Raw genomic sequence first — 438,545 nt, 5'->3', positions numbered from 1 at the left:
TAGAGACTCGTATGAGGTTAATAGACAATTAGAGGCATTGGAGTCTCCTCAAAGCAAGCAAACTTACAGAACAAATGGGCCTGCATTCGCATCTTGGTAGGCGCCAATACAAATAAAGATGAAAACCTAATCCAAGCAAAACCAGCTAACAAGATTCCTTGAGCTAACTTGTATACACAGAACGGATTAACTCATAGACAAGATAGCCCATAGAAAGCGAATAAAAAGAAGTCCTCTGTCGGACATGAACAAACTTTTGGCTTCTTTCAATTGGCGTCCTTTTATCAATTAATCCAATCAAAACCAAACATTTTGGGCTAGGCAATTTCAAAGAATTTGATAAACCATTTTCATAGCATTACTTGCCCAATAAGGTGTTTTACAAGCCAATGCTCAAAGAACAAATGCATCCAACAAGGCAAGAAAAAACCCCGTCAAGCAAAACCTGACGGGGAATATCTTTCTGCCGATTAATCGACTAACTAGCTAGCGAGGAAGATGTTATCCAAACTTGCTAGCTGTAGATGCAATCACAAAGGCACCGAACGTAAATATGTTGCCCACTGCAAAGTGAGTCACACCAACGAGACGGGCCTGCACGATCGAAAGAGCTACTGGCTTATCACGCCATCCAACCAGGTTGGCAATCGGAGAACGCTGATGAGCCCAAACGAGAGTCTCGATCAGCTCCTGCCAATAACCCCTCCAAGAGATCAGGAACATGAATCCTGTTGCCCAGACCAAATGGCCTGCAAGGAACATGTATGCCCAAGGGGAAAGATTATTAATCCCGAATGGGTTGTAGCCATTGATGATCTGAGAACTATTGATCCAGAGATAATCCCTGAACCAACCCATTAAGTGGGTACTGGACTCATTGAACTGAGCCATGTTGCCCTGCCAAGCAGCAAGGTGCTTCCAGTGCCAGTAATAGGTTGCCCAAGCAATGGTATTCAGTGCCCAGAAAATGGCCATATAAGTGGAGTCCCACGCAGAGATGTCGCAGGTGCCGCCACGTCCAGGGCCATCACATGCAAAGGCATAGCCGAAGTCCTTTTTATCGGGCATCAGCTTGGAACCTCTTGCATCAAGTGCACCCTTGATCAAGATCAATGCAGTGGTGTGAAGTCCCAATGCAATGCCATGGTGAACCAGGAAGTCTCCTGGACCAATAGGCATGAAGTTGGAAACCTCTGGACTGGCATTAATCAGATCCATCCAGTAGTGATCCCCAGGCATCCCAGCCGCAGCCAAGGAGGGGGCACTATTTGCATTAGCAAGCAGCACATCAAGGCCATACATGACCTTGCCACTAGCGGCCTGAATGAACTGAGCAAAGATGGGCTCAACAAGGATCTGCTTTTCGGGGGTTCCGAAAGCAATCACCACATCGTTATGGAGATACAGCGCCAGGGTATGGAAACCGAGGAGCATGCAAACCCAGCTCAAGTGACTGATCAGTGCTTCTTTGGTTTCTAAGACCCTTGCAAGAACATTGTCCTTATTGGCCTCAGGGTCATAGTCACGGACAAAGAAGATTGCTCCGTGAGAGAAGGCACCGCACATCAGGAAGATGGCGATGTACTGATGGTGGGTGTAAAGAGCTGCCTGAGTGGTGTAGTCCTGCGCAATGAAGGCATACGAGGGTAAAGCACCCATGTGATGCGCTACAAGACTGGCTGCTGTACCTAGACAGGCAAGAGCAAGACCAAGTTGGAAGTGCAGGGAGTTGTTGATCGTATCGGTGATCCCGGTATGACTAAGACCGTAGTGACCGATTTTTTCTCGGAAACCATCCTTATGAGGATCATTAGGATGACTTGTGTTGTGACCATCGGTGATTTCCTTAAAGGTATGGCCGATACCGAAACTGTTCCGGTACATGTGGCCACCGATGATCATGAAGACACCGATCGCAATGTGGTGGTGCGAGATGTCAGTCAGCCAAAGCGCACCACTCTGTGGATGAACACCACCTAGGAAAGTAAGGATGGCCGTGCCAGCGCCTTCAGAAGTACCAAAGGCATGATTCAAAGAATCAGGATTCTGTGCATAGGCTCCCCAGTTTCCTGTGAAGAATGGGGTCAACCCTTCAGGGTGTGGAAGAACTGTGAGGAAGTTGTCCCAACCGACGTGCTGACCACGTGATTCAGGAATGGCCACGTGAACGAGGTGACCAGTCCAGGCGATGTTGGTGAAACCGAACAACACTGCGAGGTGATGATTCATCATCGCCTCAGCGTTCTTGAACCACGCCAGCGAAGGACGGAACTTTGGCTGTAAATGCAGCCAGCCACCGAACAAGAGCCAGGCAACCAGGATGTCAATGAAGATGGCGCCCTGGTAAAGCTCTGTATTGGTGCGCATTCCGATGGTGTACCACCAGTGGTACAAACCGGAATAGCAAATGTTTACTGGACGGGAAGCACCCGCTTGAGTCAAAGCATCACTGATGCCTTGACCAAAGTGAGGATCCCAAATTGCGTGGGCAATAGGTTGAACATTTTGTGGGTCGGCGACCCACTGTTCGAAGTTGCCCTGCCAGGCGATATGGAACAGGTTTCCTGCAACCCATAGGCCAATAACAGCCAGATGACCGAAATGGGTAGAGAACAGCTTTTGGTAAAGCCGTTCTTCGGTCATGCCGTCGTGGCTCTCGAAGTCGTGAGCCGTGGCTATGCCGTACCAAATACGGCGGGTTGTAGGGTCCTGTGCCAGACCCTGGCTGAACGAAGGAAATTTCGTTGCCATGTGGGGAAAGGTCAGGAAAGGTCAGCCGAGCCCAAGAAGGCGGGCATGGAAGAAGGCCCAGGTGGTCACAATGCCACCAAACAGGAAGTGGGTTACACCAACTGCGCGGCCCTGCGTAATAGAAAGTGCCCGGGGCTGGATGGTGGGAGCAAGCTTGAGCTTGTTATGAGCCCAGATAATGGATTCAAATAGCTCCTGCCAGTAGCCACGGCCGCTGAACAAGAACATCAAGCTAAAGGCCCACACGAAGTGGCCACCAAGGAATAACAGGCCATAGCCGCTTAGGCCAGTGCCGTAGCTCGTGAGCACCTGTGAGGACTGAGCCCATAGGAAGTCACGGAACCAACCATTCACAGTGATGGCGCTTTGAGCAAAGTTGCCAGAAACGAGATGAGTCACACTCCCGTCTGAATTGACAGTGCCCCATACATCGCTTTGCATCTTCCACGAGAAGTAGAAGATCACCATCGATAGGGAGTTGTACATCCAGAACAGGCCTAGGAACACATGGTCCCAAGAGGAAACCTGGCATGTACCACCACGACCTGGGCCATCGCAAGAGAAGCGGAAGCCAAGATTCGCCTTGTCAGGAACAAGACGGGAACTGCGGGCAAAAAGCACACCCTTAAGAAGGATGAGGCAAGTTACGTGAATGGTGAAGGCATGGATGTGGTGAATCATCAAGTCGGCTGTTCCCAAGGGAATAGCCATCAGAGCCACCTTGCCGCCAACTGCTACAACGCTTCCGTTGAATACATCACTCACTGCACCTGGCAGACCTGTTGTCGTGCCAACCACAGATGATGTGCCAATTGAAGACGCCCAAAGGCTTTGAATCCATTGAGCCAAGACAGGCTGCAACTGGATTGCAGAGTCGCTGAACATGTCTTGGGAACGACCCAAAGCACGCATGCTGTCGTTGTGTATATAAAGTCCGAAGCTGTGGAAGCCAAGGAACATACACACCCAGTTGAGGTGACTGATAATGGCGTCCCGCGCCTTGAACATGCGATCAAGCACGTTATCGACGTGAACTGAGACGTCATAGTCACGAATGACTGCGATGCCAGCGTGAGCTGCTGCTCCGCAAATCATCAAACCACCAATCCACATGTGGTGTGTGAATAGCCCAAGAACCGTTGGGTAATCAGTCGCTAGGTATGGATATGGAGGTAGAGAATACATGTGGTGTGCAACCACGATGCTCCCTGAACCAATGCATGCCAGGTTTACTGCCAGCTGAGCATGCCAGCTGTTGGAAAGGAACTCGAAGAGACCTTTATGACCATTGGGAGCTGGGAATAAGAGAGGGTCACCCTTTACGTTCCCCATGATCTCTTTCATGCTGTGGCCGATACCGAATCTTGAGCGGTATACGTGGCCACCAAACATCAAAAAGACCGCCCATGCCAAATGGTGATGAGCAACATCAGTACTCCATAGAGCACCTGTTACAGGATTCACTCCTCCGTTGTTGGTGAGAAAATCACTAAAGGCCCACCAATTAGCCGAGAAGAAATTCCCGATGCCTGAAGCAAGACCTGGATAAATCTGGCCAACGAGATCAGCGTTGTAGAGCTCGTGGGGCAGAGGGATATCCGCTGCAGTGGCAATGGTCTTGCCATCAAGCACCATTGGAGTGCCTGCATCTATGGCATCCAATAGGGCATTGGTGGGGTTGGCCACATGAATCAAGTGACCTGTCCAACCAAGAGAGCCCAAGCCAAACAGACCAATCTGATGGTGCTGAAGCATCGACTCAATCTTCTTAAACCACTCAAGCTTTGGAGCTGCTTTGTGGTAGTGGAAGATTCCGCCATGGAGAACAAGGCCAGCCATGATTAGGGCACCAGTTGCAAGAGCCATGAGCTCTGTCTCACTGGTAATTCCCCAAGCCCTCCACATTTGGAAAATGCCGGAGGTGATCTGGATGCCGTTAAAGCCAGCACCCATATCTGCATTCATGATTTCTTGACCGACAATTGGCCAAACGACCTGCGCACTGGCTTTCACGTGCGTAGGGTCGGCTAGCCAGCCGGAGTAGTTGGAGAAGCGGGCACCGTGGAAGAAGGCACCGCTTAACCAAATAAACACTATGGCCAAATGGCCGAAGTGCGCCGAAAAGATCTTCCGGCTGGTTTCTTCCAGATCCCCAATGTGGGTATCGAAGTCGTGGGCGTCAGCGTGGAGGTTCCAAATCCAGGTTGTGGAGTTTGGTCCCTTAGCGAGGCTTTTCGAGAAAAATCCGGGTTGTTCGAATTTTTCGAAGTCGGCTGGAACGTGGTCCCGGTCGACTGGTTGATCGTAAATAGGCTTCGCTTTTTCCCCACGCTCTGGTGGGCTGATGGTCATCGAGAGGTTCCTCGAGGGACGGGATCGAGGTGGAGGGCCACCCCTTCGACAGGCCCAAGGGCTTGCCGGGGCCCCGGAGACACCACCACCGAAGTGGTGCTGATACCGGGCGCCAGCACAAGTCAAAAGTCGAAACTCAGACTCACACTGGAGCTATGGGCCCCTACAAGGGGACCGCTTCGAGAAGCATAAAGCTGAGCACCACTCACTACGACAGCAAGTAACAAATGTTCTATCCGGTCGCTAATCAGTGGGGGCCTGGCGTCTGCAGAAGGGCCGCTGACAGAAGCGGATCATTAATACACGTAAGTTTACAACTGCAAAAGAAGCATATTTTCAACGCTAATTAACATAAATCAATCAACTAATCCAACACTGCCGCCTTGCAAGGAGTTGCCACCCTTTTACCCACACCGGGTAGCTGCCCAGAATGACGAGATCTTGCCCCCCTCTAATGCCGCTTTCGAGCCGGCGTCAGCAATTCAATCTGTCGCCATGGCAGGGGAAGGCCATGCGCCTATTGCAAGGCCTGGTGTTGGTTGTGCTGCTGAGCATCTCTGGGCTTTCTCCCGCACAAGCCCTGCCAGGCTGGCCCTTTAACAACCAAAACAGGGAAAGTTCAACCACTCAATCCTTACTCGTGCCAGCGCCAACTGGAACTCTGCAAGAGATTGCCCCACCAGGCGCAGTACAACAAATACGAGAGCAACTAGCGAAACATCACCCCCAGCTGAGCCTGGAAAGCCCAACAGACGGGACTGTGCTGATGAATGAGGGGAGCTGGGAGCTCTTGCTCAATTTGAAGGACTGGCCACTGACCAACGATCCAGAACTAGGCCTCGGTGCCCATGTTGTGGTGCAACTTGATGAGAATCCACCACTCCGCATTAGCGAAGCAGATGGTGCCCAACTGCGTATTGCGATGGAGGGCCTGCAGCCTGGAAGTCACAGACTCAGCGCCTACGCCGCTTATCCATGGGGCGAAGCTGTCAAGGAGCCAAAGGCCAGCCTGCAATGGCGCCTCCATCAGCTGCAACCTCTGCAACGAACTCAACCGACAGAAGATGAGCCTTGGTTCGTCACCGTTAGCCCCTCAGAACTCAGCAACACTGAACCCCTTCTATTGGACTGGTTGATCTGGAATGCTCCCATTCAGAACCTGAAAGAAGGCGATGGCCGCTGGCGACTCCAAGTGAGTGTGAATGGTGAAAGTTTCCAAATCACTCACCAAGACGCCATTTGGATCAAGGGCCTGCCCTCAGGATCAGGCCCCATTAGCGTTCAAACAGAAATGCTCGACGGCTTTGGCAAGCCAATTAATCCAGTATTCAACAACCAACTAAGGATTGTTCAGACCAGGGAAGCAGACAAGCCAGCTTGGATGCAGGCCACACTGACGAAACAGCAAATAGCCAGACTCTTAGGGGAACCCCAGCCAGAAGAAGACCAGCCTTTGGCTGATCAAACCCCTCAAGAAAAATCAGACTCCCCGCAAATCTCGACACTTGACAACGCATCAGAACCAAAACCTCTCCAAGACGAACTTTCTGAGCAGCCTGCAAAACAGAAGTTAGCGCTCTCCAATGAACCCGAGACAGAGCTCGAGTCTGGAGCCGAACTAGAACCAGAATCGGCTCTACAGCCAACCCCTGATCTAGAACCAAACCCTGATCCAGACTCTGCTCTCAAGCCAACCCCTGATCTAGAACCAAACCCTGATCCAGACTCTGCTCTCGAGCCAACTCCTGATCTAGAACCAAACCCTGATCCAGACTCTGCTCTCGAGCCAACTCCTGATCTAGAACCAAACGCCGAACTAGAGCCAAAACTCAAAACAGACGCTGCCCAAGCCTCCCCAGCACCCAATTCCCAAACCCCTTGGCCAACCCTTGATTGATCCAAAAGCATGCTTTAACGCTCATGCCGAGATCAAATAAAAGGAAACAGCCTCCAACGTTCCCCTTGGCCAACCTGCCCTGACCCATCCCGACGCACCTAGCCCCGCTCTGCGCCTGGCTCTTGGTCTCTCTGTCAGCGCCTGGCCGCTTTTGCAAAGGCTTGCAAGACGCCACCAGGTGGATCAACTGGCCCTTACCCCGCGTGCAGCAAACACTCTCGAAGAAACACCTCAAAGCCTTGTAGTTGGCCCCGCCAGCGAAGTGCTAAGCAGAAACTGGCAGCCAAACGGGGTCTTGCTCATCGTGGGTGCTATCGGCGCCGTGACTCGCTTAATCGCTCCATTACTCATTGGGAAGGACAAAGATCCCGCCGTGATCGTCCTTGATGCCCATGGCAAACACGTCGTGCCATTGCTGGGCGGTCACCAGGCGGGCGCAGAACAACTGGCAATGGAACTGGCCGCAGAGCTAGGCGGCCATGCTGTACTCACCGGAGACGCCAACAGCCAAAACCGCTTGGCCCTCGATAGTTTTGGCGAAGGCTGGGGCTGGCGACGTAGCGGCAGCCGCGACAACTGGAATCAGTTAATGCTGACCCAAGCCCAAGGGGGGAAGCTTTTGCTTTTGCAGCGTTCTGGTGCGACGTTTTGGCAAACAACTGCTGCTGCACAAGACGTTTTTGATGCCAATGCCAATGCTGATCAGGCTCGGCCAGCCCAGCTAACCATCGGCCCACAAAGCAGCATGTCTTGCAGCTGGCATCCCGCCAGTCTTTGGATTGGAATTGGCTGCGAACGCGATACAAGCCTGAGCCTGCTTGAGCGCGCCGTGACAGCTGCCCTGGCAGAGGCTGGCCTTGCCCCAGAGGCAGTAGCAGGCCTTGCCAGCATTGACCGAAAGGCCGATGAAACCGCTCTGCTCGCTCTCGCGCAAGCAAAGGACTGGCCTGTGCGCTACTTCAACGCTAATGCCCTCGCAGAAGTTGACGTACCCACACCTTCTGCTGTTGTAGCAAAAGCTATGGGCACCTCTTCCGTGGCCGAAGCCGCAGCACTACTCGCAGCTAGCAACAAAGGCACTTTGCTGCTAACCAAACAGATTCACCACGCCCAAAACGCTGAACATGGTGCTACCACCATCGCCATCAGCGAAGCCAATCAACCTTTTGCACCCCAAAGAGGCGAATTGCACCTGATCGGCAGTGGGCCTGGAGATTTGGCCTTTCTCACCCACGATGCCCGAGCAGCCCTAGCCCGCAGTGCCATATGGGTTGGATACGACCTCTACCTCGATCTACTGGAACCGTTGCGGCGCCCAGATCAAGCACGTCTGGACGGGCAACTCACTCGCGAACGGGATCGCTGCCTTAAGGCCCTGGAGCTAGCCCAACAGGGAGCACGAGTCGCCTTGATCTCTTCAGGAGACAGTGGCATCTACGGCATGGCCGGCCTAGCCCTGGAACTATGGCTCACACAACCCCCTAGTGATCGGCCACAATTTCAGGTGCATCCAGGCCTCTCAGCCCTGCAATTAGCCGCCGCCAAGGTAGGTGCCCCTCTGATGCACGATTTCTGCAGCGTGAGTCTCAGCGATCGCCTCACTCCCTGGTCAAAGATTGAAACCCGCCTGAAAAGTGCAGCCAGCGGAGATTTCGTGGTAGCCCTTTACAATCCACGCTCTCAAGAACGCGACTGGCAGCTGACGCGTGCCATTGAACTCTTGCTGGAGCATCGAGCCCCCAGCACGCCAGTGGTCGTAGCACGTCAACTTGGACGAGCGCAGGAAGACATACAGCTGCACACACTGCAGACGCTGCCAGTCAAAGAGGTGGACATGCTCACGATTGTTCTAATCGGCAATAGCAGCAGTCGTTTACAAGACAATCATGTGGTGACACCAAGGGGATACCCCGGAGCCGAACTGGCTTGAAAACAAGGCAAAGTCAGTCAAGCTGAAAGTTGTTTCAAGGCATCTCTGAATTGATAGGGCACTTTTTAGCGAGGCGGAAAAAGAAAGCGTGAAAGCAACTTCAGCTCCCGCCCCTGCATACCCATTAGGCCCCAGCGAACACTCCAAGGGGCGCTAACAAACATGTTCACCATGGCAGCGACCAATTCGCGCAGGCTAAGAGTGTTGGTCAAAAAGCCGTACCATTCTTCGCTCGGCAAAGCAAAGAAACTGACAAAGAAATCACGCAGTTGGGGCTCTTTAAAACGCATCAGCTTCTCAAGGCCAAATTGATAAAGAGCATGCTTACGGCGCAACTCCTTGGGCCAAAGAGTCTCCCAACCTGCAGCCGCGAGCACCGCCGGCCCCGCCCCTGGATCGGCCATGGCTTCAGCCACAGCCTTTGCAACATAAGGTGCGCGGCGCAGCATGCTGCCCACCAAATAGCCCGAAGCAGGGTGCACCATCGCCGCCGAGCCGCCGAAACCAAGCAGCGGTTGCTGCAGGTCAGGCAGAGGCAAATTCATCGGCAGGAAATAACCAAGCTCCTCGTGCTGCAATTCAGTGATCGTTAAGCCTTGATGAGCCAATCGCCGCTCCAAGCGTGAACGCAGGGTTTCTAAGGACACCGGAGGCGCGAGCCCTAGCGATGTTTCCTCTAAGAAGAAGCATCCCCCACCAAAGTCCATGGCATAAAGAAACGTGGGTGGCTCAGCTTTCTCCGCAGGGCTCAGATGATCACAGCGGTAGTCCATCAACACAAACTGGCCAGGCTCCACTGGGGGCTTATTGAAACGTCCCACCACGCCAAAGCAGGTCTGAACCGCCACCGGCCCATGATCTACATGACGCAGAAATACCGGCTTATAGCCAGTTGCATCAACCACCAAACGAGCTTGCAGCTCAAGACCTTCGGCGGTGGTCACAGTACTAACGGTGGCATCAACAGCAAAATCAGTTGCAAGACCTTGATGCCAAGTCAAACCAGCAGCTTCGCATTGCTGCAACCAATGCTCCTGGAGCTTGATCTTGTCGAATAGGCCGTAATCCCGATGATGAGGACTTGGCCGATTCTCGTCAGCATTGGGGTCAGAGGCGCCTGGGCCAAAAAAACTCACTGTGTTCGACCAGCGGTGCTCGAGCAGGTGCCCCATATCAAAGGCATCCACCTCGTCACCCCAAATGCCATAGGTATATGGCCATGGCTCGCGAGGATTGCCAACCGTCAGTGCTGAGACCTGTAAACCCTCCTTGCCCAGGGCTGCAGCAATGGCCAGGGCCGCCGGACCAGCGCCAAGCACCAAGACATCCACCACTGCCTCTGTCACTGGCTCACCAGAACAATTGGTTGGGCATAAGCCACCAGCGAAGGCATTAGTAGACAGCGATAGACGTTGTTGCTCTCGTCAACCACCACTGCCAGGGATCGTCTCTTAAAAAGAGACTACCGCCCCTGGCGATAGTGATTTAAACGACATAGCTTTCTCGTGACTTTGCAACATCGTTTAAAGAGCAATCCTCTTGATACCGCAAGCGCTCAGCGACAAGGCTTCATAACATTGGTCATTGCGATAGCCATTTGCTCATCCTTTGAGACGTATTCAATAGGAGTGTCAGACACAACAGCTTGAGCAGCACGATCCAGTGGATAGAGCCCCAATAGGCCACCCTTCCTAAAGGCTCCCAACCAATGCACCGACCACTCCACACGACAAGAAACAAGATAAATCGGCCGACCGTGGTCTACAGCCATGCGTGGATTTAGAACAAAAAGAACAGCCGCAAAGGCCACTACGGCAAGCAAAATGACTGGCTTCATCACTTCAAATTTCCCTTAAACCTTGAACCTCCATTCCAAAAGTCAAGCAGCTGAAGCAAGTTTTCCTTGACCTAGGCATTAATAATCCATCAATAGCCTTCCCAGGGTTTACTCATGCATCCCATTGGCAGGCCTTAAGAATGATCAGAGAACTGATTGATATCAATTGTCGAAGGGATTACCTCGGACTAAAGCAACGATCAATCGGGATGACAGGATTCGAACCTGCGGCCCCTTCGTCCCGAACGAAGTGCGCTACCAAGCTGCGCTACATCCCGATAGGCTCACTGTAGAAGGTGAAGTCGCCTGGAACTGCTGCTGCCAGTGGGTTCCTGAACTGCTCTCATGACTGGAAAAGCCTTACTGAAACCCCACTGGTTGCGCGTCAAGGCTCCACAACAGCAACGCATCGGCGAGGTGGCCGAGCTGCTGAAGGGCCTCAATCTCAAGACGGTGTGTCAAGAAGCCAGCTGCCCGAATATCGGGGAGTGCTTCGCAGGAGGAACTGCCACCTTCTTGATCATGGGGCCGGGCTGCACCCGCGCTTGCCCTTACTGCGACATCGACTTTGACAAAAGCCCACGCTCCCTAGACCCCACTGAGCCAGAGCGCCTAAGCGAAGCGGTGGCTCAGATGAACCTTCGTCATGTTGTCATCACTTCAGTTAACCGTGATGACCTCAGCGACGGGGGAGCCAGTCAATTCGTCGCATGCATCGAGGCCATTCGCCAACGTTCTCCCCAAACCACAATTGAGCTGCTAATTCCTGATTTCAACGGCAATTGGGATGCCCTCGCCAAGGTAATGGGAGCAGCTCCGGAGGTGCTCAACCACAACATTGAGACCGTCCCCCGGCTCTACAAACGGGCTCGTCCACAAGCCGCCTACATGCGATCTCTTGAGCTGTTGTATCAAGTGCGGCAAGGCTGGCAGAAGGTCTATAGCAAGTCCGGCCTGATGGTGGGGCTAGGTGAAACAGATGCTGAGGTGATTGAGGTCCTAGAGGATCTACGCCGTCACCGAGTCGACATAGTGACCATCGGCCAATACCTATCACCAAGCCCAAAGCATCTGCCAGTCGATCGCTTTGTGACACCAGAACAGTTCGAATATTTCCGCTCTATGGGGGAAACCGAGCTGGGGTTCCTTCAAGTGGTTAGTACCCCTCTCACACGCAGCAGCTACCACGCCGGCGAGGTCCAGCGGCTGATGGCCGCCCACCCACGCTGAACTCAAGCCATGAGCTCCCCACACACAGGGATCCACTGCTGCAGATCCCATTTAACTAAACCCTCAACAATCATCGGGTCCTGTTCGACTAAGCGTTTGGCTGCTTCAAAGGAGTCTGCCTGCAGCACCAACAACCCTCCACCTCCTGGTCGTTGTTCAGCATCAACCAAAAAACCACTCGAAACCTTGACACCTTCGGAGCGCAAAACCTTGATCCATTCATGGTGGGCAGCTAAGTAAGTCTGCCGCTGCTCTGGCAAAAGGGTCAAAGTCTGCGCCGTAAACTTCTCGGTTTTGATAAACCAAGGCATTCATCAGGCTGCAACTTTCTCAAGCAAAGTTAAACCAACATTGACCTTTTCACTGGGTGGAACAAGCACCTTAAACAATGCTTTCCAACTGATCCAGTTGGCCAAAATCGCCTTGGCTTTTGTACTGCCGGTCTGCGCGAGATGGGTTTCAAGCAATGTTTTGAGAATGGCTTCCTGCTCAATAGTGGTTAGCGAGAGAATCTCAACAATCTCTTTGTTCACAAGATCGCTCACCATTCCCTGCTCATCCAGCAGGAACGTCACACCACCGGTCATCCCTGCCCCAACATTGCGGCCAGTTGATCCCAACACCACCACCACCCCACCGGTCATGTATTCACAGCAATGATCCCCCGCACCTTCAACAACAGCCTTCACACCGCTATTGCGCACAGCAAAACGCTCGCCAGCCCTACCTAAAGCAAACAACTCTCCACCGGTCGCGCCATACAGGCAAGTGTTGCCCAAAATCACCTGGCTGCCGCTGTGATCTGCACTCGAAGGTGGTACCAGTGTGATCCGACCACCATTCATGCCTTTACCGACATAATCATTGGCCTCACCCTCCAAACGCACATTCACCCCCTGCAGCAGAAATGCCGCAAAACTCTGACCGGCAGCCCCCTCAAAGGAGAGATCGAGCTGACCTCGAAAACCTTTGTTGCCATGGTGTTCAGCAATCTCACCAGAGATCCGTGCACAAACGCTGCGATCCGTGTTGACGATCGCGAGATTGCGGGCGATATGACCATGGCTATCGATCGCTGCCATCAGCTCGGCATCAGCAAGCAGCTGATCCTCGAGGATCGGTCCATTGTCATGGGCCTTGGCGTCATGAATCAACCAAGCCCGATCAACGGCCCCCGGAATCGGATCCAACAAGCAAGAAAGATCAAGGGTTTGGGTCTTCACCAAGTTGAGGCTGCGAGGCTCAAGCAGCTCTGTGCGACCAATGAGATCCTCAAGCCGAGCCACACCGAGCACACTCATCAATTGGCGCACCTCCTCAGCTACAAACAGAAAGAAGTTGACAACATGCTCCGGGACACCTGGGAAGCGCTTGCGCAAGCCCTCCTGCTGGGTAGCAACCCCCACAGGACACTTGTTGGTATGACAGACGCGAGCCATGATGCAGCCCTCGGCAATCATCGCGACTGAGCCGAAACCATATTCCTCAGCACCAAGCAAGGCGGCGATCACCACGTCCCAACCAGTCTTCAGACCACCATCAGCGCGTAATAACACACGATCACGCAAGCCATTTTCAAGCAATGAACGGTGTACCTCGGTGAGACCTAACTCCCAAGGGCTTCCAGCGTGCTTAATCGAACTCAGAGGCGATGCGCCTGTACCACCGTCATGACCAGAGATCTGAATCACATCTGCCTTGGCCTTCGCCACTCCAGCAGCAATCGTGCCAATGCCAATCTCAGCAACCAGCTTCACGCTCACCTTGGCAGCAGGGTGAACCTGATGCAGGTCGTGAATCAACTGGGCCAAATCCTCAATTGAATAGATGTCGTGATGGGGAGGTGGCGAGATCAGCGCCACACCAGCCTTGCTATTACGCAACTTGGCGATGTAGGGATCAACTTTTTGACCCGGCAACTGACCTCCCTCACCAGGCTTTGCCCCTTGAGCCACCTTGATCTCAAGTTGCTTTCCGCTCCGCAAATATTCCGGCGTCACACCAAAGCGACCAGAGGCGACCTGCTTAATCGCAGAGCAAGCAGTATCGCCATTGCGCAAACCCTTGATGCTGGGCAGGGTTTCTGAACGGCTCTCAAGATCGACATCATCAAGGATCTTGAATCGGGCAGGATCTTCTCCTCCTTCGCCACTGTTGCTCTTACCACCGATACGGTTCATCGCCACGGCGAGCACCTCGTGAGCCTCGCGCGATAGGGCGCCAAGACTCATTCCACCAGTACAAAAACGTGCGCAAATGGATTCAACACTTTCAACCTGGTCTAACGGGAGAGGTGTAGGGGCTAAGCGGAAAGTAAGCAGGTCGCGCAGGGCCGTAGCCGGCCGATTCTCCAGCAGGTTCTTGTAGGTAGAGAAGTGGTCGTAGCCAGGCCCAGCCCTCACAGCCGCATGCAGGGCCTTAGACATGTCCGGAGTGTTGAGATGAAATTCACCGCCACTGCGATATTGCACAAAACCCATGAACTCGAGCTTGGTGCGATCCAACTCAGGAAATGCCTTGGCATGGAAGGTGAGGGTCTCGCTAGCCAAGTCATTGAGACTGAGTCCAGCGACTCGACTGGTCGTGCCCTTAAAAGCCAGCTCAATTAAATCGGCACCGATACCAATCGCCTCAAAAATCTGAGCGCCGTGGTAACTAGCAAGTAAGGAAATACCAATCTTGGAGAGGATCTTGCGCAGGCCATCTTCCTGCGCCTTACGTACGTTGGCCTGGGCCTGATCAATGGTCAGCGCTGGCAATTTGCCGGTTTCAATCAGTTTCTGAGTACGAGGATGCTGCCACCAATGCCGCGTAGTCTCCCAAGTAAGCCAAGGGCATACAGCGCTAGCGCCATAGCCGATTAGACAGGCCAGATGATGGGTACTCCAGCACTGTGCCGTGTCGACCACCAAGGAAGCATTCAGCCGCAAACCCTGCTTCAGCAAGTGGTGATGCACTGCACCAACAGCTAGCAGAGGTGGAATGTAGGTGGTGCTAGCAACAACCCCGCGGTCGGAAAGCACCACGATCTGGCTGCCATCGCGCACAGCATCCGCTGCTTCAACGCAGAGCCGTTTAAGAGAATCCCCCAAACCGCTAGGCCCATCATGAACGGGCAGCAAAGTGGAGAGTGTGGTCGTGGGAAACTCCAGCTGACCAAAAGCTGCAAGTTCCGCCTCATTGAGAATCGGAGTCTCAAGATGAATCAACGAAGCCGCCGCTGCCTCAGGCTTGAGGGGAGAACCACGCTTTCCCAGATGCATCTCGAGACTCATCACCAACTTTTCCCGCAAGGGATCAATCGGCGGGTTCGTGACCTGCGCAAAGCGCTGTTTGAAGTAGTCGTATAGGAGGTGGGGCTTATCGGAGAGCACCGCCAATGGGATGTCATCACCCATGCAAAAAGTGGGTTCTTTGGCCCCAGCCGCCATTGAATCGATGATTAACTCCAAATCCTCAGCAGTGAAACCGAAGGCTGTCTGCTGCTGAAGCAGTTCCAGATCTCCCAGTTGAGAATCCTGCTGCCAAGACTTTTGACCAAGCTTGCAACGATTTTGACTGAGCCATTCGCCATAGGGATATCGGCCAGCAACCTCCTGCTTGACATCCCAATTGCGCAGCAAACGACCCTTTTCAAGATCAACCGCCAACATCTGCCCAGGGCCAAGGCGTCCCTTCTCGATGATGCGGCTTTCCTCAAGCTCAACCACGCCAGTTTCTGAACCCATCACCACCAAGCCATCACTGGTGATGCAATAGCGAGCCGGGCGTAAGCCATTGCGATCGAGGCTGGCACCAACACTGCAACCATCTGAGAACACAAGCAAGGCTGGGCCATCCCAGGGCTCTTGCGTGCACGCGGAATACTCATAAAAAGCCTGAATTTCTGGCTTGTCAGCCAGCTCTGGCTGTTCCCGGAAGGCCTCAGGAACCAAGGTCAGCAAGCTGTCAACAATCGGGCGACCACTGCGTACAAGCAGCTCCAGAGTCGCGTCAAGGTTGGCGGAATCACTAAAAGCTGCATTAACAACCGGTTTGAGATCAGCCGCATCAACACCCCAAACGCTATCTAGGTTGACTTCAGTGGCCCTAGCCCAATTCAGGTTGCCCAACAACGTATTGATTTCACCGTTATGCCCTAGCAAACGCATCGGCTGGGCGAGTGGCCAACGGGGCAACGTATTGGTGCTGAAGCGGCGGTGATAAACCGCAAAAGGAACCTCAAAGCGAGGGTCGCGGAGATCGGCATAAAACGCCGCAAGCACCTCGGAGCGCACCATGCCTTTGTAAACGACTGTGCGACTACTGAGTGACGCCACGTAGAGATCATTGGCGTGCTCTCCCCAGGCCTGCCGAGCACGATCTCCGATACGCCGCCGCAATCGAAATAACAACGCCTCCAAAGCATCACCTGGCTGAGATCCCTGCACCAGCCACTGCTCGATAACCGGCGCTGTATCACGGGCGAGGGGACCCAACACCGCCATATCCACAGGGACTTCTCGCCATCCTCTGGACCTGAGACCAAGGGACTCGGCCTCCTGCTCGCAAAAGCAACGTGCTTCTGCGCGACGTGCAGCATCTCGAGGCAAAAACAACATGCCCAGGCCACAACGATGGTTTGCAGCTTCCACTGCCGACCACACGGCCTCAAGATAGCTCCAGGGAATAGCGCAAAGCAGACCTGCTCCATCTCCGGAATCCGCATCACCTCCGCAACCACCACGATGTTCCATGCAGTTCAGGGCCCGAAGTGCCTGCTGCAAAATCCAATGGCTAGCTACCCCATCAATTTGAGCCAAGAAACCAACGCCACATGCATCCTTTTCGCCAACCACAGCCGTAGGCGCGCTGCTGTCGCAATAGGGCCAATTGGAGCGACGGTGATCCTGAGACATAACCTTCAGCCAAACTATTTTCCTGCACCGCAGTGGACTGCGTTCACAGTGAAAAGCTCAATCAGTGATCCTAGGCAGGCGCCCTCCTCTAAGACTTAGCCGAATGAGAGGACTAGCGTCCAAACCATGGTTTCTCCTCCTCCCCCACCTCCCACTGTTGAGGTAAGAGCCGCGAACTTATTTGTTGGAGATCGCCTCAACATCGATGGTCAGTTAATCGAGGCCCCTTGGCGCTGGAGAGGCCATAGGGATGGCACTGCAAACCAGCTCTGGCTTCCCCTGGATCTACTGGTCGGACGTTTTGGCTTCCGCAGGTCCACCCAGCCAAACGGACAGCAACTGCAATGGTATGGAAGCAAAGCCTCTCTGAAATCCCTCCCACAAATCACGCTTCAAGATGAAGTGGCATTGAATGTGGCCGAATGGCTCACGACGACAGGAGTCAAGATCAAGCGAAAAAGCAAGACCCTTCACGTTGAACTGCCAACACCACGCCTCAAAGGTCTTCGGCAGGGCAAGGGCAGCAATTCAAATCGTCTGGTGCTTGACCTAAGCGGTCCGGCACTCGTGCAAAGCCTTGACAACAATCTCTTTCTTAATCTTCAGGCCACCGTCCAGCAGCGTAGGCAGATGAAGGCATTAGGCCTGATGCCCAAGCAGCAGCGCAATGGCCTCATGCTCATCGGGCAGGCAGAAGCCCTAAGCAGCCTCACCCTGGACAAACCCTGGCGCATTGTCTTGGACGGTATTGGCAAGCACAGCAACGCAACAAATCTGCGCTCACCACTGCTCAATCCATCCATCCAGGCCCTCATCCAGCGCGGCCTGATCTTCGAAACAAAAGTGGTGAACGTTGGGGTCAAACCATTGCAAATCACCAGGGTTGGTACAAATCTGTCAAAGCAAGGCCTGCTCCTCAGGCCTCTACCGCAAATTAACCATCAACAAGGCCTGCGTTTTCTCAACCAGTTGGCCCAACCTGCAGACGCTCTGATCGCCATCAACGGGGGTTTCTTCAATCGAGTGCGCCAGTTGCCCCTAGGGGCCTTAAGACGAGATGGCACATGGTTTTCAGGCCCCATCCTCAATCGAGGGGCGATCGGCTGGGGCCCTACAGGACATCTATCCTTCGGCCGCCTGCAACTTCAACAAGAACTTCAAGGTTCTAAAGGGCAGAGATGGAATCTTGAAACCTTGAATAGTGGCTATGTGCAGCGAGGCCTGAGTCGTTACACCAGAGCCTGGGGGCCTATCTACCAAGCCCTCAGCGGAGAAGAAAAAGCAATGATGATCATCAATGGGCGAGTCGTACAGAACTTCCAACAAGTGCAGCTGGCCCGGGGGGTTCCTCTGAGGAAGGATGGGGATCTGGTCGTAGCCAGAGGAGGCTTCCCTTTACCGGCGGCGACTGGTGAAACAGTAAGCATAAGGATGAAAGCATCACATCCTCTTGGCGAACTGCCTCAAGTGCTTGGTGGTGGTCCATTGCTGCTGCAAAACGGGCGGGTGGTTCTGTCTGGCAGACAAGAAGGCTTCAGCCCAAGCTTTCTATCCCTTGCTGCTCCCCGCAGTGTGGTGGGCCAAGGTGATGGCAAGCTCTGGCTACTCACTCTCAAAGGGGCCAGGGGCAGCGATCCAACCCTGCTGGAGACAAGCCTAGCCCTGCAACAACTGGGGATCAGAGACGGCCTGAACTTAGATGGAGGCAGTTCAACGTCCCTATTGGTAGCGAATCAATTGGTTGTAACAGGTCGAGGCACACCCCCCAGAATCCACAATGGCCTTGGCCTCATTTTGCGCCACCACAAAGGCAATCCTAAAAAAGCTAATGAGCCTCTTAAAAATGCCAGAGGTCAGGATCGAATCGCCAACAAATAATTAACGAGATCAAGCTTGGCATCTCGCCCAACAAAACCGAAGCACTGCAAGGGCCCATACCTCCCTTATCACCACATCCTCCATCGCTTTTAAGATTACGTTTCAAATACCTATTGGTTGCAGAGCTGCTCTAATCGCAATCGATTCCCTCTGATCATCAATCAGGCAAGCCGAAACGGTATGGTGGTTGATTGTGGAATCAGGTCGGATCTCCGACCAAATGCCGACCTTCGATGCCAACCATCCAACAGCTGATCCGAACTGAGCGTCAGCACCTGACTCGCAAGACAAAATCTCCTGCGCTGCGGGCTTGTCCAGAGCGACGTGGTGTCTGCACACGGGTCTACACCTCCACACCTAAAAAGCCCAACTCAGCCCTTCGCAAAGTTGCGCGCGTGCGCCTTACCTCAGGTTTTGAGGTCACGGCCTACATCCCAGGCATCGGCCACAACCTCCAGGAACACTCTGTGGTGCTCATCCGCGGCGGCAGAGTCAAAGATCTTCCTGGGGTGAGATATCACATCATCCGCGGAACTTTGGACACTGCAGGTGTCAAGGATCGCAGTCAATCCCGCTCAAAATACGGTGCCAAGGCGTCTAAGCAGGATTAAAGAGCCTCGTTATTCATCTCTCTCCTTATTAGCTCTACCTCCTCCTTCCTCCACTCCTAACGGTCTATGTCCCGTCGCAACGCAGCAGAAAAACGCCCCGTCCTGCCGGATCCCCAGTTCAACAACCGACTGGCCACGATGATGATCTCTCGGCTGATGAAGCACGGCAAGAAGTCAACTGCACAACGCATCCTGGCCCAAGCCTTTGGATTGATTAATGAGCGCACCGGTGGCGACCCGATAGAGCTCTTCGAAACAGCCGTAAAAAACGCCACGCCTCTGGTGGAAGTAAGAGCCCGCCGTGTTGGTGGTGCCACATATCAGGTGCCGATGGAAGTACGCCAGGAGCGAGGCACAGCAATGGCCCTGCGCTGGCTGGTGAACTTCTCTCGAGCCCGTAATGGCCGCAGCATGTCCCAAAAACTGGCTGCTGAACTAATGGATGCCGCCAATGAAGCTGGCAGCGCCGTTCGCAAGCGAGAAGAAACCCACAAGATGGCAGAAGCGAACAAAGCTTTCGCCCACTATCGCTACTGAACATGGCCAAGTCCTGACGGCACTGAACCGTTCCAAGGGCTGACCTGTAGAGTCTCACCCGCCTTTTAACGCCAAACCCCGGAGAGTTTCCTGTGGCTCGCGCCTTTCCCCTGGAACGCGTCAGAAATATCGGGATTGCCGCCCATATTGATGCCGGCAAAACCACCTGTACGGAACGCATCCTTTTCTATTCCGGTGTGGTTCACAAGATGGGCGAGGTGCATGACGGCGCCGCCGTCACCGACTGGATGGCTCAGGAGCGCGAGCGCGGGATCACGATTACAGCGGCTGCGATCTCGACAACCTGGAACGATCACCGCATCAATATCATTGACACCCCAGGGCACGTTGACTTCACCATTGAAGTGGAGCGCTCGATGCGAGTGCTTGATGGTGTGATCGCTGTGTTTTGTGCGGTAGGTGGGGTGCAACCTCAATCAGAAACCGTCTGGCGGCAAGCCGATCGCTATTCCGTTCCACGGATGGTTTTTGTCAACAAAATGGACCGCACCGGGGCCGACTTCCTCAAGGTTCACGGACAGATCAAAAATCGCCTCAAAGCCAACGCCATCCCAATCCAGCTGCCTATTGGTGCAGAGGGAGATCTCAGCGGAATTATTGACCTCGTCAAGAACAAAGCCTTCATTTATAAGGACGATCTCGGCAAGGACATTGAAGAAACAGAGATCCCAGACCATATGAAAGAGCTTGCAGCTGAATGGCGAGCCAAGCTGATGGAATGTGTTGCTGAAACCGACGAAGAACTGATTGAAGTTTTTCTAGAGACGGAAGAACTAAGCGAAGCCCAACTTGCATCAGGCATTCGCGAAGGGGTTCTCAATCACGGCCTTGTACCTTTGCTGTGTGGATCTGCCTTCAAGAACAAGGGCGTTCAACTGCTATTGGATGCAGTGGTGGACTACCTACCCGCTCCTGTTGATGTGCCCCCGATTCAAGGTTTACTTCCCAATGGCAAGGAGGCAGTAAGGCCATCCGATGACAACGCACCATTTAGTGCTTTGGCCTTCAAGGTGATGGCGGACCCCTACGGCAAGCTCACCTTCGTGCGTATGTATTCAGGGGTGCTCGAGAAAGGCAGCTATGTGCTGAACTCCACGAAGAACGAGAAAGAACGCATATCCCGACTGATCATTCTCAAGGCCGATGACCGTGAAGAGGTCGATGCACTACGCGCAGGAGATCTCGGTGCTGTTCTAGGCCTGAAGAACACCACGACAGGCGACACCCTTTGCACGACTGATGATCCGATTGTTCTAGAAACCCTCTACATCCCCGAGCCAGTGATATCGGTGGCTGTTGAGCCCAAAACCAAGGGTGATATGGAAAAACTTTCCAAAGCCCTGCTTTCATTAGCGGAAGAGGATCCCACCTTCCGCGTCAGCACAGACCCTGAGACCAGTCAAACCGTGATTGCTGGTATGGGCGAACTCCACCTTGAAATTCTCGTGGATCGCATGCTGCGAGAATTCAAGGTGGAGGCCAACATCGGCGCGCCTCAGGTCTCCTACAGGGAAACCATTCGTGCCAGCTCCAAAGGCGAGGGCAAGTTTGCCCGTCAAACGGGTGGTAAAGGCCAATATGGCCACGTGGTAATCGAAATGGAACCCGGAGAACCTGGGTCAGGCTTTGAATTCGTCAACAAGATTGTCGGCGGCATCGTTCCCAAGGAATACATCAAGCCTGCCGAATCAGGCATGCGTGAAACATGCGAATCCGGCGTTATCGCTGGCTATCCGCTCATCGATGTGAAAGTCACCATGGTTGACGGGTCTTACCACGATGTGGACTCATCCGAGATGGCTTTCAAAATCGCCGGATCGATGGCTTTCAAAGACGGCGTCAAGAAGTGCAATCCTGTACTGCTTGAACCGATGATGAAGGTTGAAGTCGAGATCCCCGAGGATTTCCTCGGTTCGATCATCGGCGATCTGTCCTCCCGTCGAGGGCAGGTTGAAGGCCAGTCCATTGACGATGGACTCTCTAAAGTGCAGTCCAAAGTGCCTCTAGCCGAAATGTTCGGTTACGCCACCCAGCTCCGATCTATGACTCAGGGTCGGGGTATCTTCTCGATGGAGTTCAGCCATTACGAGGAAGTTCCTCGCAACGTTGCTGAAGCCATCATCTCCAAGAATCAGGGCAATTCCTGATCTCTATAACACCCACTTTCCACCCCCCGATTCTTTTACACAATGGCTCGCGAGAAGTTTGAGAGGAACAAGCCTCACGTCAACATTGGCACCATCGGCCATGTCGACCACGGCAAAACAACCCTGACCGCAGCCATCACAAGTGTGCTTGCGAAAAAAGGTCAAGCCAAGGTGCAAGATTACGCCGAGATCGACGGCGCACCTGAAGAGCGTGAGCGCGGTATCACGATCAACACCGCCCACGTGGAATACGAAACCGATGGGCGTCACTATGCTCACGTGGACTGCCCCGGCCACGCGGATTATGTCAAGAACATGATTACCGGTGCGGCCCAGATGGACGGCGCAATCCTTGTTTGCGCAGCAACCGATGGTCCCATGGCTCAAACCAAGGAGCACATCCTTCTTGCCAAGCAGGTGGGCGTTCCTGCACTGGTTGTCGCTCTCAACAAATGCGACATGGTCGACGACGAGGAAATTATTGAGCTCGTTGAAATGGAGATCCGTGAACTCCTGAGCAGCTACGACTTCCCTGGTGATGACATCCCCATAGTCCAAGTATCTGGGCTCAAAGCCATTGAAGGTGAAGCTGAATGGGAAGCAAAGATCGATGAGTTAATGGACGCAGTTGATACGTCCATACCAGAACCCGAGCGAGAAATCGAGAAACCTTTCCTAATGGCCGTAGAGGACGTTTTCTCAATCACTGGTCGTGGCACCGTTGCCACCGGACGAATCGAACGCGGCAAGGTCAAAAAAGGCGAGGAAATTGAAATTGTCGGCATTAGAGACAGCCGCAAAACCACCGTGACCGGTGTGGAAATGTTCCGTAAAGATCTTGATGAAGGCTTAGCGGGAGACAATTGCGGGCTCCTACTTCGCGGCATCGAGAAGGAAGACATCGAGCGTGGCATGGTCCTCGTCAAGCCAGGCTCAATTACACCTCACACTAAATTCGAGGGGCAGGTTTACGTCCTCAAAAAAGAAGAAGGTGGACGCCATACCCCCTTCTTCGCCGGATACCGTCCACAGTTCTACATCCGAACCACTGACGTGACGGGCCAAATTACCGCCTTCACAGCCGAAGACGGCTCCAATGTGGAGATGGTGATGCCAGGCGACAACATCAAAATGACTGGTGAATTGATCTGCCCTGTGGCCATCGAACAGGGTATGCGCTTCGCCATTCGCGAAGGAGGCCGCACCATCGGTGCCGGAGTTGTCTCGAAGATCATCGAATGATCAAGAGGGGGATGATTGGGCCTTTGCCTTGTCATCCCTTAAATTCAAAGCTTCAGCCTGCATGAACGATCAACGTTCAATGCATCTCCAAAGAACCTCGACAATCCATCCCTAACCCCAATACAGGGAAAATCTCCTAAACCTTTCATGTCCACGGCTATCGCTCAGCAGAAGATCCGCATCCGCCTTAAGGCTTTTGACCGTCGCATGTTGGATCTTTCCTGCGACAAAATCATTGAAACAGCCGACAACACTGCCGCGACGGCAATCGGCCCAATCCCTCTTCCCACCAAAAGGAAGATTTACTGCGTGCTTTGCTCACCCCATGTGGACAAAGACTCAAGGGAACACTTCGAAACGCGGACCCATCGGCGCATCATCGATATCTACAACCCTTCAGCAAAGACCATCGATGCCCTGATGAAACTTGACCTGCCAAGTGGTGTTGACATTGAAGTGAAACTCTGAAGGTCTACCAAGATGTGGGCCGGCTAACTAGGCTTTTAATCTCTCTAGGACATTATCTGTGACCGACCTGTCCGTCAGGGAGTTGCCTCTCTTCCCTCTGCCGGATGTCGTCTTATTCCCCCAAGAAGTGCTTCCACTGCACATTTTTGAGTCTCGTTACCGAATGATGCTCCAGAGTGTGCTTGAAAGTGATCGGCGTTTTGGTGTGCTGCGCTGGGATCCTCAAACAAAAACAATGGCGAATGTGGGATGTTGCGCAGAGATCCTGCAACACCAAACATCCAAAGACGGACGCAGCAATATCGTCACCCTTGGACAGCAGCGCTTCCGAGTGCTCGATGTGATTCGAGACGCCCCTTTCCGCACTGCCATGGTGAGCTGGATCGAGGATGACCAAATGGATAACCACAGCCAGCTAGAGGAGCTGTCCATCAGCGTTGCAAAAGCCCTACACGATGTGGTGATGCTTACAGGCAAGCTCACAGATTCAGACATCACCATGCCGGATGACCTGCCTGATCTTCCCAGGGAACTCTCTTTCTGGATCGGCGCCCATCTCGGGGGCCCTGTGGCTGAAGAGCAACAGGCACTACTGGAGCTCACAAGAACCAGCCATCGCCTGCAGCGTGAATACGAGATGCTTGACCACACCCGCCGTCAGCTTGCGGCAAGGACTGCACTCAAAGAAAGCCTCACCAACGTCGATCAAGCCAACAATTAATGGACGTTTGGGTGTGGATATTGATCCTGGCAGGGACAACCCTGGCTTCTGCTGTACTGATCTGGACCCAACGGGATCGGCGCTACAAATCAAGCGCCAGTGTTGCCTCTGCTTACGATGCCTGGACCAATGACCAGCTGCTCGAGCGGCTCTGGGGTGAACACGTCCACCTCGGCTATTACGGCAAACCTCCTAGCCCCAGAGATTTCCGAGCCGCAAAGCAAGACTTCGTACATGAGCTCGTTAAATGGAGTGGACTCGCCAAACTCCCTCGAGGCTCCCGAGTACTTGACGTGGGCTGCGGTATTGGTGGTAGCGCAAGAATCCTGGCCCGGGATTACAACTTTGACGTGCTTGGCATCACCATCAGTCCAGCCCAGGTGAAACGAGCGTCTCAACTCACTCCTGAGGGGATGACCTGCCAATTCCAGGTGATGGATGCCCTCGATTTAAAACTGGCCAAAGGTAGCTTCGACGCTGTTTGGAGTGTGGAAGCAGGACCCCACATGCCAGACAAGCAGCGCTATGCAGATGAACTGCTGCGTGTGCTGAGGCCAAAAGGTGTACTTGCGGTGGCCGATTGGAACCGCCGTGATTACGAAGATGGGGAGATGACCAACCTTGAGCGATGGGTGATGCGTCAGCTACTCGACCAGTGGGCCCATCCGGAATTCGCCAGCATTAAAGGATTCCGCCGCAATTTGCTTCATAGCCCTTTTGCTTGCGGCCCTGTCGAATCTGACGACTGGACAAGATCCATCCTGCCCTCCTGGAATGATTCGATTTTGGAGGGGTTTCGTCGTCCTGGAGCCGTGCTCGGGTTGGGTCCAGCCGCCGTGATCAAGGGATTCAGAGAAATACCAACGATTTTGTTGATGCGCTGGGCTTTTGCCCATGGTCTGATGCAATTCGGTGTCTTCCGCAGCCGCGACTGATCTCAATCGAGCTCCAAGTCGCTGCTGAAATAAGAGCCGAAATGGACAAGATGTTCACACAAAGGCTGCAAGGCCTCGATGAGCTGCCCAGATGCACCAATACCCCCATCCCTCAATTCCACATCCACAAAGAACACGTATTCACCTAGTTCTCGCTTCGAGGGACGCGACTCAATCCGACTCATATTGAACCCCAGTCGAGCCACACAAGTGAGTGCTTCGAGCAGGCTGCCCGGGGCGTTGGCATGCAGAGAGAATGCGAAGCTGGCCACATCACCACGTTGCAGCGGTGTTCCCTGCCGTAACAACAGGAATCTGGTGCGATTGCCCACGACATCGTTGATAGGGAAAGCCAGTTCTTTAAGGCCTCTTCCCTGGCCCGTAGGCCGAGAAGCGATCGCTGCCCGAAATCGACTATCTATAACCATTCTGGCCGCCTCGGCCGTAGAACTTGTAGGCAACTGCAGGGCATCAGGAAGATGATCAGCCAACCAGCCACTGCACTGAGCCAGAGCTTGGGGATGAGACAGGACTTCAGAGATGTCTTTGAGTCCGCCACTGCTCAGTAGAGCATGACGAATCGGCAAAACCACTGCCCTAAGGATGCATAACTGCGGATGAGACCAAAGCGCATCCAAGCTGGCAGTTACACCACCCTCCACGGAATTCTCAACCGGAACCACCGCCATTTCAGAGCGTTTAGTGGCCACATGCTCAACGACAGAACGCAGACCTATACATGGCACCAGCTCAAAATTTGCTAATCCCTCAAGCTCCGCCAGAGCTTGGGCCGCTTGCTCACCATAGGTTCCCTCCGGTCCGAGGAAGGCCACGCGTATTGGCATCAGAAGCGCATCGCAAGTGAGGTCGATAGGATCATGACGCGTCAACCGCAAGCCATGCCTCTGGCTTTCCAAGCCAGCCAGAACCTCAATTTGCCGGTAAGGCAAAACGCTGAGCGACTGCCTGCTTACCTGCTCGAGCAGGATAGGGTTCTGGCTGCTCTACTGGAATGGGAAAAACTTACCCCACTAGGTGAGGGTCGCTTCAGCTACGCAGTGACCAGCCTGAAAGTCTTTCAGCTGCAGATCAACCCAGTTGTCTCACTCAAAGTAGACAACTGTGACGGCAAACTCAGCATCCGCGCAACCGATAGCGAACTTAAAGGTCTAGATCTAGTGGATGACTTCGACCTCGGCCTGGAGGCCATCATGGAAGCCACCCCAAAGGGTCTTGAAGGGGAAGCTCTGCTATCGGTCAGCGTTACCCCACCAGCACTGCTGAAGCTGATCCCCAAAGGGGTGTTAAAAAGCACCGGTCAATCAATTCTCAGCGGCATCCTGCTTGGCATCAAAACCCGTGTTGGCCAACAACTTGTCAAGGATTTCAGCCAATGGTGCCAAGAGACACCCATAAGCTCAAGTGAGGCTGCCATTAACAGCAAACAGCTTGGTGAGGAATGAGCGACGATGAAGAGCTGTAGGGCCTAAATCCAACAAGGCACGCCGATGGATCGCCGTTCCATAGCCAACATGTCGCTCCAAACCGTAGCCATAGAAGCGACTAGCCAACCGCTTGATCAGCCCATCACGAGCCTGCTTGGCCAACACACTGGCTGCAGCGATGGCCGCACATTTGCTATCACCGCGCACCACCGTACGTTGTGGCCCCATCCAGAGGCGCAATGGCAAGACGCCATCAACCAAGACAAGCTCCAACGGTGTAGGTAGCCGCTGCAGTGCCCTCAGCATGGAAAGTTCCGTCGCTGAGCGAATGCCTAGCGCGTCAATTTCGCGAGCCGAGGCCTGTCCAAGAGCCCAAGCCGTCGCGGCATCCTCAATCAGCGGCACTAGGCGAGCCCTGCGGCGAACAGTCAGTGCTTTGCTGTCTGTTAACCCCTCAGCCAACAATTCGACTGCCGCAACTTCAGTCAGGACAACAGCTCCGGCAAAGACAGGACCAAACCAGCAGCCCCGGCCCACCTCATCAACTCCGGCGATGGATTCCGCCGAAGGGTCCATATCAGCCTGCGGCAGAGGAGCGGCGGCGGCGGCGGCGAGGATCCTCGGGTTCACTCTCCTGCTGCTCGGAAATTGAAGAAACGGTTTCTACAGAAGCGCTACTCGATGAATGATCAACCTCAAGAGGAGTGATTTGAACACTTAGGGGCTCATTCTTTGCGACAACCTTGGCTTGCTGGACAACGACCTCTGTGTCATTGGATGAAGGGGTTTCGACACTGGCTTCGGGAGCACCACGGCCGGCCCCTCGACCACCACCTCGTCCCCGACGCCGACGCCGATTGGAACTAGCTGAAAGCTGCTCACGAGCCTCCTCAAGGACAGACTCAGCATCTTCTCCAGGCCGAACCACGCGAACCAGAAGGTTGTCATTCTCTGGAGGTGGCTCAATCAAAAGCAAAGGGTTTAATCCAAGCCAAGCAAACACCTCCTCCTGCCCTGAATCCATTGGAACAGCAACCAATTCAGGTTCCTGGCGACGAATAACACCCTCAGACGAGGCCGAAGGCTCTTGTCTCTCAGGTTCAACAGACGTGGTTGACTCAACTCCATTCGCCACATCAGAAGGAGGCGTATGTGCAGGCAGCTCAACAGCACCGGTACGAATGCGCCCACCACGCCTACGGCGACCATTCCCGCCATCCGCTGGCACCTGCGCTTCAGCTCGAGCAGCGGCTGCTGATCTCACCAATCCAGTCGCCATAGCAAGTGGCTGTAGCAGATCTTTGCCAGGTAGTACCGCCACATGGCCAAGGCCACCACAGGCAGGACAAGCCCTGCCAAACAATTCATAGATGTTCTGCCCCTGACGCTTACGAGTGAGTTCCACCAGCCCCAGTTCAGTCAACTGGGCAATCTGAGGACGAGCAGCGTCATCGCGAACTGCTGCTGTGAAATGCTCCAGCAACTGCAACTGATCACGGCGCGACTCCATGTCGATGAAGTCGATGATGATCACACCGCCAATATTGCGAAGCTTCAGCTGGCGGGCAATCTCAATAGCTGCCTCACAATTGGTCCAGAGCACCGTCTGACGAGCATTGGCCGAACGAGTGAACGAGCCTGAATTGACATCAATAACAGTGAGTGCCTCCGTCGGCTCAATGATCACGTAGCCACCGGATGGCAGATCTACCCTGGGCTTGAGAGCATCGCGGATGGCCGCATTAACTCGGTAATGCTCAAGAAGTTCGGTGGATTCGTTATGGGCCTCAACTAATACATTTGGCCCTTCCTGGCCAAGGAAACTGCTCACACGCTCAATGGCAGCGGCATCATTCACCACTACTCTCACAAGATCTGGACCGACGTGATCTCTTAAAACGCGATGAATGAAATCTTCATCGCGATTGAGCAGTACCGGTGGTAGAGCATTGTCTGCCGCCTGCTGGATCGCTTCCCATTGCCTGAGTAAAACCTCCAGATCATCGATCAGCAGATCTTCACTAATGCCATCGGCCTCGGTGCGAATCAACAGGCCAGCACCCGGCGGCTTCACTAGTACGCCAAGTGCTCGCAAGCGATTGCGTTCCCCTTCGGAATTAATCCGGCGAGAGATGTTCACCCCCTGGCCATGGGGCTGCAGCACCAAGTAGCGACCAGGCAGCGCCAGGTTGCCAGTAAGCCTTGGCCCCTTAGACCCTGTTGGCTCCTTCATCACCTGAACCAACACCTGCTGACGGGGCTCCAGCAGCTCGGTGATCCCTGCAGCACCCTTCTTCAAACGCAGAGGGCCCAGATCAGTGACATGGATAAAACCATTTTTCTCACTTTCCCCAATATTCACAAAAGCGGCATCAATTCCCGGGAGAACGTTCTCGACCGTGCCGAGGTAGACATCTCCGATCTGGTATCGACCCTGAGCAACGATCAACTCATCGACTCGCTCATCTGTGAGCAAGGCTGCGATGCGCAGCTGCTCAGAGATGACAATTTGCTGGGGCATAGAAAATAAATAGGGAGCCCTGCTGGACTCAGAACCGATCAATGGCCTGCCGGCTCAATGCATCGGGTGGAAAACGAATTAACAGCCAAAGGCCGTTGAAGAAGCAGACGGAGTCAAAAACTCCTATGGGTTATGTGTCTCACTGCTCCCGCACAGAGGGAACGGAATGAACGAGCAGCAAATAGCCTCGCTTTGCTCAGAATTGGAGTGAAGAAGGCCGGGACGGGCCAGTGGCAAAAATTGCCCCTGCATTCACGTCATATTTTCACTCTAACACCGCAGCAACTTGAGTTCCTGCCTTTGCACACCGGTCATGCGCAAGGACTCACCCATCTGCTCTGCAAGCCAATGCTGCACCTGAACAGGTTTAAGGCTCCGGCCCATCGAATCAATGCTTGCCTCCAGACGCAGTTGAACGACGTCTAAGCAAAGAGACTCACCTCCCTCCTCGCATCTATTGCACAGTTGAAGTTCACGCAATGCTGGCCGGCAGTCTCGTTGACGCGGCCGTCCCTTCTTATCAGTGTCATGCCACAGCAGTTCATGAGCTTCCTTCAAGAACTCCACAGCTACTTGCCACTGATGCCACGTCGATGGCTTCTCAGACTCAATGGCCAAATCAAAGCGCCATGAGGCTGCAACCAGCAACTGAGAGAGGCTGCTACCGCCTACAGGCACAGATTCCGAACTAAGCAAAGAGAGTCCCTTCGGCAAGGTGACCTGAAGCTGCTGACGCATGGTCTCGGCCTCCACCGGCTCTACAAACTCGAGATCCATCCATTCCCCAAAGGCCTCTACCCCCAAAGGCAAAGCCAGAGCTATTTGCAAACGGGGCAGGGAATGAAACCCACCGCTGTAACTCACTGGCAAGCCACTGCGTCGCAGTGCTCTTTCAAGCAGACGCATGACATCCAGATGACTAAGAAGGGCCATCGAACCAGTTTTTGCGAATCGCAGACGGATGCGACAGGCTCGCTTCGTCAAAGGAGTTTTCTGAAGCTGCCGATCTGGCACAGGTGGCGGCGGCACTACCTCGTTGTGACCCATTTCAGAACCACAGACGCCACAACTACTACAGCCTTCGAAAGAACAGTCAGGCACCACCGTTGCCGTTAAGGCACGCTGCAGATCCTCTGCCAGCCAGCTCTTGTCAATGCCCGCATCAATGTGATCCCACGGCAGAGACTGAGCGCAGAAGCTGCTTAGATCATCGCGATTGAGGGCTGAGGTCGCTCCCCAGCTCCCTAACTCCAGATCCCTATATCGGCCCTCCAGCCCTGCAGCTGCAATAGCCCAGACCCAGGCCTGATAAGTGCGGTCAAGGGCCTCGAACCAAGCATCCATGCCTCCCCCCGCCCGCCAGGCTGCCTCGATCACCGACGAGAGACGACGATCACCGCGACCGACAAAGTCCTCCATGGCGGAGAGGCGCACATCAGTGAAATTGACCTTTACGCCCCTGAGCGCCCGAAATGCCTGTTGCAGCTTTTGCTGACGTCGCTGCAGTTCTTGCGTAGATACGCTGTGCCACTGAAAAGGCGTATGTGGCTTTGGAGTGAAATTACTAACCGTAATCTTCAGGTTCAATCGCCCAAGATCCCTGCACTGCTCCTGCAACATCTGACAGGTATCGGCAATGCCAAGCACATCCTCATCCGTTTCGCTCGGCAATCCGATCATGAAGTAGAGCTTGACCTTGCGAAAGCCGTTCTGCATCGCCGTGCGGATCCCCTGCAGCAGGTCGGCGTTCGTCAGACCTTTATTGACAACGTTCCGCAAGCGCTGACTACCAGCTTCCGGCGCGAAGGTGAGACCGGCCTGACGAGCACCGCCAACGATGTGAGCGATATCATCATCAAAGCGATCGACCCGTTGGCTGGGTAGCTGAAGGGTCACATTCTGATCCGCCAAACGATTTCGCAACTCCACACCAACCGCTGGCAGAGCCAAGTAATCGCTGCAACTGAGCGACAACAACGAAAAATCGCTATATCCCGTTCGCTTCATACCATTGTGCACTGCTTCAATCACCGCCTCCGGATCAACATCCCGAGCTGGACGTGTGAGCATGCCGGGCTGGCAAAAACGACAACCACGAGTACAACCGCGACGAATCTCCACCTTGAGTCGATCATGCACCGTTTCAATATGTGGAACCAAACCCATGGCGTAGTGAGGCATCGGCTTGGCCACCCGTCGCAGAATCTTGGCCGGCGCAGCAGGCTCCAAAGGAACGATGGAGGTGCCATCAGGGCCTTGACCGTAAAGCGACGGCACGTAAACGCCAGGCACCTGAGCTAAGTCCTGCAAAAGGCTTGAGCGACTCAATCCATTGGCCTTAGCGTCAGCCACTACCAAACCAATCTCAGGCAGCAGCTCTTCACCATCGCCAAGGGCTACAAAATCAAAAAAAGCGGCATAGGGCTCAGGGTTACTGGTAGCCGTTGGTCCGCCAGCAAAGATCAATGGTGGTGCCGCTAGATCATTCAGGGGCTGATCACCACGGTCGCTTGCCAACAAAGGAATCTCTGCCAGATCAAGCATCTCAAGGATGTTTGTGGCCCCAAGCTCATAACAGAGGCTGAAGCCAAGGATGTCGAAGGCCTGGAGAGGACGGCGACTCTCCACAGCGAACAGAGGCTGCCGAAGGTCACGCAAGCGCTGGGCCAGGTCCTGAGCAGGGAGATAGGCCCTGTCACAAAGCTGACCTGGAACTGCGTTGAGAATCGAATAAAGAATGATGTGGCCCTGATTGCTCGCGCCCACCTCGTAGATCTCCGGGTAGGAGAGAGCCCAGCGCACCCGAGAGGCCTGCCAATCGCGAGGCTCCACCCCCAACTCATGGCCCATGTAACGGGCAGGGCGATTGATCCCAGCATTGACCAGGCTGTCGAAATCCACCGGCTCCAGACGGGGTGAGGCGACGGTCATGGCCAGCAGGGCACTAATCCCATCGTATGGACAACGCTGGCCAACCCCCCGACACAGCGCAAGGTCCCGTGACGTAGCAAGATGCCTGCCAAGACAGCCAGCTCATCAGTGGTTCAGGTCAACAGCAACTACCTCAAACTCAAGGCGGGATATCTATTCCCCGAAATCGCCAGGCGGATCAAAAGCTTCAGTGAAGCCAACCCGGATGCTGCGCTCATCCGCCTCGGCATCGGCGATGTAACCGAACCACTGCCACTGGCATGCAGAAACGCGATGAAGGTCGCCATCGACGAGATGGGGACCAACACTGGCTTCCATGGCTATGGCCCTGAGCAGGGCTACGACTGGCTGCGCGAAGCGATCGCCAAGCATGATTTCCAGACCAAAGGCTGTCAGATCAATGCCGAAGAGATCTTTGTCTCCGACGGATCGAAGTGCGACAGCAGCAACATCCTCGACATCCTTGGGAGCAGCAATCGCATCGCCGTTACAGATCCAGTTTATCCGGTGTATGTCGACAGCAACGTGATGGCGGGTCGCACCGGCGACGCCAATCAAAGCGGCCGCTACGCAGGCCTGAGCTACCTGCCAATCAACGCCGAAAATGGGTTTGCAGCCAAGATCCCCTCCGAACCAGTCGATCTGATCTATCTGTGTTTCCCCAACAACCCCACCGGAGCGGTAGCCACAAGAGCCCAGCTCCAGGAGTGGGTGAACTATGCCCGCACCAACAGCGTCTTGATTTTGTTTGACGCTGCCTATGAGGCGTTCATCCAGAATCCCGACCTACCCCATTCGATCTATGAGATCGAGGGCGCGCGCGAGTGTGCCATCGAATTCCGATCGTTCTCCAAGAATGCTGGATTCACCGGCACCCGTTGCGCCTTCACGGTGGTACCGAAAGGCTTGAAGGGCAAAAGCGACGATGGATCAGATGTGGAACTCTGGAATCTCTGGAACAGGCGCCAAAGCACCAAGTTCAACGGCGTCAGCTACATCATTCAACGTGGCGCCGAAGCGGTTTACTCCGCCCAAGGCCAGGGGGAGATCAATGCGCTAGTGAGCTTCTACATGAGAAACGCCGCCATCATCCGCAGGGAACTTACGGCCGCCGGGATCGAAGTGCATGGTGGTGAGCATGCGCCCTATGTGTGGCTGAAGACACCGGACGACATGGATTCCTGGGGCTTCTTCGATCATCTGCTCCACAACGCCCACGTGGTAGGCACCCCAGGCAGCGGTTTCGGTGCTGCAGGCGAAGGCTACTTCCGTCTCTCCGCCTTCAACAGTCGCGTCAATGTGGACGAGGCCATGCGTCGGATCCGTGCCCTCTGAGATCACAGGATCGATCCCCCGCCATTGAAGCTGGGATCGCTCACCATCTGCACCATGGGTGAGCGGCCCACGTACATTGGGGCCCTTCCGATCGTCCTGGCCATGGCGGTGAATGCCCCCAGCCCCAGTCCCGGTGGTGCCGCCGTCCTCGAGAAGCAAACCGAGCGGATCCGCAAGCAATCGCCTCATTACAAGGTGCTTCTTCACAACGATCCAGTGAACTCCATGGAATACGTGGTGGTCACCCTCCAGCAGGTGGTACCCCAGCTAAGCGAGCAGGACGCCATGGCCGTGATGCTGGAAGCCCACAACACCGGCGTCGGGCTGGTGATCGTCTGCGACCTCGAACCAGCCGAGTTCTACTGCGAAACACTGAAAGCCAAGGGGCTGACCAGCACACTGGAACAGGAAAGCTGAACAGGTCTGGCCTACATCCGCTCTGGTCAGCATGGTTAAACCAACGTTGGCGCTGGTTGCCGACAGTGACCCTGATCCCCCTGCTCTACGGGTTGGGATGGCTGATCATGCAACCGACGGTCCTGCTCCTGCCAGGGCTGCCGCTCCAATGGCGCGGCCTGCTGGGAACCCTCTGCAGTGCACTGCTGTTTCTAGTGCTACTGCCTGGCTGGGTTAGGGCCCGCTGGATCAGCCAACATCCATGGCGGAGCTTGGGCATCACTGGTGCAGGAGTTGGCGACACCCTTCTGAAACCCCTGCTACTGGGATTGGCCGGGGCCGGGGCCCTGCTGCTGCTAATCAGCGTGATCACGATCAGCGGCCATTGGGGCTACTGGCTAGGGGATCTCAACGCCGAGAAACAGCTCAATGCCGTTCTGCTCTGCCTCGTCGTGGGCTTGCTGGAAGAGCTGATATTCCGCGGCTGGCTCTGGGGAGAGCTCAAGCTACTGATCGGAGCACGGCTGGCACTGCCCATTCAAGCCCTGATTTTCAGCCTGGTGCACACACGCTTTAACATTGGAATCTGGCCAATGCTCGGCCTGCTGAGCGGGCTGTTCCTACTGGGCCTGGTCCTGGCCATTCGCAGGCGCCTCGACCATGGCTCCCTCTGGGGATGTGTAGGACTGCACGGAGGTTTGGTGGGTGGCTGGTTTGCCCTCCAATCCGGCCTCGTCCAATTTTCCCCTCAGTCGCCGCTTTGGCTCACCGGGCCAGCTGACAACCCCCTCGGTGGAGTGGTCGGCATCCTGGCGATGGCTGCCTTACTCGTCTATCAGCTCACGGCATTAGCCAAGGCCGCCCGCCCCATCACTGGAGCCCGTAGAGCCTCCTCCAAAGGCGCCACCCCGTAATCCCGCTCAAGCAAGGCCATCACGGTACGTCCGAAATTGCCAGGCTCAGTCTCAAAAGCCTCGAGACAGATTCTTCCGAAAATACTTCCCATCGGTTCAGGGTTCCAGAGCAGCTTCCTAGCCGTCCAGGGCATCATGCTCATGGGGTTGTAGCCGGGTTGAATCAAACCCTGTTCAAAGCCATACTGCTCCAGATGGGTGTGAGGTTGGAGGCCAATGAAAAAGATGGCAGGCTCCACCTTGTCGGGCCCGAAAATCCGTTCCAGCTCGCGGTGATAGGCGATGGATTGACGAATCGTTTCCGGTCTTTCGTCAATCACGTTGAAGGAGTAGTTCACCGACACGTGTTGGCGGAAGCCAGCGCGGACTAACAGCCGACAGTTCTCAAGCACAGTTCGCAGGTTGTACCCCATGCGCATCTTGCGCACGAGCTCCTGAGACCCTGAGGTAATGCCAATCTCGAAGTAACTCATGCCGGTTGCCACCATCAACTCCGCAAGCTCGGCATCAAGGTTGTCGGCACGGATGTAGGCGGCCCAACGAATTCCATTGAGCCCTTCAGCCTTGATCGCCGTCAGAAGATTTTTGGCATCCTCAATGTATCGGCGGGCGGGAATGAACTGTGCATCAGTGAACCAAAAGCCACGTACGCCACGGTCATAAAGCTGGCGCATCTCTGCCACCACCTCTTTGACAGGATTGAGCCGTACCTGTTTCCCCTCCACAACGGTGTAAACGCAATAGCAACAATTGTGGGGACAACCCCGCTTGGTCTGTACACCGACGTAGAAGTCACCACCCTCTAGGTACCAATTCAACTGAGGCCATATCGATGAGATGTAGTCGTAATCGCAGGCGGTTTTAGGACGACTTTCAGGCTGCTCATGAATCAGACCAGCTCGCACTGGCTCACCCACCACAAAACAGCGTTGATCATTCAGGGAAACGCCGCGCAGCAAATTCTCCAATAGGGGCTCCCCTTCCCCCAACGACACGATGGTGCCCTTCGGCAAAGAGCGGCCAAGTTGCTCATAGAACACACTCACTGCACCACCACCCAAGACAGCCCGGGCATGGCTGACATGGCGACGAGCAGCTCGCAGCCCATGTCGCACAAGTCGCTGATTGCGCCAGAGCTCTCCGTAATGGCTTTTCATCAACAACAATCCACCGAAGGCGCCCCGGAGGCGTCGCAAAGGATTACTTGCATAAAACACCTCAAAGGAATGCTGCAGCGGATTGCCAGTGCGACCATCCACCGGTGCATAGATCTGGATATCTCTCCAAGAAAAAACCAGCAGGGTGGGGCGAAACTGATCAATCGTGGCCAACAACACCCGTTCAACATCCAGGACAGGCAAAGCAGCCAAATCCAAAATCCGTTGAGGAAGATCCGGGAAACACTTGTGCAGGTGATCGGCCAGGTAAATCGGCCCAATTGGAAAGATGGGATTGCAGGGCAACCTCACCAGCAGCGCACGCTCCTCTACCTGCGAGGAAAATCCTCTAGAAACCTCAAAGGATGAAGCGGAACCCATTGGTCAAGAGCGCAGGATCTCAGCGATTGCTCAAGCTGAAAGCGACGCTAACAATGACTGCGCTTCTCCTAAGCACTAATCAGGCAAGCCGTTGTCTCTGAAACTCCCAGCATCAATTGAAGATGAGCAAAGCAATCTCCCCTCTGCGCAGCGACTAATTAATCTCTAATAAGAATGAGTTCTTGATGGGCAGCAGCTTTGGGGATCTATTCCGAATCAGCACCTTCGGTGAATCTCATGGAGGGGGCGTGGGAGTCATCGTGGAAGGCTGCCCACCCAGGCTTGAGCTTGACCTACAGAAGATTCAGGCCGAGTTAGATCGACGCAAACCTGGACAAAGCAAGATCAGTACACCCCGCAAGGAAGAAGATCAAGTCGAAATCCTCAGCGGTCTGCTCAACAACACAACCCTTGGGACACCAATCGCCATGGTGGTGCGCAACAAGGATCACAAGCCTGGCGACTACAAGGAGATGAATGTTGCATTTCGGCCTTCCCATGCCGATGCCACCTATCAAGCGAAGTACGGCATCCAAGCTCGAAGCGGTGGAGGGCGAGCCTCCGCAAGAGAGACGATTGCGCGGGTAGCCGCTGGAGCAATTGCCAAGCAATTACTGACCAAAGCCCATAACACCGAAGTACTGGCATGGGTCAAACGCATTCACACCCTGGAGGCCGAAATCAATGCCCAGGACGTCAGCATTGATGACGTCGAAGCAAACATCGTGCGTTGCCCGAACCAAGTCATGGCAGCGCAAATGGTGGAGCGTATTGAAGCCATCAGCCGTGAAGGCGACTCATGCGGTGGTGTGATCGAGTGTGTTGTACGCAATGCCCCAATGGGTCTGGGGATGCCTGTGTTCGACAAGCTTGAGGCAGACCTCGCCAAGGCCGTGATGTCACTACCTGCCAGCAAGGGCTTTGAGATCGGCTCGGGGTTTGGCGGCACCCTGCTAAAAGGCAGCGAGCACAACGACGCTTTCCTCCCCAGCAATGATGGTCGCCTACGAACAGCCACCAACAACTCTGGTGGCATCCAGGGAGGGATCACTAACGGTGAATCCATCGTGATCCGAGTCGCGTTCAAGCCAACAGCCACCATCCGTAAAGATCAACAAACAATTGACGCTGATGGCAACACCACGACACTGTCTGCCAAAGGTCGTCATGATCCCTGCGTGCTGCCTAGGGCCGTACCGATAGTTGAAGCCATGGTGTCCCTTGTACTCGCTGATCACCTCTTACGCCAACAAGGACAGTGCAGTCTCTGGTAAAGCAAATCTGAGCCTACCTAGACCAAGCAATGATTCCCCCTTCACAAGGTCCTACTACTCAATCATCATCGACAAATAGTTAAAGCATGCGCTGCCAATGGCGCTCTTCCCTCGTGATGCTGCTGATTCACGAGCCATGGAACCATGATCGCCACAGCAGAATTGCCTTAATCACCAGCGGGATCACCACCGCCAAACCACTGGCTCGAAAATTAAAAAGGCCTCTTAGTACGACTGGCAAAACCGTCGGTTTTTGCCCATTCGCCCGAGGCCTTAAAAGACGAAACGGAGGCACTGGATCAACCAGTCACCTCCAAGCATCAAGTGCTCATTGGAGCGGTAATGGAACGCTACCGTTGGCGCCAACCGCCGAGCTAACGACAGAGGTCCCGAGGCGACCAGCGGCCTTCGCCATGCGTTTTGCTACAGACGTGGAGGCAACAATACTTTTGCTCCCACTAGCTTTGCGTGCACGGCGAGCTGGTCGCGACGTGCCAACTGATGTGCTGGAAGACTTCTTCGCGGAGGCCTTGGCAGCAGAGGTTTTCTTCGCGGGGGCTTTAACAGCAGAGGCTTTCTTTGCAGGGGCTTTAGCAGCAGAGGCTTTCTTCGCAGGGGCTTTAGCAGCAGAGGCTTTCTTTGCAGGGGCTTTAGCAGCAGAGGCTTTCTTTGCAGGGGCTTTAGCAGCAGAGGCTTTCTTCGCAGGAGCTTTGGTAGTCGAAGCCTTCCTTGCGGGGGTTTTGGTAGTCGAAGCCTTCCTTGCGGGGGCTTTGGTAGTCGAAGCCTTCGTCGTACTGGATTTCTCTGCAGACTTTCCACTAGACACCTTCTTTGCAGGAGTCTTACTCGTTGATTTACCTGGACCACGACTGCGATGAGTCAGCACCATGGCCCACTCATCAGCAGTGAGATTTGAAGGCTTGCTGCCATGGGTATTGGCGAGCTTGGCAGCCTTTTCGATGTCCTTGATCAAATTGGTCCAGGACGTCGCAAAGCGCTTGTCCGACTGAGACTTGGCACCGCTTTCGACCAAGGTTTCCACCACTCCAGCTGCGCTGACCTTCTTACGGCGACGATTAAAGATCTCCTTCTGAAGTTGTGCGATCAGAGCATCGGCTTTAACGCTGAGCTTGATGGTTAGCTGAGACATTGAAGAATAAATAGCTATCTTATATGTAGCATCTCGATCAAATGTCAACAAATAGTCGAAGTTAGGCTGTCGTTGCTGGAGGCTTCAAATAAGCCTGCAATGCAGGGTCAAGCTGACCCTGTTGAACCAGCCCACGCCCAAGAGCAACAGCGTCATACCCCGCATTAAGCCAGGGGATGAAGTCTTGCACCGTAAGCCCACCAGCGGCAATCACAAAGGGCAAAGAGTCCATCGGTCCAGCCAACTGACGCCAGTAATCAATCCCCAAAACTGATGCAGGGAACAACTTAACGAGCCGGCATCCACAACGGTAAGCCTGCTGAATCTCAGTGGGAGTGAACACCCCAGGCACAAGGAGCTGATGCATTTCCCGCGCCTTCTGATGAAGGTCGGGATCCCAATATGAAGTCATGGCATAAGCAAGGCCTAGCTCTGCCACAGACTGCAAGCCTGCTGGACAGCTAATAGAGGCTGCTCCCAGGCAGAGCCCTGCAAAGCACTTCTGCACCTCCTTCATCAAAGACATCCAACCAGGATGAGGAGACCAGGCCAGCTCCACATGCCGAACTCCGAGAAGATGCAACTGCTCGAAAACCGCAAACAAAGAAGCTTTGGAACTAGATCCCTCAAGATCGTCGTGCTCGCTTCGCAAGACCACAACCAAAGGCTGGGCCCGTAGTGAGGCTATCAAGACCTCTTGCCTATCAAGCCAGAGGCAATCACCAGAGCGCTCAGACGTATTCGGCAACCCTTACATCGCGTCGGATCAACAATTCCTGCAAATCCTGAGCATCAACAGTTTCCTTCTCTACAAGCAAATCAGCCAACTCATCAAGAACAGAACGATTGTCAATCAATACTTTGGTGGCACGCTTGTAAGCCACATCAACAAGATCAGAGACCTCTGCATCGATAATCGCTGCAGTGTCTTCAGAGAAATCGCGTTCAGAGGCGATGTCACGCCCAAGGAACATCCCTCCCTGAGACCGCCCCAAAGCGACCGGACCAAGCTTGTCGCTCATCCCGAACCTCGTCACCATCTGCCTGGCAACCTGAGCGACCTGTTGAAGGTCATTGGATGCACCAGTGGTCACCTCGTCTTCTCCGTAGACGATTTCTTCTGCAACTCGACCACCCAGAGCAACAGCCATCTGGTTCTGCAAATAAGCCCTGGAATAGAGACCCGACTCCATCCGCTCCTCACTCGGGGTGAAGAATGTGAGACCACCAGCCTGACCACGAGGAATGATGGAAATCTTCTGCACTGAGTCGTAATCAGGCATAAGGGCTCCTACCAGGGCATGACCAGACTCGTGATAAGCAACCAGTTGCTTACGCCGTTCACTCATGACACGATCCTTCTTCTCAGGACCAGCCATGACCCGCTCAATGGCGTCGCTAATCTCGTCATTGCTCACTTCTGTAAGCTCCCGACGAGCTGCGAGGATTGCCGCTTCATTGAGCAAGTTGGCAAGGTCAGCCCCTGTGAAGCCTGGTGTGCGCCGCGCCACTTTGTCGAGATCAACATCCTTGGACAGGGTCTTATCGCGGGCATGCACATTGAGGATCTGCAGGCGACCGCTGTAATCGGGGCGCTCCACAACAACCTGTCGGTCAAAGCGACCAGGGCGCATCAACGCCGAATCGAGCACATCAGGCCGATTGGTGGCCGCCACGATGATGATGCCGGTATTCCCCTCGAAACCATCCATTTCAGTCAGCAGCTGGTTAAGAGTCTGCTCACGCTCATCATTGCCACCGCCAAGGCCAGCGCCACGCTGCCGACCCACCGCATCAATTTCATCAATGAAAACAATGCAAGGAGCGTTCTTCTTGGCCTGCTCAAATAGGTCACGGACTCGACTGGCACCAACCCCAACAAACATCTCGACAAACTCCGAGCCGGAAATCGAGAAGAACGGCACCGCCGCTTCACCAGCCACTGCTTTGGCAAGCAGTGTTTTGCCAGTTCCAGGAGGGCCTACAAGCAGAACACCTTTGGGGATTTTTGCGCCAACAGCAGTAAATCGATCAGGGTTTTTGAGAAAGTCAACGACTTCGGTAAGTTCAAGCTTTGCCCCTTCGATCCCAGCAACATCACTAAAGGTGACCTGAGTGGACGGCTCCATCTGAACTCTGGCCTTGCTCTTGCCAAAATTCATGGCAGGGTTACCACCGCCGCCGCCACTCTGAGAACGTCTGAAGAGAAAGAAAAGTCCACCCAATAACAACAAGGGGATAAACAAACTTCCGGCGGCCTGTTGCCAAGCACCTCTCTGGCTGGTTGGTTGAACAGCAATATCAACGTTGTGATCCGTTAACAACTTCAAAAGGTCCTTGTCAGGGGCAAGGTTGACATCCGCGCGTCGACCATCGCTTTCAACAACCTGAGCGGTGGCCTGGTCTGGGGAGATCAGCACACGACTCACTTGGTTGTCCTGAACTGCTTCAACGAATTCGCTGTAGCGGAGAGTCTCCCGCTCAGTCGTGCCAGGTTTGCCGAGGAAGGCCGTGCCGACCACGACGACCACGACCACCAGAAGAACGTAAAGACCTACGTTGCGCCAGCGTTTATCCAAGATTCTCCTGCCTGTAATGAAAGAATGTTATTCGGGCTCCGGGAATCACGTGGCTCTCAGCACCTCAACCACGCTACGGAAGGCGAACCACTCAGGGATCTCCTCGCCACTTCTCAACATCTTGCGAAACTGCGTACCGCTGAGCTTCTTGACATGTAATCCACGAGCCTCGGCATGCTCGGCAGTGACGTAGCCCTCCTCTTCAGTGAAAACAAGATTCAACGAGGGGACCGTTTCCATTGCCAGCTCTACTGCACATTCCTGTGCAAAGTTCTGCGCGTCGTAAGGGCCATAGAAGTCATCGCCGCTAAGGGAGGACTTACATCCGGCCATGTCACGACCGATGATGAAATGGGTACATCCATAATTGCGGCGAATAATCATGTGTTGCAGGGCTTCGCGCGGACCTGCCATATGCATGGCATAGGGAAGATAGGCCCAGCGAATGCGTGGATTATCTACTTCAGCAGCCAACCGCTCATAGGTCTGAAAACGTACTCCACCAGGGATATCATCCTGCTGAGTTGGTCCACAGGTGGGATGCACTAGCACAACAGCGTTCTCGCTCACATTGCTGGCATGCAAGGCTCGCGTAAACAACTCGTAGTGAGCGCGATGAATGGGATTGCGACACTGAAAGGCAACAACGTCCTCCCCGGAAGGAAGTTCCGCCCGAACCTGAGCAGGGCTCTTGCAAGGGAAAATACGCTTGGGCAACTCCAAACCCTGCAAGGTGCCCCCGAGATAAAAGCGCTTGCGTTCAGTGGCAATCATGCGCACAGCGGGATGCTCTAGAGAGGTGGTGCCATAGCAACCTTTGGCTTCCACCACCTTGTCGGGCTCCCATTTGTCCTCGACTTGAAGAACTGCTAAATCCTGACCCTTGTAACTCAGCAATACCCGATCACCGATCGCTACATCCTCTCGATCGGTATCCATCACGATTGGCAGGCCAAAAAGATAGCCGGAAAGAGTGCGATGGCCTGCAACAACAGCGTCGTAATCACCCTGATGCATAAAGCCCCGCTCAGGCGAAAAGCCTCCACCGACAAGCAACTCCAGATCGCAAGCATTGCGATCTGAGCACTCCAACACATGGTTGGCACTGGCCTTGACAGCTTCCTGCTGATCAGTGGCCACCATCAAATCCACCAGTTTCCCTCCATAGGGGGCGATCACGCCTGGAGACTGGGCAGATGCAGAGGGACTGGCAATCATGACAAGCCTGGGGATGCCGGGAGATTCTCCCAGACGGATGGTTTTTATCTGCTAAGACCAGGCGCAACTAAAGCATGGTCAAAAAAAAGGGGTCCATAGACCCCCTTGAAAAATATTCAGTTGATTGGGATTGGGAACGATGAGAAGTCTTCTAATCAGCCCTTACGGCCATAGAGGACCCCAGAGATCTTGAGATCACGAGCTTCCTTAGAACCCATGTCTGTATCAGCAGTCTGTAATGCCACGAAGGTGCCAGCAAATTCATTAGAGCCAGCGTCAACACTATCGACAGAGAGGGTGATTTGACCCTTGCCATCGAGATAGCGCTTGACGTTTTCAGTCTGAAGCTCCTTGTCATCACCACCCAATGCAACGAGGCCTTGGGCATAGTCAACACCTGTAGTCAAAGCACGACTTTTGGGATCAAGGAAGTTGCTGGTGCGATAGCTAGGTGTCCTTGTTGTGCCTTTGAACTCAGTACCAACAGAGATTGAAGAACTGTTTGAATCCACCTGCATGTCTTTAGCTGAGAAGACAAAAGGCACTTCCTCACCATTAGGAGCGAGGACGGTAATTAATTGAAAGTCAATACCACCCTTTTCAGCGAAGGCGCCAGAACCAGAAATGTCTCCGAAAACCTGCTCAATAGTGGTGTTATTGGATGGGCTGATGATCTTTGTTTTAGCGAAATCAGCTTTTTTGCGCTTTGTAGGAGCAACCTTCACAAGCACCTCAGTCGGTTGCAAGCAAATGTCGCTGAGAGTATCGCCAGAACCAATGCTGATGGATCCACTTGAACCAGCGGCGATGGTTGGGCAATCGTTTGCTCTACCGGTATTAACGATGTTGCCAAAACGTGCATTAGAGCGTTCATTGCCAACAACGAAATCGCTATTGCCCGCGCCATCTGTGATTGCGGCGGACACACTGCTTGGGGCAGCTACAAAGGTGAGACAGAAAGCCAGCACCAGGGCCAGCAAAGGACGAAACAGCATGGGAAGAAGCCGAAAGGCCAGATAACTGCGGGATGAACCGCCCAAAATGATCGTTTGGATCCTACAGGGCACAAATAGGCGTTACGGCTAGCCTCTTGCACCTCTCAACAACCCGTCGCTTACCGAGCTCAAACGAAGACGCCATAAAAGGCCGTATAGCCCCACTGACAGCTGAACTACGAGCGTTGGCCAATGAGCTCAAACAGGCAGAGACCCTGCCCGCATTACTGCGGGAGATTGAAACGATCCATCGCGATATCCAGGAAGGTCCCTTTCGCCAAAGCTTGCCGGAAGACCGTCAAGACCTTTACACCCTGCTTCAGACCATGGAAAAAAGCGGAGGCTGGCCATATATCCCAAGGCTGCAACTGCGCACTTTCATCGATCTACTGGGTCAAGATGGCGTCGAAATCAGGACCTGAACCTCCAAAATGGCATCAAGCAACTGATGAGCCAATGCCAGCTTGGACGTAACAGGTAAAGAACGGACGCTGCCACCGGCAGCAAGCAACCAACCACCATTGAAATCCTCCTCAAAACCCTGACCAGGGCGATCAATCGGATTTGCCATCAGCAGATCACAGCCTTTGCGAAGACGCTTTTCCTCACCAAGCTGCTGAATCTGAGCTTCATTACCAGTTAGTGCAGCAAAACCAAGCAGAACCTGACCAACTGGTCGCCTTAAAACGAGCTCGGCGAGAAGGTCTGGGACTTGCTCCCAGCCCTGAGAAAAAGACTGAAGCAAGCAATCCTTCGAAAGTTTCTCAGCCTGAGCAGGGTTAACCCGACGGACGTCCGCAACCGCCGCCGCCATTGCCACTGCATCTGCTTTGGACTGCAGCTGCGCCAGCATGTTCTGCATCTCATCTGCGCTTGCCACTGGATAGGCCGCCAACCCCTCCAACCAAGCAAGAGGTAGTTTCAAAGGACCATGTACCAAATCCACCTGGGCACCGCGTAGCCGAGCTGCCTGCGCCAGCAACACCCCCATACGGCCGCTGCTGCGATTGATCAACAGCCTGGCTGGATCCAAAACCTCCACTGTCGATCCAGCGGTCACCAACAACCTTCGCCCTTGCCAATCGCGTTGCAGCCTGCCTGTCTCATCAGCCTGCAAAAGCCCACTCACCACAGCCAGCTCAATCAACTTCGGATCGGCCATGCGGCCATCCCCGATCCGATCACAGGCCAGCAGCCCAGATTCAGGTGCCAATGGCAGCACGCGTGGATCAGTCTGCAACTCTTGCCAGTTTCTCCTCACGGCAGGGTTGGACCACATGGCAGTGTTCATTGCTGCCGCTGCAAGCACCGGCCGTTCACAAGCCAGCAACAAACTTGCCAGAAGCCCCTCTGCAAGCCCCTGAGTCCAGCGAGCAAGACTCGTAGCACTTAAAGGAGCGACAATGACAAGCTCAGCCCATTCAGCCAGGGCCACATGTAAAGGACGAGGTTCGCTCGAATTCCATTGATCCTCATCCTGGTAGCAGCGATGCCTACTCAGACTGGCCAGAGCAACAGGGCTGACTAGACGAGCAGCACTAGGGGTCACAAGACAGCGCACCTCAGCGCCGGCCTTGATCAGAGCACTCACCAGCAATGGTGTTTTAACAGCCGCGATACTGCCAGTGACTGCTACAAGCAGACGGCGACCCATCAGAGGGCGTGCCGCCTCAATCTTCATCGAAGGGTTCCTGATCGATCAGATGCACGTATGGAGCTGTCAGCTCAGGGCGATGAATCGCCAAAGCCCTCAATAGATGCCAATCGCCCAACCCAGCAAAGGGAGTGGGGTAATCGTCATCTTCAAGACGCCTTGCAAGTACCGCAGTTGCCTCATCATCAAAGGCCTCAAGACGTTCTGGAGTAATCGCACCAGCAAGATCCATGGAAAGCAGCTTGGAGTTCCGCATGGAGTTTGCTCAAGTAAAGAGCGGCTCCATTCTGCCTGGACGCTAGGTTCCTGCCGCTGGGGAATTAGCTCAGTTGGTAGAGCGCTGTGATCGCACCGCAGAGGTCAGGGGTTCGAATCCCCTATTCTCCATTCAGGTCTCAACGAGATCGATTGCTATAGAGAGGCTTGTCAGATGCAAATCCGCTTAGACAAGTCTTAAGGCCATGGAGTTTCCTCTTCGAAGTATCCGTAAGCACAAACATCAGATCCTGATTGGACTGGCAGGTCTTGTCACGATGACGGTGATCACACGTCCTTCAGCCCTACTCACATTTGCCTTAATTGCCCTTGCAGGAAATCTGACATGCGGACACCAGCACTCTTTGACAGTCCATGCGTTAAAAGAGAGTGAAGAAGGATCTGGTCCTCAATGTCGCAATCAAAACGTGAACAGGTGGTGAGTCATCTTCGCTACATCCGCCAAGAGCTACGAGAAATGCATCAAGGAGTCATGGAAGATGGCCTTCTCCCCGAAGCAGGCGAGGTGCGTGGAGTCATGGCACAAATGGAAGCTCTGCTTGAGCTACTCGAAGGCAAGTCATCGCGTAAAGCCAAAGCCGAAGCTAGTTAATCGCCCAGATCACTTGCCACACCCTGCCTAGCAAGCTTTTTTATTCAAATCCACTAACTATTGGAGAGAATGAAGACACATACGCTCCAAGTGTTGCAAAAGGGTCTGGCAGGATTCCAGGCTAGGTGATGGGGGTTCAACTCAATCCAACCCTGCCAGTTTTTACTTATGCCCCAAAAGCTTCAGTTCACTCGCTTTCAACGCAGTGTTGGTCAAGCAGGAGAGCGACTGGAATTTTGGGCTGTGAACCCATGGCGTAGAAGCTCATTGTTTGTGATCGTTTTATTAATCACCTTTCTGTTAGGCAGCTCGGTTGGAACGATCAGTGGCGCGTTAGACCTCATGGACCCCATCGGGGCCCTTCTCACTGTGGTGATTTGGGAAGTGATGGTGCGATTACGGCGCCAGTGGCCTGCTCCCAAACGGGCCGTTCTGGCACGTCAATTATTAGATATGGCAAGGATTGGTCTGCTTTACGGCCTGCTCCTAGAAGGCTTCAAGTTGTTGTGATCTAAGTGAGAAGCATGACCTCAAAGGAAATTGCCAACATGCTCCATATCCTTCAAGCAACACCATCATCAGAGGGAGCATGGGCAAAGAGCACTTCTTCCTCGAATTAGAGCCACCAGAAGAACGCCTACGCCGTGCACCCCATGTTGTGATTATTGGTGGTGGGTTTGCAGGAGTGCGTGCTTGCAAAGCTCTCGCCAATACAGAGGTGCGCGTCACTCTGATCGACAAAAGAAATTTCAACCTCTTCCAACCCCTCCTCTACCAAGTCGCTACAGGCCTGGTCTCCAAAGGAGATGTTGCCACCCCCCTACGCCAATTGGTTGGCAGGCAATTCAATGTGCAAGTTCTGCTCGGTGAAGTCACCCAGCTCAATCCGCAAGACAAACAGATCGTTTTCAATAACAAACGCTTGAGTTACGACTACCTCGTGCTCGCCACCGGATCTGGCAGCACCTACTTCGGGCATGAGGAATGGCGCAGCTTTGCTCCACCGATGAAAATCCTTGAGCACGCCGAAGAAATCCGGCGTCGACTGCTGATGGCGATGGAACAGGCCGAACAGACACCCGACCCCAACGCCCGTCAATTCCTACAGAGCGTCGTGATTGTGGGTGCAGGGCCCACTGGCTGCGAGATGGCAGGAGCCGTATCTGAGTTAATGCGCAATGCCATGCGCCGTGAATTCAAACAACTCAATCCGGACCAAACCAAGATCTACTTGGTTGATCCTGGCGAAAGGGTGCTGCGCGCCATGCCTGAAATGTTGTCGAAATCAGCCCGCACGACTCTCGAATCACTCGGTGTAGAAATGGTTTTCAAAGGCAGGGTGCAGTCCATGCAACCAGGCGAGGTAATGATTAGCACCCCGAATGGTGATCAGTGTCTTCAGGCCGCAACCGTGATCTGGACCGCTGGCGTGCGTCCTTCGCACCTCGGCCGCAATTTGGCCGACTCGATCGGTTGTGAACTCGACAAGGGGGGGCGAATCGTTGTGGAACCAGACTTCTCCGTTGCCGGCCATCCCGAAATACGAGTTGTTGGAGACCTCTGCTCCTATCGGCACACAACCAATCAGACACCCCTACCTGGCATGGCCGGCCCAGCTACGCAAGCAGGCGGATTTGTGGGCAAAGATATCGCTGCACTAGTGAGCGGGTCATCCCGGCCAACATTCAACTGGTTTGATTTCGGCAGCATGGCGGTTCTTGATCGTGTAGCAGCGGTGGCAGATCTACGTGGCTTCAAATTCTCAGGAGGGATTGGCTGGATGTGCTGGGCTCTTGCCCACTTGGCCTTCATGCCCAACCCGGAGAACCGCATCACGCTGCTTTTTAAGTGGTTAGTCGCCTTGGTGTCTCAACAACGCTCATCGATGCTGCTCACGGGAATGCCCAGCCAGCACATCGACATTGATGCCCCAGATGCTCATTTCCCAATGCAGCCTGGTTTAGGCCCCTCAATCGCAGCACCGGACGCAGCACTACAATCCGCCATGAAGTACTACAGCACTCAGATCGCAGGCATAGATCCTCAGCCGATGGCTGCTAAGGAAGGATCTGGGGAAGACTCAACAGCTGCCATCAAATAAAGCAAGGCCATGCGGATAGGAATGCCATTGCGCACCTGCTCTTCGACAAGACTGATGGAGTGATCATCCAGTAATGATCCACCCAACTCAACCCCTCTGTTCACAGGCCCAGGATGGAGCAGAGGTACAGACTTCCCGCATAACTTGAGGCGCTCGTGGGTGAGCCCATAATCACGATGAAAGCGGTTTAGATCAGTAAGCAAATGCTGATGCATCCTTTCCTTCTGCAACCTCAAAGTCATCACCGCATCCGCACCAGGCAACGCCTCCTCAAGAGTTCGCACCACCTCCACACAACCACGATGTTGAACAGGGTCATGGGATTGACCAGGAGGTGGCGCCTCGACAAAAGCCACAAAATCTTGAGGAACCAGGCTCGGCGGACCACACAACACAACATCAGCACCGCAGGCAGTGAGTGCCCAAAGATTGGATCGCGCCACACGTGAATGGAGAACGTCTCCAACGATCACGATCCTTCGGCCTTGCATGGCTTCAGGCAGGGGATTCTGCGGATCGAAATAATGAGCAAGGGTGTAGAGATCAAGCAATCCCTGGCTGGGATGGCTATGCAACCCATCGCCACCATTGAGCACGGCAGTGCGTTCGCCTGAACGATCTAAAGCACAAGCAAGTTGTTCGGGAACGCTGGTCGAGTTATGACGAATCACCAACACATCAGCCCCCATCGCTACATAGGTGCGCGCTGTATCAAGCAAAGTCTCTCCCTTGCTGAGTGAACTGCTGGCTGGAGTAAAACTCTGCACATCAGCCGAAAGACGCCGCGCCGCCAACTCAAAGCTGCTTCGGGTACGCGTACTGGGCTCAAAAAACAACGTTGCCACTAAACGCCCCTGCAACGCCGGCAACTTGCGCGCACCCGTGACAGGCATGGAGCGGAAGCGATGCGCTAGCTCCAGAACAGAGGTGTAATCCTCACGAGAAAAGCTGGCCAGATCAAGGATGTGTCGATGGGACCAGCCGCTCATTGGCCATCACTGGCAACAGGAGCCCAGGCTTGTTGCAAAGGAGGCGTGCGATCTCCCTTGGCACGGCGACTAATGCTGCGACAGTTCTTGAGATACCAACGCCAAGGAATGTCTTGTCCTTGAGAGATACCGATCCTGGTTGTGCTCACAATCGTTGGCGTACTGAAAACAGCCGGCCTAGGTGCCAGCCACACGTCATTCTCTCCCGTGACGGCTGCTCTGTCATGGGAGCGATCCAAACCAAAACGACGCGCCAATAAAGCGGGACCCGCCGCGACGCGTTCCGGTTCGTCCGGCAGTGCAATCGCCCTCAACAAAACGCCATTGGCCCATTCAGCACGATCGGTGACCACATTGACGCAGTGGTGAATGCCATAGCTCACATAGACATAAAAACGACCAGGCTCACCAAACAGCGTTTCGTTTTGCGGTGAGCGGCGGCGATAGCCATGGCAGGCAGGCTCGTCTTGTGAATACGCCTCTGCCTCCACAATCACGCCCCAGAGCAAACTTCCATCCGCTTGGCGTTTCACTAATAAACAGCCAATCAGTTCAGGTCCCACCAGCTCTGCAGGGCGGCAGAAGAAGGCGTGGGGTAGAGCTTGGAAAATCTTGGTAATGGGCTGAGTGGCTATGGGAGTGGCTAGAGAGACAACCTTCTTCACCCAAGTCTGACAACGCTGATTACAGAAGAGACTATTGAGTTATCAAATCCCTTCTCCTGATGTCAGAAGAACAACTCAAAGCTTATCTCGCCAAAGCAAAAGACGACACCAACCTTCAGTGATTTATTGAGCCTAAAATCAAACGCAAAGGGAAGCTGTTGTCGAACTGATGAAACACGTTTACTCTTGCTTCTATTTCTTCTAGAAGAATTAAAACTCTGTGCCAAGCTTAAAGTTAAATGTATTGTTAATATCAGGTGATTGAAGAGCGCTATAAATTAGCCGAGCCACTAAAGACATATAAAATTTAGAGTCTTTGGAAGGGGAAAACTTTAGCGTACCACTCAAATCATTTCCTGCCGCCATGCCATTGACGAATGATCCTGTCAATTGATCTTTAATTGACAGTCGAAATTTCTCATTCACATCCCATTCTATGGCAGCCCCGATTGTTCCAGATGGAATGATCTCACCGCAGTATTTTTCTAATGCAATTCCATCCGAAACGTAATCGCCTGTGTTGCAACCAGAGCCACCATCAAACCAGATCAGAGAAGGGCCTAAAGAGACTCTTAAAGATAATTTCTTATTATCTAAAACCTTATAGCCAACACCAACTGAAAAAACATTCGTGTTAACACCAACATCATTGAGTGCATTGTAAGTGTAATCCGTGGAGGCATATGTACTCCACTTAGGAGAAGATAAAATTCTGTCATAGCGAATAGAGAATGCGCCTTGATTGGTGTCAATCGTTGACACACTTTCAGCATCTACACTCTTATCAAAGTCAAAGTTCGCCGAAGCATTCAACTCATGATCCGTTCCCTTGAAACGAGTGGAAGCCGAAAGAGAATAGCCAAATGACAAATCATCTCCCGTATTCGATCCATCAATCCCTACGTCAACCGAGCTGAGCCATCGCGATGGAGTGGGCTCTGGTTTAATCAAAGAGGCATCAATCTCCATGCGACCAAAATAAGGACTAAGAAGGACTTTCACCTTATTGCTACTTTCCTCTGGCAAGTACTCGCCACTGACCACATCTCCGTTAATCAGTTTAAATGTAAGATTTTCAGCTCGTGCATATTGAGGAACAATCATTGCACCAATGACAGCAAAAGCATAAACCCTCTTAGCCAGCAAGGATGAAAGATAGGTCAAAGACTGGGCAAGAGCACGGTCAACACTATAAACGAAAACGCCTCTCATGTAAGCCTTCTAAGCTCAGAGACTAGCCCTTAAACAATAAGTTCATATGTTCACTATCAGCCCAAAATCTGAGCCCACTCCTGCAGCGATCTGAATTAGATTCAAAAGAATTGTCCTTAAATATTCAACTAAAACCACAAGCAACAGACCCCAGTATGGCAAATAAATCTGGAACAAGCCATTCCAATCAAGAACTCATGCATCACCATTGCAAGAGAAAACCCATTACAAAAGTGACCCAATTAGGGCAAACGCTCTTGAGCTATCAACTACCGAAAGAATCCATAACTTCACAATCTGCGGCGAGAGCTCTGATTCCCTCTCTTACCGTTGATTAACATCGCCAACACCTTCATCCAAAGCTTGAATCTCTGATCGATCCGCTTCCATGAACAACTGAGCCGAGATTTTTACGCCCTACAGGCAGCTTGAAAAGCATCAGCAACTAAAGCGTCCTCTGATTGAGCGACACATTTTTTGCGTGGCCGCCATGCTGTTGTTCAGAACCCAAGTTCTGCGACAACAAAGCCATTGGTTCAACAGCAGCACCCAATAAGCCCTCGTCAAAGCATCCCTCCCCATCATGTCCTCCACCCTGCCCGGCGCCGTCAACAACGTTGACTCCATTCGCCTAGCCCTGCGTAGCTGGCCAGAAGTGGACGACTATCTGAACCATTGCAAAGGCGTGATCCTGCCACTTGGCTCCACCGAACAACATGGACCCACTGGCGCAATTGGCACCGATGCACTCACCGCTGAAGCAGTAGCTCTTGAAGTCGGCCGTCGCACAGGGGTGCTTGTCACACCGACCCAAGCCTTCGGGATGGCTGAACACCATCTCGGTTTCGCCGGAACGATGAGCTTAAAACCCGCCACTTTGCTCACATTGATCCACGATCTCGTGATATCCCTTGCCAACCATGGCTTCGAGCGGATCTTTGTGATCAACGGGCATGGCGGCAATATCGCCACCACTAAAGCCGCCTTTGCCCAGGCCTACAGCAGCGCCATCAGCAACGACCTACCCGTGGCATCCAAACTGCGATGCAAACTGGCCAACTGGTTTATGGCGGGCTCTGTCTTTCGCGCAGCCAGAGAGTTATATGGCGATCAAGAAGGCCAGCACGCCACTCCCAGCGAAATTGCTCTCACCTTGCACATAGAACCCAGTCTGCTCAGCAAACAACGGCCTCTAGCGGAGCCTGCCCCTGCAGGACCGATCCACGGCCCGGAGGATTTCCGCCGACGGCATCCTGATGGCCGCATGGGTTCAAACCCCTATCTCGCTAAGCCAGAGCATGGTGCCTCATTGCTAGAGACAGCGGCTACCGCGTTGAGCGAAGATCTAACAAGCTTCCTTACCGCAGCATGAGCAAGATCACCGCCAAAGACGTACGCAAAGTGGCCCAGCTAGCTCGCCTAGACCTGCCAGATGATCAGATCGCGACCTATACAGAGCAGTTAGAGAAAATCCTTGCTTACGTGGCCCAGCTTGAAGAAATTGATACCACGAACGTAAAGCCCACCACGCGAGCAGTAGAAGTGGTGAATGTGACGCGTACTGACGAGGTGTCTGCAACACCAGTACGCGAAGAACTTCTAAATCTTGCCCCTCAACGCGAAGGCGACTTCTTCAGAGTGCCAAAAATTTTGGCCGAATAATCAACGTTTCTTGGGTTCTGGCAAGACAGCAGTGCGATGCAATAAACCAATCCAACGTCTCCGCCAGCGGCGGCTGGGTATCAATTTGGCTAGTGGACGCATCTTGCTACGACGTGCTGTGTGGCTACGGACACCCAAAACGATGTCATAGAGAAAATTAAAGCCATCGGCTCGACTTTCAAAAAATCCGAGCCGCTGAGGTGATCCCCTGGCATCCAATAAAGGTTTTGTTGCTTCGTAGGCCGGCTTATACTCAAACCAGGGAATAGACGGCCATAAATGATGAACAAGATGATAATTCTGACCCATGATTAACCAATTCATCATCCTGCTTGGATACACTCTGGCGTTATGCCAACGGTCCCGTGCAGTAAAGGGACGATGGGGCAAATAGTCAAAGAAAAGGCCCAGGGTGACCCCAACCATTAAAGCAGGGCCAAACCAACAATTATAAACAAAATTCATGAAGTCAAAATGAAGACCAGCGATCACAATTGAAACAAAAAAACCTCGCTCAAGTCCCCACTGCATCAGCTCAAAGCGACGCCATAAACGTCGTTGAAAGAAGAAATATTCATGGTAGAAAAACCGCGGCGCAATCAACCAAAGCGGGCCAAAAGTGCTAACAATGTGATCCGGATCATTGTTGGGATCATTCACATGTGAGTGATGCTGAAGGTGCACTCTTGTGAACACAGGAAAACTAAAGCCCAGCAAAATTGCTGAACCATGACCCATGGCCTGATTAATCCAAGGATTCGGATGAGCCGCCTTATGACAAGCGTCATGAATCACCGTGCCTTCCATATGCAAGGCGAAGAACGCCAATGCCACCAGAACTTGTAAAGGCCAATCACCAAAACACCACTGCCAAATCGTTAGAGCCGCCAAGCCATAACCGCCCAGGAACAATCCCACGGTGGGATTCCAAGGGGAAGGCGGATCAAGGTACTCCTTCGGCACCGTTAGCTGTTGAGAGGCCGACTTGGAGCTGGCTTCAGCCTCAACAGGATCCGGGTTGGAGAGTGCCTGAGTCATCAAATGGAAACATACCCCCTGATCAAACCAAGGGCTTTAAAAAGGATGCCCACCGGGGGACTTGAACCCCCACGACCTAAGCCACTGGTACCTAAAACCAGCGCGTCTACCAATTCCGCCAGATGGGCACGTACTGAACTCTAAACACCACTCCAGAATGGGCCTACACCGTTGTGCCAAAGATGCTGGCCACACTCCTCGGGGAGTTCTCTCTCCTGCTCGGCCTGGCAGTACTGCTGCTACCGCTGCTTGCCACTGAACTCAGTCGCCCCCGTGACGGGCTGTGGGGAGCTGTGGTGCTCATGCTGGGGCTGGGGCTGATCACCAGCAGCGACCGCTTGCAGGGGACCCCAATGCTGGCAGTGATCTGTGGCGCACTACTCGTGAGCAGGCTCGGGGTAGAAGTCGCCCAAAACCGCTGGCAACAACTCAGTGCGGATGATCAGCAAGGGCTGATTTCTCGGGAGCGATGGACCACCAGCCTCAAGCAACTAGGAGCCTCTATCGCAAACCTGGGCAGCACCCTCCAGGGATTGATGGAACGGCTGCGGCCAAAACCCAACGCTGACCAAGACTCAGCTTTGGCCAACGAGATCACATCAGCGGAGGGATCTGAACCCAGCCCTGAATCAGGAGAAAGTCCTGAACCTCTCACCACTGAGAGTTTCAAAGAACTGTTTGCCTCACTGGCAAGCATCGGTGACAGGCTCAACGGGTTGATCGAACGGGTGCGGCCAAAAGCAAACGCAAGCAAGAAAAAATGGGTGCGTCCTGAACCAACCGCAGACCAAAACTCAGCACCAGCTGTTGAGCAACAGCCATCTACAAGCCAACCTTCATCAGCAAATCAACAAGCCGCCGACATTCCCCCAGCGGTGTCAACCGAGGCGGCAGCAGCCGATCAAGCAAAAACCAACTCTGAACTTAAAGAAAGTTCTACGGCTCAAGCCAATACCAGCCTCAAGACATCGGTAGCCCCCAAGCAGACCGCTGAGCAACGATCAGAAGATCAGCAACCCGATGAGAGCAAACAAGCTGTTGACGTTGGCAGCACTGACTCCCCTAAAGACTCAACACACCCTGAAGCAAAGGTTCAAGAACGCCAAGAGCCGAAAGCAAGCCAGCAGCAGACTTCAACGCCACAGCAAACTTTTGACCAACAGCCAACTCAAACTCAACAGCCATCTCAAACTCAACAGCCATCTCAAACTAAACAGCCCAAAGACATCCTCCAGGCGGGCCCCGCCAAGGCCCCAACAGATAGCGAGCCAGAAACAACTTCAGACACTGAAGACATTCAAGAGACACCAGCGGTAAAAACTGAATCGAAACAGCCTCCCATTGATAATCTCTCCTGCTGCAGTGACGCCGTGACCCAGGAAAAACACCCGGATGGTGTTGCACGAACCTCCTACAAGGACACTCTCAACCTCTTGCAAACCAGCTTTGGCATGCGCGCCAATGCAAGCCAACGAGAACCAGAGTTACAAGAGTTCTGGAAGCAACAAGGCATTGATTTAGCGCTTGGTCTGAACAATCAGGGCCAAAACTTCACCCTTCATGACGGGCCGCCCTACGCCAATGGAGCCCTGCATATGGGCCATGCCCTCAACAAGGTGCTGAAAGACATCATCAACAAGCATCAAATCCTGCGTGGCCGTCAAGTGCGTTTCGTGCCCGGTTGGGACTGCCACGGCCTTCCGATCGAACTGAAGGTGTTGCAGAACCTCAATCAAGAGCAGCGCGAAGCACTCACACCACTGAAATTGCGCAAGAAAGCCGCAGCCTTTGCACGCAAGCAAGTGGACAGCCAAATGGCAGGCTTCCGCCGCTGGGGCGTCTGGGCCGACTGGGAGCATCCCTACCTAACGCTCCAGAAGGAATACGAAGCCGCCCAAATCCAAGTGTTCGGCACGATGTTTCAGAAGGGATACATCTATCGGGGACTCAAGCCGGTGCACTGGAGTCCCAGCTCCCGTACAGCCCTTGCTGAAGCGGAGCTGGAATATCCAGACGGTCACACCAGCCCAAGTGTCTACGCTGCTTTTCCAGCAGCGAAGCTGCCCGAGAGCTTGCGCACATCTCTTAGCAATCAGGGCCTAGAGCTACCGCATAACGGCCTCGAACTCGGCCAAGCCCTTCAAATTGCAATCTGGACCACCACTCCCTGGACTCTTCCCGCCAACCTTGCGGTTTCGGTCAACGAGAAACTCGACTACTGCTTTGCAGTTGACAACCAAGGTCGACTCCTACTAGTGGCCGCTGAGTTGTTGCCATCGTTACGCGACACCCTCGCGCTGGAACTCACAGCTCGCGCCTCGGTCAAGGGAGCCCTTCTTGCAGGTCTCATCTACAAACACCCACTACTGGATCGAGACAGTCCGATCGTGATCGGCGGTGAATACATCACCACCGAATCGGGAACTGGTCTTGTGCACACGGCCCCAGGCCATGGTGTCGACGACTTCAACACAGGCCAAAAGAACGACCTGGGCATGCTCTGCCCAGTAGACGAAAGCGGAACAATGACAAGCGAGGCGGGTCCATTCGCTGGTCTCAACGTGCTCAAAGACGCCAACCCCACCATCATTGCGGCACTTAAGGAAAGAGGTGCTCTGCTGAAGCACGAACCCTATGCCCACCGCTACCCCTATGACTGGCGAACAAAGAAACCCACCATTTTTCGTGCCACAGAGCAATGGTTTGCCTCTGTCGAAGGCTTCCGCAATGAAGCATTGACAGCCATCAACAGCGTGGAGTGGCTACCAGCCTCGGGCCGCAATCGCATGGAAGCGATGGTGCGAGAACGGGGCGACTGGTGTATTTCCAGGCAACGCACTTGGGGCGTGCCGATTCCAGTGTTCTACGAGCGAGAAGGCAATGAGGTGCTGTTGAACGACGAGACCCTTGCTCATGTCAAGGCCCTGATCACAGAACATGGTGCCGACGTGTGGTGGGAACGCAACGAAGTCGAGCTGTTGCCACCGGCCTATGCCGCAGAAGCTGAACGATGGCGCAAAGGAACCGACACGATGGACGTATGGTTTGACTCGGGCTCGAGTTGGGCGGCTGTTGCTAGTCAACAAGATGGCCTCGCCTACCCTGCCGAGCTGTACCTAGAAGGCTCTGACCAACACAGGGGCTGGTTTCAGTCTTCTTTGCTGACCTCCGTAGCCATCAACAGCCAAGCTCCCTATCGGCAGGTGCTCACCCATGGCTTCGCCCTCGATGAGAAGGGCCGGAAAATGAGCAAATCGCTAGGGAATGTCGTCGATCCAGCGGTGATTATCGACGGTGGCAAAAACCAGAAACAAGAACCTCCCTACGGCGCCGACGTTCTGCGCCTATGGGTGAGCTCTGTGGATTACTCCGCCGATGTTCCGATCGGAGCCAGCATTCTGCGTCAGATCTCAGATGTGTATCGCAAGGTGCGTAACACGTCCCGCTATCTGCTGGGAAACCTGCACGACTTCGATCCCGAGCACGACGCTATTCCCGTACCAGAGCTACCCCTACTCGATCGCTGGATGCTGCAACGCACAGCTGAGGTCATGGATGAGATTTCAACGGCCTTTGATCGCTACGAGTTCTATCGCTTCTTCCAGTTACTCCAGAGCTACTGCGTGGTAGACCTATCGAACTTCTACCTCGATATTGCCAAGGACCGGCTCTATGTGAGCTCACCATTCGAGCGTCGCCGACGCAGCTGTCAAACGGTGATGGCTCTCATCATTGAGCGTCTAGCTGGGGCCATTTCCCCGGTGCTATGTCATATGGCCGAAGACATCTGGCAGAACCTGCCCTACTCCGTAGCTGAAGACTCTGTCTTTCGTAGGGGATGGCCCACGGTCCCAGAGACCTGGCGAGACCCCTCAATGATGGCGCCAATGCACCAGCTACGTGAACTGCGCAGCGCCGTGAACCGCGTTCTAGAAGACTGCCGAAGCCAAGGGGAGCTGGGTGCAGCACTTGAAGCAGCTGTCCGATTGGAAGCACACAGCGAAGCCCTCCAGGAAGCACTCGACTGGCTCAGGCAACAAGGAGATCCCGATGTGGATGGATTGCGCGACTGGTTGCTGGTGTCTCACTTACAAGTAGGTGGTGAACCATGGGCAGAACTACTGGCAAGTCAGGACAACGCCTTGGCGACGATCGAGGTTGCCAGAGCTCGCGGTAGCAAATGCGAACGTTGTTGGCACTACGAAACTGATGTCGGCCAGCACACGACACATCCCACCCTTTGCGGTCGCTGCGTGGGCGTGCTCGAACATCAATAAAAAGGGGTCTCAACTACATCCACCCCCATCCATCACAACCATGTCATCAGCACTGAGCCTCTGCCTCATTAGCGATATCCAGAGGCTTATCCAAGTCAATGCGATGATGACATCAGCTCATCAGCAGCACATACTTATCCAGAACGGCAGTCATTGAACATTCTGCTTGAACAAGCAAAACTCAAAGCATCGAAAGGGAGCCAAAAAATCATTCAATCGAGCAATGGATTCAATGATCAATCCTCCATCAAAAAGCTCCGGTAGCAGAATCCGGCAATGACAGAGGGTCAACTTCAGGCAAACCAGATAGAAAAGATGCCTCTTCTTTGCTGGCCTGCTCTAAAAGGCCTGCATTCGAATTTGTATTAGCCTCTGCGGAAGGTGATCCACAGATAACCGCAGCAATACAAATTGCAGCAATCAGAGTAAAGGACTTGTCGGTAATCAGCTCGGCTTTGTCGAATGTCATTGTCCTGATTTGGTTGTGAGGACAACCTGTCCTCGATGCACATAGCTTCTCCGCAAGTTCTCTGTGTTGTGTTGACGCGCCGCAAGACCTGAGGTGATTTTGCTCACAGATCCTCTATCGCATCAAAGGCAATAGGGTCAGAATTCACCAGCAACCCGACCCTGACGGGGAAGTCGCACCAGAAGCCACTGCAGCAAGCCCACGACATAAGCCACCAAGGCCACATAACCAATAAATGCGGCGACCGCTTCGGTCCACTGTCCACCGAAAACGAAATCGAACAGTCGCTCCGCAACCCGATGCAACCCCTGCGGAGCCTCAAACCAGACGCGACAATTAGCCCCTGCAACGTCCTTCATGCAAGCAAGACTGGTTGACGCCATAGCTGCCGCCATTAGACCGAATCCGCTCAGAGCCCAGCGCCAAATACGCACCGTTAATGGCAGAGGCCGCCAGGGAGGTAAATCGGCAAGCTCCTCATTAAGGTCGACCCAAAACCAAACTGAAGCCACCATCAACAAGGGGGCCAAAAAGGTCGTCAGATAACCAATAGGCCTTTGATCGGTCAGCAACAGCACGCTGATGGCTAGCAAACTGGCAATCTTCCAATAGATAGTCAGTAAACGCACCATCGAAGCCTCCCGACGCACCGAAGCCCAGATCAACAAAACAAATGGCAGGCCCAGTGCAAACATTGCCGCAAGGCGGTAGGTCAGCCAGACCAGAGTGCGATAAGGGAGTTCAGGCACTTAGGAGGTTCGTGAAGGCGTCATTATCAATGCTGGCCTGAGTTCCGTCAGTGTTGTTAGGGTCCAATTCATGGAGCCCTTCTCTCCGCTCAATTGGTTCAGACGCAGCTCATCCCAGGCCAGCTGCCGAACGGCATTGTCCAGCCAACCTTCCCTTGAGGCTGCGGTCAACGAGGTGGCGGCAGCCCTGGCGGGGGGCAGCTCTGCCGATCTAGCACTCGTCTTTGCCTCCACCCACTACGCCAGCGATCTACAGCGATTGCTGCCTTTATTGCAGCGTCGACTGAAAGCAACCCACTGGTTGGGGTGTGCCGGTGGAGGCGTGATTGGCACCACAGCCAAAGGGAATGCCTCAGAACTCGAAAAAGAACCTGCTCTCAGCATCACCATGCTGCAGCTGCCAGGAGCCATTCTCAAGCCCTTCTGCCTTGAAACCCAGTCATTACCAGACTTAGATGGACCAGCTCAGCACTGGCAAGAATGGGTTGGCGCTGATCCTTTCAATGCCCGCAGCATGTTGCTGCTTGTGGATCCCAGCTCACGCTCCATCAATGATCTCATTAGCGGCCTGGATTACGCCTACCCAACCACGACCAAACTCGGTGGCATTGCAGGCCCTCATAATGCCCCTCATGGCTCCCTGTTCTTTGACGACCGCGTTGTCATGGGCGCCGTTGGCTGCAGCTTTGGCGGCGACTGGAATCTGGAAGTCGTGGTCGCACAGGGTTGCAAACCGATTGGGCCTGTGTTCGCCATTGAACAGGTTCAAAAAAATATTCTTTTGGAGCTCAGTCACGAAAACCAGCGGGACAGTCCGATGGCCTGCCTACAACGAGTGCTAGATGATCTCTCAGAAGAAGAACGAGAAATGGTCCGGCATTCACTTTTTTTAGGAATAGAACGACGCGATCTGGTGTTAGCAGGTACCGGAGCACCTCAGCCTCAAGGAGCTTTTTTGGTGAGGAACCTGATCGGAGTAGATCCCAAGAATGGTGCCGTTGCTGTCGCCGAGCAAATAAGAGCTGGCCAGAACGTGCAATTTCAGCTGCGGGAAGCTGAGGCCTCACGGCAGGAATCTGAGCAACTGCTCGGTGCCGCAAGAGAGCGCAATACCAGCCCCCCTCTCTTCGGCCTATTAATGGCTTGCCTCGGGCGAGGACATGGCCTCTACGGCGTTCCCAATGGTGATGTACACATCGCACGCAAGCTGATGGCAGAACTGCCTATCGCTGGAGTGTTCTGCAACGGTGAAATCGGCCCTGCCGGAGGCGTTGGCGCTACCCACATTCACGGTTACACGGCCTGCTGGGGTTTGCTTAGGCATGACCCCTCTGCCTCGGAACCAACCAAATCGGTCTAAGTGTGCGCCAGCACGTCAATCCCCTCAGCCGTTTCTTCCAACTTCCAAGGCCACTGCCAAGCCCGGAAGAAATGTTTGCGCAATCCAGCCGCCCTCTCCATCTCGACATCGGTTGTGCTCGAGGTGGCTTCCTGTTAAGCCTGGCTCCACTTCAACCAGAGTGGAATCATGTGGGTGTTGAGATTCGGCACCCGCTTGTACTTTCAGCGGAAAGGGATCGACAAGAACTCGAACTCGACAACCTCCGCTTCTTGTTCTGCAACGTCAATGTGAGCCTTGAGGAATGGCTTGATGCCCTGCCTAGAGATCAGCTGCAATGGGTGTCCATCCAGTTCCCAGACCCCTGGTTTAAACGTCGTCATCAGAAGCGCAGGGTGCTGCAACCCTCCCTGTTAATCGCCTTAGCAACAGCTTTGCAACCAGGCCGTGAACTCTTTATCCAGAGTGATGTGCTGTCTGTTATCGAGCCGATGGTGATGCTGATTGAACAAAGCAACTGTTTCGAGCGTCCTAGAGATGATTCCCAAGCCTGGCAAAGGGCCAACCCAATGCCCGTGCCGACGGAGCGAGAACGTTATGTGCTCGATCAGGGCTTACAGGTTTACCGCAGGCTCTACCAACGCAACGACCAACAAGCTCCTGAGCTGTCCAGCCTCGAAGCTTTATGGCAACAGGTCGATAATCCCAGTGAAGAAGAACATAGCGACTGCTGATGCCTAAGACTGCGGCCCCACAGCCCCTTCTACTGCGCTGGCAGGGACGCATTCCCTCCTCTGAGGCGATGCAAATGCGCCTGCAGTGGATTGCTGGGTTGCTGTTGATGATGCTCCTAGCAACCCTGCCCATGCTGACTCGAACCGGGCTTGGACTAACAATCCTCGCGGCCGGAGCGTTATGGATCATCTGGGGCTGCGTGACACCAGCTGGCCGAATTGGAAGCATCAGTAGCTGGTTACTTGTGTTTCTCGCTATTGCATTGCTCGCCACAGGATTCTCACCCGTTCCATTGGCAGCTGCCAAAGGATTGATCAAACTCATCAGCTACCTGGGGGTGTACGCACTGATGCGACAGCTACTAGCCACCAGGAGCGACTGGTGGGATCGCCTGGTTGCTGCCCTCCTAATCGGGGAACTGATCTCTTCTGTGATCGCAATCAGGCAGCTCTATGCCCCCGCGGAGGAAATGGCCCACTGGGCAGATCCCAATTCAGTGGCGGCAGGGACAGTGCGAATTTATGGTCCGCTTGGTAATCCCAATCTGCTAGCCGGCTACCTCATACCCATCCTGCCGCTGGCCTTAGTAGCCCTACTGAGATGGCAAGGCTTGGGGGCAAAGCTTTACGCGATGGTCGCTCTAGGGCTTGGCATCACAGCAACCCTATTCAGCTTCAGCCGCGGTGGATGGCTAGGCATGCTTTCCGCTCTAGCTGTGATTTTGGTGCTGCTGCTGTTGCGCAGTACCAGCCACTGGCCTCTCTTCTGGCGTCGTCTGCTGCCCCTAATCGTGATTGTTTTGGGCACAGCCATGCTGGTGATAGCCGCAACCCAGATTGAGCCCATCCGCACCCGAATCACAAGCTTGATCGCAGGGCGAAGTGACAGCTCTAACAACTTCCGCATCAACGTTTGGCTATCGAGCCTTGAAATGATTCAGGCACGCCCGTGGCTTGGTATTGGCCCTGGCAACGCTGCCTTCAACAGGATCTATCCGCTCTTTCAACAGCCCAAATTCAACGCCCTAAGTGCCTACTCTGTTCCCCTGGAAATCCTTGTCGAAACCGGACTACCTGGCCTCATTGCAAGTCTCGCTCTAGTAATCACTAGCATGCACAAGGGCCTCGCTGGCCTCAACTCAAACAATCCGCTGGCCCTCCCCGCTCTGGCAAGCCTGGCCGCCATGGCTGGGCTTGCGGTTCATGGCATCACAGATACCATTTTTTTTCGACCTGAGGTTCAACTCGTGGGCTGGTTCTGCCTCGCCACACTGGCCCAAACACAGCCAGAACAAAAGCAACTCCAACAGACAGCGTGAACGGCCTTTTCCTGGCAGGATTTGATGCAGGCCAAACCCAAACCCGATGCCGCCTAAGCCGCTGGCATCAAAATCAGTGGTTGCCGATTACAGAGGGCCTCGGCAGCGGCGTCATTCACCTGCAGGCCTCTGACGGTGAAGAACGCTTTGAGAAAGCACTGCGAAGCAGCTTCAGCAAAGCTGTCGGCAATGCTGGATTGAGATCTGAAAAAGCTCTGATCTCTGCAGCGGCCGTCGGAGCAAGCGGAATAGAACATGACACCCCACTGCAAGAGCAAGCGCAGCACTTACTCGCGCGTTGTCTAAACATCCCATCAAACCAATGCCTAGCAACTGGGGATGAACGCACAGCCCTGCATGGGGCCTTCCCCCAAGACGCAGGCATTGTGCTGATCAGTGGCACCGGCATGATCTGCATCGGGCGAAACGATCAAGGAAAAGAACAACGCTGTGGCGGCTGGGGTTGGCTACTTGATGAGGGTGGCTCAGCTCAAAACCTCGGACAAAAGGGGCTACAGCTCAGCCTGCGCATGGCCGATGGCCGCATCCCCGATCGACCTCTGCGCGAGAAACTCTGGCGCGCTCTCAATTGCTCATCGGCAGCAGCTATCAAAGCCCTTGTTGTGCAGCCCAGTTTCGGTGCTGCCGGGTTTGCTCAACTCGCGCCACTCGTCGTTGCAGAAGCCCAGGTAGGCGATAAGGATGCCATTGCGATCCTTGAACAATCAGCCCACTGCATCGCCGAAGCGATCGCAGGAGTTGCCCAAAGCCTTGAGCTATCGGCTCCCCAGATCTGTGGCAACGGCGGAGCCTTTGAACATCTACAACCCTTTCGCCAGCTGATCGAGCAAGCCATTGCCAAGCGACTGCCTACTGCAAGCTGGATCAAAGGCCAGGGGGATGCCCTGGATGGTGCTTTGCAGCTTGCACTCCGCCAACTCAAACGCAACCCCGATTGAGGTGTTGCTCGGCAAGGTCGGCCAACTGTGCTGTCCAGAACTCCACGTCAGCAGAATCCGACGCTTCAATCATCACCCTTAACAACGGCTCCGTTCCACTCGCCCTTACCAAGACTCTGCCGTCTTCACCCATGGCTGCTTCTGCCGCCAAAACCGCCTCCTGCAGAGGCTCACAATGCTGCCAACCCATACGTCGTTCCAAATCAGGAACGCGCACATTGACCAACTTTTGTGGGAACGCCTGGAAACTCTGATCCAACCACTCAGCAAGACTCAGCCCCCTGCCATGACAGAGGGTGGCAAGCTGCAAAGCAGTAAGTACACCATCACCACAAAGCCCATGAGCTGCTGAAAGGATATGGCCAGACTGTTCACCACCTAAAGCCGCATTGCTCTCCACCATGGCGGCATAGACATGCTGATCACCCACCGGCGTGCGTTCAAGAACCCCGCCTCTTTGCTGCCAAGCCCTCTCAAATCCGAGATTCGACATCACCGTGGCCACAAGCCTTTGTTGAGGTAAAGCCTGCTGATCCTGAAGGTCTGATCCCCAGAGGTAGAGCACATGGTCACCATCGACGACGCGACCCTGTCCATCCAAAGCCAGCATCCGATCAGCATCCCCATCAAAGGCAAAGCCCATGATCGCGCCGCGCTCAATCACAGCTCGACGCAACGGCTCGAGCTGGGTAGAACCACAACCGACATTGATGCGCCTTCCATCCGGTTCACCATGCAACACAGTGAGATCAGCCCCAAGGGCCGCAAACACCTCAGCACCACAGGCTGTCGCCGCTCCCCAGCAGAGATCAAGCACAATGGGCACGCCATCCAGGCGTTGATGCAGCACTGAGGCAAGCAGGGCATCGCGATAGTGGCTAAGCAGCTCGTCGCGCTGATAAGCAGGGCCGCAACTCGTGATCGTTGGTCGACCTTTGTCACCAATGGCCTCGCCGCGAAGCCCCGCTTCGATGAGACCCTGCTTGGCTGGGCTGAGTTTGGCACCATCGGCCCCAAACACCTTGATGCCATTGTCTTCAGGTGGGTTATGACTTGCTGAAACCATCAAACCGCCTGCAGCGCCAAGCTTGCGAATTAATCCAGGCACTGCGGGGGTAGGACATAGGCCCAAGGTCCACACTTCCCGACCTGCAGCGGTTAAACCAGCCGTCAATGCCGAGGCCACCATGGCCCCACTGCTACGGGAATCCATCCCGATCAACACCGGGCCTTGATCAGGCAACACCTGACCACACCAGTAGCCCACCTGCAAAATAAACGCAGGCGTCAACAACGTTCCGACCCGACCGCGAATGCCATCTGTGCCGAAACTGGCCTGGGCCGTCCCGAGGGGAACACCTAAGGGGTCAAGAGCAGCAAAGACCATCAGGTCTCAATAGTGGACTGAAGATTAAAGGGCATGCGGCTGAGACTCAATCGAGAGGGGACATGATCGAAGACAGTCTCAACGCCAAAAGCATGGGGGCCCAGAGCAAAGTGACGAGCTCAGGCACACTTCAAACCACAACCAAAGCCATAAATAACCAAAGCCACAATCCATCAAGGCCGCAACTGCATTGGCCAAAGCCAGCGCAATCCCCCAATGAATCATGCCGCTTCCTCAACGGGTGCACACTCAGAGCGCTGAGCCTGAGCAAGCGGCATCAATCCTTGCGAAGACTGCATCACACATCTGGACTTCATCGCCACAGAATGCCAACAGTTTCTGCTCTGGCGTGATCGCGAGCCCCTTTCGCGGATTCCCTCTACTCGGAGGTACAGCCCTACTCAGCTTGGCGGCAAGCCTCGCTGGGCAAGCCCTTTTAAAACCACAGCTCAAGCGACTTACGCCAAGAATGTCGCAAACAGAGCTCTGGCAGGCCTATCGCTGGTCAATCGATCCCCAGCAACGCCGAGATGCCTCATTGCTACTCGTGAGCAAAACAAAAGGATCAACCCTTAGGCATCAGAGGCTGTTGGCCGGCCAAGGCTGGGGGAACAGCCCCTTAGCAGCCGTTGCCCTCAAGCTGCAAGCCCAAACAGCCGAGCGTCTTGGGGAAAAATCAAAGGCCAATCATCTTTGGCAAAGCCTGCTGAAACGTTTTCCAAACACGACGACGGCGGCTGATGCGTATTACAGCCTCGGGCGCCATAACCCTGAACTGCGACAGCAACTCCTCGAGCAACATCCTGCTCATCCAGCGGCACTAGCCAGCGCAATTGAACTGGATACCAGCAACAGTCGCCATCAAAGAGCCATTCACCTCACGCGTTGGGGGGTCTTCTGGCCAGGTGCCGCAGAAGTCCTACGCAGCGCCTGCAGCGCTCCGGCAAGGAACGGACATTCAAACCAAGAGCGACAAGAACTAGCCCTTGGTCTTGCACAACTAGGCGACGGCAGAACAGCCCTGAGCTGCCTACAAGAACAACCCCCTGATCCTGCAACAGCCCTAGCCATTGGCCAGACACTGCTACGAGGCAATAAGGAAGAACAACTCCAGGGCGAATCTCTGCTCTTGAAGCTGGCTCAAAACGATCCAGAGGCTGCTGAAAGCCTTGAAGCGGTGAGCCTCCTCAGTGAACCTCTTCATCCGAAGGCAACTCTGCTGGAGTCCTTGCCGCCTGCCCTTGCTGATCGTTCCCCCAGCGTGGCGGCAGCCCGCGTACGCCTCGAAAATGGGATCCAAGCAGACGAGGTGTTTCAACGCTGGCCTGATAGTCCTGCTAGCTGGCAACTGCAATGGGATCTGAGCCGAGACGCTCTGCTGAAAGAGGAATGGAACAAGGCCCAATCGATTCTCGAAAGCATCCCAACCCAAAAATTGCCGGAGCCCCTCGCCGCTAGGCAACAGTTCTGGATCGGATTCACTGCCTCCAAGCAGGGTCGCAATCGAGAGGCCACCAAGATCTGGGAAAAGCTGCTGCGATCCCAGCCCAATGGTTACTACACCTGGCGCGCCCAGGCACGCCTTGGTCGAGCTGATCTTCCTGCACTGCTAGGGCAACCCGTATCAATTTCAAACCCTGAGCTCCCATTCTGGACCCCACTAGGCAGTGGAGAAAAGCTTGTAGACGAACTCTGGCGACTTGGTCTGGCAATGGAGGCCTGGGAAACGTGGCTGACTCTGAGGGTTGAAGTCGCTCGCGCACAACATGATCCCAACACCAGGATGGTGGAAGGGCGGCTCAGGATGGCCGTCGGCGATGACTGGACGGGGCTAAGTCGGCTCTGGCGAACAAGCCTGCGACTCGTAGGAGAGGACTGCCACACACGCCAACTGCTCCATCACAGCCAACATCCATATCGCTTTTGGCCTGAGATCAAAAAAGCGAGTCACCGCAGTGACGTCCGAGCTGAACTATTGCTGGCCATAGCAAAGCAAGAATCACGCTTCTCGCCAGGCGTGGAGTCTCCAGTAGGCGCAATAGGGCTGATGCAACTGATGCCGGAAACAGCGGCAGAACTCAGCGATAGCCCTCTGAACAAGCAAGTGCTGGCCACTCCTGAAACCAATATCGAACTTGGGGCCCGTTACCTAGCAATGCTGCTGAAGCAATGGCAAGGCAATCCATGGCTGACAGTGGGCAGTTACAACGCAGGGCCAGCTGCAGTAGCCGACTGGCTAACCCCAGAACTGGCTGCGGACCCTGAGCTCTGGGTGGAACGAATCCCTTACCCAGAGACACGGCTGTATACAAAAAAGGTTCTCGGCAACCTCTGGAGCTATTTAGGCCTATCCAGCCAAAAGCTCTGCGAGACGGGGATGTAAAGGTGTAGAGATCTGCTGGCCAATCCATATCCCGCCAAGCAAAATCAAACCCAGAGCAATCGCCATCACAACCGGTGGTGGAACCACACGAATGCGAGTGAGATCCAAGCGCGCAAGCAATACCGCAGAAGCAAGGATGAGAACATCCGCAAGCAGGCTCAGGTGCAGTAGGTACAGGCCAGCGGTGATCACCAACAACAAAACCACCAGCAAACTGATTGCACGACTGGCAGCCATCAGCAAGGAGACCTGACGCAAGATCAGATCCGGCATCGTGCAAATCACGACCAACACGACAGCCTGAAGGACCTCAACAATCCAGAAGAGCTCAACATCAATACCGAGGCTGTTTATCTGCTCAGCCTGAAGCAACGACCAATGGTTGCCCATAACGACCGCCACCCCAAAGAGCAACAGCAACGACGGGGCACGAAAGGGCACAACGAGGAGACGCAGCATCAGCATCAGCCTCAACGAATGGTGAAAAGACGCTTCACTTCTGAACAGTTAGCCCATTGAAGCGAGCAACAACAACAAAACAGACCTGCCAAAGTGCATCGAGAATCTTGCCCATCATGACCGGAAGTTCCCCGTCTTCCACTCTCGGCCAAGGCCAAAGGTTGATCCTGCTATTCACAGCATTGGCATTAGCAGTCGTTCTTTTCCTGCTGCGGGGCGGCCTCAATGCTGAGGCACCGCTCGAGCAACTGGCACGACGCTCCCTCGACCCAGATGTCGCACTCACCAATGGTCGACCTACCGTGATCGAATTTTATGCTGATTGGTGTCAAGCCTGTCGTGAAATGGCCCCAGCCATGCTCACAACGGAACGTGAAAGGGAAAACCAGCTCGACGTTGTGCTGGTGAACGTCGACAACCCCCGCTGGCAAGACCTTGTCGATCGCTACGACGTCAACGGCATTCCCCAGCTGAACTTCTTCGATAACAAAGGCAAACTGCAGGGTCTCTCACTGGGTGCACGCACTCAAGAACAACTACAGCAATTAACTGACGCTCTGATTCAAAACCAACCACTACCCAAATTCGCCGGTGTAGGCGCTATCAGCAACCTGAATGCATCACAAGAACGAACAGAGAAGCAAAACGATTTAGAGGCCATTGGGCCAATGAGCCATGGCTAATCTAAAAGCAGTCAATCAGCAAATATCGATAACATGACGAGCCATTGCATGAACTCTTGAGCCATCAACTAATGTAACTATATCGACTCAATAGATCAAGCAAAATATCAATACCTTCTGCAAACTAAGACTCTAGTCGCATAAGGCTCGAACAAGATATCGCAAGCAGCCTAAACAAACAGCCTATGGGCCAAAACCCTAAAACAAATCTTACTACAGTGAAGTTTTTAAAGTGCTTTCTTAGATTGCCGCTGTCTTCTTAGACAACCTACAAGGAATGATTCAACTCAAGGAATCAAAAGCAATTGCCCTGCCCTTGCAATATAGCAAAGTGATTAGAAAAAATGTCAATCAATGAAACCATATTCCTGAGATTGATATGGCAATCTTTCGCTCGCTATCATTCAGAAAAGGTTTAACATCTCATTACAACTGAGAGAGTGCTCTGGCATGATGGTTGCCATGACCCTGCTAAAGACTTATTTACAGCTGAAAAATGTCCTGACTATATCGATGCGCTAGTCGATACAGCGTCTAGCAGGAGATTTGATACTGTTGGGATTACTCTAATGCTGGACGGATCTGCCACTGTACCGGCGGATGCATTGACTTATCTTCAAGAATTTGTGGCCAAAGCTGAGAGCTCTGGGCTTTCGGTTGGATTGCAATTTAGTCCTTACTAAAACAAAAACTTAGAGAATATTGCAACCATTATTTCACAGCTCAACAACACAAAACCGCTTCTGATAGGTGTTGATGCAGAAGACCCTCCGACCATGAAGGCCGCCACTGCAATGGACTTTGTTGATAATTTCAAGACTGCACTTGACGGAAAAAATGTAAATTATTCTAGAATTTCAGTTTGGAATGCTTTTGGCATCAAGAACAACTGGGAAGCTCCTTTGTTAAACGTTTATGAATACTATTCGCAGCCAGATGCTAGGACAAATAACATTTTTAGCTCCAATGTAGACAACCCAAAGGCGGCTTTCAAAGAATTCCATGATGCAATTTTAGGTCCAGCTTCAAACCTTGATTCACAAGATAAGTTTGGCTCCCCAGAGATAGGGGATCCTGCATTTGCAATTTCCAGAGATGACAGTTGTTGTCTTGGCGGAAGTTTAGATCCCTCCAAATCAAATCCCTGTGGTGGAAAAGAGATTTTCGGCCATTGGAGTTGGGATAATTTTGATAACTTTTTGGATCGTTATACAAACACATTCCCTGATACTGAATATTTATTTGCATATCAAGGTGATCAACTTCCTTGCGACTGGCTTTTCCAAAATGATCCAAGTTCAGCAGGCCTAATTTGCAATGGTTGCTCCAGCTCTCATGCTTCAATTTAATCTCAATTCTTAGCCAGACTGAGAAATAATCATCAATAGAAAAGTCAGCTTCGTCTTCGTATATGCTCATAGGTATTTTCATTAGTCTTAGAAGATAGTTATCACTTGCCAAACAGCAAATATCTTGATGCCTTTGCATTTAGAGAACCATATCAATACGCCTTTGTCCAAAAATAATTGTAGAGTTGTCTCGGCAATACGATACTAAAGCCATCCTTTCATGCCAAGCATCTTCTGCTGAGTCAGAGCAGTGTTATTGAGGCAGCTTGTTGAACTTAGCTTTAAAAGCTGATTAGGCCAAATCTCCCAATTCCTAAACAATCGCAAGTTTCTTTGTCTAGCCAAATTCTTCTTATATCTAGGACTGATTTGTAAATAAACCATTTAGGCATTTAACCAAATCAATAGTATCAATTCCCTTACCTAGGAAATCTCTAGCTTTCTAAGGCCAGGCAAAAGCAAAATCCCTATTGCAAGATGAATAAATACTCCTGGCCACAAAAGAACACCAATTACATCTTGGCTCACACCAATAGACGTTAACAAAAGGCCAACAGCAATATTATAATAACAAAGAGATCTTCTCGGATTTTGCATCGGCGCATGGCTTGATGCTTCCCAGCACGCCCCGCCAAGAGCAATGATTGCCAATGCAAATAATCTTGCAATACCTACCTGTTCAGTGAATAGCGTATAACCAAAAAGTAGTGAACAAAATTTAATAGGCAGAACAAGAGCAAAAATCCCACCAAGAATTTCAAAACCAGCAGAAAACCTGAATAGCAAAGAAGTCCGTCTCATGGAATTAAGTTGCAAAAAATCTCATCTTTAACCTTGAAGCAGGCTAATACTGAACACCAAAACTCCTACACAAGCGGCGAGAACGACAGCACTCACCCAAAAGACAAAAGAGTTGCCAAACTGTCCCCATCCACCAAGATAATCACCTGAGGTATTCACCTCCACCTCAGGAGGTGCTGACTTTGGCTGCTTGTCTGACATAAGTGGGGGAGGAGATCAGTAGCCTCACTCTATCAATGTCTACAAAATCAAAAAGATCTGTTGAGAGCAGACATGCATTCAACAGATCTTTTTCGTTCAAATCCTGGCGAGAGTGACGCGTTCTGGCTGATGTTGATATTTACCCTGGCGATCGCTGTAGGTGGTATCGCAGGGATCACCCTCGAAGAAAAGAAGCTGACAAATGCCTTCATTGGCATAGATACGGCAATCAGCTCCAGAACTATTGCTGAATTCAAGCGTGAGATGCCCTTCCCAACTGGCTTCGGCGGGAGTTGTATTAACGATGATGCCAAGGCGAGCGTAGGTACTCTTACCTAAGCAAATTACAGTGATATTTGATGGCACCTTCATCTTCTCCAGCGCCACACCGAGACCATAAGAATGAGCCGGCAGGATGAAATACTCGCCATCCTCGTCCTGATGCAAAGGGGTGGATTCGAGATTTGCAGGATTAAATCGCTTCGGATTCATCACCGTGCCTGGTACATGGCGAAAGATCAAAAACTCCTTCGCAGAGAGCCTTAGGTCATAACCAAAGGAAGAACAGCCAAAGCTCAGTACAGGCCGTTGATGCTGCTCAGGATCAAGATGTCGAATCAATCCGGCTTGAAAGGGTTCAAGCATCCCTGCTGCGGCCTGTTCGGTGATCCAACGGTCGTTTTTAAGCATTAGAAACCACGACGCAACTCAGTGACCTGATCAGCCATTGCCATCAGGATCGATGGCATGACTGAGCCAGTCAAGATGACATCCATCGACCCAGGGCGCTGCTCCAGAGTTGTTAACACATCAGCTTCATCGAGATAACCAAGAGCAATCGCCAGACCAACCTCATCCAACACCATTTGATCAAAATCACTCGCTAAGATGCGATCCCGACATTCCTGCCAAATGGCCTCCACGGCCTCAGGTGCGCTGGAGTCAACGGCAAGCGTTGAAGCAGGCTCAGACAGACAGCCAGGAACCGCCGGGCGCAGCCACTCAAGTCGCCCACATAGGCGCACACGCCCATCTGGGCCTTGATCTACTCCTCCCTTGAGGAACTGAGCCACCAACACACGACTTCCCAGCCCAGCCGCTCTTAACGCCTGACTCAAGACAACAGAAAAACTGCCTCGATAGGGGGCTGTATAAACCTGAAGCTGCCCTTCAGGAGCTACCAGATGCAGCAGACGCCTATCAGCAACTGCTGCCAAAGACCGACTCCCATCACTCTCCTGCAAGCGATGGTCCGTCATGCACGGATCCACGGAACGATGGCTAGGGCTCAGGCTGGCAGTCATAAAAGTCTCAATCGCCCCGACAAAACCAGCAGAAATCAAATGTAGCGGTGGGAAGCTGCTTAACAAGGCTCTTGACACTATCCATGGTGTAAAAGCACCTATTTCTGCCAGGCTCAGGTCATCTCACCCACCAACAGCACGATGCTCACATCCCCCCAGCCACGTGCTGACGGCCGCCCTACTGACGTGATGCGGCCCCTTCAGATCACATGGGATCCAATGGGCTTTGCCCTCAGTTCCTTAATCATCCGCACTGGTCGCACCGCAGTGCTCTGCAGTGTTTGCGTTGAAGAAGGTGTACCCCGCTGGCGCAAAGGCCAAGGCAAAGGCTGGCTCAGCGCCGAGTACCGCCTTCTGCCTGGGTCTACACCGCAAAGACAGAACCGTGAACTGCTCAAGCTTTCCGGACGCACTCAAGAAATTCAACGCCTCATTGGCCGCAGCCTGCGCGCCGTGATCGACATGGCCGCTCTTGGGGAAACCACCCTGCGAATTGATTGTGACGTCATTCAGGCTGATGCCGGCACACGTACAGCCGCCATCACCGGCGCTTGGATCGCCTTAAAACGAGGTTGCGATCGCTTGCTGGAACAAGGCCTGCTCACGCATCAACCCGTCATCGACCAAGTTGCTGCAGTATCCGTTGGCTTAGTCGATAGTTATCCCCTCCTTGACCTCGACTACAGCGAAGACTCCAGGGCTGATGTGGATCTAAACGTGGTAATGGGCTCCAATGGGCACCTATTGGAGCTGCAGGGCACCGCTGAAGGGGCTCCATTCAGCAGGAATCAACTCAACGACTTGCTGAATCTGGCAGAACCCGGCCTACAACATCTACAAGCCTTCCAACGTTCGGCGTTAATGCAAGAAGACTAAAAACCGTCACCATTGCTACATGGTAGTGGAGGTCCACTCCCTAACTTCATAATTCTGCCGTTTGCTGCGCAGCCATGACCGGCGTCATCCGCGGCTTCAGCCGTTACGCCCAGCAACCCTATGTTCAAGGGTCCGGAAGCATGGCCAACTCGCCTGCTCCAACCCAGAAAACCCTGCTGGAAGTCATCCGTGAACTGGATGGCGCCAGCAACGAAATGGTGGAGCGTTCCAAAACCATCTTCTTTCCTGGCGATCCTGCCGAAAAGGTTTATCTCATTCGACGCGGCGCCGTTCGGCTATCTCGGGTCTATGAATCTGGTGAAGAGATCACCGTGGCATTACTGCGTGAAAACAGCCTATTTGGAGTGCTCTCTCTGCTCACAGGCCATCGCTCGGACCGTTTTTATCACTCCGTAGCCTTCACCCGAGTGGAAATGATCACAGCGCCAGCCACCTCAGTTCGCCAGGCGATCGAAAACGACACCAGCGTGGGGTTACTTCTGCTGCAGGGTCTCTCGAGTCGGATCTTGCAAACCGAGACCATGATCGAGACCCTCACTCACCGCGACATGTCATCAAGGCTTGTGAGTTTCCTACTAGTCCTCTGCCGGGATTTCGGGGTTCCAGGGGAACAAGGAATCACCATTGACCTACGCCTCTCACATCAGTCCATCGCTGAAGCAATCGGCTCGACTCGCGTCACCATTACTCGCCTGTTGGGAGACCTGCGCAATTCAGGTCTCGTGCAAATCGATCGCAAGAAAATCACCGTTCTTGATCCGATTGCCCTTGCTAAAAAATTCAACTGATCCCCGTCCCAGTCCAGGATGGTGAAACGGGTTGACACTATTCCTGATCCCACCCGCCCATTGTCGTGACCGGCTGGCTGCTGATCCTCTCCCTACTCGTCCTCGGTGGTGTGCTCTCCACCCTCGGCGATCGACTTGGCAGCCGTGTAGGCAAAGCAAGGCTGAGCCTGTTCAATCTCAGACCGCGAAGGACAGCCGTATTCATCACCGTTCTCACTGGCAGCCTGATTAGCGCACTGTCCCTAGGACTGATGCTGCTGGTCAGTCGACAACTGCGAGTAGGACTTTTTGAACTGGATGACCTTCAGGCCAAACTCCAACAAAGCCGCGATGCCCTCAATTCAAGTCGGTCGGCCCAGTTCAATGCCGAGCTTGATCTCAAGCAGGCCAGGTCGGACAGCAATCAGGTTCAGAATGAACTAAAGGAAGCCAAAAAGCGAGCTGCCGCCCTTCGCAACGAACTCGCACCACTACAAAAACAAAGACAACAGCTCGAAGCGGAACGAGCTCGTCTCAGTCGCGACATTTCCAAAAAAGATGCCGACATCCGCCGAACGGAAGTTGAACTAACCAATGTTCGCAGCAGAATTAGCGTGGCTGAAAAAGAACTGAAGCAGCTCGAGACCAACCTCATTGCCTTACGTCGAGGGGATGTTGTGCTGAGCAGTGGGCAGCAACTTGCCGCAGCCACCCTGCGGCTCGATAACCCCAGCCAGGCGAAAGCCGTCATCGACCGCCTACTTCAGGAAGCAAACCTGGAGGCTTTTCGGCGCGTACGTCCCGGTGAAGAAGCCAATCGACAGATCCTGCTCGTGCCACGCACCGATATCAACCGCATCGAACAGATCATCCGAAAGCCAGGCACCTGGGTGGTCTATGTGCGCTCTGCCGCAAACGTGTTGCGTGGGGAGAACGTGGTGTATGCCTTCCCGGATGCTCGCCAAAATATCAACATCGTCCGACAAGGCGAAGTCCTCGCACGAACGACTCTTGACCAAAACGAGAAAAGCAGCGAAACCGTGCGCAACCGACTTAGGCTCCTGCTTGCATCAACTCTGGCAGAGGTAAAAAGACGCGGATCCCTCAGTTCAGGACTGCAGTTCGATGGCAGTGAAATGAACCGGCTCGGCAAGGCATTACTGAACCGTTCTCAAGAGCGGATTGAGCTAGAAGCCGTGGCACTCCGCAATAGCGATACGGCCGATCCGGTAGCAGTTGTCCTGCAGCCCGTGGGTGGTCCTTGGACAAAGATTCCCGAAGACAAACCATGACAAAGCTTGTGGCCGTAGATCCTGGTCGCAATAAATGTGGATTAGTGCTTGCCGATACAGCAACAAGTGCTGTGCTTGAGGGGAAAGTGGTGGCCGCAGCCGCTGTGCTCGACCTCATCATGCATTGGCAAAACCAAGCACCCTTAGAAGGCATCTTGATCGGCAACGGCACCAGCAGTGAATACTGGCAGAACCTTCTGCTGCACATTGCCCCCTTGCATGTGGTCGAAGAACGTGGGAGCACACTGCGCGCCCGCCATCGCTATTGGGAGCTATGGCCCCCAAGCAACTGGCGCCGCTGGCTACCCCGAGGAATGATCCTGCCTCCCCATCATCTGGACGCCATAGCCGCAATGGTGTTGCTTGAAGACCACCTCGGGCAACAACTCCTTTGGACTGGACCACCCAACTTCAGAATCGGGCCCTAACAGTGAACATATAATCCCCACCAGGCTCAAGGTGGTAGTCAGCCTTAACGAGGAAGCGCAGTAAAGCATCCTCAATCAGTGCTCGCCCAAGAGAGGGTTCCACTTTCAGTTCACCCCGATCGAAAGCCCAGCTGAACTGCCACTGAAACCCCCCAGCCGAGACCTCCCCATCCAAGCGTTGGTCGGCAAAGCTTTGCCGGTGTACACAGAGGCGAGCCGTAGTGACAGGCAAATGACTCATCAGCAGGCAGAACAACCCTCCGGTTGAAAAGCATTGAGACGATTACCTGCCCGTTCCAACCCAAGGCACTGAATCAGATCCAAACCCATCAGCACCTCATCAAGCACTTGATCGACTAGGAGGCTCTCCTGCCGACTAAACACCCCGAGCACATGCGAGACCGTTCGAGCTCTTCGTTCCTCAGAGGTACAACCTGGAGCACCGATCCCGATCCGCAGACGACAAAAATCCCGAGTCCCCAGATGTTGAATCGCGCTGCGCAAACCATTGTGACCGCCTGCACTTCCCTGGGCGCGAAGCCGCAGTCGACCCAAAGGCAAATCCATATCATCTACTAGCACCAGCAACTGATCAACCTCCAAGCCAAACCAATCGATGGCTGCACGAATCGCCCGACCGCTTTCATTCATATAAGTCTGAGGCATCAGCAATCGAACCCTCTCTGAGCCAACCCCCACTTCCGCCATCAGTCCATGGAACTTTGTTTGCGGCCTGAAACTGACTGACTTCTGCCCAGCCAACTTATCGAGGGCCATGAAGCCGATGTTGTGACGGGTCCCGGCATACTTTGAGCCTGGATTACCTAGGCCTACCAATAGACGTAAACGACCCGGCCTCATACCACTCTCAGCTGGCGGGAGGGTTTTTAGCCTCCTGAGGGGTTTCACTTATTGCATTGGTGACTTGCTGTATGGACTCTTCCGTTGCAGCCTGTTCGATGGACTCAGGTTCTGCCATAGTTTTATGAATCTCGCGCTCGAATTCCTTTGAGGCTGCCTGAAAACCTTTCAAGGTTTTACCAAGGGTGCGACCAAACTCTGGAAGTCGTTTAGGTCCAAATACAAGCAATGCTATGGCGCCGATAACCGCCATCTCGGGGAGACCGATGCCGAACACATTCATAGGCGAACCTCAGCCCAGCAGAGCCGAGGACAGTCTATTCAAAACTGATGCTTTGGAGGAGAAGCGACTGGTTGTAGATCTGCAAGATGGTGACCAGGAAAATCAGCAACATGAAGCCGATCCCAGCCATCACTGGGGTAGTGCCCCAACCTGGCACTACCTTGCCAGGGGCGTAGCCGGGTAGAGATTTGATCAGATTTCCCAGACGGGTGCTTTGAGCCATAACGGAGCTTCGGTCTCGGATGGTGATGAAGCATGCCTACTGTAATGGTCATAGTCCGCATACGGACTAATCCTGTCGAGAGATGTGATGGAAAACTCCTCCTCCGAGACCTACACCCTGCTCATTGCCATGGTCACCATCACCTTCGGACTGACCGGATACGGGCTCTACACAGCTTTTGGTCCTCCCTCAAAAGAACTCGAAGACCCCTTTGAAGAACACGAAGACTGACGATCACATCAATCGACACGCTCAAGCAATAGTTCAGCCAACTCTCCAGGCTTCAGCTCTACCGCTTCGCCGAGACAGGACTCGTGAGCGCTACCAACCCGCCAAGTCTTCCCTACGGCCCAAGACTGGCGTGTTGCACCGGCATTAAGCACGCTGAGCTTCAGCTGCCTTACTTCGGCATACGTCACAGCCAATGGAACCAGCTTTGAAGGCAGCGACGGCAATCCTGTCCATGACACCTTGAGATCAGAAGGCCCCAACCAGCCCGGCTCTCGAAAAGCCAACGCTGCCTGAGGAACAGCCTCCCGACTCCAACCATCGGGAACAGGCATCAGTGCTAATTGCTGACGATGCCAACCCCGATCAGCCGACGGATCTGGCCAGGTAGCCCCTCTAAGCAGAGAAAAACCAAGCCTGTCTGGGCACACCTGAACGCCCTGAGGCCCATCCAATAACACCGCAAGGCCACCGCCCGGCGCCGCCGACTCGCTCGCCAACCAGGAGATCAAAGGGACCTCCCAACGTGCTTTTTCCCTAGCCGTCATAGCTTCAGCAGGACGTTCAATGACTCCACCGCTGGTATCCGCCGCCCATCGCACCGCTGAGCAAGCCAGGGGAACCTCCAAACGCAGTAGCTCATGACTTTGACGCCAATCCACGCCTAGACGCAGCTCGAGCCAGGGGCAATCAGCTCTCAGCTGCACATCAAGGCGCAGAGCACTGCTCCCAGCCCAACCTCGCAAGACCAAGCGCGCTACAAGAGGTCCGCGCTCCACCAGCTCGATCGAACCATTCCAGTTCAGAGCCAATCGATGCTGGCGATAATCGGCCGCCAGATCCCAGGCGTCCCAAAATTCGCCACGATCGCGAAAACGCCCCCAGATCAGAGGTCCTGCCAACTGAGGTGTCCCGTTCCGATCCCAAAGTTGCTGCAAGCCTTCGGCACCAAAATCAGCTTGCAAAAGGCCATTGCCAATCCGCCAACCGCCTTGATCAAGGGGCTGAATCTGCACAGCCCCACGAACAGGTAAGCCGTCAACAACATCTAAGGCCTTACTGACAGAACGTTGAAGCGGAACTGCTGTCACCCCTTGCTGCACAGGCAACTGCACCCAGGTTCCGCCTCCCTTGGCCTCTTGGCATGGAAGCTTCCTACCGGCGCTGCCCCATTGATCTCGTGGCAATCTCAGCACAGGCGACCAACGCTGTAGTGGCTGTAGACCCATCCAGACCCAGCACCCAGCAGAAGACTCTGGATCGAATCGATCGGAGCAGCACACCCCACTGCGAAAAAGCTGCTGCAGATGCTGATCGCGGCTCCGCCTTGATTCACGACATGACGATCGCCAGACCGGCTTAGCCTGCTCAAACACCTCAGGAATCGATGTGCCTGGAAGGATGTCGTGAAATTGCTGAAAGAGCAAAGGCCGCCAATCTGGCAATGAAGATGCAGAGGTTCCAGGAACGTCAGCCCTATCGCCAAGGTGGCAAGCCAGCAAAGCTATAGCCAGGTCTGCTTCCCTCAAAAGCCTTTCAAGGTGTCGGTTTTGACGCTTCTGGTCGGGACGGGTTGTCGCACAACCGCGATGAAGCTCCAAATAGAGCTCATCACGCCACACCGGCAAAGTCTCAATATGAGCCTCAAGTGTTGCAAGATAAGACCTTACTGTGCCAGGCTTCTGGGGCAAAGCCTGAGGATGGTCCGCCCAAAGCTGCAGCTGCTCCAGCATTTCTGCAGTGGGGCCACCTCCATGGTCGCCAACTCCCGGAACCCACAAAGCCTCTTCAACAGCGGTAGACGCCTGCCAAGACCGCTGCTCGCGAAGCATGGCCATCGGATTCCCATCAGTGCCAATTGGCGGAAGCATCAGCGCTAGCACCTCAGCCTGGCCACGACTGCACCAACGAAACAGTCGATGCGGGAAGGGATTACTGGCATTCCAGGCCAGTTTATGGGTGCAGAACCAACGGATTCCTGTCTGGGTAGCTACCGCTGGCAAACCAGCGGCAAAGCCAAAGCTGTCTGGAAGCCAGGCCAACTGATGGGACCACTCCGGAAATGCTGATCGGCTGTACTGCTGTCCAAGCGTGAACTGTCGCCAAAGCGAAGCAGTGCTCACCAGCACACAATCAGTCTCGACCCAAGGGCCATTGATCGGCTCCCAACGACCTGCCCGACTTGCATCCTGAAGCGCAGCAAAAAGAGTGGGACGGTGATGTTCAACCCACTGATAGAGAGCTGGCGAGGAGTGGCTGAAATGGAAATCTGGAAATCGCTGCATCAGGTGCAGCACAGAGCGGAACGTGCGCTCTGCCGCCTGCCAAGTGTCAGCAACTGACCACAGCCAGGCCAAATCAAGATGGGCATGGCCGATCCAATGGATCAGCCCCTGCGGCCGCGCTGCATTGCTTAGTTGCTGGTCGACAGCCACGGTTGCCTCCTGACTGTGCGGATCCAGCTCAAGCCAAGCCTCCGGCAACACCTCTCCCACCTCTAAATAGAGCGCCAGCGCTTCAGGCAGCAGAACCTGATCTAGATCCACTGCACCGGCCCTGGGTTCGAGCACCAACTCACTGTTGATCAACGCGCCATCGTCATGGCTAGGACTCCTCAACTCCAGCAAGAGTGTTAGAGGTCGCTCCCAACGGATCGATTCAGGAAGGCTCCACCGACAAGTGGTATCGAACAGATCCCCCTCATGCACCAACACACCATCCACCCACAGCCGCATCTGATCAGCCCACCAACCCAAGACCAGCCGCAAACAACTTGCTTGAGCTTGTCGCCAATCTTCAGGACAAAGGATCTCCTGCTGCAATTGCAGCCATACTCCGCCTCGAGGCCAGACCAATAAACCCCTGGCAACCCAGTCGGGTCGATGGATTTGAGCCCAATCATCGTGAAGCAGAGACAGCCGATCACGATCCCCTGCGCGATACCAACCTGGCTTGAGATCCCACCGAGAGCGACTTCGAAAAGTTTCAATCCACGCCAATCGTCGGGCTTGAAGCTGCTCCTGCATCCCTAAGTGTCCTCTATGCCCCATAAGATGTCATCGATGTACTAGAAGCTGAACGGTCCCTCCATGCTCGCCCTCAAGCTCTCCGTTTACTCGGTCGTCTTCTTCTTCATTGCGGTCTTCGTCTTCGGCTTCTTGGCCAGCGATCCTTCAAGGACACCAGCCCGTAAGGATCTCGAAGACTAAAAGCCTTTGCAAGCGAAACTTCTCGGGTCACGCAACACACTGGACTGAGGCCTGCTCAGATCTTCCATCAATTATGGGAAGATCAGCTGCCCCAGCTGAAGCCTATTGGCGGCGAACAGTCCCCCAACCCTTCTCGTTGGGCTCTTACTTGCGACTGGGTTAATCCCTGCTGAAGCAAATTCTCAGTCAAGCAACTCATACAAAGAAGGCACCTCCTCGCCCAGCCAAGCGGCTCCCATCGCAATACCAGCGAGGCAGATTGGGCAATCAACAGGCCTTCAAAGACAGCCCAGCCTTCCACAACAATCTCCCGAACCTCCCCGAGAGCTCAAACTTCGGGCTGATCGACAGCGATATGACGCCCGACAAGAGCGTTTTATCGCTGAAGGTAACGTCAAGGCCGTTCTCAACGGCGGTGTTCTCAAGGCAGATCGCGTTGAGTTCGACCACGGCTTCAACACTCTTTATGCAAGGGGGAGTGTTCGTTTCCGCAAGGGATCTCAGTACTTCCAAGCAAGTTCCCTGCGCTACAGCCTGATTCAAAAAGAAGGGGAGCTTGAGGACGTCTATGGCGTTCTAGATCTCGACAGCGCAGCAATCGACCTTGGCCCCAATTCATTCGATGCAGCTCAGATCCCACAAAGCCCCTCAAAGCCACGACGGCGCCTAGCAATACAAGAAAGTGAAAGCCTCGGGTTCCCCACCGCTTTAGACGTTGAGTTAAACAGCACCACAGCTGGGCTTATCAGCAACCAGAACTATTCGAACACGATCTGGGATCAACCAATTGCCCCCAATAACAACTGGCTTCAACAAGACAACAAAAGTAAATCCGGCATGGCCTGTCCACCTGTGCTACCGCCGATACCAGACTGGCATCCCCATCCCTGGGCTGTAACGGCTTGGGGTGGAAAGATGATTGATTCAAATTTTGGAGACACCTTTCTGTTCAATGGCCGAATAAGGGACGAATATCTCCTGGGCCTGGGTCTACAGAAAAGAATCGCTCGTGCAGGCCCCTTCGCTCTTGAACTAGAAGCAGACCTCTTTGCTCACCATGCCAACCAACAAGCTGGAGGAGAATTCAATCAATCAGTACCATTTGCAGACACACCTGCCCAGAGCTTTGGAGAAGGTGTGCTGGGTATAGGTGCACGGCTATGGCTGCAACCGTGGTTGAATTTTGGCGTGATCGAGGGAATCAGCTTCAACACGACCTATAGCAACTATGAAAAGACATATCGAGAGAACTATGCAAAATTGCTCAACTATCTGAGCTTTGAGCTTGAAGCCGCAGTCTCACAACAACTCTCACTTGTGGGACGCATTCACCATCGCTCAGGAGCATTCGGCACCTATAGCGGTGTCAAGGAAGGAAGTAATGCTTACCTTGTTGGCTTGAGATACCGCTGGGGCAAAGACAACACAGCACCGCAGCAAGTTGACGTTCCGCCACCACTGGGTTGTCCTGACCCCGATCGTGCTAATCGAACAACTCGCCAAGGACTCCAAGAAACACTTGAGTCAATCACTCTTGGGGAGGGTGACCCTAAAGCCCAAGCAGAGGCTCTCCCTCTTGGCACTACGCCTCCCCAAGCTGTTGCCACACGTCAAAGACTCGCCCAGACAAATTCATCGACGCTCTCTCCAGCAGAGCAAGAAGCATTGCGCGCCAAGGCAATTACCAAGATCGATCAACGTATTAGCAGCATCCAGTTCCAACAAGCCCTTAACATTGGAATGCAAAGAGGAAATCAGGCATCAGCAACGGATATAAGAGAAACAAATGCATATGGTGGAATCAAAGTTTCTCAATTAAACCAAGTAGCGAACACTAAATTAATCACAGGATCAATCAGCCGCTGGAGGATTCAAGCCGCAAAGGTCACGATCAGCCCAGAGGGATGGAAAGCAGATCGCATGGGCTTCTCCAATGATCCCTATACACCTTCTCAAACGCGTATTGACGCAGAAGATGTTATCGCCACTGAAGAACCCAGTGGCGACATTGTGATCCAAAGCAGCCGCAATAGACTCATTGTAGAGGAGCGTTTTCCTATCCCAGTCTCCAGAACCCAAACCATCAAAAAGCAGGAAGAGGTTGAGAACCGTTGGGTATTTGGCATCGACAATGAAGATCGAGATGGTTTCTTTGTTGGCCGTGATCTAAAACCTATCGAGCTAACAAAGAACTACACCCTCTCCCTCCAACCTCAATTCCTTCTAGAGCGCGCCATCGACGGAGAGACAAACAGCTACGTTGCTCCAGGCAGCTCAATTAACAGCGGCAACACAACCCAGCCAATTACAGCTGCTGACTTATTCGGCCTAGAAGCAGAACTAACTGGGAAAACTTTGGGGTGGGATGTTGAAATTAATGCTGATTTAAGCACTTTTAATCCTCTAAATATTGCTGACGGCAGCCGTTACTGGGGAGACCTCAAAAATAAGCTTGACATTCCCCTCATTGGCGAGATTGATGCACATATCTTTGGGGCCTATCGCTACAAAGCTTGGAACGGATCACTGGGAGAAACAGATATCTACTCTGCCTATGGAGCTTTACTTGAGAAGAACGCCATTTGGCGTTGGGGGAAATTAAGCAACAACTTTCTCATCAGGGCTGGTGTAGGCAACTATCAAGCGGAATCATTTACCAGTGAAAATCTTTCAGATCTATGGCGTATCAACTTCTATGGATCTCTAAATAGCAGATACCCAATCTGGCGCGGCAAACCTGCTGCACTCACACCAGAAGCAGCCTACCGATATTCCCCTTTAGCAATCGTACCTGGCCTCGACTTTAGGACTAATCTAAGAGCCTCATTAAGCGCATACAGCAGTGAAGTTAATACAAGTCAAAACACCATTACTTTTAGCGCTGGACCAACCCTGACTCTAGGAACATTCAGCAAACCTTTCCTAGACTACACACAACTTTCGCTCAGCGGTGGACTAACTCTAAAAGAAGGCGAAAGCCCATTTGAATTTGACCAAGCCGTTGACCTAGGGACATTTGGGATAGGCATCAACCAGCAAATTGCAGGTCCTTTAGTACTTAGTGCAGGCATAGGAATGAATGTAGATCCCGACTCCATTTACTACGGCGACATCATTAACTCAAACATCGAACTGCGCTGGCAACGTCGTTCCTATGACTTCGGTTTCTACTTCAACCCCTACAAAGGCATCGGCGGCTTTCGTTTCCGTCTTAATGATTTCAACTTCACCGGCACCGGCGTACCTTTTGTTCCCTATACACCCATCAATCAATTTGAAGATCAACTTTTCTAATTCACTTGATCAAGGAGCACCCCCATAAATCAAATGACTGCCGGTTAAATCAGCACCGGCAAACTGCATTCCTTCCGTACGCACGTCTGGCGAATAAGCATTGATCACCACAGCCTCACGTAAGTCTGCACGCCGCAAGTCTGTCCCACTCAACTCAGTATTCGTAAGCATGGCCCCATTGAGCTGAGCATCATCCAAGCGAGCCCCACTTAGATCAGCACCCTCAAGATTCGCTCCCTCAAGACGAGCGCCCCGCAGATCAGCATCGCGAAGGTCTGAACCAATCAAATGAGCATCACGGAGGTCTGCCCCGCGCAAATCACAACTCCTACACGCTCCGAATTGGTGCAACTGCTCCATCTGTGTTGTAAAAGGCTCAACATTCAGCGACACAACTGGCGCCGCAAATGCTGGAGGAGCAAACAGAACGAGCACCACAGTCCAGATGTAACGGAGAGAAACCATGACCAGCTCGCTTTCTCTTTTCATAGACACGCTGCCAATGATCTGCCGCAGCGAATCACTAAAAATTCAATCTTCCGTTTCCTCAACAAACAACCTTCAATGCAGCGACGCCGCAAAATCATTGAGGTATGGAAGGTCTGCCATCGTGCGCTTTAGGGCTGCGTCCTGAGCCACCAACTGCGATGTGGCATCCCAACGTCCGCTAAGCAGCATCTCGCGAGAGCCAGACTCAATCTGGAAATCCCATGAACCTGCAGCACTCGTCAACTGCTGAGCCTGAAGATTGAAGCCCCAGCTCTGCGACGGATCCGCTGCCACCGCCTGCTGCAAGGCATCAATCTGAGCAAGGGCGGCAGTTGCACATGGAATTCCCAGCGCTAGACAGTTGCCATAGAAGATTTCTGCAAAGCTCTGTCCAATCAGCGCACGGATACCCCAGCGCATCAGAGCTTGAGGTGCATGTTCACGACTAGAGCCACAGCCGAAATTATCATTAACAACCAAGATCGAAGCACCCTGATGAACCTTCAGGTCGAAGGGATGTGAACCACCCAGTTCCAAGCGATCATCCTCAAAAACCTGATCTCCCAGCGCCTCGAAACTCACACATTTAAGAAACCGGGCTGGGATGATCCGATCCGTGTCAATGTCATCACCACGCAACATCAGGGCACGGCCCTGAACCTGGTCTATAGAGCCATGGGGGAAAGGTATAGCCTCAATCGTCATTGGTGGAAGCTTTTAGAAGGAACAGTGTTGCTGATTAGCTTGCGCACATCAGTGACCTGGCCGGTAATGGCAGCAGCAGCCACCATTGCGGGACTCATCAACAAGGTGCGGCCTCGGGACGAACCCTGACGCCCCTTGAAATTCCTGTTACTTGAACTTGCACTGATCTGACGCCCCTCAAGACGATCAGGATTCATTGCCAGACACATGGAACAGCCTGGTTCACGCCATTCAAATCCAGCCTTCCGAAAAACACCATCGAGCCCCTCTGCTTCCGCAGCCCTGGCGACTTGTTCCGACCCTGGCACCACAAAGGCCTTGATCCCTTGTGCTACATGACGGCCCTGGGCAATAGTGGCAGCAGCCTTTAAATCACTAAGACGACCATTGGTGCAACTGCCAATAAAACAAACATCAACTGGAACCCCTTCAATAGCCATTCCCGGCTCCAAATCCATATAGCGAAAAGCTTCCTCGGCGATTGGACGTTCACTTGGCTCAAGCGAATCAGCGGTCGGTACCGATTCGTCTACAGCAATGCCCTGACCAGGAGTGATTCCCCAGGTCACCATGGGAGCAATACTGGCCGCATCAAACGTCACCTCATCATCAAAGACAGCATTGGGATCACTGGCCAAGCTGCTCCACCAGGCCACTGCCCGATGCAAAGCCTCCCCAGTAGGCGCATAAAACCGTCCTTGCAAATAGTCAAAAGTGACCCCATCAGGATTGACATATCCGCAGCGGGCGCCTCCCTCAATCGCCATATTGCAGAGGGTCATGCGTTCTTCCATGGAGAGCACATCAATGGCTGGTCCGGCGAACTCATAGGCATAGCCCACCCCAGCTTTGACCCCAAGGCTTCGGATCACATGAAGGATCAAATCCTTGGCATGAACACCGGAACCAAGCTGACCGTCGACCCAGATCCGGCGCACCTTGAGCTTGTTCATGGCAAGACTCTGACTGGCAAGCACATCCCGCACCTGGCTGGTGCCGATGCCGAACGCAATGGCGCCAAACGCCCCATGGGTGGACGTGTGTGAGTCACCACAAGCCACAGTCATGCCCGGCTGGGTCAGCCCCAACTCAGGAGCTATCACATGCACGATGCCCTGGCGGCCACTGCCAAGGCCGCAAAGAACAATCCCGTAATTGGCACAGTTTCGTTCCAAGGTGCTGAGCATCTCCTCAGCCAAAGGGTCAGCAAACGGACGCTTCTGACTGATCGTCGGCACAATGTGATCAACAGTCGCCACGGTGCGCTCAGGGCACCGCACCGGCAAACCCTTGTCCTGCAAAGCAGCGAAAGCCTGCGGGCTGGTGACCTCATGGATCAAATGCAAACCCACAAATAACTGAGTGGATCCACCAGGCAGATCAGCCACCCGATGTAGATCCCACACCTTGTCGTAGAGGGTGCCGGAGCTCAAGGTTCAGAGGCAGTAGCCGAAAACCTTAGCTCCCATCCAGCAGGAACCTGCGCAGCCGATCGAGACTGCGAACCACACTCAGCTCCTGAATTGCCAACCTTCCACGACGAACCCCGAACTGCACAGGGCTTGCCTGACAGCCATGCGGTCCAGCCACTGCGATATGCACTAACCCCACAGGCTTGGCCTGCGTACCGCCCCCAGGGCCTGCCACACCGCTCACCGCAATGGACCAATCTGCCCCGAGCCGTTGACGCGCCCCTTCAGCCATAGCCCGCACCACAGGATCCGAAACTGCACCGTGCTGGTGCAAAAGGTCAGTGGATATACCCAGTAGGGCTTGCTTAATGGCATTGCTGTAAGCAATGACCCCGCCTAGAAAAACCTCAGAAGCTCGCGGAACAGCAGCCAAAGCGGCACCAACTCCGCCACCTGTACAGGACTCTGCCACTACAACGGTCTCACCTCGTTGACGCAACAAATCCAGCACAACCGATGCCAAGCTCTCATCATCCGAGCCGTAACAGAACAAGCCGGTGCGATGACGGAGCTCTGCATCCACTGGATCCAATAGCTGCCTCGCTTGCTCCACCGTTGCCCCCCGGGCCGTGATCCGTAGTTTCACCTCTCCCAGTCCGGCATAAGGGGCCACTGTTGGATTGCCCTGCTCAAGCAAATCAGACACCTCTTCAGCCAGCGTGGATTCAGCAATGCCTGTAAACCGCAACAGCCGACTCACAAAGATGTCAGCCACTCCTCCGTGCTGACGCAGCCATGGCACGGCTGTCTGGGACCACATCTGCTTCATTTCAGAAGGCACACCCGGAAAGGTGATCACAGTGAACCCCGGCCGAGGACACCAGATCATCCCCGGCGCCGTGCCGGAGGGATTTGGAAGGATTTCAGCTCCACGAGGGAACAACGCCTGTTTGCGATTGCTGATTGCAGAAATGCTGCCGCCAGCAGTGAGCTTGGCCTGAATCTCGAGCCAAAGTTCTGGACGTTCCTCAAGCGGCGTATCAAAAGCAGCCGCCAAAGTTTCAGTAGTCAGATCATCAGGCGTTGGTCCTAAACCACCAGTGGTGATCAGAATCCGACTGCGATCAACAGCATCCAAAACTGATTCTTTGAGACGTTCAAAGTTGTCTCCTACAACAGTTTGCCGGTAATGAGGCAGCCCCAGAGCAGCCAGCTCCTCAGCTAACCAACGAGCATTGCTGTTAAGGATGTTGCCAAGCAACAGCTCCGTGCCAATGCAAAGGATCTCAACACCATGCCTAGCCGAAGCTTCAGCCATGACCATCGCGATAGGCACGCGGATCACTAGGAGCTGCAAGGGGGCTAGAAGGGTCTACGAAGGCACCTTCAGCACTACGTTGACGACGGCTGATCACGACTGTCGCCACGAGAATGGCTGTCGCTAAAGCCAACCACAAAAAACGCATTTCAGCATTGGCCACCACAAGGGCCAATGCTGCTAGCCATTGCGTAAACACGTAGATCAACAACACCGTTCGGCGATGACTGAAGCCGGCGCGCAGCAGACGGTGATGAAGATGGCGACGATCAGGATAAAAGGGAGAACGGCCCTCCCGCAAACGCCCCATAATCACTGCCGACATATCAGCCAAAGGCAGAGACAAAATCAACAGTGGCAGCAACAGACTGACGGTGGTGAGTCCCTTGGCTGGTCCCACGATGCTGATTGCTGCCAAGGTAAAGCCAAGGAAATAGGAGCCGCCATCACCCATAAAAATGCGGGCTGGATTGAAGTTATGGCGCAGAAAACCAAGACAACAGCCCGCCAAAGCAGCTGCCAGAAAACCTGCAGCCACTTGATGAAGTGAAAAGCTGACCGACACAAGACCAACAGCGGCAATACCAGCCACTCCTGCCGCAAGACCATCAAGACCATCTAGCCAATTGATGGCATTGGTAATACCCACAAGCCACACCAGCGTGGCAGCAAGGCTAAGCAAATCCGGCAAGGCAATTAAAGAAGAAGAGCCTTCCCCCAACCAGGGAAACTCAATCGTTCCAATGCGTACCCCCTGAGTCCACATCGCAAACGCAACGGCCACCTGTCCTGCCAAACGAGGCCAAGGAGACAAAACGAACAAATCATCTGCCAGGCCAATCACAAAAAAGCAAAGAGCCCCCGCCAGCGTGGACCAGATCAGCTGATCCTTCGCAGGCGCAAGTAAACCAAACCCCCCCAGCCCCCATGTCACTGCCAGAGCAAAACCAAATCCCAGCACCATGGCGATGCCACCAAGACGCACCATCGGAGTGCTGTGCTGTTTGCGGGAATCAGGCTGATCAGTGAGACCGAGGTGAAGGCCTAGCGCCCGCACGAGTGGGACAACCAAAGTGGTAAGCACAGCAGCCATCACGAAGCTCGCCGTAGCAAAAGCAAAGGGGCTGCTCGCGAGAGTCAAGTTTGCTCCTGTAGCAAGCGACCTAAAGAAGGGCCGATGGAATGAATCCTAGGCAGAGCAAACCTGTGATTCCAGAGCGAAGGGCCAGTCAAGCAAGCGCTGGCTAGAGGGAACCCCTGTAGAGAGGGAAACGGCCACAAAGTTGTCTCACCCGTTCCAAGCACTGCGCCTTAATCGATTCATCTTGCGGTTTAAGCAAACGATCTGCAATCACATCAGCAACCTCACGGAATGCCTCCTCATCAAAGCCACGAGTTGTTAGAGCCGCCGTGCCCAAGCGCAGACCACTGGTCACAAAAGGCGACTCAGGATCAAAGGGCACTGTGTTCTTATTGGCGGTGATGTTTACGTCACTGACAAGCAAATCAGCAACCTTCCCGGTCATCCCAATGCTGCGCAGATCCAGCAAGACAAGGTGATTATCTGTTCCTCCACTCACCACCGCAATCCCGCGCTCCTGAATGCGACCAGCAAGAACCTGGGCATTCGCCACCACCTGGCAGCTATAAGCATGGAACTCTGGCTGAAGAGCTTCTCCTAAGGCCACAGCCTTGGCTGCGATCACATGTTCCAAAGGGCCGCCCTGACTGCCAGGAAACACTGCCTTGTCAAACTTACGGCCAAAGTCCGCATCACGACAAAGGATTAAGCCGCCTCTGGGGCCACGCAATGTCTTGTGGGTGGTCGTCGTCACCACATCACAGTGGGCGATAGGACTCGGATGGACCCCGGCCGCAACAAGGCCGGCAATGTGTGCCATGTCCGCCAACAAGTAAGCGCCCACCTCATCAGCGATGCTGCGAAAAGCAGCAAAATCGATCGTGCGGGGATAGGCCGAGTAGCCGCAGATGATCAGTTGGGGACGCTCTTTCAGGGCCAGCTGACGAACAGCCTCCATGTTGAGCTGCTGACTATCAGGCTCCACGCCGTAATGAACGACCTTGAACCACTTGCCGCTGACATTGACAGGAGAACCATGAGTGAGATGTCCCCCATGGGATAGATCCATCCCCATGATCGTGTCACCAGGCTGCAACAGCGCCAGGAAGACAGCGAAGTTGGCCTGCGCGCCACTATGAGGTTGCACGTTGGCCCAGGCCGCACCAAAGAGCCGCCGAGCACGCTCGATCGCCAACTCCTCAATCGCATCGACATGCTCACAACCGCCGTAATAGCGCTTATGGGGAAGACCTTCGGCGTACTTGTTGGTGAGCACAGAACCCTGAGCCTGCATCACAGCTTGTGAAGTGAAGTTCTCACTGGCTATCAGCTCTAGATGGGTCTCCTGACGTTGCCTCTCCTGATCGATCAAGCCTGCAATCGCCGGGTCGGAATCCGTCAGGGCAGCATTAATAGAAGCCAAGAAGCGATCCGTCATTTACAGAATCCAACAGTTTTCGGATCGTAGGCAATGGTTCTTCACGTCTTAAGAACAGCCCTAATCCCTAAGACCGCCGCCGAAACCAAGTGCAAAAAAAAACTGCCCGAAGGGCAGTTAATCAGCGCGCCTGGAGAGATTCGAACTCCCGACCCTCTGATCCGTAGTCAGATGCTCTAATCCGCTGAGCTACAGGCGCTTAGAAGGAAACATCAGACTTCATCATGGGGGCCTTCGTCAACCGAGTCTCATCCAAGCGCCACAATCGAGAGATCTACAAAGACACTGCTCATGCCAATTCGCTGGTACGGCAACGCCGACACAACCGACCCGACCTATCAACATTTCGCTCGAATCGTCAACTTCACCCTGCATGCCATGGCCTTTGCAGCTTTCAACAGTGGCCTTTGGTTCATTCAACAAATGCGCCACCCATGGCCACACTTGGATTGGTTCAGCGAAATCTGGCTGGCTGGACTCTGCATCCACCTTGCATTTGTAGTAGTCAAAAGACCCAAGGCCAAGACCACCGAAGAGCAAACCTGATCCCAAAATCAAGCCAGCATCCACCTAGCAAGACCATCCCTTATGACAATCGATCCAGCGGATTTAAAAGAGCTACAACTATCCCTTGCCGATCGCATCTACCTTCAGATCGCCAGCTGGCACCTTTATCTGGGCGATGCAGGGCTTGCAGAAAACCTTGCCATCGAATGCAGCGTCAGGCTCAATGAAGGTGCCAATGTGGCAGCCCGCCAAGCCCTGGAATCAGTGCAAGTGCCCCTGGGTGGAGGGAGCACCCGCCTACCACTGGCGCGCCTAATCCCAGCCTCTCAACTTCGTGACCTTGAGGAGATCCTGGAGCCCTACTGCCGATAAGGTTGCTGCCATCCATGGAGGGCCAGTGCTGATCATCGAGGTCACCAACGCCCGTGAAGTGATGCGTCAACGCATCGGACCACTAGGGGAGCGACTCATCGGCAAAGTTGTGGATGCTGAGGACCAGGTGGAGAAAGCTCTGATTCAAGAGCTCGAAAACGCCTTCCAGGAATTCGGGATCGAAGCACGCATCGTTTCGGTACAGGGACCCCAGCTGGTGGGCCGAGACCATCTGGAGCTACCGATTCAAGTCCGTGAGGATCGCGAAGTTCGCCTCAGCGAGGAATAACTCTGTAACGCAGCTCCCGCGCTAGCTCACGCACCTCAGCGACACCAAGAGAGATGCTGATTAGAGCGAATACAGCAAGGCCGGTGATCACTGACAGACACACCTCAATCAAAAGTCCCAGCAGGTCCTGAGGCCATTCCATCAAGGTCGCCAGAGCCCAAGCCGCAAACCCTGCCGCCAGGCCAGCCCAAAGCACCTTGACGCCATCAAAAGCCCACCGTTGCAAAGGCAAGCCCCCTAGCCGCGAATGCAAGCCCAGCAAGAGAGCTGCGCAGGTCAGCAGATTGATTGCAACCGTCGCCAGCACCAAACCGGTAGCCCCGAAATTGAATGGCAACTGAGGGCCCCAAGGGGTTGGGCCACCAACCAACAACCAATCAAACAACACATTCAAGCCAATCCCTGCCGTAGAAAGTCGGAAGGGGGTAGTGCCATCACCTAGGGCATAAAACACACGCACCAACAGATCACGCGCTAGATAGGCAGGCATGCCCAGGCCATAGGCCATCAGCAATCCACTCACCAAGCTGGCCGCCTGGGCATCAAAAGCCCCTCGCTCGTACACCAAAGCAACGATTGGAGTCCCCAGAGCTACGAACATTGCCCCCAGAGGAACCATGCTGGCCGTAGACAACATCAACCCCTGACGGATGCGAGCGACTAGTGCAGACCGATCTCCCGGGGCAGTGAGCCTGGCAAACGTTGGTAGCAGTGGCACCAGCAATGCATTGGAGATCAGCCCCAAAGGCGTCTGCACCAAAAGATTGGCGTAGCCCAGACCAGCTGCCGCACCCAAAATGCCGGAAGCAAAAAACAGATCTGTAAAGACATTGATCTGCAACATGCCTGAAGAGAGGGTGGCCGGGCCCATGACCTGCAGTACCTCCCGCACACCTGGATGATGCCAGTCCCAAACCAACTGCATCTTGGTCAAGCCTTGCCTGATCAACGCCGGCAGCTGAATCAGCCACTGCAACAGGGCTCCCACCAAGGTGGCTAGTGCCAAAACAATGCCACCCCTGAGGGCGAACTGCATGGAGCCGATGTCCGTCCCGACCTGCCACCACAAAACTCCGACACCGACCACCAAAGCAAGACTGGACATGATTGGCGAAACCGCCGGAATCCAGAACTCATCAGCAGCATTAAGGGAGCCGAAGCCCAGGCCGATCAAACCTGCCAACAAAGCCATTGGTGCCATCACCTGAAGCTGAACCACAGCAATCCGATGCAGCTCAGGACTCAGACCTGGGCCCACCAGAGTGATCAACGGATTGGCTGCCAGCACTAATAGAGCCGTCAACAACAACAAAGCAGCACTAACCATGGTGTTGAGCGCCGCCAACACATGAGCGCTCTCTTGCCGCGGCCGTCTGCTGAGGACACTGACCATGGCGCTGTGGAAAGGACCGTTGATCCCACCCAGGAGAATCAACAGAAACCCCGGCAAGACGTAGGCGTAGTTGTAAGCGTCATAAGCCGCTCCAACCCCGAAGGCAGCAGCGATCACAAGCTGACGAACCAGCCCTCCCACCTTGCTAAGCAAGGTGCCGACTGTGACAACCAGAGCAATACGCTTTAAGGATCTCCCCATCCTTGGGCCTCAGACCATCTGATCATTTAGCAGCATTCTCAAGCCCTGCAAGCATCCCCATGACCGAGGCCATCCCGAAAGGATCGTTAGGGAGTCCACTGCTCACATTCCCACCACTCGAGGAAGGAGTATTGGTGAAGCGCTACAAGCGCTTCCTTGCCGATGTGGAGCTAGTCAGCGGCGAAATCGTGACAGCCCACTGCGCCAACACAGGCCCGATGACTGGTGTTCTTCATCCTGGAGGCAGAGTGCGCCTCCGCCATGCGCCTTCTCCCAAGCGCAAGTTGGCCTGGACATGGGAGCAAGCTGAGGCACCCAGCGCCCAGGGCGGCCTCTGCTGGGTGGGTATCAACACAGCCTTGGCCAATAGCCTGATCAGAGCCGCGATTGAAGCCGGACACCTCAAGCAAGTGCTTGGTCCGATCGCAGCAATCCGTCCGGAAGTGACTTATGGAAGCAACCGACGCAGCCGGATTGACCTGCTGTTAACCCCTGATGCCAATTGCTCGGACACCAGACCCATTTACTTAGAGGTCAAGAACACCACCTGGATCGAACACTCCTTAGCCCTCTTCCCCGACACGGTGACAGAACGAGGGCAAAAACATCTCAAAGAGCTAATCGGTGTACTTCCAGAATCCAGAGCAGTCTTGGTGCCCTGCCTCAGCCGCCACGATGTGCAAGCGTTCGCCCCAGGGGATAGCGCAGACCCTCGCTATGGCGAACTCTTTCGCCTGGCTCTTACAGCTGGCGTGGAAGTCATTCCATGTTGCTTCGGATTTCACCGCGACAAGATCACCTGGGAAGGCCTTAGGCCTACCAAGACGACACAGAGTTGACACAGCAAACAGAGCTCCAGATGTAACAAAATGAACTTTCACCCCCGCAAATAGACCTAAAAGCGTCCACCAATCCCATATTTCGTATCAAGCTGAACATAAAAAAATTCCAAGTTGAGCAAGTTTCACCTTTGAGCTATCACAAAGGCTTCCAGCTCGTTTTGCAGATCTGCTTCTTCCAATGACAACTGCTCCGCTTCCGCCCTCCAGGCGGCGCACGGTACGCCTCCAGGAGACCAGTCTCCTGGAGGGGCCAATGCTCCTCCTGCGCAGCATCCGTGGCTTCAGCTCCAATCGCTCACTGACTTGGCTGGCTTGCGTGCCCTTGGCTCTCTTCGGCCTAGGACTCTTCAACCTCTCGGCCCATGCCGCCGAGATGCCAGAACTGAATGCTGCCTTCCTAGCCAACAATCTCTGGCTTCTGGTTGCAACGATTCTGGTGATCTTCATGAATGCCGGCTTCGCGATGGTCGAAGCAGGAATGTGTCGTCAAAAAAACGCGGTCAACATCCTCGCCAAAAACCTATTTGTCTTTGCCCTAGCGGTAACGGCTTACTGGTTCATCGGCTATTCGCTGATGTACGGCGATCCTGTTTCAGCAGGATGGCTCTATTTCAACGGCCTGTTCTTTGATCCTGCTGTAACCCCTGAACTGATCAGCGAAGGAGGTCTTGTCCCGAGCGTCGACTTCCTCTTCCAAGCAGCCTTTGCAGGCACCGCTGCCACCATCGTCTCAGGACTCGTTGCAGAGCGCGTCAAGTTCGGCGAGTTCGTGGTGTTCTCCCTAGTGCTAACTGGTTTCATTTACCCAATCGCCGGCAGCTGGGAATGGAACGGGGGCTGGCTCAACACTGCCTTTGGCGAAGGCGTTGAATTCATTGATTTCGCAGGCTCCTCGATCGTTCACTCCGTCGGTGCCTGGGCAGGTCTGGTGGGAGCAATGCTGCTCGGTCCGCGCATCGGCAAATTTGTCGGTGGCAAGGCCCAAGCGATTCCAGGTCACAACATGTCCATCGCCACCCTTGGCGCCCTAATCCTCTGGATCGGCTGGTATGGCTTCAATCCCGGCTCTCAGCTCGCCATGGATCAATGGGTCCCCTACGTCGCTGTAACAACCACACTCGCGGCTGCAGGTGGCGCCATCGGCGCAACGGTCATTTCCACCCTCTACTCCGGCAAGCCTGATCTAACGATGATCATCAACGGCATCCTTGCCGGCCTAGTGAGCATTACAGCGGGTTGTGGCAATCTCACGCTGGTAGGGGCCTGGGTTGCAGGCCTAATCGGTGGTGTCATTGTGGTGTTCGCGGTCTCAGCCCTTGACTCTTTAGGCATCGACGATCCAGTTGGGGCTTTCTCGGTCCACGGCGTCTGTGGCATCTGGGGAACCCTCGTGATCGGCCTATGGGGCTTTGACATCCAAGGTGATGGTTCCGCCCTTGGGCTATTCGTTGGGGGTGGCGCAAGTCAGCTTTGGGCTCAATTTGTCGGCTGCGCTGCCTACGCCATCTGGACCGTGGTGACCTGTTGGATTGCCTGGTCTGTCATCGGAGCACTGTTTGGCGGGATCCGCGTAACAGAAGCAGAGGAAATCGAAGGTCTTGATATCGGTGAACACGGTATGGAGGCTTATCCCGACTTCGCCTCAGCCGGCAACTAAAGCCTGATCAACAACCTGAATCCCATCAAGCCCGACCCAGTGCCGGGCTTTTTTATGCTTCAAAAGTGTTGAGCTGCCCATAGAGTCAGGAGATTGCGGCTGCCACGATGGATACACAAGCTTTCAAACGCTCTCTACACCACTCTGAGCGTTACAACCGTAGGGGCTTCGGGCGAGCCAACGAAGTCGCCAGCAACCTTGAGAAGGCCTACCAAAGCAGCCTCATTGGCTCGATCCGAGACAACGGGTATGTGCTTCAACATGGCCGACTTCAGGTGAAATTGGCTGAGGCCTTTGGTTTCTGCTGGGGAGTAGAGCGAGCAGTTGCGATGGCTTATGAAACCCGTAGGCACTACCCAAGCGAGCGCATTTGGATTACTAACGAAATTATTCACAACCCTTCAGTGAATGAACACTTACGCGAAATGGACGTGCTGTTCATCCACGCTGAAGGAGGTGTCAAAGATTTTTCCTGCGTCAGTGACGGCGATGTAGTGATCCTGCCCGCCTTCGGTGCCACTGTTCAGGAGATGGAGCTACTTCATGAGCGTGGCTGTCACATCATCGACACCACTTGTCCATGGGTTTCCAAGGTGTGGCACACCGTGGAGAAACATAAGAAGCAAGAATTCACCTCAATTATTCATGGCAAGGTGAAGCATGAAGAAACCTTGGCCACCAGCTCCTTTGCAGGGACCTATTTAGTTGTTTTAGACCTTGATGAAGCCCAACTAGTCGCCGATTACATCCTGGGCCAAGGAGATCGTGCTGCGTTCATGAAACGCTTTGCCAAGGCATGCTCTGCAAACTTTGACCCAGATCAAGATCTCCAACGCCTTGGGGTAGCCAATCAGACCACCATGCTGAAAAGTGAAACTGAGGAAATCGGTCGTTTATTCGAGCGCACCATGCTCAGAAAATATGGCCCAATAGAGCTCAATAAACATTTCCTTTCCTTCAACACCATCTGTGACGCCACAGAAGAACGGCAACAAGCAATGTTCTCGCTAGTTGATGAACCTCTAGATCTACTCGTGGTGATTGGTGGTTTCAACTCATCCAACACCACTCACCTACAGGAAATCGCCATCAGCCGAGGAATCCGATCCTTCCACATCGATACCCCAGAACGTATTGGTGATAACAACAGCATCCAACACAAGCCACTGGGAGAAGATCTGTTCATCGAAAGTAATTTTCTACCTGCTGGCAGCGTGAATGTTGGGATCACCTCCGGAGCCTCAACACCCGATCGAGTGGTTGAACATGTGATTCAGAAGCTGATCGACCTAACCTCCGACTGAGCAACAGCCTGGCTTTACATTTGTTAATATCCCCGGCTAACCCAGCCAGGGATGACCATCCGTGCCGCCCTTGTCGATACCTGCCGACCAATACCTGCGCCTCAGCAACAACTCACAAGTCCGTTGCTATCGAAGTCATTTTTCCGATCGCATGGAGATGCTTGCGCCGCTAAAAAACGTGGCGGAATATCTTGACCACCATCAAGGCTGGTTTCAACGCTGTGCTGCACCCATGGAGGTCAAGGCCCTCGATGATCAGTCCTATCTCCTCACCCTTGGTCGATTCGGCAATTTTGGCTTTGAAGTGGAGCCTTGCATTGGCCTAAAGCTGCTTCCCCAGCAGCAAGGGCTCTACCAAATCATCAATGTGGACCTAACGCATCAAGATCAGCCCCTTTGTGATCACTACGATGTGGACTTCAAGGCTGGGCTGAAACTTGAGCCATCAGAAACAGAAGCCAGCAATACTGTCCAACAAACCACCATCGTGAACTGGGATTTGGATCTTTCGGTGTGGATCCAACTACCGAAAGTGATCACCCTGCTACCGGATGGTCTTGTACAGACAAGTGGTGACCAGCTGCTGAGGCAAATCGTGCGACAAATCTCTCGACGACTCACCTGGAAGGTTCAAGAAGACTTCCATGCCACCCATGGACTGACCTGCCCACCACGTCGCCATGCAGCTTTCTGAGCAGGTCAACCCTGTCATCGCCTTGATCTGCAAACCCATTCTCTAAACTGCTGGTCTGCAATCCCTGGTGATGATGGCCGGCTCCGAAACCCCTAAAGCAAAGGGCTCTGACTCTGATCTAGGACCTCAAGCCAGTACATCGTCAGAATCGATTAACTACTTCTCCGAATTTGGGATTCTCATACTCCGGCTGGGGATCAGCATTTTGATGGTCCACAACGGACTAGAGAAGCTCCAAAATCCAGAAGGATTCTCGGAATTTGTCATCGGCCAACACCTTGACTTCTTACCAGGCGACCCTCTGCTCTGGACCTATGCAGCAGCTTTAACAGAAATCATTTGTCCAATTGGAATCGCATTCGGACTTGCTACTAGGTTCTGTGCGCTTGGCCTGCTATCGACAATGGCTTTTGCCATTACATACCACTTATTTGATACTGGCCTGCAAGGCTTCCCCTTCGCCGTGGTCGAAAACCATAGCTATGCCTTTGAATTGTCTGGTGTTTATGCAACTACTTTCTTTTACTTACTTTGTGCAGGGCCAGGGCGAATTTCACTGGCAGCAAGGAACAAAGCCAAAGCAAATTCAGTCAGAATGAAACTCATCAAGGAAATCAATAAAGTCAAAATATAGGGCAACAAAGCAGCTCTATATTAACTTTGATTATTACTAACTTAATGCAAGAAGTGGCGCTTTCCCGTCAACACCATTGCCAGACCAAAGTCATCGCAAACAGCGATTGAGTCTGCATCACGCTTGCTCCCACCAGGCTGGATTACGGCACAGATGCCATGGTTAGCCGCCAAGCGCACCGTGTCGTCAAAGGGGAAGAAGCCATCACTAGCCAAAACAGCTCCCCTGGCTTGATCGCCAGCTGCCTCAAGGGCTAGTCGCGCCGAGCCGACCCGGTTCATCTGGCCCGCTCCAACGCCGAGACTCTGGCCAGCACGAGCCACCACGATGGCGTTAGAGCGCACATGTCTCACCAGGCGCCACGCAAAGGTGAGATCATCGTTTTCTTCAGCAGTAGGCGAGCGTTTGCTGGCCACAGTCCAACTGGTGGTATCGATTGATTGATCGTCTTGGTCCTGCACCAACACCCCGCCGAGGATGGTGCGAATGTGATCACGACCAGCTGCATCAACGGCACCTGGAGCCAATTCCAACAAACGTAAGTTGGCCTTGCTGGCAAGGATTTCCCGAGCTTCTGGTTCAAAGCCTGGTGCCACAACACATTCCAAGAACAAACTGGTGAGCTCCCGAGCAGTCGTGGCATCCACCAATCCATTCAGAGCCACGATCCCTCCAAATGCACTCAGCCGATCTGCATCCAAGGCACGGCTTAAGGCCGACGCCACGCCAGTGCCAATCGCGACACCACAAGGGTTGGTGTGCTTAACCACCACGGCAGCATCTTGAACAGCTTGATGAGCCCCATCCGTGCCATATCCAAACTCCCGAACAGTGGCCAGGGCAGCTTCCAAATCAAGCAAATTGTTGGTACTGAGCTCCTTGCCCTGCAGCTGAATGGCACCACCCCACCCCTGCTTCGGAGCGCTGTACCAAGCCGCCTGCTGATGGGGATTCTCGCCATAGCGCAGCCTCTGCCTAAGGGGAATAGCCTCAAGCCATTGGGAAGCTTGCTCGGTCAGCCGCTCGCCCATCCAATGGCTGATGGCCACGTCATAGGCAGCGGTGTGCTCAAAGGCTTCAAGGGCCAGCTCACGACGGAGCTGGCCATCGACACCATCACTTAAAGCCACTAGGAATCTGTCGTACTGATCCGGCCTCGTGAGCACAGCCACATGCGCATGGTTCTTGGCCGCCGCTCGCACCATGGCGGGGCCACCGATATCAATATTCTCAATTGCGGTTTCCCAACTCACCTGCGGATTAGCCACTGTTTCCCGAAACGGGTAAAGGTTCACCACCACCACATCAATAGGAGGGATCTGATGCTGCTCCAGATCGACCTCATGATCAGGGTCGCCCCGCATCGCCAAGATGCCTCCATGGACACGAGGGTGCAGAGTCTTCACCCGTCCTCCAAGAATTTCCGCAGCACCTGTGTGCTCAGCAACCCGCGTCACGGGCAGACCGGCATCCTCCAGCACTTTGGCTGTGCCACCACTGGAAAGCAGCTGAAACCCATGCATGCGATGCAAGGATTCCGCTAGAGGCACAATCCCATGTTTGTTTGAAACGCTCAACAAGGCGATGGGAGCCATGGCAGCAGAGACGAAAGCATTCCGTGGGCCAACCTACGCAGCAGCGATACAACCCCTGCCGTGAGCGACAACCTTCTCCGCGACATTCCCAAAGGTGCTTACTACAGGCTGGTGCTGCTGCATGGCTGGGGTGCAGATGCAGACGATCTGATGCCCCTTGGCCGAGAGCTCTGCCAAGCCATCGAGCCTCCCGTAGAACTAGTGGCTCTACGAGCACAACAAAGTCATCCTCAAGGTCTGGGCCGGCAATGGTATGGACTCTTTCCAAGCGACTGGGCAGCCGTTCCTGATGCGATCTCTCAACTTCAGGCTCGCTTGAAAGCCCTAGAAACCCCAGAAATTCCTCTACAAAGAACGGCTCTGCTGGGTTTCTCCCAAGGGGGAGCAATGGCCCTCGCCAGTGGTTGTGATCTACCTCTAGCAGGCCTAATCGGCTGCAGTGCATACCCACATCCAAATTGGGTAGCTCCAAGCATTCGCCCCGCGGTGCTTCTCCTGCATGGGCGCCAAGACGACGTAGTTCCCTACGCCGCCTCTGAACAACTCCTCAAAAGCCTAAAAACAAGCGGATTGGAGACTGCATTGGTGAGCTTCGAAGGTGGCCACTGCATTCCGGGAGAACTAATCCCCCGGATTCAGCAAGCTCTGATCTCCTGGTTCCACTAATCAATCCCGATCTCTTCAAACGAAGGCGTACTCGTACTCCTCGATCTCCTCCCAGTCGTCGGAAGTCAGTTCAAGACCTTCAAACATGGTCTCTTCCCCAACGGAGTCAACGATCAAGCGCAAAGAGGGGAAGAGAAAATGATTCTCTTCAGCGTACTGAGCACTAAACAAGCCTTTCTCGCCCCAGAAAAAGCGATCAGTGGTGTGCTCGTTACGACGAACATTCAGGATCGCCGGTGAGATCAAACCAGATTCCGCGATATAGCGACGAGCTGCCGTCACAGGCTTGTACTCACCGGTTTCGAGATGGAAAGTAGGCACATGAGCCAACACCCGTTGACCAGCCAGTCGTCTGCGGCTGATCCGCTTGCGCTTCTTAGACATAAACGGGAAACTCCTGTATAGGAGTGCGATGGAGAGGGGAACGGGGCGGCTTAGAACCGTCCAGCAGATGGTGCTCAAACAAGATGCAAGAGCTTGGCGATGCCCAAATGTCAGCAAGCCATACTCGGGGCATCGCAGCACAGCCACAACACCCTGAGGGATCACTTTCAACATGACCGGCCGAGGCCGAGGATCCAACAGAGGACGCATCTACCTCTGCTGTAGCTTTGGTGACACGATTTGTGCAACCTCTGCTGTGGCTTTGGTGACACAATTTGTGCAACCTCTACCTTGTCCGACTTTGAGCTACAGCCTCTGGGCGAGGCTTTCCAGCCAATCGACTCTCAAATTTTAATACTTTTTTCAGAATTTTCAAGGTGCAATTCATATCAGCCTCTGGGTGTCGGTGTCCAGAGGCACATCGGTCGCCATGAAGCTGTCAAACCGCTTCCTCAATCTGGTGAAGCAACAACTCAACAGCTTCGAAGCAGAGGCTCCACTAGAGAAACTTGTGGTCTATATCGCTCAAGCAAGAGACGGGCGCGCCCCCAGCCTGGAAGCAGTAAGTCAGTGGCCCGCCACAGGGAACAAATCCCTGCCACCTGTAGAGGCAGACCCTGAGCTTCGTGCACCCTCTCCTGATCGACGCTGGTACCCGCTTCAAGAAGGAACGATCTTGCTTGGAGTACTCAGAGCCGAAAAACCCCTCTCTTCGTCATCCTGGCCCACCCGCCTAGACCGACGGCTGCTTGCTACTGCGAGTGCCATCACCCATTGCCTCAGTCTTGAGCTTGAGCGCGCCAGGCTGCTTGATGAGCTCGCCGAGCAACGGGAACAAATCAGCCTGATGGTGCATCAACTGCGCAATCCGCTAGCCGCGCTTCGAACCTATGCCCAACTCTTGATGAAGCGCCTAGAGCCCGATAGTCGTCACCGCACCTTGATCAAGGGTCTGCTGAGCGAGCAAGCACAACTCGATCGCTATATCTCCAGCCTCGACCAGATCGGCCAGGACAATCTGCCCATCGAACCAAGCATCAAGGCCCCATTGCTGCTGCCTCCATTACTGCCACAAGCCACTGATCTCACTATCAGATCCTTACTAACACCACTGATCGAACGCGCCATAGCCACATCAGCCTTGCAAAAACGCCCTTGGCATGGACCCAGCCAATGGCCTGCCTGGACTGAAGAGCTACGTCCTTCAGGAGATGGAGTGGTCGCTGAAATCGTGGCCAACCTGCTGGAGAATGCTTTCCGCTATAGCCCTGCAGGCCGCCCTATCGGCCTTTGCCTGCAACAAAACGGAGTATGCGTCTGGGATGGAGGTGAACCCATCAACAAGCAAGAGCGTGAGCGCATCTTCAGCAGAGGCATTCGAGGCCAGAGCAGTGGCGATCGCCCCGGCAGCGGCCTTGGCCTCGCCCTGGGACGCCAACTGGCTGAAGATTTGGGAGGTTCGCTGCAACTGATCACCTCTCCAGCGAACCTTGATCCAGCCCTTCCCAGCGAAGGCAATGCCTTTCTGCTCAGCCTGCCGGCAGTAACACCGCCAGCAACAGAAGCGTGATTGTTTCCACTAGCACGACTGAAGCGCCATAAGAATCCCCGCTATGCCCACCAAGACGACGTCCAAGCAGTTCAGGTACTAAAAACGCCGGCAAGACACCCACACCAATTCCTGCCATCAAAACCATCTGACTGGGCCACCCCACGATCATGAGTGAAGGGACAACCGTTAATGCCAAAAGCAGCACTAAGCATGCTGGTAATGCTTCCTGCCATCCCTTGCGATAACGACGATGAAAGGATGCGCTGCCAGCCTGCCCCTCACGCAAGTAAAAGAAGCGCGCCATGGCCCAAAGCGGCGCACAACGCCCCCAAAAGGCAGCAATCAGCAAAGCCAAAGGGGCTAGAGAACCAAGCCGAAGTAGGGCTGCAATCTGAAGTAACACCACCACAAGCAGAGCCTGGACGCCACTAGCTCCAACACAGCTGTCGTCCATAGCCTGCAAACAGCGCTCACGACCAGCCGCCAGACCATCGGCCGTGTCCATCAACCCATCAAGGTGAAGACCACCCGAAAGCCAGGCACCCAGCCCGATGACCAAAAGTGCCACTGCCGAGGTTGGCCAATCGGCACGGATCAAGACAAGCCAAAGGGAAGACTGCAGTCCTCCCAGCACCAATCCGATCCAAGGAGCAAAGCGAGCAATCCGTTCAAAACGTGGCTTCAGCCCTGGCCAAGCAGGCAATACGGAGTAGAAGATCCATGCTCCAGCCAAATCCCGGAGCCAAAGGGGAGCGCGCAAGATCTCCAACCTCCAGTCAAAGGCAAAGCCCAACGTAGGGTCATGATCGGCCTGGTGCCCTCTGGCGCTGGAGTATCGCCTTAGCACTAGCCGTGTTTGATTTTCAGATCAACGCCCACTGTTCACACACACGTGCTCGCGTTGGCTGCTTCCGCACTCCTCATGGTTCTGTCAACACACCTCGTTTCATGCCTGTGGGCACGTTGGCAACGGTGAAAGGCATCACAGCCACTCAACTGGCAGACACCGGAGCTCAGATGGTGTTAGCCAACACCTATCACCTCCATCTTCAACCAGGCGAGGGGATCGTGGCCGATGCCGGTGGCCTGCATCGCTTCATGGGCTGGGACCGCCCACTGCTTACCGACTCAGGTGGCTTTCAGATTTTCAGCCTGGCAGACCTGAATCGTATTGATGATCACGGGGTCGTTTTTCGCAACCCTCGTAATGGCAGCCAGATTGAACTCACGCCAGAACGCGCCATCGAAATTCAAATGGCCCTTGGCGCTGATGTCGCTATGGCCTTCGACCAATGCCCCCCATACCCAGCCAGCGAAAGCGATGTGGAGGCTGCCTGTAAGCGCACCCATGCATGGCTGGAACGCTGCTCGAACACCCATCAAGACGCAAATCAAGCCCTATTCGGCATTGTTCAGGGAGGATGTTTTCCCCACCTCAGAGAGCAAAGTGCTCAAATCGTGGCCAGCTTTGATTTGCCTGGCATCGCCATCGGTGGCGTCAGCGTGGGTGAACCGGTTGAAGACATTCAGCGCATCGTGCGCCAGGTTTCTCCTCTGCTTCCCCAGGATCGCCCCCGCTATCTGATGGGGATTGGCACCCTGCGAGAAATAGCGATTGCAGTTGCCAGCGGTATCGATCTATTCGACTGTGTGCTGCCTACCCGCCTGGGAAGACATGGCACAGCACTTGTCGCTGGCGAGCGCTGGAATTTACGCAATGCCCGCTTTCGTGAAGATCACACACCCCTAGATCAAAGCTGTACCTGTACAGCCTGCCGCCATCACAGCCGGGCTTATCTGCATCACTTAATTCGCAACGAGGAGCTCCTAGGGCTCACGCTTCTAAGCCTGCACAACCTCACCCAGCTGATCAGATTCACCTCAGCTATTAGCCAGGCAATTCAAGATGACTGTTTTTCAGAGGATTTCGCTCCTTGGCAACCGGACTCAGCAGCACATCACACGTGGTAACGTCCATGAAACGCAGCTGAGCAACTAGGGATGGCAGCCTTCACTCTCGATCTGATGGCCCAACTGCCAGAGGCCTATCAGGCCTACGCTCCAGCAGTGGATGTTCTTCCACTCATCCCCATTTTCTTCTTCCTGCTTGTCTTTGTATGGCAAGCATCTGTGGGCTTCCGCTGAAGCATTCATTTCAATCAACGCTTTTTTCCTCGACGCCATACCTCCCAGACGAAGGTAGGCAGACAAAGAAAGCGATTCCATCGGCTGGGCTCTTGGCCCAACCGATAGAGCCATTCGAGCCCTAACTGACACATCCATTGGGGGGCTCGCTTTTTCATGCCAGCCCATACATCGAAACTTCCCCCAACACCCATCCAGAGGCCTGGGCATGCCCGCCTTACCCGCGGTATCCATGTTTCTTGACGGGGAACTCCTAGTGCCACAAGCACAAGATCAGGATGCAAAACTCTCAACTTGGCTTCCAGGCCAGGCCAAGCATCTTGGGGTTGATAACCATGCGAAGACATCACAAGTCGCAGAGCAGGCAGGTCTTGCTTCAGGAGTTGCCTCAAACGATCCATGACCTGCGGTGTTGCTCCCACTAGAGCCACCTTCCAATCATGAGCCTCTGCATAGGCAAGTAACGAACGTGCCAGTTCAATTCCAGGGCTGCGCGGCACCACAACTCCCTGACGCCTGAGCGCCCAAACCACGCCAATCCCATCTGGGATGACTAGATCTGCCGCCGCAATAGCATCACCTAGCCTCGGATTCTCTCTAGCCGCCATCGTCATCTCCGCATTAAGCGTGACGATCTGGCCACCACCACGAGCATGCAAACCAATCGCCGCAGCCTGAACATCGCGGCATGCATCCACTGGCACACCTAGAACACTTCGACGGTATTGATCGCTCGGTGCGGTGCTTGTTGATTCCATCAGCGAGACAACTGAGGTTGAAAATTTAGTGCTCTAAACCTTGAACGCAATCGATGGAGTCCAAAGCCCAATCGCCACAAGCAAGCGAATGGAGCAACAGCCGATTTGCAAAGAAGCCCCTGAGAACGTAGCGCTAGCCCTGTGCAAGCCGGGCCGGGAGGGTTGGACTGATGTGTTCCTAACGACTCAGATGGGCTCCTCCAAGGAAAGCCCCATGCCGGGGTGTTCGACGGCATGTTCAATCAGGTCAGCCAAACGCAGCGCGCGCGAAGCCTGCTCCCCATCCACGGCTGGTGTCTCACGACCTCGCAAACACTGAAGAAAATGCTCCAACTCGGCATAGAGAGGCTCAATAGAAGTCGTGCTGACCTCTTCGATAAAACCGTCATTGCGATACAACAACTCACCGTGATCGGCTGAATACCACTCATGAGCACGACGATGTATATGCAGGGTGTGATTAAGGAAATCAGTCTCAACAAGACTGCCCCGACAATGAGCACTGAGACTGCGAATTTTGCGGTGGCTCATCTTGCTAGCCGTGAGGCTAGCCACCACACCATTGCTGAAGCCAAGCGTGGCATTGACGTAATCGATCGGACCCTCGGCAGTGCGGCCCCCTGCAGCAGCCAGACCTACCACCGGAGCACCCGCCAGCTCAAGAACCAAGTCGAGGTCATGAATCATCAGATCAAGCACCACCGACACATCATTGGCTCGGTCACCATGGGGGCTATGGCGACGAGCCTCAAGAACCACCACCTCCTCATTTTCCACCACCTTGATCAACTCTCGAAAGGCAGGGTTAAAGCGTTCAATATGGCCAACCTGCAAGAGCCGTCCAGCCTTATTAGCCGCCACAATCAATGCAGATGCCTCCTCCTGACTGGCCGCAATCGGTTTTTCGATTAACACATGCAGGCCTGCCTCCAAGCAGGCCTGCCCGACCTTGTGATGGAGCAATGTCGGCACAGCAATGCAGACGGCTTCGACCTCGCCTAGCAAGCTGTGGTAGTCAGGAAACCAATCACATCCAAACTGTTCAGTTGCCAGCTGACCACGCTCAGGATCGGGATCAGCGACTGCCACCAGCTGCGCATCCTTAAGCAGACTGAGCACACGGGCATGATGCCAACCCATATTGCCAATCCCGATCACACCGACCTTCACCGGAACCATGGGATCGGTCATCGGCAGGCCATGGCGCATCGGGGAAATTATCAACGATCATTCCTCAGTGTGATCGTGACTGGGAAGAATCAGTCGCACACGCTCGATACGAGGACCCTTCATCGTTACGATCTCGAACTGCAAACCATCGCAGCGCAAGGCCTCTCCAGAAGAAGGGATGTGTTGCAACTTTTCAAGCAGAAAGCCAGCCAAGGTGTGGTGTCCATCAGCTTCAGGCAAGTCCAGATTGAGCTGTCGATTGAGCTCAATGATCTCAAGATCTCCTGCAACCATCCATGTGTCTGACTGACCCTCAATCAGCTCAAGATCCGGCTCATCATCGTCAGCATGGGGCTCATCGCCCACGATCTCACCAGTGAGATCGGCAGCTGTAACCAATCCTTCTGTACCGCCATGCTCATCAACGACAAGCAGTAGGGGCTGTCCACTTCGGATCATCGGCAACAATTCAGCCAAAGTGCTGGTCTCAAGAACCCTTACAGCTGGTTGTAAAAAAGGTTCAAGCGGAGATTCTGCCTGCAAAGCACCCAGGGAGATGGGTTCCGCCAACCGACGTAAATCAAGCACACCCCTGACATCATCTAGGGACTGACCGATCACTGGAAAGCGCGCATGGCGGGTGCTATGCACCACTTTCATCAGTTCAGCGAAGCAGACCCCAACAGGCAAGGTGACCATGCCAGAACGTGGCACCATCACCTCTCTAACTTGAGTGTCGCGCAAGGCAAAAACACCTTCAAGGATGTTGCGCTCATCAGGACGAAGGCCTGTTACACCACCAATTTCGATCAGAGACTCCAGCTCACCAGCAGAGAGAGCAGGAACGAGAGAATCCCAATGTGCATTCAAACCAACCAGCCGTAACATCATCGAAGCGACAGCTTCCAGAAGAGCCAAAAGGGGAGCAAGCACACGCATCACCATCTCCAACAATGGAGCGAGGTTTAGAGCTGAAGCCTCCGGACGATTCAGCACCCAGGCCTTAGGAAGAAAACCAGCCAACAAGGTGGCCAACACCACAAGCAGCAGAAAAAGCCCCCCGTCCAACCAGCGACTAGCAGGATCAGCTAGAGGCCACCAGCGATGTCCAACACCACGGCCAACCCAGCCCAGGGCTACCAACGCCAGCATTCCACCCAGCTGAGACACCATCAACGCCCTCCTCAAACGGCGCTGAAGACGATGCACGGCGGAAGCTCCGGGCTGCTGCTCTTCCACTAAAACCTGAACTCGACTAGGCCGCAGCCGCAACAAGGCAACCTCTCCAGCCGCGAAAAAAGCCGGTAGAACCAGCAATACAGCCAGGAAAAGCAACCTCATTGAATGAAGAAAATATGGGGGTCGCGAGGATCGAACTCGCCTTAGGCGAATTATGAGTTCGCTGCATTCACCAGATTGCTAGACCCCCTCAATCACGGATCTACCACATGCCACGGATAGGAGTGAAGGCCTCAGGCGCCACATTCATCTCAGGACCATCCTCCACCATGACAATTTCCGAAGGAACATCCCCCGCAAGGCTGTTGTCAAAACCGCTGGAGATATCAACAGTTCGCCAAGGTAGGGAAGGGCTCTGCTCTTCTAGAAGCACCTGATAGGTGTTCTGCACCGCAGAACTATCCCAGATGATCGTCTGATCAGGGAAACCAAATCCCATCAAGCGATTGCCCTCTTGACCGGCCACAGCGATGCCGAGCATATCCGTGAGCTGATGAAGCACATCCACACCCCGGGCATAGGGAGCTGTCCAACTGTAAAAACGACGTTCGATTAAGGCACCAGTGGATTCCAGCGGCCCACATTGGCTCACCTCTACAGGGCCCTTCGACGACTGGTTGGCATCCGGTGCTTCAAGAGTCGTGGTGCAAACCACAGGCCTCGCCCAGGCCAAACCGCCACCCCATCCAGTGACTGCCAATGGTGTCACCAGGGCCAAACCAAGCATCCTTAGCTTATGGAAGGACACCCAAGCCATAACTGCAAAAAACACGACTACGCGCAAACTAGGCAATGAATCCTTAAAGCACCAGCCCAATGAGCCCTCTTCCCCCATCGGCGGAGGCCTGCCGCGACGAGCTGCTCAACCGGCTAGCGCGAGAGGCCTACCGCCATGGAGACTTCACCCTGGCCTCTGGTCGCCAAAGCAACCACTACGTGAACTGCAAGCCAGTCAGCCTCAGTGGATCTGGCCTGGCGTTGCTAGGCCTGGCGTTACTCAAATATGTAGAGCCCGATGCTGTTTCTGTAGCTGGCCTCACCCTCGGCGCCGATCCCTTGGTGAGTGCAGTGGCGATGGCAGCAGCACAAGCGGAACGCACTCTCAATGCGCTAATCGTAAGAAAGCAAGCCAAAGGCCATGGCACCGCTGCTTGGCTTGAAGGTCCACTACCTCCCAGCGGTGCACGCATCACCGTTTTGGAAGACGTTGTCACCACAGGCGGATCGTCACTCAAAGCCGTGCAACAGCTGCGTGAAACGGGCTATCTGGTGACACGCGTCGTCACGATCGTCGATCGACAAGAAGGTGGTGAAGAGGCCTTGAATGCTGCTGAGTTAGAGCTTGTCAGTTTGTACCAGCTCAATCAGGTCGCTGAGCGGGCCAGACAGCTGGAGACGGAGACATGAGCAGCTCGAGCAAGCAACGCTGGGACGCCCTTAAACCCCTATTGAGGCTGGAGGGTTCTGGTAGTCGAGACTTTCTTCACGGCCAGACCAGTGCCGATCTGCTGGCTGCCGAAACAGGCTCCCTGCTGCGCTGCTGCTGGCTCACCGCCACAGGAAGGGTGCGGGCGCTGTTGGAGATTCGTCTGGATGAGAGAGGTGCAGATGTGCTTGTTCTCGCCGGCGATCACAACGCCGTAGCGACGGGCTTTGAGCAGGTGATCTTCCCTGCAGACCAGGTTCGACTGAAGCCGAGCAAGCCAATTCGACGCCTGCAGATACTGGCCCAACTCAAACAGGAGCAAACTCCTGAGGTGACCTGGCTGCTGCCAGACGAACCACTGCCAAAACACTGGGCTGCTATGCAGCAGGCCAGTGCAGATCAAATTGAAAGCTGGCGACTCAAGCAAGGCCTGCCCCTTGAACCTGGTGAAATCAATGGCGATACAAACCCGTTTGAACTGGGACTAACCGCATGGGTGAGTCTCAGCAAAGGTTGTTACTTGGGGCAGGAAACCTTGGCCAAGCTGGCCAACAGCGGTGGTATCAAACAACAACTGCGCTACTGGCAAGCCAACCGCCCGATTGCCGTAGGCCAAAAACTAATCAATCTTGAGCCAGAGGCAGGTGTCAACAATCGAGCAGGGGTCATTACTTCAGTGATGCAAGACCAAGACTCAAGAGGCAGCTATGGCTTGGCCTTGGTGCGCCGCAAGGCTCTAACAGAGGCTGAACTATGCCTGGCGGAAGACTCAACCAGGGTGCGCCTCTCCATTCCTACGGGATTTGTGACTCCACCCATGAGTGACTGAACATGGCTTGACGATGCCCAGCTACTCGTCTTGCTTTAACAGGTCGTCTTGCTTTAACAGGTCGTCTTGCTTTAACAGGTCGTCTTGCTTTAACAGGTCGTCTTGCTTTAACAGCCATGCCGCCACGGCCCAAGTGGCGAGACAATCATCGTGGTTGTAATCAAAGATCCAACGCAGGGCATAGGAACTGCCGCGATCTTGAAGACCTGAACCACGCCACTGGCGCCACCAAAGCAGAGCTCGAGCCCCATCGACCCCCACCTGACGCCAACAAAATCCCAGCCAACTCGCCACGCACTTCAACCCATAGCTGTTTAAAGGCAATCGCCAAGAACGCCGCACCCGATCGTGCACATCAATCATGCGCTTGCTCAGTGCACTCAACTCAGCCGCGTCAACTCCCTGCCGCTGAGCCATACGGCGAAGAGCCAGAGACTCCGTTTCGCCGTAATGCATCACTGGCCAGTCGGGATAACTCTTCAGCATGCGTTGCAACCGCTGCCAACAACGTGCCTCGCCGTGCTCATAAAGCACCAAAAAGGGGTGATACTGCGCGCCCTCTAAATCCCAACTGCCATCTGGCCTGCGGCCCAGCCGGACAAAACCATGCAGAAAATCATCGCGAGCATCTGGATCAGATTCGATGTCGTACAACAACACGCCAGGGGCAGTGGCCAATTCCGGCAAAGCTGATGCGGAGTCCAAGCGCTCATAACGACCATCCCGCTGAGCTCGGGCCTGCGCGACAAGCTCACAAGCCACTTCCCCGTGCTGCTCACCGAAATGTTGCAAACGACTTCCGAGCTCATTCGGATCGGCTGCCGCTAAATCCTGCAAACCAAGGATCCCCAGTTCCTGAAGCATCTGCCGTCGACGAGTCCCGATACCGCTCACCTCACTGAGATGTCCCTCTGCAGAAGCCACGGCATTGCAAACACCTCGCCAGGAACACAACTTGCACTTGCGCCGATCGGCAACCAAAGGCGGAGGCTCACTCAGCTCGAGGTCTGCGGCCAACTTGACCAGGACATCATCAAGCTGCCGCGGCAGCCCGCCCAGCAATGAAACTCGTTCCATGTGAAGACTGCGACCAGCTCCGGCCAAAGCCAAGCCTTCAGGCACGGGAGCCGACTGCAGCGGTGCCAATAAACGACCAGCAAGGGCCAAAGCCAAGCGATGCTCTCTGGTCAAGCGTCGACCCTGACGTGCAAGCACCGGTCGGTAAGCAAATGCGCCCCAACGACTGTGCCCCTCGACCCTCTGCAGCAATGGCGGATGGGCCTCCAATAACTGCCCCGCAGGACCAACCCCCTTAAGCCTCAGCCCCACCACCCCTGGGCATCCTTGACTGCAACCGTCTAGACCCTTGCATGGTTTGCGCGGCAACAAAGCAACAAAGTTGCGCTGCTGATCATCGAGTTGCAGAGTGCGGTGAGCAGTCCAGAGCCGTTGCTCTCCATCGCCATAACGGTCTAACCAAGCCCTACGACGACAGCGCAGCCAACTACGCAGCAAGCGATCAGTCAGAACGTTGGCAGCGAGAGGGGTGGCACCCATCAGCCGACGTTACGGCGGCTGCCTGCTAGATCCAGTCCATTAGTTGATCATTTATGGCATCGGCCCCCCTGCCGCTGGCCGCGGCCCCCATCCACTTCGGTACCGACGGTTGGCGCGGGGTCATCGGCGTGGATATCACAGTCGAAAGGTTGTTAACAGTTGCTGCTGCTGCTGCACAGGAGCTGGCCTATCGCGCACCCACAGAACTCAAAAGCCGCTCAGTGATCATCGGCTACGACCGCCGCTTTCTAGCTCCGGAAATGGCAGAGGCCATTGCTGCCGCCGTGCGCGGCTGTGAGCTGGAGCCCTTACTCACCGAAACGCCTGTGCCGACACCTGCCTGCAGCTGGGCAGTCGTTCAACATCAGGCCCTTGGCGCCTTAGTGGTGACAGCCAGTCACAATCCGCCGGAATGGTTAGGGCTAAAAATCAAGGGGGCCTTTGGCGGCTCAGTGGAAGACACTTTCACCGCAGCGGTGGAACAGCGACTTGCTGCCGGAGGGATCTCAATACCCATCAATGGAATTACCAAGCGATTTGATGGGCGTGGGCAGCATCTCGAAGGATTGCGAGAGAAGCTCGATTTAACGTCCCTGATCAAGGGCCTGCAGAAGATGGGGCTCAAGGTCATCATCGATCCGATGCACGGTTCAGCAGCGGGTTGTATTACAGAGCTACTGGACCCGCACAACCAGGGCTTGGTTCAAGAAATTCGCGCCCAGCGCGACCCGTTGTTCGGCGGCAACCCGCCCGAACCCCTCGCCCCATATCTGAGCCAGCTGATCGCAGCTGTGCAGGCCTCCAGCGCTACCGGACAACCCGCCGTGGGTCTGGTGTTCGATGGCGATGGCGACCGCATTGCAGCCATAGATGAAGCTGGCAACTTCTGCAGCACTCAGCTGCTGATGCCCCTCCTGATTGACCACCTCGCCCGAGCCAAACAACTGCCAGGCAAGGTTGTAAAAACCGTGAGTGGCTCTGACCTGATGCGTCTAGTTGCTGAGGATCTAGGCCGGGAGGTGCTGGAACTACCGGTTGGTTTCAAATACATCGCCGCTGAAATGCTCAGCGGCGATGTGCTGGTGGGAGGTGAGGAATCAGGAGGGGTGGGCTTCGGAATGCACCTACCTGAAAGGGATGCCCTCTTTGCAGCCCTGCTTGTACTGGAAGCACTTGTGGAGGGAGGGCAGCCCCTCGGCGCACGCATGAAAGCCCTGCAAGAGCGTTGTAGGGGGAGCAGTTTTTACGAACGCTTCGATCTACGCCTTGCTGATATGGACTCGCGACAACGACTAGAAACGCTGCTTGAGCAAACCCCTCCAGCCACAGTTGCTGATCAACCCGTTCAGACCGTGATCCGTACAGATGGCGTGAAATTTCGCCTTGGACCTAGCCACTGGTTGATGCTGCGTTTCTCCGGCACCGAACCCCTGCTCAGGATCTACTGCGAAGCTCCCAGCGAGACAGACGTCAAAGCAGCTCTGAACTGGGCAAAGCAGCTCGCAGAACGAACATGAGCAGCAATGAATTGACAGAGCGGGTGCTGGTGATCGCCAGCGGCAATGCTGGCAAAATCCGCGAGTTCCGTCAGTTGCTGGCTCACCTGCCGCTCAGCGTGCAAGCCCAACCCAAAGATCTTGCCGTGGAAGAAATAGGCCAGACCTTTGCAGAGAATGCACGCATCAAGGCCTTGACAGTTGCTCAAGCCACGGGGCAATGGGCCCTCGCAGACGACTCCGGACTCAGCGTAGAGGCACTGGCAGGCGCCCCTGGGGTCTATTCAGCCCGCTATGCCGCGAGTGATGCCCTAAGGATTGAGCGCCTACTACAAGAACTCAAAGGGATCGATGATCGCCGCGCTCACTTCAGCGCTGCTCTTTGCATCGCATCTGAGACGAATGAAGTTTTACTGGAGGTCGAAGGCCGCTGCGAAGGTTTGATCACCCACGCAGCTCGAGGAGAAAAGGGCTTCGGCTATGACCCGATCTTCGAAGTCGACGCAACCGGCACAACCTTTGCAGAGATGACTATTGAGCAAAAACGCCAATGGAGCCACAGAGGTTGCGCCTTTGCCCTGTTAGATCCAGCCCTGCAAGAACTGCTCCACAAACAAAACAAGCCCTAATCGCGAGACCACCGAATCGCTAAACAATCAATCCGCTCTCAACTAAGGAATTGAGCAGATCGCTTGATGGTGTTGATCTCAAGCAAGGCAGCCAAAATGATCCCCAACAAAGCAAGGCTGCCGTAGGTCAACACCACCAGAGTTGTATTGCCAGGGGTCGATACCTGCAGCAATACCCCAGAGAGCATGATCATCAACGCTCCCATCAACGTGCCTGCTGTATTCACAAAAGCGACAACAAGAGCCGTTTGAGCTGGAGGAGCTGCAGCTTCTGCAAGAGGAAAAGCCAAAACACTCGTGCCAAGGCCCAGACCAAGAATGGCTCCAGCCAAAATCAAAACGATGACGGATTGAGGGCTGGTCGCCACCAAGACCAACAGAGCGGCGGCGGCGCTGCAGCTGCCCGCCAACAAGATGGGAGCACGCCTGGACTGATGACTGCCAAGCCAGCCTGCCCCAAGCATTCCTACGGATGTAAAGAGGGAAAGAACCATGCCCACGCCCACCTTGAGGGAACCGCTCCACCCCTCAACCTCGGACAGCAAGCCATATTGACAAAAGCCAAAAAGAGTTCCAGCACCCCAGGCATAAATCAAGGCCGCATGGACAACCTTCTTGATGGCATCGGCACTCCAGCGCCCTGAATGATCAGCAACTTGGCGTTCGCGGATCGATTGGCTTGGCTTTGCACGACTCTGCTGCGAGCTGGCAACAACCACGACAACTAACGGTGTTGCCACCAGCAAAGCCAGCACCATGATCTGCAACGTCACCTGCTGCCGCCAGGAGCCCAAATGGATCAACACAGGCATCAAGGCAGCCAAGGCGGCGCCAAAACCAAGCAGGCTGTCGGTAGCACCCATCGCCAAGGCAAAACGCTGCGGCGGCAGGGTTCGCCTCGCAAGCAGCCCTGAGGCCGGGAAGGCAACAGCACAAGCAAGACCCATGCCAGCGCGGCTGATGATCAAGCCATCGAGGGTTTCAGCTCTAGCGAAGGCCAGGGTCAGTGCAGTAGCCGTGATGGCACCGAGTAACAGCCAACGTTCGGCACGGCCACGATCCAACACCCAACCGACAGGAATCTGAACGAGGCCATAGGGCAGCAGGAAGGCTCCCCCCACAACGGCAACATCAGCAGAGGAGAGAGCAAGCTCATCAGCGAGCGATTGATCGAAATATTGAAAGCTCGTTTCAGACCAAACCATCCAGGCCACGAAGAGCAGGCTGAGGATCCAAAGCAAGCGATCGCGCATCAAGTCATTGAAGACATCCAGGAAAATGTATTGGCTGCGAATCTGTTTGTCTTCAAGACAAGCAGTAATCGAGATTCAGCGTGAGCGACTGGCGCGGCTGCGGTGCTTCGTCGGGATTGAAGCGTGAGCTTGCTGCTTTTGAAAAACTGAGCGGGCGTATCGAGCCATCACCGCGCTGATCAATGCGTAGCAATCTCACCTGCTTGAGGCCAAGTGCATCAGAGGTGGTTTCAGCCCGATGCTTGCCCTGCTGTAGAGCCCTACGCAACAACTGATTCTTCAATTGCTGTTCACTGGCAAGATCAGCACGTGAAGACATGCCTTGCAAATCAACACCAGGCAGCCTGCCTGCGATCTGAATCAACGCGTCGTAATTGGATCGGCCCACCTCACCACTGACGCTGGTAAAAGCACGCTGCAAGCGTGGTTTGTCGCTAGTGCCATCCATGGCATAACTGCGTGGAGCAGGAATCTTTAGATCATCAAGGATGAGTGGCCGCACGCGACTGCGAACTGTGGCTAAGCGCTGATTGAGCTGATCCATTGCTGCCGATGAAGTTTTCCCCTCGGCTTCAACTTGCAAGGAAAAACGAAAGCGATCTGAACGCAGCTCTCCACTTTCACGAACACTGAGCTGCAGCAAAGTGCCATCACAACGAAGCTCACCAGCATGAGCAGGCGAGCTTGCTAAGCCCATCAATCCACTAGAGCCAACAAGCAAGCCAAACATCAAGGGAGAGCACAACAACCGCATCGGAGCTGAAAACATTGGAGATTCAGATCTCTAATTTAGATCTAGCGCCCTTGAGCCATCAAAGTGTGAATGAATTACATAGCAAAGGCGCCAATTCACAACCAAACATGACTGGAGAGCAATGGATTCCCTTTTACTTTCTCCAACAAAATTGATCAATTGAATAGCAATGATGACAAGTCAAAACAAAGCCGCAATACCCTGCGGCGCCTATAGAATATTGCCCTATCATCAATCAATACAAACTTTACATTAATGGGCAATCAGATCTTTCCAACTCCAAATCCAGCAGGCGCTATATATACTGTAGGAGATGGCGATTATAACGAGGAAATCTATCAAAATCTTGGCACGCTGGTGAGTAACGGTCTGCTGACGGTGCAATCGCCCGAAAAAGGGCAAAAGAGTGAGCTGAACAATATCGAAGGTGGCACGATAAAGAACAGCGGCACGCTGACAATCGGCTACAACGGCTTGCTGAATAACGACAAAAGCAGCGCGCTGTACAACAGCGGCGCAATAAATATCATGGCACTACTTGATGGTTGGCCACAGGATAGTTGGTACGCTGAAATGAGTAATTCGGGCACGATTTATAACGACGGCATAGTGTATAACATGGGTAATTTGACGAACTACGGAATGCTGATAAACAATAATGTGTTGCAAAACAACTCCCAAAGTTTTCCTTTTTGGAACGAGGGCACGCTGGAAAACAAGGGCGGCACAATAAACAACCAAGGCATGCTCATTTCCACTGAGGGTGGCAAGATATATCTCTATGACAGCAGTACGCTGAACAACATCGACTCCGGGCTGCTAATAATGAACTCCAGGCTCGATATCGACGCGAGTAGTACGTTGAATAACCTCAGTTTCCTGAAGATCAGCGGTGACGAAGTGGTAAGCACGCTAGACAACAATGGCGGTACGATAAACAACAAGTGTGGTGAGACGCCGCCAGGCGTAGATGATATTTTTTGGGGTCTCAGAGTGTCTGCCGGCAAGCTGAATATCAATAACGGTGGCAAGTTGTACAACTACGGCAGCAGTACGATACAGATCGGTATTGAAGGCTCCGATCGTCAGTCTGAGTTGAGCGTCTACGATGATGGCAAGTTGTGCAACTATGACAGCAGCACGCTGAATAACACAGGCAATTTAAATATCAACAACAGCAGTCTTGATAACTACGACAGCAGCACGCTGAACAACAGCGGCACGCTGAACATGGTCAACAACAGCACTCTGGATAACTACGACAGCAGCACGCTGAACAACAGCGGCACGCTGAACATCAACAATAATTCTGCGGTCGTCAACAACACTTTCAGCACGATCAACAACGACGGGATTATTAATAATGCCAACAATGATTTAGGCGAAAGTGGCTTTAGTAATAATGGAACATATCAAGGCTCCGGCAAAATTCTAGGCAGTTGGCAAGACTATGGAACTGTCAAACCTGGAAATTCCTCAGCCGCAGCTAGAATGTTGGTTGATGGCAACTATTACAAGAAAGGTGGCTCTACAGAAATAGAACTAGGAGGTACACTCGGTGGATGGTGGAAATTTGCAGAATTCGATCGGATTGAGATTACTGGCGATCTAGAACTTGCCGGGGATTTACGTGTCTTAGCGATCAATTATTTCCAGCTTTCTGCTGGTGATTCATTTGTAATTACTAGAGTTGATGGAGATCTCGATGGTCAATATGATGGTCTCAATGAGGGAGATTCAGTCGGGAGTTTTGAAAGTGATAACAGCGGCATCCTTGAGCTCTTCATTACCTACAAAGGTGGTGATGGCAATGATATTGCGCTCTACACCCAATCATTATCTGGTGTTCTTCCTGAGAGCTTGCGTGAGCCAAGAATCATTGGTTCTGATGCTGATGATTCCTTAACTGGAACCTCTGCAGATGAAGTGATCTTTGGTGGTAGTGGTGATGATGTTTTGCTAGGAGGCGGTGGAGATGATCAAGTTACTGGAGGAAATGGCGATGATCGGCTATATGGTGGTTTCGGTGATGACATTCTCAAAGGTGATCGAGGCGCTGATACCTACAGGCTGAGTCGTGGTAATGATGTGATCATCGCCTTTTCATTCGCTGAAAACGATCGCATCTCTGTTGCTAATGGAGTGGACCTTTCCTTTAAGCAAGTTGGTGATGATCTATTGATCACAGCAGATGGCATTCACACCACCTTGAAGGATGTTGATAAGGGTGAGTTTCTCGCTGCTGATGTGATTGACTTTATCTAGTCAACCAACCAAATCCTTAAGTTCAGAACGAACAAATTCAAAATAAGCTTGGAATTTGTTCGCCAATCAACACCCTAAACTCAATCAATCAATCAATCAGCAGCAACCCAGCTGCCATGTAATCCGTATGGAATGATTATAGGCATCTCAAGCACTGCCTGCTCGCTTAAATCGTTTGCATTCAAAATCAACAACTGACTGGCACGACGCTCTCCATTCCATACAAAAACCAACAGCCAACCATCATCCTCAGCTTCACTGCCAGGGCGTGGCACCATCAATGGCTCACTGACAAATCCACGCGGCGCTGCACTCCATAAGCATTGATCACCATTGCTCAAATCCAGTTTCTTGATCGCCTGTAGGGGGGCATAGCCGGTTTCACGCTCTGCCACAGCCATCCATGCATAACGAGCCGACAACCCTTCTCGGCGTGGATTGACCATCGCAAATTCACAACAACGCTCACTAAAGCGCTTGGTTTCAATTCCTTTCCCCAAAAGATTGATGCGGCACTGCTCTAATCGACCCTCAGGGAAAAAGTCAAAGTCCATCGAGAGGAAGTCCTCGCCGGGATCAATCGAGGGGTAATCGTTGTAGTAAATGCTCTCCAACACCAACTCATCCCCCTCCTCCCAAGCATTGAGATGGTGAAAAACAAAACCATCGGGAGCATCAAAGATGCGCGGCGGCTGCCCAGCAAAAGTGCCGCAATCACGAGGAATCAACCAAAACTTTGCCTGGCCTCCAGGCTTAGACGTTAAACATTGCGCCGCACCCTTCTGACCCAGCACAAACGGCAACGGATTGAAGTTGATCGCATTCTGCAAAAAGAGCGTCCAGTTGGGAGTAATCGCGAAGTCATGCAGAAAAGCAAAACCCTTAAAACTGTCTGTGCGATCACTGATGAGGCGTCCCGCATCTGGCCCCTGAGTGGCAAACTCCATCAGTCGGATCTTGCTAGTCGGCCCTGTATTCACACCAAAGGTGACCATGCGAGGTTCGCCATGGTGGCCAGGATCGAAGCGGGGATGAGCGCTAAAAGCCTCTCCAGGCTTCAGCACCCCATTGAGACTCGAAAGCCCATGAGTTTCCAGGCTGACAGGGTCAAGCGCGTGCGGACCAGCCGCCTCCCAAAGAGCCAGTAACTGATCACCAAGTTGAACCACTTGGGTATTGGCAATGTTCTTGAAACGCACGTCAAAAGCATTCGCCTTCGCCCCACCACGCTTCTGCGTGCCAAACACCCCCCGATAGAGGAAGCGACCGGCCTTTTCCTCTTCCTGCCAGTATTTCGTTCGCACAAAGCGATTACTCAGCGTGGCCTTGCTATCGCTGAATCGCACAGCAGTGATCATGCCGTCGCCATCAAAGGGGTGATGCACCCATTGCCCATCGCGTTCAAACCTGCCTGGACCGTTGCGATAGTGGCTGCCTTGCAGCTCAGCTGGAATCTGTCCCCTCAAGGGGCGTAAAGAGACAGCATTGAGCTCTTGCTCAACATTGCAATAACCACTTGCCCAGTCGTCCCGATCAAACCCGCCGGGCCTATCTATTGAGGTCGCGGACACTGTTGAAGGGCTATCGCTCACTGTGCTCACTGCAAGGCTGATCAAGATTGACCAATCCTTACGCAAAAGGGCTTACAGCCGCGAGCGAGGAAATCCCCACCCCCAAAGCATTCAGCTCTTCTGCCCGCCAGCCTGCTCCAGCACACCCTTGCTGCTAGGTACTGCACCGGCCCTTCGCGGGTCGATTTCAATTGCCATGCGCAGAGCTCTGGCAAAAGCCTTGAAAGAGGCTTCAACGATGTGGTGGGAATTGGTGCCTGCCAACTGGCGAATATGCAGGGTGAGGCCGCTGTTGTTCACAACTGCCACGAAGAACTCCTTCACCAACTCGCTGTCGTAGCTACCAATGCGCTGAGAGGGAATTTGCAAGCCATAACTGAAATGAGGCCTACCGGAGCAATCCAGAACGACCTGAACCAACGCCTCATCGAGTGGTGCCACAAAATGACCGAAGCGGTGGATACCACGTCGATCTCCAAGCGCCTGAGATAGGGCCTGACCAACAGCTATACCCACATCCTCATTGGTGTGATGGTCATCGATGTGGGTGTCACCAGTCGCGGTGATCTCTAAATCCAGCAGGCCATGGCTGGAAAGCTGGTGAAGCATGTGATCGAGGAAGGCGACCCCCGTAGAAACGTTGCACTGACCACAGCCATCAAGCCCAACACGAACAAGCACGTCGGTTTCAGCGGTGACGCGATGAACATCCCCCTGTCTTAGCGACGTCATGATGCCCATCCAAATGAAGTCATGCTGCCAGTCCAATCACATTCCGTTAATGCAGTAACCAGCATCCACATAAAGCGTCTGACCGGAGATACCACTGGAAAGATCGCTCAACAAGAACGCGGCTGTATTGCCAACTTCGATCTGGGTCACAGTGCGACGCAAGGGAGCCTTTTCTTCAACGTTATGAATCATCTCGAGGATGCCGCCGATCGCAGAACTAGCCAAGGTGCGAATTGGGCCAGCACTGATCGCGTTCACACGCACCTGCTTATCAGGGCCAAGTTCTGCAGAGAGATAACGCACTGAAGCCTCCAGAGCAGCCTTGGCAACACCCATGACGTTGTAATTCGGAATGGCACGATCTGCACCGAGATAGGTCAACGTCACAACCCCTGCACCATCACTAAACAAAGGCTTGGCGTGATGACAAAGCGGGGCCAGCGAGTAGGCACTGATCTCCAAGGCGCGTGCGAATCCCTCGGCCGAGGTGGCGCTGTAATCACCCACCAATTCCTCCTTGCCTGCAAAGGCAAGACAATGGACCAAACCATCCAACTGGCCCCACTGCTGGGCAATCACAGCAAACACCTCCTCGATCTGATTGCTGTCCTGCACATTCAAAGGCAAAAACAAACTGGGTTCTAGAGGAGCAGTGAGATCGCGCACCTTGCCTTCCGAACGGCCCCTTTCATCCGCCAAATAGGTGATTCCCAGCTCAGCGCCGGCGGCTTTCAACTGTTGAGCGATGCCCCAGGCAATGGAACGGTTGTTGGCGATACCTGTGACGAGGATCTTCTTACCGCTTAGATCGAGAAGCATCAGAGCGAACGAACTAGGGAACATTGGCAGCGATTCTCTCCCATGCCACGCCGAGTTTCACTGGATGCCCCGAATAAGGTCGCCAAGAGTTCTATTCGATCAGCTTCCGGACGAGTTGCCGTTTAACAACTCCTCCTGAAGCTTCCTCTCTTCTTCTGGATCCCTGAGCAGGTCTTCTTCCTCCAACGCAGGCAATCTCAAAGGCTTCACCTGATCAGCAGCGCGGGGCGGCTCCTGCCAGCGCCATCTCGCCCTAGGCGCCCGATCAACACAAAGAGCCTTCAGCTCACGCTTCAAGGCACGGCGCACATCCCCGCGGGCCACTACCACGAAAAATTCCTTACGAGACGCAAGCCCTGAGCTGAATGGGGCATTGCCATTGCCATTGAAAAGCCTTGCAGGGTCTGGCAACCAACGGGGCGTACAGATCGCTGGATCACTGGTGTCCGTTTCGAGAAAGAGATGCACGCCATAGCCATCAGGCTCACTCACCACCGCCAGGCCGTCATGAGCTTGATGCCGCTGCAAGGGATAAATAGCCCAGCTGGGTTTGGAAGACGACGTCATACAGCCGTTAAGCACTACGGCCAAAGCCACTAACAGGAAGGTCTTACCTTTTGCATTGACTTGCTTCAAGGCATTGATGCCGCCATGCAAAGTCATCCTGAACCAGCATTGAAGGGCTGCTTTCCCAACATGGCCCTCACTCCCTCGACGATGCTGCCTCTCGGGACCCCCTTACCCTCGTTTGCATTGAAGGTGGTACCCGGCACCAATCTTGAGATCGATGGCGGGCTTGGCGCCCTGAACACAATCAACACAAGCACCCTCCCAACCAAGCCCCTCCTGCTGATGGCGCTTTGCGCCCACTGCCCTTTCGTGAAACACATTGAAAAAGAACTGACCCATCTTGATCAGGACTACGGAGATTCCGTGCAGCTACTGGCTATCGCCAGCAATAGCCTGATCACTCATCCCCAAGACGGTCCTGAGCAGCTCGCCGCTCAGGCCAAGCAGCAAGGCTGGCGGTTCCCATATCTACTGGATACTGACCAAAGCCTCGCCAAGGCCCTACAAGCCGCCTGCACACCAGACTTCTTCCTCTTTGCCCCCTCTACACAAGGACTGCAGCGACTCTGCTACCGCGGCCAACTGGATAACAGCCGCCCTGGGAACGATGCACCTGTGACTGGATCGGACCTACGTGCTGCCTTAGATGCCGTTTTGAACGGGCAAGATGTCTCTCCCAACCAGCAGGCCTCAATCGGCTGCAACATCAAGTGGCACCCAGGACAAGAGCCCCCCTGGTTCGGCTGATCTGCCACTTCAAAAGCGGCTAAACCGTCTTCGGCTCGGCTTAAGGTGCTTCTCATGCAGGTGCCCCCTTTTAGCCTTACTCAACAGCTAGCCGAACTGGGGCCTGACCTTGATGAGGCGGTCTTGCGCGTGCTGCGCAGTGGCCAATACATCGGCGGCGCCGAAATTGAATCTTTTGAACAAGCCTTTGCCAACTCCCTTGGCGTGCCTTATGTCGTTGGTTGCAACAGCGGCACCGATGCTTTGGTCCTAGCCCTGAGGGCACTGGATATCGGAGCAGGAGATGAGGTGATCAGCTGTTCTTTCAGCTTTTTTGCCACTGCCGAGGCAATCAGTTCGGTCGGCGCCACACCTGTCTTCGTGGACGTCGAAGCGGACACCTATCTCATCAACCTGGAACAAATCGAAGCAGCAATAACCCCAGCCACCCGAGCTCTTTTACCAGTTCATCTTTTCGGCCGCCCCGTCAACATGGAGCAGCTGATGGCCATCGCCAACAAACATGGGCTGAAAGTAATCGAAGATTGTGCCCAAGCCAGTGGTGCAGCGTGGAACGGACAATCTGTAGGCAGTTGGGGCGATGTGGGCTGCTTCAGCTTCTTTCCCACCAAAAACCTTGGCGGCGCTGGCGATGGTGGAGCCGTCAGCACACATGACGCAAAGCTTGCTCAGCGAATGCGAGAACTCGCTGTTCACGGAATGCCGCGTCGATATTTGCATACCGAACTCGGCTACAACAGCCGACTGGATGCCCTGCAAGCCGCCGTTCTCAACGTGAAACTACCAAGGCTTTCTTGCTGGGTTGAGAAGCGACAAGCCATCGCGACCCGTTATCAAAAGTTGCTCACAAACCTTCCTTGCCTCGAGCTTCCAGATCCAACAAAAGCAAGCCATCTGCAACATGCATGGAACCAATTCGTGGTGCGGGTAACGAGCTGCCCAATCAACCAAAGCAACTCTGAAAACCTTGGCAAACCGTCAAAAAACAATGGCAGCAATAGCCTGCCGGATAGCAGTTGCCGTGATTGGCTCAAACAAAGTCTTCTAGAACATGGCATTAACACCATCATTTACTACCCAATCCCTATCCATCTCCAACCGGCATATGAAGGGCTTCGCCAAGGCCCGGGCAGCCTGCCGGTCACTGAACAGCTTTGCAGTCAAGTTCTGAGCTTGCCGATCTTCCCAGAATTGAGCGAAGACCAGCAGCAACAGGTTGTCTCTATGTTGCACAAGCTGCTGAGTCCAGCAGCCACAACGCAAGTGCGTGTGGTTGCTTAGAAAGCCTTATTTAATACCTGCTATGACTTGTTATTAGGCAAAACCTCCACACATAAATACTGCTTAGCAGTAATACCAGAACAAGCAGTGGGATGTTGATCTTTATAGACCCAACAACTGACGCGCCCGATACCAAGCGGTAATGCTCTTGCCATCCAGAGCTTCATCACCACTAGCTAAGCAAGCATCGAATTCAGCTGGTGTCATATGCAGCACCTCAAGATCCTCATCTTCATCACCAGCAGGAGATTCGCTCAGGGCTTTAAGGTCGCGGGCCAGAAAAAGGTGTATGACTTCATCGGAGTAGCCAGGGCAAGGCAGCATCTGCCCCAAAGAATCCCAGCGAGCTGCGCTGTAGCCAGCCTCCTCTGCCAGTTCACGCTCCATCGAAGCCTGGGGATCTTCCCCATCCTCAAGCGTGCCAGCAGGAAATTCCAAGATGCGGCGGGCTACCGCAAAGCGGTACTGACGAAGCACCACAACCCTGCCATCGGCAGTGATTGGCACCGCTAAGGAAGCACCAGGATGGCGAATCAGACCAAAGAGACCCTGTACCCCAATCGGCAGCTCAAAACGGTTGATCTCAAAACGAATCTTTCTTGCTTCCAATGCTGCTGTGGTTTCCAACAGCAAAGACGGCTCAGGGGGCGGAAGAGGCACCATGTTGACCACAAACAAAGAACTCCCAGCATGGTGGCTGATGACCAGTCAAGGACTTGAATTGCGTCACCCCTATTCAAGCCAGTCCAAATCAGGGGGAATACGGCGCGGCACTTGACCCACTCCCGTTAGGGCCGCTGCAAGTGGCACCACGACAAAACTTCGTTCAATCAGACGGGGGTGAGGAAGGATTAGGGCCTCGTGCTGAACCTGTAGTGCGCCCCAGGCAAGCAAATCAAGATCCAGTGAGCGCGATTCCCAGCGCATCAACTCTGCCTGGCGATCTCGTCCGAAGCGCTTCTCCAGGGCCAGAAGCCTGGCTAACAAGGACAGCGCAGCGGCTTCACAAGGCTGCAACAAAGCAAGCCGCGGCCCATCCACCACAACTACCGCATTGATGTAGACAGGCTGCTCAGGTGGACCGCCAACGGGGTCGGTCTCAAATAATGGCGACCAACGGCAACGCAAACCTGCAGGATTCACCCTTTCGCCTGATGCCTCTCCAAGCGATGTTGAGAGCCACTCATGGATGGTCTGCTGTAACTCAGGCCGCACTGCCCTCAAGGTGGCACGAGGAGGTCCAAAAGCACTAGCCAAATTGGCTCCTAATGCCACAGCCAACGTGCTTGGAGCAGAATAAGCAGTAGAAACTCCGAGTTGATCAGCGAGACTGGCGCACACGTCATCGAGCCGGGGGGACTCCATGGTTGCAAGCGGATCGGCCGCAACTGCCAACACAAGGTCCAGAGATCGAGCAGGCCAGGACATGGCCACTCGTGCTTTTCCTCTTGCCGCAATCACAGGCCATGGAACGCTCAAGCTTTCACTGCTCCTAGCAGCGGTTGATCCAGAACTGGGTGGGGTGGTGATCGCCGGCGGCCGCGGCACTGGCAAATCGGTCTTGGCACGGGGACTGCATGCACTGCTACCGCCAATCGATGTCCTCGATCTGGAAGCCCTTAGCAAAGATCAGCAGACTTCACAAATTCATCGCCCCATTGGCCTCAACCTGGATCCACAGCTCCCTGAGGAATGGGACGAAGCGAGCCAACGCCTGCTAACACAACAGGGCGCCACCGATGAGGAGAACTCAAAGGAGTCACTGCCGAGCCGTGTGATCCCAGCACCCTTTGTGCAAGTTCCAATTGGCATCACTGAAGACAGACTTGTTGGCGCTGTAGACGTCACGGCCTCCCTAACCAGCGGAACCCCAGTCTTCCAACCTGGACTACTAGCAGAAGCCCATCGGGGAGTGCTCTATCTCGACGAGCTCAATCTGTTGGATGACGGCATCGTCAACCTCATGCTGGCGGCAGTGGGAGCCGGCGAAAACCGAGTAGAGCGAGAAGGCCTCAGCCTCAGCCATCCCTGCCGGCCACTACTGATTGCTACTTACAACCCTGAAGAAGGGGCAATGCGCGACCACCTATTGGACCGTTTCGCCATCGCTCTCTCCGCCGACCAGCTGATCAGCAACGAGCAACGTGTTGAGATCACCGAGGCAGTACTGGCCCATGGCCAATGCAGTGTCAGCTTCGCTGCAAAGTGGGCCCAGGAGACCGAAGCACTAGCAACCCAGTTGCTACTGGCTCGTCAATGGCTGCCGGATGTACAAATCAGCCACGCACAGATCGAATATCTGGTCAATGAAGCCATTCGTGGAGGCGTGGAAGGTCATCGCTCTGAGCTTTATGCAGTACGCGTGGCAAGGGCCCACGCGGCTCTCAGCGGCCGAGACCAGGTTGAAGCAGACGACCTCCAAGTCGCCGTGCGGCTGGTGATTGCACCGCGTGCATTGCAGTTGCCGCCTCAAGAAGAGCAAATGGAGCCCCCCCCGCCAGAGCAACAGCAAGCACCGCCACCACCAGATCAATCGCAAGAAGACACTTCTGAAGAAGATGAGGATGAAGATGATGACGAAGACACCCCTGAAGAGCAGACATCACCACCGGTTCCAGAAGAGTTCATGCTGGATCCAGAAGCAATTGCAATCGATCCAGACCTTTTGCTGTTTTCTGCAGCCAAGTCAAAAAGTGGAAACAGTGGCAACCGTTCGGCAGTACTAAGTGACAGCCGTGGCCGCTACGTCAGGCCCATCATCCCTCGTGGCCCTGTTCGACGTATCGCCGTCGACGCGACATTAAGAGCTGCAGCCCCATATCAAAAAGCTCGGCGATCTAGACAGCCGGATCGCACCGTGATTGTCGAAGAAGGAGATCTGAGAGCCAAGTTGCTGCAACGCAAGGCTGGTTCACTCGTCATTTTCCTTGTTGATGCAAGCGGTTCGATGGCTCTAAATCGCATGCAGGGCGCCAAGGGAGCTGTCATTCGCTTACTCACCGAGGCCTATGAGAACCGAGATGAGGTTTCACTCATCCCATTCCGAGGAGAACAAGCGGAGGTTTTACTACCTCCAACCAAATCGATTACTGCAGCAAAAAGAAGGCTAGAAGTGATGCCCTGCGGCGGAGGCTCTCCTCTCGCCCATGGTCTTACCCAGGCTGCTCGTGTGGGTGCTAACGCATTGTCTAAAGGAGATCTCGCCCAAGTTGTCGTTGTTGCCATCACGGATGGACGCGGCAATGTGCCTTTAGGGACCTCACTGGGTCAGCCACAACTTGAAGGAGAAGAGCCACCTGATCTAAAGCAGGAATTACTTGATGTAGCGAGCCGCTACCGCAGCCTTGGAATCAAATTGCTAGTCATCGACACCGAGCGTAAGTTCATCGGCAGTGGCATGGGCAAGGACCTAGCAGAAGCCGCCGCCGGCAAATACGTCCAACTACCAAAGGCAACTGATCAAGCAATTGCCGCCATCGCAATGGAGGCAATTGACCAAGTCAAATAATACTTAAGCCTATAAACTTATCACGCATATAGGCTCTAAAGAGCATCATACATCAAGGTCTATCACCACCAGTTTGAGCCGGGTAAAGCTCATTAAAAAACTCACCAAAACCAATCGTAACGCTACGCACAGCATTCATGAATTGCGGATCATTCGTAAGCTTTTCCACATCTCCACCAACTGCATCAAATTTTGCCGTAAGAGAGCGGGCGTAACTCACAGTCTGCTTGAGATCATTAACTGTTTTGGGATTGTCGAATGCTTCAACCACATTGTTGATATGTCCGGTTGCAAGATTGAGATTGCTGATTATCGGTTCAGCGCGAGCCAGCTCATCCTTGAGCTGACGCATTAATTTGGAGACATCTTCGGCCGTGCTCTCGATCTGCTTGGTGGAGTCAACCAAATACGTGACTAACTTCTGCTTCTCTGCCTCTTGCAGGAGGCGATCAAGCGTTTCTGTCACTGAAGAGATGTTCACCGGAGGCTCACCAACAATCGTTGCCCCGTTACACAACACCTTGCTGCCAGAACAATCCATTGATCTAGGCAGAGGAGCATTAGCAGACAACGGCTTGCCAAGACTCACCAACGCCACCTGAGAATCACCCCCAAGCAATGAACTAGAGGCCACCTTGGCGACAACCGGCTTGGAAAGGCGCAGATCACCCTTATTGATTTCAAGGGTGGCCTGCACAGCTTGAGAAGTCACATCGATTTTGACGACAGTGCCCACCAAGATGCCGCGATAAGTCACGGGAGAACGTTCAGCAAGACCAGTTGCATCTGGGAAGTTCACCTTGATGCTCCAAACCTTGGCGCCAAGACGCACTCCCCTTAACCAGAGCAAGGTTCCGGCAAAGGCAACCACTGCTCCAACGATGGAGAATCCAACAATCGCATCACGAACGCTGCGTCGCATAGACATCAATGCTCTTCAGGTTGCATTGGCCCGCGAAGACTACCGGTACGGAACTGTTCAACATAAGGATTATCCGTCTTACCGAAGTCTTCTATAGAGCCAGCCCAGTGAAACTTGCCTCCATAAAGCATCACCACCCTTTCTGCAGAACGTTCAATCGTGCTGCGTACATGGCTCACAACTACCGAACAACCTCTGGCCACGGTGGTGGTCTTAACAATTAAATCTTCAATTCGTGTGCACGCCACAGGATCAAGTCCCGCAGTTGGCTCGTCATAAAGCAATAACGGCATCGCTCCGCTCTCCCGATCAGGATCATCAATCAGGGCCCTAGCAAAACTTACTCGTTTCTGCATGCCACCACTGAGCTGGCCTGGGAGTTGATCAGCCACATCGTAAAGCCCTACAGCTTCTAGACAAGCTATGGCTCGCTCACGAATTTCCTTCTGCTTAATGCGCCCCCCCCGCATCAACAAAAACCCCACGTTCTCCTCAACCGTGAGGGAGGCCAGCAACGCTGGGTTTTGAAATACAAGGCGCACATCAGGGGGTTGCTCCTGATCAAGACGCAAATAAGCCTGCTGCTCACCAAAGAGGCGAAGCTCTCCGCTCGTAGGCAACTCCAAACCTGCCAGCAACCGCAACACCGTTGACTTACCAGCACCAGAGGGCCCCACGACCGCCAAGCGTTCCCCAGGCTGCATTGCCAAGTTGACCTGATCAAGCACTGGCCATTGTCCCCACTGCATGGTGAGATCACACATCTCGACCACGGGGGTGGCTTTTGACACAAATACCCTGTGCTGGGAACCGAGTCATTGTGCCCGGGATGTCGAAGAAGGAAAGCTTTCGTACAGTTGCGTTAAAGACCTATGGCCGGTTTGTCCCCGCGCATGTGACCTCGCCCAAACACCGCTTTAGTCAGCGCCGCTCTCATCAGCGTCGCGCCAGTATCAAAGGGATAAAGGCTGCTAGCGAAAGGGGTCTAATGATCCGTTCTCGCAGAGCAGTGAGTTGGCTGCTACCTGGACTGGTCGTCAAGCGCTGGCTGCTCACTTCGGGCCTGGGCCTTCTCATGGCACTCCTAGGAGCAGCCATCTGGGCGGACCTCAAGCCCATCTACTGGATCATCGAGACCCTCGTCTGGCTACTGGGAACAATCACAACTGTGCTGCCACGCAGCATTACAGGTCCTTTAGTGGTCTTAATCGGAGCCGCCCTAGTGCTGTGGGGACAAAGCCGCAGCTTTGGCTCGATCCAACAAGCACTAGCGCCCGACAAGGACACCGTGCTCGTTGACGCCCTTCGTGCCAAAAGCAAACTCAACCGTGGCCCTAACATCGTTGCCATCGGAGGTGGAACAGGCCTCTCCACTCTGCTTAGTGGCCTGAAGCGCTACAGCAGCAACATCACAGCGATCGTCACAGTGGCTGACGATGGCGGCAGTAGCGGAGTCCTGCGTCGCGAACTTGGTGTTCAGCCCCCAGGCGACATTCGCAACTGCCTGGCTGCACTATCAACCGAAGAACCCCTGCTCACACGACTGTTTCAATATCGTTTCTCAGCAGGTAGTGGTCTAGAGGGCCACAGCTTCGGCAATCTCTTTCTCTCTGCACTATCAGCGATCACGGGCAATCTAGAGACAGCCATCACAGCGTCTAGTCGAGTCCTCGCAGTTCAGGGTCAGGTCGTTCCCGCTACCAATGCAGATGTACAGCTCTGGGCGGAACTAGAAAACGGCCAGCGCATTGAAGGGGAATCAGCGATCGGCAAGGCCCCAAGTCCAATCGTGAGGCTTGGCTGCTTGCCCGCACAACCGCCAGCCCTGCCCCGCGCCCTAGAGGCAATCTCTAATGCAGACCTGATTCTTTTAGGACCTGGCAGCCTCTATACATCCCTATTACCCAATTTGCTTGTACCGGCATTAGTTCGAACCATCCAGCAGAGCCGAGCACCGAAGCTCTACATCTGCAACTTAATGACTCAACCCGGCGAAACAGATGGACTGGATGTTGTTGGTCACCTAAGAGCAATCGAAGCCCAACTCGCCAGCCTGGGCATCAGCCAGAAACTATTCAATGCCGTATTGGCCCAGGATGACCTAGGAGAATCCCCATTGGTGAAGCACTATCAAGCACGAGGTGCTGAACCGGTCAACTGTGATGCTCAAGCACTCATCGCCAAGGGCTATGAGTTGATGCAAGCTCCATTGCAAGGGAAAAGGCCTCGCGCAACTCTGCGCCATGACCCACGCAGCCTTGCCCTAGCGGTGATGCGCTTCTATCGAAAGCATAAAAAGAATGCTCAATAAGCATCCTGCATCTCATAAAAGTCGGGCTGCACATAATCTTTCCGCAGTGGCCAGCCCTTCCAGTCTTCAGGCATTAGCAACCTTTTCGGATGGGGATGTCCCTCAAAGTTGATGCCGAACATGTCAAAGGTTTCCCTCTCCTGCCAGTCAGCTCCGCGAAACAAGCCGTAGATCGATGGGAGCGAAGGTGTGTCTTCACGGGATAAAAACACCTTGAGACGTACCTCACGGACCTTGGCCGCTTCCGACGACGAATCTCCCACCCCCATCTTTGCAACCATTTCAGCCATGGCCACGAGATGGTAGAAGCAGACCAGCTGCTGGCCAGGGCCTTCGTCATAGCCACCCTGGCATTGAAGATAATCAAAACCATCAGCCTTGAGAGCTGCAACGATCACCTGCAGGAACATCGACTCCACACCAATCAACTCCACACCAAGATGATCAGGATCAAGCAACTGATGCTCAAAACCCTGCTGGTTGAGCCAGCTGCTTACAGGTCCAGGTTCCGGACCCGCCGGCACCGTGGGGGTGGAAGGGGTCTCGCTCATGACTCGTAGGTTGATGAAGGCTGAGAAGCTGGGCTGGCATCAATTTCAGAGGTGTTCAACTCCGCAGCAATTGGTAGCCCAGCACCAGGCTTCAAGGCAGCTTTCTGGGTATCAGCACTCAAGTAGGCCCCGGTGATAATTGGCTCAACTCGCTTCATTTGATGGGGCACTGTGAAGTAGCGGTGGGTCTGGGCAATCTTGATCCGCTCAGCAACCGATTCATCACCCACTTTTTTGCGTAACTTGATCACCGCATCAAAAATTGCTTCAGGGCGAGGTGGGCACCCTGGGAGATACAGATCTACGGGGATGAGCTTGTCTACTCCACGCACAGCGGTAGTGGAGTCAGCACTGAACATGCCACCAGTGATCGTGCATGCACCCATAGCAATCACGTATTTAGGCTCAGGCATCTGCTCATAAAGCCTGACCAGGGCTGGAGCCATCTTCATGGTCACCGTGCCCGCAACGATCAAGAGGTCAGCCTGCCGAGGAGAGCTTCGGGGCACCAATCCAAAACGGTCAAAATCAAAACGTGATCCAATCAGAGCCGCGAACTCGATAAAGCAACACGCGGTGCCATACAGCAACGGCCAGAGACTGCTAAGCCGAGCCCAATTGTGTAGATCGTCCAGACTTGTGAGAATGATGTTCTCACTCAAGTCACTGGTCACACTGGGAGCGCCGACAGGGCCACAACTCGCTGCACGCAAGTCACGTACGGCATCGATGGAGGGGGTCACTGACATGAAATCAACTCCACTCGAGGGCACCCTTCCGCCAGGCATAAGCCAGTGCAACAAGAAGGATGGCAATAAAAATAAGGGCTTCGATGAAAGCCAATAGACCTAAACGATGAAATGCCACGGCCCAGGGATAAAGGAAAACAGTCTCCACATCGAAGATGACGAAAACTAAAGCGAACATGTAGTAGCGAATGTTGAACTGAATCCAGGCACCACCAATGGGCTCCATCCCTGATTCATAGGTCAGCTCCCGCTCGCCGGTGCGACTGCGAGGCGCCAAGAGCTTGTTGGTGACAAGCGCTAAGACCGGTACTGCTGCTGAGATCAGCAGAAAGCCGAGAAAAGCGTCATAACCCGGCAGCGCAAACATGGACAAGTACGACTTGCTGATCAGTCTGGCATTCACTGCCATGGGCTAACGCCGATAGAGTTAGCCCACCTGACAGTGCAGCTGTGAGCGACAAAACCACACCTGCCGAAGACTCGACAGAAGCCGAATCAGTTGCTCAAACTGACGTTGATGGTATGGCCACAGAAACCATCGCCTCAGCAGAGTCCGACAACGATGAGCTCACCCATCGCTTTGAGTGCCGCAGTTGCGGTTACGTCTATGACCCAGAAGAAGGAGTAAAGAAGCTTGGCATCACTTCCGGAACAGCTTTCAAGGATCTCGATCCAACCAACTTTCGCTGCCCCGTATGCCGTGCCCGCATCGACGCCTTCAAAAACATCGGTCCTCGCAGTGCACCTAGCGGCTTTGACCAAAACCTCAACTACGGCATCGGCGTCAACCGCTTAACACCCGGGCAAAAGAATGTCCTGATCTTTGGAGGCCTGGCACTGGCCTTCGCCTTCTTCCTCTCCCTCTACTCGCTGCGTTAACGCATCCCTCCCATGAGCCGCCTGTTCTCGAACCTTTTCAACCTTCTGCTGATTGCGGCCATCGGGATCGGCCTCAGTGGATGCGTCACCAGCCGGCTTCCGGTCGCCAGCACCAGCCCATGGCAACCCTTGGAGTTGAACACTGAGTCCAATCCGCTGGACATCAGTTTCTCTGACGCCAAGCACGGCTTCGTTGTTGGTACCAACCGCTTAATCATGGAATCCAATGATGGCGGTGTCAGCTGGAAGAAGCGCAGCTTGGATCTTGAAGAGGATGAAAACTTCCGGCTCATCAGTATCGATTTCAACGGCGATGAGGGTTGGATCGCTGGGCAGCCAGGGCTGGTGATGCACAGCACTGACGCAGGCAAGAACTGGTCACGCCTGAAGCTTGAAAACAAACTCCCAGGGGATCCATATCTGATTACCAACCTAGGTCCCAATAATGCTGAGCTTGCCACCAACGCAGGTGCCATCTATCGCACAAGCGATGGTGGCACCACCTGGCAAGCAACTGTGAGTGAAGCGGCTGGTGCAGTGCGCGATCTCAGGCGCAGTGCAGCTGGCAATTACGTGAGCGTGAGCAGTCTCGGCAATTTCTTCTCCACCTTGGATATAGGCCAGGATGTTTGGCAAAACCATGAGAGGGTGAGCAGCAAGCGGGTGCAGAGCCTGGGTTATCAACCCAACGGTGAACTATGGATGGTGGCCAGGGGCGCCGAGATCCGCCTAAACGATCAACCCGGAAACGTCGACAGCTGGGGGAAAGCGATGATTCCAATTACCAATGGCTACAACTATCTGGATCTGTCCTGGGATCCCAACGGGGGCATCTGGGCAGCAGGCGGCAACGGAACGCTTATTAAGACTCTGGATGACGGAAAAAGCTGGCAGATCGATCCCATGGGAGACACACAACCCTCGAACTTGATCAGGATCCTGTTCGACACCAGCTCTGAAAGCCAAGCCAAAGGGTTTGTTCTTGGGGAACGGGGGCACCTTCTGCGCTGGGTGGGGTAAGGCTTGACCTTCAGCCAAATGAGCAACGCTCTGTAACCATGCCGTTCACCAGACGCAGTGTTGAGGCTCAGCCTTATAGGATCTAAAAGCTGATACGCCTGAGGCCATGGCTGCTGGCTCCACCGGGGAACGCCCTTTTTTCGAGATCGTCACTAGCATCCGCTACTGGGTGATCCACGCCGTTACCCTGCCGTCGATCTTCCTCGCCGGCTACCTGTTTGTGTCCACGGGCCTTGCCTATGACACATTCGGCACACCTCGCCCTGATGCCTATTTCCAGGCAAGCGAAAGTAAGGCTCCTGTCGTTAGCCAACGCTACGAAGCCAAATCCCAACTCGACCTGCGCCTGCAATAAGCCATGGCTCAATCTTCTTCTGCACCGCTTCAAGCTCTCAACGTCCGTGTCTATCCGATTTTCACGGTGCGTTGGCTTGCTGTACACGTCCTGGGTGTACCCACAGTGTTTTTCCTTGGCGCCATAACCGCCATGCAGCTCATCCGTCGCTGATCCCACTCCCAAACCATGGAGCAAAACCCAAACCCGAACAACCTGCCGGCAGAACTGAACCGCACCAGCCTTTACCTAGGGCTTTTGCTGGTTTTTGTTACTGCCGTGCTGTTTACCAGCTACTTCTTCAACTAAGGGATCTGAAGCATGAGTACGAAACTTAAAGGCCCTGACGGACGCATACCTGACCGTCTTCCAGACGGCACTCCAGCCGTTTCATGGGAACGCCGTTGGACAGAAGGATCCCTACCCCTATGGTTAGTGGCAACCGTTGGCGGCATGGCTGTCCTCTCAGTCCTAGGGCTCTTCTTCTTCGGCTCCTTCACTGGAGTCGGTTCAGCTTAATTTAGAGTCAAGATTCTGTGTGTAAACCCTACCTAGCAGGGTAGGGATTTACATGCAGAGTTAGATCTTCTAAAAACAAAAACTGACCATCAACGACCGCCAAACTCGCCCCAGTAAGGCCTTGTAAACAGGTCAAGTTTACGGCGGGTTGAGTCAGTTACATGCTTTTTGGCGGTTAGCAAAGCATCTTCCAAAGCATTGTGAGCTGTGCTGATGGGACGAATATCTGCAACCTTTTTGGCTGTTGCACGAACGATCTTTGTGGCCACCTGTGCATTGGCCCTCAGATTTGCAAGCACCATCTCTACAGTCACGCTGTCATGGTGACCATGCCAACAATCGTAATCAGTAACCATTGATAAAGAAGCATAGGCAATCTCTGCTTCCCGAGCGAGGCGAGCCTCAGTGTGATTGGTCATTCCGATCACCATGCAGCCCCAACTCCTATAAAGCTTCGATTCGGCTCGCGTGGAGAAGGCAGGACCTTCCATCGCCAGATAGGTACCACTACGATGCAATTGGCGTCCATCCGGCATCAGGCTTTCGCCAACATCCGCCAATAAGCGAGAAAGCGTGAGGCAAAAAGGATCAGCCATTGCCACATGAGCCACCGCCCCATCTCCAAAAAAAGTCAGTGGTCGCTGATGAGTCCGATCAATGAATTGATCAGGTACCACCATGTCTAAGGGGCGCACCTGTTCCTGCAATGAACCAACTGCTGAAGGTGAAAGGATCCAACGCACACCAAGCGAACGCATCGCCCAAATATTCGCTCGATAGGGAACTTCCGTAGGCAAAAAAGTGTGATTACGTCCATGGCGAGCAAGAAACACCACCTCCATACCGTCAAGGTTGCCGAGTCGAAAAGCATCCGAAGGCTTTCCAAAGGGAGTATCAATCTCCAATTCTTGAATGTTCTCAAGGCCTTCGATGGCATAGAGACCACTTCCTCCCAAAACTCCCAAACGAGCGCCTTCGAGAGGAGAAGTTGTGAGGCGATTCAATTAACGTCTTTCAGCTTTAAATAGCATAGCCCGTCAATAACTCGATCAATACTTATAGTCTTCAAGGGCTTCATACAAACAACTGATAGCCGAAGCATCAGATCAAGTCATGAGTTTAATTAGCAAGTATTTATTCAACCTTCAAAAAATCAACTAGCCAAGGTCTCCAGCAGAAAGAATCCATAAATCCCTGAGATGACTTACAAAGTGTTTACGATCAAGATGCATGCACCCACGTGAAATAACAATTAAATGATTCAAGCGGGCAAGCATCTAAAGAGCCACCTTGATCCACTGCATTGAGTTGAACCAGAACAAATCCCAACTGGCTTAAAAAATATTTAAAACCTGAAGGCAAGGCTTATCTTGATAAGGTTAATTTAAAAAAGAGTCAACTCATAAATGCAAGAAGCCATAACCTAGGCAAAGGTTAGACCAGGCCTAATGCTTTTATTCAGCCCAAGAGGCTACTGGGCCTAGCAATAATCAACAAGCCACACTTGAGCTAATCTTCAACTATGACTTCAATGCAGAAGCCTTGCTCGCAGCAAGGCTCAATGTATTAGTAGCCAAATATCGCAATGGGCGATTGCACCAGGATGAATGAGCCATGCAACCTGACCGCTTTAAGAATTAGGATCTGCCCAGGCATAACATCGACTCGATCAACACTGCCCAGGATCATCGAAATGGTGAAATGTCATGAACATTGATGACACAGCCTGGCGCACCATCTGGCTTGAAAAAGATGGGCATTCAGTCGGCGTGATCGATCAAACCCAACTGCCCCACAAGTTCAGCACCCTCAAGCTCAGCAACTGCCAAGAGGCCGCAGCCGCAATTCGCACCATGGTGGTGCGTGGGGCTCCATTGATCGGAGTCACCGGAGCCTATGGATTAATGCTGGCCCTACAAGAAGACCCCAGCGATGACGCCCTAGAGGCGGCCTTTAAGCAACTCAATGCCACCCGGCCAACAGCAGTCAATCTGCGCTGGGCCCTCAAACGAATCCGAGACAAAGTAAAACCGCTTCAACCAGCTAAGCGGGCAGAGGCCGCCAGAGCCGAGGCTGCCCTCATTGCCGAGGAGGACGTGGCCATGTGTGAGGCCATCGGCAACCATGGCTTAGCAATCATCCAAAAGCTTGCTGCAGGCAGACCAAGCGTGCGACAACAAGAGCCCATACAAGTACTCACCCACTGCAATGCTGGCTGGCTAGCCACCGTTGATTGGGGGACCGCGCTGGCACCGATTTACAAGGCCCACCGGGCCGGCCTAAACATTCATGTATGGGTTGACGAGACACGCCCCCGCAACCAGGGCGCGAGCCTCACTGCCTACGAGCTAGGTCGTGAAGGTGTACCCCATACCGTGATCGTGGATAACGCGGGTGGGCACCTTATGCAGCAAGGATATGTTGACGCAGTCGTCGTAGGTAGCGACCGAACCACACGCAGCGGTGACGTGTGCAACAAAATCGGCACCTATCTCAAGGCCTTAGCGGCCCTAGACAACGGCGTGCCCTTTTATGTGGCCCTACCCGCCTCAACAATCGACTGGTCAATCTCGGATGGGGTCGCAGACATCCCTATCGAAACCCGCTCGGCGATGGAAGTGACCCACATCCAAGGACGAAACAACAACGCTTCTAGCAACAACCAAATCACCAGCGTGCAACTCACTCCCAATCAAAGCGAAGGATTCAACCCTGCTTTTGATGTAACCCCTGCGCGCCTCGTAACGGCCCTAATCACCGAACGCGGAGTCGCGGCAGCAAGCGAGACGGGTCTCATGGAGCTTTACTGCAATGATTAGAAATCAAAACCAATGAATGCAAAAATATCACTACGGAAAGATTGGCCAATGACTAATCAAACTCAAGGTCGTCTTTAATCAGAGAACAATCTTCACTATCCATAGATGCCAAACATGAGATGAATTGAAACCACTAAGATCGACTCAGCTTACACACTCAACCACAAGGGAAATCCTTGCATTTCCACTCCCTAAGGCTTGACTGGAACCCATGCAAAAGAAGCAAATCTTCGTCGATATTAAATGCTTTTCAAAAAGGCATGGCATTGCACATAGCAAGCTTTTATTCCTCAATTTTACATCTTTCCAACACCAGAATCAAAATGATTGATTAGATCTAGAGCTCAAAAATAATCAACAGAAGGCTCCTCTATTTGATAGGAATGGCCAACATTGATTCTGCTATATATGGCCCCACAATCATTCAAAAGACTAAGCACCCTAGGCTTCAGAACTTTTATGTCAACATCTTTTGTCATCTACAAAGCCCACACGAAAAAGCATATGCAAAATAACCAATAAGGAAAAGTTCAGCCATCTGGCTGAGAATCTCTTCAGTCAACACTTCATGCCAAGGAATTATGATTCTTGGCATGGCAACATCTCAACGAACTGCCTAATAAAGCTTTGACCCTTAAACATCAGCAAAGGAGAAAATAGAGGAACTTCAGCGCGACTGCAGTAACGTTCCCGTCGATACGCACCAATCAATGACGTGCCAAAACCGCTGGTCGGATGCCGAGGCACAAGCTGCCATCAAGTCTTACGCCGCGCAGGACGTCTCTGAAGATCTGGCTCTCCGCACTTACACAGCCCGTCTGCTCGGCTCCGATCCCCAGCTGGTGCTGCATGGCGGAGGCAACACCTCGGTTAAAACCAGCTGCACAGGATTGTTTGGCGATCACATACCAGTGTTGTGCGTGAAGGGCTCGGGCTGGGACCTATCAACCATCGAGCCGGCCGGCCATCCTGCTGTGCGATTGGAGAACCTGCAGGCCTTAAGAGATCTATCTGCACTTAGCGACGAAGACATGGTTGCAGCTCAACGCAGCAACCTGATCGATCCATCGTCACCAAACCCTTCGGTTGAAGCACTACTACACGCGTTCTTACCAAGCAAATTCGTCGATCACACCCACGCAGTAGCTGTTTTAGCCCTTGCAGATCAACCAGATGCCGAACAGATCTGCCGTGAACTCTACGGTCGACGTGTCGCGATTGTTCCCTATGTCATGCCGGGCTTCCAACTAGCGTTGGCCGCCATCAAAGCCTACGAACAAGCAGAAGTAGAAGCAGCTAAAGCGGGAGTTGAACTTGAAGGGATGGTGCTTCTCAAGCACGGCTTATTTTCGTTTGCTGCCACAGCACAACAAAGCTACGAGCGAATGATCAACTTGGTGCGTGAGGCGGAAGAGCGTCTTGGGGAAACCCCAACGCTTTGCCTACCACCACCAACCAATCCAGCTCCTAAAAAAAACATCGCTGCAATTCTGCTCCCACTGTTACGTGGTGCCCTGGCTCAATCCGCAGCTGTGCATAACGCTCCCCAACGTTGGCTTATGGAGTTGCGCTCAACCCCACTGGCACTCCAACTAGTAAACGACATTCACCTCCAAGACTGGTCTCGCCGTGGAGTCGCTACCCCCGACCACGTAATCCGAACCAAACCCTGGCCGCTCATTCTCAAAAAGCCTCCACAACTCCAAGGAGATGAAGCGATTGAATCCTGCCCAGTGCTGGAGGAATGGCTCCACTCAGCAAAACTGGCATTGGAGAAATACATCCACTCATATCAGGATTACTTCGAGCGTCAGAATGCTCGCGTTGGAAGCCATAAACAACACCTCGATCCACTACCAAGGCTGATCGCAATCCCTGAACTTGGCCTCGTTGGCCTAGGCCGTTCAACAGCCGAAGCCAATGTCACCGCAGATATTGGTGAAGCCTGGGCCGCCACACTGATGGCAGCTGAATCAGTGGGACGTTTTCAACCAGTCAACGAGGCAGATACCTTCGAGATGGAGTACTGGAGTCTCGAACAAGCAAAGCTCGGCAAGGGCAAAGAAGCACCACTGGCACGCCATGTTGTCTTAGTCACTGGTGGTGGTGGTGGAATTGGTGCAGCGATCGCCCTTGCCTTCGCCAAGCAAGGTGCACAAGTTGTCGTACTTGACAAGAATGGTGAAGCAGCAACAACGACTGCCAAAGAATGTGGCGCAAGCGCTCTCGGACTGAAGTGCGACCTCACCAATGCTGCTGAGGTTCATGATGCATTCACGACAATTGCCGCTTGCTTCGGGGGCTTAGACATCGTGGTATCCAATGCTGGGGCGGCTTGGAGCGGAGACATTGCCACTCTTCCAGAATCCAAGTTGCGAGCAAGCTTCGAGCTCAACCTATTTGCTCACCAGCACGTTGCACAAGCTGCAGTTCGCCTGTTTCGAGCCCAGGGCAATAGAACGACAGAAACCAGCAAATCCTTAGGCGGACAGCTGCTCTTCAATATCAGCAAGCAAGCGCTAAACCCAGGCCCTGGTTTTGGAGCCTACGGAATTGCAAAAGCGGCATTGCTGGCACTTATGAAGCAATACGCCCTGGAAGAAGGGCCCTCAAGCATTCGCTGTAACGCCATCAATGCAGATCGGATTCGCTCCGGCCTGCTCGATCAGGCAATGATTCGAGAACGAGCGGAAGCACGCGGCATCAGCGAAGCTAACTACATGGGTGGGAACTTGCTCGGTGCAGAAGTCCGAGCAAGTGATGTGGCGAATGCTTTCGTAGCATTAGCCTTAATGCCACGAACCACTGGTGCATTACTGACAGTAGACGGCGGAAATGTTGCGGCGATGGTGCGTTAACGCCTACATGCACATGCATGTCAAGCTATCGATCAAACCTCATAAAAGCTTCGATACCACTGAGAGAAGCACTCCACCCCCTCTGCGATTGGGGTCGACGGCCGAAAATTCACCCAGGCCTCAAGAGCAGATGTATCGGCAGCGGTGGCCATCACATCACCAGGTTGCATCGGCTGGAAGTCCTTCACCGCTTCCCTCCCGAGAGACTTCTCCAAGAGCTCAATAAAATGCATCAACTCAATGGGATGGCTATTACCAATATTGAAAATACGGTGGGGTACAGCAGCGGTGGCTGGATCAGGGTTCCGCGGATCGAAGCCTAAATTTGCGGTAGCAGGCTGGTCGCAACAACGAAGTAGCCCTTCAACGATATCGTCGATATAGGTGAAATCACGCTGCATCTTGCCGTAATTGAACACCTTGATGGGCTCGCCAGCAAGAATCGCCTTGGCGAAGAGCATCGGAGCCATGTCCGGGCGGCCCCAAGGTCCGTACACAGTAAAAAAACGCAATCCTGTAGCAGGCAACCCATACAAATGGCTATAGGTATGAGCCATCAATTCGTTGGCCTTCTTGGTGGCTGCATAGAGACTCACCGGATGGTTCACAGGCTGTTGCTCGTGAAAAGGCAAGTTGCGATTGCCACCATATACCGAGCTACTGGAGGCATACACCAAGTGCTGCACTCCATGATGACGACATCCCTCAAGGATGTGACCGAAGCCCACCAAATTGGCCTGAATGTAGGCCGCAGGATTCTCCAATGAGTAGCGAACACCTGCCTGAGCCGCCAAATTAACGACCACCTGAGGCTTCTCAGCCTTAAACAGTTCCTCTATGCCTGCACCATCTTCCAAGGCTATTGGATAAAAAGTCCAAGACGCTTTAAGGGAAGCCGCTTCAATCTGAGCAAGTCGTGCCCGCTTCAAAGACGGATCGTAGTAGTCATTCAGGTTGTCAATGCCAATGACACGGTCACCCTGGGCTAACAGCCTCTGCACGAGGGCAGCACCAATGAATCCTGCAGCACCGCTAACAACAACGCATCGACTCATACAGCACCATCTCCAACTCGCCAAAGCATCAAACCAGACGATTTCACAGCTTCTGGATCGACAACAGCGCGAGCATCAAACACCCAGGCAGGTTGACGCATCCAAGGGGCCAAGGCGGCCCAATCAAGCTGTCTAAACTCATGCCACTCCGTCAAGATCAGCGCAGCATCAGCACCAGCGACTGTATCGGCAACGCTAGTGCCGGACCACCAGGTTCCTTCGCCGCTAAGAGCGGCACGGGTAGGGCCTGCCTGGACATCTGGCGGGGAACTAGCCGCCAGCTGCAAATCAAACGCAATCTGTTGCGGATCCACCTTCGGATCATAAATAGCCAGCTGAGCACCCTCCTCCAGCAGATCATGTGCAATACGAATCGCCGGCGCTTCTCGGGTGTCGTTGGTGTCTGCCTTAAAAGCAAAGCCGAGCAGTGCCAGCCGCTTACCTGTAACCGTTCCAAAAAGCTTTTGAACCACCAAACGAGAAATGCGGTGCTGCTGCCAAGTATTGAGAGCTACCACGTTTTCCCAATAGTCCGCCACATCCGGCAAACCAAAATGACGACAGAGATAAACCAGATTGAGGATGTCTTTCTGAAAACAACTCCCACCAAACCCAGGCCCAGCTTGAAGGAACTTGGAGCCAATGCGAGAATCGCTCCCAATAGCGCGCGCCACCTCACGCACATCCGCACCAGTGCGTTCGCAAAGAGCCGCCACTGAGTTAATGGAACTGATGCGCTGAGCAAGAAACGCATTGGCAGTGAGCTTGGAGAGCTCACTGCTCCAAAGATTGGTAAGCAGAATTTTCTCAACTGGCACCCAATGGCCATAAATCTCTGCCAAAGACTGAATGGCAACGGGGTTTTCACCACCGATCAACACACGGTCCGGCGACTCCAAATCACGAATCGCCGTGCCCTCGGCAAGGAACTCTGGGTTGGACAACACAGAAAAACTGATCGGTAGCTCTCCATCAACCGCCTGCCGCTGAGCTGCCTCAAGAATCGAACGCACAACTTCAGCGGTTCGCACTGGCAGCGTGCTCTTCTCAACCACAATCGTGTGACCCTGCGCAGATTGAGCGACCTGACGAGCGCAAGCTTCCACCCAACGCAGATCACTGGCCTGACCGGCCCCCAGCCCTTTTGTTTTGGTTGGAGTATTCACCGAAATGAACACCATGTCAGCAGCAGCAATCGCAGCGTCCACCTGCGTAGAGAAAGTGAGATTGCGCCCGCGAGCCCGGTCGACCACCGCATCCAACCCAGGCTCATACACAGGTAGTTTGCTGAGATCAAGGTCATTCCAAGCAGCAATGCGGGCCTCATTGAGGTCCACCACGTTCACCTGTATCTGTGGACAGCGATCGGCAATCACCGCCATAGTCGGACCGCCTACGTAACCCGCACCAATGCAACAGATGTTGCGGATCGGAAAGGCAGTCATAGCGTTGTCAACAGCGAGTTCAACAAAAGATGAGGGGAGAGACCTGCTCAGTCATGGCAAAAGATTAAGTGGAACCTCAGCCTGGGAAGAAAGTTATACGAAGTCATTCTCGAACCAAACGCACAAGACCAGTGACATCGTCGAGTCGATGGAGTTGATCGATGGGAGTCGGATTGGCTTGAGTTGTTGCCTCCTGCAAATACTTAAGGCGTCCCTCGCCCCGCTCGACCTCATCATCCCCAATCACCAAGGCCCAGGTAGCCCTACTGCGACCGGCACGCTTGAACTGCTTATTAAAGGCAGCTGCAGAACTATCCAGCTCCACCACGAGCCCGGCAGCCCGTAGCTGATGGGCAATGACCAGGGCGACTCGTTCCGCCTGCTCTCCCCGATTCACCACATAAAGATCCGGCCTCGTGGAAGCCGTTAAGCGAGCAGCTGATCCATTTGGATTAATACTCGCCGCAGCCTCAAGCAAAAGCATCAACCGCTCCATACCAAAAGCCCAACCAAAAGCGGGAGTGGGTGCCCCCCCTAACTGCTCAACCAACCCGTCATATCGTCCTCCTCCACAGACTGTGGCCTGGGCCCCAAGCTGATCACTAGTGATCTCAAAAGCGGTATGGCCGTAGTAGTCAAGGCCGCGCACAAGACGAGGATTGAATTGGAAAGGGATTTGGAGAGCCTCCAAGTGGACCTGAACCTCCTCAAAGCGGTGCTTACTCTCCACGCTGAGCGCCTCAAAAAGCGTGGGAGCATCCTGCAACAATTCACTTATTGCAGGGTTTTTACTATCAAGGATACGCAGTGGGTTGGTATACAAACGCTTGCGTGAATCGTCATCAAGCTGGTCACTGCGGGCTTCTAGCCACACCACAAGCTCCTCTCGATACTTCTGTCGATCCTGAAGGGTGCCGAGGCTATTGATCTCCAGAACAAGGCCTTGCACGCCCAAGTCGACCAGAAGTGCCCAGGCCAACCCAATGACTTCAGCATCACTACGAGGACTGCCAACCCCGAGATACTCCACACCAATCTGATAAAACTGTCGTTGCCGACCAGCCTGAGGTCGCTCATAGCGAAACATTGGACCGCCATACCAAAGACGCTGTGGCCCCTGACTCAACAAGCCGTGCTGTAGAGCAGCACGCACAACAGAAGCGGTTCCCTCCGGCCGAAGGGTGCAGGATCGATCACCCCGATCAACAAAGGTATACATCTCCTTTCCAACAACATCCGTCGCTTCACCAATGCCACGTGCGAAGAGTTCAGTCACTTCCAGAAGAGGCGTGCGAATTTCCTGCAACCCTGCTCTGCGAAAGTGATCTCGCGCAACGCTTTCTACCGCCTGCCAGCACCTCGTCTGTTCCGGCAATAGATCCACCATTCCTCGCAGGCTCTGCAGCTGAGTCACTCTTCACCAACAACCAATAGGCAGTCTGCCGGGCCAGTGATCACCAAGCTCGACAAACGAGGCAACCAAACAAGTTGCGCAATGCCCCTGAACTATTGGCGAGGCTGCCGGCCGCTGGCAACCACCACAACGGATCAAGCCACAAGCGATCTGCCCAAGCCCAGCAAGCCTTGAAATCAACATGGAATGGCACCACCTTGAGCCCCCTACGCCCAAAAAGCCCTGAGCAGGACGCCGATGGAAAGTACCGCTCAAAGAAGAATCCTGATAGACAATGATGCGTTCACTGATCTCAACAACTGACTAATGGTGGTGGCCTCTGCTGCTGTATTCACCAATGGCGGAGTCCTGGCCATTGCGGTACCAATGAGGTCCTAAAAGAACACCAGCGAAAGACCACGCCAACAAGCAATTGAATAAAGCTCAATCCCAGAGGCAAACGATTGATGCGCAAATAGCTGATCACGAGTCGAAAAGCTCTCGGAAGTAGGCGATGGTGACTCGAAGCCATCAATCTGGTTTATTTGATGCTGCCAACGAAATGCTGCAATACCAAATCAATAACTGACCGGCGCTGCAATTGAGCATCGCTAGGCAAGAGTTTGTTCATTCATCGATAGAGAAGGATTGATTCGCTCGCACACCAGCTCAGCCAAGTTTCAGCTCATGACTTCAGCGAGGTCCCGAAACCTTCGAAGTCTTTGATGGAGTTCAGGGTTGAGCTGCTGCCTTGACGACTAAGGCTCTGAACATTGAAGGACAGCTCACTATCACAACGAAAGGGGGGCGACGATGCCCCGCAGACTCTGCAATCGCTGCTCTGGTCAGCTGATCATTTCAAGAGTCTTATGAAATGGAACAGGTACAGCTCCTAGCCTGACTGCCTAAGTCATTTAATTTGCGATGGCCGAGTTGTTGATCACGGGTGGTGCCGGGTTCATTGGCAGTCACACCTGCCTTGTGCTTCTGGAAGCCGGCCACAGGCTGGTGATACTCGACAACTTTTCCAATAGCTCAGCTATTGCCTCAAAAAGGGTAGCCGAACTTGCTGGAGTGGCCGCTCAAGAGCGAATGCTCGTATTGGATGGCGATATCCGCAATAGCAACGATCTAGATCGCGCTTTCAACTCAATGGAAAACGGCATCGCGGCTGTGGTGCACTTCGCCGGGCTCAAGGCAGTTCATGAATCAGTTCAGTTGCCACTGAAATACTGGGATGTGAATGTGGCTGGCAGCCGCTGCCTACTGGAAGCCATGCAACGGCATAACTGCCGCACGATTGTTTTCAGCAGCAGTGCAACGCTCTATGGCTATCCCGAGCAAATCCCAATCCCTGAAACGACTAGGGTGCAACCGATCAATCCATATGGTCAAAGCAAGGCAGCGGTGGAGCAGTTGCTAGATGACCTGGCCTGCAGCGAACCTGGTTGGCGCATTGCCCGATTGCGCTATTTCAATCCAGTTGGAGCCCACCCCAGCGGCTGCATCGGCGAAGATCCCAAGGGAACACCCAACAACCTTTTCCCTTTTGTGAGCCAAGTAGCAGTAGGCCGGCGAGCGGAACTCCAAGTATTTGGAGCCGATTGGCCTACACCCGATGGGAGTGCTGTGCGCGACTACATCCATGTGATGGACTTAGCTGAAGGACACCGAGCTGCACTGGAGGTCCTGCAACGAGAGGAACCGCAACTCCTCACTCTTAATCTCGGCAGTGGCAAAGGCCACTCGGTGTTTGAAGTTGTGCAGGCCTTTGAAAAGGCAAGCGGCCAACCCGTTCCATACAGCATTAACCAGCGCCGCGCTGGAGATGCCGCTTGTAGCGTCGCAGATCCAAGCCTGGCCGCCGAGCGGTTGGGATGGTACACGCAGCGCAGCCTGTCAGACATGTGCCGCGACAGTTGGAATTGGCAGAAGGCCAATCCACAGGGCTACAGCTAGAAACAACAATGAAACCATTGTTGTTCCCCAAGACCAACACATAGCCAGGCCAGCTCTAGGGTCACCAAGTCGCTGTGATGCCCTTGTCCTGGCGCGATCCTCGCCGCAACTTGCTGACTTGTGTAGGCCTAGATCTGCTTGGCCTAGTGGGAGTCCTGGCTGGATTATCAAACATCTGGTCACAACCGCTAACGGGACAGCTTGGCTGGATGGTGACGACAATCACGGCCTATTTACTACTGGGCTGGCTATTGGGCACATACACCCTGCTGAGCTGGCGCCGTCTGCCCCGCTGGACACTGATCCAACGCCTTGGGCTTTGCCTACTGACCACATTGATGCTGGTGGCGATCCTGCGCTGGGTGATCAATCCACCACTAGACATCTGGCTGGTGTACCGCAGCACCCAGATGTCATGGCTGCTACCAACAACACTGTGGTCACTCCTGGTGCGAGTCAGTCTGCGCAAGGGGAGACTTCAGCCTGAAGAGCCCAAGCTGATCCTTCTATCCTCCAAAACGGAAGCAGATCAGACCCTTCAAGCCTGGCGAAAAACACCCACACGACTCATGCCCAAATGGCTACCTGCTGCAGAGGTAGCAAAACAACGAGGGCCATTAGTGATAGCGGTATCACCCAACCTGAGGCATAAAGCTGATTACAAAAAATTACTGGAAAGATTGGAGCAACGCGACCCCCGCGAATGCAACCTGACAACACCTCTTGCCCTTGCAGAGCGACAACTCGAACGACTGCCTCCAAAGCTGCTTCCCGAAGCCTGGCTGAGCTATTCCGAAATTCCCTGGAGCATGTTGTTCAGCCCTCAACGCCAACTCAAGCGAGTAGCAGATGTGGTATTAGCAATGCTGCTGTTGGCGGTGACAACACCGCTATTTCTGCTGCCAGCGGCCCTGCTGATCTGGTTAGAAGATCGCGGTCCGATCTTTTACATCCAGGAACGCAGCGGCTGGTTAGGCCAGCCATTCATGGTTCTGAAACTCCGCACGATGAAAGTGCTACCACCTCATGCACCCATCAGCTGGACAATGCCGGGCGACCCACGCATCACCCGAATAGGCAACTGGCTGCGGCGCTCGCGCCTCGATGAACTCCCTCAGCTCATCAACGTGCTTCGTGGTGACATGAGCCTGATTGGACCGCGACCTGAACGTCCTGAAATAGAACATGAACTGGAAGAAAGCATTCCCCACTACCGCAAGCGCCACTGGATGCGCCCGGGATTAAGCGGCTGGGCCCAGGTATGCGCCCCCTATGCCGCAAGTGTTGAGGATTCAGAGCTCAAACTCTCTTACGACCTCTATTACCTCAAATACTTCAGTAGCTGGCTAGATCTCATGATCCTGCTACGCACAATTAAAACGGTGCTCAAGGTGGGTGGTCGTTGAACATCTCGCCACAGGCAACACGTTCAACTGCCAACGCAATGCCAAGCCTCAACTCCATGCTGCGCTGATAAACCATGACGGCTGATCACCTCGTTCTGGCCGGGGGGGGGCATAGCCATGCCCTGATGCTGCGTCGCTGGGCCATGCGTCCCCAACTCCGACCTGCAGGACTGATCACCCTGATCAACCGCCACAGCACCACCCTCTACTCCGGCATGGTGCCTGGTCTCATTGCCGGTCATTACAGACACAGTGAAATCGCGATCGACCTCCGTCGCCTCACCGACCAAGCTGGCGTAGCACTCATCATTGCCGAAATCACAGCAGTGGAGGCCCACCACAATCGCCTGCTCCTCGCCAAGCGTCCTCCCATACATTTCCAACGAATTAGTTTCGATGTGGGCGCCGAAACCTTCAACAAGGGCCCTTACCTTGAACGAAGCCAGGCTGCACTGGCAATGCCAATCAAGCCTTTGGAGCCTGCCCTGGCATGGCTTGAACAGCAAGACAGTCAGGTGTTGCTCAATGATTCCACGCCACTGACGGTGATCGGGGCTGGCCTGGCGGGAGTAGAAGTGGCGCTCGCCCTTCGTCAACGCTGGCCCAAGCGCCCTTTAAATCTGCAAGCGCATCATGGGCAACCCAGACCAGCTCTAAAACAAGCCCTCTCCAGGGCCGCAATCGTAGTAGTGCCAAGCGGAACCCCCTTGAGTGGCCCCGCCCTGCTCTGCACTGGCAGCCAAGCCCCCGCTTGGCTTGCTACCAGTGGCTTTCCCGTGGATCCCTTTGGACGTGTTCGCACCACTAAGACACTTCAAGTCATCAACCATCCCCACTGCTTCGCCGTCGGCGACTGTGCGGTGATTGATAAGGCCCAGCGGCCAGCCGCAGGGGTATGGGCCGTGCAAGCCGCAAAGCCTCTTGCCCAAAACCTAGAGCGGCTCAGCCGTAGACAACCCACCCGTCCATGGCAGCCACAACAGCTTGCCTTGCAAATACTGGGAGGTCAGCTGACCTCAGGGAGATTCACCGCCTGGGCTTTTTGGGGCAACCTGATCATCGGGCCCCATCCCTGGCTTTGGTACTGGAAAGAAGCTATCGATCGGCGCTTCATGGGGAGCTTTAACGAACTCCCAAGCATGAGCGAAGTTCTGAAGCGACAGGAGAGCATGGCTTGCCGAGGTTGCGCAGCCAAATTGGCTGAGAAACCGTTAAATGATGCCCTAAAGCAGGCAGGCCTAGGAGCTCTTGGGCAACAACCTGAGGACGCTGCCTTGATTGCCAGCACATCCTCAGGCGACAGCTTGCTGCAAAGTGTCGATGGTTTCCCTGCACTGATCAGCGACCCCTGGCTTAATGGGCGCTTAACCACACTGCATGCCTGCTCAGATCTTTGGGCCAGTGGTGCGCATGTGATCTCTGCACAGGCTGTCATCACCCTGCCCAAGGTGTCCTCTGAACTTCAACAAGAGTTGTTGGTCCAAACGCTCAAAGGAATCCAATCAACCCTCGAACCACAAGGCGCCAAATTAATTGGAGGACATACCCTCGAAGCCCGCAGCATTCCGCCCCAACTAATCAATCTTGGAATCCAGCTCACCCTTAGCGTTAACGGCAAGGTGGCTTCTGGGCGTGTGCCTTGGAGCAAAGGCAAGCTGCAATCGGGAGATGTCCTGCTGCTCAGCCGCCCCATAGGCAGCGGCGTGATCTTTGCTGCAGCCATGGCAGGAGAAGCTCACCCAGAGGATCTCGACGCTGCACTTGCGCAGATGACAATCAGCCAGCACAACATCCTGACAGCGCTGCGCAGCCTTGAAGAGAGACATACAGGAATGCAAACCATTCATGCATGTACCGACATCACCGGCTTCGGACTACTGGGCCATCTCGGTGAAATGCTCAGTGCAAGCAATCACCAACGCCATAGAGCAGGGCTACAACCTCTACGTCTCCTCCTCGAAGCCGACGCCATTCCCTCCCTGCAGGGTGCTCTACCGCTACTCAAAGCTGGCTATTCGAGCACCCTGGCCCCAGCCAATCGCCGCAACTGGCACTTGCTCAATCCAAGCATCAACGGCGAAGCCGCACCGATCGAAATCGCACTGAACGATGTAACACCAGGCAGTGAAAACCACCAGGCACTGCTCGAACTCATGGTGGATCCACAAACCTGCGGCCCATTACTCCTGGCCTGTTCAACCAAGATCGCCTCAGAACTTCTCAGGGATGGGCCTTGGCAACGCATCGGCCAGGTTCAGCGGATGTAGTGGTTGCTGCTCATTCAATTGAAGTTGACTACTGAGAGTCACCAACACTGGACGTCATCAGCGTGCAACGCAACACGCGCGTGTACTCAATCTGTGGGCCATCCTCCCGACATGTATACCCACCTTGTTCAGCTCTCTTGATCAGAGGCTTGAGACGACGACGCATTGATTGGTCAGGACCACTACTCGCAAGCCAGGTAACCGATGGCAAAGGTGGTTGATCGAGTCGTTTCTGCAGCGCAGCATCATCCCCCCAAGGCATTGGATTGCTAAGCATCCGACCCGCGGCAACTTCCATATGATCACTCAAGTTAAGTAACCTCGCCCTCCGTCCATAGCGCTCCAGTTGGCCGGCTAGTGATTGGCTAATCGCACGGAAATTGTCTTGTTCTCTACCACCGGCACTGCCGAGCCCAGGGTGAAGCCCTATATAGCTCTGCTGCCACCACAAAACAGTTAGGGCCGTCAAAGCGACAAGCGCTAAGGCACTACCTCGGAGGTTGAGTCGAAGCCCCCCCAACTTCACCGCAATCAAAGGCAGAACCGCCGGCACCAGCACCACGAAGTAGCGGCTAAAAGCCAATGGCTTCACAAATGACACGGCCACTACTGCCAGAAGCATCAACGCGGATGGAATCAAACCGCTCTGATCCACAAGAGAACCAGCAACTACAACTGGCTGTAAATCCCTTCTATGGCCTTCATCACCATCATCACCAGCAGACAGTCGACCCCATCGTCGCAAAGCCAGCATCAGCAAGACAAACAAGCCAATTTTCGGGAAGGGCCAAGGACCAAGGGCCCTTGCCAAGGTCTCCTCAAGCAGAGCGAAACCTGGATGGGCCAACCAGCCACCCGTGGAATCACGAAAAAGATAAGCAGCCGCGTAAGCAATCCAAACCAAAGCAGGAAGCAAAGCCAGTGTGGCTATGCCACCCAGCCGCCAGCGCTGCTGCCATAGATCCCAAGCCGCCGCCGCCGCAAATAAAAAAAGGCCATAGAAATGGGTGAGTGCTGCCAGGCAAACCGTGATGCCATACAACAGAAGATCTCTTGCAAAAACAGTGCTTGATCCCACTGACTGCAAAAGCCGACGCCGCCACCACCAAGCAAGTCCCACAAACAACACCAAAAGGGCATAACTCTTGCCTTCGATCGCAAAACGCACCGGATAAGGACTGCAAAAAGCCAGCAATGCCGCAAGGCACAAACTCCGACCCCGCGTCACCCCTCGCGCCTAAGCCAAGGCGCCTGCCTGAAACACCATCACGATTCCACCAAGCCCATAGGCCAACCAGGAAAGCAATCGCAACGTCACAGCGTTCTGACCAACGCTCTGACCCCAGAACCAGAGCAGGCTGTAATAAACAGGCGGATGGGTGTCATTACGGAGCATTGCCAACAGATCCCTGAAACTCGGCTGAACACTCTTGCCAACGCTGTAAAGCTCATCACTCCACAAGCTGGTGACATCCACCAACAAAAGAGCCTTTAAGGCAAATGCCACTCAGACCAGGATGACCACTACTCCCAGCCCAAAGCGCCGCCAGAACAACATCACCTCAACGTCACCTGCTGATCGATCAGCTCCAGCCTGAGCCGCTGTAATTCGGCCCCCAAAGCCGGACCGGGTCGCCAGCCCTGATCAATCAAAGCCTTTGCCGATACAGGAGACTTCACCTGCCGCCACCGCCCCCACCAACGCAGCAAGGGTCGCCACATCGGTACACCCAAGCAAACGCAAAGTGCAACCGCCTCTGGCTGCCAACCATTGCCCTCCAGGGTTTCGCACCAGCGAGCGGGCGACCACGTCGACAAACTCTCAGCGACCTCTAGCGAAGCCAACAAAATCTGCAATTCGGCCGCTTCCGCCAACAACCTTTGCTGCAATTGTGGCAACTGCAAGCGTTCTGCCATAGCCAGAGGATCCGCAGCTCCGGCCACCAATGCTGTCAGCAACGGCAGCTCCAAACGCCAGGCCCAGCGCATTCGACGATGCCAGTTTTGATCAGCCTGAAGGCCCTCATCAAGTAACACCAGAGCTCCCCAGTCCTGCAAGTGAGCCACTGCCTTCTGCCAAGGCTCCCTTTCCAATAACAACTCCAGCTCCATCCGCAACCGCGTGGAAAGGGCTGGCGGTGCCAGCTTCGGCGCTTCGCCAGGACGCCAAGCCCAAGGCCAGGATTGAAGAGTGGAGCGCACCTGAGCAAGAGCCTCAGGCGCCAATACAAAACCAAGCCGGGCCGCATAACGGGCCCCTCGCACGACTCGCGTCGGATCATCCTCGACACTGTTTGAGTGTAAAAAAACCAGCTGACGCATGGCTAAAGCCGCCCAGCCATCATGGGGATCCAACAAGGTCATCCCTGGCAACTCCAAAGCCATGGCATTCACCGTGAAGTCCCTTCGGGCTAGGTCTTCTTCGAGATGACCCTCCGTGACCTGCGGGTTTTGTCCAGGAGATGCATAGGTTTCTTGCCGAGCAGTAGCTAAATCAAGCAAGACCCCATCAACCACAAGTTCCACCGTTCCGTAAGCCCCATGCACACGCAGCTGCGGCAAATGCTCTGGCCCTAAATGACGGCGAAGCGCCTTAGCTAAAACCACCGCTGAACCCTCTACCACCAGATCAAGATCAGGCAAACCTCGCCAGGGATCAAAATGAACCCGATGCAACAAGCCATCTCGAACCGCACCACCCACCAAGGCAAGGCGTTTAATCCCAACCTCTGACGCAACTTGCTGCAGTACCGCCAACAAACCCATTGGCAAACCTGGTCCATCGAATCCAGGCTCTGGCTTCACCAGACTCTCCATGGCGGTGGTATGCAGGAGAATTACCGCATCATCACGAACTTACAGTTTGTCTGCCCTCACCCGCTGCCTGCAGGAAGAGGCTGCCGCCATCGCCGTCGCTGCCGAACGACTGAGCAGCAGCCAGGTAGAAAAGGCATTGGTCTTGCTTGAACGCTGTGGTGATCAACGCGCCAAATTGGTGATCACCGGCGTAGGCAAAAGCGGCATCGTTGCACGCAAAATCGCTGCCACCTTTTCCTCTATCGGCCTGATGGCCCTTTACCTAAACCCCCTCGATGCAATGCATGGCGATCTGGGAGTGGTCGCCCAAGAGGACGTCTGCCTACTGCTCTCCAACAGCGGTGAGACTGCTGAACTGTTAGAAGTACTTCCCCACCTCAAACGACGTGGCACCGCTCGCATCGCTCTGGTTGGAAAGCCCGACTCATCGCTTGCTCGCGGTAGTGACGTGGTGCTTGAAGCAAGTGTTGATCGAGAAGTGTGTCCGTTGAATCTTGCCCCCACCGCCAGCACAGCGGTGGCTATGGCGATCGGTGATGCCCTTGCTGCCATATGGATGGAACGTCGCAACATCTCACCTGCAGACTTCGCGTTCAACCACCCAGCCGGTTCGCTCGGCAAACAGCTGACCCTCACCGCTTCGGACCTAATGGTGCCAGTTGCAAAGGTCCAACCACTACAACCCAACACCAGTCTGCAAGAAGTGATCTGCAAGCTGACCCAAGATGGTATTGGTAGCGGCTGGGTGGAAGACCCCTCCACCGCCGGACTGCTACTGGGCCTCATTACCGATGGTGATCTACGCCGCGCCCTGCGTGATCACAGTGCCGAGAATTGGGCCAGCCTCAGTGCTGCAGACCTTATGACAGCCGATCCAATCACCGTGAACGCTGATCTCCTCGCAGTCGAAGCGATCAAGCAGATGGAATGCAACCGTCGCAAACCCATCTCAGTACTGCCCGTCGTAGGCCCTGACAGCTCAGGCAATCTGTTGCTCGGACTACTACGGCTTCATGATCTGATTCAAGCAGGGCTGACATGAGCGGCAGCACCCTGATCTCTCGAACCCACCCCCGTTACTGGAACCGAGAGCTGCAATGGCGACTGCAGTGGAAGGCATTAGCTTCCATCGATCTACTGGTGATGGATGTTGATGGAGTCCTTACCGATGGTGGACTATGGCTTGATGCTCACGGCGAACTGCAAAAGCGATTTGATGTGCGCGATGGACTGGGACTACGACTGCTCCAACAAGAAGGCCTGATACTGGCATTGCTGAGTGGTGGCAAAGGAGGAGCGACCGAGGCGCGCGCAAACCAGCTCGGCATTCAGCACTGTTTAGTTGGCATCAAAGACAAAACCGCCGCACTCGCAGAACTCCAGCAACAGCTCAACCTTTCGCAATTAAATACCGCATTTGTCGGCGACGACCTCAATGACCTCATCGTGCGCCCTCTGGTCAAGCTCTTGCTAGCCCCTGCGGATGCCTGTCGTCCCCTTCGATCCCAAGCCGATGCCGTACTCCAGCGCCGTGGGGGGCATGGTGCCGTACGAGAACTCGCAGAACGCCTACTAAAAGCCCGTGGTCAATGGCATCAACTGCGCAAGAAAGGCTGGAAGGACCGCAATGACTAAAACAAGCTCGACGACACAACAAGGGGTCTTCCTTCTCGGGGTTGGCTCGCAAAAAGCCGGCACGTCGTGGCTCCATCTACAGCTACATAACCGAGCTGATGCAAATTTTGGCTTCTGCAAGGAATATCACATCCACGATGCATTAACTGTGCCAAAGCTAGTCCGCTACAGACAACAACAAGGTTCATGGCTCAAGCCACGCACTTGGCGTCGCCAACGCTTCTTCAAGGATACTGGGCGCTATTACGACTACTTTTACAATCTACTAAGCCAACCTCATATCAACCTAACCGGAGACATTACCCCCTCCTATTCATGCCTAAGCGCCAATACCCTGATGACAATCAAACGTGAATTTACGCAACGCGGGATTCCTGTTCGACCGGTTTTTCTGATGCGTGACCCCATTGAACGAGTGATTTCCAGCCAACGCATGAAACTGCGTAAACGCGGACAAAAAGACCCATCGCAAGAGATAGAAGCCCTTCGATCTCTTGTTAACAAACTGCCAAAATGAGTCTCGATTCGCAGTAATTACGCGCAGACTTTGGGCGCCCTAGATGAAGCCTTTGGTCACGAAAGCTGCTTCATCAGCTTCTACGAAATATTGTTCACACAGAAAACTTACGCGAACCTATGCAAATTCCTAGACATTAACTACCAAGAGCCACGCTGGGAACAAAACATCAATGTAAGTGCTACAGATACTCTCATACCAGAAGATATTTTAGAGCAACTAGGACTGTGGCAATCGCCTAGCTACCACGCAGTCAAAAATCAATGGCCGAATGTCAATATTGAATCAATATTGTTAACATCTGCAACTTGGTGCAGAAACCAATAAATGTCATTCACCTTGGCTTCACGATCAAGATTTCAAGGCACATTTCCTAGCTTCTTCCAACTGCTCAACCGTATCCACCGAAAGGGATGTCCCCTCAACTGCAAAGGTGGAAATCGTATGACCAGCTTCAATCAATCGCAATTGCTCTAGACGTTCAAGAGCTTCCAAAGGCGAAGGCGGCATACCTGACCAGCAGGCCAACACATCTCCTCGAAAGCCATACATCCCCACATGCCCCCAGTAGGTGGCATGGCGATGCCAATCCAAAGGATCCACATCGCGCACATGCGGAATCGCCGAGCGAGAAAAATAAAGCGCTCGGCCGTCAATAGCCAATAAGGTCTTAACCACATTGGGGTTATGGATAGTCTCGGGCTTGAGTCGGTAAACAGGAGTTATCACAGCTGGAACAATCTCTCTCTGCTCGAACTCCATCGCCATTGTCGTCACCACCGCAGGGTCCAAGAACGGCTGATCCCCTTGCACATTGATCACTGCAGTCATAGCCAAACGCTGTTGCTGCTGCTGCTGATCCCAACCTTCAGCTTGCTCATCCCAGGCCATGGCAACCAAATGATCGGCAACCGAAGCAATTCTTTCGCTACCTGAACTGCATGAAGCCGAAGTCATCAACACCGGGAAACCCCAGTCTTCCGCCATCTCTTTCAATCGATCACTATCCGTGCAAAGGACAACCGCCGTTGGCCCAAGAGCCTGACTACAGCGCTCAAGAACACGCTGCAGCATTGGCATCCCGCCGATATCTGCCAGAACCTTATTGGGTAATCGCGATGATTCAAGCCTTGCAGGCACGGCCACGACACTGCGTTGAACTCCCATCGGCATTAATCCCAAAGCTTCATCGCATCATCACGAGCACTAAACCATTCAGCCGCTAAGGCACCACCCATCGTGCGCTGTTCGCGGAACCATGGTCCACCCAAAGTCCAATGCAGTAACTGGGGTCGTGACTGCCCAACTGAAAGCTCAGGATCCTCCTGAACAGCAACCAAGTGGTTCCAAAGCCCACCCTCAATGGCTCCAATCTCATGATCACCAGCAAGCCAGTGAAAACGATGCAAATCAAGCCCCGTGGCCGTACTCACATAATCGACGGTTAGAGCGGTGCAACGACTGCAATTCAGCATCATTAGCGAGCTCCAGTTCTTTTTCGGGTAGGGGCTCTGAACCTCACCCAAGAATTTCTTCGTTTCTCCTGGCTCATGCTCATGCTTAACGCACATCACGGCCATCTGTTCATCGCGCTGGGCCCATAGCTCCGTGATATCACCACGGCAGAGCATGTCGCAGTCCATAAAAATCGCCCAGCCTTGATAACCCATGAGCTTCGGCACAAGAAACCTCGTGAAGGAAAATGCCGTGCTTTGCTTCGGATCGCGCTCCCGCCGGAACAAGCCCTGGCCTTCCAGCTGAGGAGTGACCAAAGGGGTTATTGCCAGCGGCATCGAGCTGTGCTGGTAAAGACTATCGATCAAAACATTGGTCGCAGCTCTTTCACGCGGGTCGTAACCGATATAAATCGGTATCGGCGTGGTCATGACTGAAATATTTCGCTCATGAAAATGAGCGTAGACCTTTCTCATCTCACCAACTCAATGGTGCAGAAACCCAAGCCGAATCAGGCGCAACAAAATTCAACGTCGTAGGGCTATGACTTGAGCATAATGACAAAAACAATGAAGCCCAAACAGCGAGCAGAAGGAAGCGCATCTAAAAGTCATATCTTCCATTCGAGAATGGCAACGCTCCTGGCATGGCACTTACGATGCAATGAAACGCATCGCTCTGAAAACAAGAAAAAAAGGGGAGCCGATTAATATCATTTTCTCAAAGTCCTGGTTCAAGCACTCTCACTACCTGACACCAATACCTCATGACCATATTGTCCTATTCGGCTTCGACAATCGCACTCATACGATCATTCCAGACATCAACCAAGGCAAAAACTACTCTCCAAGGTCAGGGGATTTTTCCTCGATATCGACACAGGTAAAAAATCGAGAAGTACAATGTCGACTTGGGCCCATACAGACAAATCTACCCATTTAAACCTGAACTCAAGAACGGAAGAATTTATCGCCATCATTAACACAAAACCAACAGCTGATTTTACTCAAATCTTCACATCAATCCACTCTAATTATTCAACTAATGAGCTTTTAAATACACAAGTCTCTGATTTAATTGCCTCACCCATGGCAACAGCAAGGCCACCTGAACCAAGCTCGACGAGTGACCCATCCAAGCACCGTCGTAACGGATCGATACCCCACGATTGGCATCAAAACGCATCCGGTTGCCCGCAAGGATGTGACTCGTGGAATGTTGAGCGGGCTGGAGCATTTGCTCATCGAAAGGGATTTCCAGCCAGGCACAGAGCCGCCGAAGACTCGTCTCAGGGTCAAGCGCGAACTGCTCGTAACCGAGCCGAAACACCTGGCGACCGCTGGCCTGCAGCAATCGGACCTGACGAGCATGCACCCGACACCAGCGCAGCAGCGGCTTCAGGCCAGGCAGCCAATGCTTCTTGTGACGACCATCCCGGGAGCGGGAATGGACCCAGCTACGTACATCTCGGGTGAGATAAAGGATACGAATTTCAAGGGCCGGATCATCAACAAACGGCAACACCATGTCGTCCTGATAGGACTCCACCATCCACTCAATTGCATCCCCCTGCTGCTTGACATGATGGTCAACTTCAGCAAGCAGCTGCTGCAACTTTTCAACAAGGGGAAAATGGTCGTGTGCAGGTAACCATTCGAGCAAAGGCCCCAAAACCGGACAGCTCGACGCGGTTCTGCCACAAGTACACAAACGCTGATGGCGCAATTCAGCCCTAAGACGAGCAGGACCACGTTGCTCCTCACCTGGTGAAGGAGTCCGCAAAATGCGTAGAGCCTCTTCCAGTCCGATCATGCGTGGGTGGCTCCCCAACGCCAAATCGAGAATGGTGGTGCCGCTATGGCCCAGGCCACGGATCAGGAGCAGTTTTTTACATGCCATGACCTCAGGCCTACTCCAAAGGCTCAATCGGAGCCAAACGTGGATCAAGAATCTTTGGCCCCATACCAGCAAACTTGACAGCAATCGACACTTTTTCGCCACTGCCGAAGGTATGGGTAATCTCCCCTTCGCCAAAACTGGAATGCACGACCCGGTCGCCCACGACCCATGCCTTGCCTGGAGCAGGCCCAGCCTGCCGCCGCCGCACTGCATTGCTAGGGGCTCCGCTCACACCACCGGCTTTGATCCTTTGATTGTCAGCGCGATCAACCCGCGTCAAACGGTCAAGCCGTCGCTCACGCCGTAATGCCACACCACCAATTTGAGGGAGATCACCCTGCACCAAATCCTCGGGCAACTCAGCAAGAAATAGTGAGGGAACAGCAGGCTGTCGCATACCACCCCAAAGTCTTCGCTCACTGGCATGAGACAAAAACAAACGTTCTTTGGCACGCGTCATCCCCACATAGCAAAGGCGTCGTTCTTCCTCCAAAGAGGATTGATCATCAAGGGAGCGATAGCTAGGGAAAAGCCCCTGCTCCATACCAACCAGAAAGACCAAGGAAAACTCCAGTCCCTTACTGCTATGCAAGGTCATTAACGTCACCCGATCAGCAGCCGTATCCTTGCTATCAGCATCGCTGGCCAACGCAGCGGAGGCTAAAAAGCCCTCAAGATTGCCCTCTTCATTTTCTTCCTGGTATTGCAAAGCAGCATTCACAAGTTCTTGCAAATTGCGTCGCCTCTCCTCTGCCTCATCGGTAGCTTCAGCGATCAGCTCACTGATATAGCCACTCTTCTCCATCACCTGCTGAATCATCTCCGAAGGAATCTGATCTTGAATCGAGCGTTGCAAGTCATTGATCAATTCACAGAACTGCAACAACCCCTTCGCCGATCTGCCTCCTAGTGAGCGCACTGCTTCGGCATCACTCACCACATCCCACAAAGGAATCCCAAGTTGATTGGCAGCATCAGCAAGTCTCTGCAAGGTGGTCTTGCCAATGCCTCGCTTGGGCACATTGATGACTCTGAGCAGGCTCACCGTATCGGCGGGGTTGACCAATAAGCGTAAATAGGCCAAAACATCCTTGATTTCACGCCTGTCATAAAAACGTAATCCGCCCACGACAATGTAAGGAATACGCCAACGCACCAACGACTCCTCAATCGCCCTTGACTGGGCATTGGTGCGGTACAACACTGCCACATCTCCCCAGCGAAATTCTGGATGAGCAGCTTCCAGCATGCGCATTCGATGCACTACAGCTTCAGCTTCTGCGATCTCATCGTCACAGCGAGTAAGGGTGATCAACTCCCCCTCACCACGGGTAGCCCGCAATACCTTGTCAATCCGCTCTGTATTGTTAGCGATCAAGGAATTAGCTGCCTCCAGAATTGTTGAGGTAGAGCGATAATTCTCCTCCAACTTCACCATGGTGCGAGTGGCATCGTCTGATGCTTTGTCGCCAAAGTCGTCCTGAAAGCCCATTAAGATCGTGAAGTCAGCCGCACGGAAGCTGTAGATGCTTTGATCTGCATCGCCGACCACAAAAACTGAACGGCCCTGCCAATCCTCAAAGGTTTCAGGTTCACGACCATCGGTAACCAACAACTTGATCAACTCGTACTGAGTGCGATTGGTGTCTTGGTATTCATCAACCAACACATGTCGAAAACGATTGTGCCAATAACGTCGTATCTGCTCGTTCTGCTGAAGTAACTGGACGGGCAACAACAGCAGGTCGTCAAAATCAAGAGCGTTGTTCGCCGCTAATGCCTTGCGATAACGCCGATACGTCTCAACCGTGAGCTTGCCTCGCTGACCATCGACCTGTGCTGCCAATTGATCAGGAAACCAGCCTTGATTTTTGGCGTTACTAATCGCCCAGCGCACCTTCTTAGGCTCAAAGCGCTTGGGATCGAGCTGTAGCTCCTGAGTCACAATCTCCTTAACCAAACTCTGGGCATCGGCCTCGTCGTAAATCGAGAACTGCTTCGTCCAGGTGAGTCCCTCCTTGTCTTTGAACTTGTCTATGTCGTAACGCAACATTCGCGCGAACAGGGCATGGAAGGTGCCGATCCACAGCTCCTTGGTCACCTCGCGGTAGATGCGGGTGCGCAGCTGACGCTGCTCCACAGGCGGCAGGGTGCTCCAGGGCTGCCCAAACTGACTCTGCGCCAGACGCTGAGCCAGCAACAGCTCAAGACGCTCCTTCATCTCCCGGGCCGCCTTGTTGGTGAAAGTCACCGCAAGGATCTGAGACGGATCGGCTCCGTGTTCGCCGATGAGATGGGCGATGCGATGGGTCAGAGCTCGCGTTTTGCCGCTGCCCGCACCGGCCACCAACAACAACGGGCCCTCGTGATGATCCACCGCCCTTCGCTGAGCGTCATTGAGGCCAGCCAGGAAACTCATCAAACATCCGATTTGGGCTCACCTTAAATTCGGTATTACCAAAACAGGGAAGGAATGCACCGCAACCGCCTGATCCGGTTCGCACATAAAACAAGGCCGCTTGATGCTCTTTTCGCCGCCAGTCTTTTTCTCGGACTTGAACGAAGTCACCACGCATGGACGCTGGGCCTGCTGACCGCCTGGATCGGCCTTCGATGCTGCATACAAATATTTCATGATCGGAATCAACGGAATTGGCGACAACAGAACCTCTCTCAGATTGTGATCTCGAGCCTTGTTTTTTTTCAGGCAAGAACAATCATCCGGCTTGACGACCATCCAGGTGCTTCCTTTTACATCTTGATCGTCGCCGCTCTTAGTGTCGGAGCGACTTATCTCATTGACGACTGGACACGCCTTCTGCGCTGGATCAGCTGCTCGGCCTTATTTATCAATACAAAATTGATCTGGATTGCTTCTTCGGGATACCCCGCTGGAAGTAGCGACAATTGGCTTACCGCAGTCAATAATCAAATTTTCGAACTAGGATTTGGAAGAGTGAATGCATTGGCATCAGTTATTGCACTCACCACAATTCTCTGTTTTTACGGTTTAAGGAGAGATCATCAGCCAATCGCAAAGGTAATTCATACCCTTGGGTGCATCAGCGGTTATGCACTTTGCCTACAGACAGGCTCACGCATGGCAGCTGGAGTGCCCCTAATCGCAGCCATGGCAGCATTCGCCATTTGCATCAAGGATTACATTCCAAATCGCTCAGCTCGACGCATACAAACATGGATTACTTTAGCCACGACTGGGTTGATCGCCGCCGCTATTTGGGCCACTGCAATTCAGCCTGATATAGGAGCAGGAATGGGCAGCGAAAAACTCAGACTGAGCTTCTGGCAATGCTGGCTTCAAAATTCTATTTTTGCAGGGAATGGAAAGATCGTCCATGGCATTGGATACAACCTGGAAAACATGGTTAATGCCTGCAACAATCAATCTGCAGACAGCGGCCTAATCCAATTAATCGGACAACATGGTCTATTGGGAGTGCTTGCCATAGGGCTATTACTAACTCTATTGATCCGCAGTCTTTTGAGTCAACGAACGGAGGACATGAAGTCAATCACACACCCATGCCGACTGCACTGCTCCTGGTCCGAGGCAGGGATAGGAAGCCTGTTGACAGTCTTACTCTGCAATTTGACAACACCCGCTTATCTAGGAAGCTTTGTAGGAGCCGCACTGACCGGCCTTGCACTTTCAATGAGCCTGGTCCGAACCGATTCCGAAACAACTGTTAAATAGAAATGTCAAAGTCAAAACATCCATTAATTGTCTGGATGGCAAGCTTTTTTGCTGCCCTGCTGACCCTTGCATTTGTCGCTCACCAATGGGTCGAAGCAAATCGCGACCTCTGGCCCAATCCACGATCAGAGGAAGGGCTAGCCATAACCTTGACTTACAACATAGCCAGTCATGGTTTTTTCTTATTGGCTCTGGCAGCAATACTGGCCTGGCTGCTGAATCAAACACGTCAGAAAGCATCCAGAGATCCGCATTCGTCGCGAGGCAAACCACTCAAGCGGCACAGAGCATGGAAAGCAGTATCTCAGCACCCATTTGCCACGGTGATTTTCACCGCTTGCGCCATTTTCATGGTGAGCGAAGCAAGCTGGTTTTACAAAGAAATCATCGGATGGTTTGACGATATCCAGGCAGGCTACCTGCTTGATAATTTCTCGTTACGAATGAATCTATTTCGAGAAACCATGTCTCGAAACGATTTTCGATTTTACCCCTTGGCCTTCCAAGACCTACAAATCCTCAGTTGGTTAACACCATATCCAAAGATCTGGATGATTTTTAATGTGGCACAAATGATCGCCACAGTAATGCTTGGTGCCAAAATTGCTGGCCTCACCGCGAAGCATAAACAAGGGCGCGAAGCAATCGCGATGTTTGCAATTTTATTTATATTCATAGCCCCAAGTGCCTACAGTTATTTTCAATTTATTTACAGCGAGCGCATTGTGACTCTTTTATTTGCTGGCCACCTTTATGCATACATAAATTATAAATTTACAAAGCAAGCTCTATCACGAAATGCCGCGATCGCCTGCGCCTTAATTGGAATTTTCTTCAAAGACACCGCAATACTTTTATTTCTTTCACCTGCAGCAGTAACGCTTGCGCTGGGCAACATAGGCCTAGTCACAAACATGCCTAAGCCCAGCGAAACTTCATTTAAAGGTTGGATTTCAGCGTACAAAGCAGAACTAGCAATTATGAGCCTGGCTCTATTCTTTATAATATGCTTTGCATACTTAAGCTACCTGCCTAGCTTATATGTAGGCGGAGATCGCTACGACGCCGAACTGAAATTTTTACGTTTTGAGCCAGATTTACGCCTCTTCATTCTTTCCATCTATACAGCGATTAGGTCTTTTCAAATTCTCAAGAAAAAGGAGACTCCAAATCCAGTCGACGGCGCAAATTTTGGAGCACTTGCATATGTATTCGCTCTTTATTACTTTGTTGGATACCGCTCCAGCAACTATATGGCACTGCCAATGCATTTTGTTGCTGTCATCGACATCCTCATTGCATGGCAATCCTGCATCAAGCCATGGTTAGAGAAAAGCATTGGTCCTAACAAAACAGGTTTTGCAGGAACATTTTTAAGTGTTGCAATTATATACGGTGAGCATATGTTTCCAAACACTTTTTATCACCGCATCAAAGATATGACCATGACACAGCGCTCATGGGCAGCCACATACAAAAAATCTGATGAAATCTTGCGCGCAGCACGCGAAACAGGCCAACCAGTGAACGTTATTTTCTCCAAATCATGGTTCCGGCGATTCAGTCACTTAAAACAATTGAAATATGATCGACTTATTTACCTCAACGAAGATACAAAAGAATATTTAATCGTTGACGGAGTTGGCAAGGGTGGCTTCTATGAACCACAAATAGGTGATTTTTTCTTAGACCTTGATACTGGTCGCCACCGGATAAAAGAATTTGGCATTAATATTGACGGCTTTGTGCCCATTTACGAATACGCAGAAAATCTCAAGAACGGCAGAATTTATACAAAGCGCTAAAAGGTTGATTTAAATCACTTACTTCATGTCCAATCATAGATTGGCTTTAAAAAGTGCACTTAGCATCAACATCTTATTCATAAAAAATTTACTCGTACCTTGATCTTTTGTATTTTTGCATGCAATACCTACAGCAAATAGAATCGACAGACTTTCTTCGTTATAATTTCCCCACTTATATCCCAGCATGCAACGATCCAGACATAGCCAAAAAGCCAAAGCCAACAAAACTGAGCAATTCGACTCGAAAGGCGACAACAACCATTACTTGTCTCCTGAAAAGCAAAAATAATGCTTTGATGATTGACAGTACGCTACATCCTCATATGCTCAAACCAGAAAAGAAAGCATTGCTAACTAGACCAAAAAATACTAGTCAACAAAGCCTTGCATCGCAATTTCACAATGAAACGAAGGCGTTTTAATTGCCTTCAATACTTGAAAAAACTTGGTGCGTTAAAACCCATTCGCAAACTTTGTTGCGCCAAGGGGCAATAAAAACAACTTCAAATCCAAAAAATGGCAATGCAATATCACTTCAAACAAAAGCAAAATGGGAAAACTTCGGGGCTTTTCTTAATTGACTCAATGCAAAAAAACTAAAGCAGCTAAAGCGCAGATTCGAAGCATTCAGCAACGTTACTAACCTGGCTTTTCCAAACACAGTATGTCACTCCAGATAGGATCGAGAGCATCCCATGAATAGGCGTCCATAAACTCAGCAGCCGCGTCACCTAACCGACGGCGCAACTCTGGATTCTCCGCCATGGCTTGCATGGCCTCTGCCAATAAAGTCACTTTCTCGGTAGGAACAACCCAACCGCTTTTGCCATGTACCACCACCTCCAAAGGACCAGGTGATGCATCGCTGACGATCACCGCAAGACCACTTCCCATCGCTTCAAGAAGTGAGTTGGGCATCCCCTCAAAACGAGAAGACAGCACGAAGACTGCATCTCGGTGATACAGAACTTGAGGATTTCGCTGAAACCCCATGAATCGCACTTGACCTCTTGGCAGTAGCGAAGAAGCCAGTGTCTCAAGCGAGGCGCGCTCTGGACCATCTCCAGCAATCAGCAATGGCCACATCTCTCGAAGTGGTTCTGGCAGTTGGGCATAGGCCTGAATCAAAAGATCAATGCCTTTCTGAGGCACCAGGCGGCAAACTGCCAAAAAACAAGGGCCCAACGCTGGCCCATCCGAATGATTGCCCGTATGAGAATCCACAACCAAAGGATTCGGCAACAAGCGCATGTCATCAGCCATCGATGGATGGCAGTGCTGAAGCCCCTCAAGCACCCCAATCGTATTGGCTGTAATGACATCCGCTCTCTGCCACAACCAAGACCGAAGCCTGAGCCATGGGAGCGACTGCTTCTGCAGACGCGGATCATTGCGTTCCGATACCACAAGATGACCGGGCAATGCCCACATAGCCTGGCAGCAGAGCAAGTTAGTGCGAGTGAGCAAAGACAGCACGCGGGCAGGCTTTCCCGCGTACAGGAGATCTCTCAACAATGTCGCCTGAACGCCCGAGGCGCTGGACACCAACCACTGCACGAGCAACGGCGCCTGGCCTGGAACCAACCTCTTCAGCACTTTCCATCCGATCACGAGGCTGATCCAAGCCAGAGATCGACGACCCCAGGTGCATGAGAACCGCCAGATGCGCGCTATGGGAGCGCGATTGCTGCTGGTTTCTGCAACTGCAGGCCCAAGATCGACCCAACGCAAGCCCTCCGGAACAGCATGCGTCAAGGGTTTATCAGGCAACAGAGTGACAAGCGTCACCTGGCGTCCTTGCACCAGAAAATGCTCCGCTGCCATCAACGCCACTTTCTGGGCTCCACCTGGCCCCAGATGGGGCAAGACGATCACAAGATCGCTACCAGCAGGCAAGGCCGCCGTCATCAGTTCATTGATGCGTGGCACTGCTGAAGACGCTTTGCCAAGAGTGCATTCAATTCCTTAAAAGAAGAATGATTCAGCAACTGGGATGTGCGCCGAATGCCCATGTCACGCGTGACAACATCCGTACTACGCAGTTGCTGCAAAGACTGTTGCAAGTTCACCATTAAACCGAGGTGATTTTCCTGAGTTTTAGAGAAGCTATCCCCGGACTGGCTAAGACAATCACGACGCACAGCCTCCTCAACGACACGGAGCTCCGTTTGCGTCCGTTCCATGGCATCAGGAACATTGGAAACAGGGATTAAGGCGCCAATTGCCAAACAACGCGACAGATTGCTTGACATGCGCAGACAAGCATCGGCATTGAGCTGCGGATAGCGCAACTTAGAAGCCACCTCCATCACCTCAGACCAGACCCAGGCGAGAGCCTGATCATTTCCCACTAACACAGCAAGATGATAAAAGCAGGTACACAGGGAAATCAAAAGTTTGGCCTGATTGCGCCGATTCGATGCCGTGCATCCATACACAGCGTCATCAGCAGCGAGCTGGTTGACAAGAGGATGAATAGACAGAAGTAATGATGATGCTTTCGCTGTATCACTCAGCTTGATCACCAAATAGCTCTGAGCAATCAGCGAATAGCAACGATGGCTCGGCAACAAGTCGTGCAGTGTGGACAAACCCTCCAAAGCCAAAAGCCGATCCTGGGCATCTTGCGGACGCGATCCCGTTCGAAATAGCAGACGCTCAACGGCGCGATAATCGCCATCTTGCAAGCGAGGAACCAACAAAGAAAATGCCTGATCGAGTTGTCCCGCTCGGAAGGCCAGCGTGCACTGCATGGATTGCACATCAGCATCCCCAGGGCTACGACGGGCAGCTAGATGGGCCACGACTGCTGCTCGCCGATAAAAATGCAACTTGAGACTGGCTTCAAACAGTCGATAAAAACCAGATCGAGGACACAACCAGCCTGAGCTCAGGCGACAGGCCCAAAAGCGTGCTTCATATCTCAAGCGCTGAGTACGCCTTTTGAGGCCATGAACATGAATGATTACAGCTTGATCTCCTTGCCGATGGCTAGATCGAAAGCAAAGGGATCAACAGACTCACTTCCACTTCCAGGGAAAAAGGTGAATTCTCCAAACATCACACGAGACACCATCACTCCAGACATCACCTGCTTCACACTGTAAAGATCCACACGCAAATAAGGAAAGTCGCGAGAGAAAGCTGAAGCCATCTCCAGCATCTCATAAAAAGTGTCAGGTCGCTGAGGTATGACCTCAGGCTGAGGATAAACCCATTGCACAGGCTGAAGCTGCCATGAAGGATGAAGTATTGCGATCGTTCGTTCACCAGAGCGCAATCCCTGATTGACCTGAATCATCAAACAGTGCCCACGACTCATGTGAAACTTATAATCAACCAGCTCCTCCCCATCCGCAGGTTCAATCAGTTCCTCAATCAGAAGACGCCGCGGAACTGGCCAGTACGCCCATTCATGCTTGTAGACACCATAGGGGTATTGAAGCCATGCCCTTGATTGCAGGCGCAACGCGTCAAGATCGAAGGCTTGACTCTGATCGACAAAGAGATTCGCGCCCGATCGATGGGTGGCCTTAATCAGAAAGCGTTGAGGAAGTTCATGCCAACGGATCTCTGAAACATCTTTCGTCACGGCCAAAGTGCGCGCAACATCGAGACGGAACCCATGCTGATGAGCCCACTCCAGCGCCAATTCTTTGGCAAAAATCTTATCAACAGCCCGAACAAAAATCCTTGGAGATCGCCTAATCTTGAGAACTGTGATCTTGTGGTGAAAGGTGCATGGATGAGGCAGATTCAGCTCATACCCAGTTCGTTCTCGAAACGCTCGGTGTAACTCTGGGTAGCCACAAAGACGCTCTTTGATCTGAAAGCAACGTCCGCGAATTTCATAGACGAGTGGTGTTTCCCAAAGCCAAAGTCGGAATCGATTGAGGCGCTTCAGTGGCATAAGCCACTGTTCCCTCCAGGTCGTGATGTCATTCGCAGGCATCGGCACGCTGGCTAAGACGCTTGTCGAACAGATCTCGGCAAGGGTCTCATTTTGCACTGCTGGCCCAGGCCAGCAAGGGGCCAGAACAACAGCAGCATGGGAGCCGGCGGAACCTCCACATCCACATCCACATCCACATCCACATCCACAAGGTGATTCCAACCACCCTCGATGGCTCCTATCTCATGGTCGCCCTCCAGCCAATGAAAGCGATGCAGCTCTAAGCCTGTGGCCGTATTCAAGTAATCCACAGTGAGTTTGTTGCAACGACCACAGTTCAGCAGCATCAACGAACTCCAGTTCTTTTTCGGATAAGCGCTCTGCACCTCCCAGAAGAACTTCACGGTCTCCCCCGAAATGTTCATGCTGCACACACATTGCGCCATAGCGGTCATCCCGCTGATCCCAAAGTGCCTTGATGTCGGCACGGCACAACATGACGCAATCCATAAACAGCGCCCAGCCCTGATAGCCCATCAAGCGGAGAACGAGAAGCCGGGTGCAGGAGAAGGCTGTGCTCTGCTTCGGGTCGCGCTCGCATCGGTAGAGGCCCTTGAGCTTCCATTTGAGGCGTCACCAGCGGCGTGATCGCGAGGGGAGCCGAACTGTGCTGATAGAGGCTGTCAATCAGCACAGTTGTTGCAGCCCTATCCCTCGGGTCATAGCCGATGAAAATCGGGATTGGAGCCGTCAACATCCGCCTGCATCACGTGATGGATTGAGATTAAGGCTGCTACTGCAAGAGCCCTAGGCTCCTGAGCATCAAAGCTTTAAGCCATGGCTGCCCGCAGCATCGCCCTCGGCACCATTCGTTTTGCCAACGATGCACCGTTCGTGCTGATTGGAGGTATCAATGTGCTCGAGTCGCGGGAATTTGCCCTTGAGGTTGCTGGCCATTACAAAACGGTTTGCACCAAGCTCGGAATTCCCCTGGTGTTTAAGGCTTCCTTCGACAAGGCCAACCGCTCCTCCATTTACTCCTACCGAGGACCTGGCCTCAGGGAAGGGCTCGAGATACTTCAAGGGGTGAAAGACACCCACGGGATCCCCGTGATTACCGATGTGCACAGCCCGGAAGAAGCAACCCCAGCGGCAGAAGTCTGCGACATCATCCAGTTGCCCGCCTTCCTCGCGAGACAAACCGATCTCATTGAAGCAATGGCCAAAACTGGCGCAGTCATCAACATCAAAAAGCCGCAGTTTCTCAGCCCATCGCAAATGTCAAACGTGGTGGAAAAGTTCCGCGAATGCGGCAACGAGAATCTGCTTATCTGCGAGCGGGGAAGCAACTTCGGCTACGACAATCTTGTGGTTGACATGCTCGCCTTCGGAGTAATGAAGCGCTGCTGCAATGACCTACCCCTGATTTTTGATGTGACCCACGCGCTCCAGTGTCGCGACCCAAGTGGAGCTGCCTCCGGTGGCCGCCGCAGCCAGGTGGTCGATCTGGCACGTTCTGGCATGGCAGTAGGCCTGGCCGGACTTTTCCTAGAATCGCACCCCGATCCCGACAAGGCGCGCTGCGATGGTCCAAGTGCGTTGCCACTGGCGCTGCTTGAACCTTTTCTCCAACAGGTCAAAGCGATCGATGAGGTTGTGAAAGCACTCCCAACTCTCTCGGTGAGCTAGTTAAACAAGCTCAAGATCAGCTCTCAGTTGATTGCTGCCTACTGCTGACTGGAAGTCACCCATTGAGCATTCAAGGCAGCCACCCCAGGTGCCAAGACCAGGGTGATGATGCCGCTCAATCTCTGACCGCGAATCAATAACAACTTGCGTTTCGGGGTATCCACACAGATCAAAAGTGGGTGGTGGAGCGAATCTGCTGCTGCAGAAATCGTGTCAGATCCTGCAAATGATGCTCGAGCGTGAATGCAGCCAACACCCGCTCCCGGCCAGCCAGCCCGAACTGAGCGGCGAGATTGGGATCGGCCATCAGCCTTGTCATCGCTTCAGCCATCCCGTCCACATCGCTTTCCTCCACCAGCAGCCCAGTGCTGCCATCCAGCACCACATCAGGAATCCCCGCATGGAGTGTCGCCACCACCGGTAGACCAGAGAGCTGAGCCTCCATCACCGAAACAGGATTGCCTTCACTATCGCCATCGGGAGCAATCTGGGAGTGCTGCACGAACACCCTCGCCTGACGCATCAATGCAGCCACCTCCGATTGTGTTTTAACGCCCAGGAAGCGAACCCGATCCTGCACCTGCAACGCCTGCACCAAACGACGAGCTTCCGCAAGCAACGGTCCGTCACCCACCATCCACAACTCACCTTGGGGTTGGCCCGCAAAAGCACGAATTGTTTGGAGAGGGCCTTTCTTGGCAACAAATCGCCCCACAGCAAGGAACACCGGCGCTGCGAGGGCCGGATCGCCAACTGAGAACAAGGCTGGATTGGCACCCGAGGGGCTGATCAAAATCGTCGACGGTGACGCTCCCAGCTGCTCCAACGTGGTGGCCATCGGCCTCGATTTGCACACCACACCAGAGGCAATGCTGACGAGCCGCCGATAGCGAGAACGCAAGACACCAAGGCGCCGATTTGCAGAAAGATCCGAGCCCCGGAAATGAACCACAAAAGGCACATCGGCACGGGCAGCCGCCTGCATCACCCGTACCGCATGGAAGCCAAACTCGGCCAACACCACATCGGGTCGATGCCTGCGGATCAAGACCCACGCCACGAACGCTGCAGGAAGCTCGGCCAAACGAAGCCAACCCAAACGAGTGCAGATTTTGCTGAGCAGCACTCCCAAGCCATAAGCAAACCTGCCTGGCTGATCCAAGGGAAATTCATCGCCGAAGTAAGCGCTGACCTCAAACGGCAAGCCGGCCAGATTCGCACGAACAAACGTTTCCGAGGCAACCCGGCGGGTTGGCGCAAACACCAATAAGCGCTGGCGATAATCAGTCATGACGTCGTCACACGGAAGGGAAGAGTTGCTCCAAGCGTTCGAGGCATCGCTTCCGAAGCAATTCCGATGCGAAGCGCTGACGCACGGCCTGAGCTTCTCGCCCCAAGCGTTGGCGCAGATCAGAGTCGATCAGCATGGCGTCAAGTTGATCAACCCAGAAAGCATCAGGCCTCTCTGCCGGTATCAAGATCCCGTCATGGTCAGACGTGATCAATTCCGAAGGCCCCTGGGGACAATCCGCTGCAACACAGCAACAGCCTGCTGCCATGGCCTCCAGCAACACATTCGGGAACCCCTCATAACGAGAGGCCAACACAAACAGAGTCGCTCTGTCATACCAATCCGCCATGTTGCCGACTCGACCAGGCAAATGAATCCGATCCACCAAGTCAGGGCGATCGTGCACCCGCGCCAAGAGCTCGGTTTGTTGGTCCCGGCCTCGGTAGGGCCGCTGATCCAAACCAACGAGCACGAGCTGCAAATCCTGATGACGGTCGGCAAGCGCCAAAAACCAATCGATGAGGCGATCGAAACCCTTTTGATGGGCCTTCGTTCCAACACCAAGAAGCACAGGAGCGTCACCGCTCACACCAGCATCTGCAAGCCAACAGCAAGGATCCAGCTGCGGATCAAACACATCGAGGGGCCACTGCACCGGATTTGGCAACAACAACTGATCACGCACACCGAGGTGAGCAGCTTGCCAATCGGCCACGACCTGTGTCTGCACCAGGTGCAGTGCAGCCCAGGGATATACCCATCGACGTAACAGGCGCCAGACCAAACCAATGCGTTTCAATGGCGGGAAATTTCTCTCCGACACCACCGTGGGGATCCCCAGCCCCCGAGAAGCCAAAAGCAATTTGATAGCAGGGATCGAGGTGACGCCAATGGCCAGACTGATCTGCTCACGCTTGAGCCAGCGTCGCAAGCGCCAAACCCGCACAGGGAATCCGACAACACCAAGCCATCGAACCCACCTGCTGTCGGAGGTTTCCACCAAACGTTCAACACCATCAGGCAAGGGATAGAAATCCCAAGTAAGTGGTTTTCTCGTCAGCAGAACTGGCGACCAACCCGCATCCCGCAACCATGACGACCAAGTAAGGGTGATGCGCTCAGCACCACCGAGTTTGAAACTATCGATGTAGAGCACCACGCGCCGCATCGACACCTCGCTGCTGCTCATGAACCGGTCACCTGGACTCGCGAGTGAGACCCAAAGCGCGCGAGCAGCCCTTGCTGTTGAAGGATCTCGAGCATCGCCTCCGTTCGAGTTTGATATGTCTGAGTCCGTGCTCTGGCAAGGCGTTGATCCAGATTGGGACCTTGACCAGCCAAGACTGCTCGAATCGCCTGTTCAAAGATCTCGACTTGAGGCTCGCAAAGGCAAGCCACGTCGGCATGAGCAATCAAAGCGGGAATCGCTGTGGCCACCACAGGCAACCCTGCAGACAAATACTCGAAGAATTTCATCGGGAACATGTTGCGGGTGTAGCCGTTGAGCTGCAAAGGCAGAAGGGCCACATCCACGTGGGCTAACCAGGCCGGTAATGCTTCATAGGGCTGTGGACCAACCAACTGAACATTTGGGCAACTCTCCAGAGCAGCCACATCCGTAGACGGATCACATTCGCCAACCGGACCAATCAGCACAAAATCCCAGCCAGGATTACGACTGATCAGATAATTCAAGAGCCTGAGATCTAACTTGTAGGCATCAATCGCCCCCATAAATACGAGTCGAGGGCGAGGACTTGGTCTTAAAGATTGTGGGCAAGTTAAAGGCTGAAGCGCATGATTGAAATGACGATAATCGGCGACATTGCCAAACATTCGAGCAGCTTGATTCCAGCGAAGATGAGTGGCCTGCAATTCAGGCGAGGTGGTGAACAGCACATCAACCTGACGCGACAACTGCCGCTCATTAACTTCGATCAGCTGAGAAGGCATACCTGGCTGCTCTTGAATGCGATCGACACAGTGGTAAACAGAAGCTGCAAAACGGCTGAGATCGAGATAGAGAGTTGTGAGAGGGTTATAAGTCCATAAAATCTGGAATCGGAATTTCAACGATCGAGTCGCAACAAACAATCCAATTCGCAGCAGAAAACGATTCAAAGCCAATTTCAAACCTGAATGCCCACCAGGGATGACTGGGGGCGACCAGACCCAGAGGTTTTTGTGACGCCTATAGGGCAACCGAATCATTCGGCGAAGACGCCGAATGATTCGGGCTCGGTCCGTAATTCCTACCCGAGGTGCACGAATCCCAAGTGATTCCACATACAACACACGGTGGCCAGCCTCAGCCAGCGCAAGAGCCGTGTGCTGCTTATTGGTCCACAGCGGATGATCCCAGTCTGCGGTGGAAAGAACAATAAAATCGGCCATGAGAACTATTCACCTTCGATTAACGTCATTTCTCGGAAACTGGCCGACTCTCTCTGCAGTTCTTCAAACGTGCCATTGGCAATAATTTTGCCGTTTGCCATTTCATAAATTTGATCGCACTTCTTGACCGTCGACAAACGATGCGCAATCACAATTGTGGTACAGCGGCGTCCAACAATATCAAGAGCCTGCATTACATCATGCTCAGTTTTGTTATCGAGAGCACTTGTCGCCTCATCCAACACAAGTATTTTTGCCTTGCGGAAGAAAGCTCGAGCCAGAGAAAGTCTTTGCCGCTGACCGCCAGAAAGTTTCACACCATTCTCACCAACCATGGTAAATAATCCATAAGGCATCTGACTCACATAGTCGTCAAACTGAGCAGCCTCCAAAGCGACCCAAACATCATCATCATTGATGGATTCAAGATCTTGACCGAAGGCAATATTTTCGCGAATACTTGCATCAAGAAGGCGAATATCCTGGGGTACAAGTGCGCAATTGGCCTGCCATGCTGGCACCTCCTCTTCATTGAGCGGAACACCGTCTAGCGAGAGTTCACCTCGCGTGGGAAGAAATAACCCCAGCAACAGATGAGCCAATGTGCTCTTACCGCTGCCTGTTCGGCCAACCAAAGCAATCCTTGAACCTACGGGAATCGTCAGGTTCACATCTCGAAGCACCTCTTTCTCAGTGCCGCCATAAGTAAAACCCACGCCCTCCAGTTCAATAAATCTGCGTGGCATAACTCCCTCGGGAGTGGGCACCCCGGGGGACGACAACACAAGTCGATCAGGGGTCATGCTCAACAACTGCAAAGCATCCTTAATTTCAGGCAGGCCGCCTCTGAGCTTGTTAATGCTGCGAAACATCGATTGCAGGGGAGACGAGATGCGCAACAAAGTGACCAAGACTGCTGCCAACATCGGCACAGCTTCACGAATTTTCTCTGTATCACCAGCCAGCAATGCCGGAGCCAGACCAACCAAAAACAGGATGGTGATACCTGCAGGCTCAATGATGAACCGTGGCACATCAGGCAAAAGCTTGGACAGACGGTCATAACGCTTCGCGACAACTCCATCTCGAGAGAATCTTCGAACAAAGAATTCATCAGCAGAATAAATTTGCACATCTCTCATGGACCTCAGAGACTCCATCAAATATAAATTGATCCGCCGCGAGTAACGCAACTTCTGCTTCGTTGCCAGGCGCAAATATGGGGTAATGATTACTGAAGCAATGACATAGGCAGCCAACATCAAAACGAAAATCAACAGGGCATCCCAGCCAAGTACAAATACCACTCCAACAAGTAGTACTAAAACTGAAAGCGTGTTACCAACAATTGTAATCAGAGGTGTAACAACTGTCGTCGAAATACGGTTAAGTATTCTATTAAATCTCTCCGAAAGATGAGCAGTTCGATTGTGAGTAAAGAACTCATAACGCTGCAGCATCAAGTTGGCATAGACCTTATTAACTAAATCTGTCCAAATCTCCGCACTGAGCAAACTCTGCATCAAAGAGACACCAAATCGGATCGCCGAGGTGAACCAAAAAGAGGCAATTAATAGCCCTAGCAACCATCCGGTTTGATCAAGAATGCCACCGCCAAAAAAGCGAATGCCCGGAATACGATCATGCAACGTCGCTCCCGACATCACCCCTACCAACCTGGCCAGCAGACCAACCAGCAGCATGTCAAGCAAGCCCTGAAAAAAGGAGGCCAGCAAAACAACAATCAGAAGGTTGATGCGCTTAGAAGGAAGTTGACGCAGCAGCTGTCTTAGTTCCTTCCAGGTCTGGCTTTGCAAGAACATGGACACGCCGCACAATTCTTCTCGGAGGCAGACGAAACGCAAGCATCCTTAAAGCGCAAGTTACCGGTTGCCAACCTCCACAATCAGCAACAGGTCGGCCAGCCAGGTAACCGATTGACCCTCCCCAAGTCCCCTAGTCGATGCAGCAGCTCATCAGAAAGACACAATCCACAATTAGCGGCGAGAGATCAGCCGTCTCACAAGCCTCAATATTCGGCCAACCTTTCGATTGAATCGCAACACAAAGGTTGGAGCCCTCCTGAGGGACACTTCATCTGACGGCATGGTCTCAATAGCAGCCAGCGCCGATCTCCAACGCGACATCAAAGCTGTTTCCGTATGTTCACTTAACAGCTGATTGAGCCGCTCCTGCGTTGGACGCCAAGCCGCTGGCTCTCGCACAGATTCGCAAATCCGTCGCACATCCCAGGCGAGACTGCCGCAACCAATCTGATGGCCCACCACACTCGGCTCAAGGGTATCGGCGAGCGCATGGTTGAAACTGCTGAACACAACGCAGCCGCAAGCCATCGCCTCTAGAGGGGGCAAGCCAAAGCCCTCACTCAGGCCATTACTCCGCCAATACTCAGCCGAATCGTAGATATAAACCTTGGAAGCATTGAACAGAGCGACCAGATCCTCCACCCAGCCACTCTGAACCACAACCTTCAGCCCTAGCTTTCTCAAGGCAGGAACCAATTGCCCCAACACATAACGGCTACTCTTTCGCTCCTGCACCAAGACATCGATGGAGCGATCTCCAGCTTCAGCCACAGCTACTCCAAGCCGAGCACCTCTCTCCAACCAATGGGGTTCTAAGGCATTAGGCACCAAAAAAAGAGGATTGCGAGGTGCCCGGTCACCCCAGTAGCCAAGGGTATTCCTGCTCACAGCGAAGACAGGAACCCCTGATGGAAGATCAAATCCATAGCCGCTGCTATGGGCGTGATAAATCACATGCCGCCCCCTTAGACGCCGTAATAACTTCGGCACTTCAAACCCCCAGCTCACCACCCAAAGTGTTTCCCCTGGAGCTGGTTCTTGCTGCAAAAGATCATCCAAAAACAGATAATCGTCCTGACGGTTCCGATAGGTCACCAAATCAGTAGGCATAAGCCTGTTCACCAACCTTGCGGTATGGAGCGCCACTGAAAGACCACCGCAGCGATAGCGATCAGTAGTCCCCGGAACCAGAAAAAAGACGCGACGCACAGGGGCGAGGGGACTAACCGATGCAGAACTATGCCGCAGTTTGATCAAATCTGACGATTGCAAAGCCCCTCAGACCACCACAGCCTCAGTGCTACCGACTCGTTGGCGACACGTAAGCCATCCACAAACAGGGCCTTCCCAATTGCAGCCACCAGGTTGCGATAACTGGAGAGATCAACCACGCCATTGAGCAAAGAGCTCACGAAACCAGTGTTCTCGGCCATCGTGTGGGCTGCCTTAATGCCTTCTCTCAGTGCGCTCGCAAGGGCTACCGCCATTGGGGAAACAAAGCTTTTAAAGGTGAAAGGACATTCAAAAGAGCTGGTGCTTCATGAAGTCATCGATTGCAGAGGGTTAAGGGAACAACCTCGCCGCTGAACTGATTTGAATCAACAAGGCGGCACTAAAACCACAAGCTCCAAAGGTGTATTTAGTAGAGCAAGATCAAGGGTCTCACCCTCAAACCAACTGCAATTCTCTGGATCATCCCATCAGCAAGTGAAGCTGGATTGAGCGGCTGGGATATACGGGATCAAGACATGCCCATTCAATCTGGCCCTGAGCAAACTCCTAGTGATGCATCTTGTAGCGACTGCATCCAGTCTCCTGAAGCGTACCAATCTTGCAGGATCAATCAGTGCCGTGCCATTACGGTTGCTGCACTTTGATGTTGTCCCTGATGAGGAATCGCTCTGCCATGTCATGTCTATTGCTACTCGATCATCTCAAGGCGATGAATGCAGTCCTTGAGACTGTGCTGTCATGAGTTTGCAGCCATTGGCTGCACGGGTAGGGCGTTATGGACTAGTCGGACTAGCAGCTGCAGCCATACACGCAACGCTGCTGGTGCTCATGGCAAAGCTCATACCGTTCTGGCTGAGCAACCTCAGTGGCTTCTTGGCCGCCTCATTGGTCAGCTATCTAGGCCATGCCCTGTACACCTTCCGTTCAGAAACAACTGGACAGCGCTTCGCACGTCGCTGGTTGCTTCTGCAGTTCAGTGTCAATGTCAGCGTGAGCGCACTGTTGCCATTGGCGCTCAGCCCTTGGGCTTCACTACCCATCACCACAGTGATGCTGGTTTTTACACCGACATTGCTCAATGCTTTGATCTGGTCAAGGGCAGCCCGATTCAGCATGCGCCGGCAGCGACGATCTCACAAGACGAAGCCTCAACTGCATGCCGATGACCTAGGTCTCACCAACGCGACCAACACCGCCATCCTTGAACTTGCTGCGGCCAGGCAGTTGGACAGCGCCAGCCTGCTGGTCAACGGCAATGCCGTTGAGTCCGCTATTAAACAAAGTAGAAGTTACCCCAGCCTTAAACTTTGCTTGCACCTCTGCCTAAGCGAAGGTCGAGCAGTAGCGCCCCCTCAACAAGTGTCTGAACTCATTGATGATGCAGGGCGGCTCAAATGCTCTTTTGGGACGTTAATGCTGGCATCATGCCTACCTAAAAATGCGCCAAGACGACGACGACTTGAAAGGCAACTTCGCTGTGAACTGAATTCTCAAATCCAGCGATTCCGAGAACTCACTGGACTCACCATCATCGCCATTGATGGCCATCAACATGTGCATCTGGTGCCAATCGTGCTCGATGTGATCCTCGAACTAGCCCCTGAGCAAGGCATCAGCTGGTTACGCACAACTGCTGAGCCCTTGCCCACTGGGCTGTCATCACGCTACTGGCTAACAGCTCTAACGAATGGTGGCTGGTTGAAGTGGCTTGTGCTACAGAACCTCACTCGCATGGCTTTACCACGACTGCGCAAAGCGTTAGTCGCGACCAACGCCCGATTTGCCGGCGTGCTTTTCACAGGGCGAATGGTGGATGCTCCGCTCAAAGCCGCTTGGCAAGAACTCACCTCTGTTTCATTCTCACCACCGCAAACACAACCTTTGCTGCTATCGCATCCAGCTGCACCGCTAAAGCCAGAAGAGATTAATAAGGGCCTAACAGATTTCCCTTTATCTCGTACATTTTTCTCATCCTCATGGCGTCAACTGGAGTGGCAAGCAGTCAAACAAGTACAAGCCAGTGCCTCCACTCAAAGTGAGCCGTGAATGGCCCTAATGAAATAGTGTGGCCTGGCTTTGGTATCCACATAGATCCGACCGATGTACTCGCCAAGTACACCGATACCAATCAATTGAATGCCCCCCAAAAACAGAACCGCCACAATCAGTGAGGCATAGCCAGGAAGATCAACTCCATTAAAGATCGTGATCAAAACGATAACTGCGGCGTAAAGCAAACTCATCAAGGAAACTACAAGGCCCAAAAAACTCCAAATCTTTAGGGGAATCACTGAAAAGGAAAAGATGCCATCAAGGGCATAGCTCCATAGCTTCAGGGGGCTCCAGGAGCTACGACCTCCCATTCGTTTCACCCTGCTGTAACTAAGCTCGACACTGCGATATCCGGTCCAAGGAAGTAAACCTTTGGAGAAACGGCTGAATTCACGCATTTGAGTGAGGGCTTGCACAACTGGTGCACTAAGCAAACGAAAATCTCCTGCCCCATCAATCAGTTGAATGGAATCCACTACCCGGTTGAAAACCCTGTAGAACCAGGAGGAAGTTGTTACTTTCAACCTTGATTCCTGATCACGATCGTCACGGACTGCAGTGACAACCTCAGCACCATCACGCCAAGCCTGAGCCATCTGCGTAATCAGCTCTGGCGGATGCTGAAGATCTGAATCAATCAGCACCACAGCATCGCAGTGGCCCTGGGCATAATCCAAGCCGGCCAGCATTGCCGATTCTTTACCAAAGTTCCTTGTGAGCTCCAACAAAGTGACTGGAGCAGAAGCCTTAGAACCAACAAATCGCTGCTGCCATGAGCGGATCTGAGCCACCGTGCCGTCACGTGAGCCATCATCCACCAGCAACAAATGGCTAACTTCCGGCAAGGCCAGCACTCGTTCGATGAACTGGCAGATCACAGCCTCTTCATTGAAACAGGCAGCTACTACCCAGATCTGACCAGGCAAACGCTCTGAGATTGATGACCTCTCCATCACTCACTATGGACGTAGAACAGCACTACTGAATTCGAGAAGACTTTGGCAAGCTCAAGCTAAGTCGCTTAAGTCTGGTCGTCAGGACCACCACCAAGGCATAGGCTCGCCTGAGCACGCGTCACCGTCGCGCACGTTTCCCATGGCTCAGTTCGAGAAGCTCTCCACACCAAGCCAGGGCACTGCCATCCGCTTCGTGAACGGTCAGCCAGTCATACCCAACGAGCCAATCATTCCCTTCATCCGCGGTGATGGCACAGGTGTGGACATCTGGCCGGCGACCCAACGAGTGCTGGATGCAGCTGTAACAAAGGCCTATCAAGGCGTGCGTCGTATCGAATGGTTCAAGGTCTATGCAGGCGACGAGGCCTGCGATCTCTACGGCACCTACCAGTACCTACCAGAAGACACCCTGGAAGCGATCCGCACCTATGGGGTCGCTATCAAAGGTCCCCTCACGACTCCAATCGGTGGCGGCATCCGTTCCCTCAATGTGGCCCTACGTCAAATCTTCGATTTGTATTCCTGCGTACGCCCATGTCGCTACTACAAGGGCACACCCAGTCCCCACAAACGGCCTCAGGATCTTGATGTCATCGTCTACCGAGAAAACACGGAAGATATCTACATGGGGGTGGAATGGGAAGCCGATGATCCAGTCGGCCAGACATTGCGCGAACATCTCAACACTGTCGTCATTCCCGCCAACGGCAAGCTCGGCAAACGCCAGATTCCTGAAGGCTCAGGCATCGGCATCAAGCCGGTAAGCAAGCACGGCAGCCAGCGTCATATCCGCAAAGCGATTCAACATGCTCTTCGGCTGAAGGGCGACAAGCGCCACGTCACCTTGGTGCACAAAGGCAACATCATGAAGTTCACGGAAGGAGCCTTCCGTGACTGGGGCTATGAACTCGCCACAAGCGAGTTCCGCGACGTGTGCATCACCGAAAGGGAGAGCTGGATTCTCGGCAATCTTGAAAACGATCCACAACTAAGCATCCAAGCCAATGCCCGCATGATCGAGCCTGGCTACGACAGCCTCACGCCTGAGAGAAAGGCCAGCATCGATGCCGAAGTGCACGGCGTGCTGGATGCCATCGGCACCAGCCATGGCAACGGCCAATGGAAAGCGATGGTGCTTGTCGATGACCGCATCGCCGACAGCATCTTCCAACAGATCCAAACGCGGCCGCAGGAATACTCAATCCTGGCAACACTCAACCTCAATGGCGACTACATCTCCGACGCAGCCGCGGCGATGGTGGGCGGATTGGGCATGGCCCCGGGAGCCAACATCGGCGAGAACGCTGCCATCTTCGAAGCGACGCACGGAACAGCACCCAAGCATGCCGGCCTTGATCGCATCAACCCTGGATCGGTGATCCTCAGCGGAGTAATGATGCTGGAGTTTCTGGGCTGGCAAGAAGCCGCAGACTTGATCACAAAAGGGCTCAGTGCTGCGATTGCCAATCAACAGGTCACTTATGACCTGGCTCGCCTCATGGACCCACCCATAGAACCTGTGAGTTGCAGTGGCTTCTCTGAGGCCGTCATCAGCCACTTCTAAGGCTAACGCCCTAACAGTTGCCAGCTGTAATCAATGATTATTAGCCATAGTGAAGGGTTCATTTTTATCGCCAACCGCAAGACTAGATCGACTGCGATAGGGATTAGCCTCTCTAGCGAATGCAATCAAAAAACATCATTACGCCATTAGAAAAAGACGAAGAAATATAAGAAAGCCAGGCCACACAAAGCCATGACATTTTATACCTTGGCGCAAAAATTTGTCTATCTATCACTGCTCACGCAGCGAAATCTAGCTTGCCTTTGTCTATCTGAAAAGGTAAAATAAATTGGCTGGCATGCTCATCTTATACTAAGAAAACCTGAAAGTACTTATAGCCAAGTATTTGGAAATCCTATTTACGCTTCTGCTTCCTCTGCAATCCATGGCATCTCGTAATTTCTCAATAGTTCTGGTCAATAGGAAAAAGTCTCAGCGATGAAGCCTTGATTCATTTCTAAATAGTTCAAAAATCGAAGGCATCGCAAGACGCAGCCAAGAAATGCATACATTAAACGGCAAGCTCGCTGTCAATCAAGCATTTCGCCATGAAAATCTTCAGGAGGAAGTCAATTGAATCCTTGAGGAATTTAATCTTCCCAGCAACTCAAAAATACCGAAAGTAAAGAAACAATTCCGCAGTGAGAAATGACAAGGTCAAGATGTTCTCAATGGCGAGCAAGCCGCAAGCATTGGATTCATTTTTAAACTCGAAATCGAGTCGTCTGGCTACAATTAATGACAGATAAAAACAAGCCGGCCAGACCTTCTTTTCGGCTCATTTCTTTCATTCAAAGTTAACAACAAAATGCAACGTCCCCCTTTGAGAAAAAACTAATCAACGACTAATGCCAACGAAACGCTGGTACCGACAACCAAAGCTTCTTGGGGCAGCCAAAGGTAATGAGAACGATCGCCAATAGTGATGGCACATACTGCCGGCATGCGACAGAGCGGTATGGAAGTCGCCAGACTCAAAGCATGACTTCTGTTGACGTCACGCCAAACCAAAATGACAAGGTCTTGAGTCGTCTCCCAGCAGACGCCACCGACCCCTGCGTGCACTGTGGGTTCTGCCTGCCAACCTGCGCAAGTTACCGTGTGTTGGGCACTGAAATGGATTCACCGCGAGGGCGAATCCATACCCTCAAGGCGATCGACAACGGTGAGCTGGAGCTTGATGCCACCGTCGCTAGCCACTTCGACTCCTGCCTAGGCTGCTTTGCCTGTGTGAGTGCCTGCCCCTCAGGCGTTCGCTACGACCAGCTCATCGAGGCCACGCGCCCTTTACTGAACCAAGCAGAACTTCGCAGCCCCTGCCAGAACCACTTTCGCCAGGTTCTGCTGAAGTTGCTCCCCTATCCCGGCCGACTGCGCGCCCTTCTGCAACCTTTGCGTGCCTACGCGGGTACACCAATACAAGCGCTCAGCCGCCGCCTCGGTATCAACAAAATTCTTGGGCCCCAACTGGAAGCGATGGAGGCCTTGTTGCCTGCTCTTGCAGCAGAAAATTTTCAGGATGATCTGCAGGTTCTCCACCCTGCAACAGGTCAACGCCGCAGCAGAGTGGGGCTTGTTCTTGGCTGTGTGCAACGTTGCTTCGATCCCAACGTGAACCAAGCCACTATTGCTGTGCTGCAAGCCAATGGCTTTGAAGTCGTTGTGCCAAAAGATCAAGGCTGCTGCGGCGCCGTCTCCCACCACCAGGGGCAACTCAAACAAACCCGAGAGCTAGCCGAAAAGCTTGTTAAAAGCTTTGCCAATGTTGTCGGCCCAGGGCGACCTGCTGGAGCCGAGCCCTTAGAGGCTGTGCTGGTGGCCGCCTCGGGCTGTGGCCACACCATGAAGGCCTACGGCGAACTCCTCAACGCAACAGCAAGCTTCAACATTCCCGTCTTCGATGTGCATGAATTCCTGGCGGAACACGGTCTCGACAGCAACTTTCAGCAAAAGCTTCAGCCTCTTCCCCATCACAATGGGCAGCCTGCCAGCCCCCAAACTCCTCTGAAAGTTGCATACCACGATGCCTGCCACATGATTCATGGCCAAGGAATCCAAGCCCAACCAAGACAACTATTGAAGGCCATTCCCCATCTAGTTTTGAGCGAAGCCACAGAAGCCGGAGTTTGCTGTGGGAGCGCCGGAATTTATAACTTGGTCAACCCGCAAGAAGCTGCCGAGCTGGGGAGAATCAAGGTTGCTGACCTCAGCAACACTGGAGCTGAGCTGATTGCCAGCGCCAACATTGGCTGCACCTTGCAACTCCGCCGCCATCTGGATGGTGATGTGGCAGTCGCCCATCCAATGGAACTACTGGCCTGTGCCGCCGGCCTCCATCAATCGCCAGGCATCCAAAAGGGTTTGAGAATCACCAAGATTTCCCGGGAAGGTAAGGATCGGCAGATCAACCAATCCATCTCCAGCTAAAGGCCGCACCAACGACAAGCCTGGCAAGATTTGCCCCTCCAGCTGCACCATCTCCAAGCCCAGCCCTTCTGCCAACAGAGTATGGGTTGTAATTCCACCCTTACTGATCAAATAGCCCAACTTCGGCGCGAGAGCAGCCGCCAAACGAGCCATCAATTGAGCCAAAGCAACGCCAAAGCTCAGCCTTGCCGCTGATGTTGAGCAATCCAATTCACCGCGACTCGTGAACAACACCGGTGTACGACCGATGGCAAGCGCCTCGCCAAGCTGATTGAAGCAATGCTGCTCCAATTCAGCCAAGCGCCCATCAGACAAGCCCCTCTGCAAGATCTGCGCCAAGCGGGGAACTGGCAATTCCACCCCCATGCACTCTGGCGCCTCGAGTAAACATTCCAACTGAGCATCAGCCAGAGGAACGTGGGAACCAACCATCACCAACCCAGGCCATCTTTGACCTGAGTGATCGCTACGTCGCATGCCAGCCAAACCATCAGCAGCAAGAGGTTGGGGTGCAAGATCTGCCAAAGCATTGAGCAAGCTTGCTGCAGAGCGAAACAGAAAACGCTTATGACCAACCAACTGCCTTACCGCTTCTGCTAAGGCCAGCAATTGCTCAGAACGCTCCGCATCCACCACCACAGACTGATTGTGATGAAGCCGAGCCAACCAACGACGCAACTCTGTGCGGCCTGTCTGCAATGGCTTCGCAGCATCTTGATTTTCAACAGCCGCATCCAACTGCGCAAGGCAGAGGCGCTGAACAGTTTGAGCTCGGATCTGCCCACCACTTTTCTCCTCTAGCCAAGCAGGGAGATCACTAGTGCTGTAACCAAACAAGCGATCTTTGGCAAAAGCACTGGAATGCACCGGCTTGCCATCAAGCAAATGCACGCCATTCACCGTGGTGCGCCCTCCTTCGAGGAAGGCAGGAACATGCAGCGTCGCATCGAAGGGGCCGAGCTCCTCAGCGATCACCTCAGGCTCCAAAACGCCATGACCGCGCAGCGTGGAGTCACCGCGACTGACCACAACAACCTCCGCTGCTGACATCCCTTCCGCCGCGAATGCTTGCCGCAAAGCAGAACAAATCTCACGATTGCGGGATGCCGCCTGATCAGGGGCTAACGCACGTGTGTTGGCCAACACAAATACGAGTGGCGAAGGGTGGCGCAACCCATGCCGCAACACATCAACATCCCAGCGCAGCAGCAGCAGACAGCCATGCACAGTCTGGGAGCCGGTGGGGTCGTCATCAAGCACCACAATCTTCATGGCACCATCGTGACGTGAATACGTTCTTCGCCGATACCGCCAACGTGCCAGCACCTGCTACGGCAAAGGAGTTGGCCGATCTTGTTGCAGAGCTGCATGCAGCGGCAACCCCCTGGCTGCCCTGTGGTCTTGGCAGCCGTCTGCAATGGGGGCCGCCTGTGGAGATGCCTTCACAACCAATCAGCGTGAGTGGTCTCAAGCGCATCCTTGATCACGCTGTCGACGACCTCACGATCAATGTTGAAGCAGGCCTGCCGCTGGCAGAGCTACAAATGGTTTTGAAAGAACACCATCAGTGGCTAGCCGTCAACTGGCCCAGGGGAAGCAAAGCCAACACAGATCCCAACAGTGCTGGCAGTGTGGGTGGGTTGGTGGCTCGTGGCCTCGCCGGCGGTTTGCGACAGCGGCATCTGGGTATCCGCGACCAACTGATCGGAATCGGACTCCTGCGTAGCGATGGCATTGCTGCGCATGCTGGAGGCCGGGTAGTCAAAAACGTGGCTGGCTATGACCTCATGCGCCTGCTGTGCGGCAGTTGGGGCAGCTTGGCTCTGATCACGGAACTCACTCTGCGCTGCCAACCAATCCGGCCAGCACACATCGGCCTTCGCCTTGATGGTTCTCTGGAAGCGCTGGAAGCATGGCGAGCTGCACTATTGCGCACCAGCTTCACCCCGGAATACTGCGATTGGATCAAAACAGATTTAGAAGACTGGCATCTCAACATCGGCGTGGCCAGCGTGAGCGATCAAGCCGTCAACGACCAAATAGGCCACCTCAAAGCCCTCGCCAATCAACATCAACTGGGCACAAAACAGCTCGACTGGCTCGGCCCCCATCAAGAGCCACACCCATCTGAAGGATCTTTCGATAGCAACCATTGGCTGGTACGGGTAGCACTGCAACCAAGCAACATTCACCGGCTGATCGCCAGCAAAGAACTGCAAGCCCTCAACGGCTGGCATTGGCAGCTTGCCGCTGGCGCTGGCATCGGCGACGGCTGGCAAATATCACCAGCCAACGCAAAAGGGATCAGCCAAAGCGAAGATCTCAACGCGCTGCGCCACGAGATTGCTCGCCTCGGTGGCCAGCTCACACTCCTGCAGCAACCCAGCCAATCTGGCGGTCGCCTGCCTGCTTGGCTGGATGCACCCTCAAAGCCACTGATTGAAGCTGTGAAGCAACAATTCGATCCAAAACAACAACTAGCGAGAGGCCGGTTACCAGGAGCTCGTGGTTAATCAACGGCCAAGTAGGCATGGCGGAATGCCTCAATAGAGCATCGAAAAGCGCAGGATCTTCTCAGACTTAATCCATGAAATAGTCACTAGCATATAGACACCTATCAGGCACAAGATCTAAACAGCCAGGCCTCTTCCCAAGTCTTTAATTGCACCCAAGTATACCAATCAGCTTAAATCCTAAAAGATTATATCCAAGTCATGGTCACTGCAGAGACCAACATATCCCATATTAAACTTTTCCAAAACGATTAGACCATCAAGCTCAAAGCTCCAAGCCCTTTGCGCAAGGATGCATTCAAGACAAGTCCAATCAAGGTAGATTAATTTAAACCTTATGGCATGGCCGAATACGAGCCGAAAGGCAGCAGATTGGTCAGCCAATATCAATTCAGAATATGCGTACTCAATCTGAAAATCAAGATACTTTCACTTGGATTAAAGTTGCATCAATAGGGAAAATTGATCAACAATTAACCAAGGAACATCTCAGCCTCTGCTGGCCACCAGCTTCGATCTCCAACTTGCGATCTCCACTAATCAATGCCTCCCGCGGCCCAGTCCAAGGCTCAAGGCATACCATCTGCCGCGGCGGATCAGTCCACACCACAGTGAGATCCATGGGATTCTCATGCTGAAGCTGCAGAGATCTCCCAGAGGCTTCATCCACAAGGGTGACTGGGCCCGCAGGGCGAGTTAAAAAGTCCACCCCCTCAGTTAAAGCTGCCAATTGGATAGCAGTTTCAGCTTCTGCCATCTGCAAATGATTGAGACATGAATTTGGCAAGCCTTCGAGGCGAACCTTGTTCAAGTCAGTCACCTTGAAATAAGGGTGCAAACCAAAACTGAAGGGCATCGCAATTTGACTACGGTTATGCACATCTACCTCGATCTCTAAAGCATTGCGAATCGGGCGCACCACCATCTCAAGCAAAAAAGAAAATGGATAAGCAGCACGCGTCTCTTCACTATCACCAAGGCTAAGCTTCACGCCACTGTGATCTTCTAATAGCTGTAATTCCCAGGGCTGATCCCTAGCAAAACCATGCTGTTTAAGAATGAACTCACCACTTGGCAAGGGTAATAAATCCCCTGGCAGGTTTCCGCAGATGGGAAACAACACTGGAATGCCTCCGCGAATACTTTTCTCTGGATCCGCAAAACGCTCCTGATCAAAATAGAGCAGCTCATGGCCGTTACAACACCAATCAGTGACTAAACCACCTCGCTCAGGCACAATCCGCAAACGATCACCACTTTCTGGGTGCAGATACTGCCAATGAGGATAGGGACTCTGCTTGCGTAGAAGAGGAGCACGATGGCCGTCAATCATTCCTAAATCAAGCAATACTCAAACCATTTAGCCACTCCAGCAATTCAGAATTCACCAAGTCAGGCACCTCATCATGAGGGCAATGTCCAGCATTTAAAAGCACCTCTTTCACTTCCAAAGAAGCTTCTTTGGCATATGTGCGAAACTTATCTTGCTTGGCTTTTGCATTCCTCAACCAAGGATCACCATCACCCCAGAGCAATAACAGAGGAGCTTGCAAATCATTAAACAATTCATCAATAGCCTTACCCCTAAGCCCACGTGCCTGAAAAACATTGCGAAACACTTGGAATGCGCCTGGATCCAGAGAAGGCCTACGAATCGACTCAATTAGATCATCATCAACATTGGCAGGATCGATATAAACCTGCTGGAGAGTCCTGCGAATGACACCAGGCCTACGCAGATTCTCAAAGATCATTCTCTGTATCAAAGGATATATCAACCACTTCACCACAAGATCCCTTGAAAGACCTTGCCCAATCATCTGGCGAAGCCTCGAACTCATATCTTTTGGTTTTGGAGAAAACTTCTCATCGCTGAAATAACCAGCAGCATTCAGTAAAACCACTCCGGCCGATTGCGATTCAAGAGCAGCAGCTGCAGCCAAGGCGGCATAACCTCCAAGCGAATTGCCAACAATCACAGTGGGCCTTCCAATGCGCTCGTTGACATATGAAACCAACTGGTCTTTCCAAAGGTCCCCGCCATAATCCAGCCCGCCAGGTTTGGCACTACGACCAAAGCCAAGCAGGTCTATGGCATGCACCTCATGGGTGAGAGAGAGCTTCGGAATGTTGTGGCGCCAGTGATCGGTAGAAGCTCCAAAACCATGCACCAACAACAGTGCCGGCCGTTGGCGTCCCCCATGCTCAACATCCTGTTCTGGGATGCGTTGTAGGCAATGAACATCGTGCCCCAGATGGCTCCAGGAAGCATTAAGCACGGCAGATGGAGCTGACGTCACAACGGCGACGGTGGCGAAAGGTGATGGTAGGCAATTCTTTTACTTTTGAGGCCTGTGCAAGCAAAGAAGCTGCACTAAACCAGCCCGACAGGATTGGCGGCAACGTCATCAGGGATGACATTGCCGCCTCCAGGCGGTTTGTCTCGAAGCACCAAGCGAAGCAGCAACGGCGCAAGAAAGGTGGTGCCAATCACCATCAATAGAACTGCTGCTTCTAAAGACGGAGAAAGCAGCCCGGCGCTTGTACCCAGCCCAAGAAAAATCAAACCGACTTCGCCGCGAGGCATCATGCCAAGCCCAACCACCAAGCGATTGGTGGGTTTATCGATCCAGAAAGCCCAACCGGCTGCAATCTTGCCCACAATCGCTACCACCAAAAGGAAGCCAGCTACAACGATTGCAGAGCGACTCGCAGGATCTAAAGGGTTGATCACTGAAAGATCCATGCCAGCGCCAACCAAGACAAAGAAAATCGTGGCGAAGAGAGTCACAATCGGCAAAACTGACTGCTGAATTGCGCGATTGTTCTTCGAGCTGCTCAGGATCAATCCAGCAGCGAATGCTCCCAAAGCGGCCTCCAAACCAATCGCTGTAGCTACAAAGCAACAGAACACCAAGATCACAAACGATGCAACTACTACTGCTCCAGGCGCCTTAAGCCGATCGATCACCCAATCAAACGCCGGCGCCGCAGTACGACTAAGCGCGATTGCTAAGACCACAAACACTGTCGCTGCTGCAACAAGTTTCACAATCGGAGCAATCTCGAGGCTCCCGCCTGTGGCCAAGGCAACAACAACGGCCAAGATCACAATGCCAAGGATGTCATCAAGCACAGCCGCACCAATCACGATCTGGCCCTCGCGCGTTTTGAGATAACCGAGTTCGCCAAACACACTGGCAGTGATACCGATGCTGGTAGCAGTCATCGAAGCACCAGCAAAAATCGCCGGGATCAATTCCACCTGAAACAGAGCCATCAAACCAAAGGTGCCTAGAGCAAAAGGCAGCACCACGCCAGCCATGGCAACTGTGAAGGCCTGGACTCCTACGGCAACCAACTCTTCCAACTCACTTTCCAATCCAGTGAGGAAAAGCAGGGCATACAAACCGAGCGTGGCAACCGCTTGCAGAGAGGGGAAAGTTTCGTAATAGAGGTCTGGGACTGCCTCAGGAGGGATCGAGGCCAAGGCGCTGATCAGGCTGACCAAACCTTCGTTCAACTGAACATGCGCACTCGGCGGAACCAACAAATGCAAACCTGAGGCACCGATCAGAACCCCTGCCAGCAGTTCGCCGACGATCGTCGGTAGATGCAAACGCACCAAAAGCTCAGCAAGAGTGCGTGCTGCCACAAAAATCAGCAGGAAATTCAGCACACCGATCAATGTTTCAGCCACCTCCACGTCGTGGCTGCTCAGCACGGACAACACCGAATGCAAAACCATGGAGACGGATTTCAGTCTTTGTGAGCGAGATTAAAGGAAAGGCGAATCCTGCTTTGGTGTTCTCAGAACGAAGCTTGATTGGAACCTGCAAGTGTTGATGTGCGGTTGCTAAGGCAAACAAGCCGCATATCGCAGCTAACTTCCAGAGATTCCCCAGCGGGGCTCGATGGCCTAAACCCTTCGCCTCAAGAGAATGAGCATCCTCAACGCACGTAACGAGGATGCACAAATCAATCACCTTGACACCTTTTGAGCTGCCGATCGGCCACTGACTCCTGCTACGCCTGATTACTCGTTCCCTTAATACCCCTTACAAGGAGAGCCTCCAGCCCTCCCACATTATTTTCTCTCCGCCGTCATGAGCAGCTCCCACCCCCTAGATCTACGCCTACCCACTCCGGGGTGCTTCGCCGACCCTGAACGAGCCGGGCTAGATGCCGATGCTGTATTCGACGGGATGACAGAACATCTGTTCTTTACCCTCGGAAAACTTGCTCCCACAGCAAGTAACCATGACCTCTACATGGCCCTGAGTTATGCCGTGCGGGATCGGCTGATGACTCGCTACCTGGCAAGTCTTGAGGCGATTCGAGCCCGACCCCACAAGACGGTGGCCTATTTATCTGCTGAATTCCTCATCGGTCCGCAGCTCAACAGCAACCTGCTCAACCTTGGCATCTCGAAAGACATCGCAGAGCAAGCTTTACGCCGCTTCCGGATCGAATCACTCGATCAGATCCTTGAGGTCGAAGAAGAGCCCGGTCTCGGCAATGGAGGTCTAGGCCGTCTTGCCGCCTGCTACATGGAATCACTGGCCAGCCTGCAGGTGCCAGCTATCGGCTATGGAATCCGCTACGAATTCGGCATCTTCAACCAGTTGATCCGAGATGGCTGGCAGGTAGAGGTCACAGACAAATGGCTCAAGGGTGGTTGGCCCTGGGAACTCCCCCAACCCGAGGAGGCCTGCTTCGTTGGCTTTGGTGGTCGCACCGAGAGCTACACCGACGGAAAGGGCAACTACCGCTCACGCTGGATCCCCTCCGAGCATGCCATCGGCATTCCCCACGATGTGCCGGTCCTTGGCTATCGGGTCAACACCTGTAACCGCCTACGCCTCTGGCGAGCAGACGCGACTGAAAGCTTCGATTTCTACGCCTTCAACATCGGTGACTATTACGGCGCTGTGGAAGAAAAGGTTGGTTCAGAAACCCTTTCCAAGGTGCTCTATCCCAATGACGGCACCGATGAAGGCCGCCGCCTGCGCCTCAAGCAGCAACACTTCTTTGTGAGCTGCTCCCTCCAAGACATGCTGCGCAGTCTTGGTAACCGAGGCATTCCCATTGAAGAGTTCCCTAATCACTGGACCGTTCAGCTCAACGACACCCACCCGGCGATTGCGGTAGCAGAGCTGATGCGACTGCTCATTGATCAGCACTATCTGGATTGGGATACCGCCTGGGACATCACGACCCGCTCAGTCGCATACACCAACCACACGTTGTTGCCAGAAGCTCTAGAGAAGTGGGATCTCACTCGCTTTGGCAGCCTGCTGCCCCGCCACCTTGAGCTGATCTATGAGATCAACCGCCGCTTCCTACAACAGGTGCGCCTGCGTTACCCAGGCAATGATGCGATCCAGCGAAAATTGTCGATCATCGATGAGGATGGTGGCAAGGCCGTGCGCATGGCGAACTTGGCCACCATTGCAGCCCATCATGTGAACGGTGTTGCGGCTTTGCACTCTGATCTGTTGAAGCGACAGCTGATGCCTGAATTCGCTGAGATCTGGCCGGAAAAATTCACCAATGTCACGAATGGCGTCACGCCGCGGCGCTGGGTAGCCCTTGCCAACCCAGCCCTCTCACGACTACTCGATGAACACGTTGGTCCTGAATGGATCACCAACATGGAGTTACTCACCAAGCTGGAGGAGCGGCAACATGACACCGCCTTCCTAGAGCAATGGGGAGCAACCAAACTTTCGGTGAAGCGCAAACTTGCCGGTTACATCCATCGACAAAGCGGTGTTCTGGTGGATCCTTCGAGCCTCTTCGATGTGCAGGTCAAACGAATCCATGAATACAAACGCCAACACCTCAATGCCCTGCAGGTGATCACCCACTACCTGCGCATCAAGAACGGCCAGGCCAAGGGAATGGCTCCGCGCACCGTGATCTTTGGAGGCAAGGCAGCACCTGGCTACTACATGGCCAAACTGATCATCCGCTTCATCAATGGCATTGCCGAAACAATCAACGCTGATCCCGATATGGAGGGCCGCCTTCGGGTCGTTTTCCTACCTGACTACAACGTAAAACTCGCTGAGCAGATTTATCCCGCCTCAGACCTCTCCGAACAGGTCTCAACAGCAGGCAAGGAAGCTTCAGGCACCGGCAACATGAAGTTCGCGATGAACGGAGCTCTCACCATCGGCACCCTTGATGGTGCCAACGTTGAAATCCGTGAGCGAGTCGGCCCTGAGAACTTCTTCCTGTTTGGCAAAACCGAGAAGGAAATCATGGAGCTCCAAACTAAAGGCTATCGGCCCAGGCAAATTGTTGAAACCTTGCCCGAGCTAGCGGAAGCCTTAAGGCTGATCGGCCTTGGCCATTTCAGCAATGGCGATGGCGAACTGTTCCGCCCCCTGCTCGACAACCTCACTGGCTTCGATCCATTCTTCGTATTAGCCGATTTCGCCGATTATCTGCGCGCCCAGGACGAGGTCAACCTAGCCTGGACCAACCGGAAACAATGGAACCGGATGTCACTGTTAAACACTGCAAGGACTGGCTTCTTCTCCTCAGACCGCTCAATCCAAGACTACTGTCAGACAATCTGGAAAGCTGAGCCCTTCCCCGTAGAAATTACCTGCGATGTGCCCTGAAGAATCAATAAACGATGGGTAGGAAAACTAACTGCGATCAGGCAAATCAGGGGTCTGATGCAGAAGACGGTTGAGGCGAAGCCGATCTGCATTGAGAGGATCTGGAGCTAGTTCACCTGCAAGCTCTCGGAATTTCTGCTCAACAGCTTCTGGCACCTTCACATCAAAGATGCGTTCCATCAGGGCTTCGATGGAGAACAGGTGCGCATTGATGTTCTCCAAATCAGCGATCGATTGCTGGATTTCATCAGCTGGCTCTTCTCCCCCACCAACAGGAGTGGCCTGAGTATTAGCAGCCTCATTGGCTTGGGAACCATATTGCTTCTGCAGATCTTCAAGAACACGACCAGAAAGTGTTCGAAAAGACTGCAACGCAGCCCAATTGAGCTCCTGCTGATGACGCAAGGTAGGGCACTCACGAATCAGCCGATCATGCTCCCGGTAAAACCTTTGACAGTCAGGGCATTGACAGGGCTCTTCAGGCACCGCACTCCGTCTAGCTCACATCCCATCATGCCATCTACTAAGCCGCAAGAGGAGGCTCGCTTGAAAAACTGCCCTCACCCGAATCTGTATCACCTGGAGCCGGCAAGGGAATCTCAATGGTGGACACCACCTGGATCACATCGCGCAGTCGCATCGAATCAGCAAACCAACCCATCGCCTGCTCAGTATCACCTCGGCGTTCAGCATCACTGGCCTGATCTTCATGAGCCTCAGCCAATAAAGCCAACCAACAGAGGCAGCGAGCCTGAACCACAGAGAGGTCCAGGTCCATGGGCTGTGAATTTGCAATGCTCTCGCTTTCCTGCTGCACAAGTAGCCGTAGCCGCAGATCGTGAAGCTGGGTCATGACGCCTGATCCACCGAATCAACACTAGCGAGAGCGTGGCATTTGCCTAGCCCACCAGATGTAGTACCGGCTACCGCGAACAGTTGGCAAAAAACGGGGCTGGCGGGACTCGAACCCACGACCTACGGTTTAGGAAACCGTCGCTCTATCCGGCTGAGCTACAGCCCCATCACAGGGAATTATGCCCTCAATGCATGATGGAAGCTGAAAGCAGGTGAGGTGTTCGCGATCAAGTCGTCATTGCCCTTGGCAAGACGAGCTTGGTTGAGGAAAGTCCGGGCTCCCCGATGGCCAGACTTGCTGGGTAATGCCCAGTGCGGGTGACCGTGAGGAGAGTGCCACAGAAAAACACCGCCGATGGCCTCATGGGGTTCTACTCCGGGCACAGGCAAGGGTGCAAAGGTGCGGTAAGAGCGCACCAGCAGCATCGAGAGGTGCTGGCTCGGTAAACCCCGGTTGGGAGCAAGGCCAAGGGGCGATGGCTGGCCATCTGCCACGTTCCACATCAATGCGCCGCTTGAGGCCGTCGGTAACGGCGGTCCTAGATAGATGAGCACCCACTGCTCTTGAGCAGTGAACAGAACCCGGCTTACGACCTGCTTTCACCCTCTTCCCTAACGCTGTTGATCAATCTGCAGAGAAGGCCAGACAATCCATCCTTAGCGTGATGACTCATCGATCGAAGACGAAAACATCCCGAACAACCCCAAAAAACCTCTCTAACGAGCGGGTCCAGCAACTGCAAAACCTGCTGAAGAAACTCGCGCTGGTGGATCCTGCACGATCAAAAAGCTGCCCTGGAACTGAACCGAGAGGTCTAGCCATTCTCGATGAAGCACTGACGCACACCTCCGCTCAAGAAATCATCAACCACGAGCGCCTGGAATTCCTTGGCGACGCAGTTCTGCGGCTAGCCGCCTCGGAATATATCGATCGCCACTTCCCGCGCATGGATGTAGGCGAGCGCTCGGCATTAAGAGCTCACCTTGTGAGTGATCGCTGGCTAGCCGAAGTCGGTCAACGTATCGGCATCGAAGCAGTATTCATCATCGGACCCATGGCTGCAGGGGATGCCTCTGCTAAACCCACCCTGCAGGCTGAAGCAACCGAAGCGTTGATTGGAGCGCTCTATGAGTGCTGGCAAAGCCTTGAGCCAATCCACCACTGGCTCACACCCCACTGGCACGAGGCAAGCAGTGCGGTTCTAGCCGATCCTCATCGACTCAATAGCAAATCCGCGCTGCAGGAATGGAGCCAGGCAAGGGGGCTCGGGCTACCCCGCTACGAATGTGCAGAACGAAGCAAGCAACATGGCGATCCTCAACGTTATGTTTGCCAAGTGCATCTCGATGATCGGCCAATTGGAGAGGGTTGGGGAGGCTCCCGCCGCAATGCCGAACAACAGGCAGCCCGCCACTCACTTGAGGCACTCACCCAATCAGCTACCGACAACTAAAGCCGCACTGAACAGAAAACCATGCTCCTGAAAGATGGAGATCAATCTCCTTGCTGACTAGAGAAAGTCACTGGCAGCAGTGAAGGGGCTGCCAAAAACCTCAAGACAGCAAAAGATGTTTCAGCGGAATCGTGACCAACTTGTCCCAGTTCCCCCCCTCAAACAACACCGCAGCTCGATCTCCACTGATACGTTGAACACATCCGCTATAGCCGTTGTAGATCGAGCGAATCTCGTTCACAACCACATTGGAACCAGGCAAGATCGGTGCTTCTACAGAGGCCATGAGATCAGCTTTTGGCAGTCTTAGCGCCATTATCAGCAGACATGCTTTCTCCGCCCATGAACGGCGACGAAGACTGGCTCACCGTGGGGAAACTGGTGGCCGCCCAAGGAATGCAAGGTGAACTACGCATCAACCCCAGCAGTGACTTCCCTGAACGCTTCACTCTTCCTGGCCAACGCTGGCTCAAAGAACGCAATGGTGAGCCACGACCTATTGAATTGCTGACTGGACGTCAACTACCTGGCAGGTCGCTGTATGTCGTGAAATTTGCTGGGGTGAACAATCGCAATGCGGCCGAAGCGCTTGTAGGCCAAAACCTACTGGTGCCTTCAAGTGATCGTCCTAGCCTGGCCGAAGGCGAGTTTCACCTGCTTGATTTGGTCGGCCTCGAAGCCCGTTTGCAAGCGGAAGGCCCTGCAATCGGTCATGTCATCGACCTCACCACCGCCGGGAACGACCTCCTCGAGATCGAATTACTAACAGGACCGCGGGTTCTGGTTCCATTCGTAGAAGCCATCGTTCCAGAAGTGCAACTCAATCAAGGCTGGCTCCGACTCACACCACCTCCTGGACTGCTAGAGCTCTAAGCCATCGACAGAAGCAAGATATCTAAGCGATTCTGGGAACATTGAAGGAAGACACTGTGGCCGCCACCCCCCTCATTCCGGTAATCCTGTGTGGCGGAACAGGCACCCGCCTTTGGCCGCTGTCGCGCGCGAGCTACCCCAAGCAGTACTGGGCCCTCGATGGCTGCGGCCATAAAACTCTGCTCCAACAAACTCAGCAGCGCTTAAAAGGCATAGAGGGACTCGCAGCGCCTCTTTTGATCTGCAACGAAGACCATCGATTCATCGTGGCCGAGCAAATGCGCCAGATCGATGTGGAACCCACAGCAATACTGCTCGAGCCCATAGGACGCAACACAGCTCCCGCCGTAACGGTGGCTGCTCTACAGGCCACAGAACGAGGAGAAGATCCGCTCCTATTGGTGCTTGCTGCAGACCATGTCATTCGTGATGCCAACGAATTCCGTCGTGTCATCGAGGCCGGTCGCATCCCTGCAGAAGCCGGGCGACTTGTAACCTTCGGCATCGTGCCCACCGCCCCTGAAACAGGTTACGGATATATCGAAGCAGCAGAATCATTCGGCAACGGTGAACCCAAAGCCGTACCCATTGCAAGGTTTGTGGAAAAACCTGATCGCATCGCCGCTGAGCAGTTTCTCGCCAGTGGCCGCTTCACCTGGAACAGTGGCATGTTTCTATTCAAAGCCAGTGCAATGCTCAGCGAGCTAGAGCGGCTATCTCCTGAGGTAGTGAGCTGCTGCCGTGCTGCCCTAGAGGAGGATCTCCCCGACCTCGACTTCCTTCGGCTTGAACGTGAGGCATTCGCAAAATGTCCCAATGTTGCTATCGATGTGGCAGTTATGGAGCAAACCGCGCTTGGCACTGTGCTGCCTCTCGATGCCGGCTGGAATGACGTAGGTAGCTGGAGCGCCCTTTGGGAAAACGCTGATCGAGACGACAACGGCAATGTTTTGCGAGGCCGTGTAATCGCAGAAGAAAGTCGAAATTGCTATCTACGCAGTGAACATCGCCTAGTAGTTGGCCTAGGAGTAGAGAACCTAATCGTAGTAGAGACCGACGATGCTGTACTGATTGCCGAGCGCAGCAAAGCTCAAGACGTAAAAACGATTGTCAAGCAACTAGAAGCAGACGGAAGCCCAGAAGGCAAGGCTCACCGCAAGATCTATCGCCCTTGGGGGCATTACACCTCTGTAGTGGAAGACAGCCGTTGGCAGGTCAAACGAATAGAGGTAAAGCCAGGTGCAAGCCTATCGCTGCAAATGCACCATCACCGTGCTGAGCATTGGATCGTAGTCAAAGGAACCGCCTTAGTCGAAAGAGATGGAGAGCAGCATTTGGTAGGCGAGAACCAAAGCACCTACATACCTTTGGGCTGCAAACACCGACTCACCAATCCAGGCCGAATGCCTATGGAATTAATTGAGGTGCAAAGTGGTCCATACCTCGGCGAAGACGACATTGTCCGCTTTGAAGACCGTTACGGACGTAGTGAAAAAATGATCATCAATTGAACTATTCCACTGTGACGCTTTTGGCTAGGTTGCGGGGCTGATCCACATCAAGGCCCCTATGGGCAGCAATGTGATAGCTCAACAGCTGTATCGGAACCACAGTTAGCAAAGGACTAATCCACTCGCTCACCTCAGGTACAGGAAGCAAAGCATCAAATAGAGCAGTATCAGGACCCTCGGGCGCAACTCCGATCAACTTGGCATCACGTGCTTTCGCCTCCTGTGCATTGCTGAGCACCTTCTCAAAAACCACCCCCGGCATTGCAATCGAAACGACCGGCACGTGTGCATCTAGCAGAGCAATCGGCCCATGCTTCATTTCCCCAGCCGGATATCCCTCAGCATGGATATAGCTGATCTCCTTAAGCTTGAGAGCTCCCTCAAGGGCAATCGGATAGTTGATACCACGCCCCAAAAAGATCACATCTTGGGTATCTGCAAAGCGATGGGCCAAAACTTCAGAGCGCTGATCATGGAGCTCCACCAACGAGCTCAACTGATTTGGAACAGCCCTTAGTTCTTCTTTTAATTTGATGAGCTCCGCAGATGAACGGCTGCCACGACGTTCCGCAAATGCCAAAGCGAGCGCATAAAAAGCCAACAACTGCCCCAAAAAGGTTTTAGTAGCTGCAACACCCACTTCAATCCCCGCGCCGATATCAAGAATGTGTGAAACCTGACGAGCTAGAGAGCTCTCTGGGCGATTCGTCACCCCTAACTGACGAGGCGCAAATGCAGGCTCCCCATGAGCCTGCCTACGCTGAGCATCCATCGCCAATGCCGCGAGAGTATCAGCGGTCTCACCAGACTGGGTCACCCCAATAGTGAGTGTGTGGGGTGCTAGTGGAGGCGGTGCATAGCGAAACTCACTTGCGTAAAAGACAGCAGTCGAAATCCCCGCGAACTGCTCCAACAAATAGGCCCCTACAAGTGCCGCATGACGACTCGTGCCACAGGCCAAAATCTGAATACGCTCTAGATCGGCATAAAAGGAATGATCGAAGGGCAAAGCCACAGGATCATCAGACGCAAGATCTGGAGGCAAATGACGTGCTACCCACAGCTCCGCAGTCTCAGGCTGCTCGTGGATTTCCTTCAGCATGAAATGACGGAAGTGACGTTTATCGGCCACTTGATCACCGCCACTGAGCAGTGAAGGGCTTCGCTGCTGCCGTTCGCCTTGTGCGTCATAAAGCTCAATCCCCAAAGGCGTGAGCAAGGCCACCTCTCCATCTTCCATAGGAAGAATCGTGCGCGTGAAGCCTGCCAAAGCTGGCGTATCACTTGCACAGAGGAATTCACCTTCGCCAAGACCAATCAACAGTGGTGCCTGCTTGCGTGCGACGACAAGAGCACCTGGTACTTCGCCCCAAACCACTGCAAGGGCATAGGCACCCTTCAACTGAGGCAACACCCGTTGCACAGCCTCTAACAACATCCTTCCATTCACGACTCGGCCCTGAACCTGCAGAGCACGAAGTTCAAGCGAGATGAGATGAGGAATGACTTCCGTATCTGTCTCTGAAACAAACCTCACCCCTTCGGCCTCAAGTGCCTCGCGGAGAGAACGGTGATTCTCGATAATGCCGTTCTGCACTACCGCCACAAGACCAGAGCCATCCCTATGGGGATGAGCATTGCGCTCTTCAGGTTTGCCATGGGTGGCCCAACGGGTGTGGCCGATGCCGCAATGCCCTGGCGCACCCTTCTCTTCCACACATGCTGTGAGGTTTACCAGCTTTCCTTGAGCCCGCTGGCAGGTGAGCCGACTGGAACCATCCTCAGCTAACAGCTCAACAGTGGCAAGACCAGCAGAGTCGTAACCGCGGTATTCGAGCTGCCTAAGCCCTTCTAACAGCAACGGGGCCGCCTCACGGGAGCCAATAACCGCAACGATTCCGCACATAAAAAAAGCCCGGCGCCTGCCGGGCTGAGCTTATGGGGTAGATGCGCAAAACAGGGCCAACTGAGAATGAGAGGTTGAACTCAGATCAGTAAGCCAGGCCCATACTGCGCGTGGTCTCGTCGCCTAAATAAACCCGAATGCTGAGGAAATCAGTGGGGCAGGCGGTTTCGCATCGCTTGCATCCCACACAATCTTCAGTGCGAGGAGATGCAGCGATCTGGCCGGATTTATGGCCATCCCAGGGAACCATCTCGAGAACATCGAGAGGGCATGCACGAACGCATTGGGTGCAACCAATGCATGTGTCGTAAATCTTGACAGCGTGAGACATGAGCCTGGTCCGGAACAAAAGGCTTGAAGTAACGGTAACTGGCAAGACTCCTAGTGAGACAAGTTCGACGTGTTGCCGTCACCGTTGTTAACCCCACTACCGCCAGCTCGTAGGATGCGTCGTCCCGTCTTCACGGCTATGTCCCAGGAAGCGATCCTTGAGAAAGTCCGTTCAATCGTTACGGAGCAACTGAGTGTTGAGGCCGGCGAAGTGAAGCCAGAATCGAGTTTTCAGAACGACCTTGGTGCCGACTCCCTCGACACCGTGGAACTCGTGATGGCCCTCGAAGAGGCCTTTGACATCGAGATCCCCGACGAGGCGGCTGAGGGCATCACGACCGTCGGTGATGCCGTCAAGTACATCGAAGACAAGCAAGCCTGAGGATCGGCATGATGGAGGATCTCCATCGGGTTGTGATCACCGGTCTCGGAGCGGTCACACCGATTGGCAACACGGTCGCGGACTATTTAGAAGGGTTGAAGACAGCCAACAATGGCGTAGGCGCCATCAGCCTGTTTGACGCGTCAGCCCATGCATGTCGCTTTGCCGCAGAGGTCAAAGACTTTGACCCAACCGGTTTCCTCGAAGCGAAGGAATCAAAAAGATGGGATCGATTCAGCAAATTCGGTGTAGTAGCCGCCAAGCAGGCAGTTGCTGATGCCGGTCTAAGCATCGAAGAGGAAAATTCCTCCCGCATCGGGGTGATTATTGGTTCAGGTGTCGGTGGTCTGCTCACCATGGAGACCCAAGCCCACGTTTTGAATGAGAAAGGTCCCGGTCGGGTCAGCCCATTCACAGTGCCGATGATGATCCCCAACATGGCTTCCGGGCTTGCCGCCATTGCGTTGGGGGCCAAAGGACCCAGCTCAGCAGTAGCCACAGCCTGTGCAGCTGGGTCCAATGCCATCGGCGATGCTTTCCGGCTGCTCCAACTCGGCAAAGCTGATGTAATGGTGTGTGGTGGTGCAGAAGCAAGCATCACGCCACTAGGTGTGGCTGGCTTCGCCAGTGCCAAGGCCCTCTCCTTCCGCAATGATGACCCCGCCACGGCTAGCCGTCCGTTCGATGCAGAACGAGATGGATTCGTCATCGGAGAAGGATCTGGCGTCCTGGTCCTTGAAACCCTTGAGCACGCCAAAAATCGCGATGCCACGATCCATGCTGAGATTGTGGGCTATGGCATGACCTGCGATGCCCACCACATCACCTCACCAACCCCTGGCGGCGTTGGTGGTGCAGAAGCAATCCGCCTGGCCCTAAAAGACGGAGAGCTGGAGCCCACCAGCGTGGATTACATCAATGCCCATGGCACCAGTACTCCTGCCAATGACAGCAACGAAACAGCAGCCATCAAAAATGCTCTCGGCGAGAGGGCTTATCAGATTCCTGTGAGCTCCACCAAATCCATGACGGGTCACCTTCTTGGTGGATCTGGCGGCATTGAAGCTGTGGCGTGCGTGCTTGCCCTTCAGCACGGCATGGTGCCTCCCACCATTAATTACCTCAACCCAGATCCACAGTGTGATCTGGACTATGTCCCCAACATGGCCAGAGAACACAGATTAAGCGTGGTGCTCTCCAATTCCTTCGGCTTCGGCGGCCACAACGTCTGCCTCGCCTTCCGCCAAATGGCCTAAGCGGCTCTGCCGCCTCCATCCTTCAGACTCCCTGCTATCCCATTTCAACACCATGGTCGCTGCGACTGCTTCCCTAGACACGCTCTGCATCAACAGCATTCGCATGCTGGCCGTCGATGCGGTCAACAAGGCCAACAGCGGCCACCCTGGTCTTCCCATGGGCTGTGCCCCCATGGGCTACACCCTCTGGGACCAATTTCTGCATCACAACCCCAAAAATCCTCAGTGGTTCAACCGCGACCGCTTTGTCCTCTCAGCCGGTCACGGCTGCATGTTGGTTTACTCGCTGTTGCATCTCACCGGGTATGACTCGGTGAGTATCGAGGACATCAAGCAGTTCCGCCAATGGGGCTCCCGCACTCCTGGACATCCCGAAACATTTGAAACCCCTGGAGTCGAAGTCACAGCAGGCCCCCTTGGTGCTGGGATCTCTAATGCCGTTGGCCTTGCGATCGCTGAAGCTCACCTTGCGGCCAAATTCAATAAACCCGAAGCAAAGATCGTTGATCACTACACCTACGTGGTGATGGGCGATGGCTGCAACCAAGAAGGTATTTCCTCGGAGGCCTGCTCCCTTGCCGGCCACCTCAAGCTAGGAAAACTGATCGCCCTCTACGACGACAACCACATCACGATCGACGGCCGCACAGACGTTTCCTTCACCGAAGACGTTCTCAAGCGCTACGAGGCCTATGGCTGGCATGTACAACATGTCGCCAATGGCGACACCGACGTGAATGCCATCGCCAAGGCGATCGCTGCCGCCAAGGCCGTGACCGATAAGCCATCGATTATCAAGGTGACCACCACCATTGGTTACGGCTCCCCTAACAAAAGTGACACTGCCGGCGTGCATGGGGCGCCCCTTGGCGAAGAAGAAGCCACTCTCACGCGCCAACAACTGGGATGGAACTATGGCCCTTTTGAAATTCCCCAAGAGGCTTATGACCAATACCGCAAGGCCATCGATCAAGGCTCTCGCCTTGAATCTGAGTGGAATCAAGCACTCGCCAACTACAGAAGTCAATACCCAAATGAAGCAGCTGAATTCGAGCGGATGTTGCGCGGTGAGCTTCCCAAGGGGTGGGACAAAAATCTACCGACCTATACCCCTGAAGACAGCGGCCTCGCAACGCGTAAGCACTCCCAGATCTGCCTCGGCGCGCTGGGGCCAAATCTGCCCGAACTGATTGGCGGTTCTGCCGACCTCACTCACTCCAATTACACCGATATCAAAGGTGAAGCCGGCTCCTTCCAACCGGAAACACCCGAAAAGCGTTATCTACATTTCGGTGTGCGCGAGCACGCCATGGCCGCAATCCTCAATGGCATCGCGTACCACAACAGTGGCCTCATCCCCTACGGCGGAACCTTCCTGGTTTTTGCTGACTACATGCGCGGCTCAATGCGCCTTTCAGCCTTAAGTGAGCTTGGCGTGATCTACGTACTCACCCATGACTCAATCGGTGTGGGAGAAGACGGCCCTACCCACCAACCGGTCGAAACCATTCCCTCCCTGCGCGCCATGCCAAACATGCTGGTGTTCCGTCCCGGAGATGGTAATGAGACCAGCGGAGCGTATAAATTAGCCATCCAGAATCGCAAACGCCCCAGCTCTCTTTGCCTGAGCCGTCAGGGCATGGCCAACCAAGCCAATTCATCCATCGAAAATGTCGCTCTCGGCGGCTACGTCCTGGAAGATTGCGAAGGAACAGCTGATCTGATCCTGATCGGTACAGGCACAGAGCTTGACCTTTGCGTGCAAGCCGCCAAACAACTCAGTGCTGAAGGCCACAAGATTCGCGTGGTCTCGATGCCTTGCGTCGAACTTTTCGAAGAACAGAGCAGCGCATACAAACAAGAGGTGCTGCCAAACGCTGTACGCAAGCGCATCGTGGTGGAAGCCGCCGAATCATTTGGCTGGCACAAGTACATCGGCCTTGATGGCGACAGTGTGACCATGAACAGCTTTGGCGCTTCTGCACCAGGTGGCACATGCATGGAGAAGTTTGGCTTCACCGTAGAAAATGTAGTAAAGAAAGCAAAAGGGTTGCTAACATAAAATAATGGGCCGTGTATTTAACCCTGGTCTTTAGATAAAGATGCAAAAACAAATGCCCCTTCCACTTCTCCATAGAAGTGTCAATGGGGCATTAAAAATTGATTCAAGGAGAGGAAGAAAAAGAAGATTTGGGATTACTGGAGCTGCAAATGTAATCCTGACGAATGCTGTTCTTCAAGCCTTATTAGCAAGCAATGTAGTCAATATTGCTGTAGCAACTTTAACCAGCCAGGCCGTCAACACGATCTTCGGCTACACCATTTACGGAAAGCTCGTTTTCAGAGCTCAAGGGTTGAGGCAAAAGAAACCAGTGATTCGGTACACGCTTCTAATGACAGCGATGTGGATACTTAACACGGGTGGTATTGAGCTAGGAGCAACAGCAAACATAAGCAAAAATATCGCTGCTCTCGCAATGGTCCCTGTCCTTGCAATGCTATCGTACGTTGCTCAAAAGAATTGGGTGTTTCGATAATGATGCTGAGCATTATCATCCCGTGTTACAACGAGTCGAAAACAATTATTTCGTTAATAGAGGCCGTCAAAAAATCTCCTGTCAAGAAAAGAGAGATCATTATTGTTGACGACGGGTCAAAAGATGGCACAAGAGATATTTTAGGTGAACTAAACGATCCTGAAGTACGAGTCATCTTTCACGCTCAAAACCAAGGCAAAGGAGCTGCATTACGAACTGGATTCAATGAGGCAAAAGGGGATATTTGCATAGTCCAAGATGCAGACTTGGAATACGATCCCCAAGAATTTCAAATCGTCATACAGCCTATCCTTGATGGAAAAGCGGACGTGGTTTTTGGTAGTAGATTTCAGGGTGGGCGCCCCCATCGAGTTGTCTATTTCTGGCATCGAATCGGAAACGGGCTGCTCACGCTAATGAGCAACTTCTTCACTGACCTAAACCTCTCAGATATGGAGACGTGCTACAAAGCATTTCGGCGTGAAGTTATTCAATCAATCAATATAAAAGAAAACAGATTTGGCTTTGAACCCGAAGTAACAGCGAAAATCTCAAAGATGAATATCAGAATTTACGAAGTCGGGATATCTTATTACGGGAGAACATATGACGAAGGCAAGAAAATTGGCTGGAAAGACGGGATAAGGGCTATATACTGCATCCTTAAATATAATCTCTGGGCAGGAGAATAACGCGCTGTGAGAATCAAACGCAACCTGATTACAGGCGGAGCTGGCTTCCTTGGGTCACATCTAACAGACCGGTTAATGGAAGCCGGAGAAGAAGTCATCTGCCTAGACAACTATTTCACAGGGATAAAAAGCAATGTTGAAAAGTGGATTGGGCATCCATCTTTTGAACTTATCCGACACGATGTTACGGAACCGATTCGTTTAGAAGTTGATCGAATCTGGCATTTAGCATGTCCGGCATCGCCAGTGCACTACCAGTTCAATCCAATCAAAACGGCAAAGACAAGCTTTCTGGGAACCTACAACATGCTGGGGCTAGCAAGGAGGGTTGGAGCCAGACTCCTATTAGCTAGCACAAGCGAAGTGTACGGAGATCCAGAGATTCACCCACAACCCGAAAGCTATAGAGGATGCGTCAATACAATCGGAGTCAGAAGCTGCTACGACGAAGGGAAAAGAATTGCAGAAACACTCTGCTTTGACTACAAACGGATGCATGAAACTGAAATTCGAGTCATGCGTATTTTCAACACCTATGGCCCAAGAATGTTGCCTGATGACGGAAGGGTTGTCAGCAACTTCATTGTCCAGGCCTTACGAGGTGAGCCCCTCACATTGTATGGAGATGGAGAACAAACAAGATCTTTTTGCTATGTCGATGATCTAATCAATGGCATGATTCGACTCATGAACTGTGACCAAACTGGACCGATTAATATTGGCAATCCGACCGAATTCACGATAAGGCAACTCGCAGAACTGGTAAGGGAAAAAATTAATCCTAATTTACAGTTCATAGAAAAACCTCTCCCACAAGATGATCCGATGCAAAGGAAGCCGGTGATCAATCTTGCCAATAGCGTATTAGGATGGCAACCCAAAATAGCTCTTGAAAATGGATTAGATCCAACCATCGAATGGTTCAAATCTGAATTAGAAAAATCCAAATAAAATCTCAGCTATGAACCAAAGAATTGGTGCCGCGAAATCCCTCTTACATTGGCTCATTGTGCCTTTCATAGCAACAAGCATGTTGCTATGGCCAACATATTCAAGTGGTCTTGAGACACTGCAAACAGATCCTGGAGATCCATTACTCAACGCCTACTTTCTTGAGCACGCTTTTCAACACCTTACAAGCTCCAATATCTTCAATCCAGGCCAATTCTGGTCTCCTTCATTTTTTTGGCCCGTCAACAATACCTTGGCCTGGAGTGACCACCTTCTAGGCCAAAGCATAATATACGGAATATTTCGGCCGATCTTCAACCCAATCAATGCTTATATTTGCTGGGTTAGCACAACTCTTATTCTTAATTATATCTCAATACGAAAATCACTAACAAAGATCAGCCCCAAGACTAAAGATATCTGGCTCAGCATCTCCACACTGGTAACAACATTCAGCCCTGCAATAGCAATTCAGCTAGGCCATCCACAGCTACTAAACCTTTTTATTATTGGACCAATACTTTATGAATGCCACAGGTTAATAACAGAGACAACAGAAAGTTTCACATTGAGCAATTGGGCATATCTCTCATGCCTTCTTTTGATCAATGGCTTTTTCAACATCTACACCTTCGTATACGCATGCTATGGCGTAATGATATGCTCTGCAATTCACATTTTCAAGAGAATAATCAATCGTTCAATGCGATTAAGGCTTGGAAACTATATGATTCAAAATGCTGGATGCTTGATCATCGCAGGATTAATCAATCTGTATATTTACTTGCCTTATCTTCAAACATTAAAAACCTTTGGAAGCCGACCGATCGACATCATTATCAATAATTTACCCAAACCAGCTGGATGGCTACTCGGAAATGATTGGCTTCTCTTACCACCTGCATGGACCCACCAAACAGTTAATCCAAACTGGATTTCCGGTCATGAACAAGACATATTCCCTGGCTGGGGTCTACTCATATTGCTGATGGCTGCGGTCTTAACCCTATTCAAAAAGCAAAAAAATGCAGGGATTCAAAACTGGTTGATTGTAATCACCTTAATGATCCTGCTCACGCTGTCATTTAACGGAGAAACTGGTTGGCTAGTCATGATGAAGCTACTACCAGGATCTGGATCTCTCCGAGCATCAAGCCGTGTGGCGATGATGATCATTTTATTTAGTGCTCCTTGCATTGCCATCGCAGCTGAAAACTGGAAACTTAATTTAAGAAAGCTTTGGAATGCAACATGCGAAGTTACGGCATTATCAGCAAGTTTTGTAAGCATTTGGGCTATTCCAGGTGGACAACATCAATTTCCTTATAAGGAGTGGGAAAACGAAGTAACTCTTCTAAGCAACGAACTTAAAGATACTGATTGCGATGTGTTCTGGTACGAATGGAGAAAAAATCAACCACCCTTTAGGGCTCATGTCATTGCAATGCATGCACAATCAAGAACAAATATACCTACAGCGAATGGATACAGTGGTCAATTTCCAAGCGATGATTGGCCTTTTACTAATTCCTCTGGACAAAATGCTTTTAGCTGGTTGTCGGAAGAATTGGCTGGAACGAATCATTCTTCAAAAGAAATGAGTCTTTACCCCAAAAGATGCATTATAAGCATAGACAAAAAGAATGCGGCTTCAATTCAACACTACAAAAAACCAGAGAAGCAAGTTCCTTTAACTATTTTAGACAGGCAAAATGTCAAAATTGGAGAATACCGCAACGCCCTATACATATTAGTGCAAGACAATAAGAACAATTCAAGAACGGCGTGGGTAAGACTTATCAGGGATGGCAGTTCAATCCCCTCGAGAAGGGGAAAATATCAAATAACAGATGCAATAATAGAAGACGGAATGCTATACATAACAGACACGAATCGGGCAGCAAGTGACAAATATGTATGGGAAATAAATATTGAAACCGGAATCTTTGAAGGCCAAGTCCATATTATTCCCGGCAACAGATAATCATTAACCACAAAGTATATCGACAAAAGTAAATTCTATGCCTCTAAATCAGTATAGCCCTGATTCCATAAAATTGTAATCTCAAGGAAATGCTTTCGCCAATGGCGAAGGCTATGAATCCATACCCTAATGTTAAATTTTAAAACCATAGATTATCTGAATAGAATGAACAAAGCTGCCATTAATACTTTATAATACAAGGCAAAATTAAGACAGGTGGCGGCAGAATGGTCAAGAGAAATAAATTCTCTTCCGCATGGATCGTTAGGCTCTTCGATAAAATCACGTTTCGAGGCGTCTTTTTAACATTTTTCGGAATAGGAACAGGTGCTTGTGCTTATATCATTTATCAAAATATTCAAGGTGTCGACTGTAATAATCGACCACTAATTGGAAGCTACTATTATCCTTGGTACACGATTAAGAGATGGAAGTATGACCGCAATGTCACAGGCATGCCTTATTTAGGGCCCTACGACAATAGCAATATCAGCGTAATTAATCAACATGTTGACTGGGCAAAACAAGCCGGAATAGATTATTTTATTTATTCCTGGCTAGGAACAAATAAAAAAGAGCATGGGCCAGAAAGCAAAATTACTGATAATTTCATTAGACAAACAAGCAAAATAAATTATAAAATCATGCCCCTTTATGAAACACCCTTAGCGCTCAATCAATCACCCGACAACATAGATTTTGATCAAAAATACTGGCCACGCGTGAATGCAGGTGATCAGTTTATCAAAGATATGCTTGCCTTTTCAAACCAGGCTCACAATTCAGAGCACTTCCTTCGTATCAATAATTGCCCTAGAGTAGCAATATATTTAGCGCGCAATATGCTCAATCAAGATAAATACTTCAATAAGCTCAAAAAAGCATTAGCCAACAGAAATCAATGTTTAGATTTTACTGCTGACGTATCATTCTGGAATTCTAGTGACAAGCCTTTGGCAAGAAGCAAGCAATCTTCTGAACATCAGTGGGCATGGTTAGCGAATAACTTCACAGCAGTATTTGGCTATAATATGTATAGCCACGATATTAATGTTTATCAAATCCAAGGGGATCTTGCATTTGATAAAATCTTTCTAAAGGCAAAATCTGTCAATCAAAAAAAATGGGAAAAGCGATCTCATGATGCAGGGCTTAAATACCACTATTCGATTCAACCTGGTTATGACGACAGACCCCTAAGAGGCAATAAACGACCAGCAGTCCCACCTTCTGAAAAATTCTTATTAAAAGACTGGGAGCGCATTTATGCTAGTTTAGCAAAAGATGATCACATTTTAATTACTTCATTTAATGAATGGTATGAAGGAACGGCGCTTGAACCGAGCAAGAAAAATGGATCATCATTAATTTCAGCAAACCGTAAAGCAACAAATTCGATTAAAAATAAATTTTGCAATTAATAGCAGTGCTTAATTCAATTAAATAAGTTCATAGCAAGAAATATCCAATTCTTTTCCGAATAACCAAAACTCACGGCGTACGAAGCTTAATGCCTTATTTGGGATTGGGTTGACCGCCGTAATCCTGGTCTCGCAATTCCAAGCATGTAATAACATTGCTGAAAGCAAATTAGAGATTATAGGATGCAATCCACTTGAATACAATCGTCAAGCAAGAATTTTCAGATCTTCAGACAATATCCCCGATAAGTTCACGACAGACCTACTCTGAGGAAAAGTTTTGGCAAGTAAGTCAAAACAACTCCGTGTTTTTGTATGATTCAGTTCAACTTATCTAACTTGACACTAGCCAGTTCGCTCGCACCACCTTTTGTCTTAAGAACGTCTTCCAAGCCAGCAAGATCTTGATCCATAATCTTGGTCTTCATCGGGTAGTGCTTTGGACCACACATCGAGCAGAACTCAGCATGCTTATAGATATCTGCCGGCAACGTATCGTCGTGGTATTCCTTCGCAAGTCCTGGGTCTAAGAAAAACTCAAACTGCTTGTTGCAGTCGAAGTTATAACGGGCGCGGCTGAGTTTGTCATCGCGTTCACGTGCACCAGTGCACCAGTGCACCAGTGCACCAGGACGATAACGAGCAATCTCTGCAGCATGAGCTGCAATCTTGTATGCGATTAGCCCCTCTCTCTCATCCTCTGGATTAGGCAGCCCCAAATGCTCTTTCGGAGTCACATAACAGAGCATCGCTGTTCCATACCAACCAGCCATAGCAGCCATCCTCAATGGCATCGCGTACCACAACAGTGGCCTCATCCCCTACGGCGGAACCTTCCTGGTTTTTGCTGACTACATGCGCGGCTCAATGCGCCTTTCAGCCTTAAGTGAGCTTGGCGTGATCTACGTACTCACCCATGACTCAATCGGTGTGGGAGAAGACGGCCCTACCCACCAACCGGTCGAAACCATTCCCTCCCTGCGCGCCATGCCAAACATGCTGGTGTTCCGTCCCGGAGATGGTAATGAGACCAGCGGAGCGTATAAATTAGCCATCCAGAATCGCAAACGCCCCAGCTCTCTTTGCCTGAGCCGTCAGGGCATGGCCAACCAAGCCAATTCATCCATCGAAAATGTCGCTCTCGGCGGCTACGTCCTGGAAGATTGCGAAGGAACAGCTGATCTGATCCTGATCGGTACAGGCACAGAGCTTGACCTTTGCGTGCAAGCCGCCAAACAACTCAGTGCTGAAGGCCACAAGATTCGCGTGGTCTCGATGCCTTGCGTCGAACTTTTCGAAGAACAGAGCAGCGCATACAAACAAGAGGTGCTGCCAAACGCTGTACGCAAGCGCATCGTGGTGGAAGCCGCCGAATCATTTGGCTGGCACAAGTACATCGGCCTTGATGGCGACAGTGTGACCATGAACAGCTTTGGCGCTTCTGCACCAGGTGGCACATGCATGGAGAAGTTTGGCTTCACCGTAGAAAATGTAGTAAAGAAAGCAAAAGGGTTGCTGAATTGATCTGCAAGTGAATCAATAGCTCTAGCAAGCCTCGTTTCTGCTCCGCATCTCTACTGGTGCGGAGCTTTGTTATTGGTATCAAGTAAGCAGACATCTCCGCCTAGACTCAGATCTAAATATCTAACACTGATGCCTTACAACAGACTCGCAATCTTGTCACTGGAGGTGCTGATTTTCTTGGTTCGTATTTAGTCGACAGGCTCATGCAGGCGGGTGAAGAAGTGATTTGCCTCAACAACTATTTCACTGGGCACAAAGTCAATATTGCGCAATGGATCGAGCATCCACGCTTCGAATGAATTAGACACGATGTTACCGAACCAATCAAGCTTGAAGTCGATCGGATCTGGCACCTGGCGTGCCCTGCATCACCGGTTGACTATCAGTTCAATCCAATTAAAACAGCCAAAACCAGTTTTCTTGGCACTTACAACATGCTGGGCCTCGCTCGCAGGGTAGGCGCACGCCTACTACTTGCCAGCACCAGTGAAGTCTACGGAGACCCAGAAATTCACCCCCAAACCAAAAGTGACCAAGGTTGCGTCAACACGATTGGGATTCGCAGCTGTTACGACGAGGGTAAACGCATCGCCAAAACACTCTGCTTCGACTATCAGCGAATGCACGGCACTGAGATCAGAGTGATGCGCATCTTCAACACCTATGGCCCTCGCATGTTGACAGATGACGGCAGGGTAGTGAGCAACTTCATCATGCAAGCACTTCGTGGCGAACCACTACCCATCTACGGAGATGGCAGCCAAACACATTCGTTATGTTACGTGGATGATCTCATTGAAGGCATGATCCGCCACATGAAAAGTGACACAACTGGGCCAATCAACATTGGCAACCCCAGTGAATTCACGATTCGGCAACTAGCAGAATTAGTGCGCAATAGTATTCAACCCAATCTGCCTTTGATTTCAAAGCCCTTACCACAAGACGATCCAAGACAACACCAGCCATTAATCGACGTAGCCAAAAACGAACTGGACTGGGAGCCATTGATTCAACTTGAAGATGGCCTAACAAGAACAATCGACTGGTTTCGTGAACACCTGGGGAACAATTGAGCAATAGAATTTATCCTGGCCGAGGCAAATTCAAGCATTAGCGATCAACTAGACAATCCCACCTATACAAATGAACCATCAGGGATAACTCGGAGCTGCTGCACAGAAGCACAAAAGAAAATATTAATTCTGTGCTCGACAAGGCAAAGCCCTAGCAAACGTCTAAGGATGTTAAAATAGCAAGTGGTTAACCAATGCTTCGAGATGGCAGAGACTGCCAGCTTATCAATAGTATTACCTGCTTTCAATGAAAGGGATAATATTTGCACAATCATCGAATCAATCATTGATCTATCCTTGCAATATAAGCTAGAGATTATCGTTGTAGATGATGATTCTCCAGATGGCACCTCTGAGGTGGTATTGGAATTGGCTCGACAATATTCATTCATCCGATTAGTCAGGCGTGTAGGCAGAAGTGGGCTTTCCAGTGCCATCAAAGAAGGGCTCTTAAATGCTTGCCATGAATATGCTCTTGTCATGGATTGCGATGGTCAACATCCTACGTCAGTCATCAAACAGACAATAAGTCATTTAAGAGACAAAGGGTTAGATCTTGTTGTTGGCAGCAGGTTTCTTCAAGGATCTGTAATCAATGGTCTCACCAATGATCGAGAAAGTGCTTCTACTTTTGCAAACTTTCTTGCCAAAAAAAGTCTCTCAAAAAGATATCGCCATTTAACTGATTACATGAGTGGATTTTTTGCAGTCGACTTGAAGCAGGCCATGCCAATCATTCGCTCTGTTGATGTCAATGGCTTTAAGTTCCTATATGAATTATTAGCCAAAAGCAATGGAGCCTTATTAGTTGGCGAGGTACCCCTGATCTTCGAGAAGAGGCTTCATGGAAGCTCTAAACTGGATATCGCAGTCGCATGGGATTTCTTATTATCATTTCTACATTCAATCAGCTTAAAGCTTATTCCTCGTCGCGCAATAAGCTTTGCGCTCGTTGGCCTAAGTGGTGTTTTTGTACAGCTATTTAGTGTTTTCATTCTAACCAATATACTTGCTTATTCTTTTCAATCCTCTCTGCCTATTGCTGTCATATTAGCAGCAACATCCAATTACTTAATCAACAATATTTTGACTTTTAGGTTTGCACGTCTTAATGGCTTAAAATTAATAAAGGGCCTTACAAAGTTTTTACTTGTTTCCTCTTTACCATTCGTGGCCAATATTGGATTGGCATCTGCTTATTACGAGCACATATCTTCCAACAAGCTGATCGCACAACTGCTTGGCATTATCTTTGCCTTTACTTGGAACTATGTGGCAAGCAGCAAATTTGTTTGGAATACTCCATAACCATATAGCTTCTGCACTTCATTGGTGAAACACACAATATTTTAGGGCAATGCCATTTTAGGCTTGCGATTGGTTTGATGCATCTATCTCGTATGACTCAACATAGTCTCCAGCCATTCTATATGCTCTCGAGACAGATTTTCATTTATAGAATACTTCCTCCAGTCTGCAGATCGAGAAGTGATCAATGCGCTGATATGCATTCAACTCTAGAATCACATCGCAATGCCCCTTGAAAAAATCGCGAAATGCAACAAGTACAAGTGATGATTCAAAGGCTCATGATGTTAAAGGGAGCTTGGATTGAGTTTGTCTTCTCTATACGTAATACCTGCACGATTGCATCGGGGTTCAGCAACAGTCTTGTCAAAGCGCACTAAACCTATCCAAATGAACTCAACTTTGAACAGATCCAGGAGGTTCCAGGCGTACCGCAAACCACTGCAGGCAGAGACCTTGGCCCACCTCCAGCTCACAAGCTGTATCAAGCAACCGCTGGGCCGCCGAAACGAGTGAGTTCTGACTCTGCAAATCCTCTGGCAAGACATCCAAACTCTGGAGCCAAGTCTGTAACCAAGCGAGTGTGTCAGCAGCGCTCAGAAGCCGCTCAGGCTGGCCAGGCTCCAAAACGACGTAGTGATCAGAATCACGAATCAAGGGATCAGACATTAGACAGCCATTTCTGGATTGGTGTTCAAGCAAGGCTCATCGGGCTGAGTGATCCGTCTCAAGCAATAACAACTCAAGCTGATCCCTCCAGTGGAATAAGGGCTGCAGCCGCGGGTGATCACTCAGGCCGAACACACCTTTACCGGCAAGTGCTGCCCCAGCCGAGGCTGGAAAACGCATTAAAGAAATCTGAGCGGCTACAGCTAAATCAGCCAGGCTCATCGCATCTCCTACTAGCCAGGACCTTTTCTGCATCAAGTCAGCCAATTGTTCGAGGCTCGTTAATAACTCAACCCTCTCTGCCTGGCCAATGATCTCAGAGGCACCGTTCAACAACCCCCCCGGGAGATCTCCCATGACCTGACGCAAGGGAGTTGGCAGATCTTCTGGAAGAAGAGCTAAACGCAACTCAGAGTCCAAGGCTGCAGCCTGCAGCAAAGCTGACCGGCCTGCCCGCGCCAATGTCGTATCAGCCCAATCTTCAATCAAGTACACCTGCGCGGCCTGCTGTGGATCAACCGGAATGAGGGGTGGTTCAGGCTGCTTTGCCTCGAGATGCCGAGCAATGGTGCTGGAATCTGCCAAAACAACATCGCCATCTACAAGTACCGGGACCTGACGCTGACCTGACAAGCGAAACACGTTGAGCTGTCCTAACCCGGGGGTAACTTCCACCACCTGGTAAGTCAAGCCCTTGGCCTGTAAGACCATCCGCACCTTAAGACAGAAGGCGGAATGGCGGAATTGATGCAGTTCCATCATCGTTTGCTCTGCCAAAAGAACGGCAGAGTAGCTAACAGCTTCAAAAGCTCACTAAGGTAAAAAGAGATTATATCTTCAGTTCTTAGTACTGATCCAGCCAAGCTGCTCGACTAACATCGACAAAAGGGGTATTCAAGCTTGTAACTTAAATATTAGAAAACTTGGTACATGTAGACATATCTGCCTGCAAAGATCACAACAGCTATTAGCATCTTAAAGACAAGGCTAAAAACTATTATTTCCAAAAATCATGATAGCACTGTTGACAAGATAGACTAGGGAGGTTGACAAGAAAGCGGTTGAGATGCCACGACCTGAATCCATTATGGCTCAGCAGGTTGCGTCAGAGAAAAATCTCTGTCCGGAGAGATTCTGGCTAATAGTTACCATCTATACCATAGGACTGTTCCTTCTAACATCTATTCTATCGCTAATAAGACATGGAATCTTTAAATCGTCATCACATGACCTTGGCATCTTTAATCAAGCACTCTGGCAGATCTCTAATGGCTTTGAGCCAGTTTCAAGCTTTATTGGCCACCACATCCTTTCTGATCATGCCAGTCTCTGGCTTTATGTTCTTGCAATCCCCTATAGCCTCTACAAAAATCCAGAGACGCTCCTACTTCTACAGGCATTAGCAGTTGGAGCTGCCAATATTCCATTGGCACTGATCTGCAAGAAAAAAAATCTTAGTGGCATACAAGTTTCTGCAGTCTTACTTGCTTATTGCCTATACCCTGCTGTTTTAAATATCAGTCTTTTTGATTTTCACCCTGACCTATTATCACTTCCATTCTTTTTCTTACTATTTCTCGCACATGAAGAAAGAAAACTTCCTATCTTTATTATTTCAGCAGTAGCAATTGCTGCAACTAAAGCCGTTATGTCACTTTCAGTAGCGGCCTATGGGTTGGCAATTCTAATGTTCGAAAAGGATCGAAGATATGGGCAGATTGCCCTGGGAATTGGAGCTGGATGGTACATCTTCGCTACTCGCTGGATTATTCCTGAATTCAGCAATGGTGGCTTTACGATTGCACGGCACCTTGGCCGTTTCCAAGGCCTAGGCAATAGCTTTGGCCAAATAGCATCTAATTTGCTCTTTCGGCCCTACCTGTTCTTCAGCCGTATATTTTCCAATAGAAGCCTTACTTTTTTAGTCAATCTGTTCATCCCAGTTGCGTATGTATTTTTTGCTAAGCAAAAGCGCATAGCTTTTTATGCCATCGCAATTGCTCCCACAGTTTTCATCATCCTCCTGTCATCTTCTAAAGCCTATGTAAGCCTATCTCGAATGTATATGCTGCCATTGATTCCTTATCTAATGATGGCAGTAGTTCATTACTTTGAGTACCACAATGCAAAGAAATCAGGGCGCCACCTCGTATTAATCGCTTCAATATGCCTGAGCATCATTGGATTCATTAAGTTCACAGATGCCGATAAAGTTATTAACCGCCTTTCCCTATCAGATGCAAGCCGTATTCAATCGATACACAGAGCAATTAGGATGACGCCCAAGGATGCCAATGTATATACAAGTGACAAGATAGCAGCCCATATGTCAGGAAGAAACTTTATCAGGAGTATTGACGATAAAAACTTGGACGAGATCTCTCGATTTGATTATATACTGCTCGACAAAAAAGTACCTGGCTGGAGAAACAGCAAAGATGGCAATAAGCGCATTTCACTTTCAGCCGAAAGCGAAAAATGCGAAGAGCTTTTACACACAGATTCAATAAGGTTATTTCAATGCCCTCGGCCTTGAAAGTTGGCCTAATGGCTGTCTTTAAAGGGGCCCATTTACAGTTTCTTATAGGCAAATGATGCATATTGAGCAATGAACAATCAAAAATTTGTGGCGCGCCGAAGAACAGGCCTCCAGATATCTTCCCCTTTAAAGGCTTCGCCAATTGCCTTTTCTTGAGCAACACTGCCTGCGGCTATCGCCAGAATGGCCGCACGAACTGAGCTGAGATCTGAGCCCCCCGCTCACCGCTCTAAGCAATAGAGGCAACAGCAAGCCCTAAGGCGCTGCTCTGCGGTCTCTCAAAGGAACTGCCGCAGTGCCTTCTGCCTCACTAAACTAACGTCGTATAACTGGTCACACTGAGGATGCACGATACCGGCAACCTTCGCTCTCAGGTGATCTGTGACTTCAGAAGTAGCTTCATCCTCACTTTGGGCTAACCCATTTCCCAAAAACCCTCTGCAATAACTGAAGATGAGAGAGTTATTTCTCAACTTGTCACGCTATCCGCGATACCTCATCGCCTTCTGTCTTGGTTTGCTCAACAACTACATCGAGCCACTCGCCAAGCGACGCAGTAATCCCGTGACTGCAATAGCCATCATTGGGGCCCTAATAAGTGGATTGATCAGCATTGTCTTAATCATGCATGCCATGGTGTATCCAACATCACTGGCATAGATATGGCACCTGGGCGACGGGTGGAGCGGGTCGCTGCCCTAATCCGCCGAGAGACAAGCGAATTACTCATCCATGGCATCCGCGACGAACGGGTGCATCAGGGCATGGTGAGTATTACGAATGTGGAAGTCTCCGGCGATCTACAGCACTGCAAGATTTTTGTGAGCATTTACGGCGAAGAGATCCAACGCTCTGAAGTGCTAGAGGGTCTAGAGGCCGCAAGTGGTTTCCTCAGAGGCGAGCTTGGCCGCAGATTGCAGATGCGACGTGCACCTGCAGTGCACTTTCATTTGGATCGCGGAATCGAGAAGGGAACTTCGGTACTGAATCTTCTTGAGCAATTGGAACAACAGCGAGAAACCCTTGAAGGAGTGCAATCAGAGAGTGATCAACCAACGGCTTACGAGACAACAACTGTCAACAAAACGTGAACCCGCCGATCCAGAGCCCCCTTCGACGTCAAGTCGCTGAGTTGCTGGTGGTGCGAGCAAGTGGTCATGCCAGCGATGATCAACGCCGTTATCCAAAATGGGAACTAAGCAACGCTGAGCTAAAACGTCTGCTCGCTGAAGGTGTGGGCGGTGTGATTTTGCTGGGCGGCACAAGCACCGAAATAAGGCATCGCTGTAAGAGACTTAGACAATGGGCAAAAGCACCCCTCCTGTTATGTGCCGATGTGGAAGAGGGTGTCGGTCAACGCTTTGAAGGCGGCACTTGGCTCGTACCGCCCATGGCCCTTGGACGGCTCTATCAAGAAGACCAACGTCGTGCTGTCAATCTGGCCGAGCACTACGGCCGCTGCACAGGACACCAAGCTCGACGCTGCGGACTCAACTGGGTGTTAGCACCCGTCTGCGATGTCAACAACAACCCAGCCAACCCTGTCATCAATGTGCGGGCATGGGGAGAAGACACTGCCGCCGTCTCTTCTTTGGCCTGTGCTTTCCAACAAGGTCTTGCAGCAGAAGGTGTGCTGGGATGCGCCAAACACTTCCCAGGTCATGGCAATACGGGAATGGATTCCCATCTGCAGTTGCCTGTACTGGATGACAACCTCCGCCAGCTTGTGGAGCTTGAACTCGTGCCTTTCCAGGCCGTCATGAAAGCCGGCATCGACAGCATCATGACGGCCCATCTATTGATGCGAAACCTCGACGCCTCCTGTCCGGCGACCCTGTCTCCAGCTGTTCTCCAAGACCTTTTACGCCGCCAACTCAAGTTCGAGGGCTTGGTCGTGACCGATGCCCTGGTCATGCGAGCAATCACTCAGTCCTATAGCGCTGGCGAAGCCGCCGTGATGGCCTTTGCCGCCGGTGCTGATCTGATTTTAATGCCCGAGAACGCAGATGACGCTATCGAGGCCCTATGCGAGGCCCTCCAGTCGGGCCAAATTCCAATGCAACGTTTGCACGCCTCCCAAGAGCGCCGGCGAGAAGCCTTACAAAAGGTTGGTACCTCCACTGCAAAGCTGGCCCTCAAAGACAGCACAAGCATTGACAAACCCCTGGAACGAGACGAAGACCGTGCTCTCGCTAGAGAACTGGTGACTGCATCGCTAAAAATCCACCATCCAGGACCGGTCACCCCAACTGAGTCAGGCATCAATCTCCTGCGGGTGGATGGAGTCTTGCCCTGCTCGGTACTCACAGCCACGGCCCCAGCACTCGTACTGCCCTCTGAAGCTGGATTTCAAAGTTTGCTCTGTCACCCCCTAGGGATCTCTCCCTGGCAAGACGACCCAGATCAGCCTTTAGCTCTAGAACGATTGGGCATCGGCCCAGTAATACTGCAACTTTTCTTACGCGGGAACCCCTTCCGTGGCGACCAGGATCGCCACGAGCCATGGGTAGCAACCGTCAAACAACTCCAACAGCAAAAACGCCTCGCAGGCCTAGTTGTCTACGGCAGTCCTTACATCTGGGATGAGCTGATTGAAGTGTTAAATCTCGGCATCCCCGCGGCTTACAGCCCTGGTCAGATGCCTGAAGCGCAGCGCCAGGTTCTTACCTACCTGCTACAACCTGCGCAGGTGCAATCAAATGCCCAAACGCCGCTGTTCCAAGACTTCACTGACTGACGTCTATATCCTCGAGCCAACCTACGAACCAGCTCCAATGCTCAGCCTCTCGATGGTCGTACGCAACGAAGAGAGTCGCCTGGGAGCATGCCTGGCGTCCGTGAAAGGGTTCGTAGACGAAATCGTGCTAGTCGACACGGGGTCCACGGATGCAACCGTGGCCATAGCTGAAGCCGCCGGTGCACGAATAGAGCACCTGCCGTGGCCAGGGGACTTTGCCCCAGCCCGTAATGCCGCCCTGAACCTGATCACGGGGGATTGGGTCCTTGTTCTTGATGCCGATGAACAACTACGCGCTGAGGCCATCTCAGGCCTACAAAACTTGATGGCTCAGCCAGATGTTCTGGTGATCAACCTGCTGCGCTTTGAGCAAGGAGCAACGATGGCCCCTTATTCCAACCTCAGCCGTCTGTTCCGCCGACACCCGCGAATTCACTGGAGCCGCCCATACCACTCCATGATTGACGACAGCGTGAGGGATCTGCTCAGCGAAGAACCTCATTGGCGCATCGTCGATTACCTTGAGCCGGCTTTGCTCCACGAAGGCTACCGGCCAGATCTACTCCAAAGCAGCAACAAATCCCAACGGTTGAGGACAGCAATGGAGGCCTGGCTGGCTGAGCATCCAGGCGATCCGTATACCTGTGCAAAACTCGGCGCTCTCGAGGTGGACGAAGGGCAAAAAGAGCGCGGCATCCAGCTCTTGCGGCAAGGCCTAAAGCAGAACGAAAACACGAATGCCAATCCGATCGAACGCTACGAACTTCTTCTGCACCTAGGCATTGCCCTTGCCCAAGACGATCCCCAAGGAGCCATCACGGCCTACCGCGAAGCCGTGGCTCTACCCATGGACATCAGAGTGAGCCTGGGAGCTCGCCTCAACCTGGCAGCCCTGCTCATGCAACAAGAGCTACTGGATGAAGCCATCGCACTCACCACCACCGCTACCCAACAAGCCCCGGAAGTTGCTCTGGCGTGGTACAACCTCGGATTAATGCAGCGTCGCCGAGGCAATCTTGTAGAAGCCTTATACGCCTACGAACAAGCGAAACAACTCAATCCTGAGCATGCTGAGACCCACCAAAATCATGCGGTTGCGATGCTCGTCGCTGGGGACATCAATGGTGCCCGCAACAGCTTTAGCAAGGCTATTACGCTGCTGCACCGTCAAGGACGAAGCAAGGAAAGCGAAGGGCTGCGCCATCAGGTGGCTGGCATTGTGAAACTAAATGAGGAAGAGAAATGAGCAGCAAACCCATAGCTCCCCTTCATGACCGCACAATCATCATGACCCGTGCCCAGGAGCAACAGAGTGAGGCTCGGAGTCGGCTTCATGCCCTTGGATCGAACGTTCTTGATCTGCCCGCTCTTGTGATTGGCCCACCCGACGATTGGCAACCCCTCGATGATGCCTTAGCCGACATCAAGACCTTCCACTGGTTGGTTTTCTCCAGCGCCAATGGAGTACGGGCCGTTGAAGAACGGCTTCAGCGGATCGGCCAATCTCTTGCTAATCGTCCCAAGGGACTAAAACTTGCAGCAGTAGGCCGCAAAACAGCCCAACATCTTGAACACCTAGGAGCTGCTGTTGATTTTGTTCCACCCAACTTTGTGGCTGACAGCCTGATCAATCATTTCCCAGTGTCAGGCTTTGGACTGAAGATGCTGCTGCCAAGAGTCCAGAGCGGTGGCCGCACCATTCTGGGAGAAGCCTTCCGGGAAAGCGGAGCACACGTGATTGAAGTAGCAGCTTATGAATCCCGTTGCCCAGAAGCAATCCCGGAGGACACGGCCACAGCCCTCGCAAACAGCAATGTGGATGCAATTGCTTTCAGCAGCGGCAAGACCGCTGCACACACAGCAAGTTTGCTCAGCCATCGTTTTGGCAGCGACTGGCTGCAGCAGCTTGAAACAGTCAAAGTCATCTCCATCGGCCCCCAGACAAGCCTCAGCTGTGAGAAGCATTTTGGGAGGGTCGATCAAGAAGCCGATCCTCACGACCTTGAGGGGCTTGTCAGTGCTTGTGTTAAAGCATGCAGGTCGGAGACTGAGACTTGCCCCCCTGGGACAGGGTGATGCACCCGCGCTGAACGTCGATCGATAGCAGCGACCAGCTTGGAGGTAACAACTGGTCCGCCTCAACTTGACCGGGGCAACGACCTCCAGGCCCCACGCACAATGCTCCTGATCCATCTGATGTTTGAACCAATGCCCGCTGCTGCCCGCCAACAACCAGGACACCTTTCAGGATGAATCCATTTGAAGTTGTTGAGCCAACAAGCGGTTGAAAAGGATCCCTACGACCTGCAAGCACTCGATCCTGAACCTCTGTGGCCGAAGGTAGTGGCGTGAGCCGATCAGAAAGATCAATCGGCATCACAAGCTGCTCAGAACTATCCCTAGCCGATCGCGGTTTTGTCGCCAACTTCTCGGTAGTAGAGCGATCGGTACTGCATCCCGTTAGCGCAACCGTAAGCAGGATCAATGCACTCTTCAACCGCCAGGCGGCTGTCCTGGAGCACTCAGGAGGAAACACAGTAACCGCTTTCCACAAGATCCCTAAATCTGTCAAGGTTGGCCTGGAGCTCACGAGTAACAATCCCTCCCAGGATGCTCGGTTCCATCAAAGGTGCCAAGGGCCTCGGTAACTCGTAGGTAACGCTCAATTTCACAGCTGTATGGTTCTCGCTCTCCGGATAGAAACGCACAGCTCCTTTCGTAGGTAGCCCTCCTATGGATTCCCATTGCAACTGCTGGCCTTCAACCTGCTTGCTGATCTTTGCCTGCCAATGAAAACGAAAGCCCTGAGCAGCCAAGGTCCAATCAGTGAGGCTCGGATCATCAAGGGTTTTGACAGATTCAATCCAGTTCATCCAGCGAGGCATGGCCTCAAGATCCATCCAGACAGCCCAAACCTGCTCAACGGGAGCATTGATATCGCTAGTTACTGTGTGCTCAAGCCAGCGTCCCATCGTTAAGCCACCGCCTGATTGGTCGCCAGCATCGCTGGTTGATGGAGGATCGCCGCCGCAGCCAAATGACCACTCATCGTGGCACCCTCCATTGAGTCGATGTAATCCTGGCGGGTATAACTCCCCGCCAAAAAGAAATTGCTGACAGGCGTGGACTGATCTGGTCTATAAGGCTCCATCCCTGGGGCTTCTCGATAAAGAGACTGAGCAAGTTTGACAACGTTGCTCCACACCAGCTTGAGAGAAAGAGACGAAGGGAACAATTCACGCACTTGAGCATCGGTGTGCGAAACGATCGTCTCTACGGATTTAGAAATCCAGGGGTCACCAGGAGTGAGTACACATTGGAGTAAAGAACCCAGACCCTCCCGGCGATAGTCCTCAGGACTCGCCAAGGCCAGATCCGCAAAGCAGCTGAAATCTGCATCAGCTGTATACAAAAGATTATCCAAGCCAACAGGACTCCGGAGATCCCGGCGTGCAGCCTCGTGAATGGGGTCATTACCCAACTCAGTCACCCAGCCGTCGTAGCGCAGCTGCACGGTGGCGACTGGCACGGCTTGGAGCTTGTAGATGTCATCAAACTGGGGGAACCTACGCCATGCTTCAGGAAGCAAGCGCTGAATGCCTGGCACATCGCAAGCGGCCAAATAGCAATCAGCTTCAACCATGACATCCCCTTCTGGTGTGCCAAGGCTGAGCCCGGTAACCACCGGAGCTTCGTCATCGCGAAAGTGCACCTCACGAACACGATGGCGGAGATGAAGACGGCCACCCCTTGCCTGGATGTAATCAAGAATCGGCGCGGTAAGCCAACGATGAGGGGAGCCTTTAAGCAAATTCAGCTTGGATGCTTCCGTACGAGCTGCAAACATCATGAAAATGGTGAGCATGCAACGGGCAGAGATCGCCTCACAGTCGATAAAGCCCAGGGCATAGGCAACCGGGTTCCACATGCGCTGAATGCTCTGCAGGCTGCCGCCATGACTGAGAAACCACTTTTGAAAACTCACTGCATCGAGAGCACGGATTGTGCTCATGGCCCCCTCGTAATCCACCAGGCCCCTAACAATGGGACTCGTTCCCAGAGCAAGGGCATTGCGCAATTTATCGATCCAGTTCAGCTGAGGAGTCGTAAAAAAAGCCTTGAGGCCGTTAAAAGGAGCCCCTAGGGCAAAACGAAAATCAAGAGATCGAAGATCACCTCCACGATTGACGAACAAATGGGTGTGGTCCTTTGGCAGCAGATTGTCAATTGCACCCACCTTGCGCATCAGCGCAAAAAGATTGGCGTAATTGAAAAAGAAAACATGCAACCCCATTTCGACATGGTTGCCATCTGGATCTTCCCAACTACCAACCTTGCCACCAATGAAAGGCCTAGCTTCGTAGAGATCCACGGTATGACCGGCATCAACGAGATCAACAGCTGCAGCCAGTCCGGCAAGCCCAGCGCCCACAATGGCGACCCGCACGCGCTTCCTACAAAAATCCTTCCGACTCTATAAATATGGCGGATAGGTTGACTGAATTGGATAGTGCAACAAGAGAAATCCCTCCATAAAATGAATTGAGGTCTGTGCCAGCACTGAATGACCAGCACCACTAATCCTTCAACCCACCACACCGCGACTGACGGCAAGGGCATCCAAATCACCAACACAGCTATGCAGCAGTTGGCCAGGCTCTGCCTTGAGAAGGGGAATGATCAGGTGCTGCGAGTAGGCGTGCGCTCGGGCGGCTGCAGCGGCATGAGCTACACCATGGATTTTGTACCCTCAGCCGATATCCAAGAAGGAGATGAGGTCTATGAGTACACCGCAACCGATGGCGCAAGTTTTCGTGTGATCTGTGATCCCAAGAGCCTGCTGTACATCTATGGGATGCAATTGGATTTCAGCACTGAAATGATTGGCGGCGGCTTCAATTTCACCAATCCCAACGCCAGCCAAACCTGCGGTTGCGGCAGCTCATTCGCTGTCTGAAGTCAATGGCCACCGCTCCGTGGGAATCTGAAGAGACCTAAGCAGTTCTGCTGCATCCGATGGCGTCCACCAACGAGAACCTCTTCGAGACAGCTATGGCCCGGTATCAGTCCGGAGCTGAAGCCAGTGAGCTGATCGAAGACTTCAAAACCATCACAGCAACGGCGCCCAATCAAGCGGCTGGCTGGACATGCCTAGCCTGGCTACAGCTTCTTAATGCGCAACCCGATGAGGCCCTGCGCACCGCGCGCACTGCGGTAAAGCTCAACGCCCAGGATCCCCAAGCTCGTATCAACCTCAGCCTGGCCCTGCTGGAAACCAACTCCAAGGGTGTACGAGATCAAATCGACATGGTGCAAAAAATTCTTGCTGTTGCACCGGAGTTTGCCAAAGACCTCAAGGACTCAATCGCCGATGGGTTACTTCGCAGACCAAATTGGCAGGCTTTGAAAAAAGTAAAGGCTTGGCTGGAGCTCTGATTTGGCGAAGCTGCTGCTGTTGAGTAATGGACACGGAGAAGACCTGTCCGGGGCCCTCCTAGGCAAGACCCTGCTCAACCTCGGCCATCAACTGGAGGCCCTGCCTTTGGTCGGTCATGGTCATGCCTATACCGAAGCAGGAATCAAAATCCTTGGACAGGCCAAAGCATTCAGCACAGGCGGGCTTGGATACACCAGTCTTCGAGGCAGGCTGACTGAACTGCTACAAGGCCAAGTGTTCTATCTCCTAAGGCGCCTGGGACGTTTGTTGCAGGTGGCACACCACTACGACCTGCTGGTGGTGATTGGCGATGTGATTCCTGTGATGGCAGCTTGGCTTAGCTGCCGTCCCGTCGCGATCTACCTAGTGGCTTACTCCAGTCACTATGAAGGTCGCCTGCGCTTGCCTTGGCCTTGTGGCAGCTGTCTGAAAAGCAAGCGGTTTTTGGGTTTATATAGCCGCGACCAGCTCACCGCAACAGACCTCACGGCTCAACTTCAACGCCCAGTGAGCTTTCTGGGCAATCCCTTTATCGATCCAGTCCTCACACCTCAAGCACGCTTACCAAGCTGCCGTTATCGCCTAGGACTTCTGCCTGGCAGCCGCCTCCCAGAACTAGAACACAACCTGTTGTTGATGTTGGCGATGGTGGAATATCTTCCAGAACAACTACTAGCCCGCGATGAAATAAGCCTAGATCTTGCACTGGTCCCAGCCCTAGACGACAGCAGACTGGCTCAATTAGTCGCTCAACAAGGCTGGCAAATGCAACCTGATATCAGCAACGCAACACACACCAAGCTTGTGCTCGGTCAACGACACATCACCTTGCAACGCGACTGTTTCATTGCGGTCCTTCAGAGCAGCGATCTCCTGATCAGCATGGCGGGCACGGCGACTGAACAAGCGGTAGGACTCGCTAAGCCAGTGCTACAACTTCCAGGAATGGGGCCCCAGTTCACCGCCGCATTCGCAGAAGCTCAGCGCCGACTACTCGGGCCCACTGTGTTTTGTGCTGGTGGGAAGCCTGGCGAAGCGCTCAACATGCAGAACACTGCCAAACTGACTCTGGAGCTCTTGAAACGCAGCCAAACGGACCCTGACCTGCAACAACAATGCCAGAAGCAGGCCTTGCAAAGACTCGGGGTGGCAGGTGGCGGGCAACGAATAGCCCAAGCCATTACAGACCTGCTCACTGAAAGACATCCATGACAACTCCTTCTGCCGATCCCCAATGGAAACAGTGGTTGGACCGACTGCTGATCATCGATGTGTTCCTAGTGATTGCCGGAGCACTCTGGTTTGTCACAGGGGTCCTGGCCGCAAGCCAGGGAGTGGAGAAACCAATCGGACTGTTTCAGCAACTATGGATGCCCCTATTTTTGCCCGCCATCAGCCTGTTAATGACCGCTGCCCTCATCAATGGGGTGTGGGCATGGTGGCTGCGGATAAGGCCTGGCATAGATCGGGATACTTAAACCTGAAACCCAACCCTGCAAGTCGTTCTGAGACCACCTGTTGACCCTCAAGGACGACACGAGCTCCATCCCCAAGCAAGATCTTGAGGAGCGGACCTGGAACCGGCAAGAGGCTTGGACGACCAAGAGTCTTGCCGAGAACCGCCGCGAACGAAGCCATAGGGACAGGCTCAGGAGCAACCCCATTCACCACACCGGACCAAGCCCGTTCCTCAAGAGCCTTTTCAATCAACTGACAAAGATCAGTGCGATGAATCCAGCTCATCCACTGAAGGCCACTGCCCACCGGACCACCAATACCAAGCTTGAACACTGGCAGCATCTTGCCTAGAGCCCCTCCGTCGGGCCCTAGAACGATGCCGATACGCACTACTACCAATCTGGTAGCAGACGGTTTAGCAGCAGCTGCAGCCTCCCACCGCTCACAAAGGTGAGCGAGGAAATCTTGGCCACAAGGACTCTTTTCAGTGAAGTAGCCATCTGGACTGGTGCCGTAATAGCCCACCGCAGAGGCATTCAAGAGCACTCTTGGTGGTGTCTTGAGTTGACTCATGGCTTTCACCAATGCCCTGGTTGTGTCCAAACGACTCGACTCCAGCTTCTGGCAATGAGCAGCTGTCCAGCGCTGCTCAGCGATCGGTTCTCCGGCCAGGTTCACCACTCCTTCAACTTGCGCCAAGGCATTCAGTAGTGGGCCATCGAGCCAACTGTTTGGATCAGCCGGATTGATCTGCAGCCACTCCAACTGCCCTGCCTGACGCTCTTGATCGAACCCAGAGGCAGCCTTGCGACTGACCAAGATCAACTGATGCTTGGCTGCCAACAACTGGGGGACCAGCTCACGGCCGACAAAACCTGTGCAACCAACAAGTAGAAGGCGCATGAAAGAACTGACGGCATTGGCCGCGAGACTAAGGGGCTGAGAGCGGAGCCTCCACTGGACTAGCTAGCCCAAGGCGATTTGCAATAGGCACTAAAGCAAACCCCTGGAACAACAATCCGAACAAAACCACCGCCAGGGCTAGGGGAGGCATGGTTTTTCCCCAACTCACCGACGACGAAGCCCAGACCTGAATCGCCAAAGCAATAGGGACCGCACCACGCAGGCCAGCGCAGCACACAAACGTCCGCTGCCCTAGCGAAAATGAGCTGCGTAAGAGCAGAAAGTGAACAATCAACCAACGCACCACCTGCATTAAGAGAAACAGTAGGAATGCTCCGCCAGCTGCTCGAACGACGTCCTCAGGGGAAACCACCAACCCCATACAAAGAAACAAAAGCAGTTCAGCCATTTTTGCAAAACTGGAATGGGCCTCCTCAAGCACCAACTGATCGGTGCTTGAACCATTGCCAAGCACAAGCCCCGCCACATAAGCAGCCAACAAGGCACTGCCACCCATCAAGGTGGTTCCACCTGCAAGCACCATCAACAAAGCAAGACTCACAACTGGCAACATGGAATTGGTATTCAGAGACCTACGACTACCGAGAACCTGAGTGGTGAGACTGCCCCCGAGAAAGCCAAGCAAGATGCCCAACAGAAACTGACGTAACACCACGGTCACCAAAGCAGCCGGAGCAACACCCTCCCCGCCTGCCAAAGCCATTGCCACCCCTGCCAAAACCACAGCGACAGGGTCGTTGAAGCCCGACTCCGTCTCAATCAGGTCCAAAACAGGCTTGGGCAAGCGTCCAGCGAGAGGCCGCAAGAGAGCAAAGGTCGCAGATGCATCCGTGCTGGACAACATCGCGCCCACGAACAAAGCCTGCGGGAACAACACAACCCAACCAGCACTCCCTTCGGCCACGCCCAATCCAAGCATCGCCAAGGTGATCAGGAGAGCTGTGAATAAAGCACCAAAAGTTGCCAGCCTTAGGGCCGATGGGATCACAGAGCGCATCTCTGCCCAATTCGTCGTGAGCCCCCCAAAGAAAAGCACTAAAACAAGGGCTGCCTGCGTGATTTGGTCTGCGTGGACCAAAGAAAGCAAGGGAGGGAGCGCATCAGCAGCATCCGCAGACACATTCAAATGGTTGTCAACCAACAAACCAAGAATCAGCACCATCAGGATCCCCGGAACCCTCACGCGAGCCGCCAAGTCATCGAGAAGCACGGCGACAAGCAACAGAGCTCCGAAGGCCAAAAAATAGAGGGCGAGTGAATGACCCAAATCAGAATGGTGGTGTTCCTGAGGAGGTTCTAGCCTGAGTCTTAGATAAAGCCACGTCATGGCCGAAACATCTGCACCAGCAAAGGCCACGGCAGCCCTCAAGAAAGGAGCCCTTGTTCGGGTCAATAGGCACGCCTTTAGCAGCAGCACTGAAGCAGCGGCCAGTGATCCTTCTCCCCCCGACTACATTTTCGAAGGTCCTGGTGAACTGCTCGCCGTCAAAGAGGGCTATGGGCAAGTGCGCTGGCGCATGCCTGTTCCGGACGTGTGGCTACGGATCGATCAGCTGGAACCCTTCTGATGAGAAGAGGGCTTTAGCGCTTCCTCAACCTGTTGCACAGCCTTAGGGATCGAGCCTGAGGCCGCAGGCAAACGCCACAAAGCTCCTGCCAAAACCCCACTGAGATCACCCAGGCCGGCCAATAGATCATTGGGATGCTTGCGCTGGGCTCGATCAGCCACAGCTGATGCCTGCCAGGGATTCAAGCCCGCCAGGATCACCACACTGCGATAAACACTGGGCCAAGGACTCTCTGGTAGTCGTTTCTCCAAGACGGCGAATTGAGTAGCTGCCTCAACAGGGCGATTCGCCAACACTGCCAAAAGCGCCAATGTCCAGCGGGCATCGGTATCAGCAGGATTATCAAGCAAACGCCGCATTGCGGCTTCTCGCACTTCAGCTCGATAACTGAGATGGCCATCCAACATATGTTCGACAGAGACCGCAGCAAAGACTGGCTCAAGCCCTTGAGGTCCCTTCTCCAGCCCCTGGGCCAGAGAGGGAAAACGCTCAGCAAAGCTTGCTGCCCTAGGAACCCCAGAACTGCGTGCCCAAAGGGAATAGCTACCTCCAGATTGCCGTGAGAAACGGCGCAGCTCAACAAATACACCACTGCTGCGAACAGCCTGATCAAGGCGTGCCGCAGTGTCTCGAACTGAGCCCTGATCTCCCTCTGCCAGCACAACCCACTCAGCCTGCTGCAGCACAGGCTCCACATCACCTGCACTACTACCAAGCTGGCGACCTACCAATCGACCACCCCGCCTGCGACCGAGATAACTGACATTGTGCTGATTGAGATCCGGAGTACTGGGCACCACGATGACTGTGGTGGACAAGCCATTGGGATCAGCGCCTCCAGCCGCCCGGACAATGGCCTCCACAGGCCCCTTGTGGCGCTCTGACAAACGAGTGATCTGAGCCGACAAAGCTGAAGGAAGAATGGCCAACAACCCCGCCAAGAGGGTCGTAGGCAAAATCAGCCAGGAGCCCTTCAGCCAGCGACGGTTCGCCCACAACCCCCATTGCAACCAACCCCTAGCGAACAACAAGAGCAATGGTGGGAGAAGTGGAGTGATATATCGATCACCCTTATTCGGACTGAGGCTGGTGAACAACCAACCAGCCAGCAGAGTCACGATCAGCCAACGCCAAGCCAGTGGATCATCAGAAGACACTGCTCTCTGTGTTGAAGATCCAAGGCTGCGGCCATCAATAAACAACCAGAGCACACAACCACTGAGGCCCACGATGAGCAGAACAGGACCTAACTGCGCCGGCAACAAACGTGGATACCAAAGCCAGTTTTCAAGGGTCCATAGAGAAGGATCCCCTTCCCTAGCCGCCGATTCGATCACGGCCCTGTTCGTTCCTCCAAGCGTTGTGATCCAGTTGTGACGTAACCAAGGGCCCACGCCGAACAAAAACACACCCACACCTGCCAGCACCTGAAATCGGGTGCGATTGGTACGACATAAGGCACACCAACTGGCCCATAACAGCGCCGGAAGCAAAACCAACAAAGCACTTTGCTTCACCAAAAGTGCCGCCGTACAAGCAGCCGCAGCGAACAAGGCCTGTAACCAACGCCCACCTCGCTGTGGATCCCACCAGCACCCCAGCCGCCATAACGCCAAGGTGACTGCAGCAGTGAGCGGCATCTCCAACACATAATCCGAGCGCAACTCCAACAAAGCTGGAGCCATGGCAACAAAGACAACGGCAAGCAATGCCATCCCCTGCCCACGCAAACGCAACCCCCATGCCGCAACAGCAACAAGGAGCAGGCCATGCCAAACACTAAGGCTCCAGGCGGCCTGCTTAGGGTCATCTCCAGCCACTGCCATCACGGTGCCATTCACCAAAGAAGCAAGAGGCGGAATTTTGGGAGAAAGGTCGAGTAAAGCGTTCCAACCCTGCCATTGGCCTCCTGGTAACAGGCCTAATGCGCGTCCATGATCAAGAGCGCTGTTGAGATAATCGGCCTGATCCCAAGAGGGAATGCTGGCGTAGTGATGCCACCAGATCCGATCGATGCCCGTAGCTAGCAACCAGATCAGCGCCACAAACGACCAAAAGCGCCAGGCAGCTTTCACGAAATCTCCAGCCGAAGGCGTTCTTCCTTTAAGCGTAAACGCCGCTTTTTGGCTTCCCGCAACATCTCTCGACCATCGTGGAGATAACCATCGACATAGCCCATCGTGTAACGCTCCAACTCAGCCAAAGCGTCTTCTACTTGGGAGAGGCAGTGATACAAACTCAAGCCAAAACCTTGGGCGGAAGCCGGTATCGGCAAAGCTCGATAAAGCCTGTTAACCGTCTCAAGGCGATTAACACTCTGTTCCAGGTAAGTGCAAAAGACCTCCATCAACGAATCGTCGTAAGGGTCAGCCGAAAGAGAACGAAACTGAGCAGGAAAAGGATTGATCACTTGCCCCAGCAATCGGTCGATCGGGACATAAACCTGCTTGATCCAACACTCAAGAGCCTCATCTTCTGCTGCTGCCTGGCCTTTGGTCGCTCGAGCAGCAGCACTAGCACGAGCATTGCGAACCCCTCGCTGATGCGCTTCGTCAGCAACTGAAACGCCATGCTTTCTTGTGCGGTCATAGGCGCGTCGATGCTCTGAATCCCCCAAAACCTCCCAAGCTGCATTGAGCGCAAGGATGCCCTGCTCATCCCCACCAGCGTCAGGGTGATGCCTTTTCACCAACTGGCGATAGGCAGCCTTGATCTCAGCCGAGCTAGCGGTGGAGGTTACTCCCAACACCTGATAGGGATCTGCAGCCATAGAAACCAGTCATTTGGAAGACATCAAAGGTATCCATCACGCTGCGCCGGCACCGCCGAAGCAGCGCTAAACATCGGCGTTGATAGATAACGCTCACCAAAACTTGCCAAGACAACAACAAGACGCTTGCCCACCATCTCAGCCCTACTACCCACTTGCAGTGCAGCCGCAACAGCAGCGCCACTGCTTACCCCACTTAGCAAGCCCTCCTCCCTGGCCAAGCGCCGACCCATCTCCATCGCGTCGTCATCAGAGACCGGCAGGATCTCATCGATCAAAGAGAGATCAAGAACGCTAGGAATGAAGCCAGCACCAATCCCCTGAATGCGATGGGGAGCAGGGCTCCCGCCTGCCAAAACAGGGCTTAACGCTGGCTCTACCGCAAACACTCGCAGGCTTGGATTGCGTTGCTTGAGCAAACGCGCACAACCTGTGAGTGTGCCCCCCGTTCCGACTCCAGTAATCAGACCATCCAACCGCCCCTCGCAATCATTCCAGATCTCCTCTGCGGTTGTGCGCTCATGCACCTGCGGATTCGCAGGATTATCAAACTGCTGCAGCAGATAAGCCTCAGGGATGGTTGCCACCAACTCCTTTGCCAACTCAATGGAACCAGTCATTCCATCGCTGCCTGGGGTAAGTTGCAGTTCAGCGCCATAGGCCCTAAGCATGGCGCGACGCTCTGTACTCATCGTGTCCGGCATGGTGAGAATGAGGCGATAGCCTCGGGCGGCAGCCACCATGGCCAAGGCGATCCCAGTGTTGCCACTGGTGGGTTCCACCAGCACGGTGCGCCCTGGAGCAATGGTTCCAGCTTCCTCCGCTGCATGGATCATGGCCCCCGCGATGCGGTCTTTAACCGAGGCAGTGGGGTTGAAGCTTTCCAACTTGGCCAGCACCTCCGCATGGCAACCACTCACCTGTGGCAAGCGATTAAGGCGCACCAAAGGAGTGCACCCCACTAAGGCCGTAATGTCAGCAGCGATAGGCATGGGCGATGGCATGGCCACTGACCCATCCAAACAAAGCGATGGAGATCAGCCACGAAAAAGCCCCCCGTTTCCGGAGGGCTGTAATTGATGGATTGTGAGGAGTAGCTTCTGAGGCCCAACAAGATGTTGGGCCATTTCGATCAGAACTTAAATGTGGTTCTAACTAAACCACCAAAGTTGCTGAAGCTGTCGTCATCACGACCGCCACCGTAGACAGGACCACCACCATCGGTGAGATCACCTAAAGGACGGCTGAGGTAATAAATCGCAGGAGTCACAGAAATGTTATCGGTGACCTGGAACTTGTACCAGAGTTCAAAGGCGTAGTTGCCATCAGCAACGAAATCGGAGGCATCGACATCGCTGTCATAGTCGACGGCAGTGACGAAGGTGGGCTGACCCACAGCACCGCCAAGCACATTGCCCTCGACAAATGCATCTTCCCACTGAAGTCCGACATACCAAGACTGGGATGTCGCATTGTCAATCAGATTGGAATCATCGTTCTCGTTGACGTCGTTGAGACCCCAACCAGCGCTGATGCTTGGGAACCAACCGGTTTCTTCTGGAGCCCACCAAGCACTCACGGCATAGGAATTGGTCGTACCTGATCCGGCCAATGAAACAGCCAAAGGTGTGGCATTGCCAGCGTAGATGCCGGCGCCATTGTCTCCAGAGGTGTAGGAGTAAGCAGCTGCAATGCCCCACTGGTCCTGGGCGTATGCGATTTGAGCCGTAGCATTGGAAGCAGCAGCATCAGTGCCGATACCACCTTTTAAACGAGGGTCAGCATCTTGATTGGGGTTGCCGTTATCAGCGTTAGCAGAGACGTAGCTAGCGCTAATGCTCCAGCCGCTATCGTTGTCATCCCACCAGATACCAGCACCACCACCTTTGGTGAGGCTGTAGGCGCCAGGAGCACCTGCATAGGTGAAGACGTCAAGGATGGTTTCGGACGGATAGTTGCTAGGCCATACGGCAAGCATGTTGTCCTGACGAACCATCGCACCAGCGGTTACGGTGAACTCTTCGCCGAGTGGGAACTGATACCAGAGGCGATCAACGGTGACTTCATTCTCGTCGCCGGATTCTCCAAAAGCCACTTCCATGGCATCGAGGCCGACGTAGCCGCCGCCGCCGTAAGGAGATTCAGCAAAGTTGCCTGCACGCAGGCGTGTCTTCAACAGATCCTTGCCAGTGAAGCTGGTGTTGAGCTCAAGGCGCATGTCGTAGTTAAAGACAGTGGCGCCAGACTGATTGGCAGCTTCTTCATCACGCTCATTGCCGAAAACATCCTTGGCATCACCGGCGAAGCTGTTGGCGCCAACAACGAAGGACGTCTGACCAACAAGTTTGGTGGTGGTGGAGAACTGAGTGGCTTCGAGTTCACCAACGCGGGCTTCTAGCCCATCAACACGGCCCTTGAGGATGGCGAGCTCCTGCTCGAATTCCTTCAGCAAGCGACGCAGTTCGTCGGTGACTTCTGTGATGCGATCGAGGCAGGCATTCAATAGAGCAGCCGCTTCAAAGCGGGTCATTGCTCTGTTGCCCAGGTAGCTACCGCTTGGATAGCCAGCTACACAGCCGTAGCGCTCAATCAGGTTGCTCAGAGCCTGATAAGCCCAGTCGGTTGGGTAAACATCTTGGAATTGGGAGATGCTGGTGACCTGCTCGCTGGAGGCCGAATAATCGGACACACCTTTGATGTCTAGGTCTGCGGCATTAGCAGCCATAGGGGCCATTAGGCCCAAGGCAGCAGGTGCCACCAGCAATTGCTGGAAGAGTTTCATTTGGTTCCTCACACAGATAGGCGCAATGCGCCGATTTGATGTTGGCCCTTACTCTCTCCTTAAGCACCTCTTAGTGTGACAGATGTATCAATGGTTTCAATGGTGGGTATCAGAAACGCCAAGTCAAACCATGCCAGCCAGCATCCCTTCTAGAGCTAGCAAGCGCTGAATGAACTCCTGAAGTCATCCCTGGCGCGCTGCACCCAGCTCAGCAGATTAAGGATGTCAATGACCAGCAAAAGGTGACACTGAGTGGATAACGGCCATTGGCCTAAGGCCTGCCATTCCTGCCGACTAGCTCTGAATCTTGTTCACGCCAGCAGCTGAAAACAACCCATCCATTCGCAGAGCGCCTCTGCTGGGTTTGCTCTTGCTTTGGCTGGTGGCATGCGTGCTTGCACTGGTGGGGCTAGGAGATCTACCCCTGCGCGATTTTGATGAAGGCATCGTTGCCAGAGTGGCCTTTGAGTTAAGCCAAAAACAGGGCCCCGAAGCTCTACTGCCCACCCTGTGGGATTCGCCCTACCTCAACAAACCACCAGGCTTGCATTGGCTGATTGCTGCCGCCATCCAACTCAACAACAACGGCGGGTCCTCTTTCACAGGGATCCCCTCAAACAATGTGGTGCGACTGGTGCCGGCATTGCTATCGACGCTGATTATTCCCTTAGGGGGGCTTGTGCAATGGCATCTACGACCAAATGATCGAACGAGCTGCCTTGCTACAGCTGCAATTTTGCTAACGCTGATGCCAGTGGTACGACATGGTCGTCTAGCCATGCTCGATGGTCCACAACTCAGTGCCATGGCCTTGTTGTGGTTACTCGTTTTAACCCTCGACCGCAGCCCAATGGACCGCTGGCGAACGCTGGGGGCAGGACTCATTAGCAGTGGCATGCTTTTACTCAAAGCCCCTTTGCTGCTACCAGCAGCAGCAGCAGCATTGATTCCTGTGCTCTGGGGTGGCGAATTCAGGCGATGGTGGCGATGGCCGCTAGCAGGCTGGTTTGCAGCAGGGCTGATCCCTGGTCTGGCCTGGCACCTCTGGCATGGCTTACATCGAGGAACTGGAGCGTTGTGGCTCTGGGGAGGCGATGGTGCAGGCCGCGTTCTGTTTGATGCTGGAGAAGGCAGTGACCTCGGCTGGAAAGTCCCTGCCATTGAGATGCTGGAGGGTGGTTGGCCCTGGCTGTTGCTATGGCCCTTCGCAATGGCCTGGGCCTGGCGTCAACGACACAGCCGTTGGGGCAAATGGGCCCTGGGCACACAAGCCGTACTAGCCATTGCAATCCTGCCACTGAAGACCCAACTCCCCTGGTACAGCCACCCTCTATGGCTCCCATTTGCACTGCTCTGTGGAGCAGCACTGGCCTGGCTCATTCACAGGAAGGATCTAAAAAATCCTCCTGGTGCAGCAGTTGTAAAACATGTTCCGTACCTCTGGCTGTCCCTAGGAGTCAGTCTTGTTCTATTCGGGCTGATCGGCGCATCAGGGCGAGTCCTCACGTTTTATCCCTATAGCGGTATTGCACTCGCTGCTGGGGTTGGCTGGAGTATCGGCGGCTGGCTGATGCTGCGCCCAACCCATGCCAAACGCAAATTGGGCGCCATCAGCATGGTGGCTGGAAGCGTCGCAGCTCTATACCTATTAATGGGCTCCTCACTCTGGCTCTGGGAACTCAATGAGAACTGGCCCGTTGAACCTGTCGCCCAGCTCGCCGCAGAAGCAAAGGGAGCGAAGGTGGTTCTCGAGGGGAATGATGAAAGGCCCAGCCTCAACTGGTATGCAGGCCAGCGCATCAGCTCCTTAGAGGCTGTTCCAGACGCTGAATGGATCTTGACCCGCAATCCCCAGCGAATCAGCAGCATGGCTCAGGAGCGGCAGTGCAAGGCTGCGCAAAGCAAGGAAGACTGGGCCCTACTTTTTTGTGGCCCGCGAACCCAATAACGTTCCTCGATCTAGGGAAGCCGAGGCCTGTCACGCATTCTGCCGAACCCACCAAACAGAACGCCTGTAGGCGGTTCGGCTAAGCCACAACAGCCTCACTACTCAGCTCAAGGAACTGCTTGCTCTGAAGAAGCCCTATGAACTCAAACGACCCGTGTTGGCTGACGTTTCAAACCACGGAATCGAAGCACTCTTCATGGCGCTGACCCAGCAAGATCACCGAATCCAACTCATTCATCGTTTCAGCAGCTCAGACTGAACGAACACAATGAAAGGAAGCTGAATTTGTTTGCCAGAAGCCATTGCCTAGGGGTACTCGCCAACGTCGACCTAGCTAACTGCGACTACAAAAATTTTGTAGAAAATACCTTTTGAGCTCAAATAGCAGTGATCCTGATGATGTTTGTCTAAAGCGATGTCACCTAATCCAGTTGCATCTGGAATCCCCATTGATTGACAACAGTTGCTGATGGCGAAGTCTGTTGCCCGCTGGGCTCAACAAATCTGGTTTCCCGTGGGCTTAGGGGTAATCCTGCGACTGATCCAACTGCAGGCCCCCATCCTCGGCATCCATAGCTGGCGCCAAGCGGATACAGCAGCCATGGCAAGGCATTTTGCCCTGCAAGGCACACCGATCTGGTTGCCGCAAATTGATTGGAGTGGAGCCAGCCCTGGATATGTGGAATGCGAGTTTCCTTTATATCCCTATCTACTTGGCCAGCTTTACAAGCTTGCGGGCTTGCACGAATGGTTGGGACGAGGCCTTTCGGTTTTCTGTAGCGCACTAACCATCGTGGTCATCATCCGCATCGGGCGTCGCCTGCTGGATCCGATTAGCGCTTGGTGGGGCGGGGTCTTCTTCGCTGTCCTGCCACTAGGGGTTTATTACGGCCGCACTTTGCAGGCAGAAGCGCTTCTACTGCTACTAGCAGCACTGAGTATCGAGCGTCTGCTTGTCTGGAAAGAGCGGCGCTCTCGCTGGGCTCTGCTCACCAGCTGGCTGGCATTTTCCCTTGCCTGCTTGATCAAAGTGCTGCCCTTGATCTGGCTCGGCATACCCCTTTTGGTCGTGCAAATGCAGCCTCAACCACTTGGATCAGCACTGCCACTTGCGACATTGATTAGAGGCTTAGGCAAACTTGCACGTTCGCCTGGTCCTTGGCTCTATGCGGGTAGCTCAATACTGATTGGAGCCCTTTGGTATGGCCATGCTTATCAACTTGGCCAAACCAGTGACTTGACCTTCGGATTCTGGGGCAACAACTCTGATCGCAGCAGCCTAAGCCTGCTGCTGGATATCGATCTCTGGCTAAACCTATTGCTGAGAATCAGCGTACGCAACCTGGCTGTGCTGGGTGTGCCGATCGTGATCTTTGGCCTTTGGGAATGCCGCCGAGATGCAGCTGGTCAAATTCTGGCAGCAGGCCTACTCAGCATTGGAGTCTGCACAGCAGTTTTCTTACGAGCAAGCTCTATTCATGAGTACTACCAACTGCCCCTATTGATTTTTCTCTGCCCATTAATGGGAAGTGGCTGGCAATCTTTGACGAAGTTAATCATATCCAAAGGGCTACATCACCAATGGTTGACCAACATCAACCTTGCACTGATTGTTGCCATCAGCCTCACTGTACTCAATTTTGATTATTGGGCTCTCGAGCGCCGACAAACAGAAATCTGGATGCCATTAGCCCAAAGCATTAGAAAAGAGTTACCAAGTAAGGCCCGGATCGTAAGCGTGACTGGCAGTGATCCCAGTTTGTTGAACCTTGCACGGCGTCAAGGATGGCTCACCACTGCCAAAAGTATTAATCAGAAACAACTAAAAGCCTGGGCTGCGCAAGGTGCTACCCATCTAGTGGGAAGCCTTAACTGGGAAGAAAGCTTTAAACCTCTCACTCAAGGGAATGCAAGAAATAACCTGCAGGCTCTTTTGTGTGAGCAGCCAAACTCCACTTACTGCCCCCAAACATCTCATCAAACTTATCTAGCTCCCATCAACCTGTTAATCCGATAAATCATCAGCACCGGCAACGTGCTGTATCTGACCAGAGGCGAAAGCCTATGAGATGCTCACCAACATCTTGAGCATTCCTGCTTGGACATCAAGGCCTGCCCACCCCGCCGCCTGACCCTCACCTGCCTGGCAATCTTCCTGCTGCTTTGGGCCGCCGCCGCAACACGTCATGCTCTGCTGCAGAGCAATGCTTACGATCTTGGCCTGTTCGACCAGTGGGTCTGGTTAGCCAGTCAAGGGTTGCCACCCTATTCCTCGATGGAAGGGGTGCATCTGCTAGCTGATCACGGCGCCTGGGCTCTCTATCTGGCAGCCCTTCCATATCACTTCCATGCCAGCGTTCAATGGCTACTCGCCAGCCAGGCGGCTGGACTAAGCCTGACAGCACTACCCCTTTGGTGGGTGGGCCGCCAAGCAGGCCTTACTCCAAAACTGTGCTGGCTGATCTGCGCACTTTGGTGGCTGCAGCCAGTGGTGTTCAACGCCAATCTGTTCGACTTCCACCCAGAGGTATGGGTAATGCCGGCCCTGGCAGGTTGTTACTGGGCCAGTCGAGCCAAAAAAGCCTGGCTCTGGTTTGGCTTACTGCTCTTATTGCTTGGCTGCCGTGATGGACTTGTGCTTGTGGTGGTAGGCCTGGGGCTAGAGCAGGCCTTGCGTAAGCGATGGATCTGGGCCTGTGCAGCCATTGGGTTGGCCTTGGGCTGGTTGGCCATGCTCAATCACTGGCTTTACCCCTGGCTGAAAGGCAGTACTGGAGGCCCTAAGGCAGCCGGAGCCCTTTTCTCTTACCTAGGCGACAGTTTCGATGAGGTTCTCTTCAATCTGATCACAAAGCCTCAGTTGTTAATCGAGCATGTGGATTGGATCGGCGGACTGATCTATCTGCTGTTAATCAGTATTGCCGTCGCTCCATTCTGGCGCCGCAACTCCCTACCCGTTCTGATTGGAGCTTTACCGCTAGTTCTGGTGAATCTGCTATCGGAAGAGTCACCGCAACGAACACTGATCCATCACTACAGCCTGCCAATTGCGGTCATAGCTGTTGTAGCTGCCATCGATGGCCTAGCTGTACGCCCAAAACAAGCCGTTCCTTGGCGACTACTGACCTGGAGCACCATCTGCTGGGTAGCCCTTGCTAAGCCCTGGTTTTTCAGTGGTCCTTATCTGGAAAGACTCGATGCATTAACCCCATCCCATGAAGCCATCGCAAACATTCCTAGCAGTAGCCGCCTTGCAACCACGAGCTATCTCGCCCCCCATCTCAGCCAACGCATTGCCATTAACTTCCCCCGCAGCAAGGGCAAGGCCTTAGATCTAGAAAACTTTGATGTAATGCTTCTCAACCCAAAAGATCCAGGTTGGGGATCCAGCCGAAAACATCAACAGAAGCTATTGAGCAAAGCCAAACAAGCTGGCTGGTGGTGCGAAAGTTGGGACAACGGCTTGGAACTTTGTCAGCGGTCCGAGCACAAATCGATCAAACAACCTTAAGACCTCCTTACTCGATTAAAAGTCTGCAAAACGATGCCCCCGCCATGCTCACATGACGGGGGCTCTCGTCGGGTCCACTCTGGCGCGGAACCATTTGATCAGGGAACAGGTGTAAAAATCAGCCGGCGTTCTCCGCGATCAGCAGACCCTGCATCGAACAACTGGAACTCATGAGCACCTCCTCCTTTGGGGATAACGACAATTCACGAAGCATGCGACGAATGCCTAATTCAGGCAAAGTCACTTCGCTATTGCCAAAGCAAATCAACAGTAACCGGAATCGAGCAGAAGGCACGTTCTCAACCTTCTATTTCATCCAGGCTCAAGTGCTAGCAATGCATCAAGGCAACGTCTTGCATCAGAAGAAGACTCGACGCCATTGCGCAAGACCACTAACCCATCCGCGCAGCTCACCACCCCGTAACGCCCCTCGTCAATGAGTTCCTGCAAGGCCTTATTGATGGATCGCCAACGAGACGTTTCCTGGCGAAACAATGGCATCAACGAACGGTAATAGCCAGGGAAAGCCAAGACCCATTGAACCGATTCAATTTGATCCTGACGGTTGTAGTACTCGATATTTTTCGGGAAGCGCAAGGCAACCTCCCGTTCCGCCAGAAGCGGCAACAAGGGAGTATCAGCAGCGACCGAGGCGTTATCTGGCACAAGCCCAACGGCATGACGGGCCGTTGCAGATCGCTGCAGCATGGCGACCGGCGAGACATGAACCAATGGACTAAAGCTATCCGGTACAAGAGCGGAGAAGGTGCGATGAGGATTGCTTGCCAAAGTCAAAACAAGCCCTAGGGCAAGACATCCCGTCCAGAAACGCCGGAACCAAAGATGAGACCAGAAACCTGAATGGGCCTGCCACCAAAGCATTGCGCCCATAAATAACCCTGGGACCAAAGCAAGCACATACCTGAGCGTTACCGACAACGCACTCATGCCCTGGGACACCAAAGCGATGAATAAAGGCACAGCCACCATCAGGGCCACATCCAGCGAGACAAAGGGGATAAAGGCCAAAGGCAACGCTGGTGCCAGCAGAAAAGCCAAGGTGGTTCCAGGGGGAGACACCAAGGCCGCCAACAAACGAAGCGGATGGGTCACCATCGTCCATAGAACGGTGAAGGTCCCACCAGTGCGGCCTTGCAAAAGATGCCCAAACTTTTCCTGCAGGAAGCGATCAGACAGGGAGGAATCAAACTGGGGCTGAATCCAGCCAGTCATCACTGCCACATAAACCAACGACATCGCCATGACCATGAGGCCGATGGCGCGTGCACCAGGTCGACGAAGCGATGCCCACAATCCAAGTGAAAACAGGGTGAGTCCCGCATCTTCACGCACCAACAGCATCAGGAAACTGCAAGCCATCACCTGGCGCCACCCCTGCTTGAGGAGACCATCAACAACCAAAAAGCCCAGTAATGGCAACCAACAAAGGTCGTGAAAGTTTTCAACCAGTGGGCCAATCACGGTTCCACTGAAGTAGTAGGACGCGGTCAAGCGAATCGCCAAGGGTCTCGACAATCGGGCCGACGCCATCCGCCACAACACCAAACCTGCTAGAGCCAACAGCCCCACTTGAATCAACGGCAAGGCCCAGCGACCAACGAGTGCTACTAAGGGCGCTGCCAACACAGTCAGCACATTGGCGTGCTGGCCAAGATGGAGATAGTCGATGCTTGGCAAAGCATCTTGATTGGCAACAGCTGCCGACAACTCCGACGAAAGGCTACTTTCAAAAAAATGACCCCTAGCAGTAGACCAAAGCTCCTGCAAAAAAAGAGCTTGGTCGTAAGTAGCAGTAAGGCTTTCAAGGCGCCAAAACTGAATCAGCAGTCCGACCAGCCAAAAGCCGCCAGCCATCCCAAGAACCACCCAAGGGAAGTTGTCTCTGCGATAGGACCTCAACCCACTGACAAGAGATGACATTCGCATCATTCCTCAGCTGCCGAAATGAATACTAGAGAGCCGCCAAATACCATCCTAAGGAAGGATAAAGACCAGGAGAAAAGGGCAAAGACAGTCTGGTTAGAGACTTTCCCAAATCCAGTCATCAATGGAATAATAGGCGAAAAGAATTATACTTAATACCAAAAGACAACCTTGACTCATAACATCACTGACTCAGGTGGCAACTCTCTCAATGCCGGCAGATATCTATCAACCATTTTGGCGCCCTGACGGATTGGCTAGCAAGACATAGGTTCGCAGCAACCCTAGGCCGAAGGAGAGATAAAGCATCAACTCTGCCCACTCCTGATCAATATTCAGAACCAAAGCTGTCGCTGACCTGGTAGCAACAAAATAAGACAAAAATGCAGCGCAAAAAAATAGAGGCCAGAAATACCTGGGCAGAAAAAATGTTCCGACAGGAATTACATCCTCTCGAGATGATCTTGCTTTAAACAATCCAAAAGATGGCCGCCATAACACCAAAACTAGAATCAATACTGACACCAGAAAAAGATTAATATCGAGATAATCTTGAAAAAACTCGAGGTTATGAATCGTTGTCTGATTTTGAGCATTAAGAACCGCTATATTATCAGGTGTTCTCCAGCCAAACAAAACCTGACCCCAAGCAAGCTCCTCTAAGGCAACAAAAAGCATTCCTAAAGCAATCATCCCATAAATGGCTCCATGCAAGCGCATCAACAGACGCCTCCGTAAGTCCCTAGAAATTAGCCAAGAGACCCAGGCAGAAGTGAACAGAATTAGAGCCTGCAAGTACTCAAGAATACCTCCTTCTCCAAGCAGCCGTTTGTAACGCAAAACATCCTGAACGGACAGCTTGAATAGAGCTACAGATCCCATAATAAATAATGCAAGGATCAACATCAATAGAGATCGACTTGCTCTAGCCGAAGGACTAAACTCCGAAAGCAAAGACTTTAAAAAGGTTGAGCGTCGCAGAAAATTACCTAAAAAAACTAACAACAGACCAGCGACTCCAAGCTGCAGCTCAGGCCAAGGAGAAACATCTAACGAGAAAGCGCTGACAAATTTATACAGCGAAACTGCAACAATAAATGCCCCAAAATAGATAACAGCCTGGCCGCAAATACGTTGCACAAGCTTTTGTCTAACCAAGCTCTCGCGAAGAGAATCACCAGCATCTCGCTGAACCTGGGAATTCGACGGAAGGGGAGTACTCATTAGGCACTGCTCTGTGTCTTAAGGGAAGATTAATACAATCTTAATTGGCCATGTGATATTCAAGAGAAGAAGCCCATCACAGCCACCTAGGCCATTGACCTCGCCAAACGACTCATAGCAAAGGACTTCAATCAATAGATTCACTGCTTACGCAGGGATTGATTTAAAATTAAAATCCAGCCCTTGATGCCATAAATTGCACGGCATTGCCTGCAGCAAGTAAATCATAATGGGGCAGACAATTTTAAAAATACTTGCCCACAAAGGGCTTCCAGGCTCTAATCACTGCAATCAACAATAAATACTCAATCGAGAAGCTGTCGGGCTCTGACTCCTCAGGGGCGCAGGTCTCCTGTGAGATGCAATCGGTGAGCTGCAGATCGACGCCCAAACAAACAATGCCGACAAGACAAGATCAAAGCCTAAAGCGGCACACATCACCCATACGAGCAAAAGAACCTTGACTGTCCACATCACTCAAACATGACGCTTAGGACACTGGCCCCATGGAGAGGATGCATCACGGCCACTCGAGCAAAACGGCCCATTGCTAAGTGTAAATACTTATCCGCTTTGGTCTGCATGGCAAATAGTGGGGCGTGATTCGCAAGAATGATGCAATCCTGTCAACGTTGTCCGTGTACGTCATTGAGCTGGCCCTCAAATTGAGCCCCTTGCCGGTATCTGTGCAGCGCAAAGCATTGGCAGATGCGGAAGCCGTTTACCAGCAAGTGCGCAAGTGCCTGGAGAGAGGTCAGCCTCACCTTCTGGAGCTCAGTTGCGAAAAAGTCGAAGACAAGAAAGTCACTGTTTTGGTCAGTGAAATAGTTGCTGTTCAGCTCTATGAGAAAACAGCAGCAACTGGAGGCAGTAAGCGGCCTGGCTTTTCCTTTGAAACCTGAGGCCATGGTGGACGAGAACGCTGATCAAATCATCTTTAGAGATGGCCCCCCTCCTAAGTTTTGAGCAGGTGAGCTTCATTTGGCCCTGCGGCACAAAAGCCTTGGACCAATGCAGTTTTGCAATTCCAGAACCAGGCCTATGGATGCTCGTAGGTAGCAATGGCAGCGGCAAAAGCACCCTTACCAAACTAATCAGCGGTTTATTACATCCACAGCATGGTCAGGTGACTTGCATGCTCAAACCTGCTCTGGTGTTTCAAAACCCTGACCATCAACTGCTGTTGCCAAGTTGCGGCAGCGACTTGCTGCTGAATTTACCTAGCGACATCCCAATCAAACAACGCCAACAGCGCATTAGCGATTCCCTAGAGCAGGTTGGTTTGGCCGCCATGGAATCGCGCCCGATTCACACCCTTAGCGGAGGCCAAAAACAACGCCTAGCAATTGCCGGCGCCCTGGCCAGTGAAGCCACACTGCTGCTGCTGGATGAACCAACAGCACTACTAGACCCAGCAAGCCAACAAAGGATTTTGGCAACAGTTCAACAGCTTTGCCATCGCTCCCACGCACCCCTGACCGCCCTATGGGTCACCCATCGCCTAGAAGAACTCGACCATGCTGATGGGGCTGCCAGGATGGAAAACGGCCGAGTAGAAGCCTGGCAATCTGGCCATCAGCTAAGACAAAAGCTCCAACCCCTTGCAGGTCGGCGGGGATGAAGGGTAGGTTCTTCGGGTTGCAATCCTCGGTAGCTCAGCGGTAGAGCGGTCGACTGTTAATCGATTGGTCGCAGGTTCGAATCCCGCCCGGGGAGTTTTCAGATCCACAGCCGGTGGCTGTGGTTTTTGATTGCCTGTTAGAGGGCATCCACAACAGTGCGTGGACAGATTCGGAAGACTTCCTAAAAAGAGGACACCTTTAAGGCATTCTTCAGCCAGTCAAAAGGTCAGCCTGCATGGGAGTTTCAGTGATTGGGCTCTATGTCCCCACAGAGATGCCAATGATGCACCTCAAAGCAAATCTTGAGAGAATCTGACAAGCGCTGACTTCACAGCACCCCGATGATTTCAAATTCCTCCTGGACTCCGATCTAAATGAAGCCTTGCATCCTGCTGATCGAAGACGACCAGGACATGCGTGAACTGGTAAGCAGCCATTTAGAGCACAATGGTTTTGACGTACAGAAGGCTGAAGACGGCATCAAAGGTCAGGCTCTTGCCCTTCAGTACACCCCAGACCTGATTTTGCTCGATTTGATGCTTCCCAACGTAGATGGGCTAACTCTCTGCCAGAGGTTGCGTCGAGACGAGCGCACCGCGGGGATTCCGATCTTGATGATCACCGCCTTGGGAGGCACAAAAGATAAGGTCACCGGCTTCAATTCAGGCGCAGATGATTACCTAACAAAGCCTTTTGATCTTGAAGAATTGCAAGTGAGGGTGAAAGCCCTACTCCGTCGCACCGATCGAGCGCCGGTGGGCACCAACGCTCATCACGAGATCCTCAGCTACGGCCCTCTCACACTCGTGCCTGAGCGATTTGAAGCGATTTGGTTTGAGCGTCCCGTACGGCTCACTCACCTGGAATTTGAGCTGCTCCACTGCCTACTTCAGCGCCATGGACAGACCGTGGCACCTTCTCTAATCCTCAAGGAGGTGTGGGGCTATGAACCTGATGATGACATCGAAACCATCCGAGTACACGTTCGCCACCTGCGCACCAAGCTGGAACCCGATCCGCGCAAACCCCGCTTCATTAAAACCGTCTACGGTGCTGGTTACTGCCTTGAATTGCCTACAGGAGGACAACTCGAAGGGTTCCAAGACCTACTAATCCAGGCACGTCAAGAGAGGGAAGCCAGAGAAGCACAAAACAAGCAAGGAGAGCGCGCCAGCGCTTAAACGCAAGGAATCAGTTCCAGCAAAGCCACTTCCCAGGCAAGCCTGGGTTGCACAAACCCCAGCAGGTGTGAACGCAGCCTTTCCAAACGTTTCAGTGGTCTTGGATCAGGCCGTTGGATCCAAAAATGTTGTTGCCACCAATCAATCAGCCAAAGCTGCTGCTCCCCATTAAGAGCCTCAGTAAGGTCCCTCGCCAGAGCTAAGGCTTCCATTGGCTTTTGGGGACGCTCTTCAAGGCGTAGCCAAAACTCCTCTGGAACTGCCTGCCAGAACCAAAAATGCTGCAACAGCGCCCCAGGAGAACCAGCGGCCATCGCAACCAGTTCCGGCTGATCCAATGCCAACCAGGACGACCCCATCTCCGCTGTGCTCGTCCTGGCCAGAACAGCATGCATGTCAGCTCCTTCAAGACGAGCAAAAAGAATCTGTTGGCATCGAGAACGAATTGTCGTGAGCAAGCGCTCAGAAGCGGCCGAAAGCAGAATCAACAAGCCATGACCTGGTTCTTCCAGCGTTTTAAGCAAAGCATTGGCAGCAGCTTCGGGCATAGAGTCCGCCGCTTCAATCACCACCATGCCCCTTGGGGCCTCAACAGGTCGTCGTCCTAGGAATCTTGTCACCCCGCGAATCTGTTCGAGGCGCACCTGTGGGGGTGAACGGCGGCTGACGCCTTCTTCCTCTGCCTGGGACTTAGGGACCAGGCGGCCTTGATGCTGATAAGTCGGTTCGACCCAAAGCAGATCAGGATGGTTGAACGCCTCTAGACGACGGCGTTCACGCAGGGCCGGCTTACCACTGCTGCTGACGCCCTCGAGAAAACGCAATGCCGCCAGACTGCGACCCACTCCATCTGGACCAGAAAAGAGATATGCGGGAGCCAGTCGACCCTGACTCAACGCTGCCTCCAGCAATGCAACTGCCAACGGCTGAGCGATCAAATCTTCAAACAGCCCACGCGACTCAATCTCAAGGCTCATCGCATGCTCTCTTGCAAAGGCCCGAAATGGTGCTTCAGCTGGCTCTCCAAAGCAGAACTAACTGACTCAACTTGTTGATCCGCCTGCAACTGCACCCAAGATCGTTCCCTAGCCAAAACAGCAAATCCAGTTGCCACCCTGGTTAAAAAATCAACTCCTTCCGCTTCGATTCGATCGTTAGATCTTGCATCCCGCCGAACCAGACTTTCTTCTACAGACAACTCCAACCAAAAAGTTAGGTCCGGGACAAGTCCAGCCGTGGCGATCTGCTCGAGTTGCTGAATCAAATCCAGATCCAACTCTCTTCCATAACCCTGATAAGCAAGGGTAGAGCCACTAAAACGATCACTGAGTACCCAGTGCCCCTGCTCAAGCGCCGGTCTGATCAACTGAGCCACGTGCTGGGCTCGATCAGCCGCATACAGCAACAGTTCCGCAAGGGGTTCAGGAGAGGCCTCCCCAGGCGGGTGAAGAACCAACTTGCGCAAGGCCATACCTAAAGCCGTACCACCGGGCTCACGGGTGAGATGCAACCTTGCACCCTCAGGCATCAAACCGCTGCGTGGCAGCCAGTTGGCAAGGTGACGGAGCTGAGTGGTCTTGCCACAGCCGTCAATACCCTCCAGAACAAGAAGGCGACCACTCATGTAGTACGCAGTGCCAAAGCGTTAACGACCACGGTGATTGAACTAAGGGCCATCAATAGAGCGGCGATGGGTGGGGAGAGCAACAACCCAAAGCCTGGCAACAACAATCCTGCAGCAATTGGCAAAGCAATGAGGTTGTAGCCAAAGGCCCAAGTCAGGTTTTGACGCACTTTTGCCATGGTGCGGCGAGCCAACAACAGGGCTTCCGGCAAACCCTCCAGGCGATCCCCAAGCAACACCAGATCAGCAGAATCCTGAGCAATCTGGGTGCCGGTACCCACAGCGATACCAAGATCTGCTGCCGCCAGGGCTGGGGCATCATTAATGCCATCGCCAACCATTGCCAACAGTCCCGCCTTGCGAAGACGTTGCAAGCGCTCCAGCTTCTGATCAGGCAACAACTGCCAGCCCAGTTGATGGGGTTGAAAACCCAACTGCTCCCCCAGGCGTTCCACCGCCTGACGTCTATCACCACTGAGCATGGCCAGAGTCATCCCCTGCTCTCGTAATCGATCCAAAGCAACAGACACATCAGGTCGAAGCCGATCATCAATGGTCACAAGACCCAAAGGCTCTTCCCCCAGAGCCACGGCTACCACCGATTGCCCCTGAAGAGACGACTGCTCAACATCAGCCTGAAGTTCAGCTGTCCAATCAACCCCTTCAGCCTGAAGCCATTCCGGTGTGCCGACTCGCACCGTTCCTTCTACACCTTCAAGCTCACCTGCCAGGCCGGAGCCTGGATAGGTACGGGTTGCCAAAGTGGGCAATAGCGCAAGCCGATGCCTTTGAGCCTCTTGCAAAACAGCATGGGCCAAGGGATGGCGACTGTTTTGCTCAAGACTTGCAGCTAGCTGCAACAATTGATCAGGTTTTTTTGTGCCAACAACCCCCGCCACCAAAGGGCGGCCAAGGGTAAGAGTGCCAGTTTTGTCGAAGACAACCTGCCTCAGCGAGGCTGCCATTTCAATCACATCCCCACCGCGAAATAACCACCCCCGGCGGGCAGCCTGACCAGAAGCCACCGTGATCACTGTGGGCGTTGCCAATCCCAATGCACAGGGGCAGGCCACGACTAGAACAGCGATGGCGAGCTGTAAAGCCAATCCTAAGGAGGTTTCAGCGACGCCTCCAAGCGGGACATGGTGACCATATCCATGCACCAACCCCTGACCCGAAGCGTGCAAGACCTGTGGCCAAAGACGTGCACCCAGTTGCCACCAAAACAGAAAAGTCAACAGTGCCAGGCTGACAACGCCGTAGCAAAAGCGACCTGCAACCCGATCAGCCAGGCCTTGAATAGGAGCCTTACGCGCCTGGGCCTGTTCCACCAAACTAATGATTCTTGCCAGAGCTGTCTCAGCTCCCACATGTCGCACCTCTAGCAACAAGGTGGCTTCAAGATTGAGGCTGCCTGAAGTCAGCTCCATTCCTGGAGCTGCCTCCAACGGCAATGGCTCACCAGTAATGCTGGACACGTCGACAGCGGAATGTCCCTCCAGCACCATGCCATCAACAGGAATGCGATCCCCTGCCAACAACTGAACCCTCTCCCCAGGCCTGAGAGCACCGACTCTTACCTCACGAATAGTCCCATCACCTGCCAGCAACCTGGCAGTATCTGGCTGCAATTGAGCCAGCTGTTGGAGGGCCCGCCCAGTGCGGAAACGCGCACGCTCCTCAAGGAACCTTCCCAGCAAGACAAAGCCGAGCAACATCACGGGTTCATTGAAGAAGCAAGGCCAACCCACCTGAGGCCAAAGCAGAGCAACCAGGCTCGCCAGATAGGCACTGCTAACGCCCAATCCCACCAAGGTGTCCATGGTGGGGGTTAAGGCAAGAGCCGCCCGCGCTCCGCCAACAAGAATCGGCCGACCAGGGCCCAACAAAGCCACCGTGGCCAATCCGGCATGGAAGGGCAAGGCCCCTACAATCATCAGCTCAAGATGTCCACCGGCAGCAAGGTGGCCAAGCACCGACAGCAGCAGCAGCACCAAGGCCACCATTAACTGACGCCACTGACTCCACCAAGCCCCGAGGGAATCACGCGTTGAAGGCGTCAGCTGTTCTAATGAGCCTGTATTTCTTGGCTGAGCAGAGAAACCGCGAGCTGCCAGAGCAGCAATGATCGGATCAAGAGACTGGCCTGGATCGTTGAGATCCAGCCAAGCAGTGCGGGCTACCAAGTTGACACTGGCACGAGCAACACTGGGCTGCTCAAGCAAAATACGCTCTACCGATTGAACGCAGCCGCCGCATTTCATCCCCTCGATATCGAGTGCGACGGATGGATGAGCCAATGGACGGTCGTTGCGGCTCACGGATCGGTGAAATGTCCCCGCACGCTAATGACAATCGTTACCGATAGCCCATCCCATAACAGCAGCCCAAAGATCTCACCAGAAACTCAAAACAGTCTTTTCAGAATAAGGCGAGGATAATGGTGTGATTCCTTTATTCACGCCGTGCCACGCACCCAAAACAAAGACAACTTCATTGACAAGACCTTCACGGTGATGGCCGATCTAATCGTGAAGATGATGCCAATCAACGATAAGGCCAAAAGAGCCTATGTGTATTACCGCGATGGCCTATCAGCCCAGAACGCAGGCGACTATGCAGAGGCACTGGAAAACTATGAAGAGAGTCTGAAGCTTGAGGAAAGCCCCTTCGACCGCAGTGAAACCCTCAAGAACATGGCGATCATCTATATGAGCAATGGGGACGAGGACCTCGCTCTTGATACCTATCAGAGGGCCCTTGACCAAAACTCAAATCAGCCCTCCTGCCTAAAGAACATGGGCTTGATTTACGAAAAACGCGGCCGCACAGCGCAAGAAGCTGGTCTGCAAGACGAAGCTGATCAATTGTTCGACAGAGCTGCAGACGTATGGACCCAAGCGGTAAGGCTCTATCCCGGCGGCTACCTAGATATTGAGAACTGGCTGAAGACAACAGGCCGAAGCAACATAGACGTCTACTTCTAAAGCGAAAACATCATTCAGCAGCCATCATCAGCTGGATTCACACCGAGGGCCATCACCAAAGCCTCAGTAACACTCGCAGCCTCAAGTAGTTCCAACTCCAGCTCCTCGCCGATGGGGCCTAGGCCACTGCCCTGCGGCACTACGGCACGATGAAAACCTAAGCGAACTGCTTCCTTAAGACGCTGCCCAAGCTGCCCCACTGGCCGCAATTGCCCCCCTAAGCCCAACTCCCCAAGCAAAACTGTGCCTTTTGGCAGCATGAGATCCCGGTAACTGGAAACAACGGCAGCGGCGACACCCAAATCAGCAGCAGGCTCTTCGACTTCTAATCCGCCAGCAACAGCCAGATAGCAGTCATAGCGTGACAATGGCAAGCCCATGTGCTTCTCCAATACGGCCAGAATTTGGTGCAAGCGGTTGGTACCTAATCCTGTAGCGGTCCGGCGTGGACTGGCATAGCTGGTTACACCCACCAAAGCCTGCAGATCCACCACCAATGAACGGGTCCCTTCAAAGGCCACGATGGTGGCCACCCCAGAGGCAGACTCACCTTTGAGAAAGAGTTCGCTGGGGTTCCCTACTTCAGCTAGGCCCTTCCCCTGCATCTCGAACACCCCCAGCTCATGGGTGGCTCCAAAGCGGTTTTTTACAGCCCTCAGAAGGCGATGACTGGCAAATCGATCGCCCTCAAAAGTGAGTACTGCATCGACCAAATGCTCAAGCACCTTGGGGCCCGCCAGCATCCCCTCCTTGGTGACATGGCCCACCAAAACCAATGCTGTGTCCTGACGCTTAGCCAAACGCTGTAAAGCTGCTGCACACTCGCGCACCTGAGCGACAGAGCCAGGCGCACTGGAAAGGGACCCATCATGCAAAGCCTGAATGCTGTCGATAATCGCCACCGCAGGCCGCAGTGCTTCCAATTCCTGAAGCACCAATTCCAAGTCCGTTTCCGCCAAAAGCTGCAGGTCCGACGCAACCCCCTCAAGGCGCAGCCAACGCAACTTCACCTGCTGCGCAGACTCCTCAGCACTCACGTAAAGCACAGAGTGTTGCAGTGCCATAGCCGTGGCGCTCTGCAACAGCAGCGTGCTCTTGCCAATCCCAGGATCACCTCCAACCAACACCATTGATCCAGGCACCAGACCGCCTCCCAGGACTCGATCCAATTCGTCGTAGCCACTGGCAAGACGGCGAACGGGTTGATCCCCGAGAGAAGCCATCGCCATCGAGCGCCTCGCCGCTGGTTCCACGGCCGGATCAAAACTGTTACTACGGCGACGACCATCGGTTGAATGAGCGACCTGTTCGACCAAGGAATTCCAAGTCCCGCAACTGGCGCAGCGACCAAAAAACTGGCTGGTCTTAGCGCCACAGCTCTGACAGACGTAGACGGAAGCAGTGCGCACTTGCTAAGATAGGTAAAGAAAGTTGGCTTTAAATGAACCAAAAGGCCGGCAAGCCTTAACAGCTCTTATCTAAGATTCATTGATTGCAGCCGCCAAAGAAAAAAAATGACGGCCACCAGCCCATCTAAAGAGACGATCCTCGTGGTCGACGATGAGGCCAGCATTCGTCGGATCCTCGAAACCCGCCTCTCGATGATCGGCTATCAAGTGGTCACTGCATGTGACGGCAACGAAGCTCTCGATATCTTCCACAACTGTGAGCCTGATCTTGTTGTGCTCGACGTGATGATGCCAAAGCTTGATGGCTATGGCGTTTGTCAAGAGCTTCGCAAAGAATCAGATGTCCCGATCGTGATGCTCACGGCCCTTGGAGATGTCGCTGACAGAATCACGGGGCTTGAGCTGGGTGCAGACGACTACGTCGTCAAACCCTTCAGCCCCAAGGAACTTGAAGCGCGCATACGCTGCGTGCTTCGGCGAGTCGAGAAAGAGCACGTTGCCGGCATCCCTAACTCAGGGGTGATTCAAGTGGCTGAACTAAGAGTCGACACCAACAAGCGACAGGTGTTCCGAGGAGATGAGCGTATTCGCCTTACCGGTATGGAATTCAGCCTCCTTGAGCTACTGGTCAGCCGCTCAGGGGAGCCTTTCAGCCGCGGCGAAATCCTCAAGGAGGTATGGGGTTATACACCTGAACGACATGTAGATACCAGGGTCGTGGATGTTCATATTTCGCGTCTTCGCTCCAAACTCGAAGACGATCCCGCCAATCCCGAGCTGATCCTCACCGCTCGAGGTACCGGCTACCTGTTCCAGCGCATCATCGACTCCCTTGCCCCCGAAGGACTCTGATCCCTCCACGGCCTCCGGGCCCCGGAGCAAGACCACCCGCCCCAGAGCCATTAGGCGTCTGGTGATCTGGTATCGCCGCAATGCAGCCGTTACCAGCCTGGTAGGAAGTGCCACGAACTCAGCTTCCGCCGCTGGAAACGTAGCCGGAACAGTTGTTTCCAGTGCTGGATCCGTCGTGTCGAATGCTGGATCAATGGCAGGAAGCATGCTTCAGCCACTCGTTTTTGATCCCCTGCGGCGACTACAAAGCAGCGAAAACAACGCAGAAGCGGAGGACATCAAAAATAGCGATCGGCTCTGGGTTGCCGTCGATGGCATGGGTGGAGACCAGGCTCCTGGCCCCATTCTTGATGGTTGTCTAAAAGCGATTCAAAGACTTCCCCTACGCATCAAGTTCGTCGGAGAGACCGAAAAAGTGCTAGGCGCTGTCCAAGCCATTGGTCTCACCGAACTCTTCAACCAAGCCACAGCCGCTGGTCATCTGGAGCTTGTCGCAAGCGGTCCCTCTGTGGGCATGGATGAAGAGGCCACTGTGGTGCGCCGCAAACGCGACGCCAGCATCAACCTGACCATGGACCTGGTCAAAAAGGGCGAAGCTCTAGCAATGTATTCAGCTGGAAATTCCGGAGCCATGATGGCCTCAGCCATCTTCCGACTGGGGCGTTTAGCAGGGATAGACCGTCCCGCCATAGGTGCTCTATTCCCAACAAAAGATCCAACACAACCAGTGCTAGTGCTGGATGTGGGAGCCAACATGGATTGCAAGCCCATCTACCTCCACCAATTTGCCCTACTTGGCAATATCTATTCCCGCGATGTTCTCCAGGTGGCTCGCCCACGCATCGGGCTTCTGAATATTGGCGAAGAGGAGTGCAAGGGCAACGATCTAGCCATTCGCACTCATGAGCTACTCAGCGAAGAGCATCGGCTTCAATTCGCGGGCAACTGCGAAGGACGAGATGTTCTTTCAGGGGCTTTCGACGTGGTGGTATGCGATGGCTTCACCGGCAATGTGCTCCTCAAATTCCTGGAATCTGTCGGCAGCGTGCTGCTTGATGTCTTGCGAGCCGAACTGCCCCGAGGCAGACGCGGCAAGGTGGGTTCTGCGTTCCTACGCAGCAACCTCAAGCGAATTAAGAAACGCCTCGACCATGCAGAACATGGTGGGGCACTATTGCTGGGTGTGAATGGAATCTGTGTGATCGGCCATGGCAGCAGCAAGGCGCTATCGGTGGTCAGTGCACTACGACTAGCCCACTCCGCAGCGAGCCATGGTGTCATGGACGATTTAGCCGAACTGCAAAAGGCACCTGTTGAAAGCGCCTAAAGGCGCTTTGCCGAAACGCTGTGATTGACTGACGCCACCTTGGACCACTTGCCCCTTGGCTGAAACGTCCACAATCGGTAGCGGAGTAGCTCTGGTGGGCTGCGGCAGTGCCACACCATCCCAACGGATTAGCAACGACCAACTCGGCCAAAGGGTTGACACCAGCGATGCATGGATCCGTAGCCGCACTGGAATCAGTGCCCGACGTGTTATCGGACCGGATGAAACGCTGACAGGCCTAAGCCATCAAGCTGCAGCCAACGCCCTAACAATGGCTGGCTGGGAACCCGAAAGTGTTGATCTGATCATCCTGGCCACATCAACCCCTGATGATCTCTTTGGTTCAGCCCCGCAACTGCAAGCCATTTTGGGAGCTCGCCAAGCAGTGGCTTTTGATCTCACAGCCGCTTGTAGTGGTTTTCTATTCGCCCTGATCACTGCCGCCCAGTTCCTTCGCACTGGTGCGATGCGGCGAGCACTCGTGATCGGTGCGGACCAACTAAGCCGCTGGGTCGACTGGGACGATCGTCGCAGTTGTGTGCTGTTTGGCGATGGAGCCGGCGCTGTTGCTCTGGAAGCAACGAGTGCTGCTCAGAACGGGCTGCTGGGCTTTCAGTTGAAATCTGACGGCAGCCGCGGCGACTGCCTCAACCTGCCGCAAGTTCAAAACTATCTATCCCTGGTAGCGGGCAACAGCCATCAGCAAGGCGGTTTTAAGCCAATTCAGATGAACGGACAGGAGGTCTACAAATTCGCTGTCCGAGAAGTACCTGCCATCCTCCAAACCCTTCTCAAAGCCACCAACACAGCCCCGGAGTCACTGGACTGGCTCCTGCTTCATCAAGCCAATCAACGCATCCTCAACGCTGTAGGGGATCGCTTCGCCATTCCGCAGGCCAAGGTGCTCAGCAACCTGGCTGAGTACGGCAACACATCGGCAGCCACCATCCCACTCATGCTTGATGAAGCCGTACAAGACGGGAGAATTAAACCTGGTCAACTGATCGCAAGCAGCGGTTTTGGAGCTGGTCTCAGTTGGGGTGCAGCGTTAGTCCGCTGGCAAGGGCCCATCTAGGCTCCCGCTAAATCGCTATAGCATTCTGATGTCGATTGCTTGGGTGTTCCCTGGTCAGGGCTCACAAAAGCTGGGCATGGCTGACCCGATCATCAGCTTGCCCGATGCCGAAGAGCGCTTTGCCCTCGCCTCTCGACTAATGGGACGTGATCTCCTTGCGATTTGCCGTGGTAGCGACCAAACCAATCATGACCCGGCCGACCTCAATGACACCCGCAATACCCAACCGGCACTTTTTGTCGTTGAATCATTACTGGTAGATGAACTGCGCAGGCAGGGTCGTGAGGCATCGCTGATCGCAGGGCACAGCCTGGGTGAACTTGTAGCCCTCTACGCGGCTGAGGTTTTTGACGTAAACACCGCCCTGCTGCTGCTGCGACGCCGCTCAGAACTGATGGCCTCAGCCGGTGGTGGGGCCATGACAGCCATATTGGGCTTTGACCGCACACAGCTAGAAGCTCTGGTAGCAGACACAGAAGGAGTCGTGATCGCCAATGACAACAGTGCTGCACAGGTGGTGTTATCCGGCACCCCAGAGGCTGTTAGCAAGGTCAGCAGCCAGCTGACCTGCAAGCGAGCGATTCCGTTGCCAGTCTCGGGAGCCTTCCATTCGCCTTTTATGGCCACAGCGGCCACAGAATTTGCAGCTGAACTGGATCAAGTGACTTTCAAAGACGCCCGTGTCCCCGTTCTCTGCAATGCCGATCCAATCCCAACCTGCGATGCCAACTTGCTGAAGCAACGGCTAAAAGATCAAATGACAACAGGCGTCCGTTGGCGCGAAACGATGGATACCATGGCCAGCCAAGGGGTCAACACAGTGGTCGAAATCGGCCCTGGCAATGTGCTCAGTGGTCTCGTCAAGCGATCTCTTCCAGGAGTTGCGACCATCCAGCTGAGCTGTGCTGCAGACCTGGGGAATTGAACTTTGACCCAAGCCAATCCCCTATTGAGCTCAAGCATGCCGGTGCTAATGACACCGCAGCCAAGTCTCACCTATCGACTCGTGAGCTATCTACTGGTGTTTCCCATCTTCCGGGGTCTATTTAGGGGATGCACCTTTGGCAATGAAAATGTTCCGCGTCAAGGTGCTGTTGTGGTCGTCGCCAACCACGGTTCTCACCTCGACCCGCCCCTTCTTGGCCATGCTCTTGGGCGGCCTGTGGCCTTCATGGCCAAAGCAGAACTGTTCCGGATCCCCCTCTTAGGAGCAATCATCCGTGCCTGTGGTGCTTACCCGGTGAAACGTGGCGCCAGTGACAGGGAAGCCATCCGCATGGCAACTGCCCGTTTGGGCGAAGGCTGGGCCATCGGGGTCTTCCTTGATGGCACTCGCCAAGCCAACGGCCGCGTCAATGCCCCCATGCCTGGAGCCGCACTGCTAGCGGCTCGCAGCGATACGCCCCTACTTCCAGTAGCGATCATCAATAGCCACCGTGCCCTTGGCAAAAGTGGACAATTACCCCGACTCATACCAATACAACTGCGGATCGGCAAACCGATCCCCCCACCTTCCAGCCGTCGTAAACACGACTTGGAAGCCACCAGCGCAGAACTCCAAAAAAGAATCAATGCGCTGCTGGATCAAGGACTTTTAAGTTCGGCAGAAGAGCGTCTCCGCCGCCAGCGCTGAGTGCCTCTGGCCAGCGCCGCTGGGCCCACTCCTTAAGATCCCGGCCTGTAGCCACCCAAGCCCAAGCCCTTACCCAATCGCTAATCCGCTTGCGCAACCCCTCCTCCCGACATTGATTAGCGCAAGAGACAGAGATGCCTGTCAAGCGGATCCCTCGGCTACCAGCCACAACATGACCCACGGCCATGGAACGGGGCAAATGATCCTCACTAGTCACCAATAAGACATGTTGGATGCCCTTTAACCGCAGTTCATCCACAAGAGACGTGAAGTTACCCAGGGTGTCCTTAGCGCGATAGTCGAGCTGAACCTGACTCGGAGGAATCCCCACCTCACGAACCAACCACTGGGCATATTCCAGGTTGCTACCACCACTAACAACCAGAGGCAAATTCAAATCCCTCGCTAATCGGATGCCAAGATGCTCACGATCAACATCACCTCCTAGTACCAAGATCAATTGAGGAGGCTTCCCATTCGTTAGCGCCTGCCGATAAGGACGCAAAGGTCCGGCAGCAATCAGCCAGAACAAGAGGCCTACAACAACAATTGGCCCAGGACGACACCAACTCCTCAAGGCGAGACCACCACCGGAGATGTGGGATAAATAGGAAGCACATCATTCCAGGCGACCTCCTGGCCCAAACTGTGCGCAGTGGCGCAGAGCTCAAGTAAATGCTCCACATCCTTAGCCACATCATCTTGGGCATCAAGGGCAGGGAAGGCCTTGAAATCCTCTGCTAACAGATGGGGCGATTCCAACTCCACAACAACCTTTGCAGCACCAACTTCTGCAGCCATTTGCAACTGATAACGACCGGCCACAGTTCCTCGCCGAGGCAGGGGTTTCACGATCCAAAATGGCTGCTCCATTTGCTCATCGCTTAACGCAACCGCCAACCGAGGAGCCATCAAAGCAAAACTGCTCACCCCATCGAGGGAACAACCAAGCTGCTGGGCCAGAGTTCTTGCCATCACGACAGTTAAACGAGTCCCGGTAAATCCGCCAGGACCAATAGCCACGGCCAAGCGAGCCAACTGAGGCCAAGAGGCTGCTGGCAAAAGCTCCTCTACACAATTGAGCAAACTATGTGAGAGCCCGCGGCCCAGTGGGAAAGTTGCAGTACGCCGACTGGTCTTGGGATCGCGGCAATCTTGAACAGCTACACCAAGCGTTTCTGAAGAACTATGGAGTGCCAAAAGCAAAAAAGCCTGATCTTTTTCCAAGGATGAACCGGTCTGACAGCTCATCGAGGCAGCTCCTGACCAGGGCACAATCGCTTCCAGCGCCCATGATCTAAAAGAAAACTACCGCAGTCCCGTACATCCCATTCCACGCCTGTCACTCCTTCAGGCAAATCAATCAAACTGATATGGATGCGTGGGTTCTGAGGCTCCAGATCCGGAGCCGCATTGAGATGGGCAACCCCGTGCTGCCGCTCCACCGCGTGATAGGCCTGGCAACGATCAACCCAGCGGCAGTCGACACAAATACACATGCCCTCCCTTCGCTCTGCTGCACCCATTCTGGAGGGTGATCCCACCATCCGGGTCCAGGCCCTTTGGGAACAATTACATCCTGATCACTGGCCACTATCGATTCAAGAACTGCCTGCTGGAACGGTCCTAGTAGGAGGTGCCGTTCGGGATGGCCTGCTTGGCCGACTCCAGCAGCAACCAGATCTCGACTTCATTGTGCCCAGCAAGGCGCTAGAGCTCACCCGCAGTCTGGCCAAGACGCTGGGAGGCACATGTGTGGTGCTGGACGCAGAAAGGGACATGGCGCGATTGGTGATCAAAGGCTGGACCATCGACATCGCCGCCCAAGAGGGATCCAACCTTAAAGAGGACCTTTGGCGGCGGGACTTCCGTCTCAACGCCATTGCCCTCACCCTCGAGGCCACCCCTCAGCTCGTGGACCCAACGGGAGGGCTGAGTGATCTGGAGCAAAAAAAACTTGTTGCGGTACTTGAGCAAAACCTGCTCGACGATCCCCTGAGGTTGCTGCGCGGTCTGCGACTGATAGCCGAACTGCAGCTCAGCTTGGAAAAGCAAACCTTGGCGTGGATCAATTGCCACCACAGACTTCTGCCCCAAGCAGCTCCTGAACGAATTCAGGCAGAACTACAACGGATCGTGACTGCGCCTTGGGCCGATGACGTGCTGCCGCTGCTGCTGCGCACTGGCCTACTGGATTGTTGGCAAAACACCATTGAAAGAATCAGCCGACCAGCGCCATGTTTAAAGGTTGCCAAATCCCTCAAACCTGAAGAGCAAGCTGTTGCGCTTCCCTTGGCTCGTCTCACTCATCTGCTCAGCAATGAGGGGCTGAGCGCATTGCGCTTCAGCCGACGACAATGTCAGCGCTGCCAACTCCTTCGTTACTGGGAAGAACGCAACGACGGTATGGCGTTTGCAAGCCTCAGCGAATTGGATCGGCTGCAATTGCACCTCGATCTAGAAACAGACCTTCCAGCCCTCATCCTGCAGCTCCCGCAAATCAGCCAGATGCAGTGGCTAGAGCGTTGGCGGAACGCCGATGATCCTCTGTTCCACCCCTCACCTCCTGTGGACGGCTATGCACTGCAAAAGACCCTCAAACTCCCAAAAGGTCAAGCTCTAGGTGAGCTGCTTCGCCATCTCTGCAAAGAAAAAGCCTTTGGTCGGGTACAGAATCGAAAGCAAGCTTTTAAGGCAGCAACTTACTGGTGGGAACAAAAACAAACCTTGCTGTGATTAACTGCACTGGCAATAAGGACATCGATCGGCCTGATCCACATCCTTTTCTCATTCCCCTCTCTTTTTCATGAGCGTTCGCCTTTACATCGGCAACCTGCCGCAAACTTTTGAAAGCAAAGAGCTGGAAACGCAGCTGGCCAGCGTTGGAGATGGGATTCGCTTCAAGGCAGTTCTCGACCGAGAAACCGGAGGTTGTCGTGGATTCGGCTTCGCCAATGTCAATGATGAGAAAATTGCCAATGCGGTAATTGAACAGTTCAACGGCCGAGAATTCAACGGAAACAACTTGCGGGTTGAGCGTTCTGAACGCCGTAATACAAACGAAGGATCCGGTGGTGGTTCACGCCGCAACGGTACAAATTCAAGCGGCAATGCCCCAGGATCAGCCAGAAAATCGGCCAACAAAGTTGTACACAGTGATGCGCCTGCTGAAGAAGCACCCGACCCACGCTGGGCTGGAGAACTTTCCAAACTGAAGGATCTCCTCGCCAATCAAAAGACAACTGTTTGAACTGAAGCGTTAATCCTCTTTCAAAATCTGTTTGTCCAGCCTCAGCGTGCTTGAGCCATCAGATATGAAAGAGGAAGATCAACCAACTTCATCCAGCGACTCACATAAGCCCGATTATTAAACACGTCATAGTCCAAGCGTTCGATGGAATCAAGGATCCCTCTATAAAGCCGCAATGAAGCCCATACTGGCCAACGGGCATCTTGAGAGAGCCAGCGCACTCCAGCTTCTGAGCGAGCAAACCACTCGCGAGCACGCTCCAATTGGAAAGCCATCAAATCCTTCCAAGCACTATTCAAACGTCCAGCCATCAAATCAGCTTCTGAATAACCAAATCGGTCGAGATCTTCCTGGGGAATGTAAATACGGCCACGGCCACGGTCCTCTCCTACATCACGAAGAATGTTGGTTAGTTGATTGGCAATTCCCAGAGCAATAGCAGCATCTGATGTCTCTGGAGAAGAACTCCAAGGGGCTGTTGTGTATGCAGGGTCAAGACCCATGACGTGCTGGGTCATCAAACCCACAGTGCCTGCCACTCGATAGCAATAGAGCTCTAACTGCTGAAAGGTGGCGTATCGATGCTGATTCAGATCCATGCGCTGCCCCTCAATCATGTCCAGATAAGGCTGTATGGACTGAGGGAAACGTTCAAGAGTGTCTGCCATGACCGCATCCAGGCCATCCAGCACCTGGCCAGCGAACATGGCCCGAGTGCGTTCTTCCCATTGATCCAGCCGATTCGCTAATTCTGAAACAGGACGCGTCTGAGCCTCTGCGCTATCCATCAGCTCATCAGTTCGCCGACACCACACATAGATGGCCCAAATCGCTCTACGTTTGATCGAAGGAAGCAACATGGTGCCGAGATAGAAGGTTTTCGCCCACTGAGCTGTTTCCTTCCGACAAGCCTCATAAGCCTCATCAAGACTCAAGCAAGCCTGAGTACTGATAATCGACGAATCCGGCGCTATCTGAGTCATTCTTCAGGCCTGGAGAGGCTTGCTAACAGACTGGGGCGTGGATAACTTCTCCCCACAGCTATCCACGGCGTTTGCACACAACTTGCCACTGAGCACCGCACCCTCCATCGACGCCAGGTATCGCTGCATTGTGAAGTCACCAGCGAGAAAAAAGTTGGCGATCGGAGTCTCCTGGCTCGGGCGAAGCTTCTGACACCCAGGGGTGGTCTTATAAACCGAAAGGGGTGTCTTGATGACCTTGTACTTGCGCAGTTTGGCCTGTTTTTCGCCTGTGAAGTGCATCGGGAAAAGCTTCTTGAGCTCAGCCAATGTGGCTTCGATGATGTCGTCATCGCTACGGCCGATCCAATCTTTGGCTGGAGCAAAGACCAGTTCCAACATAGAACGATCTGGATCTGCGTACTCCTTGCAGGTAATGCTCATATCGGCGTAGACACTCAAAAGAGGGGAACGACTGAAGAGCAGGTGATCGATATCCGTGAGCTTGCGGTCGAACCAGAGATGAATGTTGATCACCGGAACACCGCGCAATCCGTCGAGTTTGCGAAACACCTCCATCTGCTTCCAAGGGGCCGGCAAAAGCAATTTGAGCGGATCCACAGGAAGAGCACTGACATAAGCATCGGCTTGAACATTCCTAGATTCACTCCCCGGCTCACCTCCAATCAGAAAGCTCTCCACACTGCTGTCTTCACTGAGCTTGATCTCCCGCAAGGGGCTGTTGAGATAAACCTCGCCACCATGAGACTGAATATGCTCCACCATCGGTTGACAAAGCCGCTCAGGAGGGGCCCCATCAAGGAAGGCCATCTTGGAACCATTCTTTTCCTGAAGAAATCGATTGAGCGCCGTGAGGATGACAGTGGCTGAAATCTCATCAGGGTCAATAAAGTTCAATGCCTTACTCATGGCGATGAAAACCTCCTCATTCACCCGCTCAGGGATGTTGTGGATCCTCAGCCATTCAGTCCAAGAATATTGATCACACTCCTCCACGTAATCCTGGCCTCGCAACATTGCCGGTACGAGACCCAAGCCGAAGGCAACCTTCTCTGGCCAGCTGAGCAGATCGTTATTACCTAAAATGGCAGCCACTCCATTGAATGGAGCTGGAAGATCAGGAAAGTCAAAGCGGCTGTAGGTTCCAGGCTCCTCAAGCTGGTTGAAGATCATCGAGTGACTTTTCCACTGCAAACGCTCCTCGATGCCCAATTCGTGGAACAACTGGAGCATATTGGGATAAGCCCCAAAAAAGATATGTAAACCAGTCTCATACCAGTCACCATCCTCATCCTTCCAAGCCGCAACTTTGCCCCCAAGCACATCGCGAGACTCATAAACAACTGGAATGTGTCCCGCATCAACTAGATATTTGGCACATGAGAGTCCAGCCAGACCTGCTCCTGCGATGGCAACGCGCATGCTTCTCACGACAAGTAAACATCAACCCTAAAAGGAGCCCTCCCCCATTCTCTTCCTAGAGTCCCTTCACTTGCTCTAGCGGGCCCCATTGCGGGACCGGTCCATGCCATGAACGAGACCCTATTGAAGTGCACGACCCGTCACGTCAGGATCTTCACGGCCAGGGTTGAAAACAATGATCTCGTTCCAGACCCCGACCAGCTCACGCTTGATCTCGATCCTGACAACGAGTTTCTTTGGACAGAATCCGTCACAAAAGAGATCCAGCAACGCTTCGCAGATTTGGTGGCCTCGCATGCCGGAGGCGAACTTAGCGACTACAACCTGCGCAGAATTGGCTCAGAACTCGAAGGAACAATCCGCAAGCTGCTTCAGGCTGGAAAATTAAGCTACAACCCAGAGTGCCGCGTGCTGAATTACTCCATGGGGCTCCCGCGTACCCCTGAGCTGTTGTGAATCGCTCCCGTTACAACCGCCAATCACCTCATGAGAGCTATGGCCAAGAGGGAGGCCGCGGGGACCGCTACTCGCGCCGCAACCGCTATGAAAGCGATGGCTCCAGCTATGACCGTTCCCCTTCAAGTCGTTCTGGCCCTCCCACCCCACCAGGAGGCAATGGCATCCGCTTGAATACAGCCAGCCTGGCTGTACTCGCAGGGGTTCTGATCGTTGGGATCGGGATCGGCAGTGCTGTCACTAGCACCACCCAAGGCGACCAAGGCAACATTGCCAGCAGTCAGCAGCTTGATATGGCTGTACCAGATCCTGAATTCTGTCGACAGTGGGGGGCCAGCGCCTTCGTCATCGACGTTGAGATGTACACCACACTCAACCCTTCAAGCAGTTTTGTCACACAGCCCAGCCTGCAGCCTGGCTGTGTCATTCGTAGGGAAAACTGGACGGTGCTGGAAAAACAAGGTGCAGTCACCAATAACCAGGTGAGAGAGTGCAAGCAACGCATGAACACCTTTGCTTATATCGGTTCAATCCGCGATAAACCCGTCGTCCGCTGCGTCTACCAAACCGATATCAGAGAGAATAAATTTATTACTAAAGGAGTTGCTGACGATTCCGTGGGCGTAACACCGGAAGCGGATCAATTCTGAGTGGACTCTTAACCGTTGCCATCTACAAGAACGGCCCTGTTCTGACGAATGGGGCTGTCGGCACTAGCAAACACTGGCAGCACATCCCGCCTAAAGGCTTCTGCTGCGCGTGAACAGTAACGCGCAGGATGGCTGATCAACTTCAGCTGACGACGCACCTGCAGATCAACCACAACCGGTTTGTGCACTGTGCCGGCGGTTAGTTCACGTTCAATCGATACCACAGGCAAAAAGGCTGCCCCAAGACCAGATTGAACTGCATTCTTGATCGCCTCAAGAGAATTGAGCTCCATCTCTATCCGCAAGCGCTGCACATCCAATCCAGATCGAGCTAGGAGCTGATCCAGCATCTTGCGAGTGGTGGATTGGGAATCAAGACTAATAAAACCCAATCGATAGAGATCTTCCTTGGTGAGTTCAACAAGCCTCGACAAAGGATGTTTCACCGGAAGAACCAGGGCCAGTTCATCGCTGGCGTAAGGCACAACCTGAAGAAGTTCGTTGAGCTCCGATGGCAGCTCGCCTCCAATGATCGCTAGATCAATTTGACCATTGGCAATGCTCCAGCCGGTGCGTCGGGTGCTGTGCACTTGCAATTGCACGGCTACGTCCGGATACTTTTGGCGAAATAAGCCAATCATGCGCGGCATCAAATAGGTGCCAGTCGTCTGGCTAGCCCCAATCACTAACGATCCACCTTTGAGGTCATGCAAATCATCAAGGGCTCGGCAGGCTTCCTGACACTGACTAAGAATCCGCTCGCAGTAGCTCAACAGAAGTCGGCCCGCTTCGGTTAGCTGAGCCTTGCGGCCCCCACGATCAAACAAGGAGACCTCTAACTGCTTCTCCAGGTTCTGAATCTGCAGGCTCACCGCCGGCTGAGTGACGTAAAGGCTATCGGCTGCTTTCTTAAAGCTGCCCTCACTCACGATTGCGTGGAGGATGCGCAACTGATCGAGTGTGAAAGGCAGATCGGCCATGGAGGACCTGCCAACCCGGCAGCAACAACCGAAAAACTTTAAGCGGAAAAGCCTGGACGCCAGAATCGATAATTATTGCCACTGCCGCTTGGCACAATTGTCATCCACTGGGCTCCATCACAGCACCCTTGTGATGCTTGGTCTGTTGTTTCTCTTCGCTGTGATCCACAGCGGTGGAGCCGCCCTACGTAGCCATGCCGAAACCAGGATCGGGGCTAGGGCATGGCGATTGATTTTTGCCGCAACAAGCATTCCCTCCGCTGTGGTGGTGATCGGTTACTTCCTCGCACATCGCTACGACGGGGTGCGGCTCTGGAATCTGCAAGGGGTGCCAGGCATGGTGCCAATCATCTGGGCCCTCACCGCCATCAGTTTCCTCTTCCTCTACCCAGCCACCTACAACCTGCTAGAAATCCCAGCCTTGCTCAAGCCGAAAGTACGGCTATATGCCACGGGGATCATCCGCATCAGTAGACATCCCCAAGCCATTGGCCAAATTCTCTGGTGTTTCTCCCATGCGCTCTGGATTGGCAGCAGCTTCATGCTGGTGACTTGTTTAGGCCTGATCGGCCATCACTTATTTGCTGTATGGCATGGCGACCGCAGATTACGAGCCCGGTTCGGCGATGCTTTTGAGGAACTGCGTCAAAACACCTCCGTAATCCCCTTCAAGGCGGTGCTCGATGGACGACAACAATTGCTATGGCAAGAAGCTTTGAAGCCTTCCCAGCTCGGCATCGCTATCGCCGTGGGAGTGTTCTGGTATGCCCATCGCTTCATCTCCATCGGCAGCGCGGCCTTCCTCTCCTCCAAGCTGGAAGGCCTGCTGAGCTGAATTGCCTACACTCCCATGATCCTGCCTGGACCGGATGACCTCGGCCGCCGACCTCGCCTGGTTAATCCCGGTGTTCCCCCTACTCGGAGCGATCGCCACAGGCCTGGGACTAATCAGTTTCAACCGCACCATTAACCGCCTGCGTAAGCCTGTAGCTGTGCTGCTGCTCACCTCTCTAGGTGCTGCCGCCGTCTTGAGCTATGCAGTCCTCGCCGAGCAGCTGGCCGGTGCTGCACCTGTCGAACATCTCTTCGTCTGGGCCAGCGCAGGCAGTTTCATTCTGCCAATGGGTTATGTGATTGATCCCCTTGGAGCCGTGATGCTTGCCCTGGTCACCACCATCGCTCTGCTGGTGATGATCTACTCCCACGGCTACATGGCCCACGACAAGGGCTACGTGCGTTTCTTTACCTATCTAGCCCTATTCAGCAGCTCGATGCTGGGCTTGATCATCAGCCCAAACCTTCTCGAAATCTACGTGTTTTGGGAGCTGGTAGGGATGTGCTCCTATCTCCTGGTGGGCTTCTGGTACGACCGAGATGGTGCCGCCCATGCAGCTCAAAAGGCTTTTGTCGTCAACCGTGTGGGTGACTTTGGCTTGCTCCTGGGCATTCTCGGACTCTTCTGGGCAACGGGCAGTTTTGATTTCCATGGCATCGCTAATGGCTTGTCAGATGCCATCGCGAGCGGCACCATTCCAGGCTGGGCAGCATTGACCTTATGTCTGTTGGTCTTCATGGGGCCGATGGCCAAGTCAGCTCAATTCCCCCTTCATGTTTGGCTTCCCGATGCCATGGAAGGGCCCACACCAATTTCTGCTCTCATCCATGCGGCAACCATGGTGGCAGCCGGTGTCTTCCTCGTTGCCAGGCTCGAACCTCTCTACAGCCAGTTCCCCATGGTGGGTTTGGTGATCGCCGTGATAGGCACGATCACCTGTTTTCTGGGAGCATCCATCGCGCTCACCCAGATGGACCTCAAGAAGGGACTGGCTTACAGCACGGTGTCTCAACTTGGATACATGATGCTGGCGATGGGCTGCGGCGCTCCCGTAGCAGGAATGTTCCACCTGGTGACCCATGCCTTTTTCAAGGCCATGCTTTTCCTTGGCTCAGGTTCAGTGATCCACGCCATGGAAGACGTTGTTGGTCACGAACCCATCCTGGCCCAAGACATGCGGCTGATGGGCGGCCTGCGCCAAAAAATGCCGATCACCGCCATCACCTTCCTGATCGGCTGCATTGCCATCAGCGGTATTCCCCCTTTAGCAGGCTTCTGGAGCAAAGACGAAATTCTGGGACAAGCATTCACCACCTTCCCATTGCTCTGGGTTGTGGGCTTTCTGACAGCAGGGATGACGGCCTTCTACATGTTCCGCCTCTACTTCCTCACATTTGAAGGGCCATTCCGCGGAGACGACAAAAACCTACAAACAGAACTGCTTGCTGCTGCGGGCAAAGGCAGTGAAGACGAGCATCCTCATCAAGGAGGTGTACTGCATGAGTCACCCTGGTCCATGACTCTGCCATTAGCACTCTTGGCAGTGCCATCGATGCTGATTGGTCTACTCGGCACCCCCTGGAACAGCCGCTTTGCAGGCCTGCTCAACCCAGAGGAGGCCCTTGAAATGGCCGCAACATTCAACTGGAGTGAATTCCTGCCACTGGCAGGAGCTTCAGTGGCGATCTCAACAGCAGGCATCAGCTTGGCTGTCTTGGCTTATGCACTGCACCGCCTCGATCTCGAAGAACTATTTGCCAATCGCTTCCCTGTCATCAATACCTTCCTGGCCAACAAGTGGTATTTGGATGACATCAATGAAAAGATCTTCGTACGCGGCAGCCGCAAACTGGCTCGTGAAGTGCTTGAAGTGGATGCCAAGGTGGTTGACGGCGTGGTGAATCTCACCGGCCTACTCACGCTTGGAAGTGGCGAAGGTCTTAAGTACTTTGAAACAGGCCGCGCTCAGTTTTACGCCCTCATCGTTTTCGGTGGTGTCATCGCCTTGGTAGTGCTTTTCGGCGTCCTAGGCAGTCCTGTGAGCTGATAAACCAAATTGTGTGTTAACGCCTATCGATGCAGTGTCAGAACGCCAAGCATTTCTACACTCCGACCAGTGCTGAAAAGGCCTGTCCGTGCTGGAGTTTGCCATAAGCGCACCCTTGGACACAGGTGCCGAGCTGCTGAGCGATCAATTGAGCGCTAACTTCCCCTGGCTGAGCCTCTCAATTCTGTTCCCGATTGTGGGGGCCTTTCTGGTGCCGTTCATCCCTGATGAAGGGGAGGGTAAGCAGGTTCGATGGTTTGCACTCGGCATCGCCCTGGTGACCTTTCTGATCACCGTGGCTGCCTATCTATACGGCTATGACCCCAGTCTGAGCGGCTTACAACTATCCGAACGGGTGAGCTGGCTACCTGATCTGGGCCTCACCTGGGCCGTCGGAGCAGATGGCATCTCGATGCCACTCATTCTGCTCACCAGTTTCATCACAGCACTGGCGGTCCTAGCAGCCTGGCCAGTGACGTTCAAACCCAAGCTGTTCTTTTTCCTGATCCTGGCAATGGATGGTGGCCAGATCGCAGTTTTTGCCGTTCAAGACATGCTGCTGTTCTTCCTGGCCTGGGAACTGGAATTGTTGCCGGTCTACCTGCTGCTAGCGATCTGGGGTGGCAAAAAAAGGCAATATGCAGCCACAAAATTCATCATTTATACCGCTGGCAGTTCGCTGTTCATTCTGCTGGTGGCCCTAGCGATGGGGTTCTTCGGCGGAGGCACACCCAACTTCGAATACACCAACCTCGCCCAACAAAGCTTTGGGACAGGTTTCCAGTTGCTCTGTTACGCCGGACTGCTCATTGCCTTCGGCGTCAAGCTGCCCATTGTGCCTCTACACACCTGGCTACCAGACGCCCATGGAGAAGCAACGGCGCCAGTTCACATGCTGCTTGCAGGAATCCTGCTGAAGATGGGCGGCTATGCCTTGATGCGTTTTAACGCTCAACTGCTACCTGAAGCCCATGCCCAGTTCGCCCCACTTCTCATCGTGCTTGGGGTGGTCAACATCATCTATGCCGCTCTCACCTCCTTCGCCCAGCGCAACCTCAAACGCAAGATCGCCTATAGCTCAATTAGCCACATGGGCTTTGTACTGATCGGCATTGGCAGCTTCAGTGCCCTAGGAACGAGTGGCGCCATGCTGCAGATGATCAGTCATGGTCTAATCGGCGCCAGTCTGTTCTTCCTTGTAGGAGCCACCTACGACCGCACCCACACCTTGCAACTTGATGAGATGGGAGGAGTGGGTCAAAAGATGCGAATCATGTTCGCCCTTTGGACTGTCTGTGCACTCGCCTCCCTCGCTCTGCCTGGCATGAGTGGCTTCGTGTCTGAATTAATGGTGTTCGTGGGCTTTGCTACCGATGAGGCCTACACGCTGACATTCCGGATTGTGATTGCGGGGCTTGCGGCAATCGGAGTCATCCTTACCCCCATCTATCTACTCTCAATGCTGAGAGAAATCTTCTTCGGCAAAGAGAATGACCAACTGGTCTCCCATACCAACCTGGTTGATGCGGAGCCAAGAGAGGTCTACATCATTAGCTGCTTACTCGTGCCGATCATCGGCATTGGCCTCTACCCCCGACTCATGACCGATAGCTATACCGCATCCATCCAAGAATTAGTAAAGCGAGATGAGCTAGCCCTGCAACGCATCAAACAACCCTCAGCATTGATGATTCGAAACACCACCATGACGCCTGCTGTGGTCTCATCCCCAAGGCTGCCGATCAGTCAACCGCGATCAGAGCAGCTCACTAGGAAATAACAGCTTCAGCCTTTCTTTGCACAGCAATCCACCCTGAAGTCTGCAGCAGTAATTCTTAGCGAGTTGCTGTTTTAAGGGATTCGCCAGATCAATTTCATCTTGATCTTGTGCCTCTAACTCAACAAAGCGATTCACAATATCCTCGAGCCCTTTTGGATGTTATTGCAGGTCTATAAGGGCTAGCAATAGATGCTTATTCTCTGCCCGGAGTAGCTGCTCTAGAGCCATGCCAAGCAATCCCTACCTCAGCCTCTAAGCCACCAACTCAACCAACCAAAACCAAGCAAAACGATCAAACTTTGAGACGAAAGCTGACTAGAAACCACCTCATCAGCTTCCTGCTAACACAATGCATATAACTCTTTAAAAGCATGATGATCTATGGGGTCCCCCTAGCGCGCGCCTAACAAGATCGATAACTTATTTCAAGCGTGATCTTTACCTTGCAGGATGATGGACTGAACAGGGGGGCTGATTCAGGCGCACGCCTTGCAATCCGCCTGCTGCAAGATGCCGCAGAACGAGGTGAATTAGATCCCTGGGATGTCGATGTGATCGCTGTGGTTGATGGTTTCCTCGATCAACTACGCCAGCGGATTGAGGTGCCCCGGCAAGTGGCCGCACAAGTTCAACGGCAAGGCGGCAGTTATGAACAGGATTTAGCAGACAGCAGCGAAGCCTTTTTGGCCGCATCAGTCCTGGTTGGTCTCAAAGCAGAGGTTCTCGAAGCCCAAACCTTTCCGCCGGAACCTCTGTTTGAAGAAGGCTTCGAAGCAGAGCTGGGAGAGCAAGGCTGGCTAGATCCAAGTTTTGCGCTTCCCAGGCGCCCAGAGCGACACCTCTTACGTCGTCCGGCAGCACCACCACCCCTTCGCAGGCCAGTGACCCTTGGCGAGCTCATCGAACAACTGGAATCCATCGCCGAGCAACTCGAATCCGACGAACTGCAACAGCGACGCCGCAAACGCAATAAACGTTTTAGCGAGCGTGAGGCCATTGCCCAAGTCACCGCTCTGGCGCACCGTGAAAAACTTCCTGAAACGACTGCAGCCTTAGGAGTTTTCCTCAACGATTGGGAGCAGGCCCTGCACTGGGTTGATTTCGAGCAGTTGGTTGGTCAGTGGGAACAGGTCTCAACAGCAGACCTGGACACTGATCGGGTGGGCGTGTTCTGGGCTCTGTTATTTCTATGCTCACAGGGGAAAGTGGAGCTGGCACAGGAAGGATCCCTCTATGCCCCCCTACGACTGAAGCGACTGCTGGCCCCAGGAACCATTGCTCAGCTCCCGCTTACCAGCCTTAACGTGCCAGCTGCCACTCCGGCCGAGGTCGTGAATGCCGCTTGAATGGAGGTCTATGTTGTTTAAACGAGCTGAGGCCTAACAACGCCAATGAAGGCGATGATTTTGGCGGCCGGCAAAGGGACGCGCGTCCAGCCGATCACCCACGTGATCCCCAAGCCGATGATTCCCATCCTTCAGAAACCCGTGATGGAGTTTCTGCTCGAACTGCTGAAGGAGCACGGATTCAAAGAAGTGATGGTGAATGTGTCTCACCTAGCTGAGGAAATTGAAAACTACTTCCGAGATGGCCAGCGCTTTGGCGTAGAAATCGCCTACAGCTTCGAGGGACGCATCGAAGAGGGAGAACTGATTGGTGACGCCCTTGGTTCCGCTGGCGGCCTCAAAAAAATCCAGGATTTTCAACAATTCTTTGATGACACCTTTGTGGTGCTCTGTGGTGACGCCCTCATTGATCTCGACCTCTCAGAAGCCGTAAAACGCCATCGTGCCAAAGGCGCTCTGGCGAGTTTGGTGACCAAACGAGTCCCCAAAGATCAAGTCAGCAGCTATGGCGTTGTGGTTACAGACGAGAATGATTGTGTTCAGGCATTCCAAGAGAAACCCTCCACTGATGCAGCGCTGAGCGACACAATCAACACAGGCATCTATCTCTTTGAACCAGAGATTTTCGAGCACATTCCTTCCGACCAACCCTTCGATATCGGCTCTGACCTATTCCCCAAGCTGGTGGAGATGGGCTTACCATTCTTCGCCCTACCAATGGATTTCGAATGGGTGGACATTGGCAAGGTTCCCGATTATTGGCGGGCCATTCGCAGCGTGCTGCAAGGAGAGGTTCGCCAAGTAGGCATCCCTGGTAAGGAAGTCCGTCCTGGGATCTATACAGGCTTGAACGTTGCCGCGAACTGGGACAAGATCAATGTGCAAGGGCCAATTTATGTGGGTGGCATGACCCGCATCGAAGATGGAGCAACAATTATTGGGCCATCAATGATCGGCCCTAGCTGTTGCATCTGCGAAGGGGCAACCGTGGACAACTCGATCATCTTTGACTATTCCCGTATTGGAGCTGGTGTGCAGCTGGTGGAAAAGCTGGTGTTTGGCCGTTACTGCGTTGGCAAAAATGGCGATCACTTTGACCTTCAAGAAGCAGCCCTTGATTGGCTGATCACCGATGCAAGGCGCCAAGACCTTGTGGAACCATCTCCTCAGCAGAAGGCCATGGCCGAACTCCTTGGCACAGACCTCACACCGGCACCAAGCTGATGCCAGCCTGATCAAGAATCTCGGGGATGCGCTCTTCTGCTTTCACGGCCATCAGATGGACGCCCTGGGTAAGAGACAAGTAACTCCTGACCTGCTCAGCAGCAATAGCGATCCCCTCAGCCATTGGATCAGATGCTTGCTCCAGCCGAACCACAAGTGATTCAGGAATACATGCTCCAGGCACAACCCGATTAATGAAGCTTGCATTACGAGCTGATTTCAACAAAAACACCCCAGCAAGCACAGGCAACCCAAGGGGATTGGCCACCTCATTGCAAAAGTGTTCAAGCACAGCGGGTTTCATCACCATCTGAGTCTGAAGAAAGCGAGCGCCGGCCTCCTTCTTTCGTTCGAGGCGACGACGCAGACCACTCAAGCTCTGGCAATTGGGATCAGCAGCGGCCCCAGCAAACAAAGCAGTCGCTCCATCAGGGAGTAATCCCGAAACAGGGTCCTCCGCACGGTTGAAGGCAGCGACCTGATGCAGCAATTTCACCGACTCGTAGTCATGAACAGGTCTCGCCTCAGGTTGATCACCGACCCGGACCGGATCCCCTGTAAGGCAGAGCAAGTTGCGAATACCCAGGGCATGAGCGCCAAGTAAATCGGATTGAAGGGCGATCCGATTGCGATCACGGCAAGCGAGCTGCAAAATCGGTTCAAGACCCTCATCTAACAGCAACCGGCAGAGAGCAAGACTGCTCATCCGCATCACTGCACGGCTGCCATCAGTCACATTGATGGCATGAACAAAACCTTTCAAACCTTGAGCCATCGTCAAGGAATGAACAGGATCTGCACCACGAGGAGGCATGACCTCAGCAGTGATCGTCACCGCTCCGGCCTCGATGGAGCGCTGCAAGGCTGAACTCAAATCACGATGTCCTTCACTCACTCACCAACTATGAGGGATCGCTTGCCCAAAGTCTGCGTAAGATGACCGGAGATAATGAATGGGGAGGAAATGGCCACAGGCAAAATCCCCAGTTCCGTTCATATCTCACTCTCTTCAAGGGAAATGGAAATCATTGACCTTGTCGCCGACGGGCTAACCAACCAAGAAATCGCTGAAAAGCTAACCATCAGCAAGCGAACTGTCGACAATCATGTCAGCAACATGTTCACCAAAACAGGCTCAAAAAATCGTGTAGCCCTTCTGAACTGGGCCATGGATCACGGCAAGATCTGCCGCGATGGTTTCAATTGCTGCTCCTTGCCAGACGACTCCGACTCTGACTCCTAAACCCAAGCACAGCGGGCTCTGGGATGGGCATCAAAGAACATCCGTCGGACTCGAGATCAAACAACTCGACATAGGCCATACAAGCCTCACGATCCCGGCATGTAAAGCGGAGGATGCCATCGGTATCGTACAAACCAAACACAAGTTGCCTTCCCGCAGCCTCTGCTGCCCGAACAACCAGTTCACTCGATCGGAACTGTTAAGAGATTATAAAGGCCCTTGGGGCACCTTGGTCAAGCCAGGCCGTAATCTCGGCGCCTCTGATCGGACCATTGCTGAATAGGGGTGCGTGCCAAAGCGGCATTGTTCCACTCAGATTCACCAGTCACCTCCTGCCAACACCACGCGGGAATCTCTAGCCGATCCTCCGCAGAGACAAGTTCCACCTCCGCTAGCACAAGAGGAGCATTCGCTCCTTCAAAGCAATCGACCACCCAATCACCACCTTTAAGGCTTAGTTCATAACGTGTCTTGATCAGACGATCAGGCGCCAAACCCCAGAGAGCCTCTGCATCGACTAGAGGGATCCGATATTCGAACTCATGGCGAGCAATACCCTCAGCAGGAGCCTTGAGGGTGAGCCAAGCCTTCTCCATCGCCATGATTCTCATCCTGACAGTGAATCCCTGAGCAGACCCGGCCAAGTAACCCTGCCGCAAAGGCAAGGCCGGTCCTGCCAAAGATCTCCAATCTTCTCCCACCACCAAAAACCTCCGTTCGATCTCGAGGCCCATGAGCTTCAGCTGGGAGATGGTTGATTGTTGAGCAGACTTCCCGCCCAATGCAGCTTGTGGGTGAGAGTTCTGTAATAAGAGGGGCTCTGTTCAAGAACCACCATCAATGCATGGTGCCGAGCCCTCTGAACAACACAACACTCGCCTGGTTCAAGCAGGGCACCACTCGCCCCATCTTTCCAGAGCTTCACCCGGCGAGTGTTTTCTCCCAGAAGCCCAATCACGAGCCGTGAAGCTGGAGGCACGATGACGGGACGACTAGAGAGACTCATCGGACAAATTGGACTCACGATGATGGCATCAATGCCAGGGTGAAGAATCGGTCCTCCAGACGCCATCGAGTAGCCGGTAGACCCTGTGGGTGTCGCCAAGATCAAACCATCGCCACGGTAATGATCCACCACCTCACCATCGATCTCAAGTTCAAGGGTGCAGGTAGGCGACACATCATCGCGATAAGGACGCATATAAAAATCATTCAGGGCCCAGTGCGGTGGCTTAGTCCCATTCAAATCCTGGAGCGAAGCAGTAGGTCGAGCAGTTCGTTCAGCAGGGGAGCGGCTGTCCACTGCAGCCTGCAACATCATCCTGCGCTCCAAAGCAAAGTTGTCCTGCAACAATCGCTGCCATAGCTGACCGCCATCAAGCAGACAGCGTTCATGCGTCAGAAAACCTAGATGCCCACCGACGTTGAAACTAAGGATTGGTACATCATGAACGGCAAGATGACGGGCCGCACCGAGCACCGTGCCATCGCCCCCAAGCACAACAGCCAAATCAGGCAGGCCGGCCTCTGAGGCCAATAAATCGGGGAAAGGGTTGGCCGTCACTCCACTCATGGCCATCACCACTTTCACTCCAAGCGCTTGGAGCTCGTCAACGCAACAACAGGCTTCACGATGCGCAGAATGACTTCCCGCCCGATAGATCACCCAGACCAAATCGAGACGCATGCTTGGGTCTCCTTACCAGCGCAGCAGATTGAAGCGCTCCATATCCACAGTGACGCGATTGCGATACAAGGAAAGGAGGATCGCAAGACCCACAGCTGCCTCTGCAGCAGCAACAGTAATCACAAACACAGCAAAGACCTGACCGCGGATCAGATCACCATCAATATATGAAGAGAATGCCATCAGATTGATATTCACCGCATTGAGCATCAGCTCAATGCTCATCAAAACCCGAACAGCATTACGGCTATTGATCAGCCCCCACACGCCGATACAGAAAAGCATCGCAGCAAGCAAGAGATAGGCCTGAAGAGGAACAAGACCGGACGAGGACTCGAGCATGGGATCAATCAGGGAAAAAAGCAAAGTGTCCTGAACTGATCAGGGCGTGGACTTATCGACAAGCAACGGGGTTCGAGCCTTCTCGATCAGACCCTGATTGACAGCATCACCTGTACCAACATCAGTCTCCAGAACATCTCTGCGGGCCAACACAATTGCACCGATCATGGCCATCAGTAGAAGCACAGACGCCAGCTCAAAAGGCAAAAGGTAGTCAGTAAATAAGTGTTCACCAATTCGCTCAGTAGCCCCTACTCCAATCGCTGCGGGGCCTGGCACTGCCCAAGGGGTGGTAATCACCACACGAAAGAAAAGAACAAACAACCCTGCACAAACTCCACCAGAGAGCAGCCTTCGAATAGGCAATCCCTCGATAGGCTTCAAATCTTCGCGCTTGTTGACCAGCATGATCGCGAAGAGAATCAGCACGTTGACTGCACCCACATAAACCAGCACCTGTGCTGCTGCAACAAAACTGGCATTGAGGAGCAGATAGAGACCAGCCACAGCCATAAATACGCCACCAAGCAAAAAGGCGGAGTAGACGATATTGCCCAGCAAGACGACACCAAGACTGCCGAGAACCACCACGGCGCCTAGAACCAGGAAACAGATTAATTCTGTGGAAGTAGCAATCGTCATCCGCTGGGCTGGTCTTGATCAGGAGCATCCTGCAACGATTCTCCCCCATCCCCTTGAGGAGAATCTTGTTGCAAGCTCAGACTCTTGAGCACCTCTGCCGGGAGCTGTCCGGCACGAGGTTGATTGGCAGGGACATCATGGGGATCCATCACCCCTTTAGGCAGATAGGCCAGCTCACGTAAAGGCTGCACAGATGGGTCTGTCGTCACACTGGTTGGCAAACGACCCAATGCAACATTGTCGTAGTTGAGGCTATGACGATCGTACGCAGCCAGCTCATATTCCTCTGTCATCGATAGGCAATTGGTAGGGCAGTACTCCACACAGTTGCCACAGAAGATGCAGACACCGAAATCAATGGAATAATTGCGCAGCTCCTTTTTCTTGGTCTCCTTATTCATCACCCAGTCCACAACAGGCAGGTTGATGGGACAAACCCTGACGCAAACCTCACAAGCAATGCATTTATCAAACTCGTAGTGGATACGACCGCGATAACGCTCTGAGGGGATGAGCTTCTCGTATGGATACTGCACCGTGATCGGACGCCGGCGCAGGTGATCGAATGTGACCGCAAGGCCCTGGATCAGATAGTTCGCTGCATCCGCAGCGTCGCGGGTGTAGTCAGCAACTTTTTTGAGGAACCCGAACATGCGAAAGGAACCTCTAAGAGGCCCACTAGGAGCATGCAAGAAATCCTACAAGCTTTTTAGCCAGGATAAGTAAAAGTGCTTAGCCTTCCCAGGGCGAGATCCAGCGCCTTCAAGCGCTTTGGCTGCATCAACCGCCAAAGGCAACAGGGAAAGCCAACTTAAGAGCAGCGGTGATCAGCAGATTTCCAAGAGCGATCGGCAAAAGAAACTTCCAGCCCAAATCAAGCAATTGATCAATGCGTACGCGTGGAGTAGTCCAGCGCAACAAGATGGCTAAGAACACCAGCAGATAAGCCTTCAGCACTGTCATCACAATGCCAACGGAGCCAGTGATCACCTGCACCAAGGGAGCATCAACCGACTGACCAAGCCAACCAGCCAGCCATTCCACCGGGATGGGGAAGCCCCATCCCCCTAGATAGAGCACGGCGACCAACAAGGACGAAAGCACAAGGTTGATGTAACTACCGAGATAAAACAGGGCAAACTTCATCCCTGCGTACTCGGTCTGATAACCCGCCACCAGCTCTTCCTCCGCTTCAGGGAGATCGAAAGGAAGTCGTTCGCACTCGGCCAGTGCACAGATCCAAAAGATCAAAAAGCCCACAGGCTGCCGCCACACATTCCAGCTCAGCAAGCCAGCACCATTTTGTTGGGCAACAATGTCGACCGTGCTGAGCGAATTGCTCATCATCACCACTGCCAGAACAGCCAAGGCAAGAGGGATTTCGTAACTGATCGATTGAGCTGCAGCCCTCAGCCCACCCAAGAGTGAGTACTTGTTATTGGAGGCATAGCCACTCATCAATAGGCCAATGGGCTGAATGCTGCTGAGGGAGATCCAGAGGAAAATCCCTATCCCCACATTGCTGATCAGCAGATTTTGACCAAAGGGCACGATCAGCCAGGAGAGGATCACAGGCACAAGCACCAGGACCGGACCAAGAGTGAACAGCAGGCCATCTGCCCTGACAGGGATCACGTCTTCCTTCACCAGCAACTTCAAGCCATCGGCCATCGGCTGCAACACTCCAAGAGCTCCTGCGTATTCCGGTCCGATCCGCTGCTGAACAGCCGCCGAAATCTTCCGCTCCAGCCACACGGTGACCAAAACGCCCACCATCGCCGCGGTCAACACCAACAGCATCGGCAGCGGCAGCCAAATGAGATGGGCCATCTGAGGGGAAAGTCCCAGCCCTTGTAATGACTGACTAAAGCTCAACTCCAGATCAAGGCCAGAACTCACCAAGCCTGAGGTTGCAGTGGCAAAGGTGGTCACCATGGTGATGGCTGAGCTGGCTGCAACTTAGGCGCCCGTAGAAGAGACACGCTCATCACTAGGGATCCAAGTTCTGTTCTGGGCACCTGTGTAAATCTGCGAAGGCCTGAAAATACGATTCGCGCCAAGTTGCTCTCGCCAATGAGCTAGCCAACCAGCCACCCTTGAGATAGCAAACACAGGAGTAAAAAGATCACGTGGAATTCCAAGCTTGCGATACACAAGACCGGAATAGAAGTCCACATTCGGATAGATCCCTTTAGGCCCTAAACGGGTTGCAGCCGCCTGCTCCAACGCCTTGGCCACGTCGTACATCTCATCGGTGCCGAATCGGGCAAACAACTCCTCTGCAAGACCCTGAAGGATCACAGCGCGAGGATCCTTGACCCGATATTCCCGATGACCAAAGCCCATCACCTTGCGCTTAGAAGTGGTGGCTTCATTGAGATAATCATCAGCATGCTCTGGGCTGCCGATCTCTTCGAGCATCGCCAAAACATCCTCATTGGCACCACCATGTAGAGGTCCTGCAAGGGTGCCCACTGCGGAGGCCACCACTGCATAAGGGTCTGTGAGCGTACTGGCGGTCACTCGAGCACTAAAAGTACTGGCATTAAGACTGTGTTCCGCATGCAGGATCAAGCAGCGATCAAGAACCCTTGCCGCCAAAGGATCCGGTTCACGCTCGGTGAGCATGTAGAGGAAATTGGCTGAGTAGGCCAGGTCGTCACGAGGCTGAATGGGATCTTGCCCTTTGCGTATCAACTTGAAGGCCGCCACCATCGTGGGAATCTTGGCGATCAGCCTCACCACGGCGTCATAGACATACTTCGGGTCATCGATGGCTCGACGGGAATAGAACAGCCCCAGGGATGCTGCACTCGACTGAAGTGCATCCATCGGGTGCCCCGAAGCTGGGAAGCACTTCATCATGTCGCGTACCCGGAAACTCACGCGACGGTGCATCTGCACCTCAGCTTCGAAATCACGAAGTTGCTGTGGGCTGGGCAGATCGCCCCAGATCAACAGATAGGTGGTTTCCAAAAAGCTGCTATGCGCTGAGAGCTCCGCAATTGGATAACCCCGATAAGCAAGCCGCCCCTGCAGTCCATCGATATCACAGATGGCGGATTGGGTTACTGGCACTCCCTCCAGCCCCGGACGAAAGCTGATGCCACTGCGATCGTGGCGAATCTCCCCAACCTGCTCCTGCCCCACCGCATCTCGACAACTGCTTGGCAACCTAAGCGGAACAGGGCAACAACACCGACGGCCTCAACAACACCTGCAGCGTTGCCCTACCAGCAGGGCAACGTTTCTGCTGCGACCATCTGAGGTGAGCAAAACCAGCCTTCTTCAACACCAGGCAGCCCGTAGGCATGCCAAGCAACCTTGCTGCTAGATGGGTCAAATCAGGTTCATGACCCACCAAAAGGCAGCGCCCAACCAATCCTTCAAGCAAAGGCCAAGGATCCCTGCCAGGAAGCAAGCAACTCTCGAATTCCACCCGCCCCGCCAGACCCGCCTGCTGAGCAAGTTCGGCCGTCTGAGCAGCACGCAGATAAGGACTACTCAGCAGACGATCAGCAGCAAAGCCAAGGCTTCGCAAGCGACGAGCGACCTCCATCGTGCGCAGAATTCCTTGCTCTGTAAGTGGCCTTAGCGAATCATCAACGCCATAGCAACGCTGCTCAGCGATGCCATGGCGCAATAAGAAAAGATCAACCGAGGTTGAGGCGGGCACGCATGCGAAGAGAAGAGCTTTGCTCATCTTGATCAGGCCCCACAGCCATGGCCAACCCCTGCACACTGGGCTGCAATGAGCCACCAGCAAGCGTTTGCATCAACGTCCAGGGACGCCAATGCTGAAGCTGCACGCGACCAGAACTTGCACCAAGAACCAGCTGTTGAGTCAGCGGACGATCATCTCGATTGAGATTGTTCAGCTGACGAAGACGAGGCTGCAACGCCTTGCCCTGCTTGCGCTGCTGCAGAGCCGCAAGGGTCTGCCCCCACCAGGCCTGGTCTGGCTCCTCGGCCAAAGCGACGCCCAACTGAGCCTCAAGCAAGTTCTTACTGGAGCTTTGTTGACGTGCCAAGCGCGTCCACACCTGCAGAGATTCGTCATCAGACGGCAAATCCGAACGAATAAAACCCTGCTCAGTCAGCGCATCATCCACCACCGAGACAGCTGGATGGTCCTGCTTGGTCGCAACCAGCCAGCCTTCGGGCTGCTGAAGCCACAACAACGGTCCATCGTCCAAACCAGCAATCGTGGCAGCCGAAGACAGTTCATTTGCCGTCAACTGCTGACGCAGCAAGGGGCCTAACCACTGCACCAGAGGGTCCTGCTCTGAGGGATCCAGTAATCGAGAAGGTGAACTCAGCAAAGCGAGTGCCCCCGCCTGACCACCAGCCGAGGCAGTGAGTTGAGCAAGTCCATCAGCTGATCCAGCCTCACTTGCAACAGCTTCCAGGGGTTGCTGGAAACGCAACAGCCCTTCCAGGGCCAAATCGGACCCTTCAGGCTTCAAGGCAGCTACCAAACCCAACAGATCCTCACGCTGGCTGAGCGGCTTAGGCAGGCCTAACCAAGAGTGAAGCGCGGGCGGCGAGGCAACCATCAGAGCCACACCATCCCCCAGCTGGCGCACGATCTCGACAAGCTCCTGATCGCCAAGTTGATGCTGATCAGACAACTGGGAAACATCAAGAGCCTTTTCCAATACCCCCCGGCCGGAGGCAAGCAACAGCAGGTCATCGTCGATCAATGCTGTTGCCAAAGGCTGGGGATTGCGTCCGCTCAAAGCCCCTTTGCCACTAATCACTCCCATCCCCCGATAGCGGCTGATCTGCAGATCTGTGCCAGCCAAGCTGCGTGCTTGCCAAAAGCGCTGCAAAAACCGCCTCGCACCATCCTGATCTCGACTCTCTAGAACCAAAAGCCAACCCATGGATCCTTCTGACCCATTGGGTTCCAACAGAGCCATGCTCACTTGCGGACCAAGCCAGTCGACCAACTCCGACTCAAAATCCAAACCAGCGAGTGCGAAGGCACCATCACGAATCTGCTGAGCACCATCGCGAGCCTTACGACGGTTGCGTGCCGGCGCTACAGCCTGGGCATAGGCCGGCACACGCACTGGATCCATCAACCAATGAACGGCAAGAGCAGCCTCTCGAGGCACAAACCTTGCAGCACGTGGCAACTCCAGTGGCTGATCAACCAAACGCAGAGGGTTTTGGCGGGCCATAGCCCATCCAAGCCCCGCCACCAATGAGAACAGGACAAACACCGTGGCTAGCACGGCAATCAAAAACGGGCGGGCCTTCATGGGCCGGCAATGGGACTCTTTAGATCATCTTTATCCATTAATCGTCTGATCGTCTTGCGCCCAGTATGAAGCGCTCACAAAGGCAACATCAATGAGTCGATTGACAGGCCTGTTTGCGCAAGCCAACTGAATCGCGAACAGCAGCAAAATTTCCGCCACAAAATCTTGTCGAGCTGCACGACGAGAAACACAACAGCTGCAATCTGGAAAGAAGCATCGAGACTTGGTGATGCTGGGTTGCAAGCAAGCTGCGCCAACACTGAGACCGGCTTAGTGAGTTCGTGACAGAGCACAAAAGAAGGGCGCCCCCCCGTACCATCAAGATCCCGACGTCACCGCTTTGGAGTCGCTACCGGCACGACAACAGCAGGTGCTTCAAGCAACGGTGCACCACTACGTGGACACGATTGAGCCCGTCGGCAGCAAAACCCTGGTGCAACGCTTTGGCCTCAAAGCGAGCGCCGCAACGGTTCGTTCGGCAATGGGGGCCCTTGAACAGCGTGGCCTGCTCACCCAACCTCATACTTCGGCGGGAAGAGTTCCGAGCCCGCAGGGCTATCGCCACTATGTGGACTGCTTGCTGCCGCCTCCTGGATCGGCGGCGCAGCACCTGGAACGGGAACTGACAAACCTCAGTCTGCGCTGGGCAGCTCTCGATGACTTGATGTGGCAATTGGCCCGTCGCCTCACCGATTTCACCGGCCTCATGAGCTTGATTACCAGGCCAGCACGGCCTAAGCCAACGCTTCAAGCCGTACGCCTGGTGCGCAGTGGCGACCGGCTGCTGGTGATGCTGGTTGAAAGCTCCAACCAAGCCAGTCATCTCAATCTGCGCCTGCCCCATGAAGCCAGCAACGAACTCGAAGCCATCGAGGAGTGGACCCGCGATCAACTGGCCACAACGGGCAACGGCAGCCTCGACTGGTCGAGCCTGCCACCGCAGCTCAATCTGAGCGGATCTTTACTGCGAGAGGCGATTCACAGCCACAGCCAAGCTCAAACACCGGCTGAATCAGATGCAGTGTTCCACGGGATGTCAAGGCTGCTTGCGCAGCCAGAATTCAGCAGTAGCGCCAGCCTCCAACCTTTACTTGAACTGATGGATACCCAGCCTGCTGCAGTGGTGCCAGTTGGCAATGAGCAACTGGGAGGCGTGTGGATCGGCGCGGAGCACCCCAAGAGCGCCCTGGAAGCCTGTTCTGTGGTACAAGCGACCTATCACAGCTCCGGGGAAGGCATCGGACAGGTTGCTCTCGTTGGCCCGATGCGCATGGCTTATGCCACAGCCAAGGCAGCCGTGAGCAGCGTGGCGAATCACCTTGAAAGGCTGCTCTGCTAAGCGAGACAGCTAACTATTAGTTGCAAACTTTTTTACTACGTCTACCGATGTTCGGCGACTAGGTTTTCGGCGGTATAAACGATTCAACAAAAGCTGAACAATGGAACCCATGCACTGATTGATCCTTGCGTTATTCGTTCTCGTGATCAGTTACTCGGTAACCCCTTGATGATGATCGAGCTCTGATGCCGCAAGGCCATGGCTCGAGCCAAACGCTTACTGCCAGCAGGCTGCAGTTTTCATATCACGCTCAGGTGCAATAGCCGTCAGTTCTTGATTGCAAAAGGGCTCAGACGGGATGTGTTGCTAGCTGTGCTGGCAACAGCCAAGCAGAAGGTTCCTCATCGCTTGTATGCGGTGTGCCTGATGGCCAACCACCTGCATCTGCTTCTACGACCTGATGATGCAAGTGAGCTGCCGAACTTGATGCATTGGATTGGCTGGTATTCAGCGATGGCACTTAATCGTCTTTCTGGTCGTTGCGGACATTTTTGGGAGGCTAGGTATTACGCCACTGCAATTGCTCCAAAAGATCACAGACGAGTGCTGAATACCTTGCGGTATATCCACGCCAATCCAAAGGCAGCAGGAATCAGGAAAGGGTTTTATGACCCCTATTCCAATTACGGGCATTACGGAAGATTGGAGTGTGATGGCATCAGTGAGTGGCACCCCAGCTTTCTGCAATTGGCATCAAGCCTGAAAGGTTGCTCCAGGCGATATGCACGGTTCTGCCAGTACTACCGGCACAAAAGCAAAGGTGGCTCTAGGTGCCATTGGGGCTCAAGGATGCTGAAACGACTGGTAGAAAAAGGCAGAAGCAGTCAAAGCAGGAAGAACCGGGTCTCACCAGGTCAGCAGAAATTACCCTTTGCATTTGATATTCGTCTTAATCAAATTCCAGAAGACTGGCATCAAGTTGCGGTGAGATTCAGAAGAGCAAATGGTATCCGTGATGGTGATCAAATCCTCAAGCTGTGGTGATTAAGCTAGGGAGTATAAATAGCTTTAGAGTAAATTAAGTCAAGGGTAGATTTGTTATGAATACGAAAAACTATTTCTGATTAGTTCCTTCCAAATAAGCCATCAAGGCAGCTTTCTACATTGCAATGGTGCCAGGTATCAAAGGCTGATTTAAGGGTTTATGGTGTTGGTTGAAGAAATAAAAATCCCCTGTGGTGGCAGGAGCTTTGGGGGTTAGGGTCGGAAGCCAGCCAGAAATCTATGTGGTTCAGACTGCTCACTGCTCACAGCACATTCAAATACGTTGGTTGGGGACTATCGTTGCAGCTTATTGTTGAAAAGCATTCTTCCGCTGTTGAAGCTATTGGGTCGTGCACCCTCACACTCCTGTTGCTTGGAGTTGATGTTAATGCATTGATCACAGGTTGTTGTTGAACTTCTTTGCGCTGGGCTGTTGTACTTGCACCACCAAAGCGAACTTTAATATCAGCTGAAACTCTGGTGTCAAATGCCTTGTCGTAGGAGATATTTAATCCTGCTGTGACTCCACTGCTCATTTCATAAGCCAAGCGTCCGAGCACGCCAGAACCATCTGCTGTTCCAAGGTCTCCGTTTTGGTAGTAATACCCAACAGAAGCATTCACCACTGGAGTGATGAAGTAACCCACATCAAGCCCATAGGTGTTCAACGAACCCCCTTGATAAACGCTGTTGAGTTGAGCTTCTTTCTCACCAACAGGAACTAAGGCATAAGCATTGAAATTCCAGCTGTTTGAAACTGCTTCTGCATTGAAAGCAAGCTGCTGGAAGAACACACTGCGCTTGTTGCTGACATTCACCCCTGTATCAGCAGCACCTGTATTCATCGGGCGGCTGTCATAACCAGCGTTCAGCCCATACATCCAAGATCGATCACTATTCAGCCAGCGATAGCCAAGCCTTGACGAGGTGCTGATCGTTGTACCAGCAACTTCTGTATTGATCAGGCTGCTGTAGTTGCCGTAATCAGCGAAATTAGCGTTAGCGAGGACATCAAGAAACCAGACGCTGTTCTCGCCAACGGCAATGGGAAGAAACGCTCCAATACCGGCTTGGTTGGGTGTTCCTGCTCCTTGCAGTGCACCTTGAAAACCCCAGTTGAAGCGCACAGCATCTTTGAGGTTGATCTCCATCACCCCGAGATCTTCTGCACTGCCATCCTCTTGAGCAGCGACGGGCTGGATAGGAGTGTTGGCTAGAGCTAGTGCAGCAGCACCAGTGAGCGATAAGGAGAGACGAATCGAACGCTGCACTGGGATTGAACGCTTAAAAGTTCACTCATGATCTCGGCTATTTTTGGTTTCAGCCACTAGGCCACATCAACTGCAGCAGCTCATCACCATGCAGCCGCGAGTGCCTTAAGGCTGCCGGCAGCCATCACTCACAGCTGATGACCAAGTTTCTCTGCCACGGTGTTGACATCCTTATCGCCACGGCCAGAGCAATTGATCACCACTTCTGTTCCAGCGGCAAGAGTGGGGCAAAGCGTCTCTAACCAAGCAAAGGCATGGGCCGTCTCCAGGGCAGGAATAATTCCCTCTAGTTCACTCACCAAGCGCAGGGCATCCAAAGCCTGCTGATCGCTAACCGCGGCATACTCCGCCCGACCAATCTCACACAGGTAGCTGTGCTCTGGACCCACTCCTGGGTAGTCGAGGCCGGCACTAATCGAATGCGCCTCTTGCACCTGACCTTCATCATCCTGAAGCAACAAACTCATCGCTCCATGCAAGACGCCTACTCGACCTTCGGTGATTGTTGCCGCATGACGACCAGTTTCAACACCATCACCAGCAGCTTCCACTCCAATCATGCGCACAGAGCGGTCCTGCACGAAGGGATGAAACAAACCCATGGCATTGGACCCTCCACCAACGCACGCCAAAAGAACATCAGGCAAGCGACCAAAGGCCTCAGCACACTGCTGCCTGGCCTCCTGACCGATCACGGCATGAAAGTCGCGAACAAGCATCGGATAGGGATGAGGACCAGCCACCGAACCAAGGATGTAATGGGTGGTTTCCACATTGGTGACCCAATCACGAATCGCCTCACTCGTCGCGTCCTTCAACGTGGCCGTGCCTGCAGTTACAGGCTGCACTGTGGCTCCAAGCAGACGCATGCGGAACACATTCAACGCCTGACGGCGCATGTCCTCAGCGCCCATGTAAACAACACACTCAAGGCCAAAACGGGCACACACCGTGGCCGTGGCCACACCGTGTTGACCCGCACCTGTTTCGGCAATGATCCGCTTTTTACCCATGCGTAAGGCCAACAGAGCCTGACCCAAAGCGTTATTGATTTTGTGGGCGCCTGTGTGATTGAGGTCCTCACGCTTCAGCCAGATCCTGGGGCCTCCGTCTGCACGGCAGTAATGAGCTGTGAGTCGCTCAGCCTCATAAAGCGGCGTCGCCCGACCCACATAACGACGCAGCAACCGATCCAACTCAGCGGTGAAGGCAGGATCTTTCCATGCCAGCGCAGCTGCTTGCTCCAGTTCAGCCAAGGCAGGCATCAAGGTTTCGGGCACGTACTGGCCCCCATATCTGCCGAAACGCCCCTGGGCAGAAGGTCGCGCACTCACAGCGAGGTCCGCATCTTTGGGCTGAGAGGGCAGAGTGCTGGTCACCGGTACGCCAGGCAAGAACAACACCAGCCTAGGAATCGAAAGAATCACCCCAAGCAGCAAAGATTGCTTTCGTTTGAAGCCGCAAAGTTAGAGGGAGTCTTTGCCAGCCAACTCAACCATCCGCCCCATGGGCCCTGCCCAAGCCAGACCAACAACGAAAAGACTGGCAGCCGCTGCAATGGGAATCCGCTCTCTACTCAAGCTGAACGCCGTCGCGTTAGCGCTGCAATCGTTGTTGCAGCAACCATCCAGCAGAGCATCACCAGCAGCCATCGGATCGCGGAGTTGCATCTGATCACCGCGAAGATGGCCTGCAAAAACACCAACCCCCGTACATTCACAACATTGGCGATCAGACAATGCCCCGAGGTGGCTGGCAAGAATTCACAGACCCAGGTGGTTTTTCAGGGCAATCCAGAGCGATAGCGCGTCCCGATATCAGCCAAGCCAATCCCAAGGAGCAGCAAGCTGTGCGGGTGCAACGCACACGCGGAGGCAAACGTGGCAAAACAGTGACCCAGATCACTGGGCTGGCACTCACCGCTACAGAAGCCAAGGCTTTGCTCAAGCGCCTTAAGGCCCGCGCTGGCACCGGCGGAACAGTCAAAGACGATCTACTCGAGCTACAGGGCGACCAGGTGACCCTGGTGATGGACTTCCTGCAAAGCGAGGGCTTCCGTCCCAAACAAGCTGGTGGCTGAAAGGAGCTGACAGATCAGCTAGGCGGAATGGAGAATGGCAGCCCAATCAACATCAAGACCATGAGCTCTGCCCCGCAAGGAGACACAAACCCCAAGGGCACGAACATTGTCTGGCATGAAGCCTCCGTAGACCGTCAATCGCGAGCACAACAACGCGGCCACCGCAGTGCAATCCTCTGGTTCACTGGCCTATCCGGTTCTGGCAAAAGCACCCTTGCCAATGCAGTGAATGCGGCACTGTTTGAGCAAGGTCTTGCCACCTATGTCTTAGATGGCGACAACATTCGCCATAGCCTTTGCAAAGACCTCGGCTTCTCCGACTCAGATCGAGAGGAGAACATTCGCCGCATCGGCGAGGTCGCCAAGCTCTTCCTCGATGCCGGTGTCATCGTGCTCACCGCTTTCGTCTCCCCCTTTCGAGCCGACCGTGACAAAGCCCGCAAGCTTGTAGATGTTGATGATTTCATCGAAATCCACTGTGCAGCGGACCTAAGCATTTGCGAAGAGCGAGACACCAAAGGGCTTTATGCCAAAGCCAGGGCAGGCGAAATCAAAGATTTCACCGGTATTTCCAGCCCCTATGAAGACCCTGCGTCACCCGAACTAAAGATCAATACCGGCGAGCAAAGTCTGGAGGCGTGTGTAGACACAGTGCTCAAGACTCTGCTGGATCGAAAGGTAATTCCCGCCAAGCATCAACCAGTGTCTTAATACAACTCGCCACGGGAACGGCCAGCAATAACCCCAAGAGCTGCCCAAAACCAAATAATGCTCCTGTTCTGGCACCAATCGGCAAGGCAATCAGCAACCAAGCAGGCTGCAAGCCAACGATGCTTCCCATCAGGCGCGGTTGGATCACTTGATCCACAATCTGACCAACAGCGATCGCAGCGGCCAGAATCTCTAGACCCATGCGGGGGTCCTGTAATGCGAGCAGTGCACTCACACCAACAATCGTGAGCGCACTGGCATAGGGGATCAACGTCGTAAAACCAATTAAGACCGCAAATAACACTCCAAAGGGAATATCTAGCAGCGTAAAAACAGCGATTTGGCCACCGCTGAGAATCAACGCAAGCAAAACCTGCCCGGCAAAATAACCACGGAATGTGCCCGTGATCGTATCGACCACAAGCTCCCTCCATTGATCTGGCAGCCAACGAGCCAGCCCAGCAGTGATTGGATCACCCCCCAGCAAAAGAAACACTGCCAAGACAAGCACCAACAACGTATTGATGGTGATGCCAAGAGTGGCTCCAAGAATGCCGAGTAATTGCTGACTCAACTGAGTCGCCACGCCGCTCAGTCGTGTCAGTAGATCACTACTGAAGTCTCCAAATTCACTAGGCAATCCCCGACCCGAAGCCCATTCCTGCAGCCGACTCACCCAACCTTCTGCAGCCACAAGCCAACCGGGTAATTCATTGATCAGCTGGCCAAGCTGATCAATCAGACGGGGCACCAACGCAACGCCCGCTAACACCAACAAGCCAACCGCCAAAACTGCCACCACACCGATGGCCAGCCAACGGGGCAACCCCAGACGCTGATTAATCCAGCGACTGGGGATATCTAGCAAAAATGCAATCAGCGCTGCCGTGACAAACAGCCCTGGGAACGGAGCCAAAGGCACTAGTAACTGACGCAGCACCCAAAGATTGAGGGCGAACAGTGGCAAAAGCAGACTGAGCCGCAACCAGATAGGGAATACCAATGGCCCAAGCATCAGAGAACTCTCATTGAGATCCTCAGCAGATCAGTCACTAGGCTGAAGCTTGGCTCCTCGCAAAGAAGCCTGCCACCAAAATGCAAGCCAGCAAGCAATCCCAACAAACTTAAAGCCCTCTTCAAACAACTGCACCGTGGCGTAGCCAATGGGCAATAGATCCTGAACCTTATCGCTGACTATCGAGAGGCCCAGAAGCAAGGTCACCGCCAGGAATGCCACACCATCAGCCTGGATGACTCATTTGCAAAAGCGTCCGCAGAAAGAAAGCTGTAATGATGCAGTAACAGCCAGCTTGAGCTAATTGCGCAAGGCTCATGCCCTAAGGAAAGATCATCAAGACAAAGCAATCTGGAGAGCATGGCCACCCTTAGGCATTAGGGCAGAATTGTCTCTAGAGGCGTTTGGCTCAGCGGTAGAAAGCCTGCCTTACAAACACGATCTCGCTGGTTCTATCCCGGCATCGCTAATCACCTAAAAGGTCTAGTCAATGAATTTGGCTCTTTCCCCAACGCTGGCTGCATGTCGGCCCCGGCAATGGCCAAAGAATCTGTTGGTTTTCGCTGCTCCACTTTTTGCCTTCCGCTTCGAGATTGAGATTTGGCAGCGAGCACTTGCTGCACTTGTGGCTTTCTGCTTGATCTCTAGCGCGATCTATCTACTGAATGACTGTCTTGATGTCGAGGTCGATCGAGTTCACCCCAGCAAAAGATATAGATCCATCGCCTCTGGGCTGGTCACGGTGCCTGCAGCCCTAGCAACAGCCTTGATGCTCACAGTAGTCAGCCTCAGTTTCGCAGCCGTAATTACTCCAAAGTTGGCAGGCGTGGTGCTGCTATACGGCCTCATTCAAGTCGGCTACTGCTTAAAGCTGAAGCACCAACCGTTACTTGATCTTTTCGCTATCGCATCGGGATTCTTATTGCGGGCCATCGCAGGTGCTGTTGCTGCTGGCCTACCCCTTTCCCCCTGGTTCCTGCTCACTGTGGGACTGCTAGCGCTTTTTCTAGCTATTGAAAAGCGCAAGGCCGAACTTCGCGTAACGAAGAACGCTGGGGTAACGACCCGCACAGTATTGAAGCGCTACTCATTACCTCTGCTGCTGCGGCTTGAAAGCTTGGTGGCAACTAGTTCCTTTATGTCTTATTCACTCTGGGCCGCCGGTCCAGCTCTGAAAGGAGCGTCAACCAGTTGGATGCTACTCACCGTACCCTTCGTACTAGTAGGGATTTTCCGCTATCAGTTGCTCAGTGATCCTGAAGAGGTCGAACGCCGTGGCACATTGAGACCAGATCTCAATGGCGAAAAGCCTGAGGAGATTCTGTTGAATGATCGCGGCATTCAGTTCACCTTGATCGGCTGGGTCTTGACTACTTTGCTGATCGGGTTAGTCAACCACGCAGCTGCATAATCATGGCGATTGCAGTTTTTGATGTGGACGGCACCCTTTTGCAGGGTGATTGTCTACTGATGGCATGCCGACGATCGCGTGGCGCCTTGGGCACAGTCTTGGCAGTCCTGATCTGTATGCCTTGGCTGATTGCATGGCAACTACGGCTCATCAAAACTGGACGTTGCAAAGAGAAGGTCATTGCAGCCTTTCGTATCTGTGAGGCCGTTAATCAGGCTGCATTGAACGATCGCCAGGATTGGTTACTGCCAATGCTGCAGCGTCAACTACGTGATGAAGCTGTTCAGAGATTGCAATGGCATCAGAAGCGTGGTGATCGAGTATTGCTCTGCTCTGCTTCACCGCGCCTACTCTTACAACCACTAGCCGATGTTTTGGGCGTAGAACTGCTCTGCACTGAATTAGCAAAAGTAGACGGTTTATGGCAACCGCAATTGGTGAGTGCTAATTGCAAGGGCTCCGAGAAGGTGCGATGCCTGGAAGCCCATTTAGGGCCACTAAAACATTTCACAATTGAAGCCTATGGCGATAGTCGTGGCGATCGGGAACTACTACAAGCTGCCGCGATCCCCCACTACCGCAGCTTTTGTACTGAACCAAGGCCCTACCCTGCTTTCTCGCTGGGCGCTTTGTTGCCATTGATAGCTCTGACCCTGCTGAGCTATGGGCTGTTGGGGAGTTGGAGCCAGGGCGACAAGTTACTTCCGCTATTTCTGCGCCTTTGGCCACAGATATCAGTGGGGCTGCTGCTTGTACTGGTTAGCTATACGGTTCGCTACGGCAGGTGGAGGCTGTTACTGGCGGCTCTCTCTTTGCAACCACCCATAGCAGATGATGCCAGGATCTGGATGGGTTCCTATGCTTTTACCGCTACGCCAGGTAAAAGCGGAGAAGCTGTTCGTTCTTGGCTACTCAAGCAGAACTGCAATATCCCGGCACCCCCGACTCTGATGGCGTTGGCGGTAGAGCGCCTCACTGACGGTACTTCTGTACTGCTTATTTTGTTGTTCAATCTGCCCTTGCTGCTGCGTTGGAAACTGCCTTTGGTCTTGCTATGCACCTTGGGGCTAATTGCTGTGATCGGGTTCTGGCTGTTGGGCTGGGGACGCTGGTTGAGATCGTTGTTTTGGTCGACTGCTAACAAGTTGCTGCCTGAAAAGTTTGTCAGCGCAAGCGGAGATGGTCTGATTGCATTACGGCAATTGTTGCGACCGCGACTCTTGCTAACGGCAACCATGATTGGGGTAGTGGCATGGTCATTAGAAGGCCTCAGCCTATGGATATTGATTAAAGGCATCGGCGCAGGCGGCATCAACTGGAATGAAGCAACAATTGCTCACACGGCCGCTGGCCTCCTTGGAGCTCTTTCCCTATTGCCAGGTGGACTTGGCAGCACCGAGGCAGGCACCATTGGTCTGTTGAATCTCCAAGGTGTACCTCTTGCCGTCGCCACTCCGGCCACTCTGCTAATCCGCTTGATGACTATCTGGTTCGCTACCGGTCTGGGAGTGTTGTGCTTGCTATGGCAAGAGCGTAGAAGCTGATGTCAGCTGCTGACTCTGAAGCCAGTCAAGGCTGGAAACCAGCATGGAGCAGTTTCATTGCCCTGACACTCATAGCTGTGGCTTTAACGGCGATGCTGCAGAGGCCAGCTTCTGAGCGCCAAGTACTTGTAGCGTCGACCCACAAGCTGCTGCTGTGGCTTCCAGTGCTCTACGGCATCGTGGTAGTCAGCTATGCAGGCCGTTATTGGCGCTGGAGGCTATTACTGGGCCGAATTGGAATCGGTCGACTGAGTTGGGCCGATCTGATCGGCTGGTTTCGTGGCTTTGCCCTCACGGCAACCCCCGCCAAGTTGGGCGAACTCAATCGGATTCGGCAGCTCCATAGGCAGCTGAACTACCCCCGCAGCCCCCTGGTGCACGTCTTTGTAGTTGAACGCATCGCTGATGCATCTGCCGTGGCTTTTCTGCTGATGCTGTTGACGCCGAATCAATTGCTGGTGCATCTTTCAGGCCTGAATTGGATCGTTGAACTACTGCTAGCTGTGGGGGTGTTGGCTGTTGTTTTCTTTTCCGCCTTACGCCCCCTGCGCTGCTTCTTATCCAATCGCTTAAAAAGCTGGCATCATCATCTACCCAGCGGCGCTCTGGGGCGCGCCATCTGGCCCGCCATATTGATTTCAATGGCGCTGTGGGCCAATGAGGCCTTAGTGCTTTGGTTACTGGTGCACTTGCTGAGCCCTACACCGATCAGCATCCCAACAGCCATCAGCATTTATTTGCTGTCTGGTGTCATCGGCATAGCTTCATCATTACCTGGCGGGGTTGGAGTGAATGAGGCCGTCACAGTCTTGCTTTTAAGCAGACTGGACATTGGCCCTGCAGTGGCCCTGCCGGTTGCGGTGCTTAGGCGGATTATCACCCTTTGGTCAATCGTGGCTCTCGCTGCTGCGATTAGGATTTTCTGGCCTTATCCAGCCTTCTCATCTAGCAAGTTTGCGAAAGGATGAACACTATGGGTCAAGCAGCGAGAACTCCGATTCGCAGCTCCTTTGTGCTCGGAAGTACCAGTGAAATAGCCAAGGCAATTTGCCATGAGTTGGCTCGATGTGGCTGTCGTCAGTTCCATTTGATTGCCCGCAACCAGGCTGGGAACGAACAACTGGCCGAACAACTGAGAAATCACTATGGCGCAGTCGTCACCCAGGAGCAGACCGATCTTTTGACTGATGTAGCCCTTGATGGTCCTTGCAAGCCGCAGGTGGGCAACTATGACTTGTATTTGATCACTGCGGGTTCTCTTGGTGATCTCGAACTAGCGCGCAACGATGCCACTGAAGCCTTGCGAATCACAGCTGCAAACTACAGCGGTCTACTGCCATGGTTAACCGCAATTGCTACTCCTGAGCGGCTTTCTGGCCCGGGGCGGTTGTGGGTGTTCAGTTCAGTTGCAGCTGATCTTGGCAGACCCTCCAACTATCACTACGGAGCAGCCAAAGCTGCTCTTACTGCGTTCTGCGAGGGTCTACAACTGCGCTGCCAAAGGAAGCCTTTTGCAGTGCGCACCATCAAGGCTGGCTTTATGGCCACATCGATGACGATTGGCAAGGCACCAAAAGTTCTGTGCGTCAGTCCACAATCGGTGGCGCGTGATCTACTGAGACGCCCCAACCGTAGAGGTATCGAATACCTCCCCTGGTGGTGGGCACAGATCATGTGGTTCATTCGCTTGTTGCCTGCGCCCTTTGCTTCAAGGCTGTGACCTTGCCCCTCTCTTCGCAAACACAAATCCTCAGCGGTTGGGGCCGCACAATGCCAGTGCAGGCAAAGGTTGTGCAGCCAGCCAGCGTCCAACAAGTCCAGGAGCTAGTGCGTCAGGCAAGCCCGGCCTCACTGATCGCGAGAGGGCTAGGCCGCTCATACGGTGATGCGGCCCAACTGGATGGTGCCTCTGCGGTTGAGATGGGAGCCTTTGATCAAATCAACCTTGATCTTGTCAAAGGCTCTGTGACAGCCGGCGCAGGGGTAAGTCTGAATCAGTTGCTGCGGGTAATCGTGCCGGCAGGCTTTTTTTTGCCCGTCACCCCTGGCACTCGTAACGTCACCATTGGCGGTGCCATTGCAGCAGATGTGCACGGCAAAAACCATCACGTTGATGGCAGCTTTGGCAATCATCTCCAACGGCTGTTGCTTGTTGATGGCAGAGGCGAGCTGCGTGAGCTCACCCCCAGCGGGAAAAGCAGCGTGGATGAAAGCGAACAGTTCTGGGCAACGGTGGGTGGGATGGGTCTCACCGGCATCATCGTGGAAGCCACCTTTTCACTCATCCCAATCAGCAGCTCTTTGATCAGCGTCAATACCGCTCGATATCACAATCTCGATGAGCTGATGGCTGCGATGGTGGCGTCTGATAGCAATTACCGTTACAGCGTCGCCTGGATCGACAGCCTCAATGCAAAGGGCCGCGGAGTTCTCAGCTGCGGTGACCATGCCATGGCCGAACAACTACCCACCAGCCAACAGGCGGATCCACTGGTTTACGACCCCAAGCCCTTGGCCTCAGCACCGACTTTTCTCCCTGGAGGGCTACTCAACAAGCTCACCGTACGAGCCTTTAACGAAGCCTGGTTTCGCAAGGCACCCAAGCAGCGGCTAGGTGAATTGCAGACAATCGGAGCCTATTTCCACCCTCTTGATGGTGTGCAGGACTGGAATCGTATCTATGGCCCGGCCGGTTTTTTGCAGTATCAATTCGTTGTGCCAGACAACGCCTCACACTTAGTGCTCTACACGCTAGAAGCCTTGCGAAAAATTGGCACTTCGAGCTTTTTGACTGTGCTCAAGCGTTTTGGTCCTAGCAACCCAGGCCACTTGTCGTTTCCAATGCAGGGATGGACACTTGCAGTGGATCTTCCTGCAGCGGTACCGGGATTATTTGAGGTACTTGACCATCTAGATGAACACATAGCTGCTGAGAATGGCAGACTGTACCTAGCGAAAGATTCGCGCCAATCAGCCACAATCCTTCGCCGAACTTATCCACGACTGGAGGAGTGGCAGCAAGCAAGAGAAAAGCTTGACCCCAGCAAAGTCTTCTCTTCAGACATGGCTATTAGGACTGGACTTTAGACCAATCATTCTCATCAATCTAGAGAACACTCCCTGACACTATCTGCATGTATATGACGCAATCATTCTGCGCCAACAAGTCAATGCTTCTCTAGCGAACATGATCGTTGTCAACAAGTAGTGTCATCGGCTGGGGATAGCGAAGAAGATACAGTCCAAAACTATTCATCTTGAAGCAAATCAGCTAAGCCAAATATTGGCTTGCAAAGAATACTTAGAAATTTTGCTTAAGCCAAATGCTGCCGGTTGAATCATCCCCAATCGGCTAAGGATTGGATTCAAAAGCAATATCGTGAATCACAAGCATACCTGCCAGAACATACATTCAGCCAAAAGAGTGGTTGCCAAGCCCACATGACAAGCGCTTACAAAGCCCATCAACCAAACAGTCTACACATTAACAAAAAGAGAATGGCAGCATTTAGCGATCTCAAGAAGAGATATCCCAATAGAAGTAGCATCAACAAATCAACCTTTGCAGAAATTTTATGCCGGCTATATTACATTTATCATGCCCAATAAGTAGGCCTTGCAATGTGATTTAAAGCTGGCTTGATCCTACCGGTCAGCGCCAAGGCTAAAATCAAGAAATTAATAGAGGCTTCTATTGATTTGAAAAAACATGGATGGCTACAGCTTTTTATGAGTCACTTCTGGGGTGTCTCATTATCTTCAGCAGACAGCATTGTGATGCTGATGCTTTCCGCTACATTCCTCCGAGGCATACTGCGCAATATTAGTGAAAATAATAGCTACAACGATTCTTGGACTGTTGGGGAATGGCTTATAAACTACTCAGGAGGCTTTGTACGCCGAGGGCTGCCTGGCTCCGGCATTTATCATCTAACAATTCTCACAGGAATTAATCCTGAAAATCTTGTTTTAGCTATATCTCTTTTATTCTTCGCAATTTTAGCGGTCTTTCTCTGCTGGCGTAGAGAGCTGTTGTTGCATCCACTGGTCATTCTTTCATCAGTAGGGCTTCTAGGGCCATTAACAACTGGCAATTTGATCCGAAAGGATTTTACTGTACTAATTCTTTTGCTTGCTTGTCTATTAATTCTTAGGGCCTGGTGGTCTCGTCGATGGTCGACAATTCCAGCTCTAATCATGATCAATACAATCTCAATTATGGGCATCCTTAGCCAGGAAATATATGGTTTTGTTGCACTACCAATATTAATTCTAATAGCAGGTTATTTGATCGCGCAAGATAGAAATTGCCATGTATTTATTTTTTGGAAAGGTTTAATAAGGGCCTTTCTATTCTTGCTCCCTACTTTGGCAATATTTTCCTTAGTTCTGCACGCACGTGGCAATAGTGAGATTGCCCATGCCATCCATAGTTCGTGGGTCGCACTTGCCGATCTAATGGGGCCGTCAGACAAGCTAATCAGTGGATCACCCGATGGAGCAATTAAGGCCCTAGCCAGGGTCCCTGGTACTCAATTTGCCAAAACCTATACAATCTTCAAAAGCTTTGCGGGTCCGATTTGGGTGCCCCTGGCTTGGCTGATAACGGCCATGGCTGGATTACGTCTACTCTTGGCAGGATTTGGCCATAGTGCCATGGCCAATATTAATTTTGATCGCTTTCAATTACGCCGCTTTGCTCTAATGGTGGCCTCGATCCAAATTATCGCCATTGCACCCCTATTTATCCTCGGAACCGACTATGGTCGCTGGCTATCATTCTGGTATCTAAGCACTTTACTAATCGTATTGGTTTGGGCCCAAACGGATCTGATTAATGTTAATCAATATTCCTCCATTCATTTGCTTATGCCAACATCTATCGATTCGTACTTCATCAAAATGCAGAATTGGCTTTGTTCTGATATGCATCCGAACACCCTTCGTTGGCTTGTAATCCTTCTAGGGATACCAGAACATGCTTCCTGGAGCCTAATGGATTGGCTTGCAGCCACTCCATTAGGCTATCTAATTTACCTCTAATAATTAATGATTTAATACTATCAACGCCTTACGAATTCCGGGCGATCAGCAATCAAAACCCTCCTCGCAATTGAGAACAATATGATTATTTCTTTAATATTTACGCCTAATGCGGCCTCCGAATGATCAAACCCTAAAGCAATTACTACTATCCAAGTATTACCATGAAGTTTTTTCTAACAACCAGGAGATGGTGAAAGAATGCAATGCCCCCGCTCATTAAGTTTAGCCTTCTCTTCAAGCGATATTGTTCCGCGAGGGCTAATCCAAAGCGCTCGTTGAGATCCTCAGCAGGTCAGTCGCTAGCCTGAAGCGTGGCTCCTCGCAAAGAAGCCTGCCACCAAAATGCAAGCCAGCAAGCAATCCCAACAAACTTAAAGCCCTCTTCAAACAACTGCACCGTGGCGTAGCCAATGGGCAATAGATCCTGAACCTTATCGCTGACTATCGAGAGGCCCAGAAGCATGGCCGCCGCCAGGAATGCCACACCATCAGCCTGGATGACTAATTTGCGAAAGCGTAACAAGATGAATAGGGCCAAAATGGCATAGGAGGTATATAGAAAATCAGGGCCTATATGACGATCATGCAGTAAAAATAAATCATCGAGACAAAGAATAGTGGAAAAAATGCCACCCACTAGCAACAGCTGACACCAATCACGCTTTATTGCTAGCCCAGAGAGGGAAACAAAAAGGCTTATGGCTGCCGCTGCAGCCCAAAGCAAAAATCCAAAATTAGAAAGCATGCCAACAGCAACTGGGAAGTCGCATGTCTGCATTAGATCCGTTAAAACTTTTCCAGGTTGAATACCCGCAGCTGCCGAGAGAGACAGCACAACAATGTAGACGATTAATGCCGGGAAAATAGCAACAACCAAGAGGCGGGTGAAAGGATTACGCAGCATCAAAACTCATAAACAAGCATCAAGCCGGGACCTTACCTGTGGCTTGAGTGGAGTTGCGAGGTTCCAACAAGACCTTCACATCTGCCCCAAATAAGCCTCACTGCCAAGCTCCAACAAGCGAGCATCCTTGGCTACCACAGCATCGTGAAGATCCTGGCGGTAGGCCCTCAACCGCGCTGCAAGCTTTGGATCGCAGATCGCCAGGATCTGAGCCGCAAGCAAGCCAGCATTAAGCCCTCCACCAATCGCCACTGTTGCCACAGGGATTCCCCCAGGCATCTGCACAATCGAATGCAAGGAATCCACCCCGGAAAGAGCCCTGCTCTGCACAGGTACTCCAATCACTGGCAGCGTGGTGAGTGACGCCACCATGCCCGGCAAATGAGCAGCACCGCCGGCACCTGCCACGATCACCTTCAAACCTCTCTGATGAGCTTCCTTTGCAAAGGCCACCATCTCCAGGGGCGTACGGTGCGCAGAAAGCACACGCACCTCCACCTTCACACCGAACTCCTCTAAGACGGTGACAGCCGGTTGCAGGGTTGGTAAATCAGAATCACTACCCATCACCACAGCCACCTGCGGCGGCGATTCAGCAGCTGCCAAAGGCACAGGCAGAGAAGCAGAGGTCACGATGAATAATGACGACAATGCCATGGTCCCGCACTAGCACCGCCTGGCCACCTCCCATGCATCGGATCACCCACATCCGCCTGCCCGAACCTCTCAACAAAGCCGTGGACACCAAGCTGTGGTGGATGGCCTTAGATGAACACGAGCGGGTGCTCAGTGTTCAACCCATGGCAGATGGCTCTGCCATGGACGGGGAGAGCTGGCAGGGCGACTGGATCAGCCCCATGGGCATCGATCTACAAATCAATGGAGGGCTGGGATTGGCCTTCCCTGAGCTCACCGCCAAAGACATTCCCCAGCTCCTGAAGCTGCTCGACAAACTCTGGCAAGACGGTGTACAGGCAATCTGCCCCACGCTTGTGAGCTGCGGCGTAGCAGCCCTGCGTCAATCTTTAACGGTGCTGCATGCAGCCCGAGCACAACACTGCCCGCAACGCTGTGAACTGCTGGGGGCCCACCTTGAAGGCCCTTTTCTGGCAACGGCACGCCACGGCGCCCATCCCCTGGAGCATCTCTGTGCTCCGAGCCTAAGGGCACTGGATGAACGCATTCGCGGCTTTGAACAAGACATCAGTCTGATGACCCTGGCTCCAGAACTGCCCGGATCCTCTGAAGTGATTGAACGACTCAGGACCCTAGGCATCGTGATATGCCTAGGGCACTCGAACGCAGATGGGGAAGCATCTGCCGATGCCTTCTCCCAGGGAGTGGGAATGCTGACCCACTCCTTCAATGCCATGCCCGGTCTTCACCATCGTGCAGCTGGCCCGGTGGGGGAAGCCTGCATGCATGGAGAGATCGCTATGGGACTAATCGCCGATGGAGTTCATGTTGACCCCACCATGGCGGTGCTATTGCAAAGACTGGCACCACAACAGCTAGTACTTGTGAGCGATAGTCTCGCTCCCTACGGCCTCAAAGATGGCAAGTATCGCTGGGATGAAAGAGTTCTGCTGGTCGAAAAAGGAACCTGTCGTTTGGAAGATGGCACTCTCGCAGGAGTCACATTGCCGCTCCTGGAAGGGAGTCGACGTTTAGCCACTTGGAGTGGTGAACCTGCCGCGGCCATCTGGGCTGCCACCATGGCCCCTCGTCAGGTGATGGGCCATGGCCGCACACTGCATGAGCTACTTGTGAATCAGCCCTTAACAGACTTACTCCGCTGGCAGTGGAAACCGGATACTGAAGAGCTGATCTGGAAGCATGCTGCTTAAGATCCCGATCGTCTGAACCCAACTCAATGGCCATGGAACAGCGCCAAGAGCTCAAACAGGCCGAAAAAACTGAAGTGGCCAACTACTTCAACGGAACAGGGTTTGATCGCTGGAATCGCATCTACAGCGAAAGTGATGATGTCAATAAAGTGCAGCGCAACATCCGCATCGGCCATCAAAAAACGGTGGATGATGTGCTCGCCTGGCTTCAGGAACGCGGTGATCTGAGTGCCATGAGTTTCTGCGACGCCGGCTGCGGGGTAGGAAGCCTCAGCCTTCCTCTGGCCGCAATGGGGGCTGGATCAATTGCCGCAAGTGACATTTCCGCCGCCATGGTGGCCGAAACCAAACGCCGCGCTGCAGATGCAAAGTTGGATCTAAGCCGACTAACCTTCACAACCTCCGACCTCGAAAGCCTGCAGGGTTGCTTTCACACCGTGATCTGCCTGGATGTCTTCATCCACTACCCCCAACAGGCAGCTGAAGAGATGGTCCGTCACCTATGCGGACTCACACAAGAAAGTTTGCTAGTGAGCTTTGCCCCTTACACCCCTCTACTAGCGCTACTCAAACGCATTGGCCAGCTGTTCCCAGGGCCTAGTAAAACCACTCGCGCGTATACCCTTCGCGAAGACGGCATCATCAAAGCCGCAAGGGGCTGCGGATTCGAACCCATCCGCAGCAAACTCAATCAGGCTCCATTCTACTTTTCACGACTAATTGAGTTCAAGAAAATTTAAAATCACAGTCAAATCTCCTCGCAAAAGCAATAAGGAAAGACAATATCTACTAAACTCAATCAAGCTTGAATTGGCTGAACAAGTTAATATCAACTGCGACTGCATCTCCAGGCTTGACAAATGCGGTCCCCACCAGCCCAGTATAAGAACCACCCTCGCCAATAACTGAAAGCCTATCGCTCTCAGGAAAGATATTTGCAAGAACAAGATCAATAGAACCGGATTGATTAATAGCTTTCCACTTGCTAGCGCTTAAACCAAGAGAACCCAGGCCTCGCAACTGAAGATTCCCTTTCTTCAACCTAAAAGTTCCCTGAAAATGGGTCACAAAAGTCTGCTGCCGATCATGCCCCAAAGCCTGGCTCATCACAATCTGCTCAACAGCATAAAAGGTTGATTGCGACTGAGCACAAGCAGCATCCTCAGAAACATTAAAAACATACGTCATATGATCTCCAACTGAAATTTGCCCGTCCTGGTTTGCATCAGAGAAAAACGTAGATTTTATTTTGCAGACTAATAATTGCAGGTCCAATCTTTCAGGCTGCAACACTTGATGCTGGCGCACAGAATTCAAAGAGCAACCTGCAATTCCCATCAAAGAGCATGCAATCAGCAACCCACGCTTCAACATCAACAAGTCACGAGCTCTTGGGGATTCAACGATCACCCTAACCAGTGAAATAGGCGCCGCTCATCTTTCCGTCTTCATCTGGAGGCGCCGCGGCGAGCAGGCTGTGAAGCCATGCAGACGTTTGCGGTAGGGCACATCCAGAAGCCTGTGAGCATGAAGACAATAACCACCATCACCTGGTGTTGCTGCTGATGAAATCTGCCCATCAAAGCCGTAGAGAGGGTCGCCAATCAAAGGCGAACCAATCGCTGCCAGATGGATTCGGATTTGATGCGGACGCCCAGTTTGAATTGCTACCTCAAGCAAATCTGCATCCTGACGTCGCTCCAGCAATCGCACAGTTGACAAGGCTGTAAGAACACGAGATTCAGACTGCTTTGAATCATGTTGCCGGGATGAATCAGCAGCAACCCAAACCTTGCCCACCATGGGGTGAGCCGTCTGCACAATCGGGACCCTGATCGTGGCAACCTCATCGCAATGGACATTCAGATTGCGGTGCGCCAAAGCGCGATAAATCTTCTTGCAGCCTTGATCACCGGCAGTGGCACGACGAAACATCGCTGAGAGTTTCGCTCGAGTCTCCCTTTGCCTAGCGCAGATCAACAGTCCCGATGTGAACCGTCCCAGCCGATGCACCGGCCTTGGCAGCCGAGACTCCCCATCCAGCTGACAACGACGTTGCAGCAGCCCCGTCAGCGTGTGATCAAGGAACCCCCCACCTGGGATCACCGGCAACCCTGAAGGCTTATTGACGACCAGCAGATCGCCATCATCAAAAATCACCTCCCAGCTCGCCGGAACCGCAGCTTCCAGCCATGGAGGGCGCTGCCAACACACCTGATCACCTGAGGCGAGCAGCTGATCCAATCGCACCAGCTCGCCATTCAACCGAATCTGCCCAGCCTGCAAACGCTGTTGCCATACATCGCGACTCGAGTGGGTGTAATAGACCGCAAGCAACTCCACCAACCCTCGACCAGCATCCACAGCAGCAATGCGTTGGCTGTAGGTCCAGCCATGATTGAAGCTGGCTGAGAGCCAATCCGCATCAGACACGCCATTACAGCCTGCCAATGGTCATGTCACCAACTGGTTTTCCAAGGCATAACGAACCAACTCAGTGCGACTTGACGTGCCCGTTTTGATGAACAGACGACTCACGTACTTCTCAACATTGCGAATTGATGTCTCCAACTGCCGAGCGATCTCTTTATTCATCAACCCCTCAGCCACCAATTGCAGAACACTCGCTTCCCGCGGCGTGAAATTGTGAAGCGCTACATCCTTGGATGAACTGCCATCACCATGGGCAAGCATGGAGCGAATCTCTGTGATCTGGCGGGCCATCTGACCCACATCAGTATCCGCGAAACGAGCTGCTTCCCGAAGAAGACGATCTTGCCGACGAACCACGTTGCGGACACGAGCCACCAACTCCTCAGGGTCAAAGGGTTTAGGGATGTAGTCATCCACCCCAGCCAGATAACCCTCGGTGCGATCGGCCGTCATCCCCTTAGCCGTGAGAAAAATCACAGGAGTGCCACCCAAGCGCTCGTCCTCCCGCATCCGCTTAAGCAGTCCATAGCCATCACAACGCGGCATCATCACATCGCTGATGACCAAATCAGGCAGCATCTCTTGAGCCTTCTGCCAGCCATCGTCTCCATCGACAGCAGTGGTGACCTCAAATCCTTCATCCTCCAGATAAGCCTGCACCGCAGTGCGCAGTCCGGGTTCATCATCAACCAGTAGTAACCGCGGAGACGGGGCAGCCTCGACATTCTGGGGAAGGGTCTCACTCATGGGCCAACAGGATTGCAAGCTGCAAAAATCTAGAAGCGATCGCCCCAACAGTCCTGAAGCGATAGGGACCTCAACGGACTGGTCCGACCAAGACTTCTTGGGATTCAACTAACACGGTTGAATAACCGAGTGATAGAGCCTTATCTTTCAGATTGGTTGGATCTTTGCCGGCCAGCTCTGGGACACAAGCCGCCCACCACACAAGATGATCCTCCCGATTCGCTGGGTTCACAATCCCCCCTGGATTAAGACGGCGCACATACACCGCTCTGCTATCTCGGGTGATCCGTAGAGGTTCTTCGAGGCTGCAGCTCACTGACTCCGTGTGAACGTTGAGGTCATATGACCACTCCTGCCAAAGTTTGAAGCGGCGCAGATCCTGATCAAACTTGTCCGTCTTGAGCGCATACATCCCCAAGAGATAATCGCCACCAACATCAGGGCGCTTAATTAACACCACCAAATTGGCAGGCCGACTCTTCTTCATCTGCTCAATAACCTCCTGAGGCTCAATAGCCTGTGAAGGGCGGAGGCATAACAAAAACAAGGCCGTGAGGCTCAGACCAACGATCCTGAAAGAACGACGCATGCGCGACAGAGCAACGGAACTTTCCACCATGCTGCCAAGCCTTTCCAGTGGATCCCTAAAACAATCCCCCCTTTGCTTGGATTATCAGGCAACCACACCCTGTGCTGCCGAGGTTGTCAAGGCCATGGCCGCCTACTGGAGCGAGGACTGGGGAAATGCCTCAAGCCGCCAACATCGCTCTGGATTGAAGGCCGCAGCCGCAGTGAGCCTCGCTCGAGAGCAACTGGCCTGCCATCTGCGCGTCACACCGCAACGCGTGATCTTTACGAGCGGTGCCACAGAAGCTAATAACCTGGCGCTAGTGGGCCATGCCAGGGCAAGAGCAGAACAACGCGGAGCACCAGGCCACCTGATCACGCTGGTTGCTGAACACCATGCCGTACTCGATCCGCTGCGCCAATTGCAAAAGGAAGGTTTCCGACTAACCGAACTACAACCACGGGCTGATGGTCTACTGCGACCGGAGCAACTGGCTGAGGCATTTGAAAACGACACGCTGCTCGTGAGCGTGATGGTCGCCAACAATGAAACGGGTGTCATCCAACCCCTAGCAGAGCTGTCAGAGCTTTGCCGTCAGCGTGATGTGGTTCTGCATAGCGATGCCGCACAAGCCTTTGGTCATATCCATCTCGATGCAGATGCTCTCGGGCTCGATCTGGTCAGCATCAGCGGCCACAAGCTTTACGGCCCTAAAGGGATCGGCGCACTCGTCGTACGTCCTGAAGTGCCAATCAAACCCTTGCAGTGGGGTGGGGGCCAAGAGCAGGGCCTAAGGCCTGGGACACTACCCGTGCCATTAATTGTGGGCCTCGCTAAAGCCGTAGAACTAGCCATGGAGGACATCACCAGCCGCCAAGACAAGCTCTGCACGCTGCGTAATCAACTCTGGGATGGTTTACGAGAACGCCTCCCCAATCTCATCCTCAATGGATCGCTAGAGCACAGGCTGCCTCACAATCTCAACATCACAATTCCAGGCGTGCGCGGCAGCAGCCTGCATCAACAATTGCGACCGCTCATTGCTTGCAGCAGCGGCTCTGCCTGCAGCCAAGGAGCCCCATCCCATGTGCTGATGGCCTTAGGACGCACATCAGCTGAGGCGGAAGCCTCGCTTCGACTGAGCTTGGGTCGCAACACCTCAAGCGAAGAGATCACCCAGGCTGTGGAGTCGATTAGCAATGTCGTGACCGACCTGAGAGCTAGATAGCAACAACTGCCTCACAATCGATGTCGCAGTTTCACAAAATCCTGAGCAAAACTGTTACTGCGGCTACTTTTCAGAAGTATCTGTAACTAAGACGGTGGCAACTACTCCAACCGGCTCCAGCCTTCAGGTGCTCAAAGCCGTCGAGGACGGCTGGAACGCCTTCTGTAAAGCTCCCTGGAGTTTTTTGCTTTTCCAAATCCTGGTGGGGGTGGTCACGCTCCCCTTCATCGGCATTGCGGTACTTGGTGGTGCACGCATCGCCGCTGTCAAAGAAGTTGCAGGATTAAATACTGGAGGTCTACATCCAGTACTGGGTTATCTACTGCTGGTCGTTGGCCTGATCGGTTACATAATCGTGGTTCTATGGGGAATTGTGGGACTAATCCGAGGCGCTTGGACAGCACTCAATGGTCAAAAACCTGACTTCACCGTCTTTACACGTTGGGATCAAACCTCCAGCTGGCGGCTACTGGGCTCATTGATTCTTTATATCGTCGTGGTCGCTGTTGCCTCGGTGATTGCCTACCTAATAGGCCTGGGGCTAGGCCAGATCAATCAAGCCCTGATCTGGATTCCAAGCATTGCCCTAGCAATCTTTGCAATCTGGTTCCTGGTAACCCAACAGTTCCTCGTTCAAAACAGCCTGCTTGGCAGCAAGAACTCAGCCAATGCATTGAGTTCTGGTATCGATGTGATCAACCCTTCCTGGTGGATCGTGCTCTGGCTGCTGATCGTGGAAGCTGTGATCCATGCCATCGCCGCCACCTTCCACTATGGAGGCCTCTTCGTGATGGTTCCTGCCATGGTTTGCATCTCAACTGCGGCCTACCGTCAGTTGTTCGGCAGCACAGACAACACTGGCCTGCTTAAGCCCAACTGAGCAGCAAAAAACCAGCGATGCCGAGTAACGCCAAAACGAATTGGGCTACTCGGCTCACCAATAAGCCAGCAACCACTGCCAGCCCGACCAGCGCACCACGACGAGCTGCAAGCAACCATCCAAGTGCTAACGGAGGTTGACTCGCCGTCAACGTTTCCACCAAAGCAGCACCCAGCCAAGGTCCAAAGAGAGCCCCTAGCAATGGGCCTCCAAAAGGCAAAGCCGGCAACAGACCCACCAAGCCAAGCAGCAGCCCCAATCCAGCACCCAAAACTGCCCAGCGGCTTGCTCGTAAACGAGCAGAAGCAAGAGCTACCGCTAACAGGTCAGCAATAAGGCCAAGTAAAAAAACAATGCAGGCCAAACCAAGGCTGAGCCAACCTGCACTCCAGCCCACATGCCAAACCCATAACCCAGCACCGAGTGGCAACCACAACAAACTCGGTAACACCGGCAACAATGCTCCAGGCAGAGCTAGCAGTTGCACTCCAAAAGCCCACCACCAGATTGGATCAGCGGGCATCGGCAGTCATCGCTTGAGGCAAACGGCGAGCGAACCGACACTTTGCACTACGGCTGCGTGGATTGGCAGCGATCTCCATCTCGCTGGCCACCAAAGGCTTGCGGGTTAGCCGCTCCAGGCGCTGATCACGCAAGAAAGCGGTCTTGACGCGACGGTCTTCAAGGGAATGAAAGCTGATCACTGCGAGCAAACCACCTGGTACTAACCAGTCAGGGGCCTTTTGCAAGAAGCGATCTAAGGCATCCAATTCATCATTCACAGCAATACGCAGAGCCTGAAAAGTGCGGGTGGCTGGATGGATACGACCACGACGGGCCTTAGGCGGATAGCAACCAGCCACCGCATAAGCCAAAGCGGCGGTGCCGGCATAGGGTCCTTGCTCTGCCAGATCTTGCTTAATGCGCCGGGCGATGCGACGGGACAAGCGCTCCTCGCCATAGGCATAGATGAGATCTGCCAGCTCGGTTTCTTCGAGACGCCCAATCAGCTCAGCCGCCGTTTCGCCCACCTGGGGGTTCATGCGCATGTCAAGCGGACCATCGAGGCGAAAGCTAAAACCCCTTTTCGCCACATCCAGTTGGGGACTGCTCACTCCCAAATCAGCCATCACCACCACTGCCGGCTCAGCAGGGCTGAAATCGACAAAATTAGTCGCCACGATCTTGACGCGATCTCCAAATAGCGCCAGTCGCTCAGCCGCCGCCGCACGAGCCGTGGGGTCTTGGTCCAAACCGATCAGACGGAGATCTGGATGACGTTCCAGCAACAGAGCACTGTGGCCGCCGCCGCCAAGGGTGGCATCAATCATCAACCCGCCATCGAGCAGCTCTGCAGACAAAGCAGCGACAGGCTGCGACACGGCATCTGCCATTACGGACAGATGCTTGAAACCTGAATCCGAGTTAATGGACGAATCGGGCATGGGTTCCTTCCTAAGATCCCGCTAACGCTCTGCAACTCAAGGCCCCATGTCGCAGCTGGAAACGCGTACGGAGCCAATGGTCGTCAACTTCGGCCCCCATCATCCCTCGATGCATGGAGTGCTGAGGCTGGTGGTCACCCTCGACGGTGAAGACGTGGTGGACTGCGAACCGGTGATCGGTTATCTCCATCGGGGCATGGAAAAAATTGCCGAAAACCGCACGAGTGTGATGTTCGTGCCCTACGTGAGCCGCATGGACTATGCAGCCGGAATGTTCTACGAGGCAATCGTCGTTAACGCTCCGGAGCGCTTGGCCAACATCTCTGTGCCGAAGCGAGCCAGCTACATCCGCGTGCTGATGCTCGAGCTCAATCGCATTGCCAACCACCTGCTCTGGCTGGGCCCCTTCCTCGCTGATGTGGGTGCCCAAACACCCTTTTTCTATATCTTCCGAGAAAGAGAAATGATCTACGACCTGTGGGAAGCAGCCACAGGGCAACGATTGATCAACAACAACTATTTCCGCATCGGTGGTGTTGCCTGTGATTTGCCCTGGGGCTGGCTGGAGAAATGCCAAGACTTCTGCGACTGGTTTGGTCCCAAAATCGATGAGTACGAAAAACTAATCACCAACAACCCAATCTTCCGTCGCCGCATCGAAGGTTTGGGCGCCATTGGACGAGATGAGGCGATCAATTGGAGCCTTTCAGGGCCGATGCTGCGGGCCTCAGGAGTGCCATGGGATCTCCGCAAAGTGGATCACTACGAGTGCTATGACGACTTCGATTGGGATGTCGCCTGGGAGAAAGAAGGCGATTGCTATGCGCGCTATCGCGTTCGGATCGAAGAAATGCGCCAATCGCTGAAGATCCTTCGCCAGGCCTGCGAGATGATCCCAGGCGGACCAACAGAAAACCTCGAAGCTCAGCGGATGGCGGAGGGTAAGACAAGCCCCTTTATGGGATTTGACTATCAATACGTCGCCAAGAAAGTTGCACCCACCTTCAAGATCCCGAATGGTGAGCTTTACACCAGGCTTGAGTCAGGCAAGGGAGAAATCGGCGTCTTCCTGCAGGGCAACAATGACGTCACACCGTGGCGTTTCAAAATCCGCGCTGCTGACCTCAATAACCTGCAAATCCTTCCCCATATCCTCAAGGGAGCGAAAGTCGCAGACATCATGGCGATCCTTGGCTCCATCGACGTGATCATGGGATCTGTGGATCGCTAAGGCAAAAGGCACTGAACCGTTTTCTGCGACGGATGCAACGGGCTGGTTATCTACTGCCGGCAACACTCACTGGCTGCCTGTGGATCAAGGGTCTGCATCCATCGCTACCAGGCTGGTCCTGCCCACTCAAAGCTCTCAGCGGCATTCCCTGTCCAACCTGCTTCCTTACTAGGGCCACGACTGAAGCACTGCATGGAGATCTGAATAGTTCAGTGCAATGGCATGCTTTTGGGCCAGTGGTGGCCGCAATCTTGATCAGCTGGTCGGTGCTGGCAATCCAGCAGCGCCGATTGATGCCCATTGCTATCCACACTTGGCATTTAATCGCGGCAGCCGTTGCGTTGATCAGCTACTGGCTGGTGAGACTTGGCTTGAACTTTGGCCTAGGAATGCAAGCATTCCCTGTGTACTGAGGAATCCACAAAGAGCAAAAGGCAAGAAAAGTTTTGAGCTGATGCGGAGCCTTTTACTGAGATCGAAATAGATACTGACTAGTTCAATCTTGTCCAAATTAGCCAAGCTGCTATCACCAATCCATTAAGCCCTAATGCCAGGCCAATGGTGATATACGCGAAGACATTACCTGCTGCATTCTTCTCCCCGTTGAGATTGACTCTCATGATCAGATATGAGGGCTAACATGTAGTCAATCACATCAGCAGCTAGCAGAGTGACTAAATGACATCACAAGCAATCAATAGAGCAACGAGATCAAGCCTTGCAAGCCCAATGCAAGAGTTTGTACTTGAGATGATTTAAAGAATCTTTCTGAGCTGGCCAGCACTGCGGAAAAGCAATAGTGCTGGCCAGCTCAAGGTTATGATTATATAAGCTGGGTCCAATGAAGCGCCAAGATCAAATAATCACTCGAGAAACTCTGCGCACCTGCAAGCTCTATCTCCATATCGCTGTTTTGATCTTTATCTGTATTGAGCTGTAAAATACCTGCATCAAACCTCACCTCTCCTGGAGATCCGCTGAACTCAGCCGAACCAATAAATTTAATCGCAGTCTGAATATTTGAGAGATCAATACGATCTCCCTCCTCGCCATTGAAGTCTGTAATCACATCACGTTTCCCGCCTGGTCGAGAATCATCCACACTATTAAACTGAAAGGTATCTGCACCCTCACCACCAACCAAAAAATCACTTCCCGAACCGCCAATCAATATATCGTCAAACATCAGCCCCATCAGAGTCTGGCTACCATTCCCTGCCGTTAAAGTATCTTCCACATCATTAGATCCTTCAATAACTTCTGCGTCCCAACTATTGGGTACTTTCTGATCTATCCATGACACCGGCAAAAAGGGTGCTTCATAGATTGAAAGGGTGACAGATTCAGGATTATCAGGATTAATCTCCTTGGCTGCCGCATTAAGGAAGTCAATAAACTTGCTGTAGTCCAGAGCACTCAAGCCATCAAAAGTGCCACCAAAGCTATTCAGGTCTTTCATCGAATCGACTGTTTTACCCGGCTTACTAATATTTTGATCAAGCTCTTTAATCGCCTTCGCGATCAAGCTGTCAGCAGGGACACCTTGGATATCTTGGAGACGATTAGTCGTACCAACCCTGGCTTGATTGGTACTTGAAAGGTTCTCGATAGAGAATAATGGAACACCACCTTGAGGCGTATCAGTATCACCATTTCTTTTTGTTAAATCTAAAGGTTGATAATAAATCTCGTCTAAATGTGGAGGGCCCCAACCCTTCGTATCTGGATGGAGTCTTGAAGGTGCCCCCCCAGAAGGGTAATCGTGGTCAGAAAACATCCCAGCGAGCAGCTCTGGGAAGTCGCGAAAATAACGATACGGCGTATCAACATTATGAGGCGCTAAAACATGCACTGACTTATTATCAAGATCAGGAATTGCAAACCAATTCAAGCTTGTTCCTCCACCCTTGATTCGGCCATTCGGATAATCATTATCAATATTCTCTTTAATGATCTTCCCGGGGTTCTCACCGAGAGATTCAGTCATAGTGTCTGTAGACAAGAATTGATGCAAGCGAGTATCTCTGTCAACGCTAAAATCCTTCGCAAAGTCAAACTCATTTGGCTCATATTCCAACTCACCAAACCAGTAATTTTCTGCAAAGGCTTCCATAGACCCACCGCTTGACTCAGCCCAAGCTTCGGTTCGATAATTAACAAAGCCATAATTATAATGGCCTGCAAACCCTTGTTGACTTGCGTCTTGATCAGTGAATCTTACACTGTCTGGCATATATCGATTCCATAGCCACTTCGTGTAGCCAATTCCAACTGGCTGGCCATTCACTCCCCCATATGGCGTGTCATCTTGATAGGCACCACCACCCTCATGATCAAATTCCATATGAGTAATCTTCTTTGCACCGGCAGCATTGTTGATTGCTTGGATGAGTTCAAAACTTTGGCGCATATTATCCTTCGGATGACCAGCTGTTCCATCGCCAATACTTGCATTACCAGCTGTATTGCTTGGATCGCTTTTCCAGGGATCCGTAGGATTCACAGTGGTTACAACACCAGCTTCAACCTCACTAGGCAGCTTATCCAACCAATAAGTAACAATCCAAGGAGTGATCTCACCTGTCCCTTTATCTTTTCTCATGCCCGAAGGCGGATTTGGGTTTAAATAGTTATACGTTCCATTACCAGCTGCGTCATCCGTATAATCGTTGACATGAAAATACGAGGTCTTGATCTTGCTATTGTTCACGAAATTGAGCAGGTTATTGCAATAGTCTTCAAAGATCTTCTCGTCAACATTATACCAAGGGAAGCCAAAATTAGTCAGCGAAAGCTTCGGTAAAATTGCTGTTGCTTGAGTGGTATCAGTCGAGATCGACATTTGCAGAATTGTGTTCTTTGCAGTTTTTAGCCTTATGAGCCTTTCTTTGCAGCATTTGTTACATCTCATTCATTAATACTCTTCAGGACTACCTCTATGATTAAAAGTTTTGGAATGATCAAGTAAGACCTAAATTCGCACGAGTTCTTATTAGCAGATTCACGGCCAATTCATGACTAAAGAGGCTTCCCTTCGCGAAGGAACCAACAACACTCAAACTGTTGGATCCGCTACCAATAAAATCTTTCGCCATCAACCCATCACAATCCAAATCAAAACCATTGTGGTGGTCTTGCCTAGCAACCACAATCACAGTCATGAATCCAGAAAACTGGTTATTGCTGCGCCGCGTGGTGCGTTTTGGCGATACTGATGCCGCCGGCGTGATGCATTTCCATCAGCTATTCCGCTGGTGTCATGAGTCATGGGAAGAAAGCCTTGAGCACTACGGCCTAACCCCCGCAGAGATCTTTCCTGGCAGCCGCAAGTCTGAAGTCACACCGGAAGTGGCCTTGCCGATCATCCATTGTCAAGCAGATTTCCGCAGGCCGATCCACACCGGAGACGCATTGGCTATGGAGCTACGCCCAGAGCGACTCAATCCAAACAGCTTCCAAGTTCACTTCGAATTCCGCTGCGAAGAGCAAATCGCTGCCCACGCTCTCATCCGCCATCTAGCGATCAACGCCCAGACACGTCATCGCTGTGCACTACCAGAAGGCATTGATCGCTGGCTGGAGGCTTCCGGTGTGGGGAAGATTGGCTCAATCTGACCCACGCCAACGCCCCCAACTGCAGCGGTAAAAAACTTGCCATCAATGCAAAAGGATGAAAGGCATCCTGTGGCATAGACGCGAAGATACTACAACTCATCAGAGCGGATCCTGCAAGCATCAGCCGTTGCAATATGCGCATTGAACTAACACTCATCAGAACCACTCCTTATCACCATCAAGATAAATCTCTTTAAATTCTTGCGGTGTTTGTGTTAAATAAATAATGCCCTCAATTAAACCTATAACTTGCATGACTGCATATGCAATCCCACAAGTAATAGAGCCTCCCGCAAGCGAAACCACCAACATAATCATCGCCGGATTATTCTTGCCTAAGACAAATTTATGAATCCCTAAAGCGCCAAGAAAGATCCCTAGCAAACCCGCGGCTAATTTCTTATTACTAAGCTCAGCATCAGAAAGACTGGCCATCGTCAAAACTCTGTACTTTCCGCTTCTAGCAACCGCAACCATTGCTGCCAATAGCCCCGTTGCCATTTTCCATTCGCCATCGGAGCAAGCATTGGACAAAGCCGCCAATGCATCGGCCGATCGGCAGGCGGCCAATCGACACAGAGATGGCGTAGTTGCTTGATCAAATCCTCTCCATTCGCCCCAGCAGCAGGACGCACAAGCGCCACCAAGCGTTGCCCCCATTCCCTGTCTTCAACAGCAAGCAGCAACACAGCCTCAAGAGGCAAACCAACCGCCGCAACTTGTAAACGGGCCTCCAACTGTTCAGGGAACACCGTTTCACCACCAGAGTGAATCGCTCCATCCAAGCGGCCAGCAATGCTGAGCCAAACCCGGTTGCTCTCAGTGATCAAGCAACCAGCATCTCCAGAGGTCCACCAGCCTTGCTGATCTCGAACATCCTCCAAGCCCTCACCCAACCAGCGCGCCAACGCCAACCGCGCTGTTCGAACTTGCAACGCGCCTGCTTGCGTCAACTGCAGCTCCACATCTTCAAGCGGTGATCCACAGCCCGTCGCACCCGCCAGGAAATCCTCAGGAGCAAGCGCTGTCACCATCGCCGCTGTCTCAGTTGCTCCATAGCAGGGTGCCAAGCGCAAGCCTTCGGCCCGTGCCGCTTTCATCAACCCTGGCGAAAGCACTGCTCCACCAACCCAAATCACAGCACAAGCCTTCAACACACGCACACCAGCGTTATGCGTCAACAACCGCTGCAGTTGTGTTGGCACCAAAGACATCAAGACCGATTGCTCTCCCCATCCCGGCAACGAGCCACACAACTGCTCTAAAGCGTCTGGATCCCTCATCAAGCCAGGCTGTAGCCATGCATGCCCAATACGCCAACAACGACTACGCCACCAAGGCATCAAGCCACTAACGTGATGCAACGGCAAAGGATTAAGCACCATGCATTGCTGCAGGTCGTAACCCTGCTGCTGAAGCCATTGACCTGTAGCCGAAGCTGATAAGTCGAGATGGCTACAAGGCTGCAAACAGTGCTGCTGTCCGCCGGAGGTGCCTCCACTTGCGACCACCACACCAGGACCATCAGGCAAAAGAGCCCTAGGGATCAAACCGCTAGTTCCAACGGGCGGCAGCAGTTGCACCCAATCGCCTTGCTCCAAGGCCTGAGCGAGCTGCAAGGCCCTTTGCTCAGCCTGAGCGGGATTGCAACGCAGGGCAACCAACTCCCTCATGCCGCCGCCCAGACCACTTCGGGATCAGCGCTAAATAAAGGTCCATCAGGGCACCAACCCGGGGCCAGGCCAGGAGCCACTGGTGTAGGGCCCTGATGCTGCAAAGCAGCGAGATGGTGCAGCCAACGCCGACCAATGCCGGTTTCAAAGGCCGTGCTCAACATCCGGTAGCCAACACCCTCCTGCAGCCCCCTCAGCAGAGGTCTGGGATCACCGTCTAAAAGCGGGCGCCGCACCTGCCAGCCAGACCATGACTCTCGCAGTGATGGCTCAAGCACAAGCGACTCATCAAGAGCCACGGGAACCTGTTGAGCCAAAGCTCTTAACCCCTCAAGATCACCAGCAGGCAAAGGTTGTTCCAACCATTCCAGCCTCGGATCCTGCAGACATCGCTCCACCCACCAGCTGACCACACTGCGATCCCAACCGCCATTGCCATCAAGCCTGAAGCGCGCATGCTCTGGCAGCCGCTCCAACAATTGCAACAATAGGCGCCTCTCCAGTGCATCTGGAGCGACCGCCACCTTCCACTTCACGGTGAAGGGATCAGCTGCTGAGGGATCCCTCTCAAGCATGGAATCCAAAGCCTTCAAAAGAGCCTGCCCCGCCGGCAACAACACAGCCGAGGCAGGCGCCGCAAGCCAACCGCCTGTTGCCACAGACCCCACGAGGCCATCCAATTCCGCCAAAGCTGCACCCACGCCAAAAGCCAAAGGCGCAGGCCAAAACGCCATTCCATCCTCCAACTCCAAACGCGTTGGTGCCAAGCGCAGCTTGACCAAACAATCTCCGCAGGCCTTTAAACCAGCCGCATCCATCGGAGCCACCTCCCCCCAACCACAACGACCCTCGGAATCCTCCAATCTCAGCAACCAACCCTGCCGTTCTTCAACAACCCCCTGAGCCGTCTGCAACACCCGACTCAAACGAAATGAAAACGGTTTGCACTGAAACTTGAGAGCCATCAACTCAACCTGCGCTAGACATCCCAAAGCCCAAGCAAGGCGCTAGCGCTAAGCCCAAGCTCAACCCCAAGCCATTGAGCGCCTGAAAGCGCAATGCCAAAAACTTGCTGCCACGAATCTTCTCTGGCTGATCATGGTGATGGCGAAGCAAACGGATCAGCGCTGCTCCTGCAGGCAATCCCAAGCCGCCAAGCAGAGCTGTCAGCGGCCAATCTCCCTGCAGCACAGGGATCCACTCCAGAGCAAACACAAGCGAAAGAATCCAGGGCACCAAAGCCGCCGCACGAGCTGTGCCCAAGCGCACCACAGGCGATCGTTTGCCAAAAGCCGCATCCTCAGCGACTTGATGAAAATGAGAGCAAAAGAGCACCAAGGTTGTCGCTAAGGCCGGACCACTCCCCAGGGAGAACGCCGTTGCCCATGGAATAGCTGATCCATCACCGTTGAGCGGTGCTAACGCCAACAAGGCCGCGGCAGTAGCAAAAGGGCCAAAAGCCAACCAACACAACGGCTCACCGAGGCCTATGTAGCCCCAGCGAAAGGGCGGCCCCTGGTAGAGGTATCCCAAACCACAACTCACCAGCACCAAAAAGAGCACAGCAGCACTACTGCGCAAAGCCAACACCAACATCAACATCAAGCCCAGCAGGAGCGCTAAGTGGGCAAAACGGCGCACAGGTTTCCGCTGACCCAGCAACGCAACCACCGAATGCAACTTGGTGAAGCTGTCCACGCCGGTATCTGCATCAAAGAGGTCGTTGCTGAGGTTTTCCCAAAGCAAAAGCAGCACAGCCGCAACCAAAAAACCAAGCAGTTGATCAAGACGCACTGCTTCGCCGGCCCCCACCAGCCAACCTGCCGCCAACAACGCCGGCATCACTGCCACGGAGTACATCGGCCACTTGATCGCGGCTTTCCAAAGAGCTCGCCTTGTGGAGGCCTTGGCGTAAAGGGATGCAACATCCTGCTGGTCTGGCATGGGAAAGAAGCCTGGAAACCAGGGAAAGGCCCATACATTTGAGCAGCACCCGCGCTCAACTCCGATCCCGGATGACAGCTGACCGTAGTTTCAGCAATCTTTTAACTGCCGCATCCCGGGGCTGGTGCGAACGCAAGGGCGATGAAGGTGTCCTCAGCCTGGCCCTGCCTCTCGACGAGGTGGATCCGCTATACCACCTGCCCTTACTAGCTGATGAGCATCCCTTCCAGTTTCTCTGGGATAGTGCACCAGGCCTTTGCTTTGCAGCAACAGGTCAGTGCCAAAGCCTTGATCTTGCAGGCCCCAGACGCTTTGAGCTGGCCCAACGATTCAGCGATACAACCCTGGCACGCCTCACAGACGCGACGCCCAACGCCCCTGCTCAGGCCCGGCCGAAAATCCTGCTGGCCTTTTCCTTTTTCGACCATCCAGCAGAACGACAACGCAACCAGATCCGCACAGCAGCAGTTCAAGCGGTACTGCCGCGTTGGCAACTCAGCCGCCAGGGTCGACACGGTTGGCTGCGTCTCAATGGCGTGATCACCCAACAAGCAGAAGCGCGGGACCTAGCAGAACAGCTTTGGCTGATGGCGGAAAACCTGCTTGACCCCAATCACAATTCAAAAGATTTCTGGCCCAGCAGCGTCCACGGCACCACGGGACTCAAGCCCTGGCAGGAGTGTTACAGACCAGCTCTCAAACGCGGACTGGATTTAGTAAGCAGCGGTGAGCTCAACAAATTGGTGCTGGCTGTGCGCCAATCCATTCAGCTCCAAGCACCCTTAAACCCGCTGCCAGTACTGGCCAAACTACGTCAACAACAATCAGGTAGCTGCCGCTTCTTATGGCGAAGAAGCCACGAGGATGCCTTTTTTGGAGCTTCGCCTGAACGGCTACTCAGCCTGCAAGGGAATCAGCTACGCACCGACGCTCTGGCCGGCACTGCTGATCGCAATGACGATGGCCAAGAACTACTCCGCTCGGGAAAGGACCGTCGCGAGCATGAACTTGTCGTTGCCTCAATTACCAGTCAACTGTTCAATCAAGGACTGACACCACGGCGACCACGGAACCCCCAGATCGCTCGTCATGGCCAACTGGTGCATCTGCATACACCGATTACAGCCCATGCCCGTGGTCACACATCCCTCAATCTGGCCAAAATTCTTCATCCAACACCTGCGGTAGCGGGTCTGCCTTGCCGGGAGGCGATGGCCTGGCTGCGCACATTGGAACCTTTTGAACGTGGCAACTATGCGGCACCGATTGGCTGGATCGACAGCCAAGGCGATACGGAACTGCGCGTGGCCATCCGTTGTGGCCATGCACGCGGTTCAATGCTTGATCTCACCGCTGGAGCTGGTTTGGTCCGAGGCTCTGTGGTCGAACGCGAATTACAGGAAGTTGGCATGAAGCTGTCTGTACTGGCCGACCAACTCGATCTGCGTGCCAAGGATCAACCAAGACTGACCAGCAAACGCGCAATCACTTGATCAGCGAGGGGAACCCCCTTGAGGCGCTCAACCTCACGAATGCCAGTGGGACTGGTGACATTGATCTCACTCAGCAGGCCATCAATCACATCAATTCCCACAAAAAACAAACCCTGCTCTCTCAAAACGGGTGCCAATTCTGCACAGATCTGCAATTCACGACTGTCTAGCTCTGTGGGTTCAGGGCGACCACCCATGGCAAGGTTGCTGCGAAAATCTCCAGCCTTAGGACGACGGTTCACTGCACCAAGAGGCTCTCCATCCACCAACAGGATGCGCTTGTCTCCTTCAATGACAGCCGGCAAAAACCGCTGAGCCATCACCGGTAACTGCTCCTGATCCGTCACCAACTCAAGTAAGGCCTCAAGTCCGGGAGCGGCACCAACGACTCGCACCAGCCCCTGACCAGCTCGACCCCCTAAAGGTTTGAGCACCACCTCTCCTTGTTCACAGGCAAAGGCCGCAAGCTCACTGACCCGACTGGCCACAAGCGTGGGAGCCATCAGGCTGTTGAAGCGCAGCGCACCGAGCTTTTCATTCCAGGCCCGCAACGCCGCTGGCCTATTGAGCACGCACACACCAGCTCGCTCGGCCAGCTCAAGCAAATGGGTGGCATAGAGATAAGCCTCATCGACAGGGGGATCCTTACGCATCCAGATGCAGGCGAAGTCTGTTAGAGGAAGGCTCTGGGGCTCACCGGTGCTAATCCAAGGCTCAGGCACCACAGGGATGGCAATCGCAGCGAGCTGATCTCCGCGAGCCTGAAGATCAGCGGGTGTACAAGCCCAAACCTCAATCGATGCCCGTTGAGCCGCCTGCATCAACGCAGCTGAGGAATCCTTGGCAGGTTGAATGCACTGCAGGGGATCCAAGACGAACAGCTGTCGCATGGCGTCAGACCTTGCCTTGGAGCAAACCATCAAGTTTTTGAGCCCCCTCAAGGGCATGCAACTCATCGCAGCCACCGATGCTCAGATCATCGATAAAGATCTGGGGCAACGTGTTACTGCCCCCAGCCCGGTTCGCCATCGCTGCGCGGGCATCCTGGTCGCCATCGATGGCGTGCTCCTGGTAACTCACCCCTTTGCGATCCAAGAGAGCCTTGGCACGCAGGCAGAAAGGGCATGACTGCCAGGTATAGATCTCAACCTTGGCCATGGCACTGTGATGACGTCACTGAGATCCTATGCAGGCTGGCCACGCTGATAGCGTCAGATCTCTGGACTCAAGCATCAACGTTGCTGGACCTCACCGACTTCAAACGCGATCTTTCTGAGCTCACCGACCGCCTGGGCCAAGCCCAGGACTGTCTTTGACGTTCCTGCTCTAAACGCTCGCCAACAAGATCTTGAGCAACTCGCTGCTCAACCAGATTTCTGGGACGACCAGCAAAACGCCCAGAAGCAGATGCGTCAGCTGGACGAAGTCAAAGCCCAGCTGGTGCAAATCAAGCTCTGGCGTAGTGCCGTCAATGATGCTCAGGCAACCTTAGAGCTCTACGACCTCGAGCCAGACGACGAGATGCTCAGCGAAGCCCAATCGGGGCTTCAACAGCTGCGCCAAGGCCTTGATCGCTGGGAGCTCGAACGACTACTTAGCGGCGAGTACGACAAGGAAGGCGCCGTGCTCTCAATTAACGCTGGGGCTGGTGGCACAGATGCTCAAGACTGGGCTCAGATGCTGCTCAGGATGTACACCCGCTGGGCAGAGGATCACGACATGAGAGTAACCGTGGACGAGCTTTCCGAAGGGGAAGAGGCCGGAATTAAAAGCGCCACGGTAGAGATTGAAGGCCGCTATGCCTACGGCTACCTGCGTAATGAAAAGGGCACCCACCGCTTGGTGAGAATCTCTCCTTTCAACGCCAATGGCAAGCGCCAAACAAGCTTTGCAGGCGTAGAGATCATGCCAAAAATCGATAAGGAAGTAGAGCTCGACATCCCCGAGAAAGATCTAGAAGTCACCACCAGCCGCTCCGGGGGCGCCGGTGGCCAAAACGTCAACAAGGTGGAGACAGCCGTACGCATTCTGCATATCCCAACAGGATTAGCGGTGCGCTGTACGCAAGAGCGCTCACAACTACAAAACAAAGAGAAGGCTTTGGCTCTACTGAAAGCCAAGCTGATGGTGATCGCCCAGGAGCAGCGTGCTGCCGAGATCGCTGACATCCGCGGCGATATCGTTGAAGCTGCCTGGGGCAATCAGATCCGCAACTATGTCTTCCATCCCTACCAAATGGTGAAAGACCTGCGCACAGCAGAAGAAACCACAGACGTGCAAGCGGTGATGAATGGTGAGTTAGACCGATTCATTCAGACCCTGCTGCGTCAGGGCGTCGATCGTCCAGGCAGTGATATGGATCACTAAATCAGACATACCAATGACGACAGATCCAAGCTCCAAGGAGCCTCCATCACAAGCAACACCACCGCCAAGCTTCGTGAAACTGGCGATGCGCAACATGGTGCGCAAAGGTGGACAAAGCCTTTGGCACTTCGGCCTCACCGCCTTTGGCGTTGTGGGGTTCATCCTGATGATCGCCTGGCTAGGCAGGCCCACACTTCCCCATTGATGCGCGCATGAGCGCACTGCAAACCTCTCCGATCAACCTCGACCTCGATCTGGCCTTTCATCCCGCCAACGATGATGCCTTGACGAGCTTGGCTGATGCAGACACAAAGCGCCGCCTCACTAACGCAAGTCCCTGGCAGCAAGACCTCACAGCCTGGATTGAAAGCGTCCGTCGTGACCCAACCCTGACCTGTCCTGAGATTGTGCGCCTCAGCCCGATGCTCAGCCTGGGACTTCAACTCACGGATGACGCCACCATCACTGAACTGAATCACGCTTGGCGTCAACGATCTGAAACGACTGACGTCCTCTCCTTCCCAGCAGTGGATAACAGCCTCGTCCTACCAACAGACACTTGCGTCGAACTGGGCGACATTGTCGTCTCAGTGCAAACAGCACAACGCCAAGCCAAACAACACAGCCATGAACTTGGCCTAGAACTCCGCTGGCTGGTAAGCCATGGCCTCCTGCATCTACTGGGCTGGGACCACCCAACAGATCAGAGCCTGAAAACGATGCTGAGCTACCAGGAGCAACTTCTCAGCATCAACGGTAAGGTTCATCACCACTAGTGATGCAATCCAAGAGATCACTACATGCTCCCTCAGACCAACAATTTGTTGTCCGAAGAGATCACCCCACTATCCAACCAAGGGCATCAAGCCGCCCGGCGGGGCGCCTGGCGAATTGCCGCAGACCTACCAACCAGTTTTCGCTACGCAGCCCAAGGTCTGGCCTATGGCATCGTCAGTCAGCGCAACTTCCGCATCCATGTCGTGATCGGCGCCGTCGTTTTCGGTCTGGGGCTCTGGCTGCAACTGAATCTCAACGATCTAGCCGTATTGGTTCTCACTGTGGCAGCAGTGCTTGTCTTGGAGTTGCTCAATACATCCATCGAAGCTGTGGTGGACCTAGCAATCGGTCGCCGCTTTCACCCCCTTGCACGCATCGCCAAAGACACTGCTGCTGCTGCTGTCATGGTTGCCGCCATTAGCTCTCTACTGATTGCCCTGCTGCTGCTGCTTCCTCCTCTACTGATCCGCCTTGGGCTCTGACGCCCTGCAGCCCCATGCTCCTGATTATCGACAACTACGACAGCTTCACCTTCAACCTGGTGCAGTATTTAGGGGAACTGGCCGCAAAGCATCCTGTCGCTGCTGATCTACGGGTTGAGCGCAACGATGCTCTCTGTCTAAGCCAAATCAGGGAGCTACACCCCGCCGCCATCCTGCTCTCACCAGGCCCAGGCAATCCTGATCAATCCGGAGTTTGCCTGGAGGTGCTAACCGAGCTGGCTCCCACAATTCCCACCCTCGGGGTGTGCCTAGGGCATCAAGCCCTAGCTCAAGCCTATGGAGGCAAGGTGGTGCAAGCTGATGAACTGATGCATGGCAAAACCTCGCCTGTGCTGCACAACGGCGAAGGGCTGTTTAAAGGCTTACCCCTACCACTCACTGCTACCAGATATCACAGCCTGATTGCAGAGCGAGAGAGCCTGCCGGACTGCCTAGAAGTCACAGCATGGCTAGAGGACGGCACAATCATGGGCCTACGTCATCGAACACACCCCCATCTACAAGGAGTGCAGTTCCATCCCGAAAGTGTGCTCACGGAGGCAGGCCATCAACTGCTTACCAACTTTTTGCGTCTGACTGAAGCCAGCAAAAAGCACTGCTAACTTCCATAACCTAATCACTTCCACTCATGCCTTCCCGCTTCAAGGTTCTGAGGCCCCGCAGCCTATCCGCCGCAACAGCAGTGGGGTTGATGCTGTCTACGGCATCCTCAGTGATGGCCGGTGGGGTCACAATCACCAGTTATGGCCACAGTGCCCTGCTGATCCAAGGCGGTGGACAATCGGTGTTGCTCAACCCATTCAAGGCCGTGGGTTGCGCCGCAGGCCTACGCGAGCCTCGCGTCAATGCCACTGTGATCCTTGCCAGCTCTGAGCTCGCTGATGAAGGGGCTCGAGTCGCCACTGGTCGCTTTCTCGTGCAACCAGGTTCATACCGCATTGGCGGCTTAAACCTAGAGGGATTTGCGGCTCCCCATGACCGCCTTGGCGGTCGCCGTTTCGGCCAAGCCACCCTCTGGCGCTGGCAACAAGGCGGCCTGCAATTTGCTCACCTTGGCGGCAGCGCTGCCTCGTTATCGGGAGAAGACAAAGTTCTGCTTGGACGTCCCGACGTCTTGATCATCGGCGTAGGGGGTGGCGCCAAGGTCTATGACGGCGCTGAAGCAGCACAAGTCGTCAATGCACTCAATCCACGCCGAGTCATCCCAGTGCAATACGTGAGTGGTGCAGCGCCAAGCGACTGCGATCAAACAGGGGTGCAACCATTCCTTGATGCGATGGCAGGTACACCGGTCAAGCAGACAGGAACGACCATCAGCCTGCCGAGTGATCTGGGTGATGGACCCGTGATTGAGGTGATGCGCTAACAGCGCATCCATAGCCTGAGTGAGTCGATCAGCATGTCTTGCCGGTCACTCAGGCTGCAAGAGACTCAACAGTGGCAAAGGCTTGCCAAAATTGCTGCATTTGCCGAGTGGTGCCAATGCTGACCCGCAAGGATCCATCAATCAGCGGTTTGCCAGTCATCAGCCGAACCAAGATGCCCCGCTTGCGTAAGGCTGCTTCCACCTCTGCTGGTTGCTGCTGCGGCCAGATCAACAGGTAATTCCCTCCATCGAGGTGGTAACGCACACCAGAATCATCAAGGCGGCTTCTGAGCCAATCACGCGCCTTCAACACATCAGCCACGTAGGCATCCACGTAAGCCTGGTCATCAAGAGCCACGAAAGCTGCTGTTACCGCAAAGCTATTGATGTCATAAGGCCCAGTCACACGACTGACGCGATCGATCACATCAGCAGAGCCGATCGCAAACCCCATGCGAAGACCAGCCAAACCTGCGGTTTTGGCCAGCGAACGCAACACCAACAAATTTGGTGTTGCAGTGAAGTCTGCAAGAGGCATCACGCTGTCACCTGTGAACGCCTCATAAAGCTCATCGACTACCACTAACGTTTCAGGCGCAGCAATGGCAAGTTGCTGAATCTGTTCTGGTGCCAAGCGCGTGCCTGTGGGGTTGTTGGGATTGCAGAGCAACAACAGCCTTGGCTTCTGCTCCAGCACACGCTTACGAATCACCTCAAGCGGAAAGCAAAAGTCGCTACCTTCATAGGGAATAGCCAAAATCTCCATCCCCTGCATCTGAGCGCAGGGCGTGTAGTAGCCAAAGGTAGGGCTCGTTGTCAGTAAGCGAGCACCACGATCGCCATAGGCATGAAAGATGGCGTGAATCGCTGCATCTACGCCGTTAAACAAGCCAATCTGACTAGGGCTAAGTGGTTGGGTCAGCCCTGGTCGGCCTTGATCACGATTGCTCAAATTGGCCACCACCGCTTCTCGCAACCCGTCGTACTCCGGATAAACAGCGATCTGATCAGCAGCAATAGCTCGCAACGCCTCGAGTACACGAGGGCTAGGGCCGATCGTATTTTCATTGAAATCAAGACGCAGCAATCCACGGCGACCCTCAAGCGGAGCGCTATAGGCCTTCAGACACTCCACTTCCACCCGAGGAGCGGGGGCACCAGAACTCATTCGTGAAGGTGAAGACCCCATCACATCCGCTCCAGCGTGGGAATACCCAACAACGACAGCCCTAGTTTTAGGGTATCTGCCGTGAGCCGGCAGAGCGCTAGGCGACAGCTACGAGATGGTTGCTCAGCTTTCAACACCGGCACCTGATCGTAAAAGCGATTAAACACCTGGCTGAGCTCAAACAGATAGGTGCAGAGACGATTGGGTAACAACTCCTCCTCAACTTCGGCGATCACTGCATCAAACTTGAGTAACTCCCGCACTAAAGCCCATTCCTGAGTTTCACTGAACTGAAGCTCAGCCGTAGTGACATCAAGATCGCCCCCCTTGCGCGCAATACCGGCGATACGAACAACGGCATAAAGCAGATAGGGAGCTGTATTGCCCTGCAGAGCAAGCATGCGATCAAAACTGAACTGGTAGTTGGTGATTCGGTTCTGGCTGAGATCGGCATACTTCACTGCTGCCAGCCCTACCGTGGTGGCCACCTGCTCAATAAAAGATTCATCTTCATCCCGACCCTCCTCCTGCAGCCGACGGCGCAGATCAGACTCAGCGCGCTCAACAGCCTCATCGAGTAACTCGCGCAGACGAACAGTGTCGCCAGCACGCGTTTTGAGCTTCTTGCCATCTTCCCCCTGAACCAGGCCAAAAGGCACGTGCTGTAGACGACCAGCATCAGGGATCCAACCTGCGCGCTGAGCAACCTGAAAGACGCCAGCGAAATGATTGGCCTGGCCAGCATCGGTCACGTAAATCACACGCCGAGCGCCATCACCTTGGGGAGGAGCAGCAAAGCGATAGCGAATGGCTGCCAGATCGGTGGTGGCGTAATTGAAGCCACCATCACTCTTCTGAACAATCACAGGCAGAGGTTTGCCGTCCTTACCAGTAACACCCTCAAGGAAGACACACTGAGCGCCGTCATCGCTAACGAGCAAACCGGAGACATTGAGATCCTCAACAACACTCTCGAGATAGGGGTTATAAAACGATTCGCCGCGCTCGTTGAGACGAACATCAAGCCGATCGTAGATCTTTTGAAATTCACGGCGCGACTGATCACATAGCAAACCCCAAGCCTTCAAGGAAAGAGGATCACCCCCTTGCAATTTCACCACCTCCTCACGGGAGGTGGTCTGAAAAGCCTCGTCGTCATCAAAGCGTTGCTTCGCCTGGCGATAAAACACCACAAGATCGCCAAGATCAACAGCATCAGCTGTTTCAAGAGCCTCTGGTGCCACTTGCTTCAAGTGGGTAATCAACATCCCAAACTGCGTACCCCAATCGCCTACATGGTTAAGACGCAGCACAGGGTGTCCACGAAACTCCAACACCCGAGCAAGGGAATCGCCAATGATCGTGGAACGCAAGTGCCCCACATGCATCTCCTTGGCGATGTTGGGGCTGGAGAAATCCACCACCACTGGAGTGGGCTGTTGCCCATCGTTATCGGCCTCCACCAGCGGCACGCCCAGACGAGCATCAGCCAGCCTTGCCTGCACTTCAGCAGCCAGGCATTCGGGCCGGACGGTGAGATTAATGAAACCTGGCCCAGCAATTTCTGGCGTCAAGCAAATGGCATTGAATGCCGTATCGACCATCAGCTGGTCGACAATCGCTGCAGCAATTTGACGCGGAGGCTGCTTGAGCGGCTTAGCGAGGGGTAAGGCAGCATTGGCCTGAAAATCACCAAATTCAGGCTTGCTGGCTGGGGCCAATTGTGGATCCAAGCCAGTGCCACTCACACGTGCTGAGGCTGCGGCTTCAGGGAAGGCACGGTCGATCGCCGCACGCAGTTGACTCTCCAGAGCGTGGGCAAGGCTGAGCATGAACTCCGAGGCGAAATGGGCCTGCAATCACCCTGATCATCACTGACCACGATGCCGGCAACCAGCAAGCCTGCTTCAGCAGTGTTCTCAAGTGATCACCAACACATGCGCGCTGATCTTTTGAACAGTCAACGGGCATCAGGAATAGCTTGCCTAGCTCAACCTGAGAGCTGCCTTCTCCGTCTAGGTTCTCGGCTCAATAGGCGGCTCAACAAAAGCTGGATAACCAGAGCCAATGCACTGATTGATCCTTGCGTGATTCGTTCTCCTCATCAGCTCTTGGTTGTTCCCCCGCTGATGATTGTGCGCTGATGCCGTCTGCCCATGGCTCGGATGACCTACTGCCGACAACTGGGTACTACGCATGGCTCGAGCAAAACGCTTACTACCGTCTGGCTGCAGTTTTCATATCACGCTGCGTTGTAATAGCCGGCAGTTCTTGATTGCCAAAGCCCTTAGGCGTGATGTGTTGTTGGCGGTACTTAAAAAGGCCCAGCAGAAGTTTGCCGTGAATGTTTATGGGCTCTGCCTGATGGCTAACCACCTTCACTTGCTCGTTAAGCCAACCGATGCCAAAGATTTGCCCAGGTGGATGTATTGGTTCGCTTGGTATTCAGCGATGGCACTGAACAGGTTGAGTGGACGTTGCGGGCACTTCTGGGAGGCCAGGTATTTCTCAACGCCGATCCACCCCAAAGACCACAGAAGAGAGTTGAACACCTTGAGGTATATCCATGCCAATCCCAAAGCAGCTGGGGTAAGGAAAGGCTTTTATGACCCCTATAGCAACTATGGCCACTACAGCAGGTTGCAAGCAGACGGCATCACTGAATGGAGCCCTGCCTTTTTAAAGCTCTCGGCAACGCTTGATGGATGTGCCAAGCGCTATGAGCGTTTTTGCCAGCGCTATCGCCATCACAGCAAAGCTGCTCCCAAGTGCCATTGGGGCAGCCGCATGCTTAAACGACTCGTGAGCAGTGCAAGAACTAGAAGCAACAAGAAGAGGGTTTCTCCAGGTCAACAACAGCTGCCGTTTGCGTTCGATATTCGCCTCAACCAAATCCCTGAAGATTGGCATCAGCTTGCTGTGAGATTTAGAAAAACTAATGGAATCAGAGATGGTGATCAAACTCTCAGGCTGTGGTGATTCAAGTAGGGATATAAGTAGTTTTAGGGCAAAAGGCTTCGAAGGTAAATTTATGATGAACACGAAAAACTATTACTAATTTTCTTCCTACTAAATAAGGCATCAAGGCAACTTTCTTTAATTCAATGTGCCAGGTTTCGGATGGCGTTATAAGCTAATATTGAGGTGATTAAAGAAATGAAACTCCTCTATAATTGCAGGGGAGTTTGAGTGTTCTATAGTTAACTCTCCTTACCGGCCCCTGCCGGGTTGCCCCCGCCGGATACTGCCGCAAGTGTTGCCACATCTAGCTCAATATCATCGAACTCATCCTCTGCATCCATCTCCCGTAGATAACTCCTGACTTCATCAGCGGTAAAACTAACTCCATTCTCACTAGCAATCCCAATCATCCTTTGCACTGCTGAATCTAGGTCTTGAATGACTAGCCCATAAAGTTCAGTTTGTGCTTCAGGTGCTAAAGAAGCTCTGATTTGTTTGAACTCTTGGATAGTTGGCATTGTTTGGAATTTAAGAAGGACTGATAAAGCAGAAGGAACAGCAATGGTTCAGGAATCTTACTGACATTAATTAGCAGCCGCCCCTAGCTGCCGCCTCACCTCCAGCAACAGCCGCCAATGTAGCTTCATTCAGCTCAATATCATCAAACTCATCCTCTTCATCTAAATCCCTTAAATAAGACCTAACTTCATCAATAGTAAAACTGACTCCATTCTCCTTACCAATCACAATCATTCTCTCAACAGCTGCTTCTAGGTCTTGAATAACTAGCTGATACAGTTCAGTCTCTATTTCAGGTGATACAGAAGCTCGCACTTGCTTGAATTGCTCAAGAGTGGCCATGGTTTCATCTTTTCAATTCCTACCTTATAGCAGCATCAGTGTCTGATGGCATGATCTGACTCACAGCTATTCATGGTGTGACAATACGCTTACCTTGGGATTGGAATGTAAGGCTTAACCAGATCCCAAAAGACTGCTATCTAGTTTCTCTGAAATGACATGAAACCCACATCTATGTTATTGCTGTGTTCCTATGCCCAAAAAACAGCAAGAGGCTTACATGCATGTCAAAGGCTTAATCAATAGGTAATATGAAGCGATGATAGATTTATCTACACACATATAAAAACTATTGCTTTGTATTGGATAATTGAAAGCTTCTGATCCGAGTCTCGACCCATTGGTCTGAGACAGGCCGAAAATGACGTTCGCTCATTCTGGGCATATTAATGTGATCTGGATGAAAAGCAAAACAACCCTTCGCAATTGGTTGAGCAACATGCTGATTTATATTTTGTAAGTCTATGCCAGCAAAATGAGCCGAATGCATAACGTCTGCAACCATTGCTAATAACCCACCACTCTTTTCCCAGCCAGGATCCACCCAAACCTTAGCATAGCGAATTAAATTAGGAGATAATTGATGAGCCGCAAGCCAACCTATTAACTTATCATCAGCCATCAAAAGTCGACTATATCTTAAAGAGTGGCAACCTGATGAATAGGGCTGATTTGGATCATATGGCTTCCCAATGTTGTCTTCATCTGGAGCTGCAAGCCGAGCCTGAAGTTCGGAAGTTAGCTCATCAGGATAGGGAGCAATCTTCCATCCCCATCTCTGTTGTTGTCGCTTAGCCATTCGATCTAGACGAACAAGCAATGGACCAACTTTCATTGGATCTGAAAGGGTAACTATGGTCTTTCCTGGATCATCCTTCCAGCCAGCCTCTTTTTGTGTCATTCGATCAAGCGCAGTGGTAGAGAGTTGACCCAATGGCATAACAAGAGTGACTTCGTGAATCTTGTGCTTTCTTGCCCATCGTGTAGCAGCATCAACAAGATTGCTTGCTATCCCATTGCCTTGCCATGCTTTTCTTACAGCCAAGCTGTCTATTTGCAATCTTATACTTTCACTATCACAAGCATCTTGAACACAAGCAAGCAACAGCGCAACTGGCTCTCCTTGGCCTTCATGAGACCTAACTCCCCAGGCAACATACGCTGGAAAAGCCTCATGATTTTTACAAGTTATTCTCTGCGCAATATTGTCAAGCCTTGCTCTTAAGCTCTTCGCCGTCAAGCCTTTAAAGGCAATAGCATCTTGGCCATTAGCTATCAAGAAAGGCTGTCCAAATGAATCAATGGTAGACATTCACTACTCTTTATTGTTGACTTTAGCCGCGATTTTAGATCAAGTTGGTTTCCCAAGGGAAAGTTACATAGAGTCTTAGAGGTTGATCTTAATCACACCTTGATCGTCTGCACTGTCTTTGTCTTGTTAAACACTGACAGGCTGAATAAGAGAACTTGCTAAAGCAAGAGGTCAGCAGCAGTAAGCGATAAGGAGAGTCAGAGTGATCTCTGCACTGGGATCAACCTCTAAGTGATCAGCTCATAGTGTTTTGAATACTGAGTTTCAACGCAAAGCTTGAGGCAGTCGCTTGACTGGAAAGAAGGTTGGCTTAAAGCCGAACAACCTAAATACCTATTAAGCAGGCGTCGTTGATTCAAACCGCATGCTGATATCAAGCCAGGAACTGCGCGTCACCGGAGCACTCGTCGAGATCAAATCAATCCCCGTTGCCGCGTAAGCATGCAACTGGCCAGGGTCCACACCAGACGCCTCCAGAACCACAGGCCCTTCAGCTCGCTGCTCTGCCAATAAACGCAAACGGGGCACCAGGCTGTGAAGCGCCTCAGGGGAAAATTCATCCAACAGCACACCATTGGCTCCAGCCCGAATCGCCTCATCAGCCTGTTCGGCAGTTTCCGCTTCAACGATCACTTGAGCTGGCCATGGTGCGCTTGTGCGAACAGCGGCGACAGCTGCAGCCATGCCGCCAGCCCAAGCCAAGTGGTTCTCCTTCAGCATCGCTGCATCATCCAAACCACATCGGTGATTCACTCCCCCCCCACAGCGAACGGCGTACTTCTCCAACACACGTAGCCCAGGAGTGGTCTTACGGGTGTCAGCCAAGCGCACAGACGACCCACGCAACTGATCCACGAGTGCGGCAGTTGCAGTTGCCACGCCAGACAATCGCATCGCCAAATTCAGGGCTGTTCGCTCCACAGCCACCAACGCTGAGGCCTGCCCCTCAAACCGCAGTAAATCTTGGCCAACTGAAACTGAAGCCCCTTCATTGACGAGAAGCTGCACCCTGGCCTTTGGATCAAGCGCATGCAGCAATGGCTCAACGAACACTCCACCACAAAACACACCCGCAGCTTTGGCTTCCCAACGAGCATGGCCACTGCAACCCTTCAAAGCTGGAGAGGTGAGATCACCACGACCAAGATCTTCTGCCAACCAGCTCTCAAGCCTGCTGCGCAGTTCTGGAGTCAGGGTCAATGAAACTGCTGGCAAGGCCATGAGCAGGTCAACAAGCCAAAAGCGGCCACAAAGATGGAATCCAACCATGATCGCGGCTATCCATACTGATTGGCTACCAAGAGCCCAAACCTTGACGCAAGGTGGGCCTCAGCCAACAGAAAGGATCTATCCTGCAAGAATCAATGAAAAGGAAGCAATTAAATAGAAACCGATATAATTAAGGCATTGAATATATTCGTACAAACGAAAATTATTAGAACCTGAACCGGAAGCCACCTCCATAATTAATTGATTGAGAACCACCTACAGCCAACTGTGTTCGACCGTTCAGATAGATCATAAAGCGTTCATCAAAATGAACATCTAGTGCCAAGCCCAAGTCCCACCAAGAGGAAGGAGCAGGTGTTCCAGCAACAGTGAACGTAGGGCCAGGAGCATTGGCAAATTCTGCTGTTATTTCTCTTGACGTATCGCCCAAATCCAAACCATAGCCGACATCAATTCGCGACACTAAATCAACGTTCCCAATTTCAAAAGGGTGTTTAAAATCAAGCTTCAGCTCCAGGGGGATTGACGTATAGGATTGAGATGAATATTTCAAGCTATGGCTTGGCTCTAGAAGATCCAATGAGTTATCAAATCGATTGCTATCAGGTCGCCAACCTAGTGAACTAGCATCTGTTGATTCCTCATAAGCGCTCTGGCTATTAACCAAGTAGCCAATGCCTATGCTTGGCTTCAACAGCCCACCATTTTTATTGGTTTCTATATCATGACTCAATTGCAGCCGCCCCATAAGATTCCATGCATCTACCTTCGATGATTCCGTTGTAGAAATTGGCAGAGTCACATAGCGGTCAATATCCGTCTGTGATGATCCTGCTCCAAACTGTGCTGTCAAGAAGGTTTTCGAACCAAGTTTTTGTTTCACATAAGCGAGTCCATTCCAAAGATTTGCAGATCCCGATGCTGCCAAATTATATGTATTAGTCCAAATCTTTGAGAATTGGCCTGCGATTCCAACAGATGTATTTTCGCTCAGTAATGCATCTACACCCAGGCTGGAATTAAAAGAATTAAGCGCAATGTCACTTTGCTTAGAACTGCCTTGCCCAGGCGTACTGGACTGATAACTGCCAGTTTCAAACCACGCTCTCCATCTTGGGCATGGGGTGACTTGATCAGCCGATTCACCTACTTCGTCACCAGAGTAAGTCAAAACACTGCAAGAGTTATAGGAATCGAGATTGACATCGCTGATATTGCTTTGAACAGTATCCAAGAAATTTCTCGTAACCTGCAAAATAGACTGCGAAAAAGCTGTATTTTGCTCTCCAGACACTTGCCGGTAAGCCTCATTGAGCTCCGAGACTGTAGGCAACGAGTATGCATAAGCAGTAAACAGTCGCTGTTCAGCCGAAGTGCTACCGGCAAGCTGAATTTCATTAACCGCATCACCAACAGCCTTACTATTAGGATCTAAACCAGCAGGACTAAAATCAACATCATATTCAAATGCAAGGCTAGATCCAGGCTTGCTACCAGGAACCAATGCATAACTAGCAACGGCTGATTCTGGATAAACAAAATCAAGAGAATCGTATGGCAATCTGCCAGAATCAAGGATGTCATCACTCATAAAAGAGCCTGGTATTGCTTGCCCAGTCTTGGTCGGTACAAGAACAATGTTACCGCCTAGAGCGGAAGCAAATAGAAGATTCAAATGATCAGTATCGCCAGTCGGCACCTCAAGGTCAGCCAAATAATTGCCGCTCTCAGATTGAATATATTTAGCTGCAATAGTGACCTCTCCAAGACGATGAGCTCCGTTGGGGGAAAGAAGGCCTTCATTAATAAATGACGAGCGCCTGTCAAGGACTATTTGATTAGCCTCAATTCTGGCCCCTTCATGATTGATGACTTGCGTACGACCACCGGGAATGTTGATATCGCCTGCAATCAATGAATAGTTTTCGACCAAATCATTTCCTCTGACTCCTCGAATCGCAGGGTCTTGGCCCAAGGGGCCGCCAATAATCATACCTTTGTTAATGACCGTTTCAGTCTCATCTGTTGGAAGCTGAATAGCGGCTCCATCAGGGCCACCCTGAATCAAAGCACCTTCCAAGTTCTCAACATAGAGATTGCCATGACTTTGCTTTAGGTTGGTACTCTTGGTGATGCCAATACCACCCACACCAGAGGCCACAATCTGGCCTGAATTAGTAACTCTAACTTGACCAGCATATTCATCTCCATCAGATATATTCTGAATTTGCTGACTAATAGTTCCATCTGGATTCTGATAGACGAAGGCGCCATTCGTCGCTGTATTAGCAAAAACACCAATAGAATTCTGGCCTTTAGCAAAAATATCTCCAGAGTTTCTGATCGTAATATCACCTGATCGACCACTCGGCCGACTCTCTCCTTGAGGGAAAGCATCAATATTGGTAGCACCAAATACATAACCACCGCCTCCACTAATACTTTGCAGAACAACGGCATGAGCTCCAAGCCCAGTGGTTTCAATAGTTCCAAGATTTGTAAATTCTATATCTCCAGAGGGTGAGTCATTTCCATCAGCTAAAGACACTTGACCACTTTTGCTGCCAGAAATCCCTCCACCACCAGCTACAGACTGGAGCAGCACACCAAAACTATTCAAGCCTTTTGTTCGCAAGGAACCATCATTCACAAAAGTAATATCTCCAGATTCAGTAGATGCGGAAAGCGAGGCTGCCAGTCCATCAGAGACACCAAAATCAACCGAATCCGCGAGTTGTACATACCCGCCGCCGCCGCCAATGGTTTGCGCTACAAAAGCAGGAGAATGCTTACCTCTAGTCAAAATAATAGAGTTACTTATTGCAGAAATATTACTACCTTCAGCTGATGAATTGGCTTGCATTCTTGCACCCATATCCACGTCTTCTCCAACACTACCGATCCACCCACCACCGCCACCAATACTCTGCAAGATCACACCTGGCGATTCATCTCCAAGAGTAATAATAGGCAGATCATTGCTGCTATAAACAATTGATCCAGCATCTCCAATAACACTCTCTTGAAGAGTTCCGCCTAAAGAGGCTTGATTAAAAACTCGACCAGCGACACCGCCCCCAGCGCCAAGAGACTGCACCAATACACCAGGACTATTAGCCGCTCCAGTTTGAACAGAGAGAGGTAGCCGAAGGTTTAAATCACTACCACTCGAAGGCCCGGTTGTTAAGCCTCCCATCGACAAAATGCCAGCAGGCATATCACCTAGCCAGCCACCACCACCGCCAATCGACTGATGAATAACTCCTGGTGAAAACTTGCCTTGTGACTCAATCACTCCGGAGTAATTGAGCAGTTTAAGTTGTCCGCCATTCCCTTCTGTACCGTCAATACCACCGCCAAGCATGACGCTGGTGTCTATTGCTATTGCATCACCAGCAGATGCGACATGGCCACCACCACCGCCAACACTTTGCATTAAATAGGGTGGAGAGAATGCTCCAGTAGTTGAGATAATTCCATCAATATTGGCAAGTGTGACCTCTCCTCCGTCTCCCGAACCTCCACTGGCTCCAAGCTGAACATCTCCTGAAGCAGTTGAGAGCCTGCCACCTCCACCGCCAACTGACTGAGCGACAACGGCTATCGAATGATTCCCAGACGTGGTGATCACACCTTTAGTGTTTTTTACGCTGACGTTGCCAGCCGAACCTCTGGCCCCGCCACGTGCACCCATCCAAAGACGCTCAGTGCTTTGATCAGCTGTTCCACCACCAGCACCGATGCTTTGAGCTACTACGCCAATTGATCGGCGACCGCTAGTAGAAATGCGGCCATGATTAATCACTGAAACATCACCTCCTTCTCCAAAACCACCGATCTGACCAAGGCTCGCAACCTTCGCCGCTTGATTGGTATATCCACCTCCACCACCAACAGATTGAGCCAAAATGCCAGGAGAATTAAGGCCTTCAGTTGAGATCACACTATTCTTTGAGACCCTAACCTCTGAGATCTTGCTGATGCCAATTTGATTACCAGACCCGCCCAAACGAATCAAATCAGCAACTTTATTATTGCTACCAGAAATAAAACCACCACCGCCACCAATCGTGAGAGCCGCAATACCTGCAGAACTATCATCTATAGTTCTAATTTCTGCATCATTGTCAACAACCATTCCACCACTAGACAACACTCCTTCTCCATCCTGAGAGCCCAGATAAATTGAACCACCCGCATAAGAAGACAATCCACCACCACCGCCAACAGACTGAAGAATCATCCCCGCCGAATTCTTTCCTGCGGTTAAAATATCGGATTGATTATCAACTTTAACAAGGCCACTACGCAATAAACCACTTGCCTTTTCGACACCCATATTTAGATTTTCACCGATAACTCCGACCCAACCACCACCTCCACCAATGCTCTGAGCCACAATCCCTGGGCTGATATCACCCAAAGTTAAAATCTTATTGCCGATAGATTCAATATCAATAGACCCAGAAGAAAGGTTCGCCGTTTCACTTATCAACTGACTACCAAGAAATGCGTCACCTGAAACGATATTAACTCTTCCACCACCACCACCTATGGCCTGAACGAGGATACCAGGCGAGAAATCACCATGAGTAAAAATATTCCCAGTATTATTTAGCTCCAATGGGCGCGTATTTTGTGCCGAATTGGCGCTGATTGAACCAAGCCTTGCATCACCATTCAAACTATTAACACTTCCTCCTCCTCCACCAATCGATTGTTGAAAGACTGCTGGCGATGATGATCCCCATGAGCCAACAGCTCCTGAATTGGTCAGCGTACTTGCACCAGATGTACCCGAACTTCTAATACTACCGAGTTGACCTTGACCATATCCATCGCGTGCATCTCCACCTCCACCTCCCAAGTTACTCAATTGAATAGGAACAGAATTTGGTCCTATTGATGTAATTGAACCTAGGTTCAAAACCTCCACTTCCCCGCCATCAGAGCCGGCGACACCCATAGATCCAAGCCGTAAGTCTCCGCTATTAATACTGTCAGTAACACGGCCACCACCACCGCCAATGCTCTTGGCATAAATGCCGACTCCACCATCCGCTCTAGTGGTAATTCCCCCCTTATTAACAACCAGTATGTTGCCACCAGAGCCACCTGTTCCACCACTACTCCCAAGGGTTACATCGTCTTGAGTAACCGCAACATCTCCGCCGCCGCCGCCAAGAGACAACGCCAAGATGCCAACACCATTTTCACCAGCAGTTGTAATCGAAGCATCTTTTGAATTAGTGATGGCAATAGCTCCACCATCTCCACCATCTCCACCTCTTGCACCCAAGCTAATACTTACCGGCGAAGTGCTTGAAAGAGAACCACCTCCACCACCTAAAGATTGAGAGTAGATACCATAAGACGAATTCCCTGTGGCAATAATTCTTCCTGAATTATAAATATCAATAGCTTTTCCATCTCCTCCTGAACCTGCTGTTCCACCAAAGTTCAAAGACATTTGCGACTCCGTTTCAGGTCGTCCTGCCTGAAACGCGACACGGCCACCTCCTCCTCCGATACTTTGCACAAATATGGAATGCGACTGTTCACCTGATGTTGTGACAGTCGAATAATTATCAAGAGTGACAGGGCCACCATCTCCCCCGGCGCCGGCCGTTCCTCCTACTTGGATATGCCCCTGGAAACTTCCAAAAGACCTATCCTTCGCTAAAGACATGTTTGATGATCCACCTCCACCGCCAATACTTTGAGCCAATAAGCCAACAGAATTATTGCCAGTGGTCAGCAAAGATGTTTGGTTTTCAATCGACACCAATTCCCCTTGACCACCACCAGCACCAGCACCACCCAGTGCACCAGTAATCGTGGTATTGGCAAGACTTCTTCCAGTTTTAACTTGACTCGCCTGGCCACCGCCGCCGCCAATAGATTGAACAAGAACAGCATTTGATGCCGCACCTGAAGTCATGATCTTTCCAGGGCCAGTATTTATTTTTATTCTTCCTCCATCCCCACCAGAACCTCCCTGGCCACCAAGTGATGCGGCAAAACCAATTTCTGCTTTACCTAAAGATGAAGACACTGCACCTGCAGAGCCACCACCTCCTCCAATGCTTTGAGCTATCAATCCCGCGGAAACAGGCCCAGAAGTCTGAAGATCAAGCTGTTTAAGATCGACTACAACGCTTGCTCCATCACCGCCTCCACCTGATGAGCCGGTTTTTGAGAATCCTGCACCAAGGGAATAATCGCTGTCAGTCGCGGAGGCGACACTGTTGACAATAGAAGATTGGCCGCCGCCACCGCCAATGGACTGCAGCAAGATAGCAGGGCTGATGGCACCTTCCGTTCTCACCTTTAGGGGTTCAATTGAACTTGTTGTTAATACAATTTGGCCTGCATCAGCTCCTTCCCCTCCCTGAGCTCCTAAGGCAACAGACAAACCGAGGCTGAGTTCTGATTCACTAGCTTGACTCGAACTGATAACCCTGCCGGCAGAACCACCACCACCGCCAATCGATTGCAGCGTCAATCCAGAAGAGTGATTGCCGTAGGTGTTAACGCTCCCGCTGAGATCTGCTGTCACTGAATCCGCATTAGCACCTGTTCCGCCCTTGCCACCCACAGCCACAGACATGCCAAGTGAAATGTCACTCTCAGCCGATAGCGACTTCGCGGAGACATTCGATGTGACAACACCTCCTTGTCCCCCGCCACCGCCAATCGACTGCAGCAAAAGACCATGAGAAGCATCGCCAAGACTTGTGGCCTGGATCTCACTATTCAGGAGAACCTTGCCACCAGACCCCCCATCACCACCTGAGCCACCCAATGCAAAGGTCGCCGAAAGATTGCCAGACGTTGCACCACTCGTTGTTTGAGATCCGATACCACCACCACCGCCAATGCTCTGCAAAACCATGGTTGGTGCATTTCGGCCTGTCGTGAGGAGTTTGATTTGCGCTGCTTTTTTGTTGCTGCCCAATGAAACAGAGCCAGCCTGACCGCCGCCCCCGCCGCTACCACCTCGAGAAGCAGACGCTCCGAGGGTCAATTCAGCACTCGAATCTGTAGTCGTTGAGCTGGTTACAGCACCACCACGACCGCCTCCACCACCCAGGCTCTGCAGAGCCAGGCCAATTGAACTATCACCGCGCGTTAAAACATCCAAGCCTAAGGAGGTGTCGGAGGTGATGGTGCCTCCATTGCCACCATCACCTCCGCTGCCACCTAACGACATCGCTAATGAGGCAGACAGCTTTTTAGCAGCTGCTGCGGTTGATTCACTCGTTGAAACTCCGCCATAGCCACCGCCACCGCCAATGCTTTGAATCAAGAGTCCATCACTACCAATATTTTGGGTGACAATATTTCCACTGAAATCCAGTTGAATGTCTCCACCATTACCCCCACTTCCTCCTGCTCCTGCAGACGATCCAGCAATTCCAAGTTCCAGTGATGAGCTAGATGAACTACCTGTCTGCAAATTGGCAATGCTGGTTGAGCTACCAGCCAGCCCTCCTCCGCCTCCTATGGACTGAGCCAATAAAGAAGGAGACAAGAATCCAGACGTCGTGATATCTCCACGAGCCGATACCTGAATTAATTTTCCGGACCCACCAGCACCACCCGATGCACCAAAACTCATCACTGAACCCATCGAACCACCTTGTGCCTCGGATGAAGCGCTACCTGCTACACCACCACCACCGCCAATAGACTGAGCTACCAAACCAGGCGAACCAATCCCTTGGGTCGAGATCGTTATGGGGAGAGGATTAAGCATTTGTCCTATTTGAATCTCACCTGCATCAGCACCATCTCCAGCAGCTCCACCAAAACTTGATAACGAGCCAAGTGCATACTTAGCCTTACTTTCACTTTCCAATGATTCACTAGAGGATCCTCCTACACCACCTCCACCTCCAATACTTTGCGCTAACAACCCAAATGAATGATGGCCACGAGTAGCCAACTGCAACTTACCTCCCGAACCGGAAGCTGGCAGCACGGTAACTGAGCCTGCTTTATTACCAGAACCACCTACTCCACCAATAGAAATTGAAGTGGATCCTTGAAGCTTTGTACCCGTTTGAGTCTTAGTAGATGCAAACGAATCCACCTGTCCACCTGCTCCACCCCCACCTCCAATTGATTGAGCAACAAGAGCAGAAGATGAATAGCCAAAAGTTGTAATCTGACCAGAGCCATCAATAGATATATCCCCTCCCATGCCACCACCACCACCAAGCCCTGCCTTCTGAAACCCAAGTGTGATGGGACGACCAGAAAAAGAGCTTGTCTCAGAATAAGAGCTTGAAGTTCCACCAGTTCCGCCTCCACCCCCAATTGACTGAGCCATCAATCCATAAGCAAAATCACCTGCAGTAAGAATTCCTACATCGAGCTGTTTCGAAAAGAAAGAAAGATCTAGATCACCACCACTGCCACCTAAGCCACCTTCCCCACCAAGACTAACTCCCCCATCTATCACAGCACTACTACTAAGATTAATCGATCGATTAAAGGTTGAACTTGAACCACCAGAACCACCACCTCCTCCTATCGACTGAACCACAATAGAAGGAGAAAAATTCCCGAGAGTTGAGATGGCAAAGTGATTAGTTGAGAATAAGATATCTCCTCCATCTCCTCCTCTAGCACCTGAACCCCCGACAGAAACGCCTAAAGATGCATTCGCTTTTTCACCTACAGTTCCACTTAACTGTGTATTAACTGAATTACCACCAAATCCACCACCACCGCCAACAGACTGCGCAATAATTCCAGGGGAGAAATGCCCAAATATTCTTTCACCTGACTTGGAGCCAGTACTAATAGACCCATTATTCTTGACAACCAGTTCTCCACCATCTCCTCCTGAGCCTGCTTGACCACCAACATCAACTCCTGCAGAAATTGATCTCGCACCAATCGATCCCAAAAGTGAGATTGCATTACCGCCAGCTCCGCCGCCGCCGCCTATTGATTGAGCTGAGATTCCAGAAGCAAAGTTTCCTTTTGTATTGACCTGACTAGATACGTTATTAATTTCAACATTACCTCCATCTCCAGCATTAGCACCGGATCCACCAATCGAAGAGAATGCATTCAGACTGGTACGCCCAGTTCCACTAAGAGAGGCTGAATAGCTCGTTCCACCTTCTCCTCCGCCGCCGCCGATTGATTGAGCGAGCACGCCATGCGAAAAATGACCTGAGGCAAAATCGGCGAAAGCGAGGCCAGTATTGATAACGCCATTATTCTCAATGCTTATAGAACCTCCATCACCAGCTGCACCTCCAGAACCGCCAATTGAGTTGAGCATCGATAACGTTGAGCTACCTGAGATAGAAAAGGATCCACTTTTACTAACGCCTCCTTTTCCGCCCCCGCCACCAATACTCATAGCGGCTATTGCAGAAGCCTGATCTCCTAGAGTGACTATGGATAATTCCTTGCTTATATCTGATTGATTATCGATAAAAATATCTCCTCCATTACCGCCAGCCGCAGCAGATCCACCAATCGAGTTATCGTTATTAACAAACGAATTTGAACTCAAAGTAAAGCTTCCTGCAATTGCTGATCCTCCATATCCGCCGCCACCTCCAATCGACTGAGCCAATATTCCGGGAGACAACAAACCTGAAGCATCTGAAGCAGCAAGGTCTCCAGTCATCAAATCAGAGGAATTAACAATTGTGATACCTCCTGCACTCCCTCCTGCTCCCGCAGCTCCTCCAATTGAGGTCCCAGAAGAAATGCCCCGAGCACCAACTGAACCACTAATATCTAGTGAACTGCCACCAAATCCACCACCACCACCTATGCTTTGTGCATAAATAGTGGGTGAGAAACTGCCACGAGAAGATAACAAATCTGCTGTTGATTCTATCGTTACAGATCCACTATCACCTCCAGATCCTCCTTTCCCTCCAAGACTGCCAGAGCCATCAGCAGATAGAGATCCAGATAGAGATGCTGATGCTAAAAGATTACTGCCGCCCGAACCACCGCCGCCGCCTATAGACTGAGCAGATAGTCCAGGAGAATGAGTACCATTCGTAAATATATTTGAGCTGGATGTTAAAACGACATCAGAAGAAGTATTCCCCGAGCCTCCTAAACCACCTGAGGAATAGCTGCCATCCATAGACAAGTCGCCAGAAACTGGGATTGAAAGAGTAAAAGCACTACCCCCTAATCCACCACCACCTCCAATGCTTTGAGCAGATAAACCTGGAGAGAATGAACCCTGCGTATTAATTGATTCGCCATTGGATTCAAGGCTGACTGATGATCCAAATCCACCACCACCTCCAGAGCCACCTAATGCAACAGAAGCATTGGCAGCTACGCTATCAGCAGCAGCAGATGAGATGCTGTAGCTGGTGCCACCTGTTCCGCCTCCACCACCAATAGATTGAGCAAAAACTCCAGGGGAGAAAGAGCCCTTGGTTGATATTAATTTGACGTCTCCCAAGTGGATATCAACAACACCTCCATTTCCACCACTACCAGCACTGCCTCCAAGCGAAACATTGCCATTCAAGGCTCCTATACCAGCAAAACTAGCGCCTAGTCCTGTACTAGCTCCCCCATTGCCTCCTCCTCCTCCAATCGATTGAGCAAGAACTCCTGGAGAGAAAGAAATTGGTGTAGAGACTAAATCTTGGAAAGATAAGCCGCCAACATAGTTACCAGCTAGAGATAATGATAAGTCACCTCCATCTCCACCATCTCCGCCCTTTGCACCAACTCCTACAACACTACTAAGAGCAGCTATTGGATTAATTGAAATGCTGCCACTGGTGGCACTTCCACCAGTGCCACCTCCACCACCAATACTCTGAATATGGACAACAGGAGAATGAGAAGCATCTGTCGCGGAGATTGTATTAATCGAAGCATTAACATCCCCACCCGAGCCTGCGCCAGCACCTAAGCCTCCAACAGAGACAGAGAAGGATGCAAACGCAGATCCACTTGCAGCTATTGAACTTCCACCAGTTCCACCTCCGCCACCAATACTGCTTAAATAAATTGCTGGTGAAAACAAATCATTAGTAGAAAAAAGGCCTTGGATATCAATTGCCTGGGAATCATCACCAAGATCACCAGCATCTCCTCCGCTTCCTGCTTTACCGCCAACCGAAACAGAAGCGGCTCCTATTCCTGCGACACCTAAACTCATACTGGATCCACCTGTTCCACCTCCGCCTCCAATACTGTTGATGTTGATTCCTGGCGAAAACAACCCATCACTAAGAGCTTGCCCATCAAATTGAATTTGAACACTGCCACCTTCCCCTCCTTCTCCTCCAGCTCCACCAACAGAAACAGATGCTGCTGCTATGCCTCCGGCACTTAAGCTCATGCTGGATCCACCAGTTCCTCCTCCTCCTCCAATACTTTGGAAAGACAGCGCTGGTGACTGAAAGCCATCTGTTGCATAAGTTCCAAACATTTTTGAATTAATTAATCCAGAGTCACCTCCATTACCTCCTTGACCACCAACAGATATTGCTGAGGCAAGAGTTCCACCTGCGCTCATTGATGTTGAATCGCCTCCTTTCCCGCCACCGCCACCAATGCTCATGGCAGCAAAGGCAGGCGAAAATGAACGAGAAGTAGATGCTAATGAGCCAAAACGATAATCATTGCCAATGTATATTTGCCCTCCATCGCCACCGCTGCCGCCCTTGCCGCCTACGGCAACACTGGAACTGGATGTTGTACTAGCCGAAATAGAAAAAGCACTGCCGCCAGATCCACCTCCGCCACCAATACTTTGAAGCAATATCCCTGGCGAATGATTGGCTCGTGTTGAGATAGCAGCTTCAGAAGATGATTCTGATGAATTCAGGTAAACATCACCAGCATTACCTCCAGCGCCACCCTCTCCACCATCTGCGCCACCAACATGAAGGCTACTTACACTCCCCGAGTTCGCATTACCTCCATTACCTCCTCCTCCTCCGATCGATTGAATCTGCATCCCCGGCGAATACTGCTCGTAAGTCGTTATAGAGGCATTAGCAAGAATTGCTTTTGCCAATCCTCCATCGCCTCCTTCACCTCCATAGGAGCCAATAGCCAGAATCCCAGTATTCGTTCCAGCGCTGCCACCACCTCCGCCAATACTTTGAATAAGAACTCCAGGAGAATACGAGCCAATAGGCTTCGTTTTACTGCCAGTAATTATTGCCCCTCCTGTTAATTGAACGTTTGCCTCTTTTCCATCACCTCCACCTCCTGCCTGAGAGCCGACAGTATTTAAAGAGGTTTGATAGCCAACATTTCCTCCAGCACCACCAATACTCTGAGCCAGGATACCTGTTGAATAATCACCAAATGTTTTCACCTTACCTGAAGTCATTTCAACAAGTGCATTTCCTCCATCACCACCAGCTCCACCCGAATTGCCAGCTGCTTGATACAAAGATGTACTGCCAGGCACAGCACCACCTCCACCTCCAATGCTCTGCGCATTAATGCCAACAACAGAATTACCAGAGGTGATAATTGTGCCAGTGTTAATAACTGAGACGTTGCCAGAGACTCCACCAGTTCCACCTTCAGTTCCTCCATAAGTAATCAATGAAGTACCTCCTGATGCTTGACCTCCTTGACCACCTACGGACTGCATGAGGATCCCAGCACCTCCTAAAGCATCATCAGAAAGAATAGAGGCTTGAATGACACCATGATTCTCAACATTCACTGGGCCAGAAAATCCACCATCTCCGCCATTTGATCCTCCAGCTATCCATGATTTTTCCCCTGCATCACCACCTAAACCACCAGTACTTTGGGCAAAAAGACCAAGCACAGGATTTTTAGCCAACACCTTAATAACAGAGCCATTATCAGCAGTAAGGGAAACAGAAGAAGGATCTTCTCCCTTTAAGACTCCACCATTCCCACCATTTCCACTACCAGTCCCCGACCAAGTTGTATTTCCTCCTTTCCCTCCATTACCTGCAGCACCCGAAGCAATAGCACCTATAAAATATCCATTTAGATCAACAGCATATCCAAGATCAGCATCCCCTTGATTATTAATAAATACTCCAGCACTAAGTCGAACATCTACATTTCCTGGATTGCCACCATCAGCACCACTAACTCCACTATGAAAGCAGCCGCCGCCGCCGCCGCTGCCGCCTTCACCACCCGAAGATTGCGCTCCTGCTAAACCTGGGAATGAGTCGAGTTCTTGTAGCTGAAAATCAATATCTTGGCCATCTCCACCGGTTTCACCATGTGTTGCACTTTCAGTACAACTAGCGCCTTCGCCACCTTCACCATTGCCGCCAAAACTATAAATGAATGGATAAGTAACATTCCCCTGGTATGAGTAAGGACTTTGTGCATCACTAAAATTATTTTCCTCAACTGGATCTGCAAAAGCTGCTGAAGCCAATTGGTTAAAAATAAATACTGCAGAAAAAATCTGCAAAGGTAAGGTTGCTTTTTTGATTTGCCATTAGCAAGTCTCTTGAAAGCTAGTCAGAAGACCAATCAAGAGCAACCACCAACAGTCAACAACCACACTGGACATGAAAGATTGCTCAACTTTCTCGAGAAGAATTCACAACGCCTACCGAGCCTGACCACATTCAACGATTAATACGATGGCATTATCATGCAAAGATATATTTGCGGATAGGCCCGAGCGAATCAAGCCTCTGCCGTATCACGACATCTTTTACTCGTGATATTCATTTGCAGCATCGCGATTATTTGCCAATACAAAAACGCGAAAAGATTCGATCAAGCACAGCTTCTGTGATCTCCTCGCCAGTGATCTCACCCAAGCTGCTGATCGCTTGCCGCAGATCAATGGTCCAGAAATCCCAGGGCAACTGGTGCTCTGCTGCTTCCTGACTACGGCCCAAGGCCCCAGCAGCGGCGAGAGCCAAATCACGCTGACGTTGATTGAGAGCGACTACTAACCCCTGCGATTCGCTGGCCCCACAAGCCTTCAAAACAGCTTCAATCAAGGCCTCTTCTCCTTGCCCAGTGAGTGCGCTCAACATCACATCCGGGGTTTTGGCATCAACCTCATTGCTAAGCGAAGCAGCCATCAGCGAAGCAGCCATCGAGGCAGGCTGAAGATCAGCTTTATTACCCACAAGAAGCCTTGGCAGATCATCTGGGATCTGAGCGAGCAACGCCGCATCGTCGTGTGTCCATCCCAGGCTGAGATCAAACACCAACAACGCCACATCAGCTGCAGCGAGAGCCTGATGGCTACGATCTATCCCAAGTTGCTCCAACGCATCTTTGGTGGCGCGAATGCCTGCGGTGTCAACCAAGGTGATCGGCACACCCTCCAGCACAATCTCGCTCTCCAAGACATCCCTGGTCGTACCAGGAAGATCCGTCACGATCGCCCGCTCCCGGCGGCTGAGGCGATTCAACAGGGAGCTCTTGCCAACATTAGGGCGACCAACCAGAGCCACCTGTAGCCCCTGACGCAGCACATCACCACGCTTGGCATCTTCAACAAGCTGTTCGAGCTCTCGCCGCACGCACTGCAACTCAATTAACAACTCAGCACCATCAAGAGGGGGAAGATCCTCCTCAAAATCAACCCTAGCCTCCAGCTCACTGAGCTGATCCAACAACCTTTCCCGCAGGGAGGTGATGCGGCGCTGAATACCTCCATCGACTCCCGTCATCGCCAACTGGGCTGCTCGACGACTACGCGCCGCCACAAGTTCACTGATCGCTTCCGCCTGGGTGAGGTCAAGCCGGCCGTTGAGCACCGCCCGCTGGCTGAACTCACCAGGCAGTGCCCGACGCACATGCGGCTGAGCCAACACACGCTCAAGCACCCGCTGAACAGCCATCAATCCACCATGACAGTGGATCTCCACAACATCCTCGCCAGTGAAACTGCGTGGCCCCTTCATCAGCAACACAAGAACTTCATCGATCCGTTCCTGGCCGCACTCATCCATCACATGGCCATACAACACACGATGACTAACCCAAAGTTGTTTCCCCGGGATCGACACCACACTCCGCCCAACGACCTCAGCCGCAGGCCCAGAAAGCCGCACCACAGCAATACCCCCTTGGCCTGGTGCGACCGCCGTTGCCACTGCGGCAATCGTTTGTTGATGCGGGATAGGAGAAGACATCATCACTGGCACCTTCAGCCCTTCCTACGATCAACGCCACCCTGCAGCACCATTGCTTCGGTCTGGCCATGATCCAGCAAACCCTCCAGGGCATCAGCAGGCGACTGCGCCGCTGGCTTGTTTGGCTCTGGCAGCAAGAAGGAACGCCAGGGCAACGGGCGCGAGGGGTCGCAGCGGGAGTGTTCAGCGGCTGCTTCCCTTTCTTCGGGTTACAGACACTGCTGGGTGTCGCCTTAGCCAGTGTGGTGCGCGGCAACCATGTACTTGCAGCCATAGGCACCTGGATCAGTAACCCGATCACCTATTTGCCGCTCTATTGGTTCAACTATCAAGTTGGCTGTTACCTGATTGGCCAAGGCCAAAATGACTTTGACCTCACTCAACTCAATGACCAAGATCTTTGGGCTCAAGGCTGGGCCTTCAGCACTCGCCTTTTACTTGGATCAAGCTTAGTAGGAGCAAGCGCAGCTCTATTCACAAGCTGTGTTGTCTATGGATTGCTCAAAGGGCCAGCAAAAGCAAAATCACGACAGCGAGTTTTTCGCAGGCGAAGCCAAAGTAAACATGACTAAACCAAAATTAGCTTACCTAGGCTGAGATCTACTGAATGCCAATCCTCTTAGGAATCAAGCGAAAGGCCTGTATTGAATGTCAAAGATGATGGGGCTGTCGAGAGTTATCTCAATAGCTATAATTATAAAAGATTTAAATTTATCGCCATAAAATCACAACCTCAAGCTACAGTTAATGCAATCAAAGAGATTGATGGAGCGATCTCCTCCGACCATGAGTGGGTGAATTTCACGATCCTGAATATCAAGTACAGGAGCTAAGACAGCCTATGCCTCCACTACCCCCGCAACTGATACGTCGTGCACTTCTTCTCGACGTGGTGCTGGCGTTGGTCTTCCTCAGCCTCTCTTTATTTGCCGAAGAACAGGTCTGGCGTTTGATCTGGGGTTGCGGCGCCTTGCTCGCAGTGGTCGATGCCCTTGTAGCCAATCGATTCCTTGATGAAGAAGACCTAGACTGAGGAAAATAACTACAATTGTCTGCATTTAAGCTCTTCCCTTATAACATCTCTATTGAGATGAGTTTATTTTTCATCAATCTGGCCTTTAATACAAAAGTTACAAGAGTGTAAAAAATCAGTTCGATGACAACCTCAACTCCTGGACCAGTAAAAGGCAACAGCATTGATGCTAATTCGAGAATTAACGTGATTATGGCAATAGAACGTACAACAATATAGACACTAAAAAATATCAACCCCCAGGAGATAGGACTGGAAGGGGAAAGAGTCAATCCCTTAAACACTTGCATTAGTCGGGCAGAGATAAATTTGGTCAGAGAACTTAGGCCTTCTATTAGCTGCAGGTATTTTCTTTGCAGTCATTGCTTGATGTTCATCGTAGCAACCACTACCTTCTCTAAGGCTAGCGTTCTATCAACAGTGATGCAGTATTGAACTGATTGTATTCACCATCAGTCCAGCTGTATGCGACATCCGAATCCACCTGCTTCACCTTCATGCTCTTACGATCTGTCTTGAGAACCTGTCCCCTAGCCCTGAAATTTCCTTTTATTCCATCCTTATTGACCTGAACGTATATTGCTCCTACTTCAAAGCCTCTATCACTGCAGAATATTTCATCAAAACAAGTATGTACAGTAACTGCATAATCATCAGATACAAAGCCAGCCCCAGCAGCGTAAGTATTTGAACATCTCCAACTGCCACCAGTTATCAAACCTGACTTTGCACCAGAGGCTAAATTTTCATTCCATCCAATAGCCTCAAATGCTGCACAACCAGCTTCTGCCCTTACAACAAGTGTCAAGCCGGTACAGCAGGCCGTCACCACTGCTCCGAACATAGCCAGGGTCAAGACTTGAAATGTGTTCAGGTGTTGGGGCAAGAGCAGTATTGGCTAGCTATAGAGGCTCCAATGACTAAGATAAGCCAAACCTGTGGAAGAAGGTTACCGTTACCCAAATCAAGAAATATGGCAGGCATACCATAACCTCCCTCAATAGTTCGAAACTTTTAACCGGGCCAATCGTCTCTTTGTAAGCAGATAACACATTTGTATTGACTGCTGATCGGGCATAACAAAGCAATTGGTTTAAGAATGGTCGTTTTGAAAGTGATCAAATCACTTTGACACCTCAGCAGTGATAAATGATCACTGCTGAGGTGTCTCGCTTCACTCACGTTACTTAGTAGGTCATCAAGGATCGAATTGACTGAATAAAAGTAGCAAGCATCGTAGTAATACCAGAGCTTTCTGAGGTTGATATTAAAACGATACCTACTAGGCAAAAAGAATAATTTAACTCGTGATTGTGCGACGTTTGACTGCAAGAAAGCCACCAAATGCTATAGGGATAAGAGCTACCAGTGCTGCAATTGCCAGGATAGTAGGAAGTGAAAGATCTGACATCGTCTTAGTACAAGTGACAGAGCTATTTTACTCGGATGTCAAGGTCGCAGCAGGAAAACCGGTGCCATGTTGCATCAACAACATCTACGCCTCCTTCTCCACATTCTGTGAATGAATATATTCTCATAAATCATTCTATGGTCAAGTGAAGCAAATACTCACAGTTGTATTCTCTGCCATTTTATTAACCATATCTGCAGACGCTCAATCCACATCATCATCCTCTCGGCAAAATTGCTCACACACTGTTGCCGGTCAACCAACGATTCGTATACTTTGCCGGTGGATGTCAGACGCTGACACTGGCAACAGCAATTTGTGGACCACGAAAGCACTGGCGAGACCCACGAACTCAACGGACTCTCTCCAGAGTGGCGTGCTGATCCTAAGATCATCAACAAATACAAGCCAAGTGTCTGTCGACTGTGATTCAAGCTTTTATTATTTTAATTCTATCTATGGGGCCTGTTTCAATTTAGATATTTATAATGTTTACAATGGGAATTGCCTAAAGAAGGGCTAGCATCTAAAATGCAACGGTATTAAGTCTACCCCTAATGAATCGGAAGTCAACATGAGTAGCAGTGAGAAAGAGCTTGATCTGCGTATTGATCGTCTTCAGAAAGAATTAGCATTGGCCGAGCAAGAAAGAGATATTCTACGTGCGACTATGATGCAGAAAAAGATTCTCATGAGACTCCTTAAAGAGAATCCTTAGAAGCAGGGTTAAAGCCAAGTTGCAAATGGAGTTGTTTAGATTGGTCACATAGAAACCAGCTCTCATTTACATTGAGACTGACTAAAAAATTCATTTGGTCTGCATGGAGGCTAGGCAGTGAAATAGCCAAATATGAATCTAGGCCCCAATCAAGTAGGATCGACTTAATAGCAACAACATTATTTCACAGATCTCCGTCGACTTACTTTCAAGGTTAGGCATCAAATAAAGCTAACTCCAATCAGATTATTTTCATTAAAAGTAGCAACCAAATCGCACCTTCACCTCTACTTAGGGTGGGGCGCAAATCCTTGACGCTCTCGTTTTGCATTTATTCCTATTAAAGTAGATACCACAAAAGAGCAATCTCCTATGGCTGTCAAGTTCACCTTTGAATCTCAGACGGAGATTTATTACATGTTGAAGGCCTTAAACCAGACTCAATGGTGTGTTGAGAATGGATTGCTTGAAATGGACAGGAAGTCGCTCAAAGGTTTTCAGACATTACGCAAGAAATTTGCAGACTTCGCATTAGAGAATCCATAGCTTAGATCGTCATTGTTAGGTTAGCTTGTCTTTCTTATACTGACCAGGCTTCTTTGACTTAACTTAAGCAGGCTTACTATGATGGGAACTAATCTCAGGCTTAAGCCGACTGGCTAATTCTTGGTTACTAGTGATCCAACTAGTCATGCAGCATTTGCATGAACAGGTGATTGCTTGGGCATTAATTAGTTTTTCGGGACTTGATTAAGAATGCCCTCAATCATCTCAGACAACAACTAATCGTTATCTACATCAAGTCATTTGTGGGAAAAGGCATCACCTCTAATCAAAAGAGCATCGTAAACTTGCTTAAAGAAATACTAACTCCATCACCAACAGTAATCTGCTCATCTTCAGCAGATCAGCAAGAATCAATCAAATTCTTTAACGCGACTGAAGATATAGGCTTCAGCGACACGGTCAACTTCAGGGTGGAACCAGCATTGCCAGCAGTGACTGTTAGCCACCTTGCTCTCATTAATCTAGCTTTTCTGTCTCTACATGTTTGCAATGGTCTGGAAGATGGCATCATCTGATTCACTGAGAGAAAGTGCATCTATGTCTTGTAGATCAACTGGTAGAAACATCACTTCTTGAGCAGACCATTTTCTTGAGAGAGGCTTATCTTGCTCTTGATGATTGTGACTGCTGTGATAAAGGCAGTTTTATCTCTACCATGATTGAACTTTCCTTAGTAAGATTTGCTCAAACCAGATCAAGCCGCATGCCCAATACGCAACAAGAGCTGCTCAACAAAATCGATTTTTTTCAGAGTCAAGAAGGGATCCTGGTCGGAACTGTCTTCTTAGCTGTTCTTTGGTTGATACTCGTTCTACTGGATAAGTACGGAAGGCGGATTGGCCCTCTGGTAGCGAGATCCATCCGAAGACCCTTATTGCTTGGATTTAGTTCAGCTCTTTACTTGGGTTGGCTGTTACACCTCTTGGAACTGCAAGCTAAGGCCTTGTTGCCTATTAAAAGTTCAGCAGTCTCAACTGCACTGGTGGTGATCGCTCTTGGCTGGGCCACGATCAATCTCGGCCGGGCTCTGCTCCTGCAATCAAATCGCATTCAACTCTGGCTGAAGGTAGAAGATCCCAGAGATGAGGCCATGTTGACGACCTTATTGGATCGAGTTTTCACCATTGGAGTCATTGTTTTAACTATCGCGGCCCTGATGGTGACTTTTGGGGTGTCTACCGCTGCAGTAGGCGCTTTGCTTGGTGGAGCAGGCATTGGCCTCGGCTTTGGGACACAGCAGATATCTCAGAATTTCCTTGCAGGGTTCATGCTCTTTTTTACTCGTCCATTCTCAGAAGGTGACTGGATTAGCGTCTCGAGCTTTGATGATGGAACAGTTGAGAAAATTGGCTGGTATCACACCCGCATTCGTACCTTTGATCGTCGACCACTCTATATCCCAAATTCGATCTTTGCGACTACTCCGATCGAGAATCCGGGTCGAATGTATAATAGAAGAATCAAGGCCAGCATTAGTCTTCGCTACGAAGATCTGCCCCGTATCGAAGCGATTACCAAGAATGTTCGTAGTCTGCTGTTAAACAATCCCGACATAGATCAAAAACAGAGCATCTTAGTGAATTTCAACGAATGGGATAGCTCCTCTATCAACATGATGGTGTATTGCTTTACTAAAACAACTGTTTGGAAAGACTGGCTGGATATTCAACAGGAGGTCTTCCTCCAGATTGCAGACATTGTTCAGAAAGCTGGTGGTGATTTTGCGTTCAATTGCGCCACCCTCTATCCGGCGCCAAACCTGAACGATGACAATCCAATTAGTCGCTTGGGTGAAGATCTAAAATCGAACAGATCGCTGCTGTAAAAAAGGCTCGCATCTATCAACTATAGATAGGAGTCAAACGACTCCAAGCAATTGATATGTGGCTAGAGCAAAGCAAAACCATTAGATTTTAATTGCAAAGAATAATTTTCCTCTCAATCTCATATGTTCTAAGCAAGGCATGCCGGAATCGAATGAACATGGCATGATCCACATCTATCAATCACAGAGGTTAAGCTTTGGTTTTATAGTTTATTTCCTTTTGCATAGGGTGAGTTATCATAGGCTTTGGTTAATAACTGACGATATTCTGGATGCCATTGAAGGTTAGGACGGCTTCGACGTGCATTAAGGAGCATAATAACTCCAAAAATGAGCATTAATGACGCCTGACATGAGGCTAAAAGTGGAGAATCACTGAACAGATTAAGCATAGAGCTTCATTGACTATCAATATCATTATATTGGCTAGTCAAGAGGAGATTAAAATCAATCGAATTTTTGCTTTATCGACTTGTTGGCTTTACCAAGCCATCTGATAGGTAGTGTCCTAATTGGAGATTCAAAATCTCCATTTAAACAGCCATGAGAACACTAATAAGCAAACTTACCTATTCTTGTGCTCCCTCATATTTGCTACACGGCCAATAAGAAGATGCTATGCAAGCTTTAATCTCAGCGTGTGGCTTTCATCTGTAGACACTCATGCATACAGACGATCAGCAATCACCTCAATTGCTTAATCATTTAATATCCTTATATCCAAAGCTGCCTAGCCGAATGAGGCAGTGGCGCACATAATAGATACTGAACGAAATACATTCTCAATAACTCAGGCAATACTTAGCTTGATAGATTCTAAGACAATGATTTTATTAAATACAGCAATTATAAGGATTGCAATAAATTAAAAGAAGATAGGCCTGCGGCCAAATGAAGGCTTTCTGCGACACATCTCTCCCTAAAAAGTCTTTGATATTTCATATTCAATTATGCAGTCTGGTAAGCTGCTCTTAAGGCTTGCCGACAAAATTAATCCCGTTTTTTTGTGAGCTGCTCCCAAGCACTGGCAGAGAACTCTGGCCTAAGCAATATCTTCTAAATGTAGATGCCGACAAGCCAATATACCTTAACGATAACCATCTGTAATTGTAGACCACTTGGCTATTGAAAATGGCCAAGTTTTATACTTTAAGATCTCTTTGAGTGTTGTTAGTATATTCAAGGCATTGGTGATTGCATCCCAGCATCTACTTTTGAAGTCAAAACATGCCTAATTTAAGAACGCAGAATCAATTACATGCTTTAAATTTTCCTTTTCCTACTTTACATTGTGGACATTTCCAATCTCTGGGCAAATCAGCAAAGCTCGTACCTGGTGGAATCCCATTTGTTGGGTCACCAACCCTTGGGTCATAGACATAGGTGCAAACCTTGCAGGCGTACTTTTTCATTGTTCGATTTAAGCTTGTGCGTAAGCTACTATAGTTGCTATTAAGCTATTACTGTGAGGATTGAAAAGTAGATTATGGATGCCATTCCTTGGGACATAATAGGCGCCGTCATAATATTGCTAGTGGGTGTGGGATGGTTTTTGTACTACATATTTACGATGGATAGTCAAGAGTAGTTCCTTTTCTCAGCCTATTGAGCTCTTAAGACTTTTGGGGATGAGCATAGCTAAATTCCATACAATCACTATCACGTAAAAATCATGTCAGCATGCCATTTCATCGGCATCTTATTCTAGGTATTGGAACGATAGTTTTTTTATATCCTTTGAGGGTAATTCGCTCTTGGCTGCTTAATCTGATACAGCACTATTTTTGCAGAGCTTAGTCTGTGCAAAATTAATCCCTCGAGAAGATCTCATACAGAGCCTTTACTCAATGGAAAGCACAATTTACTGATAGCATCAACACTAAGATATTCTTTAGCGAGTGATCGCTTTGTTGATTTAGGTGAGCAAAGTGCCCCAGTAAGATTAGCATTCTCCTGGCAAGTTATGAAAAGTGCTTCTTCATAGTCAGAGAACTTCAGCAGGAGATTACACCCTATTCTCAAGAAGATTTGAAACTTGATTGAGCGGGCTCAAGATATCTAGTGTGTATTGATAAGATATTAATCTCTTTTAATGAATGAAAGCAGTGCTGGTCTGCCAAGTATTAGAAATAACGACTATTTTTTGGGTTGACTTTATGATACCTAGGTCTCTTTCTCTCAGCTCTAGTTTCTGGCAGCATCTGAGAAATATAACAGTCGCCAGAGAGTGCACAACAGGGCAATAGCAATGATTAATGCAATAGGATGGCCCATAGAAGCATATAATAACTGTTATAGAGCCAAGTCAAGGCCTGGGTCTATATCTTGATTCTCAACAGTATGGTAGAGGCTTGTTTTCGCTCATTTCAATTATAAACTGGTAATTATATTACCTTTTAGGTCAAGCCACCTTGAATAAGGTTAATACTCATTCGGCTTGCCCAGTAAAGGTCCATCTGTAATCTTTTGCGCGAGACAGTTTCTTGATGTTTCCCTTAGCCTCCCTAACCATTTTTATTTTCCCTTCACGTTTACGACCTGCCCAATTCCCTCGATATACATGTGCACTATTTAAATTTATGAGTGTTTATACAGATTGTCCTATTCGATTTCTCGGCGATACTTTAACAATGTTAATATCTTTTACCATGAAATTTACTTTTGAATCCCAATCAGAAATTTATTACATGCTAAAAGCATTGAATGAAACCCACACTGCCATAGAAAATGGCCATGTGGGACTAATCAATGATCAAACTCGTAAAGAGTTTGATTCATTGAGAGATAAATTTCAAGACTTTGTCCTTTCCAATCTCTAGCTGTTAAAGCGCCTAGTGGTCCGCATCATTGATTTAGCATTAAGAATAGAGCTCCCTATCTAACCTTGACTGCAAAGGTCATTTCAGCTGCTCACTTGTTGCACTCCCTCAAAATGTGTCATAAGGGGCCTTGCGCTTCAGGGGGATACCTCCTTTTTTTGCAGGTCAAGCTTTTCACCTTATTTAGATGCGTATCACCAGACTACTGCTTGTATTTCTATAAGTTTTGGACATTATTTCCATAGCCTCGGATTCAAAGTATACTGTTGTTGACAACATATTGATTGAGCCATCGCCCCACTTTAATTGAATTCACAACGACCATCAAGAGAATAGTATTTAAGAACAGAGCCAAGTAAATTAAAAGCTTAGCTTTTCGTGTTAGAGACTGTTATTATATAATCAACCAAGTGCAAGGCCATTGAGATCTTTATCAAGGCTCCCGATTTTAATGACAACTCTGCTTTCATTTCTATTCTCTAGCCCAAGTAGTGCTCAGGCTCAATCACAACAAGAAGTCGGCATCAAAATCAATGGTGACAATGGAAATACTTACTTTTTCAGTCAAGCTAATGTTGCCTGTGAAGATAAAGTTGGTTCTTATCAATTCCCTACTTCAACTTGGTGTAAGGCGAATGGTTTTTCAGAAGACCTTACGGGGCAACGAAAACCTTACACTGGTTGGCAACTTTGTGCCATTACATCTCGATATCTTGCGCCCCCAGAATATAGTAATATCAATTCAGTGACCTGTACAGCTGCGCGCAAGTCCGGAAAACTTCCTGAGATGATTGAGTAGTGTTGTAGTTGTTTGTTGTCTGCGTATCGAAGAGGCCATCAGGTTTCATGTTTCCAAGTTCTTATCTTGGGTATCCACTTTTTGCTTAGGATTGAATTGTTAGAAGCTTTTCTATGATCATAAATTTTTCCTATATGAACCCTTGCTAAAACGATAACGCCAATAATGATTGGCAACTATGGCTAGATGCCCGTTCCTTGCTTTCAGTTTTTTTCTATTATGCCGCGTAGTAGATTAAGCAATTTGTTATGCAATATTCTTATTGCATAAGTGCATACATCAACGCAAAAGTACTCCTATGCAGTAGAAATTATATGTTGACAAAGCCAGCTTAAATCTCTCTTGAGTCCTGCTTTCTTCAATACCACCGGACGCAATATTTTCAGAGTGATTGAGAGGAGAATAGATGATCATCACGAGTTCATTTACTTATCAAGTCGTCAATGCGCCTGGATTGGCCATATTGTCAACATTGTTTGTACAACTAATGGGCATTGATCTACATTGCAAGGGAAATATCTGCTGAGCTTGGTTCAAGCACACTGGAGCTCCCCCGATGCTCCAGTGTGCTCTATCTCATAGTCTCTTGCCATGCAGCAACGGATTTTTCAAATTCATTGACTTGGCAGCCATGAAATGGCTCATTTCTTTTTTGAACAACGAATTTGCGTGTGCTTGCTGAAGCTAGTGGTGATGCAGCAATCCAAACTAGTCATGCATGTTTTACACATGTATCAGGCTTCTGGTTGCTTACTTTCTATCTCAGGATATCGACAAGGCCATGTCATGAATGGTTAGAATGGCGAGCTAATTTGCTTTTCTTTCTATAAACCTAAGATCGCAATTAGTGGGAAACCAGCAGTTGGAAGCTTTTAGCAACACTTAGCTCACCCGGCTCCACGTCTATACATTCTTCAAAGCTTCTAGTGTCAATCTTTTGTGCTTGCATCTACTTTGACCCATCGAAGTATGGATGATTGATCAGTCTTGATCGAGCCAGCACTGATTGGCATCAGGGATTGTTTGGCCCTTGTTTGAACTTTAAAGCTGATCAAGACGACTGGATATGCTTGATCACGTGGCCAAACCATCACCAACTGAACAGAAGAACCGCAAGCGCCCACGCTTTTGGCTTGGACCTTTGTTGGTGGGTGGGTGTTTTGCCCTGGGCTATGGCATGACCCAGAGGATCATGATTCTGCGTGGGAACACGCAGCAGCCTCAGCAGCAGTCTTTTGGACCGACTCCTTTGCCATTCCCTGGAGAGCGCCTAGAAGGACTGCGTCGACGGCATGGTGGCAGCAGTGCAGATCTACAGGCGGACGTCGCTGCCAAAGAGGCCAAAGTTGCAGCCAAACGTAAGGCCAAAGAGCAAGCTGAGAAGCAGGCAAAGCAGCAAGCAGAGAAGTTGGCTGCTGCCGCTGCTCTTCGCCGTGAACAGGAGCTTCAAGCGATTCGCCAAGCCACAGAAGCCGACTCGGCAGACCCCGGTCTGGCTGACCCCGCTCTGGCGGCTCCAGAACTGCCTGCACCAATCAACCCTCAGGGAACAAGACCTGCTCAACCAGTAGCTCCAAAGCCCAAGCCTGCAAGCACACCAGCATCAAACTCTCTTGGCAGGCCAGCCCCCCTTCAGCCAGTAGCTCCAAAGCCCAAGCCTGCAAGCACACCAGCATCAAACTCTCTTAGCAGGCCAGCCCCCCTTCAGCCAGTAGCTCCAAAGCCCAAGCCTTCAAGCACACCAGCATCAGATTTTCTTCGCAGGAGAGACTCCCCTCAACGGCCGCACTCGCCAGTCTCAGACTTTCTTAGGAGGAACTATCCCTAAAAGCCCTTGAAAGTGATCACCCCATTTCCAAGCGACCCACCTCATACTTTGACAAGGCCTCCCAACGCTCCTTCAGTGCTTTGATTGTGAGTTGGATCTGCCACAGTTTCAGACATCCGTGCTGTGGTCATGAGTTCTCCTGATTCCCTACTCAGAGCGACCTTGAACCGCTTAGCAGCACGATTGGGTCATGGGCTTGCTGACACTGCTGCTGGCCTGGCATTGCTGGCGCAGGATGCTCCAGAGCGCTTTAGCAAGGAATGGGATCTTTTTCAGCAAGAGGTGATTGCAGAGGCCGATCGTCTGGAGCAGGAATCTGGCGAGGTCAGTGAGGCAAAGGCAACCTCATCGCCAGTTTCTAATCAAGATCAGGCTCAGGATCAGATCGATCGTCTTAGGGCAAAGGTGGCAGACCTCAATCGCCAGGTTGAGATCAACCAGTAATGGCTTGTCCGTCCCTGCTGGTAGCGATTCGGCGTGGGCTGCGTGCGCTGCGTATTTGGCGTGCAGTTTTGACGTTAATCATCTTTGTTTGGTGGGATGCCCGTCAATGGACTTATCCAGGTGGTTGTACCAGTGAGCGGCGGCAGGCCCGCCAAACGATTCGAGCTCGTTGGCTCACTACAGAATTGCTCCAACTTGGTTCCGCTTTTATCAAGCTTGGCCAGTTGCTCTCGGCACGTCCTGATGTTTTGCCAGTTCAATGGGTATCTGAACTGGCTGATCTTCAGGACAAGGTCCCTGCATTTAGTTTTGAGCAAGCTCAAATTCTGCTGGAGCAAGAATTGGGGGACCGCTGTGCAGAGATCATTGATCTTGATGATCAGCCCCTTGCAGCCGCCTCCCTAGCTCAGGTTCATCGCGCCAGTCTGCGCAGCGGTCGGCAAGTTGTCCTGAAGATTCAACGGCCCCGCCTGGAGCGATTGTTTCGCCTGGATTTGCAAATCATGCAGCAGGTCGCTGCTGTACTGCAACGTCACCCCAAATGGGGACGAGGACGCGACTGGGTTGGGATTGCTCAGGAATGCCGTCGGGTCTTGTTAAGGGAGCTCGACTTTCGTGTGGAGGCTCAGTACGCAGCTCGGTTTCGTCAACAGTTTCTTGATGATTCTCGTATTCGCGTGCCTGCAGTGGTCTGGGAGCTCAGCACCCGGCGTGTTCTTTGTCTCGATTATTTGCCAGGCATCAAGGTGAATGATCTTGAGGCTTTATTGAAGGCCGGAATTGATCCCTCGGCCGTAGCGGAGCTTGGAGCCGCCAGTTATCTGCAGCAGCTCGTGCGATTCGGTTTTTTTCATGCCGATCCCCATCCAGGCAACCTTGCCGTGGCCCCTGATGGAGCTCTCATTTACTACGACTTCGGCATGATGGGGCTGCTCTCCGATTCTTTGCGACATCGGCTCGGTTCGATGATTCGTGCGGCGGCAGCTAGAGATGCGGCAGCCCTGGTTGAGGAGTTGCAGGCTGCGGGTTTGATTGCTTATGGCATCGACGTTGGACCTGTGCGGCGGTTGGTGCGAGTGATGTTTCAAGACGCTTTGACGCCCCCCTTCAGCGCCAATGTGATCGAGAAACTTTCCGGAGATCTGTACGAGTTGGTTTATGGCCAACCCTTTCGGCTGCCAGTTGAGCTGATTTTTGTGATGCGTGCTCTCTCCACCTTTGAAGGTGTGGGGCGAAGCCTCGACTCAGGCTTTAGTTTGATGGCTATAGCCAAGCCATATTTACTGCCACTGATGACTTCAAGCGGTTCTGGTCCAAACGATTTGCTCAATGAGCTCGGACGTCAGGTCGGTGCTATTGGCAGCCGGGCGGCAGCCTTGCCAAGGCGTCTGGACGAAAGCCTTGAACGACTTGAACAAGGAGATCTGCAATTGCAGATCCGGATGGGTGAATCCGATCGACAGTTGCGGCGCATGATCAGCGTTCAGAAGACCCTTGGCCAATCGGTGTTATTGGGCTCTCTAGGCATTGCAGCTGCTCTTTTGGGGGCAAGTAGTCGGCCGATTTGGGCTGTCTTGCCATTGGTCGCGGCTCTCCCGGTGGGCTTCGGTTGGTTGAGATTGCAGATCAAGCTGGGACGTGAGTCGCGCATGGATCATGTGTCGAGTCAGAGTCACTGAAGGTCTTCCAAAGTGATCCCCGTCGAGCCCCTTTGAGGCCTGTGCTTAGCTTCGCCCCCGTGGCCCTTGTCCTGTGGCGCCTGCATAGACAGCTTGACTACCGAGTTCGTCTTCGATTCGCAGCAGTTGGTTGTATTTCGCTACCCGTTCACTGCGACTGAGGGAACCCGTTTTGATCTGCCCAGCACGGGTAGCAACGGCAAGATCTGCAATTGTGGTGTCTTCCGTTTCGCCGCTGCGGTGGCTGATCACGCTGGTATAACCAGAGCGCCCAGCAAGATCAATGGCCTGAAGCGTTTCGGTTAGCGAGCCGATCTGATTAACTTTAATCAGGATGGAATTGGCTACGTTTTGATCAATTCCCTGTTGTAGACGCTTCGTACTAGTTACAAAAATATCATCACCTATCAGTTGGATACGCTTCCCCAATTTTTTTGTGAGTAGAGCCCAACCTTGCCAATCATCTTCTGCTAGTCCATCTTCGATCGAAATGATTGGGTAGCGATCAACAAGTTTTTCGAGCTCATTGACCATTTCGGTGCTGGTGTAACTCGCACCCCCAAAGGCATAGCAGCCGTCTTTATAGAACTCTGTGCTGGCTACATCTAGTGCCAAGGAAATATCCTTACCAGGCGAATAGCCTGCTTTTTCGATTGCTTGAATGAGCAGATCTCCTGCTGCATCATTGTTGGTCAGGTTGGGTGCAAAGCCGCCTTCATCTCCAACAGCCGTTGAGAGCCCCTGAGCACTGAGCAGGCCCTTGAGTGTGTGAAATACTTCTGCGCCCATGCGAAGCGATTCTCGGAAGTTGCTGGCTCCATGGGGCACCAGCATGAATTCCTGAAAATCGAGATTGTTAGCAGCATGTGCACCACCGTTGATCACATTCATCAGCGGTACGGGCAGCAATGAGGCCATTGGGCCTCCCAGGTAGCGGTAGAGAGGCAAACCCAAGCCATTGGCGGCCGCGCGGGCCGTGGCCATGCTCACGGCCAGGATCGCGTTTGCGCCCAGGCTTGATTTGTTGTCGCTGCCATCAAGCTCTTGCATGGTGCCATCAACGCTGGCCTGATCTAGGGAGGAGATCCCACAGAGCGCTGGGGCAATCCGATCCTCGATATGGTTCACAGCCTTAGTCACCCCTTTGCCCATGTAGCGGCTGTCACCATCTCTTAATTCATGCGCCTCATGGGCACCGGTGCTTGCTCCGCTGGGCACGATGGCCCGACCGATGGCACCTGCTTCGAGCAACACTTCTGCTTCAACTGTGGGGTTGCCGCGGGAGTCCAGAACCTCTCTGGCCACGATGGTGTCAATGACGAGGTCGAGGGAATCGATCACCTGTGACGAATTGAAGTTGCTTGGATCCTATGGTTTGCCATCCCGCGGACTGTGTACCGCCTAGCCCTTTTACTGATGCTAAGGCTGTTTTCAGTCGTAGAACGACGCAGAATGAACTGAGTCCTCAAGGTCAGGATCGCTCGAGATGCGGATGTTGCACACGATGCTGAGGGTGGGGGATTTGGATCGTTCTCTGCGCTTCTACACCGAGGTTCTAGGCATGCATCTGTTGCGGCGAAAGGAGTACCCCTCAGGTCGCTTCACCTTGGCGTTTGTGGGTTATGGCGAGGAGAGTGACACCACTGTGCTGGAGCTCACACACAACTGGGACCAAAATCACTACGAGTTGGGAGAGGGTTATGGCCATATCGCCTTGGGCGTGGAGGATATTCAATCCACCTGCTTGGCTATCTCAAAGCGAGGGGGGCGTGTGGTGCGAGAACCCGGGCCGATGCAACATGGCAGCACCGTGATTGCCTTTGTGGAAGATCCCGATGGCTACAAGGTGGAGCTGATTCAACTTGCCTCTCGTGAGGCCGCGAGCTGAACCCTATGCATCCTGAGACCAGCCAAGCGGCTTCCGCCCAGGGAAGTCTCACAAGTGATCCTGATCGATTCAGTGATGACGCTTGGGATTTGTTGCTGGTCGGTCAGGATGTCGCCCGCCGTTGGCGACATGGTCAGCTGGATGCTCCGGTGCTGTACAAAAACTGCAACACACGCAGTCAGGGGACTGGCGACTACAACTAACAAAAGAACCACAGCCCTGCATCATTCTCTTATGAAGTAAACGTTTAAAACTGATCGGAATCAAAGCAGAAGTCTGCTCTATATTGCCAACGCTTGAAACAGTCTATTTCTAAATTAAATAAAAGCACACCTTCCTAATCAATGACACTATTGGATACATTCCTAAAGATGAACTAACCCGGGCTCTCCATGGCAGAGAGGGTCTCAAGCATGTGGGCACGACAACTACAAGTTCATACATTAGCTTAGACAGATTATTACCCGAATCATTATCCTTTTAGACCATAAAGCATCCAAGCCTTGATTGCGATGGCAGCATCTAGCTTCAGGGAAGCTTAGGACCGACAAGCATAAATCATAGGTTGTGGGTTATTTTACGGACTATACGGAGGCAAATAAAGACTAGAAAAAACCATTTCTGGCTTATAAGCTCTATCCAAGTCTGATAAGTAAACAGATAAATCTCGCGTTTTATAGTTCGGCATCCCATCAGTCCATATGATAGTAACTTGATGCGACTCTGGATACCATCTCTTCAATCGTGAAGTGAGATTGCTTGCATTGATTTCTTCACCAGTTGGGGAGAAAGTTTGTCCAAACTGGGCAACTATAGTCGCCAACTTCGTGTTAAGCGAAGAAGAGTTGCCAAGGCCAAGTGAAGGGGGGAGTATCTGAATTCCCTGGGAAGGGTCAATTGACAACTGAGAATAGATTAGATCGACAAAACTTATGCCTAAGATTATTCTCAAGGGAATATCGTGTAATGAAGCTAAGTTCCGCAATTTTTCAGTCGTTTGTTCAAAGACAAGGGGATTGCCCGGTAAAGCCAAGACTGCTTTGCCATGTATCTGGGCTTCTTGAACAAGCGTTTTTGCTAAAATTGAATAGACTCGATCATAGGCAATCCCACGAATTCTATATATAAAGTCCAGACTCCTTACATCCTTGTTTTGTTGATACAGCCATTGGACGACAGGATGAACAGGCATGCGAACGAAAATCTTTTTTGATTCCTGCAATATCAACATTGCTTCTTGGGTAATCATGCCCAAGGGGCCTGGACCAAGGCCAATAAGTATTATCTCCAAGATAAAGAAATGCCAATTACTGGCAAATTTGTAAGAATCGTGTGCTATTTTATAGTCTACAGCGATAGGATTTCTATGAGCAAGCAATCAGCTGTTGAATTTCTTCAAAGAATGCTGGATGATGAAGAATTTTGTCATGCATTAGAAGAAGCTCCTGACTCATCTTCCCGCTACAAGCTTGTCCAAGCTGCAGGCTTTGATTTCACCGAGACAGAACTTGATGAGACGACTACCGAGATTCTCTCTGACGAGGAACTGACCGACGATGACCTTGCGGCAATAGCAGGAGGAAATAGTAGATTTGCCATGGGCAGCTCGCGTTCTCCTCATGGAACTTCCTTGCGCCAACTTGGCTCAAGAGAAATTTTATCCAGAATGCCTAGCTGGCTCATATCAGGGATGAGAGCTCCCACAGGAAGAGGGCCCGATCCAACACCCAACAAAGGCGCATACTGCGGATTCTATGATTGTCCAGTATGAAGAATCCCAATCCAATTGATTCGCAAGCAAATTTATATTTTTTCAGATATGCGAATAAAGACTACATGATTAATGCCAATATGCTTTGGGCTTGTGAGCTCACAAGGAGTATTAAGGAGCTTGTCTATCGTTATTTGGAGCAACCTGACACTTCATGGACCAACTTAGAGAAGACGGTGATCAACCGCTTGGGGATTGGAAATCATCAACAATTAGTTAAAACCACTGATTGCTCATCAAATCACAAACAAATATCTATAAACAGCATTGCGCTCTTCGTAATACAAGAATGCAATATGAGCTGCACCTATTGCTATGGCGTAGAAGGCCGCTACGGGTCCGGTGGGAAAATGGACGAGAAGACGGCTTACTCCACGGTCGACTGGCTTATTAAACAATCCAATGAAAACAAAGAACTTCAAATCAACTTTTTTGGCGGTGAGCCTTTATTGGCCTTTGACTTGGTTGAGAAAACAATAAATTATGCTGAGACGAAAGCCAAACAAAATAACAAAAAAATCTCTTTTGGTTTGAATACAAATGGGACTCTACTTAACCAGAAGATAATTGACTTTCTCAAACAACACAACACCTCCATAAGTGTCAGCTTTGATGGGGAAAAAGCTATCCAAGATAAAGTCAGGCCACTTAAGAATGGCAAAAGCTCATACGACAAAATCGTTCCAAACTTGAAGCTTCTTCTAAGCTCTGATGCACAAACCCATGTACATACTGTCCTGTCTGAAAGGAATGATTTGGAGAGATCTGAAAAAGCCATATCAAATATCGGAATCCAATCTATGACTTACAGCATTGAAACACCTCTAAGAACTGAAAGTAATACTGTTGAGCATAAACGCGATATCTCAGAAATCCTTAAGACTCTATCGAAAGAGAAACAGAAGATCATGAGACTAATTACAGATCGAAACTCTTCTGAGCTTTCCAGACAAAATGGTCTTGTCTGGAATTGCGCTAAGCAGTTTCTTGGAGCTCCAAAGAGACAATATCATTGCAATGCCGGTAGAAACTATGCAGCCGTCTCAGTTTCTGGAGATGTCTACTTATGCCATAGATTTGTAGGTGATAAAAAACATAAGGTAGGCAGTATTTCTCATGGCAAACCTATTCTAGATGATTATCAAAAAAGCAACATAGAGACTCATCCTACATGCAGAAATTGCTTCGCGAAATTAACATGCGGAGGTGGGTGTTATCATGAAAATTTCACTGCGAATGACTCAGATTTTGAACCGAATGAAGATTTTTGCAAAATCCAACGCAAAGCAACAGAGTTAGGTGCTGTGGTAACTAGTCAATTAGATCAAAGCGACCTGAAGTTCCTCCAAGCGGTTGATTTCATTCCTAAGCAGCCCTGCCCAATTGATTTATTTTAAATTAAGATAAATGATCTCAACCAAATATCCATTGGCTTAATTTATTCAAGCTTTTCTTATTAGGCCATGAAACAAAAATATTCTGCGTCAGGCGCTGAGCTTTTTTATCGTTTGAGAACCAATCTGCTTCTATAATTGGTGAATGTAGTAGGTAGGCGGGAAATAGGATTAGTCGATTGTATTTCATTTCAACAATGAAATCCAGCACCCAATTATCATTGGACTTGGTTTGATAGCCTTGATGTTGTTTTTTTGTTTTTTTCAATATCTCTAATCTCATATCTTCATATGAGTTCCATCCGCATTTTTCTCGCTGATGCTCAAAATCAGAAAATACACCATAAGTACGATATAGCTGTGCAAGAAGTATAGGATCAATGGCATTAAGCTCGGAGCCTATTATCTTGTTGATGCCAGATCGTCTATGGTGGAAAAAACCCGTTCCCCCATTGCAATCTTGTGGTTTATTGAGATAAACAATTCCTGCAATAAATCCACTGTCTGCATGAGGTTTACACATGTGCTCCATCAGTTCATATTGATGCCTTTTAAATATTGAGAACAACCATACCTTATAGCTACATGATGTTAATATCACATCCGGTATATTAGTATAAGTCTTCTTAACATACTGATTATGAATCCAGTCGCTTATTTCTGCATCGGGCAAGTCAGCACTTGCTTGATCACCTGGATGATATCCAACCCGTTTATGATCTAGCCCTATCGCAAATTTACTAAGGTCATCGGGATAAAGATAGAAATCATCAACAACCATAATATTATGCAATTTATCTGCAAAAGGCATAAAAGAGATTTTGGCGCTTCTATTCACCTTGGATAACTCACCTGATTGCAAAATTGGTCTGCCCATCCCTAACGCTCCAGCAACAAAGTGATTTCAGATGAAAGAATAGACTATGTAGTAATGATCAACTCTCTCTAAAGGCCTGGGAAGTATTCAGGTCTTATGATTCAGACTGGTTGATCCATTGATAGTTCTACTATGCTAAAAGTATGCATACATACTGGTTGATAGGCGATAAACCTTATTTTTTGTCTTCATGAATTCTAGCTTGACTAATCCGGACATTGGATTTGCAGGCTCATTACTTAAGTCACGAGCGCTGATTTCTGTCACCTAGCATCAACATATAAACTCGATCAGACAAACCGTTCGAAAGACGGAAGATTTACTCCCAGGTGTTTTGATTGGCACCTGCTTCGAGCAACACTTCTGCTTCAACTGTGGGGTTGCCGCGGGAGTCCAGAACCTCTCTGGCCACGATGGTGTCAATGACGAGGTCGAGGGAATCGATCACCTGTGACGAATTGAAGTTGCTTGGATCCTATGGTTTGCCATCCCGCGGACTGTGTACCGCCTAGCCCTTTTACTGATGCTAAGGCTGTTTTCAGTCGTAGAACGACGCAGAATGAACTGAGTCCTCAAGGTCAGGATCGCTCGAGATGCGGATGTTGCACACGATGCTGAGGGTGGGGGATTTGGATCGTTCTCTGCGCTTCTACACCGAGGTTCTAGGCATGCATCTGTTGCGGCGAAAGGAGTACCCCTCAGGTCGCTTCACCTTGGCGTTTGTGGGTTATGGCGAGGAGAGTGACACCACTGTGCTGGAGCTCACACACAACTGGGACCAAAATCACTACGAGTTGGGAGAGGGTTATGGCCATATCGCCTTGGGCGTGGAGGATATTCAATCCACCTGCTTGGCTATCTCAAAGCGAGGGGGGCGTGTGGTGCGAGAACCCGGGCCGATGCAACATGGCAGCACCGTGATTGCCTTTGTGGAAGATCCCGATGGCTACAAGGTGGAGCTGATTCAACTTGCCTCTCGTGAGGCCGCGAGCTGAACCCTATGCATCCTGAGACCAGCCAAGCGGCTTCCGCCCAGGGAAGTCTCACAAGTGATCCTGATCGATTCAGTGATGACGCTTGGGATTTGTTGCTGGTCGGTCAGGATGTCGCCCGCCGTTGGCGACATGGTCAGCTGGATGTGGAGCACTTGATCCAGGTGCTTTTTAGTGATCGGCGTTACAGCGATTGGGTGTTGGCTCTGCCCATTGATTCGACTGCGCTGCTGGATCGCTTGGAAGGTTTTTTGGCCGAGCAGCCGATGGCTCGAGGCGATGAGTTGTTCATCGGCGATGACCTTGAAGACCTCCTTGAAGAAGCAGACCGTTCCAGAGTTCGCTGGGGATCTCGGCTGATTGATGTGTCTCATTTGCTGATTGGGTTGGGGCGCGATCCGCGCATTGGAGCCGAGCTCTTTGAAGAGCTAGGCATGCCCAGTGAACGCTTGGAAGCGGAGTTGAGACGCTTGCCCAAAGGCAGGCGCCAGTTGCGTACATCAACTCCGCCTTCTCCTCCTGCCCCCGATTCTGCGCCGCCTGCATCGGTGGCCTCACAAACGAGACCTATCTCCTCTCCTACCCCGCCGATTAGCCAAGAACCTGCCGTCGCTGCTGGGGAGCCAACTCCATTGCAACTCCAGCAAGAACCTCAGGCTCTTGAGGCCTATGGTCGTGACCTTACCGCTGCAGCTCAGGCAGGACAGCTAGATCCTGTGATCGGTAGAGATCCAGAGATTCGCCGTTTGATCAAGGTTTTATCGCGTCGCGGCAAGAACAATCCGGTGTTAATTGGAGCTCCTGGCGTTGGTAAAACGGCCATCGCCGAGCTGTTGGCTCAACGCATTGTGGCTGGGGAGGTTCCTGATTCCCTGAAGGGTTTGCGCTTGGTCTCCCTTGATCTTGGTGCACTGATCGCTGGTGCCAAGTTTCGTGGTCAATTTGAGGAACGGCTTCGGTCTGTGTTGAAAGAGGTGAGCGATCCAGATGCAGGTGTGGTGTTGTTCATCGATGAACTGCACACGGTGGTGAGCAGCGATCGTTCCAGTGCGGATGCTGGAAGTTTGCTCAAGCCGGCTTTAGCAAGGGGAGACCTCCGCTGCATTGGGGCCACGACCCCTGAGAACTATCGCCGCACAGTGGAGAAGGATCAGGCCCTCAATCGGCGTTTTCAGCAGGTTTTAATCAAGGAGCCGAGTCTTGAATTGAGCGTTGAAATCTTGCGAGGCCTGAAAGAGCGCTACGAACTTCACCACGGCGTCACGATCACCGATGGTGCGGTGACTGCTGCAAATCGCTTGGCTGATCGCTACATCAGTGACCGCTGCTTACCTGATAAAGCCATCGATCTCATCGATGAGGCTGCAGCCCAGCTCAAGATGGATGTCACCTCGAAGCCTCAGGTGGTTGAAGAGGCGGAGGCAGAGCTGCGTCGTGTCGAGCTTGCTTTGCTGGCGGCTGAGCAGGCACCGGAGGTTGAACGGGTGCAGTTACAGGCGGCTCGGATTGCTGCGGCATCTCAGCTCACAGATTTACGAGAGCGCTGGCAGATCGAACGGGATCATCTGGCCGAGTTGCGGGATTTGTTGCAACAAGACGAGGATCTCCGCAATGCCATTGCTGAAGCAGAGCGACTCGGTGATCTAGAGGCGGCTGCACGTCTTCAATACGACCAATTGCATAGGGTTCAGCAACGGCGTGCCGACCTTGAAGAAACGTTGGCTGTTGCCCAGGCATCTGGTTCGGCGCTCCTACGCGAGCAAGTGGAGGCTGAAGACATTGCCGATGTCGTTGCACGCTGGACTGGGATTCCTGTTCAGCGGTTGCTGGCTGCTGAACGACAAAAGTTGCTAGATCTTGAAGCCCATCTAGGCGAGCGGGTGATTGGTCAGCCCGAAGCGGTTCAGGCGGTGGCGGCAGCGATTCGTCGGGCTCGAGCGGGCATGAAGGATCCGCGACGTCCTGTTGGTTCGTTTTTGTTTCTTGGACCCACTGGCGTGGGCAAGACAGAGCTGGCAAAAGCGCTTGCGGCCTCCTTGTTCGATGAGGAAGAGGCGCTGGTGCGACTCGATATGAGTGAATTCATGGAACGCAATGCCGTGGCGCGTCTTTTGGGGGCTCCTCCCGGCTATGTCGGCTATGAGGAGGGTGGACAGCTCACCGAAGCGGTGTGTCGCCGTCCTTATGCGGTGTTGCTTCTTGATGAAATTGAGAAGGCTCATCCTGATGTGTTCAATGTGCTCCTGCAGGTTCTGGACGATGGCCGTCTCACTGACTCGCAGGGCCGCACCGTGGACTTCCGTCACACCGTGGTTGTGATGACTAGCAACTTGGCTAGTCGCGCCATCCTTGATGCGTCTCGCTTGGCGCAGCAGGAGGGGACAGATTGGGATTGTCTTGATCAGAGCCTGGCTCAAAAGGTGGATCAGGCCCTCAATAAGCAATTTCGGCCTGAATTTTTGAATCGCATCGATGAGGTAATACGTTTTCGGCCGCTCAAGGCTGATGACCTTCAGCGAATTGTGCAGCTGCAATTGGCCGATCTCTCCAGCCTGCTTGCTGAGCAAGGTCTTGAATTGCGTGTGGAGGAAGACGCGGTTGAGGCTTTGGCTTTGCAAGGTTATGAGCCGGAATATGGCGCTCGCCCTTTACGGCGTGTACTGCGTCGTCGGGTTGAGAACCCATTGGCCACGGAATTGCTGGAAGAGCGTTTCAGCGGTGCCCGCGCCGTGCGCGTGATCCCAGGTGCTCAGGCCTCCGAACCATTTCAGTTCCTTCCTGAGGATTGAAACAGGTATCCGCTAAAGTGTTTGTTTGCCGGCGTGTGCTTCAGCACCGGCGATAGCCACCGGCCTAAGCTCCGTGACCAGCCCTATTTCCGAGGACACAACAGACTCCAGCGAATCTCCTGCCGAGGACACCACCAACTCCAGCGATTCTCCTGAGGCAGAACCGACCCGTCAGAGTGGGTTTCTTGCAGCAACATATGAGGAGTTGAGCCTGGTGGTATGGCCCAGTCGCCAGCAGCTGTTCAGCGAATCCATCGCCGTGATCCTGATGGTCAGTCTCTCGGCTGCATTCATCGCTGCCGTGAGTCGGTTTTATAGCTGGGCGTCGTCCCAGATTTTCGTTTGATTGTGTAGGGCGGTTTTTCTGTCTTGCCTCAACCGTCTTTCCCAAACCATTAGCTTCTTATCAGCGCAAGTGTCAGAACTCGAGCTCACACCACAAGAACCATCTGAGGTTCTGGAACTGCCGGCTCCTAATGATGGAGAGGAGGGTACCAAGGCCCCAACTCCTGCAGCCAGAACAACCGTAGCCCGCTGGTATGCCATTCAGGTGGCCTCGAGCTGTGAGAAGAAGGTGAAGGCAACTCTTGAGCAGCGGGCCGTCACCCTTGGTGTGAGCAACAGGATTCTGGAGATCGAAATTCCCCAGACCCCAGCGGTGAAATTGAAAAAGGATGGCAGTCGTCAGTCCACTGAGGAGAAAGTCTTTCCGGGGTACGTGTTGGTACGAATGGTTCTTGATGAAGACACAATGATGGCGGTGCGCAGCACCCCCAACGTGATCAACTTCGTGGGGGCTGAGGACCGCCGCGCCACAGGGAAAGCTCGTGGTCACATCAAACCCCGACCGCTCAGTCGTCAGGAGGTGGATCGCATCTTCAAACGTGCTGCTGAGAAAAAGACGCTCGTCAAGGTCGATCTCGCGGAGGGCGATCAGATCCTTGTGACCTCTGGTCCTTTCAAGGACTTCCAGGGGGAGGTGATCGAAGTCTCTGGAGAGCGCAGCAAGCTGAAAGCTCTTCTTTCAATCTTTGGCAGAGAAACACCTGTGGAACTCGAGTTTTCTCAAATCAATAAACAGAATTGAGCTAACGGCGGCCGTCTCCCTGCGGAGGGCGGCCAAAGAGGTGGGCCACCATCTTGCCGCACTTGTCCCAAGGGCCAGGTCATCCGCAATCGTTCAATCCCGCTCGTCCATGGCCAAGAAAGTTGTATCTGTGATCAAGCTGGCCCTTCAGGCTGGCAAAGCTAATCCTGCTCCGCCTGTGGGTCCTGCCCTTGGCCAGCATGGAGTCAACATCATGGCGTTTTGCAAGGAGTACAACGCTCGCACGCAGGACAAGGCCGGATTAGTGATTCCGGTAGAGATCTCGGTTTTTGAAGACCGTAGTTTCACATTCATTACCAAGACTCCCCCAGCATCAGTGCTGATCACGAAGGCTGCCGGGATCGAAAAAGGTTCTGGTGAGTCCGCCCATGGCAATGTCGGCTCCCTAAGCCGTTCTCAGCTTGAAGAGATCGCCAAGACCAAGCTGCCTGATCTCAATTGCACCAGTATTGAATCGGCCATGCGCATCATTGAAGGTACTGCTCGCAACATGGGCGTTTCCATCAGCGACTGACACTGATGTAGCGTCCATCTTCAAGATTCATCTATTCACCATTTTCGGGGGAGACACGTTGTGTCGCCTGCACCCCACATCTGCCATGCCAAAACTGTCTAAACGTATTACTGGTCTTCTTGCCAAAGTTGAAGACCGTGTTTATCAGCCTATTGAGGCCATTCAGCTCGTCAAAGAGAACGCCACAGCAAAGTTCGACGAAACCATCGAAGCCCACGTGCGCCTTGGGATTGATCCCAAATACACCGATCAACAGTTGCGAACCACTGTTGCTCTGCCTCAAGGTACGGGGCAGAGCGTGCGCATCGCTGTGATCACCAGGGGTGAGAAATTAGCTGAGGCAAAGACAGCTGGGGCTGAGTTGACTGGTGATGATGATTTGGTGGAAAGCATCGGCAAAGGCCAGATGGATTTCGATCTTTTGATCGCTACCCCTGACATGATGCCCAAAGTGGCCAAACTGGGCAGAGTGCTCGGTCCCCGTGGCCTGATGCCAAACCCTAAGGCTGGAACAGTAACCACGGATTTAGCGGCTGCGATCAAGGAGTTCAAGGCCGGCAAGCTGGAATTCAGGGCTGATCGTGCTGGCATCGTGCATGTGCGTTTCGGCAAGGCAAGTTTTTCCGCAGACGCCCTACTCGAGAATCTGAAGACCTTGCAGGAGACCATCGATCGAAATAAGCCAAGTGGTGCCAAGGGTCGCTATTGGAAGAGTCTGTACATCACCTCCACCATGGGTCCTTCAGTAGAAGTGGACGTAACTGCTCTTCAGGACATCGAAGAGGACGCTTCTTGACCTTGTTGCTGTAGGGTTGCCCCTTGGCGAAAGCCAACGGGCACGCGCCCGGCCCAAGACAACAGGTTGCCATCTTACACTGATGCTTCATGCATCATTTGAGGTTGTTTAAGTCCTGTCGAGGTAGATGCGAAGGTTTTTCCCTGTTGGGATTGGATCGACACGCGGCCTCTGCTCTTTTTTGAGCACTTGGCGAGTGCGTGTCCAGCTTGTTCACCCGATCCGATCCAATTCCTATGGGCCGCACTCTGGAGAGGAAGCAACAGATTGTCGAAGAGCTCAAGGGGCTTCTCGGCGAAGCCGAAATGGCACTGGTCCTGGATTATCAGGGCCTCTCCATTAAGGAAATGTCTGATCTGCGCACGCGTTTGCAGGCCAGCAACGGGGTGTGCAAGGTGACCAAAAACACCTTGATGCGCCACGCCATTAATGGGAATGGTGCCTGGTCGAATCTCGAATCCTTACTGACTGGTACCAACGCCTTCGTTCTGATCAAGGGCGATGTTGGTGGTGCTGTTAAGGCCGTACAGGCTTTTCAGAAGGACACTAAAAAATCCGAGACGAAGGGTGGTCTTTTCGAAGGCAAGCTCCTCTCACAGGGTGAGATCAAGGCTATTGGTGATCTTCCGACCAAGGAGGTTCTGATGGCGCAGATCGCAGGTTCCCTCAATGCCTTGGCTACCAAGGTTGCTGTGGGTATCAACGAGGTTCCTTCCGGCCTTGCCCGGGCGCTTCATCAGCACGCCGAGAGTGGCGAGAGCTGAACGTCTTCGATTCGACTGTTTCTCCCTGATCTGTTGCTTAATCCAAACCATGTCTAAAAAAACCGACGACATTCTTGACTCACTAAAAACCCTTTCTTTGCTTGAGGCTTCTGAGCTGGTTAAGCAGATTGAGGATGCTTTTGGCGTCTCTGCCGCTCCTTCTGCAGGCGTTGTGATGGCTGCTGGTGGTGCTGCTGGTGGCGCTGCTGCTGCTGAAGCTGCCGAAGAGCAAACCGAATTTGATGTTGTGCTTGAGAGTTTCGACGCTTCAGCCAAGATCAAGGTCCTTAAGGCTGTTCGTGAAGCCACCGGCCTCGGCCTGGGCGACGCTAAAGCCATGGTCGAAGCAGCTCCTAAGACCATCAAGGAAGGCATTGCTAAGAATGATGCTGAGGCTCTCAAAAAGGCCATCGAAGAGGTTGGCGGTAAGGTCAGCCTCAAGTGATTGCCAGCGGATAGCGGCCTTCAGCTTGGTTGCTATGCATCCATTTTTTTAACTCTTAACCGGTCCTTCGGGGCCGGTTTTTTTTTGCGTGGCAAATATGCAAAAAAAATCCCCGCCAAAGGCAGGGATTTTTAGGTGGGACAGATTCAGGAGTCTTTCCTTGTTTCGACCCTGAACTGTTGATTCGCACCCCTCACAATATTAATGATATGTGGCAATCTATAGAGTTACTAGTATTAAGGGGCGCTACCTCAACTGTCCTCTCTGCAGTGGCCTGCGTCAAGGACGATAAGGAATCACAACGAGTCGAATAGGGCCCTTGCCATGTATGACGCTGTTGTTGGCTATTGAAATTGGGGGAGGGAGTGGTGCCTTGGGAGCTCCTAGTTGATTGAAGACTGAAGGTCCTTGATGAGCTGATGCTTTGGCAATTAAGAGGTTCACAGGATCTGGATGAGCAAAGTAGACATGGCTGAGTTTGCGTCCTTGGTATATGCGACGCTCCAGCTTCCAACCGGGTTCCAGGTTTAATTTCACAAACGCATCACGATTACGTTGAGGAAGTATTGCGCTGGCAACGGTAATTGGAACCGACCGCGCAGGATCGAGGGCTTTTAGTTCCAGAAGGTCTCGGCTTTGTTTGATTCGCAGCCGAAAGCTGTGCGCCACGTCTTCGCCGCTACTTCGCAAGGAATAGCCATTGCTGTCTAAGTAACGATTGCAGATTCCTGAAAAGTTGAAGTTATTAAGGGTTGGGTTGACCAATCCGTCTGGACGGGTTTCCCAGCACAGTGGCAGTGGCTTGATTTGTTCAAGTACGAGCAGTTTCCAGCGATGTCCTCCCACTGCCTGAGCCAGTACGACCAAGCGTTCTTGGTTGAGAGGCTGACTGTGGAAAATCGTTTTGGAGATTGCTGGCAAGGTCGTCAGCAAAGTGAATAAACCAAGACCTAAAACCAACAGCCTGTTGCCTGGCTTTCTCAATGCCATGAGGAGCTCGGGGTAGGTTCGCGACATAGCGTCTAATGACTAAGGACCAAGCGAACCGTGTTGTACCAAACAACAACAGACTTCTCAAATGGCTGATGGTCGTGGACGGGTTGTGGCTGCTGCCACTGATGGGGCTTGTAGTGGAAATCCTGGCCCTGGGGGCTGGGGGGCACTACTGCGCTTTGAGGATGGGAGCGTGGAGGAGTTCGGAGGCTATGCGCCGGCCACGACCAACAACCGCATGGAACTTCAGGCGGCCCTTCATGTGCTGGAGCAGCTCAAAGAACTCCCTTGTCACCCCGATTTAAAGATCCGTACCGACAGCAAATATTTAATTGATGGTTTAAGCAAATGGATGGCGGGATGGAAACGTAAGGGTTGGCGTACGGCAGCTGGCAAGCCTGTGCTGAATCAGGATCTCTGGAGAGCTCTAGACCGTGCGCGCTTGGATGATGTGCCCCTGGCTTATGTGAAAGGTCACAGCGGTGACCCAGACAATGAAAGGGTTGACCAAATCGCAGTGAGCTTTTCCAAAGGAGGTGGTGCTCCAGCGTTGCTATCTGGAGGGGGGGCAGCCTCTATTGCACTCAATCTTGTTGAGCCGATCAAAGAAGCTGGAGACGGCGAAGATGATGCCCCTGCTGATTTGCAGGGTCTACTCACAAGACTGGAGCTGGCTGATCGTTTCGCTGAGCGTGGCTATGGCCTCAGCCTGGTTGAGTTGGCTCAGTTGGTGGAGCAACCCATCGAGCAGCTTGCGGGTAAGACTGCCCCCTGGCATTGGCGCGATTGGCTATTGGAGCCTGTGGGGGAAAACCGCTGGCGGTTGCGCCGCTCCGCGGCAGGATCGGATCAGATCTGAGGAGGCCCAGGATGGCTGAGCCATCACCTGCAAAGGTGTACTCCACCGGTGGGTTGTATCGCCGTTGGCTGGGCCCAATACTCGCGAAAGATCAGGGCTTAGATCCGGAGCAGTTGAGTCAAGCAGCATTGAGTGTCCTTAGCCAGACGTCCCTACGTAGAGATTGGCCAGGCGTATCAGCTGTTCTGGCAGCTATAGCCTTGGATTTGCAACGCCATGATCTGCGGCTTGAGCAAGTGTTGTTCGGCTGCCGGTTTCGTAATCCTGTTGGACTGGCGGCTGGCTTTGACAAAAACGGAGTGGCGGCCAGTATCTGGGATCGCTTTGGATTTGGATTCGCCGAACTCGGCACTGTGACTTGGCATGGGCAGACAGGTAACCCTCGGCCCCGACTCTTTCGCCTTGCTGCTGAGCAGGCTGCTTTGAACCGGATGGGTTTCAACAACAACGGTGCTGAGGTGATGCGCCGCACTTTGGAGAAACAGGCTTTGCCTTCACCTGGCCAGCGTCCAGCTGTGCTGGGTCTCAACTTGGGCAAATCCAGGATCACGCCATTGGAGCAGGCCCCAGACGACTACGCCTTGTCGCTTGAGTTGCTGGCACCATTGGCGGATTACGCCGTGATCAATGTCAGCTCTCCTAATACACCCGGCTTGCGTGATCTCCAGGATGCCAGCCAGTTAAGGCGTCTGGTGGAGCGATTGCGACGATTGCAAGGATGCCCGCCACTACTGGTGAAGATCGCTCCGGATCTCGAGGATGATGCCATTGATGGCCTGGCTCGCTTGGCTTATGAGGAGGGTTTAGCAGGTGTCATTGCTGTCAATACCAGCCTCGACAGGTTCGGCCTCGACGGGCGGGTCCTTCCCAAAACGGGTCGCAGCCTGGCGGAGGAGGCTGGTGGGCTCAGTGGAGCGCCTCTGCGTCAACGGGCCTTGGAGGTGCTGCGTCGGCTGCGGGCAACTGCAGGTCCGGCGTTGCCCTTGATCGGCGTAGGAGGGATCGACTCGCCAGAGGCTGCATGGGAGCGAATCAGTGCCGGGGCTTCACTTGTTCAGCTTTACACCGGTTGGATCTTTAAGGGTCCAGATTTGGTGCCGCATATTTTGGATGGACTGATCGGCCAGCTTGACCGCCATGGCTTCCGGCATGTGTCTGAGGCTGTCGGGAGCGGCGTGCCCTGGCAGTAGCCGATACCCTTCGTTAAGAGCGTGGTTGCCTTTCCTTGGTGTTGGCTGGTCTACGCGAACGTTTTCCGCAGCTGGAGCAGTTGCAAGCCATCGCGGAGCGGTGGCTTTTGAGGCAACGGGTGCTGCTTGTTGTTGATGAGTCTGCTCTCGTGATGCTCTGGAAACAGGGGGAGAGGTTGACTCTTCGACATGTACCCCTGCCTCAAGGTCTGTGTCGTGAAGGCATGCCGACCCAGCCTCAAGCTTTGGGTGAGTTGTTAGGGGACCTACTTCTGGATATCGGTCTTCTCGGAGGCCAGCTGGAGATGTTGTTGCCGATGCAGGCCTGTCAATGGCGCTTGCTCTGCTGGCCCGATGGAGAACCAGAGGGGGATCAGGTCAAGGCCCTGCGAGAGCCAAACCCAGAGCTGAATTGGCCATTGTCCTTATCGGAGTCTTATTTCGCTGTGTCATCCGTGCAGCTTGCTGGATCTGTGTCGCCGCCAACACCGCTGTCTTTAGCGGTTGTGACAGAGCGGTTGATGGTGCATGCCTGGATTGATGTCGTGGAGGCGGCGGATCTGCCGCTACTCAGCCTTGAGTGGATGCTGACAGCTGCCTGGCGAGCGGTACGTGCGGCCAGCCAAGACTTTGAAGGCGATCTGGCTTGGTTGTTAAAGCATCATGGGCACTGGCGTTTGGTGCTATTACGCAGCGGATTGCCTGAGCTCGACCATGCTCTTTCAGCTTCGTTTGATGGTGGCGATCCGTCGCAAGATCTTTTGCAGGAGCTTAATGAGGTTTTGCAGTCTTGGCGTTTGCGCAACGAAGGGGCGCCGCCGCCGTTGGCATGGTGGGTTACAGCCGCTGCTGTTGATCAACAGCAACTGTGTTTAGCGTTGGAATCTCAAGGTCAAGGAGAGTGCCTAAGCAAGCAAAAGCTTTGGTTGGTTGGTGAAGAGCAACCCGCCCTTGAAGGGCCAGAGCCTGATTTCTGGCAGGGTGACTGCGCAGCTTTGGCTTGCTTGGCGCTGGCGGGCGCCTGGGAGCAGTGCTGATGGGTGCATTGACCAGGACTGAATGGAATCTGTTGCAGGAACGTCGCCAGGAGTTGGGGCTTCCCGCTCAGCCTGCTCTTGTGCCTCAGTTGCGTTCCTTGCTTGCCAAGGGCATAGGGCTCGGGGCGCTGCTGGTGCTTGCTGTAGTGGCAGTGGCCGCTTGGTTGGCCTGGCAAGAAAGTCAACAACAGGTTGAGCTTGATCGCTTGCAGCCACTAGAGCAACGATTGCGGCTGGGTCAAACGCAACTGCAGCAGCTGCAGGCCCGGACAGCAGTCATCCGTAAGGAAAACACCCAGATCGCTGAACAGTTGGTCGCGGTTCGAGCGAGCTCTGCACTGTTGGAACAATTGCGCCGGTTGACACCTCAAGGCATACAGCTCAAGAAAGTTGCGGTCAAGACTCAGCAGATCAAAATCGTCGGTCAATCCTTGGGCGATGGTTCTCCGGGTTCCTTTGAACGCATCAATGCATTGGTTCTGCAACTTGCCGCCCTGCCGATGGTGAAACCTGATGGGGTGAAGGTTTTGAAAGTGGTGAGGGAGGGGGCTGGAGAGGATGGGGAATTCGCGCAATTCAGCGTCGATGTGACTTTGGATCCCAAAGCCAGGCCTTCTCTGCAGCAGTTGCGTGAGTTGGGTGCAAGCGGTTTGGTGGAGCGCTATCGGCTGCTTGAGGAGCAGGGGGTAGCGCCATGACCAATCTCAGCCAAGAACGGCCGAGTTGGCGGCGCAAAATCACACGTGAGCGTGTCTTGGTGGGGGTGCCGCTCGTGGTAGGGGGCATGGTGGCTTGCTCATTGGTCTTCACGGTTGTAATGCCTAGCTTGGTTCGCTTGGAAGACCAGCAGCAACGTCTGCAACAGCTGCTTAACCAAGAGGCCTCATTACCGTTGCTGCCTGGCCAGTTGAAAACAGCCACTGAAGAGCTGGCCAAGGTTCAGCAGCAGCAGGATGTGTTGCTGACTCTGGTGGCAGGTAAGGACAAAATTCAGACATTTTTGGCTCAGTTGAGCCGCGAAGCCATGGCGGCAGGGGTGGTGCTGGAGCTCTATGAACCTGTGTTAGTCGCCCCGTCAGCATCGGCGGCTACTAGCCAAAAACCCCCTGGAAGGAAGTCGAAGCGAAATAGCGAGGAGATCAGCCCTGAAAACACACTGGCAGGACGTGGTTACGAGAAAACAGCCGTGCTGCTTCAGGCCCGTGGGCCTTTTATCGCCCTGCAGGGCTTTCTTAGAGGAATAGAAGCTTTGCAGCTCGTGGTCCAACCCAATAATCTTGAGCTAACAGCACTCGACCCTACGCAGGGGCCAGAAGATGACGTCGTAACAGGACCAGCAATCACGCAGCTCAAGCTGAAACTGACCTTCTATGACAAAACATCCGTTCCTGCCAAGCAAGGGAAGCGGAGGATTCTTGATGCTGAGGAAGGATTCCCTCCTGAAGCCTGAAGCGCCACTGGCTAGCAACGACATCAATCGATACCATCCGTGAAGATTGTGTACCAGATCGACCCTTGGTCGCCATATGTCACGTTCCCAGCGACTGGTCCCTCTGATTACAGCTTTTGGGTTGTGTCTCACGCCTATCGCTGAGAACCTGATGCTGCCTCATCCGTTGAAGGCGCAGATTCAGGGGGGCATGGAGCTGAAGCTTCGTCGATCTCAGAACAGTATTGAGGTTGTTATTGAAGGGGTGGGTCAAGAACCTGTTTTGGAACAGCGCCATAAGGGGCAGAGTTGGGAAGGCCGTTTGCGCACCAATGGCAAACCTGGATTGCGAACAGGTCCACACCAGCAGCTTTCTAGGCCTGATCTGGGGCTGCAGTATCTGAGCCTATCTGGTTCTGGTGAAAGCTATCAGCTGAGTGTGGTCGCGGTGGCAGGAAGACCGTTGTCGGAACCAGTAGTGAGTGCTGATGGCCAAAATTTGATCCTTAGTTTTCCTGGATTGGCAACTCAAACTGAGCAAACTGGACGATTTGATCTACGAACACCAGGAAGAGTGCCTCAGGATGTTTATGCACCGCCTTTACAGCAACGTGCTGTAGCACCTCCACTGGGGGATATGGCCGTGGGCACCATGGTTCTGAGTAACCGCAGTTTTGTGCAGGTGAGTGGTCCACCAGTAACTCTGACGTTGAACAATGCTCCTGCCAAAGATGCCTTGATGTCTCTGGCCAGATTGGGGGGATATGGATATATCTATGTCGATGAGGCGGATTCCTCTGGTACGGGGAATTCTGTTGGGGCGTCAGGTGCGAGCAACACTGGCTTAAGTAGTCGTCCAGTCTCAATGTCATTTGAGAATGCAAGCTATGCACGTGCTCTCAATGGTGTGCTGTTGGCTTCTGGCTTGCAAGGCAAGCTTGAAGGCAAAACCTTGCTGATCGGCAATGCTGTTGCAGCCAAAACATTTGGCCCCCAGGTTTCAAAGGTCTATAGATTGAATCAAGCAAATGCGGCCTCTGCAGCTGATTACTTAGCCAGCTTGGGAGCATCGATTAGCAAGGTAAATGTTCTCAGTGTTGCATCTAGCGGCTCGGACTTTGGTCAAGCTGATCCCGATACAGGAAATGCCAATATTACAAGTATTGAGACTTACGGAGCTTCTTTAGGCCCCCTGAGAGGTCTGACTGGAACGACCGACTCACGCCTACAAACCATCACATTAGTGGGTGATTCGAAGTTGGTTGCTGTGGCGGAGAGCTATTTGAAGCAAATTGATTTGCGCTCTAGACAGGTTGCATTATCGGTGAAAATTCTAGATGTCAATTTAGACAATGTTAGCGGGATGGATAATAGCTTTTCAATGCGGTTTGGTGATAATTTAATTGTCAACGACAATGGCAAATTGTTAGCGGCATTCGGGACCAATATGCCGGCCAATGCAGACACTTTTACTTCTGCACCAGTAGAGACTGAGAGTGGAGTTAGTACTACTACGACTCAGGCTATTGACTATGGTTTAATGTATTTTGTGGATGAGAAAGGTTTTTCTACAGGAATAATTGAGACTGATGATGAAGGAGAGACTGTAAAGGCAGAGGGGATGCAATACAACCCGGACGGTTCAGTCGCTACAAATGGCGGCAGAGGGCCAATTCTTTATGACGTTACTACGGCCGAGTCTTCAACAACTCCCGCTGCGGCCACAAGGAGACCAAATCCAGCCTCTAATTACCAGGATCAAGCTTTTTATGACTTCCTGAGAGCCCAAATTATATCGTCGAATACAAAGATCATGGCGTCGCCAACATTGATACTCTCGGAAAGCTCTGAAAACATACCGGGAGAGATTGGCCGCTCGAAAGCGAATGAAGCCTTTGTCCGCCTTGGAGACAAAGTCGTGACAGCATTTAGCGTAACATCAGATGATAATGGGAATATATATTGTGAGCCAGAATTTGAGACTGCCGGCTTATCTCTTGGTGCGATGGTCAGCAAGATTGATGACAATGGCTTCGTAACTTTTACACTAGAACCCAATCTGTCGGCTGAGGTTGGCGAACCAGTTCAGCAGGGTCAATGCGGGAACATTACAACTGTGAATGAGCGGATTCTGGAAACTGGTGCCGTTCGGGTTCGCGATGGTCAAACATTGATTCTTACCGGAGTGATTAGTGAATCCGATCAACAAGTGGTAACAAAATGGCCCATTTTGGGGGATATTCCTGTGATTGGTCAGTTTTTCAGGTCTAAGTCTGGAACCAAAAAGAAGAATGAGCTTGTGATTATGGTCACGCCTCGCATTATTAATGACGAGCGGGGGGGGACTTACGGCTATGGTTATCAACCTTCTACTAAAGCAACACGTAGTTTGGTTTATTCAAAGTAGATAACTCACTACAAAACAGATTTTTCAATAGACTTCTTATTGATTCGCTTAGAAGGCGAGGGGTGATAAAAACTTTGCTGCAATAGGTAGCAACTGTTGAAACAAACCAGTTGCGCTGTTAAGTATCGAGCTGCCAACTCCATTGCCTCCTCGTTGGGCTGGATCTTGTTTCACTTGTTCTGCACCATCTCGTAGTTGCTTGGCAATATCAGGTTGTTCTTGTTGGTCGTAGAGCTCAGCGGCGAAGGCAAAATCTCTTGAGGCCAATTCTCGTTTCGCTTGTTCGGCTCGAGTGATGCCGCGGGCAACCCATGTGATTGCTGCATCCGGTCGACGAATTAGGGCTTTATTGAAGTAGTCCTCTGCTTCCGGATAGCGGCCATTGAGGGCTTCTTCAACTCCTGCGTTATGCAGCGAGGCATAGTCGCTAGCCACTGCTTGTACTCCCTTGGCATCCTTCCAGTGACTACTAGACAATCCGTTTGCGTCCAGCTGTGCGCCACTGAGATCGGCTCCGATCAGATCAGTACCTGTGAGCGTGGCACCTCTAAGATCGGCCCCGCGTAATGAGGCGTGGCGAAGAGTGGCAAAGCTCAGGTCAGCCCCACTGAGGTTGGCTCCATCAAGCTGAGCGCGCCCGAGATCTGCACGCTGCAGCTGCGCTTTTTTGAGGTTGACATCGCGCAGATCAGCATGCATAAGATCGGCGTCTTGAAGCCTGCACTCCATGCAGGCTCTGGTTTCCTGCAGCTGAACAAGATCCTCGAAGTTGCTACCTGCTTCGCTGCGTTGGGCGATAACAAGCGCGCCAGCGCTACTGGCCAAGGTCACCATGAAGGCAATTAGGTGACGGCGCATCGTCCGGGACGAAAATCGTTGGTCTTCTATCGGGTTGTACCAGTTCTGATTGATCGTGTCGACTCAAGAGTGGTCGCAGTGATCGATGGCTTTATTGGCATCAATGTTGCTTGGGCGAATTCCTTTCTCACTGATGCTTATTATTGAATACTACTTAATGAATACTGTGGTTCGATTGTTGCAAGATTAATCATCTCATAGGTTTACGCGGCTTTATAGGGTACTCGTTGATCGCTTAAGTCATTATAACCCAAATCCAAAAGCTCATTGCTGATGGCTTTGATCAATTCTCTAGCTGCGTTGGCTTGATTTGCCTTTGAGCGTATGGGCACTGTGCAGATCCTGAGGCGAAGACTTCCGTGAAGTGAGCCATGCGCAGCATCTGTCATGCGCATAATCTCCACCACTGCAACCCAGCTTTTGGGCAACGTTTGACTAAAACCTGAAGGAATAAATGTGGGCGGCAGGTCTTCAAGCTCCTCGAATTGTTGGAACTCTTGATTTAGGGCAGGCCTGAATCTGACAATTTCCCTGGGGTGTTGGTCAAACCAGTTGCGATCATTAAGGATTGCAGATTGCATCGCTAATTGCCCTTCAGCCTGATGGATTGAGCCTTGCTGGTTGGATGTTTGCATCAAGATTTGAGGGTCTAGCTTTTGAGTCTTACTCGGCCAAAAATTATCTATTGCTCCTGGTGTTAGCAAGTGCCTTCTCAATCAGTTTCTGAAACTGAGGCCATGGCAGTGCGCCTTCGATGATATCGCCATGATGCTTGCCTCCCTGGGAAGGACCAATCACAAACGTTGGTGTTGCGCGGATACCATTGATCTGAGCTTCTGAACGGTTGGAATTCACAATCGAAGCGACTTCTTTTGATTTCAGGCATCTCTTGAGCTTTGTTTCATTGAGGCCAGCGCTCGTGGCAATGCTTAGTGCGCCTTGGCAATCCAGGCAGTTCTGACGTTTGAATAAGGCCTTATAGGCAAGCCAATAATCGTCTTGTTCCATCGCGCAACGGGCGACATGGGCTGCTTGTTGAGCGTTGTTGTGATAGGGCAGGGGTAGATCTTTGTGCACGAAGCGAACGAGGCCTTTGTTGATGTATTCGCTTTGGATTTTTGGCAAGATATCGTCGTGGAAGCGCTGGCAATAGGGGCATTCAAAATCACTGAATTCCACGATGGTGATCGGTGCCTTTGGGCTGCCTAGGCTGGGATCTCCTTGAATGAGTAAGGCTGTTTTTAAATGGAGCGGTTCTCTTGGGATCACCTCAGTTTTGGTAGATGTAGTCTTTTGCCAGCTTTGGTAGGCGAGTGTTCCACCAATCCCTACACCAACGCTGCAGATCACCAAGCCAGCCTTAACGAGTGATTGCATACTTGGTGGTCTGATTCGCATCATGGCTTGATGGGATTACTTGACAGTGTTTAGTGCTAGGGATGATGCATTGATTGCGAAAATCAAAAGATAAGGCGTGGTATCTATGAATATCAGTTTGCATCCTATTTGTACCACTTATAAGCAGCATTGGCGATCAAGGCTCCAAGAGGTTTTAATAGGATTACAAGGCAGTTGATTTTGGCAAAAGGCTCCTGGCTCAAACTGGATCTGCTGCGTCGGCGACGGGAGCAACTTGGCCTGGCCGCTCCCAAGTTTGTTGCTGAACGTTCTCTGTTATGGCGCGGTGGCTTGGTTGGTGGTGGCTTGGTGTTTGCTGTCCTGCTGGCTTGTTTGGGAGCATGGTTTTATGGCAGCAATCTAGAAGAGCGCCAGCAGCGACTTGCCTCTGCCGTCTCAGAGTATGAGAACAATGAATCGTTGCTGATTCAGGCTAATCAGGAGTTGAAATCTCTCCAGGATGGCAACAAGAGCATCGCTGAAGGTATTGCTGGTTTCAATTCTGGTTCTGCACTACTTACTGAAATCAGTAGGCTGACCCCACAAACCGTTCAGCTCACAAAGATTAAAGCGTTACCTAACAGACTTGAGTTATCTGGAGTCGCGAATCAGCCCAGAGGGCTTTATGTCGTCAATGCCTTTCAGTTGACGTTAGCTGGTTCGTCATTTTTTCAACCGCAAGGCATCAGTTTGATCAAGGCTGTGGAAATGGCCAGCAAGCAGGTGTCAGTTAAACCTGGGTCTTCGATGTCGATCCCTGTTAAAGAGCTGAGATTTGACATGAATGCTGTTTTTCTTCCGGATTCTGCTCAAAAGCAGACGCCAGCCCGGCTGCAAGCTTTGGGTTCTAGAGGCTTGGCTGACCGCCTTGAGCTGTTGCGCAATGAAGGTCTGCTGCGATGACAAATTTCCAGATCGTCGAGAGATCAAAACCACGTTTAATCACACCTGAGCGGGCAGTATTGCTTATACCAATTATTGCCGGTGCAATGGTTGGCGTTGTGCTCTTGTTGTTTGGCCTTATTCCATTGTTGGTGCAAGTTCAACAGAAGCGGGACGTGCTCCAGGCAATGGAGAGGAAGAAATCTGAATTGCCGATCTTGAGACAACAGTTGGCCGCATTGTCTAAAAAGAAGGCCAAAAGCATGGCGCAGCAAGAGCGTTTGCTGAATCTGGTGGCAGGAACAACTCAGTTGCAGACGTTTTTAGCTCAGCTCAATCAATTCGCAGTGGAGCAAGGTGTTTCCATCGTGAAGATAGAACCACAGGCAATTGAGCGCCCGGCACCCAAGCCTGTATCGCCGCCAGCTGGTGATGATGCCACGGCACCAGCTCTACCTCAAGAAGATCCACTACTGGTTCAAAAACTGGAAAAGCGCTCGGCGCTCTTAACGGTGCAGGGTCCGTTCAGAAGGATTATCGCTTTTTTACAACAGATGGAGCAGCTGCAGGTGATTGTGATTGCAAGTGATCTTGAGCTGAGGCTAGAAGCAGCGAAGCAAAGGAGTAGCGAAAATTCTACCGATAGCGAGCCTGTTACCCAGACAAGGCTGAAGCTCAAACTTTCGGCCTATGGACGTAGCAGCCAGGTGCAAAATTTATAACGGAATTCTGCATTCGTCTTCGAGTCTTTTTAGTGTCAACTGATGATCTTTGGTCTAGATTGACAATCGATTGCCGATTTAAGGCTGTATGGCCTATCTCTATGCTGGTTTGGGCATCGCGATGTTAACAGGAATTATGGCGATATTTGAGATGGCAACGAGTTATGTGCAATTTCAAAATACTTGGCAGCCTGCTTCTATAGCGAGTTCAAGCCTCTATTACAATGGCCTTCAGCTGAAGGATCAAGTTATTACGCAGACGATTGCGGGGAATCCTGGCTTGGATGTTTGCAATGCTGCTAGCGCTGATGATGTCAAGGAAGCTCTGGATCTTGATAAGCTCGCATATGCTTTTTCAGGTAGTGTTGCTAATTTTGCAAGTGGCTGTTCATATACCTCTTCTGGCCATCGCATCATTTTCGATTCAAATAAGGGGTTATGGTCATGTGCGCTTCCTTCCAATCACCCAGTAAATAAAGATAGCAAGTGTGATTTTGAGGTATAGGTATAAATTATGATTGATGCTGTATTGGGTTTGATTATCGCTACGATTGCTACATCCGCCTTGACCTTGGCGGTTGAATTCACAGAGGCGTCCTTTGCGCGTAAGGACTCTCTTGATGCTGGGATGTCTACTTATGAGCTAGAAGTTTTAGATTCTGCTGAATTGAATGATTCTCAGAAAACAAAATTCAAGAATTTTCTCGCCAATACAAGTCTATGAGACTATTATACTATCACAAGAGCAATGATGATGCCAAAAAATATGGCTACGAACAGCAGGGCATGTCTCTTCTGCAAGTGGTTTTTGCCCTGGCTGTTTTCGTGATATTTGGAGCCGTATTTTTGGCTGTTTCAGAGCAGCTCAATCTTTACTTTATTCCAGATAGCAGTTTGGCTCGCAGCGAGAAAGAAGAGGCACCAGTGCCGATCCTTCTTGCCGAAAGGCTGTCAACAGCGATGGATCGTTTGGTAAGCGTTTTGGAGCAGCCAGGAGCTGACACGGCATTATTCCCTCTTGGTATAACGAATTGCTCTAGCAATCCTCTTCAGAAGGTTGCCCCAGCCTTGGCGGGAATTTTTTCGCTTGATAATCTTGCATCAAATGAGTCGGAATTTCAGCTTGCCTCCCGCTATGAGTTTTGCCTGTTTGACTCTGGTGAAACAGGTGCTAATAATCAAAGGGTTTATGTTTTGGTAGCCAAGCCGTTGGATCAGTACAAAACAGTGGCGATGTTGCCAATTGTTAGAAGGATATTTTGCCGACCAAAACCCTTTTGTGTTCCTACAACGTAATTGCACTTGCCATGACAGCCACTCCTCCAGTTGGGCAATCATTTTTTGGTCTTACGATCAATATGAGTGGACTGGCCGACCGTCTTTCATCATTTCGAAGATCAGTTTCCAAGCGCTTGCTCTTGCTTGAATTTGGTACCACATCGTTCACTTTTGCTGAAGCGAAATATACGGGGCTTGATGTTGAATTCAAACATCTGAAACGAGTATCATTGCCGGCCAAGGCAATCGAAAGAGGCGTTCCGAGCGAACCAGACAAGATGGCTGCTTTGATCCAGTCAATCTGTAAAGAAGAAAACATTTATGCTCATCGAACGGTGGTCGTGCTGCCTCCTGAGGCTGTATTCACGACATGGATTGATGTTCCAGCAGAGCTTTCTCAGCTACAAGCATGGGATTATGTGAAAGATCCGACTTCGGGGCTGCAGATTCCTATCCCTTTGCAGCAAACAGATTTCGATATCCTGCCGATTGATTTAGCTTTGCTTAGCAGGCATGAAGCGAATACAAAACCGTATCTATTGACGAGTGTTCCGCAAAAATTAATTGACCAGTTATTGGATACTCTTGAGGCTGCTGAACTGGAGTTACAGGCGGTTGAAATTGGCTCCATCGCTCAGCTACGTTTAATAGCAGGTGGTCTTGACTTGCTGAAGCAAAATGAAATTTACTTGATGTTGGAATTGCTGCCGGAATGTACTCATCTCACTGTTATTGCAGCCTCGGGCCCAGTTTCTCTGTTGAGATTGGCTGCTATTCGTGAGTTCCCAGAGCCTGAGGTTGCTAATAATCAGACTGCAGTCGACGCATCACTGGCTGAGCATGGCTCAGCCGAGGCGATCACATTAGCCGATGAAAGTTACTTGCCTATTTCTGAAATGGATTTGAGAGTATTGATCAGCGAACTTCGTCGATTCATGAAGGAATTCTCTGAAAAAGCCCCAGAATCTATTTGTAAATCTATTTATCTTACCGGTGTTAATAGTGGCCATCCTAAGATTGATGAATTGCTCAGCTCAGCGTTAGGGCTTCCTGTAGAGGTGATTCGCCCTCTGGGTGCTGAAGGTGTGGGAAACGTTGCATTTTCACAGCCATTGTTACACCAAAGTCTTGGTAGACTGTTGGGTTGTGGTCTTACCATCCTACCAAATAATGATACAGAGTATTTGTCATTTACTACTTATGAGCAACAGGAGCCTGTAGAAGAAGAATCAATTTTGAAAAAGACTTTAATAACGGCAACAGAGATTCCGTCAATTGAAGATGAAAAAGAAAATGCGCGAGCTGGTTCCTATCAGACAATCGTTGATGTTGAAGCAGAAGGTATGGTAAAAGTAGCCCTCACGGGGGAGTTACTCGAAAATCAAGAAGCAGAAGAAGTGATTGCTAAGCAGCCAGAAGAAGAGAAATGGCCGAGTGTTCACGGAGATGCTTTGCTGGCTGAGCATCCGGCAAAAGATAAGGATGCTGTAGAAGAAGAGAAGCTCGTGATTGCTGAGTTAGGCGAAAAAGCAACAGAGCAAAAGCAGGCTGTCAAAGCCCAAGAAGTTGTCGATGCTGGTGTCGTTGCTGAGTTAGTAGAAGAACAAGAGGAGGGCAAGCTTGTTCTTGAAGAGGCCGATGTGCAAGAAGAAGAAGACGAACCAGCAGTTGATCAGCAACAGCAAGAGGAAGAATGGCCGAGTATCCATCAAGACGCTTTAGTGGCTGAGAAGCCTGCTCATGAGGAGGATGCTGAAGAAGAAGAGAAGCTCGTGATTGCTGAGTTAGGCGAAAAAACAACTGAGCAGGAGCAGGCTGTAAAAACCCAAGAAGTTGTCGATGCTGGTGTGGCTGCAGACTTCGTAAAAGAACAAAGCGAAGAAAAGCTTGTTCTTGAAGAGGCCGATGAGCCAGAAGAAAAAGAAGTGCTAATTGATAGGCAGGAAAAAGAAGAAGAGAAATGGCCTAGTATTCATCGAGACGCATTGGTAACTGAGCAGCCGGCTAGAGATGAGGGTCCTCTAGAGGAAGAGAAGCTCGTGATTGCTGGATTAGGAGAAAGTAAAGTTGAGCAAGATCAAGACCAGCATGCAGAAAAAGCCACTGAAGCCAATACATCAAAAGAGGCTATCGGCGAACAAGACGAGTTCCCACTTGGCGAGTTGAAATTTTCAGGCGATGATCATTAACTCTTGGACAATTCAGCAATTCTTTTAATCAAGCAAGTGGGATTTTAGGGTTTATTTTGAGCATTTTATGCAGAGCACTCTGAGACTAGAGCTTAGCAAAAACATCATTGATGAGATGCTTTTTTGCTTCTCTATCATCCTTTCATTGCTTTGATCATCGAAAACATCGGTAGGTAGAGGGCGATCACGATCGTGCCGACGATGCCAGCAACAACAAAAATAATCGCAGGTTCCATGGCTTTGGTGAGTGCAGAAACTGTAGACTCCACTTCGCGCTTATAAAAATCAGAGAGCTTTTCGAGCATGAAACTGAGTTCGCCAGTCTCTTCTCCAATCTTGATCATCGAGACCACAAGCCTAGGCATGATTTTGGATTGATTGAATGCATAGTTGAGTTCTTGGCCTTCACGAACCAGTTGTATGCCAAGCTGAATTGTATTTTTAATCAACTGATTGGAACTGGCGGTCATGCATCGCTGCAAGCTGTCGACTAATGGAATACCTGAGGTCACTAGAGTGGAGAGGGTGTCACAAAGAGCGGCCATCTCTGATCGCAGAATAAGATCACCGAACAGAGGAATAGCAAAAATGCCAGTATCAACAGCGATTCGCCCTTCTTTACTGGCATAGAAACCTCGAAACAGAAATATGCATACAAAAATTGTCACTGGCGCCCCGATGGCGAATCCAGGCGTCGTCACAAACCGCGACAAATTGAGCATGAATTTCGTGAGCGCAGGCAGCTCAGACCCCATATTACTAAACATCATTTCAAATTTAGGCACAATACCAATTAACAGCCCCAGGCTCACAGTTACAGCGAGCAATAGAACAATGGCTGGATAGATTAAGGCACCAATGATTTGGCCTTTCAGCTTGGCTTGCTCTTCTAAGAGCAAGGCAATCCGTTCTAATACTTGATCAAGAATGCCGCCAACTTCGCCAGCTTCAATCAAACCAACAGTGATCGGCGCAAACACTTTCGGATATTGCTTGAGGCAAAAGGATAAGTCTTCGCCGGCATTGAGCCGGGCAGCAATCGCATAAATACAGGCGCGAAATTTTTTATTGGTCATGTTTTCTCCTATCAGCAGTAAGCCCTGCGCCAAAGACACACCACTTTGCAAGACAACTGCAAGTTGCCTGAAAAAAACCAGCAAATCTTTCTGAGGTATTTTGAGCCTTTTCGGAGATATTTGCGGAATTGTTGCTGCAGCCATGGAGGGCTGATTTGCGCCACTGATGTTTTGCGCTGATTGCTGAGGCAGGCTGGCTTCGCCGTATTCAGCCATGGCTAACTCGCTTCAGTAAGGATTGCCTTGGGAATCGATGCTTTGCCAATCGCTTCTTCTTTGCTGATCTTGCCTTTGATGACTAGATCAGAAAGGCATTGCTCCAGTGTATTCATGCCATCTTTACTACCTGTTTGGATTTGTGAGTAGATCTGGCTAACCTTACGTTCACGAATCAGATTACCAATAGCAGGTGTATTAATCAGTAATTCATAAGCCAAGGAACGTTTGCCGGCAGTGTTTTTGCAAAGCGTCTGAGACATGATTCCGAGCAGTGAAGTAGAAACTTGTAAACGGGCTTGTTCTTGTTGATCCCCAGGGAAGACATCAACAATGCGTTCCACTGTCTTGGCGGCTGATGAGGTATGCAGTGTTCCTAAAACAAGATGCCCCGTTTCTGCTGCTGTAATCGCGAGTTGAATCGTTTCCAGATCGCGCATCTCGCCGATGTAAATTACATCTGGATCTTCGCGTAATGCGGCGCGCAGCGCTGTGGCGAATGATGTTGTATCTCGCTTCACCTCCCGTTGATGAATGATGGAGTTGGCGGAATGGTGAAATTCAAATTCAATCGGATCTTCAATCGTGAGGATATGTCGTTTTTGTGTTTCAAGAATACAGTTCACAAATGCTGCCAAGGTTGTTGACTTACCCGAGCCAGTTGGGCCTGTACAAAGCACCAGGCCACGATGTTTCTCACTGAGGTCTACAAAAGGTTGGGGAAGGCCTAAATCTTGCCATTTTGGCAGGTTTTCCGGCAGGATTCGCAACGTTAAACAGCGTTTTTCGCTGGCGACATAGGCATTAATCCTGATTCTTGATAATCCTTCAAGCCCAATCGATGTATCAAGATCTCCAGTTTTATTGAACTCCTCTACTTTCTCCTGACCTAAAATTTCTAGCAGTAATTTATCCATAGCGGCAGGCTTAAGCTCATTTTCTAGAATCTTGATATCTGAATGCACGCGGATCGCAATCGGTGAGCCTTCTTCTAGGTGGATATCGGAGGAGCCAGCTTTGATGGCAAATCCGATAATCTGGCGTGCGATAGACATTGGTGTGCAAATCAGATGTGTTTGAGCTTTTAGTACTCAGTATTGCAAATTTTTTGCAATTCGGAAACGGTTGTTAATTGTTTTTTGATGAGATCTACAGCGTAAGCTTTGAGAGTCAACATTCCATCCTCAACTGCAATATCCTCTATTTCACGCGTTGATTTCTTCTGTTTGATTGCATCACTGATTCTCCTGTTGATCCTCATCAGCTCATAGGTGCCGATGCGTCCTTTATAGCCAGTGCCACTGCAGCGCGTGCAGAGTGTGCCTTCCTGCTTGCGTTGTTCCTTTTCTTCTGCTTTGAGAGCTGTGGCAACTCTCACTTCAGTACCACGCCGTAAACCTGTAAAGCGGCTTTCAAGATCATCAATCGGCCGCTTGCTGCTGCATTCTGGGCAAACCTTACGAAGTAAGCGTTGTGCTAACACGCCACGAAGTGATGCTGTGAGTTTGTAGCTCGGTACTTCCATGTCGAGTAGGCGGGTCAGTGAAGTGGAGGCGCTATTGGCATGAAGGGTTGTAAACACTAAATGGCCTGTTTCTGCAGCATCCATGGAGGATTCAGCAGTTTCTGGGTCTCTAGTCTCGCCAATTAAAATCACATCAGGGTCTTGGCGTAGGAACGTGCGCAATAGGTTGGCAAATGTCTGACCCTTGGCTCGCATCACAGGAAACTGTTGAATGTTGCCGCCAAGGTCATATTCAATTGGATCTTCAGCAGTCACAATATTCAATTCGCCAGTGTCTTTTTCACGAAGAGCTGAGGCGAGAGTTGTCGATTTACCAGAGCCTGTTGGCCCGGAAACAATCACAATTCCATTGGCTTCTTCGATGATGCACCGGAAGTTCTTTTTGATTTCCTCGTTTGTAATGAGTACATCGAGACTAAGCATACCTTCATCACTGTTGAGGATTCTAAGCACCATCTTTTCTCCATGTTTTCCTGGTGCTGTTGAGCAGCGAAATTCTAGTCTTTGGCCTTCAAAACGTCTGAAGATCTTGCCATCTTGAGAAGCACGGCGTTCGGCTATATCCATCTCGGCCATATTTTTTAGGCATGCAGTCAGCTTGATGCCTGCTGAGCGGGGCATACGCACAAAATCTTGCATTACGCCATCTCGCCTAACTCGAATCTTGTATTCCTCAAGCCTAGGTTCGATATGAATATCAGAAACGTTAGTGCGCGTTGAATGGATCAAGATGTTGGCAGCAGCTTGTTGAATTTTGCTGCCTAGCATCTCAGCGGATAAATCTAAAGCTTCATCGATAAGCTCGGCTTCTGCGCTGTCATCAAAATCGAAGTCAAAGCCAACAGGATTTTGATCATCTTCTGCTGCTTTTAAGGCTTCAAGGATGGCATCATCGGAATAGTCATAGTTTTCAAGCCCTTCGCCACTAATGAGTCGTTCTGTAGCGGCTTCATCGAGTAAGGCTTGAATTTGATCAGCAGGTTTTTCAATGAATACACATTCAAGATTTGCATCTGCAGCCCGTTTCTTAATGAACTCACCAATAGTGGCGAGATAACTGAAATTACCGACAGCAACAGTTAGCCTTTGCTTGTTAGGAAAAGCAGCGGTTTCTACCCCTAGAGGAATGACAATATTTTCGCGACACCAAGCGAGTGAGAAGTGCTTATCAATTAATTTGCGTATTTCCTGGGTTTGGTTCATTGCTTTGCCTCCACAGATATTGGCATGCTTGGTTCAGGAGCACATTTCAGTAACTACATTGCCCGCACCATCACTGCACTTTGATCCATCGTCATTGAAGAAACATCTATCGTCGTCTTTGTGTAAAAAATTTCCAGTTTTGTCGCTTTTCATGCCGCACCACCATGGACCCCCTTGATTTTCGCAGCATTTCGGTGCCGCCCCACAAGTTTCATTGTATTTGGTCTCAGTTACTTCAGAGCCATCGCATTTATATTTGTCTGAAGTGCAACTATTTGGTGTTGGCATTTTCCCATTGCCACCTTTAGCCAGCCAAGAAGTCTTTTCATTGTTGCATGCATTCCCACAAGTATCAGTGTATTCGGCGTAATCTACTTCTCTGCCGCTGCATTTATATGCTGCTGCACAGCTACTAGATGAAGCTGGCAATGCCCCATCGCCTCCTGCGGCGAGCCAAGTTGATTTCTGATTAATGCATGTACATTCATCGTATTTCGTTTTGCTGTTCATCTTTTCACCAGCACACCACCAATAATTCTCTTCACATTCATTGGTGGTCCCATTCAAATCTTGGCCATCAAAGTCTGAGTCTCTTAAGGATGCCTCATAGTCATTGCATTGCTGTGTTTTGTTAGCTGCATCGGCGGCAATATAATCCGATTCTTCGCTAAAACAAGACCCTTCAAAACGCCAGCAATCATCAGTACAACTTGGCAGCGGATTGGCCTTGGGCCATGTGCACTGACCAACCCATTTATACCCCTTGTCTCCATTAGATCCCGAGCTGATTACTGTACTGAGGCTTCCATTGCAGCTGTCCTTGGATGCGTTGCATTCTTTCAGGTATGTGGCGGATTCACTGCCACCGCAATTGCCCCAGCTGATGCAAGCACTTTCAGTTTCGTTATTTTTGTTCACTGCTTCTTTAATAATCTTGCCGCCAATCACGCTGAATTTAAGATCCATCAATAATGAACTTTCATCAGAAGGATCATGAATAGAAACCTCCGCGCAGGTATTCATAGAGTCTTTATATTGGTAATTGCCTGGCAATTGAATGATTCCCTTCATTTCTCTGGATTTAAGCGCATCAGGTTGCCATGTTTGGTAATCATCAGGATTGGTACGTACCCGTTGCAGGCATTCAGCTGCAGCAGCATTTAAAAGAGCTTTGGCTTCATCGAGCTGGGCAAACTTAGTTGCATTGTCGATGCTGGTGACAGCAATCGCCGAAAGGATGCTTAGAACAGCAACAACTATGACAAGTTCGAAAATACTAAAGCCTGTTTGCTGCCTGCGTGATAACTGCCGAAATAAATGACGCCTAAGCAGCACAAGAACTTGCTGTGAACCAGAATATTTTTTTTGATTCCTGCTCTTCAAGGCTTAATTGGGCGACGTAGGATAATAAAACTGTAAGATTTTGCTTTCTTGTCGCTGCATCAAATTCATTAATGCAATAACATGTTGGCTATTAATAGCCAACATGTTATTGCATGCTGAGATTAATTATTAATCGCAATCATCCATGGTGTCGGGCCATGTTGATCCTGCTGGGACTGCATCATCTACAGAGTCTGATTTAGCCCCAGTGGCTAGATTTATAGCAATATTACATGTTTTCCCGCCCGATATAACTTTTGCGGCTGCAAGAGTGGCAGTTAAGCAGTTGTCAGCCGCGTCATCGGTAACTGCTGTTGACGCCATCCCGCTAAATGTGACTCCATTAATAACAGCATCCGCATCCCCTGATACCTCCACATGCGATGCTGTTCCTGATCTGGCTGCATTGTATTCACATTCTTTATATTGATTGACCAATGTTTGTTTGGCGCTATTTAGCCTTGCATCGTCACTTAGAGATGTGAAATTAGGGATTGCAACTGCAGCAAGAATCGCTAACACTGCAACAACAACAACCAGCTCAATGAGGGAGAAGCCTTCCTCGCCTGGGCGACGGTTGAGGACTTTTTTGATTTTGGGAGAAGCTAGGTAGCTCTGCAAGGCAGTCATGCGAATCAATTGAGATTTAGGCTAATCATCGTGGTGCCTAGCCCGGCTGTCAACAATTCAATCAAGCAGACTATGCATAACGTATTGCCTATCCCTTAGGAAATTCTTCTTTGTGGCTTGCTTTGTTTAGGCCTTTGAGTCATACCCGCCATGTCTTTTAGCCATGGCGGTGATATCCATGGAGCTGCACGCCGGCAACAGCATGGAGCGGACCATTTCCTTGATGCCAGTGCATCACTGGCTCCGTTTGCATGCAAAACCAACTTCTCGGCCAGTGATCTAAGGCCTTATCCAGATCCCAGTTATCGCAACCTGCGTGCTGCGCTTGCTCACCTGCATAAGCATCTCGATCCAGCGCTTGTGCTGCCCGGCAATGGAGCAGCCGAGTTATTCACCTGGGCAGCTCGCGATGCTGCTGCCTTAGGCCTCAATCAACTGCATGCGCCTGGTTTTGCTGATTACGCCAGAGCTCTGCGTTGTTGGCAGGCTGTTCCCCAGCTCTCATCGTTAGCGCTTGATTGGTCTGGCCAGTTCCCGCAGACTTTTCCAGGATTTTCAGCAGCACCAGCTGCTGTTTCCCCAGAACCCGAGCCGGCAACAACTGAGGCTGATGACGTGGCCTGGATCACCAATCCTCACAACCCCACAGGGCAACTCTGGAGTCGGGCCTCTTTAGAGCCTCTGCTGGAGCGTTATCGACTGGTGATCTCTGATGAGGCCTTTTTGCCTCTAGTGCCCGATGGTGAAGCCCAGTCGTTGATACCTCTTGTAGACACTCACGCCAATTTGGTGGTGATCCGCAGCCTCACCAAGCTCTATGGCATCGCCGGCCTGCGGCTTGGTTATGCCGTAGCTCAGCCTGAACGCTTGCAGCGCTGGGCTGGCTGGCGAGACCCTTGGCCTGTCAATGGCATTGCTGTTGCTGTAGGCGAACGCTTGCTGCGGCATCCGCGCCGCTATAAGCGTTGGTGCGAGAAAGTGCAACGTTGGACAGCCAGTGAAGGAGTCTGGTTGCAGCGCAAACTTGCTGAATTACCTGGCATTACTGCCATGCCTTCGGCTGCGAATTTCTTGTTGATTCGTGCTCAGAGCTCTCTGCTGCCTCTGCGTGAAGCTCTAGAAGCGCACCATCGCATTCTCTTGCGTGATTGCCGCTCTTTTGAGGGTTTGGGTGAAAACTGGTTGCGGATCGGTTATCAAAGCCGCCGCGATAATCGCCGCATCATTAACGCCATGCGCCTCGAGCTCAAGCGTGAGCCTTTGGCTTAACGGCAAAGCTTTTCTAGCATCTCTGCCATTTGTTGATCGGCATCAACAACAGCAAGTTTTTTCATCCCTTCATGCATAGCAATCAAGGGGTCGGAATTGATGGCGTTGGCATTGATCAACTTGTTATTGGCTTCGCTGCCGATATTGATTGCGGTGTTGTCGTTACTTGCGCTGTTGCTGTCATTTGTGCCGCTGTTTTTGTTGTCACTATTGCTGATATTGCTGTCGCAGCCTTTTAGGCGCGAGCCCAGCAACCGCCAGAGCGTCTCGCCAAGAGCCCGATGTTCGGCTGCATGTTGATGCACGATCACGGCAGCCCCAAGCGCAGCCGCGCAGGCTGCGTTGGCCTCTTGATGCTGGTCTGCTGCCTGAGGGAAGGGCACCAAAATCGCTGGTGTGCCGCATACAGCGAGTTCACTGATGCTGCCAGCGCCCGCACGGCTAATCACCAGATCGGCATGTTGCAGTAAGCCATGCATCTCATCGCTGAAAGGCTTTTCCACCAGGTTGGCGTGATCGAGTTCTCCTACATCTGGATCGTTGTTGCCGGTGAGATGCACCACGCGACAACCGGCCTCCAGCAGCGATGGCAATGCGCCTCGCACCATGCGGTTGAGTCCAACAGCACCTTGGCTACCACCAATCACCAATAACAATGGGCCATCACCACAAGGAACCCAGCGCGGCAAGGCCTGTGGCGAAAGGAATGCCGAGCGCACCGGTGTTCCTGTGACCACAGCTTTGCGGCCTGGGATGCGCTCGGCCGCAACAGGGAGGCCTACAGCCACGACCTGGCAGAAGCGGCCCAATAAGCGCGTCACTCGTCCGGGGATGGCATTGGATTCGTGCAACACCACAGGGATGCCGCACCAGCGTGCCGCCAGGATTGCCGGCGCGGCGATATAGCCCCCAGTAGTGAAAACAGTCTGGATGCCTTGCTTTCGCAGTAGCTTTCGCACTCGACCAGTGGCCGCGAGTAATTGCAGCAACTGCACCAGTTTGCGCAGACCGCGACCTTGTAGACCGCCGGCGCGCACTGTGGTCAACTCATAGCGTTCTGGCACCAGTTGGGTTTCGAGGCGATCTGGCACTCCCAGCCAGCACACGCTCCAGGAGGCAGGCAAGGCTTCGACAACAGCCAGTGCTGGGAAAAGATGGCCACCCGTGCCGCTTGCAGCAATCAGAAGCCGGGGCATGGCAGTGGGCAGAGCATGAAGGTGGGGCCTAACTTATCGGCAGTGCCCTCAAGCCTCCAGTGCGTCATCTCAAGCCAGTCGCTTTGGCCTCCAGTCTGCTGGCATTGTGTTCAGCGTTGATGCCATTGATTGGCAGGGCTGCAGATGCTGTGCCTCTCAGTACCCGATTACAACAGGCTCTAAATACACCTGGAGGTGACGCACTCAGTGGTCTGCTCACAGGCGAATATGCATCTGATCTGGAGAGTCGTTTACGCATTTTCTCTGCCAGGTTTCCTGATGCTCGTTGGTCTGTTCGTTCTGCCGGCCCATTAAAAGACGGGCGCTCAACATTTGCAGTTGATGTAAGTGCTAGTCGTGAAGCGGAAAGCCTGAGCTATGCCCTTGAGGCAAGCCAACGCTTGGCATTGCTCACGGAAGGCAAACTGATCACTGGAGAAGAAGTGATCAGCGAGCAGTCGATCCTGCGTAGCGCCAGCAAACCTTTACCGATCAGCCTGTTGATTCCTGATGCTGTGCTCACAGGTAGTCGTTACGACGTTGACGTGATCTTTGATCAACCCTTGGGCCATGCGATGGTTGCAGGTGGCTTGATTGCGCTTACGCCTGCACAGGTCAGTCTTCAAAGCACGCCTGATATCCAGCTGGCACCGATGCATGGTGGTGGCATCTTTAAATCAGTGCAGGCCCCATTCACGCCCGGCAGCCAAACATGGGCAGCGATGTTGGTGCATCCTAATGGTGTGATCACAGTGACCAAGCGTGTGCGGGTGGTAAGCAATGAAGAGGAACTGATCCCTTGAGTTTTGGTTGGCGTAAATCTTCTTCATTGCCGTCAGCTGTAGAGATGGGATGTCTTGATTGGCGTAATCAAGTCATGATTACCTAGGCCTAAAGATCAAGGAGAGGTTGTTGGCAGGCATTTCAATCACCTCATTCAACGAAAGGCCTGAACTGACCCCAAGACGTTCTACATCTTCAAGCTCACGCACTCCCCAACTTGGATCTTGTTGGCGCAGATACTCATCAAATCTGGCATTACTTTCACTCGTGTGAAGACCATTGCGCTTGTATGGCCCATAGAGAATTAGTGGTGCAGAGTTGCCCAGTAATTGAGCAGCTTCTTGGACTAAAGATTCACAACAATTCCAAGGAGAAATATGAATCATATTGATGCAAATAACCCCGCAAAGCTGATCAGTTAATCCATCAGGCAGTTGCCAGGGGCGCGCGTTGACATCGATCTTGAGGGGTGGGGGCATGGTCTGTTCAAGCTGCTCACAATGGATCCAAGCATTGATGCTGCGAAGATGCATTGGATCAATATCGCTGCAGTGCCAAATGAGCTTTGGGAACAATTTTTGAAAAGCAACGGCATGTTCGCCACTGCCACTTGCAAGTTCCAACACTCTCCCATCGCTCGGCAGCGCCTTGCTCAGAACAGCAGCAATTGCATCACGGTTCCTCTCTGTTGCGGCAAAGTGAAGACGATCTTGATAGGCATCAAAGCGTTCATTCATGGATAAGTTTCCACAAGTTCTACAGCGCTCAAAGGCAGGACTCCAAAAAGATGAGGGAAAAGCTCCCCGGCTGATGAGGGTTCGGCTCGAAGCGGCATTGTCAGTTGCTCTGGGTTTAATTTCAAGCTAAGCACTTGGCCTCGATCACGGTAAAATTGATGATAAGTAGACTCAAGTTGATGCTGATAACTCAAATGAATGAATCCAATCTCTTTGAGTTTTAATCCACGAGTAGAGAATTGATAAACCCCTTGAGTGCATGCGTCTTGCCAGTCTTCAAGCAAAGCCAGATGAAACAATGGTTGATCTGTTTGAACTAAACTTGAATCAGCAGGGAACGTCTGCGGATGATGTTCTGGCAGCCAAGGTTTGGCTGGTGTCATCAACCTTGTAAACAGTGGATGTTGCAGAAAGGCTTGCAACCATCTTTTGATGGCTTGAAGATCTTGATCGCAATCAAAGCTTGATGGATCAGCGAGACGGTATTGACGCACAAAAGGCCATAGCGCCCAGTCTGCAAGGCTTTGAGATTTTCCGACCAGCCAGCCATGGCGATCCCTTGATTCTTGTTGTGCCAGTCGTGCATTCCATTCCACAAGAATATCTCTAGCCATGTTGTGATGTTCTTCGGCATCTTCTCCTTTAAACCTGCAGGCATATTTAAAACGATCTAAATGATATTTAAACGAGCCATCATTCTGTTCGACAAGCTGCTGAATTGTTTTTTGTTCTCGGGTTTTTCCGCTGCGTAGCCCATCGAAGGGATCAGCTTGCTGAAGCGCCCAGTGCATGATATCCATGCTTTCATCAATCACTGTCCCATCTGCAGTCAAAAGCACTGGCACGGTTCCTTTTTGAGAAGCCTGCAGCAGCTCTGGCGGCTTATTGTTTAGAGCCACTTCTCGCAGGTTCACCAAAAGACCAGAAACCAAAAGAGCCCATCGGGCTCTCATTGCATAAGGGCAGCGACGGAAGCTATACAGCAACGGATTCGACATCAAGCTCAAGGCCGCGGATAACTTGATTGATTATCCAGTCTGTCATTTTTCGCCATGGTGGGAAGTGAGTTTTTAGGTGCTCGTTGTGTATCTTAAGTCGTTGCATTGAATTGATTTGTGTAGCCTAGCTGCTCAATCAAATATTACCGATGCCATCACTAATCACTTCTAAAAGTATCAGTTAAAGTTGGCGCAATAGTAGGCTGTGAATAAACATTCGGGCTGAATATATTGGCTTTTATTTGAATGAAATACTAGCTTCCAATTTAAGTGGTATCAACAACTTGTTCAGCCTATCGAAGGCTCGATCAGAATTGCTGAGATTCTGCCTGTTGCTGATCAAACCACCGCCTCAGCACTGATACATCTTCCTCGCTATGGCCGTGTTCAATCAGGTTTGCCTCCATGGATTTCACTTTGCTTGTGATTGGCAGTTGTAGTCCCACACGTTCTGCCGTTTCCAGGGCAATGCCGAGATCCTTGTGATGTAAAGCCAGCTTGAAGCCGAGCGGATAGTGATCTTCCAGCATCGCTGTTGATCGGTGCTTGAGGGCCCATGAGCCTGCGGCACCATGCTGTAAGGCTTTGATCACCTCCGGCATCGGTAGACCCAGCTGCTGCCCTAGCGCGATTGCTTCTGCTAATGCGGCATAGCTACCGGCCACCAGCACTTGGTTGAGCGCCTTCACCTGCTGGCCCCGTCCCACCGAACCGAAGTGATGAATGCGCTCACCGATCACCTCCAGCAGTGGCTGCACCCTTGCCAAAGCTTGTGTGTTGCCACCCACTAGAACGGTCAGAGTTCCTGCTCTGGCCCCTTCGGTGCCTCCGGTTACCGGTGCATCCAGATAGGTCACGCCTTGCTGAGCAAGTCGCTCAGCAAGGGTGATCGACGTTGCTGGGGCGATCGTCGAGAAATCCACCACAACGGCGCCGGAGCTGAGCATAGAAGCTGCTCCCTGAGAACCAAAAAGAACCGCTTCTACTGCTTCATCATCGCTAACGCAGATCAGTAGAGCCTGGCTGTCTGCTGCAGCTTCTGCTGGTGTGCTGCAGGGACGACTACCTTTTAAAGCCAAATTCAGTTCAGCCGCACGACTGCGGCTGTGAACCTTCAGCTCATAACCCGCAGCCAGCAGATTGGCAGCCATTGGTAAACCCAATGCGCCGAGGCCAACAAAGGCAAGGCTAGACGTTGGGATGAACTGAGCTTTGCTCATGTTTGTCAGTAGAGCTGCTTCGATTTTTACTACTTCAGCTCAACATTGGCAGTTGCTTCAAACCTGCAACCTGAGGATCTTGCCTCGTGATGCTCGACGAGTTTGACCTACAAGAGTTTGCAGTAGTGCACTCGGGCAACTCAAAGCTTGCAAGGCTCTCAATCGTCTAGCCAGTTGCAATCTTCTTCGCTGTTAATGCACCTTGCGATTGCTGGGATGAAGGTTCGCTGTCAGAACAGTATTGCGCCAGAAGTTTGCTCGAGAGCTCTTATCAGAGCTAATGAATGCGGGGGCCATTGCCGTTATGCAAGGCAATGGCCCGAGAACACAAGCGAGGTCTTTGCTTAAGCGTCGTCGAGAGCGGCGACACCTGGCAACACCTTGCCTTCCAGCAGCTCAAGGCTGGCGCCACCACCGGTGGAGATGTGGGACATCTTCTCGGCGAGGCCGGCCTTTTCGACGGCGGCCACGGAGTCACCACCGCCGATAATTGTGCAGCAACCCTTGCCACTGAGGTCCGCCAAGGTCGTGGCGATGGCGTTGGTGCCGGCGGCAAACTTGTCGAACTCAAACACGCCCATGGGGCCGTTCCAGATCACTGTTTGGCAGTCAGCAAGTGCGTCTTGGAAGAGATTGATTGAGTCTGGGCCAATGTCCAGTCCCATCCAACCATCGGGAATGGCGTCGATGGATACGGTCTGACTATTGGCGTCGGGGGAGAAGTTGTCGGCTAGCACAACGTCAGTAGGCAGAAGCAGTTGAACCCCCTTGGCCTTGGCCTTGGCCTCTAGCTCCTTGGCTAGTTCCAGCTTGTCCTCTTCCACCAGGCTCTTGCCTACTGAAAGGCCACGCGCTTTGTAGAACGTGAAGATCATGCCGCCGCCGATCAGCACCTTGTCGCACTTGTCGATCAAGGCTTCCAACACGCCGATCTTGCTGCTGACCTTGGACCCACCCACGATCGCTGCAAGGGGTCGCTTGGGGTCGTCGATGGCACCTTGCAGGTATTGAAGTTCCTTCTCCATCAGGTGGCCTGCCACACTGGGGTTGAGGAATTTGGTGACCCCTTCTGTAGAAGCGTGGGCACGGTGTGCGGCACCGAAAGCGTCATTCACATAAGCGTGAGCGAGTGCTGCGAGCTTTTGAGCGAAATTGGCGTCGTTTTTTTCTTCTTCTGAGAAAAAGCGCACATTCTCCAGCAGTACGACGTCTCCATCGGCCATGGCATTGACCTTGGCTTCGGCGTCGCTACCGACGCAGCTTTCGGTTTTTGTCACGGTTTTGCCCAGCAGTTCGCTGAGGCGTTTTGCTACTGGTGTGAGCCGCATTCCTTCATTGATTTGACCCTTTGGTCGGCCAAAGTGGGCCGAGAGGATCACCCGAGCACCTTTGTCGATCAGGTCATTGATGGTGGGCAGGGCGGCGCGGATGCGGGTGTCATCGGTAATGGCGCCGTTCTCGTTGAGAGGCACGTTGAAGTCAACCCGAACCAGCACACGCTTACTACGTAGGTCCGCTGCGCTGAGGCTGGACAGTGAACGCTTCGCCATGGGGGTTGTGCCGTGCGGTAAGAAAAACCCGCTGACATTAACCCGTGTTTTGCTTGCCTGGTTGGGTTGATGGGCCGGCGAACTGATCTGGTTGGCGCTAGGACAAGATTGAAGCAAGCATTTTGTTCAAACGCATGTTTGAAACCGTTCTCTTCCCGATTGATCAGAGCCGGGAAACGATAGAAACGGCCAGTAAGGCTTTGGAACTGACCAGAAGCCATAGCAGCCGTTTGATCATCCTGTCTGTGGTCCAGGCTGAGCGGCCTGAAATGCACGATCCTGAGGCTGTAGCAGTTCTATTGAAACGGGCTCGAGAACAAGTCGAGCAGGCTGGGATTGCTTGTGAAGTGTTGGAGAGAGAAGGTAAGCCTGCCTTCGTGATTTGCGATGTGGCTGATGAATTCAATGTGGATGTGATTGTGATGGGCACACGCGGTGTGAATTTGGATGGCGATAGCGAGAGCACAGCAGCCCGGGTGATCCAGTTGGCCCCTTGTCCGGTGCTGGTGGTGCCGTGAGCACTCCAACAATTCAGTGGTATCCAGGCCACATCGCTAAGGCGGAGCAACAGCTCAGCAAGAATCTCGACAAAATTGACCTTGTCATTGAGGTGCGGGATGCTCGCATCCCGATAGCCACTGCTCATCCGCAGCTGCAGCGCTGGATTAAGGGCAAGCAGCATTTGCTAGTGATCAACCGCCGCGACATGATTTCCTCTGCGGCTCGCCAATCTTGGGATCGTTGGTTCCGTGACCAGGCCCAAACCCCATGGTGGTGTGATGCCAAGGCTGGCACAGGTGTTAAGCAGGTTCAACAAGCAGCCATACGAGCTGGAGATCAGCTCAATCAGCGCCGCCGCTCCCGTGGTATGCGACCACGCCCTGTAAGGGCCCTCACTTTGGGGTTTCCCAATGTGGGCAAGTCCGCCCTGATCAATCGTTTGGTCCGTCAGAAGGTGGTGGAGAGTGCTCGTCGCGCCGGCGTGACCCGCACCCTGCGCTGGGTGCGCTTGGGTCAAGACCTTGACTTACTTGATGCCCCCGGCGTTTTGCCACCCCGCCTCGATGACCAACAGGCTGCTTTGCATCTCGCCCTTTGCGATGACATCGGCCAGGCCGCCTATGACGTTGAGTTGGTGGCCCTCGCGTTACTGGAGACGCTGAGTGTGTTGGAGAAGCAGGCGGCGGCTGGGGTAGTTGCAGGGATCCTTGAGCAGCGTTACGGCATCAACTTGGCCGGTGAGCACGCTGATGCCCATGCTTGGTTGATGACTGTTGCCGAACGCCACACCTCTGGTGATACAGGGCGTATGGCCCAACGGCTTTTGGATGACTTTCGCCGAGCACTATTGGGGCCGATCGCGCTGGAGTTGCCGTTGCCATGACATTGGACGAACGGACATTGGCGTTTGGAGAAGGTGAGGGTGAATTGCTGAAGCTGCACTACCCCAAACCCTTGCCAATGCGTCTGGATCGTTGGCTTGTCAGCCAACGATCGGAGCAGAGCCGTTCACACATCCAAAAGTTTATTGAGGCTGGTCTTGTACGTGTAAACGGCATCACCGGGCGAGCTAAGACTCCTTTGCGCCAAGGCGATGAGGTGGAGTTGTGGATGCCGCCACCAGAGCCTTTGCCGTATCTGCAACCGGAAGCAATGCACTTAGACGTGCTCTTTGAGGATAGACATCTGATCGTGATCAACAAGCCTGCAGGCCTCACAGTGCATCCGGCTCCAGGCAATCGAAACGGCACGTTAGTGAATGGTCTTTTGCATCATTGCTCTGATCTGCCTGGCATCAGTGGAAAGTTGCGACCAGGCATCGTGCATCGTCTCGATAAAGACACCACTGGCTGCATCGTGATTGCCAAGAGTCAGGAGGCATTGGTGAAACTGCAGGAACAGATTCAGAAACGCATTGCATCGCGCAAATATTTGGCTGTCGTGCATGGCGCTCCGACAGGCGACCAAGGCACGATCGTGGCAGCGATTGGTCGCCATCCGGTGGATCGCAAAAAATATGCCGTGGTCAATGAAGACGGAGGCCGTCATGCTTGCACCCACTGGACGTTGGTTGAACGATTAGGTGACTATTCCTTGCTGCGTTTCAAGCTTGATACGGGACGCACCCATCAGATTCGTGTTCATTGCGCTCACATCGGTCATCCGATTGTTGGTGATCCCACTTACAGCCGCTGCCGAAAGTTACCGATGGATTTACCTGGCCAGATTCTTCACGCTGTACAACTGGGATTGAACCATCCAATCCACAAAAACCGCATGGTGTTCGATGCGCCCTTGCCTATGAAGTTTGATAATCTATTGACATTGCTACGACTTAAGATGAAGAATAGATGAGTGCATAAGGAAGTCATTGATTATTGGCTCTCTTTAAATAGCTTGCATAGGTTGAAATACCATAAAGTGCTGCTTACTCGTATTTAAAAGTGTGGTTTCGATCCCTCCTTCGCCTGTGATGAGCAAATCATTTCCGATTTGCTCTAATGAGAATTCAATTTTCTCTTCAAAGAGAATTTTATCTAACTCAAATATTTGGAAGTCTTCGATTGTATCCTTTCCTGAACTGAGGGTAAACATGTCTGAGCCGCTGCCACCATTTAAACGATCATCTCCATGTCCTCCGATCAGAGTATCATCCCCCTTTCCACCATATAGATAGTCATTGCCTCTACCAGCATAAATGATGTCATCACCTTCTAAGCCTTTCAAGAGATCATTGGTTTCACCAGAGCCTAAAGATGAAAATATGTCTATGATTCGATCATTCTTATTTGTCCCTTTATAAGTCTTTTGTACGCTGTCTAAAGATGGAGGGTCACTTGAAGAGCCAACCCATGCAACACGGATCTGCTCCTCGCGCAATGTTACTGGCAAGCCCTTAAAAGATAGATTTATAGGCTTTCCCCCACCTTGTATGCTTCCTCCTCCTATGATTGTCCATGATTCAACCAGCACCCCAGTATCATCGTCCTGGTATGCATCCAGAAATTGCACATTATAATATTGCCCATCATTTGGGATAAAAGCAACTTCAACATCCTTGGTTAATTTGCCTGGACCATCAGTTAGATGAATAATCGCCTCAGGTTCGACACCTTGAGTTGCAATACTTTTCGTCGGCAGACTCGCCGAATCCGAATCTTTAATCCATTTGACGCGAATATTCGCCTTGACTAGATTTTCAGGAAGGCCTTTATAGTATAGATATATTGGGTTATTTGTACCTTTGATTATATTATCATCTCCTCCTACATTTATCCATTCCTCAGCCTTGTCTCCATTATTATTAATGGTTGAATTTAAATACTGAATATTATAATATTGACCATCTCTTGAATTAAATGCAATTTCAAGATCTTTGGTTAATTGCCCTGGGCCATCGTGGATGTAAAAGACTTCTTCTCTTGTACCATTTTTAAGTAGCTTAGTGGCGATCGTTGGTTCAACACCAGGCAAGTCGGGCATGCTTTGTAAGCGATCTTCTATAGCTTCATCTAATTGGGCAGATAAGACTAGATATTCATCTGTGATTTCTTTTGTTGCTATCTTTGCCTCGCCAGCTTCTTCGCGTTTGGTTTCAGCCCATGGAGAATAGTTGAGAGATTCTAGTGGTTGCTGTTGCTCCTCAGAATAATCAGTGCCATTGGCCCTTAGATCATAGAATTCTTCTTGATATACCTGATTAGAATATGGCTTTGATTGATCAAAATACCTGACCAACTTGTATTCTTTGGTTCTAATTGCCTGAATTTTACTAGGCGGATTTAACATTCCCAGTTGCGGGTCTTTAGCCACACCAGATGGGGGGTCTTGTCCAGCCCAATCATCATCCCAGGTAAATAAAATATAATCTTGCGCCTCGTTATCATCAGTAGTCCCATCAATAATTGCGCTATAGTCAACTCCCTGTAGATCATAGGAATCAATTGTATTTTTTTCTACACCAATCAGGTTCAAGTATGTCGGAAGGAAATCAATATGAGAGACAAGTTCCTCAGTGTTGGATTCGCGGCCTTCAAAGTATCCTGGATTACTCCATATCAAAGGAGTTTTAATCGCTTCTTCATAGGCATTAAATGTTTTTTGTCTCATGCCACCATGAGCTAAGCCAAGCTCTCCGTGGTCGGACATCTTGACAATCATCGTATCTGAAGCGAATGCTGCGTCGGAGTTAATCGTATCAATTACCTGTTCAAATTGGAGATCTGTTCGATGGATTAGGTTGGCATAGAAGTTTAGATAGCTTTCGCTATTGCTAGTTATAGTGTCATCTATTGGCGCAAAAAGATTATCCATTACTTCCACGAATTCCGCTTGAACTTCGGGCTTGAAATTACTGGATATATTCTCATTTATGGTCTCAGGAATAGGCTGTTGAGATGAAAAATTTAGGTTCGAAAAATCCTTAATATTATACCTATAATCTTCATCGCCGATTGCCAATACTTGTCCTAAAGGTGGATATGCCAGGATATCGTGTGGGTTGACCAAACTAATCACTAGGGCGAATGGCTTTTCATTCCCAGACTGAATTCTATCTTCAAGCCACGTTATGCCATCATTTATAAATCGCTGATCATTGGTCAGACCAAGGGGGTTCGAGAATGTTCCCGCTTCAGGGGGATCCCATTCATTAAAGCCAAGCAGAGACAAGTCTGGATCTATGTATTCGTCGTCTGATGTATTTGCTGTACCCTTATTTTGATTAAAGCCTATATTCATATGTGCTTTGCCTTTATAAATAACGTCGTAACCCTCGTTAGCGAGTATTGTGGCAAAGTTGGGGATGTCTGGATTCAAGCCAATCTGTGCTTGAGTCTGAGGATTCACCCATTTATCAGAAGTTATAACCTCTTTTACCTCGTGCTGGGCGGGGAATTTGGATGTAAAGAATGAGGTTCTCGCGACTGAACATTGATTTGTATTTGTAAATGCATTAGAAAAAGAAAGGCCATTTTGTGATAACCACGAGGTGGCGGGTAAGTCACTATCAAAGGTATCCGCAAACCCAAGGTCATGGGACCTTTCTTGATCAGTAATGAGAATCACGAGATTCCGTGGAAATCTCTTCTCAGTCATTTTCAGCCAATATTGTAAAGGAACTATACCATGATACAAAACATGCTATTTCAATATAGAGGTTAATTACAACCTTGAGGTTCTCTTTAACGAGCCCACTGTTTCTATTGATCAAAAAGATTCTAGTCAAGCCACGAAGGGAGAAGATCCAAGTCATTCGATTCTTCACCTTATCTCAAATAATCCAGACGAAGGAGCATGGAGTACGCATTAATCAAGGTTAGATTAGTTCTAAAAATTTATTGATCCGCCGCAGGGAGATCCTTTCCCCAGAAACAGCTTGCCCATAGCAGATATCATTGGTAGAAGGAATCCAACATATAACTATCTAGCCAGCTTGCCAGCAGAGTCTGAGATAGATTAGGTTTATATTGACTAATCTGAGGGACTTTTCCCTCTCTACTGGCAAGTCTTTATTAGGCGTATGACTGAACTGGAGGCTTTTATTGCTGAAGCGCGTCTTAACCCTGATCTGCAGGCTCAATTAAAGGATTGCGCATTGGAGAAATGGGGTGATCAGCATACGCCATTAGATGTGGACCCTTCGAAAGTTATTGAAGTTGCTACGCGAGCTGGATTTACTATTTCCGAAGCCGATATATTGTTTGCGCAATGCCAACAACTTAATAATTTTTGGCGATTCGAGATGGAGAATGCCTTTGTCGCAAGGCGAAGTCTGGCGAGGATTCAAATGCAGGTCTTAGGATCAAATGACGCTATAGATTATTACTCATTCTGAATAGATATCTGTGATAACTTAGGGAAGCTTTCGTTTGGATGGGCTTTCAAGAAGCTTCTTAATCGGAAATAGCTTTGAAGCAGTTCCTTTAATATCGAGAGCTGAAGTTCTATTCAACAAGCTTCTCACTTAAGGAAGCAGAATAGGGCAACACCTCAGCACATTATAATACTCAATCAATTGCTTGATTTTTATGATGTCAGGCCGCCTATCGCCTGGATCACTTTTTGAAGTCGTCATTGCTTGCTGTTACATGAAATCAATACTTTGATGATACGAGCTAGATTCAAGATATAGCTTCCACCATTTAATATTTTATCTTGAAAAGGCAGGGGCTTGAATTATTGGCTATTGGTTTAGAATTGAATTCTATTTATCGGAAATGGGTTGCATGTGCAATTTAATGCGGCAAGACTTACCGTTAAAAACTCGTGCCTTTTGGCGTGATTATTTTGGTTGAACCAGTCAAGCTTTCTAATCGCTCAAGATCAAAGTAACAGAAAATCTATTTTACCGTCGACTCAACCTTGATTTGAGACGTGCTCAGGCCTCATCTCTCTATAAGCAAAATTGTGCGCTTGAGAGAATCCTCCTGCAGTGGCTAGATAAGAGAGTCTGGATGGAATGAACATACGCATTAATTGTTTCATCACGATGCAGCTTCTACCCTCGAAAGCAGGCCACCGGCGTTAGCCCGCCATCGCTGCTTGCGCTAATGGTGATGCTGTTTAGTGAGCTGAGGCTATGCAACCGGTTAGAGCAGTACAGGCTCGCTGCCCTCGGCAAATAGGCTCTCGGCGGTGAGAGAACTGCTACCCTCCAGCTCCATACCCGTTAGCGCGTTGAAGCCCACAGTCATCGATTGACCAGCTCCGATCGACTGACCCCAGTCAGCTCCATAGATTTTATAACTGTAGAGATCATCAGCAACCTCTTCGGTAACGACATCAACACCCCAGGACTCGCCGTAAAAGTGATGAGTACTGTTGAAGCCTACTGCCCAATTCTCCAGACGCTGATCACTGCTATTGGTGATAGTGATCTCCGCGGTGAAGCCACCCCACCAAAGATCACCAGACACCTCAACATCCACCGCGCTACCGGTGATTGGATCAATCTGTGAAACCTGGCTTTGCTCAACGAGAACAACTGGTTCCTGTTGAGGTTTCTCATCCTCCTCATTTATCGGTGTACCTAGAGCGTCCAAGTTTGAGCCCAGTGGGCCGCCCAGGCTCACCATGCTTTGGAAGTAGTCGATGACGACCTGATCGGAGACCTCTAAGGCAGGCCATTGCGGCCAATCAAAGGTGTCATTCATGAACGGTTGTGTTTGGTCATGACTGAGCACTGTGAGGTGGTTGATGTCATGAGCGATAGCAACGTCTTCGATTGATAGCCATCCATGAGCCCTATCGTGCATCCAGCCACCAAAATGGGGCTCCATCTTCAAAGTGTTGATGAAGTGATCGACGCCATCGATGCCCTCGAGGTAATCGATGAAGCCAGGTTTAGCGATCTGTCTCGCCATGCTCATCACGTCATTGGGGCTACCAATACGTGCGCTGCGTTGTAGATCGGCAAGCCATTGGGGATCGTAGTTTTCATCGGCGATCCAGCCAACTTTGGCCCCCTGCATGGAGTACCAGAGACCAACACCTTGGAGTTCATTGCCCCAGGCCTGGGAGTTGTTGGTGAGGTTATTAGCGAAGGCCCAGTTGCCGATGTCTTCTAGGGATGCAGGATCCAGTCCGAGAAAGGTGCGGAGATTGTTATACGCAACATGTGCTTCTGTGGTAATGGGAGTGCGTCCTCCCATCAGTTCATCGTGGGTGGTGTGTTCACTGCCACTTGATGCACCCCATTCGGTGATCAGGGTGAAAGCAGAGTCGGAGGTTGTGTGTTCATGCATTCCTTCCATTGCAGAGTCGTTCTCGCTCTGTTGATGCCCTTGCACTTCAACTGCTGGTGCATCACTTACCGCAAGAGATGATGCAGCCGTGATTGCAGTTTCTGACGCGTTAGTCATCAACAATGCAGCGGTCAGCACTCCTCCTGTACCTAGTGCCTTGCCCTGTTGCGCATTGAAGCCGACTGTGACGGACCCTCCAGCGGGAATGGTTTGCGCCCAACCGATTCCTGTCAGTGTGTATTTCGTTTGTCCGTTGGCGAGCTGCTCGGCCGATGTGCTGACACCCCATGGCATCCCTGAGATTTTGTGGGATGTTATGAAGCTATAACTCCATTCTGAAAGAGTTTCGCTTGATGTATTGGTGATGTTGAGTTCGGCTGTCAACCCTTTCCACCACACGCTCCCTCCAACTGAGACTTTCAACTGTGATGTCATGACCTGATTCATTTGCTTATACAGGTCTAAGCGTGATGTGTACTACAACTCAACCCTTCAAATGAAGGATTTTTGCTCCATAGAGCAGACTTTTTTATCTGAGAATTCTCTAAGGATTCCAGGTCTTAACTCTGCCTCAGCAGCAACTCGACTTTTCAAGTAAAGGCGTTACAAAATGGATTGAACATGCTCACGGTCTGTAGTTTTGGCAATCTGCTGTTGTTTAGCAATGCTTAGCTTGCTATCTCCCTCAGCCATTCAATATAAAGCTTCAATTTGGCAAGGCGAAAGCTTTGCTGAGATGAACTCAGCAAAGCTCCTAGCAGGGAAACTGTAGGTCTAGATCAAGCCAAGAGTAGTCTTTAGCGAGTACTTCAAGGGTAGAAATTAAGGCACCAGTTCTATGCTCAAGGCTTTCATCTAGAATGATTACATCTACACCAGACTCAAGAGCTTTTTAAATTTATTTAATGATTTCGTGTCAAGGGAAACAAGCAGCTATTAGCTTGATTTTTGGCTTTTACTGCTTTCATTAGACCAGCACCAAGCCCATCTTTAAGCTATTCTATTTTGATCACTATAAATTGATCTTTTTGCTCAGATAGTCGTTACCTGCTTGCCTCAAGTGTTGACTCAAAAAAATCGGTTTCCCTACTATCAGTTCCTGTACTTTTGACGGAAACTAATTGAGAATAAATACATGCCAGAACGTATTAATTGCATGCTAAGTGTTTAAGTTTGGAGATGATGCCCCAGCTCGAAAAGGCTTTATTTAAGAACTTGTCGTTATTTTGGCATGCCTTTAATGCATTATTTTGTTGGCAGTCTCGGACAGGCTTCTACGAGTATGCGGGTAATCGCTGCTTGGGGTTTCTGAAGGAGCTGATCGCCGGGTCCTTCCTCAACGATTTGCCCATGGTCGAGCACGATCACTCTGTGGCAGAAACCACTGGCAACGGAGAGGTCGTGGGTAATGAACAGCATCGCGAGCCCCAATTCTTTCTGAAGCTGACGCAATAGAGCCAACACCTCAGCTTGTATTTCCGCGTCCAGCATGCTGACGCTCTCATCGCAAATCAGCACCTTCGGTTTTAAGGCCAAGGCTCGGGCAATGGCGACGCGTTGTTGCTGGCCGCCAGAGAGCTGGCGAGGCAGTCGGTTTTGATAGTCCTCCGCTGGGCTGAGGCCCACCTGCTCAAGTAACTTTCGTCCGTTTTGCCTTGCTTCAGCTCGGCTTGCCATTCCATGGATGAGCAGTGGGTCGGCGATGGCTTCTGCGATCGTCATTTTTGGATTGAGGCAGGCGAGGGGGTCTTGAAAAACCATCTGCAAGGCCTGACGGGCTTGCCTTAATGGCTGTCCTTGCAAGCTGTGCAGGTTGTGGCCTTGGAGATGCACCTGACCACCCCGGATCGGCGTAAGACCCATGAGGGCCCGGCAGAGGGTGCTTTTGCCGCAGCCAGATGCTCCAACCACACCAAGGCTCTCGCCAGCACGGATGTTGAAGCTCACTCCATCAACAGCTTTGAGCCAGGTCGGTGCCCAGGGCCAGCCTCCCAGAGCATGCCAACAGCGCAAAGCATTGACTTCTAGAACGACGGCAGCGGTATGCGAGCAAGTTGGAGTGCTTCCGCCTTCACGCGCCCTGGCGGCACCCACGAGCCGCGTGCCGATAGCTGAGCGGGGATGAGAAAGCAGCTCTTCGCTCCGGCCCTCTTCCACCATGCGTCCCCCATCGAGAATGGCCATGCGCTCGCACCAGCGAGCTGCCATCGCCAAGTCATGGCTGATCAGCATGAGAGCACTGCCGAGCTCCTCGCAGAGGTTGCTGAGTTCGGCCATAACCTGACCAGCCACGGCGACATCAAGGCTGGTGGTGGGCTCATCGGCGATGACCAGAGGGGGATTGAGGGCGATTGCTAGAGCAATGGACAGCCGCTGACGCATGCCACCACTGAATTCATGGGGGTAAGCGCGGAACCGGTTCGCCCCGATTCCCACTCGCTCCAGGAGTTCCTCTGCCCGCTGCTCTCGCCAGCTGGGGGTAGCTTCTGGTTGGTGGGCGTTGAGAGTGTCAAGCAAATGCTTTCCCACCGTCATCAACGGATTAAGGCGGGTCATTGGATCCTGAAAAACTAGACCTACCGCTTCACCACGTAGTTGCCGCAATCGCTTCTGTTGCAATGGTCTTGGATCTTGGCCGGTCAGTAGCAACCCTCCCTGGCAAATGCTGCCAGGGGGAAGTAGTTGCAGTACGGCCTTGGCCACGGTGCTCTTGCCGCAGCCTGAAGGACCCACCAGGGCGAGTCTCTCTCCTGACTTGATGCTTAGGTTGAGTCCATCCAGTGTCCAATCAGCGCTGCGGGGATAGCGCATGCGCAGTTGGCTGAGCTCGAGTACCTGCTCTGAAGAGCTGGGCATCGTTAGTAGCACGGAGTCTTGGGACTGAATACCATGGATTGATCCGCTGGGTCGGATGCTCAACGTCACCACTCCCCCGAAATCAACACAGGCCAATGCTGGCACTGGTTCAGAGGTGTGTGGTTTACCTGAGATCAGGACACATCCGTTCAGCAGTGTTGATGACTACGGCATTGCCTTGCCGGAATGGTTGAAAGACTGTATTCAGCACATCCCTCCTGGGCTTGGGCAGAGTTGCCCAATCGATTCAGAAGCCCTGCTTGCAGCAGCTTTTGATTTGGCCTTTCAGCTACATGAGGGGCAATTTCGAGCCAGTGGTGACCCATATATCGTTCACCCCGTGGCAGTGGCTGATCTGTTGCGGGATATCGGCGCTAGCGCCAGCGTGATCGCTGCAGGTTTCCTGCACGATGTGGTGGAAGACACCGATTTAACCCCGGAGCAACTGGAAGATTATTTCGGCGCTGAGGTACGGGAACTGGTGGAAGGCGTCACCAAACTGGGGGGGATTAATTTCACTAACCACACTGAGGCCCAAGCTGAGAACTTGCGCAAAATGTTTCTGGCAATGGCCAGCGACATCCGCGTGGTGCTGGTGAAATTGGCCGATAGGCTTCACAACATGCGCACGCTTGGCTCATTACAGGCTGATAAGCAGCAGCGCATTGCTCGTGAAACCCGCGAGATTTATGCACCTCTAGCCAATCGCCTCGGCATTGGTCGCTTCAAATGGGAACTCGAGGATTTGGCCTTCAAGCTTCTTGAACCTGAGGCTTTCCGAGAGATTCAGCAAGAGGTGGCTACCAAGCGCAGTGAACGGGAGAACCGTCTAGCGACCACGGTTGAACTGTTAACGGAACGACTGGCGTCTGCGGGTCTTGATGCTTGTGAAGTCAGTGGGCGACCGAAACATCTCTATGGCATCTGGAGCAAGATGCAACGCCAGCAAAAGGCATTCCATGAGATCTTCGATGTGGCGGCTTTGCGGATTATCGCTCCCAGTGTGGAGACTTGCTACCGCGCCTTGGCTGTCGTACATGACACCTTCCGGCCTATTCCCGGACGCTTCAAGGATTACATCGGTTTAGCCAAGCCCAATGGCTATCAATCGCTACATACGGCGGTCATCGGCAAGCATCGGCCCATTGAGGTGCAGATTCGTACTCCAGGGATGCATCGTGTGTCTGAATTCGGCATTGCGGCTCATTGGGAGTACAAAGAAGGTGGTTCCCCAGCTGCCGCCAATAAGGAGCGGTTTAATTGGCTTCGTCAGCTGGTCGAGTGGCAACAGGAAGGAGGCAATGATGACCACAACGACTACCTTGCTTCGATCAAAGAAGACTTGTTTGATGAGGAGGTGTTTGTATTTACTCCTAAAGGCGATGTAGTGGGCTTGCGCAAAGACTCCACAGTTGTTGATTTCGCCTATCGGATTCATTCAGAGGTTGGCAACCATTGCCATGGTGCGCGCATTAATGATCGGCTTTGTCCATTGTCGACCTCATTGCAGAACGGCGATTTCGTGCAAGTTCTGACCAGCAAAACAGCTCATCCAAGCCTCGATTGGCTGAACTTTGTCGCTACTCCCACAGCCCGTAATCGCATCCGTCAGTGGTATAAGCGAAGCCATCGTGATGAAACGATCCAACGGGGGAAAGACCTGTTGGAGCGTGAACTCGGTCGTAATGGTTTTGATGCGCTACTCAGTAGCGAAGCGATGACTCGCGTGGCAGAACGCTGCAATTTATCGGTCACAGAAGATTTGCTTGCGGCGCTTGGTTTTGGAGCTTTGACCTTGCAGCAAGTGCTGAATCGTTTGCGAGAAGAAATCCGTCTTCAGACTGTCGAGCCTGAGCAACCACTCAGCAATGTAAATGTTGCGAAACGGCTTGTGGCTCAAGTGGAGTCAAGCCCAGCCAGGCTGCCTGCTTCTGATGGCGTACCGATCCTTGGCGTGGAGGGCCTTGATTACCGCCTGGGCGGCTGTTGTAGTCCGCTGCCAGGAGAAGCGATCCTTGGCACTGTTGCTCTTGGTAATCACGGCATCACGATTCACCGGCAGGATTGCGTCAATGTTGGCTCGATCCCCAGTGAAAGACGATTGCCGGTGCGCTGGAATCAAGGTGCATTCATCGAAGGCGAGCGATTCCCAGTGCAGTTGCGTATTGAAGTGATTGACCGAGTGGGAATTCTGAAAGACATCCTGATGCGTCTTTCAGATAACCACATCAATGTGAGCGATGCCAGGGTCAAAACATCCTATGGCAAACCCGCCTGCATTGATTTGCGGGTTGAGCTCAACAGTGCTGCTCAGTTGGTCTCAATGATGGATCAGATTCGCTCGATGGCCGATGTTCTCGATATCGCCCGCACTGGCTTGAGCTAGGACAGCGCGATGTAAACAGGCAAAAGCAACTGGGATCTCTCTTAGAGGCCGTTCCTTTCTTGGTTGAGCTTGGTCTCTACGTCTACTGCCGTGCGGCATCTCTGCTGTATGAGCAACTATTTCGTATCGTGCCTTTCCTTTATTGGTCTGGCTCCATGCCCTTTCCGAAAAGCCTTTCCCATTCATTGCTGTCGCCAGAAGGCTGGCGATTTGATTAATCGATCACTTGCCTCATGCTTTATGGGCGTTCTCTACGTGCTGTTTCCCAAAACATGACTGCATGCAATACAGCGCGCATGGAGAAGCCTGGGGATTGTTATCTCTACGGCGATTTCTCTGAGCTCTAAATGAGATCAAAGCAATGGAAGCGTAAGCGATGCTTCTGATCAGTCAACTTAGGCTTAGAGCTTCTTGCAATCGCTCACGTTGACCCTGCTTGCTAGCGGGGCAGGTTCTGATAGCAAATGCCAAGATTATCTTACCGATTAGATGTACGCTTAATGAATAGGACTCTACGATCACTAAATGATCTTAAGTTGTTCGCAATTTTAGTCACTGACTCTACTAACGATGATCGCAAGATAACCATGCTAGCCAACGATTAGAGCAACCCTAAGCATAGGGGAAATTGCAAGGCCATAGCTTATGAGCTCCTGCCGATTCTTTAACGCTGGAGACATATTGAAGATCAATCAATTGACACAGAATGTTCCATAAGCCCTGTCAACAAAGCCTTTCATAGAGCCCTATAGATCAGCATGACTGGTGAATTAGATTTTAAAATCATGAACTACAATCTATAAGCAAAAAGTCTTGAGTTAGCATCAAGATTGCCTGGGTACACTGCATTGCTCTGAAAGACATTGGAGGCGATACAGCGATAGGAACTGCCTCAACCGCTGCCATGTGGCTAAACAGGGGAATAAAATATTGGCCATGAATGCATGAGGGCTGTCCATGAATTTGAGAACAAGCTGTAACGACAGCTTTGTGTTGAATTGACTAACTTGCTACTCGCATTGAACTTTGAGCCGCAGATTGAAAGTCTGGGCTCTGAGTATTGGGATGTGGTCGATGCCGCACGATTTCCGCGCACTGAATTGCGTTTCCGTAATGATGCCTTGCTTAGGCAGCTTGGGATTGAGCCTGACGCCGTAGAGGATCATCATCTGGAACAGGCTTATGGTTGTTTTGAGGCTCGTACTCCGTTATTAGCTCTGCGCTATCACGGCTATCAATTCGGTACATACAATCCATTGCTTGGGGATGGTCGTGGCTTCCTTTATGGTCAACTACGTGATCGATTTGGACAGCTTCAGGATCTTGGCACTAAGGGATCAGGGACAACTCCCTGGAGCCGTGGAGGGGATGGTCGACTTACCCTCAAAGGGGGTGTGCGGGAGATCATCGCCAGTGAGGCGCTGCACCGTTTAGGCGTCACCACGAGCCGAACTCTTTGCTTGGTGGAAACCGGTGAGAAGCTTTGGCGTGGTGATGAGCCTTCGCCTACTCGCAGTTCAGTGATGATGCGTATGGCGCGCACGCATCTACGCTTTGGCACTTGTGAGCGGCTGCTGCATTTGCGGGATGCTCAGAGCCTAGAGCGTTTGTTGCGTCATGTGGTTGATGTCTATTATCCGCTGATTGCCGCTGCCTATCCTGTTCAAGAAGGCAATGCTGCTAGCGCGATCCAAGCTCAGTTGCTGGCTTTCTACGCAGAACTCGTTGAACGGGTGGCCAGGTTAACGGCGGAGTGGATGGCAGCAGGTTTTACCCATGGTGTTCTCAATACCGACAACATGTCTCTGCTGGGAGAAAGTTTCGATTACGGTCCATTCGCCTTTTTGGATCAATGGGAGCCTGGATTTACTGCTGCTTATTTTGATCAAACAGGCCTCTATGCCTATGGCCGTCAACCTGGGACTTGCCATAACAACTTGCGGCTACTTCAAGAGCCATTGGCAATGCTGCTGCCACGGCAACCAATGGAGCAGTCATTAGAGACGTTTGCTCCAACATACCAATCTCATTATAGAGCTTGCATGCAGCGTCGTCTCGGTCTTCCGAGCAGTTTTGACGGCAATGGCAATATTGAGGGTGGTGGTGGTGATGCCGTGCGTAAAACTCTTGCACTCCTCGACGCTTGGCCTATTGGATATGGCGCCTTCTTTGCAGGCCTTGCTGCTCAAATATCGACCAAGGGGTTGCCAGAAGAGCCAGAAGCTTTGTTGCCAGTGGTCTTAGATGGTGCTGAACCTGCAAGGAAAGTCTGGCTGGATTGGAGAGATCGTTGGTGGACACAGCAACGGGAAGCTTTATCTGCTAATCCTGCTGAAGCACAAGCCATCAATGCGCGATTACAGCGCTGGAATCTTGTCAAAACACCGATTCGATCTGTGATTGAGGAGTTTTGGCAAGCGATCGATCAAGATGATGATTGGCAGCCCTTGCAGGCCTGGTTGAAAGCAATCTGTGTGGATTAAAACTCATTTCACAGGAGATATTTTCTTGTAAAAGTGGCTCCTTGTTTCATGCTTGCCTTAGAGCGAGGTGTAGCCATTGCCACGGCCTGCAACAACTGCGACACCTCATCCAATACATCCAAGAGCATGACGTCCATTACGACGCCAAGCATTCAACAGAAGCACCCTCAACAGGCAGAAAGCGACTTAAAGATGCCTTGGGTAATGACTGGATGCCGTGATCCCTATATCGACGACAACTAAGCAACTCATCTCATCCCAACCTTCTTAAGTGCTCTTCGCGAACCAGCGATATGCCCAGTAACCACAGATCGCGACGATCACCCACGGAATCAATACTCTGACAATCCAAAGGGCAAACAGGAGCACCAAGGCAGAAACAGCAATCCGCTTGGTGATTGCCTTTGCCTCATCGGTCATGACTTCCCAGCGAGGTACCAGAGACATCGTTGCTTCTTTCTTGAATGCATCTGATCTTCTACCAACCCCTCCTGCTATGCAACCTCAGGTGCCCATCCAACCTCCAATTCCCTTCTGATGATCCATTGATGACATTTGCAATTGAGGTGCTGTCCTTGAGGAATCAAGCGTTGATGGATAGGACAGGTCAATAAGGTCTGGCACTGCTTCCCGACCGCATAACGGAAGTGATTACAGGTCATGCACACCGCTCCTGATCGCGAGGATTTGAGCGTGCCCTCATCCATGCACTGCCACTCCTCGGGGTCAGAAGAAGGGCTGGGTGATAGGTGCCTACCTGAGAACCGTGCCATCAAACCATTGCATCCAGTACACCTGTACTAGCTCAAGCAGGTTGCTTGAGTCAAGCGATTGGTAGTGACTGCTCTGATCTCAAGCACTCCAAAGAGTCCGGCAGTGCAATGGTGCCTGTTAAGCAAGGACTGCCCGTCTCTTCATGCAAGCAAATTCGGCATAATCTCAGGACTTTTCAGTACCACCCAAGCGGGCCTTTTGCGCCCTTCACCTAGAGGGGATTTTAAAATATTTACACACTATCAGGACGAATCAGTTATGTTTGGTGCGAACATTAACCATTAATTGAACAATGCTTCGCAAGCAAGAAAAAAATGCAATCACAAGAGGTGTCTTACTCGGCATTGGTTGGGGATGGGGTTTAGATAGGTTTTATGAGGGAGATAAAAAAGGAGGAATTCTTTCAATCATTGGATGGGGGATCATTTTTACAAGTTTCTTCTATCTACAGTGTTCTGGAATTGAATACGTCGATGGTGTAAAGGATTATTCCAACTACAGTCCTAATCCATTAGTTGTTCTTCCCTTAATCGCTGGGTTATACGGAGCCTATCTGATTATCAGAAAAGCATTCAAACTGGCAAAGCAATTTGAAACTGCAGAAGATTAATTAGTCATCGATCGAGCTAGGGGCTCGACACTCCTCAAGTAGGTTTTTTGGCATGGGCGCTGATCGATGTTAGCGCCATTTTTCATGCTTCTTTATCACTGCTTTACTCTGATTTTCGGTTCAAGATCTAATGCTGCCTATATCCACAATCAGTATTCCAGAGTAATGAGTATGAGGCGATGAGTTTGTGGCCTCGAAGATAGATAGGTTAGGCAGAACTCAAGTCGAAATAGTCAATCGCATCCATGACCTGCCGCAGCAATGCATCCACGTCAGAACCCTCGATGGGCTGATCAACACCTGAGCTTTAGGCAAGTTCGCATCTGTGCTTCTTGGTCTGCTTTCTGGTCTTACCGAAGTAGAGCGCTCATTGACCAGTGAGAGAACACTTAAGAGCATCCAACACCGCAAAGAAACAGGCGTGAACTTGGGAGGCAGACCTAAGACCAGTCGCGTCAAAAAAGGGCTGGTCCTACGCCTTAGCAAGAAAGGGTGCTCTTACAGATCCATAAGAGAGCACACAAGTCTTGCTCTCTCCACCATCAGAAGGATCATCGTGGAGCAAGAGGTAGTAGCGGTTTGAACCTTCCACCACATTTCTTAGACGAAAAGAAGAAAGAAGTTATTTTCCATATCAAGGGGGTCTTGCCAGTCACTATGGACATACCTAAATGGATGCAATCGTTCCCACCTGAATACAAGGGTGTTGTTGTGAGGTGCGAGGAAACTTTCTATCGTTTAAGAGAGGGAGCAGGAAGATGACAAAGAGAACAATGAATTCGGAGTTCTGACTATGGACTGGGACGCAGCAAGAAAGCACTGCATTGAGCGTGACTGGAAGTGGACATTGGATTTGATCGACGAGTACCAGAAGGAAATGCAAGAACTAAAAGATGAGAACGTGAAACTCAAGCGTCAGTTAGTTCTTCGCTCTCAACTCAAGAAGTAATGCCAGTCTTGATCATTGGTTGGGGTGTCTACGACAAACTCACTGAACAAGAGAAAAATGAGTTTGCTTTAGTGGCAAGTTATGAGACTTCTTATTTCTATGAATGTTATAAATATGAGCATGCTAAAGGTAATAAAAATTATGAATGGAGTGATCGATGCTTTAAGAGTCAGGAAGAATTATTGGAATTTTTTGGTTATGAAATGATTGAAGATTTAGACATAGATGCTGTATATGCAAAAAGGTTAGATGCCTATGCCGAGGAGGATCTAAAGAAATGGATGCAATTAAGTGAGGGTGGAAATCAAGTCAAAGTAATAGGAGCACAATAAATGCATGCTCGTATCCGCAGAGTTCATGACTCAACGACTGATCGTTATAGAAGGTTGGGTCTGAACAATGCAACGATTGCTTGGTTGCTCTTTGCAGAAGGTGTGTTTGTGATTCTAGTGGGCAAAAAAAATGATGAATTTAGTTTTTTAATCGATTGAAAAATCAAGGTATCTATCCACTGGTTCCTTTATAAATGGTTGCTATCAAGAAGAACAGTAAACACTGACTCTCCTTTGATGCAAGAATGAACAGAAGCATGAACAACAGACATGGGTTTCATCACAAAGCACAAGAAAGCAGATGACTTCCTCTTCTGTAATCAACAAACCTCACAACCGTTTAGCGAGCGTATCTGGAAAGATAGTCTTGCTGAAGTTTTAGTGGAATCTGACTTAGGAGTCTGGGGTAAAGATGACAGCAACAACCTCAGAAAAGTCGACGTTCATTCAGGTAAGAGCATTACTTGGTATAGCTTCAGGCATAGCTACATCACCATGCGTCTTAAAGCAGGTGTACCTGTTCCTGTGATCGCTGCTAACACCGATACAAGCATGAAATACATTCAGAACCACTACTTCCATTACAGAGCAGATGAGTCAACAGAGATCCTTGGTAAAGGTAGAAACATTCGTCCTGCAGAAGAAAATTTACGCTGGATCGGATCTGTATGAGCGCTTCACTCTCATCAATTACTGATTCTTGAGATCCGTTCTCCTAACTACGTTTCAAGCGATCACCAGTGTATAAAGGAGGATATAAAAGTGCTCTCCTCAACAACACTGTCATACCAACAGATATTTCGATCACCACCTTATAAAGGAGAAAGAGAAAACACTCCATCCACACCCCTGTCATACCAATAGATTTTTCGACCCCCCCGTTAAGGGAGAAAGATGGATATTTCGATCCCTCATGTATAAGAGGGGAGGAAAGACAACTAAGACAACAATTACCTCTACTGATGTCCCCTTAATGGACATCCTGTGAGTACTTTCTTTTATCTCTCCCCACTAACTATTAACTCTTCAATCATGATGATCTCTATCGTCCCTGAATGACGATCTTGATCATCCCTATTGATACTTACCTAACAACTACTAATGAAAGAGAAGAAACAACAACCTACTACCTCAAAGAAATCCAGTCACAACACTCTTGATTGGGTAGAAAGACAACTACTGGAAGTAAAAGCATTTGATATGGGATTATCAATTAATCTCAGGTTTGGATAAGTACTTAAATATCCAACTGAATTTTTTGACTTATCGCATATTGCGACACCACGCACCATCTTCACTCTTCAACCAGTCAATTCGGTATTCGTTTCCAAGTGATGCTGCTTTCTTAATATCGCTACAAGCACTGCTTGAATCGTTTGATAAAAGAAATACTGCAATTGCTCTATTACTATAAGCATTGGCATGATAGGGATTAATTGTTATTGCTTTGCTGTAATCAGCAATTGCGCCCTGATAGTCTTTTGACGCATGCTTGCCAACTCCACGACTGTAGTAGGCAGGGGCATGCTGTGGATTTATTGCGATTGCTTTGCTGTGATCAGCAATTGCTCCTTTGTAATCTTTTAAATTCTCCTTGGCAAGTCCACGATTGACATATGCATCTACATTTTTTGGATTAATTGTGATTTCTTTGCTGTGATAAGCAATTGCTCCTTGCGGATTAGCTGCGATAGCCTTATCTATAGAAAGTGCTTCATTATATTTTTTTAGTTCTTCATTATATTTTCTTGTAGCGCTAGGATCAAATTGACTTGCAGGAGAACTTCGGCTTGAATCCTCAGATTTGCTTTTAGTACAAACACGCTCACCACTAAGTGTCATCCCGCAAGAACTTGACGGCTTCACGTTCTTAAGAGGATTCATTTTTTCCATATCTTCGAGCGTATAATTCTTACCAGTAGCGCGATTGTAATCGTCTAACTTACATTGCATAGCCCCCTTAATATCTAGGCCAACTCGACTAAAATAATAATTAAACGCACATTGATTGCTTCCACCACATTTTACCAACGCTTGCGACCAAGCTTTCTTATTGCAAGGGGATCCTGCGAATCCAGGTAATGAACTACTAATTCCTATCGCCCCCTGTGCCAGCAGAAATAGACTACAGAATTTTAAAATAGATCTCACGAAGCAGCCTCAAAATCAAAAAGAAAATAGATAACGACAATAGATCTTCAACTCCAATTTTTTTCAATTTAATCAGTAAAAACTACATTTCTTATCCTATTAATAAAATAACGCGACTCTCTCATTGTCAGCAGAAAAAAGTACTCTTCACTGAGACGACGAGGTTTGCATAAGCATTTAGCTATCCAACACAAATTTCTTCACTCTCATTATTCATAGAAGCACCACTCATTTACCCCCCATACGCCACTAGTCTTTAGTTATCTAGAGAGAAAGCATATCTATCTCCCTAAATAGATCAGACTATGTGTGTATTAAGTGGTAGCATTGCGGTAGCGTCTAAATCAAGCAGCTCTAAATCCCTTTCATATCAAGCAATCTCAGGTTACGTTGTGTAATCGGCGTTAATGCGCACGTATTGATCCGAAAGGTCGCAGCCCCAAGCCATGCCATCGCCAGATCCATTACCCACAACCAAACGAATCTGAACTGTGTCATCACTTAAATAACTCCCATCAACCCGCTCTTGCATATAGCGAGATGCAGCTAGCCGATCAAAAGGCAAGGGTTCGCCGAATTCCATTAACTGATGAGGGCCCAACCAAAGGGCTACTGCTGCAGGATCAAAAGGCACACCAGCACGCCCTGCAGCTGCAACGATTCGTCCCCAATTGGGATCACACCCATGCACGGCCGTTTTTACCAAAGAAGAGCCACAAATCGTGCGTGCGATGCAGCAGGCCTCAACATCGCCACCGACACCCTCTACCTGAACCTCCAGTAAACAGGTGGCACCTTCACCATCACGTGCAATTGCCTTGGCGAGCTGCTGAGCCACCGCCATAAGCCCAGCCTCTAATGCCTCCAGGTATTGAAGCTCTAGAGGCTCACCGGCTGCAAAGGCCAACAACGAATCATTCGTACTGGTATCACCATCAACCGTGATCGCATTAAAGGAGCGATCAACAACCCGCTTCACCATCGCCTGCCAAGCATCTACCGAAACACCGGCATCACAACTGAGATAACCCAACATTGTTGCCATCTCGGGATGGATCATCCCTGATCCCTTGGCCATGCCGCCAATTCGCACACGTCGACCACCTAATTCAGCTTCGAGCGCAAACTGCTTCTCAACCAAATCGGTCGTCAGGATTGCGCCGGCCGCCTCAGCACCACCCTCATCGCTGAGTGCTTCCACAAGGGGATCCAAGCCTGCAAGCAAGATATCCATGGGGATAGGTACACCAATTACACCGGTTGAACAAATCAAAACCTGCTCAACTGGTAGCTCAAGTCGGTCGGCCAGAGCCTGAGTGACTCGAACACTGTCGAGCAAGCCACGGTCACCTGTGCATGCATTGGCCTGACCAGAATTGATCAACACGGACCGTGCCTTGCCAGCACAAGCCCTCAAACGTTCCGCGCAAAGATCGACGCAGGCAGCCCGCACCAATGAAGTCGTGAACGTCCCTGTGCAAACAGCACCTTCTGGAGCCAGAAGTAACGCAAGATCCGGCTTGCCAGATTCCTTCAATCCAGCTGTGATGCCTGCCGCCTGAAAGCCGAAAGGTGCCGTTAGGCCACCAGAGATGGGGCGCCAAAGGGAGGCAAGCTCAAAGCTCACGGCCTTAGGAGACAAACTAAACACATCCTCCACCTACACGATGACCACCGAGCCACCAAGCCCGGTAACACTCCCACGTTGGCAGGGGCCGCAACGACGCATCGGTCTTACAGGCGGCATCGCTAGTGGTAAAAGCAGTGTTGGGCACTACCTCGCGGAGCAACACGCCCTGCCTGTGCTGGATGCCGATGTGTACGCCCGAGAGGCCCTAGCCCCTGGCAGCGCAGCCACCATAACCGTGCTGGCACGCTATGGAAGCGCAGTAGGTGAAGCAGACAAACGCAGTCGAGACAGCCTCGATCGCTCAGCCCTAGGGCGAATCGTATTTAGCGATACCCGCGAACGCCGCTGGCTGGAGCAGCTCGTTCATCCCATCGTTGCAAAGCGCTTTGATGTGGCCTTGGGTGATCTGTCAGCAGAGCCGGTGGTGGTGCTGATGATTCCGCTGTTGTTTGAAGCGAAGCTCAGCGGACTTTGCAGCGCAGTGTGGTTGGTGGACTGCAGCCCAGCCCAGCAATGCCAAAGGCTGATCGCTCGTGATGGCCTCACACTCCAAGAAGCAGAGCAACGCATCGCCACTCAATGGCTCCTGGAGCAGAAACGGCCTCTAGCGGATTTAGTGATCGATAACAGTGGTTCGCCAAACAGCTGGAAACAGTCTGTAGTCCAAGCACTCAGGCAACAACAGCAAGAAGCAGCTATGAACTAGATGAGAACACTTAATGACTACAGGTAGCAAAAAAGGCTCATCCAATAGCTAGTGGTGAACGCTATTGCTTGTGTTAACCATTAACTACCTCAACATCCCCAAGCGTTGGCCACGCAACAGAACAGTTCATAATCGATAAGTGAGTGGTCAACTGAAGCGATCAACTGCAGCCATCAACCCTTCAACTTCTTGCTGAGGATCTGATTGGCGAGCTTGGGATCGGCTTTGCCGCCAGTCTTCTTCATAAGCTGCCCAACAAAGAACCCCTGCAGCTTGGTCTTACCGCCACGGAATGCCTCCACCTCATCGGGATGAGCGGCCAACAATTCCTCCACAATCGTTGTGATAGCCGCCGGATCACTGATCATGCCTAACCCACGTTGATCAACAATCGCCTTGGGTGAGCCGCCCTTCTCCAGCAACTCAGGCAAGATTTCCTTGGCGATCTTGCCGCTGATTTTGCCGCCGTCGATCAGTTGCACCATCTCTGCCAACTGCTCCGGTCGAAATGGCAACGTGGCATAAGAAAGGCGATTGGCATTCACGTAAGCAGCAAGATCGCCCTGGATCCAATTCGCCACTCCCTTGGCCTCGGCACCTGCCGCCACGGCCGCCTCGAAGTATTCCGCCATCGCATACTCATCAGTGAGCACCCTGGCGTCATACACCGACAAACCAAACTCTTCGGCATAGCGATGACGCTTCGCTGCCGGCAACTCTGGCAACTCAGCACGCCAACCCTCACGTACCGATGCAATCACCTCAATCGGACCGAGATCAGGATCCGGAAAATAGCGGTAATCGCTGCTGCCTTCCTTTGAGCGCATGCTCTTGGTGAGTTGCTTGCCCTCATCCCAAAGGCGGGTTTCCTGCACTACTGCTTCGCCGGCCTCATAGGCCTTGATCTGGCGCTGAATTTCGTACTCACAAGCTTTCTGGATGGCCGAAAACGAGTTCATGTTTTTGATCTCAACCTTGGTGCCAAACGGAGCGTCGGCCCCTTGGCGCACGGAGATATTGACGTCACAACGCAAAGAACCTTCCTGCATGTTTCCATCAGACACGCCTAGATAACGCATGATCCTGCGAATCTCCGAGGCATATTCCGCCGCCTCACGCCCAGTGCGCAGATCAGGCTTGCTGACAATCTCGGCTAACGCCACGCCGGCACGGTTGTAGTCCACCAGGGAGTGGGTGGAGCCTGCAAGACGGTCGCTGCCAGCATGAACGAGCTTGCCGGCGTCCTCCTCCATATGGAGACGCTCGATGCCAATACGCTTGAGGTAAGTGTCCTTCCCCTTCTCTGCAACTTCCACCTCAATCCATCCTTCTTCTGCAATCGGCTCATCAAATTGAGAGATCTGATAGTTCTTCGGTAGATCGGGATAGAAATACTGTTTGCGATCAAACTTGCTGTGCTCGGCAATATTGAGGTTGAGTGCCATCGCCGCCTTAACCGCGTATTCCAACACCATCTGATTAAGCACCGGCAACGTACCGGGCAGGCCACACACAACAGGGTCGATGTGGGTGTTGGGATCGTCGCCAAAGGTAGTTGAAGCGCATGTGAAGATCTTGCTATTGGTGCCTAGCTGCACGTGTGTCTCCAGACCGATCACTGCTTCCCATGCGCCTTTGGCAGAGCTAGTGGCTGATGCCATGACCGATCTCCTATCACCTGGTATGCGATTGATCCTATGGAAAGGTCCCCTGACATCAGCGCCCTTAGCTCGAGAGGCTGGAACACTGAACTGATCTGGCCTGCTCTTTGCATTGACGATGGCAACAGTGCGTACTGAATCAGTGCTGATCCTGGGAGGCGGCTTGATGGGCCTAGCTTTAGCCCACAAATTGGCGCTGCACGGTCGCTCAGTGGAAGTACTCAGCAGACGCCGCAATGAGGCCGCTGGCTTCGTTGCCGCCGGCATGCTTGCACCCCATGCTGAAGGGCTGAGCGGAGAGCAACTACGGCTAGGCCAATTAAGCCTGGATCTCATCCCATCCTGGGTGAACCAAATCGAAACCGATAGCGGCCTCTGTTGCGGACTGCGCCAATGCGGGATTGTGGTGCCCTTCGCCACAGCGGCGCAGCGAGATCTCTATCCCACCGCCTGCTTAGGTGAAAGCCTCGATCGTTCAGGCCTGGAACGAGAAGTACCAGGCATTGGACCTAACTGGCAGGCAGGCTTGCTCTTCAGTCAAGACGGCCAAATCGACAATCGCCGACGATTGATGCGGGCACTGGAGACAGCCTGTGTGAGCCTGGGCGTTCGCTTCCAAGAAGGCGTAGAAGTGCAGGAGATTCTGCAAGACGGCCATACGTTCAGAGGGGTGCGAATGCGCAACGCTGAAGGGGAGATGCACACACTTACAAGTCACAAGGCCGTGCTGTGTTGCGGTGCCTGGAGTGCCCAACTCCTCCCAGCCCTAGCCATCGTGCCCGTGAAGGGTCAGATGCTGTCGCTCCAGGGTCCACGGGACAGCTTGAAGCGAATTGTGTTTGGTCCGGGCACTTACCTCGTCCCTCGTGAAGATGGGCTACTCGTGGTAGGCGCCACTAGCGAACCCGAGGCCGGTTTCATGGAAGGTCTCACCCCTTTTGGCCAACAACAACTACAAGCCGGCATAGACACTCTCCTGCCAGAAGCAAGCCAATGGCCGCCGATGGAACGTTGGTGGGGGTTCCGACCTTGCACTCCTGACGGAGGCCCACTATTAGGCAGCTCATCCATTGATGGCCTCTGGCTAGCCACTGGACATCACCGCAATGGGGTGCTGCTCGCCGCCATCACAGCTGAATTAATCGAAGCCAACATAAGCGGCAAGGGAATCACTGCGGAACAAATTCAGGTATTAGAAGCATTTCAGTGGAATCGATTCAAGACAAAAATATGAAGATTAAGCCATGCAACCCTGGCAGCATAGATTAGCTGCTCTTCGCCAATTAGCTCCTATAGCCTAAGCAAATAAAAGAGCATTAAGACACAATTTGACCAAAAAAGAATTGGGAGATTATCATTTATTCAGAGGGCTCTTCTGCTGCTTGAGGAGCAATTTTGAGACCGAGAGATAGGCTTGCCTTGCTCGTAACACATGAGACAGCTTGAGCATGGAATGAAAGCAACTTATTCTGAAGTGCGAATTAAAGATGACTACTGGCCTGGCATGGCCAAGACCCGCCAAAGCGTATGATCCAATCACGCAAGACCTTCGTGATCCATGTAATCATATAGAGAGCCCAGGAGGAGCATGGAGGGGAGGTCTAATATGATCTAGAGAAAAGTTATCCAATTGGCTGAAGCACCACTCAATGCATTGATCAGGTAGCAACAATTTATATCTGACAATTCTGCGGAATTGTCTTAATGTCTCAAGATGTAATCCGGGAATTAGGCCATCGTACAGCGCAATAAAATCAACTGATCAATAACAATCTTGTCTGTCAAAGGTCAGCCTTAGCTTGATCCCTCTTGGGAGATTGATCAACTTGGGCTGGAGGCTCTACATCAAGATATTTAGCCTCACACTCCAACACAAAAACCTCTGTCACCCCGTCGTCCGAAACCTCCAGAACGTCATTGGTGCCTCGAGCACTCAGTCGGGCTGAACGGGTACAGCCATCTTGCTTGCCGGACTCCAAAATCTGCCCCTGGGTCAGTTGATAAAAACTACTACCAAATTACATCCTTAAAAACCGATTCAGGTGACCAGATATTCCGGAATTGAAAAGAAGCTAGCCACGACTATCACCCGTGCAAACTTGCTGGGTCTAAGCAGCCTTTTGATTCACTTTCGCCTGTTGGGATCGATGTATAACTGATGGCCATCGAGGATCTCCTGAACCATTGCAGTCTCTTCAGCTTGAAAGTAGTTCGAAAGCGTCATGGCCATCAAACTGAAGCCAGTGAATAGACCCACTGAAGGCAGGGGCATGCTGTCATCCCCAACCATCACCAAAGCCTGATCAAACGCAAAATCATTTTGCCCCAATCAGACACGAAAAATCGTGCAGCCTCAGCTTTCAATGCGCCAGCTCTGATCTGAAGGAGTCCATGCGTTGAGCTCTTCAGCAGAGAACCAAAGGTTGATCTCAAACTGAGCGGTATCTGGACCATCGGAGCCGTGAATCACATTGCGACCGATGTTCACAGCTAAATCGCCGCGAATGGTGCCCGGCTCAGCCTCAAGAGGCTTGGTGGCGCCGATCAACTTGCGGGCGCTCGCAATCACACCATCACCTTCCCAGACCATTGCGATCACAGGACCGGAGGTAATGAAATCAACAAGCCCAGCAAAGAAAGGGCGCTCACGGTGCACACCGTAATGCTCACCAGCCAACTCACGACTAGGGGTGACCTGTTTAAGCCCAATGAGCTTGAAGCCCTTACGCTCAAATCGACCCAAAATTTCTCCCACCAGACCACGCTGGACGCCATCCGGCTTGATGGCAACAAAGGTGCGTTCCATAGCCATGCTGATCAATCGTTATTACGGCCATCGTCCGTGTTGGAGTTACCGCTTGGCAAGCCAATGGTTTAACAAAGGCTTATTCACTGGTACCAAGACATCTATCTGGCCTTAGGCAAACAGTTCTTTATCCACATGTCAGACCAGGGAGATGCTGCAAATAAACAGTGCTCAAAGGGGGGCAACTAAAGCATTTGCTCATGAACCAACCACTTATGAAGAGAATTTGCCCAGGCAAGCCGATCAAACAAGCCATGAACTCTACGCAAGAGCCAGACACCTCCATGGCACCTGAGCAGAGAAGCGCATTGCATTAAAAGGCTTCAAGAGCCTATAGAGATCTTGGGACTGTGCCGTGAAGTGCGCGAAGCAGCATCAGCACATAGCACTGGCAGCTCAGTAGGCCAATCTGAATTAATTAGATCAGCTAGCTGAAAACGACGAGATAATTCCTGCACAACAACGTACGAATCACAAGATTCAGTCAGCCAAGAGATGTTATTGGCCACAATCTGATCTCCCGGCATTGACGCATCGAGAAGAAGGGTAATTGCGGGAGGAGCAGCAGCCTGAACAAATCCCAGTAGACCAATCTCACTATCTGCATCTTCCTGGCAGTTGAAGGATGACTCCCAAACGATGGGCTCTCTCAAGCCTGGGGATCTAAGCAAATAAACCCCAGGTCCAGCAGGTTCGAGCTGCTTCTGCTGAAGCACTGGGCCAACCCTATAGGTCGAACCCTCCTTCAGATAAGTGCGAAAACTCACAACAGCAGGTCTTGGGCGAGTGCTTGGCCCCTTCAACAAAGCCAGGTACCTTGAAGGCCCAGGAGAATAAACACTTTCAGGTGAAACCAAATGCACTAACAGGCGCGAGGTACATTCCGCCCTAGTTGATCCAACAACACGCCGGCCAGGAAACAAAGTGTGGAGCAAATTTCTTGGAAGCTCACCATCATCTGGCGCTTGCTTTTGAGGTGCAATTGAAGAACCCCCGTCAGAGGATTGCTGAGCATCAGTCGGTAAAGACGTGAAGCCAAAAATCATTAATAATGCAACAGCAAAACCCTTCAGCGGGTGAGATGATGACCTCAAGCATGAGCATGCCATCAGAGTTAAAGAAATGGCTAATACTGCAGTATGTCTACTTTATGACATTGCTGGCGACCCAAAACTGTCAAAACTCCTAATCAGAAGGCTCGATTCGCATGACGTTCGAACTGCGCTTACTCGCGACACTTCTTATCAGCTTGATGTTGATGGCTCTACGTCAACTCAACCGCATTCGAGCCAAGTGGCCAAAAGCACCACTAGTGCTGCCAGCGTGTGGGCTCGTGGTTTGGATGATGAGTGCCCTGCCCATAGGGGATACATGGTTGATATCTCAAATGATGCTGTCAACCGTGGGGCATATTGCGCTTAGCTATGCAACTCTCAGAGTGGGGAGTTGGTTACTCATTGAAATTCCAGGAACTCTTGGCCTTTGGCATCCGCCACCAAAAATTGTGCGTGATCTTGGCCAACTGATCCTTGCTTCAATCCTAACGATAGTCATTCTTCAGCAAGCCGGAGTCAAGCTTGTTGGGCTAATTACAACATCAGCTTTACTAACAGGCGCCTTAGCCTTTGCTGCTCAAGAACCACTAAAAGACATTTTTGGAGGGGTGAGTCTCCAAGTCGACCGAGCCTTTAAAGAAGGTGACTGGATTCAGATAGGAGATGACAGTGGAACAGTCATAGGCCTAAGCCTAATGAACACCTATCTACGCAACAACGTTGATGGTTGCACCTTGATCATCCCCAACGACACCGTCGCCCAATCGACGATCAGACGGATGGAAACAGACCATCCCTATGGCAATTATTTTGAAGTTGGCCTTGATTACGGCTTTCCACCCTCACAAGCCGTAGGCCTCCTTCTAAGGGTGGTCAAGAGCCATGCATCTGTGCTTAGCAAGCCACCCGCAAAAGCTTGGGTAACAAGTTTCGACGACAGTCGAATCTCCTATGGCATTCAAGTATGGCACAAGGATTTTGGAGATATTGAGAGAAAACGCATACGTGGAGAGCTGCTGGAGCAGATTTGGTATGCCCTAGAGCGAATAGGTCAAAGCATTCCTTTCATCGTACGCATGGGCAGCCCTAATCCACAGTTTTTGGCCAAAGACGATCCAATGCGTGCAGACAATCAACACAAAATTAACTGGTTGGCTAGTAATGCACTGTTTACCGACCTAAATCAAGAGCAACTCGAATCCCTAGCAACAAATACACGTTGCGTTCGATTTGCTAAAGGTGAGGCAGTAGTCAGGCAAGGGGAGACAGGTGATTGTCTCTATCAAGTCATCACAGGAATGCTCGAGGTATCGCGAACAACTAAGCAAGGTCAGATGCAGACTATTACAAAGCTTGGTGTCAATGAAATCTTCGGAGAAATGGCTCTATGCAGTAATCAACCACGCAATGCGACAGTTCGTGCACTAAAAGAGTCTGTACTCCTTGAAGTAGAACGCCGTGACTTGCAACCATTAATTGATCAAGATCAGACATTACTGGAAAAGTTAGCCCGATTGATACATCTCAGACAAATTGAACTTGGAGAATTAAACAAGGGGAACCGTGAATCCAATAACTTATCAATCAATCGGCTCATCCGCTCCATGCAAAGGTTATACAATGTGTTTCTTGGTAACTAGCCAATCGATCGGCTTTAAGTCTTAAAATAAATCATATTTTCTTCCTGAACAGCCTTAAGGGAGCAAGTAGGCCTAATCCAAGAATCACATCAACTGAGCGCTCAAAGACACCTGATTTCCAACAATACAAATCTTAGCCAACAGAGATGGCTGCATTATACGAACCTCTCAAATCAAGATTTACCTATGGATCAATGCAAATCTGAGCAGCGTTCATTTCTGATCTCGTTCAAACAAATGAATCACAAGATAGCATCATTTGTGAGTAGCTCCAAACCAGCTAGCTCTTCACGGCTAACACAAGCCAGAGAAAGCCATCTATGCATATTTTCAAAAGCTGCTCTTTGCAAAAATAAGTACTCAGGAAATAACCCCCTAAAACCACCTATCTAGAGGAAGGATCGAATTAAGCTGTTGCCGTAACTATTAAGTAACTAAACTTGCATTGAATTCAATCAGCTAGGGAGATGCTAATAGGCTAAGGGCAAAAGAAGCCTAGATGATGGAAGGAACCTCAAAACACAAAGTAAGCAAGCCCAAGCAACAAGGTTCGGCAAACGCAACAAGAAAAAGATCCATTGCCCCTGGAGAGCTTGTGAAACGAATAGCTCCCTACCTGGGAGGTTTAGCTTTACTCACTGGCTTAAAGCTTTCAGGAGTAGCCCAGAGCCTTGATCTACTGCTATACGACCTCGTCACCACGTTGCGCCCTGCAGCCTCAGGCAAAACACAACCAATCACAATCATTGGCATCGGGGAAGACGACATTCGAACGCATGGATGGCCAATCGATGATGGCCTGTTCTGCAAAGGAATCGACCAACTCAGCAAGAATGGAGCTGTTGCCATTGGCTTCGACATCTATCGCGATCAGGGCGTGGGTCCGAATCAGGAGTGCCTGCGCGAGCGCTTTCGCAATAATCCTCGACTGGTCTCGATTTTCAACGTAGCCAGCAATATTCCAGCTGTTCCAGGAACGCCTCCTGAAAGACATAGTTACAACGACGTCTCCGTGGATGATGACAATGTCATCAGGCGAGATCTTGTTCACGTTGCCGGCCAAGATGAAGCCACCGTAGCCTTTCCTTTGCGTATCGTCGAAGTGGGTACAGGTGATAAAAAATTGCGCCAGCAACTGGAGGATGGGTTGATCAATGATGCCTGGCTGACCGCCAATTCCGGGGGCTATTACAACGAAACAGATGCAGGCCTAGGCATGCAACGACTCCTACTCTTCCGCGAACCAGGTAGTTTCCGCAGCTACTCTCTCTCCGCTCTGCTTAAAGGAGACATCCCGCAGAAAGACATTCAGAACCATATGGTATTGATTGGCAGTACAGCACCTTCACTCAAGGATCTCTTCGAAATTCCCCATAGCCGCTTTAGTGAAGGGGAAGTACACATGAAAATGCCTGGAGTGGAAGTTCATGCACTTCGTGTGGCCACTCTGCTTGACCGCAAAAAAGGAATCCTCGTTCATGGCTTCCTGATGCCCGGTTGGGGCAACCTTTTACTAGTCCTATTCTCGGGTGGGATGGGGCTATGGCTTGGCGAAGCCTTCCTGACACTGCGCCGCAGCGTGATTGTTGTCGCAACCTCAGTCCTTGCTTTGAGCACTGCGCTGATAGCTCTGCTCATCAATTACATCTGGATCGGTAGCGTCATGCCGGTTGCTGGCCTAACAATCATGGCAGGAACGGCCTGGCTGCGCAGGGGCGCAGCCAGCCAGCAACACCAAAAAGAAGTTCAACGGTTGCTCGGCCAAGCCACCTCTCCTGCAGTTGCCGATCAACTATGGCAACAGCGTGATCAACTACTCAAAGACGGACGTTTCGAAGGGCGTCAACTACCAGTCACGGTGCTGTTCACTGATACAGCCAACTTCACAACAGTATCCGAGCATTTTCAACCTGCTGAGCTGATGGACTGGCTGAACCGAGGCATGGCTAGTTGCGTTCCAGCAGTGACAACTCGAGGAGGAATGATCAACAAATTTACCGGTGACGGGATGTTGGCAGTCTTTGGAGTCCCCCTAAGTGAAGACCCAAAAGCCGACGCCCGCGCGGCCATTGAAGCGGTAATCGAAATTCAAACTGGGCTGGTGAAGCTCAATGAAGAATTAGCAAAAGAGGGTGCCCCAGCCAACCGTATGCGCATTGGCATTCACTCGGGTGTCGTCCTAGCAGGATCGATGGGTAGCAGCGAGCGGCTGGAATACGCGATCATCGGCGATACCGTGAACTGTGCATCAAGACTTGAGAGTTTCGAAAAAAGTCGCCATGTAGGAGTTCTGCGCGTATTGGTTTCATCAACCACCAGAGACCTACTCGGAGACGAACTCAACAACTCTCTGCATTGGGACGAGTGGGGAGAGATTCAAGTCAAAGGAAGGGAAGAACCTCTCCTCGTTGCCGAACTCAAGATGGACAACGCACCGGAAGTTCAGCGGGCCAATCCGCATCAATCACATCCCCAAGGCTAAAAGCATGAGCGAAAGTCTCAGTAGAAACACTCGCCCCACACTGAGTTCGTAAGCTCGCGAGAGCTTTCTGAATACTCAAATCATCGGCCTCTGAATCGCTAACAAGCAAGCTCAATGCAGGGGGTGATGCGGTTTGAACGAAAGCTAGAGGATCACTGCTCGTGCTCTCATCATCACCACACCGATAAGCTGACTCCCAAACAGCTGGAGCATGAAGAGCTTCAAGATTGATCAAAGTAATCCCTGCTGTGGAGGCCGGCAATTCACTAGTGATGAGCATTTCCCCAGACATCTGATCACTCGAGGCGCCGCTCCATCGACGAAACTGTATGTCAATGGGTTTAGGGTTAGCAGTTGGACCTTCAAGCAAGCCGACCTGCAAAGTCCTACCAGGGGCATAAATACTGTTTGCAGGAACCAGGTGAGCTAATAGACGAGCACTACATTCACCTCGTGTTCCCCCTCCCACTCGCCTACCGGGAAAACTACTGCGAAGGTCTGCCTGAGCAAAGCCAACTGCTGGAGCCAAAGCAAAGGCCGCCAGAAACGAAAATAATGAGAATCGGCAAACTAACCTTGATGCGCGCATAGACGTTAATAAAAGCATTACGACCTAATTGAATTCTAGTCGCATCCATCCTGCACCCTCTCCTGAACTTGTGGCAAAACACGTCTCAAGGAGAAGCAAACAAAAACAACAGATGTAGAGCAAGCAGTCATATGTTGGTGTGGTATCAATACGACTTCTTCACCAAGGCGAACCAAGTAATTCAATCCCAGCCCAGAAAAATGGGTTCTTCATACCTCTAACAACACGACGTTGCTGATTCATAGTGAGCCCTCTCAGTAGTGGTGTTCCATCAACACCGATCACCTGATCATCCTCCAGAGTGACCAACCCTCTCAGGAATCCTTGACGCGTGAGTTGGAGTGCCTCTGCTTTAGGAATGTCTTGATCAAGATAGCGATACATCTGAATGAAGTAAGCAGACGTCACCACATCATCGACATACCAGAGAGTACCTACAGCACTACGGGCACCTGCTTGTAATGCCAAGCCAGCAAATCCAAGTTCAGAATCTGGATCCCCAAGGGCGGTACGGCATGCGCTCAATACAACCAAATCAATCGGCACGCCTTTCCTCTGCTGACGCAGTTTGGATAACTGGTCTAGAGATATCGGACCTGTCCCGGAGTGAAGCTGCGATGCAGTAGGCCCTCCTGGGCGAAACTCAGCATGAGTCGCGACATGCACACGGCTATAGCGAGACTCACCACCTGTAACCAGTAATGACGATGGCGTAAAAGCCTTGTTGAAGTAAAGGTCCTTACGCTCAGATTCAGCAATCTGCTCGAGTTCTTGAGGCACCAAAGGCAGAGAGGCAAGGCCACCCTCAAACTGCGAGGCCCCTAAAGCCAACAACTTGTTTCCAGTCTGGGTGGGCATATCAAGATCGGTCAGCGCAAGAGAAGGAGTAATCGCAAAGGCATAGCGATCACCAAAGAACCTCTCTCCATCACTCAGCGCAGCAAAAGGGACCCCCTGCAAGCCACGATCAGCTGAGATCAACAACGTGCTGACGCTGTACTTATCCAGCAATGGGCGAATACTTCCTATCAATAGCTGATGCAATTGACGGGTTGCTGATTCTGGATTGGCCTCATCCAGGGAGTCTTGTCGCGAGAGCTGTTGATAAAGCTGCCTCAACAAGGAACCGAACTGGCGGGTTGAGAGCTCAACACGACGCCCCTCAACCTCACCATCAGAAGGAATCAAGGTTAAATCTAGAAAAGCATCAGTCGCCTTGGAGGTGGTTTTTCCAGAAGCTTGAGTAAAACGCAGATGCAAAACAGCAGGGTTATATGCGGCCCGGTTGAAACTTGGTTGGAGAGTTGATCCCGGCACATCTGTTTCACCAGCAGCGGCGGCAATCAGCCAAGAAGCATGTTGACTGGCATCGAACTCAAACGGCTCTGATGCCAGTGGCTGGCCAGCTGTACTGGCTGTGGCCACCAAGGCAAGCAATAAGGACTTAGCAACATTGAAGGTCGTCAGAACTGATGTCATTAAGGGCCCCCAAAACGCTGAATAGCCTTGAGCATGCCGTTCTGAAGCTGTTTTGGCGTCGGCGTCTCTCGAGTCCCTATATCAGGAATATTGAGCGACTGAACTGTTTGGTTCGTGGCCGCCTGATCAGACTTGGCAACATTGGCGATCGCCTGAACTGATGTGACCTTGCGCACAGAAGTAGAGCCGGACACTGCCGTCGATGAAGCGCCTCCCTCGGCAGCAGCCCCTTCCGCTTCTCCTGTTTCAGCACCTTCCGCTTCTCCTGTTTCAGCCCCTTCCGCTTCTCCTGTTTGAGCAGCCTCGCCTCCCTCAGCAGCAGCAACTTCCGCTTCGCCTGTTTGAGCAGCCTCGCCTCCCTCAGCAGCAGCACCTTCCGCTTCGCCTGTTTGAGCAGCCTCGCCTCCCTCAGCAGCAGTACCTCCCAGTGCTCCGTCTGCAGCAGCACTGCCTCCTTCTGAAGCAGCTCCACCAGGACCCTCCTGGGCGTCAGGACCTTCGGAACCAAAACCACCAGGACCTTCTGGACCATCCTGGCCGCCAGGACCTTCGGGGCCTTCGGGGCCAAAACCGCCTGGACCTTCAGGACCCTCTGGGCCAAAACCTCCTGGGCCTTCTGGACCCTCTGGACCAAAACCTCCTGGACCTTCAGGGCCCTCTGGACCAAAACCTCCTGGACCTTCAGGGCCCTCTGGACCAAAACCTCCTGGACCTTCGGGGCCAAAACCACCAGGGCCTTCGGGGCCACCGGGACCAAAACCTCCTGGACCTTCGGGGCCAAAACCACCAGGGCCTTCGGGGCCACCGGGACCAAAACCTCCTGGACCTTCGGGGCCAAAACCACCAGGGCCTCCTGGATCAAAGCCAAAGTCACCGGCTGATGCCACATCAAAGGCTGCCTCAAACGTCAAATCCACTGCAACACCAGGGAGATTCAAAGCATCAGGGGTCGCTCTGATGGCCGCCGTCTCCATAACATCAAATGCTGTTTTTGCGGCGTTGTTACCAGGGGCTCCTGGGCCTTCAGAGCCGTCTGGACCAAAACCTCCTGGGCCTTCAGGGCCGTCTGGACCAAAACCTCCTGGGCCTTCAGGGCCTTCGGGGCCAAAACCTACTGGGCCTTCAGAGCCGTCTGGACCAAAACCTCCTGGGCCTTCAGGGCCGTCTGGACCAAAACCTCCTGGGCCTTCAGGGCTTTCTGAACCAAAACCTCCTGGGCCTTCAGGCCCGCCTGGGCCAAAGCCACCTGGACCTTCGGGGCCACCGGGATCGCCTGCATCAAAGCCACCAGGACCGCCTGCATCAAAGCCACCGGGACCGCCTGCATCAAAGCCACCGGGACCGCCTGCATCAAAGCCACCGGGACCGCCTGCATCAAAGCCACCGGGACCGCCTGCATCAAAGCCACCGGGGTTATAGCCGCCAGAGCCACCGGGGTTATAGCCGCCAGAGCCACCGGGGTTATAGCCGCCAGAGCCACCGGGGTTGTAGCCAGCATCAAAGCCGGCAGGGCTATAAACGACGGAGTTGTAATTAAAGACAGCTGGTTCCACAAAGCCTGGGTTGACCACTGGGTTGGCAACCACTGGGCCAGGTTGAGAATCAACGACTGGATTCCCTACAGGATTATTGACTGAATTCCCTACAGGATTATTGACTGGATTCCCTACAGGATTATTGACTGGATTCCCCACAGGATTATTGACTGGATTCCCTACAGGATTATTGACTGGATTCCCTACAGGATTATTGACTGGATTGGCTGCTGGATCGAATGGAGGGTTACCGCTACCACCACTGCTACTGCTACTCCTATTGCTACTGCTACTAGCAGGACAAATATTGCTGGTTCCAGTTCCGGTGCAAACAGCATTAGAAGGCGGAGTTCTATTGACTGTCAACGTGCCGCCGCTAACAGTCGTTTGGCCAGAGTATGTATTTGTTCCCTCGAGAATTAACGTGCCATCACCAGTCTTGAATAAAGCACCTGAACCGGTCAAGGCGACAGATGAATCTAGTATGGCCGTTATTCCTGAAAGAACATCGATCGTACCTCCTTCCGAACCTAACTCGAGCCATGAGTTAGCATCAGCCGCATCAGCAGGTAAAGATGCACTGAATCTCAAAGTAGCACCAGTCGTAGAAGAGCCTAGATATACGTAGTTAATCTCACCCAAAGCATCTTGATGGCCAACATTTAATACCCCTTCCTGAATATCGACCCTACCCTGCATATCGGAGGCTCCTTTAATCGTTAATTTACCCGGGCCATCGGAATTGCCGATAGTTAAAACTTTTTGACTGGAATAATCAGAACTGCCGTTATAAAGATCTATTCCATGGCCAGCGTCAGTCTGCACAGAGCCGTCTCCTACAATGCTTAGCAAGCAACTATTGGCCGCCGTACAAGAAGAACTTGCGATATCGATAGCATATCCACTCGCGGGATCCAGCAACAAGTCTGAATTCGAATTTGATTTAATTTCTGATTTACCCTGCAAGGTAAGGGTGGATGTCAACTCCGTATAACCTGAAAAAGCGCCTAAGCCTGCAGCAGAGCCACCACTATCAGAGTTAAGAAAAATGGGCTCAGCTATTTCAAGTTCGTTTAGTGCATCTACACCACCTATAAATGTCAAATAGGCACCAGCTTTTACATCAGTACCACTGCCAGTTGTTCCTAGGCTCCCCTGATGAGACACCCTTAACTCTCCAGCAGAGACTGTAGTTAATCCAGAATATGTATTATTCCCCGAGAATATCAACAGGCCATTTCCAGACTTAGTAAAAGTCCCTGTCCCAGAATACACTCCACTATATTGTCCACTTGGCGAGGTGTCTGGCTGATTAATTGTCAAACCACCACTTCCCAAAGCAATGTTACCTGATCCAGTAACTTCTCCAGTTGAATTTGTTGTACCCGCGTTTAAAATAACATTGCCATAGTTATTAGAAGTACGAGTTATATTTGCATTAACATTGATATTTCTATCTGCATTCAATGTCAACGTCCCCGTCTTGCCCGTCAGGCCTGTGGTATCAATGTTACTAGAAATCGTGATGTCGCCCGGCTCAGCCCCACTATCTGGGCTAGGCGTCGTAGATATGGTTACATTATTATTTAGGTTATTCGTAATCGTTGCAACATTTATCGTCGAAGGAGAGCCTGATGGCGTAACAGAAGTGGTCCCACTGGTGTTGCGATCTGCCCCTGTAATCTCAATGTCATAAGGGTCTAACAGCCATACTCCAGCAGCATAGTTCACGCTAGATCTAGAAGTATCGACATTCGAATCATCAACAAACAAACCATACCCAGAAGTTTCAATTCGGCCACCATTACCAGCTTGATTGCCACCTCGAGCAATCAAATCAGCAACAACACTGGTGAATGAGTTCGGATTTTTTACATCACTCCAAGCAACAATCGTTCCCCCATCGCCATGATCAAGTGCGGAAGCGTCCAATAAGGCTCCCGATTCAATCGTTGTACTCACCGCCTGGCGCACACTTGGATCACTGTTCTGCCAACTACCACCCACTTGGATCAAACCACCGCCAGTGGCACCAGTCGCCAAAAGCTGAGAGCCACCATCGACTCTGACCTGATCAGCCGTCAGCGTGATATTGCCGCCAATCGCCTCCTTTGAGCTCGTCGATAGCAAGCTATCGACGAGCTCAATGCTGCCGCCTGGTGCATCAACCAACAGGCTTTGATCGACAGAAATATCAATACCCTCCAGCAAAATTCTTGGCGTAGCGCTCATGCCAAGCTCCGCCAATCGCTGAGGATCAGTCACCAAGCCATGGGATCCAGGCAAAGGATTCGAACCCAAGCCTGCAAGCTGCTGCGGAGTGCTGTCGAAAACATTGAACGCACCAGAATTAAATCGCAACGAACTCGCCGTGCTCATATGCAGCTGCGACGTATTCACAAAACCAACACCAGCACCGAGATGAATGCCGCCAGGCGATAGCCAAAACAAATTGGCTGGCGACGACAAGCTCACTTGTTTATTGAGATAGGTGCCACCAGGCGCCGTTACACCAACAACTAAATTCCGCTTACCACCTGTGTCGAAATTGATGCCGGTAATAGCACCACGCGTATCAAAATCTTTGAATCTGTGAAAGCGATTCTTGCCCGCATCGGCGCCACCACTAATGTGACAATTCCCCCGCTTGCATACACCCCCAGTCTTGCCATTCACCTTCGTGCCAAGGCCTCCCAGGCCGGTGGCCCGCACATCAGCCCTGGCAGCAGAGCCAATCCAAAACCAGCCCCCCAAAGCCAAAGCCAGGGTCAAGGGCAGCAAGCGTAATGATTTGGGAATCATCCACTGATGCTAATCGGAAAAAACTGAAGGCTAACTGAAGGCTAACTGAAGGCTAACTGAAGGCTAACTGAAGGCTAACTGAAGGCTAACTGAAGGCTAACTGAAGGCTAACTGAAGGCTAACTGAAGGCTAACTGAAGGCTAACTGAAGGCTAAAGACGTATTTTCAAAATCTGGCACGGTTTCACAAATCAACGAATAGCCCGCATGATGGTGGGAAATAACGAACAACTGTTCATCAATAATGCTTCTGCTTGCCCAGCTCGTAGCCCCGCCAATTCAACCCGGCCCGGTTCGCTTGCCTGAGCAGGTTCCAATGGAATCACGGCCTAGGCGAAACGAAAGCCCAGAGCCAGTGATCCTTACCCCCAAGTCACCGCTACCGCAAGAGGGGGAAACTATCCCAAAGGCGGCGGAAGTGATCCCAAATTCTAGCTGGCGGCCACCAATCACAGGCACCACTCCCTATAGCCCCGAGCAACTGCGGACGATTCTCCAATCCTGTGGTCGCCAAACAATTCCAAAGACCCTGAACACTTGTGCTGCCAGCCTCACAGCGCAGCTGGTGCGTGATGGCTTTGTGAACACGCGCGTCTTCACCTTGACAAAACCAAGTCCGGGTTCCCTAGAGGTTGTAGAAGGCCGCATCGCCGAGCTAAGGATCACCAGCACTGACCAAGTGATTCAAGCCGATGTTGAAAAGCAACTGAATCCCCTCATCGGCAGCGTTCTGCATCTGCCTACTCTCGAAAAAGCCTTGGTGAGTGTGCGCAGCATTCCAGGTGTTGGACAAATCACGGGCGATCTCGGTCGCTTAGGCAGCGATGCCACCCAGGCCATTCTCAACCTCTCCATCGACTCTGTTCCCATCCCCTGGATGGGTGACTTCAGCCTCCGTAATGACGGAAACGCCGGCACAGGTGCTTATCGCGGCGTCACAACGGTGGTGAAGAACAGTCTCTTCAAACGCAATGACACCTTCCTTCTCTATATGGAAGTGAATGGAGATGCCGATCCAGAACTTGGCGCTGCAATCACATCCACCAGCTATACCTGGCCTTTATCAGATACTTGGCGGCTGACTGGTTCCATGGGCTGGAGTCGTCGCTGGTTAGTGGAAGCTCTCGGTGTAGGCCACGAGATGAGCTTCCGCCAGTTTCAAGGCATGGCCCAGCTCGACACCACCCTCTACGAATCAGACAATCAATTCTGGAGCGCCTTTGCCAGCATCAGCAGCAGCCGCAATGACGGCTACCTCGGGGGGTATAACGCTCCGCTTGTGGCTGGAGGAGGTCTCAATGGATGGCTGCATGGTGGCTATCTCAAAGCAGGCGTTAACTTTGGCGGCGGCAGCGGCAAGCTCAACTGGGGTGGAAATGTATACGGCCTGCAAGGAATCTCTGGATTCAGCACCGAGGATCAACTCAAAGAACTAGCTGCCTTTGAAATCAAGCCCGGAGAAGCCCGAGCAGTTGGAGGTCTTGTCAACCTTGGCTGGGCCATACAACCCAACGTGAAGGTCAACATGCGTGCAGCAGGGCAATGGGGGTTCACCAAACTTCCCAGCGATATGGGCTTCGGTATTGGCAGCGATGTTGGCCTGATTGGCTTACCAGGCAGCCTGATCAGTGGCGATAGCGGCTGGATGGGGAGAGGAGAAGTTGTCTTCACAGCCTGGCAGAAAGGTAATCAAGCATTTCAGCTCGTTCCTTTCTTCGGGATGGGTGGCATACGCACCGAATTCTCTGATCTTGTTATTACAGATACGGTTGGCTCTGGCGGCCTTCTTGGCCGCTACATCAATGGCGCCTGGCTAATGGAACTTGGATGGGCTGATTCATTCGAAACCAATGACAACATTGGAATCTGGCAAGACTGGATTATTGGCAACGGGCTTTATGCACGCCTGCAATATCGCTTTTAAAGATCATCTTCTCAGCCACACTTATC

The 438,545-nt window shown here is 52.2% G+C and carries 399 protein-coding genes, 7 tRNA genes, 1 other RNA gene and 5 pseudogenes; 212 read left to right on the top strand and 200 right to left on the bottom strand.

Annotated features, from left to right (window positions below; genetic code table 11):
• Nucleotides 1-501 precede the first annotated feature (501 nt).
• The gene (gene psaB / locus PMIT1303_RS12560; protein ID WP_011826945.1) at nt 502-2,751 is read right to left on the bottom strand and encodes a photosystem I core protein PsaB; all 2,250 of its coding nucleotides are present in this window, start codon (nt 2,749-2,751) and stop codon (nt 502-504) included.
• A gap of 21 nt (nt 2,752-2,772) precedes the next feature.
• Entirely contained in the window at nt 2,773-5,103 is a 2,331-nt protein-coding gene (psaA, locus tag PMIT1303_RS12555; protein ID WP_063398936.1) for a photosystem I core protein PsaA, read from the bottom strand.
• A gap of 454 nt (nt 5,104-5,557) precedes the next feature.
• Between psaA and PMIT1303_RS12550 the strand changes: the two genes are divergently transcribed.
• Entirely contained in the window at nt 5,558-7,000 is a 1,443-nt protein-coding gene (locus tag PMIT1303_RS12550) for a hypothetical protein (protein ID WP_231901504.1), read from the top strand.
• Between the two features lie 151 nt (nt 7,001-7,151).
• Nucleotides 7,152-8,930, top strand: a complete 1,779-nt coding sequence (cobJ, locus tag PMIT1303_RS12545) for a precorrin-3B C(17)-methyltransferase (protein WP_063398934.1) — start codon at nt 7,152-7,154, stop codon at nt 8,928-8,930.
• Nucleotides 8,931-8,995: 65 nt separating this feature from the next.
• On the opposite strand, the gene crtL is transcribed toward cobJ, so the two are convergent.
• The 3 genes from crtL to PMIT1303_RS12530 all read right to left on the bottom strand — a co-directional run bounded on the left by crtL (nt 8,996) and on the right by PMIT1303_RS12530 (nt 11,045).
• The gene (crtL, locus tag PMIT1303_RS12540) at nt 8,996-10,276 is read right to left on the bottom strand and encodes a lycopene beta cyclase (protein ID WP_063398933.1); all 1,281 of its coding nucleotides are present in this window, start codon (nt 10,274-10,276) and stop codon (nt 8,996-8,998) included.
• 209 nt (nt 10,277-10,485) lie between these two features.
• Nucleotides 10,486-10,767, bottom strand: coding sequence for a hypothetical protein (locus PMIT1303_RS12535; protein ID WP_041384664.1), 282 nt, complete (start codon nt 10,765-10,767; stop codon nt 10,486-10,488).
• A gap of 204 nt (nt 10,768-10,971) precedes the next feature.
• A tRNA-Pro gene (locus tag PMIT1303_RS12530) sits at nt 10,972-11,045 on the bottom strand.
• 67 nt (nt 11,046-11,112) lie between these two features.
• On the opposite strand from PMIT1303_RS12530, the gene lipA reads away from it, so the two are divergent.
• Nucleotides 11,113-11,997 (top strand): lipoyl synthase, encoded by an 885-nt coding sequence (gene lipA, locus PMIT1303_RS12525; RefSeq protein WP_063398932.1) that lies wholly within the window; start codon nt 11,113-11,115, stop codon nt 11,995-11,997.
• Nucleotides 11,998-11,999: 2 nt separating this feature from the next.
• Here the strand turns inward: lipA and PMIT1303_RS12520 are convergent, their stop codons facing one another.
• Together PMIT1303_RS12520 and gltB are read right to left on the bottom strand one after the other, a co-directional pair.
• On the bottom strand, nt 12,000-12,308 hold the full coding sequence (locus PMIT1303_RS12520) for a YciI family protein (RefSeq protein ID WP_063398931.1): 309 nt from the start codon (nt 12,306-12,308) through the stop codon (nt 12,000-12,002).
• Between the two features lie 3 nt (nt 12,309-12,311).
• The gene (gene gltB / locus PMIT1303_RS12515) at nt 12,312-16,895 is read right to left on the bottom strand and encodes a glutamate synthase large subunit (RefSeq protein ID WP_063398930.1); all 4,584 of its coding nucleotides are present in this window, start codon (nt 16,893-16,895) and stop codon (nt 12,312-12,314) included.
• Between the two features lie 126 nt (nt 16,896-17,021).
• On the opposite strand from gltB, the gene PMIT1303_RS12510 reads away from it, so the two are divergent.
• The 4 genes from PMIT1303_RS12510 to fusA all read left to right on the top strand — a co-directional run bounded on the left by PMIT1303_RS12510 (nt 17,022) and on the right by fusA (nt 22,089).
• Complete coding sequence (locus tag PMIT1303_RS12510) at nt 17,022-18,773, top strand: phosphodiester glycosidase family protein (protein WP_063398929.1); 1,752 nt, start codon at nt 17,022-17,024, stop codon at nt 18,771-18,773.
• Between the two features lie 233 nt (nt 18,774-19,006).
• Nucleotides 19,007-19,384, top strand: coding sequence for a 30S ribosomal protein S12 (gene rpsL / locus PMIT1303_RS12505; RefSeq protein WP_011131146.1), 378 nt, complete (start codon nt 19,007-19,009; stop codon nt 19,382-19,384).
• Nucleotides 19,385-19,450: 66 nt separating this feature from the next.
• A complete protein-coding gene (rpsG, locus tag PMIT1303_RS12500; RefSeq protein WP_011131147.1) occupies nt 19,451-19,921 on the top strand; it encodes a 30S ribosomal protein S7 in 471 nt (156 codons plus the stop codon).
• A gap of 92 nt (nt 19,922-20,013) precedes the next feature.
• Nucleotides 20,014-22,089 (top strand): elongation factor G, encoded by a 2,076-nt coding sequence (gene fusA / locus PMIT1303_RS12495; protein WP_011826957.1) that lies wholly within the window; start codon nt 20,014-20,016, stop codon nt 22,087-22,089.
• A gap of 3 nt (nt 22,090-22,092) precedes the next feature.
• Here fusA and PMIT1303_RS14155 read toward each other — a convergent pair whose 3' ends face one another.
• On the bottom strand, nt 22,093-22,254 hold the full coding sequence (locus tag PMIT1303_RS14155; protein ID WP_231901515.1) for a hypothetical protein: 162 nt from the start codon (nt 22,252-22,254) through the stop codon (nt 22,093-22,095).
• Between PMIT1303_RS14155 and tuf the strand changes: the two genes are divergently transcribed.
• The 4 genes from tuf to PMIT1303_RS12475 all read left to right on the top strand — a co-directional run bounded on the left by tuf (nt 22,183) and on the right by PMIT1303_RS12475 (nt 25,455).
• Entirely contained in the window at nt 22,183-23,331 is a 1,149-nt protein-coding gene (tuf, locus tag PMIT1303_RS12490; RefSeq protein ID WP_231901512.1) for an elongation factor Tu, read from the top strand. The two genes, PMIT1303_RS14155 and tuf, sit on opposite strands and share 72 nt — an antisense overlap.
• A 147-nt stretch (nt 23,332-23,478) precedes the next feature.
• A complete protein-coding gene (gene rpsJ / locus PMIT1303_RS12485) occupies nt 23,479-23,799 on the top strand; it encodes a 30S ribosomal protein S10 (RefSeq protein ID WP_011131150.1) in 321 nt (106 codons plus the stop codon).
• Between the two features lie 58 nt (nt 23,800-23,857).
• Nucleotides 23,858-24,520: an LON peptidase substrate-binding domain-containing protein gene (locus PMIT1303_RS12480; RefSeq protein ID WP_011131151.1), complete on the top strand. Its 663-nt coding sequence runs from the start codon at nt 23,858-23,860 to the stop codon at nt 24,518-24,520.
• Entirely contained in the window at nt 24,520-25,455 is a 936-nt protein-coding gene (locus tag PMIT1303_RS12475; protein WP_063398928.1) for a methyltransferase domain-containing protein, read from the top strand. Before PMIT1303_RS12480 ends, PMIT1303_RS12475 begins: the two co-directional genes overlap by 1 nt.
• A gap of 2 nt (nt 25,456-25,457) precedes the next feature.
• Here the strand turns inward: PMIT1303_RS12475 and pheA are convergent, their stop codons facing one another.
• Nucleotides 25,458-26,300: a prephenate dehydratase gene (gene pheA / locus PMIT1303_RS12470; RefSeq protein ID WP_063399008.1), complete on the bottom strand. Its 843-nt coding sequence runs from the start codon at nt 26,298-26,300 to the stop codon at nt 25,458-25,460.
• 33 nt (nt 26,301-26,333) lie between these two features.
• On the opposite strand from pheA, the gene PMIT1303_RS12465 reads away from it, so the two are divergent.
• Nucleotides 26,334-26,918 carry a DUF1997 domain-containing protein gene (locus tag PMIT1303_RS12465; protein ID WP_082824500.1) on the top strand — a complete coding sequence of 195 codons (585 nt, stop codon included), beginning with the start codon at nt 26,334-26,336 and terminating at the stop codon, nt 26,916-26,918.
• Here the strand turns inward: PMIT1303_RS12465 and PMIT1303_RS12460 are convergent.
• The 3 genes from PMIT1303_RS12460 to PMIT1303_RS12450 all read right to left on the bottom strand — a co-directional run bounded on the left by PMIT1303_RS12460 (nt 26,874) and on the right by PMIT1303_RS12450 (nt 32,352).
• A complete protein-coding gene (locus tag PMIT1303_RS12460; RefSeq protein WP_063398926.1) occupies nt 26,874-27,476 on the bottom strand; it encodes a ribonuclease HII in 603 nt (200 codons plus the stop codon). The two genes, PMIT1303_RS12465 and PMIT1303_RS12460, sit on opposite strands and share 45 nt — an antisense overlap.
• 1 nt (nt 27,477) lies before the next feature.
• On the bottom strand, nt 27,478-29,421 hold the full coding sequence (locus PMIT1303_RS12455; RefSeq protein ID WP_063398925.1) for an Rne/Rng family ribonuclease: 1,944 nt from the start codon (nt 29,419-29,421) through the stop codon (nt 27,478-27,480).
• A gap of 270 nt (nt 29,422-29,691) precedes the next feature.
• Nucleotides 29,692-32,352, bottom strand: coding sequence for a TIGR03960 family B12-binding radical SAM protein (locus PMIT1303_RS12450; protein WP_063398924.1), 2,661 nt, complete (start codon nt 32,350-32,352; stop codon nt 29,692-29,694).
• A 108-nt stretch (nt 32,353-32,460) separates the two neighbouring features.
• Here PMIT1303_RS12450 and PMIT1303_RS12445 point away from each other — a divergent pair, with 108 nt between their 5' ends.
• The 3 genes from PMIT1303_RS12445 to PMIT1303_RS12435 all read left to right on the top strand — a co-directional run bounded on the left by PMIT1303_RS12445 (nt 32,461) and on the right by PMIT1303_RS12435 (nt 34,997).
• Nucleotides 32,461-33,687 (top strand): LL-diaminopimelate aminotransferase, encoded by a 1,227-nt coding sequence (locus PMIT1303_RS12445; RefSeq protein WP_063399007.1) that lies wholly within the window; start codon nt 32,461-32,463, stop codon nt 33,685-33,687.
• 102 nt (nt 33,688-33,789) lie between these two features.
• The gene (gene clpS, locus PMIT1303_RS12440; RefSeq protein WP_036915950.1) at nt 33,790-34,104 is read left to right on the top strand and encodes an ATP-dependent Clp protease adapter ClpS; all 315 of its coding nucleotides are present in this window, start codon (nt 33,790-33,792) and stop codon (nt 34,102-34,104) included.
• Between the two features lie 107 nt (nt 34,105-34,211).
• A complete protein-coding gene (locus PMIT1303_RS12435) occupies nt 34,212-34,997 on the top strand; it encodes a CPBP family intramembrane glutamic endopeptidase (protein ID WP_063399006.1) in 786 nt (261 codons plus the stop codon).
• Here PMIT1303_RS12435 and PMIT1303_RS12430 read toward each other — a convergent pair.
• Nucleotides 34,919-36,535, bottom strand: a complete 1,617-nt coding sequence (locus PMIT1303_RS12430; RefSeq protein WP_063398923.1) for a photosystem II high light acclimation radical SAM protein — start codon at nt 36,533-36,535, stop codon at nt 34,919-34,921. The genes PMIT1303_RS12435 and PMIT1303_RS12430 overlap by 79 nt on opposite strands.
• 185 nt (nt 36,536-36,720) lie before the next feature.
• Here PMIT1303_RS12430 and aroC point away from each other — a divergent pair, with 185 nt between their 5' ends.
• From aroC to PMIT1303_RS13845, 3 genes are all read left to right on the top strand, one after another.
• Entirely contained in the window at nt 36,721-37,809 is a 1,089-nt protein-coding gene (gene aroC / locus PMIT1303_RS12425) for a chorismate synthase (protein WP_011131162.1), read from the top strand.
• A gap of 86 nt (nt 37,810-37,895) precedes the next feature.
• Nucleotides 37,896-38,687 carry a hypothetical protein gene (locus PMIT1303_RS13850; protein WP_063398922.1) on the top strand — a complete coding sequence of 264 codons (792 nt, stop codon included), beginning with the start codon at nt 37,896-37,898 and terminating at the stop codon, nt 38,685-38,687.
• 50 nt (nt 38,688-38,737) lie between these two features.
• Nucleotides 38,738-38,950: a hypothetical protein gene (locus PMIT1303_RS13845; protein ID WP_063398921.1), complete on the top strand. Its 213-nt coding sequence runs from the start codon at nt 38,738-38,740 to the stop codon at nt 38,948-38,950.
• Nucleotides 38,951-39,020: 70 nt separating this feature from the next.
• Here PMIT1303_RS13845 and PMIT1303_RS12410 read toward each other — a convergent pair whose 3' ends face one another.
• From PMIT1303_RS12410 to PMIT1303_RS12395, 4 genes are all read right to left on the bottom strand, one after another.
• Nucleotides 39,021-39,707, bottom strand: a complete 687-nt coding sequence (locus PMIT1303_RS12410; protein ID WP_063398920.1) for a bifunctional 4-hydroxy-2-oxoglutarate aldolase/2-dehydro-3-deoxy-phosphogluconate aldolase — start codon at nt 39,705-39,707, stop codon at nt 39,021-39,023.
• Nucleotides 39,691-41,538, bottom strand: coding sequence for an ATP-dependent zinc metalloprotease FtsH3 (ftsH3, locus tag PMIT1303_RS12405; protein WP_063398919.1), 1,848 nt, complete (start codon nt 41,536-41,538; stop codon nt 39,691-39,693). The genes PMIT1303_RS12410 and ftsH3 overlap by 17 nt, the downstream gene beginning before the upstream one ends.
• A gap of 45 nt (nt 41,539-41,583) precedes the next feature.
• Nucleotides 41,584-42,756, bottom strand: a complete 1,173-nt coding sequence (gene sat / locus PMIT1303_RS12400) for a sulfate adenylyltransferase (RefSeq protein ID WP_063398918.1) — start codon at nt 42,754-42,756, stop codon at nt 41,584-41,586.
• Nucleotides 42,757-42,911: 155 nt separating this feature from the next.
• Entirely contained in the window at nt 42,912-43,751 is an 840-nt protein-coding gene (locus PMIT1303_RS12395) for a photosystem II manganese-stabilizing polypeptide (protein WP_063399005.1), read from the bottom strand.
• Nucleotides 43,752-43,846: 95 nt separating this feature from the next.
• On the opposite strand from PMIT1303_RS12395, the gene PMIT1303_RS12390 reads away from it, so the two are divergent.
• Nucleotides 43,847-44,173, top strand: a complete 327-nt coding sequence (locus PMIT1303_RS12390) for a hypothetical protein (RefSeq protein ID WP_063398917.1) — start codon at nt 43,847-43,849, stop codon at nt 44,171-44,173.
• On the opposite strand, the gene coaBC is transcribed toward PMIT1303_RS12390, so the two are convergent.
• Together coaBC and PMIT1303_RS12380 are read right to left on the bottom strand one after the other, a co-directional pair.
• Nucleotides 44,146-45,432 (bottom strand): bifunctional phosphopantothenoylcysteine decarboxylase/phosphopantothenate--cysteine ligase CoaBC, encoded by a 1,287-nt coding sequence (gene coaBC / locus PMIT1303_RS12385; protein ID WP_063398916.1) that lies wholly within the window; start codon nt 45,430-45,432, stop codon nt 44,146-44,148. The two genes, PMIT1303_RS12390 and coaBC, sit on opposite strands and share 28 nt — an antisense overlap.
• The gene (locus PMIT1303_RS12380) at nt 45,422-45,661 is read right to left on the bottom strand and encodes a DUF2555 domain-containing protein (RefSeq protein ID WP_063398915.1); all 240 of its coding nucleotides are present in this window, start codon (nt 45,659-45,661) and stop codon (nt 45,422-45,424) included. Before PMIT1303_RS12380 ends, coaBC begins: the two co-directional genes overlap by 11 nt.
• Before the next feature lie 58 nt (nt 45,662-45,719).
• Between PMIT1303_RS12380 and PMIT1303_RS12375 the strand changes: the two genes are divergently transcribed.
• From PMIT1303_RS12375 to PMIT1303_RS12360, 4 genes are all read left to right on the top strand, one after another.
• A tRNA-Ala gene (locus PMIT1303_RS12375) sits at nt 45,720-45,792 on the top strand.
• Between the two features lie 280 nt (nt 45,793-46,072).
• Nucleotides 46,073-46,273, top strand: a complete 201-nt coding sequence (locus PMIT1303_RS12370) for a hypothetical protein (protein ID WP_011131171.1) — start codon at nt 46,073-46,075, stop codon at nt 46,271-46,273.
• A gap of 168 nt (nt 46,274-46,441) precedes the next feature.
• Nucleotides 46,442-46,783, top strand: coding sequence for a DUF565 domain-containing protein (locus tag PMIT1303_RS12365; protein ID WP_063398914.1), 342 nt, complete (start codon nt 46,442-46,444; stop codon nt 46,781-46,783).
• 79 nt (nt 46,784-46,862) lie between these two features.
• Nucleotides 46,863-48,374, top strand: a complete 1,512-nt coding sequence (locus PMIT1303_RS12360; protein WP_063398913.1) for an NAD(P)/FAD-dependent oxidoreductase — start codon at nt 46,863-46,865, stop codon at nt 48,372-48,374.
• On the opposite strand, the gene PMIT1303_RS12355 is transcribed toward PMIT1303_RS12360, so the two are convergent.
• The 3 genes from PMIT1303_RS12355 to PMIT1303_RS12345 form a co-directional block, all read right to left on the bottom strand.
• Complete coding sequence (locus tag PMIT1303_RS12355) at nt 48,317-49,363, bottom strand: aspartate carbamoyltransferase catalytic subunit (RefSeq protein ID WP_063398912.1); 1,047 nt, start codon at nt 49,361-49,363, stop codon at nt 48,317-48,319. The genes PMIT1303_RS12360 and PMIT1303_RS12355 overlap by 58 nt on opposite strands.
• Nucleotides 49,360-50,028: a DNA-3-methyladenine glycosylase gene (locus tag PMIT1303_RS12350; protein ID WP_063398911.1), complete on the bottom strand. Its 669-nt coding sequence runs from the start codon at nt 50,026-50,028 to the stop codon at nt 49,360-49,362. The genes PMIT1303_RS12355 and PMIT1303_RS12350 overlap by 4 nt, the downstream gene beginning before the upstream one ends.
• Nucleotides 50,029-50,238: 210 nt before the next feature.
• Nucleotides 50,239-51,240, bottom strand: a complete 1,002-nt coding sequence (locus PMIT1303_RS12345; protein WP_063398910.1) for a DUF481 domain-containing protein — start codon at nt 51,238-51,240, stop codon at nt 50,239-50,241.
• Nucleotides 51,241-51,823: 583 nt separating this feature from the next.
• Between PMIT1303_RS12345 and PMIT1303_RS12340 the strand changes: the two genes are divergently transcribed.
• Nucleotides 51,824-52,612 carry a creatininase family protein gene (locus PMIT1303_RS12340; RefSeq protein ID WP_063398909.1) on the top strand — a complete coding sequence of 263 codons (789 nt, stop codon included), beginning with the start codon at nt 51,824-51,826 and terminating at the stop codon, nt 52,610-52,612.
• Entirely contained in the window at nt 52,609-52,902 is a 294-nt protein-coding gene (gene gatC / locus PMIT1303_RS12335) for an Asp-tRNA(Asn)/Glu-tRNA(Gln) amidotransferase subunit GatC (RefSeq protein WP_011827016.1), read from the top strand. Before PMIT1303_RS12340 ends, gatC begins: the two co-directional genes overlap by 4 nt.
• Here the strand turns inward: gatC and crtR are convergent, their stop codons facing one another.
• Together crtR and PMIT1303_RS12325 are read right to left on the bottom strand one after the other, a co-directional pair.
• Nucleotides 52,903-53,940, bottom strand: coding sequence for a beta-carotene hydroxylase (gene crtR / locus PMIT1303_RS12330; RefSeq protein WP_063398908.1), 1,038 nt, complete (start codon nt 53,938-53,940; stop codon nt 52,903-52,905).
• 46 nt (nt 53,941-53,986) lie between these two features.
• Nucleotides 53,987-54,068, bottom strand: a tRNA-Leu gene (locus PMIT1303_RS12325).
• Nucleotides 54,069-55,310: 1,242 nt separating this feature from the next.
• Here PMIT1303_RS12325 and ileS point away from each other — a divergent pair.
• A complete protein-coding gene (gene ileS, locus PMIT1303_RS12320) occupies nt 55,311-58,217 on the top strand; it encodes an isoleucine--tRNA ligase (RefSeq protein ID WP_063399004.1) in 2,907 nt (968 codons plus the stop codon).
• Nucleotides 58,218-58,464: 247 nt separating this feature from the next.
• On the opposite strand, the gene PMIT1303_RS12315 is transcribed toward ileS, so the two are convergent.
• Together PMIT1303_RS12315 and PMIT1303_RS12310 are read right to left on the bottom strand one after the other, a co-directional pair.
• Nucleotides 58,465-58,686 (bottom strand): hypothetical protein, encoded by a 222-nt coding sequence (locus PMIT1303_RS12315; protein WP_063398907.1) that lies wholly within the window; start codon nt 58,684-58,686, stop codon nt 58,465-58,467.
• Between the two features lie 137 nt (nt 58,687-58,823).
• Entirely contained in the window at nt 58,824-59,435 is a 612-nt protein-coding gene (locus tag PMIT1303_RS12310; protein WP_011827021.1) for a DUF3177 family protein, read from the bottom strand.
• A 70-nt stretch (nt 59,436-59,505) separates the two neighbouring features.
• On the opposite strand from PMIT1303_RS12310, the gene PMIT1303_RS12305 reads away from it, so the two are divergent.
• From PMIT1303_RS12305 to PMIT1303_RS12290, 4 genes are read left to right on the top strand one after another with little or no spacing between them, the layout of a single operon-like run.
• Nucleotides 59,506-60,795 (top strand): FIST N-terminal domain-containing protein, encoded by a 1,290-nt coding sequence (locus tag PMIT1303_RS12305; RefSeq protein ID WP_063398906.1) that lies wholly within the window; start codon nt 59,506-59,508, stop codon nt 60,793-60,795.
• A gap of 2 nt (nt 60,796-60,797) precedes the next feature.
• Nucleotides 60,798-61,508 carry a tRNA (guanosine(46)-N7)-methyltransferase TrmB gene (gene trmB, locus PMIT1303_RS12300; protein ID WP_063398905.1) on the top strand — a complete coding sequence of 237 codons (711 nt, stop codon included), beginning with the start codon at nt 60,798-60,800 and terminating at the stop codon, nt 61,506-61,508.
• Complete coding sequence (locus PMIT1303_RS12295; protein ID WP_063398904.1) at nt 61,508-62,827, top strand: IctB family putative bicarbonate transporter; 1,320 nt, start codon at nt 61,508-61,510, stop codon at nt 62,825-62,827. The genes trmB and PMIT1303_RS12295 overlap by 1 nt, the downstream gene beginning before the upstream one ends.
• On the top strand, nt 62,824-63,786 hold the full coding sequence (locus PMIT1303_RS12290; RefSeq protein ID WP_063398903.1) for an N-acetylglucosamine kinase: 963 nt from the start codon (nt 62,824-62,826) through the stop codon (nt 63,784-63,786). The genes PMIT1303_RS12295 and PMIT1303_RS12290 overlap by 4 nt, the downstream gene beginning before the upstream one ends.
• Here PMIT1303_RS12290 and glmM read toward each other — a convergent pair.
• Complete coding sequence (glmM, locus tag PMIT1303_RS12285) at nt 63,767-65,173, bottom strand: phosphoglucosamine mutase (RefSeq protein WP_063398902.1); 1,407 nt, start codon at nt 65,171-65,173, stop codon at nt 63,767-63,769. The genes PMIT1303_RS12290 and glmM overlap by 20 nt on opposite strands.
• 349 nt (nt 65,174-65,522) lie before the next feature.
• Between glmM and PMIT1303_RS12280 the strand changes: the two genes are divergently transcribed.
• Nucleotides 65,523-67,556 (top strand): lytic transglycosylase domain-containing protein, encoded by a 2,034-nt coding sequence (locus tag PMIT1303_RS12280; RefSeq protein ID WP_063399003.1) that lies wholly within the window; start codon nt 65,523-65,525, stop codon nt 67,554-67,556.
• Here the strand turns inward: PMIT1303_RS12280 and PMIT1303_RS12275 are convergent.
• Nucleotides 67,521-68,015, bottom strand: a complete 495-nt coding sequence (locus PMIT1303_RS12275) for a hypothetical protein (RefSeq protein WP_082824511.1) — start codon at nt 68,013-68,015, stop codon at nt 67,521-67,523. The genes PMIT1303_RS12280 and PMIT1303_RS12275 overlap by 36 nt on opposite strands.
• A 116-nt stretch (nt 68,016-68,131) precedes the next feature.
• On the opposite strand from PMIT1303_RS12275, the gene PMIT1303_RS12270 reads away from it, so the two are divergent.
• Both PMIT1303_RS12270 and PMIT1303_RS12265 read left to right on the top strand, forming a co-directional pair.
• Nucleotides 68,132-68,698 carry a thioredoxin family protein gene (locus tag PMIT1303_RS12270; RefSeq protein WP_063398900.1) on the top strand — a complete coding sequence of 189 codons (567 nt, stop codon included), beginning with the start codon at nt 68,132-68,134 and terminating at the stop codon, nt 68,696-68,698.
• A gap of 776 nt (nt 68,699-69,474) precedes the next feature.
• Nucleotides 69,475-70,047, top strand: a complete 573-nt coding sequence (locus tag PMIT1303_RS12265; RefSeq protein WP_063398899.1) for a hypothetical protein — start codon at nt 69,475-69,477, stop codon at nt 70,045-70,047.
• A gap of 423 nt (nt 70,048-70,470) precedes the next feature.
• Here the strand turns inward: PMIT1303_RS12265 and PMIT1303_RS12260 are convergent, their stop codons facing one another.
• From PMIT1303_RS12260 to PMIT1303_RS12250, 4 genes are all read right to left on the bottom strand, one after another.
• Nucleotides 70,471-70,848 carry a hypothetical protein gene (locus PMIT1303_RS12260; RefSeq protein WP_231901503.1) on the bottom strand — a complete coding sequence of 126 codons (378 nt, stop codon included), beginning with the start codon at nt 70,846-70,848 and terminating at the stop codon, nt 70,471-70,473.
• 27 nt (nt 70,849-70,875) lie between these two features.
• Nucleotides 70,876-71,049, bottom strand: coding sequence for a hypothetical protein (locus PMIT1303_RS13615; protein WP_156486177.1), 174 nt, complete (start codon nt 71,047-71,049; stop codon nt 70,876-70,878).
• 96 nt (nt 71,050-71,145) lie between these two features.
• Nucleotides 71,146-71,739 (bottom strand): dCTP deaminase, encoded by a 594-nt coding sequence (dcd, locus tag PMIT1303_RS12255; protein WP_011131195.1) that lies wholly within the window; start codon nt 71,737-71,739, stop codon nt 71,146-71,148.
• Nucleotides 71,739-72,353: a cob(I)yrinic acid a,c-diamide adenosyltransferase gene (locus PMIT1303_RS12250; RefSeq protein ID WP_063399002.1), complete on the bottom strand. Its 615-nt coding sequence runs from the start codon at nt 72,351-72,353 to the stop codon at nt 71,739-71,741. Before PMIT1303_RS12250 ends, dcd begins: the two co-directional genes overlap by 1 nt.
• A gap of 141 nt (nt 72,354-72,494) precedes the next feature.
• Between PMIT1303_RS12250 and rph the strand changes: the two genes are divergently transcribed.
• The 4 genes from rph to PMIT1303_RS12230 all read left to right on the top strand — a co-directional run bounded on the left by rph (nt 72,495) and on the right by PMIT1303_RS12230 (nt 75,737).
• Nucleotides 72,495-73,229: a ribonuclease PH gene (gene rph, locus PMIT1303_RS12245; protein ID WP_063398897.1), complete on the top strand. Its 735-nt coding sequence runs from the start codon at nt 72,495-72,497 to the stop codon at nt 73,227-73,229.
• A gap of 74 nt (nt 73,230-73,303) precedes the next feature.
• Nucleotides 73,304-74,038 (top strand): global nitrogen regulator NtcA, encoded by a 735-nt coding sequence (ntcA, locus tag PMIT1303_RS12240; protein ID WP_041374935.1) that lies wholly within the window; start codon nt 73,304-73,306, stop codon nt 74,036-74,038.
• Nucleotides 74,039-74,103: 65 nt separating this feature from the next.
• On the top strand, nt 74,104-75,309 hold the full coding sequence (locus tag PMIT1303_RS12235) for a DUF3084 domain-containing protein (RefSeq protein ID WP_063398896.1): 1,206 nt from the start codon (nt 74,104-74,106) through the stop codon (nt 75,307-75,309).
• Nucleotides 75,306-75,737 carry a resolvase gene (locus tag PMIT1303_RS12230; protein WP_231901502.1) on the top strand — a complete coding sequence of 144 codons (432 nt, stop codon included), beginning with the start codon at nt 75,306-75,308 and terminating at the stop codon, nt 75,735-75,737. Before PMIT1303_RS12235 ends, PMIT1303_RS12230 begins: the two co-directional genes overlap by 4 nt.
• Here PMIT1303_RS12230 and PMIT1303_RS12225 read toward each other — a convergent pair.
• From PMIT1303_RS12225 to psbH, 4 genes are read right to left on the bottom strand one after another with little or no spacing between them, the layout of a single operon-like run.
• A complete protein-coding gene (locus PMIT1303_RS12225; RefSeq protein WP_011131201.1) occupies nt 75,721-75,978 on the bottom strand; it encodes a DUF3146 family protein in 258 nt (85 codons plus the stop codon). The genes PMIT1303_RS12230 and PMIT1303_RS12225 overlap by 17 nt on opposite strands.
• Entirely contained in the window at nt 75,978-76,598 is a 621-nt protein-coding gene (gene pth, locus PMIT1303_RS12220) for an aminoacyl-tRNA hydrolase (protein ID WP_063398894.1), read from the bottom strand. Before pth ends, PMIT1303_RS12225 begins: the two co-directional genes overlap by 1 nt.
• 7 nt (nt 76,599-76,605) lie before the next feature.
• Complete coding sequence (locus PMIT1303_RS12215; protein WP_063398893.1) at nt 76,606-76,881, bottom strand: TatA/E family twin arginine-targeting protein translocase; 276 nt, start codon at nt 76,879-76,881, stop codon at nt 76,606-76,608.
• Nucleotides 76,882-76,915: 34 nt separating this feature from the next.
• Entirely contained in the window at nt 76,916-77,104 is a 189-nt protein-coding gene (psbH, locus tag PMIT1303_RS12210) for a photosystem II reaction center phosphoprotein PsbH (protein WP_011131204.1), read from the bottom strand.
• 87 nt (nt 77,105-77,191) lie between these two features.
• On the opposite strand from psbH, the gene psbN reads away from it, so the two are divergent.
• Complete coding sequence (gene psbN, locus PMIT1303_RS12205; protein ID WP_063396845.1) at nt 77,192-77,335, top strand: photosystem II reaction center protein PsbN; 144 nt, start codon at nt 77,192-77,194, stop codon at nt 77,333-77,335.
• A gap of 8 nt (nt 77,336-77,343) precedes the next feature.
• Here psbN and PMIT1303_RS12200 read toward each other — a convergent pair whose 3' ends face one another.
• Complete coding sequence (locus PMIT1303_RS12200) at nt 77,344-80,358, bottom strand: glycoside hydrolase family 38 C-terminal domain-containing protein (protein ID WP_063398892.1); 3,015 nt, start codon at nt 80,356-80,358, stop codon at nt 77,344-77,346.
• A 63-nt stretch (nt 80,359-80,421) separates the two neighbouring features.
• Between PMIT1303_RS12200 and PMIT1303_RS12195 the strand changes: the two genes are divergently transcribed.
• Both PMIT1303_RS12195 and PMIT1303_RS12190 read left to right on the top strand, forming a co-directional pair.
• On the top strand, nt 80,422-80,541 hold the full coding sequence (locus tag PMIT1303_RS12195; RefSeq protein ID WP_011131207.1) for a photosystem II reaction center protein I: 120 nt from the start codon (nt 80,422-80,424) through the stop codon (nt 80,539-80,541).
• A 105-nt stretch (nt 80,542-80,646) separates the two neighbouring features.
• Nucleotides 80,647-83,835 (top strand): DUF3769 domain-containing protein, encoded by a 3,189-nt coding sequence (locus PMIT1303_RS12190; protein WP_063398891.1) that lies wholly within the window; start codon nt 80,647-80,649, stop codon nt 83,833-83,835.
• Between the two features lie 9 nt (nt 83,836-83,844).
• On the opposite strand, the gene PMIT1303_RS12185 is transcribed toward PMIT1303_RS12190, so the two are convergent.
• From PMIT1303_RS12185 to PMIT1303_RS12155, 7 genes are all read right to left on the bottom strand, one after another.
• On the bottom strand, nt 83,845-84,300 hold the full coding sequence (locus PMIT1303_RS12185; protein ID WP_231901501.1) for a pentapeptide repeat-containing protein: 456 nt from the start codon (nt 84,298-84,300) through the stop codon (nt 83,845-83,847).
• 96 nt (nt 84,301-84,396) lie between these two features.
• On the bottom strand, nt 84,397-85,029 hold the full coding sequence (locus tag PMIT1303_RS12180) for a 3-isopropylmalate dehydratase small subunit 2 (protein WP_063398889.1): 633 nt from the start codon (nt 85,027-85,029) through the stop codon (nt 84,397-84,399).
• Nucleotides 85,026-86,462 carry a 3-isopropylmalate dehydratase large subunit gene (gene leuC / locus PMIT1303_RS12175; protein ID WP_063398888.1) on the bottom strand — a complete coding sequence of 479 codons (1,437 nt, stop codon included), beginning with the start codon at nt 86,460-86,462 and terminating at the stop codon, nt 85,026-85,028. Before leuC ends, PMIT1303_RS12180 begins: the two co-directional genes overlap by 4 nt.
• 25 nt (nt 86,463-86,487) lie before the next feature.
• A complete protein-coding gene (locus PMIT1303_RS12170) occupies nt 86,488-87,759 on the bottom strand; it encodes a competence/damage-inducible protein A (protein ID WP_197459830.1) in 1,272 nt (423 codons plus the stop codon).
• Entirely contained in the window at nt 87,752-88,900 is a 1,149-nt protein-coding gene (locus tag PMIT1303_RS12165) for an MraY family glycosyltransferase (RefSeq protein ID WP_063398887.1), read from the bottom strand. The genes PMIT1303_RS12170 and PMIT1303_RS12165 overlap by 8 nt, the downstream gene beginning before the upstream one ends.
• A gap of 103 nt (nt 88,901-89,003) precedes the next feature.
• On the bottom strand, nt 89,004-90,278 hold the full coding sequence (gene glyA, locus PMIT1303_RS12160; protein WP_063398886.1) for a serine hydroxymethyltransferase: 1,275 nt from the start codon (nt 90,276-90,278) through the stop codon (nt 89,004-89,006).
• Between the two features lie 125 nt (nt 90,279-90,403).
• Nucleotides 90,404-90,477, bottom strand: a tRNA-Arg gene (locus PMIT1303_RS12155).
• A gap of 92 nt (nt 90,478-90,569) precedes the next feature.
• On the opposite strand from PMIT1303_RS12155, the gene PMIT1303_RS13000 reads away from it, so the two are divergent.
• Genes PMIT1303_RS13000 through PMIT1303_RS12140 form a run of 3 tightly spaced genes read left to right on the top strand, consistent with a single transcriptional unit; the run spans nt 90,570 to nt 91,446 of the window.
• A complete protein-coding gene (locus PMIT1303_RS13000) occupies nt 90,570-90,824 on the top strand; it encodes a 2TM domain-containing protein (protein WP_074159242.1) in 255 nt (84 codons plus the stop codon).
• Between the two features lie 42 nt (nt 90,825-90,866).
• Nucleotides 90,867-91,157, top strand: a complete 291-nt coding sequence (locus tag PMIT1303_RS12145; protein WP_011131216.1) for a DUF3181 family protein — start codon at nt 90,867-90,869, stop codon at nt 91,155-91,157.
• Between the two features lie 25 nt (nt 91,158-91,182).
• Nucleotides 91,183-91,446 carry a hypothetical protein gene (locus PMIT1303_RS12140; protein ID WP_011131217.1) on the top strand — a complete coding sequence of 88 codons (264 nt, stop codon included), beginning with the start codon at nt 91,183-91,185 and terminating at the stop codon, nt 91,444-91,446.
• Here PMIT1303_RS12140 and murJ read toward each other — a convergent pair.
• On the bottom strand, nt 91,433-93,040 hold the full coding sequence (murJ, locus tag PMIT1303_RS12135; protein ID WP_063398884.1) for a murein biosynthesis integral membrane protein MurJ: 1,608 nt from the start codon (nt 93,038-93,040) through the stop codon (nt 91,433-91,435). The two genes, PMIT1303_RS12140 and murJ, sit on opposite strands and share 14 nt — an antisense overlap.
• A 59-nt stretch (nt 93,041-93,099) precedes the next feature.
• On the opposite strand from murJ, the gene sfsA reads away from it, so the two are divergent.
• The 5 genes from sfsA (at nt 93,100) to PMIT1303_RS12110 (ending at nt 98,171) form a co-directional block, all read left to right on the top strand.
• Nucleotides 93,100-93,879, top strand: coding sequence for a DNA/RNA nuclease SfsA (gene sfsA, locus PMIT1303_RS12130; protein WP_063399000.1), 780 nt, complete (start codon nt 93,100-93,102; stop codon nt 93,877-93,879).
• A 181-nt stretch (nt 93,880-94,060) separates the two neighbouring features.
• A complete protein-coding gene (locus tag PMIT1303_RS12125; RefSeq protein ID WP_063398883.1) occupies nt 94,061-95,539 on the top strand; it encodes an ammonium transporter in 1,479 nt (492 codons plus the stop codon).
• 107 nt (nt 95,540-95,646) lie between these two features.
• Nucleotides 95,647-96,843: a 4-hydroxy-3-methylbut-2-enyl diphosphate reductase gene (locus tag PMIT1303_RS12120; protein WP_011827062.1), complete on the top strand. Its 1,197-nt coding sequence runs from the start codon at nt 95,647-95,649 to the stop codon at nt 96,841-96,843.
• 61 nt (nt 96,844-96,904) lie between these two features.
• Nucleotides 96,905-97,537, top strand: a complete 633-nt coding sequence (locus PMIT1303_RS12115) for a DUF1997 domain-containing protein (protein WP_063398882.1) — start codon at nt 96,905-96,907, stop codon at nt 97,535-97,537.
• A 70-nt stretch (nt 97,538-97,607) separates the two neighbouring features.
• A complete protein-coding gene (locus PMIT1303_RS12110; protein ID WP_369818728.1) occupies nt 97,608-98,171 on the top strand; it encodes a DoxX family protein in 564 nt (187 codons plus the stop codon).
• 41 nt (nt 98,172-98,212) lie between these two features.
• On the opposite strand, the gene purH is transcribed toward PMIT1303_RS12110, so the two are convergent.
• A complete protein-coding gene (gene purH, locus PMIT1303_RS12105; RefSeq protein ID WP_063398881.1) occupies nt 98,213-99,766 on the bottom strand; it encodes a bifunctional phosphoribosylaminoimidazolecarboxamide formyltransferase/IMP cyclohydrolase in 1,554 nt (517 codons plus the stop codon).
• Between the two features lie 60 nt (nt 99,767-99,826).
• Between purH and PMIT1303_RS12100 the strand changes: the two genes are divergently transcribed.
• Nucleotides 99,827-100,432 (top strand): alpha/beta hydrolase, encoded by a 606-nt coding sequence (locus tag PMIT1303_RS12100; protein ID WP_063398880.1) that lies wholly within the window; start codon nt 99,827-99,829, stop codon nt 100,430-100,432.
• Between the two features lie 15 nt (nt 100,433-100,447).
• On the opposite strand, the gene PMIT1303_RS12095 is transcribed toward PMIT1303_RS12100, so the two are convergent.
• Complete coding sequence (locus PMIT1303_RS12095) at nt 100,448-100,816, bottom strand: DUF3155 domain-containing protein (RefSeq protein ID WP_036913890.1); 369 nt, start codon at nt 100,814-100,816, stop codon at nt 100,448-100,450.
• Nucleotides 100,817-101,246: 430 nt separating this feature from the next.
• Between PMIT1303_RS12095 and PMIT1303_RS12085 the strand changes: the two genes are divergently transcribed.
• Nucleotides 101,247-102,386, top strand: coding sequence for a sensor histidine kinase KdpD (locus PMIT1303_RS12085; RefSeq protein WP_063398999.1), 1,140 nt, complete (start codon nt 101,247-101,249; stop codon nt 102,384-102,386).
• Here the strand turns inward: PMIT1303_RS12085 and cobS are convergent.
• Nucleotides 102,346-103,128, bottom strand: a complete 783-nt coding sequence (gene cobS / locus PMIT1303_RS12080; protein WP_082824510.1) for an adenosylcobinamide-GDP ribazoletransferase — start codon at nt 103,126-103,128, stop codon at nt 102,346-102,348. The genes PMIT1303_RS12085 and cobS overlap by 41 nt on opposite strands.
• A 92-nt stretch (nt 103,129-103,220) precedes the next feature.
• Between cobS and tgt the strand changes: the two genes are divergently transcribed.
• Nucleotides 103,221-104,339 (top strand): tRNA guanosine(34) transglycosylase Tgt, encoded by a 1,119-nt coding sequence (tgt, locus tag PMIT1303_RS12075; RefSeq protein WP_063398878.1) that lies wholly within the window; start codon nt 103,221-103,223, stop codon nt 104,337-104,339.
• A 30-nt stretch (nt 104,340-104,369) separates the two neighbouring features.
• A complete protein-coding gene (locus PMIT1303_RS12070) occupies nt 104,370-104,513 on the top strand; it encodes a photosystem II reaction center protein K (RefSeq protein ID WP_011131230.1) in 144 nt (47 codons plus the stop codon).
• Between the two features lie 14 nt (nt 104,514-104,527).
• Here PMIT1303_RS12070 and PMIT1303_RS12065 read toward each other — a convergent pair whose 3' ends face one another.
• The 5 genes from PMIT1303_RS12065 to PMIT1303_RS12050 all read right to left on the bottom strand — a co-directional run bounded on the left by PMIT1303_RS12065 (nt 104,528) and on the right by PMIT1303_RS12050 (nt 108,497).
• A complete protein-coding gene (locus tag PMIT1303_RS12065; RefSeq protein ID WP_063398877.1) occupies nt 104,528-105,271 on the bottom strand; it encodes a WecB/TagA/CpsF family glycosyltransferase in 744 nt (247 codons plus the stop codon).
• Nucleotides 105,272-105,457: 186 nt separating this feature from the next.
• Nucleotides 105,458-106,462, bottom strand: a complete 1,005-nt coding sequence (locus PMIT1303_RS12060) for a Gfo/Idh/MocA family protein (protein ID WP_041375225.1) — start codon at nt 106,460-106,462, stop codon at nt 105,458-105,460.
• A 36-nt stretch (nt 106,463-106,498) separates the two neighbouring features.
• A complete protein-coding gene (locus tag PMIT1303_RS12055; protein ID WP_063398876.1) occupies nt 106,499-107,782 on the bottom strand; it encodes a hemolysin family protein in 1,284 nt (427 codons plus the stop codon).
• Between the two features lie 15 nt (nt 107,783-107,797).
• Nucleotides 107,798-107,870 (bottom strand) — tRNA-Ile (locus PMIT1303_RS13610).
• Between the two features lie 12 nt (nt 107,871-107,882).
• Nucleotides 107,883-108,497, bottom strand: coding sequence for a hypothetical protein (locus PMIT1303_RS12050; RefSeq protein WP_063398997.1), 615 nt, complete (start codon nt 108,495-108,497; stop codon nt 107,883-107,885).
• Here PMIT1303_RS12050 and pyrE point away from each other — a divergent pair.
• Together pyrE and PMIT1303_RS12040 are read left to right on the top strand one after the other, a co-directional pair.
• A complete protein-coding gene (gene pyrE / locus PMIT1303_RS12045; protein WP_063398875.1) occupies nt 108,497-109,087 on the top strand; it encodes an orotate phosphoribosyltransferase in 591 nt (196 codons plus the stop codon). The two genes, PMIT1303_RS12050 and pyrE, sit on opposite strands and share 1 nt — an antisense overlap.
• Nucleotides 109,084-109,935, top strand: a complete 852-nt coding sequence (locus PMIT1303_RS12040; RefSeq protein WP_063398874.1) for a folate-binding protein YgfZ — start codon at nt 109,084-109,086, stop codon at nt 109,933-109,935. The genes pyrE and PMIT1303_RS12040 overlap by 4 nt, the downstream gene beginning before the upstream one ends.
• A 21-nt stretch (nt 109,936-109,956) precedes the next feature.
• On the opposite strand, the gene PMIT1303_RS12035 is transcribed toward PMIT1303_RS12040, so the two are convergent.
• On the bottom strand, nt 109,957-111,492 hold the full coding sequence (locus PMIT1303_RS12035) for a TM0106 family RecB-like putative nuclease (RefSeq protein WP_063398873.1): 1,536 nt from the start codon (nt 111,490-111,492) through the stop codon (nt 109,957-109,959).
• A 53-nt stretch (nt 111,493-111,545) separates the two neighbouring features.
• Between PMIT1303_RS12035 and PMIT1303_RS12030 the strand changes: the two genes are divergently transcribed.
• Together PMIT1303_RS12030 and rdgB are read left to right on the top strand one after the other, a co-directional pair.
• The gene (locus PMIT1303_RS12030) at nt 111,546-113,009 is read left to right on the top strand and encodes a phosphoglucomutase/phosphomannomutase family protein (protein WP_063398872.1); all 1,464 of its coding nucleotides are present in this window, start codon (nt 111,546-111,548) and stop codon (nt 113,007-113,009) included.
• A complete protein-coding gene (gene rdgB / locus PMIT1303_RS12025; protein WP_063398871.1) occupies nt 113,006-113,617 on the top strand; it encodes an RdgB/HAM1 family non-canonical purine NTP pyrophosphatase in 612 nt (203 codons plus the stop codon). Before PMIT1303_RS12030 ends, rdgB begins: the two co-directional genes overlap by 4 nt.
• Before the next feature lie 38 nt (nt 113,618-113,655).
• On the opposite strand, the gene PMIT1303_RS12020 is transcribed toward rdgB, so the two are convergent.
• Together PMIT1303_RS12020 and PMIT1303_RS12015 are read right to left on the bottom strand one after the other, a co-directional pair.
• Complete coding sequence (locus PMIT1303_RS12020; RefSeq protein WP_063398870.1) at nt 113,656-114,870, bottom strand: MFS transporter; 1,215 nt, start codon at nt 114,868-114,870, stop codon at nt 113,656-113,658.
• Nucleotides 114,871-114,922: 52 nt separating this feature from the next.
• Nucleotides 114,923-115,639: an SIMPL domain-containing protein gene (locus tag PMIT1303_RS12015; RefSeq protein WP_063398869.1), complete on the bottom strand. Its 717-nt coding sequence runs from the start codon at nt 115,637-115,639 to the stop codon at nt 114,923-114,925.
• A gap of 240 nt (nt 115,640-115,879) precedes the next feature.
• Between PMIT1303_RS12015 and PMIT1303_RS14150 the strand changes: the two genes are divergently transcribed.
• The gene (locus PMIT1303_RS14150) at nt 115,880-117,889 is read left to right on the top strand and encodes a hypothetical protein (protein WP_063398868.1); all 2,010 of its coding nucleotides are present in this window, start codon (nt 115,880-115,882) and stop codon (nt 117,887-117,889) included.
• A gap of 92 nt (nt 117,890-117,981) precedes the next feature.
• Here the strand turns inward: PMIT1303_RS14150 and PMIT1303_RS12005 are convergent, their stop codons facing one another.
• The 4 genes from PMIT1303_RS12005 to PMIT1303_RS11990 form a co-directional block, all read right to left on the bottom strand.
• Entirely contained in the window at nt 117,982-119,481 is a 1,500-nt protein-coding gene (locus PMIT1303_RS12005; RefSeq protein ID WP_231901500.1) for a carotenoid oxygenase family protein, read from the bottom strand.
• Nucleotides 119,482-119,571: 90 nt separating this feature from the next.
• On the bottom strand, nt 119,572-120,201 hold the full coding sequence (hisB, locus tag PMIT1303_RS12000; protein WP_063398996.1) for an imidazoleglycerol-phosphate dehydratase HisB: 630 nt from the start codon (nt 120,199-120,201) through the stop codon (nt 119,572-119,574).
• Between the two features lie 27 nt (nt 120,202-120,228).
• A complete protein-coding gene (fabI, locus tag PMIT1303_RS11995) occupies nt 120,229-121,011 on the bottom strand; it encodes an enoyl-ACP reductase FabI (RefSeq protein ID WP_011131247.1) in 783 nt (260 codons plus the stop codon).
• Nucleotides 121,012-121,110: 99 nt separating this feature from the next.
• Nucleotides 121,111-121,674, bottom strand: coding sequence for a hypothetical protein (locus PMIT1303_RS11990; protein ID WP_011827091.1), 564 nt, complete (start codon nt 121,672-121,674; stop codon nt 121,111-121,113).
• 33 nt (nt 121,675-121,707) lie between these two features.
• On the opposite strand from PMIT1303_RS11990, the gene PMIT1303_RS11985 reads away from it, so the two are divergent.
• Nucleotides 121,708-122,328, top strand: a complete 621-nt coding sequence (locus PMIT1303_RS11985; RefSeq protein ID WP_231901499.1) for a thioredoxin family protein — start codon at nt 121,708-121,710, stop codon at nt 122,326-122,328.
• A 54-nt stretch (nt 122,329-122,382) separates the two neighbouring features.
• A complete protein-coding gene (locus tag PMIT1303_RS11980) occupies nt 122,383-123,609 on the top strand; it encodes a DegT/DnrJ/EryC1/StrS aminotransferase family protein (protein ID WP_063398995.1) in 1,227 nt (408 codons plus the stop codon).
• Between the two features lie 102 nt (nt 123,610-123,711).
• On the opposite strand, the gene PMIT1303_RS11975 is transcribed toward PMIT1303_RS11980, so the two are convergent.
• Nucleotides 123,712-124,272 carry an NUDIX hydrolase gene (locus tag PMIT1303_RS11975; protein WP_041375232.1) on the bottom strand — a complete coding sequence of 187 codons (561 nt, stop codon included), beginning with the start codon at nt 124,270-124,272 and terminating at the stop codon, nt 123,712-123,714.
• A gap of 69 nt (nt 124,273-124,341) precedes the next feature.
• Nucleotides 124,342-125,037 carry a 2-amino-4-hydroxy-6-hydroxymethyldihydropteridine diphosphokinase gene (gene folK / locus PMIT1303_RS11970; protein ID WP_369818727.1) on the bottom strand — a complete coding sequence of 232 codons (696 nt, stop codon included), beginning with the start codon at nt 125,035-125,037 and terminating at the stop codon, nt 124,342-124,344.
• On the opposite strand from folK, the gene PMIT1303_RS11965 reads away from it, so the two are divergent.
• Nucleotides 124,973-127,117, top strand: a complete 2,145-nt coding sequence (locus PMIT1303_RS11965; protein ID WP_011827097.1) for a putative cobaltochelatase — start codon at nt 124,973-124,975, stop codon at nt 127,115-127,117. The genes folK and PMIT1303_RS11965 overlap by 65 nt on opposite strands.
• 52 nt (nt 127,118-127,169) lie before the next feature.
• Here the strand turns inward: PMIT1303_RS11965 and PMIT1303_RS11960 are convergent, their stop codons facing one another.
• Both PMIT1303_RS11960 and PMIT1303_RS11955 read right to left on the bottom strand, forming a co-directional pair.
• Nucleotides 127,170-128,045 carry an MlaD family protein gene (locus PMIT1303_RS11960; protein ID WP_063398865.1) on the bottom strand — a complete coding sequence of 292 codons (876 nt, stop codon included), beginning with the start codon at nt 128,043-128,045 and terminating at the stop codon, nt 127,170-127,172.
• Nucleotides 128,045-128,788: an ABC transporter ATP-binding protein gene (locus PMIT1303_RS11955; RefSeq protein WP_063396993.1), complete on the bottom strand. Its 744-nt coding sequence runs from the start codon at nt 128,786-128,788 to the stop codon at nt 128,045-128,047. The genes PMIT1303_RS11960 and PMIT1303_RS11955 overlap by 1 nt, the downstream gene beginning before the upstream one ends.
• A gap of 239 nt (nt 128,789-129,027) precedes the next feature.
• Here PMIT1303_RS11955 and yvcK point away from each other — a divergent pair, with 239 nt between their 5' ends.
• Nucleotides 129,028-130,350: a gluconeogenesis factor YvcK family protein gene (gene yvcK / locus PMIT1303_RS11950; RefSeq protein ID WP_063396813.1), complete on the top strand. Its 1,323-nt coding sequence runs from the start codon at nt 129,028-129,030 to the stop codon at nt 130,348-130,350.
• On the opposite strand, the gene PMIT1303_RS11945 is transcribed toward yvcK, so the two are convergent.
• The 3 genes from PMIT1303_RS11945 to PMIT1303_RS11935 are packed head-to-tail and all read right to left on the bottom strand — an operon-like array spanning nt 130,344 to nt 132,017.
• A complete protein-coding gene (locus tag PMIT1303_RS11945; protein ID WP_063398864.1) occupies nt 130,344-130,901 on the bottom strand; it encodes an NAD(P)H-quinone oxidoreductase subunit J in 558 nt (185 codons plus the stop codon). The genes yvcK and PMIT1303_RS11945 overlap by 7 nt on opposite strands.
• Nucleotides 130,898-131,650: an NADH dehydrogenase subunit K gene (locus PMIT1303_RS11940; protein ID WP_063398863.1), complete on the bottom strand. Its 753-nt coding sequence runs from the start codon at nt 131,648-131,650 to the stop codon at nt 130,898-130,900. Before PMIT1303_RS11940 ends, PMIT1303_RS11945 begins: the two co-directional genes overlap by 4 nt.
• Before the next feature lie 4 nt (nt 131,651-131,654).
• On the bottom strand, nt 131,655-132,017 hold the full coding sequence (locus tag PMIT1303_RS11935) for an NAD(P)H-quinone oxidoreductase subunit 3 (RefSeq protein WP_063396992.1): 363 nt from the start codon (nt 132,015-132,017) through the stop codon (nt 131,655-131,657).
• Nucleotides 132,018-132,100: 83 nt separating this feature from the next.
• Here PMIT1303_RS11935 and PMIT1303_RS11930 point away from each other — a divergent pair, with 83 nt between their 5' ends.
• From PMIT1303_RS11930 to PMIT1303_RS11910, 6 genes are all read left to right on the top strand, one after another.
• Nucleotides 132,101-132,529 carry a rubredoxin gene (locus tag PMIT1303_RS11930; RefSeq protein ID WP_063398862.1) on the top strand — a complete coding sequence of 143 codons (429 nt, stop codon included), beginning with the start codon at nt 132,101-132,103 and terminating at the stop codon, nt 132,527-132,529.
• A gap of 12 nt (nt 132,530-132,541) precedes the next feature.
• The gene (locus PMIT1303_RS11925; RefSeq protein ID WP_063398861.1) at nt 132,542-133,549 is read left to right on the top strand and encodes a photosynthesis system II assembly factor Ycf48; all 1,008 of its coding nucleotides are present in this window, start codon (nt 132,542-132,544) and stop codon (nt 133,547-133,549) included.
• Nucleotides 133,550-133,655: 106 nt separating this feature from the next.
• Entirely contained in the window at nt 133,656-133,904 is a 249-nt protein-coding gene (gene psbE, locus PMIT1303_RS11920) for a cytochrome b559 subunit alpha (RefSeq protein WP_011131262.1), read from the top strand.
• 3 nt (nt 133,905-133,907) lie between these two features.
• Complete coding sequence (gene psbF, locus PMIT1303_RS12995; protein WP_011131263.1) at nt 133,908-134,057, top strand: cytochrome b559 subunit beta; 150 nt, start codon at nt 133,908-133,910, stop codon at nt 134,055-134,057.
• 15 nt (nt 134,058-134,072) lie between these two features.
• Nucleotides 134,073-134,192 carry a photosystem II reaction center protein L gene (locus PMIT1303_RS11915; protein ID WP_011131264.1) on the top strand — a complete coding sequence of 40 codons (120 nt, stop codon included), beginning with the start codon at nt 134,073-134,075 and terminating at the stop codon, nt 134,190-134,192.
• 12 nt (nt 134,193-134,204) lie between these two features.
• Entirely contained in the window at nt 134,205-134,402 is a 198-nt protein-coding gene (locus PMIT1303_RS11910) for a photosystem II reaction center protein J (protein WP_011827107.1), read from the top strand.
• A gap of 89 nt (nt 134,403-134,491) precedes the next feature.
• Here the strand turns inward: PMIT1303_RS11910 and mtnP are convergent, their stop codons facing one another.
• Nucleotides 134,492-135,406 carry an S-methyl-5'-thioadenosine phosphorylase gene (gene mtnP / locus PMIT1303_RS11905; RefSeq protein WP_063398860.1) on the bottom strand — a complete coding sequence of 305 codons (915 nt, stop codon included), beginning with the start codon at nt 135,404-135,406 and terminating at the stop codon, nt 134,492-134,494.
• 702 nt (nt 135,407-136,108) lie between these two features.
• Between mtnP and mtnA the strand changes: the two genes are divergently transcribed.
• Nucleotides 136,109-137,221, top strand: a complete 1,113-nt coding sequence (gene mtnA, locus PMIT1303_RS11900) for an S-methyl-5-thioribose-1-phosphate isomerase (RefSeq protein ID WP_063398859.1) — start codon at nt 136,109-136,111, stop codon at nt 137,219-137,221.
• A gap of 710 nt (nt 137,222-137,931) precedes the next feature.
• Nucleotides 137,932-140,079 (top strand): bifunctional aldolase/short-chain dehydrogenase, encoded by a 2,148-nt coding sequence (locus PMIT1303_RS11895; RefSeq protein WP_063398858.1) that lies wholly within the window; start codon nt 137,932-137,934, stop codon nt 140,077-140,079.
• 32 nt (nt 140,080-140,111) lie between these two features.
• Here PMIT1303_RS11895 and PMIT1303_RS11890 read toward each other — a convergent pair whose 3' ends face one another.
• The 3 genes from PMIT1303_RS11890 to hisS form a co-directional block, all read right to left on the bottom strand.
• Nucleotides 140,112-141,134, bottom strand: coding sequence for an NAD-dependent epimerase (locus PMIT1303_RS11890; protein WP_063398857.1), 1,023 nt, complete (start codon nt 141,132-141,134; stop codon nt 140,112-140,114).
• Nucleotides 141,131-142,579 carry a nucleotide sugar dehydrogenase gene (locus PMIT1303_RS11885; protein WP_063398856.1) on the bottom strand — a complete coding sequence of 483 codons (1,449 nt, stop codon included), beginning with the start codon at nt 142,577-142,579 and terminating at the stop codon, nt 141,131-141,133. The genes PMIT1303_RS11890 and PMIT1303_RS11885 overlap by 4 nt, the downstream gene beginning before the upstream one ends.
• 103 nt (nt 142,580-142,682) lie before the next feature.
• Nucleotides 142,683-143,993, bottom strand: coding sequence for a histidine--tRNA ligase (hisS, locus tag PMIT1303_RS11880; RefSeq protein ID WP_063398855.1), 1,311 nt, complete (start codon nt 143,991-143,993; stop codon nt 142,683-142,685).
• A 74-nt stretch (nt 143,994-144,067) separates the two neighbouring features.
• Between hisS and PMIT1303_RS13605 the strand changes: the two genes are divergently transcribed.
• The 4 genes from PMIT1303_RS13605 to selD all read left to right on the top strand — a co-directional run bounded on the left by PMIT1303_RS13605 (nt 144,068) and on the right by selD (nt 149,604).
• Nucleotides 144,068-144,271, top strand: a complete 204-nt coding sequence (locus PMIT1303_RS13605; protein WP_156487023.1) for a hypothetical protein — start codon at nt 144,068-144,070, stop codon at nt 144,269-144,271.
• 625 nt (nt 144,272-144,896) lie between these two features.
• Nucleotides 144,897-145,931 (top strand): UDP-glucose 4-epimerase GalE, encoded by a 1,035-nt coding sequence (galE, locus tag PMIT1303_RS11870; protein ID WP_063398853.1) that lies wholly within the window; start codon nt 144,897-144,899, stop codon nt 145,929-145,931.
• 74 nt (nt 145,932-146,005) lie between these two features.
• Complete coding sequence (locus tag PMIT1303_RS11865; RefSeq protein ID WP_063398852.1) at nt 146,006-147,337, top strand: sugar transferase; 1,332 nt, start codon at nt 146,006-146,008, stop codon at nt 147,335-147,337.
• A gap of 74 nt (nt 147,338-147,411) precedes the next feature.
• Nucleotides 147,412-149,604 carry a selenide, water dikinase SelD gene (gene selD / locus PMIT1303_RS11860; RefSeq protein ID WP_063398851.1) on the top strand — a complete coding sequence of 731 codons (2,193 nt, stop codon included), beginning with the start codon at nt 147,412-147,414 and terminating at the stop codon, nt 149,602-149,604.
• A 28-nt stretch (nt 149,605-149,632) separates the two neighbouring features.
• Here the strand turns inward: selD and PMIT1303_RS11855 are convergent, their stop codons facing one another.
• From PMIT1303_RS11855 to PMIT1303_RS11850, 3 genes are read right to left on the bottom strand one after another with little or no spacing between them, the layout of a single operon-like run.
• Nucleotides 149,633-150,832, bottom strand: a complete 1,200-nt coding sequence (locus PMIT1303_RS11855) for a hypothetical protein (protein ID WP_231901495.1) — start codon at nt 150,830-150,832, stop codon at nt 149,633-149,635.
• Nucleotides 150,833-150,841: 9 nt separating this feature from the next.
• Nucleotides 150,842-151,111: a hypothetical protein gene (locus PMIT1303_RS14145; RefSeq protein WP_231901493.1), complete on the bottom strand. Its 270-nt coding sequence runs from the start codon at nt 151,109-151,111 to the stop codon at nt 150,842-150,844.
• 50 nt (nt 151,112-151,161) lie between these two features.
• Nucleotides 151,162-152,421 carry a CCA tRNA nucleotidyltransferase gene (locus tag PMIT1303_RS11850; RefSeq protein WP_063398850.1) on the bottom strand — a complete coding sequence of 420 codons (1,260 nt, stop codon included), beginning with the start codon at nt 152,419-152,421 and terminating at the stop codon, nt 151,162-151,164.
• Here PMIT1303_RS11850 and PMIT1303_RS11845 point away from each other — a divergent pair.
• From PMIT1303_RS11845 to PMIT1303_RS14140, 3 genes are read left to right on the top strand one after another with little or no spacing between them, the layout of a single operon-like run.
• Nucleotides 152,420-153,463 (top strand): SIS domain-containing protein, encoded by a 1,044-nt coding sequence (locus PMIT1303_RS11845; RefSeq protein WP_063398849.1) that lies wholly within the window; start codon nt 152,420-152,422, stop codon nt 153,461-153,463. The genes PMIT1303_RS11850 and PMIT1303_RS11845 overlap by 2 nt on opposite strands.
• Nucleotides 153,460-154,056 carry an HAD family hydrolase gene (locus PMIT1303_RS11840; protein WP_063398848.1) on the top strand — a complete coding sequence of 199 codons (597 nt, stop codon included), beginning with the start codon at nt 153,460-153,462 and terminating at the stop codon, nt 154,054-154,056. The genes PMIT1303_RS11845 and PMIT1303_RS11840 overlap by 4 nt, the downstream gene beginning before the upstream one ends.
• Nucleotides 154,049-154,573 carry a hypothetical protein gene (locus PMIT1303_RS14140; protein WP_231901491.1) on the top strand — a complete coding sequence of 175 codons (525 nt, stop codon included), beginning with the start codon at nt 154,049-154,051 and terminating at the stop codon, nt 154,571-154,573. Before PMIT1303_RS11840 ends, PMIT1303_RS14140 begins: the two co-directional genes overlap by 8 nt.
• 351 nt (nt 154,574-154,924) lie before the next feature.
• Here the strand turns inward: PMIT1303_RS14140 and kdsB are convergent, their stop codons facing one another.
• From kdsB to PMIT1303_RS11815, 4 genes are all read right to left on the bottom strand, one after another.
• Nucleotides 154,925-155,740 (bottom strand): 3-deoxy-manno-octulosonate cytidylyltransferase, encoded by an 816-nt coding sequence (kdsB, locus tag PMIT1303_RS11830; protein WP_063398993.1) that lies wholly within the window; start codon nt 155,738-155,740, stop codon nt 154,925-154,927.
• 5 nt (nt 155,741-155,745) lie between these two features.
• Nucleotides 155,746-156,459 carry a glycosyltransferase gene (locus tag PMIT1303_RS11825; RefSeq protein ID WP_063398847.1) on the bottom strand — a complete coding sequence of 238 codons (714 nt, stop codon included), beginning with the start codon at nt 156,457-156,459 and terminating at the stop codon, nt 155,746-155,748.
• 610 nt (nt 156,460-157,069) lie between these two features.
• Entirely contained in the window at nt 157,070-157,927 is an 858-nt protein-coding gene (locus PMIT1303_RS11820; RefSeq protein ID WP_063398846.1) for a sulfotransferase, read from the bottom strand.
• 10 nt (nt 157,928-157,937) lie between these two features.
• Nucleotides 157,938-160,346: a UvrD-helicase domain-containing protein gene (locus tag PMIT1303_RS11815; protein ID WP_063398845.1), complete on the bottom strand. Its 2,409-nt coding sequence runs from the start codon at nt 160,344-160,346 to the stop codon at nt 157,938-157,940.
• Between the two features lie 54 nt (nt 160,347-160,400).
• Between PMIT1303_RS11815 and PMIT1303_RS11810 the strand changes: the two genes are divergently transcribed.
• Both PMIT1303_RS11810 and PMIT1303_RS11805 read left to right on the top strand, forming a co-directional pair.
• Complete coding sequence (locus tag PMIT1303_RS11810; protein ID WP_063398844.1) at nt 160,401-161,642, top strand: hypothetical protein; 1,242 nt, start codon at nt 160,401-160,403, stop codon at nt 161,640-161,642.
• A 35-nt stretch (nt 161,643-161,677) separates the two neighbouring features.
• Entirely contained in the window at nt 161,678-163,447 is a 1,770-nt protein-coding gene (locus tag PMIT1303_RS11805) for a hypothetical protein (protein WP_063398843.1), read from the top strand.
• 642 nt (nt 163,448-164,089) lie between these two features.
• On the opposite strand, the gene PMIT1303_RS11800 is transcribed toward PMIT1303_RS11805, so the two are convergent.
• The 4 genes and pseudogenes from PMIT1303_RS11800 to PMIT1303_RS11785 form a co-directional block, all read right to left on the bottom strand.
• Nucleotides 164,090-165,358, bottom strand: coding sequence for a glycosyltransferase family 4 protein (locus tag PMIT1303_RS11800; RefSeq protein ID WP_063398842.1), 1,269 nt, complete (start codon nt 165,356-165,358; stop codon nt 164,090-164,092).
• Nucleotides 165,358-166,329, bottom strand: a complete 972-nt coding sequence (locus tag PMIT1303_RS11795) for a hypothetical protein (RefSeq protein ID WP_156487022.1) — start codon at nt 166,327-166,329, stop codon at nt 165,358-165,360. The genes PMIT1303_RS11800 and PMIT1303_RS11795 overlap by 1 nt, the downstream gene beginning before the upstream one ends.
• 86 nt (nt 166,330-166,415) lie before the next feature.
• A complete protein-coding gene (locus PMIT1303_RS11790) occupies nt 166,416-167,459 on the bottom strand; it encodes an ATP-grasp fold amidoligase family protein (RefSeq protein WP_156487021.1) in 1,044 nt (347 codons plus the stop codon).
• 11 nt (nt 167,460-167,470) lie between these two features.
• Nucleotides 167,471-168,099 (bottom strand): annotated as a pseudogene (locus tag PMIT1303_RS11785) (hypothetical protein); the annotation flags it as partial.
• Between the two features lie 80 nt (nt 168,100-168,179).
• Here PMIT1303_RS11785 and kdsA point away from each other — a divergent pair.
• Nucleotides 168,180-169,031: a 3-deoxy-8-phosphooctulonate synthase gene (gene kdsA / locus PMIT1303_RS11780; RefSeq protein ID WP_063398839.1), complete on the top strand. Its 852-nt coding sequence runs from the start codon at nt 168,180-168,182 to the stop codon at nt 169,029-169,031.
• Between the two features lie 38 nt (nt 169,032-169,069).
• Here kdsA and PMIT1303_RS14275 read toward each other — a convergent pair whose 3' ends face one another.
• The 7 genes and pseudogenes from PMIT1303_RS14275 to PMIT1303_RS14135 form a co-directional block, all read right to left on the bottom strand.
• Nucleotides 169,070-169,195, bottom strand: a complete 126-nt coding sequence (locus PMIT1303_RS14275) for a hypothetical protein (protein ID WP_255359785.1) — start codon at nt 169,193-169,195, stop codon at nt 169,070-169,072.
• Nucleotides 169,196-169,200: 5 nt separating this feature from the next.
• Entirely contained in the window at nt 169,201-170,322 is a 1,122-nt protein-coding gene (locus PMIT1303_RS11775; RefSeq protein ID WP_063398838.1) for a glycosyltransferase, read from the bottom strand.
• A 7-nt stretch (nt 170,323-170,329) separates the two neighbouring features.
• Complete coding sequence (locus tag PMIT1303_RS11770) at nt 170,330-171,511, bottom strand: glycosyltransferase (RefSeq protein WP_063398837.1); 1,182 nt, start codon at nt 171,509-171,511, stop codon at nt 170,330-170,332.
• The gene (locus PMIT1303_RS11765; protein WP_063398836.1) at nt 171,508-172,716 is read right to left on the bottom strand and encodes a glycosyltransferase family 1 protein; all 1,209 of its coding nucleotides are present in this window, start codon (nt 172,714-172,716) and stop codon (nt 171,508-171,510) included. Before PMIT1303_RS11765 ends, PMIT1303_RS11770 begins: the two co-directional genes overlap by 4 nt.
• A gap of 5 nt (nt 172,717-172,721) precedes the next feature.
• Complete coding sequence (locus tag PMIT1303_RS11760) at nt 172,722-174,539, bottom strand: ABC transporter ATP-binding protein (protein WP_063398835.1); 1,818 nt, start codon at nt 174,537-174,539, stop codon at nt 172,722-172,724.
• A gap of 174 nt (nt 174,540-174,713) precedes the next feature.
• Nucleotides 174,714-175,751 carry a glycosyltransferase gene (locus PMIT1303_RS11755; protein WP_063398992.1) on the bottom strand — a complete coding sequence of 346 codons (1,038 nt, stop codon included), beginning with the start codon at nt 175,749-175,751 and terminating at the stop codon, nt 174,714-174,716.
• Nucleotides 175,752-175,897: 146 nt separating this feature from the next.
• Nucleotides 175,898-176,029: pseudogene (locus tag PMIT1303_RS14135) on the bottom strand (biliverdin-producing heme oxygenase); the annotation flags it as partial.
• Nucleotides 176,030-176,513: 484 nt separating this feature from the next.
• Here PMIT1303_RS14135 and PMIT1303_RS11745 point away from each other — a divergent pair.
• Complete coding sequence (locus PMIT1303_RS11745) at nt 176,514-177,821, top strand: ChbG/HpnK family deacetylase (RefSeq protein WP_063398833.1); 1,308 nt, start codon at nt 176,514-176,516, stop codon at nt 177,819-177,821.
• Here the strand turns inward: PMIT1303_RS11745 and PMIT1303_RS11740 are convergent.
• Nucleotides 177,806-178,780, bottom strand: coding sequence for a glycosyltransferase family 2 protein (locus tag PMIT1303_RS11740; protein ID WP_063398832.1), 975 nt, complete (start codon nt 178,778-178,780; stop codon nt 177,806-177,808). The genes PMIT1303_RS11745 and PMIT1303_RS11740 overlap by 16 nt on opposite strands.
• 142 nt (nt 178,781-178,922) lie before the next feature.
• Here PMIT1303_RS11740 and PMIT1303_RS11735 point away from each other — a divergent pair, with 142 nt between their 5' ends.
• Nucleotides 178,923-180,347: an NADP-dependent isocitrate dehydrogenase gene (locus PMIT1303_RS11735; protein ID WP_063398831.1), complete on the top strand. Its 1,425-nt coding sequence runs from the start codon at nt 178,923-178,925 to the stop codon at nt 180,345-180,347.
• 981 nt (nt 180,348-181,328) lie between these two features.
• Nucleotides 181,329-182,774: a (Fe-S)-binding protein gene (locus PMIT1303_RS11730; RefSeq protein ID WP_063398830.1), complete on the top strand. Its 1,446-nt coding sequence runs from the start codon at nt 181,329-181,331 to the stop codon at nt 182,772-182,774.
• Here PMIT1303_RS11730 and PMIT1303_RS12990 read toward each other — a convergent pair.
• Nucleotides 182,658-184,046: a four-carbon acid sugar kinase family protein gene (locus tag PMIT1303_RS12990; RefSeq protein WP_074159241.1), complete on the bottom strand. Its 1,389-nt coding sequence runs from the start codon at nt 184,044-184,046 to the stop codon at nt 182,658-182,660. The two genes, PMIT1303_RS11730 and PMIT1303_RS12990, sit on opposite strands and share 117 nt — an antisense overlap.
• Before the next feature lie 14 nt (nt 184,047-184,060).
• Here PMIT1303_RS12990 and PMIT1303_RS11725 point away from each other — a divergent pair, with 14 nt between their 5' ends.
• The gene (locus PMIT1303_RS11725; protein ID WP_082824498.1) at nt 184,061-185,287 is read left to right on the top strand and encodes an FAD-binding oxidoreductase; all 1,227 of its coding nucleotides are present in this window, start codon (nt 184,061-184,063) and stop codon (nt 185,285-185,287) included.
• Between the two features lie 466 nt (nt 185,288-185,753).
• Here the strand turns inward: PMIT1303_RS11725 and PMIT1303_RS11715 are convergent, their stop codons facing one another.
• The 4 genes from PMIT1303_RS11715 to PMIT1303_RS11700 all read right to left on the bottom strand — a co-directional run bounded on the left by PMIT1303_RS11715 (nt 185,754) and on the right by PMIT1303_RS11700 (nt 189,273).
• Nucleotides 185,754-186,620: a galactose mutarotase gene (locus tag PMIT1303_RS11715; RefSeq protein WP_063398990.1), complete on the bottom strand. Its 867-nt coding sequence runs from the start codon at nt 186,618-186,620 to the stop codon at nt 185,754-185,756.
• 7 nt (nt 186,621-186,627) lie between these two features.
• The gene (locus PMIT1303_RS11710) at nt 186,628-187,587 is read right to left on the bottom strand and encodes an alpha/beta fold hydrolase (protein ID WP_011827167.1); all 960 of its coding nucleotides are present in this window, start codon (nt 187,585-187,587) and stop codon (nt 186,628-186,630) included.
• A 74-nt stretch (nt 187,588-187,661) separates the two neighbouring features.
• Entirely contained in the window at nt 187,662-189,035 is a 1,374-nt protein-coding gene (locus PMIT1303_RS11705; RefSeq protein WP_063398828.1) for a cation:proton antiporter, read from the bottom strand.
• The gene (locus tag PMIT1303_RS11700) at nt 188,980-189,273 is read right to left on the bottom strand and encodes a hypothetical protein (protein WP_063398827.1); all 294 of its coding nucleotides are present in this window, start codon (nt 189,271-189,273) and stop codon (nt 188,980-188,982) included. The genes PMIT1303_RS11705 and PMIT1303_RS11700 overlap by 56 nt, the downstream gene beginning before the upstream one ends.
• A gap of 120 nt (nt 189,274-189,393) precedes the next feature.
• Here PMIT1303_RS11700 and PMIT1303_RS11695 point away from each other — a divergent pair, with 120 nt between their 5' ends.
• Nucleotides 189,394-191,919, top strand: a complete 2,526-nt coding sequence (locus tag PMIT1303_RS11695; RefSeq protein ID WP_063398826.1) for a glycogen/starch/alpha-glucan phosphorylase — start codon at nt 189,394-189,396, stop codon at nt 191,917-191,919.
• Between the two features lie 27 nt (nt 191,920-191,946).
• On the opposite strand, the gene PMIT1303_RS11690 is transcribed toward PMIT1303_RS11695, so the two are convergent.
• From PMIT1303_RS11690 to PMIT1303_RS11680, 3 genes are all read right to left on the bottom strand, one after another.
• Nucleotides 191,947-192,405, bottom strand: coding sequence for a hypothetical protein (locus PMIT1303_RS11690; RefSeq protein ID WP_063398825.1), 459 nt, complete (start codon nt 192,403-192,405; stop codon nt 191,947-191,949).
• 37 nt (nt 192,406-192,442) lie between these two features.
• Complete coding sequence (locus tag PMIT1303_RS11685) at nt 192,443-192,772, bottom strand: hypothetical protein (RefSeq protein WP_011827172.1); 330 nt, start codon at nt 192,770-192,772, stop codon at nt 192,443-192,445.
• Between the two features lie 94 nt (nt 192,773-192,866).
• A tRNA-Arg gene (locus PMIT1303_RS11680) sits at nt 192,867-192,940 on the bottom strand.
• Between the two features lie 38 nt (nt 192,941-192,978).
• Here PMIT1303_RS11680 and rnpB point away from each other — a divergent pair.
• Nucleotides 192,979-193,380, top strand: an RNA gene (gene rnpB, locus PMIT1303_RS11675) — RNase P RNA component class A.
• Nucleotides 193,381-193,439: 59 nt separating this feature from the next.
• On the top strand, nt 193,440-194,228 hold the full coding sequence (gene rnc, locus PMIT1303_RS11670; protein ID WP_063398989.1) for a ribonuclease III: 789 nt from the start codon (nt 193,440-193,442) through the stop codon (nt 194,226-194,228).
• Between the two features lie 100 nt (nt 194,229-194,328).
• Here the strand turns inward: rnc and PMIT1303_RS11665 are convergent, their stop codons facing one another.
• A complete protein-coding gene (locus PMIT1303_RS11665) occupies nt 194,329-194,514 on the bottom strand; it encodes an NAD(P)H dehydrogenase subunit NdhS (RefSeq protein WP_063396984.1) in 186 nt (61 codons plus the stop codon).
• A 41-nt stretch (nt 194,515-194,555) separates the two neighbouring features.
• On the opposite strand from PMIT1303_RS11665, the gene rimM reads away from it, so the two are divergent.
• Together rimM and PMIT1303_RS11655 are read left to right on the top strand one after the other, a co-directional pair.
• Entirely contained in the window at nt 194,556-195,101 is a 546-nt protein-coding gene (rimM, locus tag PMIT1303_RS11660; protein WP_063398824.1) for a ribosome maturation factor RimM, read from the top strand.
• Between the two features lie 56 nt (nt 195,102-195,157).
• Nucleotides 195,158-196,612 carry a mannose-1-phosphate guanylyltransferase/mannose-6-phosphate isomerase gene (locus PMIT1303_RS11655; RefSeq protein ID WP_063398988.1) on the top strand — a complete coding sequence of 485 codons (1,455 nt, stop codon included), beginning with the start codon at nt 195,158-195,160 and terminating at the stop codon, nt 196,610-196,612.
• Between the two features lies 1 nt (nt 196,613).
• Here the strand turns inward: PMIT1303_RS11655 and glmS are convergent, their stop codons facing one another.
• Together glmS and psaC are read right to left on the bottom strand one after the other, a co-directional pair.
• Complete coding sequence (glmS, locus tag PMIT1303_RS11650) at nt 196,614-198,518, bottom strand: glutamine--fructose-6-phosphate transaminase (isomerizing) (RefSeq protein ID WP_063398823.1); 1,905 nt, start codon at nt 198,516-198,518, stop codon at nt 196,614-196,616.
• A gap of 85 nt (nt 198,519-198,603) precedes the next feature.
• Nucleotides 198,604-198,849 (bottom strand): photosystem I iron-sulfur center protein PsaC, encoded by a 246-nt coding sequence (psaC, locus tag PMIT1303_RS11645; RefSeq protein ID WP_011827179.1) that lies wholly within the window; start codon nt 198,847-198,849, stop codon nt 198,604-198,606.
• A gap of 138 nt (nt 198,850-198,987) precedes the next feature.
• Here psaC and acpP point away from each other — a divergent pair, with 138 nt between their 5' ends.
• The 8 genes from acpP to PMIT1303_RS11605 all read left to right on the top strand — a co-directional run bounded on the left by acpP (nt 198,988) and on the right by PMIT1303_RS11605 (nt 208,071).
• On the top strand, nt 198,988-199,230 hold the full coding sequence (gene acpP, locus PMIT1303_RS11640) for an acyl carrier protein (RefSeq protein ID WP_011131320.1): 243 nt from the start codon (nt 198,988-198,990) through the stop codon (nt 199,228-199,230).
• 8 nt (nt 199,231-199,238) lie between these two features.
• Entirely contained in the window at nt 199,239-200,486 is a 1,248-nt protein-coding gene (gene fabF, locus PMIT1303_RS11635) for a beta-ketoacyl-ACP synthase II (RefSeq protein WP_063398822.1), read from the top strand.
• Nucleotides 200,487-200,538: 52 nt separating this feature from the next.
• Nucleotides 200,539-202,548, top strand: a complete 2,010-nt coding sequence (gene tkt, locus PMIT1303_RS11630) for a transketolase (RefSeq protein WP_063398821.1) — start codon at nt 200,539-200,541, stop codon at nt 202,546-202,548.
• A gap of 52 nt (nt 202,549-202,600) precedes the next feature.
• Nucleotides 202,601-203,023, top strand: a complete 423-nt coding sequence (locus PMIT1303_RS11625; protein ID WP_063398820.1) for a GtrA family protein — start codon at nt 202,601-202,603, stop codon at nt 203,021-203,023.
• Nucleotides 203,008-203,715 (top strand): glycosyltransferase family 2 protein, encoded by a 708-nt coding sequence (locus PMIT1303_RS11620; RefSeq protein WP_231901489.1) that lies wholly within the window; start codon nt 203,008-203,010, stop codon nt 203,713-203,715. Before PMIT1303_RS11625 ends, PMIT1303_RS11620 begins: the two co-directional genes overlap by 16 nt.
• Before the next feature lie 6 nt (nt 203,716-203,721).
• Nucleotides 203,722-204,666, top strand: coding sequence for a UDP-glucuronic acid decarboxylase family protein (locus PMIT1303_RS11615; protein WP_063398818.1), 945 nt, complete (start codon nt 203,722-203,724; stop codon nt 204,664-204,666).
• A gap of 748 nt (nt 204,667-205,414) precedes the next feature.
• Nucleotides 205,415-206,650: a hypothetical protein gene (locus tag PMIT1303_RS13600; protein ID WP_231901487.1), complete on the top strand. Its 1,236-nt coding sequence runs from the start codon at nt 205,415-205,417 to the stop codon at nt 206,648-206,650.
• A gap of 227 nt (nt 206,651-206,877) precedes the next feature.
• On the top strand, nt 206,878-208,071 hold the full coding sequence (locus PMIT1303_RS11605) for a glycoside hydrolase family 99-like domain-containing protein (protein WP_063398816.1): 1,194 nt from the start codon (nt 206,878-206,880) through the stop codon (nt 208,069-208,071).
• A 320-nt stretch (nt 208,072-208,391) separates the two neighbouring features.
• On the opposite strand, the pseudogene PMIT1303_RS11600 reads toward PMIT1303_RS11605, so the two are convergent.
• Nucleotides 208,392-208,850: pseudogene (locus PMIT1303_RS11600) on the bottom strand (phosphomethylpyrimidine synthase ThiC); the annotation flags it as partial.
• Between PMIT1303_RS11600 and PMIT1303_RS11595 the strand changes: the two are divergent.
• The 3 genes and pseudogenes from PMIT1303_RS11595 to PMIT1303_RS11585 form a co-directional block, all read left to right on the top strand.
• A pseudogene (locus PMIT1303_RS11595) lies at nt 208,840-209,595 on the top strand (transketolase C-terminal domain-containing protein); the annotation flags it as partial. The pseudogenes PMIT1303_RS11600 and PMIT1303_RS11595 overlap by 11 nt on opposite strands.
• 203 nt (nt 209,596-209,798) lie before the next feature.
• A pseudogene (locus PMIT1303_RS11590) lies at nt 209,799-210,671 on the top strand (UDP-glucuronic acid decarboxylase family protein).
• 204 nt (nt 210,672-210,875) lie between these two features.
• On the top strand, nt 210,876-211,979 hold the full coding sequence (locus PMIT1303_RS11585) for a glycosyltransferase family 2 protein (RefSeq protein ID WP_063398987.1): 1,104 nt from the start codon (nt 210,876-210,878) through the stop codon (nt 211,977-211,979).
• A gap of 396 nt (nt 211,980-212,375) precedes the next feature.
• Here the strand turns inward: PMIT1303_RS11585 and PMIT1303_RS11580 are convergent, their stop codons facing one another.
• Together PMIT1303_RS11580 and PMIT1303_RS11575 are read right to left on the bottom strand one after the other, a co-directional pair.
• Nucleotides 212,376-212,648: a chlororespiratory reduction protein 7 gene (locus PMIT1303_RS11580; RefSeq protein ID WP_063398814.1), complete on the bottom strand. Its 273-nt coding sequence runs from the start codon at nt 212,646-212,648 to the stop codon at nt 212,376-212,378.
• Nucleotides 212,649-212,684: 36 nt separating this feature from the next.
• Complete coding sequence (locus PMIT1303_RS11575) at nt 212,685-213,410, bottom strand: glutathione S-transferase family protein (protein ID WP_063398986.1); 726 nt, start codon at nt 213,408-213,410, stop codon at nt 212,685-212,687.
• A 304-nt stretch (nt 213,411-213,714) separates the two neighbouring features.
• On the opposite strand from PMIT1303_RS11575, the gene PMIT1303_RS11570 reads away from it, so the two are divergent.
• The 6 genes from PMIT1303_RS11570 (at nt 213,715) to PMIT1303_RS11545 (ending at nt 220,000) form a co-directional block, all read left to right on the top strand.
• Complete coding sequence (locus PMIT1303_RS11570; RefSeq protein WP_082824497.1) at nt 213,715-215,184, top strand: DUF2079 domain-containing protein; 1,470 nt, start codon at nt 213,715-213,717, stop codon at nt 215,182-215,184.
• A gap of 456 nt (nt 215,185-215,640) precedes the next feature.
• Entirely contained in the window at nt 215,641-215,847 is a 207-nt protein-coding gene (locus tag PMIT1303_RS11565; protein WP_011827188.1) for a DUF751 family protein, read from the top strand.
• A gap of 2 nt (nt 215,848-215,849) precedes the next feature.
• Nucleotides 215,850-216,278, top strand: a complete 429-nt coding sequence (gene rbfA / locus PMIT1303_RS11560) for a 30S ribosome-binding factor RbfA (protein ID WP_063398812.1) — start codon at nt 215,850-215,852, stop codon at nt 216,276-216,278.
• Nucleotides 216,275-217,924 carry a glycoside hydrolase family 3 N-terminal domain-containing protein gene (locus PMIT1303_RS11555; RefSeq protein WP_063398811.1) on the top strand — a complete coding sequence of 550 codons (1,650 nt, stop codon included), beginning with the start codon at nt 216,275-216,277 and terminating at the stop codon, nt 217,922-217,924. Before rbfA ends, PMIT1303_RS11555 begins: the two co-directional genes overlap by 4 nt.
• Before the next feature lie 37 nt (nt 217,925-217,961).
• On the top strand, nt 217,962-219,170 hold the full coding sequence (locus PMIT1303_RS11550; RefSeq protein WP_197459828.1) for a glycosyltransferase: 1,209 nt from the start codon (nt 217,962-217,964) through the stop codon (nt 219,168-219,170).
• Nucleotides 219,167-220,000, top strand: a complete 834-nt coding sequence (locus PMIT1303_RS11545; protein WP_063398809.1) for a uroporphyrinogen-III synthase — start codon at nt 219,167-219,169, stop codon at nt 219,998-220,000. Before PMIT1303_RS11550 ends, PMIT1303_RS11545 begins: the two co-directional genes overlap by 4 nt.
• Here the strand turns inward: PMIT1303_RS11545 and PMIT1303_RS11540 are convergent.
• The 3 genes from PMIT1303_RS11540 to zds are packed head-to-tail and all read right to left on the bottom strand — an operon-like array spanning nt 219,951 to nt 222,371.
• Nucleotides 219,951-220,514: a hypothetical protein gene (locus tag PMIT1303_RS11540; RefSeq protein WP_231901485.1), complete on the bottom strand. Its 564-nt coding sequence runs from the start codon at nt 220,512-220,514 to the stop codon at nt 219,951-219,953. The two genes, PMIT1303_RS11545 and PMIT1303_RS11540, sit on opposite strands and share 50 nt — an antisense overlap.
• Nucleotides 220,447-220,896, bottom strand: a complete 450-nt coding sequence (locus tag PMIT1303_RS11535) for an SRPBCC family protein (RefSeq protein ID WP_063398807.1) — start codon at nt 220,894-220,896, stop codon at nt 220,447-220,449. The genes PMIT1303_RS11540 and PMIT1303_RS11535 overlap by 68 nt, the downstream gene beginning before the upstream one ends.
• Nucleotides 220,897-220,898: 2 nt before the next feature.
• Nucleotides 220,899-222,371, bottom strand: a complete 1,473-nt coding sequence (zds, locus tag PMIT1303_RS11530; RefSeq protein WP_063398806.1) for a 9,9'-di-cis-zeta-carotene desaturase — start codon at nt 222,369-222,371, stop codon at nt 220,899-220,901.
• A gap of 117 nt (nt 222,372-222,488) precedes the next feature.
• Between zds and PMIT1303_RS11525 the strand changes: the two genes are divergently transcribed.
• Genes PMIT1303_RS11525 through PMIT1303_RS12985 form a run of 4 tightly spaced genes read left to right on the top strand, consistent with a single transcriptional unit; the run spans nt 222,489 to nt 224,839 of the window.
• A complete protein-coding gene (locus PMIT1303_RS11525; protein ID WP_063398805.1) occupies nt 222,489-222,881 on the top strand; it encodes an iron-sulfur cluster assembly accessory protein in 393 nt (130 codons plus the stop codon).
• A gap of 59 nt (nt 222,882-222,940) precedes the next feature.
• Nucleotides 222,941-223,360 carry a hypothetical protein gene (locus tag PMIT1303_RS11520; RefSeq protein WP_063396758.1) on the top strand — a complete coding sequence of 140 codons (420 nt, stop codon included), beginning with the start codon at nt 222,941-222,943 and terminating at the stop codon, nt 223,358-223,360.
• A gap of 1 nt (nt 223,361) precedes the next feature.
• A complete protein-coding gene (locus PMIT1303_RS11515; RefSeq protein ID WP_063398804.1) occupies nt 223,362-224,573 on the top strand; it encodes a lipid-A-disaccharide synthase-related protein in 1,212 nt (403 codons plus the stop codon).
• A complete protein-coding gene (locus PMIT1303_RS12985) occupies nt 224,570-224,839 on the top strand; it encodes a hypothetical protein (RefSeq protein ID WP_074159240.1) in 270 nt (89 codons plus the stop codon). Before PMIT1303_RS11515 ends, PMIT1303_RS12985 begins: the two co-directional genes overlap by 4 nt.
• Here PMIT1303_RS12985 and PMIT1303_RS11510 read toward each other — a convergent pair.
• A complete protein-coding gene (locus PMIT1303_RS11510) occupies nt 224,781-225,722 on the bottom strand; it encodes a TIGR01777 family oxidoreductase (RefSeq protein WP_063398803.1) in 942 nt (313 codons plus the stop codon). The two genes, PMIT1303_RS12985 and PMIT1303_RS11510, sit on opposite strands and share 59 nt — an antisense overlap.
• 28 nt (nt 225,723-225,750) lie before the next feature.
• Complete coding sequence (locus PMIT1303_RS11505) at nt 225,751-227,070, bottom strand: cation:proton antiporter (protein WP_082824496.1); 1,320 nt, start codon at nt 227,068-227,070, stop codon at nt 225,751-225,753.
• On the opposite strand from PMIT1303_RS11505, the gene PMIT1303_RS11500 reads away from it, so the two are divergent.
• Nucleotides 227,069-227,311, top strand: coding sequence for an NAD(P)H-quinone oxidoreductase subunit O (locus tag PMIT1303_RS11500; RefSeq protein WP_063398801.1), 243 nt, complete (start codon nt 227,069-227,071; stop codon nt 227,309-227,311). The genes PMIT1303_RS11505 and PMIT1303_RS11500 overlap by 2 nt on opposite strands.
• On the opposite strand, the gene PMIT1303_RS11495 is transcribed toward PMIT1303_RS11500, so the two are convergent.
• The 4 genes from PMIT1303_RS11495 to PMIT1303_RS11480 all read right to left on the bottom strand — a co-directional run bounded on the left by PMIT1303_RS11495 (nt 227,293) and on the right by PMIT1303_RS11480 (nt 232,863).
• Nucleotides 227,293-229,386 (bottom strand): glycosyltransferase family 39 protein, encoded by a 2,094-nt coding sequence (locus PMIT1303_RS11495; RefSeq protein ID WP_063398800.1) that lies wholly within the window; start codon nt 229,384-229,386, stop codon nt 227,293-227,295. The two genes, PMIT1303_RS11500 and PMIT1303_RS11495, sit on opposite strands and share 19 nt — an antisense overlap.
• The gene (locus PMIT1303_RS11490) at nt 229,383-230,081 is read right to left on the bottom strand and encodes a J domain-containing protein (protein WP_063398799.1); all 699 of its coding nucleotides are present in this window, start codon (nt 230,079-230,081) and stop codon (nt 229,383-229,385) included. The genes PMIT1303_RS11495 and PMIT1303_RS11490 overlap by 4 nt, the downstream gene beginning before the upstream one ends.
• 23 nt (nt 230,082-230,104) lie before the next feature.
• On the bottom strand, nt 230,105-231,073 hold the full coding sequence (cysK, locus tag PMIT1303_RS11485; RefSeq protein WP_041375247.1) for a cysteine synthase A: 969 nt from the start codon (nt 231,071-231,073) through the stop codon (nt 230,105-230,107).
• A gap of 140 nt (nt 231,074-231,213) precedes the next feature.
• Nucleotides 231,214-232,863, bottom strand: coding sequence for an iron uptake porin (locus PMIT1303_RS11480; protein WP_063398798.1), 1,650 nt, complete (start codon nt 232,861-232,863; stop codon nt 231,214-231,216).
• A gap of 307 nt (nt 232,864-233,170) precedes the next feature.
• Between PMIT1303_RS11480 and PMIT1303_RS11475 the strand changes: the two genes are divergently transcribed.
• The 3 genes from PMIT1303_RS11475 (at nt 233,171) to PMIT1303_RS11465 (ending at nt 238,322) form a co-directional block, all read left to right on the top strand.
• Nucleotides 233,171-234,811 (top strand): glycosyltransferase family 39 protein, encoded by a 1,641-nt coding sequence (locus PMIT1303_RS11475; protein WP_156487018.1) that lies wholly within the window; start codon nt 233,171-233,173, stop codon nt 234,809-234,811.
• Between the two features lie 469 nt (nt 234,812-235,280).
• Complete coding sequence (locus PMIT1303_RS11470; RefSeq protein ID WP_063398797.1) at nt 235,281-236,828, top strand: glycosyltransferase family 39 protein; 1,548 nt, start codon at nt 235,281-235,283, stop codon at nt 236,826-236,828.
• Between the two features lie 81 nt (nt 236,829-236,909).
• Nucleotides 236,910-238,322 carry a DUF2079 domain-containing protein gene (locus PMIT1303_RS11465; protein WP_063398796.1) on the top strand — a complete coding sequence of 471 codons (1,413 nt, stop codon included), beginning with the start codon at nt 236,910-236,912 and terminating at the stop codon, nt 238,320-238,322.
• Nucleotides 238,323-238,440: 118 nt separating this feature from the next.
• Here PMIT1303_RS11465 and PMIT1303_RS13595 read toward each other — a convergent pair whose 3' ends face one another.
• The 3 genes from PMIT1303_RS13595 to PMIT1303_RS11455 form a co-directional block, all read right to left on the bottom strand.
• A complete protein-coding gene (locus tag PMIT1303_RS13595) occupies nt 238,441-238,617 on the bottom strand; it encodes a hypothetical protein (RefSeq protein ID WP_156487017.1) in 177 nt (58 codons plus the stop codon).
• 17 nt (nt 238,618-238,634) lie between these two features.
• Nucleotides 238,635-240,263 carry a DUF2079 domain-containing protein gene (locus tag PMIT1303_RS11460; RefSeq protein ID WP_231901483.1) on the bottom strand — a complete coding sequence of 543 codons (1,629 nt, stop codon included), beginning with the start codon at nt 240,261-240,263 and terminating at the stop codon, nt 238,635-238,637.
• A gap of 231 nt (nt 240,264-240,494) precedes the next feature.
• Nucleotides 240,495-241,424 (bottom strand): pectate lyase, encoded by a 930-nt coding sequence (locus PMIT1303_RS11455; RefSeq protein WP_231901481.1) that lies wholly within the window; start codon nt 241,422-241,424, stop codon nt 240,495-240,497.
• Nucleotides 241,425-242,128: 704 nt separating this feature from the next.
• On the opposite strand from PMIT1303_RS11455, the gene PMIT1303_RS11450 reads away from it, so the two are divergent.
• The 4 genes from PMIT1303_RS11450 to PMIT1303_RS11435 all read left to right on the top strand — a co-directional run bounded on the left by PMIT1303_RS11450 (nt 242,129) and on the right by PMIT1303_RS11435 (nt 244,293).
• On the top strand, nt 242,129-242,392 hold the full coding sequence (locus tag PMIT1303_RS11450; protein WP_011827218.1) for a hypothetical protein: 264 nt from the start codon (nt 242,129-242,131) through the stop codon (nt 242,390-242,392).
• Between the two features lie 41 nt (nt 242,393-242,433).
• Nucleotides 242,434-243,111, top strand: a complete 678-nt coding sequence (locus tag PMIT1303_RS11445) for an ABC transporter ATP-binding protein (RefSeq protein WP_063398793.1) — start codon at nt 242,434-242,436, stop codon at nt 243,109-243,111.
• 23 nt (nt 243,112-243,134) lie between these two features.
• Nucleotides 243,135-243,206: transfer RNA gene (locus PMIT1303_RS11440), tRNA-Asn, on the top strand.
• Between the two features lie 280 nt (nt 243,207-243,486).
• Entirely contained in the window at nt 243,487-244,293 is an 807-nt protein-coding gene (locus PMIT1303_RS11435) for a response regulator transcription factor (RefSeq protein WP_063396743.1), read from the top strand.
• On the opposite strand, the gene PMIT1303_RS11430 is transcribed toward PMIT1303_RS11435, so the two are convergent.
• Genes PMIT1303_RS11430 through PMIT1303_RS11420 form a run of 3 tightly spaced genes read right to left on the bottom strand, consistent with a single transcriptional unit; the run spans nt 244,290 to nt 248,238 of the window.
• Nucleotides 244,290-245,270, bottom strand: a complete 981-nt coding sequence (locus PMIT1303_RS11430; protein ID WP_063398792.1) for a DNA polymerase III subunit delta' — start codon at nt 245,268-245,270, stop codon at nt 244,290-244,292. The genes PMIT1303_RS11435 and PMIT1303_RS11430 overlap by 4 nt on opposite strands.
• Complete coding sequence (gene tmk / locus PMIT1303_RS11425; protein ID WP_063398791.1) at nt 245,267-245,917, bottom strand: dTMP kinase; 651 nt, start codon at nt 245,915-245,917, stop codon at nt 245,267-245,269. Before tmk ends, PMIT1303_RS11430 begins: the two co-directional genes overlap by 4 nt.
• Nucleotides 245,914-248,238, bottom strand: coding sequence for a cation-translocating P-type ATPase (locus PMIT1303_RS11420; protein ID WP_063398790.1), 2,325 nt, complete (start codon nt 248,236-248,238; stop codon nt 245,914-245,916). Before PMIT1303_RS11420 ends, tmk begins: the two co-directional genes overlap by 4 nt.
• A 144-nt stretch (nt 248,239-248,382) precedes the next feature.
• On the opposite strand from PMIT1303_RS11420, the gene PMIT1303_RS11415 reads away from it, so the two are divergent.
• Complete coding sequence (locus tag PMIT1303_RS11415) at nt 248,383-248,904, top strand: photosystem I assembly protein Ycf3 (protein ID WP_011827224.1); 522 nt, start codon at nt 248,383-248,385, stop codon at nt 248,902-248,904.
• Between the two features lie 14 nt (nt 248,905-248,918).
• On the opposite strand, the gene radA is transcribed toward PMIT1303_RS11415, so the two are convergent.
• Entirely contained in the window at nt 248,919-250,313 is a 1,395-nt protein-coding gene (gene radA / locus PMIT1303_RS11410) for a DNA repair protein RadA (protein ID WP_063398789.1), read from the bottom strand.
• A gap of 105 nt (nt 250,314-250,418) precedes the next feature.
• Between radA and rpaB the strand changes: the two genes are divergently transcribed.
• Genes rpaB through PMIT1303_RS11385 form a run of 5 tightly spaced genes read left to right on the top strand, consistent with a single transcriptional unit; the run spans nt 250,419 to nt 255,200 of the window.
• Nucleotides 250,419-251,165, top strand: a complete 747-nt coding sequence (gene rpaB, locus PMIT1303_RS11405; RefSeq protein ID WP_063396737.1) for a response regulator transcription factor RpaB — start codon at nt 250,419-250,421, stop codon at nt 251,163-251,165.
• Nucleotides 251,146-252,492, top strand: coding sequence for a phosphate acyltransferase PlsX (plsX, locus tag PMIT1303_RS11400; protein WP_063398788.1), 1,347 nt, complete (start codon nt 251,146-251,148; stop codon nt 252,490-252,492). Before rpaB ends, plsX begins: the two co-directional genes overlap by 20 nt.
• Nucleotides 252,493-252,547: 55 nt before the next feature.
• The gene (locus tag PMIT1303_RS11395) at nt 252,548-253,567 is read left to right on the top strand and encodes a beta-ketoacyl-ACP synthase III (protein WP_063398787.1); all 1,020 of its coding nucleotides are present in this window, start codon (nt 252,548-252,550) and stop codon (nt 253,565-253,567) included.
• A 28-nt stretch (nt 253,568-253,595) separates the two neighbouring features.
• Nucleotides 253,596-254,492, top strand: coding sequence for an ACP S-malonyltransferase (gene fabD, locus PMIT1303_RS11390; RefSeq protein WP_063398786.1), 897 nt, complete (start codon nt 253,596-253,598; stop codon nt 254,490-254,492).
• A 36-nt stretch (nt 254,493-254,528) separates the two neighbouring features.
• Nucleotides 254,529-255,200, top strand: a complete 672-nt coding sequence (locus tag PMIT1303_RS11385) for a 1-acyl-sn-glycerol-3-phosphate acyltransferase (RefSeq protein ID WP_197459822.1) — start codon at nt 254,529-254,531, stop codon at nt 255,198-255,200.
• Here PMIT1303_RS11385 and PMIT1303_RS11380 read toward each other — a convergent pair.
• Genes PMIT1303_RS11380 through PMIT1303_RS11370 form a run of 3 tightly spaced genes read right to left on the bottom strand, consistent with a single transcriptional unit; the run spans nt 255,136 to nt 256,699 of the window.
• Nucleotides 255,136-255,777: a YdcF family protein gene (locus PMIT1303_RS11380; protein WP_063398784.1), complete on the bottom strand. Its 642-nt coding sequence runs from the start codon at nt 255,775-255,777 to the stop codon at nt 255,136-255,138. The genes PMIT1303_RS11385 and PMIT1303_RS11380 overlap by 65 nt on opposite strands.
• Nucleotides 255,774-256,451, bottom strand: coding sequence for a tRNA (adenosine(37)-N6)-threonylcarbamoyltransferase complex dimerization subunit type 1 TsaB (tsaB, locus tag PMIT1303_RS11375; RefSeq protein ID WP_063398783.1), 678 nt, complete (start codon nt 256,449-256,451; stop codon nt 255,774-255,776). The genes PMIT1303_RS11380 and tsaB overlap by 4 nt, the downstream gene beginning before the upstream one ends.
• Nucleotides 256,448-256,699: a Ycf34 family protein gene (locus PMIT1303_RS11370; protein ID WP_063396730.1), complete on the bottom strand. Its 252-nt coding sequence runs from the start codon at nt 256,697-256,699 to the stop codon at nt 256,448-256,450. Before PMIT1303_RS11370 ends, tsaB begins: the two co-directional genes overlap by 4 nt.
• On the opposite strand from PMIT1303_RS11370, the gene PMIT1303_RS11365 reads away from it, so the two are divergent.
• Nucleotides 256,698-257,936, top strand: a complete 1,239-nt coding sequence (locus PMIT1303_RS11365; RefSeq protein ID WP_063398782.1) for a tRNA nucleotidyltransferase — start codon at nt 256,698-256,700, stop codon at nt 257,934-257,936. The genes PMIT1303_RS11370 and PMIT1303_RS11365 overlap by 2 nt on opposite strands.
• A 70-nt stretch (nt 257,937-258,006) precedes the next feature.
• Nucleotides 258,007-258,450 (top strand): RNA-binding protein, encoded by a 444-nt coding sequence (locus PMIT1303_RS11360; RefSeq protein WP_011131367.1) that lies wholly within the window; start codon nt 258,007-258,009, stop codon nt 258,448-258,450.
• A 41-nt stretch (nt 258,451-258,491) separates the two neighbouring features.
• Here the strand turns inward: PMIT1303_RS11360 and PMIT1303_RS11355 are convergent, their stop codons facing one another.
• Nucleotides 258,492-259,433, bottom strand: a complete 942-nt coding sequence (locus tag PMIT1303_RS11355; RefSeq protein WP_011827237.1) for a phytoene synthase — start codon at nt 259,431-259,433, stop codon at nt 258,492-258,494.
• Between the two features lie 3 nt (nt 259,434-259,436).
• On the bottom strand, nt 259,437-260,855 hold the full coding sequence (pds, locus tag PMIT1303_RS11350) for a 15-cis-phytoene desaturase (protein ID WP_063398781.1): 1,419 nt from the start codon (nt 260,853-260,855) through the stop codon (nt 259,437-259,439).
• Nucleotides 260,856-260,963: 108 nt separating this feature from the next.
• Between pds and PMIT1303_RS11345 the strand changes: the two genes are divergently transcribed.
• Nucleotides 260,964-261,311, top strand: coding sequence for an NAD(P)H-quinone oxidoreductase subunit M (locus PMIT1303_RS11345; RefSeq protein ID WP_063398780.1), 348 nt, complete (start codon nt 260,964-260,966; stop codon nt 261,309-261,311).
• Nucleotides 261,308-261,961, top strand: coding sequence for a DUF3172 domain-containing protein (locus tag PMIT1303_RS11340; RefSeq protein ID WP_063398779.1), 654 nt, complete (start codon nt 261,308-261,310; stop codon nt 261,959-261,961). Before PMIT1303_RS11345 ends, PMIT1303_RS11340 begins: the two co-directional genes overlap by 4 nt.
• 8 nt (nt 261,962-261,969) lie before the next feature.
• On the opposite strand, the gene PMIT1303_RS11335 is transcribed toward PMIT1303_RS11340, so the two are convergent.
• Nucleotides 261,970-262,941, bottom strand: coding sequence for a LysR family transcriptional regulator (locus PMIT1303_RS11335; protein ID WP_063398778.1), 972 nt, complete (start codon nt 262,939-262,941; stop codon nt 261,970-261,972).
• Between the two features lie 133 nt (nt 262,942-263,074).
• Here PMIT1303_RS11335 and PMIT1303_RS11330 point away from each other — a divergent pair, with 133 nt between their 5' ends.
• From PMIT1303_RS11330 to PMIT1303_RS11310, 5 genes are all read left to right on the top strand, one after another.
• Complete coding sequence (locus PMIT1303_RS11330) at nt 263,075-263,776, top strand: NnrU family protein (RefSeq protein ID WP_197459827.1); 702 nt, start codon at nt 263,075-263,077, stop codon at nt 263,774-263,776.
• A 34-nt stretch (nt 263,777-263,810) separates the two neighbouring features.
• Nucleotides 263,811-265,823, top strand: a complete 2,013-nt coding sequence (locus tag PMIT1303_RS11325; RefSeq protein WP_063398777.1) for an NAD(P)H-quinone oxidoreductase subunit 5 — start codon at nt 263,811-263,813, stop codon at nt 265,821-265,823.
• An 88-nt stretch (nt 265,824-265,911) separates the two neighbouring features.
• Nucleotides 265,912-267,603 carry an NAD(P)H-quinone oxidoreductase subunit 4 gene (locus tag PMIT1303_RS11320; protein ID WP_063398776.1) on the top strand — a complete coding sequence of 564 codons (1,692 nt, stop codon included), beginning with the start codon at nt 265,912-265,914 and terminating at the stop codon, nt 267,601-267,603.
• A gap of 443 nt (nt 267,604-268,046) precedes the next feature.
• Nucleotides 268,047-268,949 carry a segregation/condensation protein A gene (locus PMIT1303_RS11315; RefSeq protein ID WP_063396980.1) on the top strand — a complete coding sequence of 301 codons (903 nt, stop codon included), beginning with the start codon at nt 268,047-268,049 and terminating at the stop codon, nt 268,947-268,949.
• Nucleotides 268,950-268,994: 45 nt separating this feature from the next.
• Entirely contained in the window at nt 268,995-270,173 is a 1,179-nt protein-coding gene (locus tag PMIT1303_RS11310; protein WP_011131377.1) for an NDP-sugar synthase, read from the top strand.
• On the opposite strand, the gene PMIT1303_RS11305 is transcribed toward PMIT1303_RS11310, so the two are convergent.
• Nucleotides 270,154-271,047, bottom strand: a complete 894-nt coding sequence (locus PMIT1303_RS11305) for a methylenetetrahydrofolate reductase (RefSeq protein ID WP_063398983.1) — start codon at nt 271,045-271,047, stop codon at nt 270,154-270,156. The genes PMIT1303_RS11310 and PMIT1303_RS11305 overlap by 20 nt on opposite strands.
• Nucleotides 271,048-271,137: 90 nt before the next feature.
• Here PMIT1303_RS11305 and PMIT1303_RS11300 point away from each other — a divergent pair, with 90 nt between their 5' ends.
• Nucleotides 271,138-271,416 carry a response regulator transcription factor gene (locus PMIT1303_RS11300; RefSeq protein ID WP_011827256.1) on the top strand — a complete coding sequence of 93 codons (279 nt, stop codon included), beginning with the start codon at nt 271,138-271,140 and terminating at the stop codon, nt 271,414-271,416.
• A 233-nt stretch (nt 271,417-271,649) separates the two neighbouring features.
• On the opposite strand, the gene PMIT1303_RS11295 is transcribed toward PMIT1303_RS11300, so the two are convergent.
• The 9 genes from PMIT1303_RS11295 to PMIT1303_RS11255 all read right to left on the bottom strand — a co-directional run bounded on the left by PMIT1303_RS11295 (nt 271,650) and on the right by PMIT1303_RS11255 (nt 279,354).
• Nucleotides 271,650-272,150, bottom strand: a complete 501-nt coding sequence (locus PMIT1303_RS11295) for a CYTH domain-containing protein (RefSeq protein WP_063398775.1) — start codon at nt 272,148-272,150, stop codon at nt 271,650-271,652.
• Between the two features lie 5 nt (nt 272,151-272,155).
• A complete protein-coding gene (locus PMIT1303_RS11290) occupies nt 272,156-273,103 on the bottom strand; it encodes an NAD(+) kinase (RefSeq protein WP_063396722.1) in 948 nt (315 codons plus the stop codon).
• Between the two features lie 12 nt (nt 273,104-273,115).
• On the bottom strand, nt 273,116-273,445 hold the full coding sequence (gene nuoK, locus PMIT1303_RS11285; protein ID WP_011827260.1) for an NADH-quinone oxidoreductase subunit NuoK: 330 nt from the start codon (nt 273,443-273,445) through the stop codon (nt 273,116-273,118).
• 39 nt (nt 273,446-273,484) lie between these two features.
• Nucleotides 273,485-274,087, bottom strand: a complete 603-nt coding sequence (locus tag PMIT1303_RS11280) for an NADH-quinone oxidoreductase subunit J (RefSeq protein ID WP_011827261.1) — start codon at nt 274,085-274,087, stop codon at nt 273,485-273,487.
• Nucleotides 274,084-274,740, bottom strand: coding sequence for an NAD(P)H-quinone oxidoreductase subunit I (gene ndhI, locus PMIT1303_RS11275; protein ID WP_063396721.1), 657 nt, complete (start codon nt 274,738-274,740; stop codon nt 274,084-274,086). The genes PMIT1303_RS11280 and ndhI overlap by 4 nt, the downstream gene beginning before the upstream one ends.
• A gap of 127 nt (nt 274,741-274,867) precedes the next feature.
• Nucleotides 274,868-275,986, bottom strand: a complete 1,119-nt coding sequence (nuoH, locus tag PMIT1303_RS11270) for an NADH-quinone oxidoreductase subunit NuoH (RefSeq protein WP_196757156.1) — start codon at nt 275,984-275,986, stop codon at nt 274,868-274,870.
• Nucleotides 275,987-276,046: 60 nt separating this feature from the next.
• Nucleotides 276,047-277,237: a citrate synthase gene (locus PMIT1303_RS11265; RefSeq protein WP_063398982.1), complete on the bottom strand. Its 1,191-nt coding sequence runs from the start codon at nt 277,235-277,237 to the stop codon at nt 276,047-276,049.
• A 25-nt stretch (nt 277,238-277,262) separates the two neighbouring features.
• Nucleotides 277,263-277,763: a histidine phosphatase family protein gene (locus tag PMIT1303_RS11260; protein WP_231901480.1), complete on the bottom strand. Its 501-nt coding sequence runs from the start codon at nt 277,761-277,763 to the stop codon at nt 277,263-277,265.
• Nucleotides 277,741-279,354 (bottom strand): DUF3352 domain-containing protein, encoded by a 1,614-nt coding sequence (locus tag PMIT1303_RS11255; RefSeq protein WP_063398773.1) that lies wholly within the window; start codon nt 279,352-279,354, stop codon nt 277,741-277,743. Before PMIT1303_RS11255 ends, PMIT1303_RS11260 begins: the two co-directional genes overlap by 23 nt.
• 340 nt (nt 279,355-279,694) lie before the next feature.
• On the opposite strand from PMIT1303_RS11255, the gene hrcA reads away from it, so the two are divergent.
• Entirely contained in the window at nt 279,695-280,693 is a 999-nt protein-coding gene (hrcA, locus tag PMIT1303_RS11245) for a heat-inducible transcriptional repressor HrcA (RefSeq protein WP_036911476.1), read from the top strand.
• A gap of 198 nt (nt 280,694-280,891) precedes the next feature.
• Nucleotides 280,892-281,677 carry a transposase gene (locus PMIT1303_RS11240; protein ID WP_063398771.1) on the top strand — a complete coding sequence of 262 codons (786 nt, stop codon included), beginning with the start codon at nt 280,892-280,894 and terminating at the stop codon, nt 281,675-281,677.
• A 263-nt stretch (nt 281,678-281,940) separates the two neighbouring features.
• Here PMIT1303_RS11240 and PMIT1303_RS11235 read toward each other — a convergent pair whose 3' ends face one another.
• The 3 genes from PMIT1303_RS11235 to PMIT1303_RS11225 form a co-directional block, all read right to left on the bottom strand.
• Nucleotides 281,941-282,948: a carbamoyl-phosphate synthase gene (locus tag PMIT1303_RS11235; RefSeq protein ID WP_231901479.1), complete on the bottom strand. Its 1,008-nt coding sequence runs from the start codon at nt 282,946-282,948 to the stop codon at nt 281,941-281,943.
• 128 nt (nt 282,949-283,076) lie between these two features.
• A complete protein-coding gene (trpB, locus tag PMIT1303_RS11230; RefSeq protein WP_063398981.1) occupies nt 283,077-284,327 on the bottom strand; it encodes a tryptophan synthase subunit beta in 1,251 nt (416 codons plus the stop codon).
• A gap of 87 nt (nt 284,328-284,414) precedes the next feature.
• Nucleotides 284,415-284,687 carry a hypothetical protein gene (locus PMIT1303_RS11225; protein ID WP_063398770.1) on the bottom strand — a complete coding sequence of 91 codons (273 nt, stop codon included), beginning with the start codon at nt 284,685-284,687 and terminating at the stop codon, nt 284,415-284,417.
• Between PMIT1303_RS11225 and PMIT1303_RS11220 the strand changes: the two genes are divergently transcribed.
• Together PMIT1303_RS11220 and cysC are read left to right on the top strand one after the other, a co-directional pair.
• Nucleotides 284,687-285,028 (top strand): translation initiation factor, encoded by a 342-nt coding sequence (locus PMIT1303_RS11220; protein WP_011827280.1) that lies wholly within the window; start codon nt 284,687-284,689, stop codon nt 285,026-285,028. The two genes, PMIT1303_RS11225 and PMIT1303_RS11220, sit on opposite strands and share 1 nt — an antisense overlap.
• Before the next feature lie 60 nt (nt 285,029-285,088).
• A complete protein-coding gene (cysC, locus tag PMIT1303_RS11215; RefSeq protein WP_197459821.1) occupies nt 285,089-285,739 on the top strand; it encodes an adenylyl-sulfate kinase in 651 nt (216 codons plus the stop codon).
• On the opposite strand, the gene PMIT1303_RS11210 is transcribed toward cysC, so the two are convergent.
• Both PMIT1303_RS11210 and PMIT1303_RS11205 read right to left on the bottom strand, forming a co-directional pair.
• Entirely contained in the window at nt 285,684-286,754 is a 1,071-nt protein-coding gene (locus PMIT1303_RS11210; protein ID WP_063398768.1) for an AI-2E family transporter, read from the bottom strand. The genes cysC and PMIT1303_RS11210 overlap by 56 nt on opposite strands.
• A gap of 30 nt (nt 286,755-286,784) precedes the next feature.
• Entirely contained in the window at nt 286,785-286,976 is a 192-nt protein-coding gene (locus PMIT1303_RS11205; RefSeq protein WP_063398767.1) for a hypothetical protein, read from the bottom strand.
• Between the two features lie 268 nt (nt 286,977-287,244).
• Here PMIT1303_RS11205 and PMIT1303_RS11200 point away from each other — a divergent pair, with 268 nt between their 5' ends.
• The 6 genes from PMIT1303_RS11200 to PMIT1303_RS11175 all read left to right on the top strand — a co-directional run bounded on the left by PMIT1303_RS11200 (nt 287,245) and on the right by PMIT1303_RS11175 (nt 294,752).
• Nucleotides 287,245-288,165 carry a decaprenyl-phosphate phosphoribosyltransferase gene (locus tag PMIT1303_RS11200; protein WP_011131396.1) on the top strand — a complete coding sequence of 307 codons (921 nt, stop codon included), beginning with the start codon at nt 287,245-287,247 and terminating at the stop codon, nt 288,163-288,165.
• Nucleotides 288,166-288,167: 2 nt separating this feature from the next.
• Nucleotides 288,168-289,709 carry a flippase-like domain-containing protein gene (locus PMIT1303_RS11195; RefSeq protein WP_063398766.1) on the top strand — a complete coding sequence of 514 codons (1,542 nt, stop codon included), beginning with the start codon at nt 288,168-288,170 and terminating at the stop codon, nt 289,707-289,709.
• Nucleotides 289,709-290,677, top strand: coding sequence for a lysylphosphatidylglycerol synthase transmembrane domain-containing protein (locus PMIT1303_RS11190; RefSeq protein WP_063398765.1), 969 nt, complete (start codon nt 289,709-289,711; stop codon nt 290,675-290,677). Before PMIT1303_RS11195 ends, PMIT1303_RS11190 begins: the two co-directional genes overlap by 1 nt.
• 5 nt (nt 290,678-290,682) lie before the next feature.
• Nucleotides 290,683-291,429, top strand: coding sequence for an SDR family NAD(P)-dependent oxidoreductase (locus PMIT1303_RS11185; RefSeq protein WP_063398764.1), 747 nt, complete (start codon nt 290,683-290,685; stop codon nt 291,427-291,429).
• Nucleotides 291,426-292,796, top strand: coding sequence for an FAD-binding oxidoreductase (locus tag PMIT1303_RS11180; protein ID WP_231901509.1), 1,371 nt, complete (start codon nt 291,426-291,428; stop codon nt 292,794-292,796). The genes PMIT1303_RS11185 and PMIT1303_RS11180 overlap by 4 nt, the downstream gene beginning before the upstream one ends.
• Nucleotides 292,797-293,348: 552 nt before the next feature.
• Nucleotides 293,349-294,752: a hypothetical protein gene (locus PMIT1303_RS11175; protein ID WP_063398763.1), complete on the top strand. Its 1,404-nt coding sequence runs from the start codon at nt 293,349-293,351 to the stop codon at nt 294,750-294,752.
• Nucleotides 294,753-295,047: 295 nt separating this feature from the next.
• Here the strand turns inward: PMIT1303_RS11175 and PMIT1303_RS11170 are convergent, their stop codons facing one another.
• Both PMIT1303_RS11170 and purE read right to left on the bottom strand, forming a co-directional pair.
• The gene (locus tag PMIT1303_RS11170; protein ID WP_063398762.1) at nt 295,048-295,659 is read right to left on the bottom strand and encodes a hypothetical protein; all 612 of its coding nucleotides are present in this window, start codon (nt 295,657-295,659) and stop codon (nt 295,048-295,050) included.
• Nucleotides 295,660-295,734: 75 nt separating this feature from the next.
• Nucleotides 295,735-296,316 carry a 5-(carboxyamino)imidazole ribonucleotide mutase gene (gene purE, locus PMIT1303_RS11165; protein WP_255359784.1) on the bottom strand — a complete coding sequence of 194 codons (582 nt, stop codon included), beginning with the start codon at nt 296,314-296,316 and terminating at the stop codon, nt 295,735-295,737.
• On the opposite strand from purE, the gene PMIT1303_RS11160 reads away from it, so the two are divergent.
• Both PMIT1303_RS11160 and bchM read left to right on the top strand, forming a co-directional pair.
• Nucleotides 296,301-297,506 carry an N-acetylglucosamine-6-phosphate deacetylase gene (locus tag PMIT1303_RS11160; protein WP_231901478.1) on the top strand — a complete coding sequence of 402 codons (1,206 nt, stop codon included), beginning with the start codon at nt 296,301-296,303 and terminating at the stop codon, nt 297,504-297,506. The genes purE and PMIT1303_RS11160 overlap by 16 nt on opposite strands.
• A gap of 26 nt (nt 297,507-297,532) precedes the next feature.
• Nucleotides 297,533-298,246, top strand: coding sequence for a magnesium protoporphyrin IX methyltransferase (bchM, locus tag PMIT1303_RS11155; protein ID WP_063398761.1), 714 nt, complete (start codon nt 297,533-297,535; stop codon nt 298,244-298,246).
• Nucleotides 298,247-298,301: 55 nt separating this feature from the next.
• Here bchM and PMIT1303_RS11150 read toward each other — a convergent pair whose 3' ends face one another.
• The 4 genes from PMIT1303_RS11150 to PMIT1303_RS11135 form a co-directional block, all read right to left on the bottom strand.
• Nucleotides 298,302-298,916, bottom strand: coding sequence for a dockerin (locus PMIT1303_RS11150; protein ID WP_231901477.1), 615 nt, complete (start codon nt 298,914-298,916; stop codon nt 298,302-298,304).
• A 24-nt stretch (nt 298,917-298,940) separates the two neighbouring features.
• Complete coding sequence (locus PMIT1303_RS11145; protein WP_231901476.1) at nt 298,941-299,939, bottom strand: RluA family pseudouridine synthase; 999 nt, start codon at nt 299,937-299,939, stop codon at nt 298,941-298,943.
• A gap of 21 nt (nt 299,940-299,960) precedes the next feature.
• A complete protein-coding gene (locus PMIT1303_RS11140; protein ID WP_063398976.1) occupies nt 299,961-300,686 on the bottom strand; it encodes a response regulator transcription factor in 726 nt (241 codons plus the stop codon).
• A 70-nt stretch (nt 300,687-300,756) separates the two neighbouring features.
• Nucleotides 300,757-301,275 carry a hypothetical protein gene (locus tag PMIT1303_RS11135; protein WP_231901475.1) on the bottom strand — a complete coding sequence of 173 codons (519 nt, stop codon included), beginning with the start codon at nt 301,273-301,275 and terminating at the stop codon, nt 300,757-300,759.
• Between PMIT1303_RS11135 and PMIT1303_RS11130 the strand changes: the two genes are divergently transcribed.
• Together PMIT1303_RS11130 and PMIT1303_RS11125 are read left to right on the top strand one after the other, a co-directional pair.
• Complete coding sequence (locus tag PMIT1303_RS11130; RefSeq protein WP_231901474.1) at nt 301,274-302,482, top strand: cysteine desulfurase family protein; 1,209 nt, start codon at nt 301,274-301,276, stop codon at nt 302,480-302,482. The two genes, PMIT1303_RS11135 and PMIT1303_RS11130, sit on opposite strands and share 2 nt — an antisense overlap.
• A gap of 94 nt (nt 302,483-302,576) precedes the next feature.
• A complete protein-coding gene (locus PMIT1303_RS11125) occupies nt 302,577-303,362 on the top strand; it encodes a hypothetical protein (protein ID WP_063398757.1) in 786 nt (261 codons plus the stop codon).
• Here the strand turns inward: PMIT1303_RS11125 and PMIT1303_RS11120 are convergent.
• Complete coding sequence (locus PMIT1303_RS11120) at nt 303,349-303,885, bottom strand: DUF456 domain-containing protein (protein ID WP_063398756.1); 537 nt, start codon at nt 303,883-303,885, stop codon at nt 303,349-303,351. The genes PMIT1303_RS11125 and PMIT1303_RS11120 overlap by 14 nt on opposite strands.
• Entirely contained in the window at nt 303,875-304,807 is a 933-nt protein-coding gene (gene rsmH, locus PMIT1303_RS11115; RefSeq protein WP_063398755.1) for a 16S rRNA (cytosine(1402)-N(4))-methyltransferase RsmH, read from the bottom strand. Before rsmH ends, PMIT1303_RS11120 begins: the two co-directional genes overlap by 11 nt.
• A gap of 46 nt (nt 304,808-304,853) precedes the next feature.
• Here rsmH and PMIT1303_RS11110 point away from each other — a divergent pair, with 46 nt between their 5' ends.
• Both PMIT1303_RS11110 and PMIT1303_RS11105 read left to right on the top strand, forming a co-directional pair.
• Nucleotides 304,854-306,038 (top strand): NAD(P)H-quinone oxidoreductase subunit H, encoded by a 1,185-nt coding sequence (locus PMIT1303_RS11110; RefSeq protein WP_063398754.1) that lies wholly within the window; start codon nt 304,854-304,856, stop codon nt 306,036-306,038.
• Nucleotides 306,039-306,070: 32 nt separating this feature from the next.
• Complete coding sequence (locus PMIT1303_RS11105) at nt 306,071-306,451, top strand: DUF2752 domain-containing protein (protein ID WP_063398753.1); 381 nt, start codon at nt 306,071-306,073, stop codon at nt 306,449-306,451.
• 410 nt (nt 306,452-306,861) lie between these two features.
• On the opposite strand, the gene PMIT1303_RS11100 is transcribed toward PMIT1303_RS11105, so the two are convergent.
• Nucleotides 306,862-308,880 (bottom strand): M10 family metallopeptidase C-terminal domain-containing protein, encoded by a 2,019-nt coding sequence (locus tag PMIT1303_RS11100; protein WP_197459820.1) that lies wholly within the window; start codon nt 308,878-308,880, stop codon nt 306,862-306,864.
• Between the two features lie 118 nt (nt 308,881-308,998).
• On the bottom strand, nt 308,999-309,199 hold the full coding sequence (locus PMIT1303_RS11095; RefSeq protein WP_063398751.1) for a hypothetical protein: 201 nt from the start codon (nt 309,197-309,199) through the stop codon (nt 308,999-309,001).
• Here PMIT1303_RS11095 and PMIT1303_RS11090 point away from each other — a divergent pair.
• A complete protein-coding gene (locus PMIT1303_RS11090; protein WP_063398750.1) occupies nt 309,198-309,653 on the top strand; it encodes a thioesterase family protein in 456 nt (151 codons plus the stop codon). The genes PMIT1303_RS11095 and PMIT1303_RS11090 overlap by 2 nt on opposite strands.
• A 156-nt stretch (nt 309,654-309,809) precedes the next feature.
• On the opposite strand, the gene PMIT1303_RS11085 is transcribed toward PMIT1303_RS11090, so the two are convergent.
• Genes PMIT1303_RS11085 through menA form a run of 4 tightly spaced genes read right to left on the bottom strand, consistent with a single transcriptional unit; the run spans nt 309,810 to nt 313,270 of the window.
• Nucleotides 309,810-310,088, bottom strand: coding sequence for a TM2 domain-containing protein (locus tag PMIT1303_RS11085; protein WP_041384731.1), 279 nt, complete (start codon nt 310,086-310,088; stop codon nt 309,810-309,812).
• Nucleotides 310,089-310,090: 2 nt separating this feature from the next.
• On the bottom strand, nt 310,091-311,326 hold the full coding sequence (locus PMIT1303_RS11080; protein ID WP_063398749.1) for an AMP-binding protein: 1,236 nt from the start codon (nt 311,324-311,326) through the stop codon (nt 310,091-310,093).
• Nucleotides 311,323-312,291 carry an o-succinylbenzoate synthase gene (locus PMIT1303_RS11075; protein WP_063398975.1) on the bottom strand — a complete coding sequence of 323 codons (969 nt, stop codon included), beginning with the start codon at nt 312,289-312,291 and terminating at the stop codon, nt 311,323-311,325. The genes PMIT1303_RS11080 and PMIT1303_RS11075 overlap by 4 nt, the downstream gene beginning before the upstream one ends.
• Nucleotides 312,292-312,295: 4 nt before the next feature.
• Nucleotides 312,296-313,270, bottom strand: coding sequence for a 2-carboxy-1,4-naphthoquinone phytyltransferase (gene menA / locus PMIT1303_RS11070; RefSeq protein WP_063398748.1), 975 nt, complete (start codon nt 313,268-313,270; stop codon nt 312,296-312,298).
• A gap of 71 nt (nt 313,271-313,341) precedes the next feature.
• Between menA and PMIT1303_RS11065 the strand changes: the two genes are divergently transcribed.
• Complete coding sequence (locus tag PMIT1303_RS11065) at nt 313,342-314,763, top strand: isochorismate synthase MenF (protein ID WP_063398747.1); 1,422 nt, start codon at nt 313,342-313,344, stop codon at nt 314,761-314,763.
• On the opposite strand, the gene gshB is transcribed toward PMIT1303_RS11065, so the two are convergent.
• A complete protein-coding gene (gene gshB / locus PMIT1303_RS11060; RefSeq protein ID WP_197459819.1) occupies nt 314,727-315,653 on the bottom strand; it encodes a glutathione synthase in 927 nt (308 codons plus the stop codon). The two genes, PMIT1303_RS11065 and gshB, sit on opposite strands and share 37 nt — an antisense overlap.
• Before the next feature lie 4 nt (nt 315,654-315,657).
• Nucleotides 315,658-315,921, bottom strand: a complete 264-nt coding sequence (gene grxC / locus PMIT1303_RS11055) for a glutaredoxin 3 (protein WP_063398745.1) — start codon at nt 315,919-315,921, stop codon at nt 315,658-315,660.
• Nucleotides 315,922-316,001: 80 nt separating this feature from the next.
• Here grxC and prfB point away from each other — a divergent pair.
• The 6 genes from prfB (at nt 316,002) to PMIT1303_RS11025 (ending at nt 319,776) form a co-directional block, all read left to right on the top strand.
• Nucleotides 316,002-317,130, top strand: a protein-coding gene (gene prfB / locus PMIT1303_RS11050) for a peptide chain release factor 2 (protein ID WP_156487015.1) whose coding sequence is annotated in 2 segments (ribosomal slippage) — nt 316,002-316,076 and nt 316,078-317,130 — 1,128 coding nt in all. Because the reading frame shifts where the segments join, the coding sequence is not laid out codon by codon here.
• A 13-nt stretch (nt 317,131-317,143) separates the two neighbouring features.
• Nucleotides 317,144-317,335: a DUF3285 domain-containing protein gene (locus tag PMIT1303_RS11045; protein WP_011131429.1), complete on the top strand. Its 192-nt coding sequence runs from the start codon at nt 317,144-317,146 to the stop codon at nt 317,333-317,335.
• A gap of 7 nt (nt 317,336-317,342) precedes the next feature.
• A complete protein-coding gene (ybeY, locus tag PMIT1303_RS11040) occupies nt 317,343-317,906 on the top strand; it encodes an rRNA maturation RNase YbeY (RefSeq protein WP_063398743.1) in 564 nt (187 codons plus the stop codon).
• 24 nt (nt 317,907-317,930) lie between these two features.
• Nucleotides 317,931-318,389, top strand: coding sequence for a diacylglycerol kinase family protein (locus PMIT1303_RS11035; RefSeq protein ID WP_063398742.1), 459 nt, complete (start codon nt 317,931-317,933; stop codon nt 318,387-318,389).
• A gap of 14 nt (nt 318,390-318,403) precedes the next feature.
• Nucleotides 318,404-319,012, top strand: a complete 609-nt coding sequence (locus PMIT1303_RS11030; protein WP_063398741.1) for an aminodeoxychorismate/anthranilate synthase component II — start codon at nt 318,404-318,406, stop codon at nt 319,010-319,012.
• Between the two features lie 26 nt (nt 319,013-319,038).
• The gene (locus tag PMIT1303_RS11025) at nt 319,039-319,776 is read left to right on the top strand and encodes an MBL fold metallo-hydrolase (protein ID WP_063398740.1); all 738 of its coding nucleotides are present in this window, start codon (nt 319,039-319,041) and stop codon (nt 319,774-319,776) included.
• 49 nt (nt 319,777-319,825) lie between these two features.
• On the opposite strand, the gene PMIT1303_RS11020 is transcribed toward PMIT1303_RS11025, so the two are convergent.
• Both PMIT1303_RS11020 and argS read right to left on the bottom strand, forming a co-directional pair.
• Entirely contained in the window at nt 319,826-320,965 is a 1,140-nt protein-coding gene (locus PMIT1303_RS11020) for a histidinol-phosphate transaminase (RefSeq protein ID WP_063398739.1), read from the bottom strand.
• Nucleotides 320,965-322,776 (bottom strand): arginine--tRNA ligase, encoded by a 1,812-nt coding sequence (gene argS, locus PMIT1303_RS11015; protein ID WP_063398738.1) that lies wholly within the window; start codon nt 322,774-322,776, stop codon nt 320,965-320,967. Before argS ends, PMIT1303_RS11020 begins: the two co-directional genes overlap by 1 nt.
• A 51-nt stretch (nt 322,777-322,827) precedes the next feature.
• On the opposite strand from argS, the gene PMIT1303_RS11010 reads away from it, so the two are divergent.
• Together PMIT1303_RS11010 and PMIT1303_RS11005 are read left to right on the top strand one after the other, a co-directional pair.
• Nucleotides 322,828-323,088 carry a hypothetical protein gene (locus PMIT1303_RS11010; RefSeq protein ID WP_063398737.1) on the top strand — a complete coding sequence of 87 codons (261 nt, stop codon included), beginning with the start codon at nt 322,828-322,830 and terminating at the stop codon, nt 323,086-323,088.
• Between the two features lie 52 nt (nt 323,089-323,140).
• A complete protein-coding gene (locus tag PMIT1303_RS11005; RefSeq protein WP_063398736.1) occupies nt 323,141-323,923 on the top strand; it encodes a transposase in 783 nt (260 codons plus the stop codon).
• Between the two features lie 221 nt (nt 323,924-324,144).
• Here the strand turns inward: PMIT1303_RS11005 and PMIT1303_RS11000 are convergent, their stop codons facing one another.
• From PMIT1303_RS11000 to mnmE, 6 genes are all read right to left on the bottom strand, one after another.
• Nucleotides 324,145-324,423, bottom strand: coding sequence for a hypothetical protein (locus PMIT1303_RS11000; protein WP_063398735.1), 279 nt, complete (start codon nt 324,421-324,423; stop codon nt 324,145-324,147).
• Nucleotides 324,424-324,493: 70 nt separating this feature from the next.
• Nucleotides 324,494-324,766: a hypothetical protein gene (locus tag PMIT1303_RS10995; protein ID WP_063398734.1), complete on the bottom strand. Its 273-nt coding sequence runs from the start codon at nt 324,764-324,766 to the stop codon at nt 324,494-324,496.
• Nucleotides 324,767-325,055: 289 nt separating this feature from the next.
• Nucleotides 325,056-326,078, bottom strand: a complete 1,023-nt coding sequence (locus PMIT1303_RS10990) for a GNAT family N-acetyltransferase (RefSeq protein ID WP_063398733.1) — start codon at nt 326,076-326,078, stop codon at nt 325,056-325,058.
• 336 nt (nt 326,079-326,414) lie between these two features.
• Complete coding sequence (gene nadC / locus PMIT1303_RS10985; protein ID WP_063398974.1) at nt 326,415-327,299, bottom strand: carboxylating nicotinate-nucleotide diphosphorylase; 885 nt, start codon at nt 327,297-327,299, stop codon at nt 326,415-326,417.
• 214 nt (nt 327,300-327,513) lie between these two features.
• On the bottom strand, nt 327,514-340,710 hold the full coding sequence (locus PMIT1303_RS10980) for an autotransporter outer membrane beta-barrel domain-containing protein (protein ID WP_156487014.1): 13,197 nt from the start codon (nt 340,708-340,710) through the stop codon (nt 327,514-327,516).
• Between the two features lie 316 nt (nt 340,711-341,026).
• A complete protein-coding gene (mnmE, locus tag PMIT1303_RS10975) occupies nt 341,027-342,439 on the bottom strand; it encodes a tRNA uridine-5-carboxymethylaminomethyl(34) synthesis GTPase MnmE (protein WP_156487013.1) in 1,413 nt (470 codons plus the stop codon).
• Nucleotides 342,440-342,504: 65 nt separating this feature from the next.
• On the opposite strand from mnmE, the gene PMIT1303_RS10970 reads away from it, so the two are divergent.
• Nucleotides 342,505-343,008, top strand: coding sequence for a DUF2062 domain-containing protein (locus tag PMIT1303_RS10970; RefSeq protein ID WP_063398730.1), 504 nt, complete (start codon nt 342,505-342,507; stop codon nt 343,006-343,008).
• A 269-nt stretch (nt 343,009-343,277) separates the two neighbouring features.
• On the top strand, nt 343,278-343,469 hold the full coding sequence (locus PMIT1303_RS10960; protein ID WP_063398728.1) for a hypothetical protein: 192 nt from the start codon (nt 343,278-343,280) through the stop codon (nt 343,467-343,469).
• Between the two features lie 403 nt (nt 343,470-343,872).
• Here PMIT1303_RS10960 and PMIT1303_RS10955 read toward each other — a convergent pair whose 3' ends face one another.
• Nucleotides 343,873-344,277 (bottom strand): Paralytic/GBP/PSP peptide, encoded by a 405-nt coding sequence (locus PMIT1303_RS10955; protein ID WP_231901471.1) that lies wholly within the window; start codon nt 344,275-344,277, stop codon nt 343,873-343,875.
• Nucleotides 344,278-345,454: 1,177 nt separating this feature from the next.
• Here PMIT1303_RS10955 and PMIT1303_RS14130 point away from each other — a divergent pair.
• The 3 genes from PMIT1303_RS14130 (at nt 345,455) to PMIT1303_RS10945 (ending at nt 347,990) form a co-directional block, all read left to right on the top strand.
• A complete protein-coding gene (locus PMIT1303_RS14130; RefSeq protein WP_193742104.1) occupies nt 345,455-345,598 on the top strand; it encodes a hypothetical protein in 144 nt (47 codons plus the stop codon).
• A gap of 746 nt (nt 345,599-346,344) precedes the next feature.
• Complete coding sequence (locus PMIT1303_RS10950; protein WP_063398727.1) at nt 346,345-346,680, top strand: hypothetical protein; 336 nt, start codon at nt 346,345-346,347, stop codon at nt 346,678-346,680.
• Nucleotides 346,681-346,868: 188 nt separating this feature from the next.
• Nucleotides 346,869-347,990 carry a mechanosensitive ion channel family protein gene (locus PMIT1303_RS10945; RefSeq protein ID WP_063398972.1) on the top strand — a complete coding sequence of 374 codons (1,122 nt, stop codon included), beginning with the start codon at nt 346,869-346,871 and terminating at the stop codon, nt 347,988-347,990.
• Between the two features lie 1,250 nt (nt 347,991-349,240).
• On the opposite strand, the gene PMIT1303_RS12975 is transcribed toward PMIT1303_RS10945, so the two are convergent.
• Nucleotides 349,241-349,402: a rubredoxin gene (locus PMIT1303_RS12975; protein WP_074159238.1), complete on the bottom strand. Its 162-nt coding sequence runs from the start codon at nt 349,400-349,402 to the stop codon at nt 349,241-349,243.
• Nucleotides 349,403-351,260: 1,858 nt separating this feature from the next.
• Between PMIT1303_RS12975 and PMIT1303_RS10935 the strand changes: the two genes are divergently transcribed.
• The 4 genes from PMIT1303_RS10935 to PMIT1303_RS10920 all read left to right on the top strand — a co-directional run bounded on the left by PMIT1303_RS10935 (nt 351,261) and on the right by PMIT1303_RS10920 (nt 355,559).
• Complete coding sequence (locus PMIT1303_RS10935) at nt 351,261-351,608, top strand: hypothetical protein (RefSeq protein WP_231901469.1); 348 nt, start codon at nt 351,261-351,263, stop codon at nt 351,606-351,608.
• A gap of 1,078 nt (nt 351,609-352,686) precedes the next feature.
• Nucleotides 352,687-353,436, top strand: coding sequence for a hypothetical protein (locus PMIT1303_RS10930; RefSeq protein WP_231901468.1), 750 nt, complete (start codon nt 352,687-352,689; stop codon nt 353,434-353,436).
• Between the two features lie 129 nt (nt 353,437-353,565).
• Complete coding sequence (locus PMIT1303_RS10925; protein WP_063398723.1) at nt 353,566-353,880, top strand: hypothetical protein; 315 nt, start codon at nt 353,566-353,568, stop codon at nt 353,878-353,880.
• Nucleotides 353,880-355,559, top strand: coding sequence for an AarF/ABC1/UbiB kinase family protein (locus PMIT1303_RS10920; protein WP_063398722.1), 1,680 nt, complete (start codon nt 353,880-353,882; stop codon nt 355,557-355,559). Before PMIT1303_RS10925 ends, PMIT1303_RS10920 begins: the two co-directional genes overlap by 1 nt.
• Nucleotides 355,560-355,604: 45 nt before the next feature.
• On the opposite strand, the gene eno is transcribed toward PMIT1303_RS10920, so the two are convergent.
• Nucleotides 355,605-356,900 (bottom strand): phosphopyruvate hydratase, encoded by a 1,296-nt coding sequence (eno, locus tag PMIT1303_RS10915; RefSeq protein ID WP_063398721.1) that lies wholly within the window; start codon nt 356,898-356,900, stop codon nt 355,605-355,607.
• Nucleotides 356,901-357,045: 145 nt separating this feature from the next.
• Between eno and gloA (PMIT1303_RS10910) the strand changes: the two genes are divergently transcribed.
• Together gloA (PMIT1303_RS10910) and PMIT1303_RS10905 are read left to right on the top strand one after the other, a co-directional pair.
• Nucleotides 357,046-357,447, top strand: a complete 402-nt coding sequence (gene gloA, locus PMIT1303_RS10910) for a lactoylglutathione lyase (protein ID WP_063398715.1) — start codon at nt 357,046-357,048, stop codon at nt 357,445-357,447.
• A 5-nt stretch (nt 357,448-357,452) separates the two neighbouring features.
• Nucleotides 357,453-357,650, top strand: coding sequence for a hypothetical protein (locus PMIT1303_RS10905; RefSeq protein ID WP_063398720.1), 198 nt, complete (start codon nt 357,453-357,455; stop codon nt 357,648-357,650).
• A gap of 374 nt (nt 357,651-358,024) precedes the next feature.
• Here PMIT1303_RS10905 and PMIT1303_RS10900 read toward each other — a convergent pair whose 3' ends face one another.
• A complete protein-coding gene (locus tag PMIT1303_RS10900; protein WP_156487012.1) occupies nt 358,025-358,696 on the bottom strand; it encodes an SAM-dependent methyltransferase in 672 nt (223 codons plus the stop codon).
• Here PMIT1303_RS10900 and PMIT1303_RS10895 point away from each other — a divergent pair.
• A complete protein-coding gene (locus PMIT1303_RS10895) occupies nt 358,685-359,218 on the top strand; it encodes a Nif11-like leader peptide family RiPP precursor (protein ID WP_156487011.1) in 534 nt (177 codons plus the stop codon). The two genes, PMIT1303_RS10900 and PMIT1303_RS10895, sit on opposite strands and share 12 nt — an antisense overlap.
• Complete coding sequence (locus PMIT1303_RS10890) at nt 359,215-360,615, top strand: radical SAM protein (protein WP_063398717.1); 1,401 nt, start codon at nt 359,215-359,217, stop codon at nt 360,613-360,615. The genes PMIT1303_RS10895 and PMIT1303_RS10890 overlap by 4 nt, the downstream gene beginning before the upstream one ends.
• Nucleotides 360,616-360,631: 16 nt before the next feature.
• Here the strand turns inward: PMIT1303_RS10890 and PMIT1303_RS10885 are convergent, their stop codons facing one another.
• Nucleotides 360,632-361,489 carry a DUF6445 family protein gene (locus PMIT1303_RS10885; RefSeq protein ID WP_156487010.1) on the bottom strand — a complete coding sequence of 286 codons (858 nt, stop codon included), beginning with the start codon at nt 361,487-361,489 and terminating at the stop codon, nt 360,632-360,634.
• Nucleotides 361,490-361,808: 319 nt separating this feature from the next.
• The gene (locus tag PMIT1303_RS14270; protein WP_255359783.1) at nt 361,809-361,937 is read right to left on the bottom strand and encodes a hypothetical protein; all 129 of its coding nucleotides are present in this window, start codon (nt 361,935-361,937) and stop codon (nt 361,809-361,811) included.
• Between the two features lie 145 nt (nt 361,938-362,082).
• On the opposite strand from PMIT1303_RS14270, the gene gloA (PMIT1303_RS10880) reads away from it, so the two are divergent.
• From gloA (PMIT1303_RS10880) to rplL, 8 genes are all read left to right on the top strand, one after another.
• The gene (gene gloA / locus PMIT1303_RS10880) at nt 362,083-362,484 is read left to right on the top strand and encodes a lactoylglutathione lyase (RefSeq protein WP_063398715.1); all 402 of its coding nucleotides are present in this window, start codon (nt 362,083-362,085) and stop codon (nt 362,482-362,484) included.
• 5 nt (nt 362,485-362,489) lie between these two features.
• Nucleotides 362,490-365,270 carry an ATP-dependent Clp protease ATP-binding subunit gene (locus PMIT1303_RS10875; protein WP_063398714.1) on the top strand — a complete coding sequence of 927 codons (2,781 nt, stop codon included), beginning with the start codon at nt 362,490-362,492 and terminating at the stop codon, nt 365,268-365,270.
• Nucleotides 365,271-365,343: 73 nt separating this feature from the next.
• Entirely contained in the window at nt 365,344-365,616 is a 273-nt protein-coding gene (gene secE / locus PMIT1303_RS10870; RefSeq protein ID WP_063398713.1) for a preprotein translocase subunit SecE, read from the top strand.
• 69 nt (nt 365,617-365,685) lie between these two features.
• Nucleotides 365,686-366,357: a transcription termination/antitermination protein NusG gene (gene nusG, locus PMIT1303_RS10865; protein ID WP_011131451.1), complete on the top strand. Its 672-nt coding sequence runs from the start codon at nt 365,686-365,688 to the stop codon at nt 366,355-366,357.
• A gap of 109 nt (nt 366,358-366,466) precedes the next feature.
• A complete protein-coding gene (gene rplK, locus PMIT1303_RS10860) occupies nt 366,467-366,892 on the top strand; it encodes a 50S ribosomal protein L11 (protein WP_063398712.1) in 426 nt (141 codons plus the stop codon).
• An 85-nt stretch (nt 366,893-366,977) separates the two neighbouring features.
• Complete coding sequence (gene rplA, locus PMIT1303_RS10855) at nt 366,978-367,688, top strand: 50S ribosomal protein L1 (protein ID WP_063398971.1); 711 nt, start codon at nt 366,978-366,980, stop codon at nt 367,686-367,688.
• Nucleotides 367,689-367,924: 236 nt separating this feature from the next.
• On the top strand, nt 367,925-368,452 hold the full coding sequence (gene rplJ, locus PMIT1303_RS10850; RefSeq protein WP_063398970.1) for a 50S ribosomal protein L10: 528 nt from the start codon (nt 367,925-367,927) through the stop codon (nt 368,450-368,452).
• Nucleotides 368,453-368,501: 49 nt separating this feature from the next.
• Nucleotides 368,502-368,897, top strand: a complete 396-nt coding sequence (rplL, locus tag PMIT1303_RS10845; protein ID WP_063398969.1) for a 50S ribosomal protein L7/L12 — start codon at nt 368,502-368,504, stop codon at nt 368,895-368,897.
• A 279-nt stretch (nt 368,898-369,176) separates the two neighbouring features.
• Here the strand turns inward: rplL and PMIT1303_RS10840 are convergent, their stop codons facing one another.
• On the bottom strand, nt 369,177-369,914 hold the full coding sequence (locus tag PMIT1303_RS10840; RefSeq protein ID WP_063398711.1) for a DUF3747 domain-containing protein: 738 nt from the start codon (nt 369,912-369,914) through the stop codon (nt 369,177-369,179).
• A 61-nt stretch (nt 369,915-369,975) separates the two neighbouring features.
• Between PMIT1303_RS10840 and rnhA the strand changes: the two genes are divergently transcribed.
• The 6 genes from rnhA (at nt 369,976) to PMIT1303_RS10810 (ending at nt 376,812) form a co-directional block, all read left to right on the top strand.
• On the top strand, nt 369,976-370,749 hold the full coding sequence (gene rnhA / locus PMIT1303_RS10835; protein WP_063398710.1) for a ribonuclease HI: 774 nt from the start codon (nt 369,976-369,978) through the stop codon (nt 370,747-370,749).
• An 11-nt stretch (nt 370,750-370,760) separates the two neighbouring features.
• Nucleotides 370,761-371,939, top strand: coding sequence for a quinone-dependent dihydroorotate dehydrogenase (locus PMIT1303_RS10830; RefSeq protein WP_063398709.1), 1,179 nt, complete (start codon nt 370,761-370,763; stop codon nt 371,937-371,939).
• Nucleotides 371,940-371,977: 38 nt separating this feature from the next.
• Nucleotides 371,978-372,976: a hypothetical protein gene (locus PMIT1303_RS10825; RefSeq protein ID WP_082824507.1), complete on the top strand. Its 999-nt coding sequence runs from the start codon at nt 371,978-371,980 to the stop codon at nt 372,974-372,976.
• Complete coding sequence (locus PMIT1303_RS10820; protein WP_231901463.1) at nt 372,940-373,674, top strand: PilN domain-containing protein; 735 nt, start codon at nt 372,940-372,942, stop codon at nt 373,672-373,674. The genes PMIT1303_RS10825 and PMIT1303_RS10820 overlap by 37 nt, the downstream gene beginning before the upstream one ends.
• Nucleotides 373,671-374,426 (top strand): hypothetical protein, encoded by a 756-nt coding sequence (locus PMIT1303_RS10815; RefSeq protein ID WP_063398707.1) that lies wholly within the window; start codon nt 373,671-373,673, stop codon nt 374,424-374,426. Before PMIT1303_RS10820 ends, PMIT1303_RS10815 begins: the two co-directional genes overlap by 4 nt.
• A 76-nt stretch (nt 374,427-374,502) precedes the next feature.
• Complete coding sequence (locus PMIT1303_RS10810; protein WP_063398706.1) at nt 374,503-376,812, top strand: type II secretion system protein GspD; 2,310 nt, start codon at nt 374,503-374,505, stop codon at nt 376,810-376,812.
• Between the two features lie 48 nt (nt 376,813-376,860).
• Here PMIT1303_RS10810 and PMIT1303_RS10805 read toward each other — a convergent pair whose 3' ends face one another.
• The gene (locus tag PMIT1303_RS10805) at nt 376,861-377,670 is read right to left on the bottom strand and encodes a pentapeptide repeat-containing protein (RefSeq protein WP_063398705.1); all 810 of its coding nucleotides are present in this window, start codon (nt 377,668-377,670) and stop codon (nt 376,861-376,863) included.
• Here PMIT1303_RS10805 and PMIT1303_RS13590 point away from each other — a divergent pair.
• Nucleotides 377,659-377,817, top strand: coding sequence for a hypothetical protein (locus PMIT1303_RS13590; RefSeq protein ID WP_156487009.1), 159 nt, complete (start codon nt 377,659-377,661; stop codon nt 377,815-377,817). The genes PMIT1303_RS10805 and PMIT1303_RS13590 overlap by 12 nt on opposite strands.
• A gap of 56 nt (nt 377,818-377,873) precedes the next feature.
• Here PMIT1303_RS13590 and PMIT1303_RS10800 read toward each other — a convergent pair whose 3' ends face one another.
• Both PMIT1303_RS10800 and PMIT1303_RS10795 read right to left on the bottom strand, forming a co-directional pair.
• Entirely contained in the window at nt 377,874-378,305 is a 432-nt protein-coding gene (locus PMIT1303_RS10800; RefSeq protein WP_063398704.1) for a hypothetical protein, read from the bottom strand.
• Between the two features lie 43 nt (nt 378,306-378,348).
• Nucleotides 378,349-379,071 carry a DsbA family protein gene (locus PMIT1303_RS10795; RefSeq protein ID WP_082824492.1) on the bottom strand — a complete coding sequence of 241 codons (723 nt, stop codon included), beginning with the start codon at nt 379,069-379,071 and terminating at the stop codon, nt 378,349-378,351.
• Nucleotides 379,072-379,248: 177 nt separating this feature from the next.
• Here PMIT1303_RS10795 and PMIT1303_RS10790 point away from each other — a divergent pair, with 177 nt between their 5' ends.
• From PMIT1303_RS10790 to pilM, 6 genes are all read left to right on the top strand, one after another.
• Complete coding sequence (locus PMIT1303_RS10790) at nt 379,249-379,971, top strand: PilN domain-containing protein (protein WP_197459817.1); 723 nt, start codon at nt 379,249-379,251, stop codon at nt 379,969-379,971.
• A complete protein-coding gene (locus PMIT1303_RS10785) occupies nt 379,968-380,672 on the top strand; it encodes a hypothetical protein (RefSeq protein WP_063398701.1) in 705 nt (234 codons plus the stop codon). Before PMIT1303_RS10790 ends, PMIT1303_RS10785 begins: the two co-directional genes overlap by 4 nt.
• 88 nt (nt 380,673-380,760) lie before the next feature.
• On the top strand, nt 380,761-381,177 hold the full coding sequence (locus PMIT1303_RS10780; protein ID WP_063398700.1) for a hypothetical protein: 417 nt from the start codon (nt 380,761-380,763) through the stop codon (nt 381,175-381,177).
• A 9-nt stretch (nt 381,178-381,186) separates the two neighbouring features.
• The gene (locus PMIT1303_RS10775; RefSeq protein WP_063398699.1) at nt 381,187-381,396 is read left to right on the top strand and encodes a hypothetical protein; all 210 of its coding nucleotides are present in this window, start codon (nt 381,187-381,189) and stop codon (nt 381,394-381,396) included.
• Between the two features lie 62 nt (nt 381,397-381,458).
• Nucleotides 381,459-381,968: a hypothetical protein gene (locus PMIT1303_RS10770; protein WP_156487008.1), complete on the top strand. Its 510-nt coding sequence runs from the start codon at nt 381,459-381,461 to the stop codon at nt 381,966-381,968.
• An 11-nt stretch (nt 381,969-381,979) separates the two neighbouring features.
• Complete coding sequence (gene pilM, locus PMIT1303_RS10765) at nt 381,980-384,139, top strand: pilus assembly protein PilM (RefSeq protein WP_063398697.1); 2,160 nt, start codon at nt 381,980-381,982, stop codon at nt 384,137-384,139.
• 134 nt (nt 384,140-384,273) lie between these two features.
• Here the strand turns inward: pilM and PMIT1303_RS10760 are convergent, their stop codons facing one another.
• The 5 genes from PMIT1303_RS10760 to PMIT1303_RS10740 form a co-directional block, all read right to left on the bottom strand.
• On the bottom strand, nt 384,274-385,359 hold the full coding sequence (locus PMIT1303_RS10760; RefSeq protein WP_063398967.1) for a type II secretion system F family protein: 1,086 nt from the start codon (nt 385,357-385,359) through the stop codon (nt 384,274-384,276).
• 74 nt (nt 385,360-385,433) lie between these two features.
• Nucleotides 385,434-386,486 carry a type IV pilus twitching motility protein PilT gene (locus PMIT1303_RS10755; RefSeq protein ID WP_063398696.1) on the bottom strand — a complete coding sequence of 351 codons (1,053 nt, stop codon included), beginning with the start codon at nt 386,484-386,486 and terminating at the stop codon, nt 385,434-385,436.
• A 29-nt stretch (nt 386,487-386,515) separates the two neighbouring features.
• The gene (locus PMIT1303_RS10750; RefSeq protein WP_063398695.1) at nt 386,516-388,159 is read right to left on the bottom strand and encodes a GspE/PulE family protein; all 1,644 of its coding nucleotides are present in this window, start codon (nt 388,157-388,159) and stop codon (nt 386,516-386,518) included.
• A gap of 33 nt (nt 388,160-388,192) precedes the next feature.
• Nucleotides 388,193-389,542 carry a Tfp pilus assembly protein FimT/FimU gene (locus tag PMIT1303_RS10745; protein WP_156487007.1) on the bottom strand — a complete coding sequence of 450 codons (1,350 nt, stop codon included), beginning with the start codon at nt 389,540-389,542 and terminating at the stop codon, nt 388,193-388,195.
• A 129-nt stretch (nt 389,543-389,671) separates the two neighbouring features.
• On the bottom strand, nt 389,672-390,172 hold the full coding sequence (locus PMIT1303_RS10740) for a prepilin-type N-terminal cleavage/methylation domain-containing protein (protein ID WP_063398693.1): 501 nt from the start codon (nt 390,170-390,172) through the stop codon (nt 389,672-389,674).
• A gap of 150 nt (nt 390,173-390,322) precedes the next feature.
• On the opposite strand from PMIT1303_RS10740, the gene PMIT1303_RS10735 reads away from it, so the two are divergent.
• A complete protein-coding gene (locus PMIT1303_RS10735; protein ID WP_063398692.1) occupies nt 390,323-391,441 on the top strand; it encodes a histidinol-phosphate transaminase in 1,119 nt (372 codons plus the stop codon).
• Here PMIT1303_RS10735 and murG read toward each other — a convergent pair.
• Nucleotides 391,438-392,637 (bottom strand): undecaprenyldiphospho-muramoylpentapeptide beta-N-acetylglucosaminyltransferase, encoded by a 1,200-nt coding sequence (murG, locus tag PMIT1303_RS10730; RefSeq protein ID WP_255359780.1) that lies wholly within the window; start codon nt 392,635-392,637, stop codon nt 391,438-391,440. The two genes, PMIT1303_RS10735 and murG, sit on opposite strands and share 4 nt — an antisense overlap.
• A 119-nt stretch (nt 392,638-392,756) precedes the next feature.
• On the opposite strand from murG, the gene PMIT1303_RS10725 reads away from it, so the two are divergent.
• Nucleotides 392,757-393,440, top strand: coding sequence for a hypothetical protein (locus tag PMIT1303_RS10725; protein ID WP_063398966.1), 684 nt, complete (start codon nt 392,757-392,759; stop codon nt 393,438-393,440).
• Nucleotides 393,441-393,518: 78 nt separating this feature from the next.
• On the opposite strand, the gene PMIT1303_RS10720 is transcribed toward PMIT1303_RS10725, so the two are convergent.
• From PMIT1303_RS10720 to pgk, 4 genes are all read right to left on the bottom strand, one after another.
• Entirely contained in the window at nt 393,519-394,157 is a 639-nt protein-coding gene (locus tag PMIT1303_RS10720; RefSeq protein ID WP_063398691.1) for a DUF938 domain-containing protein, read from the bottom strand.
• On the bottom strand, nt 394,154-395,155 hold the full coding sequence (locus PMIT1303_RS10715) for a DUF952 domain-containing protein (protein WP_063398690.1): 1,002 nt from the start codon (nt 395,153-395,155) through the stop codon (nt 394,154-394,156). The genes PMIT1303_RS10720 and PMIT1303_RS10715 overlap by 4 nt, the downstream gene beginning before the upstream one ends.
• Before the next feature lie 308 nt (nt 395,156-395,463).
• A complete protein-coding gene (locus tag PMIT1303_RS10710; protein ID WP_063398689.1) occupies nt 395,464-396,375 on the bottom strand; it encodes an NAD(P)-dependent oxidoreductase in 912 nt (303 codons plus the stop codon).
• Between the two features lie 344 nt (nt 396,376-396,719).
• Nucleotides 396,720-397,925 (bottom strand): phosphoglycerate kinase, encoded by a 1,206-nt coding sequence (gene pgk, locus PMIT1303_RS10705; protein WP_063398965.1) that lies wholly within the window; start codon nt 397,923-397,925, stop codon nt 396,720-396,722.
• Between the two features lie 134 nt (nt 397,926-398,059).
• On the opposite strand from pgk, the gene PMIT1303_RS10700 reads away from it, so the two are divergent.
• The 3 genes from PMIT1303_RS10700 to PMIT1303_RS10690 are packed head-to-tail and all read left to right on the top strand — an operon-like array spanning nt 398,060 to nt 400,280.
• Nucleotides 398,060-398,443, top strand: coding sequence for a universal stress protein (locus PMIT1303_RS10700; protein WP_063398688.1), 384 nt, complete (start codon nt 398,060-398,062; stop codon nt 398,441-398,443).
• Complete coding sequence (ylqF, locus tag PMIT1303_RS10695) at nt 398,440-399,309, top strand: ribosome biogenesis GTPase YlqF (protein WP_063398687.1); 870 nt, start codon at nt 398,440-398,442, stop codon at nt 399,307-399,309. The genes PMIT1303_RS10700 and ylqF overlap by 4 nt, the downstream gene beginning before the upstream one ends.
• Nucleotides 399,306-400,280, top strand: coding sequence for an RluA family pseudouridine synthase (locus PMIT1303_RS10690; RefSeq protein WP_063398686.1), 975 nt, complete (start codon nt 399,306-399,308; stop codon nt 400,278-400,280). Before ylqF ends, PMIT1303_RS10690 begins: the two co-directional genes overlap by 4 nt.
• A 33-nt stretch (nt 400,281-400,313) precedes the next feature.
• Here the strand turns inward: PMIT1303_RS10690 and PMIT1303_RS10685 are convergent, their stop codons facing one another.
• Complete coding sequence (locus tag PMIT1303_RS10685; RefSeq protein WP_156487006.1) at nt 400,314-403,022, bottom strand: sulfatase-like hydrolase/transferase; 2,709 nt, start codon at nt 403,020-403,022, stop codon at nt 400,314-400,316.
• Nucleotides 403,023-403,446: 424 nt separating this feature from the next.
• On the opposite strand from PMIT1303_RS10685, the gene PMIT1303_RS10680 reads away from it, so the two are divergent.
• Nucleotides 403,447-403,761, top strand: coding sequence for a Nif11-like leader peptide family natural product precursor (locus tag PMIT1303_RS10680; protein WP_063398684.1), 315 nt, complete (start codon nt 403,447-403,449; stop codon nt 403,759-403,761).
• Nucleotides 403,762-404,515: 754 nt separating this feature from the next.
• On the opposite strand, the gene PMIT1303_RS10675 is transcribed toward PMIT1303_RS10680, so the two are convergent.
• Together PMIT1303_RS10675 and PMIT1303_RS10670 are read right to left on the bottom strand one after the other, a co-directional pair.
• The gene (locus PMIT1303_RS10675) at nt 404,516-406,117 is read right to left on the bottom strand and encodes a cellulose binding domain-containing protein (RefSeq protein ID WP_063398683.1); all 1,602 of its coding nucleotides are present in this window, start codon (nt 406,115-406,117) and stop codon (nt 404,516-404,518) included.
• A 798-nt stretch (nt 406,118-406,915) separates the two neighbouring features.
• The gene (locus tag PMIT1303_RS10670) at nt 406,916-408,526 is read right to left on the bottom strand and encodes an ABC transporter ATP-binding protein (RefSeq protein WP_063398682.1); all 1,611 of its coding nucleotides are present in this window, start codon (nt 408,524-408,526) and stop codon (nt 406,916-406,918) included.
• A gap of 55 nt (nt 408,527-408,581) precedes the next feature.
• Here PMIT1303_RS10670 and PMIT1303_RS10665 point away from each other — a divergent pair, with 55 nt between their 5' ends.
• The 3 genes from PMIT1303_RS10665 to PMIT1303_RS13585 all read left to right on the top strand — a co-directional run bounded on the left by PMIT1303_RS10665 (nt 408,582) and on the right by PMIT1303_RS13585 (nt 413,638).
• Nucleotides 408,582-410,912: a bifunctional (p)ppGpp synthetase/guanosine-3',5'-bis(diphosphate) 3'-pyrophosphohydrolase gene (locus tag PMIT1303_RS10665; protein WP_063398681.1), complete on the top strand. Its 2,331-nt coding sequence runs from the start codon at nt 408,582-408,584 to the stop codon at nt 410,910-410,912.
• A 998-nt stretch (nt 410,913-411,910) separates the two neighbouring features.
• Nucleotides 411,911-413,395 (top strand): YdiU family protein, encoded by a 1,485-nt coding sequence (locus PMIT1303_RS10660; RefSeq protein WP_063398680.1) that lies wholly within the window; start codon nt 411,911-411,913, stop codon nt 413,393-413,395.
• Between the two features lie 33 nt (nt 413,396-413,428).
• Entirely contained in the window at nt 413,429-413,638 is a 210-nt protein-coding gene (locus PMIT1303_RS13585) for a hypothetical protein (RefSeq protein ID WP_156487005.1), read from the top strand.
• Nucleotides 413,639-413,662: 24 nt separating this feature from the next.
• On the opposite strand, the gene PMIT1303_RS10655 is transcribed toward PMIT1303_RS13585, so the two are convergent.
• Nucleotides 413,663-413,842: a hypothetical protein gene (locus PMIT1303_RS10655; protein ID WP_063398679.1), complete on the bottom strand. Its 180-nt coding sequence runs from the start codon at nt 413,840-413,842 to the stop codon at nt 413,663-413,665.
• 619 nt (nt 413,843-414,461) lie between these two features.
• Between PMIT1303_RS10655 and PMIT1303_RS10650 the strand changes: the two genes are divergently transcribed.
• The 5 genes from PMIT1303_RS10650 to PMIT1303_RS10630 all read left to right on the top strand — a co-directional run bounded on the left by PMIT1303_RS10650 (nt 414,462) and on the right by PMIT1303_RS10630 (nt 416,732).
• Nucleotides 414,462-414,779 (top strand): hypothetical protein, encoded by a 318-nt coding sequence (locus PMIT1303_RS10650; protein WP_063398678.1) that lies wholly within the window; start codon nt 414,462-414,464, stop codon nt 414,777-414,779.
• 325 nt (nt 414,780-415,104) lie between these two features.
• The gene (locus tag PMIT1303_RS14120) at nt 415,105-415,362 is read left to right on the top strand and encodes a hypothetical protein (protein ID WP_231901461.1); all 258 of its coding nucleotides are present in this window, start codon (nt 415,105-415,107) and stop codon (nt 415,360-415,362) included.
• Nucleotides 415,363-415,572: 210 nt separating this feature from the next.
• A complete protein-coding gene (locus tag PMIT1303_RS13840; protein ID WP_197459815.1) occupies nt 415,573-415,728 on the top strand; it encodes a hypothetical protein in 156 nt (51 codons plus the stop codon).
• Nucleotides 415,728-416,060: a hypothetical protein gene (locus tag PMIT1303_RS10635; RefSeq protein ID WP_063398676.1), complete on the top strand. Its 333-nt coding sequence runs from the start codon at nt 415,728-415,730 to the stop codon at nt 416,058-416,060. The genes PMIT1303_RS13840 and PMIT1303_RS10635 overlap by 1 nt, the downstream gene beginning before the upstream one ends.
• A gap of 270 nt (nt 416,061-416,330) precedes the next feature.
• Complete coding sequence (locus PMIT1303_RS10630) at nt 416,331-416,732, top strand: site-specific integrase (RefSeq protein ID WP_063398675.1); 402 nt, start codon at nt 416,331-416,333, stop codon at nt 416,730-416,732.
• A 591-nt stretch (nt 416,733-417,323) separates the two neighbouring features.
• Here PMIT1303_RS10630 and PMIT1303_RS10625 read toward each other — a convergent pair.
• Both PMIT1303_RS10625 and argJ read right to left on the bottom strand, forming a co-directional pair.
• Nucleotides 417,324-418,211, bottom strand: coding sequence for a tetratricopeptide repeat protein (locus PMIT1303_RS10625; protein ID WP_231901460.1), 888 nt, complete (start codon nt 418,209-418,211; stop codon nt 417,324-417,326).
• A 385-nt stretch (nt 418,212-418,596) separates the two neighbouring features.
• A complete protein-coding gene (gene argJ, locus PMIT1303_RS10620; RefSeq protein WP_063398673.1) occupies nt 418,597-419,871 on the bottom strand; it encodes a bifunctional glutamate N-acetyltransferase/amino-acid acetyltransferase ArgJ in 1,275 nt (424 codons plus the stop codon).
• Here argJ and coaE point away from each other — a divergent pair.
• Nucleotides 419,804-420,547 carry a dephospho-CoA kinase gene (coaE, locus tag PMIT1303_RS10615; protein ID WP_082824505.1) on the top strand — a complete coding sequence of 248 codons (744 nt, stop codon included), beginning with the start codon at nt 419,804-419,806 and terminating at the stop codon, nt 420,545-420,547. The two genes, argJ and coaE, sit on opposite strands and share 68 nt — an antisense overlap.
• Before the next feature lie 173 nt (nt 420,548-420,720).
• On the opposite strand, the gene gatB is transcribed toward coaE, so the two are convergent.
• Entirely contained in the window at nt 420,721-422,208 is a 1,488-nt protein-coding gene (gatB, locus tag PMIT1303_RS10610; RefSeq protein WP_063398671.1) for an Asp-tRNA(Asn)/Glu-tRNA(Gln) amidotransferase subunit GatB, read from the bottom strand.
• Between the two features lie 118 nt (nt 422,209-422,326).
• Between gatB and PMIT1303_RS10605 the strand changes: the two genes are divergently transcribed.
• The gene (locus tag PMIT1303_RS10605) at nt 422,327-423,442 is read left to right on the top strand and encodes an FAD-dependent oxidoreductase (protein WP_063398670.1); all 1,116 of its coding nucleotides are present in this window, start codon (nt 422,327-422,329) and stop codon (nt 423,440-423,442) included.
• Nucleotides 423,443-423,989: 547 nt separating this feature from the next.
• Here the strand turns inward: PMIT1303_RS10605 and PMIT1303_RS10600 are convergent.
• From PMIT1303_RS10600 to PMIT1303_RS13570, 5 genes are all read right to left on the bottom strand, one after another.
• On the bottom strand, nt 423,990-424,187 hold the full coding sequence (locus PMIT1303_RS10600; RefSeq protein WP_063398669.1) for a hypothetical protein: 198 nt from the start codon (nt 424,185-424,187) through the stop codon (nt 423,990-423,992).
• A gap of 146 nt (nt 424,188-424,333) precedes the next feature.
• Nucleotides 424,334-424,537: a hypothetical protein gene (locus PMIT1303_RS10595; RefSeq protein WP_063398668.1), complete on the bottom strand. Its 204-nt coding sequence runs from the start codon at nt 424,535-424,537 to the stop codon at nt 424,334-424,336.
• A 24-nt stretch (nt 424,538-424,561) separates the two neighbouring features.
• Nucleotides 424,562-425,020 (bottom strand): nucleoside-diphosphate kinase, encoded by a 459-nt coding sequence (ndk, locus tag PMIT1303_RS10590; RefSeq protein ID WP_063398667.1) that lies wholly within the window; start codon nt 425,018-425,020, stop codon nt 424,562-424,564.
• A gap of 317 nt (nt 425,021-425,337) precedes the next feature.
• The gene (locus tag PMIT1303_RS13575; protein ID WP_156487002.1) at nt 425,338-425,781 is read right to left on the bottom strand and encodes a hypothetical protein; all 444 of its coding nucleotides are present in this window, start codon (nt 425,779-425,781) and stop codon (nt 425,338-425,340) included.
• A gap of 95 nt (nt 425,782-425,876) precedes the next feature.
• A complete protein-coding gene (locus PMIT1303_RS13570) occupies nt 425,877-426,053 on the bottom strand; it encodes a hypothetical protein (protein WP_231901459.1) in 177 nt (58 codons plus the stop codon).
• Between the two features lie 168 nt (nt 426,054-426,221).
• On the opposite strand from PMIT1303_RS13570, the gene PMIT1303_RS10580 reads away from it, so the two are divergent.
• Complete coding sequence (locus tag PMIT1303_RS10580; RefSeq protein ID WP_063398665.1) at nt 426,222-427,709, top strand: mechanosensitive ion channel family protein; 1,488 nt, start codon at nt 426,222-426,224, stop codon at nt 427,707-427,709.
• A 595-nt stretch (nt 427,710-428,304) separates the two neighbouring features.
• Nucleotides 428,305-430,191 (top strand): CHASE2 domain-containing protein, encoded by a 1,887-nt coding sequence (locus PMIT1303_RS10575; protein WP_231901458.1) that lies wholly within the window; start codon nt 428,305-428,307, stop codon nt 430,189-430,191.
• On the opposite strand, the gene PMIT1303_RS10570 is transcribed toward PMIT1303_RS10575, so the two are convergent.
• From PMIT1303_RS10570 to PMIT1303_RS10560, 3 genes are all read right to left on the bottom strand, one after another.
• The gene (locus PMIT1303_RS10570; RefSeq protein ID WP_063398663.1) at nt 430,127-430,720 is read right to left on the bottom strand and encodes a hypothetical protein; all 594 of its coding nucleotides are present in this window, start codon (nt 430,718-430,720) and stop codon (nt 430,127-430,129) included. The two genes, PMIT1303_RS10575 and PMIT1303_RS10570, sit on opposite strands and share 65 nt — an antisense overlap.
• Nucleotides 430,721-430,939: 219 nt before the next feature.
• A complete protein-coding gene (locus PMIT1303_RS10565) occupies nt 430,940-432,259 on the bottom strand; it encodes a CHAT domain-containing protein (RefSeq protein WP_063398662.1) in 1,320 nt (439 codons plus the stop codon).
• Entirely contained in the window at nt 432,259-436,575 is a 4,317-nt protein-coding gene (locus tag PMIT1303_RS10560; RefSeq protein ID WP_197459814.1) for an autotransporter-associated beta strand repeat-containing protein, read from the bottom strand. Before PMIT1303_RS10560 ends, PMIT1303_RS10565 begins: the two co-directional genes overlap by 1 nt.
• Before the next feature lie 264 nt (nt 436,576-436,839).
• Between PMIT1303_RS10560 and PMIT1303_RS10555 the strand changes: the two genes are divergently transcribed.
• Entirely contained in the window at nt 436,840-438,519 is a 1,680-nt protein-coding gene (locus PMIT1303_RS10555; RefSeq protein ID WP_082824490.1) for a ShlB/FhaC/HecB family hemolysin secretion/activation protein, read from the top strand.
• The last annotated feature ends 26 nt before the right edge of the window (nt 438,520-438,545 follow it).

It is taken from the genome of Prochlorococcus sp. MIT 1303 (assembly GCF_001631965.1).
Lineage (GTDB): Bacteria > Cyanobacteriota > Cyanobacteriia > PCC-6307 > Cyanobiaceae > Prochlorococcus > Prochlorococcus marinus_D.
The sequence above is the reverse complement of the archived record's forward strand: the minus strand, read 5'-3'. Positions and strand labels throughout refer to the sequence as shown.

Excerpts from the sequence above, each read along its gene's own strand:
- glyA (WP_063398886.1), bottom strand. The coding sequence starts at position 90,278 with ATGACGGATCGCTTCTTGGCTTCTATTAATGCTGCCCTGACGGATTCC.
- nuoK (WP_011827260.1), bottom strand. The coding sequence starts at position 273,445 with ATGCTCGAGTCCTCGTCCGGTCTTGTTCCTCTTCAGGCCTATCTCTTG.
- PMIT1303_RS11745 (WP_063398833.1), top strand. The coding sequence starts at position 176,514 with ATGAGTTTGCAGCCATTGGCTGCACGGGTAGGGCGTTATGGACTAGTC.
- rplA (WP_063398971.1), top strand. The coding sequence starts at position 366,978 with ATGCCAAAACTGTCTAAACGTATTACTGGTCTTCTTGCCAAAGTTGAA.
- PMIT1303_RS12185 (WP_231901501.1), bottom strand. The coding sequence starts at position 84,300 with ATGGTTTCTCTCCGTTACATCTGGACTGTGGTGCTCGTTCTGTTTGCT.
- PMIT1303_RS12380 (WP_063398915.1), bottom strand. The coding sequence starts at position 45,661 with ATGCGGAACTCCAAGCTGCTTTCCATGGATCTTGCTGGTGCGATTACT.
- PMIT1303_RS11605 (WP_063398816.1), top strand. The coding sequence starts at position 206,878 with ATGGTCAAGAGAAATAAATTCTCTTCCGCATGGATCGTTAGGCTCTTC.
- hisB (WP_063398996.1), bottom strand. The coding sequence starts at position 120,201 with ATGGGCATCATGACGTCGCTAAGACAGGGGGATGTTCATCGCGTCACC.
- PMIT1303_RS12195 (WP_011131207.1), top strand. The coding sequence starts at position 80,422 with ATGCTCGCCCTCAAGCTCTCCGTTTACTCGGTCGTCTTCTTCTTCATT.
- PMIT1303_RS10725 (WP_063398966.1), top strand. The coding sequence starts at position 392,757 with ATGCCATTGATTGGCAGGGCTGCAGATGCTGTGCCTCTCAGTACCCGA.
- purE (WP_255359784.1), bottom strand. The coding sequence starts at position 296,316 with ATGGCATTGTCGTCATTATTCATCGTGACCTCTGCTTCTCTGCCTGTG.
- rbfA (WP_063398812.1), top strand. The coding sequence starts at position 215,850 with ATGGCACCTGGGCGACGGGTGGAGCGGGTCGCTGCCCTAATCCGCCGA.
- PMIT1303_RS11480 (WP_063398798.1), bottom strand. The coding sequence starts at position 232,863 with ATGAAACTCTTCCAGCAATTGCTGGTGGCACCTGCTGCCTTGGGCCTA.
- nadC (WP_063398974.1), bottom strand. The coding sequence starts at position 327,299 with ATGGCCTTGCCAGCAGTTTCATTGACCCTGACTCCAGAACTGCGCAGC.
- rplL (WP_063398969.1), top strand. The coding sequence starts at position 368,502 with ATGTCTAAAAAAACCGACGACATTCTTGACTCACTAAAAACCCTTTCT.
- rimM (WP_063398824.1), top strand. The coding sequence starts at position 194,556 with ATGCTTTCTCCGCCCATGAACGGCGACGAAGACTGGCTCACCGTGGGG.
- PMIT1303_RS10630 (WP_063398675.1), top strand. The coding sequence starts at position 416,331 with ATGGGTTTCATCACAAAGCACAAGAAAGCAGATGACTTCCTCTTCTGT.
- gloA (WP_063398715.1), top strand. The coding sequence starts at position 357,046 with ATGCGGATGTTGCACACGATGCTGAGGGTGGGGGATTTGGATCGTTCT.
- PMIT1303_RS11195 (WP_063398766.1), top strand. The coding sequence starts at position 288,168 with ATGGCGATTGCAGTTTTTGATGTGGACGGCACCCTTTTGCAGGGTGAT.
- PMIT1303_RS12990 (WP_074159241.1), bottom strand. The coding sequence starts at position 184,046 with ATGAAGATTGTGGTGCTTGATGACGACCCCACCGGCTCCCAGACTGTG.
- purH (WP_063398881.1), bottom strand. The coding sequence starts at position 99,766 with ATGGCTCCCATCGCCTTGTTGAGCGTTTCAAACAAACATGGGATTGTG.
- PMIT1303_RS11965 (WP_011827097.1), top strand. The coding sequence starts at position 124,973 with ATGGTTGCAAGCGGATCGGCCGCAACTGCCAACACAAGGTCCAGAGAT.
- tkt (WP_063398821.1), top strand. The coding sequence starts at position 200,539 with ATGGTCGCTGCGACTGCTTCCCTAGACACGCTCTGCATCAACAGCATT.
- rpsG (WP_011131147.1), top strand. The coding sequence starts at position 19,451 with ATGTCCCGTCGCAACGCAGCAGAAAAACGCCCCGTCCTGCCGGATCCC.
- PMIT1303_RS12460 (WP_063398926.1), bottom strand. The coding sequence starts at position 27,476 with ATGGACCCTTCGGCGGAATCCATCGCCGGAGTTGATGAGGTGGGCCGG.
- PMIT1303_RS11490 (WP_063398799.1), bottom strand. The coding sequence starts at position 230,081 with ATGGCTGCAGATCCCTATCAGGTGTTGGGAGTAACCTCCACCGCTAGC.
- PMIT1303_RS11960 (WP_063398865.1), bottom strand. The coding sequence starts at position 128,045 with ATGTCTATGCGACGCAGCGTTCGTGATGCGATTGTTGGATTCTCCATC.
- pth (WP_063398894.1), bottom strand. The coding sequence starts at position 76,598 with ATGAGGCCGGGTCGTTTACGTCTATTGGTAGGCCTAGGTAATCCAGGC.
- PMIT1303_RS11735 (WP_063398831.1), top strand. The coding sequence starts at position 178,923 with ATGGCTCAGTTCGAGAAGCTCTCCACACCAAGCCAGGGCACTGCCATC.
- PMIT1303_RS11685 (WP_011827172.1), bottom strand. The coding sequence starts at position 192,772 with ATGACCCAGCTTCACGATCTGCGGCTACGGCTACTTGTGCAGCAGGAA.
- PMIT1303_RS12180 (WP_063398889.1), bottom strand. The coding sequence starts at position 85,029 with ATGACGATTGAGGCTATACCTTTCCCCCATGGCTCTATAGACCAGGTT.
- PMIT1303_RS12535 (WP_041384664.1), bottom strand. The coding sequence starts at position 10,767 with ATGAAGCCAGTCATTTTGCTTGCCGTAGTGGCCTTTGCGGCTGTTCTT.
- glmM (WP_063398902.1), bottom strand. The coding sequence starts at position 65,173 with ATGGTCTTTGCTGCTCTTGACCCCTTAGGTGTTCCCCTCGGGACGGCC.
- PMIT1303_RS11550 (WP_197459828.1), top strand. The coding sequence starts at position 217,962 with ATGCTCAGCCTCTCGATGGTCGTACGCAACGAAGAGAGTCGCCTGGGA.
- PMIT1303_RS12510 (WP_063398929.1), top strand. The coding sequence starts at position 17,022 with ATGGTTTCTCCTCCTCCCCCACCTCCCACTGTTGAGGTAAGAGCCGCG.
- PMIT1303_RS12125 (WP_063398883.1), top strand. The coding sequence starts at position 94,061 with ATGACAACTGCTCCGCTTCCGCCCTCCAGGCGGCGCACGGTACGCCTC.
- PMIT1303_RS10800 (WP_063398704.1), bottom strand. The coding sequence starts at position 378,305 with ATGCAAACATCCAACCAGCAAGGCTCAATCCATCAGGCTGAAGGGCAA.
- PMIT1303_RS10750 (WP_063398695.1), bottom strand. The coding sequence starts at position 388,159 with ATGAACCAAACCCAGGAAATACGCAAATTAATTGATAAGCACTTCTCA.
- PMIT1303_RS14150 (WP_063398868.1), top strand. The coding sequence starts at position 115,880 with ATGGGCAATCAGATCTTTCCAACTCCAAATCCAGCAGGCGCTATATAT.
- gltB (WP_063398930.1), bottom strand. The coding sequence starts at position 16,895 with ATGTCTCAGGATCACCGTCGCTCCAATTGGCCCTATTGCGACAGCAGC.
- PMIT1303_RS12465 (WP_082824500.1), top strand. The coding sequence starts at position 26,334 with ATGACGCGTCAACCGCAAGCCATGCCTCTGGCTTTCCAAGCCAGCCAG.
- PMIT1303_RS11000 (WP_063398735.1), bottom strand. The coding sequence starts at position 324,423 with ATGCCAACTATCCAAGAGTTCAAACAAATCAGAGCTTCTTTAGCACCT.
- PMIT1303_RS11695 (WP_063398826.1), top strand. The coding sequence starts at position 189,394 with ATGAGCAGCTCCCACCCCCTAGATCTACGCCTACCCACTCCGGGGTGC.
- PMIT1303_RS11545 (WP_063398809.1), top strand. The coding sequence starts at position 219,167 with ATGAGCAGCAAACCCATAGCTCCCCTTCATGACCGCACAATCATCATG.
- PMIT1303_RS12120 (WP_011827062.1), top strand. The coding sequence starts at position 95,647 with ATGGATACACAAGCTTTCAAACGCTCTCTACACCACTCTGAGCGTTAC.
- pds (WP_063398781.1), bottom strand. The coding sequence starts at position 260,855 with ATGCGCGTTGCCATCGCAGGAGCAGGTCTGGCTGGACTCTCATGTGCC.
- clpS (WP_036915950.1), top strand. The coding sequence starts at position 33,790 with ATGGCGGTGAATGCCCCCAGCCCCAGTCCCGGTGGTGCCGCCGTCCTC.
- kdsA (WP_063398839.1), top strand. The coding sequence starts at position 168,180 with ATGGCTGCCCGCAGCATCGCCCTCGGCACCATTCGTTTTGCCAACGAT.
- PMIT1303_RS11805 (WP_063398843.1), top strand. The coding sequence starts at position 161,678 with ATGGCAAGCTTTTTTGCTGCCCTGCTGACCCTTGCATTTGTCGCTCAC.
- PMIT1303_RS13000 (WP_074159242.1), top strand. The coding sequence starts at position 90,570 with ATGCCAATTCGCTGGTACGGCAACGCCGACACAACCGACCCGACCTAT.
- PMIT1303_RS11095 (WP_063398751.1), bottom strand. The coding sequence starts at position 309,199 with ATGACTGTGATTGTGGTTGCTAGGCAAGACCACCACAATGGTTTTGAT.
- PMIT1303_RS10605 (WP_063398670.1), top strand. The coding sequence starts at position 422,327 with ATGGCAACAGTGCGTACTGAATCAGTGCTGATCCTGGGAGGCGGCTTG.
- PMIT1303_RS11185 (WP_063398764.1), top strand. The coding sequence starts at position 290,683 with ATGGGTCAAGCAGCGAGAACTCCGATTCGCAGCTCCTTTGTGCTCGGA.
- PMIT1303_RS12030 (WP_063398872.1), top strand. The coding sequence starts at position 111,546 with ATGGCATCGGCCCCCCTGCCGCTGGCCGCGGCCCCCATCCACTTCGGT.
- PMIT1303_RS11035 (WP_063398742.1), top strand. The coding sequence starts at position 317,931 with ATGCTCCCTCAGACCAACAATTTGTTGTCCGAAGAGATCACCCCACTA.
- PMIT1303_RS12020 (WP_063398870.1), bottom strand. The coding sequence starts at position 114,870 with ATGCGCGATCGCTTGCTTTGGATCCTCAGCCTGCTCTTCGTGGCCTGG.
- rplJ (WP_063398970.1), top strand. The coding sequence starts at position 367,925 with ATGGGCCGCACTCTGGAGAGGAAGCAACAGATTGTCGAAGAGCTCAAG.
- coaBC (WP_063398916.1), bottom strand. The coding sequence starts at position 45,432 with ATGAAGATTGAGGCGGCACGCCCTCTGATGGGTCGCCGTCTGCTTGTA.
- PMIT1303_RS11940 (WP_063398863.1), bottom strand. The coding sequence starts at position 131,650 with ATGTCAGTGACCCCCTCCATCGATGCCGTACGTGACTTGCGTGCAGCG.
- PMIT1303_RS11370 (WP_063396730.1), bottom strand. The coding sequence starts at position 256,699 with ATGTGTATTTGTGTCGACTGCCGCTGGGTTGATCGTTGCCAGGCCTAT.
- PMIT1303_RS11520 (WP_063396758.1), top strand. The coding sequence starts at position 222,941 with ATGGCGTCCACCAACGAGAACCTCTTCGAGACAGCTATGGCCCGGTAT.
- PMIT1303_RS13845 (WP_063398921.1), top strand. The coding sequence starts at position 38,738 with ATGGGTATTGGCGAGCTTGGCAGCCTTTTCGATGTCCTTGATCAAATT.
- PMIT1303_RS11360 (WP_011131367.1), top strand. The coding sequence starts at position 258,007 with ATGAGCGTTCGCCTTTACATCGGCAACCTGCCGCAAACTTTTGAAAGC.
- PMIT1303_RS12985 (WP_074159240.1), top strand. The coding sequence starts at position 224,570 with ATGACAACTCCTTCTGCCGATCCCCAATGGAAACAGTGGTTGGACCGA.
- PMIT1303_RS11280 (WP_011827261.1), bottom strand. The coding sequence starts at position 274,087 with ATGACGATTGCTACTTCCACAGAATTAATCTGTTTCCTGGTTCTAGGC.
- PMIT1303_RS10740 (WP_063398693.1), bottom strand. The coding sequence starts at position 390,172 with ATGACTGCCTTGCAGAGCTACCTAGCTTCTCCCAAAATCAAAAAAGTC.
- PMIT1303_RS11955 (WP_063396993.1), bottom strand. The coding sequence starts at position 128,788 with ATGCAGTGGGGACAATGGCCAGTGCTTGATCAGGTCAACTTGGCAATG.
- PMIT1303_RS10775 (WP_063398699.1), top strand. The coding sequence starts at position 381,187 with ATGATTGATGCTGTATTGGGTTTGATTATCGCTACGATTGCTACATCC.
- PMIT1303_RS12520 (WP_063398931.1), bottom strand. The coding sequence starts at position 12,308 with ATGCCTTGGTTTATCAAAACCGAGAAGTTTACGGCGCAGACTTTGACC.
- PMIT1303_RS11800 (WP_063398842.1), bottom strand. The coding sequence starts at position 165,358 with ATGACGGCGGCCTTGCCTGCTGGTAGCGATCTTGTGATCGTCTTGCCC.
- PMIT1303_RS11565 (WP_011827188.1), top strand. The coding sequence starts at position 215,641 with ATGAGAGAGTTATTTCTCAACTTGTCACGCTATCCGCGATACCTCATC.
- ntcA (WP_041374935.1), top strand. The coding sequence starts at position 73,304 with ATGACCGGCGTCATCCGCGGCTTCAGCCGTTACGCCCAGCAACCCTAT.
- PMIT1303_RS11170 (WP_063398762.1), bottom strand. The coding sequence starts at position 295,659 with ATGCTGCGTAATCCTTTCACCCGCCTCTTGGTTGTTGCTATTTTCCCG.
- aroC (WP_011131162.1), top strand. The coding sequence starts at position 36,721 with ATGGGCAGCAGCTTTGGGGATCTATTCCGAATCAGCACCTTCGGTGAA.
- PMIT1303_RS12085 (WP_063398999.1), top strand. The coding sequence starts at position 101,247 with ATGAAGCTGTCAAACCGCTTCCTCAATCTGGTGAAGCAACAACTCAAC.
- PMIT1303_RS11075 (WP_063398975.1), bottom strand. The coding sequence starts at position 312,291 with ATGGCTCTCAAGTTTCAGTGCAAACCGTTTTCATTTCGTTTGAGTCGG.
- PMIT1303_RS11500 (WP_063398801.1), top strand. The coding sequence starts at position 227,069 with ATGGCCGAAACATCTGCACCAGCAAAGGCCACGGCAGCCCTCAAGAAA.
- PMIT1303_RS11300 (WP_011827256.1), top strand. The coding sequence starts at position 271,138 with ATGGCCACAGGCAAAATCCCCAGTTCCGTTCATATCTCACTCTCTTCA.
- PMIT1303_RS11030 (WP_063398741.1), top strand. The coding sequence starts at position 318,404 with ATGCTCCTGATTATCGACAACTACGACAGCTTCACCTTCAACCTGGTG.
- sfsA (WP_063399000.1), top strand. The coding sequence starts at position 93,100 with ATGACCGAGGCCATCCCGAAAGGATCGTTAGGGAGTCCACTGCTCACA.
- PMIT1303_RS12265 (WP_063398899.1), top strand. The coding sequence starts at position 69,475 with ATGAAGGCCGCCACTGCAATGGACTTTGTTGATAATTTCAAGACTGCA.
- PMIT1303_RS11665 (WP_063396984.1), bottom strand. The coding sequence starts at position 194,514 with ATGGCCTCTGTAGAAGCACCGATCTTGCCTGGTTCCAATGTGGTTGTG.
- PMIT1303_RS14140 (WP_231901491.1), top strand. The coding sequence starts at position 154,049 with ATGACTAAAACAAGCTCGACGACACAACAAGGGGTCTTCCTTCTCGGG.
- psbE (WP_011131262.1), top strand. The coding sequence starts at position 133,656 with ATGGCTGCTGGCTCCACCGGGGAACGCCCTTTTTTCGAGATCGTCACT.
- gatB (WP_063398671.1), bottom strand. The coding sequence starts at position 422,208 with ATGGCATCAGCCACTAGCTCTGCCAAAGGCGCATGGGAAGCAGTGATC.
- PMIT1303_RS11130 (WP_231901474.1), top strand. The coding sequence starts at position 301,274 with ATGCGCGACAGAGCAACGGAACTTTCCACCATGCTGCCAAGCCTTTCC.
- PMIT1303_RS12475 (WP_063398928.1), top strand. The coding sequence starts at position 24,520 with ATGGACGTTTGGGTGTGGATATTGATCCTGGCAGGGACAACCCTGGCT.
- PMIT1303_RS11730 (WP_063398830.1), top strand. The coding sequence starts at position 181,329 with ATGACTTCTGTTGACGTCACGCCAAACCAAAATGACAAGGTCTTGAGT.
- PMIT1303_RS12060 (WP_041375225.1), bottom strand. The coding sequence starts at position 106,462 with ATGACCGATCCCATGGTTCCGGTGAAGGTCGGTGTGATCGGGATTGGC.
- PMIT1303_RS10685 (WP_156487006.1), bottom strand. The coding sequence starts at position 403,022 with ATGACTGAGAAGAGATTTCCACGGAATCTCGTGATTCTCATTACTGAT.
- PMIT1303_RS11820 (WP_063398846.1), bottom strand. The coding sequence starts at position 157,927 with ATGGCATGTAAAAAACTGCTCCTGATCCGTGGCCTGGGCCATAGCGGC.
- PMIT1303_RS12430 (WP_063398923.1), bottom strand. The coding sequence starts at position 36,535 with ATGGGTTCCGCTTCATCCTTTGAGGTTTCTAGAGGATTTTCCTCGCAG.
- PMIT1303_RS11065 (WP_063398747.1), top strand. The coding sequence starts at position 313,342 with ATGACAGCTGACCGTAGTTTCAGCAATCTTTTAACTGCCGCATCCCGG.
- PMIT1303_RS11080 (WP_063398749.1), bottom strand. The coding sequence starts at position 311,326 with ATGAGGGAGTTGGTTGCCCTGCGTTGCAATCCCGCTCAGGCTGAGCAA.
- PMIT1303_RS10565 (WP_063398662.1), bottom strand. The coding sequence starts at position 432,259 with ATGACATCAGTTCTGACGACCTTCAATGTTGCTAAGTCCTTATTGCTT.
- rnhA (WP_063398710.1), top strand. The coding sequence starts at position 369,976 with ATGGCTGATGGTCGTGGACGGGTTGTGGCTGCTGCCACTGATGGGGCT.
- PMIT1303_RS11825 (WP_063398847.1), bottom strand. The coding sequence starts at position 156,459 with ATGACCACGCCGATACCGATTTATATCGGTTACGACCCGCGTGAAAGA.
- PMIT1303_RS11240 (WP_063398771.1), top strand. The coding sequence starts at position 280,892 with ATGGCTCGAGCCAAACGCTTACTGCCAGCAGGCTGCAGTTTTCATATC.
- PMIT1303_RS14130 (WP_193742104.1), top strand. The coding sequence starts at position 345,455 with ATGAGTAGCAGTGAGAAAGAGCTTGATCTGCGTATTGATCGTCTTCAG.
- PMIT1303_RS12035 (WP_063398873.1), bottom strand. The coding sequence starts at position 111,492 with ATGGGTGCCACCCCTCTCGCTGCCAACGTTCTGACTGATCGCTTGCTG.
- PMIT1303_RS12250 (WP_063399002.1), bottom strand. The coding sequence starts at position 72,353 with ATGACTGCCAGCCTGAGCCCTAGCCATCGTTCCGTGGATCCGTGCATG.
- PMIT1303_RS12055 (WP_063398876.1), bottom strand. The coding sequence starts at position 107,782 with ATGAGGTTGCTTTTCCTGGCTGTATTGCTGGTTCTACCGGCTTTTTTC.
- PMIT1303_RS10760 (WP_063398967.1), bottom strand. The coding sequence starts at position 385,359 with ATGGCTGCAGCAACAATTCCGCAAATATCTCCGAAAAGGCTCAAAATA.
- PMIT1303_RS12455 (WP_063398925.1), bottom strand. The coding sequence starts at position 29,421 with ATGCCCCAGCAAATTGTCATCTCTGAGCAGCTGCGCATCGCAGCCTTG.
- acpP (WP_011131320.1), top strand. The coding sequence starts at position 198,988 with ATGTCCCAGGAAGCGATCCTTGAGAAAGTCCGTTCAATCGTTACGGAG.
- cysC (WP_197459821.1), top strand. The coding sequence starts at position 285,089 with ATGAGCTCTGCCCCGCAAGGAGACACAAACCCCAAGGGCACGAACATT.
- PMIT1303_RS12070 (WP_011131230.1), top strand. The coding sequence starts at position 104,370 with ATGGCAGCCTTCACTCTCGATCTGATGGCCCAACTGCCAGAGGCCTAT.
- PMIT1303_RS11715 (WP_063398990.1), bottom strand. The coding sequence starts at position 186,620 with ATGATTGACGGCCATCGTGCTCCTCTTCTACGCAAGCAGAGTCCCTAT.
- PMIT1303_RS12450 (WP_063398924.1), bottom strand. The coding sequence starts at position 32,352 with ATGACCGTCGCCTCACCCCGTCTGGAGCCGGTGGATTTCGACAGCCTG.
- PMIT1303_RS12200 (WP_063398892.1), bottom strand. The coding sequence starts at position 80,358 with ATGCAGGAGCAGCTTCAAGCCCGACGATTGGCGTGGATTGAAACTTTT.
- psaA (WP_063398936.1), bottom strand. The coding sequence starts at position 5,103 with ATGACCATCAGCCCACCAGAGCGTGGGGAAAAAGCGAAGCCTATTTAC.
- PMIT1303_RS11085 (WP_041384731.1), bottom strand. The coding sequence starts at position 310,088 with ATGGCCAGTCTTTCTGATGCTGAGCTTAGTAATAAGAAATTAGCCGCG.
- pyrE (WP_063398875.1), top strand. The coding sequence starts at position 108,497 with ATGAGCCCTCTTCCCCCATCGGCGGAGGCCTGCCGCGACGAGCTGCTC.
- folK (WP_369818727.1), bottom strand. The coding sequence starts at position 125,037 with ATGTCCTGGCCTGCTCGATCTCTGGACCTTGTGTTGGCAGTTGCGGCC.
- PMIT1303_RS10905 (WP_063398720.1), top strand. The coding sequence starts at position 357,453 with ATGCATCCTGAGACCAGCCAAGCGGCTTCCGCCCAGGGAAGTCTCACA.
- PMIT1303_RS10555 (WP_082824490.1), top strand. The coding sequence starts at position 436,840 with ATGCTTCTGCTTGCCCAGCTCGTAGCCCCGCCAATTCAACCCGGCCCG.
- sat (WP_063398918.1), bottom strand. The coding sequence starts at position 42,756 with ATGATTGCCAGTCCCTCTGCATCTGCCCAGTCTCCAGGCGTGATCGCC.
- glmS (WP_063398823.1), bottom strand. The coding sequence starts at position 198,518 with ATGTGCGGAATCGTTGCGGTTATTGGCTCCCGTGAGGCGGCCCCGTTG.
- PMIT1303_RS11110 (WP_063398754.1), top strand. The coding sequence starts at position 304,854 with ATGTCGCAGCTGGAAACGCGTACGGAGCCAATGGTCGTCAACTTCGGC.
- PMIT1303_RS10840 (WP_063398711.1), bottom strand. The coding sequence starts at position 369,914 with ATGTCGCGAACCTACCCCGAGCTCCTCATGGCATTGAGAAAGCCAGGC.
- PMIT1303_RS13615 (WP_156486177.1), bottom strand. The coding sequence starts at position 71,049 with ATGTCAGACAAGCAGCCAAAGTCAGCACCTCCTGAGGTGGAGGTGAAT.
- kdsB (WP_063398993.1), bottom strand. The coding sequence starts at position 155,740 with ATGGGAGTTCAACGCAGTGTCGTGGCCGTGCCTGCAAGGCTTGAATCA.
- rpsL (WP_011131146.1), top strand. The coding sequence starts at position 19,007 with ATGCCAACCATCCAACAGCTGATCCGAACTGAGCGTCAGCACCTGACT.
- PMIT1303_RS12270 (WP_063398900.1), top strand. The coding sequence starts at position 68,132 with ATGACCGGAAGTTCCCCGTCTTCCACTCTCGGCCAAGGCCAAAGGTTG.
- PMIT1303_RS11775 (WP_063398838.1), bottom strand. The coding sequence starts at position 170,322 with ATGACTGATTATCGCCAGCGCTTATTGGTGTTTGCGCCAACCCGCCGG.
- PMIT1303_RS11045 (WP_011131429.1), top strand. The coding sequence starts at position 317,144 with ATGACGACAGATCCAAGCTCCAAGGAGCCTCCATCACAAGCAACACCA.
- PMIT1303_RS11925 (WP_063398861.1), top strand. The coding sequence starts at position 132,542 with ATGAGCCGCCTGTTCTCGAACCTTTTCAACCTTCTGCTGATTGCGGCC.
- PMIT1303_RS11120 (WP_063398756.1), bottom strand. The coding sequence starts at position 303,885 with ATGCCCGCTGATCCAATCTGGTGGTGGGCTTTTGGAGTGCAACTGCTA.
- PMIT1303_RS11525 (WP_063398805.1), top strand. The coding sequence starts at position 222,489 with ATGACCAGCACCACTAATCCTTCAACCCACCACACCGCGACTGACGGC.
- PMIT1303_RS11705 (WP_063398828.1), bottom strand. The coding sequence starts at position 189,035 with ATGGTTTTGCATTCGGTGTTGTCCGTGCTGAGCAGCCACGACGTGGAG.
- fabI (WP_011131247.1), bottom strand. The coding sequence starts at position 121,011 with ATGCTTCTCGATCTAAGCGGTAAGAAGATCCTCGTCACAGGTATCGCC.
- PMIT1303_RS11460 (WP_231901483.1), bottom strand. The coding sequence starts at position 240,263 with ATGTCATCTCTTGTCAGTGGGTTGAGGTCCTATCGCAGAGACAACTTC.
- PMIT1303_RS12110 (WP_369818728.1), top strand. The coding sequence starts at position 97,608 with ATGATGGCCGGCTCCGAAACCCCTAAAGCAAAGGGCTCTGACTCTGAT.
- PMIT1303_RS10655 (WP_063398679.1), bottom strand. The coding sequence starts at position 413,842 with ATGTCTCTGGTACCTCGCTGGGAAGTCATGACCGATGAGGCAAAGGCA.
- PMIT1303_RS12230 (WP_231901502.1), top strand. The coding sequence starts at position 75,306 with ATGACAAAGCTTGTGGCCGTAGATCCTGGTCGCAATAAATGTGGATTA.
- PMIT1303_RS11945 (WP_063398864.1), bottom strand. The coding sequence starts at position 130,901 with ATGAGCGAGACCCCTTCCACCCCCACGGTGCCGGCGGGTCCGGAACCT.
- PMIT1303_RS11895 (WP_063398858.1), top strand. The coding sequence starts at position 137,932 with ATGACGTGCCAAAACCGCTGGTCGGATGCCGAGGCACAAGCTGCCATC.
- pheA (WP_063399008.1), bottom strand. The coding sequence starts at position 26,300 with ATGCCAATACGCGTGGCCTTCCTCGGACCGGAGGGAACCTATGGTGAG.
- PMIT1303_RS10875 (WP_063398714.1), top strand. The coding sequence starts at position 362,490 with ATGCATCCTGAGACCAGCCAAGCGGCTTCCGCCCAGGGAAGTCTCACA.
- PMIT1303_RS11200 (WP_011131396.1), top strand. The coding sequence starts at position 287,245 with ATGAATTTGGCTCTTTCCCCAACGCTGGCTGCATGTCGGCCCCGGCAA.
- PMIT1303_RS11330 (WP_197459827.1), top strand. The coding sequence starts at position 263,075 with ATGCTTGGTCTGTTGTTTCTCTTCGCTGTGATCCACAGCGGTGGAGCC.
- PMIT1303_RS11355 (WP_011827237.1), bottom strand. The coding sequence starts at position 259,433 with ATGACTCAGATAGCGCCGGATTCGTCGATTATCAGTACTCAGGCTTGC.
- gatC (WP_011827016.1), top strand. The coding sequence starts at position 52,609 with ATGAGCAAGATCACCGCCAAAGACGTACGCAAAGTGGCCCAGCTAGCT.
- PMIT1303_RS11570 (WP_082824497.1), top strand. The coding sequence starts at position 213,715 with ATGCCACGACCTGAATCCATTATGGCTCAGCAGGTTGCGTCAGAGAAA.
- PMIT1303_RS12295 (WP_063398904.1), top strand. The coding sequence starts at position 61,508 with ATGCCTAAGACTGCGGCCCCACAGCCCCTTCTACTGCGCTGGCAGGGA.
- psaC (WP_011827179.1), bottom strand. The coding sequence starts at position 198,849 with ATGTCTCACGCTGTCAAGATTTACGACACATGCATTGGTTGCACCCAA.
- PMIT1303_RS12215 (WP_063398893.1), bottom strand. The coding sequence starts at position 76,881 with ATGAATGTGTTCGGCATCGGTCTCCCCGAGATGGCGGTTATCGGCGCC.
- PMIT1303_RS11025 (WP_063398740.1), top strand. The coding sequence starts at position 319,039 with ATGCCTTCCCGCTTCAAGGTTCTGAGGCCCCGCAGCCTATCCGCCGCA.
- PMIT1303_RS11100 (WP_197459820.1), bottom strand. The coding sequence starts at position 308,880 with ATGTCGATCTCGACTGATACCACTCAAGCAACAGCAATTTTACCGAAG.
- PMIT1303_RS13850 (WP_063398922.1), top strand. The coding sequence starts at position 37,896 with ATGCGCTGCCAATGGCGCTCTTCCCTCGTGATGCTGCTGATTCACGAG.
- psbN (WP_063396845.1), top strand. The coding sequence starts at position 77,192 with ATGGAAAACTCCTCCTCCGAGACCTACACCCTGCTCATTGCCATGGTC.
- PMIT1303_RS12340 (WP_063398909.1), top strand. The coding sequence starts at position 51,824 with ATGTCCTCCACCCTGCCCGGCGCCGTCAACAACGTTGACTCCATTCGC.
- PMIT1303_RS10970 (WP_063398730.1), top strand. The coding sequence starts at position 342,505 with ATGATCCAGCAAACCCTCCAGGGCATCAGCAGGCGACTGCGCCGCTGG.
- mnmE (WP_156487013.1), bottom strand. The coding sequence starts at position 342,439 with ATGATGTCTTCTCCTATCCCGCATCAACAAACGATTGCCGCAGTGGCA.
- gloA (WP_063398715.1), top strand. The coding sequence starts at position 362,083 with ATGCGGATGTTGCACACGATGCTGAGGGTGGGGGATTTGGATCGTTCT.
- PMIT1303_RS12095 (WP_036913890.1), bottom strand. The coding sequence starts at position 100,816 with ATGTCTAAGAAGCGCAAGCGGATCAGCCGCAGACGACTGGCTGGTCAA.
- PMIT1303_RS11980 (WP_063398995.1), top strand. The coding sequence starts at position 122,383 with ATGCAGGTGCCCCCTTTTAGCCTTACTCAACAGCTAGCCGAACTGGGG.
- PMIT1303_RS11020 (WP_063398739.1), bottom strand. The coding sequence starts at position 320,965 with ATGGGGTCTTCACCTTCACGAATGAGTTCTGGTGCCCCCGCTCCTCGG.
- rsmH (WP_063398755.1), bottom strand. The coding sequence starts at position 304,807 with ATGCCCGATTCGTCCATTAACTCGGATTCAGGTTTCAAGCATCTGTCC.
- grxC (WP_063398745.1), bottom strand. The coding sequence starts at position 315,921 with ATGGCCAAGGTTGAGATCTATACCTGGCAGTCATGCCCTTTCTGCCTG.
- PMIT1303_RS12550 (WP_231901504.1), top strand. The coding sequence starts at position 5,558 with ATGCCGCTTTCGAGCCGGCGTCAGCAATTCAATCTGTCGCCATGGCAG.
- PMIT1303_RS11140 (WP_063398976.1), bottom strand. The coding sequence starts at position 300,686 with ATGAGTGAGACCCTTCCCCAGAATGTCGAGGCTGCCCCGTCTCCGCGG.
- PMIT1303_RS11845 (WP_063398849.1), top strand. The coding sequence starts at position 152,420 with ATGGCGGTGGTATGCAGGAGAATTACCGCATCATCACGAACTTACAGT.
- menA (WP_063398748.1), bottom strand. The coding sequence starts at position 313,270 with ATGCCAGACCAGCAGGATGTTGCATCCCTTTACGCCAAGGCCTCCACA.
- PMIT1303_RS11470 (WP_063398797.1), top strand. The coding sequence starts at position 235,281 with ATGGCGAAGTCTGTTGCCCGCTGGGCTCAACAAATCTGGTTTCCCGTG.
- PMIT1303_RS10795 (WP_082824492.1), bottom strand. The coding sequence starts at position 379,071 with ATGATGCGAATCAGACCACCAAGTATGCAATCACTCGTTAAGGCTGGC.
- PMIT1303_RS10945 (WP_063398972.1), top strand. The coding sequence starts at position 346,869 with ATGCCCAATACGCAACAAGAGCTGCTCAACAAAATCGATTTTTTTCAG.
- PMIT1303_RS12315 (WP_063398907.1), bottom strand. The coding sequence starts at position 58,686 with ATGACATTCGACAAAGCCGAGCTGATTACCGACAAGTCCTTTACTCTG.
- rdgB (WP_063398871.1), top strand. The coding sequence starts at position 113,006 with ATGAGCAGCAATGAATTGACAGAGCGGGTGCTGGTGATCGCCAGCGGC.
- PMIT1303_RS11505 (WP_082824496.1), bottom strand. The coding sequence starts at position 227,070 with ATGACGTGGCTTTATCTAAGACTCAGGCTAGAACCTCCTCAGGAACAC.
- PMIT1303_RS12275 (WP_082824511.1), bottom strand. The coding sequence starts at position 68,015 with ATGCTGCGTCTCCTCGTTGTGCCCTTTCGTGCCCCGTCGTTGCTGTTG.
- PMIT1303_RS11535 (WP_063398807.1), bottom strand. The coding sequence starts at position 220,896 with ATGGGACGCTGGCTTGAGCACACAGTAACTAGCGATATCAATGCTCCC.
- PMIT1303_RS11935 (WP_063396992.1), bottom strand. The coding sequence starts at position 132,017 with ATGTTTGCGCTGCCGGGTTATGACGCTTTTCTCGGCTTTCTGCTGATC.
- rpsJ (WP_011131150.1), top strand. The coding sequence starts at position 23,479 with ATGTCCACGGCTATCGCTCAGCAGAAGATCCGCATCCGCCTTAAGGCT.
- dcd (WP_011131195.1), bottom strand. The coding sequence starts at position 71,739 with ATGCTTAAAAACGACCGTTGGATCACCGAACAGGCCGCAGCAGGGATG.
- PMIT1303_RS10885 (WP_156487010.1), bottom strand. The coding sequence starts at position 361,489 with ATGGGCAGACCAATTTTGCAATCAGGTGAGTTATCCAAGGTGAATAGA.
- PMIT1303_RS12305 (WP_063398906.1), top strand. The coding sequence starts at position 59,506 with ATGGAGCCCTTCTCTCCGCTCAATTGGTTCAGACGCAGCTCATCCCAG.
- PMIT1303_RS11510 (WP_063398803.1), bottom strand. The coding sequence starts at position 225,722 with ATGCGCCTTCTACTTGTTGGTTGCACAGGTTTTGTCGGCCGTGAGCTG.
- PMIT1303_RS10735 (WP_063398692.1), top strand. The coding sequence starts at position 390,323 with ATGTCTTTTAGCCATGGCGGTGATATCCATGGAGCTGCACGCCGGCAA.
- tsaB (WP_063398783.1), bottom strand. The coding sequence starts at position 256,451 with ATGAGCTGTCAGACCGGTTCATCCTTGGAAAAAGATCAGGCTTTTTTG.
- PMIT1303_RS11255 (WP_063398773.1), bottom strand. The coding sequence starts at position 279,354 with ATGAAGGCCCGCCCGTTTTTGATTGCCGTGCTAGCCACGGTGTTTGTC.
- PMIT1303_RS11435 (WP_063396743.1), top strand. The coding sequence starts at position 243,487 with ATGAAGCCTTGCATCCTGCTGATCGAAGACGACCAGGACATGCGTGAA.
- PMIT1303_RS12435 (WP_063399006.1), top strand. The coding sequence starts at position 34,212 with ATGCAACCGACGGTCCTGCTCCTGCCAGGGCTGCCGCTCCAATGGCGC.
- PMIT1303_RS10815 (WP_063398707.1), top strand. The coding sequence starts at position 373,671 with ATGACCAATCTCAGCCAAGAACGGCCGAGTTGGCGGCGCAAAATCACA.
- PMIT1303_RS11385 (WP_197459822.1), top strand. The coding sequence starts at position 254,529 with ATGCCGGTGCTAATGACACCGCAGCCAAGTCTCACCTATCGACTCGTG.
- PMIT1303_RS11840 (WP_063398848.1), top strand. The coding sequence starts at position 153,460 with ATGAGCGGCAGCACCCTGATCTCTCGAACCCACCCCCGTTACTGGAAC.
- PMIT1303_RS12365 (WP_063398914.1), top strand. The coding sequence starts at position 46,442 with ATGCCCCAAAAGCTTCAGTTCACTCGCTTTCAACGCAGTGTTGGTCAA.
- PMIT1303_RS10680 (WP_063398684.1), top strand. The coding sequence starts at position 403,447 with ATGACTGAACTGGAGGCTTTTATTGCTGAAGCGCGTCTTAACCCTGAT.
- PMIT1303_RS11765 (WP_063398836.1), bottom strand. The coding sequence starts at position 172,716 with ATGGCCGATTTTATTGTTCTTTCCACCGCAGACTGGGATCATCCGCTG.
- fabF (WP_063398822.1), top strand. The coding sequence starts at position 199,239 with ATGATGGAGGATCTCCATCGGGTTGTGATCACCGGTCTCGGAGCGGTC.
- PMIT1303_RS10935 (WP_231901469.1), top strand. The coding sequence starts at position 351,261 with ATGACAACTCTGCTTTCATTTCTATTCTCTAGCCCAAGTAGTGCTCAG.
- PMIT1303_RS10755 (WP_063398696.1), bottom strand. The coding sequence starts at position 386,486 with ATGTCTATCGCACGCCAGATTATCGGATTTGCCATCAAAGCTGGCTCC.
- PMIT1303_RS10720 (WP_063398691.1), bottom strand. The coding sequence starts at position 394,157 with ATGAATGAACGCTTTGATGCCTATCAAGATCGTCTTCACTTTGCCGCA.
- rnc (WP_063398989.1), top strand. The coding sequence starts at position 193,440 with ATGACTCATCGATCGAAGACGAAAACATCCCGAACAACCCCAAAAAAC.
- PMIT1303_RS12360 (WP_063398913.1), top strand. The coding sequence starts at position 46,863 with ATGGGCAAAGAGCACTTCTTCCTCGAATTAGAGCCACCAGAAGAACGC.
- yvcK (WP_063396813.1), top strand. The coding sequence starts at position 129,028 with ATGATCCGTTCTCGCAGAGCAGTGAGTTGGCTGCTACCTGGACTGGTC.
- PMIT1303_RS11005 (WP_063398736.1), top strand. The coding sequence starts at position 323,141 with ATGGCTCGAGCAAAACGCTTACTACCGTCTGGCTGCAGTTTTCATATC.
- PMIT1303_RS10710 (WP_063398689.1), bottom strand. The coding sequence starts at position 396,375 with ATGAGCAAAGCTCAGTTCATCCCAACGTCTAGCCTTGCCTTTGTTGGC.
- PMIT1303_RS11985 (WP_231901499.1), top strand. The coding sequence starts at position 121,708 with ATGGCCCTCACTCCCTCGACGATGCTGCCTCTCGGGACCCCCTTACCC.
- PMIT1303_RS11910 (WP_011827107.1), top strand. The coding sequence starts at position 134,205 with ATGAGTACGAAACTTAAAGGCCCTGACGGACGCATACCTGACCGTCTT.
- PMIT1303_RS10785 (WP_063398701.1), top strand. The coding sequence starts at position 379,968 with ATGACAAATTTCCAGATCGTCGAGAGATCAAAACCACGTTTAATCACA.
- tmk (WP_063398791.1), bottom strand. The coding sequence starts at position 245,917 with ATGAGTGGTCGCCTTCTTGTTCTGGAGGGTATTGACGGCTGTGGCAAG.
- PMIT1303_RS11220 (WP_011827280.1), top strand. The coding sequence starts at position 284,687 with ATGCCCCGAGGTGGCTGGCAAGAATTCACAGACCCAGGTGGTTTTTCA.
- PMIT1303_RS11345 (WP_063398780.1), top strand. The coding sequence starts at position 260,964 with ATGAACGAGACCCTATTGAAGTGCACGACCCGTCACGTCAGGATCTTC.
- PMIT1303_RS10890 (WP_063398717.1), top strand. The coding sequence starts at position 359,215 with ATGAAGAATCCCAATCCAATTGATTCGCAAGCAAATTTATATTTTTTC.
- PMIT1303_RS11850 (WP_063398850.1), bottom strand. The coding sequence starts at position 152,421 with ATGGAGAGTCTGGTGAAGCCAGAGCCTGGATTCGATGGACCAGGTTTG.
- PMIT1303_RS11090 (WP_063398750.1), top strand. The coding sequence starts at position 309,198 with ATGAATCCAGAAAACTGGTTATTGCTGCGCCGCGTGGTGCGTTTTGGC.
- PMIT1303_RS11770 (WP_063398837.1), bottom strand. The coding sequence starts at position 171,511 with ATGAGCAGCAGCGAGGTGTCGATGCGGCGCGTGGTGCTCTACATCGAT.
- rplK (WP_063398712.1), top strand. The coding sequence starts at position 366,467 with ATGGCCAAGAAAGTTGTATCTGTGATCAAGCTGGCCCTTCAGGCTGGC.
- pgk (WP_063398965.1), bottom strand. The coding sequence starts at position 397,925 with ATGGCGAAGCGTTCACTGTCCAGCCTCAGCGCAGCGGACCTACGTAGT.
- PMIT1303_RS10780 (WP_063398700.1), top strand. The coding sequence starts at position 380,761 with ATGGCCTATCTCTATGCTGGTTTGGGCATCGCGATGTTAACAGGAATT.
- PMIT1303_RS11575 (WP_063398986.1), bottom strand. The coding sequence starts at position 213,410 with ATGATGGAACTGCATCAATTCCGCCATTCCGCCTTCTGTCTTAAGGTG.
- PMIT1303_RS11990 (WP_011827091.1), bottom strand. The coding sequence starts at position 121,674 with ATGACTTTGCATGGCGGCATCAATGCCTTGAAGCAAGTCAATGCAAAA.
- PMIT1303_RS11585 (WP_063398987.1), top strand. The coding sequence starts at position 210,876 with ATGGCAGAGACTGCCAGCTTATCAATAGTATTACCTGCTTTCAATGAA.
- crtR (WP_063398908.1), bottom strand. The coding sequence starts at position 53,940 with ATGACTCAGGCACTCTCCAACCCGGATCCTGTTGAGGCTGAAGCCAGC.
- rph (WP_063398897.1), top strand. The coding sequence starts at position 72,495 with ATGCTCACATCCCCCCAGCCACGTGCTGACGGCCGCCCTACTGACGTG.
- PMIT1303_RS10665 (WP_063398681.1), top strand. The coding sequence starts at position 408,582 with ATGCTCAACGTCACCACTCCCCCGAAATCAACACAGGCCAATGCTGGC.
- psaB (WP_011826945.1), bottom strand. The coding sequence starts at position 2,751 with ATGGCAACGAAATTTCCTTCGTTCAGCCAGGGTCTGGCACAGGACCCT.
- selD (WP_063398851.1), top strand. The coding sequence starts at position 147,412 with ATGACGGCTGATCACCTCGTTCTGGCCGGGGGGGGGCATAGCCATGCC.
- gshB (WP_197459819.1), bottom strand. The coding sequence starts at position 315,653 with ATGCGACAGCTGTTCGTCTTGGATCCCCTGCAGTGCATTCAACCTGCC.
- PMIT1303_RS11335 (WP_063398778.1), bottom strand. The coding sequence starts at position 262,941 with ATGGCCGATCTGCCTTTCACACTCGATCAGTTGCGCATCCTCCACGCA.
- PMIT1303_RS11010 (WP_063398737.1), top strand. The coding sequence starts at position 322,828 with ATGCCGGCAACCAGCAAGCCTGCTTCAGCAGTGTTCTCAAGTGATCAC.
- PMIT1303_RS11885 (WP_063398856.1), bottom strand. The coding sequence starts at position 142,579 with ATGACTGCCTTTCCGATCCGCAACATCTGTTGCATTGGTGCGGGTTAC.
- coaE (WP_082824505.1), top strand. The coding sequence starts at position 419,804 with ATGGGGCGCCAAAGGGAGGCAAGCTCAAAGCTCACGGCCTTAGGAGAC.
- lipA (WP_063398932.1), top strand. The coding sequence starts at position 11,113 with ATGACTGGAAAAGCCTTACTGAAACCCCACTGGTTGCGCGTCAAGGCT.
- PMIT1303_RS10900 (WP_156487012.1), bottom strand. The coding sequence starts at position 358,696 with ATGATTACCCAAGAAGCAATGTTGATATTGCAGGAATCAAAAAAGATT.
- PMIT1303_RS10670 (WP_063398682.1), bottom strand. The coding sequence starts at position 408,526 with ATGCCCAGCTCTTCAGAGCAGGTACTCGAGCTCAGCCAACTGCGCATG.
- PMIT1303_RS13840 (WP_197459815.1), top strand. The coding sequence starts at position 415,573 with ATGGACTGGGACGCAGCAAGAAAGCACTGCATTGAGCGTGACTGGAAG.
- PMIT1303_RS11210 (WP_063398768.1), bottom strand. The coding sequence starts at position 286,754 with ATGCTTGGGCCATTGGTATTCCCTATCTGGTTGCGGCTCAGTCTGCTT.
- PMIT1303_RS11295 (WP_063398775.1), bottom strand. The coding sequence starts at position 272,150 with ATGGGCCTCGAGATCGAACGGAGGTTTTTGGTGGTGGGAGAAGATTGG.
- PMIT1303_RS10650 (WP_063398678.1), top strand. The coding sequence starts at position 414,462 with ATGCTTCGCAAGCAAGAAAAAAATGCAATCACAAGAGGTGTCTTACTC.
- PMIT1303_RS12170 (WP_197459830.1), bottom strand. The coding sequence starts at position 87,759 with ATGGCTGAAGCTTCGGCTAGGCATGGTGTTGAGATCCTTTGCATTGGC.
- PMIT1303_RS10990 (WP_063398733.1), bottom strand. The coding sequence starts at position 326,078 with ATGTCTACCATTGATTCATTTGGACAGCCTTTCTTGATAGCTAATGGC.
- galE (WP_063398853.1), top strand. The coding sequence starts at position 144,897 with ATGGCCGAGTTGTTGATCACGGGTGGTGCCGGGTTCATTGGCAGTCAC.
- PMIT1303_RS11445 (WP_063398793.1), top strand. The coding sequence starts at position 242,434 with ATGGCCCCCCTCCTAAGTTTTGAGCAGGTGAGCTTCATTTGGCCCTGC.
- PMIT1303_RS11760 (WP_063398835.1), bottom strand. The coding sequence starts at position 174,539 with ATGTTCTTGCAAAGCCAGACCTGGAAGGAACTAAGACAGCTGCTGCGT.
- PMIT1303_RS12015 (WP_063398869.1), bottom strand. The coding sequence starts at position 115,639 with ATGTTTTCAGCTCCGATGCGGTTGTTGTGCTCTCCCTTGATGTTTGGC.
- rpaB (WP_063396737.1), top strand. The coding sequence starts at position 250,419 with ATGACGGCCACCAGCCCATCTAAAGAGACGATCCTCGTGGTCGACGAT.
- ndhI (WP_063396721.1), bottom strand. The coding sequence starts at position 274,740 with ATGTTCGGGTTCCTCAAAAAAGTTGCTGACTACACCCGCGACGCTGCG.
- PMIT1303_RS11815 (WP_063398845.1), bottom strand. The coding sequence starts at position 160,346 with ATGAGTTTCCTGGCTGGCCTCAATGACGCTCAGCGAAGGGCGGTGGAT.
- PMIT1303_RS12065 (WP_063398877.1), bottom strand. The coding sequence starts at position 105,271 with ATGGAATCAACAAGCACCGCACCGAGCGATCAATACCGTCGAAGTGTT.
- psbH (WP_011131204.1), bottom strand. The coding sequence starts at position 77,104 with ATGGCTCAAAGCACCCGTCTGGGAAATCTGATCAAATCTCTACCCGGC.
- PMIT1303_RS11135 (WP_231901475.1), bottom strand. The coding sequence starts at position 301,275 with ATGCGTCGTTCTTTCAGGATCGTTGGTCTGAGCCTCACGGCCTTGTTT.
- PMIT1303_RS10805 (WP_063398705.1), bottom strand. The coding sequence starts at position 377,670 with ATGCGCCGTCACCTAATTGCCTTCATGGTGACCTTGGCCAGTAGCGCT.
- PMIT1303_RS11580 (WP_063398814.1), bottom strand. The coding sequence starts at position 212,648 with ATGTCTGATCCCTTGATTCGTGATTCTGATCACTACGTCGTTTTGGAG.
- PMIT1303_RS11290 (WP_063396722.1), bottom strand. The coding sequence starts at position 273,103 with ATGCGTCTCGATTTGGTCTGGGTGATCTATCGGGCGGGAAGTCATTCT.
- PMIT1303_RS11430 (WP_063398792.1), bottom strand. The coding sequence starts at position 245,270 with ATGAGCCTTGAGATTGAGTCGCGTGGGCTGTTTGAAGATTTGATCGCT.
- ybeY (WP_063398743.1), top strand. The coding sequence starts at position 317,343 with ATGAGCGCACTGCAAACCTCTCCGATCAACCTCGACCTCGATCTGGCC.
- PMIT1303_RS10700 (WP_063398688.1), top strand. The coding sequence starts at position 398,060 with ATGTTTGAAACCGTTCTCTTCCCGATTGATCAGAGCCGGGAAACGATA.
- PMIT1303_RS10635 (WP_063398676.1), top strand. The coding sequence starts at position 415,728 with ATGCCAGTCTTGATCATTGGTTGGGGTGTCTACGACAAACTCACTGAA.
- cysK (WP_041375247.1), bottom strand. The coding sequence starts at position 231,073 with ATGCCTATCGCTGCTGACATTACGGCCTTAGTGGGGTGCACTCCTTTG.
- PMIT1303_RS10810 (WP_063398706.1), top strand. The coding sequence starts at position 374,503 with ATGTCACGTTCCCAGCGACTGGTCCCTCTGATTACAGCTTTTGGGTTG.
- PMIT1303_RS12395 (WP_063399005.1), bottom strand. The coding sequence starts at position 43,751 with ATGCTGTTTCGTCCTTTGCTGGCCCTGGTGCTGGCTTTCTGTCTCACC.
- PMIT1303_RS10715 (WP_063398690.1), bottom strand. The coding sequence starts at position 395,155 with ATGTCGAATCCGTTGCTGTATAGCTTCCGTCGCTGCCCTTATGCAATG.
- pilM (WP_063398697.1), top strand. The coding sequence starts at position 381,980 with ATGACAGCCACTCCTCCAGTTGGGCAATCATTTTTTGGTCTTACGATC.
- PMIT1303_RS10690 (WP_063398686.1), top strand. The coding sequence starts at position 399,306 with ATGACATTGGACGAACGGACATTGGCGTTTGGAGAAGGTGAGGGTGAA.
- PMIT1303_RS11365 (WP_063398782.1), top strand. The coding sequence starts at position 256,698 with ATGCCCTCCCTTCGCTCTGCTGCACCCATTCTGGAGGGTGATCCCACC.
- PMIT1303_RS11310 (WP_011131377.1), top strand. The coding sequence starts at position 268,995 with ATGAAGGCGATGATTTTGGCGGCCGGCAAAGGGACGCGCGTCCAGCCG.
- PMIT1303_RS12260 (WP_231901503.1), bottom strand. The coding sequence starts at position 70,848 with ATGAGACGGACTTCTTTGCTATTCAGGTTTTCTGCTGGTTTTGAAATT.
- PMIT1303_RS11975 (WP_041375232.1), bottom strand. The coding sequence starts at position 124,272 with ATGGTGCCTCTTCCGCCCCCTGAGCCGTCTTTGCTGTTGGAAACCACA.
- PMIT1303_RS10580 (WP_063398665.1), top strand. The coding sequence starts at position 426,222 with ATGACGTTCGAACTGCGCTTACTCGCGACACTTCTTATCAGCTTGATG.
- PMIT1303_RS11915 (WP_011131264.1), top strand. The coding sequence starts at position 134,073 with ATGGAGCAAAACCCAAACCCGAACAACCTGCCGGCAGAACTGAACCGC.
- PMIT1303_RS12975 (WP_074159238.1), bottom strand. The coding sequence starts at position 349,402 with ATGAAAAAGTACGCCTGCAAGGTTTGCACCTATGTCTATGACCCAAGG.
- PMIT1303_RS10675 (WP_063398683.1), bottom strand. The coding sequence starts at position 406,117 with ATGAATCAGGTCATGACATCACAGTTGAAAGTCTCAGTTGGAGGGAGC.
- PMIT1303_RS10770 (WP_156487008.1), top strand. The coding sequence starts at position 381,459 with ATGTCTCTTCTGCAAGTGGTTTTTGCCCTGGCTGTTTTCGTGATATTT.
- psbF (WP_011131263.1), top strand. The coding sequence starts at position 133,908 with ATGGCTCAATCTTCTTCTGCACCGCTTCAAGCTCTCAACGTCCGTGTC.
- PMIT1303_RS10920 (WP_063398722.1), top strand. The coding sequence starts at position 353,880 with ATGGCTTGTCCGTCCCTGCTGGTAGCGATTCGGCGTGGGCTGCGTGCG.
- PMIT1303_RS11890 (WP_063398857.1), bottom strand. The coding sequence starts at position 141,134 with ATGAGTCGATGCGTTGTTGTTAGCGGTGCTGCAGGATTCATTGGTGCT.
- PMIT1303_RS11160 (WP_231901478.1), top strand. The coding sequence starts at position 296,301 with ATGACGACAATGCCATGGTCCCGCACTAGCACCGCCTGGCCACCTCCC.
- PMIT1303_RS11325 (WP_063398777.1), top strand. The coding sequence starts at position 263,811 with ATGACCTCGGCCGCCGACCTCGCCTGGTTAATCCCGGTGTTCCCCCTA.
- PMIT1303_RS12355 (WP_063398912.1), bottom strand. The coding sequence starts at position 49,363 with ATGAGCGGCTGGTCCCATCGACACATCCTTGATCTGGCCAGCTTTTCT.
- PMIT1303_RS12345 (WP_063398910.1), bottom strand. The coding sequence starts at position 51,240 with ATGAGAGGCGTTTTCGTTTATAGTGTTGACCGTGCTCTTGCCCAGTCT.
- PMIT1303_RS11190 (WP_063398765.1), top strand. The coding sequence starts at position 289,709 with ATGTCAGCTGCTGACTCTGAAGCCAGTCAAGGCTGGAAACCAGCATGG.
- PMIT1303_RS11625 (WP_063398820.1), top strand. The coding sequence starts at position 202,601 with ATGCCCCTTCCACTTCTCCATAGAAGTGTCAATGGGGCATTAAAAATT.
- PMIT1303_RS12145 (WP_011131216.1), top strand. The coding sequence starts at position 90,867 with ATGACAATCGATCCAGCGGATTTAAAAGAGCTACAACTATCCCTTGCC.
- PMIT1303_RS12370 (WP_011131171.1), top strand. The coding sequence starts at position 46,073 with ATGTCGCAATCAAAACGTGAACAGGTGGTGAGTCATCTTCGCTACATC.
- PMIT1303_RS10960 (WP_063398728.1), top strand. The coding sequence starts at position 343,278 with ATGCCTCCACTACCCCCGCAACTGATACGTCGTGCACTTCTTCTCGAC.
- mtnA (WP_063398859.1), top strand. The coding sequence starts at position 136,109 with ATGAACATTGATGACACAGCCTGGCGCACCATCTGGCTTGAAAAAGAT.
- murJ (WP_063398884.1), bottom strand. The coding sequence starts at position 93,040 with ATGGGGAGATCCTTAAAGCGTATTGCTCTGGTTGTCACAGTCGGCACC.
- murG (WP_255359780.1), bottom strand. The coding sequence starts at position 392,637 with ATGCCCCGGCTTCTGATTGCTGCAAGCGGCACGGGTGGCCATCTTTTC.
- fabD (WP_063398786.1), top strand. The coding sequence starts at position 253,596 with ATGTCGATTGCTTGGGTGTTCCCTGGTCAGGGCTCACAAAAGCTGGGC.
- PMIT1303_RS11105 (WP_063398753.1), top strand. The coding sequence starts at position 306,071 with ATGCAACGGGCTGGTTATCTACTGCCGGCAACACTCACTGGCTGCCTG.
- ndk (WP_063398667.1), bottom strand. The coding sequence starts at position 425,020 with ATGGCTATGGAACGCACCTTTGTTGCCATCAAGCCGGATGGCGTCCAG.
- bchM (WP_063398761.1), top strand. The coding sequence starts at position 297,533 with ATGGCCATGGAACAGCGCCAAGAGCTCAAACAGGCCGAAAAAACTGAA.
- PMIT1303_RS11810 (WP_063398844.1), top strand. The coding sequence starts at position 160,401 with ATGCACCGCAACCGCCTGATCCGGTTCGCACATAAAACAAGGCCGCTT.
- PMIT1303_RS11740 (WP_063398832.1), bottom strand. The coding sequence starts at position 178,780 with ATGGAGAGGTCATCAATCTCAGAGCGTTTGCCTGGTCAGATCTGGGTA.
- PMIT1303_RS12225 (WP_011131201.1), bottom strand. The coding sequence starts at position 75,978 with ATGAGTCATTTGCCTGTCACTACGGCTCGCCTCTGTGTACACCGGCAA.
- argS (WP_063398738.1), bottom strand. The coding sequence starts at position 322,776 with ATGCTCAGCCTTGCCCACGCTCTGGAGAGTCAACTGCGTGCGGCGATC.
- PMIT1303_RS12040 (WP_063398874.1), top strand. The coding sequence starts at position 109,084 with ATGAGCAGCTCGAGCAAGCAACGCTGGGACGCCCTTAAACCCCTATTG.
- PMIT1303_RS10995 (WP_063398734.1), bottom strand. The coding sequence starts at position 324,766 with ATGGCCACTCTTGAGCAATTCAAGCAAGTGCGAGCTTCTGTATCACCT.
- PMIT1303_RS10925 (WP_063398723.1), top strand. The coding sequence starts at position 353,566 with ATGAGTTCTCCTGATTCCCTACTCAGAGCGACCTTGAACCGCTTAGCA.
- PMIT1303_RS10830 (WP_063398709.1), top strand. The coding sequence starts at position 370,761 with ATGGCTGAGCCATCACCTGCAAAGGTGTACTCCACCGGTGGGTTGTAT.